Source organism: Pseudomonas sp. NS1(2017) (assembly GCF_002269425.1).
In the GTDB taxonomy this organism is placed as follows: Bacteria; Pseudomonadota; Gammaproteobacteria; order Pseudomonadales; family Pseudomonadaceae; genus Aquipseudomonas; species Aquipseudomonas reactans.
Genome location: NZ_CP022960.1, coordinates 4,581,523 through 5,042,895 on the forward strand (window position 1 = coordinate 4,581,523; position 461,373 = coordinate 5,042,895).

Genomic DNA, 461,373 nt, shown 5'->3' on the forward strand with positions numbered 1-461,373 from the left:
GCGGCTAACCCGGCGTCCTGCCGGGTTACCCACGGATTCAAGCCTGCGTTCGGCCAGCGTGGTTGACGGGGCGCCTGAGATCAAAAGCAAAGCAAAGCAAAGCAAAGCAAATCAAAAGCAAAGCAACCGATAGTCACTAGATACCAAGGTGCTTTGCCTCAATCGTCCAGCAACAGCCCTACCTGCGTGCGCTTGGGCAACTTGCTGACGACAAGCTGGTGAGAACGCCGCAACAACCCACGCAACTCTTCATCCCCCAACGGATAGGGCGTATTCATAATGACCCACTGCGCCCGCGCCAAGTACGGCGCCGGGTGAATGCCTGGGCGGTCCACATGGCCGAGGAACAACGCCTTGTCGACCTTGAACGCCAACGAATCACCCCTTAGGTTCTGCAGTGCGAACATCTTGTTGCCGGCAATCGAAAACACGCGCACGCCGCCCCATTTGTAATCCTCCCGCGCGCCCGGCAGGCTGAGGCAGAACGCGGCGACTTGTTCTTCGGTCATCTTCATAGCAGGCGGTCTCCGCAACCTTTGAAACCTTCTTCCAGGTAATCGATCCAGGCACGAATGGCCGGCAACACGCCGCGACGATGCGGGTACACCGCTTGCAGCCAGCCGCCAGGCAAGGACCACTCCGGCAGCAGTTGCACCAACCGGCCGTTGGCCAACTCCTCTTCGCAATACATCATCGGCAGGACGGTAAAGCCCAGGCCCATGATGGCGCTGGCCTTGCGCACGATGAAGTCGTCGATGCCCAGCCGGGCTTCCATCGCCAGGTCGTGGGTGTTGCCCTGGGGATCGAGGATGCGTTGATGCACCAGGCGATCTGCCTCCAGCGCACCCAGGATCGGTAGCTGCTTGAGGTCCTCAAGGGTCGTCACCTCACGGCCGTGCATCAGCATGGGGCTGGCCACCAGCACGGTCTGGGCCTGGCGCAGGCGCTTGGTCACCAACAGCGGATCCTCATCGCCCAGCTCGCGTACCCGCAGGGCGACATCGATGCCTTCAGCGACCAAATCGACACGGCGGTTGACCAGGGTCATCTCCAATTGCACCTGGGGATGCGCTGCCAGAAACCCGGCCACCAATTCCGGCAGGATGTGTTGGGCCATGCCCACCGGGCAACTGACGCGCAGCCGTCCACGGGGCTCGCTGGACATGCTGGCCACTGCCTCATCGGCCATTTCCGCTTCCAGCAGCATCGCCTGGCAATGCCGCAGGTAGCGCTCGCCGACGGCGGTGAGGGTGAGTTGGCGGGTAGTGCGTTGCAGCAGGCGCGCGCCGAGGCGTTCTTCCAGCTCGGCGATACGCCGCGACAGCCGCGACTTGGGAATCCCCAGCAGCCGGCCGGCAGCAGCGAAGCCACCGGCTTCCACGACTTTGGCGAAATAGTAGAGGTCGTTGAGGTCTTGCATGAAAAACCTATTGTCCTGTCAGTGGGACGAACTATCCGCGTCTGACGAGGGCAAATCCACTACAAATGTGCGCCGGCCATCAACACGTACTTCACGTGTACATACTCCTCGATCCCGTAATAGCTGCCTTCACGGCCATAACCGGACTGTTTGATGCCGCCAAACGGCACTGATGCGGTCCCCACTGACCCCGAGTTGAGAATCACCATCCCGGCCTCCAACTGGCGCGACAGGCGCAACGACCGTCCCAGCGCGCTGGTGTAGGCGTAGGCCACCAGGCCGAATTCGGTCTGGTTGGCGCGGGCGATCACTTCGGCTTCATCCTTGAACGAATAGAGAGCGAACACCGGGCCGAAGATTTCCTCGGTCGCCAGGGGAGAATCGTCCTGCAAGCCGGTCAACACCGTCGGCTCGTAGAACAGGCCGCCTTTGGCGTGGGGCTTACCGCCCATCAACACCTTGGCCCCGGCGGCCTTGGCGTCTGTGACCAGGCGCGCCACCTTGTCGAAGCCCAGTTGATTGACCATGGGTCCGACCACAAAGCCTTCACGCAAGCCCTGGTCCACTTCGATCTCGGCCACGGCGCGCTTCAAACGCTTGATGAAGTCCTCGAGGATGCTGTGTTGCACGAAGATGCGGTTTGGCGAGATGCACACCTGGCCCGAGTTGCGCAGTTTGGCACTGACCAGTCCTTTCACCGCTTCGTCGAGGTTGGCGTCCTGGAACACGATAAACGGCGCGTTGCCGCCCAGTTCCAGGGTCATTTTCTTGATGCTGGCGGCGCATTGTGCGGCGAGCAGCTTTCCGACGCCGGTGGAGCCGGTGAACGAGATTTTACGGATGCGTGGGTCTCCTGTCAGGATCGGGCCAATTGCCTTCGGGTCGCCCACGACCACTTCCAGAACGCCTGCCTCGATCCCGGCCTTGCGCGCGTATTCCAGCAACTTGAGGGCGGTGAGGGGCGTGTCTTCTGCAGGCTTGATCACCATGGTGCAGCCGGCCGCCAGCGCTGTGGCGACCTTGCGGGTGATCATCATGAACGGGAAGTTCCACGGGGTGATGGCGGCGACCGGGCCGATGGCCTCCTTGGTTACCATCACGTTGGCATTGCGGTCGTGAGTGGGAATGGTGTCGCCATACACGCGCTTGGCCTCTTCGGCGTACCACTCGATAAAGCCCAGGCCGTAGTCGATTTCACCGCGGGCTTCGCTCAGGCACTTGCCGTTTTCGCGGCAGAGCAGTTCGGCGAAGGCTTCCTTGTCGGCTTTTACCGCGTCGTGCCAGCGGCGCAGGATGTCGCTGCGTTCCTTGGCAAGCTTGGAGGACCAGTCAGGGAAGGCGGCGCAGGTGCGGTCGACGGCAGCCTTGACCTCGTTTGCGGTGTGCTTGGCGATACGGCCGATTTCTTCACCGGTGGCAGGGTTGTGGACGATAAGCATGGGGAAATCTCCGAGGGGTGAAAGTGCTGTTTCAGGCTACGCAAATGCGGGGTTTGAGCGAATATCCATTCCAATGTGCTGATTGCCTATTCCTATAAGTTCCTAGCCTCGCAGTGGATTGCGCGTTAACGTGGCGTTTTACGCAAAGGCCAGCAAACATGGATCGCACAGGCAGAATCATCGAGCTGATGGGCACCTTGGCGCCTGTGGAAGGCTATAACCTGAGCGCACTGGATGACGTGCGTTTCCTGCGCTCCAATCGCCCGTTGCATCGGGTCCCGGTGCTGTACGACCCCGGCATCGTGATCGTCTGCCAGGGGCAAAAACGTGGTTACCTGGGGGATGAGGTTTACTTGTATGACGCCCAGCACTACCTGGTGGTGTCGGTGCCGGTGCCCTTCACCATGGAGACCGACGCCAGTGAGGCTGAGCCGATGCTGGCGGTGTATCTGCGCCTGGATTTCACCCTCGCGGCGCAGCTGATGGTGGCGCTGGAAGACTTCCCCGAATTGATCGAGGCCAAGCCACGGGGCATGTATTCTTCACCCATGGATGACCGGCTCAGTGAATCATTGCTGCGCTTCCTGCAAGTGATGAGCGTGCCGATGGATGCGCAGATTCTGGGGCCGGCGCTGATGCGCGAGATCTACTATCGAATCCTGACGGGCGAGCAGGGTGGCTCGATGCGCGCAGCCCTGAATCGCCAGGGCCAGTTCGGCAAGGTGGCGCGTGCGATTCGCAAGATCCATGGGGGCTACCACCAGCACCTGGACGTAGAAACGCTGGCGCGGGAAGCGATGATGAGTGTGCCAAGCTTTCACGCGCATTTTCGCACCGTCACCGACACCTCGCCCATGCAGTACCTCAAGTCCACACGCTTGCACCAGGCGCGCCTGTTGATGCTGCGCAGCGATATCACCGCTGCCACGGCCAGTGCCCAGGTCGGTTATGAAAGCGCCTCGCAATTCAGCCGCGAGTTCAAACGCTTCTTCGGGCGCACGCCCCAGGCAGAAATCCAGTGGATGAAGCGTACCTACGCGTTGCCCGCACCGACGTCAGCGTCGATCTATGTGTCGTCGCACTGAAGATTGTCCTGCCAGCAGGACAAACAGTCGCATTCCAGCCGTCTAATCGTTTATTCGGATCATCTGTAGGATCAACCCCACTTGATCGCCCCGTCGCGATCCTCACTTGGAGATCCCGCATGAAACTGTTGCATATCGATTCCAGCATCCTCGGCGACAACTCGGCGTCCCGTCAGCTCAGCGCTGGTGTGGTCAAGGCTTGGCAAGCGGCTGAGCCGGGTGTGGAAGTGACCTACCGTGACGTGGCCGCCGAAGGCTTCAACCACTTCTCCGGCGCAACCCTGGGCGCCCTGGGCACTCCGGCTGATCAGCGTAATGCCGCGCAACAGCACGAAGCAGAGCTCAGCGCCAAGACCCTGGCTGAATTCCTCGCCGCTGACGCGGTGGTGATCGCTGCGCCGATGTACAACTTCACCATCCCGACTCAACTGAAAGCCTGGATCGACCGCATTGCCGTCGCCGGCCAGACGTTCCGCTACACCGAAGCCGGTCCGGAAGGCCTGTGCGGCAACAAGAAAGTCATCGTTGTGTCGACCTCGGGCGGCCTGCATGTCGGCCAGGCGACCGGTGTGGCCCATGAAGATTATCTGAAAGTGCTGCTGGGCTTCCTCGGCATCACCGACATCGAGTTCGTCCGCGCCCACGGCCTGGCGTATGGCGATGAGTTCCGCAGCAAGTCCTTGAGCGACGCCAACGTACTCATCAACGAACAATTGTTCGCGGCTGCGTAAAGCTTAGGTAAAACCGTGCCTTTCCCCGTTTCATTCTGAAACGGGACGTCTAAACTCTGTATTCTGATCGCCTCAAAACGACCGGACTACGGAGTTTTTTCGTTTAGCCGCTGTCATTATTTTGGCCCAGGTTATGCACGCATGGGTTTATCACCCGGTCGAGCGCCTTGAACCATGGACTTTTCAACCCGACATGCCGGTCTTTATGCAGCAAAGGTGGACATCCTCATGATGCGTCTTTGTGCTGTTATGGTTCTTTCCCTGCTCGGTGGCCTGGTTTCAGTGCACGCCGCGCCTGCGCCGCACCCGCATTGGAGTGTGGGCTTTCATCGCATGACCTTCCTGGATCCGCTGGATTTGCAGCCGATGAAGGCCATCGCCTTCTATCCCTCCACCGGGCTTGAGCACAGCACGCCGCTGGGCGCCTATCGCGTCGCCGCCACGGAAGATTCCAAGATTGCCATCGGCCGCTTTCCGATGCTGATGCTGTCCCATGGCAACACCGGCACGCCGCTGGCCTTGCACGACCTGGCCACCTCGCTGGCGCGCAAAGGTTTTGTGGTGGTGGCCGTGCTGCACCCTGGCGACAACTACAAAGACCACAGTCGCCTGGGCACGGTGAGTAACCTGTATGGTCGGCCGATCCAGATTTCCGAAGCAATCACCGCCACCTTGGGCGACCCGATGCTGTCCCCCTTCGTCAACGTCGATCAGGTCGGCGTGATCGGTTATTCAGCGGGCGGTGAAACTGCGTTGATCCTGGCCGGTGCCAAGCCGGACTTCGACCGCCTGCGCCGCTACTGCCAGGAACGCCCGGAAGACCGTGACGCCTGCACCACCAAAGGCGAACTGGTGGTGGACCGCGATGACCTGCAGCCGCAATCCGACCCGCGTATTCATGCCTTGATGCTGATGGCGCCGTTGAGTTTGATGTTTGGCCGTCACACCCTGGCCGACGTGCATGTGCCGGTGCTGCTCTACAGCGGTGACGGCGACAAACTGGTGGCGGTGGACAAGAACGCCGCGGCGCTCGCGCGCAAACTGCCCGAGCCGCCGGATTTCAAGCTGTTGGCCGGAGCAGGGCACTTCGTGTTCATGGCGCCGTGTGACAGTGATCAGTTGGCGGCGATGCCAGCGATCTGCACGGATGCCGACGGCGTCGACCGCGAAGGTATCCACCGTGACCTGATTTCCGAGGCAGGACGTTTTTTCAGCCACACCCTCGGCCAAGCCACCCGCGCCGGGATGCAGACGGCAGATCAGTAAGCGCGACGCTTAAGCAGAACGGTCACGCCCAAGGCAGTCACCGACAATAGCGCGGCGCAAAAGAAGATCCAACCATAGCCGAGGTTCAGTGCCACGGCGCCCATTAACGGCCCGGCAATCGCCAGGGCCAAATCAAAGAACACCGCGTAAGCACTCAGGCCTGCACCACGGCTGCTGTTGGGTACCTGCTTGATGGCTTCCACGCCGAGTGCCGGATACACCAGCGACAAGCCAAAGCCGGTCAGCCCTGCGCCAATCAACGCCACGCCTGTCGACGGCGCCAGCCAGAGCAACGTCAGGCCCAGCGTCTCGATGGTCATGCAGGCGATTGCCGCGCGAAAGCCGCCGAACCGACTGATCGCAGAGATAAACACCAGCCGCGACAAGATAAAACACACGCCAAACACCGTCAGGCAGTACGCCGCGCCGGCCCAACCACGATTGAGGTAGTACAGGGTGATAAAGGTGGTGAGGGTGCCGTAGCCGATGGAGGCCAGGCACAGGCTGGCGCCAAAGGGCGCGATACGCCCGAACACCGCCCAGAACGGCAAGCGCTCACCCCGCACCACCGGCACCGAGGGTTTATTGCGGATCAGTACCAGGCCCAGCGCGGACAATACGGCCAGCGCAATGCCGAGGCTGTTGTAGCCGTATTCAGCCACCATCACCACGCCCAGCGGCGCACCAATGGCGATGGCACCGTAGGACGCGATGCCGTTCCAGGAGATTGAGCGCGCCGTGTGTTCCGCGCCCACTGCACCCATGCACCAACTGATGGTGCCTACGCCGATCAGCCCTTGGGCCACGCCCAGCAACAGTCGGCCAACGATCAAAATGCCCAGGCTCACGGTGGGCATGCTCTGTAGCAACGTTGCAAAGAACGTCAGCACGCCGCTGACCAGAATCCCCGCCAACCCCAACACAATCGCGCGCTTGGTGCCGACGTTGTCCGACATGCGCCCGGCCATGGGGCGGCTGAGCAGAGTCGCCAGGTATTGCGAACCGATCGTGACCCCAGCCACCACGGCGCTGAAACCCAGTTGCTCATGCACATAGCCAGGAATCACCGCGATCGGCAGGCCGATGCAGATAAACGCGATGAAGGTATAGAAGACGATAGAGACGATCTGCAGGGTGATCGACATAGAACTGGGGGCGGCGGCAGACATGGGCACTCGTTCGCGGGCGGGCGGTGAGGGCATCATGGCAAGGGCCCAAGGGAAAAGAAAGCAGGCTATCTATTAATTATGGCGCGCCATACACATGCAAAAAGCCCCGTCACACAGGACGGGGCTCTATCTTGCCGCTTGCAGCTAAAAACTAATGGCTGCTCTTAAAACACCACACCTTGGCTACGCAGGTAATCATCATAGGTGCCGCTGAAGTCGATCACGCCCGTGGCGCTCAGCTCGATGATGCGGGTGGCCAGGGACGATACGAACTCACGGTCGTGGCTGACGAAGATCAGCGTGCCCGGGTAGTTCTCCAGCGCCAGGTTCAGCGCCTCGATGGACTCCATATCCAAGTGGTTGGTCGGTTCGTCCATGAGCAGCACGTTCGGCTTTTGCAGGATCAGCTTGCCGAACAGCATGCGGCCTTGCTCACCACCGGAAATCACCTTCACCGACTTCTGGATCTCGTCGTTGGAGAACAGCATGCGACCCAGGGTGCCACGGATCATTTGCTCGCCTTGGGTCCACTGGCCCATCCAGTCGAACAGGGTCACGTCGTCTTCGAAGTCGTGCGCATGGTCCTGGGCGTAGTAGCCCAGCTCTGCGGCGTCGGTCCACTTGATGCTGCCGGCGTCCGGGGTCAGTTCGTTGACCAGGGTGCGCAGCAGGGTGGTCTTGCCGATACCGTTCGGGCCGATGATCGCCACGCGCTCGCCGGCTTCGACCTGGAAGCTGAAGTCCTTGAACAGCGGCTTGCCGTCGAAGCCTTTGGCCATTTTTTCGACCATGACGGCCTGACGGTGCAGCTTTTTGTTCTGCTCGAAACGGATGAACGGGCTGACGCGGCTCGATGGCTTGACTTCGGCCAGTTGGATCTTGTCGATCGCCTTGGCACGGGAAGTGGCCTGTTTGGCTTTCGAGGCGTTGGCCGAGAAGCGGCTGACGAAGGATTGCAGCTCGGAGATCTGCGCCTTCTTCTTGGCGTTGTCCGACAGCAGTTGCTCGCGGGACTGGGTCGCCACGGTCATGTACTCGTCGTAGTTGCCCGGGAACAGGCGCAGCTCGCCGTAGTCCAGGTCAGCCATGTGGGTGCACACGCTGTTCAGGAAGTGACGGTCGTGAGAGATGATGATCATCAGGCTGGAGCGCTGGGTCAGGATGTTTTCCAGCCAGCGGATGGTGTTGATGTCCAGGTGGTTGGTCGGTTCGTCGAGCAACAGCACTTCAGGATCGGAGAACAGTGCCTGGGCCAGCAATACACGCAGTTTCCAGCCAGGGGACACTTCGCTCATCGGGCCGAAGTGCTGTTCCAGGGGAATGCCCAGGCCCAACAGCAGTTCACCGGCACGGGATTCGGCGGTGTAGCCGTCCATTTCGGCGAATTCGGTTTCCAGCTCGGCCACGGCCATGCCGTCTTCTTCGCTCATTTCCGGCAGCGAGTAGATGCGGTCGCGCTCGGCCTTGACCTTCCACAGCTCTTCGTGACCCATGATCACGGTGTCGAGCACGGTGAATTCTTCGTAGGCGAACTGGTCCTGGCGCAGTTTACCCAGGCGAACGTTCGGCTCCAGCATGACCTGGCCGCCGGACGGGTCAAGGTCGCCGCCAAGGATTTTCATGAAGGTCGACTTGCCGCAACCGTTGGCACCGATCAAACCATAACGGTTGCCGGCGCCGAACTTGACCGAGACGTTCTCGAAGAGCGGCTTGGCGCCGAACTGCATGGTGATGTTAGCTGTGGAGATCAATTACTTTACCTATCAATGGGTTGCGAGCGTGGCGGCAGGAGCCTTCAGGCATGCGTCAACAGCGACATCAAGGCGCGAAACCCGGTCGCTGAGCAGAAAATTTTGGATGTGTGTTGGAATTTGGCGCGCATTGTCGCATATGTCAGGCGACAGTTGTATGTCCGGCGAAGGATGGTTTCGCCAAGGTCTCCGGCATCGCCAGCCACAGCAGCGCCAAGGCCAGCGCCGCCACGCCGGCCAGGGTCAGGAATGCCGCGTTGTAGCCGGCCTGTTGCACCACGAAACCGGCCAGGCTGCTGCTCAGCGCCGCGCCCAGGCCGAAGACGGTGGAGAGGGCGCCCAGGCTGACGTTGAAACGTCCGGTGCCCTGGGTCAGGTCCTTGACGATCACCGGGAACAGCGCGCCGAAGATCCCCGCGCCGATGCCGTCGAGCATCTGCACGGCCACCAGCCAGTACGGATCGCTGGACAGGGTATAAAGCACCCCGCGCAGCGGCAGGATCATGAACCCGGCCATCAGCAAGGGTTTGCGCCCCCAGATGTCAGCCTTGAGCCCGACCAGCCAGGCCATCGGCACCATCACCAATTGTGCGGCGACAATACACGCCGACGTCAGCGGTGTGGCCATCTGCAGGTTGATCTGCGAGAGCTTCTGGCTGACCAGCGGTAGCATCGCGGCATTGGCCAAGTGGAACAGCGCGCAGCAGATGGCGAACAGCAATAACGGGCGGTTCGCCAGTAACACGCTGATGCCGGAAGGTTGTTCGTGATCCGTGTGATGCTCCGGGTCAAACCCTCGGGCGACTTCATGGTCGATCGCTTCGGCCGACACGCAACTGATCGCGATGACGCTGGCCACCGCCATAAACGCCATCAGGTAGAACACCACCACCGGCCCGAACAGATAGGCTAAGCCACCGGCCAACAGCGCCGCGACGGCATTGCCGGCGTGGTTGAAGGTTTCGTTGCGCCCCGTACGGCGGGTGAACGCGCGTGGCCCGGTAATGCCCAGGGAGATCGCGCTGATGGCCGGTGCGAACACGGACGCGGCGACGGCGCTGGCGGCCTGGGTCAACGCCACCAGGCTGAAGGAACTGACAAAGGGCAGCAACAGGCAGCTGCCGGTCACCACGATGGCGGCCAATGCGACTACCGCGCGCTTGCTGCGGGTGCGATCGATCAGTGCACCCGCCGGTCCTTGGGTGAGTAGGGCCGCGATGCCTGCCAGGGTCATGACCACGCCGATGCTGGCCGGGTCCCATTTGTGCACGGCCAGCAAGTAAATGGCCAGATACGGGCCGAGGCCGTCGCGCACATCTGCCAGGAAGAAATTCAGGCTGTTCAGGGACAAGGCATTACGCAGGTCGGAGTGTTTGGCCACGGCGCGGTCTTCGGAGATGGCGTTCAAGGGCTGAACACGCATTGCGTTAATGACCTGTGGGCCCTGCGTTAAGTTTCGTGCGCTTCTCGGGGTTTTAATCCGAGGGCACTTGGCTTACTTTCTGCACCCCGCTGTCGTGAATTTCTGGAGACGCAATGGACATGCCCTCAGCTCAACAGGCGATTGCCAGCAACAAGGACGCCTGGGACCAATCCGCCAGCTTGCACAAAACCACAGACACCTGGAGCGCGTTGCTCAACAGTGTCGGCGCGGCGGACTTTTCTTGCCTGGACCCCACGCTGACCGGCTTGCTGCAAAACGTGGGGGTGGTCGGTAAGGATGTGGTGCAACTGTGCTGCAACAATGGCCGCGAAAGCCTTTCGTTGTATGGCCTGGGTGCGCGCTCGGTGGTGGGCGTGGATCAATCCCGAGCGTTTCTGCAACAGGCCCGTGAACTGGCCGAGGTCTCACCGCACAACCCTGAGTTTATAGAGAGTGATATTCACCAGTTGCCGGAACAGTTGCAGGCGCGCTTCGATATCGCGCTGGTGACCATCGGCGTGCTGGGCTGGATGCCGGATGTGGAGCAGTTCATGCGCCATGTCGCCAGCACCCTGAAGCCTGGTGGCACCTTGGTGATGTATGAAACCCATCCGTTTCTGGAGGTGTTTGATCCACGGGCGCAGAACCCTTTCCTGCCGGCCAGCTCCTACTTTCAGCGCGAGCCGTTTGTGCTGCAGGAGTCGATTGTCTATGAAGGCCAGGGCGAGGTTGCGGGGCCGACTTCTTATTGGTACGTGCACACCCTGGGCGACGTGGTCACTGCGGCGATCTGCGCCGACTTGCAGATCAGGCACCTGCAGGAGTTTGCGCATTCCAACCGCGAAGAGCTGTACGACCAGTACGAGCACCAGCCTGCGCAATTGCCGATGTGTTTTACGTTGACTGCCACCAAACGTCCCGGCTGAGGGACTTTTCAGTCGCGTCGCAGGAACGTGCGCATGGTTTGTCCTGGGGCCGTACGGAACGTGGTTGGCCTGGGCATACCTTCATCGGCTGCAATGAATACAAATTCATCACCGTCAAGGCGATAACTGGCGGGCAACTGTTTACCTGCATCATCTCCCATGGAGTCGATCCAGGTAATGCTCTTGGGCACCGTGCTGCTGTCCAGGAAAAAACGCCCTGCCAGCAACACCTCGCCGCTCACAGTCTTCACTTCGAAGCATTCGCCGCTGATCGTGGTGATCGCGCCAGGGGCGCTGTGGGCATCGATGGGGTTGAGCACGCCGCTGTCTTCGAGTGAGGTCTGTTCCCACCTGCCTTGGAGGGCTTGGAAGTCCGGGTCTGTAAGGGATGACATACAAATTCCTTTTTGCTGAAAGGTTAATCGTCGATGGCGTTGCCTTTTAGCACTTGGGGCCTGATTACGCATCACATTCACAAGACAGCTTTTCACAATTCCTAGTTAACTTTTAGTTACAACCTGTGGCTAAATAACTAGCAAAGGGCCACGAGCCGGGTTGTCACTCAGCCGGTCGTGCCGATTGTGTGAATTGTGATTTCAGGTGCTGCTATCCAACCTCGGCCGTTGTGGGCGCGCAGGAGCAGCCTGTTCTCTTCTGACATGTGACGAAATCTCTTGAAACTCATCATTGTTGTTCTCTACGTTGCCTCGATTGCGTATGTACACCTGCGTGGCCGGGTGCAACACAAGCTGGGCCGCCAGCTCAGTGATCATTCGACCTTCCTGGCACCGATCAACTGCTTTCTCTACCTCTTTTCCAAGCTCCCCAGCCGACCTTACCTGTCGCCCAGCGATTTCCCTGACCTGAGCCCGCTCCAGGAACACTGGGAAGAAATCCGCCTGGAAGGCCAGAACTTGATGCGTGCCGGGGAGATCAAGCGCTCGGACCAGTACAACGACGTGGGTTTCAACTCGTTCTTCAAGTCGGGCTGGAAGCGCTTTTATCTGAAATGGTATGGCGACAGTCACCCTTCAGCGATGAAGCTGTGCCCGCGCACCACTGAGCTGGTGCAAAGCATCGGTTCGATCAAGGCCGCGATGTTCGCCGAGCTTCCACCCGGATCCAAACTGGTACGCCATCGTGATCCGTATGCCGGTTCGTACCGCTATCACCTGGGCCTCGATACTCCAAACGATCCTGGCTGCTACATCAATGTGGATGGCGAAAACTACTACTGGCGTGACGGTGAGCCGGTGATGTTTGACGAGACCTACATCCACTACGCCGAAAACACCACGCAGCAGAACCGCATCATCCTGTTCTGCGACATTGAGCGTCCGATGAAATACCGCTGGGCCGCTGCGTTTAACCGTTGGTTCAGCCGTAACGTGATGGCGGCGGCAGGTTCGCCCAACGATGACGGTGACAAGACCGGTGGGCTCAACCGCGCGTTCACGCGCCTGTACAAGATTCGTCTGCGCGGTAAAGAGCTGAAAAAGCGCAATCGTACGCGCTACTACCTGGAAAAATGGGCGATATTTGCTGGGTTGGCGGCGATTTTCCTGCTGATCTGAGGTTCGCTGTGCGGGCGCCATTCACTCCGGTGGATGGGCGCCCAATTTTTCCCACATCTTCTTGCTGATCTTCTGTCGATTGGCATACCCCGCCCAGGGATCCGCTTTCAAAGCGTCCAAGCGTTGCTTCAGATTGGCAACTGTCCATTGCTGCGCGCCGCGTAACCCCTTCAACTCCTCACGACTGACCGGTACCGACACCGGCAAGCCCGGCCGTGCACGCACGGAATACGCCGCTACGGTGCTGGCACCCCGTGCGTTGCGCAGGTAATCGATAAAGATCTTGCCGACCCGGTTCTTGGGTCCCGATGTCGCGGTAAACCGTTCCGGCAACTGCTCGGTCATGAACTGGGCGATGGCCTTGGCGAACGCTTTTACGGTGTCCCAATTGTCTCGGCGCGCCAACGGCACGATCAGGTGCAGGCCTTTGCCACCGCTGGTTTTGACAAACGCTTGCAGCCCCAGCTCATCCAGTACTGACAGGGTCAGTTGTGCGGCTTCCTGCATGGTTTTCCAGGGCAAGGCCGGGTCCGGGTCGAGGTCGAGCACAAACAGGTCCGGGGTTTCGATCTTGTCCGAGGTGGCGCCCCAGGTATGAAACTCTACGCTGCCCATTTGCACCGCGCCGATCAATGCGCCGACGTTGTCGATTTCCATCAGGCGCGCATGGCCGGGATCGAGTGCCTGATCCAGTTGCTTGATGTTGGGAATGGCCAGGCGGTCCGAGTGTTTCTGGAAAAATTGCTCGCCCTCGATACCCTCGGGTGCTCTGAGCAGGGACACCGGACGGTGACGCAGGAAGGGCAGAATCCACTGGCTGATGCTGTCGTAGAACTGCGCCAACTGCTGTTTTTGCGTGCCGCTTTGTTTATCGATCACGCGGTCTGGATGAGTGATATTTACGTCATTGCCGGTCTTTTTGGCGGGTTTCATGGATTTGGCCGTTCGCGGTTGTTCATGAACAATCTGCGCCGCCGGCTTGTCAGTGCGCAGCCCGACGAACGCCGCTTGGCGGACCACGCCCTCGCGTGTCCACTCGGCAAACTGCACCTCACCGACCAACGTGGGCGCTACCCAATGCACGCCACGTGCTTGGGTGCTGGTCAGCGGTTTCTCAAGCGGCGATGTCTTGCGCTCCAACGGTGTGAGTTGCGCATAAATAGTCTTGAGCGACGCTTGATCAAAACCCGTGCCTACGCGGCCTGCGTACACCAGGCCAGTCTCATCATTTACCGCCAGCAACAACGCGCCGAATCCCGTGCGCGAGCCTTGCGGCCGGGTATAACCGACAATCACAAACTCCTGGCGCAACCGGCATTTGAGTTTGATCCAGTCGGCATTGCGACTAGAGACGTACGGACTGCCCAGGCGCTTGCCGATCACGCCTTCGAGGGCCAAGTCGCAGGCGCTTTCAAAGATGTCGCGGTGGTGCGCGGTAAATGCCTCGGAAAAGCGTAGCAATGTGCTGCGGCTAGCGGCCAGCTCGACTTTGAGGGCGGCGCGGCGATCCTCGACCGGCGTCTGGCGCTGGTCCTGGCCATTGAGAAAGGGCGCGTCGAACAGGTAGTAAACGATGTCCAGACTGCGGCCGATATCAAACGCATTTTGCAGCGCCTGGAAGTCCGGCAGGCCGTCGCCATTGAGGCTGACCACCTCGCCATCCAGCCAGCTGTCCTTGAGCTTCAGAGCCTGCAAGGCCTTGACCTGGCGTGGCAGGCGATCAGTCCAGTCATGGCCGTTGCGGGTGAACAAACGCACTTCACCCCTTTGAATGCGTGCGAGCATGCGGTAGCCGTCGAATTTGATTTCGTATTGCCAGTCGCCTTCCGGGGCGCGATCCACCAGCGTGGCCAATTGCGGGGAGAATTGCTCGGGGAGGGCGGTTTTCCTGGTTTTGGCCCGAGCCTTGGGTTTTCCCACTGACGCATTACTCAGCACGCTGTTGGGTTGAGCCTGGACGATATCGTAGTCGTCGGCCGCACGCGCCTGCGGGTCCTTTTCCTTGATCAGCAACCATTGTTCCTTGTCGCCGCTGCCTTTCAAGCGCGTGCGCACCAGCGCCCAATCGCCGGAGAGCTTCTCGCCAACCAGGGTGAATTTGAGCTTGCCGGCTGTGTAGGCCTTGCGTGGCTCGTCATGGGGCTGCCAGATGCCACGGTCCCACACGATGACGTCACCGGCGCCGTATTGGCCGGCGGGAATGCTGCCTTCAAAGCCCCCGTAGCTCAGGGGATGATCTTCGACGTGAACGGCCAGGCGCTTCTGACTGGGATCCAGGCTCGGGCCTTTGGGCACGGCCCAACTGAGCAGCACGCCGTCGAGTTCCAGGCGGAAGTCATAGTGCAGGTTGCGTGCGTCATGCTTCTGGATCACGAACGACAGCGCCGACGTTTTGCGTTGAGTGCCAGGCGCACTGCCTGCCGGTTCGGCGGTTATCCCGAAATCGCGTTTGCGGTTATATTCGCTAAGGGGCTTGGACATGACTCAGGAGGCCTTGGTGGATTTCTTCGTCGCCGGCTTCTTTGCGGGTTTGCCGGCCAGGCTGCGCTTGAGCAGTTCCGTCAGGTCGATCACATCGGCGGACTTGCGCTCTTCGCTGTCCCTGGTCTCCACAGCCTCGATCTTGCCGGCTTTGGCCTTCTTGGCCACCAGCGCCATGATTTTTTCCTGAAAGCTGTCGCGGTAGTCATCGGGCTGCCAGTCGGCGCTCATGTCTTCTACCAGGCGCTTGGCCATGTCCAGCTCGCCCTTGGCAAGGCTCGGTTTGGTCACGTCGCTGCCCAGCTCCAGTTCGTCCAGGCTGCGTACTTCGGCGGGCCAACGCAGCATCACCAGCACCAGCGCCGAGTCCAGGGGCATCAACGCCGCCAGGTGCTGCTTGGTGTGCAGCACCACATTGGCCAGGGCGACCTTGCGGGTTTTCCTAAGGATTTCCCTTAGCAAGGCGTAGACCTTGCCGCCACGCTTGTCCGGCGCGAGGAAGTAGGGGGTGTCGATGTTCTGCAACGGGATCTGGTCGCTGGCGACAAACGCGATGATCTCGATGGTCTGGGTCGATTTGGGGTGGGCCGAGCGGATTTCTTCTTCGCTCAGCACCACGTAGCGGCCTTTCTCGAACGCAACGCCTTTGACGATGTTGTCCTTTGTCACTTCCTTGCCAGTGGCCTTGTTGATGCGCTTGTAACCCACCGGATCCATGCTGCGCTTGTCCAGCCAGTCAAAGTCAACGCCTTGAGAGGAGGTGGCCGAAACCAGTGAGACCGGGATATGCACCAGTCCAAAGCTGATGGCGCCTTTCCAGATTGCCCGTGGCATAGGTGCGATTCCTGTTGATGAGGCTGTGTTCTGGTGACTCGGAGGCGGTGGGAAAAGTTTCCCCGAGCAGATGCGCGGACAGATCGTGTTACACCTGATGAGAAACTATTTAGTGTCGAAAGCCGAACCCAAGGCGTAGCGTGTTATCGAAAGCACGTACTCCTCGCCCCAGAGAGGCTTTGTCATGAACAGTTGTATGCGTCACGTAGCAGCGCTGTTGTTGGGTCTGGCCCTTATTCCGGTGGCCCAGGCGCAAAACCTGCCCGGCAACAACAACGGCAACAACGGTCCGATCCACCGGGCCAATCCCAATAGCATGCAGGGCACCCAGCCGAATGCGCCGGCCGTTCGTGGTATCCAGACCGGGCCGACCACGCGCACGCCGACCCTGGAAAACGGCGGCATCGGCAACAGCTATCCCAAACGCGACGCTGCCCCCAGCCGCCCGGCCACCGAAACCAAAGCCCCCACTTATGATGCCAACGGCAATCGCCGGTAAGGATCTCGCCTTATGTTTCTACGCAAACGCCTGCTAGCCGCCCTGTGCGCCACCACGCTGCTGCCGTTGACGGCCACTTACGCCGCCGATGCCCAGCAGTTCCCCAGCGAACAGGGCAGCATCACTGCGACGCCAATCGCCAAAGGCCTGGACCACCCATGGGCGGTGGCCTTTTTGCCGGACAAGCAAGGCTTCCTGGTGACCGAGCGCCCTGGCCACCTGCGCTTCGTCAGCCCCGACGGCAAGCTGTCCGCGCCACTCAAGGGCGTGCCGGAAGTCTGGGCCAAGGGGCAGGGCGGTCTGCTGGATGTGGTGTTATCGCCGGACTTCAAGGAGGACCGCATGGTCTACCTGTCCTACGCGGAAGGCGGGGGCAAAGGCGGTACCGCCGGCACAGCAGTAGGCCGTGGGCGCCTGGCCGCAGACCTCAGTGGCTTGACCGACTTCCAGGTGATCCTGCGCCAGGAGCCCAAGCTGTCGACCGGTAACCACTTCGGCTCGCGCCTGGCCTTCGACCGTGATGGCTACCTGTTTGTGAGCCTGGGTGAAAACAACGATCGCCCGACGGCCCAGGACCTGGATAAGTTGCAAGGCAAGGTCGTGCGCATTTACCCGGACGGCCGCGTGCCGGATGACAACCCCTTCGTCGGCCAGCAAGGCGTGCGCCCGGAGATCTGGTCCTACGGCCAGCGTAACCCTCAGGGGCTGGCGCTGAATCCTTGGAGTGGCACGATCTGGGAAAACGAACACGGGCCGCGCGGAGGTGATGAGATCAACATCATCGAGCGTGGCAAGAACTACGGTTGGCCATTGGCCACCCACGGCATCAACTACTCCCTGACACCGATTCCCGAAGCCAAGGGCAAAACGGTGGAAGGCACAGTGCCGCCGCATCACGTGTGGGAAAAGTCGCCGGGTATCAGTGGCATGGCGTTTTACGATGCGGATCGCTTCAAACCCTGGCAGCACAACGTGTTTATCGGTGCGCTGGTCAGCCAGGAGCTGATCCGTTTGCAGTTTGATGGCGACAAGGTGATCCACGAGGAGCGCCTGCTCGGCGGTCTGAAGGCGCGGATCCGAGATGTGCGGCAGGGCCCGGACGGGTTCTTGTATGTGCTGACGGATGAGGACGATGGCGTGTTGTATCGGGTGGGGCTGAATCAGGATTAAGCAGTGGGGCCGGCAAACCGGCCCCAACTGTTTTACAGGCCTAGCTCGGACAACCCCGGATGATCATCCGGGCGTCGGCCCAGCGGCCAATGGAACTTGCGCTCGCTTTCCTTGATCGGCAGATCGTTGATGCAGGCAAAACGATTGGCCATCAGGCCGTTCTCGTCAAATTCCCAGTTCTCATTGCCGTAGGAGCGGAACCAGTTGCCCGAATCGTCGTGCCATTCATAGGCGTAACGCACCGCGATGCGGTTATCGGTGAATGCCCACAACTCCTTGATCAGTCGGTAGTCCAGCTCCTTGGCCCACTTGCGGGTGAGGAAACCTTTGGCTTCTTCGCGGTTATGCGCGAATTCGGCGCGGTTACGCCATTTTGTGTCCAGCGTGTAGGCCAGGGACACCCGCTGCGGATCACGGGAGTTCCAGCCGTCTTCGGCCAGACGGACTTTCTCGATGGCCGATGCGCGCGTGAACGGCGGCAGGGGCGGACGTGTTTCTACAGTCGATGACATTGGGCAGTTCCTCAATGAATAAGGATGTATCGGAAGTTGCGCCTACCGGCGGGTTCAAAGTCCCAATAACGTTCGCGCCATGCATTGCGCTTTATCGGCAGCTGTTGAATCGCCCATCACCAGGGCAACGGTAATGGCGCCATCGATCAGGATCAGCAGTTGCGCGGCCTGCCGTTCGGGGTCGGGGGTGCCATGTGCTTGACACAGTTCAAGTGCGTACTCGAACAGTTTCTGTTTATGCGCCTTGGCCAGCAGGCGCACCGGGTCTTGCGGATCACCGGTTTCGCCACTGGTGTTGATGAACGCGCAGCCCCGGAAGTCCGCCGTGCCGAACCAATCCTTGAGCGCGCTGAACAGCGCCAGCAGGCGTTCTCCGGTGTCTTCGCGGCGTTCCACTTCATCGCGCAGCCACTGCATCCACCGCTCGTCACGACGTTGCAGGGCGGCAATCACCAGCTCGTCTTTATTGGCGAAGTAGCGGTAAATACTTTTTCTCGAGACACCGGCGGTTTTCACCAGGAAGTCCATGCCGGTGGCGGCGATGCCATGGCGATAGATCAACTTTTCAGTGACGTCGAGGATAATGTCGCGGGTTTCATTACGGGTCATGTCGTTCATGTTGCGAACAGTAGAACGGTCGTTCTTCTTGGTCAATTAAAATTTTTGCATGCGCCGCAGCGAGACCTGAGCACCCCCATGGTGTAAGCTCGGGGCCTCTTCGGATTCGACCCATTGCGAGCCTTATGCCGTCGTTCTTCAAACGCTCCCTGTTGCCCAAACTGCGTGGTTTCCCCCTCACTCCCGATGCCCTTGAGGTGCTGTCCGGTGCCGACGCCTATCGTCGTTGCCTGCTGGAGAAGATTGCCCAGGCCACCCGGCGCATCTATATCGTCGCGTTGTACTTGCAGCAGGACGAAGCGGGGCAGGAGATCTACGACGCCCTGCACGCCGCCAAGGCTGCGCGGCCGGAATTGGACATCGTGGTGGTGGTCGACTGGTTACGCGCCCAGCGCGGCTTGATCGGTGCCGGCAAGCAGCCGGGCAACAGCGCCTGGTACCAGGCGATGACTCAAAGCCATAGCAGCGAAGTGCCGGTGTATGGCGTGCCGGTGCAAACCCGCGAGTTGTTCGGTGTGTTGCACCTCAAGGGCTTCGTGATTGACGACACGGTGCTGTACAGCGGCGCCAGCCTGAACAACGTGTACCTGCACAAATTCGACAAGTACCGCTTCGACCGGTATCACTTGATCCACAGCAAAGCGCTGGCCGACTCCATGCAGCACCTGGTGGAGCACGGCCTGGTGGCGTCCAAGGCGGTCAATCGCCTGGACCTGCCCAACCCGCCCACCACTCGCAGCCTGCGCAACGATATCGGCGATCTGCGCAGCCGCCTGAAGCACGCGACGTATGACACCACGACCGGGCAGTTGCCCAATGGTCACCTGTCGGTCAGCCCTTTGCTCGGGGTTGGCAAGAACAACCCCCTGAACCGGGTGATTCTCGAACTGATCGCCAGTGCCCAACATCAGCTGACTATCTGCACCCCGTACTTCAACCTGCCGCTGCCGGTAACCCGCGAAATCAACCGCGCGCTGGCGCGTGGGGTGAAGATCGACATCGTCGTCGGCGACAAGACCGCCAACGATTTCTACATCCCGCCCAGCGAGCCGTTCAAGGTCATTGCGGCGCTGCCTTACCTCTACGAAATCAGCCTGCGCCGCTTTGCCAAGCGCCATCAGCCGATGATCGACAGCGGCCAGTTGAACCTCCACCTATGGCGCGACGGCGATAACACCTACCACCTCAAGGGCATGTGGGTCGATCAGCGCTACACCTTGCTGACCGGCAACAACCTCAACCCGCGCGCGTTCCGTCTCGACCTGGAAAACGCCTTGCTGATCGATGATCCCAAGAGCGAGTGGCTGGCGCCGCGACGCACCGAGCTGGCGCAGATTTTCCAGCACACCACGCGGATCGGGCGGTACCAGGATCTGCAAACGCTGCCGGATTACCCTGAGGCGGTTGGCAAATTCCTGCGCCGGGTCAGCCGGGTGCGGATCGAGCGGCTGTTGTACCGGATTCTATGAGCTTCCTACAGTCCTCTTAGCTGTTTTCCCCATCGTTCCGGAAAAGTCTGGAGCCTAGGCTGCCGATAGATTTCTTACTCTCTCTAAACCGTTCATGGACTTACGGTTTCATCCTTTAAGGTGCGATTGAGAGAGAGCATACCCATGTTGGTAAGTCCTGCGCTGACCCGAATGCCTGCGGCCAAAATCCCTGTTTTTCCCGGCGTTACCATCGTTGCTGAGGAGCCGATGGGCCCTCAATCTCCTGTACCAGAGGCCCCCGGGCGACGTATACGGCGTGAGTCGGGCAGCGCAGAGCAACAACACTCTACGCCCAGATGGACCTTGCCTGCCGCACCTCCCCCTAACTCGGGGCGGGCATCTGCAGATACCGCGCTGGGGGAACGCTTGCTGACCTCAATGGAGGGCGGTTATTCCACAGTAGAAGTCCCGGCGGACAGCTCCTTGGCGCCTGCACTCGACATTTACGCAAAAGTACTGGCTCATCCGCAGTTACAGGCATGGTTCGCCAGCAAAGGTCTGGAAGTGTCTACCTTGACCCTGCACCGCGACAGTGTCAGCGGTTATGTCTACCGTGACGGTGTCCGTACGGCCGTAACATTCAGCACCACGGACAGCTCCGGATGGGGGCAGGCCAGCGTGAGGCTGCGCAGCATCAGGGATGTATTGGACCCGGCCGACAAGGGGCTTCCTTACTTGCTGGCAGGTGAATCCTGGGTGCCCCATTCCTTGGTATTGCAGGCCTTTGGCTTGCAACTTCCCGTCTTTACAGAGGACCAGGATGAGTTGATGGCGTCCTTGCGTACCTCCGGGCTGGTGATGCCTGCGCAGCAGTACCAGCAGCTCAGTACCAGTCTGGAGCGCGTCCGGCAATCCGTTGGTGATCTGGATGAGCGCGCCTTCCTGGCGGACCAATTGGAGAGCGCCGTAAAGGACCTGCCTGACGATACTCCGTATGACTGGTCAACCCACCTGGCGCAGTTGTCGGTGAGCACGCCACTGGCGGCGGGAGATGAGGTTGCACAGGCCCGGTTGAAACGTTTCAGTGAATCGCCGGCCGTGCAGGCGTTGATCACAGACCTGATATGGCCGGGCCAACCGTTTCGTGTGTCCGAGGGGCGGTTCGAGCACAAGACCCCGGGCGGGGAATGGATTGATCTCACTGCGTCCATCAGCGGCGCGACCGAACTGGACACTGAGTTTCGCCAGTTGGTCAGCCTGAGCCAAGATCAGGGGAATGCCTTGTACTCAGTGCCTTATTGCGATGTGCGTCAGTACCTGGAAAACAAGGGGTTGGGCTCACCGCGGACCGCTGGCGAGACGCGCAATGTTGTGCAGTGGTTGCGCGCCGCGACCCTGCCACCCGTGCCATCGTTGGGAAATTATGCCGCTCTGATGGCACGGGACTGGACCCCGGGCCAACTGACTTCGGACGATAAAGCCATCCTTAAGGCCAAGGCCGACCAGCGCTTTGGTGGCGAAGCCCCTCGCGGGCTTTACGACCTTGACGAACTCACCGTGCAGGCATTGCAAGCCAACCCCACTGAAGCGCTGGAAACGCTGCTAAACGGTCCTGACGCCTTGGCTTTTGGGGAGGAGCTGGCGCGGGACCTGAAATGGATGGATTCGCCGTTGCCCAAAGCGGTGAGCCAACAACTGGTGCTTGCTGCGCTCGCTCTACACGCCGATACCGAGGCGCCCGGGCAGCCAGGCGTCATCGCCGGCTACAACGTGTATCAACCTGCGAATATGGGGCGCTCCTTTAGTGAAGTACGCCGCGATGTTGAAAAACATCTACAAGAACGAGGCCTCGATCCAAAACTCGCCGTGTTGGTGGCCCACATCGGTCTGGCGCAGGCCGCTCCCGAGTTTCTGGTGAGGGATGTGCCTCCATCCATCCGCGTCGGTACGCCTGCATGGGTGGAGCTACGCCTGGGGGCTGCGATGGCGGATCGCATAGCGCCCGGGACATCCCGTGGAATGACTGAAGAGCAGGTCAGCGAGCTGACCACCCTGGCGCCCACCAGCGAGGCGCAGGCGTCATTGATGCAACTGCATGCGATGAAATTATTGCTGGATTGGGCGGTGCTCAACGGGGTCATTCCAGCGCCGATTGACGGGGAACACCCTCCAGAGGCGCTCAAGTCCGCCAGCGAAGCGTTTTTCAAACAGCGCGAAGAGGTTAACACCGCCTTGAGCGCAGTGACGGCGATGCCGGATCGCAAAGCCATGGCAATCCAGGAATTGCTAAAGGTATTTCCAGATGACACGGCCAGCCAGTTGGAAGCGATGACGGTAATGATCGCCGACAGTGACGTACGGCGGAACATGTCCGTCTCCGAGCCGCGTACGCGTTCTCTGGTTGAAACGTACATGACCGGCGACTTGACGCCGGGTAAGTGGGTATTGACGCACGATATGCCGCAATCTGCGATTCGTCCCCGGACATCTCCCTATCAGCGGAGCCCGGAAGTCACAGCGCCCCAAGAGAAGCGCAATGCGTTGGATGCACGAATCCGCAAGTTGCCGACGCTGGACACGATGCTGCAAACAGCGGTCAATGAGCACCGACAATCGCTCCAGACCGTCTATACCGCGCGGCTCAAGCTGATGTTCTCCGAACTTTCATTGGAGGATCGCCAGATGTTGGAGCTGGGGACGGTCCAGTTGTACGGCATACGCGGGGAAACCGGGTTGCCCCCAGCCACGGAAACAGCCGCAGATCGGGCTGCGGCTCGGGGTCGGCAAGGTACGCTGTTGCGTGCCGAGCTGGGAGGCAAGGTGAATTATTACGAAGTGTTTGCGAACGGCTCGATCGTTAAGCGCACCGATCTTCCAGAAAAACTCAAATTGGGCAATGCCTCGAATGGCCGCACCAATCCATTGGGTTTGGAAGGCGCTTATGTGATCGCGTTTACGGGCGGATTCAGCCTGGGCGTGGACTACGAAGCCTACGCTAAAGGCACTGAAGCGAAGCCTGATAGCACGTCCAGAGTCATTGTTGGGAAACTCGGTGGGCCGCTCGCTGGCCGTTCACTTGCGGCCGGTGAGGCACTGGAAACCTACGTGCCTGACACTTATGCATCGTCGAAGACACACAGTATTGCGTCGCGTATTGCCGAGCTCAATTTCTATGAGGCCGATGACGCCATGGTGGCCCGGGCCAAAGGGAGTTTGCCCCTGGAAAAGCAACGCGAGGCGCTGGGGGCTGAAAAAGCAATTTTGCTCGGGCTGGTGCCCTTTGTGGGCGCCTACCAGGAGTTTGCCACCGGCAATATCGGCAAGGGATTGTTCAGCCTGGGTCTGGACCTGGTCGGGCTGGCCCTGGGCGCGGGAGGTCGGGCACGGGCGTTGATACGCGCGGGCAGGTCAATCACGCACAACCCGCTGGGTGGCCCCCTTCGCAAGCTGGGCAGCGCAGTGCATCCCCTCGCGCCAAAAGTCGCCTGGGCTAAACCCGTGGAGAGCTTCAGTGATCGGGCATTCAACTTCATCAAGGCGTCGGCGCTTTTCGCCAGTGCAGCCATGAACCCGGCGGATGGATATGGGCAATTGGTTAACGCTGGGCTCAAGGGCCTGTTGAAACTACCGTTGCTGGCCAGTGGTGCGACGAGGCTTGGCAAGGCGGCCCCTCACCTGATCAGCGTCGAGGAAAAATTGAGAAGTTTTTGGCTTGCCGGCGCATGGGACTCTAAAGCGCCGACTGCGTCGGCCGGTTCGCCCGGTGTGTCTCAGGGGGTGCCGGTATCGGCGCAACGGCACGGGGGCGATTGGTACGCGATCAATCCAAAAACGAATCAACCGTTTGGTACGCCATTGCGTGATTTCAGCCTGGACGCTTGAGCCGCGTAGCGCTCGCCCGACGCCGTGGGCGAGCGCTACAACGGTCAGTTCAGTCCTAGCTTGCCACGCAGGGTAGACAGGTCTTCGGCCAGGGTATTGACTGGCCCCACCAAGGCTTTGCGGTCGTTTTCCTTGACCTTGTCATAGGTCTCGAAACCACCGTCCTTGGTTTTGTACTTGGCCAGGATCTTGTCCACGGTGGCGAAGTTCTTGTCGACCTTGGCCAGGAAGGCCTTGTCTTGCTTCTCGATCTGGCCACGGAACAGGTCGACGATTTTCTTTGCACCGTCGATGTTGCCCTGGAAGTCATACAGGTCGGTGTGGCTGTAGCGGTCTTCTTCACCGGAGATCTTGGTGGCGGCGACTTCTTCGAGCAGGGCTGCAGCGCCGCCCACGACTTTTTCCGGCGGGAAGGTCAGGCCGTCGACGCGGGTCTTGAGGTCGTTGACGTCGGTGTTGAGCTTGGCGGTCAGCGCTTCCAGGCCCTGGGTGGTGTTCTGCGAGAACAGCGCGTATTCAATGCGGTGGAAGCCGGTGAAGTCTTCGGCGGTCACGCCTTTTTCGTGGTCGTCGACGCGCGAATCGATGGATGCATCGAGGTCGCTGAACAACTCAGCGATTGGCTCGATGGACTCATAGTGCACGCGGGTCGGCGCGTAGAGCTTCTTGGCGGTGGCCAGGTCGCCTTTATTGATGGCGTCGGTGAAGGCTTGGGTCTGGGTGACCAGCTCGCCGATTTCTTCGGTGACGTAGATTTTGTAATCCGACACCGGCCCTACCAGGTCCAGCGGCGCAGTAGCGGCGAAGGCTGCCAGCGGCGAAAGGGTCAGCAACAACGACAACGCGATAGACGACTTTTTCATGGGACGATTTCCGCTCTGGGTTTGTTTTAGGTCTGGGCAGTGGTGTGAGGGTGCGTTGCAGCCAGCAGCGTGCGCCCGATGAAATCCTTCGGCCCCGTGACCCCCGGCAAGGTGAAGAAGTACCCGCCGCCGACCGGCTTGAGGTATTCCTCCAGGGGCTCGCCGTTGAGCCGGGTTTGCACGCTGATAAAGCCTTTCTCCAGGTCAGCCTGGTAGCAGATGAACAACAGCCCCATGTCCAGCTGACCGTTTTTATTGACGCCGTTGGAGTAGTTGAACGGCCGGCGCAGGATCAGGTTGGCCTGAGTCTGCGGGGTGCGCGGGTTGGCCAGGCGGATGTGGGCATCGAGCTTGGTCACTTTGCCTTCCGGGTCCTTGCTGTAGTCGGGCACCTGGGTTTCTTTGTCACCGTCCATGGGCGCACCGGTCGGCTTGACGCGGCCGATGATGCTTTCCTGTTCTTGCAGCGGGGTGCGGTCCCAGCGCTCGACGAAGTTGCGGATGATGCGCACGGCCTGATAGCTGCCGTTGGCCGCCCAGGCCGGTTCGTCGCTGCCCGGTTGCACCCACACAATCTGGTCCATGGCCTTGGCATCGTTGGAGTTCGGGTTGGCCGAACCGTCACGAAAACCCAGGAAGTTGCGTGCGCTCTGCGCAGGTTCGCCGGGTTTGCTCGGCGCCTGGGGCGGCACGCTGCCTTCCTGCTTCCAGCGCACCAGCAGCAAGTCCGGAAGATTCTTCACAATGTCGCGCAGGGCGTGGATATTGGTGTCCGGCGTGTTGGAGCTGAATTGCAGGCTCAGGTCGCCGTGGCACTGCGCCGGTTCCAGCGCGTCGTTGGGGAAACCGACCATGCGGCTCAGGCGTTTGGGCTTGACGGCGCTGAGGCCGAAGCGCTCATCGAACAGGGATTCTCCGACGGACACGGTAATGGTCAGGTTGTCCGGCGTGACCACCGGGCCGAGGATGCCGGAGTCGGTCGGCGGCAGTTTCGGGTCGACTTGCGGCACGGTGCCGCCGGTCATCAGGAAGCTGATGCGTTCGTTCAGGGTGCGGAACAGGCGCACCAGGTCTTCGCGGTCGCTCGCGAGCACATCGAACGCCACGAGCATGCCGCAGGCCGGGCGCGGCGTGACGATACCGCTTTGGTGCTTGCCAAAAAAATCGTGGTGGTCCTGGGTCTTGTCGCTGCGCGGTGCGGTGGTGACTTGCTCGGCGGCCATGGCCGGGCAAGTCAGGGTGCTGCCGGCAATCGCGGCGCCGGTGGCGGCCATGCCCAGCAGGACACGGCGACGCTGGAGGTCAAATTGTTTCGAATCACTCATGTGTGCGGTCGTCTTCACTGCAGGCCGGAGAGGCCAAGGGCGGGGTCGATTCCATCGAGTGCAGCGGCCAGAGCCTTGGCCTTGTCGGCGATCTGCTTGCGCTGATCGGCGGTTACGCTGTCGTAGCGGCGGTACTGGCCGTCGACTTTCAATTCGTTGAGTTGGCTGTCGAAGGCCGTGAGAGCGCTGTCGACTTTAGGCAGCAAGTCTGCGGCAGACTTGGTCAGCAAAGGGCGCATCAGGTCGACGACTTTGTGGGCGGCCTCCAGGTTGGCGGCGAAACCATTCAGGTCGACGTGGCTGTAACGCTCCTCTTCACCGCTGATGGCGCGTACATCGGCCAGGCTGTTGAGGTTGCGCACCACAATGCTGACCAGTTGCTCCGGCGGCAGCGACTGGGCGAGCAGTTGTTGCTTGAGGGTGGTGACGTCGGCCAGCAGACGCTGGGCAACCGGCGCCAAGCCATCGAGACTGCGTTGCTGGAACAGGCTGTATTCCAGGCGATGGAAGCCGCTGAAGGCAGGGTCCTGCTCGCGTTTTTCAAAGTAGTCGGCGCGGGCGTTGATCGCGTTGTCCAGCTCGGCCAGGCGTTGCGACGCGGGGGCCAGGCGTTGGTAAGCCTCGCGCGCTGGAACGTAGAGCGCTTGAGCCTGGGCCAGGTCGCCGGCGTCGACGGCCTGTTGCAAGGCGGTGACAGCCTTGACCAATGCGCTGCCTTGGCTGCTCAGGTACACGCGGAACTCCGACAGAGGCCCGATAAACGCCACCATCGACGGCTTGGCCTTGGCCTGTGCATCGGACTCGGCGGTCGGCGTTACGTGCAAGGTGCCGCGCGGGTTGCTCAGCAGGCCGCAGGTGATCGCGTAGTCGCCGGGCAGCAGGTTGGCGTTGATCACCTGGCTCAGGCCGGGAGCGATGTTTTCGCGTTCCTCGACCACTAGCACGCCGTCGAGGATTTCCCATTCCACCGCACGGTCGGAGCGGTTGATGATGCGAAAGCTGGCGCGGCCGGCGGGCACGGTCAGCTCGTTCGGCTCGCAGGCGTGGCCATGGATGGTCACGGCGATTTCATTGTGGTTGGTCTGGCGCTTGCTGGCCGCCAGTTGCGAGGCGTAATAGAACAGGCCTCCGGCGGCGATCATCACGACCACCGAACCCGCCACGGCCCAACGCAGGGCGCGAGGTGGCGAGGACGGTTGAGGAGTAGGCTTGGACAAGAGGCGGTCCTTACTGGTTGGCAACAGAAGAAGGTGAGGCGGCAGGCTTGGACGGTGTGGTGGGCAGGAAGAACATCACCAGGGCTACCACCAGGTAAATCAGGTAGGCGCCGAGGGTGCTGATGGTGGGCGCTTCCTGATAGCCGAACATCCCGGCCAGCACCGAGCCCAACGGGCTGTCCATGGGTAGCGCGGCGCTGAAGTCGAACAGCACGGTTTGCAGGTGATTCCATACCCCCGCTTCGTGCAGGGCTTGCACCGAATTGGCGAGGATGCCGGCGGCCACCACGAGGATAAACAAGCCGGTCCAGCGGAAAAACGCGCCCAGGTTCAGGCGCATGCTGCCGGTGTAGATCAGGAAACCGACGATGATCGCCAGGATCAAGCCGAGCAGGGCGCCAATCGGCGCGCCTGGGCCTTCGCTCTGTTGGAACACGGCCAGCAGGAAGAACACGGTCTCCAGACCCTCGCGGGCCACGGCGAAAAACACCATGAGGATCAGCGCGGTGACCTGGTGCTTGGAACCGGCCAACGCGTGATCGAGGGATTCGTGCAGGGAATGCTTGATGGAACGCGCCACCTTGCGCATCCAGAACACCATGGAGCTGAGGATGCCCACGGCGACCAGGCCGACGATGCCTTCAAACAGTTCCTGCTGCTTCTGCGGGAACTCGGCGCTGACCAGTTCCAGGCCACCACCGACCAGCAGGGCCAGCGCAGCAGCGAGGAAGACGCCGATCCATACGGCGGGCATCCACTGGCCGCGACCGGTCTGTTGCAGGTAGCTGGCGATGATGCCAACGATCAGTGCGGCTTCAATGCCTTCGCGCAGCATGATGAGGAAAGGAACGAGCATTCGGCACCGCGTGACAACTAGATAGGGTGCTAAGTTGTAACATAATGATACTCATTGCTAAACAACAATTCTTGACGTTTGCTGAACAGTGGCTGAACGGTGGTGGCAATGCGCGTCCGCCCTTATGATGCGTGCCATTCTTTGGGCAGTTGGATACCCGGTCACCCATGTCGGAAAAAGACACCATCTCCATTCATCTTGTGCGTGAAGCTTTGCTGCAAAGCTGCGCGCCGGGGACGACGAGCGCCGAAGTGCTGCACAAAGCCGGGATTGACCCGCAGTGGCTGGCCGAATCTGCCGCGCGGGTTTCGGCCACCACCTACGCACGGCTGTGGCGCCTCCTGGCACGGCGCACCGACGATGAGTTCTTCGGGATGGACCCGCGCAAGCTGAGGTCCGGCAGCCTGGCATTTCTCTGCCGTGCTGCAATGGCGCAGCCAACGCTTGCCTCCGCCCTGGAGGCCGGGCTGGGGTTCCTGTCACTGATGCTGGAGCGACTGCCCGCTGAATTGGTGCGTCAACAAAGCCTGGCGGAGATCGTGCTGATTGAGCCCGACACCGAACCCAATCGGGCCTTCACCTACTTTACCTATTGGATGATTGTGCACGGCGTGGCCTGTTGGCTGGCTGGGCGACGGATTCCAATCCTGGCGATTGAGCTGCGCTGCGCAAAGCCGGACTTCTGCGACGACTACCAGGTGATGTTCTCCGACAACCTGCGTTTCGACCGACCCCGCACGCGCATGATCTTCTCCGCCGACTGCCTGGACCTGCCGATCAAGCGCACCCCGGAAGAACTCAAGCGTTTCCTGGCCCACGCACCGGCCAATATCCTGGTCAAGTACCGCGACCCCGACAGCCTCGCCACTCGCATCAAGCACGACCTGCGGCAGTTGCCCCCCGATACCTGGCCGGAAACCGAAGGCCTCGCGGTCAGCCTGTGCATCTCGGCCTCAACCTTGCGCCGTCGCCTGGCAGAAGAAGGGCAGACCTATCAAGGGCTCAAGGACAGTGTGCGTAAGGAATTGGCGATTGTGTGGCTGGCGGAGCCGCAGATCAGCTTTGCCGAGATTGCGGCGCGGCTGGGGTTTGCTGATACGAGTTCGTTTTATAAGGCATTTCGTAAGTGGAGCGGGTCGAATCCGGGGCATTACCGCAGTCTTATCCTGGGTGAAGCGGGTTAATCACGAGCCCAAAAAAAGCCCCGTGACCGAATGAACCACGGGGCAAAAAATTGGCTGGATGCGACCAACCAAAGGAGCTCTTTACATCACTTGGCGCTGGCGACCACCGTGTCCGGCTGCCAGCCACCACCCAATGCCTTGTAGATCGCGACGATGCCGCGATACAAATCCACTTCGGCCTGGGCCTGGGAGTCTTCGGCGGCCAGGCGCTCGCGTTGAGCGTCCAGCAGCACCAGGAAGTCCACAGTACCTTCGCGGTAGCGGATCGCGGCCAGGTCGGCGGCGGCGCGGCTGGATTCGCTTTGGCGGATCAGCGAAACCAAACGTTGCTGGCGCTTGCCGTAGTCGCTGAAGGCGTTTTCGGACTCTTCCAGGGCCAACAACACTTGCTGCTCGTAGGTTGCCAGGGCGCCATCTGCCTCGGCATCGGCGCCGCGCAAACGGGCGCGCACGCTGCCCAGGTCGAAGGCGGCCCAGGTGATGCTTGGGCCCAGGGCCCAGGCATTCGCGGCGGACGAGCCGATCTGCGAACCACGCCCGGCGGTGAAGCCAAGGAAGCCACTGAGGCTGACCCGTGGGAACAAGTCGGCCTTGGCCACGCCGATACGCGCGGTGGCAGCGGCCAGTTTGCGTTCAGCGCTGAGGATGTCCGGGCGACGTTGCAGCAGTTGCCCTGGATCACCGATCGGCAACGCCTTGGCAATCGCCGGCAGGTCTTTCGGGCCCAGGTCGACGGTCAGCTTGTCCGGACGCTGGCCGAGGAGGGTGGCGATGCGGTTACGCTCGCGCACTTGTTCGGCCTGCAGTTGCGGCACGCTGGCTTCGACTGCCGCGAGGCGTGCGTCGGCACGCTCCACGTCGAGTTGGTCGCCCACACCGGCATCCCGCAGGCTGACCGTGATGGTGCGCGATTCCTGCTGGTTCTTCAGGTTGTCCAGGGCAATGCGTTCACGCAGTTGCGCACCACGCAGTTGGCCGTAGGCGTCCACCAGTTCGGCGATCATGGTGACTTGCAGTTGGTACAAGTCAGCCTCGGCGGCTTGCTGGTCGGCGTCGGTGGCTTCCAGATTGCGCTGGATGCGGCCGAACAGGTCCAGTTCCCAGGCCATGTCCAGGCCGAGGTCGTAACGCTCGGTCTTGACGCGGCTAGTGGTCTGGCCCGGGATCTGGCCTTTGCCCTGGTCACTGCTGACCCGGCTGGTGATGGTCGGCATGGCGTCATTGCTGGCGTCATCGCGGATCGCACGGGCCGCCCGCAGGCGGGCAAAGGCGACGCGCAAATCACGGTTGCCCTGCAGCGATTGGGTCACCAACTGGTTGAGGGTCGGGTCTTCGAACTGCTGCCACCAGATGCCTTCGAACTTGGCATGGTCATACTTTTTGGCATCGGCAGCGGCCGTGATGTTAGCCGCCTCCGGGGTCTGGGCTTTGTAGTCCGGGCCTACGGCACAGGCGCTCAGCGCCAGTACCAGCAAGCTCGGCAGGAATACTTTCACACTCATTGCTGTGTCTCCAGCTTCAAGGCCTTGGCCGCTTTGCGTGCCTCTTGGCGCTCCACATAGCGACGGATCAGTACGTAGAACACTGGCGTCAGCAACAGACCGAAGAAGGTCACACCGATCATCCCGGAGAACACCGCCACACCCATGGCATGACGCATCTCGGCACCCGCACCGCTGGACAACACCAGTGGCACCACACCCATGATGAAGGCGAACGAGGTCATCAGGATCGGCCGCAGACGCAGACGGCAGGCTTCCAGTACCGCAGCGAGCGGGTCGAGGCCTTCTGCCTGTTTGTCCTTGGCGAACTCGACGATCAGAATCGCGTTCTTACAGGCCAGGCCCACCAGTACGATCAAGCCGATCTGGGTAAAGATATTGTTGTCGCCGCCCGAGATGATCACCCCGGTAATGGCCGACAGCAGCGTCATCGGTACGATCAGGATCACCGCCAATGGCAGGCTCCAGCTTTCGTATTGGGCGGCCAGTACCAGGAACGCCAGCAGCACGCAGAGCGGAAACACGAACAGTGCGGTGTTGCCCGAGAGGATTTGCTGATAAGTCAGGTCGGTCCACTCGTAGGTCATGCCGTTGGGCAGTTCTTCTTTCAGCAGTTTCTCGATCGCAGCTTCTGCCTGGCCCGAGCTGTAGCCCGGTGCAGCGTTGCCGTTGATTTCTGCGGTGATGAAGCCGTTGTAGTGCATCACGCGGTCCGGACCCGAGGTGTCGCTGACCTTGATGAAGGTCGCCAGCGGGATCATCTCGCCTTTGTTGTTGCGCACTTTCAGCTGGCCGATCTGGTCTTCGTCCAGGCGGAACTGCTGCTCAGCCTGCACGTTGACCTGGTAGGTCCGGCCAAAGCGGTTGAAGTCGTTGGCATACAACGAGCCTAGGTAGATCTGCAGGGTGTCGAAGATGTCGCTGATCGCCACGCCATGGGTCTTGGCCTTTTCACGGTCGATGGCGGCATCGACCTGGGGCACGTTGACCGTGTAGCTGGTGAACAGGCCGAACAGTTCCGGCACGTTGTGGCTCTTGGTGATGACGTTCTGCACTTCTTTGTACAGCTCGTCGTAACCCAGGTTGCCCCGGTCTTCGATCTGTAGGCGGAAACCACCAATCGTACCCAGGCCCTGTACCGGCGGCGGCGGGAAGATCGCCATGTAGGCTTCCTGGATGCTGCTGTACTTGCCGTTCAGTGCACCGGCAATCGCACCGGCAGACATGCTCGGGTCTTTACGCTCGTCGAACGGTTTCAGGGTCACGAACACGATGCCGCTGTTCGGGCTGTTGGTGAAGCCGTTGATCGACAGGCCTGGGAAGGCAACAGCGCTTTCCACGCCCGGCTGTTTCAGCGCGATGTCGGACATGCGCTTGATCACGTCTTCGGTGCGGTCCAGGCTCGCGGCGTCCGGCAATTGGGCGAAGGCCACCAGGTATTGCTTGTCCTGGGCCGGTACGAAACCGGTCGGCGTGTGGGCAAAGCCCAGCCAGGTCAGGACCATCAGGCCGGCGTACAGGAACAGCGCGATACCACTGCCACGGATCACGCGGCGAACGGTGCCGACATAGCCATGGCTGGCCTTGTCGAAGAAGCGGTTGAACGGTTTGAACAACCAGCCGCCCAGCAACTTGTCGAGGAACTTGGAGAAACCATCCTTCGGCGCGTTGTGGCTCTTGAGCAAGACGGCAGCCAGGGCAGGGGACAAAGTCAGCGAGTTGAAGGCCGAGATCACCGTCGAGATCGCAATGGTCAAGGCGAACTGCTTATAGAACTGCCCGGTCAAGCCGCTGATGAAGGCCGCAGGTACGAACACCGCACACAACACCAACGCCGTGGCGATGATCGGGCCGGTCACTTCGCTCATGGCTTTTTCAGTGGCCGGGAACGGCTCAAGCCCAAGTTCGATGTTCCGCTCGACGTTCTCCACCACCACGATGGCGTCGTCCACCACGATACCGATCGCCAATACCAGGCCGAACAAGGACAGCGCATTGAGCGAGAAGCCAAACAGGTGCATTACCGCAAACGTACCGATCAAGGATACCGGCACCGCCACCAACGGAATGATCGAGGCGCGCCAGGTTTGCAGGAACAGGATCACCACCAACACCACCAGGATCAGCGCTTCGAACAGGGTATGCACCACCGCTTCGATGGAGCCGCGCACGAAGATGGTCGGGTCATAGACGATGCTGTAGTCCATCCCTTGCGGGAAGTCCTTTTTCAGCTCTTCCATCTTGTCGCGTACTTCGTTGGAGATCTGAATCGCGTTGGAACCTGGACGCTGGAAGATCGGGATCGCCACGGCTGGCTGATTGTTGAGCAGCGAACGCAGGGCGTACTGGTTGGAGCCCAGTTCCACGCGTGCAATGTCTCTCAGGCGGGTGATTTCACCGTTTTCGCCGGAGCGGATGATGATGTTCTCGAACTCTTCCTCGGTCACCAGGCGACCTTGGGTGTTCACCGACAACTGGAACGCGGTGGCGCTCGGTGCAGGTTGCGCACCCAGCGCGCCGGCAGCGACTTGACGGTTCTGCTCACGGATTGCCGTCACCACGTCAGTGCCCGTCAGGTTGCGCGAAGCGGTCTTGTTCGGGTCCAGCCATACACGCAGCGAGTAGTCGCCCATGCCGAACAGTTGCACGTCACCCACACCGCCCAGACGCGCGAGCTCATCCTTCACGTTGAGCAAGGCGTAGTTGGACAGGTAGAGCATGTCGTAGCGCTGATCCGGGGAGGTCAAGTGCACCACCATGGTCAGGTCGGGGGAGGCCTTGTCCACGGTGATACCGATGCGCGTCACTTCCTCAGGCAGTTTCGGCTGAGTCCGGGTCACGCGGTTTTGCACTTGCACCTGCGCGTTGTCCAGGTCGGTGCCCAGGGCGAAGGTGATAGTCAGGGTCAGCTTGCCGTCGGCGGTCGACTGCGAGGACATGTACAGCATGTTCTCGACGCCGGTGATCGCCTGCTCCAACGGAGCGGCCACGGTTTCACCGATGACTTTAGGGTTGGCGCCCGGGAAGTTGGCACGTACCACTACGGTCGGCGGCACCACTTCCGGGTATTCGCTGATCGGCAATTGGAACAGCGAGATCGCGCCGGCGATCAGGATCAGCAGCGAAAGCACCGCTGCGAAGATCGGCCGCGAAATGAAGAACTTGGAAAAATTCATCTTGAGTCGTATCCCTTAACCGCGTGGAGTCGCAGCGCTGGCAAGTTTTGGCGCGGCTTTATCCGGCGTTACTTGTTCCAGGTTGCTGGCTTCAAGCGCTTGTCGTTGTTGGGCCAAGGCGGCGAGGGTTTCCTTGCTGGCCATCGGAATGGTTTCCGGGGCGACCGGCGATCCTGGGCGCACGCGTTGCAGGCCCTTGACGATGATGGTGTCTTCTTTATTGAGGCCGCTGCGCACGATGCGCAAACCTTCAATTTTCGGCCCCAGTTCTACCGAGCGATACGCCGGCTTGTCGCCTTCCATCACCAGCACGAACTTCTTGCCGAGGTCGGTGCCGACGGCTTCGTCGTTGATCAATACGGCGGAGTAGGTGCCGCTGCCGACCAGCTTCAGGCGGGCGTACAAGCCAGGGGTGTATTCGCCCTTGCTGTTGTCGAACACGGCACGACCACGGATGGTGCCGGTGGCCGGGTTGACCTGGTTGTCGACGAAGTTCATCTGGCCCAGGTGCGGGTTGCCGGTTTCGTTGGACAGGCCCAGGTACACCGGGGTGGTCGCACCGCGACGGCCTTGGCGAGCCAGTTCGGTGTACTTGAGGAACACGCGTTCATCGGCATCGAAGTAGGCGTAGACCTTATCGGTGGAGACCACGCTGGTCAGCGCGGTAGTGTCAGCGGTCACCAGGTTGCCGGCGGTGATTTCGGCACGGCTGACACGGCCGCTGATTGGCGACGTGACGCGGGTGAAGCTCAGGTTCAGCTTGGCCAGGTCCAACTGCGCCTGGATCCCGGCGACAGCGGCGCGGGCTTCCTGGGCAGCGGTGGTGCGCGAGTCGGCCAGTTCGGCGGAAATCGCATTGCTCTGGCGCAGGCGGTCACCGCGTTGGGCTTCGTTATCGCTGCGTGTGGCAGCGGCACGGGTTTGTTGCAACTGGGCCTCAAGGCGGCGCACTTCCGCCTGGAACGGACGCGGGTCGATCTGGAACAGCAGGTCGCCTTTCTTGACCAAAGCGCCTTCGATGAACGCGACTTGGTCAATCTGGCCGGACACGCGCGGACGGATCTGCACGGTTTCCGGGGCTTCCAGGCGACCGGTGAATTCATCCCACTCGTTGACCGGTTGTTCCAGCACCTTGGCCACGCTGACTTTGGCAGCTGGCATGGCGGCCGCTTGGTCCGGGGTCTTGCCGCACGCGCTCATCACCACCACGGCCAAAATCGCCAGGGGGAAGCGCAAATGTTTGAGTGACTGTTCCATGAGGTGCATCCGCCAATGTATTTGAGATGGGCGGATCATGCGCGGCGATGTGCTATGTCACGAATCGAATGAAGCAAAGGTAACTATCATTCGGAATGATATAAGCGCGAGATTAGCCCTCTAGCATGGGGGTTTCGTTAGGGGGCTATCAATAGGCGTGATGACAAAGGATTGTTGCAAGGGCCGCAAGGAACTCGCGCGCTCGCCGGTGTTCTCGCGAGCGCGTCTTGATTATGCCGCCCTTGTGGCGACGTGTCGGCCAGGGATTGCAGCAATCAGTTCACGGCTGTATTCGCTGGCGGGGTGGTTGAAGATCTGCTCCACGCTGCCTTGTTCGACTACCTTGCCATTGCGCAACACCAGCACCTCATGGGCAAAGTTGGCCACCACCGACAGGTCATGGGACACCAGCACATAGGCAATGCCCATCTCCCGTTGCAACTCTTCCAGCAGGTCAAGAATGTGCGCTTGCACCGATACATCGAGCGCGCTGACCGGCTCGTCCAGCAACAACAGGTCCGGCTTCAACGCCAGGGCCCGGGCAATGGCGACGCGTTGGCATTGGCCGCCGGACAATTCGCGTGGCAGGCGGTCCAGGAAGCTCACGGGCAAGTGCACGCGACTGATCAATTCCCGCGCGGCCTGTTCCAGCGCTGGCCCCTTGAGCAAGCCGAACGACACCAGCGGCTCAATGATGCTGTCGAACACCGTGAAACGCGGGTCCAGCGCGGCAAATGGGTTTTGTTGCACCAGTTGCAGGCGCTGGCGCAGCGGGCGGAAGTCGCGCCAGCTCAGGTGCGTGACGTCCTGCTGTTCAAACCAGACCTGGCCCGTGCTCGGTTTTTCCAGGCCCAGGGCGATGCGCAAGGCGGTGCTCTTGCCCGAGCCGGACTCGCCGACGATGGCCAGCGTCTGACCGGGGTAGACCTCCAGGCTCAGGTTTTCCAAGGCCACGAATGTGTTGTCTTCACCCTTGACCTTGGGCAAGGCGAACGTCTTGCCGACGTTTTTAAGGCTCAGGATGGGCTCTATCATCGGGTCGATATGAATCAGCGGTTCCCGCCGCTTGGCGAAAGCAGGGGCGGCGGCAATCAGCGCTCGGGTGTAGTCATGTTGCGGTGCATTGAGGATCTGCCCCGGCGGCCCTTGCTCGACCAACTCGCCTTGTTGCATCACCAGGATGCGGTCGGCGCGGTCGGTGGCCACGCCCAGGTCGTGGGTGATGATCAACAGCGAAATCCCGCGCTCGCTGACCAGGCGTTGCAGGTGGTCGAGGATCTTGCGCTGCACGGTGACGTCGAGGGCGCTGGTGGGCTCGTCGGCGATGATCAGGCGCGGGTTGCCGGCCAGGGCAATGGCGATCAGCACGCGTTGGCGCATGCCACCGGACAATTCATGGGGATACTGGCGGGCGCGCAGCACGGGCTTGTCGATGCCGACCTGTTGCAGCAGCTCGACAATGTCTGCATCCACAGCGGGGTAGCGTTTGCCCTTGGCCAGAATCAGCGCCTCGGCGATCTGCTGGCCCACGCGCAATGTGGGGTTGAGGCTGACCATCGGGTCCTGGGGCACCAGGCCGAGGGTGCGGCCGCGCAAGGCGCGCTTTTGGCGTTCACTGGCGTGGGTCAGGTCCTGGCCGTCTACCCACAGTTGGCCGGCGGTGATCTGCGCGCTGTCCGGCAATAGCCCCAGGATAGCGTTGGCCAGGGTCGATTTACCCGAGCCGGACTCGCCGACAATCGCCACGGTCTCGCCCTGGGCGATGCGCAAGGACAGGCGATTGACCGCCGTATTGCCGTGCCGATAGCGGACACTGAGTTGGCGAATATCCACTAAAGCATTCATCGCTGGGTTTCCTCGAAGGTGCGGGCGATATGGTTGAGACTGAACACCACGGCCACCAGGAACAGGCCTGGTAGCAGGGACACCCACGGGGCGGTGATCAGGAAGTGTCGGCCATTGGCAATCAGCGTGCCCCATTCGGCGGCAGGGGGCACCGCGCAAAAACCGAGGAAGCTCAGCCCCGCAGTCGCCAGGATCGCAGCGCCAAAGTCGAGCGTCGCCAACACTGCCACCGGGCCCCAGGCATTGGGCAGGATGTGGCGCAGCAACGTACGCCCCCAACTTGCACCGCCCAGGCGCGCGGCTTCCACATAGGGCAACGTCTTGACCCGCAACACCTCGGCGCGGGTGGTGCGGGCGAACCCCGGAATGATCCCGACGCCCACCGCGATGGCCACCGGTACGGTGCCGAAGCCGATCGCCGTGACAATCGCCAGGGCCAGCAGCACGCCGGGCAAGGCCAGCAGGACATCGACGAAGCGCATGATCACCGAATCGATACGCCCGCCGGCAAAGCCCGACAGAATGCCCAGCCCCAAGCCGCCGAGCAGGGCGATGCCGACGGCCAGCGAAGCGGCCAGCATCGACAGGCTCGAACCGTAGACCACCCGGGTAAACAGGTCGCGGCCCAGTTCATCGGTGCCAAACCAGTGGGTGAGGCCTGGCGCCCGCAGCTTGTCGACGGGCGAGGTGGCGTAAGGGTCAAAGCTTGTCAGTAGGTGTGGCGCCACGGCTGAGACCAGTGCGAACAGCACCAGCAACAGTGCCAGGCTGAAACCAGGGCGTCGCAGCAAGGGCAACAACACCGTTGTCGCGCGTTGCCATCGGCTGCGGCGACGCCACAGCGGTTGGCTGGCCGGAATGGCTGTGCCGCGCAGGTTCTGCTCAAGGATGGTCATGGTCTAGGACACCTTTGGCGTGTGGGAGATGCGCGGGTCGAACCAGGGGTAAAGCAGATCGACCAGCAGGTTCACCAGTACAAAGGCCGCAGCCGACACCGCGACGATGGCCAGTACCACCGGGATGTCCTGGCGCAACACGGCTTCCTGGGCCAGCCGGCCAATGCCGGATCGCGCAAAAATGGTCTCCACCAGCACCGCGCCGGACACCGTATTGCCGACCTGCAAGCCGATCAGGGTCAGGATCGGCAGCGCGGCGTTCTTGAACCCATGGCGCGCCTGCACCTGACCCCGGCTGAGGCCTTTGGCGTAGGCGGTGGTGATGTAGGACTCTTTCCAGACACCCTGAAAACTGCGTTGCAATACCTGGGCGTAAACCGCTGCACTGGGAATGGCCAGGGTCACGGCCGGCAGTACCAGGCTTTCGAAGCCCCGGCTGCCGGTGGCGGGAAACCAACCCAAGCCAAAGGCAAACACCTGGATCAGCAATAGCCCCATCCAGAACACCGGCACCGAAAAGCCCAGGGACGGCAAGCGCGTCAACGCTTTCTTCAACGGTTGCCAGCGGATATAGGCGGTCAGGTAAGCCAGGCCAATGCCGCCCAGCAACGACAGGACGATAGCCAGGCCCGCCAGGGACAAGGTTTGCGGCAGCCGTTCAACCAGCAGCTCGGCGACCGGGCGGTTAAGCGATAGCGACTGCCCGAAGTCACCTCGAACGGCGCCCCACAGTAGGTCGAAATACTGCTCGAACACGCCCTTGTCCAACCCGTAATAGGCCCGCGCCTTTGCCAGGTCTTCCACCGACAGCGCGTCAGCCTCCATGCCTGAGGCGCTGAGCATCAATGACAGCGTGTCGCCCGGCAACAAATAAAGGATGAAGTACGTGATGCTGTAGGCACCCCACAACACCAGCAGTGCCTGGCCCACCCGACCGATCAGGTAGCGGCTCATGGCGTACCGATCTCGATATCACCCAACAGCGCAAAACCCTCGGCGGTCCAGCGGAAGTTTTTCACCTTGGGCGAGGTTGCCGCCTGCCACACGCGCTCGTAGATCGGGAATGCCGAACTCTCATCAATCAACAGGTCTTGCAGGTCGCCGTAGGCGGCTGCGCGCTGTGGGCTCTGGGTGGCGGTGATACCGGCATCAAACAACGCCTTGGCTTTATCCAGTACCGCAGGTTCATAGGTGTTGGTGGCCACGGTTGAGCTGTTGGCGCTGCGCGGATCGAGGATGGTTTGCAGGATGATCGGGTCGGCGCGGGTCATGTAGTTGATGGTCAGGTCGTAGTTACCGGCGGAGTTGTTGGCGACCCATTCGGCGCGGGTGACCACGCTGAGTTTCAACTCGATGCCGACCTTGCGCAGTTGATCCTGGATCAGCACGTCGCCGGCAGTCTCGGCCGGGCTGATGTTGTAGCTCAGGCTCAGGCGCTTGCCGTTTTTCTGCCGGTAGCCATCCGCGCCCTTGGCCCAGCCAGCTTCATCCAGCAGGCGTTCTGCACCGGCCGGGTCATAACCGAGCTTGGCGGCCTGGCTTTTGACATACGGCGTGGTCACATCAAACACGCCGTCCACCACCGGAAATTCGGCGTTGTACACCGTGCTGGCGTAGCTCTTGCGATCAATCGACTTTTGCACGGCCAGGCGCACGTGTTTGTCAGCCAGCAGGCGCTCGCCACGGGTGTTGGGGAACAGGTTGAGCGCAGGGCCCGGCAACGAACGGCTCTGGATCGTCGCGCCCTTGGACTGAAACAGCTTCAGGTCAACTTCGGAGAACGGGTTGCGTGGCCACAGGATGTCGGTTTTGCCTTGCAGGAACAGGCCGTTTCGTACGCTTTCCTCGGGGATGTAGCTGATGTCTACCGCGTCCAGGTGCGCTTCGCCCTGGTTTTTCATATTGGCCGAAGCCCAGGCGTAGCCCTTGCGTTTGGTCAAATGTGCGCCGACTTCCGGCGTGTAGCTGGCCAATACGAACGGCCCGGTGCCGATGATCTTGCCCAGGGAACGCTCTTTCACCGTCAGTGCGTAGGAGGCGGGCGCGAGGATCGCCAGGTTGGTGGTGGAAGTCGCCTGCAGGAAACCCGCATTAGGCTTGGACAGCACCAGCTTGACGGTGAAGTCATCGACCACTTCGGCATGGTCATAACCTGCCAGGTAAGTGGCGCCGAAGGTGGCGGGTAGCTCGGTGGCCAGCGCTTTGTCGCTGTCGAACGCGGTTTTCACTGCCTTGGCATCGAAGCGCTCGCCATTGCTAAAGGTAACGTCCTCACGCAGGTGGAAGGTATAGGTCAGCGCGTCGTCACTCACCTCCCAACGTTTGGCCAGCCAGGGGATGATCTTGCCGGTCTCCGGGTTCTGGTCGGTCAAAGACTCGGCGACGTTGCGCAGCAGTACACGGTGTTCCAACCAATACACCTGGAACGGGTCGACGCTGACCAGGGTGGTGTTGTCGCCAAAAAACGCGATGTTCAGGGTCTTGCCCGCCTGGGTGTCAGTCCCGGGCGAGCAGGCGGCGAGGCTCAGCGCCAAGGCGCAGGGGGCCAGCAGACGGCTCATCAAGTTGGAGGTATTCAATGGGGTGCCCTCAGGTGGCGTTTGGATCAGAAGTCATAGGCGAGCTTGGTGTACCAGTAGCCGCCGCCGGGGTAGAACGGCGGGTTGCCGTAGGCGGCCAGGCCGAGGTTGCTGTACACCGCGTGTTTGTCGGGGCGCACGTCGAAGATGTTGGTGCCGCCGATGCTGACGGTGAGGCTGTCGACGAAGGTGTAGCTGATGTCCAGATCGGTGATCCACTTGGCGCCGAAGCTGCGGTCGCCGCTCGGGTTGACCGCCAGTGTCTTGACCGCGCCATAACGGGCGGTTTGCAGGTTGACCGCCAAATCCTCGACCTTCCAGTTGGCGCCCAGGATCCATTTGGTCTTGGGTGACGCGTCGGTCAGGTCGCCTTCACGGTCGCGGCCCACCAGGGTCACGCCTGAACCGGCCAGCGCATTGGGTGTGTCACGGGTGCCTTCGATGGTGGTCTTGTTCCAGTTGAATCCCAGGCTCCAGCGCACATCGCCCCAGGCGTCCAGTGGCGTGGTGTGGTCGGCGACCACGTCCAGGCCCTTGGTGCGGGTGTCGAACGCGTTGGTGTAGTAGTTGACCCAGGTGCCGGTGGGCACGCCCTGGGCGGCGAGGATGGCGTTGATCGCGCCGTTGCCACGGTCATAGATATTGCTGGTCAGGGCGATGCGGTCGTCGATGTCGATCAGGTAGGCATCGGCGGTGATGCTGGTGCGTGGCGCCGGCTGCCAGGTCAGGCCCAGCCCCAGGTTGCGCGATTTCTCCGGCTTGAGGTCATCACCACCGAGGGCCTTGGCCAGGTTGCTGCCGGACGGCGTCAGTCGGGTGACCGCTGGCACCACGTTGCCGTTCGCATCGATGGCCACACGGTTATCGGCCACGGTGTAGCCGATCTGGGTCAGGGACGGTGCACGGAAACCGGTGCCCACGGTGCCGCGCACGGCCACGGTGTCGGTCAATTCATAACGTGAGTTCAGTTTCAGGCCGAAGGTGTTGCCCGAGTCATCGTCGTAATGTTCGACGCGGCCAGCGACGTCGAGAAACCAACGGTCGGTCAGGTCGAAACCCAGGTCCAGGTAGCCTGCGTAGTTATTGCGGATCAGGCTCACTTCGTCTTCAGGGCGAATCGTTACTGCGGCCTGCGCGCCGGAAGCGGCGGGGTAGGTGCCGGTGATATAGGCCTCGCGGTCGCCGGCGAAGGTACTGAAATGCTCCCAACGATGCTCCAGGCCCGCCGACACCTGCACTGGCGGCGTCAGGTTGAACAAGCTGTCGTAGCGGCGGGTGAAATCCAGGTTGTTGACCCATTGCTCGAAGCGGAAGGTCGCCAGGTTGTCGAACTTGGTGGGGGACGCCGTGCCCAGCGACGGGTTGATATTGAGGTCGCTGGAGTGGTGCACGTTATTGCGTCCGTAAGTGGTGCTGAGGTCCCAGTTCCAGTCGGCCACCAATCCCTTGCTGCCGAACAGCAGTTGGTAGTCGCGGTCCTTGATGTTGTTGAGCGGGAAGTAACCGTCCGGAAAAACCTCGGGCACTGCGGCCGTGCCGGTGGGCAGGCGAAAGTAGTTGGCGGCCTCGGCATCGCGTTCGCCGTAGGTGGAGAACGAATACAGCGTCAGGTCTTCCAACGGCAGTTCGGCGTTGTAGGCCAGGTTGAAGGCCTTGAGGTCCGGGTCGCCGTTCTTGATTGCCACCCGGTCCCAGGCGGCTTCCTTGACCGGGTCACTGAACGCCCGCACGCTGCGGTCGGCTTTGTCGTTCCAGGAAGCACTGCCGCGTTTGCGCGCGTCGGCCGAGAAGTGGAAGAAGCCGCCCTGGCCCAGTTCGAAACCCTGGTCCCCTGCGACCTTGATGGTCTCGCCCTGGCCGGAATACAGCTGGCCGTAACTGGTTTCCAGGTGGCCGCCACTCTTGGTGTTCTTGAGGATGATGTTGATCACGCCCGCCACCGCGTCGGAGCCGTATTGTGCGGCAGCGCTGTCTTTGAGCACTTCGATATGGTCCACCGCGCTGACCGGGATCAGGTCGATGTCCACCGCATTCGCGCCACTGTTGTCGATCGAGCCGCGCTGTCCCGTCGCGCCGTTGTGGCGCCGCTTGCCGTTGACCAGCACCAGCGTGTAGGCCGGGCCGAGGCTGCGGTTGCTCAGGGGACGTGTCACTGAGTTGTAGCCGGCGATGTTGGTGCCGAAGTTGAACGATGGCAGCAGCTTGGCAATTGCCTCGGACAGCTCGGCGCGACCGGTCTTGAGCAATTGGTCGCTGTTGATCACATCGATGGGCGCCGGGCTGTTGGCGACGGTGCGCTCCTGGCCGCGCAGGCCGGTGGAGATCACGGTCACGGTGTCGAGCTTGGCGTCTTCGGCGAAGGCGGGCGCCGCTGCCATCAGCACGGAGCTGGCCAAGAGTGACAGGTGAAATTTGTTAAGGGAGGTGGGGAGTGCGATGTCTGGCATTTAGGCAACCTGGGGGCTAGGGAATACGTCCTCCGCCAGGTATGGGGTCGGTCTGTGGAGCGAAGATAATCCTATAAAAAACCTGAGTGAAAGTCTTTTTTGGAATAAGCTAATTATTATAAATAGGCATTATTATGGTGCGTAACATCACATATTTTTATTTAGTGCGAGGCTCTCGCTGCCACTCCTGACAAATTAGACAGAGCGGGGTGTCTCTGGTTATTTTCAATTTAGTATTGAAAGTGTATCCGTTTTCACAGGCTGCTATCGCGGTACGCACTTCGCTACGCTGGTCACACTTCCAACCCCAGCAGCGGATATCTATCATGTCACTCACTACGCTTATCACGTTTGCCAAGCGCGCCGACGCCGTACTTTTCAAGCTGTGGAGCCTCCACTTGAGGCCCGTCGATTTGTCCTCCCAGTTCAGTGGTCAAGGCCCAGAACAACTCAAGCGATTCTGATCGCATTATCTTCAATTCGATGAAACTGTTTTCGACAGTCACTGGGTAACTCCGTCCATCCTGTCCAATCGAAGCCCGCTGGCCTGACCATCAGGGCTTGGAGCACCGCCATGCACGTAAAAAGTCCACTCGCCTGTTTTTTCCTCGCGACAACGGCTGCCCTCGGTAGCCAGATCGCCCATGCCGCTATGCCCAGTGAACAGCACCAGGGCGTCATCGAGCCGGTATTCGCCTTCCATGACGCCATGCCCACCGGCGTGACGGTCACTGAGAAAGGCCGCCTCTTTGTCAACTTTCCGCGCTGGGGCGACAATGTCCCTTTTACCGTTGCAGAACTGCGTAATGGCAAAGTGGTGCCTTACCCTGACCTGGCGATAAACCAGGCCAACCCCAAGGATCCAGCCAAAGGTTTTATCAGCGTTCAAAGCGTGGTGGCCGACGGACGCGGACGGCTCTGGATTCTCGATACCGCAGCCCCTGGGTTCTCGGCGCCGCAGCCCGGTGGCGCGAAGCTGGTCGCGGTTGACCTGGCTACCAATAAGGTGGTGAAGACGCTGGTCTTCCCAGAAAACGTCATGCTGCCCAGCACCTACGTCAACGACATGCGCTTTGATTTTCGTGTGGGCGACGAAGGCGTGATCTACCTCACGGACTCGTCCCTCAGTGGACCAGGCGCGATCATCGTCATGGACATTGCCAGCGGCACGGCGTTGCGCCGGCTCAGCGGGGCGGCGTCGACCTCAGTCGATACGGCTTTCGTGCCCAAGGTCGAGGGCGAAATCCTCAAAATCCGTAAAGCCGACGGCAGCTCACAACCCTTTGCCGTGGCGTCCGATGGCATCGCCCTGTCGGCGGATGGCCAGACCTTGTATTTCTGCCCACTGTCGAGCCGGCACCTGTATTCGGTGCCCACCGCACTGCTGCGTGATGCGTCGATCACAGAGGCGCAACTCGCCGAAGCGGTCAAGGACCTTGGCGAAGAAAAAGGCGCCTCCGATGGGCTGGAGGCCGATGCATCAGGGGCGCTTTATGCTGGCGATTACGAAAACAACAGCGTGCGCAAGCGCCTTGCGGATGGAGAGTGGCAAACCCTCGTGCATGACCCACGGGTGCTCTGGCCCGACACATTCTCGATCGGCCCGGACGGCTACCTGTACTTCATGGCCAACCAGTTGCATCGCCAGGCGATTTTTCATGCAGGCAAGGACTTGCGGCAGAAGCCCTACAGCCTGCTGCGTGTGAAGATTGATGCCGCACCCGCGCCGACGTATTGAGCGCGCGGGACGATTATCGAAGCGCTGACGCCTGTGGAGAGAGCAACAATGCCTGCTCCATGCTGGCAAGCTTGATCTGGGTTTCCTCATACTCCCCGGCAGGCTGAGAGCCCTGGACAATCCCGCACCCCGCGAACAAATGACAGTGTTGTGGGGTCATCAGCGCCGAGCGCAGAGCGACCAGGAAATCCCCATTGCCTTGTGAATCCAACCAACCTACCGGCGCCGCGTACCAACCCCGGTCGAAACCTTCGTGGCGGCGGATGAAATCCATGGCGGTCGCACTTGGCAATCCACCCACGGCCGGCGTCGGGTGCAGCGCGTGGATGCCGTCCAGCAAACGCTTGTCCGGGTTGAGTTGCGCCATGATCGGCGTGCTCAGGTGCTGCACGTTGGCGAGCTTCAGCAGGTGGGGGGATGACGCAGCCTGGAGGTCGCGGACCTTGCCATCCAGGGCCTGGGTGATGGTCTGCACCACCAGTTGGTGTTCATGTTGCTCCTTGGGATCGGCCAGTAGCCGTTCACCGATAACGTGATCCTCGTCCGCAGTAGTGCCTCGTCGCGCGCTGCCTGCGAGGGCATGGGTGGTCAGGCGACCCTCCTGGCAACTGAGCAGTCGTTCGGGGGTGGCGCCCATGAAGCAATGCTCGCCACGGTGCAGCGCGAACAGGTGGGATGCGTTGCCCCGTGCATGGAGTCGCTGCATCACTGCACCACTGTCGAGGGGCGCGTCCAACTGGTACTCGATATGCCGCGCCAACACCACTTTGTTCAAGTCACCGCGTGAAATGGCCTGCAACGCCATATCGACCTTACCCTGCCATTGTGGGGACGGCAGCGCGTTGCGTTCGATAACATCGGGCGCAGTGGCCGTCGCGGCGGGCGGGTTGAGCAGTTGCGCATAGGCCGCGATGCTGTCGCGGGCCAATGCCTGCGGGTCGCTGTCGGGTTCGACCACTTGCTGGCAGCGCAGCCAGCGGCCGTCGGCGTCTTCGCTGAGCAGCCAATGGGCCAGATGAAAACTGGCCTCAGCGAAGGCGGCCCAGTGCGTTGCGCACGGCCGCTGTTCATCAAAGCGCATGCCGCCCAGCAGCAAGGGTGCCTTGGGCCCGTCGATCACCGCGTCGGCGCACAGGGCGAACCATTGCCGGTCGACGTCGAGCATGCGCTGGGGGCCGCCGGCCTCGATCTGCCAGGCGCAGCCCAGGCCGAACAACGTCAGGTCCGGCGAGTGCGCGTGCCAGAAGAAACCCTGCCGGTGGGCTTCGTAAAGGGCCAGGGCCTCCAGCGTCGGCGCGGCGTGTGAAGAAACGGCGATGACGGGCCGTTGATACGCCACCGCACGCTGGTGTGCGGTCTGGAATACCTTGAGCAACACGTCTACGTTCATACCACCTTGCTCTTTTTCTGCAACCAGAAGGCGGTCTGCTCGGCGATGTACCAGTGGATGATCTGGTTGAACAGCCCCTCGATAAACTCACCGTCCAATCCAGCCTCCTGCGCCCATTGCCGGCGCTGCGGCAGCATCGCCGCGACGCGCTCCGGGGCGGCGATGCTGGCCTGGTCGGGCTTGAACGCGGAGGCGGCCTTGACGTACTGCATGCGCAGGCCGAGGGCTTCGATGATCTGCTGGTCGAGGCTGTCGATGCCTTCACGAATGTCCGAAAGGCCAGTGCAATGTTCCGGGGTTTTCATACCGAGTCTCCCTGTAGGTAGGCAGTGCGTTGCAACAGGTGATGGATCACCGGTCGCGGCTGATGCTTGAGGTAAAAGTGGTCGCCGTCGAACAGGCGGATATCCGGGGTGTGGTCGCTGAGGTCAGCCCAGGCACGGGCCTGCTCAAGGCTGACTTCGGCGTCATCGCGGGCCAGCAGCACGTCGAGTGGCGCCGACAAGCGGGTAAGCTGCTGTGGGCGCCAGGTTTCGATGGCCTGATAGTCGCTGCGCAGGGTTGGCAGGAACAACGCACGCAGTTGCGGGTTGGCCCATAGGCCGGCGGCGTCGGCGTCCTGGCGCAGGATATCGGCGATCAGTGCGGCGTCGTCCTGGCGGTGCAGGTCACTGGACGGTTGCCGGTGTGGAGGCGCGTGACCCGAGACGAACACATGGGTGGCGCCAGAGCCCGCCGCTTGCAAGCGCACTCCCACGGCGTAGGCGAGGGCAGCGCCCATGCTGTGGCCGAACAGCAGCAAGGGCCGGGCGGGTAACTTTTGCAGTGCTGCGCCAATGTGTTCGGCGAGACTATCCAGGCAGGGGATATGCGTTTCGTTGAAACGCTCTTCGCGTCCCGGAGATTGCACGGCCAGCAGGTCGATATCCCCCGGCAGGTGCGCCAGCCACGGACGGAAAAAACTCGCGCTGCCCCCGGCATGGGCCAGGCATACCAGGCGTGCCCGTGCCTGTTGGCTTTCTCGCAGCACGCGCAGCCATGGCGATGCAGCGCCGCTCATAGCGCCAGTACCTGTTCCGCCAAGGCCTTGCGGTTGACCTTGCCCAGGCGCGTCAATGGGAATTCGCGCAGCACCTGCAAGCGATCCGGCAACTTGTAGGCGGCCAGCCCGCGTTCGCGCAGCCAGGCGTTGATCGAGGCCAGGTCGAGTCGTTCGCCGTGGGCCAGCACACAGGCGCAACTGCGCTCCCCGAGCAACTCGTCGGCCAGCGCCACCAGCGCCACATCGCGAATCAACGGATGGCCGAGCAGCAGGTTCTCGATCTCTTCTACGGGGATCTTCTCGCCCCCGCGATTGATCACATCCTTGCTGCGACCCTCGACAATCAAATGCCCTTCAGGCAGGCGCCGCACCAGGTCGCCGCTGCGGTAAAAACCGTCGGCGGTAAACGCGCGCTGGTTCTGCTCGGCGGCGTTGTAATAGCCGCGAATGGTGTAGGGCCCACGCACCAGCAATTCACCGACGGCACCAGGCGCGACCGGCTGGTCGTCGGCGTCGACGATGCGGATCTCGTCGTCGGCGGTCAGCGGCAGCCCCTGGGTGTCGAACACTCGCGCCTGCGGATCATCCAGTGGCGTGAAGCACAGCAAACCCTCGGCCATGCCATACACCTGTTGCAGGCCGCAGCCCAAGACCGGACGGATGCGTGCGGCGATCTCGGCCTTGAGCCGGGCGCCGCCGACCTGCAGCCATTGCAGGCTGCCCAGGTCGTTATCGGACCATTGCGCGACTTCCAGCCACAGCAACACCAGCGGTGGGATCAGGGCAGTGTGGGTGATGCGTTCGCGTTCGATCAGCTCAAAGGCGGTGTCCGGGCTCGGTTCCGGCGCCAGTACCAGGGTAGCGCCGACACTGAACACGCCCAAAGCACCGGGAGAGGCGAGGGGGAAGTTGTGCGCCACCGGCAGTGCGGCGAGGTATCGGGTATCGGCATCGAACCCACACGCCTGGGCGGCCAGGCGCGCATTGCACGCGTAGTCGTCATGGGTGCGCGGGATCAGTTTGGGCAGGCCGGTGGTGCCGCCGGACAACAGCAGCACCGCCACCTCCCGCGAATCCGGCGCAGGCCATTCGCGCGGGCTGGCCACGCACTGCGCCAGCGGCACGAATTCCTCGGCGGCACCGACCACCCACACCTGTTGCAGGCTCGGCACTTGCTCGCGCAGCGTGCGGGCCAACGGGCGATAGTCGAAGCCCAGGTGTCGATCGACTATCACATAGGCCACCGCCTGGCTGAGGTCCGCCAGGTGCGCCAGTTCATGTTCGCGGTGGGCCGGCAGCGCGAACACCGGGATCACGCCCACACGCAGCAGGGCGAAGGTCAGGCTGAAGAACTCGGCGATATTCGGCAACTGCACCAGCACCCGCTGGCCCGCCACCAGCCCGCGCTCGGCCAGGCCGGCGGCCAGGCGGTCGGCCTCATGGTCGAGCTCGGCGTAGCTCCAGCGCCGCGAGCCGTCTACCAGCGCCTCCTTGTTTGGCGTGCGCCGGGCCTGCTCGCGCAGCAGTTCACCCAGCGGCGCGCCGCGCCAGTAGCCTTGCTCGCGGTAGCGGCGGATAAAGTCGTCGGGCCAGTCAGTGCATCCATCAAGCATGGCAATCTCCTTGGGCAGTCGGGCAACCCAGCAACTGGGCACCGTGCAGATTCAGCGGGTGCGCAAGGCCGGTGATTTGCACCGCCTGTACGCCGGTGTGCGTGGCCGGTTGCAGGCGCAACAGCGGGTCATCGCCGGCCAGCAGGTCGAGGGCGGTTCTGTCGTCGGGGTGTACGCCCAAATGAATCGCGGCCAACCCGGTAGCGCCATTCGGGTGGACCCTGTGCGCTGGGTGCTGGGACGGTGAGTAGGGCGTGACCAGGAAGGGCAAGCGATCATGGCGCGGGTACACGAAACGAAAGCGCGTCTGGCTGCCATCGGCGCAGGTGCGCCGCCAGTTCACCGTACGTCCCATGCTCACGCCGCAAGCCGCCAGGCCCTTGAGGCGAGGCGCCAGGGCCGGGTCTTCGCACAGCAGGGCCAGGTCGCAGAAGCCTTCGCCCTGCGCGGCCCAACGCAACATGCGTCGCCCGGCCCCCCGGCCGGCCAGGCAGTCGATGGGCCACTTGAACAGCCAGGCATGACGCGGCGTGGTCAACAGTTCGATGATCGGCCCCTGGCTGAACCAGATGTGCGCGTGTTGCGCGCTGGCTTCGGCGGTGGCGTAAGTGACCTCGAAGCCGGCGGCGCGAAAATTCGCCACGGCCTGGTGCAAGTCACGCACCCACAGCAGCACATGGCTGCAAGCGGAAGAGGGTTGAGCAGTGTTCAAAACGGCAGGGCTCCCAGCAGTTGAGCGGTGTCGTCACCGCAAGGGGGTTGCACGGCGTCGGCACGCGCGTGGAGTTCGGCCAGTGGCAGCGCACGCGGCACCGGTGGCTCGATCAGTTCAGGCATGCCGATCAGGCCGTTCATTTCGCGCCAGGCCATGGACACCTCGGTGGCCCACACGCCGCTGTGCAGGCGGCGCGCGGGGTCGTCGATGTCTCGACACAGTTCACCCAGCGCAAGGCTCACCGCGTCGGGCCAGAGCTGGTTGAACACCTGGTGGTAGTTCGCAGGGATTTGCGGGTCGAGCACCACCATCGTCGGCCCGGCCAGGCGTTGGCTGCCTGGGCCGGCCATGATCAGGCGGTCGGTGGTGTCCCGTGGGGCATGCAGGCGCGGGTTCCACAGCACCGGGCCATGGGTGTCGCCCAGGCTCAGCACGCCGGCTTCGCAGCCCACTTCGAGGCGATGCAACAGGAAGGAATGGTTGTCCGGGTCCTGGGGGTGCACCTGGTTCTGGATACGCAGGCTGATGGGCACACCGTTGAAACTCGCATTGAGCCGCGTGAAAGGCTGCGCCCCGACCCCGGCGGCTGGCGCTGCAAACACCCAGGGCCGCAGGCCACCGGCCAGGCGCCCGAGAATGTCCAGCAGCGGGTACGCCACCTGGCTGTTGCAGGCCGCGTCGATGTACGCCAGCCCTTGCTGCTCGCGCAGGTACCCGGCCACCGCCAGAAAACGCCGGATCGCGAGGATGTTCGGGTACAGCGTGTTCACCGCGTAGGCTGCCTGGCCTTGACGAGCGGCCTGCATGCACGCCGCGATTTCGCGGTGGTGCACCGGGTGTTCCTGCAGCACGTGGATGCCGCGTTGCAGCAGGTGCTGGGCCAGCTCGCTGCCCGCGCCGCCCGTGGCGCCGGAGCGCACCACCACGCAGGCGATGTCGACGTCGTCCGGTACTTGCTCCACCGCCTCGTACAGCGGCACGCCATAGTGCGCGGCGCAGGCGCGCGAGTAGGCATTGCCGCGTGACAGGATGCCCACCAGTTCATAGTCGGCCTGGGCACGTGCCAGGGCTTGCAGGTAGATACGGCCAAATGCAGTGCCGGCGACGATCACGCGTTTGCGTGCAGTCGGGCGGCTCATGACCAAGTCACCGGCAGGCAGTGGGCGCCGCGAAAGAATGTGGCGGTTTTCCATTGCACTTCGCCACAGCGCTGCAGGCTGGGGAGGCGCACCACCAGGGCGTGCAGCGCCTCCTGCAATTCGACCCGCGCCAGGGCTGAGCCGATGCAGTGATGCAGGCCGTGGCCAAAGCCGAAATGGCCGCTGGCATCCCGTTGCAGGTCCAACGCCTGTGGGTTTTCAAAGCGCGCCGGGTCATGGTTGGCGGCGCCGATCGAGGCGAACACCGCGTCGCCCTGGCGCACCAGGGTTTCACCGACCTGAATGTCTTCCAGCGCGTAGTGCACAAACATCGCCGCCGAAGCCAGCGGGATGTAGCGCAGCAGCTCTTCGACCGCTTGCGGTATCTGCTCGGGATCGGCCTTGAGCTGTTGCCACTGCGCCGGATTGTCCAGCAGCACCTGGATGAAGTTGGGTATCTGCGAGGCACTGCCTTCGTAACCGGCGACCAGGATCGCAATGCACAACAGCAGCAATTGCTCCTCGTTGAGGGACTCGCCTTTTTCGTCGTCCTGGGTCAGGGCGGTCATGAAGTCATCGCGTGGTTCGCGTCGACGTTCGGCCACCAGGTCTTTGATGTATGCGGCCAGTTCGCCCAAGTGACGCTGGGTCTGATCCGCGTCTTCAGGGCGGGTCGACAGCAGGGAGTCGTTCCACACCTTGAAACGATCACGGTCCTGCACCGGCACCCCGAGCAGTTCGCAGATCAGCGCCAGGGGCAACGGCAAGGCGTAGTCGTTGACCAGATCGGCCGGCGGGCCGGCGGCGAGCATGCGGTCGATCAACTGATGGGCGTAGTCACGGGCGTGGGGGCGCAGGGCTTCGACGCGGCGACGGGTGAAAGCCTGGGCGGCGCGCGAGCGAATCCGCGTGAGTTGCGGCGGGTCCATCATCACGATGCCGCCGGCGATGCGTGGGAAGGCACGCGGGCTATCGTCGCGGCGAAACGCCTCGCTGCGGCTGAAGCGCCGGTCACCGAGCACCAGGCGCACATCGTCATAGCGGGTGGCGAGCCAGGCGGGGGCGCCGATGGGCATCTGGATGCGCAACAGCCCCGGTGCCTGCTGGGCATGGCGATAGGGCTCCGCCAGCTTGAGGTCGGTGAAGCGGTTGAACGGGTAGGCCAGCGGGGTCATGGCAAGTCCTTGGCGGTGCTGAGGTCGGGCAAATGGTCGAGCAGCTCAAGCTGCAATTCGGGGTCTTCCAGGTGGGCCGCCAGCGCGGCGCGGCTCAGGCGTTGGTCCGGGACCTGGGCGACGAATACGCGATGGCCCAGGCGCGCCAGCGGGTGTGTGGCGGCGGGCAGGCTACGGTTGCCGTGGAACCCGGCCCGCGCCAATGCGCTTTGCCACTGCGACAGGTCGAGAAAGGTGGCGCTGCTGAGCTGGCGTTCGTCGCTTGCCTGGTTGAGCATGAAAGCCTGGGAGGCCATCACCCAGAATTCCTCCTGGGTCGGTTCGCTGAACACCAGCCAGCCACCCGGCTTGAGCAAAGCGAGCAGGGTGGCCAGGGAGCGCTCGGTGTCGCGGGCGGCATTCAGCACGCCCCCGGCAACGATCAGGTCCCAGCTCTGGCTGGGATAACCCTGGGCCAGGGCCGGGCGATCGATATCGAACACGCCGTGACGCACCCATGGCCAGTCCTTGAGCCGCTCGGCAGTTTGCTCGCTGAAGTAGCGCGACACGTCGGTGCACAGATAGTCCACGCTGGCATTCGCCAAGGCGGGCAACACCGCTTGGGTGGTGGACCCGGTGCCGGCGCCGACTTCCAGCACGCGCAGCGGCACATCGGCCGGCTGGCGTGCGGCCCAGGCGCCGATCCAGTGCGCGACGGCGCGGTGCTGGTATTGCGCTGCGAGGCTCTCGCGGTACAGCGCCGCCGCGCGTTCGGTGCGGCCTTCGGGAAACAGCAGGTGCACTGCCGCACACTCGCCACGCATCAACGACGGCAACTGCCGCGCATTCTCCCGCGCGTAGTCGAGGGTGCCGTTGCCGCCGGTATTGCGCGCCCAGTCCACGCTCAACTGCGCCCAAATACCTTCCAGGGCGATATCGCTCCAGGCAGTCGCGTCGAGGGTGGGTTGCAACCGGTCGGCGACGCGTCGCAACAGGCCTTGGGCTTGCAGCACATCCAGCCAGCGCGCGATCAACGGCCGGTGGCCAGGGGCAATACCCGCCCGTGCCAGGCTGTGGGCCACGTCATTGAGCGGTGCCGGCAGCAACCCACACTGCTCAAGCCCATTGAGCATGGAGAGGAGCGCGGCGTGACCCAGTCGATCATTGAGTCGCACCGCCTCCACCAGTTGCGCGGGTTCAAAGGCTTGGTCGAGGGCGGCCTCTGTTGCGGCCAGCTGATCGTCCACCGGCGTGCTCGGGCAAGGATGCGGCACCACGAACAGCGTCTGGCCGTGCAGGGCAACGGCACTGACTTGAGGATGGCCCAGGGCGCGTTCACGCCAGCGTTGATGCGCCAGCTTGACGCTGGCCAAGTCGTGCCATTGCTCCGTGAAACCTTGCACGCGGCAATCGAGTTGCGCCGCCGCACGCTCCGCGAGCTGCCAGTCACCCGGGCGGTGGCTGACGAACAGCACCTGTTGCAGGTGGCTCAGATCACTCAAGGCCAGTGCGGGGAAATCCAGCAGACGTTCCAACTGCTCGGCGCTCATCATCACCACAGCGGGGCGCTGGCGCTCAAGCAAGGCCAGCAGCCGAGCGGGCGCCAACTGATGAACGCCCAGGTCGGTAAACGCAGGCAGTTGCCAGGGCGCAGTGGGCAGGTCGATCAACAGGGTGTCGACGTTCATCGGGAAACTCCGGTGGCATGGAACAGACGTTGCCCGGCGGCGGCCAGCGGGTCGCTCGCGGCGGGCCACAGGTCGAGCAACTCAAAGCCCGCGACGTGCAAGGCCTGGCGCCAGACTTCGGGTGGCATGAACACCTCATCGGTGGTCCGTAGCGGCGCGCCGGCCGGCGGAGACAGCAACAGGTGCATGAAGATCAGCATCGCCGGGTTGTCGGCGATGGATTCGCTGAACAGCAAGGTGCCGCCGTCGCGCAGGCAGGCGCGGATTCGCGCCAGGCTGCGCGGCAGGTCGCAGGCGTTGTGCAGCACGTTGCCGGCGATCACCAGGTCCTGGCTGCGGGGCGCGATGCCTTGCTCGCTGAAGTCGCGGTCGAGATCGAGCAGGCTGAATTGCATACCGGGCTCCAGGCGGAATGTGCGCTGAGCCGCGCCGGTGAACAGTGAGCTGATATCAGTGAAGCGATAGGCTTTTTCACGGTCCTCCAGGGCTGCCAGTACGGCACGCGTGGTACAGCCGGCACCGCCGCCGAGCTCCAGCACCTGCAACACGTCGTCGGCGGCGCTGGTTTCCCGCGCACGCGCCGCAAGCACCTGATTGATCGCGGCGGTGAAGTGGTTGTGCTGGTACGCGCCGAGTACCGCCACCGGATCCCCGGCGAGCACCAGCAACGGCGCCAGGGCGATGCGGTCGCGCAGCAACTCGGGCAGGCACTCGATGACCTGGGCATGGAGTTGCGCCATGCTCGACGGGAAACCCAGCTCGGCATACAACCCTGGCAAATCGCCGAGGGCGGCTTGAGGCGGCGTGCCATTCCAGGCCAACCGCTCGCCGTCTACCTGCACGGCTTCGGTACGCGACAACGCCGCGAGCCAGCGCCGCACGATCCAGGCGTGGCGCGGTGCGGTGCCCAGCGCCTGGTTAAGCTGTGCGGCGGTTCGCCAGACCTGCATCGGCAAGGCCTGGGTACGCAGGAGCACGCCGGCCATGACACCCAGGCTCAGTTGTTCCAGTGCGTTAAGGGCGGTGTTCATAGGCAACCTTCTTCGGCGTGTTGCAGGTGTTCGAGCGGGTGGTCCAGCAGGGTCAGTGCGCGGATCGCCTGAGTGCGTTGCAGGCGCTCAAGGCTGGCGGCGGGCGGCAACGCGTAAGCGGCGTCATGGCAGCCCGGGCGGATTTCGCCTTCGAGCACACTCACCACCGTGACTGCCGCCATGGCGCCGGTCAGAGGCGCGTTGCCTGTGCCGCTGACGACCAGGCTGCGGGTGCAGGCTTGGCCGTCGCAGAGGCCATCGAGTTGCAGCAACAACGTGACAAAGGGTGGATGGCCACTGAGGTCCAACTGGCTGGCCGTGCATAAGCGCTGCACCGCTTCGGCACGCGGCAGGCTGTGCGTCTGGTCGAGCGCCTTGAGTACATGGCCGTCGGTCATCACGTTGAACCACTGGCCTGTTTCCAGGCGCAGGTCCCTGGCCAAGCGTTCGCCTTCCCGGTTCAAGTAGGGCAGCACATGCACCGGCCCGGGGAAACACGGCAGCAGCACATCGCGCCTGCGTCGCAGTGCGCGGCTGCAACGGCCGTTGTGCCAGGCCGCCAAGGGCTCGCTTGAGCCGTCTACCGCCCCTTGCAGGAAGTCGTCGGCGGCGACGGCCGTGAAGTGGTCACGCAGGCCAAAATAGCTGCTAAGCCCCAGCACCCGTGTAAACCCCTGCAGCGCCAGCCAGCGTGGCAGCAGGCCGGTGAGGCCCGGTTGCAGGCCCGCGCCAAGCACCGCGCTGCGCCCGCGCCATAAAACCGGGTCGAGCTGGATATCGCCCGCGGCGTCGACGTAATGCGCATCGGCGTTCAAGGCGGCCTGCGCGACACGGTCCGCCACGCGCCAGGAGGGTCCGGCGCAGTTGAGCAGCACGTCGCAGCCACGGGCGAACCTGGCCAGGGCTGGTGTGTCGTTGAAATCCACGGCGACCCATTGCAGGCGTGCTTCGGGCCATTGCTGCTGGAGCAGCGCCAGGCAGCGCGCGCCGTTGTGCGCGTCACGCCCGCCCAGGCGCAGGTGCTGCAGGCCCAGGCTCAACAAGGCCTGTGCGCTGGCCAGGCCGACGTCGCCACTGGCGCCCAGCACCCCGATCAGCATGGCTGGTCCTGCGCCTTCAGGCGCCAGCCACCGGCGCGCTGACGGTCATGCCAGAACCCGGCGTAACGCCCGTTGAGGCTGAGCAGATGCGCGTGGGTGCCTGATTCCACCAGGCGACCTCCGTCCAGGACCAGGATCTGGTCGGCTGCCATGATGGTCGGCAAGCGATGGGCGATCACCAGCACGGTCGAGTGTTGCATCAGGCGTTGAATTGCGGCCTGCACGAAGGCTTCGTTGTGCGGGTCGAGCGCGGCGGTGGCTTCGTCCAGCAGCACGATAGGCGCACGCTTGAGCAAGGCGCGCGCCAGGGACACGCGCTGGCGCTCACCGCCGGACAACGATGCGCCGCCTTCGCCCACCGGTGTGTTCCAGCCTTGGGGCAGGCGGGCGACGATTTCATCGACACCGGCCAGCCGTGCCGCTTCGGCGACGTCGCGGGCACTGGCGTCCGGGCTACCGACGCGGATATTCGCTTCGAGGCTGTCGTCGAACAGGTACACGTCCTGCATCACCAGCGACAGTTGCGCCATCAGCGCCGCGTTCGACAGCTCGCGCACGTCCACGCCGCCGACCTTGACGCTGCCCGCCGCCGTATCGAAAAAGCGCATCAACAGGCGGGTGACGGTGGTCTTGCCCGAGCCCGACGCGCCTACAATCGCGGTCATCGAATGCGCCGGGGCGCTGAAGGTCAGGTCGCGCAACACCGTCGGGCCACTCGGGTAGGCGAAGCTCACGTGTTCGAAGGCCAGGCTGCCGGGTGCTGACAGGGGCAGGCTGACGGCGGGTTCGGGCAACGGCGGTTCACGCAGGATACCCACCAGTTGATCCAGGTCGTTGCCGGCCATGCGCAACAGGCCGCTGCGTGCTGCCGCTTCGGCCAGTGGGCCCACGAATCGCGCTGCCAGGGCGAGCAGGGCCACCAACTGGATCGCATCGATTTCACCATGCGCCGCCAGTGCAATGCCCACGCCGACCAGCAGCGCAAAGGCCAGTTGCACGGTCAAACCACCGGCGAGCAGCTTGGGGAAGGTCTGCGACAGCATCGAACCACCCGCCAGCTTTTGCGCCTGATTGGCCGCCTGTAACGGCGTGTAGCCGTCCTGGGTGCGGCCAAACGCGCGCAGCACTTGCTGGTAGCGGGCGAACTCCACCACGCGGTTACCGGCCAGGGTCGCGGCGGCTTCCACCCGCGCATCGTTGCTGCCGATGGCGGCGGCCGACCAATGATGGGTGAAGTAGATCAGCGGCGCACACAACACAGCCGTCAGGCCCAGGCGCCAGTCGAACACGAACAGCGTCAGCGCCACGGTGGCCGGCACCACCACCCCGGACACCACCGGCCCCAGGTAATGGGCGAACAATCCGGTGACCATCAACGTGCCGCTGGTAGCGCTGCGTGACAGGCGCCCGACCTTCTCCGAGTTGAACCAGCCCAACGGCAGGCTGACCAGGTGCTGGCCGAGGCGATCATGCAAGGTCGTCAGCACCAGCAAGGCCAGGGCAAAGCCCTTCATGGCCTGCTGGTAGTGGGCGATGCAGGTCAGCACCACCATGGCCGCCAGGCCCGCCAGCCAGGCGGTAGCCGTGGGCAGATCGCCGGCGAACAACGCGTGCAGGATCGGCACCAGCAGCGCCACGGCCAGGCCTTGCAGCACGGCGCTGGTCACCAGCCACGCCAGGTAACGGTAGAGGCGCGGGGCATGGGCCGGGCCCAGTAAGGTCACAAGGCTGCGAATCACAGGGACATCTCCACGGCAGGGGTTTCGGTGCCGGCTCGCCACAGTCGGGCATAGGCGCCGTTGGCATTCAGCAGGTCTTCATGGCGGCCGCTTTCCAGCACGCGGCCCTGGTCGAGGACGACGATCTGGTCGACACCACTGATGCTCGACAGACGATGGGCAATCACCAGCACCGTGCGGCCACGCGCCAGGGCGGACAGGGCGTCCTGGATCAGTGCTTCGGATTCGGGGTCGGCGTGGGAGGTGGCTTCATCGAGGATCAGCACCGGCGTGTCGGCCAGCAGCGTGCGGGCGATCGACACGCGCTGCGCCTCGCCACCGGAGAAGATCGCATCGTCGCCGATCACCGATTGATAACCCCGGGGCAGGGCCTGGATACGCGCATGGATCTGCGCCGAGCGCGCTGCCGCCTCGACCTCTGCATCGCTGGCATCCGGGCGGCCCAGGCGCAGGTTGTCGGCGACCGTGCCGTGCACCAGTTGCGCGTCCTGCAACACGAAGCCCACGTGTTGATACAACTGGCGCGGGTCAATCTCGCGCACATCGGCGCCGCCCACGCAGATACGGCCGGCGTTGACGTCATGAAAGCGCGGCACCAGCTTGGCCAGGGTCGACTTGCCGGCGCCGGACGCGCCGACCAATGCGGTCACGCTGCCGGCCGGGCAATGCAGGTCGACACCCTTGAGGATCAGGTGCTCGGCGTCGTAGCCGAACTGCACCTGTTCAAAGCGGATATCGCTGCCCTGGGGTTGGACGCAGGCCTTGGGCGAAGGCAATTCCTCAACGTCCAGCAGCGCTTCGATGCGACCGGCTGCCGCCAGGGCCGTACGCTGGGCTGTGAGGCTCTGGTTGATCACCAGCAGCGATTGCGGGATGACCACCGCCACCAGGGTTTCGGCGAATAGTTCCAGCGGCGTGATCCAACCGTGCGCCAGCAACAGGCTACCCACCCCCAGGCTCACCAGCAGGATCACCGGCACACTCAAGGCCATCGAGGAAAAGGCTTCCAGGCGCAGCAACGGCTTGACCCAGCCGGCGTACTGCTCGCTGAACTGGTTGACCGCCTGCTGATAGCTGCGATGCGCCTGGCCGACCTGGCCGAACGCCTTGACCACGGCAATGCCGTGCACGAACTCGACAATCGCCGCGCTGACCCGGATCATGCTCTTGTCCAGCAACTGCATCTTGACGCCAAAACCGCGCATCATCAGGGTGTAGGCCACCGCGTAGATGGGCAGTGTCAGCACCGCCAGCAGCGCCAGCCGCCAGTTCAACGTCGCCAGCCACAGTAGGCCCGCCAGCGGCGTGACGATGGCCGCGGTGAGTTCCACCGCGTGGTGGGCGACCAGGTGGTGCAGGTCTTCGAGGTCGTCCTGCACCACCTTGCGCACGGCGCCGGAGGTGGTGTCGGTGTACCAGCCCAACGGCACGCGCCCAAGCTTGCGCACCATGGCTTCGCGCAAGCTCGATTGCAGCCGGTGGTCAGCCACATGGGTCAACCACAGCGCCACGCCACTGGCCATCCACCCCACACTTAGGGCGATCACCACCAGCGCGGCCCACAGCCACAGGGTCTTGCTGTCGGCGCTGCCGGCCAACAGCAAGCGGCCCAGTTCGGTGAGGCCGATAAAGGGCACCAGGTTGACCAATGCGCCGAGGGCGGCGAACGCCACACCAAGACGGATGAGGCGATTGACCGGGCGTTTCAGGGTATCCAAGGCAGTGGTCATGAGTTTTTCCGAAGGGCCTCAAGCAGGTGCGCAGTAACCGTGTGTACGTGGGGCGGTTCGATCACGCTGAAGTGGTTGCCAGGCACGTCGATCAGCTCGAAGCGGCCCAGGCACGCGTCTTCCCAGAACGGCGCGGCCAAATGCCCGACGCCGCCGGTGATGCCGAACGACTGTTGCTCCAGGCAGCGCAGGTAGGTCATGTTGCCGAGGAACGGCGGCGGGTCGAACCGCGCCGCCCGCATGCTGTGGCGGCACACACGGAACAGCGTTGGCACCAGTTCAGGGCCGATCGGCACCCCGGCCTGGCCTGAGGCCAGGCGTGCGTATTCGGCCAGGCGTTCCTCCTGGCTGCGCGCCGATTGCTGTTGGACCGCCAGCGCCAGCGCGTCCAGCCCCGGATCGCCGCTCAACGCCGCCATGGCCCCGGCGGGCACGCGGCGGTTGTCGCGGGCCATCAACAGGTCGATGGCGCGGTACACGTCGTAGTCTTCGATGTGCGCGCCGAACACGGTTTTTACTGGGTCCAGGTTCAGGTTGGGCACGAAGATCGCCTCGTAGGCCAGCTCTTCGTCGGTGTCGATGAACATCGGGATGCTGTCGATCAGGCTCAGGTCGACCACCTCCATGCCGCGTTCGAGCAAGCGCCGGGCAACCTCAGTGGCCAGCAGCCCGCCGAGGCAGTAGCCGATCAGCTGGAAGCGCTGATGGCCGTCGGCAATCAAGCGCTCGGCGTAGTCCTCGGCCACGCTTTCGATCAGGCGCTTGGGCTCCAGCGCCAGGTACTGCGCCGTGTCGGCCACGGCAAAGCCGATCACCGGACCGGCCTGCTGGTCGGCAAGGGCGCGGCCCAGGTGCTGGAAATAATCCAGGGTGCCGAGGGCGGCATGGAACATCACCCGCACCGGGCCGATGTCACCCCCGCCAAACGGCACCACCAGCGCGTTGCTGCTGGACGAGCGTTGTGCTTCACCGCTGGCGGCAATCGTGGCCGGCGTGGCTTCGCCCTGATGGAGCAGGCGCGCGAGGGCGGCGACATTCGGCTCGTTGAGCATCTGGCGCAGCAAGGTGTCGTAGCTCAGGCGTTGGGCCTGAGGCAGTTGCTCACGCAGTTGGCCGGCGACGCGGGCGAGGATCAGCGAGTCGGCGCCTTTTTCATAGAAGCTGTCCTCGACGCCGATCTGCGCCAGCCCCAGGGCGTCGGCCCATACGCGGCACAACTCGGCGGTCAGCGGATCGCTCGGCGCTTCCTGGCTGCTGGAGGCCTGGGCATCGGCGGCAGGGCGCCAGCCGGCCAGGGTCTTGCGGTCTACCTTGCCGTTGGCGGTCAGCGGCAAGCGGTCGAGTACCTGCAGGTGCGCTGGCAGCATGTAGTCCGGCAGGCGCTCGGCCAGGGCGCGGCGCAGGCTGTCGACACTCAGGCGCTGCACGCCGGCCTTGAAGCGCGCGGCGAATACCTGCATGCCGAGGGCGGCCAGCGGGTGGTCGGCCTGGGGCAGGGCAGGCAGGCATTCGCCACCGAAGGCCTTGACCCGCGCCTGCCAGATTTCGGCGTCGCGAAGGCCACTGCGGCCCTGGTCGTGATCGCCGTTGGCCGGTGTCATCATGAACCCCTGGGTCAGCAGGATCGGCGGCCATTCGCCGGTCGGTTCGCTGAACACCAGCCAGCCGCCAGGGCTGAGCAACTCGGTGATCTGGCCGAGGGCATTGTCGATGTCCTTGACGCTGTTGAGCATGCCCGCACACAGCACGATATCCACGCTGTTGCTGGCCAAACCCTGGGGGCGGATGTCCTGGTCGATGTCCAACACGCCATAGCGTACCCAGGCCTGTTCAGCAAAGCGTTGCTTGGCCGCCGGCAGGAAAAACGCGGTCATGTCGGTAAACAGGTAGTCGACTTCCAGCCCATCGAGCAGGCCGATGACCGGCGTGCTGGTGGCGCCGGTACCCGCGCCGATTTCGAGGATGCGCAGTGGGCCGTCGCCTTGATGGTGGGTGGCCAGGCGGTTGATCAGCGCCGCGATGCTGTGGTTGTTGTAGCGTGACACGGCATCCCCGCCGTACAACTGCAAGGCCACGTCCAGTTGGCCTTGGGGGAACAGCAAGTCGAACGGGTTGACCTCGCCCTTGAGCAGTTGCGGCAGTTGCCACACATGGTTGAGCTGGTAGTCGAGCAGCGCCTGGCTGCACAGCCCCGAGGCGACCGCCTGTTCCACCCGGCCCCACGCCAGTGCCGGGTTGGGCGCGGGTTGCGCAAGGCGGTAGTGCGAGCGGGTGGAGTGCAGCAGACCCGCCTCACACAGCGCGCCCAACCAGCGGCGTACCAGCCAATGGTGACGTGGCTCGGCCTGCAAGGCGTGCAGGATTGCGGCGGCGTCCGGTTCGGCCCGTTCGCCGCTGAACAGTCCGGCCTTGAGCAACACCTCCAGCATCGAACTCAATGCGGCGGCACTCAAGTCAGCCTGGTACTCGCGCACCTGTTGCGCATCGAAACTGCCCACCTGGCTGTCGGCATAACGTTTAACCGCCGTAAGCAACGGCGCGCCTGGCAGCGGCTCGGGTTCGGCGCGTGCGGCAGTAACGAACGCCAACAGGTCGCCACTGACCAGGCTCACCGCGCTGTCCACGCCGGGGGTGGCGAGCAGTGCAGCCTCGACTTCACCGAGTTCCACCCGATGGCCGCGAATTTTCACTTGGCCGTCTTCACGACCCAGGAATTCCAGTTCACCCCCCGGCAAATAGCGGCCACGGTCACCGGTGCGGTACAGGCGCTGGCCGTCGAGCGGGTGAGCAAAGAAGCGGGCGTCGCTCAATGCCGGATCGCCCAGGTAGCCCTGGGCCAGGCCGACACCGGTGATATACAGGTCGCCCGGCACCCAGGTCGGCGCATCACGCCAGTGGCTGTCGAGTACTCGAAAGCCCTGGTTGGCCAGCGGCAAGCCGTAGGGAATGCTGCGCCACGTCGGGTCGATGGCGCCGATAGGGTGCAGGTTCGACCAGATCGAGGCTTCGGTGGCGCCGCCCAGGCCCACCAGTTTCAGGTCGGGCAACAACGCCTGGAGTTGCGGTGGCAGGTTCAGCGGGATCCAGTCACCGGACAGCAAGGCCAGGCGCAGGCTGTCCAGTGGGCGGGGTTCGGCGTGCAGGTAGTCGGCGAGCATGTGCAGTTGTGCCGGCACTGAGTTCCACAGCGTGACCTGATGGCGCTGTACCAGTTCGGCCCAGTGCGACGGGTCGGCACCGCGTGCCGGGTCGGGCAGCACCAGGGTTGCGCCCACGGCGAGGGGCCCGAACAGGTCATACACCGACAGGTCGAAACTCAACTGCGCCAGGCCCAGTACGCGGTCATCGGCGTTGACGTCGAAGCGTCGGTTGATGTCTTGCACGGTATTGAGCGCGGCGCGATGGCTGATCATCACGCCCTTGGGTTCGCCGGTGGAACCGGAGGTGTAGATCACGTAGGCGAGGTCATCGGGACTGCCTTCGACCAGCTCGAAATCCGCGCCCGCCGAGGCCAACCGGTCTACGGCGTGCCATTGCAATGTCTCGGGCAACGGCGTGTTCGGCTGCGCCAGGGAATGCCCCAGCACATGCCGCACCTTGGCGCTTAGCAGGACGCGGTCGCGGCGTGCGGCCGGAGCGTTACTGTCCAGGGGCAGATAGGCCGCGCCGGCGAGCAACACGCCGTAGGCCGCCACCACTTGGTCGAGGCCCTTGGGCATCAGGATCGCCACGGGTTCCTGCGCGTCGCACCCGGCCTCACGCAGGGTGGCGGCCACGGCCAGTGCGCGTTCGGCAAGGGCGGCGTAGGTCAGGCTGCCACTGGCATCGATCACCGCCAGGGCGTGGGGATGTTCCCAAGCCATGGCCAGCAGGCCGTCGTGCAGGCGACCGGTGGGCAGCGGGGCGGCGGTGGCATTCGCCGCCAGGCGTTCACGCTGTTGCCAGGCCGGCAGCGGCACGTGCACCGGATGTTCCCACGCGGCCGGATCGAGGGCGAGCAACTGCAACTCGGCGACAAAGGCCTGTTGCATGTCGTCCACCAGGCCGTCGGGGAATACGCCTTGGCGCACGTCCCAATGGATGTGCAGGCCGCTGGGGTCATCCATCACTTGGCAATCAAGGGTGACCTGCGGAGTCTGGGTGATGCCGTGGCCCACCCGGCGTTGACTGGCCGGCGGTGCCTCGATCCCCAGGCCGATGGCGCTGGTGAAGACCACCGGCATGGCCGCCGCTTCACGCCCACGACGGCGACCGATTTCGCGCATGACCTGGATGCCGGAGAACAACCGGTGCTCCAGGTCGGCAAACAATTGGCTGCCCAACTGGCGTGCCTGGGCGGTGAAGTCCAGCCCTTCGGGATCGTTGACCTGTAACAGGCTGACCGAGGTGAAGTCGCCCACCAGGCGATCCACCTGCGGGTGCAGTGGCAGGCGGTTGAGCAATGTCAGGTTGAGGCTGAAGGCGGGCTGCTGGCTCCAGCGTTGCAACGTGGCGACGTAGGCCGCCAGCACCACGATGGACGGGGTAAGACCGCGTTCGCTGGCAGCGCTTTTCAGGGCGGCCCATGGCTGCGGCTCAAGCTGCGCCGAGTGCCGTTGGAAACGGGGTACGCGGGTGTCTTCGCCGCTCAGCGGCGCCGGCAGTTGTGGGGCGGCGGGCAATGCGTCGATGCGGGCCAGCCAGTAGTCACGGTCACGTTGGTGGCGGCTGCCTTCGAGCAAACTGCGCTCGGCCAGCAAGTAGTCGCGGAAGGTGATGTCCAGGGCAGGCAAAGCTGCCAGGGGATCCTGCAGCAACAGTTCCAGCTCATTGAACAGCAGCTGCGCGCTGGCCCAGTCCGCGATCAAGGAATCCATGGAAAAGTGCAGCGTGTCGCCGTTGTCGCTGCGGCTCATACGCAGTTCGAACAGCGGCCAGACCTCGGTGGGGTAGAGCTTCTGCTCCATGGCCTGGCGAATCTGTTGCACCGCGTGCTGGTGCTGCTCGCGGGTGGCGCCACGCAGATCGGCGATGGCCACAGGATAGTGGTCGACGTCGGGCAGCACACGCTGCGAACCTTCACTGGCGATCACCGCTCGCAGCATGTCGTGGCGGGCGATCAGGCGGTTCCAGGCCTGTTCCACCTGCTGCGGGTCCAGGGTTGGCCAGCTCAGTTCCAGGTAGCCATGGCAGGCGACATTGCCGTAGCCGAAGGACGATTGGCGGCCCAGCAGGTAGGCAGTCTGCACATCGGTGAGGGGGAAGGGCGTGTGGTGCTGTGCCGGATCGGCCTGCACGAGCGGGCGTTCCTGTGTCTCCAGCAGGTGCAGGATCTGTTGCTTGTGTTCGCGCAGTTGCGCCAGGCGTTCCGTGTCGAGCAGGCCCTGGGGCGCGCGGAATTTCAGTTGGCCATCCTGGGGCCAGAGTTCGACGCCCAGGGACTTGAGTTCGCTTAGCAGTTTGGCGGCGGGCATGGGGACAGCTCCTGGAAAAAAGGGGGGGGGCGCAGGCATCAGATAACGCCTTCTTCAACGGTGTGCGGGGTGGGTAGGCGTTCGAGGGTCTGCGCCACTTCCAACAGGCTGGCGGCGCCGAACAACTGGCCCATGGGCAGTTCCACACCCAGACGGCTGCGCAGCATTTCGAGAAAACGCGTGGCCAGCAGGCTGTCGCCGCCCAGGCGGAAAAAGTTGTCGTGGCGCGAGACGCTCGGCACCTTGAGCAAGTGCTGCCAGAGCTCGGCGATCACCTGTTCGCCTGCGCTCAGCGGTTGCTCATCCACCGCGTCCCGTGGCTGGGCTGCGGCGCTCAAAGGGGCGAGCAGCGCACGGCGGTCGACCTTGCCATTGCTGCTCAAGGGCAGGCGTTCCAGCACCAGGATCTGTTCCGGGCGCATGTACGCAGGCAGGCACTGTTCCAGATGCTGTGCGAGCACCTCGGCGCAGGTGCTGGCCGTCACGGCGGCCATCAGTCTGTGCTCGGCGACCAACGCCACGGCGCTGTTCACACAGGGGTGGCGCGCCAGGGCGGCTTCGATTTCGCCCAGTTCGATGCGATGGCCACGGACCTTCACCTGGCTGTCGGCGCGCCCGAGAAACTCCAGCAGGCCATCGGGGTGGTAGCGACCAAGGTCTCCGGTGCGGTACCAACCTTCGACAAAGCGCTCGGCATTCAACTGCGGGGCGTGGCGATAACCGCGTGCGACGCCGGCACCGCCGATCCACAGTTCCCCCGTGACCCAATCCGGGCAGTCACGGCCCAGCGCATCGACTACCCGGTAGGCCTGATTGGCCAGCGGCACGCCGTAGGGGATCGAACGCCAGCCCGGCATTGCCTGGCGTACTTCAAAGTGATTCGACCAGATTGCCGCTTCGGTCGCGCCGCCGAGGGCGATAAAACGGCAACCGGGGGCCTGCTCTTGCAGGCGTTGCGGCAGATCAAGGCCGATCCAGTCGCCGGACAGCAGTGCGACCCTCAGGTCCAGAGGCTGGCGGTCTTGGACGTTGGCTTCCAGCAGCATGTCGAGCAGCGCCGGCACGCTGTTCCACAGGGTCACGTGGTGCTGTTGCAATGCCTTGAGCCAGGCACGGGCATCGCGGCGCTGGTCTTCGTCGATCAGCACCAGGGCGCCGCCCACCGACAGCAGGCCAAATAGGTCGTACACCGACAAGTCGAAGTCCAGCGCCGACAGGGCCAGACCCCGGTCGCTGGCTTGGACGCCATAACAGCGGTTGATCTCGGCCACGGTATTCATCGCCGCGCGGTGGGTGATTTCCACGCCCTTGGGCTGGCCGGTGGAGCCGGAGGTGTAGATCACATAGGCCAGTTCACCCGCTGCGAGAGGCCGTGGCGCCGCCAGCGGTTCGGCCTTCAACGCGGTGGAGGGCTTGAGGTGTTTGACGCCGGGCAGTCGCGGGTCGTGCTCGGCGAGCATCAGGGTCACACCGGCCTGTTGCAGGATGCGCTGGCAGCGCTGCAACGGCTGATCGACACCCACCGGCAGGTAGGCGGCGCCGGCCGCCAGAATCCCCAGCACACAGGCGACCTGCTGCGGCCCCTTGGCCAGGGACACGGCCACCAGGTCGCCGGATGCGACACCTGCGTCCATCAGGCTGTGGGCGATACGCAGCGCGCGGTCGGCCAGTTCGCCGTACTTAAGCGTGCCGTGTTCACCCCATAACAAGGCGGGGCGCTGCGGGGCATGGCGCGCCTGTTCAAAGAAACCCTGGTGCAGCGTCGGGTCGCCCGGCACGCAGTCGACCGGGGCGTTGAGTTGAGCGCGCCGTTGCGCTTGGACCTGGGGCAGCAGGTCGGGTGGCGCGCTGTCCCAGGCGTGCTCGGCCAACCAGTTGAGGCTCTGCAGGTAAGCATCGAACATCGCTTCAACCAGGCCTTCGGGAAACAGGCCGACCACACGGTCCCAGTTAAGGGCAATGCCACCGTTGGCTTCGACGACCTGGTGGTCGAGCCACACTTGCGGGGTTTGTGTCAGGCCGAACACCTGGTGGGCAAACGGGCCGTCCACTGGCGCCGCCGTGCCGTCCGGGACGCCCAGGGCGCTGGTGAACACCACCGGCATGCTCACCTGTTGCTCGCCATTGCCCCGGGCCAGCTGACGCAGCAGGCTGACCGAACCCACGCAGCGATGCTCCAACGCCTCGCCCAGGGAGTGTTGCGTACGCCGTGCACGGTCAACCCAACGCTCACCCGCCACGGGCACATACCCGAGCAGGGTCAGCGATGTGAAGTCGCCCATTACCTGGTCGATCTGAGGGTGCATGGGGCGGCGATCGAACAGTGTGAGGTTGAGGCTCAGGTCTGGGCGTGCACTCCAGCGGCCGAGGGTTTCGGCAAAGGCGCAGAGCAGCACCGCCGAGGCGGTGAGCCCCTGTTGCTGGGCCTTGGCCAGGATCGCTTGCCAGGCGCTGGCATCGATCTGCCCTTGCAGGCGTTCAAAGCGTGGTCGGCCCAGGCTGGCGGGGTCGGCGGCCAGCGGCAACTGCGGATGGGGCGGTAATTCGGGTAGGCGTTCCTGCCAGAAGCGCTGCGCGGCGTGCAGCTCTTCTGGTGCCGGGGCGCACTGCAATTGGTAATCGCGAAACGACAGGTCCAACGGGGCCGGCGCTATGTCGGGCTCGCGGTACAACGCATCGAGTTCGGCGTAGAAACGCAGGATGCTCAGGGCATCGAGGATCAAATTGTCCAGGCTGATCGCCAGGCGTGTGTGCCGGCCGTGGGTCACCGTTTGCACATCGAACAGCGGCCATTGGTGAGGGGCGAACACGCGATGGGCACAGTGTTCACGCAGGTCTTCCAGGCTGGCGTGGCCCTGGCCGATCAAGAAGGCCGGCACTTGTTGCAGAATGCGCGCCTGGCCGCTGTGATCGAACACGGCGCGGAGCATTTCGTGGCGTTCGATCAAGCGCTGCAAGGCGTGTTGCAGGCGCGGCAGGTCAAGGTCCTCGACGTCGTATTCACGGTAGAAGTGGCAACTCACACCCCCCAGCACCAGGCTGGGGTCGCGGCCCAGCCAATAGGCCTGCTGCACCTCAGTCATCGGGAAGGGCGCGTGGCGTTGCGCCAGGTCTGCAACGACGGTGCGTGCGGGTTCGGCCTGTGCCTGTTGATGCAGGTCGACACAAAACTGCGCCAACACCGGCTTGGCGAACACCTGGGCGATACGTGCACCGCCCAGCCCTTGTTCGGCGAGCAGGCGCACCAGGCGGGTGGCGCTCAGGGAGTCGCCGCCCAGGGCAAAGAAGCTGTGTTCGCGGCACACCTCGCCACAACCGAGCAACTGCTGCCAGGCGCGGGCCACCTGCTGTTCGATGACGCCGCAGGGCGCCGTCAGGTTGGCCTGCTGCACCGGGCTATGCTGGGCGAGCCACGCGTGCAAGGCCTTGCGGTCGACCTTGCCGTTGCCGGTCAAGGGCAACTGCGCGCAGCCGAGAATCAGCGAGGGAATCATATACGCCGGCAGGCGCTCGGCCAGGCCCGGCAGGTCGATCTGCACAGGTTGCACGGCGCCGCGCGCCAGACGGACCACCGCCGCCAATTGCTGGCCGGCCAGCAACACGACCGCGTGCTCTACGCCAGGGCAGGCCAGCAGTGCCTGTTCGACTTCGCCGGCCTCGATGCGGTAGCCATGCAGCTTGAGTTGGAAGTCACTACGCCCGAGGAACTCCACAGTGCCGTCGGGGTGGTAGCGCGCACGGTCGCCGGTGCGGTACCAGCGCAGGCCTTGATAGTCGACGAAACGCTCGGCGCTGCGCACACGGTCGCCTCGATAACCTTCGGCCACCCCGGCGCCGCCGATCCACAGCTCACCGGCCACCCAGTCCGGGCAGTCATGGCCCTGGTGGTCGACGATGCGCAGGCTGACGTTGTCCAGCGGTTTGCCGTAGGGCAGGCAGTGCCAAAGCAGAGGCTGGCCGGGGAGGGCTTCGAACAGCGTCGAGTGGATCGCCGCTTCGGTGGCGCCGCCCAAGGCCATGAAGCGACAGCCCGGCGCCTGGGCCCACAACCGTGGCGCCAGGTCCGGGGCGACTTTGTCACCGCCGAGCAACACCGCACGCAGCGGTAGGCGGGCGTCGGCCGGGGCGCAACCGAGCAACATGTCCAGCAACGCCGGCACGCAGTTGAGCACACTGGCGCGGTGCAGCAACGCCAGTTCACGCCAGCGCTCGGCATCGCGCTGCGCTTCGGGCTCGATGCCAATCACCGCCGCACCAGTGGACAGCGCAGCAAACAGGTCGAACACCGACAGGTCGAACTCCAGCGCAGAGAGCGCGAGGATGCGGTCATCGGCGGTCAGTTGGAGGCGTCGTTGCAGGTCGTCCACGGTGTTGGCGGCGGCCAGGTGGCTGATTTCCACGCCCTTGGGTTCGCCAGTGGAACCGGAGGTGTAGAGGATGTAGGCCAGGTCGCTGACCGCGCCGGGCCGGGGCGCGTCCAGCGCGGGGCCCGCAGGTGGCAGGGCCTTGAGCAGCAACCGCGCACCTGAGCTTTCGCAGATTTTCTGGCAGCGGGCGTCGGGCTGGTCGATGCCGATGGGCAGGTATGTGGCGCTGCAGGCGAGGATGCCCAGCACCGCGATGACTTGCTCGGGGCCCTTGGGCAGTTGCAGCGCCACGACATCGCCGCGCTGGATACCTTGGTCTTCCAGGTACGCTGCAACGTGCAGGGCCCGCTCGGCCAGCTCGCCATAGCTGATGACGGGAGGGTGGCCCTGCAGCAGCGCGGGCAAGCTGGGTGTCAGGCGTGCCTGGGCAAAAAATGCTTCATGCAGGCGCTTGACGGGCAGGGGAGCAGGCTGGCCTTGCACGGTTTGGCGCAGGGCCAGTTGCTCGGCGGGGATCAACGCAGACGGCGCTTGATGCCAGGCGTCCGGGTCAAAACACAGGCGTTGCAGCAGGTCGGTATAGGCCTTGAACATGCCATCCAGCACACCGTCGGCGAACAGCCCTTCACGTGCATCGAGGTTGACCAGGATGCCGCCGTCCAGCTCGGTGACTTGCGCATCGAGCCACACCTGCGGGCCTTGGGAAATGATCCACGCCGGCTGGCCGAAACTCGCCTGTACACCCTCGGCGAACAGCTCACCCAGGCCCAGTGCGCTGGTGTATACAACGGGAGCCAACACTTGTTCACCGCGTTGGCGGGACAGTTCGCGCAACACCTCCAGGCCGGAAAACGCGCTGTGTGCAACATCGCTGTGGAAGCGGCGTTGCAGGGCGGTGGTGCGTGCGGCAAAGGTGCCGGCGATCCGGCCGTCCCAGGCCAGCAGGATCGACGAGGTGAAATCCCCCACCAGGCGTTCGACATCGGCGTGCAGTGGTGCGCGATTGAACAGCGGCAGGTTGAGCAGCAACTCAGGGGTATCGCACCAGGCGCCGAGGACTTCACTGAACACCGCCGCCAACGCCATGGCCGGCGTGAGCCCATGCTCCCGCGCACGGCGTTCGAATGCCTGGCGTTCTGACGGCGGTAGCCAATGGTGACGACGGCGGACCTGGCGGTCATCGCCTTGGGGCTTGATCGGCAGGCTCGGAGCACCGGGCAATTGGTCGAGGCGCTGCAACCAATAGTCGCGCGCCTGTTGGTGGCGATCCCGCTGCTCGACGCTGGCCTGTTCATGGCGTTGGTCGGCCAGGTAGCGGGCAAAGGTATAGTCCAGCGCGGGTAGGGGCTGCTGGCGGTACAACTGCACCAAGTCGCCGAGCAGGGTGCGCAGGCTCAGGGCGTCGGCGGCGAGCATGTCCAGGTTCAGGTGCAGGCGGGTGCCGTCGGGCAACAACGACAGCTGGATATCCAGCACCTGGCCTTGTTCCACGGCCAACTTTCGATGGGACAGCTCGGCGCGCAAGGCTGCCAGCCGTTGTTGCACCTGTTCGGCGCTGTCCTGGCGCAGGTCATGCACCGTGAGCCCCGGCCATGGGCTGTGCGCGAGGACCTGCTGGCGGCCGTCATCGAGAAATTGCGCCCGCAACATCGGGTGCCGCGTGAGCAGGGCACGCACGGCGGCTTCCAACCGTATCGGGTCAACGTCGTGGCCATCGAACTCGTTATAGAAGTGTGCGGCCACGCCACCCAGCGCTTGGCCAGGGGCGCGACCGATCCAGTAAGCGTGCTGCATCGGCGCCAGTTCGAATGGCAAGCCGTCATCGGTAGAGGTGCTGACCGGCGCGGCGGCCGTGGGTGCCGTATCAAGCAGGGCCAACCAGGCACACAGGCGCGGGTCTGCCACCAGGTCGGCGAAACGCGCGGCCAGGCCTTGGCGGCGCCATTGCCCGGCGAGGCGGATCAGGGTGACGGAATCCAGCCCCCATTCGATCAGGTTGGCCTCCAGGGGCACCTGGTCGGCGGGCAGTCCAAGGGCGTCGGACAGGGATTGGCGCAGCAGTGTTGCGGTTGAGGTGCTGGGAGTGGCCATGGCTCAACGTCTTCTCATCGCTAGGGCCCGGGCCGGGGTTGGCCCAGGCGCTGGGGGCAGGCAAATGCATGGGGCAAGATGCTAGTCATTCTCATTTTGGTAACTACCCGGATCGAATCGTTTTTGCCCCGTATCCGTGTAGTCGGTGCGGATTGCACGGGCGCAGCTGCGGGACATGACGCCGATACGCCGCGCGATGCGGTTGGAAAATGACTTGAATCGGGTAGAGCCCGGCCCACGGCCTTGACTACCGTCGCTCGCCGCCCTCTTGCAGGGCCTCTTCATGGAGTTGCGGATGTCTGTCGATTCGGGTTTACAAGTGCGCGGCCTGCGCAAGCGCTACAACAACGGCGTTGAAGCGCTGCGCGGCGTTGACCTGAGTGTTGGCCCCGGCATGTATGGCTTGCTCGGCCCCAACGGCGCTGGCAAGAGCAGCCTGATGCGCACCCTGGCGACCCTGCAGCAACCGGACGCCGGCAGCATTCACCTGGACGGCGTGGACGTTCTGCGCGGCCCCGACCATCTGCGTCGCCGCCTGGGTTACCTGCCGCAGCAACTGGGCGCGTACCCCGGCGTGAGTGCGCGGGATTTGCTCGACCGGTTTGCCTGGCTCAAGGGCCGCACCGACAACCGCCAGCGCCGCGAGGAAATCGAGGCCCTGCTGGATAAGGTCAACTTGCAGCAGGCGGCCCACCGTGCGTTAGCGACCTATTCGGGCGGCATGTTGCGCCGGTTCGGTATCGCCATGGCGCTGGTGGGCTCGCCGCGCTTGCTGATCGTCGATGAGCCGACGGCGGGCCTCGACCCGGCCGAACGCAACCGTTTTCATCGGGTGCTGGCGGATGTCGCCGCCGAATCCATCGTGCTGCTCTCGACCCATATCGTCGAAGACGTCGAGAACCTGTGCAGCCGCCTGGCGGTGTTGGCCGGCGGGCAGATTATTGTCGAAGGTCGCCCGGCCGACTTGCTCGCTGCCGAACAGGGCCGCTTGTGGGAAGCGCCGTTCAGCCGTGGCGAAACGTTGCCTGAAGCGTTGCATGTGGCCGCCAGCCCACAAGGCAGTCGCGTGATCGTGCACGGCGAGCGTCCGGCAGACCCACGTTTCAGCCCCCACGCGCCGCGCCTGGAGGATATCTATTACCTGGCGCTGGCCCAGGCCGGCGAGGCGGTGGACGCATGAATACCTTCGCCTTGCTGTTGCGTGAAGCCTGGGTGGAAGTCCGCGCCGGGCTGCGCAGTGGCATTCCCTTGCTGGTGTTTCTTGGCCTCACCGGCTACCTGCTGATGTCCCTGACGAATGCCGACTATGTGCAGAAAATGGGCGCCAGCGACATCGTCCGCAATGCACCCAGCCTGATTTACCTGATGTCGTGCGGTTGCATGTTCTTCCTGTTTTTTGCCTGGGCCTGGGTGTTTTCGCAGCCGGCCCTGCGCGACCGCAAGGCGCAGTTGGAAGAGGTGCTGCTGGCCTTGCCACTGTCACTGCCGGCCCTGCTGTGGGGGCGTTTTATCGGCGCGGCGCTGGTCGGTGGGTTGCTCGCCAGTTCGTTGATTGTCGGCTTCCTGGTCAGCCCGGTATTGGGCTGGCTCGGCTGGGTACCCGCGGCCAGCATCGGTGCGCCGGTGTGGTCGGCGTTGGCCTTTGCCTGGGTCGCCTTGCTGTTGCCGGTGAGCACCGGGATCGGTGCGTTGTATTACCTGCTGGCGTTGCGCAGCCGAGGTCTGGCTGCGCCCTTTGCCCTGGCGACGGTATTGATGCTGCTGTGGATGTTTGCGGTGGTCGTACTCAAGGGCGGGCATATCAACCCGCTGTTGGCGGCCAGCCTGGACCCATCGCTATTTACCTTTGCCCAAGCCCAGGTCGAAACTTGGAGCGCCGCGCAGAAGTCGCAGTCGCTGCTGGCGCTGACGCCGGGGTTCTGGCTCAACCGCGCGTTGTGGTGTGTGTTGCCGCTGCTGGTGCTGGCCGTGGTGTTGGCGCGCACCACGCGCCAGGGCCTGATGGGCCGGCGCAGCGGTGCGGTGCTGGCGGAACCGCCGATGCTGCGCAGCCGTGACGTGCAATTGCCGGGCCCGTTGACGGCCAGTCGTTGGACGCACGCCTTGTGGCATGAAGCGCGCTGGCAGGTACGCCAGTTGTTTGCACGGCGGATCTGGTGGGTGGCGCTCGGCTTGCTGCTGGTGATGGGCGTGCTCAGTGGTTTTGTCCACGGCGTGTGGCATGCGCGCGGGCCGATGGTGCCACGGGCGGATCTGACCCTGCCGCTGTTGTCGAGCGCGTTGTTCCTAGTGATCGCCTTTATTATCGCGGCGCTGGCGGGCTTGGTGTGTCGGCGTGATGACGTCGAAGGCCTGGGCGCCATGTTGCAGGCGACCCCCGCACCGACCTGGCTGCGATTGTTCGGACGCACGGCTTGTGTGCTGTTGGCGACCCTGACCTTGGCGCTGGTGCCAGGCATTGCCAGCCTGCTGATCAGTGCCATCGCTGCGCCCGACAGCCTGGCGCCGGGCTTTGTACTGGTCTACCAAGTGCTGGTGTTCGCGCCGCCGCTGCTGGAGCTGGCCGCGCTGACGGTGCTGGTGCACGCGTTGATTCGCCGCTCGGGGCTCGCGTACGCCACGTCGATGCTGCTGACGTTTTTCCTGGTGCTCAACCACGAATTGGGGCTGGTCAGTTACCCCGCCTATGCGATGGGGATACCGGCGCATGTGGCGTTGTCGCAACTCGCCGGCTGGGCGCCCTGGTTACCGTATCTCGGCACCCTGGCAGGCTGGAAACTCGCCGGTTGCGCAGTGATGGTCGGCGTGGCGGCACTGGTGTTGCCTCGCGGTCCCGAGCGCCGCCGTTTCGCTGACGTGCGCCAGCCTTTACCGCTTGCCGCATTGGCCCTGGGCGCCTTGGGTTTGCTGGGCAGTGGCGTGGCTTTGCACCATCACCTGGTGGAGCAGGGCGACTACCAATCGGTGGCCGAGGAACGTGTTGAACGCGCGGTCTGGGAACAGCGCTGGCTGCCCGAAGCAACGGCCTGGCAGGTGGCGGGCGGGCGCGTGCAACTGCGCGTGGATTCCGCTGCGCGTCAGGTTGAGGGCCAGTGGACGCTTGACGCCGTGGTGGCCAGCCAATTGGACGCCGAGTTGCCGCCAGGCTTGCAGGTGACGGCAGTCAGCGTGATGGGGCAACCGGTCACGTTCGAACAGGCGATTGAGCACCTGCGCGTGCCCCTGGCACCTTGTGCGACGAACGCCTGCACTGTCGAGTTGAACTGGACGGTCAACGCCAACGGCTGGCCGTCGGAAGGCGAAGCGTTCTGGTTGGGGCCGCAGGGTGTATGGCTGCAAGCGCGCCGCGTAATGCCGCGCCTGGGGCTGGACAGCGAGCGGCTGCTGCGTGCGCCGGTGCAACGCAGCGAGGCTGGTTTGGCAGCCGAAGTGCCTACTTTGGCAGCAGGTTCCGCCGTTGCCGTGGAGGCCATCGCGCCGTCGGGCGACTGGCAATGGCACGTCGAGATTGATGGACAGGACTTCAACGGTCACAGCGCGGCGCCCTTGGATTTTGCCTACAGCTTGCAGGCAAAGGCGGATGCCAGCCGCCAGCAAACGGCTGTTGAAGTGCGCGAAGACCTGGACCTGATGAGCGCCTGTGTGGCGCGACGCCTGGGCAGTCGCCCGGTGGTGGAGGGCGTGAACCAGTGGCCGACCGGCATGGGCGACAGCCGCTTGAGCCACGGTCAGCTGTTGCTCGCCCAATCGCCGGATTGGGACGTGGCCGCGACCGGCGTCGGGCGTTCGGCACGCCGTGCGCATATTGCCGAGTTGCTTGCCCGCCGGGTGTTGATTGACGCCAGCGACCTGCGGCAGGTGCCGGGTTACCTGTGGTTGAGCCAGGGCGTGGCGGGCGCGATCGGCTTGCTGTGTGTGGCGGATGTAGACGGTCCTGAGGCGCGCGCGGCACTGGTGAAACTCATGGCCGATGACCTGACCCGCGCGCTGGGCAATGACGGCGAACCCGTCGGCACCCTGGCCGATGCCCGCGAACACGGCTGGGCCGCCACCTATGCAGCGCTGGCAAGCCTGGCATGGACTGCCGAACAAAGCCCCGAACAACTGACGGCAATGACCGCCGCCATCCAAAACGGCCAGGGATGGCCGGCTGCGATCCAGCTCATGTTGGGCGCGCCTGATCCTCACGCGATTGCCGCTGCGCTTGAGCGCTGGGGTCCAGCGCAATGAATTTGAACCATCCCTGCCTTTTGGAGTTTTGTCATGTCATCTGCACTGTTTATCCAACCGCTACGCCGTCCCCTCGGCTGGCGGGCCAACGTCTTGACCCAGGCCATGGCGCTGGGCTTGTCCAGCCAGATGTGCACGGCCTATGCCGCTGACTATCAGCCGCAGGCCTCCGCAGAGGCCATCGAACTGGCACCGCTGACGGTCAGCGCGCGCTTGAGCCAGGAGAGTGCCAAGGACATCCCCTTTGGCCTCTCGGTAATCGATGGCAAAACCCTGGAGACCCGGCGCCTGCGCACCCTGGAAGATGCGTTGCGCACCACGCCGGGGGTGGATGTGAACTCCTGGGGCGGTGCCAATGACGCCAATGTGCGTATCCGTGGTGTAGGGTCATTGAACCAGATGAGCATGGATGACGGCTCGGTGGTGTTGAATGTGGACGGCGTGCCGATGTCAGTGCGCAATGCCGCGCTGGCGACGCTCGACGTGCAGCAGGTGGAGGTGCTCAAGGGCCCGCAGGGCACATTGCTGGGGCGCAACAGCGAGGCGGGTGCAATCAACGTCACCACCCGCAAACCGACGCGCGAGCTGGAGGGGTATGTGCGCGGCGAAGTCGGCAACCAGGGCCAGTTCATGACGGAAGGCGCCGTGGGCGGGCCGTTGACCGACTCGCTGGCAGGGCGTATCGCGGTGCGTCGCAGCGGCTTTGATAACTGGGTCGATGACCAACAGGACGGCGACCCGCTGACCAAACCCCGGGACCTGGCCCTGCGCGGCAGTCTGCTGTGGGACAACGACCAGGGCACCACCGGCCTTTTGACCGCCGAGCGCCAGCGCGCCGAGCACTATGCGGGCCTGGAGCTGTTGCGTCCGTTTGGCAATCGCCCGAGCCTGGACTACACGCCTGGCACCTTCGATGGCAACCAGAAGACCAACGAGCGTTACTCCTTCGAACTCAACCACGACCTGGCGCAGTCGCGCATCACCTCGATCAGCGCCTACACCAGCACCGACTTCAATGCCGTCAAAGGCTACGATCGCAACATCACGCGGGCGTTGTACGGTTCCCCGTTCGAATACCTGATCGAAGACTCGGCCCATGAGCGCGTGTGGAGTCAGGACCTGCGTCTGGGATCACTGGCGGATGCCGATGTGTTTTGGGTGACGGGGCTCAACTTGTCGCGCTCCGAGCGCAGTTTCGATTCCAACAACTTCACCAATGGCGCGCAGCAGATACGCGACTTCAGCACCAACAGTTACGCGGCCTATGGCGAGGTGACGTACCCGATTGCCGAAGACTGGAAGCTCACCACCGGCCTGCGCCACACCTGGGACCGCAAGACCTATGGTGCCGATTATTCCAGTGGCGGCGCGCAGGTCAGCGACAGCCGGCGTTTGCAGGACAACTACAGCACCGGACGCGTGGCGCTGAGCTACGCGCTGACGCCGCAGACCAATGTGTATGCGGTGCTGTCACGGGGCTACAAATCGGCGGGGTTCAACGACTACGCCACGTCGATCAAGGACAGCGAGCCCTACAAGGCCGCCAAGGTGAATTCCGCCGAGTTGGGTTTCAAGCATGAAAGTGCCGGGGGCGAGTTGAGTCTGGAAGGGGCGTTGTTCATCACACGTGTACAGGACGACCACCTGCTGGGCTACGACTTCAACACCCTGGCGGTCAGCGCGGTGAATGCCGACACCCGCAGCAAGGGCGCCGAGCTGTCGACCACCTGGCACGTCACCGATGAACTGACCTTGGGCAGTGCCGTGAGCTACACCAATGCGGTGGTGACGTCGGATGCGCCGGGCGTGTCCGGCGGTGACGTGGCAGCGGGCAGCCGCGTGCCGGATGTGCCGCTGTGGAGCGGCAACTTCAGCGTCGCCTGGCAAAAGAACCTGGGGGCCTTGCTCGGGTTGCCGGCGCCACGCCTGAACACCTTGCTTAATTACCGCGTACAGAAAAACCGCCCGGCCGACCCGCAGAACCACTACGACCTCAAGGGCTACGCCAAGCTGGACCTGCACCTGGGCCTGGAGAGTGGCGGCTCGGAGATCTACCTGTGGGGCGACAACCTGCTGGATGCACGCTACGACCTGTACGGCTCGTACTCCACCGACCAGGTACTGACCGGCATGCCGGGACGCGGGCGGTCGGCAGGCGTGGGGTATAGCTACCAGTTCTGAACCCCAGTTGTGGCCATCGCCGGCAAGCCGGCTCCTACAAGTTGCCATTGGTGTAGGAGCCGGCTTGCCGGCGACGGGGCGTGTCAGAATTGGTAGGTGTAGCCCACGCCCAAGGTACGACGGCGTGCCGGTGCACCGTAGGCCACCGGGTCACTGTAGAAACCGTAGGTGTCGTAGGTCTGGTTCAGCAGGTTGTCGGCGAAGGCATAGACTTCGCCGAACTTGCTTTCCAGGCCCGCGCGCAGGTCGAGTTTCTCGTAGTTGTCCAGGTTGAAATGGTTTTGCGGGTCCGCTGCGCGCTCGCCCACCAAGTGATAGTTCAGGCTGGTGTTGAGGGTGGTTTCGCCGAGGCTGGCGAAGGTGCCCAGCGGGTGTTTCCAACTGGCGTTGAAGTTGCCACTCCAGCGCGGAACATCCGGGGTGCGGTTGCCGGCAGCGACGTCACCGGCCTGGATGCCTTGCACGCCGCTGGTGATTCTGGCATCGAGGTAGGTGGCGCTGGCGGCCAGGGTCAGGCCGTAATCGAAGCGCCAACTGCCTTCCAATTCGGCACCACGGGTGCGCGTGTCGGCGTTGAAGGCATTGGTGGCGAAAGTCGCTGCGTCGTAGCCGAGCAGGTGATCGTCGTGTACCCGGGTGAAGAACAGCGCACCGTTAAGGCTGCCGCGACGGTCTTCGGTTTCACTCTTGAAGCCCAGTTCCGCGGCTTTGCTGACGGCGGCCTTGTAGGGTTCGCTGTCGGTGACCTGCGAGGCATAGTCATTGAAACCACCGGATTTATAGCCCCGCGCCAGTTGTACGTAGACGTTGGTTTGCGGTGTAAGGGCGTAGTTCAGCGCGACGCGGCCGGTGCCATAGTCGTCGGTCAGCTTGCGGGAGTCTTGCACCGCACTGCTGCCAGAGAAGTACTGACCGTCGTAGGTCTTGCGGTCCCAGGAGTGGCGATAGCCGGTGGTGAGTTTCAGACGCTCGGTGAGGGGAAAGGTGACTTCGCCGTAGCCGGCGTAGGTAGTGGTGGTGAAGTCACGGTATTTGGCGCCGGAGGTGCCGTAGGTGTTGCGCGGCGTGTCATAGCTGCGCTCGTTGCGGCTGGCGGCGAGGCCCGCCACCCAGAACACCTCGGAATCAGGCAGCGAGCTCAGGTGCAGGTCCTGGCTCCAGCTGCGCTCGAAGGATTTGTCCACCACCCAGAATTCGCTGGGGGTGCCGTACAGGGCGCCCATGAGTTTGCTGTCGTAGGCGATCAGGCCTTCGAAGTCGGTGGTGCCGGTGGCGGTGGTGGAGGTCAGGCGGCTGTTGGCGAAGTCGTGATCGACCTTGAGCGTATAGCGCTCGGTGGTCTTGTAGTTGTCGTCGAACAGGCCTGGGGTCAGGTCCAGGCTGGGGTCGCTGCCGTAAGGGCGCAACACCAGCGAGTTGGTGGCTCGCTCGGTTTTCTGGCGTTCGGCGCTGACCAACACATGGGTGTCATCGTTGAGGTCCCAGAGCAGGCTGCCTCGGTAGGCTTCGTTACGTGGCTTGGTGATGGGGTGGTTAGTCTGGTCGTTGTCGATCCAGCTGTCATAGCCGGCACGACGCACAGCCAGGCGACCGCTGAGGCTGTCGCTGATCGGCCCGCCGATGGCGCCTTCAGTGAGGAACTGGCCTTCCTGGCCCACTTCGCCACGCACATAACCTTCGAGTTCGCGGGTGGGTTGGCGTGTGGTGATATTTACCGCACCTGCCTGGCCAATCGCACCGGACAACGTGCCCTGAGGCCCCTTGAGCACTTCGATACGATCGACGTCGAGGGTGCCGAAACCGAGGCTTCGCGACGACACGGGCACACCGTCGATATTGAACGCCACCGAGCTGTCATCCATCGACATCTGGTACAGCGAGCCGACGCCACGGATCAGTACATTGAAGTCATTCGGCCCCCCGGACGAATTGACGCTGACCCCGGACGTGTTGCGCAATGCGCTTTCCAGCGTGTCGAGCCGCTGGGTGCGCAGTTGCTCGCCGCTGATCACGCTGAGGCTGATGGGCACTTCCTTCGGGTCTTCCTGCTCCATGCGCGCAGTCACCGTCGAGGCCGGCAGTTGCACAGGCTCGCTGGTGGCGGCGGCGAGCGCCGAATTGGCCAGTGTCAAACTCATGGCTATTGTTATAGTATTACGTTTGTAGCAAGATTGGCGGGTAGCCGTCGTGTTGCATCGTGCAGACATGATGGGACCTTGACTGAGGATTCTGATCGGCGCGCGTTGCGGGGTGGCAGCGGCGATTTGGCGGAGCCTGTGCAGCGCGCCAGATGCTAATAATTATCAATTGCGCACTTCCACCCCGATGTGATCTGATTCGAGCCGTATCCGGTCAGCCAGGAGATTTACGATGTCAGCCGTTCAAGGAGGCGCAGGGGAGCCGATGCCGGTCTCGCGAATCATTACGGGAGGATATGGATGCGACCTCGGGCCAGGGGCGCACTGTCGCGTCACCCGCGTGTCGCTGCAGGACGGGCTGGACATCGTGCGGTGGCAAAGCACCTTCGATCAGCCAATCGAATTACCCTTGCAGGACGACAGCGATTGCATCCATTTCAGCTTCACCAACCTGCTCAAGGGCAAGGCCTCGTGCAGCTTTCAAGAGGGGCGTCGGCAACGGCGCTATGCGATTGACGAGGGCGCCGGCAGTATCAGCTTTGGTCGTTGCCGCCACGGCCTTTACCACCAGCACGGCGAGATCGATAACATCACGGTGATGATTCGTCCTGAAGTGCTTGAGCAATGGGAGCTGAAACTCGACCCACTGCTAAACAAGGCACTGGCGTGTGACCATTGCTTTCTCGATGGTCACCGCAGTGGCGAAATGAGCGCGACTGCGCACCTGCTAGGCGCCGCCATGGACCAAGGTGCTGGCCTGGCACCGGCCCAGCCGCGCAGCAACCTGTGGCTTTACGGGCAGAGTGTTACGCTGGTGAGCTTGTTCCTGGAAGTACGCCAGGACGCCGAATGCACCTGCCGCGTCAGCAACACCGACCGCCAACGGCTGGTGCGTGCCCGTGAGCGTCTGCTTGAAGACTTGGGCAAGGCGCCGAGCCTGTCTGAGTTGGCGCGTGAGTCCGGGTTGAGCCAACCCAAACTGACACGCGGGTTTCGGCAACTGTTCTTCAACAGTGTCTACGGCGTATTCCAGCAAGCACGCATGATCCAGGCACGCAGCCGCTTGATGAGCGGCGATGAATCCGTGATGCGCATCGCCTCGGACCTGGGCTACGCCAATGCCAGTCATTTTGCGACGGCGTTTCGTAAGCAGTTCGGAATCAACCCGTCGACGCTCAAGCACGGCGGGAGGAGCAAATCACTGGGTATTAATGCGTCATAAACGAAGATGTGCCTAAGCGCTCTGATTTCGTTGGACGCACAGGTGAGTGCGGCATGGAGCTGAGGTCAAGCATTTACTAGAGGCTGTCGGGGTCCCCAAAAAACATTCTGAATGGGCTCTAGAGCAGTTATTTCAGATCATAAAAAGCCAATTATGCCCCCAGTGGCTTGGGGTGTACGAATGATCGCGAATGGCGACTTCTAACTGCTGTCGAGGTGGCGACCACTGGACACCTGTGTACCTCCTTGGCGGACTGTCAGTGGCTCTTTGCCCCCGCCTTCAGGCGGCATTGCTGGTTCCCTTACGACAGTTATTCCGTCCGTAGCTGTGCGGCAGCCGTCATGTCTGGGTCTTCAGCGCCACCTCAGTGGAACGCGGAGGGCGCCCGGCATTCTGGCACAGTATGAGACCGGACATGGATCAGTTGACACTCCTAACTGGAACCACTGATCACAACCTGACTGAAAGTGATAGCATATTGCCTACACTCCGTTACGTTGGGAACGTGGGTTCTGCTACCTCCGCTTTGAATGTCTAGGATGACCATGCGCATTGGGATTGATTTTGGTACGAGCTACACCGCAGCAGCTGCCTACATAGACGGTGAGCTTCGGCACGTTTCCTTCGACGGCGACAGCCAGTTTCGAACTGCGGTATTCATACCGGAGAAGTCTATTGACTGGACCCTTTTCCAGCCAGACGCCTATGAGCAGCAGGTCCGCGACAACCTTGGTGCTTCGACGGCTGCGTATACGAAGGCTCTCGGAAAATATGAAGAGGCAGCCAGCAAAATTCGGTTCCACTATCGCTCGCTAGCGAAGAACGGCGACATTACTCAAGAGGAGGCACAGGCTCGAATTTCCTTGGCTGCCTCGGAGTTGAAGAAGCCTGTACCGCCTTTGGCTGCGGAAATTCGAAGATCGACCATTTCCGCAGCTCGACGCCATTGGGTTCATGAGCAAAGGGAGGCGGGTAGGGGTAGCTCGATTAACGTCGACGAATCAGCAGTTTTTGGTGAAGACGCGATTGAGGAATTCTTTTGGTACGAGGAAGGCCGACTCATCCAATCTCCGAAATCCATGCTTGGTTTCAGGTTAGCGGCTCCACAGCGCGAAGCGATAGTGAAAATCGTCTCGAATGTCCTAAAGCACGTCCGGCGTGCGGCGACTGAGCAATTGAGTGTCGACGTCACTGAAGCCACTATTGGCAGGCCTGTTGTATTTAGAAGTTCCATGGGGCCGGAGGGAAGTGACCAGGCAGTGGAACTGCTGCGCGAAGCAGCACATCGTGCGGGATTCAAATCAGTAGATTTCCTGGCAGAGCCCGCAGCCGCCGCAATCACTTATCACATGGACTTTCTAGAATCCCAGTTTGCAGTAGTTGTGGACGTAGGAGGTGGTACCACTGACATCGCCGTTGGGTATGTCGGTGGTCAGGAAGGGGCACCGAAGCTGGACGCCAGTTGGGGCTTAGCTAAGGGCGGCACCGATGTAGACCTTGGACTTTCTCTTCGCGCGGTAATGCCACTATTTGGGAAAAATGACTGTCGCCTGCTCGCACCGTTTTACGTCAACGCCGCCATGGTCAGCGACCAGAACCGGCAAGCGGCCTTTCGAAAAGTAGACGTTGACTCGATCAAAGCTCCCTACAAGAAGCGTTTGCTTGCGCTGCAACGGTATGGGGTTACTGTCAGGGTGAATCGTGACGTAGAAACGCTCAAGGTCGCTCTCAGTTCAGAAGCCGAAGCAGACGTTTCTCTCGATTACGTGCAGGAGGGGCTTCGAGCCAAGGCGGGGACATCTGATCTGGAGTTTGGATATGAAAGGTACATGCGCTCCTTCAACGAGTTGCTCAGTCAGGTGAGGGAGGCGACCGCTGGCCGAACTCCGATTGTGTTGCTTACCGGTGGCATGTCGCGAGCGCCCTATATCGTAGAGGCTGTCAAACGTCACTTTCCAGGTAGTGAGATACACCATGGAAATGCGTCGCTAGGGGTGGTAGGTGGCTTGGCGAAGCATGCGGCCACGGTGCACAAGACGGCCTTTGATACTCATGCGAAATGACTGGGCTACTTCACCGAGTCACGACTGAAAGTCCTCCATCGAGGCTGGCACATGGACAAATGCTGGTGCAGATGCCGCTGCTGTCGGTGACGAAATCGCTGGTTAAAGAGGCGTTTAGCGGATAGCAGAGAGCTTCATGATAGCGGCATTTTGATATTGATTGGTATTGCGTACAGACTTGCAATGTCACGACACTAGATCGGGGCGCCTATCTGCTGATCGAAATGAGGGAACATGAGATATATCTATTTGATTCTGATCGCTGCCCTATTGGGGGGGTGTGGCAAATACAACGCGGTTGACACCGTGTCTGACGCTAATCCGGATAGTCGAGACATTGGTTTGTGTGGGGGCGGAGTTGGTATCGACAATCAGGTGGGTCTGATTATTCGTAATGAGGCCAAAAAATCAGGTGGTGAGCTCTCGGCTTCTCAACGTTCCAAAATACAGGCGGCAGCGGTAGACGCGGGGATTTTGTCAGCGAATGACAATTATGAAACCTATGTGAAGTGCATCCTCGAGCTAAATAAGCGTCGTGGCGACAACCAGGCGCTGAGTCTGCAACAACGCCTGCAACAGCCTGCGTTGAAGGTCTGGCGCCAAGGCTATGAAGAAGAGAGCAGGTATGTTCGGCGTTTGGTGATCGAAAATACGGGTGAGGAGCTGACTGAACTACAGGTGACAAAAGCGCCCTTTCTTGTGATCAGCGGAATGTGCGTTATTGATCTGGCCGAGAAAGCCGACAAAAAAAAATGCAGTGACTTATCCGTCGCATATGTTCCCCTTGCAAATTATTACTCCTCAGTTACTTGGGTCGGGGCTTATAAGGGCGAGCTCTACTCGGTCGATGAAGTACCAGATGGCATGGACGACGTGGTGAAGCGTTTCACACGTGCCAATGCTATACCCGGAACCCAAGCATTGAATGATAATCTAGTGCTTCTGGTGAGGGTTCGTTACAAGGACAAGTTTCAAGAAAGGCACGAACGCTTCTTCGATGTCACGTTCACGCAAATAGAGCTTGAAAACGATCTAGGCCAAGCGCTCTTTGCAAACCGTGAAAAGCAGCTTGAGGCTGGCTTGGTGGTCGATGTACGAAGGATTACAGTGCCACGTCTGCTAGAGGTCTGGTCAAGCCTTCTGCAGCCTAGGAGTGAGCTGCCGACTTTTTGGCAGCGTCTTGAAAAGCGCCGACGTGAGGTCTGAATTCAGCTTGGCAATCCACACCTGAGATTAATTGCACAGGAGGTGTCACTCGGTTGCTCACGCACTTGGGCAGAGGAGGGCATCTTACCGACTTACCTTCACACCGTGGTGTTTGGGAACAGCTACGGGTGAGTTTTGAGGAGGGAGGACTGTTGGAACTCAGGCCGGGTGCATCCTTTTCAAACCATCCAAAGCATGCCCTCAGATATGCCCCCAATGTAGCAATAGTCTGGAAGTGAATGGGCCTTTATGACCTATGAAAAGCCAGGAATGATCAACTAAACAGCCTGCCCGACGAAACCTAAAGACTCTCAGGGTCGCCAAAGAACATTTTGACTTGGCTCTAGGGCGGTATCTTCAGGCAGGAAAAATTCAAATATGCCCCCAGTTTTGCCCCCAGTGCATCAGGTTCGCGAGTGGCGATTTCAGGCAGAGACCAGATGGCTTTCAGTAGTTCATAGGTGCAGGGTAGGGGCCTCATCCTAGAGCGCACAAGTTTGGAGTTTTAGGTCATATCGGATGACCCACACTATTGGGTTCTACGACATCGAATCAATGCATAGATGTTGTGGGCCGAAACGCCGTGGCGCTCGGCTGTTTCCGCAACTGAGTATCCGCGTTTAATGACCTGCCTGACGGCTTCTGCCTTGAGTTCCGGCGTGCATCGTTGTGTGCTTATAGACTCTTCCTGTGCTCAAAGCGAAGGCTGGAGAAGTCTACGGTGCCGGGGGCAGTCCAGGCTGTGATCTCGCGCGTCCATTTTTTCCATGCCAATTATTCAGCATCATAGTCCTCGGATGACCATGAAAACTCCGCTTTTCCTCTACAAATACCAAAGCTTCACACAGTATTCATTGCAGTCGTTGGCTGAAAACACCGTTTGGATGTCAAGCCCTGCCAGCTTCAACGATCCTTTCGATTGCGCGATTAATCTTGACCCCAAGAGGCTGCACGAGTCTGTCGCACATGCCCTCGAGATCATCATGAAAAATACCGTGGTGGACGATGCCCTGAAGGTATCGAGTGAATTGGATGAAGCCGCGTATGCCGAGCTTCGCGAGTCACTACGTGCCCACATGCAAAAAATCGGGGTTCTATGTCTCAGCGAGACTCCTGAAGAAATCCTTATGTGGTCTCACTACGCTGAGTACCACAAGGGCTTCTGCATCGAGTTCATGATCGATGATACGTGTCTGCTGGGACGCCTCGCTCAACCGGTGAAATACACCGAGATCTACCCGCCACTCTCTTTGAAAAATCTGCCTGCCGATGCTGAGGAGAGCTTTATCGACGTTTGTGTGTACACGAAGGCCAAGCAGTGGAGCTATGAGAGGGAATGGAGAGCCCTTGCGCCTGCTGGAAGTAAGCTTTATCGGGCCCCGGCGCCGATCTCTGCAATCATTTTTGGCGCACGTATGCCTGATGCCAATAAAACAGAAATTCACCAAATCCTCCATCTGAACCCCGGAATCCAGTTCAAAGAAGCCTTTTTGCTTGAGGACGTATTCGGCCTGGGGTTTCTTCCCTACGTAGCGTCCAGTGCATCCTGAAACGAGGCTGTGGGGGCTGTGCAACAAGCAATGAGCCCTTCGTCAACCGCTGATTCAATGGATGACCCAGCGGAGGTTAGACTGCGTGTGAAGGTGAAATCAGCGCATGCTCGGTGGCGATAGAGATGACTGTATCAAACTAGGGGGGGCTTCAAGATCAAAGCTATGCAAGGTGACGACTACCCTAGAATTTCAGATAAAGTTTGCGTTGCTCATGGGTCAGCTTCGAGAACAAAGGATGATCTTCAAGCGCGTAGGCGGCAAACTCGGGGTTGCGTAATTTCCAGTATTTATTAAAGCTCGTCACGATTATTTTTACAGTTTCGAATATTTCCTGAAACTTAACATCAAGCTGTTGCAGGATCATGGTGAAGTGGCATTCATACATTTCGCTACCTCCATCGTACCAGTCGTGGTCGTGGATGGTTGCCTCGATGCTCGGAACACCCCATGCAAATCCGATTAGCGGGCAGAGCTCCCTCATATCGGAGTAGACATTGCGAATGCGACGCTCATGCTCATGGGCAGCGAAATTCTCCGGATCATATGTCCCCTCGCCATCTACCGGCAGGTGGCCGTTGCGTTGGTAGCGATCGAACAGGCTTATAAACGTCTTATGTGTAGTCATGATCGACGGCAGCGCCCAATCCATCATTCGAAGATTTTTAGCGAACTGGTAATGCAGATCGAGTTTTTTTACATCTGTAAAATCTGTTTCGGTAAACCGTAAGCTCAGAGACTCGGTACGACCAATTATGAATCTAGCGGGATCATGTCGTTTTTCCAGCTCAATCGACTTGAAATAAACCTTCTCGGTATCAACATCGATCATCACTATAAAAACGGGTGTTTCGTAAACTTTCCAGAGATTAAAGGTTCTCCGCTTGATTTCAACAACGGGGGATTCCTCGGGCTTGTCACGGCTCCCAGATGCTGTCCCCTTTAGCTGAATTCCAGCAATCCAGCCGATGACCTGGTTGTTCTGGTCAGTAAACTCAAGATGAAAATCGATGCCGTAGTCGTTCTCGGTCTGGTCTCGTAGTATCCATTGAGGCGGAAGCGCCACACGCAGTAGTGTTTTGGCGCGACTATCGGTCACGTGAGAGGATGGCCGCTGGGGAAGAGAATAATCGAGCATGTTAGTTCCTGCACTGGATAGACGGAATCGATCTCAAGGCAGAATTAGCCGCCTTAGACCGAATTCGGGGATGGATACCTTAGAACGCACCCTACAGCAAGTAGGACTGGGCTTGCTCCGTTTCGAGTGGGTGCAAAGCATCTGGCGGGGTATCGGGGGTGATCCGCCGCTGGAGGGGAAAAACCGAACGGGTGCTGTTGTAGTCCAATCTGCCGGACTCTGGTAGCAGAGGCAGGGTGAGGCGACGCTCGAGCTTCAGCGCCTAGGCCGCCCGTTTTCAGGGTTAATCCGCCACAGTCGCGCTTGGCTTCACGAAGCAATATCAGGGCTGCGTCTCGATCCGTCTGTGTCAAATCGGGCGGGCCGCTGGCCTGTACCCACATCGAAGACTGGCTGGTCGGGTCACCGCAGTGGGCGTTCACTGGGGCTTTCGAGCAGTCGGCGACAGATATCGCTCCGTTATTTGTCGCTTCCAGTTCGGCAACCTCGCTCTGCAGATGCTGCAATAGGACACGGTCGCCGACTCAAATTTTTTCGCAGGCTTGTGCTGTGATGGAGTTCTCATTCCAAATCCTTCAAATCAACCCTCATCACTGTCCATGGGGGGTTTGAGATGTAACAAGTGGTGGTAGATGTTCACATCACTCTGATTGATTTTACGTGTTTCCTTATAGTATCTGGCGTTAAAGCTATTTCCCTGTGTGGTTATGAGTTGTAATCCGCTTTTGTAATCATCGTCAAAGTCTCTGTAGTCGCATTTCTCAACATGTTTAACATAGGATTCGCACAGCCGTGAGAAGTTTTCCGTAGCTACATAGATCACTACAAACACCGTACTCATACCCATGGAGTTATATCTGCCGATCTTGTTCAGGTGCTCATCAATTTGCGTAGTGTCGATGTAGTTCCCAAGCCTAAAACCTTCAAATAGGAAAACCGGGTTTCCCCTTCCATCCCGTACCCAACCATCAGTCTCGCCGACACCCTTACCGCTGCCTGAGCGCCCAGTACGTGACTGATCCGGCATCGTCCAATTAAGAAAACTCATGCGTTGACATACGAGCGATACAAACCAGTCGTTAATCATGTCTTCCTCATCGAGCATGATCGTGCTCGCGGACGCTGGAGCCAATTTTTTGCGCTGGAGATTTCCATTACGTTTCAGTAACTCCCGACCCACATGCTCTACCAATTCGAACAGGTACTCATCAATATTTGTTGTGGCATTCATAAATATTTGACTTTGATCGTATGCGTTCATGTCCTTGATTGTAAGCCATGCAAGACGCAGCTTGTCATGAGAGGAGTCAATCTCAGCATTGAGGATTGGCTGAGGCTTAGATAGGCCCACGGTGCCGGTGCTCCTGAGGCTATTCTCAATGGCAGCGATTTTCTCTTCTACATCGAGTGGGAAAGATCGATGAGTAATACGTATCTGTTGGAGATAAGACAGTGCTTCTTCGGCGCTTCTCATACGCTTGAGATACTCTGCCCTCAGTGGAGCTAATTCATAGGCCTTCTGCTGCTGGGGCGATGCCACATTCCAGAATCGTTTGAAATCGTCGAAATGTTCCGTTTCCAAGCAGAGCTGAAGAATGTAATTTAGCTCAACATCGCTGAGTTTGGCGGCGAGATCCGTCTTGAAAGTTGTTTGATAGGTGTCCAGCCAGCGCTTTAAATAAAACTCAAGCGGTTCGGGTCGAGCAATGTCAGTGGGCCAAGAGAGCGCTACTTTGATAAAACCCGTCGCGTTCTGTAATGTTTGTTCTACATCGAGCACACTGCTGAACATCTCCAGTGCTTTGGCATGATCCACAAACATTGTAAGGGAAGCAATCAGGTATCGCTTGAAGCTTTGAACTTCATTGGTGATCTGTTGTTCTTCGCTGGATATTTTATACAAGCATAGTCTATTGATTTTTTCCTGGTCTGGCAGCTTCTTGTTGTCAAATATATCTTTAAGGTCTAGTTTGGCAGATATTTCAGCAGTCTTGTTTTTAAAAGTTTTGTGAGAGTATTTCCTTACGTAGTCTAGATATTCCCTGGCAATTTTCATTTGACCATTGTTAGCGGCTTTCAGGATGATGTCGAAGGCTTCGGGGGTCCAGTTGGTTGCCGCTTCTTCTAGATTACGCTCAGCTATCAGTCCTACTACAAGTTTCTTGTTCTCATATGCAGTAGTGCGCTCTAGCATTATAAATAGCGCTCTTAAGGGGGCCTCCCTTCGCCGCAAAATTGCAATTAGCTCTTGAAATTCTATCGGAGTAAAATTGTTGGCTACATTGCAAACTGTTGGCCATAGTTTTATAGGGCTGTAGTCCGAGTTATCATGCAAATAATCGAAAACTCCAGATTGCCACTCTGAATAGAAGCCAAAGCGTTCGATAATACCCATGAGCTTACTTGCAAAAATGCGCTTCTCCACTGCGTGCTCTGGAGTGTATTCAGTTTGCGTGAAAAGTTTCAGTAGCAATCGGGTGTGCATGCGAGCAGCGAATACGGTGTCTCTTTTTTCTTTGGCGGGGTCACCTGAATCGATCGCAGGTTGATCATCAAGAGCACTGATCCAGCGTTCGCGCTGCTCGGCTAATGCGTTTATATAGACGCTGAGCCATTCAAGCTCATCAAATGCGAGCGGGTCATCAACCGCATTTGTGTCACCATTCAGGCGGTCATACAGCAGTCCTAGGTAGCTATCGATCAATGCCCCGCATGCATCAAGTGCATGGCTACTCGAATTATGGTGTGACTTGGATGAGGCCAAATCCCAGTCAAGGCACCAGAATAAAATCAGCCACCCTCCGAGGGGTAGATATCGGTCCCCTATACGAGCCTTCTGAAGGTGTTCGTGCGCACGATTGATGAGTATTTGGCGGTGATCCTCTATGAGGTACCTAACTTGTCTTGAATCATCCAAGTACCTCACGGTGCTTATGGTCTTTTGGAGGCTAGGCAGGCGAGTGTCTGCTATTAACTTGTGACGAGAGTTGTAGTTGATCTCGTGGTTGGCGAACCAAGCGATCATTTCGCAAAGCTGATCTATAGCTTCGGGTAGGGCTGGTAGGCGAACATACTGCTCGTAGCTGTTGTAAAATATTTCAAGAGCTTGAGTCCATACTAAGTCACCCCAGTTCTTCTCATAAGAGGCATATTCTGATATGGGGCGCATGTTCCGCTCTATATTTTCATAAACACCGATCAAGCCAAATTGGTTTGTCTTCGGGTTCGAGAGTAAGAAGCAAAGATAGGGAGGGTGATAGATATCACTGAACAGGGCTCCGACCAATTTAGGGGAGCGATGGGCTAAGTCGATTAGTTTCCGGGTGAGAGGGAAGCTGTCTCTGGGGGAGTAAAGGTTATGCTCGCGCTGGAGGATTAAGTGAACTAAGTGCTCGCTAATGCCTCCGATCCCTTGGAATCGATAATGCGTTACATCTTTCCACCATTTTGCACCCTCTATGAGCGTGGTGGGGGGGCTGCTCGCTAGATTGTAGATCATGCTTTCAAGCTGAGAGAAATCAAGAGCCTCACAATAGGATTCCGCTTCTTGGCTCACTTCGTCAGGTTGTCCCGGTCTTTTCCGCACCACTAGAGGAGATGGCTTCTTGATGATGTTGTTAACACGATTGTGACTGATAGCGACATTGGCTGCGCAGTCTGCCCAGCTATCAAATAGTGTCTTATCTGCAGCGATATAGTTGAAGGCGCAGTCAAGGTACTGTTTAACGTCGATATCTAGATCGAAATCGATTTGGAAGATAGCAATACTGCCAGCGGCCAGTCGCATCCTGGTGATGTAATTGGAAAAAGCGGTATCTGGGTCTACTGAGCCGTCTATCAGTCGTTTCCATAGGAAAGTGCCTACGCCTTTAAGGTCTTCGCGCTTTACCTTCAGCCGATAACCTTCGGCTCGAGATTCAAAGGTATCGCGCAGGAAGGCCAGGTCGATTGAGGTAACGTCTTCTTGGCAAAGTCTTAACTGCGGGGGTTCCCAGACATCGTTGAGGTACCGCAGCTCGTACAGAAGGGTGTGTGCATCTAGCTGATGCCGCAGCTTTGGCGGCATGTCGGGGGTCGAGGGCACTTTGGGCTGTACGGCCAGATAGTCATCCGGGAATGCAATAACGCGGGCCTGTTCAAGCTCCGAGACGTCCACCGGGTAAGCTAGACAAAACTCTGCACCTGCCACTGTTGGCCAGGAATCTCGCCCCTCTAGCAGGGCTGTCACGTTGTCTCGGTTTAGAGGTCTCGGGTAGATATGCGCAGCGTGAATGTAATGAGCGATCCGCTCGTGAAGGGAGTTTGGAGAGGCCACACGCGAAGGGTGCGTGTCTTTGTAGAGCGCCAGTTTTCTCTCCAGATCTTTGATCAGATCATACGAACTCATGTTCTTCCGAAATCCTTGGTGGGTCGCTCACTGCGTCGACGCCTGTGCTGGTAGCTTACTGAACGGTCATGGTTTTTTCGATAACGCGAACACCATCATTCGCCCGGCTAGTTGAGCGGGACGCGATTTGGTTCAGGAGATTATCCTTGCGTGTGTTTTACGAAGGCTTTGACGCTGTTACGCAGAATGCCTTGGCAGTCGTCAGCTTGGCCGTTACCGGGTTAACGCATGGACGGCAAGGCCTCACTCAGTTTTGAGGTGCGCGAGCTCGGCGCCAGGCCGGGCCTTTCTCGGAACACTCGATTGCGTTATATACGGTCGGGAATATGCCCCACAGGGACGGGCGATCCCAAGCGCCGCATCCAGGCAACGCACAACGAACTTGGTACCGCCTGGGTTAAAACCGTGAAAAGCGGCTTTTCGGGCTTCGATTTCAGCTTCAGCCTCCGCCGTACTAGGGGCGCCAGCTCGGGGCTGATGAGCTCGACGAGGGTCTGACTGCGGATTCCACGCTATCCGGACACTCAGCCCACGAGCATCCAGATATTCATTCTACGTTCATCCGGACAGGAATTCGGAGCGTACTGACGCAGGTTGACATTGTTACTCTGAAGTGATCGGCGTCTTCAGTTTCGTCATGCGTTTGCGCATCGATTCGCTCTGTAGCTCGATGCGATAAGCGTTATGTGGCAGCCGGTCGATGATGGCATCGCCTAGGGGGGGCGCGCCGATCAGCGCACTGATCGATTCTGGGTCAGCGCGCCGTCAGCCACTGGGTCAATTCGACGTCAGTTTACCTTGCTCCAGCTTGGAGCAATTGAGGCAGCATCCATCACGTATCCGTTATTGCACGCTTCAGCTCAATAGGATTTGATCTGCAAAACAAGGATGGAGCCTTTTATGTACCTCGCTGAGCTGACGATCAAAAATTTCCGCAAACTGCGTGACGCCAAGCTGAAATTTCAGCCGGGACTGAACGTGTTGGTAGGCCCAAACAATTTGGGCAAAAGCGCCGTATCGGACCATGGCAGCGACCAAGGCTGCCTACCTCGTAGCAGGTTCTGAGCTGTTCCTGAGTAACTATCAGTATTGGCCAGGGGGTGACGATCGCCCGATCTCGGTCAAGGAATTAGAGGTAGGAATGGAAGACGGGAGTCCGTTTTCTTCGTCGATGCTCACGCAGGGCCAGCACACCTAGTCACCTGGAAGGCGCTAGATTCTGTGACGCGGCTTGGCAGCACAGGCGCTTACACCCATGACCTCGGACGCTACCGGGTTTATCGAACCTTGGTAGAGCAGCCGGCTGTGCTTCGAGCTTTAGTAGCCCGTTACCCGCAAATCCTCGTTGATGAGTCTTAGGATTTGAGCGCGCTGCATCAGGCTATCTTGGAACTCATCATAAAGGCCGGTGCAACGGTGTCCCTCATCGGGGACGTCAATCAAGGCATCTACGCTTTTGCGGGCGCTGACGGCATGTTTCTGCACACCTACGAGGCGCGGGCCGGTGTCACCCCATACAAGCTCACTCGAAATTATCGTTCGTTACCACCGATCATCGACATTGCGAACCGACTTTGTGGCAGGAACGACAAACCAGATCGAGATCCCGAGGCGGGGGGAGGTTATTTCATTGGGTACAAAGATTCGGAGCTCCCCAGGCTGTTTGACTCGTTCAAAGCTCGAATCGACGAGTTGAAAATGCAGCACGACGATGCGGCAATTATCTGCAGATCGGCGGATCGAGCGGTGATGCTGGCTGGAAAGGTCGCCCCTCCGGGACAAGGCACCGTTGCCATGTTCAGTGAAGCGGCGTTGCTACGAGATCAGCAAGGGCGCTATTAGGAGTGCTTTAAATGTGTATGCAGAGCTGTCGTCGGTTTGCTGGATGATCCTCCCCACGGACTCAGTACCGAGTTACAAGGTGCCCCGCATGAGGGATGGATGCTGCGGTTGAGGCGACTGCTATGGGCCTTCATTCGCAATGAAGACGCTGGTTTGCCGTCCTCAAATCTCATTGCCAAAACCGATTGGCATCCCTGGCTTGTGAAGAATCTTAAAATCCTGCTTGCGACAATCGAAAAGCAGTTTGGATTGAAGGCAGTTGGCACCCTAGGTAACAAGCTGGCAAAGACCAAGCTTCTGGAGCTCCCTCTTGCTGGTTAGGGTGCAGATGCCAAACAGGGGCCGGGTATCAGGGTAGAGACGGTCCATCGGGTAAAAGGTGAGTCCATCGGCGCAGTGCTGTATGTGGCGAAGAAGCCCAATGTCCAAGCGTTATTGGCAGGCACCGATGGCGAAGAGGGTCGTATCGGTTAGTTGGGCATGTTCAATTTTCGGGTCAGAGTCGCCCGGTGAAGCAGCCTTGTTCGTAACCAAGGCGATCCCGAGGCCGAATAGAGCTGCCTGCGGCCTGAAGACCATTGAATGCATGGTGACGCCACTCCTGGAAGGGAATGGCGAGATCCTGGGCAGCTTGACGTGAGCCACAGCAATCAATACGGATTACATTTGAAGGGGCGGTGGTTGGCCCCAGTTCCAAGAGGGGCGCGAATCGAACGGTGGCCACTACCGTCCCCCCAACGGTGGTGGCATATTAGTGCTATAGACAGGCAACATTCAGGGAATAGAGGTCCATGCCGACAAAAACTGCCGAAGATTTTCTGGCCGCGCTAGCGGATGAGCTTGCAATCAGCGAGTCACGTTACGACCAGGCTCGCCGCAGCTATGCATCATTGGGTGACTGGCTGCACCGTCCAGAGTCCACCGTCCTTGCTTACGATCCTCAGGTCTATGTGCAAGGATCATTTCGGCTGGGGACGGCAATTCGTCCTTTAAATGATGAGGAAGAGTACGACGTCGACTCAGTGTGTCTGCTCCGGTTCCTTGGAGCGAGAGATCTGACCCAGGCGCAGCTGAAGGAGCTTGTCGGGAACGAGATAAAGGCATACCGCAGAGCCCAGAACATGGTGAAGCCTGTTCGAGAGGGACGGCGTTGCTGGGTGCTTGACTATGCAGATGGTGCCCAGTTTCACATGGATATCGTCCCGGCTGTCCCAAACGCTGAGCGGCAGCGGTTGTTGCTCGAAGCTCGAAATCTTGACCTGAAATGGTCCGAGACGGCGATGGTCATTACGGATCTTGAGTCGCCTGTCTACCATGTGGTTTCCGATGACTGGCAGCGCTCCAACCCGAAGGGTTATGCCGAGTGGTTCAAGGGCAGGATGGGGGAAGTGTTCGAGCGCCGCAAGCGCGCATTGGCGGAGTCGATCAGAGCCAGCGTCGAAGATATTCCAGATTACAAGGTAAGAACACCTCTTCAGTCCGCCATCATGATCTTGAAGCGTCATCGTGACGGCATGTTCGAAGGGCGGTACGACGAACGCCCGATCTCGATCATCATCACGACACTTGCCGCCCATGCTTACAATGGCGAGGAAAAGATCGCTGATGCCTTGTACGCAATCCTCTCGCGGATGCATGACTTCATCGAGCATGATGGATCACACTGCATTATTCGCAACCCTTCCGATCCCCTTGAAAACTTTGCAGACAAGTGGCCTGTACATCCGGAACGGGAGGTCGCGTTTTTTGAGTGGTTGCATCAGGCACGTCAAGATTTTGAGAAGCTAGCGGGCCAGGTTGAGCGTCGCCGTCTGATCGAGAGTGTTCAACCCCGCATGGGGGCTGCCGTCGAGAGGGCTGCCACACGCCTCGGCCCTCTACCTGGCAGCATGCTGAGTCCTGCTTCAGCCGCTGCTGCAATCGCTTCAACAGCCAGTGCCCCAGCTTTTCCGAATACTCGGCGGGAACCTACTTCGCCAAGGGGGTTTGCTTGATCTGGTGGGCGGAGCAACCACGCAGGGCACAGTCGGAGCGTGCTGCGATATCGGAACTGGCAGACAAACATGACTGGCTACAAGCGGTGGTCTGGAGGCTCACCGGGGAGCTACAGATCGCCGTCGACTTCGAGCTGGTAGTGAATGATAGGGTTATTCCACTGACACTGGACTTTCCTGAGTTCTTTCCGGATGTGGTGCCGTCGGTTGTATCCCGCGAAAAGGAACGTCTGTCCGGCCATCAGTACGGCCCATCGGGTGAGCTGTGCTTGGAGTACCGCTCCGACAATTGGATGCCAGAGATCACTGGCGCCATGATGATCGAAAGTGCTCATCGCCTGCTTTCATCCGAACAGGAAACTGGTGAGCCCGCGCCGTCAGATCACAGAGTCCTCCCTGCGCAGCGAGCAAGAAACTCCAAATTCCGCTTCCTCTATTCCAGGGCTGTATGGGCTGGCCTGTTGTCGGTTGAAGAGGGACATGCAGTGGATGCTGAGCTGCAGGAGCATCACCTCGCCGGTGTATACGCCGCTCAGCTTGCACGAATAGGCCCTACAGAGGAGCCCATTTGGCAAGAGCCCAACAGGCGTGGCTATGGTGCTACCTCATTGAAAGCAAAGGTAGTCCGCTTGCCAGAGGGGGCTGCAGTCAAGTGTCGAGCAGTCGATGAGCTTGTCGCACTACTAGAGCAGTTTGGCCTTGGAGAGTTGGCATCTGACTTGGTACAAGAGCCGAGCGAGATTGAAGTCATCCTCTTCGACGGACAGAGTATTCAAGCGCTGATGATGTTGGGCCAGGCTGGAGCAAAAACGCTCATCAACTACGACCTGGTATTTGCTGAGCGTGATGGCGCTCGTCTTGATCCCGCATACGTCAACCTCGGGTCTGCCAAGGTTGCGATTGTTGGCTGCGGATCTCTAGGTTCCAAGGTGGCCGTGCAGCTTGCCAGAGTTGGTGTGGGCAAGTTTGTGCTGGTGGATGGCGACATTCTGGCTGTGGGTAATTTGGTTCGTAATGAACTCGATTGGCGGGCGGTGGGGATGCACAAGTCGCAAGCACTGGCCGCTCGCGTGAATGAAGTAAATGCCGATTGCGAAGTCCTCACTCGTACTACTGTGCTCGGTGGCCAAGAGAGCGGAGGGTCAACCGCTACCACGATGGAGTACATCGCAGACTGTGATTTGATCATTGATGCAACCGCCGATCCCGCGGTCTTCAACCTTTGTTCGGCCATTGCACGAAGAGCCAAGAAATCATTGTGCTGGGCTCAGGTGTTTGGTGGTGGGGCTGGCGGAATAGTTGTTCGGTTACGTCCAGATATAGATCCCACACCTTTGGAGACCCGTAGGCGCATTGAGGCGTGGTACGCCACTCAGGGCGTCGAATGGCCTGATGAGCCGGCCGCCCAGCCTTATGCTGGGGGCGGCGAATCGGGAGTGCCGCTGATAGCCGACGATGCAGACGTCACTGTGATTGCTGCGCACCTGTCTCGCTTTGCCACTGACCTACTTGCTCGTCCCGAAGCGACGATCTTCCCATACTCCGCTTATTTGATTGGCCTGTCTGGAAGATGGCTCTTTACGGCGCCATTCGATGTTAGGCCGATCGATCTTGGCCCAACCGATGGTTGGAGCATGGAGGTACAAGATGGCGACGTTGAGGCCTTCAAGAAATTCTTCGCAGACCTTCTACCAAAGGCCAACGATGCAAGTTGAATTTGCGGATAGCGTCAAGGAGCAGTTGCGAAAGGCGCTCAGAGCGGCGGGTAGTCGAGAGATTGGCGGTGTGTTGATGGGGGAGCAGATTGAGCCCGGTCATTTCCGAGTTGTTGACTTGACGATTGACAGCCAGACGGGAGGGCAAGCCCATTTCGTCCGGAGTTCGGAAGCCCATGCCGAGGCGTTGAATGCGTTCTTCTGCGAAACCGGGCATCAATATGATCGCTTCAACTACTTGGGTGAGTGGCATTCGCACCCTCGATTCCCGGTGACGCCAAGTGCTCAGGACGTTGAGTCTATGGTCGATCTTGTCAACGGTGAGCGCGGTATCGATTTTGCGGTTCTGCTGATCGTTCGGCTGCAATGGTGGCGGAAGATCTCATGTTCTTGCACCTTGTTTCGTCGCCATTTTAGCCCATCACCGGTTGTCATTCTGGAGCATAGACATTGATAAATTACTTCATTAAATCGCTTATCGATTGGGTCTTCAGGCGACGTTCGCCGGGCGTCACACTGATTCGAGTAGGCGTGCCCCTCTTTGGTCTGGTGCTCGTAGGACTGACAGTCGGCATTACGATTCCAACTTCCCAGGGGCCGTTTAACTTTAGCTGGGATACCTCTGGAAGCTCCGGTGCGTTGAGCTGGGGTGTGTTCGCGATAGCTTGTGTGATTGTATTGCTAGGTGGATGGCTGGTCGTTTGTGATATCCGCCGAGAGAGCCGTAAGAAGGTCATCGTGATCGAGGCCAGAGGGTTGAGAGATTGGCAAGGTCAACCTCTGGCTTCAGCGGTTCCCTCATCAATACCCGGTCGCCGTGAGCAGGTGATCAGCGACTTGAGGCAAGGAGTTGTAGACGGGCAGATCGTGAGCCCAGAGGCTGCAGTACGTCGAATTTCAAGCCTGCCGGATGACATTGCACGACGTTGCGATGGGTTGGATCGATCCGATATATCGTTTGTGCTCGGTGGGCTTGCACCGGTGCCATTGCTTTTTCTCCTCGGAGTGATCGTCGACGATGAGTCAAACACGGTCATCATGGACTGGGATCGGCAACTGCGTGCCTGGCGTGGGTTGACCGTTGATGATGACGGTAAACGCTTTGTGGTGGCAGGCTTGGATACCTTGCAAGCAGGGGCGACCCGCGTGGCGCTCTGTGTGACCGCTTCGTACGATGTTTTGGATGTTGATGTGCAGATCGCTGAAGCAGGAACGCCCATTATCCGGATGGATCTGGAAGGGCGTGGTACCGACACGCATTGGTCCGAGTTGAAACAACAACAACTCGCTCAGCAGTTTCTCGATACAGTTATGTCCTTGGTTCGAAAAGGCGTTACAGAAATAACTTTGTTTCTGGCTGCCCCTGCAAGCCTGGCATTGCGGCTAGGCATGTTGTATGACAAGCGGAATCTGCCTCGCCTGGAGGTCAATCAGTACGAACAGGCCGATCCCAAACGATTCCCTTGGGTAGTGCGCATGCCTGTAGCGGGGGTGCTCCAGCCGGAAATCGTACACCGATGATGTCGCTAAAGTTCTCTTGGCGCTTAGCGAAACACTGATGCTTAGGCAGGATTGCGGGCAGTGGGGGCATCCTTTTCAAACCATCCAAAGCATGCCCTCAGATGTGCCCCCAATGTAGCAATCCACTGGAAGTGAATAGATCTCCATGGTTTGTGGAAAGGCAGAAATGATCAGATGAACAGCCTGCCAGACGACGTCTAAAGACTCTCAGGGTCGCCAAAAAACATCTGAATCCGCGACCGTAACCACCGTTCTCCCGGATCATTATCCTGCGACCCCCGCCACGCCATATGCAGCTCAAAGCTGCGCACCGGCAACGGCGGATCCTCCGCACGCAAGCCTCCCGCCGAGGTCAGCGCCTCGGCCGCATAGTCCGGCACGGTCGCCAGAATATCCGTGCCTGCCAGCAAGGTACCCAACCCGTTGAACTGCGGCACGGCCAGTACCACGTGGCGTTTGCGGTCGAGTTTTTCCAGTTCTTCGTCAATAAACCCGCTCAAGTCACCGGCAAACGACACCAGCGCATGGGGGCGGGCGCAGAAGTCGTCGAGGCTCAGGGAGCCCGGTACGCTGTCGGCGCGCAGCAGTTTTGGCAGGCTGCGGCGCAATACTTTGCGTTTGGCGTTGGCGGGCAGGTCGGCGGTGTAGCTGACGCCGATGGAAATTTCGCCGGAAGCCAACAGGCCCGGCATCAGGATGTAGTTGACGCGACGCACCACCAGCACAATCCCAGGGGCTTCGGCACGCAGGCGTTTGAGCAGTTGGGGCAGCAGCGCGAATTCAACATCATCGGACAGGCCGATGCGGAACACGGCGGTGCTGGTGGCCGGGTCAAACTCGGCGGCGCGGCTGACGGCGGTGGAAATGGAGTCCAGGGCCGGGGAGAGCAGGGCGAAGATTTCCACCGCCCGGGCCGATGGCTCCATGCTGCGGCCGGTGCGCACGAACAGCGGATCATCAAACAGCCCGCGCAGGCGTGACAACGCTGCGCTGATGGCCGGCTGGCCGAGGAACAATTTCTCGGCGGCACGGGTCACGCTGCGCTCATGCATCAAGGTTTCGAATACGATCAAGAGGTTAAGGTCGACACGACGCAGGTCGTTACGGTTCATCTTGTGTCCTGGAAGAGTCAGCAAACTTGACGAGAGCGGCCATATGTAAACAATGACCGGCATGAATCTTACGGGGAAAGGCTGGTACTCTGCACAGGATAATTGAGTTTTCCTACGATAGCTGAGGTCTATTCCTCACATGCGGAATCAATGACAGGCATGTCGACTATTAATGGCGACCGGTGGTCTTACCCGGAAAGCCCAGATAGAGTTCATGGCATTAGAGGTTACTTTGACGAGGTTTGCGATGTCCCGCACGATCCGTTTTCACAAGTTTGGTCCGGCCGAGGTGCTCAAATGCGAAGAGCATGCAGCCGCGCAGCCCGCACCGGGCGAAGTGCAGGTGCGTGTCGAAGCGATTGGCATCAGCTGGTATGACATTCTGTGGCGCCAGAACCTGGCGTCTTCCCATGCACGTTTGCCGTCCGGCCTTGGCCATGAAATGGCCGGTGTGGTGGTCGCTGTAGGCGATGGCGTGGATGATTTGGCAGTGGGCGATAAGGTGGCCAGTTTTCCGGCCGAGAGCCCCAATGATTATCCGGTGTATGGCGAGCAGATCGTCCTGCCCCGTTCGGCCCTGACCCGGTATCCGGATGTGTTGAGCCCTATCGAGGCGAGCGTGCACTACACGCCGCTGCTTATTGCCTACTTTGCGTACGTGGACCTGGCGCGGGTCAAACCTGGGCAATTTGCCCTGGTGACGGACGCGAGCCACTGCGCCGGCCCGTCCTTTGTGCAACTGGGCAAAGCCCTGGGTGTACGGGTGATTGCGGCCACCAAGGACAGTGAAGAACGTGAGTATCTGCTGTCCCTGGGGGCGGAAAAGGTCATCGTCACCGAAGAGCAGGACCTGTTGATGCAAATCAACAAGTTCACCGACAACCGTGGTGTCGATGTGGTATTCGACGGTTTGGGCGGCCCACAGATGTCGCTGCTCGGCGATGTGCTCGCGCCGCGTGGTAGCCTGGTGCTGTACGGCTTGCAGGGCGGCAACCAGACACCGTTCCCTGCCTGTGCAGCGTTTCAAAAGAACATTCAGTTCTTTGTGCACTGTATCGGCAACTTCACGGGCAAGCCTGAGCTGGGCATCATCCAGGACCAGGTCGCCTTGCAGCGGGCGCTCCGGGATATCAACCAGCTGACCGCCGACCGTGTGCTGGTACCGCTGAAAACCACGGTGTTTCCGTTCAATCAGTTCGTGGAAGCGCATCGCTACATGGACGAATGCCCGTGCCGGGAGCGAGTTGCATTGCAGGTTGAAGCTGTTTAGGGTGTAGGAATATTCTCAAAAAGAACATTTCTTACACTTGTTGCATGGGACAAAAGCGCCATTTGACAGGGCTGCAAGGGTGCTGCCCACCCGCTGCCAGATTGGCGCTTTAACCCCTAAAACCTGATATTTTCCCTGACGCCGCCCTGAATTCCAGTGCGGCGTCTTTGTGTGCGCGTGACTTATAGGCCTGTTGTTATTCATCTGCACTGGTTTTCGGCAGGGTTCTGTATCTATTAATCATTATTCCAGCGCTGATAATTGCGCCGTCACTTTCATCTCAAGGACTGAGCAATGATTGAATATCCGATACCACTATCGCGAGTAGTTGAAACTGATTGCGCGGTCAGCGCAGGGCGCCAGGGAAACTCAGGTGCTCACGAGAAGTTTCAATACAATAAGTTGGAAAGTTGGTCGTAGGCATTTGTAAGAACCTTCCTTAAGTGGTCGTTCAGATGCGTGTAAGAGTTTGTCAGAAACATCCTAGGGACCTGATCCTGCTTGCTGGAAGCCAGTAAATACGGCGTTTTTTTTGCGTTTTCAGGACGTGTGCCTATTACGATGTAACTGATGTCATTTTGTTTCGTGGTGCTAATGTTTAGTCATTGGCGTACGGGGCTGCGCGCGAATTTCTTACACGCGCAACAGGTCGAGCAAATACTGCCAACAGTTGCTTGAAACTGATATCCAAACTCAGGTAATAGAATGATGAGCACTATTCACGAACAGGCTATGACTTATGTTTATCAGCAAGTTTTACAGCGCTTGATCGGGCACTTTGCTCGTGAAGAGCGAACGGCACTCCAGTTATTGGTCCAGCGGATCGTGGTGGCGGCAGGCGGCATGGAGCAAGTGGGGGATTACAAAGTGCTGGTGGCCCATGGCGGCGGTAAAGTGAGTAGCTACACCTTGGCCTTGTTGCGGGCTGCTCAATTGACCATCGCTGGACGAGCCCCACGAACCTTTCATTTGCGCGTCGCGACATTGCGGCATGCCGGAATGACCGAAAGCATGCTTGATGACCTCAATCGGGGTTATGGGCGTCTGTTTCTACACGATGATCCAAGGGTTGAGCTGTTGATGGTGGAAAACCAGGAAGTTATACCTTTCAACCACTTGCGACCCGCGTCTACCCTTGGACGAGAAATCAGCCAGCGCAACATGTTAATGGTCGGTCACCTGAGTTCTGGTGACTGCCGCGCCACGTTGTGCAGTGATACCTACCTGGCGCTTGGGGATTTCTACCAGCGCGTCGCCTCCTGGAATGGCGGAGTGCATGCGCTGGTCAGCGGTGACTCGCCACGCAAGCAGACTCAGCTTCTCGCCTGGCTCAAGAACACAGCACGCGGTGCGGGTATCGCGATACCGGAGAATTGGCCGTCGTCGCTCACCGGACTGTTCGCACGCATGGACGAATGGAGTACCGGTTATTACCGCGATGTATACGGAGACCAGTATGCAGCGAGTCAAAACCCTAGCAAGGCCAGCCATCGTCACTTGGCCTACATCGGTATCGCCGATTTGCTGGACGACGTAGACCTGCCATCCTCATCCATGCTCAACGCGTTCATGGCCCTCTCGCCTGACCCGCAGGGTTTTCGCTTCAGTCATCCCGCCTATTCCAACCCGCTGCTGATGGCCCACCTGCGTGGGCTGCAGGCCCAATGCCTGCGGGACCTGGATTATGAGCAAGGCGTGCAAGATTTTATCCGACAGGCCACACGCTGCGTGCCCGAGGCCGTGTTCGAACAGCTGGGAACCCGTGAAAGCCGCACCCTGTCGAGCACCTATGCCCAGCAGTTCTTTGGGCTGGACGAGACTCAGTTGATTTGCCTGCTGTTCTCCCCGTTTATCCATCATGGTGAACGGCTGGAAGGCTATTTGCGACAGTGTCATCCGGGCATGCTGGTGGCCTTGCCGGAACTGCACAAAGCCCTGCAGGGCAAGCTGTCCGCCGACATGCTGCAACAGTGGCTCACCGATACCAGCGGTTTATCCATGCCTTTGTTGCAACACCTTTATCGCAAACGCCCGCTGAGCTACTCGAGTGGCGAACAGCACAGTGCTGGCGCCATGGCCTATGACAGTGCGCAAGCCTGTCAATTGTCCGGGCGATGACACTGCGCGGCGAACGGCAGGCGGATTTCGCGTATCAGGCGGTCTATCGCTACATGATCAACCTGATCAACGAGGTCAGTACCGACGCACGGGTAAAACTGCCTTCCCTGCGGCAATTGGCGGGGCGCTTGAACGTGTCGATCTCGACGGTCCAGTATGCCTACTCGTTGCTTGAAAAAGAGGGCAGGGTCTATTCGGTGGCCAAATCGGGCTATTACGCCTGGCCACTCTCCGCAAATCCGCTGGCAGGTGCCAGCGGTGATCTGTTGGATCGGCTCTACGCCGCGGCACGGAGTCCAGGAATGGTGGTGCTCAGCGGGGATGAGCCCGCGCTGCTGGCTTCTCTGGATGGCACGCTGTTGCGCCTGGAGCGTGAGCTGGTCCGCCAGTATCCGCGGTATCTGCAGCCCTGGTCCCAGCCTTGCGGCGTCTGGGAGCTGCGCGCAGCGCTGGCGGCGCGTTACACGTCGTCGCCTACTCGCTGCTGGCAGGCCGACAATGTCTACATCGGTGCTGATCTGCGCAGTGTACTGGACATCCTCATCGAAGTTTTGGGGCTGAGGGGGAGGTCGGTGATTGTGGAATCGCCTTGCGATTGGTTGGTCCTGCGCCTGCTTCAGGATGCCGGGGTGCGTATCCTTGAGCTGCCCTGGACAGCGGAGGGGCGCCTGGATCTGGTGAACCTTGACCAGTTGCTGGGCGTCGAGTCGGTGCATCTGGTGTTACTGTCATCAAGGGTCAGCGTGCCGGCCGGGATTTCCATGCCCCTTCAGGATCGCCTGGCCCTGGCACAAATGCTGGACCAATACGGTTGCTGGCTGCTGGAAAACGACACCTTTGGCGAGTTGGGTTTCGACGATTCGCAGGCCGCACTGCGGGAGCTGGTGAACCCTGAACGACTGATAGTGTTTTCCTCTTTCGAGAAAGTGCTGGGTTCGGAAGCGCCCTATGGCTATCTGCTGTCCCGGCGTATGAGCAGCGAACTGCAGCGCCATTTCCTGTTGCGCTCGTTTCGTCTGTCACCGATCCGTCAGCGCGCCATTGCGCGCCTTTATCACAGCGGACGAATTGACCTGCACCTGCGTGGGCTGCGCCTGCAGTTACGCGAGCGGGCGGACGAAATGTGCGAGCGCCTGGACCGGCATCTGGGAGACCAAGTGGCCTATCGTGCACCCGCTGCCGGTGCAGCGTTCTGGTTAGGCTCCACAAGAACAGTGGATATGCGCCAGGTGTTCCAGCGCCTGCTTGCCCGGCAAGTGGTGATTGCTCCTGGCGAACTGTTCAGTGTCAGCGGCCTGCATCAGCAACATTTGCGTCTGAGCCACACTTTTCAGGGGCAACAGGATTTGGACAGTCTCCTGGCGGCGCTAGGTGAAGCGCTGCATCAGGCGCAGACGGGATGAGTGCATGAAGTTTCTCTTGCTGTTGTAGGATCGATAACGTCGCGCAGTAGTCCAACTCTCAGTAAACTGCCGTTTTATCCCGAATCTTTCTTTCCGAGGTTTATGCATGACAATCAGTCCTTTTGCGGGCAAGCCGGCGCCAGCCCAGTTGCTGGTGGATATCCCGCGACTGGTCACGGCCTACTACACGGGCCAGCCTGATGCAGCAATCTCCACCCAGCGCGTGGCGTTCGGTACCTCTGGGCACCGTGGCAGCTCGTTTGAACTGAGCTTCAACGAATGGCACGTACTCGCCATCAGCCAGGCCATTTGTTTGTATCGTGAAACCCAAGGCATCAACGGCCCGCTGTTCGTCGGCCTGGACACCCACGCGCTGTCGACGCCTGCCGGTGCAAGCGCCCTGGAAGTACTGGCCGCCAATGGTGTGCATGTGATGTTGGCCGAAGGCGACGAATACACGCCGACACCTGCGATTTCCCACGCCATCATCTGCTACAACCGTGGCCGCACCAGTGGCCTGGCCGACGGCATCGTCATTACGCCGTCGCACAACCCGCCGCAGAGTGGCGGCTACAAGTACAACCCACCCAATGGCGGCCCGGCTGATACCCACGTAACCAAGTGGATCGAAGCCAAGGCCAACGAACTGCTGGCCAACCAACTGGCCGGGGTCAAGCGCATCAGCCACGCCCAGGCCCTCAAGGCCGATACCACTCATCGCCATGACTACCTCAACAGCTATGTGGCTGACCTGGTCAACGTGATCGACATGGACGCCATTCGCAGCGCCGACCTGCGGCTGGGCGTGGATCCGCTGGGCGGAGCAGGGGTACGCTACTGGTCGGCAATTGCCGAGCATTACCGCCTGAACCTGGAGGTGGTGAACACTGAGGTCGACTCCACGTTCCGCTTCATGAGTGTTGACTGGGACGGCCAGATCCGTATGGATCCGTCCTCCAGCTACGCCATGCAAGGCCTGATCGGTCTCAAAGAGCGTTTCGACGTGGCCTTCGCCTGCGACCCGGACCACGACCGCCACGGCATCGTCACCCCGTCCGGTGGCCTGCTGGCGCCGAACAACTATCTGGCGGTGTCCATCGACTACCTGTTCCAGAACCGTCCTGACTGGCGCGCGGACGCTGCCGTGGGCAAGACCGTGGTCAGCAGTGGCTTGATCGATCGCGTCGCCGCACGCATTGGCCGTCGTCTGTACGAAGTGCCGGTAGGCTTCAAATGGTTTGCCGATGGCCTGTTCGAAGGCTCGTTGGGCTTTGGCGGCGAAGAAAGCGCCGGTGCTTCGTTCCTGCGCAAGGACGGCAATGTTTGGAGTACTGACAAGGATGGCCTGATCCCGGCGCTGCTGGCTGCAGAAATGACTTCGCGCAAAGGCCAGGACCCAAGCCAGATCTACCGCGGCCTGACGGATGCCCTGGGCGAGCCGTTTGCGATTCGTGTGGATGCCAAGGCCACTCCGGCGCAGAAAGCCTTGCTGGGCAAGTTGTCGCCGGACCAGGTGACCTCCACTGAATTGGCCGGGGAAAGCATCCAGCAGATTCTCAGTCACGCGCCGGGCAACAACCAGGCGATCGGCGGGCTGAAAGTGATGACTGAAAGCGGTTGGTTCGCCGCACGGCCATCGGGCACCGAGGATATTTACAAGATTTACGCCGAGAGCTTTATCGGTGAGGATCACCTCAAGCAATTGGTGGAAGAGGCGCAGGTGCTGGTAGACGCTGCTATCAGCCAGTAACCCATTGTAGGAGCCCGGCTTGCCGGGCTCCTACACAGTCAAGCGAGGTCAACCAAGACGATCTCGCTGTCTTCAACCGCCGTCACCCGCAACACCTGCTCATCTTCAATCGCTACACCATCTCGAGCTTGTGCACGCAAGCCGTTGACTTCAATGACGCCAGTCGCCGGCACCAGATAAGCCCGACGCCCGCTGTCCAGCCGGTACTCGGCACTTTCCCCAGCTTTCAGGTTCGCCGCTACCAGCCGTGCATCTGCACGAATGCGCAGGCTCTCGGTGTCCCCAGCCTTGCCACTCGCCAGCGTCACAAAACCTTCGCGATCACCCTTGGGGAACGGCTTGGCGCCCCAGGAAGGCGGTAAACCTGCCTCGTTCGGAATGATCCAGATTTGGAAAATCTTGGTCGGCATGTCTTCCAGGTTGTACTCGCTGTGGGCGATCCCAGTGCCTGCGCTCATCACTTGCACATCACCCGCCTCAGTGCGGCCCTTGTTGCCAAGGTTGTCGGCATGGCTGATCGCGCCTTCACGCACATAGGTGATGATCTCCATATCGCGATGCGGGTGCTGCGGGAAGCCCGTGCCCGGCGCGATGATGTCGTCGTTCCATACCCGCAGGTTGCCCCAGTGCATGCGCTTGGGGTCGTGGTACTCGGCAAACGAAAAGTGGTGATGAGCGTCAAGCCAGCCATGGTGGGCGCCGCCCAGGGAGTTGAAAGGTCGAAGTTCAAGCATGATCGTCTCCTGTGAATGGCCCTATGATCCTGCAGCTCATGATCGATAAAAAGCGTAAAAACTGCCTGATTCTTATCAGTCGATTAGATTGATTGGTGGCGTTTTGACTTTCAGTTCATCGTCTAACTGCATGACCGCAAAGCAATTGGCTGGAACTGAGCGACGATTCCGGCGACCATGGCGCACTTGTCTGAACCCAGCTCATCGCAGGAGTCCGCGTGTCGCAACAACAGCCTGATCTTCCTCCCGAACTGCGCCCTTTGGCTGAAATGCCGTTATTCAAACGCCTGGCTGCGCGCCTGTTTGGTCATGGCTTGACCCGTTTGCGCGCCCAGCACCGGTTTTCATGGTTGCACGGGCAGGCTGACGGTTTTCGCAGTGGGCATGAGGCGGGCGTGGAGTATGGCTATCGCGAAGGCAAGGCGGATGGCATCGAAGAAGGTCGCCAGGTGCTGTTGATTCGTGACTTCCGTCCGGATGAACACCGTGCGCCGGGGGTTGATGACAGCCTGTTCGATGATTGGCGCCTGCCGCTCACCGCCGAGCTGAAGAAACGCATCAAGGCCGATGTCGCGCGATTGCTGCCGGCTCATGCTCAGCCGAGCGCGGCGCAATGGAAGATGATTTTCAGCGAGACGCCCTCGACATCGGTTATCGCCGGTGCCGGTGCGGGCAAGTCCACGTCGCTGGTACTGCGCATTTTACTGCTAACCCATTACCTGGGCTTTGAGCTGAGCTCGATGACGGTGGTGACCTTCACCCGAGAGTCGCGCAAGGACTTCATCAACAAGCTCATGGAGATTCTCAACCTCTGGGGCCAACCCCTTGGTATGAAAGAAGCGCAAGCCGTGGTGCGTACGTTTCACTCGCGCATCCTGCCCATGGTGCGCAGCCTGCCGGGCTTTGAGCGCCTACAAGCGTTCGAGAACCTGAATGCTGGTTTTGAAGACGCCGACAGCAACCCCTTCGACCTGCGTATCAACGACGCCCAACGTCAGCAGATGAATGCCTGCTATCACCGGCTGTTGGGGCAGCATCCGCGTTTCCGTGAGCTGATTGCGCCGCTGGCGCGCCACGGCTTGCAGCTCAAGGAGCTGGAGCGCGATCACCCGGATGTGCAAAAAAGGGTGGCCGTGACCGAGCTGGCCGCCAAGCGTGATGAAGAACTCTGCGATGTGATCGAGGACCTGTGGTTTCGCGCGGGCGCGTGGCCGATCAAGGGGATCGAACCTAACCGCCAGACCGTTGAAATCAACGGCGCGCAATTTCATTGTCATGGCTACATTCCTGAGCTGGATGCTTGGGTGGTACTGGGCTTCGACTCGCGGGAAAACGCGCAGACCAGCCGACCTCACTCAAAGCTGTCGGTACGCGCAGAATGGGCGGTAAAGCGCACCTTGTTTCAAGCTTTCTGTCGTAAGCCATTGATATGGCTAGATAGTTACGATTCATCAAAGCGCCTGCTCAGCAGTTTGGCCGGTGATGCTACGGCCGGCCCCGGCTTTGATTACAAGGTCAAAGGTGAGTTGGCATCGGCGCCGCTGCTGGACAGTTTCGTGATGGCCGCCGGATTTATCGAAAACCTCGACCTGGACGTGCCCACCGCTGTCGGGCAGATGAGCTTTGCCAAGGATGACCCGGACCGCTTCTTCTTCGAAGCCCTGAGCATCTTCTGGAAAGCCCTGGAAGATCACCTGCTGGACCAATCGCCACCGATCATGACCTATAACCGGATGTTCTCGCTGTTTGGCGAAAACACCCCGGAAAACCTCAAGCTGCTCAGCGATCCGCTGTTGCGCCCCTTGTCGCACCTGATGATCGACGAGTTCCAGGACGTTTCGCCGCAGATCGTCTCGTGGATCCGTGCCAGTCTGCGCGAGATCCGCAGCCGTGGTCCGGCCATGCATGTGGGGCGCGGCGCCCAACGTTCATCGTTGTTGTGTGTGGGAGATGACTGGCAGTCGATCTACGGCTGGCGGGGCAGTTCGCCCAAGTACTTCATGGAATTCGACAAGGAGTTCCCATCGCCATCGACTACCCGCGTGATGTTGGGCGAGAACTACCGCAGCCACCAGCACATCATCGATGCGGCCGAGCACATCGTGCGCGCCGCGCCGGCGATTGCTGGCAAGAAAGCCAAAGCCAGTGGCGCGCCCAAGGCGTTGGTACCCGTCGCGGTGCTGGAGCGGGACGACGCGGCATTGGGGCGGCGGTTGTCGGAGCACTATCAGAAGGGTGATTCGATCTTGATGCTTTATCGAAAAGGTAGCGATAAGCTATTGATTCAAGAGCATATTCAATCTGTAGTTAATGTAGATTCTAGCTTGCCGCCCCAGGCGCGCAGGCTGAAACAATTGACCTATCACAGTGCCAAGGGCCTGCAGGCTGACGCGGTGTTTCTGCTTGGGGATTGCCAGCATGTCACTAGCTCGCCGTATAAAAACCAGGTGTACCGGATGGCGGGTCTGGGCAAGGCTGGCGACAGCGAGCCCTATGACAATGCGCAAAAGGACGAAGTGTTGCGCCTGGCCTATGTGGGCATTACCCGCGCCGTGAGCCATTGCTATTGGTACGTGGAAAAGCCCGAAGGTCAGGCCCTGAATGTGCCGAAAGCGTCGGAGCGGGTGGATGGCAAGAAAGCCTTCTTTGATGATCAACGCAGTTGAAGGCGCGCCGGACCCAATGTGGGAGCGGGCTCCCACATTGAAAACTCATTGCTTGATGGGTTTGGGTCAGGCCCTTAGTGACACCGGTGGCACAAACGACTCCAGCTCATCCTCTACCGCCTCAATAATGCGCTCCACATCGGCGGCATTCATCACGGTAGCGCAGGGAATGCCGGCGATGGCGATCAGCGTTTCGCCACTGGCTCGGTCGAACAATCGGGCGATCATACTGCCAGGCGCATCCATGCTGCCCTCGAAACCCATCGGGTGAAAATGCCAGCGCATCAGCTGGCAGGCGTTGGGGAACGTCACTTTGTTCATGTTGCCCACCTTGTTCATTGAGCGCTTCCTTTAGCTCGCGGCAGGGGCCAAGACCTTCACTGGTCATGGCGTCGAAGAGCTTAAAAATAGCATCCGTTCGCAAAGGCAAGGTGACTTTTTGAGCCCCGTTCGGCGGTTGTCTTTCATAAGTTTGATGTAGGTCATGTCCTACTAAAGGTTGGGCAATAGGCCATTAGTCAGAAGTGCCAATTCGCCATTGAAGACCACGATAAAATTCGGCAATCTCCAAGGTTTACCCGCCGCAGAGCCCTCCATGCCCGACATCGCCCAAGACGATGAGCCCCAGCAATCCCACGCCACCCGCGAGTTGGTGCTGCGCCACCACCTGTGTTGGCGCCATCGGGACCTGGAGGGCGTAATGTCCTACTACCATCCGGACATCCAGTACCACGATTTTTTCCAGAACCGTGTCGTCGGTTACGCCGAGCTGCGTGATTACCTGCAAGCCAGCATGCCGCGCGAGGCCGATGAAGCCATTGAACACAGCGATCGCATCCGCGCCGATGGCGATACGGCCTTCATCCAGTACCGCATCACCTTGCGTGGCGGCCACGGTTTGGTGTCATTTCGCACCAGCGAAGCCATCACGGTACGCGACGGGCTGATTTGGCGGGTCAATGAATACGCCTCCCTGGTGCACGAGCAACCCGTCCAGGCTGCGCGGCCTTCGGTTAGCCGTTTAGGCTTGTCGCCCCAGCAATTGGGGCATATGGCCAATGACCTGCAGCAGTATTTCGAACGCAAGCAGCCTTACCTGGACCCGGAGCTGGACTTGCAGCGGGTGGCCAAGGAGTGTGGCTACAGTCGCAATCAGATTTCCTATTTACTGAACCAGGTGCTGGGGCAAAGCTTCTATCGCTATGTCAACCAGGCCAGGCTTCACCACTTGCTGGCCGCGCTGGACAAGGCCTTGCCGCCGATAAAGGTCGACGACTTGGCATTTGCCGCCGGTTTCAATTCGCTCTCGGCGTTCTACAGTGCGTTTCGCCAGCACACAGGACAGTCACCCAAGGCCTACGTCAAACAAATTTCCCTGCGTGCACGCGCGCAAGACAGCCCCTGACACTGCGCTCTAGGATCCACCCTATCAAAACGAGGTAGGGGAACCCGGCATGCCGGCATGGCGCAACATCAGCTTATGGATGGACCAGTTGGATGACCCGCTGCATGCGCGGCCGTCGCTGGAACATGACCTGGACGTCAACGTGGCTATCATCGGCGCCGGTTATACCGGGCTGTGGACCGCGTATTACCTGAAGCGCCAGGCGCCCGAACTGAACATCGCGATCATCGAAGCGCAAACCGCCGGCTTCGGCGCCTCCGGCCGCAACGGCGGCTGGCTGATGGGCAATCTGCTGGGCGAGGACCGCCTGTTGGCCGGCCTGAACCCCGAACAACGGCGCGCCTCGTTTGATCTGCTGCACGCCATTCCCGATGAAGTGGCCCAAGTGCTGGCGCGTGAAGGCATCGACTGCGACTACCGCAAGGGCGGCGCGCTGTACTGCGCCGCGCGTTACCCCGAGCAGGAGGGCAGCCTGCGTCGCTACCTGGACAAACTCTACGCCCAGGGCCTGACCGAAGCCGACTATCGCTGGCTCAGCCCGCAGCAACTGGCCGAACAGATTCGTATCGCCAAGCCTTATGGCGGTATCTATGCGCCGCACGTGGCGACCATCAACCCTGCCAAGTTGGTGCGCGGCCTGGCGCGGGTGGTGGAAAGCATGGGCGTGAAGATTTACGAAAACAGCCCCGTGACTCAGTGGCAATCCGGCGGCCTGCGCACGGCGAAGGCCGGCGTCCGTGCAGCCTGGGTGGTGCCGGCAGTGGAGGGCTACGCCAACACCTTGCCGCCTTTGGGCCGTTATCAACTGCCGGTGCAAAGCCTGATCGTGGCCACCGAGCCGTTGCCGGCCAGCACCTGGGATGAAATCGGCCTGAGCCATGGCCAAGCCTTTGGCGAAAGCAGTCGCCAGGTGACCTACGGCCAGCGGTCGGCGGACAACCGCCTGGTGTTCGGCGCCCGTGGTGGCTACCAGTTCGCCGGGAAACTGCGCCACAACTTCGATCTGACCGACAGCGAAGTGGAGCTGCGTCGCTACCTGTTCGGTGAGCTTTTCCCACAGATCAAGCACGTGAAGATTACCCATTCATGGGGCGGCAACCTGGGCATGTCGCGCAGTTTCCGACCGCACATGCTGTGTGACCACAAGACCGGCATCGCTCTGTCCGGTGGTTATGGCGGGGAGGGCGTGGGCGCCACCAACCTGGGTGGCCGTACCCTGGCCGACCTGATCCTGGGCCGCGACACGCCGTTGACCCATCAACCCTGGGTGATCCGCGAGCGCGGCCTGGACGCGCTCAAGCCCTGGGAGCCCGAACCCTGCCGCTGGCTGGGCTACAACGCGATCATTCGCAGTTTCGTCCATGAAGACCAGGTGTTGGCCAACCCCAATACCGCCCCTTGGCGCCGCAAGTTGGCGACCGGCGTGGCCGGGTTCATGGAAGGTTTCATGCACTAAGTCGTTTCACTCACACGGGAAAACCCCATGAGCATCACGCAATTCAAAGACACGCTGAACGCCCACCTGCCGGACTCGTCGCCCGTCGCCGTGCCGCTGGGTGAGCCCATCGCCGTGGCCTCGACCCTCAGCGTCGAACGCAACGATGGCGTCGAAACCGGCATCTGGGAGTGCACCCCAGGTGTCTGGCGTCGGCAGATCAAATCCCAGGAGTTTTGCCACTTTATCCAGGGCCGCTGCACCTTCACCCCTGACAACGGTGAAATCGTCCACATCCAAGCCGGTGACGCACTGATGTTGCCGGCCAACAGCACCGGCATCTGGGACATCCAGGAAACCGTGCGCAAGACCTACGTATTGATCCTGTAACGCTTTGATCCTTGATCGCCTGCCATAAAAACAGCCCTAAAACCGCCAGGAAATCGAACCATGAAAGCCATTGCCCTGTTGCCCTTGATGTTGGTGGCCTCTATCAGCCAGGCTGCCGAGACGGTGAAAATCTATAACTGGTCGGACTACATTGCGCCGGACACCACCAAGAACTTCCAGAAAGAAACCGGCATTGGTTTCACCTACGACGTGTACGACAGCAACGAAACCCTCGACGGCAAGTTGATGACCGGTAAATCCGGTTATGACGTGGTGTTTCCGTCCAACCACTTCATGGCCCGGCAGATCCAGGGTGGCGCGCTGAAGAAGCTCGACAAAAGTCAGTTGCCCAACTGGAAGAACCTCAACCCGGTGCTGCTCAAGGCCCTGGAAAACAACGATCCGGGCAATGCCCACGGTTTCCCGTACCTGTGGGGCAGCACCGGCATCGGCTACAACATCGACAAGGTCAAGGCGGTACTGGGCGACAACGCACCGGTGGATTCCTGGGACCTGATCTTCAAGCCGGAGAACATGGCCAAGCTGCAGAAATGCGGCGTGGCGATTCTGGACAACGGCCCGGAGCTGCTGCCGGCGGCACTCAATTACCTGGGCCTGCCGCACCACAGCAAGAAGCCTGAGGACTACAAGAAGGCTGAAGACTTGCTGATGAAAGTCCGCCCTTACGTCGCGTACTTCCACTCCTCGAAATACACCGCCGACCTGGCCAACGGCGATATCTGCGTGGCGGTGGGCTTCTCCGGCGACATCCTGCAGGCCGAAAGCCGTGCCAAGGAAGCCAAAAACGGCGTGAACATCGGCTACAACATTCCGAAGGAAGGCGCCGCGATCTGGTTCGACATGGTCGCCATGCCGGCCGATGCCCCGGATGAAAAAGCCGGGTATGCGTTCATGAACTACCTGTTGCGCCCGGAAGTAATGGCCAGTATCACCAACTATGTGCATTACGCAAACGGTAACCAAGCCGCCGACAGCCTGGTGGAGCCAGCGATCAAGGCGGATACCAAGGTCTATCCGAACCCGGAAATGATGGGCAAGTTGTTCGCGCTGGAAGCGATGCCGTTGAATATCGACCGGGTGCGTACGCGCGTGTGGAACACCATTCGCACCGGTAAGTAAGTGCGACGCACGCCCCCCGTGGGAGTGGGCAAGCCCGCTCCCACATTTAAACCGAGTACAACCTCAGGCTCATGGATTTTCCAGGTCATGCCCCAGCGACTGGATAAACAACGAAAACAGCTCCGGCTGTGACGAGATATCCAGCTTCGCGTACAAATGTCGCCGGTGCACCTTCACTGTGTCCGGCGAGATCTTCAGACGCTCAGCCATCGCCTTGGACGAAAATCCGCGCAATACCAAGCGGGCGATTTCCAGCTCACGCTCCGACAGCACGCCGCTGCCGAAATGACTCAACGCATCGCGGATCTGGCTATCCATGGCCGGTGCCGCACGTTGTGTAGTCTGCTGCCAATGCTGTTGCATCAACGGCAACACCCAGGCCGCCAGCAGGGTCATCAGCCCAGTCTCTTCAACGCTGAAGCGCCGTTGCATCCCCAACGACAGTGACAACGTCCCCGCGCCCGGCACTTGCAGAATGAACTGCACCTCATCCTCCAGCACGTTTTCGTGGAAGTAATTGAGGAAGTACTCACTCTGGCGAAAATGATCCGGCGCCACTTCCTCCAGGCGGTACACGCCGCTGGCATAACCCTCGCGACAGGCCTGGAAAAACGGGTCGAGCAAATACAGCCCGTTGAGGTACACCAGCATCGACGCCGGTTTGCTGCTGGGCTGGGCGTCGTATTCTTCCAGGGCCTGGGGCGGCCCCTCCAATGGGTAGAAGATCGCCAGGGCGTTATCGAACGGCAGGCACTGATGCAACAACAACACCAGCTGTTTCCAGAAACGCTCGGTGCCGATGTGCGCGACGGTGCGGCCCAGGCCGGCGTGCATGCCGACTTCTCGAAACAGGCTCATATGACAGGCTCCCACCGCAAAAGATCGGCCCAGGGTTCGGCTTTTACCGGGTGGCGTCAAGGGGAGTACGCCAATAGGGGAATTGGCTGGCATGAATGTCGTGTTTATTGTCCTCATCATTCAGCGAGAAACATATCCCGCGATGATCAGATTTTTCGTTTCTGCCTCACACCAAGAACAACGACAGAGGATAACGATATGAGCACTTCCCCCACGCCCGACGGCGTGCTGAAACCCACCTTGAGTGTCTTCGATGTGGTCGCCATTACCGTGTCGGCGGTGACGCCGGCCAGTTCCGTATTTGTGATCGCGCCCTTTGCCATCCAACAGGCCGGTAGCGGCGTGTTCCTGGCGTTTGTGATGGCGGGTTTGCTCGCGTTGATGTTTGCCTTCTGCTACGCCGAACTGGGCCGCGCCCACAACAGCGCTGGGGGCGAATATGTTTACGCCAAGCGCGTATTTGGTGGCATGGCGGGCTATGCGACGTTCTTGACCGTGCTGGTGATGTTGCTGTTTATCCCGCCAGTTCTCGCCACGGGCGCGGCAACCTATCTGAATAACGCCCTTGGCACGAAGTTCGATTCCCAGACCGTCGCGTTGGTGATTGTGGTGTGCAGTTACGCCTTGGGCATTCTCAATATCAAGCTGAATGCCTGGATCACCGGCACCTGCCTGCTGCTTGAGGTGGCGGCGTTACTGGTGATCGTAGTGATCGGCTTCGGCAATCCGGTACAGCCGGCCAGCGTGCTGTTCCAGCCGCAGATCGTCGAAAACGGCGTGCTGCACCTGGCACCCTGGGCCCTGGTGATCGGCGCGGTGGGCATCGGCCTGTTTTCCTACAACGGCTATGGCCCAGCCGTGTTGCTGGCCGAAGACATGAAATGCGGCGGCAAAGGCGTGCACAAGGCGGTGCTGTGGTCCCTGGGGCTGGTGGTAATCATCGAACTGGTGCCGATCACGGCATTGTTGATCGGTGCGCCATCGCTCAGTGAGATGATCAGCAGCCCGGACCCCATCGGTTATCTGTTGACCAGCCATGGCAATGAAACCCTGTCGCGCTTGGTCAGCGCCGGAATCTTCCTGTCGGTATTCAATGCGATTGTCGCGATCGTGATCCAGATCGGCCGCGTGGTGTTCAGCAGCGGCCGTGATGCGCTGTGGACACCAAGCATCAACAAACTGTTTACGCGTATTCACCCACGCTGGGATTCGCCCTGGTTGGCTACGCTGTTCCTGGCGATTCCTTCGGCGCTGTTGAGTTTCAGCTCCAACCTGGCCGACCTGACCTCGTTCAGCGTGTTGCTGATCATGTTGGTGTACCTGGTGGTGGCGTTGAGTGCGTTGATGAGCCGGGTGCTGCTGCGTGATCGCGAGCATCCCTATCGCATGCCGCTGTGGCCGCTGCCGGCGTTGGTTGCGGTACTGGGCGCGGGTTATCTGTTGGTCACGCTGGTGGCGGCGGCTTCGATCCGCGACATCATGATCATCATCGGCTTGCTGGCCCTGTCGGTGATTCTGTATTGCATCAGTGGCCGGTTGAGTCCGGTCTTCCAGAAATTGTAAGGAGTGGTTATGCGCGCACGTCAATTGGGCATCACGTTGGGGCTGGGTACGCCCGGTGAGTGGAACGCCATCACCGATGTGCCCGGTGTTCGGGTCGGGCACAGCACGATCAAGACGCTTATCGACGGCAAACACGTGCGTACCGGCGTCAGCGTCATCCAGCCACGCGCCGGAGAAGCCCGCCAGCAACCGTGCTTCGCCGGCTACCACGTGCTCAATGGCAATGGCGACGCCACTGGCCTTGAGTGGATCAACGAAGCAGGGCTGTTGACCACGCCGCTGGCCATCACCAACACCCACAGCATCGGCATTGTGCGCGACAGCCTGATCGCCCTGGAGCGCGAGCGCCTGGCGGACCCGGCGGTGTACTGGTGCATGCCGGTGGTGATGGAAACCTATGACGGCCTGCTCAATGACATCTGGGGCCAGCATGTCGGCCCCGAGCATGTGCGCGAAGCCGTGGATAACGCCGAAACCGGCCCGGTGCAGGAAGGCGCGGTCGGCGGTGGCACCGGCATGATCTGCCATGAGTTCAAGGGTGGCATCGGCACGGCCTCGCGGCGCCTGCCGGCCGAGCAGGGCGGCTGGACCGTCGGCGTGTTGGTGCAGGCCAACCATGGCAAACGCCAGGAGCTGCGGGTGGATGGCTACCCGGTGGGGCGCCAGTTGATGGAGATTCCTTCACCGTTCGCCGAGCAAGGCACGCCGGGCATGGGTTCGATCGTGGTAATCCTGGCCACGGACGCACCGCTGTTGCCGCACCAATGCCAACGCCTGGCGCAACGTGCGTCCATCGGCATTGCACGTACCGGTGGCGGCACCGAGGACTCCAGTGGTGACCTGTTCCTGGCCTTTGCCACGGGTAACCAGAATCTGCCGCCAGCGGATTATGGACGCAAGGGCCTGCCGTTCAGCAGTGCGTTGCAGATGGTCAACAACGACCACATTTCGCCGCTGTTCAGCGCGGCGGCGGAAGCGGTGGAAGAGGCGATCATCAATGCCATCCTGGCGGGAGAGGACATGCTCACTGACCACGGCGTTCTGGTACCCGGCCTTAAGGGCGAAACAGTGCTGGAGGTATTGCGCAAGACTGGCTGGAGTGTGTCCCGGCAATAGGGGGCAAGCGAAGTTATTAATACAAGTAGTGGCTGTTTAATGTTGCCAATGACACCCTGCCAATATATTGGATCCATTAATTAACCGCGCCGCTCAACTTGAGCGGCGTTAGTCCTATTTAATATTTAAATAATCGCGCAGCCTTTTTGCTGGGCGAAAGCCAATGCCGGCCAATAAATACGGCACTGAACTTGTTTCAGTTGTTTATTTGCACGCTTATAGTGCAGGAAAAGATGTAGACGAAAGATTTCAAGCTGTGTCAGTTTTCTTACGCCTTCAAAAGAGGCGAGTGATAGGACGATCTCGCCCGCGAGGTTCCTATCGAACAAAGACTGATGCACTTGCAAACAAGGAAGTACGTTTATGTCAAAAGTTAAAGACAAGGCTATCGTGTCGGCGGCGCAAGCCAGTACCGCTTACTCGCAAATCGATAGCTTCAGCCATCTGTATGACCGTGGCGGCAACCTCACGGTCAACGGTAAACCCTCGTTTTCCGTGGACCAGGCGGCTGACCACCTGTTGCGTGAAAATGCGGCCTATCGTGACCTGGATGGCAACGGCAAGATCGATCTGACCTACACCTTCCTCACCTCGGCGTCCTCGGCAACCATGAACAAACATGGCATCACCGGGTTCAGCCAGTTCAACACCCAGCAGAAAGCACAGGCCGTACTGGCCATGCAATCCTGGGCGGATGTGGCCAATGTGACCTTCACCGAGAAAGCCTCGGGCGGTGACTTCCACATGACCTTCGGCAACTACAGCGGGGGCCAGGACGGCGCGGCCGCGTTTGCCTACCTGCCGGGCACCAACGACAAGTACCACCAGAGTGGCCTGGACGGCACCTCATGGTACCTGACCAACAGCAGCTACACGCCGAACAAGACGCCGGACCTGAACAACTACGGCCGGCAGACCCTGACCCACGAAATCGGGCATACCCTGGGCCTGGACCACCCTGGCGACTACAACGCCGGGACCGGCAACCCTTCCTACAAAGACGCGGACTATGGACAGGACACGCGTGGCTACAGCGTCATGAGTTACTGGAGCGAGAGCAACACCAACCAGAACTTCAGCAAGGGCGGCGTCGAGGCTTACGCGTCCGGCCCGCTGATCGACGACATAGCTGCGATCCAGAAGCTCTACGGCGCCAACTACAACACCCGCGCCGGCGACACCACCTACGGCTTCAACTCCAACACCGGGCGTGATTTCCTCAGCGCCACTTCGAACGCCGACAAGCTGGTGTTCTCGGTGTGGGACGGTGGTGGCAATGACACCCTGGACTTCTCCGGATTCACCCAGAACCAGAAGATCAACCTCAATGAAACGTCGTTCTCCGACGTTGGCGGCCTGGTGGGCAACGTGTCCATTGCCAAGGGCGTAACTGTCGAGAATGCCTTCGGTGGCTCGGGCAATGACCTGATCATTGGTAACAACGCAGCCAACGTGATCAAGGGTGGGGCCGGCAACGACCTCATCTACGGTGGCGGCGGTGCGGATCAGCTGTGGGGCGGCGCGGGCAACGACACCTTTGTGTTCGGTGCCAGTTCCGATTCCAAGCCGGGCGCTGCGGACAAGATCTTTGACTTTACCTCGGGTTCGGACAAGATCGACCTGTCGGGCATTACCAAGGGTGCAGGCCTGACCTTCGTCAATGCCTTCACCGGGCATGCCGGCGATGCTGTGCTGACCTACGCCGCAGGCACCAACCTGGGCACCTTGGCAGTGGACTTCTCCGGGCACGGCGTGGCGGACTTCCTCGTCACCACCGTCGGCCAGGCAGCCGTCAGCGACATCGTGGCGTAATGCACGGGCGCGGCGTTTCGGCGCCGCGCTTTACCGATGGAGCGTGAAGATGCAGTGTTTTATCACAGTGATCACCCGCGCGTTGCAGGTGATGTTCGTGTCGGCAGGAGCCCACGTCATGGCGAGCAGTCTTGTATTACCCACCACCGCACAGTTGGCGGGTCACTGGCAATTGCATCAACAGGATCAGGTGTGCGCACTTGACCTGCTGGAGCAGGCGAATGCCTTGGACGGCGACCTCGCGTGTGTCACGCAATGGCTCGGTGAGAAACCCCTGACCTGGACACCTACACCGGACGGTATCTGGCTGATGAATGCCGAAGGCAGCGGGATAACCCATCTCAACCGAGAGCAGCCGGGCGAGTATAAAGGCCGCACGCCTACGGGCCTGGAAGTTGTATTGCAACGCACGCCTTAGTTGTCGTTATAAGTTTATAACTGAATTTATTAGTTGACCGCTCCGTTGTTCGGGGCTGGGGCAACTATTGCGCGCAATTTGTTTCAAGGAAGATCAGAAACCATGGCAAAGTCCCATGCCGTCGCGCCGTTATTCAAGGCGCTGGGTGAATACAAAAGTATTTTGATCAGTGTTGGCTGTTTCACGGCATTGATTAACCTGCTGATGCTGGTGCCGTCGATTTACATGCTGCAAGTGTATGACCGCGTGCTGTCCTCCCAGAATGAAACTACCCTGGTGATGTTGACGCTGATGGTGGTGGGCTTCTTTGCGTTTATTGGCACGCTTGAAGTGATCCGCAGTTTTATCGTGATCCGCATCGGCAGCCAGTTGGAGCGGCGTTTCAACTTGCGCGTGTACAAGGCCGCGTTTGAACGCAACCTGCAACGCGGGCAGGGGCATGCCGGGCAGTCCTTGGGCGATTTGACCCATATTCGCCAATTCATCACGGGGCCTGCGTTGTTCGCGTTTTTCGACGCGCCGTGGTTTCCCATTTATCTGTTTGTGATCTTCCTGTTCAACGTGTGGCTCGGTGTGCTGGCCACCGCGGGCGCGGTGCTGTTGATCGGTCTCGCATGCCTGAATGAATACCTGACTAAAAAGCCGTTGGGCGAAGCCAGTGGTTATTCCCAGCAATCCACGCAACTGGCCACCAGCCACTTGCACAATGCCGAGACCATCCAGGCCATGGGCATGCTTGGTGCGCTGCGCCAGCGCTGGTTTGCGGTGCATTCACAGTTCCTGGGCTTGCAGAATCAGGCCAGTGACACCGGCTCGGTGGTGACTTCTTTGAGCAAATCCCTGCGCCTGTGCCTGCAATCGCTGGTGCTGGGGCTGGGGGCGTTGCTGGTGATCAAAGGCGATATGACCGCCGGGATGATGATCGCCGGTTCCATTCTGATGGGCCGGGTGCTCAGCCCCATCGACCAGTTAATCGCCGTATGGAAGCAATGGAGTTCGGCCAAGCTGGCCTACCAGCGGCTGGATGATCTGTTGCGCGAATTTCCCCCGGAGGTGGAGCAGATGAAGCTGCCGGCGCCCAAAGGCCAGGTCAGCTTCGAACAGGTCAGTGCAGGCCCGCCGGGGCGGCGGGTGGCGACCTTGCATCAGGTCAGTTTCAACCTGGGCGCGGGTGAAGTGCTCGGTGTGCTCGGCGCATCGGGCTCCGGTAAATCCACCCTGGCCCGTGTGCTGGTGGGCGTCTGGCCGACGCTGGCGGGAACGGTGCGCCTGGATGGCGCGGACATTCATCGCTGGGACCGCGACGACCTCGGCCCCCACATTGGCTATCTGCCCCAGGACATCGAGCTGTTCAGCGGCAGCATTGCCGACAACATCGCCCGCTTTCGCGAGGCCGACCCTGAGCAGGTGGTGCAGGCCGCGCAGCAGGCTGGCGTGCATGAACTGATCCTGCGCTTGCCCCAGGGCTACGACACGGTGCTGGGTGACAACGGCGGCGGCCTGTCCGGCGGCCAGAAACAGCGGGTAGCGTTGGCCCGGGCTCTGTACGGCGGGCCGCGCCTGATCGTGCTGGATGAGCCCAATTCCAATCTCGACACCGTCGGCGAAGCCGCCCTGGCCAGTGCCATCGTGCGGATGAAAGCCCAGGGCAGCAGTGTGGTGTTGGTCACCCATCGTTCGTCGGCGCTGGCCCAGGCCGACAAGCTGCTGGTGCTCAGCGAAGGGCATCTGCAGGCATTCGGGCCGAGCCAGGAAGTGCTGCGGGCGTTGTCCGGTCAGCAGGAAGCTCCCAAGGAAAAACCGGGCGTGAGTTTCAGTCGTCAGTACCAGGCCGGAAGGAATCCAGGCGCATGAGCAGCATCACTGTTGAACCCCGCTTCAAAGAACACGACGCCAATTTTTTCGCTCGCATGGGCTGGTTGCTGACGGTGGTCGGTGCTGGCGGCTTCTTCCTGTGGGCCAGCCTGGCGCCATTGGACCAGGGCATTCCCGTACAAGGCACGGTGGTGGTGTCGGGCAAGCGCAAGGCGGTGCAAACCCTCAGCCCCGGCGTGGTCAGCCGGATTCTGGTGAAGGAGGGCGAGCTTGTAAAACAAGGCCAGCCGTTGTTCCGCCTCGACCAGACCCAGCACCAGGCCGACGTGCAATCCCTGCAAGCCCAATACCGCATGGCCTGGGCCAGCGTGGCGCGCTGGCAGAGCGAGCGTGACAACCAGGCCAGCATCACCTTTCCCTCCGAACTCAGCGCCAATCCCGACCCGGCCCTGACACTGGTGCTGGAAGGCCAGCGCCAATTGTTCAGCAGCCGTCGCGAAGCCTTTGCCCGCGAACAGTCCGGAATCCGCGCCAATATCGACGGTGCCTCTGCGCAGTTGGGCGGCATGCGCCGCGCCCGCAGCGACTTGACCGCCCAGGCCCAGTCCCTGCGTGATCAACTCAGCAACCTGCAACCCTTGGCCGACAACGGCTACATCCCGCGCAACCGGCTGATGGACTACCAACGGCAGTTGTCCCAGGTGCAACAGGACCTGGCGCAAAACACCGGCGAAAGTGGCCGTGTCGAACAGGGCATCCTTGAATCACGGCTGAAACTGCAACAGCACAGTGAGGAATACCAGAAGGAAGTGCGCAGCCAATTGGCCGACGCACAGCTGCGCAGCCTGACTCTGGAGCAGCAACTCACCTCGGCCGGGTTCGACCTGCAACACAGCGAAATCAACGCCCCGGCGGATGGCATTGCGGTCAATCTCAGCGTGCACACCGAGGGCGCCGTGGTCCGCGCGGGTGAAACCCTGCTGGAGATCGTGCCCCAAGACACGCGCCTGGAAGTGGAGGGGCGTTTGCCGGTGCATTTGGTCGACAAGGTCGGCACGCACTTGCCGGTCGACATCTTGTTCACCGCCTTCAACCAAAGCCGCACACCGCGTGTGCCGGGGGAGGTCAGCCTGATTTCCGCCGACCAGATGCTCGATGAAAAAACCGGCGCGGCCTACTACGTGCTGCGCACTACGGTCAGTGAAGCGGCGCTGGAAAAACTTCACGGGCTGGTAATCAAGCCGGGCATGCCCGCCGAGATGTTCGTGCGCACCGGCGAGCGCTCGCTGCTCAATTACCTGTTCAAGCCGCTGCTGGATCGCGCCGGCTCCGCGTTGACCGAGGAATAGACATGAAACCTGTGTTTATCGCCTTGCTGTTGACCTGCGCGAGTGCCCAGGCCGCCATGGGGCCGTTCGATGTGTACGAGCAGGCTTTGCGTAACGATCCGGTCTTCCTCGGCGCCATCAAGGAGCGCGACGCGGGCCTGGAAAACCGCGCCATCGGCCGCGCCGGCCTGCTGCCCAGGCTGTCGTACAACTACAACAAGGGGCGCAACAATTCCGAGGCCCACTTGCCCGATGGGCGCGGCGGTAGCTATCGCGACGACCGCAACTACAACAGCTATGGCTCCACCTTCAGCCTGCAACAGCCGCTGTTCGACTATGAGGCCTACGCCAACTACCGCAAAGGCGTGGCCCAGGCGCTGTTTGCCGATGAAAGCTTTCGCGACAAGAGCCAGGCACTGCTGGTGCGGGTGCTGACGTATTACACCCAGGCATTGTTCGCCCAGGACCAGATCGACATTGCTCGCGCAAAGAAGAAGGCGTTCGAGCAGCAGTTCCAGCAGAACCAGCATCTGTTCCAGCAAGGCGAGGGCACTCGTACGGATATTCTGGAAGCCGAATCCCGTTACGAATTGGCCACCGCCGAAGAGATCCAGGCCTTGGATGAACAGGACGCGTCCCTGCGGGAGCTGGGCGCACTGATCGGCGTGCAAAGCGTCAACATCCACGACCTGGCCCCGCTGAACCAGGGCTTTGCCGCCTTCACCCTGACCCCGGCCAACTACGACACCTGGCACGAACTGGCGATCAGCAACAACCCCACGCTGGCCTCGCAGCGCCAGGCCCTGGAAGTGGCGCGCTTTGAAGTGGAGCGCAACCGCGCCGGGCATTTGCCCAAGGTCACGGCCTATGCCAGTTCCCGTCAGCAGGAATCCGACAGCGGCAACACCTACAACCAGCGCTACGACACCAACACCATCGGCGTTGAAGTGAGCGTGCCGCTGTATGCCGGTGGCGGCATCTCCGCATCCACCCGCCAGGCCAGCCGTGCCATGGAGCAGGCCGAGTACGAACTGGAGGGCAAGACCCGCGAAACCCTGATCGAACTGCGCCGGCAGTTCAGTGCCTGCCTCTCGGGGGTGAGCAAGCTGCGTGCGTACCAGAAGGCGCTGGTATCGGCCGAGGCGCTGGTGGTGTCGACAAAGCAGAGCATCCTCGGCGGCGAGCGGGTCAACCTCGATGCACTCAACGCCGAGCAGCAGCTCTACAGCACCCGCCGCGACCTCGCGCAAGCGCGCTACGACTACCTGATGGCCTGGACCAAGTTGCATTACTACGCCGGCAACCTGCGGGACACCGACCTGGCAAAAGTCGATGAGGCCTTTGGCCCCATGAAATAAGCCGCCATAACAACAATAAGGATGGTTTCGATGATCACCGATTCGCCCCGTTTCAAACCCTTTACCGCCGGTTCCTTGCTGCTGTTGTCCGTTGCGGCGCAGGCGGCTTATACCGAGACCGGTCAACCGGGGAACGCCGCCAGTTGGCGTTCCGCCGAATTCCAGAGTGACTGGGGATTGGGGCGCATGAAGGCCGATGAAGCCTACGCCGCCGGCATCACCGGCAGCGGGGTAAAGATCGGTGCGCTGGACTCAGGCTTCGATCCCAACCACCCGGAAGCCTCCAAAGACCGCTATCACGCCGTCACCGCCAGCGGCAGCTACGTGGATGGCCGTCCCTTCAGCACCACCGGTGCGCTGAACCCCAACAATGACTCCCACGGCACCCATGTCACCGGCACCATGGGCGCCGCCCGCGACGGCGTGGGCATGCACGGCGTGGCGTACAACGCGCAACTCTACGTGGGCAATACCAACGCCAACGACAGCTTCCTGTTTGGCCCGACGCCCGACCCCAAATACTTCAAGGCGGTGTACAGCGCCTTGGTGGACTCCGGTGTGCGGGCGATCAACAACAGCTGGGGCAGCCAGCCCAAGGACGTCAGTTACCGGACCCTCGGCGACCTGCATGCGGCCTACGCCCAGCACTACAACCAGGGCACCTGGCTGGATGCGGCGGCGGACGTGGCCAAGGCCGGTGTGATCAATGTCTTCAGCGCCGGCAACAGTGGTTACGCGAATGCCAGCGTGCGCTCGGCGTTGCCGTATTTCCAGCCGGAATTGGAAGGGCACTGGCTGGCGGTGTCGGGGCTGGACAAGGCCAACAACCAGAAATACAACCAGTGCGGCATTGCCAAATACTGGTGCATTTCCACCCCGGGCGCGCTGGTCAACAGCACCATTCCCGATGGCGGCTACGGCGTGAAATCCGGCACCTCGATGTCGGCGCCCCATGCGACCGGCGCGTTGGCACTGGTGATGGAGCGCTACCCCTATATGACCAACGAGCAGGCATTGCAGGTGTTGTTGACCACCGCCACGCAGCTTGATGGTTCCATCACCCAGGCGCCCACCACCAGCGTAGGCTGGGGCGTACCGGAACTGGGACGGGCGATGCACGGACCGGGGCAGTTACTCGGACCGATGAACGTCAGCCTCGCGGCCGGGCAGGGCGATGTCTGGAGTAACGGCATGTCCGACCAGGCCTTGCTGCAGCGCCAGGCCGAAGACACTGCCGAGCACGGCGCCTGGCAGCAGACCCTGATCGACAAGGGCTGGCAAAACGGCGTGGGCGCCGGCGCCAGCCAGCAGGACCAGACGGACTACGCCATCGGCACGGCACGCGATCAGGCGGCCGCGACGCGGATCTATGAAGGCAGCCTGATCAAGTCCGGCGCAGGTACGCTGGTACTCAGTGGCGCCAGCACCTATCGCGGGGCGACCACTGTCAACGGCGGGCTGCTGGCGGTGAACGGGTCGCTGACGTCTGCGGTGACCGTCAACAGCAGCGGCACCCTGGGCGGTTCCGGGCGGATTGCCGCGCTGTCGGTCAACCAGGGCGGCCGTGTGGCGCCGGGCAATTCCGTAGGCACTTTGCAGGTGGCGGGCGACGTGAACCTGGGGGCAGGTTCGACGTATGCGGTGGAACTTACGCCTACCAGCAGCGACCGTATCGTCGCCGGCGGCAAGGCGATCCTGGGCGGCGGCAACGTCACCCTGGCGCTGGAAAACAGCCCGACCCTGCTCAGCGGCGCACAGGCACAAAGCCTTATCGGTCGCCAGTACAGCATCCTCCAGGCGGCTGGCGGCATCCAGGGTCAGTTTGGCCAGGTGTTGCCCGACTATCTATTCCTTGGCGGCACCCTCGCTTATGCCACCGACAGCGTGCAGTTGGACGTGGTCCGCAATGACGCCACCTTCGCCAGCGTCGCGGCGACGCGCAACCAACGCAACGTAGCCGCGGCTGCCGAGCAATTGGGCGCGGGCAACCCAGTGTACGAAAGCCTGCTGCAGTCGGACTCCGTTGCGGTCGCGCAACAAGGCTTGCAGCAGTTGTCTGGTGAAATCTACCCGGCGATCGGCGCCATGCTCATCAACGACAGCCTGCAACTGCGCGACGCGGTGGGCGAGCGTTTGCGCCAGGTGCCGGTCGCCGCTGAAAGCAACCTGTGGCTCAAGGCACTCGGCGCCTGGGGCAAGACCGACAGCCGCAGCGAGACGGCGGGTTCCACCACATCCCTCGGTGGTCTGTTGGGCGGCGTCGATGGCGCGCTGGACGAGCAAACGCGTGTGGGCCTGGTCGCCGGTTACAGCGACAGCTCATTGAATATGGGCAGCGGCACGCATTCCTCGGCGTCCATCGACAGTTATCACGTCGGTGCGTACGCCGGGCGCGAGCTGGGCGATTGGCGTGTCAGTGCCGGTGGCGCCTACAGCTGGCATCGCGGTGACGTGAAGCGCGACCTGCACTACGGCGCTGTCAGTGGCAAACAAAAAACCAAGCTGGAGGCGCGCACCGCGCAACTGTTCACCGAGGCGGCCTACCGGATCAACCTGCAACCGTTGGCACTGGAGCCCTTCGCCAACCTGGCCTATGTGCACCTGGACAGTGATGGGTTCCACGAAAAGGGTGAAGCCGCGGCCCTGGAACGTGGCAGCGATCAGCGGGACGCCGTGCTCAGCACCCTTGGCATGCGCGCCCTGAAAACCGTTGCCCTCAATGACCACCAGCAGTTGCAGCTTTCCGGTTCGCTGGGGTGGCAACACAGCCTCACCGCTGTTGAATCCGAAGAACACTTGGCATTTGTCGCAGGCGGGCCGTCATTTGCCGTGCGCAGTTCGCCGTTGCTGCGCGATGCCGCGCTGGTCGGCGTGCAGGCCAGCCTGGCGCTGAGCCCGGCCACTCGGGTCAACCTTGAATACAGCGGCCAATGGGGCGGACGCGAGAAAACCCAGGGGGTGGGGTTGAGCCTCAACTGGCAGTTCTGAAGCGATTTACACCTGTGCAATAAAAAAACTAAGGAAGGTCACCGTGAAAACACGCAAGTCAGGGTTAACTACCGCCATCCACACCGCCTTGGGCTACCCGCTCAAGGCCAGCCGCAGCGCGCCATACGGTGCGTTGCTGTGTTGCCTGGCAAGCCTGGGAACCGCCCAGGCCGCACCCTATGTGGAAACCGGCAAACTGGGCGATGCCGCCAGTTGGCGCAGCAATGAGTTCAAGGCCGACTGGGGCCTGGGCGCCGTGCATGCCGATACCGCGTACGCCGCCGGCTACACCGGCAAGGGCGTCAAGCTGGGGATCTTTGACCAGCCGGTGTACGCCCAGCACCCGGAGTTCGCCAGCCCCGGCAAGGTGGTGACGATTGTCACCGAGGGCATCCGTCAGTACACCGACCCGTACATTCCGGTGAAGGCCGGCGATGCATTTCGTTACGACGGCACGCCGTCGCTCGGTTCCAACGGCAAGCTGGGCAACCACGGCACCCATGTCGGCGGGATTGCAGCGGGCAATCGCGATGGCGGACCCATGCACGGCGTGGCCTTCGATGCGCAAATCATCAGCGCCGAGAACGGTGACCCAGGCCCCGAAGACGGCATCATCCTCGGCAACGATGGCGCGGTGTACAAGGCCGGCTGGGACGCATTGGTCGCCAGCGGCGCGCGGATCATCAACAACAGCTGGGGCATCGGCATCGGTGAGCAGTACGCCAAGGGCGGGCGCGACCCAGCGTTTCCAAATTTCACGGTCAACGAAGCGCAGGCACAGTTCAACAACATCCGGCCGATCCTCGGAACCCTTGCCGGTGGCGCCTACCAGGGCGCGATCGATGCGGCCCGCAGCGGCGTGCTGACGATCTTCGCCGCAGGCAACGACTACAACCGCAACAACCCGGACGCGATTTCCGGGCTGGCGTACTTTGTGCCGGAGATCGCACCCAACTGGCTCTCCGTCGCGGCGTTGCAGCAGAACCCGGACACCGCGAGTGCCAATCCGTACGTGATCAGTACGTTCTCCTCACGTTGCGGTTATGCGGCGAGTTTTTGCGTGTCGGCGCCCGGCACCAAGATCTACAGTTCCGTAATCAATGGCACCAACCTGGACAACCTCACCAGCGACTACGCCAACTTCAACGGCACGTCCATGGCCGCGCCCCACGTGGCCGGCAGCGCGGCCGTACTGATGGAGCGTTTTCCGTACATGAGCGGCGACCAGATCTCGACACTGCTCAAGACCACCGCTACGGACCTCGGCGCGCCGGGCATCGACTCGTTGTACGGCTGGGGCATGATCAACCTGGGCAAGGCGATCAATGGCCCGGGGATGTTTGTCACGGCCGAGGACATTCCGGCCGAGTTCCGCATCGACGGCGCCTATGGCAGCGGGCAGTTTGTCGCGGATTTACCGGGCGTGGGCGCGGTGGTCGATGCCGGCAAGCCGACGCAGCGCATCTGCAACGATGTGCATTGCGGGCTGGACTTGTGGAGCAATGACATCACCGGGCACGGTGGCCTGACCAAACAGGGCATCGGCACGCTGGTACTCACCGGCGCCAATACCTACAGCGGCCCGACCATGGTCAATCAGGGCCTGCTGGCCATCAATGGCTCGCTCACTTCGCAGGTGACCGTCAGCCAGAGCGGGGTAGTCGGGGGTTCCGGCCGCATCGGTTCGTTGCTGGCGAAAAACGGCGGCACCGTGGCACCGGGCAACTCCATCGGCACTTTGAACGTCGCAGGGGATGTGACGTTTGAGGCCGGGTCGACCTATGCCGTGGAGCTGTCGCCCACCAGCAGCGACCGCATTTTGGCGGGAGGCACAGCGACCTTGAACGGCGGCACGGTGACCCTCGCGCTGGAAAACAGCCCGACGCTGCTCAGTGGCGCACAGGCGCAAAGCCTGATCGGGCGCCAGTACAACATCCTGCAAGCCGCTGGCGGGATTACCGGCAGCTTTGGTGCGGTGCTGCCCAACTACCTGTTCCTCGGCGGCAACCTGAACTACGCGGCCAACGGCGTGCAACTGGACGTGGCGCGCAACGCCAACAGTTTTGCCAGCGCGGGCGCCACCGACAACCAGCGCGCCGTGGCCGCCGCCGCCGAGCAATTGGGCGCCGGCAACGCGGTGTATGAAAGCCTGCTGTTGGCGCCGGATGCGGCGTCGGCACAAGGTGCTTTCCAACAACTGTCGGGGGAAATCTACCCGGCCCTTGAAACCGCTCTGGTGAATGACAGCCGCTATGTGCGCGAAGCCGTGGGCGAACGCCTGCGCAATGGCGAGATGGGCGCCTCCAGCGAGACGCTCGACAGCCGTGGCAACGTGTGGGTCAAGGCCCTGGGCGCTTGGGGCAAGACTGACAGCCGCAGCGATACCGCCGGCTACACCACGTCCATCGGCGGCATGCTCGCCGGGGTGGACGGTACACTCGACGAGTCCACGCGCATCGGCCTGGTCGCGGGGTACAGCGACACGTCACTGAACATGGGCAGCGGCACGCATTCCCGTGCTTCGGTCGACAGCTACCACTTCGGCGCCTATGCCGGGCATGAGATCGGCGCCTGGCGCCTGAGCGGTGGTGCCACTTACAGCTGGCACCGCGCAGACGTGAAACGCGACCTGCAATACGGCGACGTCTCCGGCAAGCAAAAAGCCAAGGTTGATGCGCGCAGCACCCAGGTGTTCACCGAAGCGGCCTACCGCATCAACCTGCAACCGTTGGCCCTGGAGCCGTTCGCCAACCTGGCCTACGTGCACCTGGACAGCGATGGGTTTACCGAAAAAGGCGATGCTGCGGCGCTGAAAAGTCGTGATGACACCCGCGACCTGGTGCTGAGCACCCTGGGCATGCGTGCCTTGAAAACCTTCAACGTGAACGACCACCAGCAACTGGAGGTGTCCGGCACCCTCGGCTGGCAGCACAACCTCAGCAGCACCGACGCGGAGCAACACCTGGCATTTGCCTCGAGCGGTCCGTCGTTTACGGTGGAAAGTGCGCCGATGGTGCGTGACGCGGCGTTGGTTGGCGCGCGGGTCAGCCTCGCGTTGAGCAAGGAAGCGCGGGTCAATTTCGACTACAACGGCCTGCTGGCCAGCAAAGAAAAAGTCCATGGCGTGGGCCTGAGCCTGGACTGGGCGTTCTGATGGATTAGCGACCTTTGCGGGTGTCGGCGCCACCGGTGCCCGCAGGTTTGGCTTTCTCGACAAGTCCAACAACAGAGAGGCACTACCGATGGGTATCTTTGACTATAAAAACCTCGGCACCGAGGGCTCCAAAGCGTTGTTTGCCGATGCCATGGCGATCACGTTGTATTCCTACCACAACCTGGATAACGGCTTTGCCGTGGGTTACCAACATAACGGCCTGGGGCTGGGCTTGCCGGCGACGTTGGTCGGTGCGCTGCTGGGCAGCACGAACTCCCAGGGCGTGATCCCTGGCATTCCGTGGAACCCGGATTCGGAAAAAGCCGCGCTGGACGCGGTACAAAAGGCCGGTTGGACGCCCATCAGTGCCAGCACCTTGGGTTACGGTGGCAAAGTCGATGCGCGAGGCACCTTCTTTGGCGAAAAGGCGGGCTACACCACGGCCCAGGTCGAGGTGCTGGGCAAGTACGATGACGCCGGAAAACTGTTGGAAATCGGCATCGGTTTTCGGGGTACCTCAGGGCCTCGTGAAAGCCTGATCAGCGACTCCATCAGCGATCTGGTCAGCGACCTGCTGGCGGCCCTGGGGCCCAAGGATTACGCGAAGAATTACGCTGGAGAGGCCTTTGGCGGCTTGCTCAAGAACGTCGCCGACTACGCCAGTGCGCACGGCTTGACCGGCAAGGATGTGGTGGTCAGCGGCCACAGCCTGGGCGGGCTGGCCGTCAACAGCATGGCCGACCTGAGCAACAACAAGTGGGCGGGGTTCTACAAGGACGCCAACTACGTGGCCTACGCCTCGCCCACCCAGAGTGCAGGCGACAAAGTGCTCAACATCGGCTACGAGAATGACCCGGTGTTCCGTGCACTGGATGGCTCGTCCTTCAACCTGTCGTCCCTGGGCGTGCACGACAAACCCCATGAGTCGACCACCGACAACATCGTCAGCTTCAACGACCACTACGCCTCAACGCTGTGGAATGTGTTGCCGTTCTCCATCGTCAACCTGCCGACCTGGGTTTCCCATCTGCCCACGGGCTATGGCGACGGTCTGACGCGGGTGCTCGAATCGGGTTTTTACGAGCAGATGACCCGTGATTCCACCGTGATCGTGGCCAACCTGTCCGACCCGGCGCGGGCCAACACCTGGGTGCAGGATCTCAACCGCAATGCCGAGCCGCACAAGGGCAACACCTTCATCATCGGCAGCGACGGCAATGACCTGATCCAGGGCGGCAAGGGCGCGGATTTTATCGAGGGCGGCAAGGGCAATGACACGATCCGCGATAACAGCGGGCACAACACCTTTCTGTTCAGCGGGCATTTTGGCCAGGACCGGGTGATTGGCTATCAACCGACGGACAAGCTGGTGTTCAAGGATGTGCAGGGGAGTGTGGACTACCGTGAGCACGGCGGGGATACGGTGATCAGTGTTGGCGGGGATTCGGTGACACTGGTGGGCGTGAGTGGCTGGTCGGGGGAGGGGATGGTTATCGCATGAGGGAGGCGTGTGGGGGCCTGGCCCCCACACCATTATTCATTAGTTTTCCTTGCGCACGGTGGCCACGTCAGACGCCTTGACCCGTACACGCTTGCCGGCAATATCGGTGAATTCGTAGAAGCCATCGGCAGTCTTGGTTTTTGGGGTGTCCTTGGTCAAATACTGTGTGCCATTTTGCAGCGTCACTACGGTTTGCGTCGCGCAACCGGCCAATACCAGAAAAGTGAGTGCAACCAGCGGCAGACCCAAATTCTTCATGTTCATAACCCTTACCTTGACCTTGAAAAGTCCCACGCCAGAGGCGCGGGCGACAAATGTTACGCCATCGACTTCACCATCTGATCACTTTTATGTAAAAAGTTGCAGGTGCCATTTATCTATTAGCGATTGCAACCTCGCCTTGGCGACGGCAATCTGTATGCATAACCAGTATTTGATCGCTGTACACCATGGCCAATACCCTCGAAGACCCGCTCTATTACCTGCATAACTTCCGCCAGGTCCTGCATTGGCTGGGGCAACGCTATGCCGATCTGCTCTGTGCAGACGAACAGCATTTCATTCAGCAATTTGACAGGTTGCCGCAGGCGTCCCAAGCGCTTTTGGTGCGCATGGTGATGCGCAAGGGTGTACATTTTCGGGCGAGCAAACTCAATTACGTGGAGATCGGCTGCACGCACACCGCTGCCGCGCCATTGCTTGCATTGGGCTGGGTCGACAATGAGTCCCTGCTGGCCTTTGAAGCGCTGTTCGGCTTGCTGCAAAAAGGCGAGATATTCGGTGCGTTCAAGCCCTGGATCGACCAGCCCAAGGGCAGGAAGTCCGATTGGTTGGAAGGGCTGGCGGCGCAATTCATCGACAGCCGCAGTTTTGCCAACTGGTGTCCGGACCTTGCCGACACCCTGTACAGCCTCACCGTCATGGAATTATGCGATCGCCTGCGCCTGATGTTTTTTGGCAACCTGCATCAGGACTGGTCGGAATTCGTGCTGGCCGACCTGGGCATCTACACCTACGAAAAAGTCGAGTTCTGCGCAGAATCCCGTGGCCTGCGCAGCCGGGATGATGTGCAGGGGTTTCTGTTCCTGCACCAGTGCCAGCAGGCCTTTGAAACCGGTGAAGCGCTGGAGATGGTACTGGCCCGGGTCGCCACTCTGAGTACCGACAACCCCTGGCTGGAAAAACGCCGGGCCAAGTTGTTGTTCCAGGTCGGTCAATATTGCGAGCGCATTGTCGAATTGGCGTTGGCGGAACAGATTTACCGCAGTTGTGCCTATCCCGGTGCCCGCTCACGATTGATCCGGGTATTGGAACGTCAAGAGGACTACGGCCAAGCCATGGCCCTGGCGAGCGCCGCCCAACAGGCGCCGGAAAGCGCCGCCGAGCAGCAGCACTTATTGCGTGTCGTGCCACGCCTGCGCCGCAAACTGGGTGAACCGGCCTTGCCGAAAGTGAAGCCACGCCCGGTCGTGCGCCTGGACCTGGCCCTTGCGCTACCCGAGCCGCTGATGTCGGTGGAGTATTGCGTGCAGGCTCACCTCAGCGAGCCCGATGGGCCGGTGCACTACGTTGAAAACGGGCTGATCAATTCACTGTTCGGCCTGCTGTGCTGGGACGTGATCTTTACACCGCTGCCGGGTTCATTTTTCCACCCGTTCCAACGCGGTCCGGCGGACCTGCACAGCGAAGACTTCCATCAACGCCGTGCACCACTGTTCGCTGCGTGTTTCGAGCAATTGCAGGACGAACGCTACAAAACCACCATTCGCCAGCGTTACAGCGACAAGTGGGGGATCCAGTCACCGTTCGTGTTCTGGAACCTGCTCAGTGAAGACCTCTTGGAGCAGGCCCTGGCCTGCCTGCCCGCCGAACACCTGCGCTATTGGTTTGAACGGCTGCTGCTGGACATCCGTGCCAACCGCGCCGGTATGCCCGACCTGATCCAGTTCTGGCCGGCGCAAAAAACCTACCGCATGATCGAGGTCAAAGGGCCTGGCGATCGCTTGCAGGACAACCAGTTGCGCTGGCTGGAATTCTGCGGCGAGTACCAGATGCCGGTGACCGTCTGCTATGTGCGCTGGGCAGAATCCGCTTGAGCTACAACGTTGCCGTGCGGGCGTTGTGCGAGTTCACGGCCAAGGTTGGTGACCTCGACCTGCGCTTCACACCGTCGCCCAGCGCCCAGGAAGGCATTGTCGGCCACCGCACCGTCGCCTCACGACGCAGCGCGCACTACCAGAATGAAGTCGCGCTTGAAGGCGAATACCAGCAGCTCAAGGTGCGGGGCAGGGCGGACGGCTACGACCCGGATGCCAACCGCCTGGAGGAAGTGAAGACCTATCGTGGCGACCTCGACGCCCAGCCGGCCAACCACCGGCAATTGCACTGGGCCCAGGTCAAAGTGTATGGCTGGCTGATGTGCCAGAAGCTCAACCTGTCAGAGATCGACCTGGCGCTGGTGTACTTCGATATCGTCGGCGAAGGCGAGACGGTGCTCAACCAACGCTTTCAAGCTACCGAGCTGGAAACCTTCTTCAACCAGCAATGCGCGCTGTTCCTCGGCTGGGCCGAGCAGGAAGTGGCGCACCGTGAAGCGCGCAACCGCGCCGCGCAAACCCTGGCGTTTCCCCATGCCGGTTTCCGTCCTGGCCAGCGTTCACTCGCCGAATCGGTATACAAGGCGGTCAGCACCGGTCGTTGCCTGATGGCCCAGGCGCCGACCGGCATCGGCAAGACCATTGGCACGATCTTCCCGTTGCTCAAGGCCCTGGGCCCCCAGCAACTGGACAAGCTGTTCTTCCTCACCGCCAAGACCCCCGGTCGTAAGCTCGCCCTGGATGCCGCTCAAGTGCTGCATGCCAGCAGTCCCGACATGCCTTTGCGTGTGCTGGAGTTGGTGGCGCGGGACAAAGCCTGCGAGCACCTGGACAAAGCCTGTCACGGCGAATCCTGCCCGTTGGCCAGGGGCTTCTACGACCGCTTGCCCGCCGCCCGCATCGCCGCTGCCAAGGTGCGCCTGCTGGACCAACGCAACCTGCGCGACGTGGCCCTGGCCCATGACGTTTGCCCGTATTACCTGAGCCAGGAAATGGCGCGCTGGGCCGACCTGGTGGTCGCCGACTACAACTACTACTTCGATTTTGGTGCCATGCTGTTCGGCCTTGCCCAGCTCAACCAGTGGCGCGCGGCGGTGTTGGTGGACGAGGCGCACAACCTGGTCGAACGGGCCCGTTCGATGTACAGCGCCAGCCTCGACCAGTACCACCTCAAGACCCTGCGCGACACGGCCCCCGAGCCCTTGAAGAAATCCTTGCAGCGCCTCAACCGTGAGTGGAACGCGCTGCACAAGGACCAGCTCGCGCCGTACCAGGCCTATGCTGCCCGGCCCGAAAAACTGCTGCAGGCGCTGAGCCTGTGCGCCAGCGCCATGGGCGAATACTTCAACGATCACCCTGAGTCTCTCAGCGGCGACCTGCAAAGTTTTTATTTTGAGGTACTGCAATTCGGCAAGGTCGCCGAGTTGTTCAACGAACACTTCATTTTCGATATCAGCAAGCGGCAGTTCAGCGGTAAACGCAGCAGCTCGACCCTGTGCCTGCGCAACGTGGTGCCTGCCGAGTTCATTCGCCCACGGCTGACGGCCGCCCGCAGCAGCGTGCTGTTTTCTGCGACCCTGAGCCCTCGTCATTACTATGCGGATTTGCTGGGCCTGCCGACGGATACGGCGTGGGTCGATGTGGAGTCGCCGTTCAAGGCTGAGCAGTTGCAGGTGCACATTGTCGATGCAATTTCCACGCGCTTCGTGCATCGCCAGGCCTCGCTGGAGCCTATCGTCGAGCTGATCGCCCGCCAGTACACCCAGCAGCCCGGCAATTACCTGGCGTTCTTCAGCAGTTTCGATTATCTGCAACAAGTGGCGCAGTTGCTGGCCGAGAAACATCCGGCGATTATGCTGTGGCAACAGTCACGCGGCATGGCCGAGGCCGAGCGCCAGGCCTTTCTCGACCAGTTCACCGAACACAGTCAGGGCATCGGGTTTGCCGTGCTCGGCGGTGCATTCGGTGAGGGCATCGACTTGCCCGGCACCCGCTTGATCGGTGCATTCATTGCCACCCTTGGCCTGCCCCAGTTGAACCCGATCAATGAGCAGATGAAGTTGCGCATGGGCGCAATCTTCGGCGCGGGCTACGACTACACCTACCTGTACCCTGGCATCCAGAAAGTCGTGCAGGCGGCGGGTCGGGTGATCCGCAGCCAGCAGGACCAGGGTGTGGTGATGCTGATCGATGACCGATTTGGCGAGGCACGGGTACGTCAATTGTTGCCGCGCTGGTGGGCGGTGGCTTGAGTCATTCCTGTCGTCAATGATGCTGGCGGCTAAAACAGTCATGGTCCACGCTGGGAGAAACCTTCAAAAGGCCATGCCCATGCGCCAGCACCTCATCAGCGTCAACGGTATTGAGTTAAGTGTTCATAGTGCGGGCCCTGACCAGGGTGCGCCGATCTGGCTGCTTCACGGTTTCCCGGAATGCTGGCACTCGTGGCGCGAGCAAATTCCCGCGCTTGTGGCGGCGGGTTATCAGGTGTTTGCCCCGCAAATGCGCGGTTACGGGGGCAGCAGTTCACCGGCTGAAATTGCCGACTATGACCTGCTGACGCTATGCGCCGATATCCAGCAGGCCATGGATCATTTCGGCCATACGCAGGTGGTGATGGTCGGCCATGACTGGGGTGCCGTGGTGGCTTGGCACCTGGCCTTGCTTGAGCCTGAGCGTGTCACACGCTTGATCACGATGTCCGTGCCGTTCGCTGGGCGTGCCCGTCGGCCGGTGATCGAAATCATGCGCGAGCTGTACGCCGAGCGCTTTAACTACATCCTGTACTTCCAGGCACCCGGCGTTGCCGAACAGGAGCTGGGGGCTGATATCGAGCGCACCTTGCGTTTATTCATGCAGGACCAGGATGTGTTTCTACAGCAGAAGCCGGCAAGCGCGACCTTGCTTGAAGGTGTTCCAGTGCCCGGTGCATTGCCGCAATGGTGTTCCCAGGCGGATCTGGACGTTTATGTGAACACCTTCGCCGAGCACGGTTTTCGTGGCCCCCTGAACTGGTATCGCAACTTCGAACGCAACTGGCAACGCACCGAGTTCCTCGCTGGGCAGAAAGTGCTGCAACCCACACTGTTCCTGATCGGCGACCGCGACCCGGTCGGGGTCTTCGAAGCTCACACGCTCAAGCGCATGCCGGATTCAGTGCCGCAGCTTGAGCCGCACGTGCTGGCCAACTGTGGTCACTGGATCCAGAACGAACAAGCCCAACAGGTCAACGCACTGATGCTCGGCTTTCTAGGGAAAACGTAAAGGTCGCCCCTCGACCGGGCTGATCCACCAGGCGAATGCTGCGCCCATGCAATTGCAGGATGCGGTGCACGATACGCAGGCCCAGGCCGCCGTCACGACGGGCGCCGCCGATGGTGAAGGCGCGCAGGAACAAGCCTTCGCGCAGCTCGGCGTCGATGCCTGGGCCGCTATCGCTGACCGTGACGGCGACAGCGCTGGGTTCCGGCGACAACGTCACCTCAATTTCGCCGTTCACCGGTGTATGACGCAGGGCGTTATCCAGCAGGTTGGTCAGCACTCGCTCGATCAGGCCCAGGTCCGCCAGCACCGTGGGCACCTGCGGCGGCAAGGTCGCGGTGAGCGTAATACCGCGTGCTTCGGCGGTCAGTTCGAATTTCTGGAAGATGTCCTGCACCAAATCAGGTAATGAAAACCCTTCGATCACCGGCTGGACAAAGCCATGTTCCAAGCGCACCAGCTCCAGCAATGACTGGGCCAGACCGCCAACCTTGCGGCTCTGGTCCAGGGCAATGCCGAGGTAACGGCGGCGTTCCTCGGGGCTGAGGCTGGCATCCTTGAGCGACAGGGTTTCCAGATAGCCATGTAGCGAGGCCAATGGCGTGCGCAGGTCGTGGGAGATATTGGCGACCATTTCCCGGCGTTCCTGGTCCTGATGGGTGATGGCACGCCACTGTTCGCCCAGGCGGTTTTCCATTTGCACGAAGGCGTGATCGAGCACGGCAATTTCATCGCCGCTGGTGAGTTCCGACGCAGTGGGTTTAGCCGCTTTGGGTGCACCATTGATGTCGAATTGGCCGACTTTATCGGTCAACTGGCGCAGCGGGCGGGTGATCCAGGCGAACGCAATCAGCCCGGCCATCAAGCAGAGCAGGGCGACCAGGCCGATGGACCACAGCGCGATCTTCAACGCCATGCCGGTGGCGTCCTTGGCGTCGTAGGCGTCATGAGCCTCTCCGAGCAGCACCACGTACAGGAAACCGGTCTGCTGGCCGCCGGCCATGAGGGGCGCCGCGCTGAACACCTTGCGCCCATCGAGGCTGCGCGGGTCGTCACCGAGGATCGGCAGCATGAACCCGGCCAGGAAGCGCCGCACGGGTGCGAGGTCAACCTGCTCGCGCAGCAAATGCCCGCTGGGCGCGGCGTTGCCGACCACACGGCCGTCGATGTCGAGCAAGTACACCTCGACACTCGGGTTGACCAGCATCAACTGGCTGAACAGATTACGCACCGCGTCGGGCTTGAGGCCATCGGCATCCATCAACTGCGTGTCGCGGGCAATGTGCGCCGCCAGGTCGCGGGACAGACCTTGCACCACCTCCAGTTCATGCATGTGGTTGGAACGCACTTGCAGCCAGGCCGAGGTGCCGCTGCAGATCAGCAACAACACGGCGAACACCACCGACAGGCGTTGGGTCAGTGTCAGTTTCATGGTGGGCTCTCGGCAAACTTGTAGCCGCGACCCCACACCGTGAGGATGCGCGCCGGGTTGGCCGGGTCGGTTTCGACCTTGGCGCGCAGGCGATTGATATGGGTGTTCACCGTATGTTCATAACCTTCATGGCTGTAGCCCCACACCGCATTGAGCAGCTCCATGCGTGAGAACACCTTGCCCGGTTGGCGGGCGAAGAAGTACAGCAGGTCGAATTCCCGTGGCGTGAGGTCCAGGCGCTGGCCTTGCAGGGTAGCGTCACGGGTCAGCGGGTTGATGAACAATTGGCCGAGATCAAGGCTGCCAGCATCCATCTTCAGGTTGCGCGCCATGGCGTCGACCCGGCGCAACAGTGCCTTCACCCGCGCAACCAGTTCCGGCATGGAAAAGGGTTTGGCGAGGTAGTCATCCGCGCCCAGCTCCAGGCCGAGGATGCGGTGCAGCTCGCTGGAGCGCGCGCTGGTGATGATGATGGGTGTGTAGCGCGTCATGGCGCGGGCGCGGCGGCAGATCTCCAGGCCGTCGACGCCGGGCAGCATCAGGTCGAGGATCAGCGCGTCCCAGCCGCCTTGCTCCAGCAGACGCAGGCCTTCGGTGCCGTCGGCGCTGTGCACCACCTGGAATTGTTCATCACGCAGGTGCAGGCAGATCAGGTCGGCGATATGGGCATCGTCCTCGACCACCAGGACACGTTTTGGCTGATCCATGTAAGAGAAACCTTCGCTTGTAGTCCGCGCATTGTGCGGGTTTTGCAACAGTGTAGTTATCACGAATTGTTTAACTCTGCGTGAGGATTCCGCGACCGGCCAGGGCTCAGGATGGGTTCAAAGCTTATGGAGGAATGCCCCATGTACTCACGCCGACAATTACTCCTGGCCGGTGGCGGCCTGGGGGTCGCGGTCCTGGCCGGTGGCCTGCTCAAACAGCTCGACCTGGTCACCGAAGCCGAAGCGGCCGAAACCTTCGAAGTGAGCCACACCGACGCGCAATGGCGCAGCCTGCTCACTGCCGAGCAATACGAAATCCTGCGCGAGGAGGGCACCGAACGCCCTTACACCAGTGCGCTGAATGACGAACACCGTACCGGCACCTTCGCCTGTGCCGGCTGCGCACTGCCGCTGTTTTCCTCGACCACCAAATTCAACAGCCACACCGGCTGGCCAAGTTTCTGGCAGCCGCTGGATAACGCCGTTGCCAGTCGCAGGGACACGTCCTACGGCGCGGTGCGCAAGGAAATCCACTGCCGTCGCTGTGGCGGTCACCAAGGGCACGTGTTCGATGACGGCCCGCAACCCACCGGCCTGCGCTACTGCATGAACGGCGCCGCCATGACGTTCACGGCGGCTTAAGCCGATGTCTTTCTCTTATAAGGTTCCCTGCCATGTGGCTTCTGGTTCTCGCGTACCTGGGCGGCGTGCTGACAATCGTCAGCCCGTGCATCCTGCCTGTTCTGCCTTTTGTCTTCGCTCGCACCGGGCAGCCGTTTTTGCGCAGTGGCTTGCCGCTGTTAGCGGGGATGGCGGTGACATTCGCCCTGGTGGCAACGCTCGCGGCGGTGGGCGGCGGCTGGGTGGTGCAAGTCAATCAATACGGTCGCTGGCTCGCGTTGCTGTGCGTTGCGCTGTTCGGCTTAACGCTGTTGTTGCCGCAACTGTCGGAACGTCTGACGCGTCCGTTGGTGGCCGCCGGCAGTCGCTTGTCGCAAGCCGCCGGGGCCGACGCCAGGCCGCGTCCGGGCGCATCGTTCCTGATCGGCGTCGCCACGGGGTTGCTGTGGGCACCGTGCGCCGGGCCGATCCTGGGACTGGTGCTCACCGGCGCTGCACTGCAGGGCGCCAGCATCGGCACTACCTTGCTCTTGCTGGCTTACGCCGCCGGGGCTGCGACCTCCCTCGCGCTGGCCTTGTTGGTCGGCGGTAAAGTCTTCGGTTTCATGAAGAAGTCCCTCGGCGCCGGTGAATGGCTGCGCCGGGGCCTCGGTGCGTTGATGCTGGCCGGGGTGGCCGCCATTGCGCTGGGCCTGGACACCGGCGTGCTGTCGCGGCTGTCGACGGCGTCCACCGGTGGCCTGGAACAGCGCCTGGTGGACAGGTTCAGCACCAAACCGGAACAAAAGGGTGGGGCGATGATGGCGGGAGGCGCAATGATGGCCGCCGCCAATCACAGCGACGCACTTCCCATCGAAGGTGCGCTGCCGTCCCTGGACGGCGCCGTGCAATGGCTCAATAGCCCGCCACTGAGCGCCGAAGCACTCAAGGGCAAGGTGGTGCTGGTGGATTTCTGGACCTACTCCTGCATCAACTGCCTGCGCACCTTGCCGTACGTGAAAGCCTGGGCCGACAAGTACCGCGACCAGGGCCTGGTGGTGATTGGCGTGCATGCGCCGGAATTCGCCTTTGAACGCGACGTCAACAATGTGACCAAGGCCATGAAAGACCTGGGTATTACCTACCCAGTGGCCATCGACAACAACTACAAGGTCTGGCGCGCGTTCAACAACCAGTACTGGCCGGCCCATTACTTTGCCGATGCCAAGGGGCAGATCCGCTATCACCACTTTGGCGAGGGCGACTATGCCGAATCGGAGCGAGTGATCCAGCAGTTGCTGCGTGAAGCTGGTGCCCAGCACGTTGCAGGTGGTTTGATCGAAGCCGACGCCAAGGGCGTGCAGCAAGCGCCGGACATGAACGAAGTGCAGTCGCCGGAAACCTACCTGGGCGCCCAGCGCGCCGAGAATTTCGTCAAATCCGGCCCCCTGGCCCTGAACAACTGGACCCTGGAAGGCCAATGGAACGTCGGCGGCCAGCAGGCCACCCTCGACCAGGCCGGCGGACGCATCGCCTACCGCTTCCATGCCCGTGACCTGCATCTGGTGCTGGGCCCTGGCGCCGATGGAAAACCGGTGCGCTTCAAAGTCACGATCGATGGCCAGGCCCCGGGCGAAGCCCATGGCACCGATGTGGCCCCGGATGGCCGCGGCACCGTCACCGAACAGCGCTTGTATCAGCTCGTGCGTCAGCCGGGCGCCGTGCAAGACCGCACCTTCACCATCGAATTCCTCGACCCCAACGTGTCGGCGTATGCCTTCACCTTTGGTTAACCCGGAGTGCCTGTCATGAATGTATTCAAATACCTGCCCGCACTGGCTTTCGCTGCCTTCGTCGGCCAAAGCTCAGCCTTCTCCTTCGGCGCCTCCGACGATGCCGTCGTCATCGCGCCACCGGCCCTGGACCTGCCTGCAACCTCAGGCAACCTGCAAACCGCCGTGTTCGCCGGCGGCTGCTTCTGGGGTGTACAGGGGGTATTCCAGCACGTGCAAGGGGTAAAAAACGCCGTGTCCGGCTACGACGGTGGGGCGGCGAGTACCGCGCAATATGAAGCCGTCAGTGAAGGCGATACCGGCCACGCCGAGTCCGTGTCCGTCACCTACGACCCGAGTAAAGTCAGCTACGGCAAACTGCTGCAGATCTACTTCTCGGTCGCCCACAACCCCACCGAACTCAACCGCCAGGGGCCGGACACCGGCACCCAATACCGATCTGCAATCTTCGCGCAGAACGCCGAGCAGCAAAAAGTCGCCCAGGCCTACATCGCCCAGTTGGATGCCGCTAAATCCTTCGACAAACCCATCGTCACCCAGATCGAAATGGGTAAGGCGTTCTTCCCGGCGGAGTCCTACCATCAGGACTTCCTCACCGAAAACCCGTCTTACCCCTACATCGTGATCAACGACCTGCCGAAAGTGGCGCAACTGAAAAAGCTGTTTCCAGAGCAATACAGCGCCGAGCCGGTGCTGGTGAAAAACCAGTAATCAGCCTTTAGCCTTGGCCAAGTAAGGCGCCAGGCGTCGGCCCATTTCCTCACCCAGGGCTTGCAGCCCGCTCAACGGGCGGATCATCACTTCAAACTCGATGATCTGCCCGTGTTCGTTGAAGCGGATCAGGTCGATACCCTTGAGCTGCTTGTCACCCACGCGCGCGCTGAATTCCAGCACCACACTCAAGCCATCGCCGGTGGCGAGTTCACGGTGATAGGTGAAGTCTTCGAAGACGTTGATCACCGTATTGAGGATCATCGACACCACTGGCGCGCCGGGGTAGGGCGTATGAGCCATAGGCGAGCGGAAGACGGCGTCGGGCGCCAACAGTTCGGGCAGGGCCTTGAGGTCACGATTGGCCAACATGGCGTGCCAGCGTTGCAGAGTGTGTGCAGCCGCAGGGTTGAGCGTGAGTTCGGACATGTTCTGTACCTGTTCTTATGATGGGAAGGCATTTCACCTGCCCAACATAAGAGCGGTATCCAAACAGGGTCAATCACCCTAAATTACAGATAAGTGACCTAAACGCACTTAGACCATCTCCAGGTATGAGCTGTGAATCGCCCGCGCCAACTCGCGCACGGTGTCGATAAAGTCCGTTAGACGGGCGTGCAATCCCTCCTCAAGAATCTCATCGATCCCGGTATACCTCAGCCGCGCTTCAAACTCAGCGGCCAGACGTTGCGCCGTGCGCCCATAACTGCCGGGCAGGTCCGCCAGGATATGGCTCAGTTCTTCGATGCAGGCATGCAACGAACGCGGCACATCACTGCGCAACAGCAGCAACTCGGACACGGAGCGGGCATTCAGCGCGTTCGGGTACAGCTCGGTATACGCCTCGAACGACGACAACGCGCGGAGCAGGGCGCTCCACTGGTAATAACCGCGTGCCGACAAGTCGCTGACTTCTTCCGACTCCTCGCCAAACATCTCGTAGCGCGCATCCAGCAAGCGCAGGGTGTTGTCGGCGCGCTCGACAAAGGTGCCGAGGCGGATAAACCGGTAGGCGTCATTGCGCATGATCGTCCCCGACGTCGCTCCCCGGAACAGGTGCGAACGCTGCTTGACCCAATCACAGAAGTGGCTGATGCCATGTCGCGCCAAGCCGCCGGCAGCGATGCTGCGCATTTCGAGCCAGGTGGCGTTGAGGTTTTCCCACATGTCGGCGGTGATGCGCCCGCGTACCGCATGGGCATTGCCTCGGGCGGCACGCAGGCAGTTGTAGATGCTGGCGGGGTTCTCTTCGTCGAGGGCAAAAAAGTGCAGCATGCGCTCGGCGTCCAGCTGTTTATGACGTTCCAGGTAGCTGTCGAGGGTGCCACTGCTGAGCAACGACATGGCCAGCTCATCCAGCCCATCACTGCGCCCGGCCTGGGGCATCAACGACAGGGAATAACTGACTTCAAGCATGCGCGCCAGGTTCTCGGCGCGTTCCAGGTAACGGGACATCCAGTACAGATCTGCGGCGGTTCTACTCAACATACTCAGCCCTCCACCACCCAGGTGTCCTTGGTTCCGCCGCCTTGCGACGAGTTGACGATCAACGAGCCTTCCTTCAGCGCCACGCGGGTGAGGCCACCGGGCACCAGGCGGGTTTCCTTGCCTGAGAGCACAAAGGGCCGCAGGTCGATATGCCGTGGGGCGATGCCGTTTTCGACAAAGGTCGGGCAGGTGGACAGGCTCAGGGTCGGTTGGGCGATGTAGGCGTGGGGCCTGGCCTTGATGCGTTGGCGGAAATCCTCGATCTCGGCGGCGCTGGAGGCCGGGCCGACCAGCATGCCGTAGCCGCCGGAGCCCTGGGTTTCCTTGACCACCAGTTCCGGCAGGTTGGCCAGCACGTGGGACAGTTCATCCGGCTTGCGGCACTGGAAAGTCGGTACGTTCTGTAACACCGGTTCTTCATCCAGGTAGAAACGGATCATTTCCGGCACATAGGGGTAGATCGACTTGTCGTCGGCCACGCCGGTGCCGATGGCATTGGCCAGCACCACATTGCCGGCGCAATAAGCGGCGACCAGGCCGGGAACGCCGAGCATCGACTCCGGGTTGAAGGCCTTGGGGTCGAGGAAAGCGTCGTCGATACGCCGGTAGATCACATCCACCGGCTTGGGGCCGTCGGTGGTGCGCATGAACACCTTGAGGTCCTGCACGAACAGGTCCGCGCCCTCGACCAACTCAACGCCCATTTCACGGGCCAGGAACGCATGCTCGAAGAACGCGCTGTTAAAGCGGCCCGGCGTCAGCACCACCACGTTGGGGTTGTCCAGGCGGCTTGAGCTTTTCAGGGTCTTGAGCAGCAGGTTGGGGTAGTGGTCCACCGGCGCGATGCGCTGCTTGGCGAACACCTCGGGGAACAGACGCATCATCATTTTGCGGTCTTCGAGCATGTAGCTCACGCCGCTGGGGGTACGCAGGTTGTCTTCCAGCACGTAGTAGGTGCCGTCACCGTCGCGCACCAGGTCCACGCCGGAAATGTGCGAATAGATGTCGCGGTGCAGGTCCAGGCCGACCATGGCTTTCTGGTAACCCTCGTTGCCCAGCACCTGGTCTGCCGGAATGATCCCGGCCTTGATGATGCGCTGGTCGTGGTAGATGTCGGCGAGGAACATGTTCAGCGCATTGACGCGCTGAATACAGCCGCGCTCGATCACGCTCCACTCACTGGCGGGGATGCTGCGGGGGATGATGTCGAAGGGGATCAGGCGCTCGGTGTCTTGCTCGTCGCCATACAGGGTGAAGGTGATTCCGGCGCGGTGGAACAGCAAATCGGCTTCACGGCGACGCTGGGCCAGCAGTTCCGGCGGCGTATTCGCCAGCCAGCGGGAAAAATCCTGGTAATGCGCACGGCATACGCCGTTTGCGTCATTCATTTCATCAAAGAAAGATCGAGCCATTCCAGTACCTTGTCAGTGCCGAGAGGAACAGGGGTGGCACTGCCGTTTCAAAAAACGCATTTTTTATGAGCCCGTGGCGGTGAGTGCCAATGGGCCTGGTCCTTACTTTCTTATGGGGTCGGCTCTGGGTCGGGGGGTAACCAATGCTCCTGTATCCGGGCAGATGAATGGATAAAGCAATGCTTGTGCCGGAATACCGCAAACCCTCCATTTGTGGGGCAGGGGCCCATTCAAACAGGCCAGTGCTCCCATTCATGGGGCTACCCGTGCTCCGATTTGGTGCATGAACAAACTTGAACTTCGTCCGCCCCCGATTCTTCTAACGGGACACGAACCTGCATGGAGCACCGCCGTGCCCAGAATCATCTCACCGCACACCCCGGAATCGAGCCTGCCCGATCACAGCGAGCACAACGCCAAGATCTTCGGCTCGCCCAAGGACCGCCTCGACTTTTACCGGCGCGAAATCCAGTACGAAACCACCATCCTCGCCAACCGCACTGACGCCTACCTCACCGCGCAGTCGTTCCTGGTGATCGCCTTTGTTTCGGGCATGGGCAACCTCAACCCCGAGTGGGGCAAGTTGTTCACCGTGGTGGTGCCGATCTTCCTCGCGGCGCTGGGCATCCTCAGTTCCCTCAACGCCTGGCCAGGGATCCGCGCGGCGTATGACATCATCGATCACTGGCACTTCAAGCAAAGCGAGCTGTTGCGCAGCGAGCCGGTGATGGGCATGGCATACGACGAATCGCCGCTGTTTTCCGAGATGGAGTCGTCGCACAAGGGCTACCGCAAGTCGCTGCTGTTCTCCATGCGCGCGCCGTGGCTGTTCATGGTGTTCTGGGTATTGCTCGCCACTTATTCGTTCTACATCCAGATCGACAATCCAGGGTCGTAAGCCGATGGAACTTCATCACCCCGGGCATGACCTTAACTCTACCCAGGCGACATTTTCCGAGAGGTAAGCCATGAGCACAGACAAGCAACCCGCCACCGGTGCCGATGCGCCCAAAGACCAGGTGCCAGCAAAAGATCCCAAGGCCAAGGAAAACGACTACAGTCCAGACTTCAAGCCCAAGCCTGAGCCCAAGCCTGAAACCGATGCCGATATCGACACCCAAGGCGGTTAGAGGAGACGGTCATGTCCAAAGAACTCGACGATGAACTCAACGACCCCGGTAATGAAGACCCCGGTTCATTGATGGACGATGCAGAAGTGCCGCTCAACGATCTGGATGAAGCGGCGGATGTGGGTAACACCGAGCGTCAAGACTGAGTATTCACCCGGGCACGTCGTTCATACCACACCAGCATAGGCTGGGTACTCAGGCCATGAACGACGATGCTCAGGGCGATCACCGACAAGGTCAGGTTCACCGCCACGGCGCTGCTGGTGCCAATCAGTCCGTGATTGAGCGCGTAAAACAGGTAGTAAATGCTGCCGATCCCGCGAATGCCGAACCATCCCATCAGGCTGCGCTGCTGACGATCAATCAGGCGACCCCACGGCATCGCGAGCACACTGATCGGCCGAATCACGCAAAACAACAGCGCCGCCATCGGCAATGCGCGCCAATCCCAGTGGCTTATCAGCACGATCCCCAGTACCGTCACCAGGAACACCTCCATCGAGCGCTCCACCAGGCTGCCGAATGACAGCATGTCGCCCATCATGACGCCGGCGGCGATCTGGGTGTCTTTCAGTTCGCTCACATCCCCTTGCAACGCGCGGTCCGGCTCGACTTCCAAATGGCCCACCACCGGCAACGCCAGATGCTCCGAAGGCGTTTTTGAGTTTCCGGTGGAGCGGAATTCCGCCTGGCGCAAACCAAGCCCGGCCGCAAACACGGACAGAAAGCCATAACCGCCCACTGCCTCGGCGACCACATAGGCCAGCGCAATCAGAGCGAGGGTCAGGTAGTCATTGGGCGAGAGCGTGCTGTCACTGTTGGTGATGCGCAGCCACAACGTCGCGCGGCCGATGCCCCGGCCCATCCAGTAGCCGATCAACAACCCGGCGGGCACCGCCCACAACAAGTTCTTCAACACCCAACCGCCCAGCCAATCGCCGTCAAACCCGCCGTGCTGCATGAACATCAGGGCAAAAATCACAAAGGGAAAGGCGGTGCCATCGTTCAAGCCCGCTTCGCCGGACAATCCGAAGCGCAGCGGGTCGTAGTCCTGAGCGTTATTGACCTGCACCAGGCCTGCCAGCACCGGATCCGTTGGCGCCAGTATCGCGCCCACCAGCAGCGACACGCCCCACGACAGCGTAAACAGGTAATGCAGCGCGAGGCTGATCCCCAGGATGGTCAGCAGCATCACCGGCCCGGCCATGCCAAACGCGATGCGCCAGGTACGGTGCTTGAGCGGCAGGCGCAGTTTCAAGCCGCTGACAAACAGCGAAAACAGCACTGCGACTTCCGTGAGGTGCTCCATCCAGCGTGCGGAGTGCTGGATGTCCAGGTGCAGCAGGTCTACGCCAAGGGGGCCAATTCCCACGCCCAGCAGCAGGCACACCGCCGAGGTCGTGACCGGCATCCAGCGCAGATAGGAAGAGGTGAGGGCGAGCGTGAGCAACACGGCGCCCAGTACGGCCATCCACAAAATAAAAGTCATCGAACGTGTACCGGGCCGTGGTCTGTTCAGCTTGGAGGACTGCGGCGCGTCACCGGTTCAATGTGATTGGATCAATTGCGAACCGATGGTCTTCAGGCGAATCATATCCATCAACTGTCGCAACCCCGGCTGTGACTGGCGCCGGCTGGGGTAATACATGCACAACGGCTCGCCCATGCAGGCCCAGTCGGGCATGACTTCCAGCAGGCGCCCCTCCTTGAGTTCCAGCTCCACGCGGTTGGACAGGCAGTAGGCAATCCCCACCCCTTGCAGCGCGGCATTGACGATTGTTTCAGTGTCGGCCGCGCTGAAGTGGCCGGGCACGTCGATGCGTTGTTGCCGTGCGCCGTTGCCCAACTCCCATTTATAGGTGGTCTTGTCCCCCAGGTACATGCGGATGCAACTGTGTTGCAGCAGGTCTTTGGGCACCTGCGGCGTTCCGCATCGAGCAAGATAGGCGGGGGAGGCAACCATGATCCAGCGCAGCTCGCCGGTCAGCGGTACGGCGACCATGTCCTGGGGCACCGTGGCGCCGTAACGGATGCCCGCGTCGTAACCCTCGGCGATGATATCGATCATCTGGTCCTGCACGATCAGGTCCAGGCGCAGTTGCGGGTAGGCGGCGCAAAAATCCCCAAGAATCGGCGCCAACAGCAAGACCGCCGCGTCCCGTGGCACATTCAGGCGCAGGCGGCCGATCGGTGCCTCGCGGTACAGCTCCAGGGTGTCGAGGCCGTCCTTGATGGTGGCAAACCCCTGGATGAGTTTTTCCGCCAGTAACGTGCCGGCATCGGTGGGTTCCACCGCGCGGCTGGTGCGGTAGAGCAGCTTCACGCCCAAGCGGGTTTCCAGGTTGCGCATGGTGTGGCTCAACGCCGAGGTGGTCACGCCCAGTTCATGGGCGGCGTGGCGGAAGCTGCGGCGGCGGATGATCGCCATGAACACGTTGAGATCAGCCAATTCGGAACGGTTGAAAGCAGCCATTTCAAGTCTCTTGAGCAGGAATTCGGCTGCATGCGGCGTTGAGCCCGATTCAACCGTAGATGACTTAGAGTAATTGTTTTTCTAAGCATTATTGCGCGCCACGGGATTTTTTTATGCACGTTGAGACCATCAGAATTGCCGGCATCGACCAAGCGGTCTCGCGGATTGCCCTCGGCACCTGGTCCATGGGCGGGCACCTATGGGGTGGGGCGGACAATGAACAAGCCATCCGCACCCTGCGCCATGCCCTGGCCATCGGTATCAACCTGATCGACACCGCGCCCGTGTACGGCTTTGGCCTGTCCGAAGAGCTGATCGGCAAAGCCCTGCGTGGCGTGCGCCACAGCGCGGTGATCGCGACCAAGGCCGGGCTGCAATGGGACACCGGCACCCCCCGGCGCAACGTCACGGCCCAGCGCATCCGCAAAGAAGTCGAGGACTCCCTGGTACGCCTGCAAACCGACTATATCGACCTTTACCAGATCCACTGGCCCGACCCGCTGGTGGCCCAGGAAGAAACCGCCGATGAACTGGAACGCCTGCGCCGGGAAGGCAAGATCCTCGCGGTCGGCGTGAGTAACTATTCTTCCGCGCAGATGGACGATTTCAGCCAGCACACTGCGCTGGCCACGGTGCAGCCGCCCTATAACCTGTTCGAACGGGCCATCGACAGCGACATCCTGCCCTATGCCAAACAGCATTCGCTGGTGGTGTTGGCCTACGGTCCACTGTGTCGAGGGTTGCTCAGCGGCAGCATGCATTCAGCCACGCGCTTTGCCGGCGATGATGTGCGCACGCTTGACCCCAAGTTCAAGGCGCCGCGTTTTGAACACTACCTGGCCGCCGTAGCGGCACTGGATATGTATGCCCGCGAGTGCCACGGCAAATCGGTGCTGGCCTTGGCCCTGCGCTGGGTGCTTGATCAAGGCCCGACCATCGCCCTGTGGGGGGCCCGGCGGGCGGAGCAGTTGAAGGGCTACGAAGAAGCCTTCGGCTGGCACCTGACGCCTGAAGACCTGACGCATATCGACCGTATCCTGGCCAACACGATAAAAGATCCGATCGGCCCGGAATTTATGGCCCCGCCCAAGCGTTAACCCTGCGACAGGGATGTCGCCAGCAACACACACAACATCCCTGTACGTCGAGGTTTTGCATGAAACGCGGTTCCGTATTCACGATCACTGGTGGTTTGCTCTGTGGGTTAGTGCTCGTGGGGGCCTGGAAGTGGCGGGGCAACCCGGATGCCTTGTGGCAGACCGTCAGCCAGCAATGCGTGCCCCACCAGCTACAGCAGCTCAAGCCCGACCCTTGCCTGGCGGTGGACCTGGACCGGGGGTACGTCCTGTACAAAGACCGCAACGGCCCGCTGCACAACCTGCTGATGCCGGCGGACAAGGTCACCGGTATTGAAGACCCGGCTCTCGGCCGCGAGCTGCTGCCGCATTACTTCACCCAGGCCTGGCAACATCGCCGGGTGTTGTCTGACGGCTTGAAAAAACCGATTGACGATCAGTTCGTCTCGGTGGCGATCAACTCTCGCTATGGTCGCTCCCAGAACCAGTTGCACGTGCATATCGCCTGCCTGCGCCCGGACGTCTACATCGCCCTCAATCAGCAAGTGCTGGATGCGCAATGGCGGACGCTGCCGGTGCAACTGATGGGACACACCTACAGTGCCCGGCTGCTGTCGGCAGCCGAGGCCGAGCTGCGTGACCCGCTGGCGGTGTTGCGTGATTACGTAGACGCCCAGGGCGACTCGATGAGCCAGTACAGCCTGTTGATGGCAGCGCGTGCCGATGGCAATTTCGTGTTGCTGAGCACCCATGTCACGTTGAGCGAGCTGAACCTTGGCTCAGCCGGCGAACTGCAAGACTATCGCTGCGGCCTGATGAGCCAACTGTAAACCGACGAAAATCACCACAACGACCTCTTTGGAGCATAAACGACACGGCCGCAAACTTACCCATTGAACGACTGTTCAGTTTGAACTATGTTGACCGCATCCACCCGTTTGTCACGTAACGGGTTCGCGCTGTTTCTTCTTGAACGAGAGGCTCTGGCATGCGGTTTTCCCCCTTCGTCGAACGAATTGCAGGGCAGGGCGTAGCCGCCTGGGACATCCACCACGCCGCGTTCCAGGCGGCCAGCCAGGGCGAAGACATCATCATCCTCAGCGTTGGCGATCCAGACTTTGCCACGCCTTCCTTCATTACCGACACGGCCATAAGTGCCTTGCGCGAAGGTGACACCCACTACACCGAAATCCCCGGTCGCCCGGCGTTGCGCGAGGCCATTGCGGCACGCTACAGCCAAACCCTGGGCCGTCCACTGAATGCCGAAAACGTGATCACTGTGGCGGGTGCGCAGAACGCCTTGTTCGTGACCTCCCTGTGCCTGCTGCAGGCCGGCGATGAAGTGCTGGTGCTCGACCCGATGTACGTCACCTACGAGGCCACGCTCAAGGCCAGCGGCGCGACACTGGTCCGTGTGCCCTGTTCGCCGGAGTCCGGCTTTCGCCTCGATGCCCAGTTGCTCGGCGCAGCCATCACACCGCGTACGCGGGCAATTTTCTTCTCCAACCCGAACAACCCGACCGGCGTGGTGCTCAACCCGCACGAGCTGCAAGCCATTGCTGACCTGGCGATTGCCCACGACCTGTGGGTGGTGGTCGATGAGGTCTATGAAAGCCTGGTGTTCGACGGTGAGTACCACAGCCTCGCGGCGTTGCCGGGCATGGCCGAGCGTTGCGTGGTGATTGGGAGCCTGTCCAAGTCCCATGCCATGACCGGCTGGCGCATCGGCTGGATCATCGCCACGCCGCAGATGGTCGCCCACGCCGAGACCCTGGTGCTCAGCATGCTCTACGGGCTGCCGGGCTTCGTGATGGAAGCCGCGACTGCCGCTGTGCTGGCCCATGACGCGGTGACCCAGGGCATGCGCGAGATCTATCGGCGCCGACGCGACCTGGTGGTAGCGGGGCTCAGTGCATGCCCTGGCATCACGGTGCAGGCGCCGCAAGCCGGGATGTTTGTGCTGGTGGATGTGCGCGGCACCGGCCTGGGCTCCCTCGACTTTGCCTGGCGCCTGTTTCGGGAAGCCGGGGTTTCGGTGCTCGACGCCGCCGCCTTTGGCGAGCCGGCCCAAGGGTTCGTGCGCTTGTCGTTCACCCTGGGTGAAGAGCGCCTGAGCGAAGCCTGCCAACGCATCGTGCGGTTTGTCGCCAAGCTGGCCGGTGAACCGCGTAGTGCGGCGACGCCCAGGATCGAAGTGGTGCAGCCAGCCGCAGCCAAAAAGATGATCGAGGTCATCGACCTGCACAAGCGCTTCGGCAATATCGAAGTGCTCAAGGGTATTTCCCTCACGGCCCACGAAGGCGATGTGATCTCGCTGATCGGCGCCAGCGGCTCGGGCAAAAGCACCTTGCTGCGCTGCATCAACATGCTCGAAGTGCCGGACCAGGGCAGCATCCATGTAGACGGCGAAAGCATCAAGCTCAACTACGGCCGGCCCGGCGCGCCCCTGGTGGCGGATGCCAAACAACTGGTACGCATCCGCTCGACCCTGGGCATGGTGTTCCAGAACTTCAACCTGTGGCCACACCGCACAGTTCTGGAAAACCTCATCGAAGCCCCCACCCAGGTCCTGCGCGAAAGCCGCGCCGAGGCTATCGAACGCGCGGAAGCCTTGCTCGACCGCGTCGGCCTGGCCGCCAAGCGCAACGAATACCCGGCGTTCCTGTCCGGCGGCCAACAGCAACGGGTGGCGATTGCCCGTGCGTTGGCCATGCGTCCCAAAGTCATGCTGTTCGACGAACCCACCTCGGCCCTCGACCCGGAACTGGTGGGTGAAGTGCTGCGGGTGATCCGCTCCCTGGCGGAAGAGGGCCGCACCATGATCCTGGTCACCCATGAAATGGCCTTCGCCCGGGATGTGTCGTCGAAAGTGGCGTTCCTGCACCAAGGCATGATCGAAGAAACCGGCTCGCCGGATGCGGTGTTTATCGACCCACGCAGTGAACGTTGCCGACAGTTCGTCAACGCGCATCAAACTCGCTAACTCCATAAAAAGACGGGGCAAAATCATGAAATCCAAGCGTATGGCAACGTGGTTGAGCAGTGCTGTGTTGATGTTGGCTGCAGGTTTCACCCAGGCGGCGGAAAAACCCATCGTGTTTGCGGTCGCTGCGGAACCCTATCCGCCCTTCACCATTAAAGGCGGCAACGGCCAATGGTCCGGCTTTGAAGTGGACCTGATCCACAAGCTCTGCGAAGGCATGAAAGCCGAGTGCCAGATCAAGGAGGTGGCGTGGGACGGCATTATTCCTTCGTTGCTGGCGAAGAAGATCGACGTGATTTTCTCGTCGATGTCGGTAACCGATGAGCGCGAGAAACAGATCGCCTTCAGCCGCGCCTACTACGATTCACTGCTGGGCGTCGCGGGACCGAAGGGCAGCGAAGTCGAGATCTCCCCGGCGGGCCTCAAGGGCAAGTTGATCGGCGTGCAGATCTCCACGGTCAGCGCCAACTACCTGAAGAAGTACTACGAAAACATCGCGGCCCTGAAGTACTACGACACCCAGGAATCGGCCAACGCCGACCTGATCGCCGGGCGTATCGACTACATGATGGCCGACGACACCGCCATCGCGATGATGGTCAAGACCCCGGAAGCCAGCGGCCTGGCGCATATCGCCAGCGTCCCTTACGACCCGATCATCGGCCGTGGCGTCGGCGCCGGCCTGCGCAAGGAAGACACGGCGCTCAAGGCCCGGCTGGATAAAGCCATCGGTGAATTGCTGGTGAGCAAGGACTACGACGACCTGTCGCAGCACTATTTTGGCCTGTCGGTCAGCCCGTGCAAGCGCGGTGACACCCCGGCGTTTGTCAGCAAAACCTGTGACAGCCCGTATCAACACGTCGCCCAGAAGACCGAATAATGCTCGACCTCCTAAGCTTCGGCGAACAAGGGTGGGGCAATGCGCTGCTCAAAGGGTTATGGATGACCCTGCAAATCTCCGCCGGCTCGTTTGCGGTGGGTTTGTTGATCGGCCTGGTGGTGGCCTGCGCCAAGCTCAGTGCGCCACGCCCGATTGCGCTGCTGATGCGCGGCTACACCACGGTGTTTCGTGCGGTGCCGGAACTGCTGCTGATCCTGCTGCTGTATTACGCCGGTTCCATGGGCCTCAATGCGCTCATGCTGTGGCTGGGCTTCGAGCAGATGAACATCAGCGGCCCGCTGGTGGCGATCCTGGTGCTGGGCCTGGTGCAGGGAGCGTACGCTTCGGAGATCTTCCGCGCGGCGATCCTGGCGATTCCCCACGGCCAGATCGAAGCGGCTCGGGCGTTTGGCTTGAGCGGGTTTGGCCTGTTCCGCCGCGTGACCTTGCCGATCATGGCGCCGTTTGCCCTGGCCGGTATGTCCAACCTGTGGATCAACCTGATCAAGGACAGCGCCTTGATCAGCGTGGTCGGCACCAACGAGTTGCTGTACACCGCCAAGCAGGCGGCGGGCTCGACCCGTCAGTATTTGCTGTTCTACCTCACGGCCGCCGCCTTGTATTATCTGGTGACGCTGGCTTCCAACTACCTGTCCGGGCGCCTGGAGCGACGTATCCGTCGCTGGATGCCGGTTGTCGAGTGAGCGAGCCATGCCTGAATGGATAAGTTACTACGCCGGCCTGATCGCCAAAGGCTTGCAGACCACCTTGTCGCTGCTGGTGATCTCGGCGGTGTTGGGTTTCGCGCTGGCGGTGCTGGTAGCGCTGGCGCGCTTGTCGCGGCGCAAATGGCTGGCCCGTGGTGCGCTGGCCTACACCAGCGTGTTGCGCGGCACGCCGCTGCTGATTCAGATCTACATTTTCTACTACGGGCTGGGCAGTCTGTTCGCCCAGTTTCCGATGATTCGCGGCAGCTTTCTGTGGCCGTACCTGCGTGACGGTTACTGGTACATCGTGTTTGCCCTGGTGTTGTCGGTGGGTGCCTACGTCGGCGAAGTGATTCGCGGTGGCCTGCTGGCGGTGCCCAAGGGCGAAATGGAAGCCGCCTCGGCATTCGGCATGACACCCCGCCAGGCCTTGTTGCGCGTGCGTTTGCCACGGGCAATGCGCCTGCTGTTGCCAACGCTGGCGGGGGAGACGGTGATGTTGCTCAAATCCACCGCGCTGGCCTCGACCATTGCCGTGGTCGACCTGTTGGGCGCGGCCAACGTGGTCCGCGCGCAGACCTTGCAGATCTACCAGCCGCTGCTGCTGGTGGCGGCGGTCTACCTGTGCCTGACCTTTCTCATCGAAGGTGTCTACGCCATCGCCGAACGGCGCGGTACGCCGCTGCGCAGGTCGGCCGGATGAAACAGGACCGCTCGTTGCAAGGGATTGCCCTGTGCTCGCTGGCGTATTTGTTCCTGGCGTTGCAGGACGCGGTGGTCAAGTGGCTGGTGGCCGATTACTCGGTGTTCACCATTCTGTTCTGGCGCAGCCTGGTGGTAGTGGTCGCGTGCTTGATCGCTGGGCGCATGGGCCTGGTGCGCAGTGCCTGGACGTCGGTCAGCCGGCGCTTGCTGATCATTCGCGGGCTGTTGTCGTTGCTCGCGTGGTTGCTGTATTACACAGCGGCCAAGGACCTGAGCCTGGCGGAAATGACCACGCTGTATTTCTCTGCGCCGATCATGGTCACGCTGTTGGCCGCGCTGATTCTCAAGGAGCGCGCCAGCCGGGGACAGTGGATCGCGTTGATCATCGGGTTTGTCGGGGTGGTCATTGCGTGCCGTCCCACGCATATGCTCGACCCGTGGCCCATCGCCCTGACCTTGGGCGCGGCGCTGTGCTGGGCGTTTACCTATATCCAGTTGCGCCAGGTCGACCCGAGCAGCTCGGTGCTGGAGCAAATGCTGATCACCAACGTCGTGTTTGTGCTGTGCATGGGCGTGACCTTGCCCTGGACTCACACACCGGCGCCCACGCCAGCCTGGCTGGGCATGCTAGCGGCAGGTTTGGTCGGCGGCATCGGCCAATTCCTGCTGTTTGCCAGTTTCCGTCGCGCTACGGCGACGTTACTCGCGCCATTCGAGTACACCGGGCTGATCTGGGCGTTCTTCCTGTCGAGCCTGGTGTGGGGCACGTTGATGGATGGCTCGCTGATCATCGGAGCCGTGTTGATCGCCATCAGCGGCACCCTGGCCATGCTCAGCGCACGGCATCCGGTGTCACAGGACGTGGTCGGCGCCGAATGCGCCGTGACGCAACCCCTGTACCCAGCAGCGGCAGATGTGCAGGCCGTTGGCGGGGCTGAAGGTGCCGGGGTTGAGGCACCCCTCGAGCCAGAGTCCGTCGAGCATCGCCGATAAGCCGATGGCGGCCAGGTGGCTGTCGTGGATCACCAGGTTTTCACTGCGGGCCAGATCGTCCAGCAGTTGTTGGATCAATGCCAGGTAGGCGTGGTAGCTGTTTTCGTGGGACTGGTTCACATGGGGCGAATGGCGGATCAGGCTCCAGAACACCACCCACACGCCCAGCAGATCGGGGTCCATGACCCGGGGCGAAAATGAAGCGCTGAGGAATGCATCCAGGCGCGCGGCAGGGCCTTCGGCCTGTTCCACGTGCGCCCAGAGGGCACTGGTCAGCTCGTTGGCCAGCTTGTGGTAAGTCTCGGCGATCAGTGCATCGATGCTGCCGAAATGGTGGTTGAGCAACCCCACCGACACCCCGGCCTCGGAAGCGATACGGCGCACGGAAATCCCCGCATGCCCATCGCGCGCCAGGCAGGTGAGGGTGGCGGCAATCAGCAGGTCCCGGCGTTCATCGGGGTCGGCGCGGCGCAGTTTGGGCAGCTCGGGGGTCATGGGCAGGCCTTGGATGGAACAGCACAGCGCTCAGGTTAGTTGAACATGTGTTCAATCTCTACCGATTAATTGATCAGAGGAGGGCAAGGCATGGCAAAAGACCTTTCGTGGCAGGTGACGGGCGATTCCGGCAATGTGCTGCACATCGGCGCCTGGCGTTTCGACGGCGACGGCAGCGGGCCGAAGGTGCACCTGCAGGCCGGTGTGCACGCCGACGAAATCGCCGGGATGCTGGTGCTGCATCAACTGCTGCCGCGCTTGCAGGCGTGCGCCGAGCAGGGCCGACTCAAGGGCACGGTCACGGTGGTGCCCCAAGCCAATCCCTTTGGTATCGGCCAGTTTCGCCAGGGTCGCTTGCTCGGTCGGTTCCACGAAGCCACCGGACAGAACTTCAACCGAGCCTTCGATTGTTCGCTGGCCATGGAGCGCCCTGCGAGCAACCTGGCGCAGTGGCAGAAACGCCTGGTGCAACTGGCCGCCGATGCCGACCTGATACTGGACCTGCACACCGACGACGAGGCGTTGCCCTACCTCTACATCCACCGCAGCTTCTGGCCCGAGCAAGGCCTGGCACTCGCGGCGGCCTTGCAGGTGGACCTGGTGATTGTCTGGGATGAAGGTGGCGATGGCTCCTTTGAAGAAACCCTCATCAACCACGCTTCGCCGCAACTGGCGGCAACCATTGAACTGCGCGGGCAGGCGGACGTTAGCGATGCCCTGGCGCAACAGGACGCCGATGGGCTGTGGGCCTGGTTGTGCATCAATGGCGTGATCGACGAGGTGGCCAACATTGCCGAATGGCAAGGCGACGTGGTCGACATGGGCTGTATGGAAACCGTCCTCGCACCCTGCGCGGGTGTGCTGGTGTTCGAAAAGGGCTTGGGCGACGACCTGGAAGAAGGCCAGCGTTTCGCGCGCATTATCGGCCGGCCCGGTGACCCGGCTTCCGAAGTGACCCTGCACGCCGCCCAGGCCGGACGCATGGTCACCGGCCACCGTGAGCGTCTGGTGGCGCAAGGCTCGGTGGTCGCCAAGTTCACCGGCACACGCTTATCCGACAGCTACAGCGGCGGCGTGCTGGACCCGTAGCGGCGCCTGCAACTGCAGCCACTCCCGCGGGCTGGTGCCGATCTTGCGCCGGAACGCACGGGCCAGCGCCGAAGGGCTTTCATAACCGACTTCATCGGCGATCAGTGCGATGGGCCGACCTTCACGCAGGCGTTTCTGCGCCAGGCTCACGCGCCAGCTCAGCACATAGTCGGCCGGCGTCTGGCCCACCACTTTATGGAAGTGCGCAGCGAAACTGGCGCGGGACATGTTCGATTCCACTGCCATTTCCTGCACGGTCCACGGGCGTTCGGGGTTGTTGTGCAGCAGGGTCATGGCCCGCGCCAGGCGCAGGTCGGCCAGGCCCGACATCATGCCGGTGGTCATGCTGTGATAGGCCATCATGTGGCGCAGGAACTGAATCACCATCAACTCGAACAGCCGGTTCATCACCGCCTCGCGTCCGCAGTGTTCGGCGAAGGCTTCATCGAACAGCCACTCCAGCGTGCCGGCGATCATCGGGATCTGCTTGAGCGGCATCACAATGGTGTCGGTCAGCGCCACGGACAACGGGTTATCGATCCCCCCATCAAAGCGCAGCGAAGCCGCCACCACCTGGGCGCGATCGGCTTTGGCCGCCACCAGCCGATGGGGCAGGGGGCGCGGCACCAGCACCAGGCTGGGCTCGGGGACACGCAGGGTGCCGTCGGGCATTTCCAGGCTGGCCTGGCCGTCCTTGAGCAGGTAGACCCGGCCGCGCTGCTGCAGATCGCGGGTGTCGAGGGCGCCGTGCAGCGGCCCACTGTGAAAGGTCTCGGCACCGATGCCGAAGTGCACCAGCAGTGTGGACAAACGATCCATGACTCACCTGATTTCAATTAACGATCTGTTTAGACGATCTGCGCCATATCGTCGACTATTAGCCTCCATTTGTAAAACGCGCTTCGGCATCATGGCCTCACGTTCAACGCCTTGAGCGCCCACCCCCCACGGAGCAAACGTTCATGAAAACCTTCAAGTTCTCCCGCGTCGCCACCGCCCTGATCACCGGCGCACTTGCCTTTGGTGTCGCCACCGCCAGCTTCGCTGCCCCGCAGAAAGCCACCGTGGTACTGGTGCACGGCGCGTTCGCCGACGCCTCCAGCTGGAACGGCGTGATCGCCGGGCTCAAGGCCGAAGGCTACCCGGTGGTCGCCGTGGCCAACCCGCTGCGCAGCGTCAAGACTGACTCGGACTATGTGGCCGATATCGTCGAGCACACCCAAGGCCCGGTGATCCTGGTCGGCCATTCCTACGGCGGCTCGGTGATCTCCAACGCCGTGCACGGCAGCAACAAGGTCAAGGCGCTGGTCTACGTCGCCGCATTCGCCCCGGAAAAAGGCGAGACCGCGTTTGAGCTGTCCGGCCGTTACCCTGGCGGCACCCTCGGCCCGACCCTGGACAAACCCGTGATCTCCAAGGACGGCGTGACCGACCTGTACATCCAGCAAGACAAGTTCAACAGCCAGTTCGCCGCCGACGTGGCGCCCAAGGAAGCCCAGTTGATGGCGGCCGGGCAACGCCCGATCACCGAAGCCGCGCTGAAGGAGGCGTCGGGTGACCCGGCCTGGAAAACCGTGCCGTCCTACTTCATATACGGTTCAGCGGACAAAAATATTCCCGAGGCCGCGCTTAAATTCATGGCTGACCGTGCGGGCTCCAAGGAAACCGTGGACGTGAAGGGCGCTTCCCACGTGGTGATGGTGTCGAACCCGGCGCGGGTGGTGGCGATCATCAACGACGCGGCCAAGGCCAACGCGCAGTAACCAAAAGCGTGGGGGCCCAGGCCCCCATTTTTATTGATCGAACGGTGAACCGCGCTGCTTCAACCGCCGCATCGCACTGTCCAGATGCGCCCGCGCACTCGCCGGGTCGCCTTCACGCATCTGCTCATACGCCAACTGCGCCACCGCCGGGTCAATTGGCTTGAGTGGCTGCCCGCTGGCCATGGCTTTCAACTGCACCTCGGCCGCACGCTCCAGGTAATACAGATCATCCCAGGCTTCGGCGATGTTCGGTGCGGCCACCATCACCCCGTGATTCTTCAGAAACAGAATGTCGGCGTCGCCCAACGCCGCAGCGATACGCTGACCTTCACGGTTATCCAGCGCCAGGCCGTTGTAATCCTCATCCACCGCCGTGCGCCCGTAAAACTTCAGCGCTGTCTGCCCCAGCCACAGCAAGGGCGGGCCTTGCAACAGGCACAACGCTGTCGCATTCGGCATATGGGTATGGAACGCCGCCTTGATGCGCGGCTGCTGTTGATGCAACTGGGCGTGGATGTAAAACGCCGTGGCTTCCGGCGTGCCGTCGCCGTCGATCACGTTGCCGTGGAAATCACACACCAGCAGACGGGAGGCGGTGATTTCCTCGAAGGCGTAGCCGAACGGATTGACGAAAAACAGATCGTCATGCCCCGGCACCGTCGCCGAAAAGTGATTGCAGATGCCTTCTTCCATGCCATGCAGCGCCGCCAGTTGCAGGCAAGCCGCGAGTTCTACACGGGCTTCGACGGCGGCCAGGCTATCGAGATTCAAGCGCCCGGCGCGCGGGCCAAGGGAGGACGGCGTGAAGGTATGGGCCATGGTTCACCATCCTAAGGACTTGAACAGTTCGGGAACGCCGTCGAGGGTTGGCAGGATCGCGTCGGGTGTGTAGTCGGCCAGCAATTGGCGACCGGTGCCGCGGTCGATCCATATGCAGCGAAAGCCGATATCCCGCGCGGCCGCATGGTCAAGGTGCGGGCTGGCGCAGATGTGCACCACCTCGTCGAGGCTCACACCCAGTTGTTGGTGGGCGTAGTCGAACAGGCGTCGATTGGGCTTGTAGGCACCGGCTTGCTGGGCGGTGATCACCCGGTCGATGTGGCCACCCAGTTGCGCCACATTGCCGGCGATCACGTCATCGTCGGTGTTGGAAACGATGCACAGTTTGTAGCCCAGGTCCTTCAATTGCTTGAGCGTACCCACCACCTCGGGAAACGGTGGCATGGCGCTGATGCTGTCGGTGAGGATTGCGCCATCCTGGTCATTGGCGGGCAAGCCCAGCCCCTTGAGCGCGAGTTGCAGGCTCAGCCCCGCGAGGGTGCGGAAGCTGCGGTGCGGTGGAGTTTGCTCCAGGGCATGTTCGTGATGGTCGTACACGCTGATCAACGTTTCTCTATCGACCTGATGCTCGCCTTTTTGATCCAGGATGCGGTCGACAGCGGCACGCAGGCCTTCGTCCCATTGGATCAACGTGCCGTAGCAATCAAAGGTCAGCCACAGCGGGCGAGGGGAGTGTTCGAGCGGCATGGTGCACCTGCAGGAAAGTGGGTGGTCGATGCAGCATAGGAAACCTGGCTCTTAGTAGGAAATTAAATTAACCTCTGCATCACAGTCGAATTGTCGATAAGTAGGCCGCCGCCATGTTTGATCTGGAACTCTTGCATACCCTGGTCTGCGTGGTCGACGAGGGCAGCTTCACCCGTGCCGCCGAGCGCGTGCACCGCACCCAGTCCACAGTCAGCCAGCAGATTCGCAAGCTGGAAGAAAACGTCGGCCAGGTGTTACTGGTGCGCGACCGTTCGGGCCAGCAAGTCAGTGCCACCGAACACGGCGAACTGCTGACCCATTACGCGCGCCGGCTGTTGAACCTGTCCCGTGAAGCCCGCGATGCCTTGGATACCGAGGCCAGTGTGGTGCCGGTGCGCCTGGGCGTGCCCGAGGATTTCGACGCGACGCGCATGGCGTCAATGCTTTCGGGTTTCGTACGTGCTCGCCCCGAGGCGCGACTGGAGACGGTCAGCGGCATGAGCACCGACCTGCGTCGGCAACTGGACAGCGGAGAAATCGACATCGCCCTGGTTAAGCGCGAAGCCGGCAGCGGTGAGTGCCACGCCAGCTGGCCGGAGCCCTTAGTGTGGGTGTGTGGCCAGGGCCAGGATATGCAACTCGACACCTTGCCCCTGGCGCTGTTCCCCCAAGGCTGCATATACCGCCAGCGCGCCATTCGTACCTTGGACAAGGCCCGGCGCAGTTGGCGCGTGGCGTTTGGCAGCCATAGCCTCACCGGGATCCAGGCGGCGGTCACATCGGGCTTGGGCGTCAGTATCCTGCCGAAAAGTGCCGTGCTGCCCAGCCACCGCATCTGCACCGAGCTTCCTCCTGTGCCGCCGTCGGAACTGGCGTTGGTCAGCGGCGCCGAGCGCCTGAGCGCGACTCACCGTGGATTGATCGAGTGCCTGCGCGATGAGATTTCACGGAGTCTCTGAACGCTCCAGCAGCAGCCGCTCCAGGGTGGCCACCGGCAATGGCCGGCTGAACAGGTAGCCTTGGATCTGATCGCAGCCGGCGTCCTTCAGGAACGCCAATTGCGCCTGGGTTTCCACGCCTTCGGCGACCACCCGCAGGTTGAGGCTATGGGCCAGTTCAATGATGGTGCGGGTGATCGCGGCGTCCTGGGGGTTGCTGGTGACTTCGCGGATAAACGCGATGTCGATCTTCAGCGTGTCGATGGGAAAACGCCGCAGGTACGCCAGGCTTGAATAGCCGGTGCCAAAATCGTCGATGGAGATTTTCACGCCCATGGCATGTAAACGTTGCAAGCTGGCGATGGTGTGCTGGGTGTTCTCCATCAACGAGCCTTCGGTCAGCTCCACTTCCAGCCAGTGCGGCTCGACGCCGGTTTGCGCGAGGATACGTGCGATATCGGCAATCAGGTCACCTTCTATGAGTTGATGGCCGGAAACGTTGACCGACACCTCCACAGCGCCAATGGCACCGCGTTGCCAGGTCGCGATCTGTTGGCAAACGGCCTCGATCACCCAGCGTCCTACCGCCACGATCAGCCCCAGACTTTCCAATACCGGTACGAACACCGCCGGGGACACCGCGCCATGCCCCGGCCGGTCCCAGCGCAGCAGGGCTTCCAAGGCACACAGCTTGCCGCTCGCCAGCTCGACCTTGGGCTGGTAATGAACAATGAATTCCTCGCGTTCCACAGCCTGGCGCAGTGCTGCTTCCAGGTCCCGACGGTCGACGTCGGGTTGCAAGGCTTGTCGCAGACTGTCCGCGCGCTCGCCGTGGGCGGTGAGCCGCAGCAGGTTGCGCACGCGCAGTGAAAGCTCGATGCGCTCCACCGGTTTGCTGATGAACTCTTCGGCACCGCTTTGCAGGCCACTGACGCGCGCGCCGTGCTCACTGAGCGCCGACAGCATGATGATCGGAATCCCCGCGGTGGCGTCATTGCCTTTCAACTGGTTGGCCACTTCGTAACCGTCCATGCCCGGCATCATGATGTCCAGCAGGATCAGGTCGGGCGCCTGTTGCGCCACCCGTTGCAGTGCCTCTTCGCCGCTGCTCGCGCACACCGTTTGGTAGCCCTCGTGCTGCAGCAACGTTTCCAGGAGTTTGCGTGCCTGGGGCTCATCATCGACGATCAACAGCGTTGCGGGTTGGCTGGCCATGGAGAGAGAGCTCATGTGAGTGGGCGTGTGTTTGTGTGGGTGATCAGCGGTGCAGCGGCAGCCAGGCGACGAACTGCGCGCCACAGGCCACGCGGCTGGCGACTGCGACGCTGCCGCCATGCAGCTCGGTCAGGCGCTTGACCATGGCCAGCCCCAGGCCGGTGCCTTCGAATTGGCGCGCCAACCGGCTGTCGAGCTGGCTGAACGCCTGGAACAGCTTGCCCATATCCTCCTCGGCAATGCCGATGCCCGTGTCGCTGACGCTCAACTCAAGGAATAGCGGGTGAGGGCTGGCCGGCAAGCAGAAGTGATAAACCGGCCAGTCGCCGGGAACCTGCCCAACGTCCTGGCGTGCCACCTGGCGCGCCCTCAGTATGACGGTGCTGCCGTTGTGGCTGAACTTGACCGCATTGGCCAGCAGGTTGTAGACGATCTGTTTGGTCTTGCGCAGGTCCAGTTGCAACCATCCCAGGTCCTCGGGGATGTCCAGTTTCAACTGGATGCGTTGCAGCGCCGCCTTTTCCCGCACGATCAGCAGGCTGTTGGCCAATAAACCGGCCAGTTCGACGCTGTCCAACTCCAGTTCCATCATCCCGGCCTCGACCTTGGACAGGTCGAGAATGTCGTTGATCAACGACAGCAAGTGCTGCCCGCTGGTGAAGATGTCGCCGATGTATTCGCGCTGGGTTTCGCTCATTTTTCCGACCAGCCCGTCTTTGAGCGCCCCGGAAAAACCGATCACGGCATTCAACGGCGTGCGCAATTCGTGGGACATGGTGGCGAGGAACTCCGACTTCATGCGGCTGGCGTGTTCCAGCTCCAGGTTCTTTTCTTCCAACGCACGCTCGAAGCCTTTGCGCTCGGCTTCTTCCTGCTTGCGCGCGGTGTTGTCGGTGCCGATCAGCAGGTAGCCGATGATGGTGTCATGCCGGTTGCGCAGGGCCGTCACCGAGACCATGGCCGACAGGCGACTGCCGTCCTGGCGGATGTAGGTCAGCTCGTAGATGTCTTCGATGCCACGGGAAGCCTTGAACACCAGGGCTTCGAAACCCGGCGTAATGGGCGTGTCCAGTTCCAGGCTGAGGGCAGCGGCGCGGGTGATCAGCTCGACGGAGTCTGAGATATCGGCGGGGGTGATGCGGTTGACCACATCGGCGGCGGCATAGCCGAGCATGCGTTCGGCGCCGACGTTGAAAATCTGGATCACGCCTTTTTCATCGGTGGCGATGCTGGAGAAGTAGGCGCTGTTGAAGATGGCGTCTTGCAGCGCGCCGGTCTTGAGCAGGGTTTTCTGCCGTTTGAACTCGACGATTTTCTCGGCGCGCGATTGCGGTTGTTCGGGTAACGGTGTGTCCATCGCTTGGGCGTTCCGTGACGTTCAGGCCCGCCGTCGTCAGCCGACAAGGGCGCAGAGCATGCTCACAGAAGATCGCTTGGGGGGGCGATGAGGAGGAGATGAGGTACTTGGACAATAGCAGACAAACGGTAAAACCGATGCTTTGTGTGCCTATTCAATAAATTGGCTTGATGAAACGTTTCTTCACGCACAAAAACCGGTAGGCAAGCGCTTGCGTAAAGAAATGTTTCTACATTAGAGTCGGCCCACTGACGACAAAAATAATAAAACCAGGAGCTCATTCATGAGCCTTGAACCCTTGCTTGAAATGCAGGGCATCAGCAAAACCTTCAACGGTTTGCGCGTGCTCAAGAATGTCGGCCTGAAGGTCTACCCCGGCGAAATCCATGCCTTGATGGGGGAGAACGGCGCTGGCAAGTCCACGCTGATGAAAATCCTCTCCGGCGCCTATCAAGCCGACCCCGGCGGTGAAATCCGCATTGCCGGTCAAACGGTAGCCTGCTTCGACCCCGCCACCGCGAAAACCCTCGGCATCGCCGTTATCTATCAAGAATTGAGCCTGTGCCCCAACCTGAGCGTGGCCGAGAACATCTACCTGGGCCGCGAACTGCGGCGTGGCTGGACCATCGATCGCAAGGGCATGGAAGCGGGGTGCATCGAGGTGCTGCAACGCCTCGGCGCCGAATTCACCCCGGCGACACGGGTCAGCAGCCTGTCGATTGCCGAGCGCCAGTTAGTGGAGATCGCCCGCGCCCTGCACGCCCACGCCAAGATCCTGGTGATGGACGAGCCGACCACACCGTTGTCATCCCGCGAGACCGACCGGTTGTTTGCGCTGATCAAGCAACTGCGCAGCCAAGGCCTGGCGATCATCTATATCAGCCACCGCATGGCCGAGATCTACGAGCTGTCGGACCGCGTTTCGGTGCTGCGGGACGGCCAATACATCGGTGAACTGACCCGCGACGCGTTGTCGGCCGAAGTGCTGGTGAAAATGATGGTGGGCCGCGACCTGTCAGGCTTCTACAAGAAAGAACACGCCGCCTACAACCCCGGCAACGTGGTGATGCGCGTGCGCGACATGGCCGACGGCAAGCGCGTGCGCAATTGCAGCTTCGACCTGCATGCCGGCGAAGTGCTGGGCATTGCCGGGCTGGTCGGGGCAGGGCGCACCGAGCTGGCGCGGCTGATCTTCGCGGCCGACCCCCGCACCTCGGGCACCTTGGAAGTGGTCGGCAAGACCGTCACCCAGCTGCGTACCCCGGCGGACGCGATCCGTGCAGGCGTGGTCTACCTCACCGAAGACCGCAAGGCCCAGGGCCTGTTCCTCGACATGAGCGTGGCGGACAACATCAACGTCTGCGCCTGTGTGCCGGATGCCCATGCCGGTGGCGTGCTGGATCGCGGGCATGCCTTGCAGCGTTCAAACGATGCGATCAAGTCACTGTCGATTCGCGTGGCGTCGGGCAAGGTCAATGTCGGCGCGCTGTCCGGCGGCAATCAGCAGAAAGTGCTGTTGGCGCGACTGCTGGAGGTGAAGCCCCACGTGCTGATCCTCGACGAACCCACGCGCGGCGTCGACATCGGCTCCAAGTCCGAGATCTACCGCATCATCAACCAATTGGCCCAGGCCGGTGTCGGCATCGTGGTGATCTCCAGCGAGCTGCCGGAAATCATCGGCACCTGCGACCGCGTGCTGATCATGCGCCAAGGCCAGCTCGTCGCTGAAGTCGGCGGCGCCTCCGGCCAGGCTATTTCCCAGGAACGCATTATTGACCTCGCCACTGGTGGCGATCAGGTGGTTGCCCATGGCTGAGTTGACTATCGCAACAACAGGTAAAGCTGAACGCGCACGCGAGTTGATGCGCACGGTCGGCATGTTGCCGGTGCTGATCCTGCTGCTGGTGGGGTTTGCCCTGGCGAGCGAAAACTTCCTGACGGTGCAGAACCTGTCGATCATCACCCAGCAGGCGTCGGTGAATGTGGTGCTGGCGGCGGGCATGACCTTCGTGATCCTCACCGCTGGCATCGACCTGTCGGTAGGCGCGATCCTGGCCGCCTCGGCCGTGGTCGCGTTGCAGGCGTCGATGTCGCCGCAGTTCGGCATGTTCGGGATTGCTGCCGGTATCGGCTTTGGCCTGCTGCTGGGGTTGGTCAATGGTGGGTTGATCGCGTTTATGCGCCTGCCGCCGTTTATCGTCACCCTCGGCGCGTTGACGGCCATGCGCGGGCTGGCGCGTTTGCTGGCGGATGACAAGACGGTGTTCAACCCGGACCTGCCGTTTGCCTTTATCGGCAATGACTCGGTCCTCGGTGTGCCGTGGCTGGTGATCATTGCCGTGGCCGTGGTTGCGTTGTCGTGGTTCATCCTGCGCCGCACGGTGATGGGCGTGCAGATCTACTCGGTGGGCGGCAACCCGGAAGCGGCGCGCTTGTCGGGGATCAAGGTGTGGAAAGTGCTGCTGTTCGTCTACGCGATGTCCGGCGCGTTGGCCGGGCTGGGTGCCGTGATGAGCGCTTCGCGATTATTCGCCGCCAATGGCCTGCAACTCGGGCAATCCTATGAGTTGGACGCGATTGCGGCAGTCATTCTCGGTGGCACCAGTTTTACCGGCGGCGTCGGCACCATCGGCGGCACGTTGATCGGTGCGCTGATCATCGCCGTGCTCACCAACGGCCTGGTGCTGCTGGGTGTGTCGGATATCTGGCAATACATCATCAAGGGCATCGTGATCATTGGCGCGGTGGCGCTGGATCGTTATCGCCAGTCCGGTGCGCGGACCTGATTCCTACAACAATCACAAGAGAGAACCGCATGAACCTTAAACGTATCTTTCCCGTCGTTGCCTTGGCTGCCCTGATGTCCCAAGCCGTCGAAGCCCGTGAGTTGAAGGCCCTGGGCATCAGCATGGGCTCGCTGGGCAACCCGTATTTCGTGACGCTGGCCGATGGCGCCACGGCGCGGGCCAAGGAGCTGAACCCCAACGTCAAGGTGACCTCGGTGTCGGCTGACTACGACTTGAGCAAGCAGTTTTCACAGATCGACAATTTCATTTCATCCAAGGTCGACCTGATCCTGATCAACGCCGTCGACCCCTCTGCCATGGCCTCGGCCATCAAGAAGGCCCGCGACGCCGGCATTGTTGTCGTCGCCGTGGATGTGGACGCCAAGGGCGTCAACGCCACCGTGCAGACCGACAACGTCGAAGCCGGCAAGCTGGCCTGCCAGTACCTGGTGGACAAACTCTCCGGCAAAGGCAACGTGATCATCCAGAACGGCCCGCAAGTCACCGCCGTGACTGACCGCGTCAAAGGCTGCAAGGCCGCGCTGGCCGCTGCGCCGGATATCAAGGTGCTGTCCGACGACCAGGACGGCAAAGGCTCCCGCGAAGGTGGCCTGAACGTGATGCAGGGTTACCTCACGCGCTTTCCAAAAATCGACGGCCTGTTCGCGATCAACGACCCACAAGCCATCGGCAGCGACCTGGCGGCCAAGCAGCTTAAGCGCGGCGGCATCGTCATTACCTCGGTGGACGGCGCGCCGGATATCGAGAACGCACTGAAGACCGACTCGCAGATCCATGCGTCGTCCAGCCAGGACCCGTGGGCCATGGCGCAGACCGCGGTGAACGTGGGCAATGACATTCTCAATGACAAAGCCCCGGCCGAAGCGGTTACCCTGCTCACGCCCAAACTGATCACCCGTGACAACGTCGCTACGTACAGCGGTTGGTCGAGCAAACATTGATCCACTGAGAAGGAACAGCGTCGTGGTCACCATGGATGACGTGGCAAGCAGGGCGGGGGTGTCGACGTCGACGGTGTCCCACGTGTTGAACGGCACCCGCAAGGTCAGTCCGGCCACCGTGCTGGCGGTGCAGCAGGCGATCCAGGCGTTGGGCTACATCCCCAACACCCTGGCGCGCTCGCTGGCCCGGTCGAGCACCAACACGATTGGCGTGGCGATCTCGGCGTTGTCCAACCACTATTTCAGTGAGACGGTGCACGCGATTGAAACCGCGTGCGCCGAGCACGGCTACATGATGCTGTTTGTCGACACCCATGATGATCCGGAGCAGGAACTGCGGGTGGTCACGGCGCTGCATCATCGGCGGGTCGATGGGATTGTGCTGGCGCCTTCGAACGGCTCAAAGGCCCTGGATTATCTGCGCGCCAACGAGATTCCAGCGGTGCTGGTGGACCGCATGATGAGTGAAGACTTCGACCAGGTTGGGGTGGAGAATGCCCTGCCTACCCAGGCGCTGGTTGAACACCTTATCGCCCATGGCCATCGCCGGATCGGCTTTATCGCCGGGCGTGAAGGTTTCAGCACCACCGATGAGCGTGTTGCCGGTTACCGCGCCGCATTGCAGGGAGCGGGGGTGGTGTTTGACCCGGATCTGCTGGTCAATGGCGGCTCCAACACTGAGCCGGCGCGCCAGGCCACGGTGCAGTTGCTGGGTTTGGCGGTACCGCCCACGGCAATCATGGCCGGCAACAACCTGATGACCCTGGGCGCCATGCAGGCCCTGCGTAACGCGCAGATCGACGTACCGGCGCAGATGGCGCTGGTGGGGTTTGATGATTTCGACTGGGCGGATTTTTTCGTGCCGCGCCTGACACTGATCGCGCAGCCGGTGCAGGCACTCGGCGCCCAGGCAGTGAACCTGTTGTTGCAACGCATGGCTTCACCCGGCGCACCGACCCAGAGCGTGCGCCTGGCGCCGACCCTGCAATGGCGTCATTCATGTGGCTGTAATGGAGTGGAATGACCCCGTATGAGCAATCCCGTTTCCCTCGGCATCGACCTCGGCACCTCGGAACTTAAGGCCATTCTCATGGACCTCGACGGTACAGTGCTGGCCCATGCCGGCGTGCGCCTGAGCGTGTCGCGGCGCCATAGCGGCTGGTCCGAGCAAGACCCGCAGGATTGGTGGCAGGCGTGTTTGCAAGCGCTGGCCCAGTTGCGCACGCATGAGGCATTTGCCCGCGTGGCCTGTATCGGCCTGTCCGGGCAGATGCACGGCGCGGTGTTGTTGGGGGCGGACAACCGCGTGTTGTACCCGGCGATCCTGTGGGACGACTCCCGCGCCGTCGCCGAGGCCGAGGAGCTGGGCCCTGAGTTCGCCGACATCACCGGCAGCTTGCCCATGGCCGGGCTGACGGCGCCGAAACTGCTGTGGCTACAGCAGCATGAGCCTGAGGTGTTCAGTTCCATTGACTGTGTGCTGTCACCCAAGGATTACCTGCGGTTGCGCCTGAGTGGCGAGCGCGTCAGTGAGATGTCGGATGCTGCTGGCACGTTGTGGCTGGATGTGGCACGCCGCGAGTGGTTCGCGCCCATGCTGCGCGCGACGGGACTCGCGCCGGAACAAATGCCAAGACTGGTTGAAGGCGGCGCTGCAAGTGCTTGTTTGACTGCGATGGACCTTGGATTGTCGGCTGACGTCGTGATTACTGGCGGCGGGGGCGACAACCCGGTAGCGGCTGTCGGTATCGGTGCGATCAACGCTGGCGACGGCTTCATCACCCTCGGCACCAGCGCTGCCATCGTCGCGATCGCCGACCACGCCGCAGGCAACCCGGCCAGCGCCGTGCACAGCTTCTGCCATGCGCTGCCGAACCGTTGGTACACCATGGGGGCCATGCTGGCCGGGGCCAGTTGCCTGCGTTGGGTCACACGGCTGACGGGCACTGCGGATGAGCAAGCGTTGCTGGACCAGGTGCAGGCGCAATTGCCGATCGAACAACCCGTGCCACTCAGCACGCCCTTGTTTCTGCCGTACCTTGCCGGAGAGCGTACACCCCACAATGACCCGCTGCTGCGCGGCGGTTTCATGGGCCTGGGCCACGACTGCACACCCGCGATGCTCGGCTATGCAGTCATGGAAGGTGTAGGGTTCGGCTTGCTGGATGCGCTGCGCGCCGTGCAATCGGCCGGCGCCGACGTAGGGGCCTGCGCCTTGGTGGGCGGCGGTTCGCGCAGTGAATACTGGGCGCAGTTGCTGGCCAACATTCTGCAGCGGGAGATTTTTACGTTGCACGGGAGTGAGCTGAGCGCCTGTATCGGGGCTGCGAAGCTGGGCTTTCTGTCGATTGGGCAGGGGGAGGGATTGTTGCAGGCGGGGATGGCGGTGAAGGCGCGATACTTTCCGGATGCCAAGCAGCAGGCGGTACTGGAAGTGCGATATCGCAAGTTCCAAGGCTTGCTTAATGCCGCAAAAGCGCTGCACGGCTGACGGCTGCCGCTTCCTGTGGCAAGCCCGCTCGCCACAACAAGCTTGCTCACCACAAGAGTTTATGAACACCTCATAGCCAGGCTGCATCCCATAATGGGTAGTCACCAATGTGCTCAACCAACCCCGCGCGCAATGGGTTGGCAATGATGTAACGAGCCATTTTCAACAGGTCCTCTTCCGCGAGGACAGCCCGGTCGTGGTAACCCCGCTGCCAAAACTTTTCCCGGCTGCGACGGGCTTTGTTAATGCTCAAGGTGCTGCGTGACTTGGTCTGCCGCATCACATCAGGAAGCGTCGCGTTATTGAGGTCAAACAACCAGTGAAAATGGTCTGGCATGACTACCCAGGCGAGGGAGTTCACTAGGCCCGCGTCATGGGCTCGCTTGAATTCAGCGACCAATAACCGCCCTAACTGGAAATCGTTGAATAGGGGCTGGCGTCGATGCACCACCGCAGTGACCAGATAAGATCGGCCTGATTCTGAATATCGACCACGACGTAAAAGATGAGAGTTTGGCTGGCGAGGCAATCCGCTGCTCCTTTGAATGGATAGGGATTTTTCAGGCTAGCTGCGCAGATGACTCCGTCGCGTTGAGTTCAGTGTCTTTGTGTTACACCAACTCCGTGGCGAGCGGGCTTGTCCCGCGTTGGGGCGCGAAGCGGCCCCTGTCAAGACCACCGCAGTGCGTCAGGCTAAACTGCATTGCTTGAATTTGGGGCTGCCTCGCAGCCCAACGCAGGGCAAGCCTGCTCGCCACAGGAAGCCTGCTCACCATAGGAAACGTGTTTCTTTATTCATCAATCCCCCAACGGCGGCAAACGCCGCTTCACCGGGGTTTTCTTGACGATCGCGGTGTTGGTTTCTGCATAGGCATTCAGCTTATCGAGCAGGCTGTCCAGATGATCCATGGTGCGCACATGCAACCGTGCGATGAAGCAGTCATCGCCGGTCACCTTGTCGCACTCAGTGAACTCGGGAATCGCCTGGATCTGCCGTTCCACCTCCTGCAATTTGCCGGGCAGTGGGCGGATGCGCACGATGGCTTGCAGCAGGTAGCCGAAATGCTTGGGGTCGATGTCGACGGTGTAGTGGGTCAGCACGCCGCGCTCTTCAAGGCGGCGCAAACGCTCACCGACACTGGGCGAAGACAGCCCGGTAATGCCGGCCAGGGCCTTGAGGGACAGGCGCGAGTCGTCCATCAAAGCCGCGATGAGTTGCTGGTCGATGGTGTCAATCATGGTGTCTACCTAATAAGTAAAGGTAATCCAGTGGTTTTGCCTTTTTTAGGCGCTGGAGCCGCTCCCAAGCAGATTGCCATAATTTAGCCTCACCTGAGGAGCTTCAATCATGGACACATCCATCCGTCGCGGGTCGTGGGAAATGATCGCCGCCATGCTGATCTCGGGCACCATTGGCTGGTTTGTACTGGTGTCAGGCGTGTCGGTGATCGAAGTGGTGTTCTGGCGCTGTGTGATCGGCGGGCTGACGCTGTTGCTGGTCTGCGCACTGCTGGGTTACCTGCGCCTGGATCTGCTGACCTGGGCCAAGCTCGGCCTGGCGATGCTCAGTGGCGTGGCTATCGTCGGCAATTGGCTGCTGCTGTTCGAATCCTATTCCCGCGCGTCGATTGCCATCAGCACGGCGGTGTACAACGTGCAGCCGTTCATGCTGGTGATGCTGGCGGCGCTGTTCCTGGGGGAAAAGATCACCGTGCGGAAACTGGCGTGGCTGAGTGTAGCGTTCCTGGGCATGCTGGCGATTGTCACCGCCCATGGCGATCAACCGACCGGCGACGATTACCTGGCCGGCATCGCCTTGGCGCTGGGCGCGGCTTTGCTGTATGCGATTGCTGCGCTGATCATCAAGCGTCTAAAAGAAGTGCCGCCGCATCTGATGGCGTTGATCCAGGTGACCACCGGCGCGCTGTTACTCGCGCCAATGGTGCCTTGGAACAGTCTGCCGGCCACCCCCAATGCCTGGGCGGCATTGGTGACGCTGGGTGTGGTGCATACCGGTTTGATGTACGTGTTGCTGTACGGCGCGATCCAGAAACTGCCCACGGCCATTACCGGCGCGCTGTCGTTCATCTACCCGATTGCGGCGATCTTCGTCGATTGGATCGCCTTCGGGCACCGCCTGGGTTGGCTGCAATGGTTGGGAGTGGCGGCGATTTTGTTGGCGGCCGCCGGGCTGCAGCGGGACTGGGGTAGCCTCGCCACCCTGCGTAGGCGCACATCTGCGTAAAGGTATGCCCGCTAGTGTGTAGGGTTCAATAATAATTTTGAGTTCAATGGAACAAACTCCCACGTAAGCACCACACAAGAGATGACAAGCATCACAGTAGAAGTACTGCATTGTTTGGAAAAAATCCTCCAACAAATAGTGGAGCTTTCGCTGGATATGCTTGCCCGATCAACAAAAGTGTCAACCGGAGCAATCAATACGGGCGCCACACAGAGTAGTAAAGAAGTTATCGGTACGTCGGGGTGGGCATTGCTGAGTTTTACTGAATAGAGCAACAGGGCTCTCAATGATGTGAATGCCCGGCATGTAAAGGATGAGTTGCCCCCTAACGCCTTAACAACGGCGCATTGAAAAGGTTGCGCCGACAAAGCCAGGTAATCGCTAATCATGAACAATGATTTAATTGGCAACTTCGGATATTCAACTCCATCGTCTGATTCGACAGCATTCTGGCGCTCGGCGCCAAACCAGATCAGGCCAGCGGGGGCTGCCGGACTTGGCTATGCCTCAAACAGCATCAAGGACACGGTTCATGAGCACATGGTGAAGGACTTGAATACCGGCACACTACAGCCCGAAGTCCAACAACTGGTGGATGCGGTAGTATTTCCCAGCAAGCAAGGTATGCCAAAGGTTGAAGTGAGCCATTTAAGGGCAAAGGGGGTTACGGCCAAGGACGCTATCGTTATACAGCGCGTGCCTTCTGAGTCCAAAAAGCCAAATGTGGTGCTGTTTATCCCCCACTCACGAGCGCCGTCCTTTCAAGCGTTCAATAGCGTTGCTGAGGCGAACACTTGGCTGAAAAAGCTGGCTGACGATCCGGCGCCACTCAATTGGCGGACGTTGGACGCTTCCGACGGCACCTCACAGAGTAGGCGTAAACGTGAAACCAACCAGCAGGAATACCCAGCCACGGTAGAGGAAATAGCCAGTACGCCAGCGGAGGTCGTTGATGTTACTGCGCTTCGAATAGAGGCAGGCAAGTCGAATACCGCGGTGCTCGGTGACAAAATTGACCAGTCGGCTCAAACCATTGTCGATCTTGTCGACCAGATGGAAGAGCAATATCCCACCCCTCAAAAAGTAGTGTCCGAGCAGGTGCGCAAAGACATCAAGGCATTCACAAAACAAGTTGGCCCATCAGAGATTGATATTGACCCCGACAAAGTTTTTATTCAGCACTTCAGTGAAGATGACACCGACTATAAAAAACACGGATTTAATCCCAAAGGTTATGTGATCGGTGACCGCAAGCCGACGAGCCCGCCCAAGTCGTTAACACAGGCAATCGCGGACAACGACCCTTGGCTGGATGATCGCGTCATCGGAGGGCAAACCGTTATTTTTTCGGGGGACCCCGACAATCCGATATACGACCCTGCTAAAAAAATCGATATAGATCCAGGTTTACTGCCCGCGATTGCACGTAATCGAGATATGGCAAAACTGTACGGAACGGCGCAACAAATGTTCTGGCAGGAGAACATGGGGACTATGCAGGCGTTACACGAAAAAAATTACATGTTCCGTGCTGGGCTCGACGCTGCGAATGGTCTGCTGTCGAAGGACGGCTTGGCGATGGTGGTTGAAGCGGCAGAGTTTGAGACCCCCGGAAAGTCCGACACGGAGCATGTGGAACGCTCGATGTTGGAAATCAATAATTATCGTGCCACTGACATTACCGTGCTCAAGCATAAGGAAACCGGTCGAGTAGTGGTGTATATGCCCGGCGATGGGCAATCGTTCTTTGAGTTCAAGGACGAAGCTGCGATGCGTCAGTGGGTCTATGACGTGGCAAAGAGTGAGGAGGGGCGTGCGGAGTTGGAGCGACACTTTACCGATTACTACCTTCGCGATGGGCCCATCAGGAAAGGCGTCAGCAGTACATTAAAAAATATCGGTGCAAACACTAAGAACTATCTTCCCGGTGTAGTGGGTTTTGGTCGACCTGACAGCCGGATCGAAGGAAATATGTTCGAAAACCTAACCAAACTTCAGTCATGGGATGCGATATCGGATGGTGACGAATGGATCAAGTCGAACCGTAAGATCCTTTTATCTCGTATTTCCCAGATAGCTGGGGCGGAGGGGGTGGTCATCCCCCCAGCGGTGTTTTTGACGGCGCCCATTCAGATCTTTATTGGTGCATGGCAGGCCAACAATGGACACACTGAGGCAGAGCGCAACGCTGGGCTTGTGGATGCCGGTTTTGCCGTAGGTGACGTTGCGCTGTCGGCCTTACCAACAAAATGGGTGGGGAAACTGCTAAAGCCTGTGGCTAAAAGAGGCTCAAGATTAATCAAAGGACTTGGCAACAGTAAAGGCCGTTATTCAATTGGGCGCCGTGCACCCAATACGAACGGGCCGCATGGCGTTGAAGGCACCTACATACCTAAACCAAATCGCAAGGAACCCATCGCGGTAACCGCTCCGGTACCTAAAGAGAAACCCGTTGCCTACCCCGGTATAAAGGGGACGGTGCCGGTAGAAGAAATATCTGCCCAGAAGGGAAAATTGGTCAAGTTGGGCGGTACCATGGACAGCCTCACGGAAGTCGACGATGGCCTCTTCACCTTTGTGGACCTCAATAAGAAAGATTCGAAAGTACGACTGAATATCATGGCACATGGAGAAGAACCCGGCGGTTTGTCATTGCGCACCAACACCAAAACACCTGCCAAGGTTTGGTACGACGGCAAGGCGCATACGCCAAAGGAGTTACTGGATACATTGAAGGCCAAAGGGATCAACCCGAGCGATTATGACAACGTGCGGTTACTCATGTGTTACTCCGCCAATGGCGAGCAAGCGTCCTTTGCTGCTGAATTCAGCAGGCTTATTGGCAAGCCGGTCAAAGGCTATGAAGGCACCCTGTCTGCCTATATCGCACCCGAGACGATCAGCGAACTAAAAGGCAAGGCGAGCAACTACATTGCACAAAGCGCGGGCGGTGAGGATGTGTTGCTCCCCTTAGAGCGTCGACTGGTGGACCGTACCAGTATGCAATATGTGAGCGGTAAGTTCGCCAGCAAAACTTTTAACGTTGCAAAGAAAAATCCGCATTACAACCCGATCAAGGCGTGGACGTTCACTTATCGGCCCGTGACGTTCTCTCCGGCGCGTTGAGCGTGGAAACCATGTCCCCGGTTAGATAGGTAAACGGTTTCCCCGGTTTGTACCGGGGCAAACCCGCTCACTAGAGGTTAATGGGTGCCCTGGAAAATGATGTTTTCTGGGTTGAAGTGCTCCACTGCGCTGCCTGGCTGCGGCAAGCCAAGGATGTGGCCCTTGATCTTGCCCACCACGTGCATTTCGCACGGCTTGCAGTCGAACTTCAGAGTCAGCACTTCATCGCCGTGAATCAGTTGCATCGGCGCGACCTTGGTCTTCACGCCCGTCACACCCTTGGCCTGTTTAGGGCACAGGTTGAACGAGAAGCGCAGGCAGTGCTTGGTGATCATCACCGGCACTTCGCCGGTTTCTTCGTGGGCTTCGAAGGCGGCGTCGATCAGTTTCACGCCGTGACGGTAATAGAAATCACGGGCCTTCTGGTTGTAGACGTTGGCCAGGAACGACAGATGCGCTTCCGGGTACACCGGCGGCGGCGAGGTTTCGGCTTTGCGTCCACCACGCGGGTGCGCGGCCACACGGGCAGCGGTCAGCGCTTCGATCACTTCGCGGCGCAAGGCCTTGAGCTGCGAGTTGGGGATGAAAAACGCCTGCGGCGCATCCAGTTGGATGTCGGTCGCATGGTATTCGGTGGTGCCCAGTTGGCCGAGCAGGTCGCGCAGGGTGTCGAGCGCCTGCTCCGGTTTGTTGGCCACGCCGAACGGGCCGGGCAGGGTGACGCTGGCGCTGATGCCTTCTTCACTGGTGGCGGTGACTTCCAGCTGCGCTTCACGCAGGCGCGCGGCCCAGGTCAGGCCGATACGGCGCTCAGATGAAGTCTTGAGCAGCGCCTGTTGCCAGTTGTGGTCCAGGTTGCGGTTCAACGGATGGTTCGGGCGCAGCTGGTGCAGACCCGCCGGCATTTCGTTCGGCTCGACGCGGTAGCGGTAGCGCTTCTCGCCATCTTCCTCAAACTCGCCTTTAGGCTCGGCGATGTTGGCACGGAAACCCACCACTTCGCGCTTGATCAGCACGTTCAGACCGTCGCCATTGGACAGCGGCTCACGGGTGACCACTTGCAGGTCACGCTTGCCGGCTTTTTCCACCACACCCACCGGCAGGCCGGTGAAGGTCGGGGTGTCGAAGGCGCCGATGTCGACCTTGCGGTCGGTGACGAAGTAGTCAGTGCTGCCACGGTGGAAGGTTTTTTCCGGGTCCGGCAGGAAGAAGTGCGCGGTACGGCCGCTGGAGGCGCGAGCCAGGTCCGGGCGGTCTTCAAGCACATCATCCAGGCGCTGGCGGTAATAGGCGGTGATGTTCTTCACATAGCCCATGTCCTTGTAGCGGCCTTCGATCTTGAACGAACGTACGCCAGCTTCGACCAGTGCGCGAATGTTGGCGCTCTGGTTGTTGTCTTTCATCGACAGCAGGTGCTTTTCAAAGGCCACGACGCGGCCCTGGTCATCTTTCAAGGTGTACGGCAAACGGCAGGCCTGGGAGCAATCACCCCGGTTGGCGCTGCGGCCGTTCTGCGCGTGGGAGATGTTGCACTGGCCGGAGAACGCCACGCACAGGGCGCCGTGGATGAAGAACTCGATGGCGGCATCGGTTTCGTCAGCAATGGAACGGATTTCCTGCAGGTTCAGCTCACGGGCCAATACCAGCTGCGAGAAACCGGCCTGGTCGAGGAACTTGGCGCGGCCCAGGGTGCGAATATCGGTCTGGGTGCTGGCGTGCAGCTCGATGGGCGGAATATCCAGCTCCATCACCCCCAGGTCTTGCACGATCAATGCGTCGACGCCGGCGTCGTAGAGCTGATGGATCAGCTTGCGCGCGGGTTCCAGTTCATTGTCATGCAGGATGGTGTTGATGGTGGTGAAGACACGCGCGTGATAACGGCGGGCGAATTCCACCAGGGACGCGATATCGCTCACGTCGTTGCAGGCGTTATGGCGTGCGCCGAAGCTCGGGCCGCCAATGTACACGGCGTCGGCGCCATGCAGGATCGCCTCGCGCGCGATGGCGACATCGCGGGCAGGGCTGAGCAATTCCAGGTGATGCTTGGGCAAGGACATAGTTTTTTTAGTCAGGCTTGTCACGGTTGAGGCGGGCATTGTAGCTGTGAAATGCCTGACCGGCACCCACTCAGGCTTGAGCGGCCATCGCGGTGACTTCCACGCGCATGCCCTCTACCGCCAACGCGGCAACGCCAACCGCCGCACGCACGGGCCAGGGCTTGGCAAAGAAGCGTTTGTAGACCTCGTTGAAGGCGGCACGATCAGCCATATCCGTCAGATAAATGGTCAGGTGCATCACCCGGTCCATGGAGCTACCGGCCTTTTCCAGGGCGACTTTCAAGGCTTGCAGGGTGCATTCGCTTTGCAGGGTGATATCGCCCAGTTCCAGGCTGCCATCGGCGCGGGTCGGGATCTGAGTGGACACCAGGATGCCGTTGAAACCGACCACGTCGGAGGAAATCGAGTCGGCATCGGGGTCCGGGGTGTAGTGCAGGTCGTGATTAGCCATGGGCGCCTCTCGTTGGCAAGTTCAGAAAGGCGCCCATGGTCCCCGAAAAATACCGCAGGGGCAAACTACGCCCAGCGGCGGAACAGCACGCTGGCATTCACGCCGCCAAAGCCGAAGCCGTTGGACAGCGCGTATTCAATCGGCATCGGCCGGGCTGCACCGCGCAGCAGGTCCAGGCCATCTGCAAGCGCGTCGGGGGTTTCCAGGTTGAGGGTGACCGGGGCGACCTGATCGCGCAGGGCGAGAACGGTGAAGATCGCTTCGATACCGCCCGCAGCGCCCAACAGGTGACCGGTGGCGGATTTGGTCGAGCTGATCGCCGGGCTGCCGTTAGCGCCAAATACCGTCCTGATCGCGGCCAGTTCGCCTTTGTCGCCTACTGGTGTGGAAGTCGCGTGAGCGTTCAAGTACTGCACCTGTGCCGCCTCAATTCCGGCCTGGCGCAAGGCTTGCTGCATGGCGCGTCGCGCGCCGTCGCCGTCTTCCGGGCCGGCCGTCATGTGGTAGGCATCGGCACTGGTACCGTAGCCCACCAACTCCGCAATTGGCCGGGCGCCACGTGCCAGGGCATGCTCCAGTTCTTCGATAACGAGGATGCCGGCACCTTCGCCCATGACAAACCCGTCGCGCGCCTGGTCGAATGGCCGCGAAGCCCGCTCGGGGCTGTCATTGAAGTCGCTGGACAGGGCTCGCGCTGCCGCAAAACCGGCCAGACTGACCCGATGAATCGCCGCTTCGGCGCCGCCGCACACCGCTACATCGACTTCCCCGGCACGAATCATCCGCGCCGCGTCGCCGATCGCCTGCACACCCGCGGCACAGGCCGTCACCGGCGCGCCCAGCGGGCCTTTCAAGCCGTAGTTGATCGACACATGCCCGGCGGCCATGTTGCTCAAGAAGGACGGGATGGTAAACGGGGACAATCGGCGCGGGCCTTTGCTGTCAGTGGTGCGCACTGCATCGGCAATCGCCGGGAAACCGCCGACACCTGACGCAATAATGGTCGCCGTGCGTTCCTGTTGTTCCACTGTGTCCGGCGCCCAGCCGGCCTGCTTCAAGGCTTCATCCGTCGCCGCCAGTGCGAACAGGATAAAGCGGTCCATCTTGCGTTGTTCCTTGGCTGCCAGCAGGCGATCCGGGTCAAATCCGGCTTCAGGGTCCTGCACGCTGCTTTGTACCTGGCCACCGATACTGACGGCCAAGTCGCCGATCAAGTCTTCCGGCAGGCGACGGATGCCCGACTGCCCGGCCAGCAGGCGCCGCCAGGTGGATTCCACGTCAGCGCCCAACGGCGTCAGCGCGCCCATGCCTGTCACAACGATGCGTTTACTCATGATCAATCGACTCCGGTTGCGGTGAGGGAACAGACCCTATGGACGTCACTATCATCATGAAAGTAACATGGCGTCACGCACATTTGCACCGACCCACAGGAATCCCCATGCAACGCAAGTCCCTCATCAGCGACGAATGCCCGATCGCCCGCAGCCTTGAGCGGGTAGGGGAGTGGTGGAGCATTCTGATCATGCGCGACGCCTTGCACGGCCTGCGCCGCTTCGACGAGTTCTCGCGCAGCCTGGGCATCGCGCCGAATATGCTGACGCGTCGTCTGAATGGCCTGGTGGAGGCGGGGATGTTGGAGCGTCGGCCCTACAGTGAGCGACCGCCACGTTACGAATATGTGCCGACGGCCAAGGGTGAGGATTTCAGCGTGGTGCTGATGTCGCTGGTGGCCTGGGGCAACCGGCATTTCGCAGAAGAAGGCCACAGTGTGGAAGTGGTGGAACGCGCCACAGGGCTGCGGGTACAACCGGCGATGGCGAACGCGGCAGGCCAGTGTGTGCCGCTGGACCAGTGCACGATTCAAGCCGGCCCAGCCGCCAGCGCGGGGATGCGCCAGCGGTTGGGGGCTATGCCGGAATGACTAGAGCAAGGTAAACGGATAGTCGACGATCAGCCGCAGCTCATTCAGGTCACCGTCGCGTTGGTCGGCGTTCGATGCCACGATCGCATCGCGCACCCGCAACGACAGATTTTTCGCCGGGCCACTCTGGATCACGTACTTGGCCTCCAGGTCCGTTTCATGGTGCGCGCCATCGGCACCGTAGTCGCCCACATAGGCGCTGTGATCTGGCGTGTGGGTGCCATTGATGTCCGAGCCGTTGATGTAGCGGCCCATGAAACTCAGCCCTGGCACGCCGTAACTGGCCATGTTCAGGTCATACCGAATGCCCCAGGACTGTTCGCCCGGCCCGTTGAAGTCCCCCCACTGCACCGAGTTGGCCAGGTACACCGAATCGCCGCCTTCGCCCGCGCCATTGTTGCCGGTGCCGATGTAGTCAAACGGCGTGTCGCCATGCACTTTTTGAAACGACAGCGTCAACGTGTGCGCCTGCAGGAACGAGTACGCCGCCGCCAATGAGTAGGTGGTGTTGTTGATCGCGCCGGCCTTGGCGCTGCCAGTGTCGAGGGTGCGGTAGAGGTTGCCGTCCAGCGCGAGTGACTGATCATGGGCCAGCGGGATCACGTAGTTGAGGTTGGTGTAGTACTGGCGCCAGATGTCTTCCAGTTCGCCGGCATACACGGTTGCGCTCAGGGACGGGCTGAAGGTGTATTTGCCACCGACAAAGCTTGCACTGTTGGCGGCGATATTGGCGTAGGTCGCGTAGATGTCGTGGTCGTGGTTGCTGGTCATGCCGCTGTTGGTGCTGGTGAAGTGCCCAGCCTCCAGGTCCAGACCGGCGATTTCACTGCTGGTCAGGTCGAAACCGGTGGCAGTCTGCGGCAACAGGCGGGTGCCGCCGGTGGCGAAGACCGGGGCGGTGGGTTGCATGTCACCGAATTTCAGTTGGGTCTTGGAGATCTTGATCTTCACCGCCGCGCCCACGGAGCCGTAGGCATCTTCGGGGTCGCCATGCCGGTCCGTCGGCAGGTTGCCGGTGCCAGCGTCTGCGTGGGTGGCGCCCAGTTTCAACCCGCCGTAGGCGTAGGCATCCACGCCGAAACCAAGGGTGCCCTGGGTGAAGCCCGAGGCGTAGTTGAGCATCGCGCCCTGGGTCCAGTCGATGTTATCGGCCCGGCCACCCTCGCGATTACGGTTCATGTAGTAGTTGCGCAACAACCCGGTGACGCTGCTGCCCTCGATAAACCCCTTGGAGTCCGCCTGGTCGGTGACCGATTCGGCAAACGCCAGCTGACTGATACCGGCACACACCGCCAGTGCTAACAGACTCGACTGTTTAATCATGTTGTAACTTCCCCGGAAGAATGAACGCGCGCACAGAAACACCGCACTGATTGGAGGGTGCATAAAGTTGTATGGGCAGATGTTTGCAGGTGAGCTGTTACGGTTTTTTATTGTGTTCGGCGTGGTTGCCGAGCTTGATTCTAAGCCCAGTCTGCGGGGCCTGCAGCGGGCTGCCGGATGAAACTCGATTAATTAAACTTCACTATTTTTAATCGACTGCGGGTGTAGCGTGGACGCTGTCTTAGCCGCTCTGCTTCGACAAAATCCTTTGGTTGCCGCCGCAGACTCTGCGGCGGATTTTTTTGCGTGGCCGGGTTAGTTGAACTCACCTATGCTGCGCCAAACCATTGGCATCCACCCTTCGAGACGCTGCATGAGCCCGAAATCCACCCACCTGCCAGCCTTGATCGCGTTTGAATGCGTGGCCCGTCATATGAATTTCGCGCGGGCGGCGGCGGAGATGGAGGTCACGCCCACGGCGATGTCCAAGACCATCAAGCAACTCGAAGCGCAATTGGGTGTGCGTCTGTTCAACCGCACCACGCGTAGCGTGGCATTGACCGAGTCCGGCAGCCAATTGCTCGACACCTTGGCCCCGGCCCTCGAGCAGATCCGCTTCTCGGTGCAGCAGGTACACGACACCGCCAGCCGCCCGTATGGCGCGTTGAAGATCAACAGCTCCTACGTGGCCTACGCCTCGCTGATCGAACCGCATGTGGCGGCGTTTCTCGCACAGTACCCGGACATCACCCTGGATATCGCCCTGGACAATGGCTTGAGCGACATCATCGGTGCAGGCTTCGACGCCGGCATCCGTCTGGGTCAGGCCTTGCAACGTGACATGATCGCGGTGCCGCTGGGGGCGTCGCAGCCGATGGTGGCCGTGGCCACGCCCGACTACCTGGCACGCTCGGCGCCGCTGGACACACCCGAAGACCTGCTGGCCCACGACTGCATCCACCAGCGCTTGAGCAGTCGCGGGCCGCTGATGGATTGGACGTTTCGCATCGGCAAGGCCAATGTCGAGATCCAGGTGAAGGGACGCCTGGTACTGGATGAAATGCGCACCACCTTGTCGGCGGCGCGCCTGGGGTGTGGCGTCGCTCTGGTGTTTCGCCCGTTTGCCCAGGCTGACATCGCCAGCGGCGCGTTGGTAGCCCTGCTGGAAAAATACGCGGCGCCCGCCGAAACCTTCCACCTGTATTACGCCAACCGTGCGCAAATGCCCGGAAAGCTCCGGGCATTTATCGACTTCTTCCAGGCGCGTAACCGTCAGGCCACCGAGTAGCCGCCGTCGGCCAGCAGGGCATGACCGGACACGTAGCTGGCATCTTCCGAGCCCAAAAACGCCACGACAGTCGCCATTTCTTCAGCCGTGCCGAAACGGCTGGCCGGGGTGCTGGCGGCGAACGCCTGTTGGGCGTCTACCGACGGCCAGATCCCGCGATGGTGGAAGGGCGTTTCGATCAGCCCAGGGCACAGCGCATTCACCCGCACACCGTGCTTGAACCACTCGATGGACGCGGTCTTGGTCATGCCGACCACGGCGTGCTTGGTGCCGATGTACAGCGCGGCATTCTCGAAACCGATCACGCCGCCCATGGACGCATTATTGATGATGCTGCCAAAACCCTGTTCCAGCATCACCTTGGCCTCGTACTTCATGCAGTTGAAGACGCCGCGCACATTGGGTTCGAACACCAGGTCGAAGCGTGCGTTGTCCTGCTCGATCAGCGGCGCGAACACGCCTTCGGTGCCGGCATTGTTGAAGGCGATGTCCAGCTGGCCGTAGGTGTCCACGGCAAACTGGACCATGGCAATGATGTCGGCTTCGCGGGTCACGTCGACCACGATGGCGGAAGCGATACCGCCCTGGGCGGTGATCTCGGCTACCACCTCGTTCAGCTCGCTCTGGCGACGGGCAGCGGCGACGATCCTGGCGCCGCGTTGCGCCAGGACAATCGCGGCCGCACGGCCGATGCCAGAACTGGCGCCGGTGATCAGTGCGACTTTGCCTTCGAGTTGGCGGGGAGTGGATAAGGTCATGGAAAGCTCCGTTCATGTGCTGCGCAAGGCGATGTGCTTGCGCTATGGGCACAGGTTACGGCGGATGATTAGCTTCGATAATCCATGCAAATGTTATCGAGTTATGAGCTTTTGGTTCATAGTCTGATGCTGACCTTCTAGATCTGACCGGGCCGCCCAGGCATCGTCAGACTGGGGCGGCGCGGCGAGCGAAAGACGTTAGAACATCGTCTGGAACACATCCAGTACGCTGTAGTCGTCAGACACCAGGTAAATGGCCTGCCATTTGTCAAAGGTAGTGCAGGGGTGTGAGACGCCGAAACCGATGCAGTCACCTACATGAAAACGGTGCCCCTGAGGCACCCGCACATGTGCATGCTGATCGCTGGTGGCGGCAATCACGCAACCGCTCGGCAGCCCCAGCAAACCGGTACCTGGCCGGATCCAGTGATGGGGCACGGGCAGGCCGGCGTCGGTGCCGAAGTCGCGCTTGCCAACCGATACGATCATCAGCGTCGGCTCCGGCAAGGACAGCACTTGCCCCCATACTTCCAGGGCCGGCTGCAACCGCTCGCTGTGTAGGTTCCTTTCCAGCCATTCGGCATGTAGCGCCTGATACAGGCCATTGTCGTGGGTCAGGTAGCAGCCACTGCGCGTGACAATCCTGACCGGTTTCGACAATGCAACGGCACCGAAGGCTTCGATGACCAGGTCGTAGTAGGCGGACCCACCGGCGGTCAATAGCACCTCGGCGTCGGCAAACAAGTGTAACTGGTCCAGTTGAAGGGCGGCTTCGGCGATTCGCTGGAGAAAGGCCCGAACCAGGGCAAGTCGGTCCTCGTCGACACGACTCTGGTACAACCCTTCGAACCCCGCGACGCCGCGAAGCTGGATCAGGCCATGGCTCTGGCGAATTGCCTCGGCAATTGCGACGACGTCCTCAAGACTCCGACAGCCCGTACGTCCATTGGGGTAGCCCAGTTCTATCAGCACCTCCAGCGGGCGGCCGACCTGCATGGCGTGTGCGGTTTCAAGAAAACGCTGTACGCCATCGAGGGAATCCACGTAGCAAAAAATCTCGACCGTCGGGTCGTCGCGCAGTTGCTCCAGGTAATAGCGGATTTCCTGTCGGCCCACCGCCTGGTTGGCCAGGATGATGCGCTTCACCCCGTGACGACGGGCTGCTCGTACCTGTTGGAAGGTCGCCAGCGTCAGCCCCCAGCAGCCATCCTGGTGCTGCAGGGCGAAGAGTTCCGGGCTCATCGTGGTTTTGCCGTGGGGCGCCAGGCTGACATTGGCCGTTCGCAGATACTGGCTCATCCACTGGCTGTTATGGGCAAGCGCCGAGGCCTTCAGGGTGGCCACCGGAAACGGCACATCTTCGTTGAGCAGCGAGAGGTGCAAGTCGGCGATAGCGTGGCGCGGGCAACCGATCAACTGTTCGGTGATGCCTTTCATTTGCCGGTTGAGGGTCAAGGGCACGCGGCGCGCAATGTCTTTGAGGTCAGCAATCTGTTGCGCAGGCAGGTTCATTCATACACCTCGGTAGTGAGCCCATTACGTTTTTGCACAAGGCTGTAGGACAGCCACAACCCCAGCAGCCAGATCGGGCCGACGATCATGGCGATTCGGGTGTTTTCGGAGAACGTCAGCATGGCGGTAATCAGTGCCAGAAAGGCGAGGGTGGCGTAAGAGCTCCAGGGCGACCACGGCATCATGCGTCGGTCGGCACTCAAGGTGACGCGCTGGCGGAACTTGATGTGTGACAGCAGGATGATGGTCCAGGTAAACAGGCCGGCGAAGGTGGCAATCGATGTGAGCCAGATAAACAAATCGGGTGGGGCAATGTAGTTCAGCAGCACACCGATCAACGTCACCAGTACGCCGAGCCCCACGGCGTACACCGGGATCCCCCGCGCTGAAATCCTGCGGAAGCGGCCAGGTGCCTGGCCTTGCTCTGCCAGGTTGAACACCATGCGTCCGGTACTGAAGATCCCACTGTTGCAGGACGACAAGGCCGCCGTCAGCACCACGAAATTCATGATGCCCGCCGCTTCGCGGATCCCCAGTTTTTCGAAGGTCAGTACAAAAGGGCTGCCCTGGGCGCCGATCAGGTCCCACGGGTACAACGACATCACCACGAACAATGCGCCGACGTAGAAGATCGCAATGCGCCAGAACACTGTATTGACCACGCGCCGGATGGACCTTTCAGGGTCCTTCGCTTCACCGGCGGTCAAGCCGATCATCTCGATCCCGCTGTAGGAGAAAGTCACCATCGGCAACGCCGCCAGCACACCCCAGGCGCCGTGGGGCATAAAACCACCATGGCTCCACAGGTTACTCAAGCCCAGTGCGACGCCATCGTTACCCAGGCCGAACACAATAATCCCCGTACCGGTGACGATCAGGAACACGATGGTGACGACCTTGATCGCGGCAAACCAGAACTCCATTTCACCAAAAGCCGATACCGCCACCAGGTTCAGTGCGCCCATGGCGAGTAACGCACTCAAGGCCCATATCCAGGCCGGTACATCCGGAAACCAGTAAGTCATGTAAATCGCTGCGGCCGTCACTTCGGCCATGATGCAGACGATCCAGTAAAACCAGTAGGTCCATCCTGTCATGAAGCCTGCGCGGTGCCCCAGGTAGTCGAATGCATACCGGGAAAAGGACCCGGCCACCGGGTTATGGATCGCCATTTCGCCCAAGGCACGCATCACAAAAAAGACAAACACGCCGCACACGGCATAGGTCAGGAGAATGGCCGGGCCGGCGGTCTTGATTGCACTGGCGGAGCCATAAAACAACCCCACGCCAATGGCGGCTCCGAGCGCCATCATATTCATCTGCCGAGGGCCAAGGCCGCGGTTGAGAGCGCTGTTTTCTGTCGCGGTATTCATAGCGTTGTTCACCATGCCGATTTATTTTTTTTACAATGGATGACGCAATCGCAATCAATAAAAGTCGGTAGCAGCCGCGCTTCGGCGGGCACACACAAGGGTGGTAAACACTCGAAGCGTTACCAGGGTGCACGTTGTCGAACAGCTGCTACCGCGTTTTAGATCACCAATTCACGGAGATGTACTTGGCTTCGAGGAACTCGAGCATGCCGTGATGAGCCCCCTCGCGCCCCAGGCCGCTTTGCTTGACGCCACCAAAAGGCGCGGCGGGATCAGACACGATCCCACGGTTCAAGCCAATCATGCCGCTCTCCAGGCGAGCCGAAATACGCATGCCCTTGCCGATGTCCGCGGTAAACACGTACGCCATCAGCCCGTACTCGGTGGCATTGGCCAACTTGATCGCTTCGTCGACGGTATCGAATACGACGATGGGGGCGACAGGGCCGAAGATTTCCTCGCGCAGCAGATCGGCCGTGGGCGGTACGTCGACGAGTACCGTCGGGTTATAGAAGTAACCTTGGCGCGCGGGTTTATCACCACCGGCGATGACTTTGGCGCCCTTGGCGCAGGCGTCGTTGACCAACGCGCTGATCTTGTCCACGGCAGCGGCATTGACCATGGGGCCGCATTGGGTCTGCGGGTCGACGCCGTCACCGACGCGCAGGTCGGCCATGCGTTGTGCCAGACGCGCCGAAAACGCTTCGGCGATGCCGCGTTGCACGTAAAAGCGGTTGGCGGCTGTGCAAGCTTCGCCGCCATTGCGCATCTTGGCGAGCATGGCGCCGTCGATGGCAACCTCAAGGTCGGCATCGTCAAACACCAGGAACGGCGCGTTACCGCCCAGCTCCATGGAGCAGTTGATCACTGAGTCGGCGGCCTTGCGCAGCAGCACACGACCGACCTCTGTCGAGCCTGTGAACGAGAGTTTGCGCACCCGTGGATCATCCAGGATATCGCTGCACAGTTTGCCCGCCGAGCGGGTGGTGAGGATATTGACCACACCGTCCGGCACACCGGCTTCAGCGAGTATCTGACCGATCAGGTAGGCCGTGAGGGGCGTTTCAGTGGCGGGTTTGAGGATGCACGTGCAACCTGCCGCCAGTGCCGGCGCGATCTTGCGCGTGGCCATGGCCGCCGGGAAGTTCCACGGTGTAATCAGCAAGGCAATGCCGATGGGTTCGTATTGCACCAGGGTATTGGCCTGGCCGCTGGGCGCCTTGCTCAGGTCGCCGTTGATGCGTACGGCCTCTTCGGCGAACCAGCGGAAGAACTCGGCGGCGTAGGCCACTTCGCCTTTCGCATCACTGAGGGCCTTGCCGTTTTCCTGGGCGATCAACCGCGCGATCTTGTCGCTGTCACGGCTGATCAACTCAAAACAGCGGCGCAGGATTTCACTGCGCTGGCGCGGTGGCGTCGCCGCCCAGGCAGGCGCTGCCGCTGCCGCAGCGGCGACCGCAGCGCGCGCATCTTCCAGCGTGGCATCTGCGACGTTGGCGATCACCGCTTCGGTCGAGGGGTCGATCACATCAATGCGCTGGCGAGACGTGGAGGGCAGCCACTGGCCGCCGATGAACAGATCGGTGGGCAGTGAGTCGTGGGGTTGGGTCATATGCACCATGTTGTTGTTCTACCTGCGTGGTTGAGTTGTCAAAGATGGCCGTGGAACGCGCGGCGGGTGAGCAGCTGCAGGTCGCCCAATTCGAGGCGACGGGGGTTGTTGTTGATCAGTCGCGCCGACAGCAGTGACTGCTCTGCAATCCAGTCCAGCTGGCTTTCCTGGACCCCCAGGTCGGCAAGGGTGCGAGGGATGCCGATGCGGTTGAGCAGTTGCCGGGTTTGATGAATGAGTTCATCGACGGCTTGCTCGGGGGATGCAGTCGTGATGCCGATCGCCCGGGCGATCGCGACGTAGGCGTGCAGATGGGTTTCGGCGTTGAAGCGCATCACATACGGCAACAACGCCGCCACGCCCAGGCCGTGGGCCGTATGGGTCAGTGCGCCAACCGGATATTGGATCGCATGGGCAGCGGCGGTGCCGGCAACGCCAAACGCGAGGCCGGCCTGAAGAGAACCGAACATCATTTGGCTGCGCGCTTCCCGGTCAGCGCCATTCTCGACTGCCCGTGGCAGGTATTCGAAGATTGCTTTGATGGCGGTGAGGGCGTGTTGGTCGCTGAGGAGGTTTTTCCCGACAAACACACGGCTTTGCGAGAGCAGGGGATCTGCCGGGTTGGCCACCGCCGTGAAAGCTTCAATGGCGTGGGTCAGGGCATCGGCGCCGGACAGGGCTGTCAACCCCGGAGGGCAGGTGACGGTCAGTTCCGGATCACAGAGGGCGATGTGCGGGATGAGGTAAGGCGAAGAGATCCCTACTTTCAGGTCACGCTTCTTGTCGGCCATCACCGCCACCGGCGTCACTTCGGAGCCGGTGCCGGCGGTGGTTGGAATCGCGATGACCGGCAGCACCGGCCCTGGCACCTTCAGTTCTCCGTAGTAGTGTTCAAGGGATCCGCCGTGGCTCAGCGAAAGGGCTACCAGCTTGGCCATGTCCAGGCAACTGCCACCGCCCAGGCCGATGACGACATCCGGGTTGAACGCACGGTGTTCCTGCACGCAGGTTTCGATGCCATCGGACGGCAACTCGGGTTGCGTGCCATCGAACACGCGGTAGGCGACACCGTTTCTGGTCAGGTCTTGCAGCATTTCCTCCAGCAACGGCGAAATCGACAAGCGCTCATCGGTGCAGATCAGCGCACGTTGACCCACGTGTGCCGTGACGCGCCCCAGCGCATGACGTTGGCCGTCACCAAACAGAATCGCGCTTGGGCTGCGCGTCAGGCCGAAATTATTGTTGTTCATTGGGTTCCCCTGTTTCACAAGGCAGGCGGCTTACTCGCCCGCGTAGACTCGAATTTGTTGCCAGACACCGGCGGGTAGGCGAATACCGTCAACCAGGCTGTGACGGCGAACCTCGTGGGCACGATCGCCCGGCACCAGCACCGGGCGGTCAGCCTTGGCCGGTTCGCACTCGCGGATGGCATTGAGGTAGGTGGAGATGGCGTGCGCGGCGTTGTGTGCCGGTTGCAGGACGATGAAAATGTCGCCTTTGTTGCACGGTTGGTCGTTGTCCAGCGTGCCTTTGACGTCGGTGCCCAACCCGCAGCCGGTCAAACTGGCAACCAGCACTTCGATAGCCAGGCCCAGGGCATAACCCTTGGCATCGCCGAACGGGGCAATGGCGCCGTCCCGTGCGGCTTTGGCGTCCAGTGTCGGGTCGCCATGGACGTCCAGCGCCCAACCTGGCTGCAGGGCTTGGCCGCGATTGGCGTAGTCGTGCACCTGGCCCATGGAAACCAGGCTGGTGGCCATGTCCAGCACAAAGGGCAGGGGAGTGGCCGGTACGCCGATGGCGATCGGGTTAGTGCCGATCATGGCTTTGCGCCCGCCCCAGGGATGCACGAGTGCCTCGCTGGTAGTCATGGCGATCAGGATCTGGCCCTGTTCGGCAATGCGTTGCGCGTAGAGGGCGAGCATGCCGATGTGATTGCAGTGGCTGACCGTTGCCGCAGCGACGCCGGTTTCCCGAGCCCGCGCCGAAATCTGCGCGAGGGCGTTGAACGCCACGACGGGGCCCAGTCCGTTGCAGCCATCCACTTCAAGCAGGCTCGTGCCGTTCCAGGTCGAGACACCGACGGTATCGGGATCGGCTACTGCGTTTTCAATGCGCTGGATGATGCGAGGCAAGCGTTGCAGGCCGTGAGAGGCACGCCCGCGAAGCTCGGCTTCGAGTAGCAGGTCGGCTTGGATCCTCGCGTTTTCGGGCGCGACGCCAGCCTTTTCGAGGGCCCTGATGCTGGTTGAAAGAGCCAGATCGATACTGATGGTTTCCAAGCGTTTGCCCTCTTAAATAAAATCCGATCGGAAATACGATTTGATTTAAGCTAATCGGGCGATACCATGGTGTCAACGATTTTTTCGAGAGACTTGCTGTGGTCACTTCTTCCTTTGCCAACGCCGGTTCATCGTCCGCCCCGGAAATCATTCGCTCGACGTCCCTGGGCGATCAGGTCTACGAAACACTGCTTTCCCAGCTCATTTCCCTGAAGATCGCGCCAGGCAGCCGCATGTCGGTGGATGCTTTGGTGAGGGAGCTGAACGTCTCGCAGACGCCGATCCGCGCGGCATTGATCCGCCTGGAAACCGAAGGGCTGGTGATCAAGACGCATAACGTGGGGTACAGCGCGGCGCCGATGCCTTCGCGTAAGCGCTTCGAAGAGATCTACGACATGCGGCTGATGCTTGAGCCCTACATGGTGGCCAGGGCCTCGAGAAACATGAACGATGCACAGCGCGATACGCTGTTGGAGCTGACACGTCGGATGGAGTCATCCGCCACCGACGACGCTAAAGTGGCGTATGGGAAGTTTGCCGTGCATGACGCGGACTTCCATGCGTGGATCATCCAGCTCGGTGACAACGAACTGGTCGCCGAAACCTTGTCCCGCCTGCATGCCCACATGCACTTGTTCCGCCTGCGTTTTCATACCCATGTCACGGATGAGGCACGTCTGGAGCATGGGCTGATCGTCGAGGCGCTGTTGGCCGCAGACGCAGAGGCGGCCAGTGATGCGATGAAGGAGCATATCCTCCGTTCTCGCAGTCGCATGGCGCCTATTTTCGAAGCCCTGCCTTAGGCGGGGCAAGCGTTCTTCAGGCTGTGGTCAATGCCTCGCGGTAGGCAAACAACCCAGGCGTGCCACCCGTCATGATGAACAACACGTTGTCGCCACGGCGATAGCGCCCTTGCCGCAGGTCGGCGACTAGCCCGGCAAACGCTTTGCCCGAGTACACCGGATCGATCAGCAAGCCTTCGCAGCGCGCCATCAGGCGAACGGCTTCCACCATCGCCTGGGTCGGTACGCCATAACCTTCACCCAATTGGCTGCCATCGACATGGATGGCCCCTGCGCTTAACCCCGCTTTGTTGCCGAGCAGTGCCAGCGTGTCCTGGGCCAGTTGCAATGTGCGGGCCGCACTGGCTGGCTGATCGCTGAGCACGGAATAGGACTTCACGGTGTCTGCGCCTCTGCCAAGGTATTCGAACCCGGCGGCGAGCCCCGCATGGGTGCCGGCGCTGCCATTGGGCACGATCACTTGGGTAAAGGCGACATCGAGTGACGCTTCCTGCCGGACGATTTCCCCGGCGCAGCGCGCATAGCCAAGGCTGCCTGCAGCCGTCGACCCTCCCGTTGGAATCACCAGCACTTTGCGACCTTTTTTGCGCAGTTGCTCAGCCCTGACCTCGGCCATGGCCAACGCGTCAGCGCCCTTGTCCAGCACATGCATTTCGGCACCAAACAGCTGGTCCAGCAGAACATTGCCGTTGAGCTCATACTCAATCTCCGTCTTGGGCACCGACCGCGTGAGCACCAATTCGCAGGCGATTCCCAGACTTGCGCAGACGGCGGCGGTCAAGCGCGCATGGTTCGATTGAATGCCGCCCACGGTGATAATCGTGTCGATGCCTTGTGCGAGCGCAGCCCCCAGGTGAAATTCCAGCTTACGCAGCTTGTTGCCACCACCGCCGATGAGCATGTAGTCGTCACGCTTGAGGTAAAGGCCAATGCCTCGTTCGACCAATCCCAAGTGCTGTTCCAACCGAGACGCCCGCTGAATCGAGGTAGGGCCTTGCAGCAGGTCGGCCTTGGGAAAGGCACTGAGGGCGGTATCCAGTGGGGTTTGCATGGGAAAAGCCTCGTCGCTCAGGGTGATGACGGATGACTCTATGCATAAACGCGCCAGCAATAAATGGACCGGCCGTTTGCTGTCTACTAACCTGAGGTTAGCAATCCAGTGTTTGCGTTTCACTGTAGAAAAGTAGCGTTAGTTAGCAATAGTCGAACCCGAAGTAATGAATAAGCCGTTATTTAACTTACAAAGTCATAGTCCCAATAGTGAGTGTTGACGAAGTTGACAAGCGTGCGTATTTTTCTGCGGCCTTGTTGTTAGCGTCGTTTTTTGAGGTGTGAAGATTCGCTCATGAGCAAACTCAGGCAGATGGAAGTATTTGTTGCAGTGGTAGAAGCCGGAAGTTTTGCCGACGCCGCCTTATTGGTGGGCATGTCAGCCGTCATGGTAGGCAGGCATATTCAAAGCCTGGAAAAAACGCTGAACACCAAATTGATTCAAAGGACAACACGACGCCAATCGGTGACGGGCGAGGGGCGGCTTTTTTATGAAGAAGCCAAGCTCGCGCTGGAACAGGTCAAGTACGCCTACAACCTGGTTGAGGCCTCCACCGGCAAACCCAGCGGGTTATTGCGCATCACCGCGCCCATGACATTGGGGGTTTCCCTGGTGGCGCCGTTGGTCTCGGAGTTTATGCGCGCTTACCCGGACATCCAGATCGAGCTGATCCTGAGCAACGAGGTCATGGACCTGTATGAAAGCTCATTCGATATAGGCTTCAGGATTTCCGAACTGATCGAGGCCAATCTGATTGCAAAACCCCTTCCGCCTTATCGCATGGTGATCTGTGCGGCGCCTCAGTACCTTCAGGCGCAACAAACACCCACCACGCCCGAGGCGTTGCGCACCCACGCTATTCTGACGCACACCTCCTGGAGCAACACATTTGCCTGGTCGCTGAAAAGTGGCGACGCGCAATTCCCCTGGCCAGAGCGCGCAGTGCTGAAGAGCAATGACGGCCAGGTGCTGCTCCAGGCCGCCATTGCAGGTAACGGCATACTGATGCAGCCCGACTTTCTAGTCGCCAATGCCCTGAAAGAAGGCAAGCTGGTCAGCATCATGGAGGCATTCCTGCCAGAGCCCAAGCCGGTCCAAATCGTGTATCCGCGCCAGAAAAAGTCCCTGCCCAAGTTGGCGGTATTTGTCGACTTCGTCATGGCCCGCTTGGGCTAACGCGTGTTTGCGTCCAGGTTGTCAGGAGGAACGTTGTACATCCGCAAAGCTTCTGCCATGACCCGACTGAACACTGGGGCCGATACCAACCCGCCAAAATAGCCATTTTTGCGTGGGTTATCGATGACCACCACGATGGCAAACCGAGGGTCATTCACCGGCGCAAACCCGGCGAAGATCGAGCGGTAGGCGTTCGCTGTGTAGCCCTTCACACCCGTGCTCGTCTTGCGTGCCGTGCCGCTTTTACCGGCCACATGGTAGCCAGGCACCTTGGCCCGGAATATGCCCTTTGGTGCTTCGATGACTTGTTGCAGCATGTGCTTGAGGGTATCGGCGACCGTTTGTGGGATCACCTGCACCGGGACGGGCGCCGACGACCGGCGAAGCAGGGTGATCGGCACACTTTTGCCACCGTCCGCCAGGATCGCGTAGGCCTTGGCCAATTGGACAGCCGTGACAGACAACCCATACCCATATGAAAGCGTCGCGGTCTCGGCCGGGCGCCACTCCCGGTAGTTGGGCAAGTTGCCGGCGCGCTCACCGGGGAAACCCAGCCCGGTGTCCTGCCCCAGGCCGACACGGCGCATCAGGTCGAAGACCTTTTCACCGCCGATATCGAATGCCACCTTGCTCATTCCCACGTTGCTTGACCGGATCAGGATGCCGGTCATGTCCAATACCGGCCCTTGAGTCCTGGACAGGTCCCGGATCGTGTATCTGCCGATTTTCAGAATCCCCGAGCCGACCTCGACGGTATCGGTCGGCTTCCAACGGCCGGACTCCAACGCCGCGCTCATGGAAAAGGGCTTCATCGTCGAGGCCGGTTCAAACACATCAATCAAGGCCCGGTTGCGCATCATCACTGGCTGGAGATGGCTTCGGTTGTTGGGGTTATAGGTGGGGTAATTGACCATGGCGAGGACCTCGCCGGTCCTGACGTCCATGATGACCACGCTGCCGGCGAAGGCATCATTGGCGTTGATGGCGTCCTGAAGCTCGCGGTTTGCCATGTATTGCAAGCGCAGGTCCAACGACAGCGCCAGATCCTGCCCCGGCTTTGCCGGTTTGGCAGTGCCCAGGTCGCGGATGAGGCTGCCACGGCGGTCCTTCAGGACTTGCTGGCGTCCCGCAACCCCTTTCAACACGTTGTCGAACGCCAATTCGATGCCTTCGCTGCCTTTATCGTCGAGGTCGGTAAACCCCACCACATGGGCAGTGAGGGCGCCTGCCGGGTAGAAACGACGGGATTCTTCCAGGCTATACACGCCAGGGATGTGGTTGTCATGGACCCCGTGGGTGATCGCCTCGGCTCTATCCGGTGGCAGGCGACGGCTCAGATAAACAAACTCTTTATGTGCATTCTTCTCCAGGAAGGATGCCAGCCGGGTCTCAGGTATTTCCAGCAACACCGCCAGCAATGGCCATTTGTCTTGCGCCATCGCAAGTTCCTTGGCGTTGGCCCAGAACGAGATGACGGGTGTACTGACGGCCAGCGGTTCGCCATTTCTATCGGTGATCAGGCCGCGCTGCGCGGGGAGTGGGAGATAGCGCAGGCTACGTGCATCCCCTTGTTTTATCAGGAACTGCCGGTTGATGACTTGCAAATCGAGGATGCGCCAGGAGATTAACGCGACCAATGCTGCGAAGAGTGAAATGACCACTCGAAAGCGCCAGGGGTATCCAGTAATAGAAGGGTTCATAGAACTTGAACTTATAGAGGTTGCTTGAAACTCAGACAGGCATGATCCTCGCCTGTAGAAGTGCATGACGTAGAGAGGAAGGAGGAAGGCAGTGGGCGAATGGCTTACTGACTAAACCATTCAGGTGTGTGGATATTGAGTTTTTCCAAGGTCGCGGAGTTAATGCTGCCGGTGATATTCAACTCCAGGTCCATCTGAAACAGAAACAACGCGGTTTCTGTTTCCTGCCCGACGATGCCATCTATAGCCCCGGTGTAATATTCTCTCTGCGCCAAGGCCCTTTGTACGCAAACAACCAAGGCAATACCCTGGCGGGAGGCCAGTGCATCAGACAGCAAGTAAGGGGCCGTGTAATACGGCTGTTGCATGTTGTTTTTCAGTGAGTCTGCAACGTTATATAGCCCATAGACGGGGAGAGGGGCCTGGGAGGCCTGAGTGCATGTTGCAACTAACAGGCAGCCTGACAGTACAACGCCGTGGACCCTGACCCTGTTGCGTATCCTCTTCACGGTACTGCCTCGTTGCAATGATTTGAAAGCGTGTATCGGTTTTACGATACAGCAGGGATACACGCTAAAAAACGCAGCACAGGTACTTTTTGAACTAACCGGTGGTTTGGAATGACTGCGCGATAAAGCGCCGGCGCCTGCCAATCTCTTTGACCGCGTCCACCAGCGCTCTGAGAGGGCTTTCGGTTCTGTCGTAAAACGCATGGAAACGTGCACTCGCCAGGGGCGGCAGCCCTTCAGCCGGCCCCAGCGCTTTAAGCCCTTCACGCAGTTGGCTGCGGGCCAAGGGCGCAATGGCAAAGCCCGCCAGGGCAGCGGAAATGCAACCGGCCATGCTGCTGCTCTCGAACGCCAACCGCCAGGGTCGCCCTACACCCGACAATGCACGGATAGCGGCTTCACGGTACACACAGGGCTCCGGGAATACGGCCAGTGGAAGAGGGCCGTCGTCAGCGAGCACGGCCTTTGAATTGAACGCCCACACCAGCGGCTCTTCCCACAGCAGATCGCCCTCATCCGTGACTCTGCTGCACTGTTTCCCGAACACCACATCCAGTTTGCCTCGCTGCTGTTGTTGCAGCAGATCAGAGGTGATACCGACCTTCATTTCAATGGCCGTGCGCGGGAAGCTGCGCCCAAAAGTTTGCAGCACTTCTGCCAGCCACGTGCCTGCGAAATCCTCGGAAGAGCCGACACGAATTCGGCCCTCGACATGCGAGCCGCGCAACTTTGCGCGGAACTCCCGTTCGAGCGAGGTAATGTTTCGTGCGTAGGTGTAGAGCAATTCTCCCTCAGGGGTCAGCGCCAAGCGGCGAGTTGTCCGGGTGAGCAGCCGGATTCCGACGTCGTCCTCCAGACGCTTGATATGGCCGCTGACGGCCGAAGGCGTGATGGCCAACACCTCTGCCGCGGAGGCAAAACTGCTTGAATCGACCACCGTCAGAAAGGTCCGCAGCAGGGAGATATCCAGGGAGACGGCGGGATTGTCCAGACTCACGGCATTCACCTCAAAATATTGTCAATCAGTCGATATTCATCATGAATCAGTTTGTTTCTTGGCGATAGCATCTGTCTGAGCTAATTGCCTGGAGCCTGAAACGTCATGAGTTACGCCTTTGTGTCCACACCGCTGTTGAGCGTCGGCTATCTGGAATGGAACCCCGGTTCGAACAAGGTTGCCGTCCTCGTGCATGGCTGGCCGGACAGCCCTGAAACCTGGATACGCACCGCAACGGCCTTGGCTGATGCCGGTTTTCGTGTGTTGGCACCGGCACTGCGGGGTTTTGCGCCCACCACGTTCCGCGATGCCGACACACCGCGCAGTGGCGCACTGGCAACCTTGGGGCTGGACCTGCTGGACTTCATCGACGCCCTGGATTTGCAAGCGCCCGTGCTGGTCGGCCACGACTGGGGAGCAAGGGCAGTCGCCAGCGCCTGCGGGCTCCGGCCGGGTGTTGCGTCGGCCTTGGTGATGGTGTCGGTGGGCTACGGGACCAATGATCCTCATCAACCCATTTCCCTCCAGCAAGCCCGGAACTACTGGTATCACTGGTTCATGGCGACACCCAGGGGGCGCGAAGCGGTTGAGCAGAACCGGCATGAATTCGCCCGCACTATGTGGGAAACCTGGTCACCTGCCGGATGGTTTACGGAGGACGACTTCCAGACGGCCAGCCGTGCATTTGAAGGACCGGATTGGGCCGAGGTTGTCTTGCATTCCTATCGTCATCGATGGGGATTCGTTGACGGTGACGCAGCGTCGGATGCGGCGGACTTGAAACTGATTCCTGCCCCGGTCCTGGCGCTACCGACTCTGGTCCTGCATGGCGGTGCCGATACGTGCAATCACCCGGACAGCTCCAAGGGCCGTGAGCCGTTCTTTTCCGGGCACTACGAACGGGTCGTGATCGAGGGGGTGGGGCATTTTCCGCAGCGCGAGGCGCCCGAACTGATTGCCTATGAAATCCTGAGGTTCCTGCAGGCCGCCGCCCGGATCGCTTAAAACCAGCCGCTTTATTCAGTTTTCCCGTTTTGTTCCAGCGCCCCCGACAGCCATTGATCAACCGGGGCGTTGGAACTTTTTTTGCCTGCAAGGAAAGCGGAGCGGGGCGCTTTACTCTTTGACGTCCATGAACTCTTCAGCCCACGCCACGTAGTTTTCCGGCAGGGTATAGGTGTGCGTCAGCTCTGTGGCGCTGAGGTTATCGGTGCTGTGGGTCAACTGGCGCTGGGCACGCAGGCTGTCATAGGTCGCCTTGATTGCGGCAAAGTAAGCGCCGTGACCGGCAACCACCACGCGCACGCCAAGACTCGCCAGGCGCTTGGCATCGTTAAGCTTGGGATTGCCGTAAGTCACCAACATCAGTGGCACGGTCAGGTTCTCCGCGATCTTCTCCAGATGCTCGAAATCCGCCACACCCACCATGCAAATGCCATCGGCGCCGGCTTTCTGATACGCCAGGGTGCGCTCGATAACCGCTTCGGTCGGCAACACGCCGGCGTTGGTCCGCGCAATGATCGACAGCTCCGGATCAACACGAGCCTCCAGCGCAGCACGGACCTTGCCGATGCCTTCTTCGATGGAGATCAGATCGGTGGACTTGCGGCCAAACTGCGCGGGCAGCAACGTGTCTTCAATGGTCAACGCGGCCACACCGGCACGCTCAAGTTCTTCGACGGTGCGCATCACGTTCAGCGCGTTACCGTAGCCGTGGTCGGCGTCGGCAATGAACGGCAACTGGGCAACACGGCCGATACGGGTGGCTTGCTCAACGAACTCACTCAGGGTGATCAGTGCGAAATCGGGCGCGGCCAGTACCTGTAACGATGCAACGGAGCCGCCGAGGATGCCGACTTCAAAACCCAGGTCTGCGGCGATACGCGCGGACATCGGGTCAAAAACGGAGGCGGTTTCAACACACGCAGGCGTTGCAAGCAATTCACGAAAACTACGACGCAGGGCGCTGTGGGACTTTTTTGGCATGATCTTTCCTGGTTGGGGCCATTGTCGACATACGATCAATGCCTATTGATAGGCTTGTGAGATTACCATGTAGGAAAACGTAGGATTATGACGTTTGAGAATGGCGTATGCACAACGCACATATCAGCGACGTCGTTAAGGGACGCAAAGAGCCTCAGTCGGCCGCCAAACCGTTGGTGAGCAGTTGAGCCTTGAGGTCGGCACGGTAATTACGCGCGTAAGTGCGGCCAATGGTACTGGACCAGGACTGACCCTCTGCACGCCCGATGATCTGCCAGTGACGCATGAGATGTTGGTCGTAAGCAACAATGGCCGGCGCCAGCGCAGCGCCATTGTAACGCTCATAATGACAAAACGTGTCGATGGACATCCGCGGCTTCTGTGTTGCGGGTACACGCACGTGCCCCAGGACCATGCCGCACAGGGCGAAGGTATCCTGGGGGAGGTCCAATATCTTGATCATTTCCAGGGCGTTGGCGCGAATACCTCCGACGGGCACTACGCCCAACCCCAGCGAGCGTGCAGCGATCATCATGGTGCTGAGCACGATGCCGCCGTCGGTGCTGGCGGCGATCATGCCTTCGAGATGACGCTGGATCTGCTGTTCGTTTCCATTGAGTGCGGCGCCGACGGCGGTCTTGTGAAAATCCACCACCACGGTGATGAATACCGGCGCCGCGGCGATCCAGAGCTGGCCGCCGGCCACGTCTGCGATGCGCTGGCGAGTCTGCGCATCGCGCACGACGACCACCGAAATATGCTGGGCATTGAATGACGTTGGGGCTTGGTGGCCCGCGCGCAAAATAGCGTTCAGATGCTCGTCACTGATGGGCGTTGCGTGGTAGCTGCGTTCACTTCGATGGCTGGCGAGCAAGTCGAGGGTTGGCGTCATGCCTTATTCCTTTAAGGGCTGCTGAAGCGTTAAGAACAAGCGAGTTCAAGTGAGTGGCTGAATGTTATAGACGCAGCGTCGGTCGCCAGAGATCAGGTGCTCGCAACGCTCGACACTCGCGTCATCGCCCATCGCTGCACGGAATATCTGCAACTCCGAGCGACAGAAACCCTGGCATTTACGTGCCGCAGCACAAATCGGGCAATGGTTTTCAATGAGCAACCATCCTTTGCCTTCGGGCTCCATATGCGCCATGTAGCCAGCCAGTTCGCGAATACGCACCAGAATGCCGACCTTTTCTTCCAAAGTCGAAGCGTGCGAACACGCCTGGACATACTCCTGGCGATTGGTGGCTTCCATGCTGGTGATGATTTTTTCGACGCCGTCACTGCCGAAAACGCCCTCGATGGACTCGATCAAGTGCAGGGTCAAGACGCTGTGGGAGTCGGGGAACTTGTTTTGCGCGGTGTCGGTGAGCGCCCATTTCAAGGAGGGGCGACCTGCCCCTTGGGTGGGCGCCGAAACACCGACGATCAGCTCCGATGTCTGCAATTTCTGGATTTGCTGCCGGGCGGCCTCAAAGGTGAGCTCCAGCAAGGAAGCCAGTTCGGTGGTTTTGAGCGGGCCACGGGTTTTGAGCAAAAACAGAATGCGATCAGCAGTGGATGACTGGGTGTCGTCAGTGGGTCTGGAGGTCATAAATTGCGTGTAACCATGGGGAGTGAGCACGTCACTGAAGTTTGTCGACCTTTGGCGCCATCCATTGCGTAAGGGTAGAGGGCATGAGCATAGTCAGTTTTGCGGACGAGGAAAATATTTAATAAATAGAATAAGTATTATTGTACTGATTCCGAATAATTATAAAAGGTCGTCCTTGCTTTTGTGTTTCTTAGGGCTAGGCTGGTAGCGAGCTTTTGGAAGCCTCTGGCCACACGTTCAGTTGCATACGACTCCGGACCGTTAAATACACACTGCGCCCAAGCCGCCAACGCTTGCCGACGTCAGTGAAAATAACAATACCCAAGGAAGAGAATCAGTATGACTGTGCAAAAACCGACAACTATTTATGAGCACGCGGAAGAGATTACGGCCCTCAACAGCGTGGTCGATCTGGTGAAGCTTTCCGACCAGTATCGGCAGTCCGCCATCCTCCACTTCGCCGTAGCGCAGCGGATCTTCGATCAAACAGCCCAACCCGCCACCGCCCTCGCCATCAGCCAACAAATGGGTTGGGTCACCAACAAGACAAAGATTTTCCTCAATGGCCTGGTTGCCCTGGGCCTGTTGAAAAAAAACCAGGACACCTACGTCAATCAGCCTCTGTCCCAGCGCTTTCTGGTCAGTCACAGCGTTGAGTTCATCGGCCCGATTATTGACCACCAGCGCTTGCAGTGGCAGAACTGGCCGCGCCTGGGGGAGATCCTCAGCAGCGCCGAGTCCATGGATTTCCAACAAGAGAATCGCTTCAAGCACGACATCGCCGCACGCGATGCCTTTAACGATGCGATGGTGCGCTTCAGCCAACCCATGGTCGATGTACTCAAAGCATTGCCGGTCTTCGCCGGCGCTACAAAGGTTATCGACCTGGCCGGTGGGCACGGCACCTATATCGCTGAAATCGCACGCCGTCACCCCCAGGTCCAGGGTGAGATCTGGGACTTGGCAGCCACACGCCAGTCGGCTGAAAGCACCCTCGAAAAATTCCAGTTGGCGGGGCGCCTTACGTTCAAGGAACGCAACTTGCTGGATCTGGCACGTTACGAAGGCGAGCGTGCAGACGTGGTGATGGTCAATGACTGCCTGCACTACTTCACTCGCGAAGAAACCCAAGCGTTGCTGCGTTCGGCCGCGCAACTGGTGAATGACGGTGGTTCACTGCTGGTGCTGAGCATGACCCTGGACAGTGATGAGATTCATCCGGCACTGTCGGCAGACTTCTCCTTGCACATGATGGTCAACACGGTGCATGGCGAGTTGCACCCCACCCGTTGGATCGCCGAGCAGATAGCTGCCCAGGGTTTCGAGGTGACGCAAGAGCCTATCGGGCGTTACAGCCTGCTGATGGGACGTCGTGCTGAGAGGAGGGTAGGCTGATGTTGCGGTTTATCACCCTGTACTCCGCTGACACGGCGGCACACATGAGCGCGTTTCTTGGGGCATTGAACAACTGCGCCAAGACTGCTGGCTTTGAACTGTGCGCTGCCGTAGAGAATGCCCGGCTACCTGAGGCTGACGGGCTAATCCTGCTGGTGTCAGCCGCTGATAGCCCTGATGCACTGGACGCTCGGCTCAAGGCGTTGGTGGACGTCTACCGTAACAAAACGGTCAGCGTCATTCGCCTGCACGAAGGCACGGCGGTCAAACCGATTGCTGAACCGCTGAGCGCGATATGGCTGCAGCACGCCGCGTGTTTCGTCTATCCCCATGCGCTTGCGCTCAATAATGACGCGGACGTGTTCCAGGAAACAGTCAAGCATTGGCTGGCCGGCTTCTCCAAATTCACCGCGGCGATCAAGATGTGGCGTGCCCTGGAAGGGGTGTCCATCGCGGCGGCCGCCCAGGAATCCCAACGGCCGCAAATGGCCCATATCAATATCCTGACCCGTGACCTGGAGGCCTCCCAGGCGTTCTACCGCGAAATCTTCGGCGCGCGGTATTGCTACAACCTCGGGCCGCGCAAAGTGGTCATGGAGCTGAACGGATTCGACTTCTTTATCGAGCACAATAGCGATTTTTCTTACCCGCAAGGCTATCACATCGGTATCCGGGCGCTGCCGGAGGATGTCAGGCGCATCGCCGACAAGGTCGCTGCCGACGACACTATTACCCTGGTCAAGGGCAATGGCCCATCCCCGGGTTATCACCAGGGTCCGGACAATGTCCGCACTGCCGTGTATTTCGAAGATCCCGATGGGTTGGTGGTTGAAGTGTATTCCACCGAAATCGAAATGCTCGAGACCAATCGAAGGTTGCTGCTCGACCGACTCTGATACCTGACTGATCAACGCACGCCGAGCGGATTTGCGCTCGGTCGCGGATTTGTTCGCTCGGAATAAAGGTGTACCTATGACAAATCAATACGGTTGGCATTGGCCAACGCTACCGAGCCCCTTGCCGAAAAACACGTCTGACCGGGTATTGATGGGCTACCCGCCGGCTTACGTGGAATATGAACTGACCCGGCAGATCGCCGACGCCACCGGACAGTTGATGAGTGCACCCATCGAGCAACTGTTGCGGATGGTCGAGTCCGCTGCCGAACCCTTGGTCCGACGAATTGCCGCCGGTGAGGTGCTGGGCTGCAAGGGCGACCCGCGTATCGATGTATTCAATCCCAACCTGCGCGACATTCCCGCCGCCCAAGTGGAAATCGGCCTGGAGCCGCAACGCGTCGACACGGTCATGAAGACCTACGCGGGTCTGGGCCTGGACCGCAGTTGGATCGAGAAGGAAACCCCCAATCATCGGGTCAGTCTCGCGAGTTTTCGCATGGCTCGGTATCCGGTGACCAACAGTGAATACCGCGCCTTCCTGCTGGATACCGGTTATCCGTTCTTGCCGACCAGTTGGGCCTTTGGCCGTTTCCCCCAGCACCAGGCCAACCACCCCGTGTACAGCGTCAGTGACGCCGATGCCGACGCCTACGCCCAATGGTTGAGCCTTCGCACCGGGCGCGCGTTCGCCTTGCCCAGCGAAGCGCAGTGGGAGTACGCCGCGGCAGGGCTGCAGCGCGCGCAGTTTCCATGGGGCGAAACATTCAATGTCGAGTACGCCAACACCCTCGAATTGGGGCTGCTGACCACGACACCCGTCGGGGTATTTATTGAAGGAGCCTCGATCTTTGGCGTGCTCGACATGGCCGGCAACGTGGAAGAGTACGTTGCCGACGATTATCAGGCGTACCCGGGCGGGCCTGTGATCAGTGATGACCTGGTGCTGGATGTCGGTCGGCACCGTGTGGCCCGTGGAGGCAGCTTCACCCGTTTCAGGGATCTTGCGCGCAATCAGCGCCGACATGGACGTTATCCAAGACCCATCTATGTCATGGGATTCCGTTTAGTGGAAAACAACGTTGACCAGAACGTCTCACGCACATAGAGGCTTAGTCATGGACACTCCAGTAACGCTGCATACGCAAGTCCCCATCTCGATTCTTGGTGGGTCCGTCAATGCACAGTTCTTCGGCTTCAAAGGCTTTGACAAACACAACGAGCATTTTGCCGTCAGGGCAGGCCGGCCGGATACCGAAGTACCGCTGGTTCGGGTGCATTCGGAATGTATCACCGGTGATGTGTTCGGCTCCCAACGTTGCGATTGCGGCCCGCAGTTGCAGGAAGCACTCAGGGCGTTGAATGCCCAAGGCGGCTACTTGATTTACCTGCGCCAGGAAGGACGCGGAATCGGCCTGTACTCGAAGTTTGAAACCTACCTGCTGCAAGACGCGGGCATGGACACCTACGAAGCCAATGTGGAGCTCAACCATCCGGAAGACTCGCGCAGTTTTGCCCCTGCGGTCGCCATGCTGCGTGCCCTGGACGTCAATCGCTGCCGGCTGCTGACCAATAATCCGGACAAGGTCAAACAACTGCGCGACGGCGGGATCGACGTGGTCAGTTCCGTGCCCACCGGAGTGTTCCTGACCAAGCAGAACCACAACTACTTGCGTTCGAAAGTCAGCAAGTCGCGGCACACCATCAAGCTTTGATTTCATTCTCCAGGAAAAGGAATTTTCGATGAAACATATAGGCCCTATCAGTGGTGTCGCCGCCCATGCGGGTGAGTTCATCGCCACCGCCGGCTACGACAACCAAGTGATCTTGTGGAACGCCCGCACCGGGCATTCGATCCACCGTGTCAGCCATGACCACCTGGCCAACCAGTGCGCGTTCAGTGCCGATGGCCAATTCCTTGTCAGCGCCAGCAGCGACTACACCGCCCGAGTTTGGGAAGTGCCGAGCATGCGCCTGAAGGCCGTGCTATCGGGGCATGACGACGATGTGGAAATGGCCGTGTTTTCACCGGACGGAACGTCGATCGCGACCTGCTCACGCGATCATCAACTGCGCCTCTTCGACTTGGACGGCAACCTCAAGGGCACGTGCCGTGGGCATCAGGCTGATGTGATTTCCGTGGTCTGGTCGCCGGACGGCAAGCGGCTGATTTCCAGCAGCGACGACGGCACCGTGCGCCAGTGGGATACCGCCAGTTTCAAGCAATGTGATGAGGTGGATATCGGTGGGGTCGAGACCGATACCGTTGCCATCACTCGCGCCGGCGTGGTGTTTGCCGGGGATGATGAAGGGCGCATCTCGATTATCCATCAGGGCGATATCCGCTCCATTGCCGCACATGATGCGGGGATCAAACGGATCGTCTGGAACGATGAAAAGCAACTGCTGGTGACCTTGAGTTATGACCGCCTGGCGATCCTCTGGCGCTTTGATGGCATCCAACTGGAGCAACTGCGCAGCACCAACCTGCCCAGCATTGTCTGGCCGCGCAGTTGCGCGTTCGTTGGCAGTGATGCGCTGGTGTTCGCAACCTTTGGTTCACGCTATGCCACTTGGGATTATGAAACCGACCAGTGGACCGTGGAAGGGATCCAGCCGGCGGTAAGCATCAATGCCGTGGTCACCCGCGATGGCCAACAGTACAGCATCGGTGACGCCGGCTTGCTGTTTCGCGACAACCAACCATTGAGCGGCGTTGGCAGCCTTTGCAACTTCCTGTTGCCGTTCGGGCCGTTGCTGCTGACCGGCGGGCAGATGGGGCAGGTTTTCGATGCCCTCAGCGGGCGCCTGCTGTATCAGCACCGTTCGCCACTCAATTGTGGCACCACCTTCCAACGCAACGGCCAACTCCATGCGCTGATCGGAACTTACACGGGTGAAGGCCTGGTCTTTGTCATCGATGGCGATAACAGCCTGAAGTGGGTGGCCTCGATCCCGATGCACGACAACGCAATCAAGGGCGTGGCCGCCAATGAGCATCACTTGTTCAGCGTGTGCGCGTCGGCGGCCGCAGCACTGCACTCGATCGAGGACTTCAGCTGTTCGCGGCATATCGAAAATGCCCACACGCGTATCTCCAACGGTTGCTGCCGGGTCGAAGGCGGTTTTGCCAGTATTGGCCGCGACCTGAAGTTGCGCCTGTGGCTGGACAGCGGGGACGAGGTCTACGACACGCCACACCGCAACTCCATCAAGTGCATTTGTGCCTCCGCCGATGGCGAGGTCATTGCCACCGCCAACTACAGCGGCACCATCGCGTTGTTTGATTTGCCCAGCCGTTCCTGGCAGCAGGTGCAGCGTCCCACGGCCAGCGGCATCTCTTGTATTACCCACAGCCTTGCCAGCGATGATTTCCTGGCCAGCTCCTATGACGGCCATATCTACGGTATCGCCACCCGTCGCGCCTCTTGACCCAAGGATCTCCAGACATGAGCAAACCAGCGCAATTCATGGACGTACCGTCGTACCGCGGGGCACTCAATACCTCGTTTGTGCACCGCTACAGCCATGGCGAAGACGAATGGTCGTGGGACATTGGCATGGCCAAGGCGGCCCGGGTGTTTCTCGAGTTACTGGGGACGACGCCGGATCAGCATATTCTGGACGTGGGCGTCGGCCGGGCACGGGACGCCTCGGAGTTTATCCAGGCAGGGCACCGTGTGACGGGGCTGGATATTGTCGAAAACTCGAGTTGGCCGCTGCTGCGCAAGCGTTGGGGCGAGCGCCTGCAACTGGTATGCAGCGCGCTGCAGGACTGGCAACCGCCTGCGGGCAAGCTGTTCGACGCCGCGCTGGACAACGGTTGTTTTCATCATCAACACCCTGACGAGTGGGAGGCCTACCTGGCCAACATCCGACAGTTCGCCCGGCCGGGCGCCTTGATCGGGCTGAATGTGTTTGGTGTCGACGCGAGCAACCCGACGCCAGGGTGGCGAGCAATGGACAACCAGCGTCAAGGTTACTTTTTCACTGAGCAAGGTGTGCGCGAAACCTTCGAAGGGTTTGGCTTCACCTGGCAGGAACTGGTGGTGATCGAGCGTCAACATGGGGACGCGGTTTATCTCTTGGCGCTGCTTCGCACATGAGCCGGGTGCCGTTGTGCGACCGCCATTTCATGGCGCTCGCCCTGGCATTGGCCGATCGAGGCGCCTACACCACGGCGCCTAATCCCAGGGTTGGTTGCGTGATTGTCAAGCACGACGAAGTGCTTGGCCAGGGTTGGCATGCAAGGGCAGGGCAGGCACACGCCGAGGTCAATGCGTTGCGCGAAGCGGGCGATCAGGCGCGGGGTGCCACTGCCTATGTCACGCTGGAACCCTGCGGTGGTCATGGGCGTACCCCGCCCTGTGTCGATGCGTTGATCCATGCAGGTATAGCGCGGGTGGTGGTCGCCAGTGTCGACCGCTCCCAGCACGAGAATCATGGCGTCGAACGGCTCAGGGCGGCGGGGGTGGTGGTTGAACACCTGCCGAGCCCCGAGGCGCGGGAGTTGAACCAAGGCTTCTTTTCACGCATCGAGCGTCAGCGGCCCTGGGTGCGGATCAAGTTGGCCATGAGCCTGGACGGGCGCACAGCCCTGGCCACAGGGGAGTCCAAGTGGATCACCTCGGCGCAGTCCCGGGACGACGTGCAAACCTGGCGCGCCAGATCCTGCGCCGTACTCACAGGCAGCGGCACGCTGCACGCGGACAACCCGCATTTGACGGTGCGCTTGGCGGATCCGCAGACGGCGTTTGTTGCGCCGCTGCGGGTGGTGCTGGACCAGGATCTCAAAGGCCCCACCGATGCCCATGTATGGGATGGCGAGGCGCCCACCCTGATCTTTCATGGCCCGGCCGTCACACCACAGGGCGTGCCGCCAGACAGCGTGCGCTTTCGCCAGGTTGGGTTGTCGGACGGGCGCCTGGACCTGCATCAGGTCATGGCATGCCTGGCGGAGGAGGGGTGCAACGAAGTCCAGGTCGAAGCCGGAGCGGTGTTGTGCGGCGCTTTAGCGGCTGCGGGCCTGGTGGATGAGTGGCTGATCTATATCGCCCCCCTGTTGTTGGGCAGTGATGCCCGCCCATTGCTGGGAATCAATGGGTTCACGTCATTGGCCGAGGCCCGGCAATTGTCGATTGTGGAGCAATGCCAGGTGGGTGGAGACCTGCGCCTGCGGTTAAAACCCCTAGGCGGTGAGTCAGCGTTATCGGCTGTCGTTGAAGAGGCAATATAGGGGACAAATAATTACACAAGTAAATGCTTTTATAATAGAGTGGTTTTACGTTAATCAGACTTGGTGTATCGAGATGAGATCTACGACAGGGTGGTCGGCATTACTACTTGGAAGGAACGGATTGCGATCTGCGGCCTTGGCGGGCGGCGTTGCGCTGCACGCAATCAACGTCTATCTGGTGACGACGATTTTGCCCTCCGTGGTTGCGGACATCGGCGGCCTCGACTATTACGCCTGGAACACCACGTTGTTCGTGGTGGCCTCCATCATCGGCTCCGTACTGTCGACCAAATGCCTGACCGGCTTGGGCGCGCGGGGCGCCTACGTCTGGGCGGGGGTGATCTTCGCTACCGGCAGCGCGGTGTGCAGTCTGTCGCCGAACATGGCGGTCATGATCCTGGGCCGAACGATTCAAGGGCTGGGTGGGGGGCTTTTGTTCGCATTGCCCTACGCCATGATTCGGTTGGTGTTCGCCGAGCCTTTGTGGCCGCGGGCCATGGCGCTGATCTCTGGCATGTGGGGGGCGGCAACGCTGATCGGGCCGGCAGTGGGTGGCGTTTTCGCTGAGTACGACGCCTGGCGCGCAGCTTTCTGGGCTCTCATCCCGGTCACCGTATTATTCATGTTGCTGGCCTGGGCACTGCTGCCGAAGAAAAGCACCGAGGCTCCACGCCGTATGGGTGTCCCGCTGGCGCAACTGGTGCTTTTGAGTGGCGTCGTATTGGCAATATCCGTCGGCAGTATCAAGCCGGACGCGGTCTATAGCGTCCTGGGCCTGGCGGTCGGCCTTTTACTGTTGTACTGCGTATACCGGGTGGAAGTCCGTTCAACGTTGCGGTTATTACCCAAGGGCGCGCTGACTGCCCGCAATGCGCTGCTGCCGTTGTATTTCTCCATGGGTTTGATGGTGGTCGGAATGACCAGCGAAGTCTTCGTGCCGTACTTTCTGCAAGTGCTGCACCTGCAAACACCGCTGCTGGCGGGTTACATCAGTGCGTTGATGGCGGCAGGCTGGACCTTGGGAGCACTGTACAGCTCTGGGCTCAAGCCCAACCCAGCGATCCGCGCAATTGGCATTGCGCCGTTCTTCATTGTCGGCGGGTTGATCCTGGCGTTTATCTTCGTACCGCGGTTCGGACCGTCAATCATCAATGTCGTGGGGGTGTGTGCCGGGATGTTGGTGATCGGTACCGGGATCGGGCTGGCATGGCCGCACTTGCTGACGCGCGTACTTGAGAGTGTGTCCGAAGATGAGAAGGAGCTGGCGGGGGCGTCGATCACCACCGTGCAACTGATCGCGACAGCCATTGGCGCGGCATTAGCCGGCATGATCGTCAATCTGGGTGGGTTCTCTTCACCCGGTGGTGTCGTCGGTGCATCGAGCGCTGCAGCGTGGCTCTTTGGTGTGTACGCGGCGCTGTCGGTATTGATCTTCTTCACCGTCAGGCCGGTCACTCGAAAAAAAGCCGAGCAACCGACGTTTGACCCTGCATGATCTCGAAGGGAAGCCGACGATGAATCTACTGTCCGTTTTGCCGCAGCGCGCCACTGAGTTTCTGACTGACCCCGATGTTGAGAAACAGGTGGGAGATCTCGAGATAAAAGTGCTGGGCGGGCGTCCCATCGGGATTATCAACAACCAGTTCATCGATTTGATGAGTGCGATTGCAGGACCGGGCGCAGTCCTGATCAATGGAGAACCCACCGACATCCGTCGCGAAAACCTTTGCCGTTTGAGCTATGGGTTGGGCACCGGTGGGGAACTGGCCTATGTACCGATTCAAGCGGGTGATTGCCACCTGGCGCTGAGCGATCACTCACCGCGCAAGCCTGCTTCACCTGCTTCATACGAAAATGAGGCCATCCGTATCAACCGGGAGAGCCCCTACGGTTACTTGCCGCTAGGCCATACCGCACACGTGCCGAATGTGTCCTTGGACTCCATTGATAATGCTTCAACATTATTGACGCTGTCGCACTGGCCTTCCAACAAGACACCTGCGTCCTACAAAGCCAATCTGTCAACGCAAAGTGTTTTCAGTTTTCTCAAGCAAAACGATAACGTCGAAGGCGCCAAGATCGTCACCAGCGACCACTTTGACCTGGATGGGCTGGCCTCGATTTATGCTTTTCTATCGCCGTCCCATGCGATGCGGCATCAGCAACTGTTGATCGACATCGCCAGGCTGGGTGACTTTTCGCGGGGGATATCAGCCCAAGCATTAAAAGCCGCCTTTGCATTCAATAGCTTGGCGGCACAGGTGAAACTGCCAGGAACGATCGATACTGACACCGCGTTGTTGCATCGTTACAGAGCGGTTTTACCCATTGTCGAGCAGGTCCTGGACCACACCGAGCGTTACGAGCCTTGTTATCTAGAGGGGATGGATCATCTTGCGCGCAGCGAGCGATTGTTGAGCCATCCGGACATGATGCTGGTGGAGTACCCGGAGATCGACCTGGCGGTTTTCCATCTTCCAACAGAGATCAATCACGCGCCATTGAACCATCGGCGACCTTACTTGGGATTGTCGAATATTGCGTTTCACAACAGAACACGATGTGGCGTCGTCGCGATTGTTCACGGCGCTGTCCTCGAAGTTCGCCAGCGTTACGAGAGTTGGGTCGAACGCATCTCGGGTATACCACGGGCACGCAGAGATCTGTCGATCTTTGCTCGGGCACTGCAGCAGGATGAGAAAGAAGAGGGTGTGTGGCGCTACGGCGGCGTTGAAAACATCATGCCGGCCTTGAAATACGAGGGATCAGGTTCGAGTGGCTATTCGATGGAAACACTGCTGGTGGAACTCCGGCAGTTTTTGAAGGTAGCTCCCGTAGCCTGGAGAGGATCACACTCAGCGAAGTGATCTTGTCAAAACTGCGGCTTAGAGAGGTCATGGGGAGGACAGGCGTAATACGTGATTTAACATAATATACATTATGCGTAATATCGTATTACTTAATCAGGGGCAGTGCCCATCAGATTTCAACAGGCAAAACCCCTATCTCACTCAAACCTGAGCAAAGCCTCCATCGACAAACATCTCACTGCCGGTCATGAAGCTGCTCTCATCCGATGCCAGGAACAACGCTGCCGCTGCAACTTCCTCGGGCTTGCCAATTCGGCTCAACGGAACCTGCGCGGTCATGTCGTCGATGATTGCGTCTTTCTGGCCTGTACCTGAAAGCGCCAGGTCCAAGCCCGGTGTCGAGATCGGCCCTGGTGAAAGTACGTTGACGCGAATGCCCGTACCTTTCAGATCCAGCGCCCAGCTCCTGGCGAAATTGCGCAGCGCCGCTTTGGTGGCGCTGTACACGCTGAATGCCGGTGTGCCCATGGTGCCTGTGGTCGAACCTGTGAGGATCACCGAGCTGCCGGCGCTCATCAGTGGCAAGGCTTTTTGTACGGTGAACAGCGTGCCTTTGACGTTGATGCCGAAGGTACGGTCAAACGATTCCTCGGTGATCGAGCCGATCGGCTGGAAATCCCCCAGGCCTGCATTGGCAAACAGCACGTCGACCCGGCCTTTGGCGGCTTTGACTTGGGTGAACACACGATCGAGGTCGTCCAGTTTTGAAATGTCGCCTTGTATGGCGATGGCTTCAGGGCCAATCAGTTGCAGCGCCTTGTCCAGTTCCTCCTGTCGACGGCCTACAATGACGACTTGAGCGCCTTCCGCCGCGAAGCGAATGGCGGTTGCCAGGCCGATGCCGCTGTTGCCACCGGTAATGACTGCGATTTTTCCGTTGAGCCTGTTCATGGTGAACTCCAGTGAATAAGGTTGAGGCCCAACTGTAGATCTACGCTATTCTCTTGAATAGTATGCACCTTTTAGTAAGTACCCTACGTGGAGTCAGCTCGATCATGGCCAACAACTCATTCAATTGCGGGCTCGAGGCCGCCCTGGCGGTGATCGGTGGTAAATGGAAGCCGCTGGTGCTGTTCAACCTGGCGCAAAATGTTCATCGATATGGCGAATTAAGACGCGCGATTGGCGGCGTGACCGATAAGGTGCTGATCCAACAACTCAAGGAATTGGAGCGCGACGAAATCATCTCCCGCGTGGATTTCCAGGAGATACCGCCCAAGGTCGAGTACTCGCTGACACCGTTCGGGCGGTCCTTGGCGACGGCGTTGGGCGGGCTGTGCCAATGGGGGACGGAGCATATGCAAACCGTTGAGCGTATCGCTGAGCGGCGTACGACCACCCTCTCCCAGCCTTGATCCCCTGCTCTGATGGCCAACTCAACTAAATGACTATTTAGTTGAGTTATAACTGACTTCCTGCAGTTTTTGCCCTTCCACAATCTTCATCAGGCATTGGATCGTATGGCTGTCCGGCGGTTGGGACAGGGATGCATAACGGGCTCCTTCTGAACTGCCGGTCATGTCGAACGTCAAAATTGGCTCAGGGCAGTCATAAGCCAGTAAATGTCGAACCAACGGATGGTCTTTGCAAAACGCGTTGAACTGAACCGGTGCGGTAGCTATCAGCGTCCGATTGGCGATGATCAAGTCGAATGCCTCGACAGCATGGTTCAACACAGAGAACGCCTCATTGGCAGATCCCATGATTACCACACGGTAATAGCCAAGGAAATTGAGCATTTTTTCGATGCTTCTGCGCCTTTGATAATCACGTTCAAGAATCATAATTCGCAGCCTTTTATTAGTCATCGGCCCTTATCTCCCATATATAGCAAGCGTAACAAATGGCGTACGCGCCTCTCACACTTGAACACGCCCGAACCTACTGATAACTCATGGTAAATGTAGCCATTGCGTCAGCGCTCCCGGCTTGGACATCACCAGTACTCACATACTCAATGGTAAAGGGAACTGATAGCGCTCCCCCCCCCGTCACGGCGCCCACACTGATCTGGTTGACATTGCCTGCGACAGATGAATCAGGGCCGTAGAGAACAGGTGATGAGTTGTAACGTATCCGATAACCGATCCCCTTTGCGTTGGACCCTGGCGCCAATGACAATATATCTGAGTTGTTACCTCTATTAATGGAATCGGTGAATGTCACATTCAACTTCACTGCGGCGCTGCAATTTAATCCTATTGTGAACGGTACGCGACCAAACGTTGACCCAACACTATGAAAATCTGAAGTTGAAGCAATAGGCATAGAAATATTCACGTTCGGGTTCGTTATTTCACAGGTGCTTGCAACGATTGATGCGTTATTGTTTATGAGGGAAAGTTGCGCAGTCATCGCTTCCCCATAATATTCTGCTCCCAGCACGGCAGGAAGGTTCAGCTGCCCGCTTTTGATAGGCCCAAGATAAATCAACTGCACTCGACCATCGCCGGACTGTGGTCCGTAAGATACGGCGCGGGCGTACGCAGTCGATGCGGGGTAAGTCAACACCCTGGCCAACTCATTGACGTAAGCACGAACACCAACGCCTTGCACGCCCGTTTGATATACGTTCGGAAAGCTGGTGGGCAGTAGAGGTGATAGCGACCACTTCACATGGTTCGGCGCATAACAGTGACTCCTTGGTTTAGTGGTCCCTGTGATCCATTGGCTGTCCCACAATACGTCGCCTGGAGAATGCCTGGCATTGACAGGAATAGACAGATTATCCGGCAATGTAACGTTTATGTACGAAGTGCCGTTCAACGTTATGCAACGAGCGAAGGCTGGTTGAGTTGATAAGACGATTAAACACAACCCGCTCATGCTAAACAGCAGTGTACGGCTGTAAAGGCGAGCGGACACTATTAAAGATATCCGATAACCAAATTTAACAAACCACATGGCTGTCTCTCCACTTCACGACCGCAACACCCACATCATCAGGCAGGGGGTTGAAGTTTCTATGTTTGAAACTTACTTAAGGATGCAGCTACTTTGCCGTGACGAAAGGTGCATCCTGTAGCGGCAGGCACGGCGCAATAAAGTACTCGAAACGAGTTTGCTCAGTTCGCGTATTCTCAGTGCTTAATGAATAATTAATTTGGCACTGCTGTTCAGAAGGCTCGCCCCATTTGATAATGAGTACGCCTTTATCCGCTAGACCACGCGCCATTAACTTTCCGCCCTGCCCTACATGACCAACGTTAGCCCCCAGATCTGTCTTCACTTCAGTCCCGAAAGGTACTGTTAAGCCTGAAGGGAATTGCATTTCAATGATCGCCGCACGCCCGCTGACCGTTTCAAACTTTTTCATCAATACAGCACCCGCCGTAGGAATCAACTCTTGACTTGTTGACTTTAACTCGACACTCGATGCAGTACCCTTGGGATCGATATCGACCCTGTTTCGACGATAGGGTGACAAGTAAGGCACCACGGCGTAACCTCGGCCATCGACTTTTACGCCATTTTGCGAAGTGATTGCAGCCCCCTTTGCACCGGGTGCTTCGATAACAGCAAATGTATCACTCACCGGCTGACCTAATGTAATGCCACCTGGGTGCGCTACGACCGACCCGTTAATCCCCAGAGAAGTTTGGTGATAATCTTCCCCGCTGCCAAACGCCGCGTTAAGTATGCCGCTTGAGCCACGGTAACTTCCATACACACTGCCAGACTTTCCAGTGGCACTCGTGCCCCAGGTATATTGATTATTGTCTCCCGCCGAACCATTTAGGGCCCCTCGTACGCCAGTGTCTTTATCACTGAAACGTGTGTTGGCCGATGCATTTGTACGTCCTCCAATCGGGACGGAAATTGATGCATAGATCTGATCATCGCTCCTCCCCGTCTGGTCCGTAGAACGCATCGCAGACACCGAATAGCTTACATTCCTAAATGCCCCGTTATAACCGACCTGATATTGTACTGAAGGCTTTGAATGCCCCCAGTAATTACGGTGAATCCCGGTCATAAAGACCGAGCCCTTGCTCCCAAGGGATTGATTCAATGTGATCTGCATGCTACTACGTTGCCGCATTAATTGTGCCTCCCGAGTCTTGAGATCACGGTAAAAAAAGCCATTACTTTCGAGTCGATCCGTCTTTCTAGAAAGATGCCGATCTTCATTCATCGCTAACACGGCATCCGACAGATTGTAAAAACCTTTGGTGGAGTACCGGTAAGCAGCAATTGACACGGTACTTCCCGTTTTAGGCAATGTTTTACTGAATGACACGCGTGCACTCTGCCCTGTTCTGGTTGCACGTCCACCAGAAGTAACCGAAGGCAGGTAGGTTGTTGCATGCGTTACATCAAAACCAAAGGCTCCAATAGCGGTATTCATCGCAGTACCTACCATCGGTGCGTAATAATTGTCTGTCGCCTGCAAGCCGGTATAAGCCGTATAAGTGTTGTTCAATCCGTGCTCATACGTAACTTGCCCGACAGGCTGGTCGGACCGGGTTTCGAACCCATCGCGGTATTGGCCGATTGCCATGCTGTAGCGATAGGCGCCGGGACGCAACAGGCGGACAACTGAAGAGTACGGCACTAAAAACTCGCGAATCTCCCCATTAGCCTCGGTCACTTTTACATTTAAATCTCCACCGTATCCAGAGGGAAGCAAGTCCTTGATTTCGAATGGCCCAGGGGTGACATTGGTTTCGTATACGGTATAGCCGTTTTGGCTGATAGTAACTTTGGCATTGCTATTTGCCTGCCCTCGTACCACCGGCGCATACCCGCTCAGTGAGTCTGGTAACATGCGGTCATCACTGGCAAGTTGCAGTCCACGAAAGGTGAAAGAGTCAAATAGGCTACCGTTGGTCGACGAGTCGCCTAAAGTTAATTGTGAACTCAGCCTCTGCAGATCGCGCTGGGCATAGAGCTGACGGTTTTGCCAGTGATTGTCGTCTTCATTCCAATCATACGAGGATATGGAACGCAGACGCCATTCACCCACGTTGAGACCCGCCGTGAGACCAAGGTAGTGTTGTGTACCTCCTTCCTGGACATTACTGTCGAAACTGCTGTAACTGTAGTTAAGTATGCCGGCAGTAACTCCGTCATCCCATTGGGAGGGGTCAACATACCCCTGCACACTCCGGCGCACATAGGCTTGCGGAACACTGACATTCAAACGTTGCTCGGCATCGTCGTAGTACACAGCGGCGAACTCAATTGCGGTCGTCAGATCAATACAGGCTGTCTGCCCTCCTGACGCCACGCCATGTAATTTCTGAAGATCCACACCAGCACGGTCTAGCACTTTCGCAGTCAAACACGGTTGTGCACTTTCTTTGTCTGGCATTGCGCGAAACTCAATCTCAGTGCGACCGATTGAAGTATCATTCATGACCACCTGAAGAAGGTACACACCCGGAGCCACAATATTGCCGCGGGAAAACTTTTCAAGCTCACTGAGCTTTACGCCACCCTGTAAAAAAGACGATTCGAACTCATAGCGATCTTCTGCACTTGCATATTGCCCAACGGCAATCGAAAGCGCCAAAAAGCTTAAGTTGAATACGTTACGAAACCGCCTCCGAGAATGTGGCAAACACGAAACTCTATTCATAGAAATCCTGAAATAGCTGTAGCGCTTTAACCAGAAGTTAAACAGTCGTTATTGGGGGTGTGGATCACGGCGATATAGACGTTATAGCTCCAACGGGCTTGATGTTTCCCGGATGGCCCCATAATCATCGACAGATGATATTTTCACCGTGGTGCCCGCAACGGGAGGCACGCTTATTTTAAATTTCAACGACGCCTGGGGGGCGATCATCCCATCCCCCACACGTTGGGAGCGCCCTGCCCCCTCCAATAACACCTCACTCATAGACACGTAGTAAGGTGTTGGATTAAAGCCGATCAACGAGAAGTGTCCATCCTCTTTGACGATCGACCAGTTCAGCTCAGCAGGCGCACCGATTGAAGTTCCCTCTAGCCCTTCAGGCCGGAAAAATACTTTTATTCGTGTGCGAAGTGCGACCTGTACGTAGTTTTCACCTTCTTTTGATTTGTGTTTTGGCGGTATTTCCAAAACATTTAAAAAGTAGACCGTTTCGCGATCTTTACGCACACCTTCTCCGGTGTATATTAAACGTAGTGTTTGACCCTGCCCCGGTTCCACCCTGGTCATCGTGGGCGTCAACATAAAAGGTACTTTAATCAAGCTGGGGTCTTTATTGATCTCCCCTCTATCTAGCCAAGACTGCACAACAACAGGCGTTGCGCCATTATTGGTTAGTTTCACGCTCGTTTCAGCGGCGTCTGACTCGTAAATGACTCTCGTATTGCTTAGCACGATCGCTGCGTGTACCGGCATCGCTATAGCTGAACTGACCAGTAGCACCCCGCAGAATAATAAGTGGCTCACCGCTTTCTTCATCACACCTCCTGAAACAGTGAAAAAAACAGGAGGGATATCCCTCCTGTGCCGACTGTTACGGGTAGATGATGCTATACGTTACGGTGCTGTTTGCTGTGCCCGGAGTTGCTGCTCCCGTTGCGTAGTAACCCACGAGGTAATCCAGAGTGGCAGCACCGCTCTCGATGGTAATGCCCTGGATCGTGCTGCTATCCCCTATCTTGATGACAGAGTTGTCAGGATTACGTAGTTGTAGGTCTACGTTGGACGCAGCGTCGGCGGTGGCGAGCACTTTCAGCCTTCCGGTAGCAATATCAGTTGTTGCGCCAGCCTCAAAACCAGCCTTCACAATGCCAGAGGCTGTACAATCACTCAGCCTGATGCTGAATGGTTTGAACCCCGCAGTTTGGCCTGCCGAATTTAACGTATTGGTACCGGTTCGATCCAGATTAACAGTGATATTACCCCCGGCGCTATTACCCGTGACGTTGCATGTATTACCTGTCACTGATCCATTGATGGTAATCGTTCCGTCTGAAGCAATTGCTGAGTTTGCGGCCAGTGCGGAAGCAAACAACGCAAACACCAGAGACCCAAGATTCTTTTTCATGCATTAAACTCCGAAAACAATGAATATTATCTTTCTCATGACAATTGTTTCTGCAGAAGCCGGCTAAGATTTAACAAGACTGCCTCTGCCGCCCCACAGTAACCCTGCTGTGACATGCGCACACTAGGACTGGTCTTAATTTTGCACTGGCGTCATATTGTGTAACGAGAAAAATACATTATTTGTCGAAATATTGACTGGGCATTCAGTAATACGTTTGACGGGGCGCCACCACTAATAATTCTCCATTAATGCAATGCACTAACCTGCATTTAAAGTTGCCCTACTCCCTGGCTCAAAATCCCCAGTGGATTATCAATGATATAACGCCAGATACCGTCATTGCGACGACACAAAACATCGGTTGCAGTCCCTCCTATATCGATTTCTATCCCGTCCTTGGCGGTACCACGAAGGCGCCAATCAGAAATTTGCAATGCTATATCACCTGATACAACCAAATGTCGCCTGGTAGAGTGTATCGGAAGCCCAAGACTGAAAAACCTCTTCAGCTCCATGGCGATTGCATCTTTACCACTGTGAACCCTTCCCGTTGCATCCACCATGACGCTATCGGTATGAAATAACTCCAAAGCCGTTTCGATATCAAGTGAGGTAAAACTTGCTGCAGCCACGGAAAAAAAAGCTTCCGCCGTTCTTGCATGTTCAATTTTTTTCAGCATATTTCTTTCCTGTTATCCGGTTCGTGTAAGGTCTTTGAAGTAAGCTACTCTAAAGTCTTCATGATCTTGAACAGACCATTGTTGGACGTTATCCCGAGCTTGCGAAACGCAGTGCCTTTCTGCGTGCTGATGGTCTTGATGCTTCGGTTGAACTTCTCGGCTATCTCCGTGATCGTCATACCGTCCAGATAACACCGGATCACCTCCTGCTCACGCGCTGACAGCGCCGCAAGCTGCAGATCGTTGCCGCTGGTGAGTTGGAGTGCTTCTTCATTAAGCTGGATCGCGTCGGCCACTTTGTAAGAAACTTCTGCGCTCAGGTAGACAGCCCCAGAGGCAACCATACGGATCGCTTTGGCGAGCCCCGACAGGTCCTCATCCTTGCCGATGAATCCACGTGCCCCAACCCGAAGCGACAGCGACACGGTGGCCGAATCGTGGTGGGTTGACAGCACCAGTATCCGGCAGGCGGGGAAGCGCGCACGCAAGGCGCGGATCAGCGAGACGCCATCGAGTTCATCGCGGCCTAGAACGAAATCCAGCAACAGCACATCGGCGGGCGCCGCAGACATGCCTCGCATCAGCTCGCGGCTGTTTTTATAGATCCCAACCAGCGTTATACCGGGGGCGTCGCCGAGGTGACTGACAAGGCCTTGACGAACAACTGCATGGTCGTCGAGTAATGCAACACGTATAGGTTTCATGGCGGTCAGGCGGCACTCGGTATGGATCATTCGGTTCACGGATTGAATCTTCAGAATAGTCGGTACTGGTGTCTGGTCGAGAATTCTCTTGGTATGAGTACCGCGCTCATATGATGAACATGCGCAAATTTTTGCCGTGCGTTATCGCACCACAAGGCTGAGAAAATCATCCCGTTCCAATGGATACGCCAGTGCGAATCCTTGCCCGGTGCTACAACCCAGGCGGTTGAGCAGTTCAATGCTGGCTGGGTCCTCAATACCTCCAGTCACCAGGTTCAGATTAAAAAGACGAGCAAGGTTGACGATGCCGGAGATGATCTCGCTCGATTGTGGCGATTGTCCCACGGCCCTGACTAACTCCCCGTCGATCTTCATTTCATCGAACGGTATCTGCGCCAGCAGCGCCAGGGTTGCCGCACCGACCGTGAAGTCGTCGAGGGAAATCAGGAAGCCCTTAGTCCGTAGAGCCATGACCGATGCCGACAGCGCCAACTGGTTGTCCGGGGTCATTTGCTCGGTCAGCTCGAGCTTCAATCGCCGTGTAGGCAGCCCGGCCTTGTGCATCTTGGCTGCCAGCCGGGTCGCTAGCCCGGCAGCGCATAGCGTGCGGGCCGAAGCGTTAACGGCTATGGGAATGTCGATGCCTTGACGATCAAGTACGCAGAGGATCTCGATCACCGTTTTCTCGATGTAACTGAACAGCAGCAGGTCCAACCCGAGCCGATCAACCATGGGGATCAGGATCGACAGTGGTATCTCGCCGTAGTGCGGATGCCGCCAGCGTATCAGGGCTTCGGCACCGACTACCCGGCGGCTTGCCAAGTCATACTGCGGCTGCAGCACCACGCGAAGATTGTCCCCCGTGGTCATCACTGACACGACATCATCTTCGCTGAGCATGATCTCTAACCTGTCCGATTGAGACAGGAGGGGCAACGGGTATTCGGTCCTGGCAAGCCTTTCGAGCAGTTGCTGAAAGTGAGCGGGATGATTCTCGGCGACGATATCGAGCCGGATGCCCGAGGCCCTCGTCAGATTGGCATGTGAAGCCAACGCGGTTCTTGAAATACCATTGATCATATCCACCTTGCCCTGCCCAACACCTCTGACCAGCGCACTTGTATCGCCCGACGTACCGGCGGGTATCGTCCAGACAATATGCGGAGGTCTGCACAGCCGCCCAGAGGCGTTAAGTTCGCTGACCCAACATGGCAGCATCAAACTGTCGGCATGATTGGCGTGAATTTCGGCCATAACGATATCGACAGGTTGCTCGCTCAGGCGCGCCAGCAGGATATTCAATGACTTAACGTGCTCGATATGGAACAGATCACTGTCACTGAGTCGCTCAAACATTCGGCGCTTGTAGTGCTCATCGTTGCTTAGTACGACCAGGCTGGCTCGGGAAGCTGGCACTGGAGTGAAGGGCGAGGTTTCCAACTTGAAGGTCGCTTGATAATTGCTGGGGTGATGTATTAGGCAACACACCCGCATCGCGCTCCATAGGACTGCTCCTAAAAATCCATGCATTCAATGTTCTGAGTTTTCGTGAAGTACGGACGATACTTGATCGAGTGGCTTGAGCGAGGTAGTCCCGTGTGCTACTACGGAAATGGAACCACCAACAGGTTAATCGATAGCGCCAGGGCTATCCGATCAATAAGCGTGAAATCACCCGCTGCGTTCAAGGAGATGTGACGTTGAGAGAAATCGCAGAAAAACGCTGTCATGGCACAAATGCAATTTCCGACGTTGAGCGTTTCGGGCTCAAGCATGCGTTGATCGCTCTATGAATTGGAGAGCGACACTTTGGCCAGTGGTGTTATTAACCTGGATGCCTTCCGCGCTTTCCCAGCCACTGGATCTTACCGAGGAAGAGCGCACCTGGATTGCCGCGCACCCTACAGTCCATGTGGCAATAGAGCCTGACTGGAAGCCGATGCAGTATGTAGAGGACGGCCGTGTCATGGGGCTGACATCCGAGTACATCGACTATATCGAGCACAGCACGGGGCTTCGCTTTAAGCCCGTCCCCGACACCGGAGTCGGGCAGGAGAGAATAGCGAAATTTCAACGGGGTGAGGTGGATGTACTTCCCGGGGTCATACAAATGTTTGCGCCGCAATCCATTATTGATGCCGCCCTTTTCACCAACGCTTATTACACGGGCGCGACGATAGTCGTCACGCGCAAGGACAGTCGTGCAGTGTTCGATCTACACCGATTGGATGGGCGTGTTGCTGCTCTCAAGAAGGACAGTTCATATGAGAGCGCCATCAGAGCGCTGTATCCCAATGTTAAAATCCTTGGGACAAAAACGCCTGAAGAGTCGCTGATTGCCGTTCTTGAAGGGCGGGCCGACGCGGCGATAGACGTCGCACCTGCACTGCTGCCCTTTTTGCGCCGTAAGTATGATGAAGAGTTGTATGTCTCTGGTGGGATCTCCCGTTTGCCGATGGAGCTTTCCATGGCTGTACGACGCGATCTGCCGATCTTGCACCGTATTCTTGACAAGGCACTGGCATCCCTCACGGCTGACCAGATTGACGAAATGGTCCAACGCCAACTCGAGTCGGCCACGTATGGCAGGCCGTCGTTGGACGTGCTGTTGCGCTATTACGGCCTGCAAATGGCGCTGGTCTTGAGTGGGTTGTTATTGATCGCCGGATTTGCGATTCACGCCCGGCAACAGCGGCGTTTGGCGATACGCAGCGAGAAAGAGAAAACCATGTTTCTGGCCGTGCTCAGCCACGAAATTCGCTCGCCGATGAACGCCATTCTCGCCTCCATGGAATTGCTGATGCAGCGTACTGAGCTGCCAGATGAATCTCATCGTTTGCTTGCAGTGGCGTCCAGCGGTGCAGAAAACTTGCTGTACCTGTTGGATGAGGTTCTGGACATCTCCAAACTCGAAGCTGGGCGACTACAACTGGACCTAGGCCCGGTCGATATTATGGAGCTGACCCGTTCCGTAGTAGATCTGCTGGCGCTCAATGCAAAAGATGGGGTTGAACTGGAACTGATACAAGAACACCCCATCGAGCCCCATCTCATGCTGGATAGGTTTCGAGTCGAACAGGTTTTGCATAACCTCATCTCGAATGCCATCAAGTTCACATCTGAAGGTGGCGTGACGATCAGTATTCGGCTGGATCCCAGCCCCCTCCCCCTCACCAAGCATCAGTTGCACATCCGCATAGTGGATACGGGCATCGGCATAGACTCCACCTCTCTTGAACGACTTTTCCGTCCCTACGCCCAGGCCTCGGCGAACACTGCACGAAAATTTGGCGGTACCGGGCTTGGCTTGACGATCTGCCGGCAGTTGCTGGAGTTGATGGGCGGTTCAATAGAACTGCTAAGCGAACCTGGCAAGGGCACTCTCGCCTCAGTACGGTTGCCTTGTGATACCTACATTGCCCCTGCGCATCTGCAAGAACAGGCCCTGTCCAGGCAGCTATTCGATGTGGCAGCGACAGAGCATCCACCCCGAGTCTTGTTGGTAGAGGATACACCCGCCAATCAGGCTGTCCTCCAGGCTCAGCTCAACGTTCTGGGCTGCCGCTCGACACTTGCACCGGATGGTGACAAGGCCTTGTCTGCACTCGAGCAGAGCACTTATGACATCGTACTGTTGGACTGTGATCTACCGGGTATTTCCGGCTATGAGGTGGCCCGCCAGTGGCGAGCGACAGAGTCCTCATGCAGTCTTTTCCCCACGCCACTCGTGGCTATCTCCGCCTCTAGCGATGAGGCGCACACCACTGCCTGCTTCGAGGCAGGCATGGACGGTGTCTTGAAGAAACCCATCAAGCTCGGCAAGTTGAGAGATGCATTGCAGCTCTGGACGGATATGCCTTTAGCTCACACCGACGAGGAGGCTACGTTCGTTACGAATGATCGAGCGGCGATTGCGGACCTGTGGAACGATCTTCATGCACTGCGGGCCGCTGTTGAAATGGCGGACATGGAAGATGCGGCTCATTGGGCTCACCGATTGTTTGGTGCCTTCGCGGTATTGGAGCAATCGGATATGGCGTCGCTGGCTCAATCAATGGAGGCCCGCTTCAAGGCTGGGCCATACAGTTCTGCACAGGCCGATTTGCGCCAGTTAGAGCAGTTGTTAACACAATATGCGTCAGACAGAAGTTCACCATGAGAAGCTGATGGCTCCCTGTTAATCCCATTCCGATAGTCGCTTCCCTATTCGCCCACCCCGAAAATTAGGAGTACTCCTATTTAACGTTTTGGTACGCGAACCTACAGTGTGGCGCATTCGCTGCACAGCATGCCTAAAAGACTCGGTCGCTACGCACGAATGTTTGGAGATCTCAAACCAAAACTCAAACTTAGTGGATCCGTAAAAATGAGCTTCTTGAAAAAACATGTATTTGCACCTTTCGTCTTTACCGCTGCTGTGCTTTCCGCCCAGTCTGTAATCGCTGATCCTGTCAGCCATACAATTTTGCTGGAAACCACTGTACCTGAAGCCGATTTCTACGTGCTGCCCACCGACTCGACCTGGATCGGAAACACTCAAGTACTGCCCTATAACATGGCCACCGGCACTATCAACTCACTGAGTAAATCATTTGATTACAAACATTCGGCCGGCGCCATCAGCGGCACCCTGCTTTCAACCCCCGTGATTACCAGCGACAGCGACAGCATCAAGCTTGATGTCACGTTCAACGCAGTGAAACTCAGCACCACAGGCGAGCAAGTTGTCACCGCTGTCGCGGCTGCTACAGGCGGTTCTACCAGCTTGGTGATTGAGCCGATCAAACCTGCTACCGGTTATAAGCCAGGAAAATATACCGGTAACGTTCAAGTTTCTTTTGACGCGGTAGTCACGCCATAAAGTACGTGACTCCTTACTTGCTGAAGCCTCGGCTTCAGCAAGTAGGTAAATCATCCAGTTTTCCCCATCATCGTTAAGATTTTTCGGCAATAACTCATTGGCCGCCGGAAAGTCCTTTTGTTCACCCTCCGGTCTCCTGCCATGTTTCGGCTTGCCATCTTGCCTTCTACGATTGCATTAGTTTCCTGCATGGCATCACCTGCCTACTCAATTGCCGCCCCTTCAACGCACCTCAGCCTCCTGGCTCAGGCAGAAGGGTTGCCCCACGAATTTAACGAGCACTTCTTCGACGTTCCCTTAGCGGTGCGCGTGACGCTTGATAACCGTGTATTGGGAGAAGCGATGATCGTCTTGTCTCGCGACGAACGTGTCACCTTGTTGGAGTTCAACGACACCCACGACAGTAGTATTGCTGCTGCCGAACGTGACAACTGGCAAGCGATACTGCAAAAAGGGGTTGCCATTGGACCCTGTAAAACGCAATGCGATGAAGGCTTGATGGCGGTCTATTACAGCCTGGAAAACTCCGAGCTTTCTTTGCTGAGTGCAAACGCCGAGCGTGCGTCCCCTTCGACCGAACACTACGCGCAGCCCGCAGGTGGCAGTACCGGTCTTTCGTTGCGTAATCAACTGAACCTCTCCGGCGGGCAGGAACAGGATCTTTCCGCGCGCTATGACCTGCAAGCCATCGCCAGTCTGGGCAACTGGACCCAGACGTTCAGGGGCCAGTTGACCAAAGACGGAGGCCCTGAAGACGCTGTTCAACATGCGGTTTACGAACTGCATAGCCAGAAAGAATGGGAGGATAACTTCCTGCGAATGGGTTACTTCACGCCGGACTCCGTCGGATTGAGCCGCCAACCACGCTCTTTTGGCAACACACCCGATACTGCATTGGGTGTCATGCTCGGCAGTTCCGACAGCCTGGCCACGGATGGGGCGAAACCTTCGGTATACCCGATGTATGTCACCGCCAACCGCGAGGCGGTTGTCGAAATCTACCGTAATGGCAGCCTGATCAATACCCAGCACGTGTCACCGGGGCTGCAAGCCCTGGATACACGTCCCTTGCCTTCGGGGGTTTACGAGGTTGAGGTGCGTCTAATCGAAGATGGTACTGAAACTTCGCGCACCGACGAGCTGGTGTACAAACCCAACAACTGGAACAACCCGAATCAGCGCTGGCGCTATAACACCTTTTTCGGCCACGAAAGCCGGTTACTAAGCAGTTGGGATAAACAGGACGATGAAGGGGTTACGGCGGGCGCCGCAGTCAACTATCTGCTGCATCCCCGCGCGATAGTCGGCCTCTCGGCACGTCAGGTGAAAGATCAAAGCCAGCTAGGCACGTCCGTTGACCTGAGCCTGAGCAATCAGTCGAGCCTGTATACCAGTGTCTATCAAGCTCAGCACCGGGGCGTGGGCGTGGACGTGCAAGCCCTTCATAACTACGGCTCAGGCAGTGTGGTCTTGAGCCACAACCGTAGTTGGCTGGACACCCGCGACACCTGGGAAACGCTGTTGGACGGGAGCCGCGTAAAGCAGCGCGCCCCTTACAACGGCACTATCAGCAATTCCTCACTGGGCGTTAGCCATCGGATTAATCCGCAAAACAGCCTCAATGCCCGCCTGTCTCACAGCGAAGGGCCACTCGAAGGCTTCGGACTTAACCTCGGCTGGATACGCGACGCCAAGCTGTTTGGACATGACACCCACTGGCACTTGTCCGTGTTTGACCGGCCAGCCTCTGCCAGTAGTGGGAACCAGCGCAACCGTGGTGTTGATCTAAGCCTCAGCATGGCCCTGGGAAACGCCGGCAAACGCGTGACAGCCAGTGTCGGCTCTCGCACCTCACGCGACGGGCGTACGGATCGAAATGCCAGCATGGGCTACCAGCAAGACATCGAGTCCGGGCCATTGCGCAGCTTCAACACCGCGGTACAGAGCGACACCTACGGAATGGGATTGACAGGGTCGGCACTGTTTGAGACCGATGTGGTGACAGGGGATGTACAGCTACAACGCTCGTCCTATAACCAGAATCTTTACGCCAGCATGAACCTGAACAGCCACCTGATCGTCGGGGACAGTCAAGTCGCACTGACCGGTCAGCATCTCGGCAGTGAGGCCAGCATGATCGTCGACGTTGAATCCGACGTCGATGCCATCCAATTGCGCGCCGATGACCTGAGCGGCACCAGCGTCATACTCAAGCCTGGGCGCAATGTAGTGCCAGTCGCTGCGTACAAAGCAGGCAACGTACAGTTCGATTTTCAGGGCACCGATGCACCGGCGGCAACCATTCAACCGCCACGTGCTCGTTATCACTTGAACAAAGGCGGCGTGGCGTACCAGAAGGTGTACATCATGAGGACCTTCACCGTCTTCGGGCGGCTGATCGATGCTCAAGGGCACCCCATGAAAGGCCATCATTTGGTGAACCATGCCAGTCGTGGGGTGACCGAACCGGACGGATTCTTCTCCATGGAACTGAACGCACGCGCGCCGACGCTTGAAGTGATTCGCGATGAGCACGTTGTCTGTCGGTTTGCACTTGATCCGAACATTTTGCCGGTCGAAGGCGATGTGCTGATGGTCGGTGATCTGACCTGCATCGAAAGCAGCGCAGACGAACTGTTGGCCAGAGACTGAGCCTTCGGCGTTACGAACCTTTCAAGTCAACAGGCAATTTTTCACCCACCTAACTGTCATGCGACGGTCCTCAGACGAGCGATGTCCTTGACCAGGATTCCCTATGAACAGATTGATATCCGCCGTGATCCTCGGCCTGTGTGCAAGCGCTGCCCATGCCGGCCCAAGCATTAACATTGGCACCATCTACGACTATATGGACGGTGACAAAAGTACTTATTTGAAGCGCATCTACAACGGCGGGGACGTCACGGCTTTTGTCCGGGTCAATATTCTTGAAATGACCTTCGACGCGAACGGCAATGCCACAGAAACGCCCCTTGATTCGCAGGGCGCAGACGCCTCACAACGCAAGGGGCTGGTAGCCAGCCCTGCACGGCTGATCATCCCTGGCAAAGGCATGCAGGCGATACGCATGCTTCACATGGGAGATCGCGAACGTGAACGCTACTACCGCGTAAGGTTTATCCCCGTCGTGCCAGAGAAAGCTGACCAGTTCAAGGTCTCCGAAGCGGAGCGGGAAGCGTACAAAGAAACGATGTCTGCCGGTGTCAACATCATGGCCGGTTATGGTGCGGTGTTCTTTGTTCGGCCGAAAAACACCCGTTTCGACACGAAAATTCAGGAGAGCCCAACTGAGTACAGCGTGAAGAACGCAGGTAATAGCACTGTGGTGCTGGATGAATTCAAGGATTGCTCGGCCAAAAAGACAAGCGACTGTAAGGACACACGAAAACTTCATGTACGACCCGGGACAATGTTCAGTTTCGTCAAAGTGCCTGGGCGTAGTTATCAATTCAAATTGGTGGAAGGCAGTACCCTCAAAGCAATACAGGTAAAACCATGATCCCCCATAAATCCCATCGACCGCACTGAGACGTTAAAGCATATGCAATCACGATCTGTATGGCTGCCGTTCACTCTACTGTTTTCAAACTTTTCGTTCGCGGTCGATCTCAACATTACGGCCGACTTCAAACCGGACCCTCATAACCCAAATAACAACATCTTTAAAAATACCACTCCAAGCTCCGGGTATTGCGCGCATCACCTCTCGCAATGCGATTCGCATTCTTTCAGTTTAGCGATCCCCGGCCTTAGAACCGAGGCCCACCCGATCATGGCCGGCCAAACAGATCAGCGCCAAAGCGCAATGTTACGCGCTCCTGCTGAGTGGCGGAGTTTTGATATCATCAGTTCTGAAGGGGCATTGGAAACGGTATCAATCAGAATTTCGGGCGTGGGAGCGACCTACCAACTGACCTCTTCAGCTCAATCTATAACCGGGGTAAACAAACGGAACGACGCGCATATGGCACTATGGTCAGGCAGCAGTTGGGTCGACGCACCCTTACCCTGCACATACTCAGGAAGGGGCATAGTGAATAACAGTTGGTACAGTTTTTTCTGGCGAACCCCCACCAACGGCATCTGCGGAAAAATAGCGAAGTACGATATACCCAGCTTTTACTTCAGCGACATCAATATAATGTATGAATTGAAAACCCCTAAGGATGGTCTGAAGTAGCCATGTATTTCCCCGGCATACCACCTAGCGCAACTTTTAAACTCGCCAAATGATCAAAAAACAATCAATTCGACGAGTATTTCTTACGTTTTCGCCACCCGGACCCCACTCCGGTGGCCATTTCCCGCATTACAGGCGCACCTCTCCTGCATTCGTCAGTAAATGTCGGCGCGCCATCCACAGGTTCGACAGAGCGAACAGTGTCACCAGTTGCGCCGTGTTTTTGGCCAAGCCGCGAAAGCGCACCTTGGTGTAACCGAACTGGCGCTTGATTACCCGGAACGGATGCTCGACCTTGGCGCGCACCTGAGCCTTGGCCTTTTCAATCTTGCGCTTGGCTTTGTACAGCACGCTGCGCTTATCGAGTTTTTTGTAGGTGCTGCGGCGTGCCGCCACCTGCCAGATAACTTCACGTCCTTCATGCTCGGGCCGCTTTTCGACACCGGTGTAGCCTGCATCGGCGCAGACCACGTTTTCGTCGCCATGCAGCAATTTGTCCACCTGGGTGACATCCGCCACATTGGCCGCCGTGCCCACTACGCTGTGCACCAGACCCGATTCGTCATCGGCGCCGATGTGGGCCTTCATGCCAAAATAATACTGGTTTCCCTTCTTGGTCTGGTGCATTTCCGGGTCGCGCTTGCCGTCCTTGTTCTTGGTCGAACTGGGCGCATTGATCAGCGTTGCATCGACGATGGTGCCCTGGCGCAGCGACAGGCCGCGGTCGCCCAGATAGCCATTGATGACAGCGAGGATGCCGGCCGCCAGCTCGTGTTTCTCCAGCAAGCGGCGGAAGTTGAGAATGGTGGTTTCGTCGGGGATGCGCTCCAGGTTCAGCCCGGCAAACTGGCGCAGGATCGTGGTTTCGTACAGCGCTTCCTCCATCGCTGGATCGCTGTAGCCGAACCAGTTCTGCAGCAGATGCACACGCAGCATCGCCATCAACGGGTAGGCCGGACGGCCACCTTCACCTTTCGGATAATGTGGCTCGATCAAAGCAATCAAGCCCTTCCACGGCACCACCCGATCCATCTCGATCAGGAACAACTCCTTGCGGGTTTGCTTGCGCTTGCCAGCGTACTCGGCGTCGGCGAAGGTCATCTGCTTCATCGGGAAACTCGGTGGGTGGGGTCGCGGTATTTTGCCAAATCAGAAAGTCTTTTTCAGAGTTTCCCTAACCCGCTGAAGATGCCCAAAGGCATTTATACAGGGCAATTGAACTACACCATCGGGCCCGGCGGAGATTTTGATTTCGGTGATTTACTGACTCCCTCAGATAACCTACTGACCGTTAACTTCGTTCTTTCGGTTCAACACATCCTGGACGTTCGTTTTCCTCCAGGATCAGAGCGCCTGACACTGGTTCCCGCTGGAGGGTGGCAGCAATGGCTGAACCGCGGTCGTCGTCCGGAAAAACTGTTTGCCAATCAGCATTTCCAGCTATGGTCATCGATCCCTTTCAAGATGCAACTTCAATGTCAGTATATGGCCGAAAACCAATGCGGTATTCAGAACAGCGAAGGCCATTTAGTCCCGGTAGAAACAAGAGTCACGCTGCCGTCAGGCGTAACGGACAGCCACAGGGCACCGGTCGGCCGTTTTCCGCTCAGTACCAATCCCAGCCTTTTCCTCCTCGGCTCTTACGTTGGCAACAGTAATGCAGCGCTGCATTTCGAGGTTGACCGGGAGAGCGTAAAACAGATGGCCAACCACGCCGGCAAACAGTACTCAGGTAACGTCACCGTAATATGGGACGCTGAAATATAAGGGAAATGCAAATGGCGTGTCAGAGCACGCCGGGCAGTAATCGCGAGTCAGCTCGGACAGCCCAACTCACCATGATCGAGTCCTTGGGACTGGCTTCGACTGAGCAGGCTCGCCTTGCCATTGCGCCAGGTCAGGGTCAGCACATAGAGCGTGTCGAAGTCATCACGACGCCAATCTTCAGCGACCAGCCGCTCCTCATCCAGGGCCTTTGCGGCCACGGCATTGATCAACTCCGGCAGGTAACCACGGGACCAAGCCGTGTAGACCGTCGCGTTGCGGTACTTGTCGCGCAGGAGTTCGTCAGCCAGTTCGTCGGTGTCGTTGGCACCGAAGTCAATATTCACCGGCAGGCCAAGGCGGATGGCACTGGGGCTGATGGTCATGAGCGGACGAATATAGCTGTAGCGTTGGTCCTGAGTGCCCTCCTCGACCTGCCGAGAGGGGTTGGCGGCAAACACGTAATCAGCCTTGCCAAAACGCTCAGGCAACAGCGTGGCGAGGTCCATTGCGCGGTTGAGCCCCTGACAGTTCAACTGGCCCAGGCCTTCGCTGGGTTTCTCCGCGTGACGCAGAAACACGAGTGTCTGGGTACCGTCCAGTGTTTTCCCTGGGGGTTTGAAAACACCCAGGAATAGCGGAACAGCTGCGCCGGCAAGTGCCAGGATCAGGAGTAAGTAACGACGACGGGGTAAAAAGGCAGACGCAGGGCGAGAAGGTAAGTTGTTCAACTTGAATATCGCTCGTTGATTATTACGAAAACACAGTTAAACAACAGTTACTGCTCGCTGATGCGAAGCTGTGTTGGCGTCGCATCCAGCACTATTTTGCGCGGATAACTCGCCCAATTGGCACCGAGCGCTGACGTGTTCGGATTTCCGGTCTTTGCAAAGGCCGCCAGGCTTGCAATCATCGTATTCGATAATGCTTCACGCCCCGCTTTATTCGCATTGCTGTACGCGAAAGAGAAGGTGTTCGCGCCGAAGTTGCCAAAAATAAAGGGTAGATCCAGCGCGTGTGTTGCGCCGTATACCGTGTTGAAGGGGGCTGGCGCCTGACTCCAGTCAAAGCGGTAATACCAGACCTTATCCGGCTGCTGTTTGGCGAGCAACCCGAGTGGCGCTGTTCCCGCCCGAACGAAGAAGTCATTGGCGCGCGCGGCCATTGCATTCCATCCGTGTGGCAATGCCGTCACTGGCAGATACGGTGCGCTGATCAAATCGTCCTCGGTCAGCGTGCCAGACGCATTCGGATCGAAATTGAACTGCATGCCAAATCGCTCGTAGTCGTTTGGCTTGTAACCTGAAATACCGGTGCCTGAGCTCCCGCCAAACAGCATGCCGAACAGCGTGCCTTCGTCCTTTGTGATACCGGCGAGTACCGGGACCTTCTGGTATTGCCCCGCCGCAAGCGCCGCCATTGAGTTGACCGGCAGCACATGTCCGTCTTCGACTGCCGAGCGTGCGGCGCCCAATTGCGGGTTCGCAATCATGATCGCGAGGAGTTTATCGGCCGGAATACTCCGCAGGTATTCGGAGACCTGCGCGTTCGACTGCGACGCCAGCCAAGCCTGTGCAGACGTGGCGTCCGTCGCCTTGCCGTCGGAAATGACAATTGCCGTCAGCAACTCCCTCGAGTAGGCCTGCGCATTTGTCCGAGAAGCGTTCAAGAGGCCGCCGCTCAACGGTACAGCCTTCTGAAACAGCCCGGCGGACAAGGGTGAAACGAGCAGAGCCCACACATTCACTGCACCTGCAGATTGCCCCATTAGCGTGACATTGTCTGGATCGCCACCGAATGCTGCGATGTTGTTTTTCACGAATTTCAGCGCCTGCTGTTGATCGAGCAGCGCAAAATTGCCGGAGTCCGCAGTTGGGTTGCCGCTCTTGAGTTGTGGCAGGTCGAGCCAACCGAGGATCCCCAGGCGGTAATTGATCGTGACAACGATTGCATTGGCTTTCTTCGCAAGCGTCTGTCCATCGTAGACGGGATCGGCAGAATAGCCGGAGACGTTGCTACCACCGTGGATGAAAAAAATCACCGGAAGCGGGCCAGTTGCAGCCGCCGGACTCCATATGTTCAGTGTCAGGCAGTCTTCATGGCCCACCGGTTTGCCGAACCCCTCCCGTACCGCGAGACTATAGGGCGCTTCATCCGGCGCGGGGCTGAAGTACAAGCCGCCTTGCGCGCAGGAATGCCCGAACTTTTGTGCAGCGCGCACGCCACTCCACTGCGCCGGATCGACGGGCGGCATCCAGCGTAGCGCGCCCACCGGCGATTGGGCATACGGTATTCCCAGCCAAGCGTAGACACCCGTTGTGGCGCTGTAGTCGAGGCCATTGACGATGCCGGTACTGATGGCTCGCTGAGTGGGCGACGGGGCTGCGGTTTTCCAAGTAGACGAGTGATCATCTGCGCACCCAGCTAGCGACAAGACCAGCGTCAGCGTGAAAACTCTCGCTGCAACCTGAATAATCGAGGCCATGAATTGTTTCCCCTATAGGAATAAGCTCAGTTCATTGTTTAACGAGACAGCCCATGTACCGGGCGCAATTGTCTTGACTAATTAGGAAGAGTAAAACGTACGCGCGTGCATGCCATGCCTATGGGTGTCGGTATCGGTTGTTCCTTTGTAACCTGTGACATTTTGATAACGCAGTCTTCTTGATACACTTCCTCACCGGTCACCAACCTCGATGTTGCCCACGTACCGTCCTCGTTTGAAATCGCTATAACATTTTCGCCCTTCTCTACGCGCTTATCGGGACCGCCATAAGAATCTGGGCTTATTGCAATAGACTCTTTCGCATACGCCTCCGGAGCAATAAACAAAAGTGCGACTGTAAGTTTGAACGCTCCCACCACCACCTCCTCCTAACTTTTCGCTTAACCACCCGCCCCCAGAATCGTGCGTATTGAATAAATGAAAAGCGCGTGCAATCTGACAGCGAGCGTTGCGAAAAAAAATAGGAGCACTCCTAAAAACACTGTTGCAGCCGGAGAAAAGCGGGCACTCATTTCTTACGGCGCGGCGGAGTTTGCGGATCTGCGCAGATCCCTTAAGCTGGCCGACCTTTGTTTGCTCCGCCCGGAATTGCCCATGTCTCGAAGTATCGCCCGTCTGGCCCTGCTGCTGGGCTTGATCACCGCCGTCGGCCCCTTCGCCATCGACATTTATCTGCCGGCCTTGCCGACCCTGGGCGCGAGCCTGCACGCCTCGCCGGCGTTGGTGCAGATGAGCCTCACGGTGTTTTTTGTCATCGTCGGCGTGTGCCAGTTGTTCTACGGCCCGATCAGCGATGTGTTCGGGCGCAAGCCGCCGATTTATGCCGGCCTGGTGATTTTTGCCGTGGCCAGTGTCGGTTGCGCATTGGCGCCTACCATCGAATCACTGATCGCCTTTCGGGCCCTGCAGGCGTTCGGTGCGTGCGCGGGCATGGTGATTCCACGGGCCATCGTGCGTGACCTGTACACCGGGCATGAAGCCGCGAAACTCATGGCGTTGCTGATGCTGGTGATGAGTGTCTCGCCGATTCTCGCGCCGCTCGCCGGTAGCCTGGTGATCTCGCTGTGGAGCTGGCGTGAAGTGTTTGCCGTGCTGGCGGTGCTCGCAGTGGCGTGCCTGGTGATGACCATCGTGCAACTGCCGGAAACTCACCCGGCGGAACGCCGTCTGGGCAAGACCCTGGGCAGCGCATTCAGCAGCTACGGCGCGTTGCTGCGTGACCCGGTGTTTATCGGTTTGTCGGTGGTGTGCGGGTTCGGCTTGGCGACGTTCTTCGTGTTTATCGGTAGCGCGCCATTCGTGTACATCGAGCACTACGGCCTGACGCCCACGCAGTTCAGCCTGGGGTTTGCCGTGAACGCTGCGTCGTTCTTCGCCATGAGCCAACTCACGGCACGCCTCAGCGCACGCTTTGGCCTGGCGCCGCTGATTCGTTGGTCGGTGGTGGCCGTGGCGGCGGTTATGGCAGTGCTGGCGGTCACGACGCTGTGGGTCGACAGCCTGGCCTTGATGATGACGTTGCTGTTTATAGGCTTCGGTTTTCTCGGTCTGCTGTTACCGGCGGCGGGCGTCTTGTCGCTGGAGGACCACGGCGCGGTGGCCGGCTCTGCGTCAGCCTTGCTCGGGGCGATCCAGATGATCACGGCGGCCGTGTCCATGACGGTGATCGGTGTGTTCGCGGATCACACGCCAGCGCCGATGCTGATTGGCATTGCGTTGTGCGCCATCGCCGCAATGCTCACCACGCTGTGGACCTTGCGCCGCCTGCCGGCTCACTTGGCCAGCGCCCCGCCCTCCTCCTGATCATTGCCCATGGCGGCCAGATACGCCCAGGGATAAATCCCGCGCTGGTGACCATCGCTGAACACCAGTTGTACGCCATAACCCTGAGGGTGGATTTGCACCACCCTCACCGCCTCTGACACCCACGGCTGGCTGCCCCGTAGACGAAACGCCCGGCATTGGGAGCACGGGCATTCTCGGCGCAGGCGTGCGTGGTTAATCCACTGCGCGCCTTCCCTCCATTCCAGGCGCAACAGGCCGTCGCGGCCTTTGCCGATGGCGTGCGGCGCGGCGGTCATTGCAGTTGCGCCAAGGCAATCCGCACGGCCTTGCGCACTTCCGGATCGCCATCGTCGGCGGCATCGCGCAAGGCTGTCAGCGCTTGACGATCACCCAGTTCACCCAGTGCCAGAGCGGCTTCCTTGCGCAGGTTGCTGATGCTATGGCCCAGGGTCTGGATCAAGGCGTCCAGTGCGGGTAAATACCGTAACCGGCCCAGGCTGCGCGTCGCACGCAGACGAACCTGCCAGTACTCATCGGCCAGCGCGGCGACCAGCGCATCCCCGGCATTGCGGCTACCGACTTTGCCCAAGGTGGTCGCGGCTTCCTCGCGTACTTGCCACGCCGGGTCCAGCAACGCTTGGTGCAACGCCGGTAAGACCAGGTCATCACTCGCCAAGCCGAGTGCGCCCGTAGCCGCGCGGCGAACTTCGGTGTCGGGATCACTGCTGGCCAAGGCGGCCAACGCCTCAAGCGCGGGTAGATGTTTGAGCCAACCCAGCACCCCCACCGCTTCACGGCGGACACCCGCATCAGCATCCACCAACGCCAGCAAGGCCGCCGGCGCAGCGGCTTCCAGGCGCAATTCGCGCAGAGCACGGAAGATGGCGGTACGCACGCTGATATCGGCGTGCCCGGTCCAGGGCAGCAGCACCCTGCCCGCCTCGGTGGTCTTCAATACGCTCAGGCTTTGCGCCGCGGCGCTGCGCACGGCGAACTCGGTATCTGTGAGGGCTTCACACAAGGCGTGTACCACTTCGCCGTCTTCCCAGGCTTCGAGCAAGGTCGCGGCCTGGGCGCGCACTTCTACGCTGGGGTCGTTGCGCAGGCTGTCCACCAGCCATTGCACACCGTCGGGGTCTTCAAGATCAGCCAGGTCAATCAGGGCAATGCGGCGCATGCCGGCGTCCGAGGCTTGCAGACGTGGGCGCAGGGCTTCTATTTCCGGGTTATAGGTCATATGGCAAATCGCGGTGTTGAATGATCGGTGGGCAACCCGAGCGGGTTCAGGCGTGGCAACTGGCGGCCATCTTCATGGTGCAGCAGTGCCAGGCAATGACGCTTGAGGTGAGTGAATTCGGGGGTGGTCATCAGTTCAGTGTGGCGCGGGCGCGGAAAGTCCAGCTGGAAGTCCTCGATGATGCGGCCCGGCCGTGGGCTCATCACCAGGATGCGATCGGCCAGGAACAGCGCCTCATCGATATCGTGAGTGACAAACACCACGGTGGTGCGGATATGCGTCCAGATATCCAGCAACAGGGCCTGCATCTTCATGCGCGTCAGCGCATCCAGTGCGCCGAACGGCTCATCCATCAGCAGCAGGCTCGGCCGATTGACCAGCACACGGGCGATTTCCACACGCTGCTGCATGCCGCCGGAAAGCTGGTTCGGCCAACGCTCGGCGAAGCCTTCCAGCCCGACCAACGCCAGGATTTCATCCGCCGCCGCCAGCCGTTCAGCCTTGCCCACGCCGCGCATTTTCAAACCAAATGCGACGTTCTCACGCACGGTGCGCCACGGGAACAGCGTGTGCTGCTGAAACACCATGCCGCGCTGCTGGGACGGACCGACCACTGCCTGCCCATCCATCTGCAAGCTGCCCTGGCTCGGCACCAAATGCCCGGCCAGCGCGCCGAGCAAGGTCGACTTGCCGCAGCCCGACGGCCCCAGGATGCACACAAATTGCCCCGGCTCGATGCTGCAGTCCAACGCCTTGACCGCCTCGAATGCCTGATCACGCTCGCCGAGCACAATGGACAATCCGCTGATTGCTATACGACCTTCCATCAGGCTTTACCTCGCGGGCGATGCCAAGGGGTGAACACGGCGCCCAGGCGCTTGACCAGCCAACTGCTGCCCATGCCCAGCACGCCGATCAACAACATGCCGACCACGATGTCGGCGTAGTTCTGGATGGTGTACGACTCCCAGGTGTAATAGCCGATGCCGAACTGCCCGGAGATCATCTCCGCCGTCACCAGGCAGAACCACGACGTGCCCATGCCGATGGCCAGGCCGGTGATGATGCTCGGCGCGGCCCCCGGCACAATCACCTCCAGCAGGATCGCGCCGCGCCCTGCCCCCAGGCTGCGCGCCGACGCGATCAGCCGGGGATCGACGCCTTCGACGCCATGCACGGTGTTGAGCAGGATCGGAAACAGTGCGCCGGTAAAGGTGATGAACACCATGGACAGCTCTGACGACGGAAACATCAGGATTGCCAAAGGTATCCAGGCCACCGCCGGAATCGGGCGGATCACCTCCAGGGGCGGCAGCAGCACATCTTCAGCCCATTTCGAGCGGCCGATGGCGATGCCCAGGCCAACGCCCACCAGTACCGCCGCCAGGTAGCCTTCGAACACCCGGCTCAGGCTGGCACCCAGGTGCTGGGCCAGCTTGCCCGAATCCACCAGGCCCAGCGCCGCCTCGACCACGGCGCCCGGCGTCGGCACGTTGGCAAAGGTCACCAGCCACAGGTTCCAGTGATGACTGGCAGCGAGTTGCCAGAACAGCAGGCACACCAGCAATGAGACCGCGCGCGGCAGCCAGCGAGAGGTCGACATATCAGCGACCGGCCACGGCCAGGGCGCCGGCGTTGGTGAAATCGAACACCTGGCCGCCCTGGGCCTCCGCGAATTGCTGGGCCTGGCCCTTGAGCAGGAATGCACTCAATTTGCCCTGGCGATCAGTGGCGAACCAGGCCTGGTTGGCCAGCAGCTTGATGCCGCTGTCTTCGGCCTGGGCGTAGACCGCACGCACGTCCTTGCCGTCCTTCTTCAATCGGGCCAACGCACTGAAGGCTGATTCAGCCGACGCGTAGTCACGCACCTTGGGCTCGCCTTTCACCCAGATCTGCGCCACGTGTTTCCAGTCGGTGATCGGCTTGCCGGTCAACCCGTCGTTGGCTTTGAGTGGGCTCTGGGCGTAGTTGCCCAGCTGTGCCTGATAGTCCAGGCCGGACGCCTTGAAGGCGGCGCGCAGGTACTGGTCGTCGATAAAGGTACTGAGGTCCAGGCCACGGTCGGCTTTTTTCAGCAGCTTGAGGGTGTCGATGGCGGTGCCGACGGCCTGGCGATACTCAGGTTTCCAGCTCAGGTCACGGGTTTGCACGCCCAGCGGGCCATGGAACAGGTAGTTGACCTCAGCCTCGACGCCGGTGACTTTCTCGATCAGCTCGCTGTATTTCTCAGGCTCTGCCGCCAGCAGTTGATTGGCTTCGATACTGGCGCGCAAGTAGGCGACCACCACTTCCGGGTACTGGCGGGCGTAGCGCTCATCCACCAGGGCGCCGTGGAAGGTGGGCGTGTTGGACTGCGACCCGTCGTAGATCTTGCGGGCGAAACCACGGTTGGGAAACAGCTCGGCAAACGGCACGAAGTCGGCATGCGCGTCGATCTTATTGGCCTGCAACGCCGATCCAGCCACTTCTGGCGCCTGGGCGATGATGTTTACATCCTTGAGCGGATCCCAGCCCTGGGCGGCGACGGCCCGCAGCAACATACCGTGCGCGGTGGACGCGAATGGCACCGAAATGGTCTTGCCTTTCAAGTCCGCCAACGACTGTGCGCTGGACTCGGTCGGTACCACGATGCCATTGCCGCTGCCCTTGATATTGCCCGACAGCACACTGATAAACAGGCTGTGCTTACCCGCCCCCTCAAACGCCACGCCATTGAATGCGCCTGGGAAGTCGGCCATGGCACCGAAGTCCAGCTTGCCTGCCACCATTTCATTGGTCAGTGGTGCGCCACTGGTGAAGTTCTTCCACTGGATATCGTAGGTGGAGTCCTTGTACTTGCCATCGTGGGGCAAGTACTTGTCCAGCAGGCCCAGCTCACGGATCAGCAAGCCGCCGGCGGCACAGTTGATGGTGGTGTCCTGGGTGCCGATGGCGACCCGGATGGTTTCAGCCTGTACCGACAGGCTGATGGAAGCCAGCACCAGGCTGGCGAAGGTTGCGCGCAAGAACATTGGGTGTTTCCCCTCGAATCATGGTTATAGGATCGTCTCCGCCGTGATCAGGCACGGTGGGAAACGAGGGGGTACGGCAGTGGCGTCCGGTGATGGCGGATGGCTTTGGATCGATACGCTCAGCGCAGCAGGTACGGGATCTCGACCTTGACGGCACCGGTGGGGCAATCCTTTTCGCAGGGCATGCAGTACCAGCATTCGTCGAACGCCATGTACGCTTTCTGCGTCGCGGGATTGATCGCCAACAGGTCCATCGGGCATACGTCGACACACACCGTGCAGCCTTTTTCGGCGATGCACTTGTCTTCGTCTATCGTCACCGGCGCGTTGGAACGAAAGAATATTTCCTGGGGTTGGTAGGCCATTTCACGGTGTCCTGGGCGCTTTTGCGCTCTCTATAGGGTCAAGCAGCATCAGCCCCAACACGCAGGCGGTCGTAGGCTTGCATTTCTTCGGCGTCCAGCGGGATCACATAGGGCTCAACGGGTTTCTTGAAGCTGACCATCTGCCCGTCATCGCCCTTTTTCAGGTGGCAATGGCAGAACCAATCCGTGTCATTGCGTAGCGGGTGATCGACGCGGTAGTGGTACAGGCCCCAGCGGCTTTCGGCACGGTACAACGAGGCGCGGGCGGCCATCTCGGCACAGTCGCGGATCACGCTGGTTTCCATGGCGCGCATCAGTTCGTGGGGGTTATGGGCTTTCATCTGGTCGAGGTCGCGCTCGATATCACTGAAGCGCTGCAAGCCGATCTCCATCTTGCGGGTGACCTTGGGCGGTTGCAGGTAATCGTTGACGAAGCGGCGCAGCTTGTATTCGACCTGGGCCGGTGGCAGGCCGGTTTCACGGTCCAGCGGCGCGTAGACACGGGCCTGTTCGGCGGCGACCTGCTCGGCATTCACCGCGCTGAAGTCTTTTTCCAGCACATACTGGGCGGCGTTGGTACCCGCGAACCAGCCGTAGGTAAAGGCGCCCAACATATAGTTATGCGGCACCGCCGCCATGTCCCCGGCCGAATACAGGCCCTTCACCGACGTCTCCGCGCGCTCGTTCACCCACACGCCGGAGGCCGAATGCCCGCTGCAAAAACCGATTTCGGAGATGTGCATTTCCACCATGTCGCTGCGGTAATCGGTGCCGCGATTGGCATGAAACTGGCCACGGCTCGGCCGTTCATTGCTGTGCAGGATGGTCTCGATGTTCTGGATGGTTTCCTCGGCCAGGTGGTCGAGCTTGAGGAACACCGGGCCATTGCCGCTTTCGAGCTCCTGGTGGAACTCCCACATCATCTGGCCGCTCCAGTAGTCGCACTCAATAAAGCGCTCGCCCTTGTTATTTGCGGTATAGCCGCCCAGCGGACCGGTGACGTAGGCGCAGGCCGGGCCGTTGTAGTCCTTGATCAACGGGTTGATCTGGAAGCACTCCAGGTTCGCCAGTTCGGCCCCCGCGTGATAAGCCATCGCGTAGCCGTCGCCAGCATTGGTGGGGTTTTCATAAGTGCCCATCAGGTAGCCCGACGACGGCAAGCCCAATCGGCCCGCCGCCCCGCAGCACAGAATCACGGCCTTGGCCTTGATCACCTGGAAGTCAGCGGTGCGGCAATCGAAGCCCATCACGCCGTTGACTGCCCCTTCGCTGTCGGTCAGCAAACGTGTACACACCAAGCGGTTAGTGATGGTCACTCGCGCACGCTTGAGCTGGCGATACAGCACCTTCTTGATGTCATGCCCCTCGGGCATCGGCAGCACATAGGCGCCCATGTGATGGACCTTTTTCACGGCGTAGTCGCCGGTCTCGTCCTTTTCGAACTTGACGCCCCAGCGGTCCAGTTGCTCGATGGTCTCGAAACTGTGGGTAGCGTAGGCGTACACCGCCGCCTGATTGACGATGCCGTCATTGGCGATGGTGATTTCCTTGGTGTACTGCTCCGGCGTTGAGTGGCCGGGGATGATCGCGTTGTTCAGCCCGTCCATGCCCATGCTGATCGCGCCGCTGCGCTTCACATTGGCCTTGTCCACCAGCAACACACGCAGCGCCGGGTTGGCTTCTTTGGCCTTGATCGCCGCCATCGGCCCGGCCGTACCGCCGCCGATCACCACGATGTCGTATTCCAGCTCCAGGGTTGTGCGGCTCACGGGCGGCTTCCTCGTTCACGGTCGATGCGCAGGCGATACTGGAAGGCGTCGCCACGGTAATACAGGTGTTCAAAGTCAACGGGCTGGCCGTCGGCGGTATGGGTCAGGCGCTCGATATGCATGATCGGCGAGCCTGGCTCTACATTCAGCGCCTGGGTCAGGTCGCTGTCGGCCAGCACGGCGTCGATGGCCACATCCGCATGCCCCAGTTGCAGGCCGCAGTCGTTTTCCAGGATCAGGAAGATATCGCGGGTGACCAGGTCGGCTTTTTCCAGGCGCTCGCCGAGGGGTTGCGGCAGGTAGGTGAATTCCAGCGACACCGGTTCCCGGTTGATCAGGCGCACGCGCTTGATCTGCGCAACGACCGTGCCCTCCTCCACGCCCAGGCGCTCGGCCACCTGCTTGTCGGCCGGCACGAAGCGGAAGCTGCGCAAGCGGTTGATCACTTCGTAGCCGCGTTCGGTCATGGATTCGGCCAAGCCCTGCAAGGTACTGACGTTCTGGTAGGCCTTGGGTTTGGACACGAAGGTGCCCTTGCCATGGATCTTGTAGATCAGCCCTTCTTTCTGCAGATCGCCCAGGGCCTGGCGCACGGTAATGCGGCTGACCTTGAAGCGCGCACCCAGCTCGCTTTCGGAAGGCATCTGGGTGTTGGGCGCGTATTCACCATCGAGAATGCGGCTGCGCAACAGGTCACGCAGTTGCGCATGCAAGGGGATGCTGGACAGGGGGGAAAGGCTGGAATCGTTCATCAAGATCACTTGTCATAACGAGTTATGACGTGATCTTAAGAAGTCTAAGCCCGCCTTTGGAAATACCGATTAGGCATAAGCTTAAGGCCGGTTTCTTCCAGGAAGGCGGTATCGCTGCCCGCTTTCGTGAGCATTGGAGCAGGGTTAAACGTTTTCGCTTGAACGTATGCAGGTCCTGGTGGTGACCTGCTTGATCTGCCAATTGCTGAAACCGAAAGTTCGCGTCGTCTTGATCTCCCGACGGACGAGGCGCATCGGCGGAGCGTCTTTCCTGAGCAAACCATCGGATAAAATATTGACCCCCAACGCGCCACCCAACAAGCCGAGTACGAGGCCAATGACATCGACGAATTTATCCAGCGTTCGATACAGAGGCTTACTGAACGAGGATATGTCCGGTCCCGGTTTGGGCTCACCACATTGTTTACCCTCTGAGAGGGCCCGCTTGCATCGTTTGCTGTCAGTATCCGCGTTGGTTTGATCACTCTCGGTTTGCGCGTCTCGGGACTCAGCATCTTGAGTGGCCTTGAAATCGTCGAGCTTATCCAACAAAAATGCCGGTGGAACCGCCGACAGCAAGACCAGCAACAGACCCAAAAGGATATTTTGTCGTGCCGCAGTGGAGCCCTTCCACACGTGACCGCTTCGAACGCGTTTACAGATACAGGCCGTCAGCACGGCCCAAACAGCCAACGCTACTGCGGTTGACCACCAAAATTCCACAAACGTCATGTCGTTACATCTTCCTTAGTCAAGTGAGGCCCTGGAGCCGAAAAATCACAAATCAAAACGATCCACGGCACGCCGCCGCTCATTGTCGTCACGAACGTCATAGCTGGCGGTGGTCTGGATATTGGTGTGGTGTGCCAGCTTCTGTGCAATCGACAGGTCATGCTCCTCGATCACCCGTGTAATGAACGAGCGGCGGAAGTCATGGGGCATGATCTTTACCCCTACCTGTTCACCGCGCTGGCGGGCGATGTAGTAGATCGCATGCTTGGTGATGCGTTCGCGGGTGATGTGGCTGCCACGGCGGATGCGGTTGAACAGGAAACTGTCGTCCTGCTCGCCTTCCTTGAGCTGTTCGCGGCGAAACGCCAGCCACGCCTGCAACTTGGCGAATGCCCAATCCGGCGCGTACTTGATCAACTCCTTGTTGCCCTTGCCGATCACTCGCAAGCTACGTTCTTCGAAATTGATCTGGGCCAGGTCGAGGTTGACCGACTCCGACTTGCGCATGCCGGAACCGTAAAGAATGCCAATCACCGCCGCATCCCGCAGACCTTGCGGGCGAGGGTCGGCGGCGCAGACTTCCATCATTTCGCGAATCAAACTGCGCCGCAGGTTGCGGCCCTGGCTCAGGCGCGTTCCCGGTGCGGCCTTGACAGTACGCATGCGCAACAGGTGTTCCTGGCTGATCAGGTTCAGGCGCCAGGCCTCGTTCATCACCCCACGTACCGCGTTGACGTACAGTGATGAGGTGTTCGGCGCATAGCCGTCCTCACGCAAGGCGGCGACCAGGGCAATCACGTGTTCGGGTTGCAGCAGGTGCCAGTCGATGTCTTCGAGGTTGATGTCCTCGAAGCCCAGGCGGTCGGCCGCGTCTTGCAGCACGTAGCGCATGGTCAGTTGGCTGGAGGGCGCCAGGCGGGTGAGGTAAAGGGTCAGCGGGTTGCGGATAGACTCAGTCAAGGTATGTCAGCCTTTGGCTTAAATACCTCGAACAAACCTTTGATTAATCGAGGTATTTAGTGAATTGGCGAAGGCCGAGTCTAACTCAGGACCGGCCCTGGCACAAAATCACGGGGCCGTGTCGTCATCTTCGGTAGCGTCCTGCGGCTGGACCTGGGCCTGGCTCCAGTCGCTGTCCTGCTTCTGCATCAGCGCGAACCAATGCTGGCGCATGAACGCCAGGTAAGCCTCGGGCGCTTTGGCAAAGTCCTTCTCATCGCCGTAGCAACCGGGCAACGGCAACTCGGTGCCCTGCTCCTTGTACTGGCTGACCAACGCCTGCTGTCCGGCCACGCTGCAGTCCTTGGGCAACGGCATGCCGCGCAAGGCGCCGGCCTCTTCGTCCCACCAGGCTGCACCGACCCGGTCGACGCCGCGCAAACGGTACTTCTGCGACTTGCCGACATGCATGATCAGCTTGAATTCATTGGGGCTGACATCACTGGTGCAGGTGCGCGAATAGCCCACCGTGGCCTGGGTGATGCCATCGCCGGTCAGGTCGGTGACCTTGGTCGCAGCGCGGTCGAAGCGCAACGAGGCGTCGAATTCGCAGTGCTGTACATCGTCGTAGAGCATCCACACGCGTTTGGGGCGGTTGCCATCGATCAGGTACTGGGCCGCGTACACAAATGCAGATTGAGTGCCGTCGTCGTCACGCTCGCTGACCTGCTCGGCGAGCACCAGCAGGTTCTTGCCTTGCTTGTCATCCCAGGTGTAAGCGGCGATCTGCTTGCCGCGCACTTCGACGCCGTCTGGCACCTGGTCGATGCTCGTGAGCGCCACCCCGTCATCGGCTTGCACGGTGGTGACACACGCCACGCTCATCAACAACCCCATCAACACTGGCCGCAACTGGCCACGTAAAAGCTGCACGCTATTCATCCGATCACCCTGGCAAGAGACGGCTTACTTTACCGGCACTTGGGGCGCATTGCAGAGAAGATTCTTCACTAAAATTCGAGGTTGGAACGTAGGCAGGCAAGTTGAACCAAACGCCCTACAAACAGTTCCTATTTCGCCCACCAACTAAAGCCGGGAGGCCGTTAGTTGCTTAGCTGAACCCTAGCTGTCTACCTGTCAAATAAACGAGTTTTTCATCTGCCTTTCATATCTGTTCCACATTTTTACGCTTAATCTTGAACACAGCACTTCATAGCAAACCGCACTATATCGTCTAACCTCTTGATTACGCTTCACCTTTGGTTCCGTTTTTTAGCCTGCGGCCTGGACTTTCGCCTAATGATTGCTGCTGTTTTCACGCGCCAAGTTGCTCTAACCCCGAGGTCATGAATCTTTGAAACCCTACCCTATTCATTGCGTGTCGATCGTTATCCCGGTCTACAACGAACAAGAGAGCCTGCCTGAATTGCTGCGTCGCACCACTGCAGCCTGCAAGCAACTGGCCTACGAATACGAAATCATCCTGGTGGATGACGGTAGTCGCGACAATTCGGCCCAACTGCTGGAAGACGCCGCCGCTGAAGACGGCAGCAACGTGGTCGCGGTGATCCTCAACCGCAACTATGGCCAGCATGCAGCGATCATGGCCGGTTTCGAGCAGTGCCGGGGCGAAGTGGTGATCACCCTCGACGCTGACCTGCAAAACCCGCCCGAAGAAATCCCGCGCCTGGTGGAACAAGCCGCCCTCGGCTACGACGTGGTGGCCACCGTGCGCAACAATCGGCAGGACTCGGCCTTCCGCCGCTGGCCTTCGCGCCTGATCAACCTGGCCGTGCAGCGCTCCACTGGCGTCGCCATGACCGACTACGGCTGCATGCTGCGTGCCTATCGCCGCACTATCGTCGACGCAATGCTGGCCTGCCGCGAGCGCAGCACCTTTATCCCGATCCTCGCCAACGGCTTTGCCCGCCACACCACCGAGATCCTGGTGCACCACGCCGAACGTGAACACGGCGAATCCAAATACAGCGCCATGCGCCTGATCAGCCTGATGTTCGACCTGCTGACGTGCATGACCACCACCCCGCTGCGCCTGCTCTCCATCGTCGGCTTCAGCCTGGCGGCCCTGGGCATTCTGTTTGCCCTGGCGTTGATCGTCATGCGCCTGGCCTTTGGTGCCGACTGGGCCGGCGACGGTTTGTTCGTGCTGTTCGCGGTGCTGTTTGTGTTCACTGGCGGCCAATTCATCGGCATGGGCCTCTTGGGTGAATACCTGGGCCGCATGTACAGCGATGTGCGCGCCCGCCCACGCTTCTTTATCGAAAAAGTGCTGCGCAACCAACCGGCAGCACCGGCTCCCGTGGTCGTCGTCGACGGCCTGGTGTCTTCCCATACCTCTACTACTTCTGCTGATCAGGTCCAATCATGAGTTCAAAAGCTGTTGTATTCGCGTACCACGACATTGGTTGTGCAGGCATTGAGGCGCTGCTCAACACCGGTTACGAAATTGCCGCTGTGTTCACCCATGCCGACGACCCGAAGGAAAACAACTTCTACGGTTCCGTTGCCCAACTGTGTGCGCGCAACGGTATCCCGGTGCACGCGCCGGAAGACGCCAACCACCCGCTGTGGATCGAGCGCATCGCCAAGCTGAACCCGGACTACATTTTCTCGTTCTACTACCGCAACCTGCTGAGCGAGCCCCTGTTGGCCACTGCGCGCAAAGGCGCGTTCAACCTGCATGGCTCGCTGCTGCCCAAATACCGTGGCCGCGCCCCGGCCAACTGGGTGCTGGTCAACGGTGAAACCGAAACCGGCGTGACCCTGCACCGCATGGTCAAGCGTGCCGATGCCGGCGCGATCCTGGCCCAGCAGAAAGTCATCATCGAGCGCAACGACACCGGCCTGACCCTGCACGCCAAACTGCGCGACGCCGCCAGTAACCTGCTGCGCGACGCCCTGCCGCAACTGGCCCAAGGCAAACTGGCTGAAACCGCCCAGGACGAAAGCCAGGCCACTTACTTCGGTCGCCGCACGGCCGCCGATGGCAAGCTGGAGTGGAAAAAACCGGCTGAAGAACTGTTCAATCTGGTCCGCGCCGTCACCCAGCCGTACCCGGGTGCCTTCTGCGCCGTGGGCGAGCACAAGCTGATCGTGTGGCAAGCCGAAGTGGTCAAGGGCAACGAAGGCCTGGCGCCGGGCCGTGTGATCAGCGTCAACCCGCTGCGCATTGCCTGCGGTGCAGACTCCCTGGTGGTCAAGTTCGGTCAGCGCAACGACAACGGTCTGTATCTGGCCGGTCCTTCCCTGGCCAACGAATTGGGCCTGGTCGACGGTTCCGTGCTGCGCGGTGCCGAGTCCGGCCGCAAGCCACGTCGTACCCGCGTACTGATCCTGGGTGTGAACGGTTTTATCGGTAACCACCTGTCCGAGCGCCTGCTGCGTGACGACCGCTACGAAGTCTATGGCCTGGACATCGGCTCCGATGCCATCGAACGCCTGCGCAGCCACCCGAACTTCCATTACGTGGAAGGCGACATCAGCATCCACACCGAGTGGATCGAGTACCACATCAAGAAATGCGACGTGGTCTTGCCGCTGGTGGCCATCGCCACGCCGATCGAATACACCCGCAACCCGCTGCGCGTGTTCGAGCTGGACTTCGAAGAAAACCTCAAGCTGGTGCGCTACTGCGTCAAGTACAACAAGCGCGTGATCTTCCCGTCGACCTCCGAAGTCTATGGCATGTGCCAGGACCAGTACTTCGACGAAGACACCTCCAACCTGGTGGTCGGCCCGGTCAACAAGCAACGCTGGATCTACTCGGTCTCCAAGCAACTGCTGGACCGCGTGATCTGGGCCTACGGCGCCAAAGGCCTGAACTTCACGCTGTTCCGTCCGTTCAACTGGATGGGCCCGCGCCTCGACCGCCTGGACTCGGCGCGTATCGGCAGCTCCCGCGCCATCACCCAGTTGATCCTGAACCTGGTGGAAGGCACGCCGATCCGTCTGTTCGACGGTGGTGAGCAGAAGCGTTGTTTCACCGACATCGCCGACGGTATCGAAGCCCTGGCGCGCATCATTGATAACGACAATGACGCGTGCAACGGCCAGATCATCAACATCGGCAACCCGGAAAACGAAGCCAGCATCCGTCAATTGGGTGAAGAGCTGCTGCGTCAGTTCGAAGCGCACCCGCTGCGTGACAACTTCCCGCCGTTCGCCGGTTTCCGCGACGTCGAGAGCAAGGCGTTCTACGGCACCGGTTACCAGGACGTGGCCCACCGCAAGCCAAGCATCGAAAACGCCAAGCGCCTGCTGAACTGGGAGCCGACCGTGGAAATGAGCGAAACCATCGGCAACACGCTGGATTTCTTCCTGCGTGAAGCCATGCTCGAAATAGCGGACAAAAAGTAATGCAGGCAGGCTTGCGAATCGACGTCGACACCTACCGTGGCACTCGTGAAGGTGTGCCACGGTTGCTCGAATCCCTGGATGAAGCGGGGGTGAAAGCGACGTTCTTCTTCAGTGTCGGGCCGGACAACATGGGGCGCCACTTGTGGCGTCTCATCCGCCCGCAGTTCCTGTGGAAGATGCTGCGTTCCAACGCCGTCGGGCTGTATGGCCTGGATATCTTGCTGGCCGGCACCGCCTGGCCGGGCAAGCCGATCGGTCGTGACCTGGGGCATTTGATGCGCCAGGCCAAGGCCGCCGGGCATGAGGTGGGCCTGCACGCGTGGGACCACCACGGCTGGCAGGCCAACACCGGCCGCTGGAGCGAGGCACAGCTGGTCGAACAGATCCGCCGTGGCGTCGACACCCTGAATGACATTCTCGGCGAGCGCATCGACTGTTCGGCTGCTGCCGGTTGGCGTGCCGACGAGCGCGTGGTGCAAGCCAAGCAAGGCTTCAATTTCCGCTACAACAGTGATTGCCGGGGCACCAGCCTGTTTCGTCCAACCTTGGCCGATGGCAGCGCGGGCACCCCACAAATTCCGGTGGACCTGCCGACCTTCGACGAAGTCGTCGGGCCAGTGGTGGCTGCCAAAGACTTCAATACGTTCATCCTCGACCGCTTTGCCGCGTCGAAGCTCAACGTCTATACGATCCACGCTGAAGTAGAAGGGATTCTGATGGCCAATGATTTCCGCCAGTTGCTCGCCCAGGCAGGGCAGCGCGGCATCGACTTCAAACCGCTGGGCGATTTGCTGCCCGCGGACCTGACCACCCTGCCCCAGCAGCAACTGGTGCGCGGCGCCTTGCCCGGGCGCGAGGGTTGGCTCGGAGTGCAGCAGGCATGATCCGCCGTTGGGCCCTGCCCCTGCTCCTGTTGGCGTTTGGCGTGTTTTACCTGCTGCCACTGGCAACCCACGGCCTGTGGATTCCGGACGAAACCCGTTATGCACAGATCAGTCAGGAAATGCTGCTGACCGGCAAGTGGGCGTCGCCGCACTTCATGGGCATTCGCTACTTCGAGAAACCGGCAGCGGGCTACTGGATGATCGCGCTGGGCCAGGCAATCTTCGGGCAGAACCTGTTCGGCGTGCGCTTTGCGTCGGCCTTGAGCACTGGCTTGAGCATTGTGTTGGTGTACCTGGTGTCACGCCGGCTGTGGAATGACCCGCAAAAAAGCCTGATCAGCACCGTGCTGTACATGAGTTTTGTCAGTGTGGCGGCCTTGGGCGGTTATGCCAACCTCGATCCGCAGTTCACCTTCTGGGTGAATCTGACCGGCGTGGCCTTGTGGTTTTGCTTCGACAGCACCACCCGCAATGGGCGATTCGGCGCCTGGGCCCTGTTGGGGTTTGCCTGCGGCATGGGCTTTATGACCAAGGGTTTCCTGGCGTGGCTGCTCCCCGTGTTGATCGCGCTGCCCTATGCCCTCTGGCAAAAGCGTTTCCGTGAGCTGCTGGGTTATGGCCTGGTCGCCGTGGTTGTTGCGATTGTCGTCAGCCTGCCGTGGGCGCTGGCCGTGCACCTGCAAGAGCCCGACTACTGGCACTTCTTCTTCTGGCACGAGCATATCCAGCGCTTTGCCGGCGACGATGCCCAGCACGCGGAGCCGTTCTGGTATTACTTGCCGCTGCTGATTGCGTTCTGTCTGCCGTGGGTGGCGTTGTTGCCGTCCACGCTCAAACAGGCTTGGCAGGACAAGCGCAGCGCAAAAATCGGCTTTGTGTTGCTGTGGCTGCTGATGCCCCTGGCGTTCTTCAGTCTGGCCAAGGGCAAGTTGCCCTCCTATATCGTGCCGTGCCTGCTGCCATTGGCCTTGTTGATGGGCAATACCCTGGCCGACAAATTGGCGCAGGGCCGTTATCGGGCATTGCGTATCAATGGCTGGCTGAACCTGATCATTGGCATAGTGGTGCTGCTGGCGCTGAGCTGGTTCCAACTGAAAAAGCCGGTGTACGAGCACGGCCAGGAAACCCTCAGCCTGGTGCTGGTGTTCACCTTCCTGTTTGCCTGGATCCTGGTCAACCTGTTGCAAGCCGCGCGACCTCTACGCCTGTGGGCCGCGCCGGTATTCGGCAGTTGGCTGATGGTGGCCTTGTTGCCAGCCGCCTTGCCGCATTCGGTGGTCTACAACAAGACGCCTGACCAATTCATCATCGATCACCTGCAGGAACTGCAACCGGCCACGGCCCTGCTGAGTAACGATCTCGGCGCAGCATCTGCCTTGTCGTGGCGCCTGGCACGCCCGGACGTGACGCTTTACAACACCGTTGGCGAGGTCAAATACGGCCTGGCCTACCCGGATGCCACGCATCACAAGATTGACACCACCCAAGTCCAGCAGTGGATGAGCGAGGCGCGTAAAAAAGGCCCGGTCGGCGTGGTGATGCGTGTCAAAGGTGACGACGAAATCGCTGAAGTGGCGCTGCTGCCCAATGACGGCAAGCGCTATGAGCAAGGCAATATCGTGATCCTGATCTTCCCGCAGGTGACGCCTTGATCACCCTGCTGCTGTTATTGGCTGCCTGCCTGCTGACCTGCATGGGCCAGGTGTCGCAGAAATTTGCCGTGGAAAGTTGGCGCGACCTGCCCGAAGGCTGGGCGCTGAAACTGCGTTCACCGTGGTTGTGGTCGGCGCTGATGTGCCTGGGCCTCGGCCTGCTGGTGTGGCTGCTGGTGTTGCAGCGCCTGGAAGTGGGCATTGCCTACCCCATGCTCAGCCTGAACTTCGTGCTGGTCACGCTGGTGGCGCGGTTTGTCTTTCATGAGCCCATCGACAGCCGTCATTGGCTGGGCGTGGCGCTGGTGATCGGTGGTGTCGTGTTGTTGGGGCGCCACGTATGAGCCGGGTTCAAGGGTTTGCCCTGGCCCTGGGCAGTGTCGGCCTGGTCAGTGCTGCCCAGTTGGGCATGCGCTGGAGCATGACGCGCTTGCCGCTGCCCAGTGAATGGCTGAGTGCTTTCAACAACAACAGCATTGATCTCGGCGCCCTTGGCGTGGTGAGCCTGGCGATCCTGGCCTACGCGCTGTCGATGCTCTGCTGGTTGGGTGCGCTCAAGCACCTGCCGCTGGGCCGTGCCTACTCACTGTTGAGCATCAGCTACGCGCTGGTGTACCTGCTGGCGGCCAGCCTGCCGGTGTTCAACGAAGATTTTTCCGTTTCAAAAACCCTGGGGGTGGCCTTGGTCATCCTCGGTGTACTGGTTATCAACTCTCGTCGTGCTAGCACCACAAGTCCCAGGAATGCCCCATGAAAATCAGTGTATTTGGTAGTGGTTACGTCGGTCTGGTGCAGGCCACCGTATTGGCCGAAGTCGGTCACGATGTCATCTGCATGGACGTTGACAAAAACAAGGTCGAATCTTTGCAGAAAGGCCATGTGACGATCTTCGAGCCGGGGCTGGCGGCGATGGTCAAGGAAAACCTGGAAAGCGGGCGACTGCACTTTACTTATGATGAGAAGCTCGCGGTCGAACACGGCGAAGTGCTGTTTATCGCCGTGGGCACGCCGTCGGACGAAGACGGCTCGGCTGACCTGAAGTACGTGCTGTCGGTGGGCGATGCGGTCGCTCGTCATCGCAAGGAGCCGGTGATCCTGGTGGAAAAATCCACCGTACCTGTCGGTACCGGCGACACTCTGCGCGCGCATATCGAAAAAGCCCTGCATTTGGCGGGGCGGCATCTGGAGTTCGATATCGTCTCCAACCCGGAATTCCTCAAGGAAGGCTCGGCCGTGGCCGACTGCCGCCGCCCTGACCGCATTATCATCGGCTGTGAGCGCGAAGAAGTGCGCGAGGTGATGCGCGACCTGTACGCCCCGTTCAACCGCAACCATGACCGCATCATTTTCATGGACCTGCGCAGCGCCGAGCTGACCAAATACGCTGCCAACTGCATGCTGGCGACCAAGATCAGCTTCATCAACCAGATCGCCGAACTGGCCGAACACCTGGGCGCGGATATCGAAGCCGTGCGTCTTGGCATCGGCGCCGACTCGCGCATCGGCTACCACTTTATCTACCCCGGCTGCGGTTATGGCGGTTCGTGCTTCCCCAAGGATATGCGCGCCCTGATCCACAGCGCCAAGCAGGCCAATTGTTCCAGCGACCTGTTGGAAGCGGTGGAAGCCATCAACCAGCGCCAGAAGAGCAAGCTGTTCGAGCGCATCAATGCGTTCTTCAAGGGCAACCTGCGCGGCAAAACCTTTGCCCTGTGGGGCCTGGCGTTCAAGCCGAACACCGATGACATGCGTGATGCGCCCAGCCGTGTGCTGATGGAAGCCTTGTGGGCCGCCGGCGCCAACGTGCGCGCGTTCGACCCCGAAGCCATGCAGGAAACCCAGCGCATCTACGGCGATGATCCACGCCTGATGCTGATGGGCACCCCGGAATCCACCCTGGGCGGCGCCGATGCGCTGATCGTCTGCACCGAATGGCAGCAGTTCAAGGCGCCGGACTTCGACCTGATCCACCAACGCCTGAAAACCCCGGTGATCTTCGACGGCCGCAACCTCTATGACGGCGAGCGCCTGGCGCGCAAAGGCTTCCAGTACTACCCGATCGGCCGTGGCGACTCCTGCCAGTTGCCGATTCCGCAGCAACAATGGTTGCCGCAGGTCGTGGAAGCCTGAGACGTGAACAAAGCTCAACCGCCCCTGTTAAGCCCAACGATCCGCCACCAATCCCTCGGTTTGGGATTGTTGGCGTTGTTGCTGTTCATCGCCGGCAACTGGCATCAGGCGATTATCGGTTTCGATTCCCGCTTCGTGCTGTTCGCCCAGGAGATGCTGCGCCATGGTCCCGGGTTCTTCCCGACCACCTACGGTCAGCCTTATGCGGATTACCTGGCGACTTCAACACTGCTGACGTGGCTGTTGTCCTTGCCGTTAGGCCAAGTCACCAGCCTCACGGCCTGGTTGCCCACGGCGATGGCCTCGGCGGTGATCGTCACCTTGGTGTATCGCCTGACGGCGCCCTACTCGCAACGTTGGGGCCTGCTGAGCATTGCGATTCTGTTGCTGAGCAGCACCTTCATCAGCGAAACCCGCGCGGTGTCTCTCGACCAGATGTTGGCCGCGATCGCCCTGGCGGTGTTCTATCTGGGGTATGCCCATGACCACTTCGGCGCCGGCAAACGCCTGCATTGGCTGTACCTGCTACTGATCGTCGGCTTTGCCGTGCGTGGGCCGATTGGCCTGGTCATTCCCACTGGCGTGTTGTGCAGCTATTACCTGATCAACCGTCAATGGCGGCAACTGTTCAGCTTCGGCTTGCTCGCGCTGGCGTTACTGGTGGCCTGTGTCGGCTTGCTGTTGTTGATGGCCAAGCTGAGCGGTGGCGAGACCTTCATGCAGGACGTGATCCGCATGCAGTTCCTCGGGCGCATGGACGGCAGCGAAGGTTCCAGCGGCGTGCTGTATTACTTCACCAGTTCCCTGGGCAACTATGCCCTGGCGTATCCGATGGCCGTGTTGGTGCTGCTGGCGATGCTGATCAGCGGGCGCCGGGCGCCGGGGCCGGCGTTGCAGCTGGTATGGTACTGCGCCGCCGCAGGTTTGCTGGTGATGCTGGGCCTGTCGATCCCTCAAGCCAAAAAGGCGCGCTATATACTGCCGATGTTGCCCATGGCGGCGATCATTGCGGCGTATCCGTTCCAAGTGGCGCACGGTCGGCTGTTTGCCGGGCTGCGTGGGTTGATGCTGGGCATCTGGACCCTTCTACCGACCCTGTTGATCGCCGGTTTGCTGTTCGCACGGCCACGCTATCCGGAGCAATTGAGCCATCTGGGCTGGGTGTTCGCTGTGCTCGGGGGGCTGCAAGTCGTGGCACTGCTGGCGCTGTTCAAGACGCAACTGCGTGCGGTCGGGCCGGCGTTTGCCGCGGTACTGGCGGTATGGGCCACCTACATCATGGTGGTCGAGCCGCTGGAGCGCAGTGTCTACGACACCCGTACTTTTACCCTGCAAGTGCATGAGCAAGTGATGCAGCAAAAGGCGCCGGTGGTGTTGCACGGCTTGGGCAAAGACGCCAAGGCCATCAAGTACATGGTCAACCTCAATTGCGACCAGGTGCCGTTGTTCACCCAGCATGCGGGAGATCTCAAACCCCTCCAAGGGCCCGCGTGGCTGGTGATGAGCGAGGCGGACTATGAAGGCTTGACGGACCCACGCTTGCGTTCCATCACCCCGACCCTGGCCGGCGAGTTTGATCGCAACCCTTATGTGCTGCTGCACTTGGAAAAAAGCCCACAACCCTGATCGCTCAACTTCATTTTTTTTGCACTCAAACCTCATTAATATGCATTTGCGCCCTGTTCTCGGGCGCGGCACACTGCAGGCGTTCCTTCCCCCAAATGTTGGAACTTTCAAAGGGCTTTTCCGGGCAACCAGACAAGCCTTTTTTTTGCCCGCTGTTTATGGATCCCCTTTCAATGCTCGCTCGCTGGTTCCCCGCTGCTATCAACACCCGCCCTACCGAATGGAGCCGTGCCGCCATCGGCATGGCCCTGGGCACGCTGTTCAGTGTCTGGCTGTGCTCACAAGTGTTTGGCATGGACGTCGCACTGCACCTGCTCGGTCCACTGGGCGCTTCGGCCGTGTTGTTGTTCGCCGTGTCATCGGGCGCGCTGGCGCAACCCTGGTCTATCATCGGCAGCTATCTGTGCGCGGGCGTGGTGGCTTTGCTCGTCGCCCGTGTCCTTGGCCCTTCCCTGGGTGGCGCCTGCCTGGCCGCGGGTATGACCGTGGTGCTGATGTGCTGGCTGCGCTGCCTGCATCCACCGGCTGGTGGCCTGGCCATGACGCTGGTGTTGGCCGACCCTGCTTCTGCCGCGCTTGGGTGGTATGAGTTGGGCGCGGTCTTGCTCGGTGCTGGAGCCTTGCTCGCCTGCGCACTGGTTTATAACAACGCGACGCGCACGCGTTATCCAAAAGGTGCGGCTGAAACATCCGCTCCGATCTTGAGCAACCCCAAGGCCGCTCAAGACCCCGCCATCACCGCCGCCGATTTGAAGCTGGCGCTGGCCGAAATGGAGCAGTTCTACGATGTGGAGCCCACGGCGCTGGAACAATTGATCCACGCCGCAGAAACCCACGCGCGACGCCGCAGCATCGGTGAGGTCCTGGCCAGCCGGGTGCCTTGAGGCCATCCTCCACTCCCTGCATAAATGCAAAAACAACCTGCATGATTCACGGTTGTACTGGGCAAATTTGCACTGGTACGATCGCGAGATGGTTCGTCCGCGAACATCTTGATAAAGAACAATAAAAGCAGGGAGTTATCGATGACTGCTCAGGTTTCATCCGAGGCAAGCCACGCAGCAACACTTCAGGACGAAGTCCTCGCCGAGGTCCGTAACCACATCGGCCACCTCACGCTTAATCGCCCCGCCGGCTTGAACGCTATTACCTTGAACATGGTGCGCAGCCTGACGTCCCAACTGCAGGCCTGGGCCGACGACCCGCTGGTGTACGCCGTGGTCTTGCGCGGCGCCGGTGAAAAAGCCTTCTGCGCCGGCGGCGATATCCGCTCGCTGTACGACAGCTTCAAGAACGGCGACACGCTACATCAGGACTTTTTCGTCGAGGAATACGCACTGGACCTGGCCATCCACCATTACCGCAAACCGGTACTGGCACTCATGGACGGGTTTGTCTTGGGTGGCGGCATGGGCCTGGTGCAAGGCGCCGACTTGCGCGTGGTCACCGAGCGCAGCCGCCTGGCGATGCCGGAAGTGGCCATCGGCTACTTCCCTGACGTGGGCGGCAGCCACTTCCTGCCGCGTATTCCGGGTGAACTGGGGATTTACCTGGGCGTCACCGGGGTGCAGATCCGCGCAGCCGACGCCCTCTACTGCGGTTTGGCGGATTGGTACCTCGAAAGCAACAAGCTCACCGACCTAGACCAAAAGCTTGACCGCCTGCAATGGCACGACTCGCCGCTCAAGGACCTGCAGGGTGTGCTCGCCAAACTGGCCGTGCAACAACTGCCCGATGCGCCCCTGGCCGCCTTGCGCCCCGCCATCGACCATTTCTTCGCGCTGCCAGATGTGCCGAGCATTGTCGAGCAACTGCAACAGGTCACCGTGGCTGACAGCCACGAATGGGCGCTGACCACCGCCAACCTGATGCAGACCCGCTCTCCCCTGGCCATGGCCGTCACCCTTGAAATGCTACGCCGTGGCCGCCGCCTGCCCCTTGAGCAATGTTTTGCCCTGGAGTTGCACCTGGACCGCCAATGGTTCGAACGTGGCGACCTGATCGAGGGCGTGCGCGCGCTGATCATCGACAAGGACAAAGCCCCGCGCTGGAACCCATCCACCCTGCATGGGCTGGCCCTCAGCCATGTGGAAAGCTTCTTTCATCACTTCGAGAAGGTTGCGAACTAAGCCATGCAAGACATTGAATACACTGAAGAACAAGTGATGATTCGCGACATGGCGCGCGACTTTGCCCGTGGCGAAATAGCGCCCTATGCCCAAGCCTGGGAGAAAGCCGGCTGGATCGACGATGCCCTGGTCGCCAAGATGGGCGAGCTGGGCCTGCTGGGCATGGTCGTGCCCGAGGAATGGGGCGGTACCTATGTCGATTACGTCGCCTACGCCCTCGCCGTGGAGGAGATTTCTGCCGGCGACGGTGCCACAGGCGCGCTGATGAGTATCCATAATTCAGTGGGCTGCGGGCCGATCCTCAACTACGGCACAGACGCGCAGAAACAGACTTGGCTGGCGGACCTCGCCAGCGGCCAGGCGATTGGCTGCTTCTGCCTCACCGAACCCCAGGCGGGTTCCGAAGCCCACAACCTGCGCACCCGCGCCGAGCTGCGCGATGGCCAGTGGGTGATCACCGGCGCCAAGCAATTCGTCAGCAACGGCAAGCGCGCCAAACTGGCGATCGTGTTCGCTGTCACCGACCCCGAACTGGGCAAGAAAGGCATCTCGGCGTTCCTGGTGCCCACCGCAACACCAGGCTTCGTGGTGGACCGCACCGAACACAAAATGGGCATTCGCGCCTCCGACACCTGCGCTGTCACCCTCAACCAATGCACAGTGCCCGAGGCCAACCTGTTGGGTGAGCGCGGAAAAGGCCTGGCGATTGCCCTCTCCAACCTGGAAGGTGGACGCATCGGCATTGCCGCCCAGGCGCTGGGCATCGCCCGTGCGGCGTTTGAAGCGGCATTGGCGTATGCCCGTGATCGCGTGCAGTTCAACAAGGCGATCATCGAACACCAGAGTGTGGCCAACCTGCTGGCTGACATGCAAACCCAGCTGAATGCCGCGCGCTTGTTGATCCTGCACGCCGCGCGACTGCGCAGTGCCGGCAAACCCTGTTTGTCGGAAGCTTCCCAGGCCAAGCTGTTTGCTTCGGAAATGGCCGAGAAAGTCTGCTCGTCAGCAATGCAGATTCATGGCGGGTACGGTTATCTGGAGGATTACCCGGTGGAGCGTTATTACCGGGATGCGCGGATCACGCAGATTTACGAGGGGACCAGCGAGATTCAGCGGATGGTGATTGCCAGGGAACTCAAGCACTACCAGCTTTAATTGACATAGCGCAAAACCAATGTGGGAGCGGGCTTGCTCGCGAAGGCGGTGTTACAGTCGACATCTTCATGACTGATTCACTGCATTCGCGAGCAAGCCCGCTCCCACATTTGAGCTCTAGTGTTCACACAACCGCGTTACTTGTCCTTGAACTCGGGCGCACGCTTGGCCACAAATGCCGCCATGCCTTCCTTCTGATCCTGCGTCGCGAACGCTGCATGGAACACCCGGCGCTCAAAGCGCACGCCTTCCGATAGGCTCACTTCAAATGCACGGTTCACGCTTTCCTTGACCATCATGCTGATCGGCACCGACTTGCCGGCGATCAGGGTGGCGACTTTCAGGGCTTCTTCCAGCAGCTCATCAGCCGGCACGATGCGCGCGACGATCCCGCAGCGCTCCGCTTCCACGGCGTCGATAAAACGCCCTGTCAGGCACATTTCCATGGCCTTGGCCTTACCCACGGCGCGCGTCAGACGCTGGGTGCCGCCCATGCCCGGCAGTACGCCGAGGTTGATTTCCGGCTGGCCGAACTTGGCGCCGTCGCCTGCGAGGATGAAGTCGCACATCAAGGCCAGTTCGCAGCCGCCACCCAGGGCAAAACCGTTGACGGCGGCGATGATCGGCTTGCGGCGGTTGGCCACGCGGTCGCTGTCGCTGAACAGGTCGTCAAGGTAGATCTGCGGGTAAGTCAGCTCGGCCATTTCCTTGATGTCGGCACCGGCGGCGAAGGCTTTCTTGGAACCCGTCAGCACAATGCAGCCGATTTCCGGGTTGGCTTCCAGGCCATCCAGCGCCTGGTTCAATTCACTGACCAGTTGCGCGTTCAAGGCGTTCAAGGCTTGCGGGCGATTGAGGGTAATCAGCCCGACGCGGCCCTGGACGTCGAGCAAAATGGTTTCGTAACTCATGTATCGGCTCCTTATAGATTGCGTGAAATGACCATGCGCTGGATATCGCTGGTGCCTTCGTAAATCTGGCAGACCCGCACGTCGCGGTAGATCCGCTCCAGGGGGAAGTCGCTCAGGTAACCGTAACCGCCCAGGGTTTGCAAGGCGGCCGAACAGACTTTCTCGGCCATTTCCGAGGCGAACAGTTTGGCCATCGAGGCTTCCACCAAGGCGGGCTTGCCGCTGTCACGCAGGGCGGCGGCGTAATGCACCATCTGCCGGGCGACCGCGATCTGGGTCGCCATGTCCGCCAGGCGGAAGGCCACGGCCTGGTGTTCAATGATCGGCTTGCCGAAGCTTTCACGCTCACGGGCGTAGTCGCGGGCGGCTTCAAAGGCGGCGCGGGCCATGCCCACCGCTTGTGACGCAATACCCACGCGGCCGCCCTCAAGGTTGGCCAGGGCAATCTTGTAGCCTTCGCCCTCCTCCCCAAGGCGGTTGGCAACCGGCACCTTCACGTCCTCGAACAGAATCTGGCAGGTGTCGGACGCGTGCTGGCCGAGCTTGTCCTCGACCCGCGCCACGCTGTAACCCGGCGAATCGGTCGGCACGATGAACGCGCTGATTCCGCGTTTGCCCGCCATCGGGTCGGTCACGGCAAACACAATCACCACCCCGGCGTTCTGCCCGGAGGTGATGAATTGTTTGCAGCCATTGAGCACGTAATAGTCACCTTCCAGACGTGCACGGGTTTTCAGGCTGCTGGCGTCGGAGCCGGCCTGGGGTTCAGTCAGCGCGAAGGCGCCGAGCATGGCGCCGCTGGCCAGGGGTTTGAGGAACTGTTCTTTCTGCTGGTCGTTGCCGAACTTGAGGATCGGCACGCAGCCTACCGAGTTGTGCACGCTCATGATGGTGGAGCAGGCGCCGTCACCGGCGGCGATTTCTTCCAGGGCCATGGCGTAGGCCAGGTAGCCGGTGTCGCAACCGCCCCATTGTTCCGGCACCAGCATGCCGAAGAAGCCCAGTTCGGCCATTTCACCGATGGCTTCCTTGGGAAAGCGATGCTCGCGGTCCCATTCGGCGGCAAAGGGTGTCAGGCGCTCCTGGGCAAACTGGCGGGCCGCGTCGCTGATTTGCAGGTGTTCGTCATTGGGCAGCATGGTCAGTCCTTAGTAGAGGCATTCAACGGCCATGGCCGTGGCTTCACCACCGCCGATGCAAATGGCGGCGACGCCACGCTTGAGGCCGTTCTGGCGCAATGCCGAAAGCAGGGTCACCAGGATCCGCGCACCGGATGCGCCGATCGGATGGCCCAGGGCACAGGCGCCGCCGTGGATATTGACCTTGGCGTGGGGAATTTCCAGCTTGCTCATGGTCACCAGGCTGACCACGGCGAAGGCTTCGTTGATCTCGAACAGATCCACTTCACTCAGGTTCCAGCCGGTTTTGGTCATCAACTTGCGGATAGCGCCCACCGGCGCCACCGGAAACAACCCAGGTTCATCGGCAAACGCCGCATGCCCATGAATCACGGCCAGGGGCTTCAAGCCACGTTTCTCGGCCTCGGACTGACGCATCAGCAGCAAGGCCGCCGCGCCATCGGAAATCGAACTGGCGTTGGCCGCCGTCACCGTACCGCCCTCGCGGAACGCCGGTTTCAGGCTGCTGATCTTGTCCAGCTTGGCCTTGGGGGGCTGTTCGTCATGCAGGATGGTTTTCTGTTCTTTGCCCACGGTGACGTGCACTGGGACAATTTCGGCGGCAAAGCTGCCATGGGAGATCGCTTCCTGCGCACGGTTGAGCGACGCGATGGCAAACGCGTCCTGGGCCTCGCGGGTAAAACCGTTGTGCAGGGCGCAGTCCTCGGCGAAGGTGCCCATCAAGCGCCCTTTATCGTAGGCATCCTCAAGGCCATCGAGGAACATGTGGTCCAGCACCTTGCCGTGGCCCATGCGGTAGCCACTGCGGGCGCGGTCGAGCAGGTACGGCGCGTTGGACATGCTTTCCATGCCACCGGCGATGACTACGTCGACGCTGCCGGCCAGCAGCGAATCATGGGCCAGGATCGCGGCTTCCATGCCCGAGCCGCACATTTTGTTGAGGGTGGTGCAGCGCGTGGCCTTGTCCAGCCCGGCGCCCAACGCCGCCTGGCGTGCGGGTGCCTGGCCGAGGCCTGCGGGCAGTACGCAGCCGAACAGCACTTCATCCACGGCGTCGGTGGCGATACCGGCCCTGTCGACGGCCGCACGAATCGCGGCGGAACCCAACTGCGGCGCGGTCAGGCCCTTGAGGTCGCCCTGGAACCCGCCCATGGGCGTGCGCACGGCGCTGACGATAACGATGGGATCGGTCATGGAAAATTCTCCTTACTTGGCGGCCATGCGCAAGGCACCGTCGAGACGGATCACCTCGCCATTGAGCATGCTGTTTTCAATGATGTGCCGCACCAGCGCGGCGTATTCGGCGGGTTTGCCCAGGCGTGGCGGGAATGGCACGCCAGCCGCCAGGGAATCGCGGACCTCAGGGGTCATGCCGGCCATCATCGGCGTCTCGAAAATGCCGGGCGCGATGGTCATGACGCGAATGCCAAAACGCGCCAGTTCACGCGCGGCCGGCAGGGTGAGGCTGGCGATGGCGCCCTTGGACGCGGAATACGCCGCCTGGCCGATCTGCCCGTCAAACGCGGCAACGGAGGCAGTATTGATGATCACACCGCGCTCGCCGTCGGCATTCGCCTCGGTTTCGGCAATGGCGGCAGCCGCCAGGCGCAACAGGTTGAAGCTGCCGATCAGGTTGACGTTGATCACCTGGGCAAAGCTGGCCAAGCCGTGGGGGCCGTTCTTGCCGAGAATTTTCTCGCCACGCACCACGCCGGCGCAGTTCACCAGCCCATGCAACCCGCCAAAGGCTGCAACGGTGGCCTGTACGGCGGCTTCGGCAGCCGCTTCCTGGCTGATGTCCGCCACGGCGCTGCGGGCATTCTCGCCCAACTGCTGGGCCTTTGCCGCCACGGCATCGGCGTTGAGGTCTACCAGCATTACCTTGGCGCCTGCCGCTACGAGCATTTCAGCGGTGGCCGCACCCAGGCCGGAAGCGCCGCCGCTGACCAGGAAGATCTTGTTTTCAATCTGCATTGTTATTCTCTTTAACAGTCCGAATCGTCGAAATAGTCGCCCCAGAGCACCACTGCGGCAATGGTCAAAGCCCTCAACCTGCCTGACTGGTTTGGCCAGTCATCGACTCCGCCGATCAACCGGTCAGCCCAAGCGATTGGACGGGCACACTGCAGGCTTCTAATCTGATGGGCTGCGCCACCCTGGAAGCCCGCCCCTGAATGATAGTCCGACCCAAACCCAACCTCCTGGGTATCCTGTTTTCCCTCAAGGGTTCGATTGCCAAGCGCATCGCCCTGCGCAGTTTGCTGGTTACGTTACTGGCCTCGGTGATTGTGCTGGTGGAAACCCTGCACCCGGCGTATTTCTCCAAGGTCAATGCCACGCCGTTCACCTTGCTCGGGCTGTCGCTGTCGATCTTCATGAGCTTTCGCAACAACGCCTGCTATGACCGCTGGTGGGAGGGCCGCAAGCAACTGGGGCAGATGATCATCGACGTGCGCTCGTTGATTCGCGAAACCCAGGTGCTGCAGGATCCGGCCGAACGTGCGGGTTTGCTGCGCAGCGTGTGCGGCTTCGCCCATGGCCTGGTCGCCCGGCTGCGCCATGAAGATGAAGCCCTGGCCATCAAGCCGTGGAGTCAGGTCCAGGCCAGCCACCCCAACTTGCCCGATAACGTGCTGCAACAGGTCGGTGCTCGATTTTCCGTATTAGCGGAGAAAGGCGTGATCAGTGAATGGCGCTACACACAGTGGGAGGCGCGCCTGGTCAGCCTCAGCCAGGTGCAGGCGTCCTGCGAGCGGATCAAGAGCACGCCGCTGCCCTTCCCCTATACGCTGCTGCTGCATCGCACCATTTACCTGTTCTGCATCCTGCTGCCATTTGCCATGGCCGAACCACTGGGCTGGCTGACGCCGGTGTTTACCGCCATCGTGAGCTACACGTTTTTCGGCCTCGATGAAATCGGTGATGACCTGGAAGACCCGTTCGGCTTTGACGAAAACGACCTACCCTGCAATGCCCTCCTGCGCACCCTGGAGCGTGAAGTATTGGCGGCCCTCGGCGAAACCGACCTGCCGCCGCCCCTGGAGCCGGTGGAATACGTGCTGACCTGATGCGGGTTTGACACCTGCCGTGGTCTGACCGAAGCTGACGACTTTGCTGCCCACGCTTTCGGACGCCTGCATGTCAAAGTCACGCCGTTACTCCCTCGTCGGCCTGTGCGCCCTGCTGTTGATTGTGCTGATCACCTGGTATTTCTCTCGCTCCACCCCGGTGGCGGTAGCGCCCGCTATCGCCCATGGTTACTCCAAGGCCCTGAAACAGGCGCGTAACGGCGAGCCGGGTGCTGCGCGTGTGCTTTACCAGCAACTGGGCCGACCGGACCTGTCGCCCGAACGTCGCGCTGCGTTGCATGCTGAATTACCCAACTACCCCAGCCCGCAAGCGCTGAAGCTGGCAGACAAAGACCTGGCCAGCGAGTCGCCCCTGGTGCGTGAGGCCGCCATCCATAGCATTGTCGGCCTGGTGCCCACCGGCCAACGCACTCTATTGCTCGGGCCGGTACTGGACGATCCCGAGCAGGACGTGCGGTTTGCCGCCGCCAATGCCCTGCTTGGCCTGTCGCCCGATACCTTGGGCCTGTACTTCGGGCCCTTGCAGCAGGTCCTCGACGAATTCGTGAAGAAACTCAAGGCCCAGCCCGAATCGGCCGAAGGCTGGATTCAACTGGCGCGCCTGTACATCCACAGCGCCCTGTTGCCAGAAGCGCAGAATGCCCTGGAACAAGCCATGCATCTGCAACCCGACAACCTGCAAGCCGTCGTCGCGCAGATTGAGTTGCTGGATAAACAAGGCAAGACCGATGAGTCCCGCCAGTTGCTGGCACGCCAATTGGCTGCGCACCCCGAGTCAGCCTACCTGCAACACGCCCTGGGCATGTGGCTGCTGCACCACGGCGAGCGCCCCTACGCCCTGCTCGGCCTGTCCAAGGCGGTAGAGCTTGAACCGGACAATCAGGATTATCGCTACGACCTCGCGACCACCCTGCACGCCCAGGAAGAACTGGAGGCGGCCCAGCGCCAACTGGAAGAAATCATCCAGCGCCACCCCGCCAATCGCAAAGCGCGGGTGTTGCTGATCAATTACTGGAAGGAAAGCGGTCAGTTGCAGAACGTCCAGGTCCTGCTGGCGCAGCTTGAGCAACAGAATCCGGATGATCCGGCGTTGCAACAGGGTCTGTAGATCCAGGCTAAAAACTTGTAAACCCAAGCCGCCGTTGTACAAATTTTACGAAACGTTGAACCGCTAAAGGCCACTACGGTCAAGTAAATATGGCGCGCCAAGAGCGGTGCGCCCCTCTATTTGAACGTGACCTGAGGGCACTCCTTGTCTACATCCAACGAGCTGTTCAGTGAAAAGGCGGCCACCGGCATCGAAGGTCTGGATGACATTCTTTCCGGGGGGCTATCGCGCAGCCACCTGTTCCTGCTGGAAGGTGAACCAGGCACCGGTAAAACCACCGTCGCCCTGCATTTTCTGCAGGCGGGCGCGAAAAACGGCGAAACCTCGTTGTATATCACCCTGTCGGAGACCGAACGAGAATTGCGCCAGGGTGCCAAGTCCCACGGTTGGGACCTGGACGACAATATCCATATCTTCGAACTGACGCCGCCTGAAAGCCTGCTCAACGCTGAGCACCAGCAGAGCCTGCTGTACTCCTCCGACCTGGAATTGGGTGAAGCCACGCGGCAGATTTTTGAAGTGGTCGAACGGGTCAAACCGACCCGCGTGGTGATCGATAGCCTCTCCGAAATCCGCTTGTTGGCACAAAGTTCCTTGCGTTATCGCCGGCAAATCCTGGCGATCAAGCACTACTTCGTGCGCTATGACGCCACTGTGCTGCTGCTGGACGACCTGACCACCGAGTCCCTGGACAAAACCGTGCACAGCGTTGCGCACGGGGTGATTCGCCTGGAAGAACTGACCCCTAACTATGGCGCCGAACGTCGCCGGGTACGCGTGGTGAAATACCGCGGGCAGAAATATCGTGGCGGCTTCCATGACTTCACCATCATGCAAGACGGCGTGCACGTGTTCCCGCGCCTGGTCGCGGCCGAACACCGTGGCGGCTACAACCGCGAGACGCTCACCAGTGGCATCGGCGAGCTGGATTCGTTGTTGGGCGGTGGCATCGAGACCGGCTCCAGCAGCCTGATCCTCGGCCCGGCCGGTACAGGCAAGTCGCTGATCTCGATGATTTTCGCCGCTGCTGCCGTGGCCCGTGGCGAAAAGGCCGCGTTGTTCATCTTCGATGAAGAGTTGGGCCTGCTGTTCGAGCGCATGAAAAATATGGGCATCGACCTGGCAGCCTTGCAAGCCACCGGCAATCTACTGATCGAGCAAGTGGACGCTGCTGAGCTGTCTCCCGGCGAGTTCTCCCACCGCGTCCGGCGCTGTGTGGATGATGGCGGGATCAAGACCGTGGTCATCGACAGCATCAACGGTTATCAGGCTGCAATGCCGGAAGAGAACGCACTGATCCTGCATATGCACGAGCTGTTGCTGTACCTGAACCGCAGAGGCGCAGCCACCTTCATGACCGTCGCCCAGCACGGCCTGGTCGGTGACATGCAGGCGCCAGTCGATATTACTTACTTGGCCGACACGGTGATTCTGCTGCGCTACTTCGAGGCAATCGGCGAGGTGCGCCGCGCCATCTCGATTATCAAGAAACGTACCGGCTCCCATGAGTCGACGATTCGTGAGTACCGCATCGGCAGCCGTGGCATGACCGTCGGCGAGCCGTTGAACAACTTCCAGGGTGTCCTGCGCGGCATTCCCACCTACATGGGCGCCGGCTCGCCCCTGCTCAAGGACATGGGCTAGTGACGGTCGTTACACCTGTCTCCGAGCGCGCGATCATCCTCGCGCCGCTGGGACGTGACAGCTCGCTGGCGCTGATGATGCTCAATGAGGCCGGTTACAGTGGCATCATTGCCAGCGATCTGGGCACGCTGTGCGAGGCATTGGAGCACGGCAGCGGCGTGCTGATCATCGCCGCCGAAGCACTGCGCGGCGTTGACCTCGACCCCTTGCTGGAGCATTTGCACCAACAACCTGCCTGGTCAGACTTGCCTATCGTGCTGATGACCCACCACGGAGGCAGCGAACAGAACGGTTCATCCCAGTTCAGCGGCTTGCTGGGCAACGTGACGTTCCTGGAGCGTCCGTTCCATCCGGTGACGCTGATCAGCCTGGTCAGCACCGCCCTGCGCGGTCGCCGTCGGCAATACGAAGCACGCGACCGCCTGATCGACCTGAGCGAAAGTGAACTGCGCCTCCAACGCACGCTGGAGACCCTCGAGCAACAGGTTGAGGAACGCACGGCCCAACTGCGTCACAACGAGGATGCCTTGCGCCAATCCCAGAAGATGGAAGCGGTCGGCCAGTTGACCGGCGGCATCGCCCATGACTTCAACAACATGCTCACTGGCATCATCGGCAGTCTGGAGTTGCTGCGAAGGCGCGTGTCCCGAGGCAAACTGGACGACCTCGACAGCCTGATCGACCTGGGCGTCACCTCGGCCAATCGTGCCGCCGGCCTCACCCACCGGCTGCTGGCGTTCTCCCGCCGCCAATCGCTTGATTCAAAACCTGTGGAAATCAACCAGTTGGTGACCTCAATGGGTGAGCTGCTGCAACGCAGCATCAACGAAAGTATCGCCCTGGACATGCGCCTCACCGGCCAACTCTGGACCGCCGAGGCCGACCCCAATCAATTGGAAAGCGCCCTGCTCAACCTGGTGATCAATGCGCGAGATGCCATGCCCAACGGCGGCAGCCTCACCGTGGAAACCACCAACCGCCACCTCGACAGCGTGTTCACGGCGGCTTATGGCACCTTGAAACCCGGTGACTACGTCGAATTGAGTGTCAGCGACACGGGCTGCGGTATTCCGGAAAGTGTGATGGGGCGTGTATTCGATCCGTTTTTCACCACCAAACCGATCGGCCAAGGCACGGGCCTGGGGCTATCGATGATCTATGGCTTCGCCCGCCAATCCCATGGCCACGTCACCATCCACAGTGAAGTCGGCAAAGGCACCACGGTCAGCCTGTTTCTACCTCGGTTCATTGGGGAAATCGTGTCCGATGTGACGGCTGACGCGGCGTTACTGCCTTTCGCCAATGCAGGGGAAACGGTGTTGATCGTCGAAGATGACCCGGCCGTGCGGGTATTGGTCAGCGCGGTGCTTAAAGAGTTGGGCTATGGCTTTGTCGAGGCCGGTGACGCCGATACGGCGATGCCGATCATCGAGTCGGATCAACGCATCGACTTGCTGATCAGCGATGTCGGCTTGCCTGGCATGAACGGCCGCCAGTTGGCGGAAATCGGCCGACAGATTCGTCCCGACCTCAAGGTGCTATTCATCACGGGTTATGCCGAACACGCGGCAGTTCGCGGTGGGTTCCTGGACCCGGGCATGCAGTTGATCACCAAGCCGTTTACCTTTGATTTGTTGACCGCCAAAGTGCGGGAGATGATTGGAGCCTAGCAGGGAGGGCAACTTGTTGGATGTCGTTGCCGGCGTGTGCATGAGAAACAGCACGTTTGTGATCGGACAAATATCTTGACAATACAAAGGGCGGTTGCAGGAGCTGAGTGCAACACGGTCATTGAATTGAAGCTGGAGCATCATGCCGCATAGCCATGGCCTTCTGCATCACCTCGCCCATAACTTCGATTGGGCATTTGAAGTCGAAGCGCTTACGCGGACGCATGTTCAGTTGCAGTGCGATGGCATTCAGTTCTTCCTGGCTGTGTACCGACAGGTCTGTGCCTTTGGGCAGGTACTGGCGGATCAGGCCATTGATGTTTTCGTTGCTACCGCGCTGCCAAGGGCTGTGCGGGTCGCAGAAGTAAATCGCCACCCCAGTCTGCTGGGTGATTTCAGCATGCCGCGCCATTTCTCGACCCTGGTCGTAGGTCATGCTCTTGCGCATCGCCAGCGGCATGCCATTGAGCGCTGCACTGAAGCCTTCCATCGCCGAGGTCGCCGTCGCGTCGTTCATCTTCACCAGCATCAGGTAGCCACTGGTTCGCTCCACCAGCGTGCCTACACACGAGGCGTTGGCTTTGCCCTTGATCAAGTCGCCTTCCCAATGCCCTGGCATTAGCCGGTCTTCGATCTCCGGTGGGCGCACATGGATGCTGACCATCTCGGGAATCTGGCCGCGCCGATCCACACCACCAGAGCGCGGTCGGCGTGTCGTCTTGCTTTGCCGCAGGCAGATGATCAGCTCCTTGCGCAGTTCACCGACCGGCAGGGCATAGATCGCGTTATAGATCGTCTCGCGACAGACGTAGGCATCTCTGAGGCTGGGAATGTTCATGCTGCGCAGCTTGCCGGCAATCTGCTCGGGAGACAAACGCTCACGGAGCATATGCGCCACCAACTCGAAGCGCTCACCACCCCGCAACAGCTTTCGCTTCGGTCGACACACCTGGCGGCGAGCCTGCATCTGCTGCTGGGCCGCGTGGGCCGAGTAGCCGCCACAGACATCTCGATTGCGGCGCAGCTCCCGGCTGATGGTCGAAGGGGATCGGTTGATCAAGCAGGCAATCCTACGCAGGCTGAAGCCTTGGGCATGACTGATTTGAATGGTGGCGCGCTCTTCAACGCTGAGTTCGGTATAAGACATAGGGGCAGCACCGTACCGGAAAGGTCAGGTGTTGCACTCAGTTTTTGCCGCCGCCAAGTCATTGGAAATCAGAAAAGTCTGGAACGGAGTTGAATTTATTTCCTACTAAGCGTCAACGCGCAAAGTAAGAAAAAACATTCAATTAATATCTTTCGAGACATTCTTCTATGACGATTAGCAGCCCTCTACCCCGCTCTGACCGATATACCCCTCTGGACAGGACGGATGACATCACGTCGCGGCCTCTGAACCAGGCACCGGTGACTAATGCTTCGTCTCTCACCGGTGAAACACCTCGGGCCAAGGGCGATCAGGCCGTTGGCAAGCTGTTCATCCAAGCGTTGAATCAATTTGCGCAGGCGAGTCCAACACGGGACATTCGGGAGACAGTTCTAGAAAACATCCCGCAGACGTCAACCTATGGAGAATGGCAGACGCAACACAACGCAATTATCCAAAGCAGCGCATTCAAGCAGTGGGCAGAAGACAATTACTTCGACCTGTCAAAGGGCATAACGATCAATTCCAATGACGGAACCTTCACCGGCTTCTTCACAAACGGAAAGACCCCTGATGAGTATGTGCGCCGGACCCGTTTCAGAACCGTCGATATTCATTCATTCGTAGGATGGCCCCTGCTCTTGACTGCCACCAAAGCACTGGCACCCGAAACTGGCCGTGTGACGGTAGGTACCGGCAATACTGCGAAGTTGCAGGATATTGCAGGTTTTTATGGAGTCGACCTTCCAAATGACGACTCCCTGTCGCCAGCCACCCGGCATTCGTTGTACACGTCCTATGCCAACCAACTGCAAACGGCAACGTTCACGCCTGCGAACGCCTCTGATCCCTTCAAGGATGACTTGAGTCTTCAGGCTACGCAGTTGGCTGACCTGAACAACCGAGTTGCCGTAAGTATGGCACTGTCCGAGGCCTTGCCTGACATTCGCAAAGGCGTTACAGATGACTTCATCGCTGCCATTCGTAACCGCGAAAAAAACATCGGCGCTGACCCTCACGACGTGGCGGATGAGTCATCGCGTCGGCGGACGGAGGCAGCATTGGACACACTGGCAATCAAGGTAGACCCCCAATCTTCCTATGCTCTTAAACACAACCTGAAAGCCGATGTGAGTGTGCCCCTGCGCAGGGTCATAGAAGGACAAGGCCTTCTGCCTCCCAACGACTATAAGGAGGCCGAACAATTCGTAAGCTCGCTGATTAACCCACCCGCGACAGCGCCTGCTCATGGCAACTTAGGAGGAGCGATCACAGCGGAAACCCAGTTGAGCAATGATTACCAGCGCCAGCTTTACCTCGTCACTAGAAATGCCCTGATACCCGACTCGGTAAACACCTTGCTGGAGCATTTGACCCGTGATATGCAGTGGGATCCGAAGGCCTTTAATGAGGACCCTCGTAGCCTCATTAACGAGATGCTTAAGTCCCCCCTCGCTCAAAAGTTGGTACACGCAGCTGAAAAAGAATTGGGGCCAATTACGTCGGCAAACCGTGTCAGCGAATGGGTTATGGCCGCGATTCACACGGTATTGGATAAAAAAAGTGTATTCATAGATCCGCCAAACTCAGCAAGAACCAACGTCGCAGGGTTCGATATGGCCAGCGTCAGACTTTCGGGAAAAAGTGCATCCACGATTCGCACAGAACTGTCTGATGAGTTGATATCTCAAGGACTTGCGACGCCCAAAACCGTTGACCTTGCGACGTTCATATTATTGTCACGCAAGGCTCCAGAGTTGTTGGTCAAGGACATACCTGAGCGTTTGACCCGGGAGAGCCATTCATGGGTCAGCTTTGCCACCGCAGTGGCACGTATCGAAACCCAGGCGCCCGGTTCCACCAGCAACATGACGTATGCGCAGGTCATGGCGCGGGGTAATTTGGCCCCCATAACTGTAGCAGATCAGTGGGTTGAACAGCATGCACAGAGCCAAGCCTTGAAAGACTGGGGTGTTATCAACGGCGTTCTAGAGGTAAACGATCAGGATAGCTATACAGTCGCACAAATGAATGACCTGCGCGCGGCATTCAACAAACAAGTGACCGAGTTAAGCAAAGCGTCCAAGACGTATTCAACGGAAATGCCCGACCTTCATAAACGCGTCATTGCTTATATAAAATCACGAAATCCGCATTTAACCGAAGAGCAAATCACGAGGAAGTCCATCGACACCCGCACCGGTGGTTTTCTCGCGTTTCCAGGGCCGTACTCGCTGGTAGATTTGCACCTGAAAGACTGGAACGGCCGCGACCAATACGACAGGCGCAACTTTTCTTCACGCGACAAAGATATTGACCTAGACAAAGTCGTGGTTAATACGAGTAGGGGAATGGGTATAAAAGACGACTTTGAAGAAGAGGTCGGCAGGTACTTCGAACGCTTTGAAGATGCTGCGAGTGCGCAAACCAAGTTTCTGATTTCAACATTAAGCCTGGAAGATCGAAACATTATCGAGAAGGGCACGTTATCAGTTGCAAAAGAGATCACAGTTAAACAAGGCAACTTTGGTGGAACCGAGATAGATAAGGTGTCCCCAAGCAGTATAATTCTGAGGAGCGAGGTCAAAGATGAAGAGGGTAATGCGCGTCAATACACCTACGAGATAAATGGATCAACCAATACTATTCGAAAACGTGATGACCTCAACCATAAAAAACCTGGCCCGCTCCCTTCGGAGTTTTCTGCGGGCTCCAGATCGACCTACTTGGAGTCCGTAGTGCCTAATGGCAGCTATGCAGAAGGCCTGCTTGATCAAACGGAGTATGAAATTTCCGAGGGTGTGCCCAAAAGCTATTTCAGCGACAGGTCGCAGTATATTGCAGATGCCATGGTAAAAAGTGTGGGCGTCCGGGACCTTTACAAACAACTCAAAGGTACGACTACGTTCGACTCGGAAGTATCCTTTCTAAAAAAAGTCGGCGATTTTCTATTGGGCCTTATCCCAGGTTACAGCGCTGTCGCCAACTTTATTGGTGGCAACTGGAAAGAAGGCGTTTTCGACCTGGCATTTGATGTTTTAGGTTTTCTTGTCGCTGGCCTGGGGGCGTCGGCAAAGGTGGGTAAATCCTTGGGCGCTGCGGCCTCGAAATCCTTGATAACGAAAGCAGGCATCGTCGGGCGTGCTGCGGTAGGCGCATTAAATCCCATCGATATTAAAGTCCTGGCCTTGGCCGGTGTAAAAGAGGGTATATATGGAATAGGAAGGCCCGGGTTTGAAGTCACTAAGAAACCTGCATTCAGTGCTTTCAACTTTGACGTTGAAAGTACCTTCAGGAACGTTGACTACGCAACGCTAGGAAAAATCGACAACGATGGTGAAAAACAAAAGGTTGCTGCGATGCAAATCAATGGTAATTGGTATGCCCTCAGCCCGCTAACCCATAAACCCTATGGTCTCCCACTAAAAGATTTTGCGCCTTCTTCATGATGCACAGAGTCTTACTCAAAAAAGTCCGATCCGCTGAACAATGAGGCTGTTCCCGACTACCGGGAACAACCTTGGCAGGGGCGTATTGTATTGATTGCTTTAATCACGCCAGTAACTGCTGAATATGCTCCTGCAACGTATCCAGGTCAAACGGCTTGGCCAGGATCGGCGCGTTACGCGTGATCGGGCTGTTGCAGTCGAGAATTTCCTGCGGGTAACCGCTGATGAAAATAACCTTCAATTCCGGTCGTAACATGATCGCCGGCTCGGCAATCTGCACGCCGGAAATCCCGCCTGGTAAACGGTAGTCCGTCACCATCAAATCCAGGTGCGGCTTGGTCGCCAGAATTTCGAAGGCCTGCTCCCCATCGATCGCCTTCAACACCCGATAGCCCAGGCCAGCCAGGTATTCACCCAGCACAAACATAATGGATTCGTCGTCCTCGACGATCAGTACGACATCTTGTGCATCTTCACTCATGGGAAGCCTTAGTCCGGTCAGTTGCTGCAATTACGACCATGGGGTCACGCAGAGGTTGCGTCGAGGTGACGATTGAATTCATGCCGACGCCTGCAATGGCAGGCAGACCCGGAACAAGGCGCCCTCGCCTATCTGGCTCTCGACCTCGATGGTGCCGCCATGGGCTGCAACGATCTGCTCGGAAATGAACAGCCCGAGGCCCAGGCCCGCAGCCACTTGGCTGGCGGACACGCGCTCGAACTGTTGGAAAATACGCTTCTGGTTTTCTTCGCTGATGCCGATTCCATGGTCGCGCACCTCGACCCGCGCCTCGCCATGCTCGATGTATACGCGCACCGCCACCGGGCTCTTGGCCCCATAGCGCAGGGCGTTGGTCAGCAGGTTGGTCACCACCTGTTCGATACGGAACTCATCCCAGTTGCCTTCCACCGGACCTTCGGCAACCAGTGTCATGGACGAATCCGCTGCGGCGACCTGGGGCGCGAAGTTCTCCACCAGATTGCTCACCAATTGGGTCAGGTCGAAGTGGGCCGGGCGTATCGACAGCTTGCCGGTGCGGATGCGCGAGACATCGAGCATGTCTTCGATCAGGCGGATCAGGCTCTGGATCTGGCGTTCATCGCGGTCGACCATGGCGTGCATCTTGTCCAGGGTGAACGCGGCGGCATTGTCCCGGGCCAGGTGCATCTTGCGCAGCTGGGTTTCGAGGATCAGGCCGTTGAGGGGCGTACGCACTTCGTGGGCGACGATCGACATGAAGTCGTCACGCATGCGCACCGCCTGCTCCAACTCGGCCTGGGTGGCCTGCAGGCGCGTCAGCAGCAGTTCCTGCTCGCGACGGCTGCGCTCCAGGGCTTCGACCTGTTGCTTCATGGCCTTGCTTTGGCGGAACAGGTCGACGAACACGTTGACCTTGCTCTTTACCGCATGGATATCCAGCGGCTTGTGCAAGAAGTCCACGGCGCCGCTTTCATAGCCCTTGAAGGCGTAATTGAGCTCGCGGCCGGCCGCGCTGACGAACACGATGGGGATGTTCTTGGTTTTTTCAGTGCCGCGCATCAGTTCGGCCAACTCGAAACCGTTCATGCCGGGCATCTGCACATCGAGAATCGCCATGGCGAACTCATGCTCCAGCAACAGGGACAAGGCCTCGTCGGCACTCAATGCCTTGAACACCTGACGGTCCTCGCGCTTGATCAGCGCTTCAAGGGCCAGCAGGTTTTCCGGCAGATCGTCAACGATCAGCAGTTTGGCCTGGACAGTACTTAACATGGGGAATATTCCAGGGAAGCCAGCAATGAGCCAATGCGGCTCAACGTCAGAATGTGGTTGGGTGTGTGCAGCGCCAGGGCTGCACGGGGCATGACGGCAACGCGTGCTTCTGTGGGTTCTTGCACCACAGTGGTTCCACCGTGTTGCTTGACGTGGGCCAGACCGCGGGCGCCGTCATGGTTGGCACCGGTCAACAGAATGGCCAGCAGGCCCGTGCCATAGGCATCGGCGGCGGATTCGAAGAGGAAATCAATCGCCGGCCGCGAATGGTGCACGCGGTCTTCCTGGCTCAAGGACAGGCTGCGGTCATGCTCCACCGACAGGTGATAGCCAGGGCCGGCGAAGTACAGGGTGCCCGGCTTGATCACTTCCTTATCACGGGCTTCCACCACGGGCATGGCCACACGGCGGTCGAACACTTCGGCTAGCTGGCTGCGGCGTTCGTCCGGCAAGTGCAGGACGGTGATGATCGGCAAGCCGAAATCGGCGGGCAGCTCGGCGAATATCGTCAGCAACGCCTCCACACCACCGGCGGAGGCGCCGATGACGATCGCTTCTATGCCCCGGACCGATGCCGGGCGGGTAGCCGCTTGATTCATAGTTTGCGGTAGATCCGTTCCTGTTTGACCAAGGGTTCGAACTGCTTGCCGTAGGCGGAGAAATCCAGGGTCTCCTTGCTGCCCAGTACCAGGAAGCCGCGATGGCACAGCGACTCATGGAACAGTCCGAACGCACGATCCTGCAATTTTTTATTGAAATAAATCAGTACGTTACGACACGAAATTAATTGAGTTTCTGAGAATACACTGTCGGTCGCCAAGCTGTGATCGGCAAACGTGACATTTTCGCGCAGCGTCTTGTCGAAGATCGCGTAATCGTAAGCCGCGGTGTAGTAGTCGGCAAATGAACGTTGGCCGCCAGCCTGCTGATAGTTGGCGGTGTAGGCGCGTACGTTCTCCAGGGAAAAGATGCCCTGCTTGGCCTTGTCCAGCGACGCCGGGTTGATGTCGGTGGCGTATATGATCGTACGCTCCAGCAACCCCTCCTCGCGCAGCAGGATGGCCATGGAGTACACCTCCTCGCCCGTGCTGCAGCCGGCAATCCAGATCTTGATCGATGGGTAAGTCTTGAGCAGCGGCACCACTTCCTGGCGGATCGCCAGGAAGTGCGACGGGTCACGGAACATCTCGCTCACCGGAATCGTCAGGAACTGCAGCAATTGCATGAACGCCGCCGGGTCGTGCAGCACACGCTCCTGCAAGGCGGAGATGGTCGCGCAATCGAACTGGCGCAGGGCATGGGCCACGCGCCGCTTCACCGACGCCCCGGAGTAATCGCGGAAGTCGTAGCTGTACTTGAGGTAAATCGCCTCGATCAACAGGCGCAGCTCAATATCGCTGCTTTTTTCCAAAAAACTTCGCTCCACTTAAATGCGTTCCATCTTTGGCAACCAGACGCGAATCAGTGAGAACAGACGGTCCAGATCAATCGGCTTGGCCAGGTAATCATTGGAGCCCGCTGCCAGGCAGCGCTCCTGATCGTCCTTCATGGCCTTGGCCGTCACCGCAATGATCGGCAGCTTTTTCCAGCGCGGGTCCTGGCGGATCAAGGCGGTAGCCTCGTAACCGTCCATTTCCGGCATCATCACGTCCATCAGCACCAGGTCGATATCCTCGACTTCATTGAGTTTGTCGATGGCTTCACGGCCGTTACGCCCGATCACCACCACAGCACCTTTGTGCTCCAGGGCGCTGGTCAGGGCGAAGATGTTGCGTACGTCGTCGTCCACCAGCAGGATTTTACGCCCCTCGAAGACCTTGTCGCGGCTGCGCGCGGTCTTGAGCATCTTCTGGCGGTCATGGGACAGCTGGGATTCGACTTTGTGCAGAAAGAGTGTCACTTCATCCAGCAAGCGCTCCGGCGAACGTGCACCTTTGATGATGATCGAGCGCGAATACTTGCGCAGCTCGGCCTCTTCGTCGCGGGTCAGGTTGCGCCCGGTGTAGACGATCACTGGCGGGAACGAGCAGATGTCCTCGGTCGCCATGCGCTTGAGCAGCTCGTTGCCAAGCATGTCGGGCAGCTTGAGGTCGATGATCATGCAGTCGTAGATATTCGTGCGCAGCAGGTCCAAGGCAGCCTGGGCGTAGCCGACGTCGGTGATCTCGATGTCATCGTCGCCGATCAGGCGCGCAATGCTGTCGCGCTGCAGGTCATCGTCTTCCACCAGCAGTACATGCTTGACCTTCTGGGTCAGCTTGGCTTCCAGGCGTGCGAACACGTCCTTGAGCTCTTCGCGGGTGGTGGGCTTGACCGCATAACCAATGGCGCCCATGTGCATGGCGGCTTCGACGCGGTCTTCCACGGAAATCACGTGAACCGGGATATGCCGGGTGCTGGCATGTTCTTTCAGGCGTTGCAGCACGGTCAGTCCGGAATGGTCCGGCAGGCGCATGTCCAGCAGGATCGCATCGGGTACGTATTCCTCGGCCAGGCTGTAGCCTTCGTCCGCGCCGTGTGCCACCAGGCAGTTGTAGCCCAGCTCATGGGCCAGGTCGAACAGGATACGGGCGAAGTTCGGCTCGTCTTCCACCACCAGGATGCAACGCGTGGTGAAGGGTGCTTTGTCGCGATCATCGGCAAAACGCGGGATCAGGTTGGCGTCGGCTACCGGCAATGGCGACACCTTCGCAGGCGTCGGCGCAGGCGCCACCACCACTTGGCGCGGTTGTTCAATCGGTGCGGCGTCTTCCTCGCGCTCGACGTACTGTTCCGGCAGGACCAGCGTGAAAATACTGCCCTTGCCCGGTTCGCTGGTCACGCTGATGTAACCACCCAACAGGGTCGCCAGGTCGCGGGAAATCGACAGGCCGAGGCCAGTGCCGCCGTAGCGGCGGTTGGTGTTGCCATCCGCTTGGCGGAAGGCTTCGAAGATGCTTTCCTGCTGATCCGGCGCAATGCCAATGCCGGAATCGCGCACGGTAAAGGCAATGCCCTCCCCCGGTGCGCGGGACACTGACAGGCTGACCTCGCCCTGCTCGGTGAACTTGACCGCGTTGGACAGCAGGTTCTTGAGGATCTGCTCCAGGCGCTGGCGATCGGTAAACAGCATGCCCGGTGCACCTTCCTGCACCTCCACCTGGAAGCCCAGCTTGCGATCGGCCGCCAGCGGCTCGAACATGCCGCGCAGGCCGTCGACCAGGCGCGCCACGCTGGAGTTCTCTGGGCGCATTTCCAGCTTGCCGGCCTCCACCTTGGAGATATCGAGGATATCGTTGATCAGGTTGAGGAGGTCATTGCCGGCGGAGTAAATCGACTCGGCGAACTTGACCTGTTCAGCGCTGAGGTTTTCCTGGGGGTTCTCGGCCAGCAGCTTGGCCAGGATCAGCGAGCTGTTCAGCGGTGTACGCAGCTCGTGGGACATGTTGGCGAGGAATTCTGACTTGTACTTGCTGGAACGTTGCAGTTCTTCAGCGCGATCTTCAAGCTCAAGTTGAGCCTGGTTCAGTTCAACGTTCTTACGGTCCATGGCGTCACGTTGTTCGGCCAGGGTTTCGGTCTGTTCGGCCAACTGCTCGTTGGTCTGCTCCAGCTCCGCCTGCTGGGTTTCCAGGTGGGCCTGGGATTCCTTGAGAATGCGTGACTGTTCTTCCAGCTCTTCGTTGGCGGTCTTGAGCTCTTCCTGCTGCACTTGCAGCTCTTCGTTGAGCTGCTGGGTCTCGGCCAGCACTTCCTGCAGGCGTTGGCGATAACGGGCGGCCTCGATGGAGGTGCCGATATTCCCGGCGATCAGCTCCAGCAGCTCGACGTCACGCTCTTCCAGTGGACGCAGGAAGCCCAGCTCGATCACGCCGTTGACGCGGTCATCGTCGCTGGTCGGCATCACCAGCACGCTGCGGGTTGAACCTTCGCCAAGGCCGGAGCTGACCTTGAAGTAGTCTACCGGCACGTCGTCCAGGCGAATCAGGCGATCCAGCTGGGCGGCTTGCCCGACGATGCCCTCGTCGCTGTAGATCGATTGCTCCTTCTGCTCCTGCTCGCGGGAGAAGCCATAGGTGGCGACCCGCTTGAGGCCGCCATGTTCTTCACGCACGTACAACGCGGCGACGGCCGAGCCCATGTACTGGGCAAAGAATTGCAGGATATTACGGCCGAGCATGTTCAAGGTGAGCTGGCCGAGCACCTGTTCGGCCAGTTCAGTCTGGCCGTTACGCAGCCAGGCCTGTTGCTCCAGACGTCGCGCAATCTTCTGCTGCGACGCGAGGTTTGCGCTGTAACTATCTGATAATGAAATTAAATTCTTACGACCGATGTACGCCAGAAACCCACTCAGGCCGAGCACAAATGCCAGGTACAGGGTGACACTGATCACCGTAGTGCGGGTGACTTCTTCATTGCGGGTGATGCGGAACTGTTGCTCCATCGCCACCGCGTCGTCGTATTCCTTGCGGATTTCATCCGTCAGGCGCTTGCCACGACCCGCCTTGACTGCGCTGCGGTAGTCGCCGCTCTCACGCTGCATATCAATCATCGACTGAGCGTATTTGTTCCATTCGATTTGCAGGGCTTCCAGGCGCTTGAGGCGGTCCACCTGCTGTGGGTTGTCCGCCACCAGTTCCTGCAAATTACGCAAATCGGCAATGATCCGCGGCTTGGCCACTTCGTAAGGGTCGAGGAAATGCTCGTCACCGGTGATCAGGAAGCCGCGCATGCCAGTCTCAAGGTCCACCGTCAGCTTGGACGACTCATTGAGGTTGTTGATCACCCGGTCGGTGTGTTCGACCCACTGGATTACCGTCAGCAGGTAGGTGATCAGGCAGACGAAAAACACCGCGCTGAGCACGCCCACACCCAAGGGCAGCGCGACATTTCGGCTCAGGAGGTTACGAAAGCTCTTTTCATCGACGGACGACGCAGGAGTCATGGGCATGCCTTGGCCAAGTGTGGAAAAACCGGGAGTTTGCCCCAAAGGTGCTGTTGAACGCTATTTTTATGCCACAACTGAACACTTCGATTATCAATCTTGAGAGCGCCGGTCACATTGCGTCACCGTTTTAAGTGCTCATATTTCTCCTGCGCCCAATCAGGAACCTGGCTGAGCAGCGTTCCCACAGATGAGTGCGTCTGGGAAAAAGGACGATCCGCGCGATAGACGCTTACCTTTACTCTATAGGGTGCACGCGCATGACTATTTCCTTGCAACCTCCTCACGCCTCATTATTTACCCTTATCTCCTCGCAAACGGCAGTACCTGCCAATACACCGCCCGCCGCCGCGCCCTTGTCTAATGACAATGCGCATACACCGAACGCACAACCACCCGCCAGTTCCATAACCGCGCGCTCCATCGACCTCAAACTGCTATTGGCCGACAAGCATAACTTGAAGATACTTGGGGAGGCTCTTGGCAATATCGCCACACGATTAGGGCCTGACGCCTCCCCGGTGGCTGTGATGGGCGCGTTGAAAAACACGCCCATGGCAATCCATCCCGATTCGGCCGATCACGCAACGCTCGGCGCCAACGCCACACTTGACTCCTTCGTGACCCACCTCGGCCTGCGTTTACCCAGTGATTTTTTCTCCCTGACGGCTCTTTCGGATGCAGTGTTGGGGAGATCGCAGGAACACCCATTAGGTAACCTGGCCGGAGCGCTGGGTTGGCCAGTACCAATGAGTGCTGCTGAGCAGAGCCGCATGCGCGCCATGGTGATGGACTATTCCGAATCGCCTGGGAAGCCACAGGTTGAGAGCGTCAAAGGGTTCATGTTGGAGTTCCTGCGCCATCGCACTTCGCTCTCCGCCGAAGTGCTGAGCGATCCCGTCCGTACGTTGAACGCCCTTATCAGTTCGCCCGAGGGGCAACTGATCGGCAAGGCGCTTCAAGATCACATGCAGGGCGTTGCCACCGACAGCAGCAGCCTGGACTATCTCCTTGCGGCGTTGCTAGTGCAACTGGACCCGGAGTCCATCGCGACGCCCCGTCGTAACAAGGTCGCAGGCTTCGATCTTGCCAACGCAAGTCACTGGGGCAGGCATCCTTCGGCAGTAGTGGACGGACTCAGCCAGCACCTATCGACATCAGGCAAGACCAGCCCCGAAATGGCGAACGCAGGCGCCCACCTGCTGTTGGCATCCCGTGCCCCTATGTTCTTGATTAAAGACATCCCCAACAGCGTGACGTATGGCAGCCCAGCCTGGGTCAACCTGACGGTTGCGGCGGCGACAATAGAAGCGCAAACGCCTGGACGCGTGCCCAACATGACCTTCGCCCAAGTCATGCTTGAAGCCGAAGGCGTGAGCCTGGCAAATCCTGCTGTCACTGAAGAAGCACAACGTAGCGCACTGATTGATTGGGGCGTGGCAAATGGCGTGCTGGAAAAAAAAGACGACCATCAATACTCGGCCGATGAACTAAATACGCTGGTGACCACCTTCAAAACCCGCCAATCGTCAATGGCGCAGGCAGCACAGGCCTTTGAGAAAGACATCCCCTCCCGTAAAGAAATGGCGCTGGCGGAGCTTAAAAAACGCTTCCCGGGCCAGGAATCAATGTTTGAAAAAAAAGTGATCACAGCGCTCCCTCATGGGGCGGTCACTGAGTTCGGCCCACACTCGCTGTTGGATGTCACCATGATGTACGCTGACGCTAACTCAACGTACACCTCTACCGACCCACGTACCCCTGTGGCGCAACTGAACGCGCACCCAGGGTTTGGCATGTACGCTGCGTTTGAATCGCACTTCAAAGACGCCATCGAAGAAAAGAAGGCTGCGGTCAGTACCTCCATCAAGCATCTGATTTCTCAATTGCCTCTGCAAGATCGCGAAAACTTTGAATATGGCAAGGTCAGTTTTTATCAAACCCACACCCAAAAACTGGGAACGGGTTTTTTTGATAAGACGCCGTTACTAAAAGACCCGAAGTTGCTGGTAAGAATTGAGCGTGACGGGGTGCCTACTGCCTATGAAATTGACTTCAATGGGGGCGCTATCCGAAAGGTACCGGAAAGTCACGCAACAACGGGTACCTGGCGAACGGCAAATATCGAGTATGAAAAGAAAGCGTTCACGCCCTCTAAAAACGCGAACAACTTGAGCACTGCGCAATCAGTGCCCAACGAACCGCGGCTGGACAGCTTCGCTTCGTCGCGCACTCAACTTATCGCTGACGCCTTTGTTGAACATATCAATCTCGATGACCCCGCTATCCATAAGCAGGCACTTGGGCAGACCAAAGCCGATAAAATTCGCCAGAAAGGCGATGTTGTTGGTCACTTCCTGCTGGATCTGATCCCTTTTGTTTCGACGGTCAAGAACTTTAGCCAGGGAAAAATTGGCGAGGGTATTGTCGACCTCGGACTGGACATATTTGGTTTCCTGACCGCCGGTGTGGGCACGGCCGGAAAGCTGACGAAGATCGCCGGTAGCGCGGTGTCCACCGCGACCAAAGTGGCACGGGCAACCAAAGTCATTGGCGCGGCTGTTTTCGGGCAACTCAACCCCGTGGATGGTGTGATTGGCCTTCTCGGGGGCGGCGGGAAACTTATCGGTACAGGGGTCAGCAAGATCGCTGAGGGGGTCAACAAACTCCGGGGGGCTGCCGGCAGTTATGACCTACTGAAAGCCGTCAGCCTAAACAACACCGCAGCCGCGACGGGTAGCCTGAAACTCGGCGAGCACAGTATCGAGTCCGCAGCCGTCCTGAAAAATGGCAAATGGTTTGCGTTCGATGCCGACAAGATGCGGCCTTACGGCTCGCCACTTGTAGGCTTTACGCCAGAGGTCGTGGCCTTGGAGGGAGAGGTTCGAGCGTTTACTGATAGCTGGATAGGAAAGATGATCGGTTCGGTGTTGGCGCCTGCAGCAGACAATCCAGAGTTCCGCAAAGACTTTATAGATGCAATCAGCCGGGTAAAAGCCGAGGACAACGCCGCCTACATTCGAGGTCAGAACACAGGCAGGCCAGAGGCGATCTACGGTTACTCCACGGCACTGAATATTGATGATCTCAAACGCCTGGCCGTAGCCGAACGCCGTAGCCCCGCCGAACTCGGAAGCCTGGTCAAACGAATAGATGAACTGGAGGTTCTTCCGGAACGATTCAACTCGGCACGCGAGATTGCTAAAGTCGCTGACCTTGATGCCTATAAAAAAGGCTATAGCGGTGGAAACCCAGAAAACATCGCTGGGTTTTCGCCCACGTTGACGCTCAACGAATTGGCAGAACTTGCCATCATCCGCGGACGAACACCCGAAGAGGTGGGTCAGTTGGTCAAGTATATGGAGCGGCGTAGAGTTACCGTCAGCCAGGAGAACTTCAGGGTGTTCAGCGCAGAGATAACGGCTGCGGGCGGCAAGGCAATAGCGCTTCCGCAAGGCTTCTACCTCAGTCAAGCCTCGTTGCTATCGGCAGGCGAGTGCGCGGCGCTCTCCAATGTCATGGCCGCCGCTACCCAAGCAGGCAAGCAAGAGACGTTTATCAAAAATCTGTACGCCTCGATGGACTCTCCACTGAGTGTCAACGAGATTAACGACTTGCGTAAAATTGATCCGGTCAAAGCCACTCTCGAACAACGCAAGGCAGATAAAATCAACGGATTCCGCAACAAGCTGGATAAACTGCAGGGCCTATTAGGCAGCAACTTCCACAATGGTGTGCAGGCAAGGCAAGTTCCCTATACCGATATACTGACCGAGCTTGCCAGGGCCAACAGTTCAAAAACCCTTCTGATTCGCGGCCCTGAACATGGCATTACAGCAGGCATTATCGTCACGCCCTATAAAGTGACTGTCGCCGGCATCGAAACGATAAAACATCGCAAGGAATGGTTTTACTTCGACCCCAATTTTGGAAAAGCCACGTTTACCACCGAACAGCAGATGCGTTCTGCACTGGAAAGCACCTTGAACAGCGGCCGCACCAAGAACCTATTCAAGCATTATGGCGACACCCCTAATGTGCCCGAATATAAAATCTCGGTGTTTGATCCGGCGGACCTGAACGCGTCGACTCGGGCGTCCGGCATCGACGTTTCCGATCTATACCGAGCGGAGATCTAAGTCAACAACAGGCCAAATCGACGTCTGGTTGGCTGTCGCTTCTTCAGCGATAACCAACCAGAGCCTGAAGTAGCCAACGCAAGCGTGCCTGAAGGTGACTTCGTACTATCACAAGACATTCCCCCCCTTTGCCTGCACAATATCCTCCTGTATCGGGAACTTGCCGAGAAAGAGACAACTCAGTAGAGGACAGTCTTTTAACTGAACAAGACCTGCACCTTCACTTCTCGGGAATTTTCTTTATGTCCGCCACCACCTCCACCATCCTCGTAGTCGAAGACGACGCCATCGTGCGCATGCTCATCGTCGATGTACTCGAAGAGTTGGAGTTCCGCGTTCTGGAAGCCGCCGACGCTGAAGAAGCGCTGAAACGGGTGCAAGACACCACGCATGTGATCGACCTGATGATGACCGACGTCGGCCTGCCGGACATGAACGGCCAGCAACTGGCGGCCAAGGTGCGAGAACTGCGCCCTAAGCTGCCCATTCTGTTCGCCAGCGGCTATGCCGAGAACATCGACGTGCCTACGGGCATGCAGGTGATCGCCAAACCCTTCTCGATCGATCAATTACGCGACAAAGTCAAATCGATGCTGCCGACTGCCTGACCCCCTCTTTAGCGCATGGCCGCCCAGCCAGGGCGGCCATTTGCGGCCTTTTACACACATCTGAAACGTCCCGCCCCCGCAACTAATTCGTTTGGATGGCTAGCGCGTCTGGATTTAGCTGCTAGCTTCAACCGACATGCCCTGTAGGTATTAATCACAAGGGATAGTCACCCAGGTATGGGGGAGCGCACATGTTCGGGTCACCGTACGCGTCGGCATTGATGCTGGCTGTTTTCGCAATGCCAGCCTTGGCGGACAACGCCGAGACGGCCAACAAGAGCAACAACCCGCTCAACTTGGCGCCGGGCGCGAACCTGCAGGACTACTACACGCCCCGCTTGTACGACAGCAACGCCCACACCAACGACCTGTTGCTGCGCGGCACTCTGCCCATTGCACCGTCGGACTTCATCGGCGTACCACAGTTGCTGCGCGCCACACTCCCCCTCAGCACCCGCCCCGATCCCCACACCGGCTACAGCACGGGCATTGGCGACCTGAACCTGTTCGATATCTTCCTGCTCAAGACCGAAGGCGTGCAGTTGGGCATCGGCCCGCAAATCACCGCACCCACTGCTGAACATGACGAACTCGGCACCGGCAAATGGCAGGCCGGCCTGGCGGCAATCGCCATCGACGCTTCGCCCAGGGGATTATTGGGCGCGCTGGTGCAATACCAAAGTTCATTTGCCGGCGATCGCGACCGCCCGCATGTCGAGAGTGCAACTTTCCAGCCGTTTATCATTCATAACCTGCCGAAAGGCTGGTACCTGCGTTCCACGGGCACCTGGACCTTCGATTTGAAGAATGACACCCACTACATTCCCATCGGGTTTGGCGCGGGCAAGGCCTGGAAAGCCGGGAGCAACATCGTCAATGCCTTTGTCGAGCCACAATGGACGGTAGCGCGCAAAGGTGACGGCTTTCCCCAGTTCACCTTGTTCGCAGGGATTAACGTGACGTTCGGCAAATAAACCGGTTAACTCGGCGGTTTCACCCCACGCCCTCAAAAAAGATCTCTGGAAGGACGCAACAACATGATTGGAAAACCGACGCGCCTGCTGTTGGCGAGCCTCTCGATACTCATGAGCACCGGCGCCTGGGCCGACTTTACGGCCACCCCGAGCGAGGCCCGGGCGATTGCCAAGGAAGCCTATCTGTACGGCTTTCCGGTGGTGGCGATGTACAAGACGCTCTACACTCAGGCCGTTGACAAAGGCGGTGCCAATTTCAAGGCGCCGTTCAACCAGATCGGCAACACCGCACAAGTGTTCACCCCCAAGGACACGGCGTTCGTCACACCCAATTCCGACACGCCCTACTCCTTTGTCTGGATGGACCTGCGCCGCGAACCGCTGGTGTTGACCCTGCCCAAGATCGAGGACAACCGCTATTACTCGGTGCAGTTGATCGACCTGTACACGCAGAATTTCGCCTACCTGGGCACCCGCAGCACCGGCAACAACGGCGGCCACTACATGATCGCCGGCCCGGACTGGAAGGGTCAGCAGCCGGTGGACGTGGATCGCGTGGTCTACAGCGAAAGCAACATCGCTTACGCCCTGTACCGCACGCAGTTGTTCGATGACAAAGACCTGGGCAAGGTCAAGCAGATCCAAAGCGGCTACAAAGTGCAGCCCCTGAGTAGCTACGTGAAGCAGGCCACGCCGGCCAAGGCGCCGAAGATCGAATGGCCCAAGCCGATGGCAACCATGACCGAAGGCCCGCAGCTATTCCGTTACCTGAACTTCATGCTGGCCTTCGCCGCGCCCCAGGACAGCGAAAAAGACCTGCTGGCACGTTTTGCCAAGATCGGTATCGCCCCAGGCGCGCCCTTCAAGCTCAAGGACTTGACCGCCGAGCAACGCAAAGCCCTGGAAGACGGTATCTCCGATGCCCGCGCTGAGTTTGCCGCGTTCAAGAAGGACAAGGTCGACACCCACCAGGTCAGCAGCGGTGACCTGTTCGGCAGTCGCGATCGCCTGAAAAACAACTACCTGTACCGCTACGCCGGTGCGGACATGGGTATTTTCGGCAACTCCACCGATGAAGCCGCTTACCTGAGCTACTTCGTCGACAGCGAAGGCAAGCCGGCCAATGGCGCGCGCCACAGCTACACCGTACATTTTGCCAAGGACCAACTGCCGCCCGCCGATGCGTTCTGGTCGCTGACCATGTACGACGCCAAGACCAAACTGCTGGTGCCGAACCACAAGAAGCGCTACCTGATCAATTCACGGATGCTGCCCCACCTGAAGCGCGACGCCGATGGCGGCCTGACCCTGGCGCTGCAGCACCACGAGCCACCGAAAGCCGAACAGAGCAACTGGTTGCCGGCCCCACCGGGCCCGTTCTACGCGGTATTGCGCATTTACCTGCCCAAGCCTGAGGTCGGTAATGGTCAATGGAAACTGCCACCGTTGATCCCGCTCAAGTAACACCACGTGCCCGGCCGCAACAGGGTTAGGCCGGGCACGTAACTCCCTGATATCAGGCCGATACAAGGATGGATGACGCCATGATTTCACGTGCACGTTTGCATGGGTTTTGCGCCGTGGGCATGCTTGCCAGCTGCGGTGTACCGGCCGCCGGTTTGCCGGAGCTGGGCAGCACGTCTAACGCCACCAAAGCCGATCCCGAGACCTGCCATCGCCTGCAACAGGACTTCGACATCGACCTCAAGCAAGTGGTCAAGGCCGGTTGCGATCCCTCGACTGAACAGATCGCCAAGCTGATGGACAACCCGGTGGGCAACCTGGTGCTGTTGTTCAACCAGTTCGACTACAGCGCCCTCAAAGGCCCGCACAGTAACGGCACCCGTTACCTGGGCAAATACAGCTTCATGCCGACCTTCCCGATTTCCCTGGGCGATGACTGGAACCTGATCAATCGCCTGCCGGTGAGTTATGTGAGTGCGCCGGTCAACGCCAAGGCGGGCAACCTGATCGGCATGAGCCCTTACGGCGTGTTGACGGACCGCGACTTCCCGTCAGTGGTCAACGACCCGTTTGACCGCACCTCAGGCTTTGGCGACCTGGCCTATGTGGGCGTGTTCTCGCCCAAGCAACCGGTGCGGTTTGCCAACGGCGGCAAGATGGTCTGGGGGTTTGGCCCGACGGCGATGTTCCCCACCGCCGAAAAAGACGTGCTGGGCACCGGCAAATACGCCCTGGGCCCGGCGTTTGTCGCGGCATACCTCGGTGAAGACTGGACGCTCGGCGTCTTTCCCCAGCACTGGTGGTCAGTCGGTGGCGATGCACAGCGCAAAGACGTCAGCCTGACCAACATCCAATACTTCATCCAGCGCGCGATTCCCGGCCCGGGCCAGTGGCGGGTGGGCATGACGCCCAATATCACCGTGAACTGGAAGGCCGAAAGCGGCAACAAGGTCAACTTCCCCATCGGTATCGGCGCCGGGCGCATCGTCAATTTCGGCAAGTTGCCGGTGCGGATTTCCGGTGAAGTGCAGTACTCGGTGATTCACGCCGACGACCTGATCAGCAGCCGTTGGAACTTCCGCCTGTCGTTTATCCCGGTGATCCCTACTTTCATGCTGTGAACGAGGTGTGCAATGACCGCACTCAACGATTTGAACGCCCTGCAAGCGAGCATGGCCGAAAGCGTGCTCGGCCAGGACCAGGTGATCCGCCAGATCCTTCTCGGCCTGCTCGCCAACGGACACCTACTGCTCGAAAGCCTGCCGGGGCTGGCCAAGACCCGCACAGTCAAGGCCTTGGCCCGGCACCTGGACGCCAAGATGAGTCGCATCCAGTTCACTCCGGACCTGCTGCCCTCCGACATCACCGGCGCCGAAGTACTGCACCAGGTCGATGGCCAGAACCAGATCCGGTTCCAACCCGGCCCGCTGTTCGGCAACCTGATCCTCGCCGATGAAATCAACCGCGCACCGGCCAAGGTCCAGGCGGCCTTGCTGGAAGCCATGGAAGAACGGCAAATCACCGTGGCCGGCGCCAGTCACCCTCTGCCGGAACTGTTTATCGTGGTGGCCACGCAAAACCCCATCGAACAGGAAGGCACTTACCCGCTGCCGGAAGCCCAGATGGACCGCTTCGTGATGAAGCTGCTGTTGGACTACCCCAGCGCCGACAACGAAAGTCAGGTGTTGCGCCTGTTGCGTGAAGAAGAACAGGCGGCAGTTACCCAAGCGGTTCAGGGATTTACCCTGGCGCAGGAGGTGATTTTCGCCGCACGCAAGGAAGTCAGCGCCATCCAGGTTTCGCCGGCTATCGACCGGTACCTGATCGACATCATCAACGCCACCCGCCACCCCGCCGACTACGACGCCGACCTGGCGCGCTGGGTCAGCCTTGGCGCCAGCCCCCGTGGCGGCATTGGCCTGGACCGCTGCGCCCGGGCCGACGCTTGGTTGCAAGGCCAGGCCTTTGTCACGCCGAGCAACGTGCAGGCCGTCGCCCATCCAGTGCTGCGCCATCGCCTGCAATTGAGTTATGACGCGGTGGCGGATGGCGTGACGGCTGATCAGGTGCTCGACCGGCTGCTCAGCAAAGTAGCGATTCCGGCATGAACGCCGACGGTTTTGTCTACGTCAGCCTGGCGCAATTGATGGCCTTGCAGTTCCAGGCCCGCGACTTGAGCTTTGTCGCGCGCCAGCCCCAGGGCAGCATCCTGGCCGGCAACCATGCGTCACGCCTGCGCGGCCGTGGGCTGAATTTCGATGAGCTACGCCGCTACCAGCCGGGCGATGACCTGCGCCACCTGGATTGGCGTGCGTCGCTGCGCACCGGCAAACCGGTGGTGCGCACCTTTACCGAAGAGCGCGACCGCCCGGCGCTGATCGTGGTGGACCAGCGCATGTCGATGTTTTTCGGCTCAGTGCGCAGCTTCAAATCCGCCGTGGCGGCGGAACTGGGCGCGCTGGCGGCGTGGATGGTGTTCAACGCCGGGGATCGCGTCGGCGGCCTGGTGTTCAACGACCAGCGTGTCGACAGCGTCGCGCCTTTGCGCAGCCGCAAACGGGTGGAAGCCTTGTGCAGTCGCATCGTTCAGCAAAATGCCGCGTTGACGGCAAGCAACCCCGACCATGAAGACGACGGCCAGTTGGATAAGGTCCTGCAGCAATGCCTGGCCGTGGCAGGCCACGATCACCTGATCTGCCTGGTCAGTGATTTTGCCGGTGCCGGGCCACGGACGTTGCAATTGATGCAGCAACTGTCAGCGCACAACGACGTGATCGCGTTGCAGGTGTATGACCCTTTGGCGCTCAACGTGCCCAGCCGTGGGCAATTGCGGGTTACCCAAGGCCAGTTGCAGGTAGAGCTGGCGGTGAACCAGCGCCAGGTGCGCCAACCCCTGGGGGATTTTCTCGGCGGACGCTTGAAGGGTGTCGCCAACCTGCTGCGCCGCAGCCAAGTGCCACTGCTGATGATCAGCACCGCCCTGCCCGCCGCCGACCAGTTGCGCAGTGAACTGGGGAAACGTCGGTGAGCAGTCATGTGCCAAGCATCGAGCAACTCAAGGAGTTGAGCTTACCCGCGCCGGTCAGCTACTGGCCGCAGACCTGGGGCTGGGGCGTGTTGCTGGGTGTTTTGGTGGTGGCGCTGCTGGTGCTGGCAGGCCGCAAGTGGCTGCGTTGGCGACGTGATGCCTACCGGCGTGAGGCGTTGGCCCGTCTGGACACCTTGAAAGACCTGCGCGAGTTGCCCGAACTGCTCAAGCGCGTCGCACTGTCGATGCCACTTCCCATGGAAGAACAGCAACGTATCCCGACCTTGCGTGGCGTCGAGTGGCAAGCCTTCCTGCAACGTCACGCCACAGGTCCGATTCCCGACGACCTCGCTCAACGGCTGGCCGAACTGGCCTACGGCGCGGCGCCGCAGGACCCGCAACTACTGGCCCAGTGCAAGGCCTGGGTGGAGCAACACCATGTGGGAGCTTGACTACCCCTGGCTGCTGTTGATGCTGCCGCTGCCGTGGTTGGCCTACCGCTACCTGCCGGTGTATCACGAAGCGCGCAGTGCGGTGCGGGTGCCGTTTTTCGGCGGCATGCGCCAGGCGGTCGGTGGTTCATCGTCTACCGACGGTGCCCGTGGCAATCGCGGCCAGTTGCTGCTCAATCTGGTGGTATGGGCGTTGCTGGTGCTGGCGGTCGCCCGCCCGGTCTGGGTGGAAAAACCCCTCGAACGCCAACAACCGGTGCGCGACCTCATGCTGGCCATCGATATCTCCCAATCCATGGAAACCGAGGACTTTACCGACGCCATCGGCCACAAAATCGACCGGCTGGCCGCCGTCAAACAGGTGGTGCACGGCTTTATCCAGCAGCGCAAAGATGATCGTATCGGCTTGATCCTGTTCGGCAGCGGCGCCTACCCCCAGGCCCCCTTGACCCTCGACCATGCCAGCTTGTCGCTGTTGCTGGACGACAGCGGCATCGGCATGGCGGGGCCGAACACCGCCATCGGCGACGCCATTGGCCTTGGTCTCAAGCTGCTGGACCAGGCCCATGAGCCGGAAAAAGTGCTGATCCTGCTCACCGATGGCAATGACACCAGCAGTGCAATCACTCCGGACCACGCCGCCGACATGGCCGCTGCCAAGGGCGTCATCATCCACACCATCGGCATCGGTGACCCGCAAGCCAGCGGCGAGGCCAAGGTCAACCTCAGCGCCTTGCAAGGCATTGCCAGCGCCACGGGTGGGCGTTATTTCCGCGCCGAAGACCGCGACAGTCTGGATCAGGTCTACGCCACGCTCGACAAGATCACACCGCATCAAGTGAAGACTCTCAGTCATCAACCCAAGCGCGATCTGTTCTGGTGGCCGCTGTGTGCGGCATTGACGTTGCTGGCGCTGTATCACTTGATCGCTGCGCTGTGGCCGCATCGATGGAAACGGGAGCACGCAGATGGACTTCAGTGACTTCCACTTTCTGCGTCCTGCCTGGCTGTTATTGGCGCTGTTGGGCGTACTGCTGCCGTGGGTGTGGCAGCGCAGCCGTGACCTTCAGCGCCGCCTGCGCGGCACTATCGCCCCGCATCTGTTGCCGTATTTGCTGCTGACGCCGACCGATCCCCATCGTCTGCGGCCGGTGCATCTGGTGAGTGCGTTATGGGTGGTCGGTGCCTTCGCCGCGGCGGGACCCACCTGGGAGCAGGACCGTCCGGACTTCCTGGAGAACCGTGCACCGCTGATCATCGCCGTGGACCTGTCGGCGTCCATGGACACCGCCGATGTGCCTCCCACGCGCCTCACTGCCGCAAAACACAAGTTGCACGACCTGATCCAGCGCCGCAAAGGCGCACGCACCGCGTTGCTGGTCTATGCCGGCAGTGCCCATCTGGTGTTGCCGCCCACCGATGATCCGGCCTTGCTTGATACCTTTATCCAGGCGCTCGGCACGGACTTGATCAGCAAGACGGGCAAGAATGTGGCCGGCGTGATCGATCAGGCCAAGCGCCTGCTGCAGCAATCGCCCGGCACCTTGCTGCTGGTGACGGACGGCGCCGATGTCGCCCAACTGCCCGCCCTCAAGGACAATGCGCTGCAAATCCTGATCCTGGCCCTTGGCAGCAGTCCCACACTCAAGCCATTGGCCTCAGCCCTGGAGGCGCCGCTGGGTAGCCTGACCCTCAATGACGATGACCTGGACTGGATCGAACTGCACGCCCAGCAGCACTTCCAGAACGTCGACGAGCAGCAACGCCTGTTGCAATGGAAAGACGTCGGTTACTGGTTGTGCTGGCCGTTGCTGCTGTTGGCGCTGTTCGGTGTGCGCAAGGGCTGGAGCTTGAACTGGACGGCGGTGGTGCTGCTTGGCCTGCTGCTACCGCCGACGCAGGCCGAGGCCAACCCGTTCATGACGCCCGACCAGCAAGGCCGCTGGGCTTTCGAACATCATCATTACCCGCAAGCTGCCGCGTTGTTCGCCGAGCCTTACTGGAAAGGCATCGCCGCCTACAACGCCGCCGATTACGACCTGGCCCAAACCACCTTCGCCGCCATGCATACCGCGCAAGCTGCGTTCTACCTGGGCAATATCCACGTGCGTCGCTTCAAGTTCGATGACGCCATCGCGGCCTATCAACAGGCCTTGCAGTTGCAACCCGTCTTCCCTGAAGCAACCGCCAACCTGGCCCTGGCGGTTGCGCTGAAAAAAGACACCGAAAGCGCCGCGAACAACACGCCGCAGGTCAAACCGGATGAGATCAAGTTCGACAAAGCACCGGGCAAGGGCCAGAGCAAAGCGATTCAGACTCAACAGGCGAATAATGATGCCCTGTGGTTGCAGAACCTGACCACGTCGCCGGCCAACTTCCTGCGCCGCAAATTCAGCCTGCAAGACCAGGAGGCGCGACCATGAAGCGCTACTGGGGCGTGTTGCTGTTGTTGTCGGGGCCGTTATGGGCGGCCGAACCGCAATTACGGGTGAACGCGCAGTTGATCCCCGGCGCTTCAGTGGTGGTGGGTGAACAATTGCAGGTGCAAGTGGACGTGCTGACCGACACCTGGTTCACCGCCGCCGCGACATTGCCGGACGTGAAACTGGCTGGCGCACGCATACAGCAACCGGGTGGCGAGGCCGAGCACACCACGCAGGTGATCGATGGGCAAACCTTCTACGGGATGCGCTACACGTACTTGGTCACACCGACGATGGCGCAACACTTCAGCGTGCCCGCGCTGACGGTCAGTGCCCAACCGGGCCAGGCCAGCGCGCCGTTGAGTGCACAGAGTGCGCCGCTGACCTTTGAGGCCACTCAGCCACCGGGGTTTGCGCCCGGTGAACCCGTGCTGGTCGCCAGCGGCTTACGCCTGAGCCAGACCGTTACGGCCGGCGATCTCAAGGTTGGCGACAACCTGACGCGAACAGTGATCCTGCAAGCCGATAACACGCCAGGGCTGTCACTGCCGCCGCCGGCAACCGCCGAGGTAAACGGGTTGCGCCTCTATGCGCAGGCGCCTGCCATCAGCAACCTGGATGACGGACGCGGCACCGTCACGGGTGGCCAACGCATCGATCACCTGGTGTATCGCGTGGAAAAAGGCGGCCATTACACCCTGCCTGCCCTCCAGGTGAAATGGTGGGACAGCCGCAACCATCGCCTGCAAATCGCGCAGTTGCCCGCGCTGACATTCAAGGCCCAGGCCACCAGCGCCTACACGCCGACCTTTTCCGTCACCGACGACCTCAAGGCGCTCGGGCAGCACGCGCGCTGGCAGCTGTCGCGGCATTTGCTGGGATGGATGGCGGCCATCGTCGTGCTGGTGCTGGCGGCTTATCTGATCCGTGCCCTATGGCCCCGCCTGCGGTCATTGTGGCGAAAGGCATGGCCAGCATTGCGCTGGGCCTGTCGTCAACTACGCTTGGTTCCACTGAACCCTCGTCACGAAAAGGACTTCCCATGACGTCGCTGCGTTCTGCCCTGCCCCTTCTCCTCCTCCTGAGCCTGCCTGCCCTGGCGGCCGATCCGCTGCCGTCATGGAACGAAGGCCCGAACAAAAAGCAGATCATCGAATTCGTCCAGGCGGTGACCGCCGTAGGCTCCAAGGACTACGTGAAACCCGCCGAACGCATCGCCGTGTTCGACAACGACGGCACGCTGTGGACCGAGCAACCGGCGTACTTCGAAGTGCTGTTCGCCTTTGACGAGGTCAAGCGCCTGGCGCCACAGCACCCGGAATGGAAAATCACCCAGCCATTCCAGGCCGTGCTCGATGGCGACCACAAGGCGCTTGCCGCCGCCGGCATGGACGGCCTGTTGAAGATCATCGGGGCCACCCACACCGGGGTCAGCACCGAAGCCTTCATCGACAACGCCAAGCAATGGCTGAAGCAGGCCCGCCATCCCAAGACCGGCAAGCCGTTCGACCAGATGATCTACCAGCCCATGCTGGAAATGCTCGACTACCTGCGCAGCCAGCAATTCAAGACCTACATCGTCTCCGGGGGCGACACCGCCTTCATGCGTGCCTTCGCCGAAGAGGTGTACGGCGTGCCGCCCGAGCAGGTGATCGGCTCCAACTTCGTCACCCAATTCCAGCTCAAGGACGGCAAGCCGCACGTGCTGCGCACCGCCAAGCTGGCACACAACGATGACGGCCCAGGCAAGCCGGAAAGCATCGACGCCATCATCGGCCGTCGGCCGATCCTGGCTTTCGGCAACTCTGACGGCGACTTGCAGATGCTGCAGTGGACCGCCGCCGGCCCTGGCAAACGCTTGATGGGCCTGGTGCACCACACCGACGCCCAGCGCGAATGGGCCTACGACCGCAACTCTCAGGTGGGGCGCCTGGACAAGGCACTGGACCTGGCCAAGCAACAGAACTGGACCGTGGTGGATATGGCAATTGACTGGGGCCGTATCTATCCGTTCGATCCAGCGGTGCAAGTGAAGGTGCAATAAGAAAAGACGTCGCGATGGACTGTTAAAAACGTTGGTCGCAGGCAATGCGACTCAAGCCCTAAAAGGAGCAAGTCTTATGACTCGCATACGTAAGTGGCTGCCGAAACTCGCCCTGGTGGCGGTTTCGGTGATCGGCACCTCGGCATCCGCCTGGGCGGCCGAAAAGCCGAATATCCTGGTGATCTTCGGCGATGACATCGGGCAAACCAATATCAGCGCCTATTCCATGGGCGTGGTTGGCTACAAGACCCCGAATATCGACCGTATCGCCAAAGAAGGCATGATGTTCACCGACTACTACGCGGAGAACAGCTGCACCGCCGGGCGTTCGTCCTTCATCACCGGCCAGACGCCGTTGCGCACGGGCCTGTCGAAGGTGGGCGCGCCCGGTGCATCGGTGGGTTTGCAAAAGCGCGATATCACCATTGCGCAGGCGCTCAAGTCCCTGGGGTATGCCACCGGGCAATTCGGCAAGAACCACCTGGGCGACAAGGATGAATACCTGCCGACCAACCACGGTTTCGACGAGTTCTTCGGCAACCTCTATCACCTCAACGCCGAGGAAGAGCCGGAGCGCCCCTATTGGCCCAAGGACGACGCGGAGTTCGTCAAGGCCAACTCCCCGCGCGGGGTGATCCACAGCTTTGCCGATGGCAAGATCGAAGACACCGGCGCCTTGACCACCAAGCGCATGGAGACTATCGACGATGAAACCACGGCGGCGGCCCAGGCTTTCATCAAGAAACAGGCCGAAGCCAACAAACCGTTCTTCGTGTGGATGAATACCACGCGCATGCACTTGTTCACCCATGTGCGCGAATCGATGAAGGGCCAGAGCGGGATGCCCGGCAACGAATACGCGGACGGCATGCTGGAGCACGACGGTGACGTGGGCAAACTCCTGCAAACCCTCGACGACCTGAAGATCGCCGACAACACCATCGTGGTCTACACCACCGATAACGGGCCGAACCAGTTTTCTTGGCCGGACGCGGCGACGACGCCGTTTCGCAACGAGAAGAACTCCAATTGGGAAGGTGCCTATCGGGTGCCGGCGATGATTCGTTGGCCGGGCAAGATCAAGCCCGCTGAGGTCTCCAACGAGATGTTCTCGGGCATGGACTGGTTCCCCACGCTGTTGGCCGCAGCCGGTGACAGTGACGTGAAAAGCAAACTGCTCAAAGGCTGGGCGCCCGTGACCGGAGGCAGCAACTTCAAGGTGCATCTGGATGGTTTCAACCAACTGCCCTACCTGACCGGGCAGCAACCGAAGGGCGCACGCGACGAGTTCTATTACTTCAACGATGACGGGGTCTTGGTGTCCGCGCGTTTTGGCAACTGGAAGGCGGTGTATTGCGAACAGCGGGCACCGGGTGGGTTCAAGGTGTGGAGTGAGCCATTCGTGTGCCTGCGGGTGCCGAAGATCCTCAACCTGCGCATGGACCCCTATGAGCGGGCTGACGTGGTCTCCGATCAGTATTACGACTGGAGCACTAAAAACGTCTATCTCGTCGCGGTGGCGGTGACCAAATCGGCCAAATTCCTCGAAACCTTTATCGAGTATCCGCCCAGTCAGAAACCGGCCAGCTTCAGCATCGACCAGATTCGAGCGGGTGTGGATGCGAAGATTGCCGAGAAGATGAAAGCGCAACCAGCGCCATAGTGATCCAAGGCCGCCCACTCGGGCGGCCTTCTTTAGGGTTGATAGAAGGTTCATCGCAATGTTGTCACGCACCGCCAGCAAGCCCATTGAAACCACTGCAACCCTCCCGATCCTGATCCCCGCCCTCCTCCTGTTCCTCTCCGGCGGCGCGGCGTTGGTGTATCAGGTGCTATGGATCAAGCAGCTGTCCCTGGTGGTGGGCGTCGAGGTGTATGCAATTACCGCGGGTATCAGCGCGTTTTTTGCCGGGCTGGCAGTGGGCGGCTGGCTGTTCGGACGGTTGGCGGACCGCTTTGCGCGGCCGCTGTTGTTGTATGCAGGTCTGGAATTACTGGTTGCCCTGCTCGGGGTTGGCGCGACGCTGGCCCTGGGCGTGGCGGCCGAACCGTTTGCCTGGTTGGAACACCGCGTTGGCCTGCTGGCCTGGGCGTTGCCATTTTCCCTGGTCTGCCTGCCGGCGGTGTTGATGGGCGGCACGTTGCCGGTACTGGTGCGCTCGCTGGGCGTCGACGCCAAGGGCTTGAGCCAGGCGGGTGGACGCCTCTACGCGGCCAACACCGCCGGGGCGATTGTCGGGACGTTGTTCACGGCATTTGTATTGATTGCCCAGTTTGGCGTGCGCGGCAGTGCGCTGGTGGCGGCTATGTTGAATCTGCTCGCGGCGGTGGGGGCAGTGTTGGCGGTGCGTCATCAAGCGCCTGTTGAGATCGCACCGCCGCGCCCCGTGCAACCTGCGCGACTGGCATTGGTGCTGTACGCCATCGCCGGTGGCGTCGCCCTCGGCTATGAGGTGGTGTGGTCGCAGTCCATCGTGCAATTCATGAGTACCCGCACGTATGCGTTCGCCGTGGTACTTGCCACCTACCTCACCGGGTTGTTCATCGGCAGCCAGTTGATGTCCGGTCGTGTAGAACGTCTTCGCGATCCCTGGGGCGTGTTCGGCCTGCTGATTGCGGGCGCAGGCTTGGTAGCGCTGCTGGAAATCGCCCTGCTGGGGCGCTGGCTGATACTGCTGCAAACCCAGGCTGAAGCGCTGGTACTGGGCCTGGGCGCAAGCGAGCTGCCGGGGATGAGCGCACGTTTTGCAGTGGCGGCATTGTGCATCGTATTTGTGCCGACCTTGCTGCTGGGCGCGGCGTTCCCCGTGGCGTTGCGCTTGAGTGTGGGCAATCGGCATGTTGGCCGTGACGTGGGCGCGGTGGTGGCATTCAATACCTTGGGCGGGATTATCGGGGTGATGCTGTGCGGGTTCGTGTTGATCCCGTGGCTGGGGTTGGTACGGACCTTGGGCGTGTTGGCCGTGGTGGCTGGCGTCATTGGGTATCTGGCGGTACGCCGTGGCCAGGGTGTTGAAAAAGGCCGGCGCCAGGCAGTTATTGCACTGGGGCTGGTGTCGCTGGCGGCCGCCCTGTTGACCCCAGTGGATCGCCTGGCCAAGTTACTGCCCGGTGCGCGTAACGCCAGCCTGGCGTTTTACCAGGAAGGCCGTGGCGCGACGGTGGCGGTGGTCACCCAAGGCCAGGGCGTGCGGGCCTTTCAGCGGCTGTATATTCAGGGCGTCTCCAACACGGGCGATGCCATGCCGTCGCTGCGTTATATGCGAATCCAGGCGCTGTTGCCGCTGCTGATTCACAACGCCGAACCCAAGTCCGCACTGGTGATCGGCTTTGGCACTGGCATCACGGCGGGCGCATTATTGCGCTATCCAGGCCTGGAACATCGGGTGGTCGCTGAACTGTTGCCAGCGGTGGTACAGGCCGCGCCCTTGTTAAAAGGCAACTTCAATGCCGCCAGCGATCCCGGCATCGAACTGCGCTTGCGCGATGGTCGCCAGGAACTTCTGCGCAACCCGCAAACCTACGACCTGATCACCCTGGAACCCCCACCGCCCTCCGCTGCTGGCGTGGTGAACCTGTATTCCCAGGACTTCTATCAACTGGCGGCCTCGCGCCTGGAAAAAAACGGCTTGCTCGCGCAATGGTTACCGCTGCCGACGCAAAACATCGACGACTCCCGTGCCTTGGTGCGCAGCTTCCTCAACGTGTTCCCGTACGTGTCGCTGTGGACCAGCGAGTTCCACGAGATGCTGCTGGTGGGTTCCCTTGAGCCAATAAGCCTGGATGCCGAACGCATTCGTCAGCGCTTCGAGCAGCCTGGCGTAAGCGGCGCCTTGGCAGACGTTGGTATCGACTCGGCGGCGACCTTGCTGGCGACCTGGGTCACCGATCGCCAGGGCCTTGAGCGGTTTGCCGCAGATGCATTACCGGTCACCGACGATCAACCGCGTATCGAATACGCGCCCTGGGTGCGCAGCAAGGAAATCACCCGTGTACTGCCGGCCTTGCTCGATCTGCGGGTGCCCGTGCCGCTGATCAATGCGGATGAGACTTTCGCTCGCACACTGGCTGCCGAGCAACAACGCCTGATGCAGTTCTACCGCGCCAGCCTGCATGCCTACGACGGCGACCGGGATGCCTGGGGGCGGGATATGCGAGAGGTCATACGCGGGGACGGCGCCAATCCCTATTTCCGTTGGTTTGGCGGTCAGTGAAGCGGTGGTGAGGGCGCGTAGGCCCTCACCCCTTAAGGACTTTCTAGTGTTTGAGCTTGACGTATGACTGATGCAGGTCCGACGCCCAACCGTCGATCACGCCTTTCACATCGTCGGCCTTCATCACCTGGGACTCATTGGCCAGCGGCTTGCCAGTGCCTTTGCGCACCACCTGAGCGATCACCTTGCCGTTGGCGCCGTCGAGGAACTGCGCCTCGGTGCCCAAGGTGGTTTCCTGGTCACGATGGCCGGACGCGGTGCTGACCGTCGCGACGACCAGCGCTACGGGGATGTATTCATACGGGGCGAGGCCTTCGGTCTTGCTGCTCACGGCGGTGATCGCCGCCCGCACGACGATGACACCCGGCCCGGGCGCATTGGCCAGCGGCAGGGATTTCTCCAACTCACGCTTGAGCGCCTGGTTGTAATAGGTGTTGATGCCGTTCAGGGTGCTTTCCGGGATTTTCGCCGTGGCCTGGGGCTTGGGGTAGAACTGGGTCGGTTCGACGAACACCGCGTGATAGCGGCTGAGATCCAGCTTGGGATCGACCCAGCGCATCACCTCGGCTCCCGAAGGCGACTGGGCTTGCTTGAGCTGGCTGTAGTCCGAGAGAAAGCCGGAATACTCATCCGGTGAAGTGACCTTGCTGGCACAACCTGCCATGGCGACCGACGCCACACACAGCGTGCTGATCATTAGCCTTAGTTTCATCATTGAACTCCCTGGCGATCATCATCGAAACAGTGAGCTGTAGGTATAGCCAATCCTGGGGAATTAACCTCATTTGTGCGACCTGTTTGACAGACCTCCCCTCAGCGTCAAAGCTGCACAGAGCTTAAGCGCGCCAATAGAGCGTCCACGCATCAAGACAACGGAAGTCGGAATGCCCAAGCCCAAAAAAGAACACGCCGCGCCCCACCGTGATTCACCCCGTCGCTACCTGTACCCCGTTTTGATTGTGTTGCTGTTGTTGGCCATGGCCGGGATCTGGTTCTTCCTGCAGGCCAGTACGCCTCGGTTGCCGGCGCCGGTGGTGGTCGCCAAGCCGGTCATCATGCCCCCGGCAACTATGGTCGATGAGCAGCAGTGCCAGGGCTGCCATCAAGCCCAGGTCAAGGATTGGCAGGGCTCACACCATCAACTGGCGATGCAGCTGGCCACACCGCAGACCGTACCGGCGGACTTCAACGACGCGAGCTTTACCGGTGAAGGCGAAACCACGCGGTTCTTTCGCCGGGGCGATGAATTTTGGGTCAATACGCCCGGCAGCGACGGCCAAGTGGCCGATTTCAAGGTGGCCTACACCTTTGGCATCGCGCCGTTACAGCAGTACCTGATCGACGTCGGCGGCGGTCGCCTGCAAGCCCTCGGCGTGGCTTGGGATACCCAACAGAACCGCTGGTTTCACCTGTATCCCGGCCAGGGCGTGAACTTCAAGAACCCGCTGCACTGGAGCAAACCCAGCCAGAACGCCAACTTCATGTGCGTGGAATGCCACACCACCGGCTACAAGCGCAACTTCGATGCGCAGAACAACACTTTCGACAGCCAATGGAACAGCCTCGGTGTCGGTTGCCAGGCGTGCCATGGCCCGGCCTCCAACCACCTGCAATGGGCGGCGAAAAAAGGCGACCTGCTGCACGCAGGCTTTGCCGTGGACCTCAAAGACAAGGACGCCACCGTCGAACTGGAAACCTGCGCGCGCTGCCACGCACGGCGCGCGCCCCTGGGCGATGGCTTTACCGTAGGCAAACGCCTGATGGACGACTACCTGCCCAGCGTGCTGACCCGCGAGCTGTATGCCCTGGACGGCAAGATCAAGGATGAGGTGTTTGAACACGGCTCCTTCGCCCAAAGCAAAATGGCCGAAAAAGGCGTGCGTTGCAGCAACTGCCACAACCCCCACAGCAATGAGCTCAAGGCGCCGGGCAATGCGGTGTGCCTGCAATGCCACAACACCGCAGGCAAAACCCCGATTACCACGGTGGATGGCCGTGGGCTACAGGCCAAAAACTATGATTCTCCTGAACACACCGGTAAGCCGGGTTCGTTCTGCGTCGACTGCCACATGCCGGGCAAGGTCTACATGGGTAATGACTTGCGCCATGACCACAGCTTCAGCATTCCGGCCGGGGCACGGGACGTGCTGAAAGCGCCGACTTACGCCGAGAGCATGGTGTTGATTCGCGGTGGCCAAGCCGGTGCGGCCCAGGCGCTGTATGAGCAGTTGGCTCGCAGCAATCTGCCGGCGATCCAACGCGCGACGTTGCTGGTGGAACTGCCCAACTATCCGAGTGAACAGGCGTTGAAACTGGCGACCAAGGATCTCACTCACCCTGCCCCGCAAGTGCGCGAAAGTGCAGTGCGTGCCGTCAGCGCCCTGCTGCCGCCAGCGGAACGCGTCACCCTCTACACGCCCTTGCTCCGTGATCCCGTGCGCGCCGTGCGGATCATTGCCGCGCGGGACCTGTTGAGCGTGCCCGGCCAAGGGCCCGCCTGGGACAGCGCCATCGCTGAATACGAACAGGTCCAATCAAGCCTGCTGGAACGCGCCGAAGCCAACCTCAACCTGGCGATGCTCTACCAGGCCAGCGGCCGTGGCGACAAAGTGGAAGCGCAATTGCGCACGGCCCTGCTGCGCGATCCGGACTTCTTCCCGGCGCTGGTCACCCTGGCGCAGTGGTTGGAAGCTAACGGCCGCACGCCAGAAGCACGCAGCCTGATTGCTGATGAGTTGGCCAGGCACCCAGACGCCGCGCTGTTACAGCACACCCAAGGCTTGATGCTGATCCGCGCGGGCGACACGGCAAAAGCCATGCCCCATCTGCGCAACGCCGCCCGCCTGGAGCCTGCCAACGGTCAGTTCGCTTTTGTATTGGCGGTGGCGTTGCATGACAGTGGCCATGTCGACGAAGCCTGCCAGCAATTGGAAGACCTGCTCAAGCGCCAACCGTATAACCGCAATGCGCGGTTGTCGTTGATCCAGTATTACCTGGAAAACGGACACGAGCCCAAGGCGCAGAAGGTGATGCAGGATTGGAAAGCGCTCAACCCAAGCGACCCAGCCCTGTAGGAGCCGGCTTGCCGGCGATGGCCGTCAACGATAACGCGAGAAATCAGGATAACGGCGGCGTCCTTGCATTTTTCGCCGGCAAGCCGGCTCCTACAGGTGTGTTTCAAATGCGCTCGCGTGGAATCAGGCTCTGCAACTGCGACGCCAGGAAATTCGCGTCGAAACCAAAGGTGTCCGGGTCTTTCAGGCCATTGGTCTTCTTCCACAGCCAATCGTTTTTATCCGCAGGCAGCACCAGCGAAACGCTGCCGTGCCGCGCAGCAGTCAAGCCCATGACCGACACGGAGATCAATCCGCCCACACCCATCACGTCCGGCACGAACTCCACCGGTTTGCCGGTGATCTGCACCGTCAGTTTCTCGGTCTTGAACGTCGATGTCTCCACCGGCACGCTGGGGCCGCTGGCGACATAGGCTTCACGATGCACCTCCAGCAACCCGATCGTCTTTACCGGCTCAAGCCACTGCTCGATCTGGCCGAACAACTCATCGAGCTTTTGCGCCCAACGGGCTGATTGCAGATCGAATTGCTGTTTTTTATGCGCTTCGCTGTCGGCGTAATGACGAAGCATCTCGCCCAGTTGTTGTACATCGTCCATTGCGGATCTCCTTGGGTGAGCCAGGTTGCGAAGCCTGATCATGGCAGATGCAGTCGCTCAACGTACGGCTTAAAACTGATCCGCAACAATGAGGTTTTTCTGAGCCTGTTTTGTTTTGCCCACGCTTCCTACAGTGCCGCCACTTGGAACCGTGGGAGGACTGAGCATGAGCACAGCAACAATCGGGCAGGCCTATAACTATAAAGTCGTCCGCCAATTCGTAATCGCCACCATCGTCTGGGGTGTGGTGGGCATGGCCATGGGCGTGTGGATCGCCTCGCAACTGGTGTGGCCGGAAATGAACCTGGACTTGCCATGGACCACCTTTGGCCGCTTGCGGCCCTTGCACACCAGCCTGGTGATCTTCGGTTTTGCCGGCAGCGCGCAGTTTGCCGCCAGCTATTACGCGGTGCAGCGCACCTGCCAGGTGCGGCTGTTTTCCGATGGCCTCGCGGCGTTCACCTTCTGGGGCTGGCAGTCGGTGATCGTGATCATGCTGATCAGCTTGCCGCTGGGCTACACCACCACCAAGGAATACGCCGAGATCGAGTTCTCCGGCGCGGTGTGGATGGCCGTGGTGTGGGTGGCCTATGCCATTGTGTTTTTCACCACCGTGGTACGGCGCAAAACCCAACACATTTACGTGGGTAACTGGTTTTTCGGCGCCTTTATCCTGGTGATCGCCATGTTGCATGTGGTCAATCACCTGGCGATTCCGGTGGATTGGTTCAAGTCGTACCCGGTGTATTCCGGGGCCACCGATGCCATGGTGCAGTGGTGGTACGGGCACAACGCGGTAGGTTTTTTCCTGACTACCGGCTTTTTGGGGATGATGTACTACTTCGTGCCGAAACAAGTCGGACGCCCGGTGTACTCCTACCGCCTGTCCATCGTGCACTTCTGGGCGTTGATCACCCTGTATATCTGGGCCGGCCCACATCACCTGCACTACACCGCCCTGCCGGATTGGGCGCAGTCATTGGGCATGGCCATGTCGCTGATTCTGCTGGCACCGAGCTGGGGCGGGATGATCAACGGCATGATGACCTTGTCCGGCGCCTGGCATAAGTTGCGCACGGACCCGATCCTGCGGTTCCTGGTGCTGTCCCTGGCGTTCTACGGGATGTCGACGTTCGAGGGGCCGATGATGGCGATCAAGACCGTCAACGCCCTCTCCCATTACACCGACTGGACCATCGGCCACGTACACGCCGGCGCCCTGGGTTGGGTGGCGATGATCACGTTTGGCTCGCTGTACCACATGATCCCCAAAGTGTTCGGGCGCGAGCAGATGCACAGCGTGCCGCTGATCAACCTGCACTTCTGGCTCGCGACTATCGGCACTGTGCTGTACATCGCGTCGATGTGGGTCAACGGCATTACCCAAGGCCTGATGTGGCGGGCGGTCAACGATGACGGCACCCTCACCTATTCGTTTGTCGAAGCCTTGCAGGCCAGTCACCCGGGGTTTGTGGTGCGGTTTGCCGGGGGGGTGTTCTTTCTTACGGGGATGGTGCTGATGGCCTACAACACCTGGCGTACTGTGCGCGTCGCGGACTTGAAAATGGCGCAGCTCGATGCGCGGATCGCCTGAAATGTGGGGCCTGCTGATGGTGGTGTGCCTGTACGGCGCGGTGGAGTATTGCCTGCGCGGGCAGTCGAACCAAAGCCTGGACGACGCAAGCCTGATGCCCTTTGCCGATGACCCGGAGGTGGCGCGGCGCGTGGAGCAAGCGACTGGCAAGCGGATCAACGCGGTGGCGCCGGAGGAAGCCAAGCCGGGTTGGGTCAACCTGGACATGTGAAACTGCACCGGTCATTTCGCGGCCAACTGCGTATGACTAATCCCTGGCCGATGGGTAAGGTGAAGCGACTTTCCTTGTCAGGAGCATCGCATGCGCACCATCGGCCTTATCGGCGGCATGAGCTGGGAGTCCAGCGCCGAGTATTACCGCATCATCAACCAGCGCGTGCGCGACCAGCTCGGCCCGCTGCGCTCGGCGCAACTGTTGATGTACAGCGTGGATTTCGGCCCGGTGGAACAGGCCCAGCACGCCGGCCGTTGGGATGACACCGCGCTGATCCTCGAAGATGCCGCGCGCCGTCTGCAAGCCGGTGGCGCCGAGTGTGTGGTGCTGTGTACCAATACCATGCACTTGGTGGCGCCGCGCATTGAAGCGGCGGTGTCGATTCCGTTCCTGCACATCGCTGATGCCGCGGGTGCGGCGGCCGTGGAAGCCGGCACGCTGACCGTCGGCCTGCTCGGTACTGCGTTTACCATGGAGCAGGATTTCCTCAAGTCGCGCCTGGCGGCCCAGGGCTTGACCGTGCTGGTGCCCGAGGCGGACGAGCGCCAGTCCGTGCACCGGATCATCTACGAGGAATTGTGTGTCGGCGTGATCAGCGATGCGTCACGCAAGGTCTACCAAGGCGTGATCGAGTCCCTGGCCGCACGCGGCGCCCAGGCGATCATCCTCGGTTGCACGGAAATCAGCCTGTTGATCAAGCCCGAGCACAGCGACCTGCCGTTGCTGGACACTACCGAGCTGCATGCGCAGGCTGCGGTGGCGTTTGCCCTGGGCTAAGCCGACTGGCGCAGGCGCGCCATGCTGACGGTGTCGACCAACTGGCCGTCACGCAGGGCGTAATCGCGCAACACGCCTTCGACCTCAAAGCCGAACTTGCGGTACAGCCTCTGTGCCGCTTCGTTGTCGGCGTACACCGTGAGTTCCACACGGCGCAGGTTCATCCAGTTATCGGCCACGTCCAGCGCCGCCGTCAACAAACGCGAGCCCACCCCTTTGCCTTGCCACGCGGTCGCCACGCCCATGCCGAATGAACCGACATGTGCCTGGCGTACCCGCAGGTACTGTTCCAGTCCGAGCTGGCCGATCACTTCACCGCCGTGCACAGCCACTAGCTGCAACCGTCGCTCGTTGTCCTGCACCAGCTTGTTACGCCACGCCTCGACCGACTGGAAAGGCATTTGTAGCACCTGACGGCACACGGCCGGTTCGTTATAGAGCGCGGCGACGCCTTCAAGGTGGGCCTCGGTGAAGCGCTGGATCACGATATGGGGTTCAGGTGTGTGCATCGTGTTTCATCCTTTGAAAGACAAGTGGCCGGCCAGTGTAGGAGGAATAGCATCGCGCTGACGACCCCGGAAACGTCCCACCTATCAATCGGCTGCATCCTGCATCTGAACGATAGCGGCCAGCCTCTACTGCACCGATACTTGGGCCGGGCCCTGCGACCGGCCTCTAACCCTGTGACCACAACAATAAGAAAGTCCCACAGAGGAACGCTCATGCGCCGTCTTGAACCCACAAGTCTGTTGCAGGCCTTCAGCACGTTGATCCTGGATCTGCAGCGACTGGCCCAGCACCAGGAGATCGAACGTTTCCAACCGCAAGCCCTGGCGCGTATCAGCCAGTTATTGCCTTTCGACTGCGCCTGGTGGGGGCGCTCTGCGGTGATCGATAACCTGCCGGAAGAACACAGCAGTTGCCTGTATCAACTGCCGCCTGGTTATCTGACCGACTGGCAGTCGATTCGCCATCTGGATGTGACCTTCGGCCGTACCCATGCAACGCCCGGGCAGGCTGTGATCGTTGACATGCGCGACCCCGGCAACGGTGCGGGTTTGAATTGGCTGGCAGAGCGTCATGGAATCGGTCAGTTGTTGTGCGTAATCCATATAGCCCCACACACCTGCCTCAGTGATCACTTGACCCTGTACCGCAAGCCCGGGGCCCCGGGGTTTACCGCGCAAGACTGCCTGCTGCTCGACAACCTGATGCTGCATCTGGTGGCGCCCGTGTCGGCGAACCAGATCCGCACGCTGGTGGCCATGCGTGAAACCCTGACCCACCCGCGAAACCTGGCGCTGGCGGTCTGCGATGCACGGGGAGTGTTGCAATGTACCGAGCGCGGCTTTGTCGATTTGTTGCTCAGTGAATGGCCGGGCTGGAGTGGCCCGACGTTACCCGTGCCCGTGGACGAGCGTGGCTATGAAGGCAAGCACATCCATCTCCAGGTCTGGGGGGTGGGTGATCAATGGTTGCTCGCGGCACGGGGCCAGCGTGTGCTGCACCAGCTCAGCCCGCGGGAAAACGACGTCGCCCAAGGCTTTGGCGAGGGCAAGACCTACAAGGAAGTCGCCCGTGACCTGGGCTTGTCGCCCAATACGGTGCGCCATCACCTGCGCGCCATCTACAGCAAGCTCGGGGTCAAGGACAAAGCGCATATCGCGCACTTGATGCACGCCCCGCCCGACTGACCCACCGCGCTTTTCCCAGTGGCTCTAACACCGTCGTCTTGACGGTCACGGGCAGCTTTTGCCCGTTTTCAGCTGCACCATAACAAGAGACGCCTTGCCATGACCTACACCCATCTGCGTCATCTACCGCTGCTGCTGGGGGGCACGCTGCTGTGCCTCGACAGCCAGGCCGCCGACCTTAACGCCCGCGATTTTTTCGGCGCACCGTCCGGCACCAGCCTCGGCGTGTTGTACCTGCCGGCCACGCGCGCCCAAGACTTCCGTGGCCCGGCCGACAGCACGGGCAAGGCCGAGCTCAAGGTCAATGCCATGGCCTACCGCCAGGTGTATTTCACCGACGCGTGCGGCACGCTGTGCACCCCACAATTGATCCTGCCTTTTGCCGACATTGATGCGCGCCTGCCAGGGGCGAGCCGGCGCACCGGCGAAAGCGGGTTTGGCGATCCTCAAGTGGGTGGCACGCTGTTCTTCATCAACGATCCGACGTCGCGCACTTACAGCGGCCTGTTAAGCCTGATCACCCTGCCGGTGGGCGAATACCACAGCACAAACCCCGATGTATCCCCCGGTGCCAATCGCTGGGGCGCGACCTTTGTCTACAACTACACCCAGGGCATCGGTGAGAACTGGGTGCTGGAAGCCAACCTCGAAGCCCAGCTGTACGGCAAGAATGACGATTATTTTGGCAGCGAGCTCAAGCAAGACCCGTTGTATCGCCTGCAAGCCTTTGCCTCCTACGACTTCACGCCCGCCACCTATGGCGCACTGCGCCTGATCCAGGCCACGGGCGGCGCATTGCGCATCAACAATCGGTCGATCGACGACACCCGCAAGCGCTACACCCAGGTCGGGTTCGAGGTCGGGCATTGGCTCGATAAGCAAAACCAAGTGATGTTCAGCCTCTCGCAAAACGTCGCCACCACCAACGGTTACGCAGGAACCGACGCGTTGTTGCGCCTGGTCCATGTGTTCTGACCTCTGCCTTGGAGCTTGACTATGCACGACTCCTCCCCTACACCCTGGCAGCGGCTGACGGCTATCGTGCTGTTTGCCGCGATCACGCCGACCATCCTGATGACCGCCCCTGCCGTGGCCGCGCAACTGGCCGTCCAATGGCAACTGAGCCCGGCGCAGATCGGCGACTTGTTTTCCATTGAACTGGGCGCAATGAGCCTGGCGACCCTGCCGGCCTTCTGGTGGCTGCGCTGCGTGAACTGGCGAGTGGCAGCCTTGGCCGCGGCCGTGCTGTTCATTGCCGCCAACCTGCTGTCGACGCTGGCCGACACCTACGCCCAGTTGCTGATCCTGCGCTTGTTCAGTGCGTTGGCGGGCGGTTCGTTGATGATCATCTGCCTGGCCAGCGCGGCTACCACCGCCAACCCCAGCCGTGTCTACGGGTTGTGGGTGATGGGGCAGCTAATCGTCGGTGCCGTGGGCCTCGCGGTATTACCAGGTTTATTCGAACGTTATGGACTGCAGAGCGGCTACCTGATCCTGGCGGGAATGATGGCGCTGCTGCTGCCGCTGGTACGCGGTTTTCCTTGCGCGCACGCCGCGCCACAGGCCATCAGGACGGCAGTGACTGGCACACGGGTGAAAGCCGTGCTCGGTGTCGCTGCGGTGCTGGCTTTTTACATCAGCCTTGGTGGGGTCTGGACGTTTATCGGTGCCCTCGGCGCCAGCGCCGGGATTTCCGCGCAACACAGTGGCGAGATACTAGCGATTGCGACCGTCATGGGCATCGCCGGCGCAGCCTGCGCGTCACTGATCGGCGCCCGCCTGCCGCGCCTGTCATTGCTGCTGGCGGGCTACGCGTTAATGGCGGCGGCGGTGCTGCTCCTGCTGGGCCAGCCCACACTGGTGCGCTTTGCCCTGGCAGCGCTGCTGTTCAAATTCGCCTGGACTTTTATCTTGCCGCTGATCCTCGCTTGCCTGGCCGACCTTGATCACAGCGGCAAGTTGATGAACGCGTCGAACCTGGTGATTGGCGGTGGCCTGGCCATCGGTCCGGCGATAGCCGGCCGGTTGATCGAGGCCAGCGGCGGCTTCGCCGTACTGTTGGTCGGTGGCGCCGTGATCACCCTGCTGTCGCTGGTATTGATTCTTGCCAGCCGTCCTGGACCTGTCGTTGAAATGGAGCCTGTATGAACCGAACCACCGCGTTTTTCTTTGATGAAATGAGCCTTTGGCACAGCGCCAGCGCCCATGCATTGACCTTGCCCGTGGGCGGTTGGGTACAGCCACCGGCCGGCAGCGGGCATGCCGAATCCCCCGAAACCAAGCGGCGCATGAAAAGCCTGCTGGATGTGTCCGGGTTGGGGCATCACCTGCACATGCACAGCGCTGCGCCAGCGAGCGAAGCCGACTTGCTGCGCGTCCACGGCCATGCGTACCTGCAGCGTTTCAAGGCGTTAAGCGATGCCGGCGGTGGCGACCTCGGGCCGCAGGCGCCGATAGGCCCGGGCAGCTACGAAATCGCCCGGCTTTCGGCCGGCCTGACGATGGCCGCCGTCGACGCCGTGCTCAAGGGGCTGGCGGATAACGCCTACTCATTGTCACGCCCACCAGGCCATCACTGCCTGGCGGACAGCGCCATGGGTTTCTGCTTCCTGGCCAACATTGCCATTGCCATCGAAGCGGCCAAGGCGCGCAACGGCCTGGGCAAGGTCGCGGTAATCGACTGGGATGTGCACCATGGCAACGGCACCCAATCGATCTTCGAGGCGCGTGCGGATGTGCTGACGATCTCACTGCATCAGGACGGTTGCTATCCGCCCGGTTACAGCGGCGAGCAGGACCGTGGCAGTGGCGCCGGGCTGGGGGCGAATATCAATATCCCCTTGCCACCCGGCAGCGGCCACGACGCCTACCTTCACGCGATGACCCGGATCGTGGTCCCGGCATTGGAGCGTTTCCAGCCGGAACTGATCATTGTCGCCTGTGGCTTTGACGCCAACGCCGTCGACCCGCTGGCGCGCATGTTGCTGCACAGCGAATCCTTCCGCCTGATGACTCGCTGCGTGCGCCTGGCGGCCGAACGCCTGTGCCAGGGGCGGCTGGTGCTGGTGCACGAAGGCGGCTACAGCGAAGCCTATGTACCGTTTTGCGGCTTGGCGACGCTGGAAGAGTTGTCGGGCGTGCGCACGGCGGTGGACGATCCGATGCTCGCACTGGTCGAGCTGCAGCAGCCCAAGGCCGCGCTGCTGGCGTTTCAGAAGCAGTGGATCGACCATCTGGCAAGCGAGATGCTTGACTAGCCTTTGGACGATGCCAGTCGCCACACACGCGCAATGTCCGAGGCCCGCTCACGAAGCAGGCGCGGCGCCTCGCTGCACGCCTGTTCCAGGCTCATCGGCCCGGAAGGCAAGGCAAACGCTGCGTCCACGCCGTGGGCGTACATCTGCTCATAGCCCTCGCCCAGCGTGCCGGCAATCACAATGACTGGCACGTTGTGTTGCTGGGCGATGCGCGCCACGCCGAACGGGGTTTTACCGCGCAGGGTCTGGGCATCGAAGCGGCCTTCACCGGTGATCACCAGGTCGGCGCCGCGCACGGCTGCGTCCAAGCCCACCAGTTCGGCCACTACCTCGACACCGGCGCGAAATTGCGCGCCCAGGAAGGCCTTGGCGGCAAAGCCCAGCCCACCCGCAGCGCCGCTGCCCGGTTCGTCGCGTACATCTTTAGGCAGCACCTTCGCGCAGTGGTCGGCGAAGTGTCCGAGGGCGGCGTCCAGCAGTTGGACTTGCTCGGGATTTGCGCCTTTTTGCGGGCCGAATATCGCCGACGCACCGTGGGGGCCGCACAGCGGGTTGTTGACGTCGGCGGCGATTTCAAAGCGGACCTGGGCCAGGCGTGGGTCCAGGTGTTCAAGGCTGATCTGCGCCAGGCGGGCCAGGGCCAGGCCGCCAGTTGGTAGCGCTTGATGTTCGGCGTCGAACAGTTGCGCGCCGAGCGCCTGCATCGCGCCTGCGCCGCCATCGTTGGTGGCACTGCCGCCAATCGCCAGGATGATGCGCTGGGCGCCAGCATCCAGAGCGGCGCGGATCAGTTCGCCGGTGCCATAGGTGGTGGTCTTGCAAGCGTCGCGCTGGCCCGGCGGGACTAACTGCAAACCGCTGGCTTCAGCCATTTCGATGATTGCGGTGTGGCTGTCGGCCAACCAGCCCCAATGTGCGTCGACGGCTGCGCCAAGCGGGCCGCGTACACTGTGGTGACGCAACTCGCCATTGCAGGCTGCCAGCACCGAATCCACCGTGCCTTCACCGCCATCCGCCATCGGGCACTGGATCAACTGTGCATCCGGCCAAACCTGGGCCAACCCTTCGGCAATGGCCTGGGCGACGCCTTCGGCACTCAGGCTGTCCTTGAACGAGTCGGGGGCGATGATGATTTTCATGGGCTTTCTCCGGTTTTTATGATGCCCATGCTGCCAGTTGGCAGGGCTGCTGACGCCGGTCAGATGCACAAGTGCGGCGGCGCTTTGTTGTTCATTCCGACAAAGCCTGGGGCAGTAGCTGTACGCCCAGGTAGAGGGCGAGCATGCCGTCCAGGGTCAGTGGGTCGACGCCACTGAGTTCGGCAATGCGCTCCATGCGGTAACGCAGGCTGTTGCGGTGAATACCCAAGGCGTCCGCACAGGCCTGGCTTTGCCCGTCATGTTCACACCAACTGCGCAGCGTCGCCTGCAACTGACCATTGCTGTCCTTGGCCAGCACTTTACGCAGCGGGTTGAGCAGTTCATCGAGCGCGTCGTCATTGCGATGGCGCCAGAGCATAACGGGCAAGCGATAGCGATTGAGGGTCAGCAGGCGCGACTGCGGCAACACATCACGACCATAGGCAAGCAGATCACCGACACGCCGATAGCAACGGCGCAGCCCCGCCAGACCGTCCGCTTGCCCACCCACGGCAACGCGCAGGATGTTCCAACCGAGGCCGTCAAGTTTTTCCAGCAAGCGCGGGTTGTCGACCTGCACAGATGCCGGCCGGCACCACAGCAATGAGTATTGCGCCGAGCTGACGCACCAGCTGTCCGGATAACGCGAGGCAAGCCACGCACTCAGCGCTTCCGCCGATTGCCCCGCGCCCAGTTCAAACAGGTACGGCGTGCGCGGCAGCTGCGGCTTGAGCCCCAGTTGCTGGGCTTCGTCCACCAGGCGCGGTGAATCGCCGCTTTCAGCGAGCAGCAAGGCCAGAAGATCATCACAGCGCTGACGCCGCCATTGTTGCTCGGCCTGCTGGTGACGATGGCTGACCAGCATTTCGGCGGTCATGCGCACCAGTTCAGCGTAGGTGCGCAGGCCTTCCGGTTCGCCGGTGATGCCGAGCACACCGATCAGGCGCCCGTCATGCAGCAACGGCAAGTTGATGCCCGGCAGCACGCCCTTGAGGTGCTTGGCGGTCTGGCCGTCGATTTCCACCACGCGACCGTTGGCGAGCACCAGTTGCGCGCCTTCATGGCGGGTGTTGATACGCTCGGGCTCACCACTGCCGAGGATCAGGCCCTGGCTGTCCATGACATTGACGTTGTAAGGCAGGATCGCCATGGTTCGATCGACGATATCCTGCGCCAGGTCATGATCCAGCTCGAACATGGGGCTAAATTCCTTAAAAAGCGGGGTTGTTCATAGGCACAGCGCAAAGCCGGGTTCGCTGTGCGCAAGCACAAAGACAGCAGCCTGCCAGGTGGCCGAGACTCAGTGGGCGATCAACGTTACCCTCGCATCGCGAAAAATCATAATAAAGAGAGACTGCCATGTCACAGAGCGCCACGACCCCACTGGCCACCGATGACGATAAAAACGCCATCTACAAGCGCATTACCCTGCGCCTGATCCCCTTCATTTTCATCTGCTATCTGTTCAACTACCTCGACCGGGTAAACGTTGGCTTTGCCAAGTTGCAGATGCTCGATGCGTTGAAATTCAGCGAAACCGTGTACGGCCTCGGCGCCGGGATCTTCTTCATCGGCTACGTGCTGTGCGGCGTACCGAGCAACCTGGCGTTGACCAAGTTCGGTCCACGGCGCTGGATCGCGTTGATGATGATCGTCTGGGGCACGCTGTCCACCTGCCTGCTGTTCGTTACCACGCCGACGCATTTCTACACCTTGCGCCTGTTTACCGGTGCCGCCGAAGCGGGCTTCTTCCCCGGCGTGGTGCTGTATCTCTCGCAATGGTTCCCGACCTTCCGCCGTGGGCGGATCATGGCACTGTTCATGTCAGCGATCCCGGTTTCCGGCTTGCTCGGCAGCCCGTTCTCCGGCTGGATCCTCAACCACTTCGCCGCTGGCCAAGGTGGCCTCGCGGGCTGGCAGTGGATGTTCCTGCTGCAAGGCATCCCGACTGTCGTGCTGGGCGCCCTCGCCTACTTTCTGCTCAGCGACAGCTTTGCCAACGCCAAGTGGCTCAAGCCCCACGAACGTGCGGTGTTGGAAGCCGATCAGGCCACCGACCTGGCGAACAAGCCAAAGACCACCACCGACTCCCTGGCGGAAGTGTTCAAGAACCCGGCGATCTGGGCGTTCGGCCTGATCTACTTCTGCATCCAGAGCGGCGTGTATGCGATCAACTTCTGGTTGCCGTCGATCATCAAGAACCTGGGTTTCAGCGATAATCTGGTGATCGGCTGGTTGAGTGCGATCCCTTACCTGCTGGCGGCAGTGTTTATGTTGCTGGTAGGCCGCTCCGCCGACTTGCGCAAGGAGCGTCGCTGGCACTTGGTGGTGCCGATGTTGATGGGCGCTGTCGGGCTGGTGATCGCGGTGAACTTCGCCACCACCCCGGCCATCGCCATTCTCGGCCTGACCATCGCCACCATGGGCGCCCTCACCGGCCTGCCGATGTTCTGGCCAGTGCCCACCGCCATGCTCAGTGCCGGCGCGGCAGCAGGTGGGCTGGCGTTGATCAACTCCATGGGCCAGATGGCCGGCTTCCTCAGCCCGTATATCGTCGGCTTTGTGAAGGATGCCACCGGGTCCACGGATGTGGCGCTGTACCTGCTGGCAGCGGTGATCGTTGCCGGCAGTGTGTTGGCGCTGCGAATGACGCGAACCCTGAAGGCTTAAACCGCTCCTGTAGTCAGAGCAGACCGCCGCCGTCGATATCAATGACGGCGCCGGTCATAAAGCCATTTTCCATGGCCAGCACATACCCCGCCGCAACCTCCTCCGCCCGCCCCACTCGCCCCACCGGCAGCGCGCCACCGGCCTTGGCAAACATCGCCAAGCGCTGATCTTCTGCAAGCCCCGCATAGGCCGGTGTATCAATCACGCCAGGGCTGATCGCATTGACCCGACGCGGCGCCAGTTCCTTGGCCAATTGCTTGACCAGCGCTTCGATCGCGGCATTGATGCCCGTCTTGATGAACTGCCCCGCCACGGATTTACGCCCCAGTTGCCCAGAAGTCAGGCTGATACTGCCGTGCTCGTTCAAAAATGGCAGCGCCAACTGGATCGCCCGCAGTGAGCCCCACAGTTTCACGTTGAAGTTCTGCTGGGCTTCGACCAGGTCGGTTTCGATCAGGGTTTTGGCGCGCACGCTTGGCCCCGAGGTGTAGACCAAGTGGTCAAAGTGCCCGACAGCTTCGAACAGGCGTTGCAGGGAGGCCGCATCCGTGACGTCGACGGGCTCGCTGCGCAGGCCGTTATCGACGCCGCTCACCAGTCGCCGCCCAGCCAGCACCACCTGCGCACCCCGCGCAGCAGCGGCCTTGGCCACGGCGGCACCGATGCCGCTGCTGCCGCCGATCACGATGACGGTTTTGCCGTTGAGGGAATAAGTCATGGGGAAGAGTCCTGTTTGAAAAAGTGAGCGTTTATCTTCCCAGCTTGGCAATCCGCGAAAAATCCCGGTAAAACGACAAGATCTTTAAAGGATTTTTACAAATGAGTTCGATCCTCGACCTTGAAGTCTTCGTGCGCACCGCCGATACCGGGAGCCTGTCCGCCGCCGCCCGTGGCCTGGGCCTGACCCCAGCAGCAGCGAGCATCGCCCTCAAACGCCTGGAAACCCGCCTGGGTATCCGCTTGCTGGCACGCTCGACGCGCAGCATGCGCCTGACCGAGGAAGGCCGGCGTTACCTCGACAGCGTGCGCGTGGCACTGGCGGCGTTGAGCGAAGGCGAACAAGCGCTCAAACAGCAGAGCCAGGGCTTGAGTGGGTTGCTGCAACTGGCTGCACCGTCGGATTTCGGGCGCAATGTGGTGCTGGGCTGGCTGGATGAATTCAGGGCTGAACATCCGAATATCCGCCTGCAATTGATGTTGAACGACAGTAACGCCGATCTATTCCGCGAAACCGTGGACATCGCCCTGCGTTTCGGTGTGCCCCAGGACTCCAGCCTGGTGGCACTGCCCATCGCGCCTGATCACCATCGCGTCGCTTGCGCCAGCCCCGCCTACCTGGCGCGCCACGGCACACCGCGCGAGCCGATGGAACTGTCCACGCACAGTGCGCTGCGGTACATGCGCCAGGGCCAGGTAAGCAAGACGTGGCGGTTTCGCCAGGGTGATCAGCTACAGGAGGTTGAAGTGACCGGTGATTTCCTCAGCAATGACGGTGAAATCGTCCGCCGCTGGGCGCTTGGCGGGCACGGCATCGCCTATAAAGCCAGGCTCGACGTGATCGGCGATATCGCCGCCGGCCGCCTGGTGCCCCTGTTCGTAGACTGGCAAGGGGAGCCGGCGCCGTTCAACCTGATGTGCCCTCACCGCTTGCAGGTGTCGGAGCGGGTGAAGGTGCTGCACCGTTTTTTACAGCAGCGCTGCCAGACGTTACTGAGTAGGTGAAGAAACGCGCGCAGGGCTTGTCCCAGAGCGGCTGAGTCTGGTATTGCATGGGGACGTTTCCCGCCTTGAGGAGTTATCCATGATTTACCGCACATTGGGCCAGTCCGGGTTGAAGGTCAGCGCCTTGACCCTGGGCACCATGATGTTTGGCGAACAGACCAACACCGAGGACTCGCTGCGCATCATCGACAAGGCCTGGGACCAGGGCATCAATTTCATCGACACGGCGGACGTCTACACCGGCGGCCGCTCCGAGGAAATCGTCGGCGAAGCCATTGTGCGCAATCGCCAGGATTGGGTGGTGGCGTCCAAGGTTGGCATCGGCCCGGTGGACGGTTTGCCCAACCGCAGCGGCTTGAGCCGCAAGCGCATTTTCAACGCGCTGGAGGCCAGCCTGACACGCCTCGATACCGACTACCTGGACATCTACTACCTGCACCGCGAGGACCACAACACGCCGCTGGAAGTGACGGTGTCGGCGATTGGCGACCTGATCCGCCAGGGCAAGATCCGCTACTGGGGCTTGTCCAACTATCGCGGTTGGCGCATCGCCGAGGTGATCCGCGTGGCCGAGCGCCTGGGCGTCGACAAGCCGGTGATCAGTCAGCCGCTTTACAACATCGTCAACCGCCAGGCCGAAGTGGAGCAGATCACCGCGGCAGCGGCCTACGGCCTGGGTGTGGTGCCTTACAGCCCACTGGCCCGTGGCGTGCTTAGTGGTAAATACGCCCCGGACGTCACCCCCGAAGCCGGCAGCCGCGCGGCGCGCCAGGACAAACGCATCCTGGAAACCGAATGGCGCGTGGAATCGCTGCGCATCGCCCAGCAGATCCAGCAGTACACCCAAGGGCGTGGTGTGGGGATTGTCGAGTTTGCGATTGCCTGGGTACTGAACAACTCGGCGGTCAGCTCGGCGATTGTCGGGCCGCGTACCGAGGCGCAGTGGGACGCTTACATCGGCGCGCTGGAGGTTAAGATCACTGCGGACGATGAGGCGTTTATTGATTCACTGGTGACGCCGGGACATTCGTCTACGCCGGGGTTCAATGACGTGGGTCACTTTGTTTCCGGTCGCATACCACGCGCATAACCCCTCCACCCTGTAGGAGCGAGCTTGCTCGCGAAGAACGCAAGGACGCCACGGGCTACCTGGTAGCGCTGCGTAATCGTTGACGTTCTTCGCGAGCAAGCTCGCTCCTACAGGATTTTCCTGAAAAACGCCCCAAAACAGCGCAACTCTCTCCCGCCAAAAGCTCCATAATCCCCTCATCTTTTGTATCAACGATTTTCGCGAGGACAGTGTGTCTAAAGGTGTTGTTTTATCGGTCTTGGCCTCGGTGCTGTTTGCCGTGATGTATTACTTCACATCATTGCTCACGCCCTTGAGTGGCCTGGAAATTTTCGGCTGGCGCATGTTGCTGACCGTGCCGTGCATGACGGTGTTCATGATCGTGAGTGGCGAATGGCGACGGGTCGCAGAGCTGCTGAGAATTCTGACGGCCAAACCTCGGCTGATCGGCGGTGTGTTGCTTTCGTCAGCCTTGCTCGGCGTGCAGCTCTGGTTGTTTATGTGGGCACCGCTGAATGGGCGCAGCCTGGATGTGTCGGTGGGCTACTTTCTGCTGCCGCTGACCATGGTGCTGACCGGACGCCTGGTTTACGGCGAACGTTTGTCACGGCTGCAGCAGATCGCGGTATTTTTTGCCGCGCTCGGTGTGCTCAACGAGTTGTTCCAGGCGGGTGGTATTTCCTGGGCGACACTGGTGGTGATCATCGGTTACCCGATCTATTTTGTCGTGCGCAAGCACCTGGCCACTGATCACTTGGGTGGCCTGTGGCTGGATATGGCGCTGATGTTGCCGGTAGCCTGGTGGTTTGTGCAGCACGGCGAACAAGGCTTTGCCGTCATGGACACTCATCCGAAACTGTATACGTTGATTCCAATACTGGGGGTCATCAGTGCCTCGGCGCTGGTGAGCTATATCGTTGCCAGCCGCTTGCTGCCCTTCAGCCTGTTTGGCCTGCTCAGTTATGTAGAGCCTGTGCTGCTGTTGGGTGTGGCATTGATCCTGGGGGAAGGGATCAAGGGTGGCGAGTGGTTCACCTATATCCCGATCTGGCTGGCGGTGATGGTGCTGGTATTCGAAGGCTTCAAACACTTGGTGCGCCAACGCAAAACCTGATGCGCAGGCAATAAAAAGCCCGGCCGGGGTTACCCTCGGCCGGGCTTTTTACGTTTAGTCGGCGGTCAATACACCACGGCGCACCTGGTCGCGTTCGATGGACTCGAACAGCGCCTTGAAGTTGCCCTCGCCAAAGCCATCATCGCCCTTGCGCTGGATGAATTCGAAGAATACCGGGCCCATCAGGGTTTCCGAGAAGATCTGCAGCAGCAGGCGCTTGTCGCCTGCCACCGAAGAGCCGTCCAGCAGGATGCCGCGTGCCTGCAATTGATCCACCGGCTCGCCGTGGTTCGGCAGGCGGCCTTCGAGCATTTCGTAATAGGTGTCCGGCGGTGCGGTCATGAAGCGCATGCCGATCTTCTTCAATGCGTCCCAGGTCTTGACCAGGTCGTCGGTGAGGAACGCCACGTGCTGGATGCCTTCGCCGTTGAACTGCATCAGGAACTCTTCGATCTGCCCCGCGCCCTTGGACGACTCCTCGTTCAGCGGGATGCGGATCATGCCGTCTGGCGCGCTCATGGCCTTCGAGGTCAGGCCAGTGTATTCGCCCTTGATGTCGAAATAGCGCGCCTCACGGAAGTTGAACAGTTTCTCGTAGAAATTGGCCCAGTAGACCATGCGGCCGCGATAAACGTTGTGGGTCAGGTGGTCGATGACTTTAAGGCCCGCACCGACCGGGTTGCGCTCCACCCCTTCGAGGTACACGAAGTCGATGTCATAGATTGAGCTGCCTTCGCCAAAACGATCGATCAGGTAAAGCGGCGCACCGCCGATGCCCTTGATCGCCGGCAGGTTCAATTCCATCGGGCCGGTTTCGATATGGATCGGCTGGGCACCCAGTTCCAGGGCGCGGTTGTAGGCTTTTTGCGAGTCCTTGACGCGGAACGCCATGCCGCACACCGACGGGCCGTGTTCGGCCGCGAAGTAGGAGGCAATGCTGTTGGGTTCGTTGTTGAGGATCAGGTTGATCTCGCCCTGGCGGTACAGGTGCACGTTCTTGGAGCGGTGGGTCGCGACTTTGGTGAAGCCCATGATCTCGAAGATCGGCTCCAGGGTGCCCGGCGTCGGCGACGCGAATTCGATGAATTCAAAGCCCATCAGGCCCATTGGGTTTTCGTATAGATCTGCCATGGTGGCACCTCATCATTCTTGTAATAGACACAGTATTAGTGGCGAGCAAGGATGAGGTTGCAGGGTGGCGCACAGGAAAGACCTCGCACGCTGCGGGCGAGGAAGTCACCAAAGATGAGGGGGGAGCCGAGTAGCTTCATGGGGTCATCAGTCTCTGACGGCTTAGGCTTGCGTGAGCGCAAGTCCATATTCTTGTATGCGTAAATCGATTCTACACAGCGTAACCGTGTTTGTCCGTACTCTTATCAAATCCCCATTGCCCTGGCGCGTGCAAGGGGTTTGTTGCAGAGGTAGATGCCGAGCAGGATCACTGCCCCGCCGGTGAGCATGGGCAGGCTCAACGGTTCGTCCAGCAACAGAGCGCCACAGATCACGGCGGTGAGTGGGTTAAGCGCGATAAATACGCCGGAACGTGTCGCGCCGATTCGTCGGATACCGTCGTAATAACCAATATAGGCCAGTGCCGACCCCAATACTCCGAGGTACAACAAGCTCAGTCCTTGCGCGAGATGCACGCGGCCCATCGCCTCCAGCGTAAAGCGGCCCATGATCAGTGTGGTGACGGTAAGCATCAACGTTCCCAGCAGTATCGACCAAGTGACCGTCTGCAGCGGCCCCAGGCTCTGATTCAAACCACGGGAAAACAGTGAGTAGATGCCCCACCCCACTACACAGCCGAAGATCAGCACATCCCCACGCCACGTGTTGGTTGCTTCGCTCAATACCTGGGGGTTACGACTGACGATGACCATGGCGGCACCCGCCAGACACAGCACGATCCCCGCGACCTTGCTGGCACCCAGACGCTCCTTGAACAACCACCAGGACGCCAGGCCGATCACGGCCGGGTTCAGCGCCACGATTAATGAGGCGCGCGATGCGTTGATAGACTGCAATCCATAGAAGAAACACAGGTTGTAGAAAAAGATGCCGAAGAAACCCAGCATCGCCAGTTGCAGTAGCTGGCGCGGGTTTGGCCGGACTAGCGGAATGCGTGCCAATCCTAGAAATACCAGCAATGCCAGACTGGCCAGCGCAAACCGCAGGCTGGCTGACAGCAACGGGTCGAGCGTCCCGCTCAGGTAGCGACCGGCCACGAAGGTGCCGCCCCAGATCATGGTGACGGCGGCCAACTTTATATAAGTGATGCGATCGGGGCTTGAATGCACAGGATAGGGCTCCAATGGCTTGAGGAGGCGTGCATTCTTCTGGTAATACAGTGTCATCGTAAAATGAGTGATTACTCATGACCTTGACTCAACTCGAAATCTTTTCCCTGGTGGCCGAGCTGCAAGGCTTTACCAGCGCCGCCCACCGCCTCGGCATCAGCCAATCGGCGGTGTCCCACGCCATCAAAGGGCTGGAACAGGAACTGGGGGTGGCGCTGTTCAGGCGCCACCAGGCCCAGGTCGAGCTGAGTGATATCGGCACGCAGTTACTGGGGCGCGCCCGGGCCATGCTGGGCCTGGCGAATACCTTGCAACAGGAAGCCGCAGACGCCCGGGGCATGAAGCGCGGGACGCTGCGCATCGGCTCCTTCGGCCCTACCTCATCGAACTACCTGCTGCCGAAGATCCTCAACCGATTCCGCCAGGAGTATCCAGGTATTGAGGTACACGTTGATGAAGGGCCGGACAGGCAAGTCATCCAATGGCTCGACGAACGCCGGATTGATATCGGCTTTGTGGTGCTGGAACAGGAGCGCCTCGACACCTTCCCGCTGTTCGAGGACCAGATGGTGGCGCTGCTGCCGGCTGACCATCAGCTGGTCGCCCGTGAACACGTTAGTCTCAAGGATTTGTGCAACGACCCTTTTGCGCTGACTGAAGCCGGTTCCACTGAGCTGGTGATGCGACTGTTCAACGAGGCGCGTCTGACCCCGACTGTGCGTTATCGCTGCTCGCAACTGCTGAGCACCCTGGAAACTGTCAGTCGGGGCGATGCCGTGAGCGTGGTGGCGCAGGCGTCGTTGCCCGCTGGGGACGATCCTCGCTACGTGCAACGGGCGTTATCGCCACGAGTGCCACGCCAGGTTGGCCTTGCCGTACTGGACCGGCGTCAGTCTTCCCCGGCGGCGCTCGCCTTTATCCGTATTGCCCAGGGCGTGGAGTTATAGTGCCGCGTACTGGCCAAATGGGTAGGTGCCGCGAGCTTATTTCGGGCGGGCCATCTATCATCGACTGATATCCGATCCCTGCAACAGGCCGTTCACTCCATGCCCCTGACCGTCAACGGCCCGCGAAAACGCGCCACTCGTTACCTGATCACATCCTTGAGTACGCTGCTGCCGATTGCGCTCGGGGTCGTGATCCTGCACTGGCAGGCCGAACGCACGCTGCAGCAAAGCACAGCCCAGACCGCCCAGGAGGCGGTGCGCCAATTTGACCTGATGCTCGACAATACCGCCCTCGCCGCCCAGGCCTTGCTGCCACTGGCGGGGCTGCCCTGTGATAACGGCGCACAACTGGCCCTGCGCGAACAAGTCACGCGGCGCCCGTTTGTGCGTGCGACCACCCTGTCCTGGCAAAAAAACATCTATTGCAGCTCGTTGTTCGGCAGCAACTACGAATCGCCGGTCAACCCGGATGATTATGTTGATGGCCGGTTATGGCTGATGAACGGCAACCCCGTGACACCGGATACCGCGCTGCTGGTCTACCGATTGGTCGACGGCGACAAGGCAGCTTTTGCGTCGATTGATGGCTACCACCTGACCAACGCCCTGCGCCTGATCAGCCGGTACGCCCATCTGGTGCTGCAAGTGGGTCCGAACTGGCTTGGGGCTGATGGCAAGGTACACGACACTGCGGTGCCGACGTTCGCAGTCGCGCACCATCACTTGGCGTCCGCACGCTATCACTACAGCGTCGACGCGGGTATGCCGGTCGGTGAGGTGTGGCGCTACATGCAGGCCCGATACCCGGCACTGTTCAGCCTGATCGTGTTTTTTGGTGTGCTGGCGGGTCTTTTGGCGCACTGGCTGCAAAAGCGCTCCTCGGCACCGACTCACGAATTGCAGCGGGCGTTGGGCGCCAATGAATTCATCCCGTACTTCCAGCCGGTGGTACGGGGCGACACCCGCGAGTGGGCGGGATGTGAAGTGCTGATGCGCTGGCAACACCCTAAAGAAGGCTTGGTGCGGCCCGACCTGTTTATCCCCCTGGCCGAGCATTCGGGCCTGATCGTACCGATGACCCGCGCTCTGCTGCGCCAAACCGCCGCGCAACTGGCGCCCCATGCGGCGCGCTTCAGCCCTGGGTTTCATATCGGCGTCAATATCACCGCACGCCACTGCCAGGATTTGGCCTTGGTGGATGACTGTCGTGAGTTTCTCGCCGCGTTTCCCGTGGGCCAGGTGACCTTGGTGCTGGAGTTGACCGAGCGCGAGTTGATCGTGCCCACCAACATCACCCGCCAGTTGTTCGACGCCCTGCATCAACTGGGGGTAATGATCGCGATTGATGACTTTGGTACTGGGCACTCCAGCCTGGGCTATTTGCGTAACTTCAATGTCGACTACTTGAAGATCGACCAGAGTTTTGTCGCCATGATCGGTGCCGATGCACTATCACGGCATATTCTCGACAGCATCATAGAACTGTCCGGCAAACTCGATTTGGGCATCGTTGCAGAAGGTGTGGAAACGCCTGAACAGTCCGATTACCTGGCCGCTCAAGGCGTGGATTTCCTGCAGGGCTACCTGTTTGGAAAACCGTTGCCGTGCGATGAATTTATTAAATCACTGGCCCGCCATTGAATAGCCATGCACTACCTGTGCTGAAATAATGTTATTTAGCCAAAAGACATGATTTACTCGTGGCAAATTAACTACTACAATTTTTCCAGCCTGTGCAGAACTCGCGGGACGGCTTCTTTCTTGAGTCGCCTTAAAGCGCTTGGCTTATAGCTTTGTCTGCAGTTGATATCAGCCAAACACACTATTGGAGTACCTATTTTGTCCAGACTCGCCGAATTTCGCGCAGCCGAAAAAGCCCTTCAAGAGCAGCTTGCCCAGCTGGAATCCCTGAAGAACGATGCCGGCCTGAAGAAAGAAATCGAATTCGAAGAAAAGCTCCAGGGCCTGATGAAGACCTACGGCAAAGGCCTGCGCGACATCATTTCGATCCTTGATCCAAACCCGGGCAAGTCCGGCGCCGCTGCGGCTACCGCACCAAAACAGCGCCGCGCACGCGTGGTCAAGGTTTACCATAACCCGCACACCGGTGAGCTGATCGAAACCAAAGGCGGCAACCACCGCGGCCTCAAGGCGTGGAAAGAACAGTACGGCGCTGCCACTGTAGATTCCTGGCTTCGCGGCTGATCACACCGCACTAACAAAGAGCCCCGCTTATGCGGGGCTTTTTTAATTCGGCGGTTCGGAATCGAACTTAAATAACGTTTCATAATGTTCAGAATCGTCGAAGATTACACACTTAAAGTTTGAGGCTATCGCGCACCGAGCTCACTTCGTCCTTGCTTGCTTCGTACGCATCCGCCTGCCCCGCGTATGAAAAAACATACGCCTTATCAGCATCAACCGCGCCCACCAATGTTTGCGAAAGCACGTGGCGCCCGTTTTCGGTTATCACGCAAGTAGTTTCCAGCGCCTCAAGACGGCTCAATGTTGTAGGGCGCATCTTGCTGCACACACTTTGATAACCACCCTGGGCAAAATCTTTCTGGATGGACTTGCGCATCTCCAGCAGTACGCCTTGTAGATTAACCTTATGCCCCGCTTCAATCGGCGTACCGGTCAACTCCATCACCATCAAGGTCGTGCCATTTTCATCATTCTTGATTGCACGCTGGCGCGACACCGCCTGGGGTTTGGCAGGCGCTTCGCCATCCGGCACGACCTCTTCGACCTGCCAGCCACTGGGCCAATGAATTTCGGGGTCGGCCGCCAGTACGCAGGAACTGCCCACCAGCAAACACACAGCGCTCAACAGCGGTTTACGAAATGCGATCATTGCGAAAAATACCCAAGGTTCAAGCGCCAAAGTTTGAGCCTCGGCGCCCCTGTGTCGCAAGGGCTGCATGGGTTTTTTCATTTGGCGCCTGGGGCGAGCCTTGCGTATCATGGGCCGGCTGCACGGATGCCAGCCGCAAGCCAAGGAACCGCTCACATTTCAGAGCCGCGTTTGCCCCATTTTTTCTGGAGGGCCCATGAGCCTGCACGAACTGAACACTTTCCCGGGCGTTACCGCCCAACCGGACACCGCCACCACGAACTTCGTGTTCAACCACACCATGCTGCGGGTCAAGGACATCACCAAGTCGCTGGACTTCTACACCCGAGTCCTGGGTTTTTCCCTGGTTGAGAAACGCGATTTTCCGGAAGCCGAATTCAGCCTGTACTTCCTGGCCCTGGTGGACAAATCCCAGATCCCGGCCGACGCAGCCGAGCGCACCCAGTGGATGAAGTCGATCCCAGGCATCCTGGAACTGACCCACAACCACGGTACCGAAAACGACGCCGACTTTGCCTACCACAATGGCAATACCGACCCGCGTGGCTTTGGCCATATCTGCATCTCGGTGCCGGATATCGTCGCTGCCTGCGAACGTTTCGAAGCCCTGGGCTGCGACTTCCAGAAGCGCCTGAGCGATGGCCGCATGAAGAGCCTGGCCTTCATCAAGGACCCGGACGCGTACTGGGTCGAGATCATCCAGCCCGCACCGCTGTAACGAAAAAACCCCATGATTGCTCATGGGGTTTTTCATTTCCGCCTGCGGATTTACGCCGGGGCGGAAGTCCGGATCAAGTGATCGAAAGCACTCAGGGAAGCCTTGGCACCCTCGCCCACCGCAATCACGATCTGCTTGTACGGCACCGTTGTCACATCACCGGCGGCGAATACACCCGGCAGTGAAGTCTCACCCCGCGCATCGACGATGATCTCTCCGCGTGGCGTCAGTTCTACCGTGCCTTTGAGCCAATCGGTATTGGGCAGCAAACCAATCTGTACAAAGATCCCTTCCAGCTCGATGGTCTTGAACTCGCCGCTATCGCGATCCTTATACGCCAGGCCGGTGACCTTTTGACCATCACCTTTCACTTCGCTGGTCAACGCACTGGTGATCACATCAACGTTCGGCAGGCTGTAGAGCTTGCGCTGCAAAACGGCGTCGGCGCGCAACTTGCTGTCGAACTCAAGCAAGGTCACGTGGCTGACGATACCGGCCAGGTCGATGGCCGCTTCAACGCCGGAGTTACCGCCACCGATCACCGCCACACGCTTGCCCTTGAACAACGGACCGTCGCAATGCGGGCAGAAGCACACGCCTTTGGCCTTGTATTCCTGCTCGCCCGGCACTCCCATTTCGCGCCAGCGGGCACCGGTGGCCAGGATCACGGTCTTGGACTTGAGGGTCGCACCGCTTTCAAAACGGATTTCGTGCAAGTCGCCGGCGTTTTTCGCAGGCACCAGGCTACTGGCGCGCTGGAGGTTCATGATGTCCACGTCGTACTGGCGTACGTGGGCTTCCAAAGCGCTGGCCAGTTTCGGCCCTTCGGTTTCTTGTACCGAGATGAAGTTCTCGATGGACATGGTGTCCAGCACCTGGCCGCCAAAACGCTCGGCAGCGACGCCAGTGCGGATGCCTTTACGTGCGGCGTAGATCGCAGCTGAAGAACCGGCCGGGCCACCGCCGACGACGAGTACATCAAAGGCGTCTTTGGCGCTGATTTTCTCGGCGGCTTTTTCGATACCGCTGGTGTCGAGCTTGGCAAGGATTTCTTCCAGGCCCATGCGACCCTGGCCGAAGTTCACACCGTTCAGGTAAACACTGGGCACCGCCATGATCTGGCGTTCGTCGACTTCAGCCTGGAACAACGCGCCGTCGATGGCGACGTGGCGGATGTTCGGGTTGAGCACGGCCATCAGGTTCAGCGCCTGGACCACGTCCGGGCAGTTCTGGCAGGACAGGGAGAAGTAAGTCTCGAAGCTGAACTCGCCTTTAAGGGCGCGAATCTGTTCAATCACTTCGACACTGGCCTTCGACGGGTGGCCACCGACTTGCAGCAAGGCCAACACCAACGAAGTGAATTCATGGCCCATGGGGATGCCGGCGAAACGCAGGCTGATCTCGGCACCCGGGCGGTTGATGGAAAACGACGGCTTACGCGCATCATCACCATCGGTTTTCAGGGTAATCAGCGTCGTGAGGCTGACAACATCCTGCAAAAGGGTAAGCATTTCCTGGGATTTCGCGCCGTCATCGAGGGAGGCGACGATCTCGATCGGCTGGGTGACCCGTTCCAGGTATGACTTCAACTGAGCTTTAAGATTGGCGTCCAACATACGGGCGATTTCCTGTTCATTCGGTTTATTGCAGACAAAAAAACGCCCGAGCGAATCTCGCCCGGGCGTTTTGGGGGCGGATGCAGCTTACTTAAGTGCGGAATACCGCCCTTGAGACTTCACAGACTTAGATCTTGCCGACCAGGTCCAGGGACGGAGCCAGGGTGGCTTCGCCTTCTTTCCACTTGGCTGGGCACACTTCGCCTGGGTGGGCAGCGACGTATTGAGCGGCCTTGATTTTGCGCAGCAGCTCGGAAGCGTCACGGCCAACACCGCCGTCGTTCAGTTCAACGATTTTGATCTGACCTTCTGGGTTGATCACGAAAGTACCGCGGTCTGCCAGGCCAGCTTCTTCGATCAGCACGTCGAAGTTGCGGGAGATGGTCAGAGTTGGGTCGCCGATCATGGTGTACTGGATCTTGCCGATGGCTGGCGAAGTGTTGTGCCAGGCAGCGTGGGCAAAGTGGGTGTCGGTGGACACGCTGTAGATCTCGACGCCCAGTTTCTGGAATTCGGCGTAGTTGTCAGCCAGGTCTTCCAGTTCGGTTGGGCAAACGAAAGTGAAGTCGGCTGGGTAGAAGAACACCACGGACCATTTGCCTTTCAGGTCAGCGTCGGTCACGTCTACGAAGTTGCCGTTTTTGTAGGCGGTAGCTTTGAACGGTTTTACTTGGCTGTTGATGATAGGCATCGTTGACTCTCCGTCAGGTTTGTAGAAGGGCTTAGTAAGTTGATGAAGTGAATCCTACCCACTCTCTCGACCGATGGCTCATTGGCAAACCTGATGCTGACGATTGGTTTTCCCTATCAGGTGACTGTATTAATAGAAGAAATCTCAAAGCAGCGGTGGCGTCGCCAGGGTCATGCCAAGAAAGGGCGTCGCTTCAACATAGCGCATGGCGGATTTCATGTCGCTCCAGCCGACGTAACTCATCAATGACTTCAAATCCCAGCCGCTGCGGTGAGCCCAGGTGGCGAAGCCTCGGCGCAATGAGTGGCTGGTGTATTGCTCGGCGGGGATGCCGGCACGCTCCAGCGCCTGGCGCAGCAGCGGAATCACACTGTTGGGGTGCAGCCCCTCCTCCCCCAGGTTGCCCCAGCGATCGATGCCGCGAAACACCGGGCCACGCACCAATGCCGAGGCGCTGAGCCACTCGCCGTAGGCCTGCACCGGGCACAGGCGCAGCAGCGCTGGGGTGTGATAGGTCTTGCCGAGGTTGTCGCGGTCGCTTTTGCTACGCGGCAGATACAGGCTGATGCCCGCGCCGGGCGTCGCTTGCACATGTTCAATCTCGAGACGGCACAGCTCATCGCTGCGAAAGCCGCGCCAGAAGCCCAGCAGGATCAATGCAGTGTCGCGCTTGGCGCGCAGTAGCCGAGACAGGTCGTGGGCTGCGTCTTTCGCCTCCTTCTCAAGAGAAGCCACCACCTGCTCAAGGTGTTTGAGTTGCAGAGGCTCGGCTTGCTTTTCCTGCGCCGGGTGCACAGCACGAATGCCCTTGAGCACTTTGCGCACCACCGGCGCCTTGGTCGGGTCGGGAAAACCCTGGCTTGTATGCCACTGAGCCAGTGCCGACAACCGCAGCTTCAGCGTGTTGACCGCCAAGACTCCGGCATGCGCCACCAGATAACGCGCCACGCTGTCGCTGGTCGCGGGCAGGAACCCTCCCCAGCTCACTTCGAAATGCTCGATGGCCGCACGATAACTACGTCGCGTGTTATCGCGGGTGGCGGCGTTGAGGTAACGATCCAAATCGCTCATGAAAGGCCTATTCGTACTGCGGGCAGTTACTTTCGCGGATTAAATGCTTATGACACGGGATAATACGCCAATATCCCATCTGTTAATTCATGAATTTGAACGAATTTCTATTTGTGATATGGTATGTATATACATGATACATACCACATTACGAAATCGACGGAGACCTCATGGCTCGCGGCGGCATTAACAAAGCAGTAGTACAAACGGCACGCCTGGCGATCCTCGCCCGCGGCGAAAACCCCAGCATCGACGCCGTACGCATCGAAATGGGCAATACCGGCTCGAAAACCACGATTCATCGCTATCTGAAGGAGCTCGATGAGAGCGAAACCCGAGTCACCATCACCGAGGCGCCGATCGACGACGAGCTTGGCGAACTGGTAGCGCGCCTGGCGCAACGTTTGAAGGAGAAAGCCCAGGAGCCTATCGACCTGGCCCTGGCACAGTTCGAGCAACAGAAAGCCGCCCTGCTCGCCCAAGTGGAAGCCCTTGAGGAAACACACGGTCAACTCAAGCAACAATTTGATATCCAGGCCGCCGCCCTGGCAGAAGAAAGCGCGGCCCTGCAAACCGCCAGCACGAGCCTGCAGACCGAGCAAACCCGTAACGCCGGGCTGAGCCAGGCGTGCAGTGATTACGAGTTACGGATCAACGACAAGGACGAACAGATTCGCTCGCTGGAAGAAAAGCACCTGCACGCAAGGGATGCCTTGGAGCATTACCGTAATGCGATCAAGGAGCAGCGTGAGCAGGAACAGCGTCGTCACGAAGGGCAACTGCAGCAGGTCCAAGCCGAATTGCGCCAAGCACAGCAGAGCGCCATGGTGCGCCAGGATGAAATCACCCAACTGCATCGCGACAACGAGCGACTGTTGATCGAGCATCGGGTAACGATGAAAGAACTGACGGCACTGCAGGAACAATCTCGCAAGGATCAGGCCCAGCAACTCAAGTTGAGCGAACAGGTTGGCGTGATCGACAGCGAACGCACCCTGCTTCAGGAACGCCTGCGAGTGGCGGTGCTAGAGAGCCAGTCACGCCAGGAAGCGCTGGCCGAATACCAGCAATCCAACAAAACCCTGGAATTGGACCTGATCAAAGCCCAGGCCAGTATCGAGGCATTGCGACTGGCGGCCGCCGTTGCAACGGCGCCAGAGGCAACGCCCGAGAGCTGATCAGCCTGCCACAGGTGTGCGCATGGTGACGAACTCTTCCGCCGCCGTGGGGTGCACGCCGATAGTGTCGTCAAAATGCTGCTTGGTCGCGCCCGCCTTGAGCGCGATCGCCAAGCCCTGGACGATCTCGCCAGCATCCGGACCGACCATGTGGCAACCCAGGACCTGGTCGGTGTCAGCGTCGACCACCAACTTCATCAGGGTTTTCTCCTGACACTCCGTCAGGGTCAGCTTCATTGGCCGGAAACGGCTTTCGAAGATCTGCACCTTATGACCCTTCTCTTTCGCTTCTTCTTCGGTCAGGCCAACAGTGCCAATGTTCGGCAGGCTGAACACCGCCGTAGGAATCATGGCGTAATCCACCGGACGATACTGCTCAGGCTTGAACAGGCGACGCGCTACAGCCATGCCTTCGGCCAACGCAACCGGTGTCAGTTGCACGCGCCCGATTACGTCGCCGATGGCCAGGATCGACGACTCGGCGGTCTGGTACAGATCGTCCACCTCGACGAAGCCACGCTTGTCGAGCTTCACGCCCGTGTTCTCCAACCCAAGGTTGTCCAGCATCGGACGACGGCCAGTGGCGTAGAACACACAGTCTGCTTCCAGCACGCGACCATCTTTCAGCGTGGCCTTGAGACTGCCATCCGCCTGTTTGTCGATGCGCTCGATATCCGCATTGAATTGCAGGTCCAGGCCGCGCTTGGTCAGTTCTTCCTTCAGGTGCGTACGCACCGAACCGTCGAAGCCGCGCAGGAACAGGTCGCCGCGATACAGCAGCGTGGTTTGTGCGCCTAGTCCATGGAAGATCCCTGCGAACTCGACCGCGATATAGCCTCCACCGACAACCAGGACACGCTTCGGCAATTCCTTGAGGAAAAACGCCTCATTGGAGCCAATGGCATGTTCACGGCCCGGAATCTCCGGAATCTGCGGCCAGCCACCCGTTGCGATCAAGATGTGCTTGGCGCTAAAGCGCTCGCCATTGATCTCGACCTGATGTGCATCCACCAGGCGCGCATGCCCTTCATGCAGGGTCACACCGCTGTTGACCAGCAGGTTGCGGTAAATGCCATTGAGGCGATTGATCTCGCGGTCCTTGTTGGCGATCAGGGTGGCCCAATCAAAATTAGCCTCGCCCAGAGACCAGCCAAACCCACCGGATTGCTCAAAATCTTCGGCAAAGTGTGCGCCGTACACCAACAGTTTTTTCGGCACGCAGCCGACGTTGACACAGGTGCCACCCAAGTAGCGGCTTTCCGCCACGGCCACTTTGGCACCAAAGCCTGCGGCAAAACGGGCCGCACGAACACCGCCGGAACCGGCGCCAATCACATACAGGTCAAAATCGTAGGCCATTTCACTCTCCTCGGCAGGACATCAGCATACCGACTTACGTGGGGCTGAAAAACGAAAAAGCCACCCGAAGGTGGCTTTTTTGGAACAGGCCGCTTACAGCATGAATCAGTAAGCCTTGCCAGTCTTGTAGAAGTGCTCGTAGCAGAAGTTGGTCGCTTCGATGTAGCCTTCAGCGCCGCCGCAGTCGAAACGCTGGCCCTTGAACTTGTAGGCAATCACGCAACCGTCTTTGGCTTGCTTCAACAAGGCATCGGTGATCTGGATTTCGCCGCCCTTGCCTGGCTCGGTTTCTTCGATCAGCTTGAAGATGTCCGGCGTCAGGATGTAACGACCGATGATCGCCAGGTTCGACGGTGCATCTTCCGGAGCCGGTTTCTCAACCATGTCGCGCACGCGGATCAGGCCATCGCCGATGTCGTCGCCGGCGATAACGCCGTACTTGTTGGTTTCAGTCGGGTTCACTTCCATCACGGCAACGATGGTGCAACGGTATTTCTGGTACAGCTTGACCATCTGGGTCAGCACGCCGTCGCCTTCCAGGTTCACACACAGGTCATCCGCCAGTACCACGGCAAACGGTTCGTCACCGATCAGTGGACGACCAGTCAGGATCGCGTGGCCGAGGCCTTTCATTTGGGTCTGACGGGTGTAGGAGAACGAGCACTCGTCCAGCAGTTTGCGGATGCCGACCAGGTATTTTTCCTTGTCGGTGCCCTTGATCTGGTTTTCCAGCTCGTAGCTGATGTCGAAGTGGTCTTCCAGCGCGCGCTTACCACGACCAGTGACGATTGAGATCTCGTTCAGACCGGCATCCAAAGCCTCTTCGACGCCGTACTGAATCAGTGGCTTGTTCACCACCGGCAGCATCTCTTTGGGCATGGCTTTGGTCGCTGGCAAGAAGCGAGTGCCGTAACCGGCTGCTGGGAACAAGCATTTCTTGATCATATGAGTCCTTACAAAGGGCTGTGCGTACGGAATTCGGCGCAGTCTAATCAGGCCGCAGTCACCTTACAATGGGTCCTGCTGGCGTTGCGATGTCATCATAGAGAAAAAATCTCGGCGTAAGTTCCGCTGGTCTTACGGAGCGAGCTCCGGCCGCCACGGTAAAAAACGTCTGCGCCTCAATGTTTCAAAGGGCTGAACCCTTTTTAGCACGCTTTGGCAACGAGAACACTGACCTGGAATAACTTGCGCTGGATCAAGGTGTTTGGCGCTATCATAAGGGCCTTGAACCACACCACGAGATACTTGATAGATGTCAGAACCAAAAGGCGTGAACGGCTACCTGATCACCAAACGAGCGGACGGTTGGCACTTGATCAACTTCCACGGTGACAGCGTCGCCGGGGTATTCGAGAGCGAAAGCCAGGCTATCGCGGTGGCTGAAGTGTTTGTGGATGAAGCGGGCCACGCATCGAGCAAACGGCCGAAAGGCAAGTAAGCGCCCAAGCGCTGCGCAAAGGCCCCGTTTGATCGGGGCTTTTTTGTGTTTGTCTGTACGTACATGGCAGATCGCTATAATCTCGCCGAAACGCCCCACGACAGTGTCAGCGCCCTTCCAACACCCTCGATGATGAACACACATGAACAAGATTCTGGCACTGACTGCGGTACTGGCGCTCGCCGGCTGCACTACCACTTCTGACGTCTACCTGAAAAACGGTGAACAAGGTCTGACCATCGATTGCTCAGGCGAAGCCAATTCCTGGGCCAGCTGTTACGAAAAGGCTGACGCCTCGTGTGCCGGCACCGGCTACCGCATCGTCGGAACCGAAGGAACACCGTCGCTCAAGGAAAGCGACAAGACCCTGGGGCAGGACGTGGGCAACTACAAGAGTCGCAGCGTCGTGGTGGTTTGCAAGTAAGCTTCAGGCTTACAACTGAATGTCGGCAAACTTGATACCCAGACTGCGAATGGTCTCCACCAGATCATCCAGGCGCGCGAACGACTCGACTTCGTCCTGATCGTCCACCAGGAAAAAACTGCGGCCGCCGCTTTTCTTGAAAAATACGATCCACTCACCCAAGTCAGCCGGGTTCTGGATGATGTGCGTCGCCGTTATCTGGCCTTCGGCCTGGCGAGCCCTGACGTGTTCACGCTTCATGAAAGACTTCCCAAAAAGACAAATGCCGCACAAACCGAGGGTTTGCGCGGCATTTTTGCATTGATCGGGTAACAGTTTAACGGATGCCCTGCCCATTCGGCACGCATTCCAAAGGGTAGGCTGTATGCCCCGCAGCGTCGTGTCCCCACAAAAAAGCCCGGCCGTGCAATGACGGGACCAGGCTTTTTATCGGATTGGAGGTCGCAAAATGAAGCGGGCCATATCAGCCGGAAATGCAGTCCTCGCCAGCTTTCTTCACGTCACCCGGACGGATCGGCACATTGGACATGCTCTCGTAGAGCTTGATGCTACTGCCACTGGAACGCTCGTCGATCTCGAAGATCGCTGAAGGGTCAGCCGAAAATTTTTGCGGCACAATCACCTGCACGCCGCCGTCCTTATGCGGCTCGATCTGCGGTGGCCGGCGGGTAGTCGACAACTTTTTCACCACACATGCGGCGTATTCCTGGGGTTTTTTCCCGGAAATGACCGCCAAAGTCGGAGGGGTCTGCTTGATATCTGCAACCGAAGCACACCCACCAATCGCCAGGGCCAGAACCAACACACTCCATTTCATACTAAAACCTCCGATAAAGACCCTACGACAGCGGGGATGGTAATTTTCTCCCGCCCACGTAGGATTTATCCCTGATAACTCGGTAAATAACTGTTTTAAATTGTCGACGTCGTTGAAGACGGGCCGATAATAAACGCGCTGGGGCTGATAAACTCCATCTTAACCTACGTATCATTCTGATTTTTCAGAAAAAGCCCTTCTGGAGTCCCCACCCATGAAATTCATCCACCAGCGTGAGCACCTCAACGAGGGCGATATTGTCGTCATCGAATGCTCGCAGACTTGTAATATCCGTCTGATGAGCGATGCGAATTTTCGCAGCTTCAAGAATGGCGGCCGTCACACCTATCACGGCGGCGCCTTCGACAAGTTCCCCGCCAAAATCACCGCACCGAGCACTGGGTTCTGGAACATCACCCTGGACGTGGTCACGCGTCGCGCAATCAGCGTGACCCGCAAACCCGCGCTGTCCCACAAGATCCGCATTGTGCGTCGTACCAGCTCCAAGCTGAGCTGATCCGCACACTTCACAGGAAATAGCCGTGAACACCACTACCAAATACGTGATCAAGTACAAACTCAACGGTGAACGCCGCTTTGAGTTCGCTCAACTGCAGACCAACAGTGTGGAAGAAGCCAAGCAAGCCCTGGCGAAAATTCATGATGCCAGTGATGAAATCACCGACATCAATGTGAGCAAGGCGCTGTAAGCCAATGCCCGGCCCCACCGCTGACCTGTTCGCCGACGACGCGTTGCAACAACCCGCAGGGCGTGAGCAGATTGGCGAACAGTCCTACGTATTACGGGGCTACGCCCTGCCCTGGATCGAGCACCTTCTGCCGGAGCTGCGACGGGTGCTGGCTCAATCACCGTTTCGGCAAATGGTCACACCTGGCGGCTTTACCATGTCGGCGGCATTGAGCAGTTGCGGCGACCTGGGCTGGACCACCGACACCTCCGGTTACCGCTACTCCCCGCTTGACCCACGCAGCCAGCAGCCGTGGCCGCAGATGCCCGACATCTTGCGTCAATTGGCTGTACTGGCGGCGGCAGAGGCAGGTTTTGCCGACTTTGCCCCTGATGCCTGTCTGATCAACCGCTATGTACCCGGCGCCAAAATGTCCCTGCATCAAGACAAAAACGAACGTCGGTATAGCGAACCGGTTGTGTCAGTGTCGCTTGGCCTGCCGGCAATTTTCCTGTTTGGTGGGCACGAACGCAGTGACAAAACCCGCAAAGTCTCGCTGTTCCATGGTGACGTAGTGGTCTGGGGCGGCGTGGACCGCTTGCGCTTTCACGGGGTGATGCCGATCAAGGAAGGCGTACATCCGGTCATGGGCCCGCAACGAATTAATCTCACGTTTCGCGCCGCCGGCTGATTTGATCGCAAGCTTCAGAGTGTCAGGCGCGTGTCGCGCGATTAATCTGGCCTGGATCCGTCAAGAGTGCCGACCATGACTACCGAACAAGATCCTCGCTGGGCAGCCGTCCTCGCCCGAGACCCCAAGGCCGATACGTTGTTCGTCTACGGTGTGAAAACCACCGGTGTGTACTGCCGCGCCAGTAGCGTTTCGCGCTTGCCACGCCCGGAAAATATCGAGTTCTTCGACACGCCGGCGCAGGCCGAAGCCGCAGGGTATCGCGCCAGCAAACGCGCGACCGCAGACCAGACCCAGTTGGTTGCGCACCACGCGCAACTGGTGGCGGACGCGTGTCGATATATCGAACAGGCTGACACTGCGCCCAGCCTGCACGCGCTGGCCACGCAAGCCAGCCTCAGCCCGTTCCACTTTCACCGCGTGTTCAAAGCCGTCACCGGCCTGACGCCCAAGGGCTACGCCACTGCGCACCGTTCACGCAAGGTTCGCGATGGGCTCAAAGGCTCGCACTCAGTGACGGATGCGCTGTATGACGCGGGCTTCAACTCCAACAGCCGCTTTTATGAGTCGGCTGACCAGCTTCTCGGCATGAAACCCAGCGACTACAAAGCCGGAGGGACTAACTCGGCGATCCTGTTCGCCGTCGGGCAGTGCTCGCTGGGGGCGATTCTGGTGGCGCAAAGTGCCCGTGGCGTGTGCGCGATTCTGCTGGGGGACGACCCTGACAAGCTGGTACGCGATCTTCAGGATCAATTTCCCAAGGCCGAACTGGTCGGCGCCGACCAGCGCTTCGAGCAATTGGTCGCGCAGGTCGTGGGCTTTATCGAAGCGCCTGGGCTCGGCCTGGACCTGCCCCTGGACTTGCGCGGCACTGCATTTCAGGAACGGGTGTGGCAAGCCTTGCGCGAAATTCCAGCGGGAAGCACGGCCAGTTACGCGCAGATTGCCGAACGAATCGGCGCGCCGAAGTCATTCCGTGCGGTGGCTCAGGCCTGTGGCGCGAACAGCATCGCGGTTGCCATTCCCTGCCACCGTGTGGTGCGCAGCAATGGCGACCTGTCAGGCTATCGTTGGGGTGTGGAACGCAAACAGCAGTTGCTGGAGCGGGAAAACAAGGCTTAACCCAGCTTGCGCTTACGAAACTCGGCGACTTTATGCCGGTTGCCACACAGCGCCATGCTGCACCAACGACGTTTATGAGCCTTGGTGCGGTCGTAGAACCACAACACGCATTCGGGATGTTCGCAGGTGCGGATTAAATTGAAATCGCCCTCCACCAGTAAACGCGCTGCAGCCTCAGCGATCATCGAGAGAAATTGCTCCGGAGTTTGCTGCTTGCGCTGACGGTCGATGCGTAACTCACCCGGTGCCAGCCAAGCCAATTGCGTGTGGCTGACCGCCTTGCGCAAAAAGCTATTGAGGGCGGTTGGATCACCCTGGGTTCCGTCCTTGCGCGCTTCCAGCAACACACGGATCACCTCGCGCAGCTCCCGGCCCGCCCGCAGCAGCGCACCCGGTTCAAATGCCGGCACCTGCCCCTCCTCTACCCACCCCAGGCGCACCAGCCAACGCTCGACATCGGCATCGGACTGCCAGAAGTCGTGGGGTTGCGCGTCGACATTGGCGCGCGTGTTGAGCATGTCCAACACCGGATCATCGGCTAGTACATAAGGCTCAAGCGGAGCTGGGATAGTCATGGTCATTCCTCTTCAGGGCGTCGATATAGTAACCGCTATCCAGCCATATGGATAGTTACAATAAACGAATCTGAAACCGCTATAAATAGTTTGACAGGTTACCTTTTTCGGCGCAGCTTTTGAAAACGGTAACCCGTATATCAATCCAATCAAGTTACAAAGGCGACTTCATCATGACCCTTCCAACCCCCATCGTTCACTATCGCCATGTCGATGCCGACGGCGTACGCATGTTTTACCGCGAAGCCGGCGCCCCCTCGGCGCCGGTCATCTTGCTGCTGCACGGTTTCCCCAGCTCGTCGCATATGTACCGCGACCTGATCCCCTTGCTCGCCACGCGCTTTCGGGTGATCGCGCCGGACTTGCCGGGTTTCGGTTTTACCGAGGTACCGGCCGAACGCGACTACCCCTACAGCTTCGATAACCTGGCGATCACCGTCGGACATTTTGTCGATGCGCTGGAATTGACGCGTTACGCCTTGTACGTCTTCGACTATGGCGCACCCGTTGGCCTACGCCTGGCAGTGGCACACCCGGAACGCGTCAGCGCGCTGGTTTCGCAAAACGGTAACGCCTACCTGGAGGGCCTGGGGGACGCCTGGGCACCAATTCGCGCCTATTGGGCCGAACCGAGCCAGGCCAACCGCGAGGTGATTCGCAACGCAGTAATCAGCCTGGAAGGCACGCGCTACCAGTACCTGCACGGCGTGAATCAACCCGAATTGGTTGCGCCGGAGTCCTACATGCTCGACGTACTGCTCATGCAACGGCCCGGCAACGACGAGATCCAGTTGGACCTGTTCCTCGACTACCGCAACAACCTGACGCTGTACCCGGCGTTCCAGGCCTTCTTCAAGGCCACGCAAGTGCCGACACTGGTGATCTGGGGCCAGAACGATCCGTTCTTTATCCCGCCAGGTGCACACGCCTATCAAACCGACAACCCGAACGCCGTAGTGGAACTTCTCGACACCGGCCACTTCGCCCTGGAAACCCACGCGCCCCACATCGCCGAGCGGATTCACGCGGTGCTGGGAGACGCCATCAACTGATGGCACACCACGAAACGTGCCGTTCGTCCAGTGAATAAAACAGAGTGGCCGGGTGTCATGGGCCCTGTTAAAACAGGGCAAAGCCTCACTAACGCTGGAGAGACACCCCATGAGCACCTGGCCAGACACCCGCATTATCGACCTGCTGGGGATCGAATTGCCCATCATCCAGGCGCCCATGGCCGTGGGCACCACCACGGCCATGGTCATCGAGGCCAATAAAGCTGGCGCGCTGGGCTCATTGCCGGCGGCCGCACTGAGTCTCGCGCAACTGCGCGAAGCCCTGGCCGCCATCCGTGCGGCCAGCCCACGCCCGATCAACGTCAACTTCTTCTGCCACCAACCGCCAGCCCCCGACGCAGCGCGTGATCGCCGCTGGAAGGAGCTCCTGGAACCTTACTACCGCGAGTTGGGTGCCGATTTTGAGGCGCCGACGCCCGTGTCCAACCGCGAACCGTTCAACGAAGCCGCGTGCCAGGTCATCGAGGAATTCCGCCCCGAAGTCGTCAGTTTTCACTTTGGCCTACCGGAAAAAGCCCTGCTGGATCGGGTAAAAGCCACCGGTGCGAAAGTACTGTCCTCGGCCACCACCGTGGAAGAAGCGATCTGGCTGGAGCAGCACGGCTGCGACGCAATCATCGCCATGGGCAGTGAAGCGGGCGGGCATCGTGGCTTGTTTCTCAGCGATGACCTCAATACCCAGATCGGCCTGTTCGCCTTGCTACCGCAGGTGGTCGACGCCGTCAGCGTGCCGGTGATTGCCGCCGGGGGGATCGGGGATGCACGCGGGATCGTCGCGGCCTTTGCCCTGGGCGCTTCGGCGGTACAGATCGGCACGGCTTACCTGTTTACGCCTGAAGCCAATGTCACGCCTTCGCACCACCACGCATTGCGCCATGCCCAGGCCAGCGAAACCGCGCTGACCAACCTGTTTACCGGTCGTCCGGCACGGGGCATCGTCAACCGCGTGATGCGGGAGTTGGGTGCAATCAACCCAGCCGCCCCGGCATTCCCGACCTCCGGCGGAGCGTTGATCCCGCTCAAGGCCAAGGATGAAGCGGGTTTCAGCAACCTATGGTCCGGCCAGGCGCTGCGCCTGGGCAAAGACACTACCACCTATGACCTGACGCGCGAGCTGGCGGAGCAGGCCTTGGCCAAATTCAACCCATAGAACCTGTGGCAACTTTGCACTGTACCGGCAATGGCCAACCGCTATATATTCCCATACATAGCGGTTAAGCCTTCTACCTATAACAAGCCGTACACCCTCAAAGGAGCTGCTTCATGAAGATTCACGCCTCACGCCTGGCCATCCTGGTCGCCGCCCTCGCCTTCGGTTCGGCCCATGCCGATGAAGTCCAGGTGGCCGTCGCCGCCAACTTCACCGCACCGATCCAGGCGATTGCCGCCGACTTCGAAAAAGACACCGGCCACAAACTGGTCGCAGCCTACGGTGCCACCGGCCAGTTCTACACCCAGATCAAGAATGGTGCGCCGTTCGAAGTGTTCCTGAGCGCCGACGACACTACCCCGCAAAAACTCGAAACCGAAGGCGACACCGTCAAAGGCTCGCGCTTCACCTACGCCGTCGGCACCCTGGCGCTGTGGTCGGCCAAGGAAGGTTACGTCGACGCCAAAGGTGAGGTGTTGAAGAAAAACGAATTCAAGCACCTGTCGATCGCCAACCCGAAAGCTGCACCTTACGGCCTCGCCGCCACCCAAGTGCTGGCCAAGGAAGGTCTGACCGAGGAGGTCAAAGACAAGATCGTCGAAGGCCAGAACATCACCCAGGCCTACCAGTTCGTGTCCACCGGCAACGCTGAACTGGGCTTCGTGGCCTTGTCGCAGATCTACAAAGACGGCAAAGTCACCAGCGGTTCGGCGTGGATCGTTCCCGCCGCCATGCATGACCCGATCAAACAGGACGCGGTAATCCTCAACAAGGGCAAGGACAGCGCCGCCGCCAAGGCGCTGGTCGACTACCTCAAGGGGCCTAAAGCCGCTGCCGTCATCAAGTCCTATGGTTACGAGCTGGCCAAGTAAATGCCGTTATCGAGTGCCGATTTTTCCGCCATCTGGTTGACCATCAAACTGGCGTCACTGACTACCGTGATCCTGTTGATCATCGGCACTCCGATAGCCCTGTGGTTGTCGCGCACCCGTTCGTGGTGGCGCGGCCCCATTGGTGCCATCGTCGCCTTGCCGTTGGTGTTACCACCGACGGTCATCGGCTTTTACCTGCTGTTGACCATGGGCCCCAATGGCTACTTCGGCCAGTTCACCCAATGGCTGGGCCTGGGCACCCTCACCTTCAGCTTCGCTGGGTTGGTCATCGGCTCGGTAATCTATTCCATGCCGTTTGTAGTGCAGCCGTTGCAAAACGCCTTCTCCGCCATCGGCACACGCCCGCTGGAAGTGGCCGCGACCTTGCGTGCCAATCCTTGGGACGCGTTCTTCACCGTTATCTTGCCCCTGGCGCGGCCAGGGTTTATCACCGCCTCCATCCTGGGTTTTGCGCACACCGTCGGTGAGTTCGGCGTGGTGCTGATGATCGGCGGCAATATCCCGGACAAGACCCGAGTGGTGTCCGTGCAGATCTACGACCATGTGGAAGCCATGGAATACGCCCAGGCCCATTGGCTGGCCGGCTCCATGGTGGTGTTCGCGTTCCTGGTGTTGCTGGCGCTGTATTCCAGCCGTAAAACCAAGATGGGCTGGAGTTGATGTCGATGATTGATATACGTCTGCAACTCAAGTATTCGGGTTTTGCCCTGGACGTGGACCTGCATTTGCCCGGTCGCGGTGTGACGGCGCTGTACGGGCATTCCGGTTCCGGCAAGACCACCTGCCTGCGCTGTATCGCCGGGCTGGAGCGCGCCGAAGACGGCTTTGTCCAGATCAATGATGAAGTCTGGCAAGACAGCCGCAAAGAGTTGTTCGTACCGCCCCATAAACGCGCGCTGGGCTACGTGTTTCAGGAGGCCAGCCTGTTCCCCCATCTGTCGGTGCGGGCCAACCTGGAGTTCGGCCTCAAGCGCATTCCCCGTCAGCAGCGCCGTGTCGACATGGCCCACGCTACCGAGTTACTCGGTATCGGCCACTTGCTGGATCGCCATCCCCAGCACCTTTCCGGAGGTGAGCGCCAGCGCATCGGCATCGCCCGCGCCTTGCTCACCAGCCCCAGCCTGTTGTTGATGGACGAGCCCCTGGCCGCCCTCGACAGCCAGCGCAAAAGCGAGATCCTGCCGTACCTCGAACGCCTGCACGATGAACTGGATATCCCGGTGCTGTATGTCAGCCATGCCCAGGATGAAGTGGCGCGCCTGGCCGATCACATCGTCTTGCTCAGCGACGGCAAGGCCCTGGCCAGCGGCCCTATCGGCGAAACGCTGGCGCGGCTCGACCTGCCCCTGGCGCTGGGCGACGATGCCGGCGTGGTGATCAACGGCAACGTCAGTGCCTATGATGATCACTATCAGTTGCTCACCCTGCAACTGCCCGCCAGCGCCTTACACATGCGTGTAGCCCATGCGCCGTTGGCGGTGGGCAAAGCGTTGCGTATCAAGGTGCAGGCGCGGGATGTGAGCCTCAGCCTGCAAGCGGAGGAACACAGCAGCATCCTCAACCGCCTGCCGGTGACGGTCACGCAAGAGATTTCGGCAGACAACAGCGCGCATGTGCTGGTGCGCCTGGACGCGGGTGGTACGCCACTGCTGGCGCGCATCACGCGGTTCTCCCGCGACCAGTTGCAACTGCACCCCGGCCAGAGCCTGTGGGCACAGATCAAGGCCGTCGCGGTGTTGGCGTAAGCAACCTTTTGGCACGACCGCACACCGCTGCGGTCCATCAGACATACCGGCCTGATTTGTTGCCAAGGAACCCGCCCCATGTCCGACTCTGCGCTGCCCCGCGACCTGCATTACGTTGACGACACCCAGCCCGGCATCCGCCGCAAGACGCTGCGCGGCAAGTTCCAGTATGTCGACCCCAAGGGCGAACGCATCACGGATGCCGACGAGATCAAGCGCCTAAATGCCCTCGCCGTCCCGCCGGCCTACACCGATGTGTGGATCTGCGCCGACCCGCGCGGCCACCTACAGGCCACCGGCCGCGACGCCCGTGGCCGCAAGCAGTACCGTTATCACCCGCGCTGGCGCGAAGTGCGCGACACCGACAAGTATTCGCGGCTGCAGGAATTCGGCAGCGCACTGCCGAAATTGCGCAAACAGCTCGAAGCGCAAATAGCCGAACCCGGATTTACCCGCGAAAAGGTGCTGGCCACCGTGGTGACGCTGCTGGACGCTACGCTGATCCGCGTCGGTAATACCCAGTATGCCCGCGACAACAAGTCCTACGGGCTGACCACCCTGCGCACCCGTCATGTGGATGTAAAAGGCAGCGAAATCAAGTTCCAGTTTCGCGGCAAGAGCGGCGTCGAGCACCAAATCAGCGTTAAGGACCGGCGACTGGCGACAGTGGTCAAACGCTGCCTGGAATTGCCCGGGCAGAACCTGTTCCAGTACCTGGATGAGGATGGCGAGCGGCACACCGTCAGCTCCCAGGACGTGAATGACTACCTGCACAACCTTACCGGCGCCGACTTCACCGCCAAGGATTATCGCACCTGGGCCGGCACCGCCATGGCGTTGGCGGTGTTGCGGGAATTGGAGTGGCAGCCCGAATCCGATGCCAAACGGCACGTGGTGGCAATGGTCAAGGATGTCGCCAAGCAGTTGGGCAACACCCCGGCGGTGTGCCGCAAGTGTTACATCCACCCTGCCGTGCTGGAGCATTTCAGCCTCGGGGAACTCTCCAAGTTGCCCAAGCCGCGCCTACGCAAAGGGCTCAAGGCCGAAGAAGTGGCCTTGGCGATGTTTCTTGAGCAACTGGCGGCAGACTTGCCGAAAAAAGCCAAGACGAGTTAGGCTTTGCCTCCCCCCTCTGATCCGCAGGACGACCGCCGACGTGAACCACTAAGCCTTCCAAAATGTATCTGCAACGAGCCGCCTGGCGCGCTTGTTGGCCTGTCCGACATTTTTTTGGAGGTGCTGATGACTGACGTCAACCGGCTGCCCGTCCTTGTTTCCCTGCAACACCTGAGCTTCCAGTTCGCCAATGGCGAAACCCTGCTGGATGACTTGACCCTGTCCATCGATCACACACCTACCGGCATTGTGGGGCGCAATGGTCGAGGTAAAAGCATTCTCGCCCGCTTGATCGCTGGGCTGCTGGCGCCCTCCTCTGGCTCGCTGAATGGCCCGGGCCGAGTGATCTACGTTGCCCAGAGCATCGCGGTTGCGCCAGGGGAAACGGTCGCCGATCTCACCGGCACCGCAGTGATATTGGCCGCTCTTGAACGCATGACCCGAGGCGCCGCACAGGTCGAAGACCTGGAATTGATCGACGACCGCTGGGACCTGGCCGAACGCTTGCGCAGTGCCTTGGACGGCGCGGGGCTGTCGCAACTGGCTTTTGATTCCCCGGCCGACCAACTCAGCGGTGGCCAGTTGGCCAGGGTCGCGATCATCGGCGCGCTGCTGGCCGCGCCGCCGCTGCTGGTGCTCGACGAACCCACTAACCATCTCGACAGCGAAGGCCGCGCCTGGCTGCTGCGAGTACTCGGTGATTGGCGTGGCGGCCTTGTCGTCGTCAGCCATGATCGGCAATTGCTCAACGCCATGGCGCGCATCATTGAACTGTCACCCCTCGGCGTAAACGTCTATGGCGGCAACTACGATGCCTACCGCCTGCAGCGCGATGCCGAACAACAGGCCGCCATCGCCGCGCTGGACCATGCACGCCTGGAGCGCAGCCGCGAACGGCGTCGCCTGCAAAAAGACCACGACAGCCTGCAACGCAACGCCGCGCGTTCACGCAAGCATGCGGAAACCGCCAACGTCGACCGTTTTACCAAGGCGCGCTGGAAAGGTGCCGCCACCGAGATCGTCAGCACCGTGCGTAGCGCGCATTGGCAACATAAACACGAACTGGATGCCCAGGTGCGCCAGGCTTATGAACGGGTCGAAGATGAAACGCCGACCTTGTTGGCATTGCCCGCCTCAGCGGTGCCCAACGGGCGACAGGCGCTGTCGTTGGTGGACGCACAGTTGCCGTGGCTGCCGTCGACCTGTCTGAATGTGCATCTCGCAGGTCCGGTGCGCGTTGCCGTGCGTGGGCCGAACGGCTGCGGCAAGTCCACGTTGCTGAAGGTACTGGCCGGTCAATGGCAGGTCGTCGCGGGTGAATGCAGGGTGCATCTGCCCTGCGCCTACATTGATCAGCACCTTGCGCTGCTGGACGATCAGCGCTCCATCGTCGAGCAACTCAACCTGCTCGACACTCCCTTGGCCGAAGCCGAATTGCGTACACGCCTGGCCTTGCTGCAACTGGATGCCTTGCGCGTCACCCAACCCACCGGGCAACTCAGCGGTGGCGAACGCTTGAAGGCCGCGATGGCAATTGCCTTGTGGCGCGAAGTGCCGGCGCAACTGCTGTTACTGGACGAGCCCACCAACCATTTGGACCTGGAGTCGGTGATGGCTTTCGAGCAGGCGCTGCAAGGTTTCAACGGGGCGATGCTGGTGGTCTCCCATGACGCGGCGTTCATTCAATCGATCAAGCCCACCCACTTCCTGGATTGGCACGACACAGGTTGGTCGCTGGAGCCTGTCTGAGGTCATTGCACCGGCGCGTAAAGCGTCCTACGGTAGTGGCCGGATAATCTCACCGAGGAACCCGGCCCTATGCTGCCTTCGCCCCGCAAGCCTTACGCCAATGCTGCACTCGCCCACCGGCAACGCTGGCGTGGCCGGGTCGGGCTGATGCTGGTGGCCAGTCTGTCGGTGCTGGCGGGGATGACCGATGCCATCGGCTTCATGGCGAGCGGTGACTTCGTTTCGTTCATGAGTGGCAACACCACGCGTCTGGCGGTGGCGATCAGCGCGGGTGATCTTGGGCTGACCGGGCGACTGTTGTTGCTGGTCGCGACATTCGTGGTCGGCAACGCGTTGGGGGTGGTGGTCAGTCGAATGAGCCGTCGCCACGCCTTGCCATTGCTGCTGTGTATTGCGGCGTTGTTGTGCGGCGCGGCATGGCTGCCTTTCGCGGATGCGCTGCCCGCGCTGCTGGCGGCGATCATTGCGATGGGCATGCTTAATGCCGCTGTGGAAGAGGTCAACGGTTTGCCGGTGGGGCTGACTTACGTCACTGGCGCACTTTCTCGTTTTGGTCGTGGGCTGGGACGCTGGTTGCTCGGAGAGCGGCGCAGTGGCTGGCGCGTGCAGTTGATCCCATGGGCAGGCATGTTCGTGGGGGCGGTGATTGGCGCATTGCTGGAGCAGCAGATGGGCTTGAAGGCGCTGATGGTCAGCGGCGTGCTGGCGGGGTTGTTGGGGTTGGTGTCACTGAAGATTCCCCGTCGCTGGCACCTGGGTTACATGCCGCGTTGAAGAAAAGGAAGGATGCTCGCCCGACGTTTAAGCCTCGACGTCCGTGTACTGGTAAAGAGCCATCATGCCGGGCGAGCGGGTGAATCATAAGCTAATGCCCGGCGGCTGTCGTGCCAGGCATTTCCTAAATCGACTAAGGCAATGGATTACAGGCAGGTCGCGAGTGCGGCCAAACGACGCTTGGCGGGCATGTTGTCTTCCGCGGCATAGTACTTGATGGAAGAACCGGCACCCGCGCTTTGCACGTCGACGAAGTAATCGCCAGCAGTGGTGTAGACCGTGTAACCGCCCGCCGCGATCGGCTCTTTGAAGCCGCCGGCATCAACGCCGAACACGCTTTCGTCCTGCCAGCCGAACTGCACGCATTCGGCAACGACCAAGGTGGCCTTGTCCGAAGCCAGGGTCTTGTAGGGCGTGCCTGCGCGCGCTTCTTTCATCTTCGAACCCGCGCAACCGGCCAGGGCCGCCAATACCAGTGCGCCAATTACCACCTTGTGCATGCCATTGCTCCGTTGAAAAAAAACGCGACTGTACCATTGCCGCGGGCTGGACTGACGGCTGCATAAACTTTGTTTCACTGTAAAGGGAGAAGGTGCGGCCTATAGTGGCCACGCTCATTTTTAGAAGTCTCCCTTCGGCCCGCCCTCCCGCGGGCTTTTTTTCGCCTGGGCTTTAGAGCAACCAGCGGAACAGATAGAACAACGCCATGCTCAGCAACACGGTGACCAGCACATTGCGCGTCCAGAACATCAGCGCCACTGCGCTGATACCCGCCAGCAGATAGGGGTTGGCCGGGCTCAGGTTCAGATGATGATCCGCCAGGAAAATGATCGGCCCGCAAATCGCCGTGAGCATGCCGGGCACGGCAAACCCAAGAAACTCCCGTGCGCCCCGATTGAGGCGCACCGGCAGGCGCGGCTCGATAAACAGGTAGCGGTTGAGAAAGACCGCGAGGCCCATTATCACAATCATCAGGAAAATCATGGCTGCCCTACTCCCAACCGCTTGCAGGCGTAACCCGCGCTCATGCCCAACAGGCCGGACACCACTACCGCCGATTCCCAGTGCAGGAAGCTCAACCACACCGAAAACAGCAGTGACACGGCCACGCAGACCACCGTCGGAATATCCCGTACCACGGGCGTAATCAGCGCGATGAAGGTGGCGGCAATGGAAAACTCCAGGCCGAGTTGGTCGAGGCCGGGGATGCTTTTGCCGAGCACGATGCCCGCGAGGGTGAACAGGTTCCAGGCGATATAAAACGTCAGCCCGACGCCCAAGGCATACCAGCGGTTGAACGTCTCGCGGTCATAGTGGCTGACCAGGGCGAAGAATTCGTCGGTCAACAAAAAGCCCAGGCTGATGCGCCAGCGGGTCTTGAGGGGAGAAAGGATTGGCCGCAGGTGCATGCCATACAGCAGATGCTGGGAGGTCAGCAGCAAGGTGGTCAGCACGATGGAAATCAGGCTGGCGCCACTCTTGACCATGCCAATGGCTACCAGTTGCGCAGCGCCGGCAAACACGATGGCGGACAACCCCTGGGCTTCCAGCGGGCTGAATTGCGCATCGATGGCCATGGAGCCGGCCAGCAATCCCCAGGGTGCGCAAGCCAGGGACAAAGGAATAACGGCAATGGCGCCGCGAGCGAAAGCGTAATGCGGTAAGGCGGTAGGCATGGAAACGGCTCATCGACAGACAGTCGACAAGCATGCCAGCGCAACAACGGGCTTGTCTTGAACGATCTTGCTCAGGCGAGCCTGACCGACACCTGCTCTACCGAATCACGCGCTTCGCGCAACTCATAGGCATCCTGATTGAGCCGGTGAATCGTATTGAGCAGGCGTTGGCGCAGCACTTCATCGCCGAGTTTTTCGACGGCGCGCATCAGGTCGAACGCGGCGGTTTCGTTATTTTCCGCGACGGAATCGAGGGTCTTGCGCAGGTTGCGAGTGGCACGGGTCACGCGGGGTCTTCCTTCATCAGCAATGGGCAGGCACTTTAGGACATTCGTGTTTCATTTTAATTTCAAACACTTGTGGCGGATTTCAAGGCATTTGATCCATATCAATTGAAACAGGGTTTGACTGATACATATAGAAATACGTATATTCGGATAACCATATATACAAAGGCCTTGGCCATGTCGGACCTCATCTCCCCACCCACCCTCTTCAAATGCCTGGCCGACGCCACCCGTGCGCGCCTGACGTTACTGATCCTGCGTGAAGGCGAACTTTGCGTGTGCGAACTGATCCATGCCTTGGATGACAGCCAGCCGAAAATCTCCCGCCACCTGGCGCAACTGCGCAGTTGCGGGTTGCTGCAGGACCGTCGTCAGGGTCAATGGATCTACTACCGCATCAATCCTGCGCTGCCCGAGTGGGTGACGCAGGTGCTGCACACCACCCTGCAAGCCAACCAGCCATGGTTGCACAGCGACGCACAACGTCTGGATGCAATGGGCGACAGACCACAACGGGCCAGCGCCTGCTGCTGAGCCATCGGAGCCTTTATTCATGCTTGTCGCAATTGCCATTTTTATTTTCACCATCGTCCTGGTCATCTGGCAGCCCAAAGGTTTGGGCGTTGGCTGGAGCGCCACGATGGGCGCGATCCTGGCCCTGGCCTGCGGCGTGATCAGCCTGGCTGATATTCCCGTGGTGTGGCACATCATCTGGAATGCCACCGGGACCTTTGTCGCGCTGATCATCATCAGCCTGTTGCTGGACGAAGCCGGCTTCTTCGCCTGGACCGCACTCCACGTCGCACGCTGGGGCCGTGGACGTGGCCGACGCTTGTTTGCCTATATGGTGCTGCTCGGCGCCCTGGTCTCGGCGCTGTTCGCCAACGACGGCGCGGCACTGATCCTCACGCCCATCGTAATGTCGATGCTGCTGGCGCTGCGCTTTTCCCCGGCGGCGACCCTGGCGTTCGTCATGGGCGCGGGCTTTATCGCCGACACGGCGAGCCTGCCGCTGGTGGTGTCGAACCTGGTGAATATCGTCTCGGCCGACTACTTCAAGATCGGCTTCAACGAGTACGCCGCCGTGATGGTGCCGGTGAACTTCGTCAGCGTCGCGGCCACGCTGGCGGTGCTGCTGTGGTTCTTCCGCCGTGATATCCCGCAGACGTACGACCCCGCCGACCTCGCAGCCCCTGCCAGTGCCATCCACGACCGCGCGACTTTCCGTGCCGGCTGGTGGGTGCTGGGCATCCTGTTGGTAGGTTGCTTTGCCCTGGAGCCGTTGGGCATTCCGATCAGCGCGATTTCCGCCGTGTGCGCCGTGCTCCTGTTGGTGATCGCCGCCAAGGGCCACAAGATCTCCACGCGTAAAGTGCTCAAAGAAGCACCGTGGCAAATCGTGATCTTTTCCCTCGGCATGTACCTGGTGGTCTACGGCCTGCGTAATGCCGGCCTCACCACCTACCTGGCCACCTGGCTCGACACCTTCGCCACTTACGGCGTGTGGGGCGCGGCCATGGGCACCGGCGTGCTGACGGCGCTGCTGTCGTCGGCAATGAACAACCTACCGACGGTGTTGATCGGCGCGCTGTCCATCGAGTCCAGCCATGCCGTGGGCGTGGTCAAGGACGCGATGATCTACGCCAACGTGATCGGCAGCGACCTGGGCCCGAAAATCACCCCCATCGGCAGCCTCGCCACCTTGCTGTGGCTGCACATCCTGGCGCGCAAGGGCATCACCATCACCTGGGGCTACTACTTCAAGGTCGGCATTGTGCTGACCCTGCCGGTGCTGTTGATCACCCTCGCCGCCCTTGCCTTACGCCTGAGTATCTAAAGGAGATCGTTCCATGAAAGTCCTGTTCATGTGTACCGCCAACAGCTGCCGCAGCATCTTGTCCGAAGCGATGTTCAACCACCTGGCGCCGGAAGGTTTCGAGGCGATCAGCTCCGGCAGCTTTCCCAAGGGCCAGGTCCTGCCGCGCAGCCTGAGCACCTTGCAGGCCGCCGGTATCAGCACCGAAGGCTTGTACAGCAAAGGTAACGACGCGTTCGAAGGCAGCCCGCCGGACGTGGTAATTACCGTGTGCGACAAGGCGGCCGGCGAAGCTTGCCCGGTGTATTTCGGGCCAGCGGTAAAGGCGCACTGGGGGTTGGAAGACCCATCGGATGTGCAGGGTGACGATGCACGCGTGCAGGCGGCATTCGACGCCACGCTGAAGACCATTGCCACTCGCTGCAGGGCGTTTTTCATCCTGCCGTTTGCCGAGCTCAGCCCAACTGAACTCAAAGCAGAACTCGCTCGAATTGCCGAGCTGTAATCGGAGGCCCCATGACCACCCTGCCCAACCTGGACCTGTCCCTGTTCCCGTCAAAACCGGATGGCTCGGCCCAACCACCGCGCATCCTGCTGCTTTACGGCTCGACCCGGGAGCGCTCGTTCAGCCGCCTGCTGGTGGAAGAAGCCGCACGCCTGTTGCAGCACTTCGGCGCGCAAACGCGCATCTTCAACCCCAGCGGTTTGCCACTGCCCGACGATGCGCCGCGTGACCACCCCAAAGTCCAGGAACTGCTGGAGCTGATGCAATGGTCCGAAGGCCAGGTGTGGTGCTCGCCCGAGCGCCACGGCTCGATGTCAGCGGTGTTCAAGGCGCAGCTCGACTGGGTGCCGCTGGCCCTTGGCGCAGTGCGCCCGACCCAAGGCAAAACCCTGGCGGTGATGCAGGTGTCCGGCGGCTCGCAGTCGTTCAACACGGTTAACCAGTTGCGCGTGCTGGGGCGCTGGATGCGCATGTTCACCATCCCCAATCAATCTTCGGTGCCCAAGGCCTTCATGGAGTTCGATGATCAGGACCGCATGAAACCTTCCGCCCTGTACGACCGTGTGGTCGACGTGATGGAGGAACTGGTGAAGTTCACCCTGCTGCTGCGCGAGCGCCCCGAACTGGTGGACCGCTATTCGGAGCGCAAGGAAAGCGCCGACGAACTTTCGCACCGCGTTAATCAACGGTCGATCTGAGCCTGCTTGCCAGCGTATGCTCGTGCCTGTCTCCTGACCGAGTTGAATCGATGAGCGCCGTGCGACACGCCTGGCTGGGCCACTATGAAATCAGCAGCACCGCCTGCACCGGCCTGACTTTTGCCCGCCATAGCCATGATGAATGCGTGATCGGCGTGAACCTGCTGGGCGAAGAAAAAGTCTGGCTCGACCGTCGGGAATTCGACGCCGGGCCCGGCTCCATCACCTTGTATAACCCCGGCCAGATTCAGGGCGGCGGCGCGGCGGACGGCGCGCCCTGGCACTTTGTGAGCCTGTACGCCACGGCGGATCAATTGGCGGCGGACCTTGGGCTGGGGCACTTGGAGTTTGATCGTTCGCTGTGCTTCCAACCCGACCTTGCGCTGCGACTGGCGACGGCGATCAAGGGCGCGTTGAGTACCGATACGCTGGTTCGCGAACTGAATGAAGAGGCGTTAGTGCTGCTGTTGGGGGAAGTGGTGAATATCAGCGGTGTGCGCCTGCCAGGCAGCACCGGCACCGGCAAGCCTCTGATCAGTCGCGCCCAGGAACTGCTTGCCGAGCAACTGCATCAACCCTTGACGCTGGACCACCTTGGCGCTGAGATGGGCCTCTCCAAATTCCACCTGCTGCGCGCCTTCCAGAAAGAAACCGGGCTGACGCCCCGCGAGTGGGCCATGCAGTTGCGCACGCGCCGCGCCAAGGGGCTATTGCGCAACGGCATGGCCGCTTCCGACGTCGCTCATCACCTGGGCTTTGCCGATCAAAGCCACCTCAACCGGCACTTCCGCTCCGCCTACGGCATCACGCCGGGTCTTTATCAAAACGCTGTTAAACGCTGAACAGCGCAATCTGGTCCAAGACACCTCCTCGGCTCATCCTCACACTGCCTGCCATCTCTTGAAGGAATGTGGGCATGCTGACGATCTTCTTTTACGCAGTGGTATTCGGTTTTGTGTTCTGCCTCTCCCCCGGGGCTGTGCTGGCGGAAACCCTGCGCCGTGGCCTGCTGCATGGCTTCACACCGGCCCTGTTGGTGCAATTTGGCTCACTGGTGGGCGATGCGGTGTGGGCGGTGATCGGCCTGACCGGCATCGCCCTGCTGGTCCAGCATGATGCCGTGCGCGTGCCGTTGACGGTGGTGTGTGCGTTGTACCTGGCCTGGCTCGGCGTCCGCAGCCTGATCGACGCCTGGCACCTGCCGCAGGCAGATAGCGCGCCCGCCAGCACCCGACAAAAGGCACTGGCCACCGGGGCGGCGATCTCCCTGGCCAACCCGAAGAATATTGTCTATTGGGGCGCGCTGGGCAGCGCACTGTCAGGCATTGTCGGCACCACGCCCAGCCACGGGCAGACGCTGATGTTCTTTGCCGGGTTCATGCTGGCGTCAGTGCTGTCCTGCTTTCTGCTCGCGGGGCTGGTCAACCTGTTGCGCCAGAACGCCTCGCCCACCTGGCAGCGCATCAGCTATGCCGCCTGTGGGCTGGTGCTGATCTATCTGGCGATATTGGCCGCGCAAGGCATTTGATCAGGCTGGCCAGCGGCGATGCAGGTCATCGATGACGTAGGCGTGCCCGTGCATTCCCGCTTTATGGCGTGCCAAGTGCGGATGACCCACAGGCAGCTCAGGGTGTTCATGCACCACCGCAGGTTGCTCATGTTCTGGCCGCCAGAGGCTGGCGCAGGCGATCAGTGCCAAGGTCGCCACAAACGCCAGGCTGGCAAATGTCTGCGACATTCCGACGTTGGCACTGAGCCAGCCGGCCAACGGGTAAGTCAGCAGCCAGCAGATGTGCGACAACGCGAATTGCGCAGCAAACAACGCAGGCCGGTCTTCGGCATGAGCGGAGCGACGCAACAGGCGTCCGCCCGGGGTCTGCACCAGGGAATAACCCAGGCCCAGCACCCACCACAACAGCAGCATTTGTCGGTAATCCGACAGGTAGACACCCACGCTGAGCCCCATGATCAGCAATCCGCCGCCTGAAATCATCGCGGCGCGATCACTGAGCCGCGCCAGCACCCTCGGCAACACCAGCGCTGCCATCATCGAACCCGCCCCGAACGCGGCCAGCGCAAACGCCGTGAAGCGTTGCGGCAGGGCAAACCCCGACTGTACCAGCACCACACTGTTGACGATGACCATCGCACTCGCGGCCGCCACCGCCAGGTTGAGCGCGAGCAAACCGCGCAGACGCGGGGTCGCCAGGAAAATCCGCAGACCACGGGTGGTGCGGTCATAGATACCCCGCCGCACCGCCGCCCTGGCCTGCGGCAGCAGCACCGAAGACACCAGCAGCGCCGAGATCAAAAAGCCCGCTGACGTCCCGGCAAACAAGCTATGAAAGCTGATGATGCTCAGCAACATCGCCGCGAGTATCGGGCTGATCACGCTTTCCATGTCGTACGCCAGGCGCGCGAGGGACAGCGCCTTGGTGTACTGCGCCTCATCGGGGAGGATCTCGGGAATGGTCGCTTGAAAGGTCGGCGTAAATGCCGCCGAGGCTGACTGCAGCACAAAAATCAGCAGATAGACCTGCCAAATCTCCGTGACAAACGGCAACGCCAAGGCGACCAAGGCGCGGATCAGGTCCAGGCTCACCAGCATCGCCCGGCGTGGCAAACGCTCGGCAAAGGCTGCCGCCACCGGCGCAACGCCGATATAGGCCGCCATCTTGATCGCCAACGCCGTGCCCAGCACGGTACCGGCTTGATCACCCGCCAGGTCGAATGCCAGCAGCCCCAGGGCCACCGTGGTCAAGCCGGTGCCGATCAGCGCAATAATCTGGGCGAAGAACAGGCGCCGGTACGTCTTGTTTCTGAGCACATCGAACATGGGAATCTCCCCTCGCGGGCTACAGGTATTTGGTCAGTTGCTTGAGTTCGGCCAACGAGGCCTGGCCATCCAGCGTCACGCTGCCTTCCAGGCAATGGTCGATATGGTCCTGGATCAGCGTGCGCTTGGCCTGGCAGATGGCTTTCTCCACCGCGTGCAATTGCTGGGCGATATCCACACAGGGGCGCTGCGCCTCGATCATGCTGGTGATGCTGCGCAAATGACCTTCGGCACGCTTGAGGCGTTTGACGATGGCTTCGTGGGTTTGGTGAACATGTTCGCTCATTGAAAGGCTCCTTCGACGGTGCGCTGATCGTATCCCCCCAGGGAGGATACAGGCAAGCCCGTTGATCTCCTTCGCGGAGAATAGATACCCACACACTCGAAACCCTGACTAAGTGTAAGTACCTGAAGAAATGAAACAGCCCTTCTGTCTGAACAAACTCTGAACTTGTAATGAATTAATACATTAGGCGTTGACATCCTCCAGCGTCGTGAGTAGATTGCCCGTGCCTGCAACTGGGGCCTTTTTTAAACCTCACAAAAGAAGCCAATGGACACAGTATCTAGTCGCTGTCCGAGCACCGCTGACGCGGGCATCGGGCGCCAAACCCAGAATATGACAGGACTCGCCTCCCCGGTCCGGTAAGCTGCGCTAGAGCTCGATGCTCCACCGTAACTGCCTCGCCGGTCGCCTGTCCGGTCCCGAGGTGTGTTATGACCTTCCAAGCCCTTGTTTTGCCTGATGTACGCACACTAGCGGCCGCCCTGCGCGCCAAACTGTGCCGTGAGCCCGTAGGCTTTTCGCCTACCCGCTCAGCGTTTGCTGCACCCTCCCCTCAAGTGCGCCCAGCCTACCCGCTGGCGCATTGGCGTATCTGCCCGGAAAGCGGCCAACTGGTGCAGCACTGGGATCACGCCGACCCTCAAGACCCGCAGAGACCCAAGGTTTCCAGCCTGGCACAGGCCAGCTTGATGCTCGGTCTTTATGTGAGCACTCGCGCCGCCTGACCCGGCTGGAAACAGCAACTTCCTGATCCATGTTCTGGAGTTCTTTATGAACACGTCCAGTAGTAGCCCGCTGCGCGCTAGTTAACTAACGCGCTGTTAGCGGGCACTGTAGAAGTTATGTGAACACCTTATTTAAACCGATCGCGAAGTTAGCGACTCGGCATGCTTTCGCTCGCCTGTCTTCAGGTAAGTACCGGGTATGTTTTGTCGAAAATTGGCGACAGGAGTACAGACAATGAGCGCCGTAAAAAACCCGCCTCTGCACAAAAAGAATGGCACCGACGCCGACACCAAACTGTCGATGCGTGCCGCCCGCGAAGCCCACAACGGCCTGTCGGCCACCCTGGCGAACGTACGTGCCACCCAGGACGGCTTGACCGAACTGGACGCCTCCGCTCGCCTGCAACGCGAAGGCTACAACGAAGTCGCCCACGACAAGCCACCTCACGCCATCGTCCAGTTCCTGCACGCACTGAACAACCCGTTCATTTATGTGCTGTTGACCCTGGGCGGCATCAGCTTCTTCACCGACTGCTGGCTGCCGATGCAGGAAGGCGAAGACGCTGACCCGACCAAAGTGATCATCATCATGACCATGGTGATGCTCAGCAGCCTGTTGCGTTTCTGGCAGGAACACCGTTCGGCCAAGTCCGCCGAAGCCCTGAAAGCCATGGTACGCACCACGGCCACCGTGTTGCGCCGTGAACAAGTGGGCTCCCAACCGACCCTGCGCGAAGTGCCGATGCGCGAGCTGGTGGCCGGCGATATCGTGCAACTGTCGGCCGGCGACATGATCCCGGCCGATATCCGCCTGATCGAATCCCGCGACCTGTTCATCAGCCAGGCCGTGCTGACCGGCGAAGCCTTGCCGGTGGAAAAGTACGACACCTTGGGTAACGTCACGCAGAAATCCGCCGGACCGCTGGTGGCCGACCAGGGCAACCTGCTGGACCTGCCAAACATCTGCTTCATGGGCACCAACGTGGTCAGTGGTCGCGCCAAAGCCGTGGTGGTCGCCACCGGGCCGCGCACTTACTTTGGCTCCCTGGCCAAGGCGATTGTCGGCTCTCGTGTACAAACTGCGTTCGACCGTGGGGTGAACAGCGTCAGCTGGTTGCTGATCCGCTTCATGCTGGTGATGGTGCCGATCGTGTTCCTGCTCAACGGCTTCTCCAAGGGCGACTGGGGCGATGCCTTCCTGTTTGCCCTGGCGGTGGCCGTCGGCCTCACCCCGGAAATGCTGCCGATGATCGTCAGCGCCAACCTGGCCAAGGGCGCCACCGCCATGGCCAAGCGTAAAGTGGTGGTCAAGCGCCTCAACGCGATCCAGAACTTCGGCTCGATGGACGTGCTGTGCACCGACAAGACCGGCACCCTGACCCAGGACAAGATCATCCTCGAACATCACGTCAACGCCTTTGGCCAACGTGACGATGCCGTGCTGTCCCTGGCCTGGCTCAACAGCCATCACCAGAGCGGTATGAAGAACCTGATGGACCAGGCGGTGGTGGAATTCTCGGAGCAGAACCCGAAGTTCAAGAAACCGTTCGCCTACAGCAAGGTCGATGAGTTGCCGTTCGACTTCGTGCGCCGTCGCCTGTCGATCGTGGTCAAGGATGCCGCCGACGACCAACTGCTGGTGTGCAAAGGCGCTGTGGAAGAGATGCTGAGCATTTCCACCCACGTCATGGAGGCCGGTGCCGCCGTGCCGCTGGATGATCGTCGCCGTGAAGAGCTGCTGGCGATTGCCAACGACTACAACGAAGACGGGTTCCGTGTGTTGGTGGTCGCCACCCGCCACATCCCTAAATCCATGGCGCGCCAGCAGTACACCACCGCCGATGAGCGCAACCTGGTGATCCAGGGTTTCCTGACCTTCCTAGATCCACCGAAGGAAACTGCCGGCCCTGCGATTGCGGCACTGCAACAGATCGGCGTGGCGATCAAGGTGTTGACCGGCGACAACGCCGTGGTCACCAGCAAGATCTGCCGTCAGGTCGGTCTCGATCCAGGCCAGCCGCTGCTGGGGGCTGAAATCGAAGCCATGGACGACGCCACGCTGCTGCGCCGTGTGGAAGAACGCACCGTGTTCGCCAAGCTGACACCGCTGCAGAAGTCCCGAGTGCTCAAGGCGCTGCAAGCCAACGGACACACCGTGGGTTTCCTCGGTGATGGGATCAACGATGCACCGGCACTGCGCGATGCCGACGTGGGTATCTCGGTCGACACGGCCACCGATATCGCCAAGGAATCGGCCGACATCATCCTGCTGGAAAAGAGCCTGATGGTGCTGGAAGAAGGCGTGCTCAAGGGCCGCGAAACCTTCGGCAACATCATGAAGTACCTGAACATGACGGCCAGTTCCAACTTCGGCAACGTGTTCTCGGTGCTGGTGGCCAGTGCGTTCATTCCGTTCCTGCCGATGCTGTCGATCCACCTGCTGCTGCAGAACCTGATGTACGACATCTCCCAGCTGGCCTTGCCGTGGGACAAGATGGACAAGGAGTACCTGGCCAAGCCGCGTAAGTGGGATGCGAAGAACATCGGCCGGTTCATGATCTGGATCGGGCCGACCTCGTCGATCTTCGACATCACCACCTTTGCGCTGATGTGGTTCGTGTTCGCCGCCAACAGTGTGGAAGTGCAGACCCTGTTCCAGTCCGGCTGGTTCATCGAGGGGCTGCTCTCGCAAACCCTGGTCGTGCACATGCTACGGACCCGCAAGATCCCGTTCTTCCAGAGCACTGCCGCCTGGCCGGTGTTGATGATGACCTGCGTGGTGATCGTGCTGGGGATCTACGTGCCGTTCTCGCCACTGGGCACCCTGGTGGGCCTGCAACCGCTGCCGCTGGCGTACTTCCCATGGCTGGTGGGCACCCTGCTCAGCTACTGCTGCGTGGCCCAACTGATGAAGACGATCTACATCCGCCGCTTCAAGCAGTGGTACTGATCTCCCCCGCCGTTTAAACGGTGGCGGTCGCCCGGCCGCCACCGTGCAACACAAGGAATCACCTTATGCGCGTCTTGATCTGTGCAGGTCGTCATTACGCCGACACCAAAATGTCCCGCCAAGTGCTGGACGCTTACCACCGCCTGCGCCCGGTGCAGGTATTGATCCACGGCGGCAACCAATTCCTCGGCAGCGACGTCGAGGAATGGGCACGGGAACTGGGCATCGACGTGGTGCGCTACCCGCCCAACTGGCAACGCCACGGCAAGCAGGCGGAACGCCAGCGCAACCATTTCATGCTGACCGACAGCCGTCCAGATGTGGTCATCGCCTTGCCCGGCGGGGACGACACCTCTGAGCTGGTCTGCCAGGCCAAAGCCAGCGGCATTTCGGTGCTGACCGTAGAAAGCTGAATTCATGCGAGGTGCATCATGCACAAAAAACATACCCCACAACGCCAGGACGGGTTCGCCAAATACCGTGCACGTCACTACCGAGGTGCGCGTCATACCCTGTTGCTGCTGCCACCGGCCAAGCGCCGCGCGTTGCAGCGCAACCTGATCTTTATCGGGCTGACCCTGGGCATCCTGCTGACGATTGCCTTGCTGTCCAAGGCCAACGCGGCCGGTGGTTCTTACGTGGTCGATGACGGCGCGATCAATGCGCCGGGCGAATGCAATGTCGACGCCTGGCACACCGCCAACCGCCACGATGGCAGCACTCACACTGAAACGCTGTCGCCTGCCTGCACCTTCGCCGCGCTGCCTTCGGTGCAATGGGGCGCAGCCCTGTCCCGCGCTACCAGCGCAGACAAGGGCGAAACCCAAGTGAACCCACAGCTCAAGGCGCAAGTATGGTCGCGGGAAGATCTGGGGCTGGAAATGGCCGTGTCAGCCGGTGCGCACTTTGCACACGGTCGTCGGCACGGCTTTGATGGTACCGACTTCAACATTCCGCTGACGTGGCAGCCGTTTGAGCCCCTGCGCATGAGCGTGAATGCCGGTTGGTCCCACATCTACAACGACGGCGACCAAAAACACCGCCTGACCTGGGGCACCGGCCTTGAGTACCAAGTGGCACACTCAATGACGCTGGTCGCCGAGCGTTACGGCCAGGACGGCGGTGACCAGGCCTGGCAGGCCGGGCCCAGGTTTCACGTCGGCGAATTTGTCGACGTGGACCTGGTGGTCGGGCGTAGCCTGATCGGCGAGCGCGCGCAATGGCTCACCACCGGGGCCACATTACGGTTCTAGGCCTTGGCTTGTTGTTCCAGGTGCAGTTGCAATTGCGGGTCGATTTGCAACTGCCCCGCCAGGTCATCCAGGTAGTTGCGCTCGGCGTCCTGCTGATCGTCCACCAACATGACACTGGCCAGATACACCTCGGCCGCCATGGCCGGGTCACTGGCAAACTCGGCGAAATCCGCAGCATCCAGAGGCTTGGCGACTTCGGCGTCGAGCCACTGTTGCAGTTGCGGGTCGTCGGTATGGCGGCCCAGCTCACTGGAAATCAGTTGTTGCTCATTTTCATCGATACGCCCATCGGCTTTGGCGGCGGCGATCAAGGCACGCAATACCGCGTGGCTGTGGGCTTCTGCTGCGGGACCGTCAAGCTGATCCACCGTCTGCAAGGCTTGTTGCGGGGCGGTGGCCTGCTGGCGTTGCCAGGCTTGATAAGCCTGGAATGCCGCCATGCCGAGGGAGGCCAACGCAGCGTAGTTCATCCCGCCGGAACGCCCTTGCACGGGACGAGTGCCCGTGGTGCCACCCAACATGCCACCCAGACCGCCCAATAAATCACCCAGGCTGCCACCGGTTGATGCATTGCCCGTGCGGGTGCCTTTCAATAACCCACCGAGGAGCCCACCCAGTCCGCCGGATGACGCACTGCCGCCTTGCCCGGCGCGCAAGAGTTGTTCAAGTAAATCACTGGTGTTCATGGTGTCACCCTCCGAGGGCGCAGCGTTGGCGTCTATCAACCATAGCCCGGCCTTGCCGGAACACCATGACCGCCGGGCGGTCACGGCCTATCATGACGCTATCGCGACTTCGAGAGAAAACCCAAGTGAACCGGACTGAGCACATCGCACTGATGGCAAATTACAACCAGTGGATGAACCGCAAGCTCTATGACGCGGCCCTGACACTGACGGACGCGGCCTTGGCGATGGACCGACAGGCGTTTTTCGGCTCGATCCTCGGCACCCTGAACCACCTCGCGCTGGGCGATACCGTCTGGCTCAAGCGTTTTGCGCAGCATCCAGCAGGCTTTTCAGCACTGGCTCCGATGCAGACTGTTGCTACGCCTGCTGATCTCAAGCAACTGGCCTTCGCGGATATACGCGAGCTGGCAACCTATCGCTCCTGGCTGGACCAGTTGATCGTCGATTGGAGCCACACCGTGCAGGAGACCGACCTGGACCATCGCCTGCATTACAGCAACATGCGCGGCGTGACGGCCGATAAGGACTTCTTCAGCCTCCTGGTGCACTTTTTCAATCACCAGACCCATCACCGGGGCCAGGCCACGACCTTGCTGACCCAGGCGGGGTTGGATGTGGGCACTACGGACTTGCTGGCGCTGATCGACTGAACTCGGCGTAGGCCTGCATCAAGCGCGGGAACTCATGTGGCTCGGGCAACTGCGCAAAGCTTTCCACCGCTGGGGTGGACGCCCACGGCAGCTTCTCGCGGGTCCAGGTCTCCATGAACGGCACGTAACCGCTGGCATTATCCAGCAAGGCGGCGCGCACGTTGACGAACTCATCGATACCATGGGGCCGCGTGAACAGCCAGCTCATGCAGTGGGGGCAGAAATAATGGCGATCCACGCCCTGCATACCGCCGATCACCGGGCAACCCTGGGTCACCGTGAAGCCGCTGGCGGGAATCAGCGCGCTCAGTGAGAACGCGCTGGAAGACATCTTCTGGCAGCCGGTGCAATGGCAGGCCATGGTGATCACCGGGGCGGCACTCACGCTGAAGCGCACACGCTCACAACGGCAACTGCCCTCGTATGGCAGGGTATCGAGGCTCATCATTGCTTCCTTATTCTTGATGGGTGGCTTGGCAGGTTAGCCTCAGGTACCTGGCTTGAACAGGCCTGTAGCCAAAACCGAACGCTGTCTCATCGTTGGGGTCGTAACCCTAGGTGTCGAGGTTTTTACAGCCCCGCCCTCCCCGCGCGCATCGTGGATCTACCGATGTGCGTACCCCCAAGAAGGAGACGCTTACATGGTCATTCACTTCAAGGTTGCAGGTCACTTGGCCTGTGGCCACCACGGCACAAACCTCCCTTCCAGCACCGAGCTGAACCGGGTCAAATGCCGTACCTGCCGCAATACCGATGCCTACAAAGAAGCGCGCCGCACCCAGCGTAACGCCGCGCGCCGCGCCAATCGAAAAGCCAAGACTCAGACCCACGTCGACTGGCGCAGCGCGTGGACGCAGCGCCTTACCGACCTGCCTGGTTTGCAGCGTTTGCCACGCGGGTTCAGTGGGCAGCCGTTCGTGTAATCACGGCGCAACCGCTATTTGCCTGATGGCTTGTTCGTATTCCTCGACGGACTGTGAGCCAGCCACCAGGTGACGCCCATTCAGTACCATGGCAGGCACAGCGTTGATCCCGCGCATGCGGTAAAAATCTTCAAGCTCACGGACTTCAGCAGTTAACTCCCCACTGTCCAGCACTTCCTGGGCGCGTACGGTCGAAAGCCCCACCTCTCCGGCAAGACGCACTAAGGTGTCGTGGCTGCTGATATTTTCCCCATCACTGAAATGCGCCTTGAACAGAGCGTGCTTCAGTGCGACTTGGCGACCCTGCGCCACCGACCAATACAACAGACGGTGGGCGTCAAAGGAGTTGTAGAAGTGCGTACGCTTCGCCAAGTCGAACGTGAAGCCCAAGGCGTTACCGCGGTCGATCACCATGACATTACGCGCGGCGACCTCGGCCAAGGTGCGGCCATATTTACGCATCATGTGTTCGACAGCGTTTTCGCCCTCAGGCGGCATGTCCGGGTTCAACTCGAAGGGTTTGAACGTCAGCACCACGGCAACTTCGCCCGCCAGGTTCGCGATGGCCTGTTGCAGCGCTACAGCGCCGAGTGCACACCAAGGGCACATCACATCCGAGACGAAGTCGATGCTCACGGTGCGCGTCACGATGCAGACTCCAGCGGGTTATTCCGGTATTCGGTTGCATTGATGAAAGGCATAAGAAATTCTCCAGTTCGCGCCTTGACGAGATGGCAGGGCGGCGAATGGGAGGCACTCTAGGAGGTTGCGTTGGGTGAATAAATACGCGCCCAGGCACATCATTTGTACTTCAGCGTAATCAATCGACCTATCACTCAAAGGCCACTCGGCGATTGGTTAATATGCTTTCCAGACTGGCGGGTTCTACACTCACATCCGTTTTACGTCTGATCTCTTCCAACCCCAGCTCTATCCGGTAGTTGCAAAGATGATCAAACAGCCTGTCTTGAGATTCCGAGATCGCCTCCCCCTTACTTTTCGCAAACAGGATGTGAAGTACCGCCATCATGGGGAGTGAAAGGCACTCATCCGAATCATTCTCGAAAAAATCCTCCAACTGCGCGGATAAAACCTCAAGCCACTGGTCGCTCAAGTTACAAGGCAACGTCGACTCAGGCCCGTTTTGCATGACTTCCTTGGAGAATGATTTAAGCAAGTCTTCAGTCATGGACAGCGCCTCATTTACCTAATCGGGAGCCCAAGATTTAACAATTCGGCAGAGGTCATTTGGAAGCAAAGTCAGCGTCTGAAGTGTCCTGATTTCTTGAATGCCACTTCGTACACGCCTCGACTATTTCTTGAAGTCACCGCTAAGCATCTGTTCAAAAAGACGTTATCGCCATATCCGTTTGGTCGCCGAGGAGCAGACGTAATTCCGAGTAAAAAAGCCGGCCACAAAAAAACCTGCACAAGGCAGGTTCTTTGGGGGCTTCAGCGACCTCCTGGGATGTCGTGAAACCAAATGATGGTGCCCGAACCCGGAATCGAACCGGGACGCCCTTACGAGCGGGGGATTTTAAGTCCCATGCGTCTACCAGTTTCGCCATTCGGGCGGTAGCGCGTGTTGCAGGGTTGGGAATATATAGATCCAGTCGCTTTGACGCAAGGTCGCGGGGCAGCTTTCTTGCTTCAGTAAGCCAGTAAAAAAGCTTGGTAGATCAGTGAGCTAGGTCAGCATCTAGAGGAAAAACCGCAACGTCATCCAAGTATTTGCGCCACCTGACCCGCTATCGTGGCGACCTCCCAACGGAATGGACACCACGCGCCAGGAAGCAGGTGATGCCTGCTTCCCAGTAACTACTCGACGACAGACTCCGCCGCTGTCGATGATTTTTTGAATGCCAGCGCCGGGTCAGGCACTTCAACCCAGCCCTTCTTCACATACTCAGCGGCGACGATTTTACGGATCAGGAAGCAGTAGATGATGGGCAACCCGGCAATGGGTATCGCCGCCCAGGGCGGGCCTGCGAGAAAACCCAGCCCTAATGCCACAGCCCAGATCAGCAGGTGGCGCCAAAGGCCTGCGAAGAGCAGGTAGAGCGGGCCGAGAAACAAGACTGCCAACACCTGGAACGCATCGACTTCTTCGACCTGGTCACTCTCTGGATGTTTGAAATAGCGGGTCATTGCACTGTCCTTGTGGGGGTTAATTCAGTGAATATACTCTGAAGGGTCAATCCAGTGACACCTCTCGGAGCCTCATCATGAATCCAAACGCCACCGCTCTTGTGCTGATCGAGTTCCAGAACGATTTCACCACCGCAGGGGGCGTGTTTCATGACGCCGTCAAAGGCGTCATGCATCAGTCCGACATGCTGGCCAACACTGCAACGACCGTGCAACAGGCACGCGCGCTGGGCGTGAAGATCATTCACCTGCCGATCCAGTTCACCGAGGGTTACCCGGAACTGACGACGCGTGACTATGGAATCTTGAAGGGTGTTGCCGATGGTGCGGCTTTCCTTTCCGGCAGTTGGGGCGCTGAGATCAGCGAGGCAATCAGCCGTGAAACCGGCGATATCCTCGTGGAAGGCAAGCGCGGCCTGGATGGCTTTGCCACCACCGGCCTGGACCTGGTACTGCGCAACAACGGCATTCAGAACCTGGTGGTGGCGGGATTCCTGACCAACTGCTGCGTCGAAGGCACCGTTCGATCAGGTTATGAGAAGGGTTATAACGTGGTGACGCTGGCCGACTGCACGGCAACGTTCACCGATGAACAGCAAAAAGCGGCTGAAAACTTCACGCTGTCGATGTTTTCGAAGGTGTTACGGCACACCGAGTTTCTTGGGGCGTTGAACGCCAAGTAAACAAAAGGGGCGACTGATCAATCAGTCGCCCCTTTTGTATTATCCGTTCAACGTCAGGCCCGGATAAGTCCGAACGGGCATCTTATGCCGTTGCGGTTGTTGCCGGGCAAGTTGCACCTGAACCTGTGCCACAGCCTCCAGCACACGCTGCGCCCACTGCTCATCTTCCGGGTCAACCACCACCACGCGAAACCCGTGGTCGAAGCCTTCAAGCTGAACGCCTTCGGAATCATCAACATGCAAATCGATATCGAAGGCCGGTGGGAATTTTGACGGAGTGCTCGTCAGCCCACGTTCGGTCAGGGCCTGGCTATGTCGCGCACTGTTGACCACGCCGTCGACATGGATGCCATACAGCAACAACCAACGCCGGATGTAGGACGGCGTACGGCCGGACGAGGTGTAGACCCAAACGCTGCAACCCTGGCGACGCAGCTCACGGGTCAGAGAACGGGTGCCGCAGCGCAAGGGCTCGCCCAGCCAACTGTGCACACACGCCGGCAAGCGGCTGTGTTCGGTCGCACTGTGGTGCAGCTGACAGGCCAGTGTGTCGTCGATGTCGAACGAAATACGGATTCGCTGACGCTTGATGAACACACGCTTGATCGTGTCGAGCACTGGGTACCTTCCCATCATTGGCCCCCCTGGTGGGCGGGCGCTGGTGTGTCACTCAGGAAAAACTCGGTTGGATCTGGAGCGTTATCTTCCAGGAACGCTGCGTATTTTTTCTTGATCTTGGGCAATTCGTACAACGCCATTACGCCATGCTTGGCGGAGTTGCGTATCACCGAGGACGGGTTGAAATAGCCCTCGGCGTTGTCCAGCGTCAGCACAAACGGTGGCAACCCCTCGCGCATCAGCAGGTAGCTGACGATCAGCGACCCACTGCGGTGGTTGCCTTCAATGAATAACTGCGGCTTGCTCAGGACCCGTACGTAAACACCGGCTGCTCGCTTCCATACGGATTCGTTATGGTGCTTGCAATACCAGTTGTACAGATCCTTGATGCCACCTTCGACATTGTTGAAAAAGTGCACTTCGGTCGCCGCCAGGTGCTGCGCGTATTCCTGCCGGCGTACCGGGTCTTTGCCACAGAGCACCGTGGCATTGATCTCCAGCATCAGGTTCAGTTGCTGGAGGTCGAACAGGTCGACACCGCGCGCAACATAGTCGTCAATCAGTGCGTAACCTTCAAGCACATTCTGCAGCACTTCGTCTGTCAGCGGATCGCGTGGCTCGGTGAAGTCCCGGCTGAGCTGGGCAAAACGGGCCTGGACCTCACGCAGTGCGCGTTCGATCGCGGCCAGATCAAGACGATGTGTTGCAGGCATTGGCAATCCTGAAAGACGGTGCATGGGTCAGCTGAACTTGCCGCTGATGTAGTCCCCGGTCATTTGCTCACGCGGGTTTTCGAAGATCTGTGCCGTTGGACCCATTTCCACCAGATAACCGGTACGGGTGCCCTGGGAGATGTCCACCGAGAAAAACGCGGTGGTATCCGCCACGCGGATCGCCTGCTGCATGTTGTGGGTGACCAGCGCGATGGTGTAGTCCTTTTTCAACTCGACCATCAGCTCTTCGACACGACGCGTGGCAATGGGGTCGAGCGCCGAGCAAGGTTCGTCCAACAGCAGCACTTCCGGCTCGGTTGCAATGGCGCGAGCGATGCACAGGCGTTGCTGCTGGCCGCCGGACAGCGACAGGCCGCTGACCTTGAGCTTGTCCTTGACCTCGTCCCACAACGCGGCCCCTTGCAGTGCGTGCTTGACGCGGTCGCCCAGGTCGCCCTTGTAGCGATTCAGGCGCAGGCCAAAGGCCACGTTGTCGAAAATGCTCATCGAGAACGGGTTCGGCTGCTGGAACACCATGCCGATGTAACGGCGTACGACGACCGGATCCACACCCTTGCCGTACACGTCCTGGCCGAGGAAGTGCACATGGCCTTCAAAACGAAAGCCCTTCACCAGGTCGTTCATGCGGTTGAGGCTGCGCAGCACAGTGGACTTGCCGCAGCCGGACGGGCCGATGAAGCCGGTGATCTTGTTTTTCTCGATTGGCACATGGCTATCACGCACCGCCATGAAGTTGCCGTAGAAAATCTTGTCCAGCTTGCAGTCCATGACCACAGGTGCCTGGGTGACAAACGGAGCGGCTTTTTGCGCAGTTGAGACGTTCAAAATTCAGGTGCTCCCGTTCTTAGTACTTGGGCTTGCCGAAAATACGGCTCACGATATTCACGACCAGCACGATCATTACCAGCACCAACGAGGCCGCCCATGCGAGCTCGAGCTGATTGTCGAAAGGCATGCCGGAGAAGTTGTAAATCAACACGGCCAGAGACGCCGTCGGATTCATCACCGCCAGGCTGCCGTCGTGGTAGATCCAGTAGTTGCTGAACAGCGCGGTAAACAACAGAGGGGCGGTTTCGCCGGCAGCACGTGCTACCGCGAGCATCACGCCGGTCAGGATCGCGGGCATGCCGGTGGGCAAGACGATTTTCCAGATCACCTGCGAGCGGGTGCAGCCCATGCCGTACGCCGCGTCCTTCATGATCTTGGGCACCATCTTCATCGACTCTTCAGCCGTCAGCACCACGATTGGCAGCATCAGCACCGCCAGCGCCACACCACCGGCCGGTGCCGAGTAGGTTCCAGTGGTCATCACCACCAAGGCGTAGGCAAATACACCCGCCAGGATCGATGGCAAGCCGGTGAGCATCTTGGCGGCAAAGCGCGAGGCGTTCGCCAGTTTGCTGTCCGGGCCCAACTCCGCAAGGAAGATGGCAGCCAGGATGCCGACCGGCACGGCAATGGCGGCAGCGATACCCACCATCACGAACGTACCGGCCATGGCATTACCGAAGCCACCGCCCGTCTCGAAACCGGTGGGCGGCAATTCAGTGAACACTTCCAGGCTCAGGCGTGCGCCGCCACGGGTGATCAGCATGTAGAGCACGGAAATCAGCGGCACACTGGCCAGCAGCGCACCGAGCCACACCAGGGTGGTCAGCACCAGGCTGCGCAAGGCGCGGCCTTCGAACCGGCGCTGCAGGCTCGGCATGGCGGTGATAGGCGTAGAGAGATCAGTCATTATTTGGTACCCCGCTGGGCGTAGACCATGATCATCGAACCGATGATGTTCACCAGCAGCGTGATAAACATCAGGACCAGTGCGGCGTACATCAATACTTCGATCTCGTTAGGGCCGGCTTCGGGGAAGTTCAGCGCCAACAAGGCTGCCAGTGTGTTGGCGGGTGCAAACAGCGAAAGCGAGATGTTGTTCGCGTTGCCCACCAGCATGGCCAGGGCCATGGTTTCACCCAAGGCGCGACCGAGGCCTAGCACGAGGGAACCGAAGATGCCGGTCGCGGCAGATGGCACCATCACCTTGAGAATCGCTTCCCAGTGGGTGGTGCCCATGCCGTAGGCGGCCTGCTTGGTTTTCATCGGCACACCGGTGAGGGCGTCCTGGGACACGGCGGCGATGGTCGGCAGGATCATGATGGCCAGCACCAGCGCGGCTGGCAGCAGGCCCGGCCCGCTCAGGGACGTGCCGAAAAAAGGAATCCAGCCCAGTTCTGTGTTCAGCCACGCGGTCAGCGGGCGGATGGCCGGGATCACCACATAAATGCCCCAGAGGCCGTAGACCACGCTGGGGATGGCGGCGAGCAGTTCAACGATGGTGCGAAACACCGCCGCGAGTTTTGCCGGCAGGAAATCCTGGGTAAGAAAAATCGCCATGCTGACGCCGAAAAAACCTGCGATCAACAACGCGATAAGGGCGCTGTAAAGCGTGCCCCAAATAGCTGGCAGAATGCCGTACTTGCCTTGGTTAACGTCCCAGACACTGCCGAAGAGCACATCAAAACCGTGCTTTTCCATGCCGGGAAGTGCCTTGCGTCCTACTTCGAAGACCAGCGCGAAAACCAGCGCCAGCACCAGCACCACGCCTATGCGTGCAAGTGCACGGAAGGTGCGGTCAACCAGGAAATCCTTCGTAGAGGGTGGCTGGCACGCAGAATCCGGGTTAACCGGTACGACAAAAGGTGTGTTCATTGGCTAATTCCGGAACAAGGGGGGAACGCTCCCGGCATGGCTGACGGCCCATGCCGGGAGCGGCCTGGCGGCCTTACTGGATGTTGGCGGAAGCTTTGCGAACTTGATCGACAACCGATGGAGGCAGTGGGATGTAGCCCATCGAGTCGGCGATTTTCTGACCTTCGGTCAGGCTGTACTCGACCATTTCACGCATGGCTTTGGCCTTGGCTGGGTTGCCGTTGTCCTTGCGGAAGATCATCCAGGTGTAGGACGTGATCGGGTAGGACTTGGCGCCATCCGGGTCCGGCAGCCAGGCCACCAGGCTTTCCGGCATTTTCACCGCCGCCAGGGCTTCGGCGCCGCTTTCGGCGTTCGGTACCACATATTTGCCGGCCTTGTTCTGCAGTTGGGCAAAGTCAACCTTGGCCAGTTTGGCGAAGCCGTATTCGATGTAGCCAATCGCGCCTGGGGTCTGACGCACAGTGGCGGTCACGCCATCGTTTTTCGGCGATTTGATGAACTTGTCGCTGGCTGGCCAGTTGACGGTGTTGCCTTCGCCCAGGTCTTTCTGGAACTCAGGGTTGATTGCGGCCAAGTGCTTGGTGAACACCGCGGTGGTACCGCTGGAGTCTGCGCGCACAACCACGGTGATCGGCATGTCAGGCAGTTTCAGGCCTGGGTTGGCGGCAGCGATCTTCGGATCGTTCCACTTGGTGATCTTGCCCAGGAAGATGTTGGAGTACACATCGCGTGGCAATTTGAGTTCTTTAGGATTGCCCGGCAGGTTGAACGCCAACACGATTTCACCGGCGGTCATCGGCAACAGTTGCGCGCCTTCGGCCACCTTGGCGATGTCTTCGTCTTTCATGGCCGAGTCGCTGGCGGCGAAATCGACGGTTTTGTTCAGGAAGTCCTGTACACCCGCACCGCTACCTTTGGATTGGTAATCAACGGTGACACCCTCGGTTTTCTTGCTGAAATCCTTGAACCAGGTGAGGTAGATCGGGGCTGGGAAACTCGCACCGGAACCGGTGAGGCGGATGCTCTCGGCAGCAAACACCGAGGTGGCACTGAGAGAAACCGCAACGGCGAGTGCAGCAGACTTCATCAGACGTTTCATTAAGGAAAATCCTTGTGATTTCGGGCCCGGGAACTCTGCAACATTCTTGTTACGGTTTTATGAACGTGGAGTGGCAAAACGCCTGGTTGTCCCCCTCTCCCGCCGCAATCACGGCATTTGATGTCATTGGTTAGTAACAAAATGCGACTAAGACTTTGCCATCCCCACCACGCGAGTTCCGCCCATGTCCTCAATAGAAGATGCCTTGATGCAGCGCATCCACCGTGAATTGCTGGATCACAGTGACGAAGAGCTGGAACTGGAATTATCCGAAGATGGGCACGACCTCAACGCGTTGTTTGACGAGCACGTCGGTGAAAGCGCCGAAAAAGCCGCGCGCAGGATATATTTCAGCGAACTGTTCCGCCTGCAGGGCGAGCTGGTGAAATTGCAGAGCTGGGTGGTCAAGACCGGCCACAAGGTAGTGATCCTGTTCGAAGGGCGCGATGCCGCCGGCAAAGGCGGTGTGATCAAACGCATCACCCAGCGCCTGAACCCCAGGGTCTGCCGAGTAGCCGCCCTGCCCGCGCCGAATGACCGCGAGCAGACCCAGTGGTACTTCCAGCGCTACGTTTCGCACCTGCCCGCCGCCGGCGAAATCGTGCTGTTCGACCGCAGCTGGTACAACCGCGCCGGCGTCGAACAGGTCATGGGGTTCTGCAACGCGGACCAGTACGAAGAGTTCTTCCGCACCGTGCCGGAGTTCGAGCGCATGCTTGCCCGTTCCGGCATTCAGTTGATCAAGTACTGGTTTTCCATTTCCGACCAGGAACAGCACCTGCGCTTTCTCAGTCGCATCCACGACCCGCTCAAGCAATGGAAACTCAGCCCCATGGACCTGGAGTCGCGTCGGCGCTGGGAGGCTTACACCAAGGCCAAGGAAATCATGCTCGAACGCACCCATATCGCCGAAGCGCCGTGGTGGGTAGTGCAGGCCGATGACAAGAAAAAAGCCCGGCTCAACTGCATCCACCATTTGCTTGGGCAGATGCCGTATGAGGAAGTCGAGCTACCGGTGATCGAACTGCCGCAGCGCGTGCGGCAGGAGGATTACTCGCGCAACCCGACACCGCCGGAACTCATCGTGCCGCAGCTCTATTAACTGAGCTGCTCACACAAGAACGGCACACTGGCGAGCCGTGAAGTGGGGTGAAACGCCAGTACCCGCGTTGCCACCAGCAGGTAAGCGACTTCCTCGGAGGACATGAACGCCATGCCACCGAGGATTTCGAAGGCGCGGGTACTGATGCGATTGATCGTTTCCTGTACGGCAAAGCGCGTGGCTTGCGCGCGCGCCAGGTCAGCGCGCAGGAACCGGTTCTGGTCGATCACAACCGCCAGGCCGCGTATCGCCATTGTGGCGCCCTGCAGATCAATCAGCAGCATTGCGCGATCATCCTGCGAGCCTTTGCTGGATGCCAATGCCTTCGATGCCAACGCAGACGCCATGCCCAGGTACGATGCTGACGCAAGCAGTTGGAACCAGATCGCAAATAAATGCTCACCGGTACCCTGTTGCACATCGTCCAACTGGTTATCCACGGCCTTGCTGAAATACATCAGCGCTTCTGGCACCAACAGCTTGTTGAAGATCACTTCATGGCTGTCGGCTGCCTGCAAATGCGGCACCGACCAGAACTTTTTCCGCTGGATGTTCGGGTCGCCCGCCAACCCCAGACCGATGCCGATATGGGTATGGCCTTGCGGGTCGACGTAGTTGACGCCAAAGGTGATCGCGTCAAAGTGATGGGTCATCGTGCAGGGCTTCTTGCTGCCGCTCACCCGATAACCAGCGGCTGTTTTCTCAACGGACAGCGTGGACTCCAGGATATTGGCGTGTGCCCGGCCTTCGGCAAAACCTGAGGCAACCAACAGGCTATCGCGAGCTACCACGCCGAGCATTCCCTGGATATCGGGAAAGAAGCGACTCGCCGCCATCATGCCGGCCACCGTGTGATGGTGCATGGTCATCATTACGGCCAATGAAGGGCAATGGGCGCCGACCCAGGTGTGCACTTGTGCCAAGTTAACTGCACTGATTCCCCCTCCGCCAAGTTCCTTGGCGATGGAAAGCCCAGGAGCGCCGACTGTTTTAAACAACGTGGCCAGTTGCTTGGACTCGCCACGTTCAAGCTCAATAAGTGAGGCCGCCTCAAGAACAGGCACCAGCTCGGGAATATAGGCTAAAGCGGTATCTCTTTCATCACTCAAAAACATAGTAAACAAACCCTTATTATTGTTTAGACTTTAAGTAATGTCGCGCATAACGACTGTCCAACTTTGACAGCGGCAGTAACATAAAGAAGTCCGCCACATTGAACTCCTTATCCCAGGCCGGTGCACCACAGACCCAGCCACCGCTGCGTAAATAACCTTTGAGCAACGGGGGTACGCGCGGCACATGTCCGGGCTTGAACTCATCCAGGGGAAAAGGGATATGGGGCGTCACGCGATAGTCGGCAGGCGCCCGATTTTCTGCGGTAAAACCGCGATACAACGCCGCCGCATCGTGTCCACCGTCGGACAGACTGACGCTTGCGCAGCCCATCAAATGATCACAACCCTGGCGTTCCATGTACTTCGCCAGGCCTGACCACAACAGCATGATCACGCTACCGCTGCGGTATTCGGGGTGGACACAGGCGTGCCCAGCTTCAACCGTCCTGGCGCGCAACGATGCCAACGCGCTGAGATCGAACTCCCTCTCCGAGTAGTAGTGCCCCATGCGCTGTGCAGCGGCCGGGTCCATCAGGCGGTAGGTGCCCACCACGGCTGCTGTCTTGGCGTCGCGGACCAGCAAGTGATCGCAGTAGTCGTCAAACTCGTCAATATTTAACGCCTCAGGATTCGCAAGTTCAGATAATTTGAAAGTTTCGGTAAATACACGATAACGCAGGCGTTGCACCTCACGTATTTCTTCTTGCCGAGTGGCGAGACTGACCACTAACCCTGCACGCGGAAATTGTGCAGTTGAATGTTCTTCACTGGATACCGACGGAGATCGCATTCCCGTTCCTTTGAGTTGCCATACGAGTAAGAGGCAAGTAGTGAGCAGGACACTAACATGCGACTTTCTGCAGGCAACGTAAGGAAACTCCGAAATAAGTTGCGATCTTTTGTGGTGGGTAAAGTTACTGTGGTGAACTACTCACCACCCGCAACGCCAACCCCTCATACGCATCCAGGGTAATGGTGAATGCTCCTTCCGCCGTCAAATCCCCCTCCACCCGTTCATTGATGATGTCGACCACCATCCCGGCAGCAATATCCGGCAAATTCAGGGTTTCGGTGATCGGCGTTGCACCGAAATTCAGCGCCGTGATTTGCGTGCCTTTGCCGGCCGGCAACTCGTGCACCATTACCAACAGCGCCGAGTTTTCAACCTCCGGCACCAGAATCTGGCGGCTGGCGGCGATGTCATAAGCACGGCGCACCGCGAGAATTTTCTGCAGTTGGGAAGCGAAGGACGCTGGGTCCTGCAACTGGCTGTTCAAGCTGCCGTAAAGGCTTTTCGAACGCGGCATATGGCCCGCCGAAAGCTCCGCATCCGGGTTCAGGTCCACCAAGTCATAAGCCCCGCGATGAATCCAGCGGGTGTCGCCATCCTGCATCAAGTGCTCGACCTCTTCGGACGCCAGCGGCAACGCGCCCACCAGGTCCCAGCCCGACAAGGCAAACACCCCAGGCTGCATGGCGTTGTACATCACCAGCAGCAAATGGATCTGGCGGATCTGCTGGATATCCGCAGCGGTGATCGCCTCCAGATCACGAATGCCCAGCGCTGCCGTGATGATGCTGGCCGTGGTGCACGACACGCCATTGGTCACGAACTTGAGGTTATACGGCGCGTGCTCACCGGCCAGACGCTCGTACATCTGTTCGCGAATGTGCTCGCGCAGGATGTTGCCGGGAAAGGTCTGGCCCTGGTACAGGAAGGTGTCATGGGCGTGCAAGGTCCAGAAGTGCACCAGTTCCAGGGTCAGCTCATCGTGGTTCTGCAGTGCATGGATCAACGAACCGGGATCAATACCCTGGCGGTGCATTTCACGCAGCATCAGGCGCAGGAACTCGGCGTCGCCCATCAGCAGCGCGTGCTGGTACGCCGGGCGGGTGATGAAGTCATAGGAGAGGTCGGCGCCGCCATGGGACATGGAAGCGATGTCATCCACAGTGAGGTTCAACTCCTGAAAGCTGAAACCGCCGGCCTTGCGAATCGCGCCGCCGAGTAACTGGTTGCCGGTGATCGACAGTGGATGGCTCTCGGACCAGGCCGTGCCGTCCAGCTTGCGCTCCACGCCGAGAAAACCATTGGCGTCCAGGCGCAGGATCTTCGCGCCCATCACGTCGATGGCGTGCAGCGCATCACCGATGATCATCTGCTGTGCGGCGAAGGTCGGGTCCAGCCAGTTCAGCGATGGCTGGCCTTCCTTGAAGTAATGCAGGTACACCCAGCGACGTGGCTTGCCATCTACACCGAGCACCACGTCTGTCGCGCTCCAGTCGGTTTCCTTGACGCCGGGCTCGAAAAAGATCACCCGCTGCAACGGGCCGACGATGTAGTGTTTGTCACGCAACGCGTCGACCTGGGCGGGACTGAGGTTCTGCGCGTCACGGCCTTCGGCGACATCCGGCAGCAGCGCCCAGTCTTCCTCGCGGATTTCTACCATGTGGTACAGGCCGGGATAGTCCTCGTAGGCCATCTCGGCCAGTCGGAAATCCGCGCCCTTGCCGGTGTGAGACGGGATCACATCGTCGATGATCACCGCATTGTGTGCCGCTGCCATGCGCGTCAACGCCTGCAACTGCGCCTCGGTGCCCAACTCCGGGTCGATCTCGAAGCTGATGCGGTCGAAATTGCCATCGATCGTTGGCGTGTGCTGCGTGCCCTTCAGGCCGCCGGACTTCTTCAGCGGGCCATTGTGGATACCCTGGATGCCGATCTTCGACAACGCATGCCACAGCGCCTCATCCCCCAATGCCTCCAACACCGTGCCGCCCTCGCGGGTCACTATGGAAGCCGGGTACGCGGTAAACCACACCGACGACAGGGCCGAAGCATCACGCGGCCGCGTCTGCGCGTACGGCTGCTGCCACAACCGGCCCTGGCCGGAATAGAGCTTGGCCCGCTGGCGTGCCGCGTGCAGCATCGATTGTTCCACCAGCCAGTTCACATGGTTGTTTTCAGCCGCCGTCATATGCCTGATCCCTGTTGTCGTCCAAAGGTTGCTCGTAAGCATAGGAGCCACAACCGGGGCCATTCGTTGCATTGCACTGTGGGCGACTAGGCCAACTGCCGATACTGCCTCGGCGTAAACCCCGTCGACGCCTTGAACTGACGGGTAAACGCACTGTGGTCGGTATAGCCGCATTGCAGCGCCACTTCGGTGATCGGCAAATCGGTGTGCAGCAGCCGGTGCGCATGCTCCAACCGCACTTTCTGGATCATCTGCCGTGGCGTCAGGTGGAACACGCGCTTGCAGTAGCGCTCTAGTTGCGCCACCGAAATGCCGGCGATCCGTGTCAATTCACCCAGGGGTACACGACGGTTGAAGTGCGCGCGAATGTGCGCGTCCACGGCGGCCAGGCGCTGGTACGCCGGGTGGCTTTCGCTGGCGGTTTGCAGGTCGACCGAGATACCGGCCAGGCCGATGATCGCGCCCATTGGGTTGTACAACGGCCATTTGTGGGTCAAACACCAACCGGGTTCGCGGGTGCCGTACAGGTGCAGTTCCAGCTGATCTTCCAGCACAAAGCCCTGCTCCAGCACGCGCCGGTCCTGCTCGGTGTAGCCCGGTCCCAATTGCGCGGGAAAGACTTCGGCACTGGTCTTGCCCAGCAGCGGTTGCAACTGCTTGAGGCCGCAGCGCTGCACCAGAGTGCGGTTGGCGAGCACATAGCGGGCCTGGGTGTCCTTGATGAAAATTGCCGCATTGGGGATCACGTCCAGCATCGGCAGTAGCTGCGCGACACTGCCCACTAACTGCTCGATGTCTTGGGGGTTGCTCCCTTGGCAAAGGGTCGCAAACGCGCTCTGCATCATGACGGTCGATCCCCGCTGGTGGCCTGACGGATAGCAGATTGCCCGATGCCCGGCGCCCTGTCGAGCAAGCAAAACTGTGCTGATTTCGTCATCGATGCCGGCAAAAAACATCAATCGCGCCGCCCTTCATGAGTTCACTGTATGGCCACTGCATGCCTATCCAATAACTCACAAGAAGGCGACGCTATGTCAGCTCAAGGCAAGTTCAAGAAACAGCTTTCCCTGATGGACCTGACCTTTATCGGGTTGGGTGCCATCTTTGGTTCGGGCTGGTTGTTCGCAGCCAGCCACGTATCCGCAATCGCAGGCCCGGCGGGCATTATTTCCTGGCTCATCGGGGGGTTCGCGGTGCTGCTGTTGGGCATCGTGTATTGCGAACTGGGCGCCGCATTGCCGCGTGCCGGCGGCGTGGTGCGCTACCCGGTCTACTCCCACGGCCCGCTGCTGGGCTACCTGATGGGCTTCATCACCCTGATCGCGTTTTCCAGCCTGGTGGCCATTGAAGTGGTCGCCTCGCGCCAGTATGCGGCGGCGTGGTTTCCGGAACTGACCAAGGCCGGTTCCAGCGACCCGACCACCCTCGGCTGGCTGGTGCAATTCGCCCTGCTGTGCCTGTTCTTCGTGCTCAATTACCGCAGCGTCAAGACCTTCGCCATCGCCAATAACCTGGTGAGCGTGTTCAAGTTCATCGTGCCGCTGTTGGTGATTGGCGTGCTGTTCACCTTCTTCAAACCGGCGAACTTCCAGGTGCAGGGTTTCGCGCCGTTTGGGCTGTCGGGCATCGAGATGGCGGTGTCGGCCGGCGGGGTGATTTTTGCCTACCTGGGCCTGACGCCGATCATCTCGGTGGCCAGTGAAGTGAAGAACCCGCAACGCACGATTCCAATTGCCTTGATCCTTTCGGTGTTGTTGTCGACCGCGATCTACGTGCTGCTGCAAACCGCCTTCCTCGGTGGCGTGCCCACGGAAATGCTCGCCAATGGCTGGGCCGGGATCAGCAAGGAACTGGCGCTGCCTTATCGGGATATCGCCCTGGCGCTGGGCGTGGGCTGGTTGGCCTACCTGGTGGTGGCCGATGCCGTGATCTCGCCCAGTGGCTGCGGCAATATCTACATGAACGCCACACCTCGTGTGGTGTATGGCTGGGCGCAGACCGGTACGTTCTTCAAGATTTTCACGCGTATCGATGAGAAGTCCGGCATTCCACGCCCGGCGCTGTGGCTGACCTTTGGCTTGTCGGTGTTCTGGACCCTACCGTTTCCGTCCTGGGAAGCGCTGATCAATGTGGTGTCTGCGGCGCTGATCCTCAGCTACGCCGTGGCCCCAGTGACTGTTGCCGCGCTGCGTCGCAACGCCCCGCAGATGGCGCGGCCGTTCCGGGTCAAGGGCATGGCGGTGCTAGGTCCGTTGTCGTTCATCATCGCCGCGCTGATCGTGTACTGGTCCGGCTGGAGCACGGTGTCCTGGCTGCTCGGCCTGCAAATCCTGATGTTCGTGGTGTACCTGCTGTGCGCCCGCTGGGTGCCAACCGCACACATCAACCTCAAACAACAAGTGCGCTCGTCTGCGTGGCTGATCGGCTTCTACGCGGTGACCATCCTGCTGTCCAAACTCGGCAGTTTTGGCGGCATCGGCGTGATCAGCCACCCGCTCGACACCATTGTCGTCGCCGTTTGCGCACTCGGCATTTACTACTGGGGCGCCGCCACTGGCGTACCGGCTCACCTGGTACGGCTGGAACACGAAGCCGATGAAAGCGAAGCGGTCGATGAACCTCACGCCCCGCTGACACCCGCGACTTACTGATTCAGGAGCCTTTTATGAAGCGACTGCATGTGATCGACTCCCACACCGGCGGCGAACCGACGCGCCTGGTCATGAGCGGTTTCCCGGCGCTGAGCGGCGCCACGATTGCCGATCAACTGCACAGCTTGCGCACCGAGCATGATCAATGGCGCCGTGCCTGCCTGCTGGAGCCGCGTGGCAACGATGTATTGGTCGGTGCGCTGTATTGCGAGCCCGTCACGCCGGGCGCGATCTGTGGCGTGATCTTCTTCAATAACGCCGGTTACCTCGGCATGTGCGGCCACGGCACCATCGGCTTGGTCGCATCGCTGCTCCACTTGGGGCGTATCCAGCCCGGCGTGCACACGATCGACACACCCGTTGGCCCGGTGGCGGCCACGCTGCACGAAGATGGCAGCGTAACCCTGCGCAACGTGCCCGCCTATCGCTTGCATCAACACGTGCCGGTGGAAGTGCCGGGACATGGCGTGGTCTACGGCGATATCGCCTGGGGCGGCAACTGGTTTTTCCTGGTGTCGGACCATGGCCAACGCTTGCAGATGGACAACGTGGATGCCCTCACCGACTACACCTGGGCGATGCTCAAGGCCCTGGAGGATCAGGGCATTCACGGTGCGGATGGCGCGCTGATCGACCACATCGAACTGTTCGCCGATGACGACCTTGCCGACAGCCGCAACTTCGTGATGTGCCCCGGCAAGGCCTACGACCGCTCACCCTGCGGCACCGGCACCAGCGCCAAGCTGGCCTGCCTGGCCGCCGATGAAAAACTCAAGCCCGGTGAAACCTGGACCCAAGCCAGCATCACCGGCAGCCAATTCGTAGGCCGCTATGAATGGGACGGCGACCGCGTGCGGCCCTTCATCACCGGCAGCGCCTACATGACCGCCGACAGCACCTTGCTGATCGACGAGCGTGACCCTTTTGCCTGGGGCATCTGAGCCCTTCCCTGTTTGTACTGAACGTTCCAAGGAGTTAGAACAATGAGCGACAACATCTTCACCGGCTGCATCCCCGCCCTGATGACCCCGTGCACCGCCGAGCGTAAGCCGGACTTCGACGCCCTGGTCGCCAAGGGCCGCGAGTTGATCGATATCGGCATGAGTGCCGTGGTGTACTGCGGTTCCATGGGCGACTGGCCGTTGCTCACCGAAGCCGAACGCCAGGAAGGCGTGGCACGCCTGGTGGCAGCCGGTGTGCCGACCATCGTTGGCACCGGCGCGGTCAACAGCCGCGAAGCCGTGGCCCATGCCGCCCATGCGGCCAAGGTCGGCGCCCATGGCCTGATGGTGATTCCGCGCGTGCTGTCCCGTGGTGCCTCGGCCACCGCGCAAAAGGCGCACTTCTCGGCCATCCTCAAGGCCGCGCCGAATCTGCCGGCGGTGATCTACAACAGCCCCTACTACGGCTTCGCCACCCGCGCCGACCTGTTCTTCGACCTGCGCCGCGAACACCCGAACCTGATCGGCTTCAAGGAGTTCGGCGGCGGTGCCGACCTGCGCTACGCCGCCGAACACATCACCTCCCAGGACGATAACGTGACCTTGATGGTCGGCGTGGACACTCAGGTAGTGCACGGTTTCGTCAACTGCAACGCCACAGGCGCCATCACCGGTATCGGCAACGCCCTGCCCCGGGAAGTGCTGCAACTGGTGGCCTTGAGCAAAAAGGCCGCCAAGGGCGATACCAAAGCCCGTCGCCAGGCCCGTGAGCTGGAAGCAGCGCTGGCGGTGCTGTCGTCCTTCGATGAAGGCTGCGACCTGGTCCTGTATTACAAGCACCTGATGGTGCTCAATGGTGATAAAGGCTACGCCCTGCACTTCAATGAAACCGACGTGCTCAGCGACGCGCAGCGCCATTACGCCGAAAACCAGTACGCGCTGTTCCGCCAGTGGTATGCCAACTGGTCGGCGGAACAGAACGTCACCTGATCCCTTGCGCGCCGCTGCGGTTCTCGCAGCGGCCAACCTCTTTTCTACCAGGACAATCCCATGACTCTGACGGGCAAAATGCTGATCGGTCAGCAACTCATTTCCGGAAATCGCGCGGCGATCCGGGCGATCAATCCCGCCACCGATACCCCCATGGAACCGGCCTATAACGGTGGCGACGGTGAACAGGTGGCCCAGGCGTGCGCCTTGGCGTGGGCGGCGTTTGATGGGTATCGCGAAACCTCGCTGGAAGCTCGGGCCACCTTTCTTGAGACCATCGCCACGCACATCGAAGCCCTGGGTGATGAGCTGATCGAACGTGCCGTTGCCGAAACCGGCCTGCCCCACACGCGCATTCAGGGCGAACGCGGGCGCACCTGCGGCCAACTGCGCACCTTCGCCCGCACCGTACGCGCCGGAGAATGGCTGGATGTGCGGGTGGACCCTGCACAGCCGCAACGCCAGCCGCTGCCTCGTCCAGACCTGCGCCAGCGCCATATCGCGCTGGGCCCGGTGGCCGTGTTTGGTGCGAGCAACTTCCCCCTGGCGTTTTCCGTGGCCGGTGGCGATACCGCCTCTGCGCTGGCCGCCGGTTGCCCGGTGGTGGTCAAGGCCCATGGCGCGCATCCAGGTACCAGTGAGCTGGTAGGCCAGGCGGTGGCGCAGGCGGTCAAGGCCTGTGGCTTGCCTGAGGGCGTGTTTTCATTGCTGTACGGTTCGGGCCGCGACGTGGGGATTGCGCTGGTCACCGATCCGCGCATCAAGGCCGTTGGTTTTACCGGCTCGCGCAGCGGTGGCGTGGCGTTGACACAGGCGGCGCAAGCACGGGCCGAGCCAATTCCGGTGTATGCGGAAATGAGCTCAATCAACCCGGTGTATCTGTTCCCAGCCGCATTGGGCGCGCGCGGCGAAGCGTTGGCAAAAGGCTTCGTGGCGTCGCTGACCCAAGGCGCCGGGCAGTTTTGCACCAACCCTGGGTTGGTAATCGCGGTCCAAGGGCCTGCGCTGGATCGCTTCATCAAATCGGCCAGTGAAATACTGCCCAACTGTGCAGCGCAGACCATGCTGACCCCCGGCATTTTCAGCGCCTTCGATGCAGGCGTGGCCGTACTGACAGAGCACGCCAAGGTGGCGGCAAAAGGATTGCCAGCAGAAGGCCCCAATAGAGGCCAGGCCCACTTGTTCGTGACTCAGGCTCAAGCGTTTTTAGCGAATGAACACCTGCAAGCCGAAGTCTTCGGCGCAGCCTCATTGATCGTCGCATGCGCCAACGACGAGGAGATGCACCAGGTTTCCGAACACCTGGAAGGCCAACTGACCGCCACTCTGCAGATGGATGCAGACGATCTGCCAAACGCCAAGGCCCTGCTGCCGGTGCTTGAGCGCAAGGCCGGTCGCCTGCTGGTCAACGGCTGGCCGACAGGTGTCGAGGTCTGTGATGCCATGGTGCATGGCGGCCCCTTCCCCGCCACATCGGATTCGCGCAGCACCTCGGTGGGCACGGCGGCGATCCAACGGTTTTTGCGCCCCGTGTGTTATCAGGACTTCCCCGATGCACTGTTGCCTGCCGCGCTCCAGCACGGCAACCCTTTGCTGCTGCGGCGCTTGCTCGATGGCCAGAGGGAGGCGTAGGCCATGTCCGATCCGGATATCATCGTGGTCGGCGCCGGCATCATCGGTGTCGCCTGTGCCCTGCAACTGGCTCGTCAGGGGCGCCAAGTGCTGGTGGTCGACCCGCAGGAACCCGGTATGGGCGCGTCGTACGGCAATGCCGGGCACCTGGCGACCGAGCAAGTGTTTCCCATCGCCGACCTGTCGATCCTCAAGCGCTTGCCCGGCATGCTGCTGGACCCCATGGGCCCTCTGCGCCTGGATTGGAAATACCTGCCGCACGCCCTGCCCTGGTTCGTGCGTTTGCTGCTGAACCTGCGACCGGCGAGCTATCAGCGCACGGTCGCGGGTATCCGCGCGCTCAATGAAGGCAGCCTGGGCGCGTGGCAGCGCCTGCTGCACAGCATCGCGCGCTCGGAGTTGCTGCGTGAGGATGGCTCGTTGCTGGTGTTTGAACGGGCGGATTCACGGGAAGCCCTCAATGCCTTGCAGCAGCGCATGCAACAGCAGCAGGTGCCGGTGGCGTTCTGGTCCGGCGACGCCATACGCCAGGCTGCACCGCAGTTGAGCGACAACATCCAGGGCGGGCTGTTTTTTCCCGGCACCGGGCATTTTCTTGATCCTTATCACGTGGTCTGCGAACTGGTGCGGGCAGCCAAGGCCAGCGGCGTGCAGTTTCTTAAACGCCGGGTGCTGGATGGCCGCGTCGACGCACAGGGCGTTTCACTCACCACTGACCAGGGGCTGCTGAGCGCGCGTCAGGTCCTGATTGCCTGCGGCGCCCATTCGGCCAAACTGACCGCCGCCCTAACCGGCAAAAAAGTCCCGCTGGACACCGAGCGCGGCTACCACCTGATGCTGCCCCATGAACACCATCGCCTGCCGTTTGCGGTCACCTCCCTGGAGCGAAAATTCATCATGACCCCCATGACCGATGGCCTGCGTTTGGCCGGCACGGTGGAATTCGCCGGCCTTGATCGCCCTGCGAATATGGAGCGTGCCTGGCAACTGCATCGGTTGAGCAAGGGGTTGTTTCGCGAGGACTTGAGTGCAGAAAGTGCAACGCCGTGGATGGGTTTTCGACCGTCGTTGCCGGACTCGCTGCCGGTGATTGACCGGGTGTGTGATGGGAAGGTGCTGCTTGCGTTTGGGCATCAGCATCTGGGGTTGACGCAAGCGGCGGTGACGGCGGAGTGGGTTGGTGAGTTAGCGAGTGGGGGGCAAGCGCCATCAGTGGCCCCCTATCGCCTGGACCGGTTCTGAAACCTGTTGTAGTGAGCAGGCTTGCCCTGCTCACTACAACAAGCCTGTCTACCGTAGCGAGCTTCGTGTTCCCTTAGCTGATAGTCACGCGGTTTTTAGTAGAGGCCTTGAACAATGCGTCGGCCATTTCTTCAATATCATCACGCATGCAAAGCTTTTCCAACCACGCCTGCGGAATACCTTGCTCGCCATAATGTGCCCCCGCCAATTGCCCAACGATAGCAGCCGTTGTATCAGCATCATCGCCCAGGTTCGCAGCCGCCAACACAGCGTCGGCGAAGCTGTCAGTCTGAAGGACACACCACAGCGCCGCTTCTAATGAGGCCACCGCGTAACCAGAACCCGTGATTTGCGCGAGCCTCTTGCTGCAATAATCCCCCTGGGCAATGGCCACGACCTTCGGCGCAGAGATACCGGCGCGTGAAACACTCAACATCTGCTCCTTTGTCGCACCACTCAACGCATTGCTGATTGCCCGCGCCAGCACCACGCAGCACTCGATTGCCTCTTGAGCGCCATGCGTCGTACGAGAACTTTGACGGGAAAAATCGTCAACATGTTGCACGTCTGGAAAGTAAAACAACACTATCGGCGCCAGACGCATAAGCGAGCCGTTGCCCGCACAAAAAGGATCAGTAGAGCCCGCAAATGGATCACCGTGCGTCTCAAATGCCGTGAGTGCCGAGCGCACGGTCGTACCGATATCAAAACAATCGCCGGTGGAGCTCATGTAACCCCACTTCCACCAATTCAAGTACCGGCCCATCTGGTCGGCTGCGTCGAATCCACCTTTGCGCAGCAGACTTTCGGCCAAACACAGCGCCATTGAGGTGTCATCTGTCCACTGGCCCGGTTTTAGGCTGAACGGACCTCCACCCACCATATCGGTGAGCGGTGTGAATGTGTCGCGTGGCATGAATTCAACTGTCGTGCCCACTGCATCGCCGCAGGCCAGGCCCAGCAAACTACCGCGATAACGATCCAAAAGAGTCAGAGGCATCATCCTTCCTTGAGAAAATCGGTCAGTCAGTACCTTACTTGACCAACCGCTTCTCCTTCGAGGGGCGATATCCGAAATACGAGCTATAGCATTTGCTGAAATGACTCGGCGACACAAACCCACACGCCACCAGCACCTCCACCTGTGACAGCTCAGTGTGCTGCAACAGCCGCCGCGCTTCAGTCACGCGCAGTTCCATGTAGTAACGCTGCGGCGTGGTGCCCAGTTGTTCCTTGAACAAGCGCTCCAACTGGCGCCGGGAGCGGCCGGCGTAGACGGCGAGCTGGTCCAGTTCCAGAGGCTCCTCCAGGTTCGCGTCCATCAGTTTCACCACCTCACGCAGCGGCGCACTGACGCTGACGTTTTCGGTGGGTTTGATGCGCCGGTAGCGGGACTCTTCAAAGGCCAGGATGTCTTCGATACCTTCGACCAGTGCCTTGTCATGCAGGCCCTTGATCCAGTCCAGCGCCATGTGGAAGGCACCGGACGGGCTCGAGGCCGTGAGCCGGTCGCGGTCGATCACGTAGGGTTCGCTGGTGACGTGGGTGGCCTTGGACACTTCTGCCAGTGCCGGGCGATGCTCCGGGTGAATGGCGCAGCGATAGCCTTGCAACAAACCGGCACGGCCCAGGAACCAGGCGCCGTTCCACAGGCCGGCGAGGCTGATGCCCTGTTCGGCGGCGGTGCGCAGCAGTTGGATGAAGTCTTCGCTGGCCTTGAGTTCCGTGCGGAAACCACCACAGATCACCAGCAGCTCCAGGTCTTGCAGCGCCGCCACGTCCAGGCGCGCATCCGGGCGGATCACCAGGCCAAGGTCGCTGATAACCTCGCCATCATCACAACCGAACGTACGCGAGGCGAATAGGTCGGGACGCAGCAGGTTGGCGGTGACGAACGTGTCGAGGGTCTGGGTGAAGGCCGGCAGGGAGAAGTGTTCGAGCAACAGGAAGCCGACGCGGGTGACCGCCGCCGGTTGCGAGGTTTCGTTGAGGTAGCGCAGGTTCTTGCCTTTCATGCCACCGCTGAATTGACGTCTTTCCATCGAGGGTTGGCCCACTCTTATTGTTGATGCAATGGGCGCCATCTTAGGGGCAAATGCGTTGGCTGTCTCAGGCACTGATCCTGAAAAAACCACAAGCGAGCAAAGCCCCCAGCTTAGTAGGGCCAGGCGCATCTGATACGGTTTTTTCTTTGCTATCTGCGCCTGTATCGAAACGCCACCTGGGCGGACAATAGCGCCATCCCCACTCCCTTCCCTCTGGAGGCCTTATGACCAAGATGGCACTTTTCCTGTTCGGCTTTTTGGTGTTGACCATCGGCATCGGCCTGCTGGCGACCATCTCGCCGGTCTGACAGTCAGCCGGCAAACAGCATCGGGTACAACGACACCACCAGCAACGCCGCCATCGATCCGTTGAACACCCGCAACCAGCGCGGCTCACGCAACACATTGCGCAAGCCGCTGCCACACACGACCCACACACAGACGCTGGGCAGGTTGACCACCGCGAACACCAGCGCAATCACCAGCACATTGGTGACGTAACCTTCGGCTGGCGTGTAGGTGGTGATTGCCCCCAACGCCATGATCCAGGCCTTGGGGTTCACCCACTGGAACGCCGCCGCGCCGAGGAAGGTCATGGGCTTGCCCTGCTCATCAGGGCTGTCGGACATGCCGCCCGCCGTCGCAATCTTCCACGCCAGGTACAGCAGATAGGCCGCGCCCACGTAGCGCAGCAGGGTATAGGCCCAAGGAAACACCTTGAACACTTCGCCCAGCCCCAGGCCGACCGCAATTACCAACAGCATGAACCCGATACTGATCCCCAGCGCATGGGGCATCGACCGTCGGAACCCGAAGTTCACGCCCGAGGCGAGCAACATCGTGTTATTGGGCCCCGGCGTGATCGAAGACACGAAGGCGAACAGCACAAAAGCTGATAACAGGCTGGTAGACATGAACATGACGCGGCATCCAAACGGAGGGGGTATGCCAGCGACAGTAGAGGGTAATGCGCCGCCTTGCCCCGTACAGCCATGGCACGATTGAGGCATACACTTTTTTGCCAAAGCTTTCACAAACCTTTCACAGATAGGGGCATATGGTGAATCCAGCTCCTAATGAACATCCTTTTTAGCCCGCGCTCCCCACGCGGGCTTTTCTTTGCCTGGGATTTCGCCCGACCAAAAAAAGAGGCAAGCCATTACGCATGGCTTGCCTCCCGTATCGATTGTTTAACGCGGACCGCCTCCACCGCCAGGACCAGGGCCGCCGCCCTGACCATGCCCGCCACCATGACCACCGCCACCACCCGGTGGCATGAACATCCAGCAGCCCGACAGCGTCGACAACAGCGCAACAACCACCGCCGCCTTGGTTAGATAACTCAACTTCATGACCACACTCTCTTACTTGACGAGATTGACTTCTCGTTGGGTAAGACAGCGCCAACTCCAGTGCGTCACGGCTATCGTGTAACCTGATGGTAGGGTTTGTAAGCCACGCGGTACAAGGCGCCGTCAGTTCTGAGGACGTTGCTTGGTCGAGTCCAGTTCGGCTTTTTTGGCGGTGCTGATTTCGGTAATTTGCGCCGACTTGGCGATCGCAAAATCGAAGGTATCCTGCATCTTGGCGATGGCATCGGTGGCGGTACCTTTGAGCCCACCGTTGGCGGCCCAGTCGAAGTTCCACACACCCGAGAGGTTATCGGCGCCGGGGACATCATGGGTTTCAATGGCGGTGAACACATCGGGGTGACGCTCCATGTACTTGGCAGCATCGGAAACCTCGGCCGGCACTTTGCCTGAGGCATTGTTGGCCAACTGGGTCAGTTCCTGCTTGGTGATGGCCGACTTGCCGGTCTGGCGCATGTAGTCGGCAATCACTTTGCTGGACTTGGCAATGTTCAACTTGTCATCGAACGCCGAAGGTGACGCTTTAGGCGTGTTTGCCCCGCTGCCGGCGGGCGTTACGGTAGTAGACATCGGCGCTGCTCCCCTGAAGGTACGAATGAAATCGTCGTGCTGACGATAGCCTGGCGCCGACGTTAGCATGGGCAATGGGCCATTAATCATGCGCTTCACAACAATTCACAAGGCACAGCGGATTTCGGTCAAGGGTCGCTCAAACATGCCCATAAATCCCCCAGGAACCGATGATATGAAACCGTTTCGATGCGCTGTATTGATTGCCCTGTTGGGGATCCCCGCCTTGTCGCTGGCAGCGCCCGATGTTCAAGTGGGTTTCTCACCGGAAGGCTCGGCCCGCCAATTGGTGCTGCAGACGATTGACGGCGCCCAGCACAGCATCCAGATGCTCGCCTATGCATTCCAGGCGCCCGACATCATGCAGGCACTGGTCAACGCCAGTAAACGCGGTGTCGTCGTGCGCGTCGTCATCGATAAAAAACGCAACCTGGGCAAAGCCAGCAAGAAAGCCATGGATTTTGTCAGCCGCAACGGCGTGGAACTGCGCACCAGCGATCACTTCCACCTGCAGCATGACAAAACGATCATCGTCGATGGCACCACCGTCGAGACCGGGTCATTCAACTACACCGCCTCGGCTGAAACGATGAACTCCGAAAATGTGCTGATCCTTCGCGACACGCCTGAAGTTGTGCGCCAATATACGGCGCACTGGCAGTCGCGATGGGCGCTGGGCGTGCCCTACGTCGTGCAGTGACTCAGGCACTTGGGCCACAGGTTCTTCATCGGCTGACCTTTCGGCCCTCAGAAAAGGTTCAAGGCATGCATACCGTCTCTTCAGCACCCGTCATCCTGATCACCGGCGGCAGCCGCGGCGTCGGCGCGGCAACAGCGCGCCTTGCGGCAGCGCAAGGCTACGACGTTGCCATCAGCTACATCAGCAACGAGGCTGCCGCCCTTGGTGTGGTGGCCGATGTGCAAGCGCTGGGACGCCGCGCCTTGGCGATACGCGCCGACAGTGCGGACCCCGAACAGGTCGCACAGTTGTTCGCCGCCATCGACGAAGCGTTTGGCCGCATTGACGTGCTGGTCAATAACGCCGCAATCATTGCGCTGCAATCACGCTTTGAAGACCTCGACTTTGAGCGTATGCAGCGCATCTTCGCGATCAATGCCATCGGCCCGATGCTGTGCGCGCAGCAGGCGGTGAAACGCATGTCGCTGCGCCACAACGGTCAGGGCGGCAGCGTGATCAATGTGTCCTCGGGCGCCGCCCGGCTCGGCAGCCCCAACGAGTATGTGGACTACGCCGCCTCCAAGGGTGCCCTGGAGACATTCACCATCGGCCTGTCCAAGGAAGTCGCGCGTGAAGGCATCCGCGTCAACTGCGTCCGCCCGGGGCATATCTACACCGAGATGCACGCCAGCGGCGGCGAACCCGGCCGTGTGGACCGGGTCAAGGAGAGCATTCCGATGGGCCGTGGCGGCGAGCCCGAAGAGGTGGCTCGCGCCATACTCTGGCTGGCCGGTTCAGAAGCATCGTTTATTACCGGGACCTTCCTGGATGTGACGGGCGGCAAGTAAGCGGCAACCGCCGATTAGCGGGAAGTCTGCTGGTCCCGGTGCCGGGCCAGCCCTTCCAGGGTGAACCGCGCCTGCATCAGCACTACGTCTCGCACCAGTTCCATTTCCTGCTGGTTCACTTCGCGCCACTTCAAGGCTTCCAGCAGCTTGGGCTTCTGTACCCGGAAGGCCAGCCCCTGAGTGAACAGCGCCATTGAGTGAATCACTGTGCGTTCGTCCTCTACCGCAAAGCCCGCCAGGCGTGCGATCAACAGGCGGATCACCCGGCCAATGCGTGCCTTGAAGCGCTCCTCGAACGCCATCGTTGCACTCGCAGGGCACAGGCCCGCCTGGTGGCGGTCCATGAACGCACGCCAAGCCGTGGTTTGCGGGCTGTCCTGGATGGTAGAGACCACGGTGCCCAGAATGCCCAGCGAGGCGTCGATCAAGGCGCTGTCGTCTGAACCGGCATCCGCCAGCGCGCTCTCCGCCGCCTCTACGGACGGCGACATTTTGCGCCACAGCAGCGCGATCAAATGCTCGACACACGCCAGGTACACGCCCTCCTTGCCATCGAAGTAGTACTGGATCGCAGGCGCGTTGACGCCAGCAACGGTGGCGATATCACGGGTGGAGGCACCATCGTAGCCCCGCTCGCCAAACACCTCGACAGCCGCCTCGATGATGCGTGCCCGGGTTTCTTCACCGCGCTGGTAGCCACCCTCGGCAGCCGGTTTATGTCGTGCCATGTGCAACTCCATTCGAATACCGGACCAAAATATACCAGTTGACAAAAATTCGCGAAAAAAGGAATTTATTCCACCTGTTATAAATCTGGAGTGACCTCGATGTCGGCTGCACCTCCCTCCCCTCAGGTCATGCCTGAAGAAACCGTCAACGGTCAACGCGGCAAGGCCCGTCGCATCCTGCTGACAGTGGCCGGCGTCGCCGTGCTGCTTGGCGTGTCATGGGCCGCTTGGTGGTGGATCACCGGGCGTTTTATCGAGACCACCGACGACGCCTACCTGCAAGCCGACAGCATCAGCGTTGCGCCCAAGATCAACGGCTACGTAGCCGAGGTGCTGGTGAGCGACAACCAGAACGTCAAGCGCGGCGATGTGCTGGTACGCCTGGATGCGCGCAAATACCAGGCGGTGAGTGATGAAGCGTCGGCCACCATCGCCGCGCGCAATGCCGACTTCGCCAAGGCCCAGGCCGATCTGGTGCAACAGGACTCGACCATCGCCGAAGCCCGCGCTCAATTGCAGGGCGCCGAAGCCGATGCGCGACACGCCCAGACCGAAGTGGCCCGTTACGCCCCGCTGGCCCGCTCCGGTGCAGAACCCGAGGAGCGCCTGGCCCAATTGAACAACCAACTGGCACAAGCCCGCAGCACCGTGGCAGCCAAACAGGCCGCGCTGCGCTCCAGCCAGACCCGCTACGGCACGCTGCAGGCCCAGCTCAAGCAAGCCCAGGCGCAACTGGGCGTGGCCAAGGCCAGCGAAGCACAAAGCCAGCTGGACGTGGACGACGCCGTGATCCGCAGCCCGCTCGATGGTCGCGTGGCCGACCGTGGGGTGCGCGTGGGCCAGTACGTGCAACCCGGCACCCGGTTGCTGACGGTGGTGCCGATCAGCGCGATCTACCTGACGGCCAACTACAAGGAAACCCAGATCGGCGCCATGCGCCCCGGCCAGACCGTTACTGTGCACGTGGACGCACTGCCCGGCCGCGACCTGCAAGGCCACATCGACAGTCTGGCCCCCGGCACCGGCGCGCAGTTCGCTTTGCTGCCACCGTCGAACGCCACGGGTAACTTCACCAAGATCGTACAGCGCGTGCCGGTGCGCATTGCTCTGGACGTGCCGGACGACCTGCGCGCCGCGCTGATGCCCGGCTTGTCGGCCACCGTGGAAGTCGACACGCGCACCCACGGCGCGGACGCCAACCATGGCTGAGGCGATCATGCCCGCGGTGGCTGCCGAGAAACCGCGCAACGCCTCGCTGACCGACTGGATCGCCGTCGCCGCCGGGGCATTGGGCGCGTTGCTCGCCACCCTCGACGTTTCGATCACCAACTCGGCCTTGCCGCAGATCCAGGGCCAGATCGGCGCTACCGGCACTGAAGGTACCTGGATCGCCACCGGCTACCTGATGTCGGAGATCGTCATGATCCCCCTCGCCGCCTGGCTGACACGGGTGTTCGGCCTGCGCCGGTTCCTGATCGGCACGGCGCTGATGTTCACCCTGTTTTCGATGTTCTGCGGCCTGTCCACCAGCCTCGGCGCGATGATTGCCGGGCGCATCGGCCAGGGCTTTGCCGGCGGTGCGATGATCCCCACGGCGCAGACCATTGTGCGCACGCGCCTGCCACCGCATCAACTGGCCATCGGCACCACGCTGTTCGGCATGACCGTGATCCTCGGCCCGTTGCTCGGCCCGGTGATCGGCGGCTGGTTGACGGAAAACATCAATTGGCGCTGGTGCTTCTTTCTCAACCTGCCCATCAGTATCGCCTTGATCACCCTGCTGATCACCGGTTTGCCCAGTGAGCGCATGAACCTGCAACGTTTTATCAGCGCTGACTGGCTGGGCATCCTGGGCCTGGCGATGGGCTTGAGCTCACTCACCGTGGTGCTTGAAGAAGGCCAGCGTGAGCACTGGTTCGATTCGCTGCTGATCATATGGCTGAGCATCGCCACGGTGACCGGATTTTTCCTGATTGCCGTGGGGCAATTCCGTTCGAGTACGCCGATCCTGCGCCTGCCACTGGTGCTCAATAAGAGCTTTGGCAGTGTGCTGCTGATTGGTACGGCCGTGGGCGCGGGGCTGTATGGCACGGCGTACCTGGTGCCGCAGTTCCTCGGCATTCTGTCCGGCTACAACGCGCAACAGTCCGGCGCGATCATGTTGCTGTCGGGCATTCCCGCGTTCCTGCTGATGCCGATCCTGCCGAGGATGCTCGGTCGCTATGACTTGCGTTGGATGGTCGGCGCCGGGCTGTTGCTGTACTGGGCCAGTTGTTTCGTTGACACCCAACTGACTGCCGACAGCGTCGGGCATGACTTCATCTGGTCGCAACTGCTACGCGGCTTCGGGCAGATCCTGGTGATGATGCCCCTCAGCCAATTGTCCATGCGTTCGGTCGAGACCAAGGACGCGGGGGATGCGGCCGGGCTCTACAACATGTCACGCAACCTCGGCGGCACCATCGGCCTCGCGTTGCTCGGCGTTTTGATGGACCGACGCAGCCACTTCCATGACGACAGGCTGCGTGAAGGCATCCTGGCCAACAGCCAACTCGCCCAGGACCACATGGCCAGCAACACCGCCAGCTACCTCGCGCAAACCGGCGATGCCTCCAGCGCCCCGTTGCAGGCGATGGCCCAGTTGGCCAACGACATCGCGCGCCAAGCCTCGGTCATGGCCTACAACGACTCTTTCTATGTACTGGGACTCGCCATGCTGGCGTGCCTGCCCCTGATCTTCCTTCTCAAAAAGCGCACGGTACAGCCATGATTGCTCGCTCCCTTCCCCTGCTCCTGACCGTTGGCCTACTGTCCGCCTGCACCGTGGGTCCGGATTACCCAGGCGCGCCGGATGCCGCGCCGAAAACCCTGGCCGCTGGGCGGTTACCTCACGCCGACAACCAAGCACCCAGCGCGCCGACTGTGGCGCAGTGGTGGCGAACGCTGAATGACGCGCAGCTCAATGAACTGATAGACATGGCGCTGAAAAACAGCCCCGACATCGCCACCGCCCAAGCGCGCTTGAAACAATCCCGCGCCAGCCTCAGTGGTGCCCGCGCCGACGCCATGCCCAAGGTCACCGGCGACGCTGCGATGCTGAAACTGCGCTCGCCCGACACCTCCGCACTGGGTAGCAGCGGCGGTAGCGGCCGTGGCCCGCTGACGCTTTACCTCGCCGGTTTCGATGCCAGCTGGGAAGCCGACCTGTTCGGCGGCACCCGGCGTGCAGTCGAAGCGGCGCAGGCGGAAGCCGACGCGGCCCAAGCTCAACTGGCCGACGCCCAAGTACAACTGGCGGCCGAAGTGGTCCAGGCCTACACCGACCTGCGCGACCAGCAAGCACGGCTGGCCCTGGTCGAAGCCAGCGTCGACATCGAAAACCAGGCCCTCGACCTGACCCAGCAGCGCCGCAGCCGTGGCGTGGCCTCACAACTGCAACTCGAACAAGTCCTCACCCAGGCAGAAAACACCCAGGCCCAACGCCTGCCGTTGCAAGCCGCCATCGTTGAATCCCTGGACCAGCTCGATTTGCTCTGCGGCCTGGAACCCGGCGAACTCGAAGAACGCCTCGCCACCGCCCAGGCCCTGCCCGCCATCCCCGGCGTGGTGCCGGTAGCAGACCCCGCTGCCCTCCTCAAGGCCCGCCCCGACATCCGCGTGGCCGAACGCAAACTGGCCTCCAGCAACGCCCAGATTGGCGAAAAAACCGCTGACTGGTTTCCAAAGCTCAGCCTGATGGGCGACCTGTCATTCTCTGCCGGCGACCCAGGCCACCTCGCCCGCAAAGACAACGGCAGTTGGCTGATCCTGCCGCGCCTGACCTGGAACGCGCTGGACTTCGGTCGCGTGGCCGCCAGCGTCAAAGGCGCCGAAGCGGGCCGCGACGAAGCGCTCGCGCAGTACAAAAGTGTGGTGCTGAGCGCGCTGCGTGATGCCGATGTCGCCCTGGCTCGGTACGGCCACCAGCGCCAGAACGTTGTGCTGCTGCGCAGTGTGGAATCTTCGGCCGTGCGTGCGGCCGACCTGACCCGCCAACGTTATCGTGCAGGCACGGCCAGCACGCTCGATTGGCTGGATGCGGAGCGCACGCGGTACCAGGCGCAGGAAAGTCGGATCTCAGGGGATGCGGAACTACTCAAGGATTTCGCTTCGCTGCACAAGGCATTGGGGCTGGGCTGGACCTTGTGACACACTTCCTCGCACAGCGCCGCCAGACACGAGGGAACCATGCTCCGTATTCATCAAGCGACCCCAGCCGACCTTAACGCCCTGCGCGACGTTGGCTGCACCACCTATCGAGAACACTTTGCTCACATTTGGTCGCCTGTCGGATTGCAGGCGTTCCTTGATCGGGACTTTTCCCACAACGCCTTGCGCCAATCACTCGAAACATCCGACAGCCCTCTATGGCTGCTCGCGTCAGATGACAACGCGCAAGTCGTCGGCCTGGCAAAGGTCAACTGGTCGGCGCCGGCGCCCATAACAGGCGAAGTTGGCGCAGAACTGCGCAAGATCTACTTTCTCAAATCCGCCGCCGGGCGCGGGTATGGCAAGCGAGTTATGCAGTTCATTTGCGACCAGGCTGTAGAGCGTGGCGAGCGCTCGCTGTGGCTGACGGTGCTCAAGTCCAATCCCGATGCACGACGGTTTTATGAGGTGTTTGGGTTCAAGTGGATTGGAGAAATTCCGTTCAAGACGGATCTGGCTGAAATCGGCATGGATGTGATGGGGCTTGAACTGCAGCGGAAGGATGCATGAATGGATGAGTTGATAAAAGGCCTCGACGGGCCCAGGACGGCGCAGCAGGAACTGTTCTACGACCTGGAAGATGCGGCGGCGGTGATTGGGTGGTCGGTGGTGGAGCTGACCGCTTTGGCGGCCAGCGGCAAGGCGCCGGATGAGGCGGTGGCGCTGATGAAGATTTGCGCGTTGCTGGCGGCGCAGCAGGAGAAATTGCGGGCGTATGCAGGTGAGGTCAAAGACCAGCGGATCGTCAGGTCTCAGGTCCTATAAGCCCGACGCAGCGGTCGGGCTCATTGAATTACAAATGTTCAGTTGTCGGGATGCTCGCTCGCCACTGAATCAGCGGCGTCTACATCGGACATGTCCTCTTCAAGAGGCGCGTCATCGTCCGGCGGCAACGGAACACCCTCCTCATCGCGCTTCGGATCGTGCCCTGTCTCATTGTCGGTGCCGCGGGTTACATCCTGCTGAGAAATATTCCCAGGGGCATTTTCATTGATTTCCATGCTGGCTCTCCGTTCTTACGCTCGGGATATCGGCGCTTAAACATGGGATCAGGCAGTGGTCAGCGAGTGCGATGTACTGGACGAACGGCAGAAAGCCTTGCGCAATGGCAAGGCGTTTCAGAGTCAATTCCTAACGCGCCAGACTTCCAAAACTTTTTCAAAACCAATAAAAAACCCCGTAGACGTTAATCTACGGGGTTTCTAAGAGTGGAGGCCGAGGTCGGAATCGAACCGGCGTAGGCGGATTTGAAATCCACAATAATAACGTCTGTTATCAAATACTTACATCTAAATAAATTCCGCACCACCAGCGCCTCATAATCGCTAGAACCCGCCAAATCTGCGGCATCTAAATTCAATTGCGGAATGGATTTGCGGCCATTCCTGACCAAGACTTGGTACCTATTCATACCAGACAGACGGCATAGAAATCGCTGATGACCTGTGAATATTACGAGGTGCGATGCCGTTTACAGGGGAGCATACTCAATTTGGGCAGTCCGAGGTCGCTCACTCAAAAATGGATTAGTTCCAGATCTGCTATTGCGAGGTGGGCCATGAGCACGTACGTAAGACTTATTGAAAGAACCTATTCTGTTGTTGATGAAGTGGTAGAAGCCGAAAGCTGTCCGGATGGATTTTTCTCCTGTCAGCCTGGCGCTAAACCTGTGGTGGGGATGTATGCAGTATTTAGCCCCCAGGCAAAAACCGCTATGACCAGAAGTGCGGATTCAGCCTATGTTATGGCCCCTAATAAACCTATGTGCGTTGAGACGTTTGCGGACTACCCTCCACTTGGTCGGCTTGCAACTCGATGAGAAACGTCAATGTTAGGCGTCCCAACTGAGTTGGGACACCTATTGAGGACGCATAAGTTCATCGGACTGAATCGTAGCTGCGCTCGCAAACCAGTCCCGCTATTCGGGCGCGATCATAAGCAGCCGCCAACTCTCCCGCTCTTTTGTCAGCCCGCTGGAGCAGGTCGGAGAGCACCATTGCGGCGCGGGTGGCTGACGCGCCTCGCTGGGTAACTCCGGAATCGCCGCAGGCAGTGGCGGCAAGCGTGGTGGCGTCTGCATACAGCCGGTCACCAGCAGCATCAGCAACGCCAGCATCCACAGCTGCAGCCTTGTTCTGTTCTCGCGCATTGCTTGCCTCCTTATTCACGGTCGCCTGGCGGCGCTGTTCTTCTTTGCGGGCATCTTCGCCAGCCTTGGTGATGGCAAGCGCTTGGGCTTCTCCGAGTTCTGCCAGTTGGCTGCTGTAACGCAAGTCCTGCACCTGCCAGGCCGCGCCGACGCTCACGGCCATGGCAAGCAGGATCAGCGCCAGCTTCTGCACAGGCGTCATACCAGCGCCCGCCGCACACCTTCAGCCAGCACCGAGTCGGGGTAGGCATACCCGGCGTTCTCATGATGAATGATCGCCTTGACGAAACCAGCCATCACCGCTGGCCGGGTCAGGTCAACCTCAGCACCTGGCCGGGTGCCGGCGTTCGCCTCCACCGCGCGCACATAGGCAGCGGTATCGCTCTCTACCGCCGGAGCCCAACGGCTGATGATCGCCTTCACCGTATTCAGTCCGTGCTTACGCTGGTAGGTCAGCAGCAGCTTACCCAGGGCGCGGATGCCGTTCTCCGGTGTATCGAACCGCGCGAAGCGCTTCTCGATGGCCAGGTCTGGCTTGAGCTGCCCCTGCCATTGATTGGCTGGCTTGTAGTCAATGTTGCCGGGGTTTCGGTTGCGTACCCCACGGGTTTCGGTGATCGGCATACTTTTCTCCAGGCGAAAAAAAACCGCTCAAGGCGGCTGGCGGGTTAGCGTTTTTTACTGCGGCTCAGGTGGCCAGGTGATTTGGGCGGGGAACCCTTCTTGGTCTGGTACTCGGTTAACGGCGATCCGGTACTGCTTCCATTTTTTTAGCATCGCCACTTCTGCTGGCGTAGCTACTTCAAGGTCAACAGCATCCTGTAGTGGAGCAACCCGCGTTGCTGCGACTCCAATCAGCCTGTCTCGCTGCAGAAGCGCGCCGTTCAGCACCTGTTCTGGTGTTTGCCCTGGGGCCGGCACAGTGATCGGCCTGCCATTCTTGTCACTGGATAAAACCGATGGCGTTGTGGCTAACTTGTTTTGAATCTCTTGGTGTTCTTTGGGGGTGACATCCACAAGTTCAGACTCGGGAGGCAACAAGCAATCAGGGTTTGGGACTTCGATCATCGGTGGGGTGACCGAGATGTCCGGAACCTTGATCTCCGGATGCTCAGCATCTGGATCGGGCATTTCAACGGTCGGCGCAACCGCATCCATATCAGGAATTAAAACCGTCTCTGGAATATCAACCACCCCTTCCTGCCAGTCCGGGTTCGGCGCCTCAATAAGCGGACGATTCCACCCAGGAACTTGCACTTTGATCAAGGGCGGGCTCCAATCCGGATCTAGGACAGGGATCATAGGACGGACCCATTTGGGATCAGGCACAGTAATCATCCGAGCACCATGAAAATCATCACGGTAAAAAATGTTCGACTTTGCACTATAGAAAAATTTCAATTTTTATCTCCCGCGAGCGGTGATGGTTGCCGTCAATGATGCCGGCTGAACAGATTGGTTAGCCTCATCAACTTGCAACCTACATCCGTTGACGGTGCCCATAGATGCATAAGCTGTTGTTATATGGCGAACAGTTGCATCAGCACTTCTTAGAACTATAGACACAACACCATGAAAGGCATTGGGAAATGCAAACGGCCATGTCACATCTATGGTCGCGCCACCTGCTGGTATGTCGCCAACTAAAACTTCTTTATATTGAAGAATTTCGCCAGTATCCGCATTTTTACTGAACGAGTTAGCAGTGAAGGTTGCTGTATTCTTCGGGATTGCCGCTACCGTGTTAGCAACGAACTCACAACTAGCAATGTACTTACCTGTGTATCCTGTACCTTGCGTGTTGACTAGAGTGTTGCTGAAGATTGTTGGTACGTACAATTCTGTTGCAATCGCCAAACGACCATCTGGCGTATACCGCATAGAGTTGGTTATATTTCCGGAGGCATCGGAATGCCCCCAAAAAAAATCCACCTGTACTACCGCCACCTCTATTGTTAATGAATTGGTAAGTTCCGGAACCGGCAGCCCCCCAACCTTAATAGCCGCCAATTACGTTGTATCCGCCAGCCTCCGCAGCTATACGAGTGCCATTGAATGAAGGGTAATAAGGCCCTCCAGTAACAGGCATCGCATCCACCGCTAGCGGATCCAAAAGCACGAAGTCAACACCGTCATAAGAAACGTCAGATGTCAGCCCTGCACTAATATTCGCTGCGACCTTAGCTCCCGAAGGGCTGTACTGCTTAAGATTTTTCGCGCCTAGCCCAGAAACGTTCAATGTCGGATTTGCACCACCCGCACTACCACCACGACGCGTCCAATCCGCGCTGAGCGCATTCATCGATGACCTGCAAGAGCGTCGTGCGCTTAACGGCATAAAAACATCGAGGCTGATCACCAACACGTCGGGCTTACGGATGAGCCAGCAGATGCTGCGCAACCGCTGGGATGAGGCCCGCGAAAAAGCCGCCATCAAAGCTGGCGCCGATGGCGACGCAGCCTTGGCCATACTGATCCGCCAGTTCCAGTTCAAGGACATCCGGCCTAAAGCCGCCAGTGAGATCGAGTTAGCACATGCGAGCCGCTTGCTTGGCCACAGCACCGAAGAAATGACCAAAAAGGTCTATCGCCGAGTTGGCGAGATTGTAAAACCAACAAAATGAAGATACTCCCGGTAGTCCTTGCACTACCGAGAGTTGACCATGCAAAGCCTAGTAAGCGTAAGCGAGCCAGAACAGACCCCACATTAGATCTGGCCGTGTTTTCGATGTAAATCTAATAGCACCGGCACAAAATCGTCTAATGCATCTGCATGAATAACGAACCCCAGGTTCATCATAATATTTACAACCGGGACACTATCGACGCCAGACGTAAATAGAGAAGGTATCGGTTTCGAAACAAGCTTTCCTTCCGCCGTGTAGGTAGGGCCACCCCACAATGTCCCAAGGAGCCTTATCCGCGTACCCGTATTTAGTTCCCCATTATCCCCCCTATAAAGACCATCTTCATATAGAAATACGGGTGAACCACTTGACCCAGGGAAACATGCGCAATCTATGACAAAATATCGCTCACCATTCCATCGAGTCAGGCAGTTTGTTGCGCTCAGCCCCCTGCGAACTATAGGTTTATTATTAAGCGAGTCCCAAATTCCGTTAGGGTACCCGACCATTATCACCTCTTCTATAGGGCGGATGTGTGGAATCTCGCTTTCGCTTAAACGCCAATTTTTAGTTAAGAAGAAATTCTTCGGAGTCAAATGGTCATCGATTTTATTTAGGACGTGCCCCATTTGAATTATGCACAGATCCACATCAGCATCGGGGTGCATCAGTACAGAATCCGATGCGCCGATTTCGAAAACGTGCCGCTCCTGCCAATCGACCGATCCGTCGCTCGCTACTTCCGCATCTTTCCTAACCAAATCCAAAGTAATTCTTAATACCTTCGCCCCAACAACAACATGCTTATTAGTTACAATAACTGGAGTCTGATTAATAAATCCTGGCTCATTACATGGTGTTTCTATGCTATAAAAATATCCTGTGCCGCGACTTAAGCCGCTATCACTTTGTGCTTCAATGCGCACAGTACATAGAGTTGCGGCGGTTACAATATTTACGGGCATGCATGCACTCCTTGCTCACTAAAAAACGTAGTAGATGAACATAATCATCGTGGAAATCTACCATTTTTTGTCTGGTTTAGCCCAACCGAGCAAATATGAAATGACATCAAAAAAACGTTCGATTCAGTGTTGATGGATAAGGGGTTGCGGAAACGATCCCAAATTGCAGGCAATAAAAAACCCCGTAGACCATTGATCTACGGGGTTTTCAAGAGTGGAGGCCGAGGTCGGAATCGAACCGGCGTAGGCGGATTTGCAATCCGCTGCATAACCATTTTGCTACTCGGCCTCAAACGATCAATGTCCTGGCTGCTGACACTCACCGCATAAAAACTTGAGTGGGCTATAAAACCCTGCCTCTACTCTAACTCATTGAATACATTGAAGTTTTTAATGCTTCGTTGCGTTCGATGGGCGCCATTATGTACGTATTTGCCAAAGCGTGCAACCCCTTGATTTCAAAAATATTTCGTATTGGCGTCAAGGGGTTGCGCACCTGCCCTACTCCTTGATGCGCAGATGTTGATAGTGCGGGTCGGCCTTGATTTGCGCTTCGGTGAAGGGCAACGGGCTGAGCTTTTTCTGGGAGAAGGCTTGGGTCTGGTCCTTGGCGTGCTTGGACGCTGGATTGCTGGACTCGGAGAACGCGAGTACGCCTTGGGCGTGGGGCCCCTCTTCGTCGAAGGTGACGATTTGCAGGTAGCTGGTGCCGCTGACTACTTCGCGCTTGCCGTCGGCGCGGGGTACGGTTTGCATGGCATTGTAGATCCCCAGTTCTTGCGGGCCGCCGTGGATCGGGGTTTGGCCGGAGACTTGGAGGTCGCCCCAGGTGCTGTTGGCGGTGAGGCCGAGTTTGGCGACGTCGGCGGTGGACGCCAGCATGGCGTCGCGCAGGGCTTTGGCGACATCGGAGCGATCGATGGCCAGGCCACGTGGCGTGGTGAGGGGTTGCGCCGGGTCGAAGGCGACGCGCGAAGCGTCGGGGATTTGCTGCAGGTGTTGCACCAGGTTGATGAAATGCACCAAGCCGATGCCGCTGTCGAGGTTGGCGCGCTGGTCCCAGTTTTTAAGGTCGGTGCACAGGGGTTGCAGCGCAGTGGCGTCGGCGCCGAGGTGTTTGGCGCAGAATGCGAGCAGGTCGGGCATGACTTGGCTTGCCAGGTACACCTCGTTGTCCATCACCATGTTTTGCAGGTCGGTGACGCTGATCGGTTTGCCCAGCGATTGCAGGCGTTGCAGGGCAAAGCGCGCACGCGGGCCAAGGCCGATGTGGTCCTGGCTGATGACCGGGGAGAAACCGGTGAGCGGTGCCTTGGGGTTGGCCAGCCAGGCCGAGTCGTTGGAGTGCTGCACGTAGTCAGTGCGTTGCAGTTGCGGCAGTTGATCGGCCGCGAAGATGCCGGCCTGGGCTGCACGCGGGTCGACGTCCCAGGCGCAGGCGCTGTGGGCACCGTCGAGCATGATCATCTGCAGGCCGGCACGGGGGTCACTGCATTGCGCGAGTTTGGCCGCGCTGACGTTGGGCACCACCGACTGGTTCATATACAGGCTCTGGCCCTGGTCATCGGCGGCCAGTGTGTTGACCCACGGGATACCTTGCAGGGTGTGCACCGAGCTTTTCAGTTGATCGAGGCTGCCCGCGCGGTTCATCGCGTACCACTGTTGCAGCACGCGGTCGTTGCCCAGGTTGGCGTCACGCAGGCTGAAGGCGTAGCGGTTGTCCCAGTCGAGCTTGCCCGGCCATTGCACCACCGGGCCGAATTGCGAGCTATACACGGTGTGCGACTGGCCCTTGAGGCTGCCATCGGCTTGTTTGACCTGCACCGTCACCGTGGTTTTATCCAGGGCGACGGATTTGCCATCGAGCAGATAGCGCGTGGAATCCTTCGGGTCCAGGGTCAGACGGTACAGGGTGAAGTGCTTGGACGTGTCCACGGTGTGGGTCCACGCCACATGCTGGTTGAAGCCGATATTGATCACCGGCAGACCAGGCAAAGCCGCGCCCATGACATCCAGTTGACCGGGGATGGTCAGGTGCATTTCATAAAAACGCATGCCGCCGACCCACGGGAAATGCGGGTTGGCCAGCAGCATGCCGCGTCCGTTGAACGAGCGATCGCGGCCCACCGCTACGGCGTTGCTGCCACGCTCAAAGGCAAAGCGCTGCTGATTAGCAGCGGCCAACTCAAAGGCTTTCGAGTCGGTCGCTACACTGGCTGTGGCTTGGGGCGGAGTCGCACCGACCAGGGCTTCAGCGAATTGGCCGACACCGCCTTCCACCAATAGCCTACGGGTCAGCTTGACCAAGTCTTCAGCCACCAATGGTCGCACCCACGCCGCCTGGCACTGCGCCGGAGCGCCCTGCTCTTTCAGGTAACGATTGTAGCCGGCCACGTAACCTTCGATACGCTGCTGGATCTGCGGGCTCTGCGCTTTCCAGAACGCGCCGACCGATTCCGGCGTATTCAGCCACGTGAAAAACACATCACTGGCCAGGTTGTTACGCTCTTCCAGGGTCGCCTGCTCGGGACCGAAGAACTTGGCGCGCTCGCCATTCACCGTGACCACTTCATTGGCCAGCAAGCACAGATTGTCCTGGGCGTAGGCGTAGCCGATGCCGAAGCCCAGGCCACGCTCATTGTTGGCGCGGATGTGCGGCACGCCGTAACTGGTACGACGGATATCCGCCGACGCTTGCGTCACCTGTTCCCGCGCCGAAGCGGTCAGGCTCAACCCCAGCAACACGCCCGCTACACATACCCTGGACAACCCATTGGAAATAATCACGCAGACTCCACCGTCAGATTTAACCGCCTCAGCAGGGGCAATAACCCCACCGTAAGAACGCAAATCACCGGGAATAATTTAGCGCGAGGGCCCGTTTATTTAAGGCGGCGCGGATGTGACAAAACCGATACCGACGAAATTTCTACATCCGGGACTTCATGATTTCGCTCGCTCGTTCGTCTTATTAACCAAGAGCGCTCATTTTTTCCTGATCAGGCTCTGATAAGGAGTTTTTGCATGTACAACCCGCAAGTGCCCACGGATGGACATTCACCGGCTGCCGAGGCCAGTTTCGGCAACGGCACACAAGCGTTCGGCAAAGCACCCGAACAGCAAGGCAACCAGCGTATACGCCACCTGCTCAAGTGTTTTGGCTTGCGCACCAGCCTGATCCGGCTGAAGGTCATCGACGCCCTGCTCACCGCCGCCGACAACCAGCGCACCCTCGGGGTACGCGGTGTGCATAGCCATTTGCTGGAACTGGGCATCCCGCTCTCGTTTCTCAGCGTGCGCGAGGTGCTCAAGCGCCTGTGCAGCGAGGGCGTGATCACCCTCAATGCGGATAAAAGCTACAGCCTCCATGAAGAGGCTGCCAAGGTGCTCGAAGGTCGCGCTTGATCGCCCTTAGAGCTTGACCTTGCGGCGCATGATGCCGTTGATCACGACCACAACCACGGCGACGGCAATGGCGATGGTCTGGAATGTCTTCTCACTGATAACCCCGGTGTTCTGCAAATAGGACAGGCCAAACATCGTCGCCAATACGCCCAGGGCAATCAGAATCGAATATTTCAAACGCTGCTTTTGTGTCATGACGGGTTCCTGAAACTGATAAATGCAACTGCGGTGTATCGCCGAACCTGCCCCGCACTGATTCAGTGAACGGAATGGACGGACGTCGGAAGCGCTCTATGTTACAGGGGATTAAATTCTTTGGCTTGCCCTACGCCAGATCGATCCTGCCGCCCGAGGAATACTTACCGTATTCGCAATCCTGACGATGTTTCCGTCCAACATTGAATACTTTGCTCATATTTAGAGGGTTTCCCGAAAGGAACTGCTGCCTCTGATTCGTACACCCAACAGCGCGCTTATCCTGCGCTCCAGTGTGCATTTCGGAGAGGTAAAATTAATTGATTTCTTTCAATAGCCAGCAGCCCCTCGCGTACGTCCCGCCGTCCCCTATCCTGAGCAACACCGAGCAACTTCTGGAGCCTCAGCCAACATCCGACTCACCATCGGAGCCTGAAGTCGCGCTTGCGAACGGCCGGCAAGCGCTGAAAACTTCCCTGGCGGACCGAAGCGACTTGCAGATGCTGTCCCAAGCACTTCGGGCCGCTTTTGACAAACTCCCTGAGGACGCCGGGCCCGCAGACGTGGTTGCCGCCCTGAAGGAAAACCGCGTGGAAATCGGTCCTCACTCCTCGTTTCGCCGCGATCAGAACCTGATGCAGCCCAGCGTCAGTCTTGAAGCGTTCATTCAGTCCAAGGGCACTTACATGCCAACTACGGCGGTAGAATTGCGGGACTTGGCTGACGCATTGATCGACCACACACTGGCGCACCCCTTGGGTAACTTCGCTGGCGCGTTGTCGTGGGCCCACCCCCTTAGCGAAGCAAACCAGCGCAAGGTGTTCGACATCGTTGCTAGCAACAGCGCCGATCTGCTTGGTTTGCCGCTGATAAACCCGCGCTGGGGCGCGTTGGACTACCTGGCCGATGCGGTGCGACTGTCGACAACCGACATGCAAGACCCAGCAAAAGCCTTAGAGATACTGCTCGACTCGAACAGGTCGCAGGCGCTTGGCGAAGCGATCCAGCGCACTCTCGGAAGTATTCCCACGGACCGTAGCGCCAACGATGGTATTTTGGCGGCCATCCATCTGGGCCTTGATCCCGAGTCCATTGAACAGCCGCGCAGAAATACCGTGGCGGGTTTCAATCTCGCGGCCGACCGTCATTGGGGTACATCACCGGCCAGTGTGATCGATGAACTGGCCAAGCACCTGAGCGAACAAGGCAAGACCTCCCCCGCTACGGCCGAACTCGGAGCCAGGTTGTTGCTGGCACAGGTGGCGCCGCAGTACCTGGTCAAGGATATTCCCGCCACCGTGGTGTACGGCAGCCAGGCGTGGGCCAATCTGTGTATCGCCGTCGCTGCGATCGAAGCACAGACACCCGGCAAAGCCATGCAGATGGATTTTGCTGAAGTCATGCGCAGCGCCGACGACACAGAGCCCGCTGGCGAATCGGCGCAAAAGGCTGCGTTGATAGACTGGGGCGTAGTCAACGGCTTTCTTTATGCCAAAGACGATACGGACTACAACAATGCGGAAATTGAATATACCCGCGAGGCTTTCAACACTCAACAATCCGAGCTAAGCGACGCCTCCAGGCTGCAAGGCACGACACTGCCAAGTCGCAAACAGATGGCGCTCGACCTGCTGAAGGCAACGTTCGGTGATGGCGACTACTTTGAAGATCGGGTGCTGCGCATAAACTACCAAACTGGCGACGCCAGAACCCCACGCTACAGTGATGCCTACTCGATGCTGGATATCGCCATGCAGGGGCTGAAAATCGATGCCGCCGATTGGCAAGTCATTCCCGCGCATAAAAACATCAACCTGGACACGCTCGCGTCGTTCACCCAAAGCACTGCGTTCAATATTCCAGAGACCTTCGACACGGCATTCAACCAGGCATTGGACAACATCAAACAGGTAAAAAAGTATGCCTTCATCAGTGCGCTCGATCGCCTGCCCCTGGCTGATCGGACACAGCTGAATTATGGAAAACTCACGTTTTACAAAGAAAACGATTACCGAATCAGTTTGATCCCGACAGTCAAGGACGAACTCTTTCACACAAGCCCGAAGATCCTGATACACAGCGAATACCAGGGCAAAACCCAAACCTATGAGTTCAACAGCACAACCGGCACCCTTTACCAGGTCGACCAAAGCAGGGTCCATCGGCCAAACCAATACGTTTCAAATGAAGTCAATAAAGTCGAAGTCCTTTCCATCGGAGGTTACAGGGACAGCGCCGGTGCAGAAGAAAAGGCCCCGTCGTACCCTACGTTTAACACCTTCCAAAGTCAGCGATCGCACTATATAGCTGCCGTCATCAACAGAGCGCTGGGGTTTGATGACCCTGCCGTAAAGCAGTATGCGGCGGGTAGCACACCGTCCGAGGCACGACGCGCATGGCTCAGCTCAACGGCCGATACCTTGCTCAACCTCATCCCCCTCAAATCAGCCATCACGAACTTTCGTAACGGCCAATACAAAGACGGTGCGATTGACCTGGCGTTTGATGTGTTCGGCTTTGTGACGGCTGGGATTGGCCTTACCGCCAAAGTGGGTAAAGCCGTGACGGGGGCAGGTTCGACCCTGGGCAAACTGGCGCAGGGCGGCAAAATCCTTGGTGTCACCACCTTCAATGCCTTCAACCCCTTGAGTGGCACCGGGGACTTGGCGGTGGGCGCCGGCAGGCTTGTGACCAGTACTGTCAACGCCGGTGCGCAAGGCATTCGCAAACTGCGTGGCACGGCCGGCAACCTTGATCTGATTACGGCCAGCCAATACTACGAGGCAGCGGCAACCGGGATCTTCGACGTAGGTGCGCACCGGGTGGAAGGCAGTGCGGTACGCCAGCAGGGCAAATGGTACGCCTTCGATTCAAATACGATGCAGCCGTACGGTCCCGCGCTCGACACGTTTACCCCGACCCATACGCTGATGCCTCCATCGCCCACCCTCAAACACCCGGTGCGGTCTTCCCGCGATCATCGTTTCAACCCGATAAGCCAAAAGTCGCGCCCACCACGCGACCCACTGCCTGCGGGAGAACCGGTCGAGCAGATCCGCAAAACAGACCACCTGCCCAGCACAGAATACCTGGGCAGTATCCGCGGGAACCCCAGCCATGCGCATTTCACTCCCAGCCGGAAGCAGGCAACCCGTGAAAAATTCACCCAGGACATGCGCGACTTTTACACCCGCGCGGCCGCCGGAGCTCAACCCGCCCGCCCCACGCTCCCGGACATTCCTACGCCGAAAAAAACCAACGATGTAATCGCTGATGCTTTTGACACAGCACCCGGCCTGGTATTTGGAGAGTCCCACTCCAACCTGGCCGCGTTTCGCACCCTCTATGACAACGTCGACCTGTTTGTTCAAAACAAAGTGAAAAAGCTGTTCGTTGAAGGCGTCGTATATGACAAAGACATGCGCTTGATAGATGATGGCATGGGCAGGGTTGGGCTCCACCACCGGCCACCTGGTCAGCGTCCGACGCTGAAGGAGCTGTTCAAAAAGTTCGAAGACCACGGGATTGAAATCGTGCCGCTTGACCACGGCTATCTGACCCGGCACAACGACGAACGCCACCTGTTCGGCGCCATCAAAACGCATGAACAAGCAGTGCAGCGGCTCGAAGAGTTCAACTACTACGCCACACGCACCATTGAGCAGCACGCGGGCGGGGATAAGTGGGTCGCTCTGGTTGGGCGCCATCATGTCAATACGACCCAGAACGTGCCCGGCCTTGCCGAATTGACGGGCAGCACCGGGATCGCAGTCTATGAAAGGTCGGGGCGCAGCACCTACGGCATCCGGTCGGCAGACGAACGGCCCGGGCCTTCTGGGACTCTCACCCCTTTGGATGACTTGACCGGTGACCTTCAGATTTTCGCCGGTGAAACATGGCCCGCGTGACAACCACGAGAACACTGACACCCGGCAGACAGCACGGAGCCTAACGCAGCAAACCCGTGCCTGGCTTGGCGCAGAGTTCGACCAACCAATCCACAAATACCCGTACGCGTTGGGACAGTTGTCGGTGCGGCGGGTACAGCGCCGTCAAGGCCATTGTCGGCACGGCAAAATGGGGCAGTACTTCCACCAGGGTGCCTTGGACCAGTCGCTGCCTCGCGTGATAGTACGGGACCTGGATCAACCCGTAGCCCGCTTCGCAAGCGCAGAAGTAGCCGTCGGCGCTGTTGACCGCGACCACCTTTGGCAGGTTGAGCGTACGCAACTGGGAGGCAAGTAGAAACTCCAGGCCAAACCGTTTGCCGCTGGCAGCCGAGACGTATTCGACCATCTGATGGTGGGCTAAGTCGTCGAGTGTGTCGGGCACCCCCATACGGTCGAGGTAAGCGGGACTGGCCAGGGTGATTTGATCCATCATCGCCAGCGGCCGCGCCACCAGAGAATCGTCCAGCGCCAGGCCACCGCGCAGCACACAATCGACGCCTTCACGGATCAGGTCAACGGGTCGGTCATTCAAGCCGATTTCCAACTCAATCTGCGGATACAGGGCAGTGAACGTGGGCAGTGCGGGTATCACCAGAAACCGGCCAATACCCGCCGGCATATCAATGCTCAACGTGCCACGTGGGCTCTGCCGGCTGGCGGAAAACACCGCTTCAGTTTCCTCAAGGTCCGACAGCAATTGCACACAGCGCTGGTAATACGCGGCGCCATCCAGCGTCGGGCTGACCTGCCGCGTGGTGCGTTGCAACAGTTGCACACCCAGGTGCGCCTCCAATTGCTTGATCAGCACCGTCACCGAGGCCCGGGGCAGTTGCAGGCTGTCGGCGGCCTTGGCAAAGCCCCGCAGTTCGACGATCCGGGTGAACACGCGCATCGCGTTGAAACGGTCCAAGCGCCGGCTCCTTGAGCTGATTATTTAGAAATACCGAATAGTGTTAGTGCTTTTAGCCGGTTTATCCCGATTTTGTCGAGCGTGACAATGCAGGCCTTCCCAACCAGGAGCTGACCCCATGCACACCCGTCCACTCGGTACCAACGGTCCCCTCGTCTCCGCCATCGGCCTCGGCTGCATGGGCATGAGCGATTTCTACACGCCCGGCAGCGACACCCGGGAAGCCACCGCGACGCTGCACCGCGCGCTGGAACTCGGTGTCAACTTTCTGGATACCGCCGACATCTACGGCCCGCACACCAATGAAGCACTGATCGGCAAAGCCATTGCCGGCAAACGAGACCAGGTGTTCCTGGCCAGCAAATTCGGCATCGTGCGCGACCCGGCCAACCCGGCGCTGCGTGGCGTCAACGGTCGCCCCGAGTACATCCGCAAGGCGATTGACGGCACGCTGCAACGCCTCGGCGTCGACACTCTGGACCTGTACTACCAGCACCGCATCGACCCGGATGTCGCCATCGAAGAAACCGTCGGCGCCATGGCCGAGTTGGTGCAACAGGGCAAGGTGCGTTACCTGGGCCTGAGCGAAGCGTCCGCCGCCACCCTGGAGCGTGCCCACAAGGTGCATCCGATCAGCGCCCTGCAAAGCGAATATTCGCTATGGAGCCGTGATCAGGAACACAACGGCTGCCTTGCCGCCTGCCAGCGCCTCGGCATTGCCTTTGTGCCTTATAGCCCGCTGGGGCGTGGTTTCCTCACCGGCGCCCTGCAAAGCCCGGATGATTTCAGTGCCGATGATTACCGTCGCTTCAGCCCGCGCTTCCAGGGGGAGAACTTCGGAAAAAACCTGGAACTGGTCAAGCAAGTGCAAGCACTGGCCGCCGACAAAGGCGTGAGCGCCGGGCAACTCGCACTGGCCTGGGTGTTGGCGCAAGGTGACTTCATCATTCCAATTCCCGGCACCAAGCAGCGCAAGTACCTGGAAGAGAACGTGGCCGCCCTTGCGATCCGCCTCAGCCCGGCAGAACTGGCGGCGCTGGAAGCGATCTTCCCCGCCGAGGCAACCGCCGGTCTGCGCTACCCGGAAGCAGTGATGGCAATGCTGGATATCTGAACCCAGGAGCGCCCTTAACGGGTGCTGCTTTTTCTTGCACGATCGTACCTAAAGCTCCTCCTCGCCAAGCCGATAGCCCGTTGAAGCTCTAACAAAGCCGCGTCGGTCATAAACGCTTCGTAAGGACGACCCCATGCCCCCACTGCGCTCCATCCAAGCCCGCTATACCCTGTTCCTCGTGCTGTTCGTCCTGGTGCTATTTGTGTTGACCGTCGTGGGTATCGGCCAGTTGGTCGCACCCACGCTGCGTCACACCGAAGAACAGGTGGTACTCAACCGCATCGCCGAGGTGGCGGAACAGATCCAGGGCGAGCTGAACAAGGTTCAGTCCCAGCAACGCAGCATCACCCAGACCGTTCCGTTGCTCGACAGCGATGCCATCGACAAGGTCCTGCCTGGCCTGGTCGACCAGTACGGCGAGCTGAAAGTCTTCGGTGGCGGGATCTGGCCGCTGCCCAACCAGCGCACACCGGGGCGCAACAAGCACAGCACGTTCTGGCACCGCGATGCCTCGGGCAAATTGGCTGTGAATACCTTCTGGAACAGTGACCCTGCGCCCAACTATTACGACCAGAGCTGGTACAAAGGCGGCCTGGCCTCCCCGCGTGGCCAGTGCGCCTGGGCGGCCGCTTATAAGGACGACGCCAGCCAGGAGCCACGCACCAATTGCGCCATGGCGATCCAGCGCGACGGCGTGCCGTACGGCGTCGCCACCATCGACGTGACCCTGGGCTTCTTCAACGACCTGGTGGCCAGCAAAGAAAAAGACATCGGCGGGCAAATGCTGATCGTCGAGGGCGATGGCAAGATCATCAGCAACAGTTCGCGCATCAGCGGCCCGGTGGTGTTGAAAAACATCAGCGAACTCACCGGCACCTCGGCGTTTGCCGCCCAGGTCAGCAAGGCCCTGGCAAACCGGGACCAGGCGCTGCAGCGTAGCGAGTTCGACAATCAGGGCGTGGCCAGTACCTTTTATATGCGCCCGATCGGTGGCACGCCGTGGTTCCTCGCCACCGCCCTGCCCACCTCGCTGATCACTGCACAACGCGATGACGTACTCGGCACCCTGGCGCTATTGCAGATTCCCATGGTGTTGCTGCTGGTGCTGCTCGCGGTGTATGCGATCCGCCAACTGGTGCAGCGCATGAAATCGCTCAAAGCCAATATCGACGCACTGTCTGCCGGCGATGCCGACCTGACACGACGCATCACCATCCGTGCCGAGGACGAACTGGGCGCCATTGGCCATTCAGTGAACCGTTTTATCGTCTACCTGCAGAACATGATCGGTGAAGTGACCCAGGCCACCGGCGCCATGTCGTCGAGCCTTGAGCAACTGCAACGGACCTCGGCGCACACCAACCAGATCCTGGTGCGACATGCCTCCGAGACAGATCAGACGGTCACCGCCATCACCGAAATGAGTTCCACCGCCGACACCGTCGCGCAAAACGCCGCTGAAACTGCCGCGTTCACCCAGCGCGCCAATGAGCATGCCGACCGCTCCCGAGTGGTGGTGGGTGAGGCATCCACCAGCGTCAGCGCCTTGATCGGCGAAGTGTCCAGCGCCACCCACAGCGTGGAAAACATGCGCCAGGACGCCGCACGCATCACTGAAACCCTCGGCGTCATTGGCGCGATTGCCGGCCAAACCAACCTGCTCGCCCTCAACGCGGCGATTGAAGCCGCGCGTGCCGGCGAGCAAGGCCGGGGCTTTGCGGTGGTGGCCGATGAAGTGCGTGCGCTGGCGGCACGCACCCAGGCCAGCACCTCGCAGATCAACGACATGCTCACGCGCTTGACCGCTGGCGTCAGTTCCTCGGTGGCCGCCATGGAAAACACCCAAGCCAGTTGCCAGTCGGCGGCGGATGCCACGGCACGGGTAAACACTGGCCTGGATGAAATGGCCGGTTCGGTCAGCCATATCAACAACCTCAGCACCCAGATCGCCACGGCGGCCGAGCAGCAGAGCGCGGTGACCGAGGAGATCAACCGCAGCATGGTGCAGATCCGACAAATGGTCGAAGAGCTGGTGCAGAGCGGCCATGCTACCGAAACCAATACCCAAAGCCTGCTGGACGCGAATGGACGGGTGATCGCGTTGATGGGTCGATTCAAAGTGCGCTGATAAACGGCTGAAACACTCCCGTGCAATGTGCGGGAGTGGGACTATTCTGACAGCTCCTAGTCGCAACACAGGAGGTGTGCCATGCGAGCTGCCGAGCAGTCGGTCCGGTTGGAGCGGATCAGTCAGGAACGCTTTATCCGAGCCCCCATTGAGGCCGTCTACGACTATGTGACCCAACCGGATCGCTGGCACGAATGGCATCCCACGTCCCTCAGTGCCGATACCGGCACCACCGGTCCACTGCCTGCCGGCGCACGTTTTACCGAGTTCATCGACTTGCTGGGGGTGCGCGTGCCCATGAGTTACCGCGTGCAGATCGCCCGGCGCCCCGGCGAATTTAAGACGGTGTTCACCTCCCTGGCGGTTGATGGCTCCATTCACTACTTCCTGCTGCCCCATCAGGGCGGCACGCTGTTCAAGCGGGTGCTGACCTACGAGACCGAGCTGCAACTGGCGACCCTGCATGAACGCATGATCGAGTTGTCGACCATTGCCCTGGACCAGCTCAAACACCGCTTGGAAAACCCACCCTTCGTATAATTTGGAAACATTCCCAACCGGTAGGAGCTGGCTTGCCTGCGATGACAGCGTCATGATCGCCGCCATCCCAACGGCCCTCTCCTACACGCGAGTTCCTATGAAAAACACATTGCGCCTGGCCCTGCTGTCAGCCCTGTTCACCACCACCTTGGCCCAGGCCGCCGACCTGATCCCCATCGACGTGCACCGCGACGCCAACTGTGGTTGCTGCAAAAAGTGGATCAGCCATCTGGAAAGCAATGGTTTCAAGGTCAATGACCATGTCGAGGCCGACATGAGCGCCGTCAAACAACGCCTGGGCGTGGCGCCGCGCCTGGGCTCGTGTCACACCGCCGTGATCGACGGCAAGTTTGTCGAAGGCCACGTGCCCGCCGAACAAGTGCTGGCCCTGCGTAAACGCGATGACCTGCTGGGCCTCGCCGCGCCGGGCATGCCCATGGGCTCACCGGGCATGGAAGTCGAAGGCCGCAGCGAGGCCTATCAAGTCATCGGCCTGACCCGAGACGGCAAAGACGTGGTAGTGGCGCAATACCCGGCGCAATGATCGCCGGCTACCTAGGATTATTCTTCGCAGCCTTTGGCGCCGCGACGCTGCTGCCACTGCAATCCGAAGCCGTGCTGGTGGGCCTGTTGCTCAGCGGGCATTACAGCCTGTGGCTGCTGCTGGGCGTTGCCACGCTGGGCAATGTGCTGGGCTCGGTGGTGAACTGGTGGCTGGGGCGTTGGGTCGAGCACTTCAAGGAGCGACGCTGGTTTCCCGTCAGTGACAAGCAATTGGACAAGGCTCGTTACCATTACCAGCGCTGGGGCCATTGGACGTTGTTGCTCAGTTGGGTACCGATCATTGGTGACCCGCTGACCTTGGTCGCCGGGGTGATGCGCGAGCCGTTGTGGCGATTTCTGCTGCTGGTGACCCTGGCCAAAAGCCTGCGTTATGCCGTGCTCGCTGCCGTGACCTTGCACTGGGTGTTAATCCCCAGTTAATCGCCCCGCAACAGCATCCGAGCACCCTTCTCGGAGCCTTGCCAATGCCTCTGATACGCGCTTTTTGCATCACCGGCCTGCTCGCCGTCATCACCGCACCCGCCTTCGCCGCCACCTATGGCCCCGAGCTGCAAGGCTTTGAATACCCCTACCCACTCAAGCATTTTGACTTTCAATCCCAGGGCAAGTCCCTGCAAATGGGCTATATGGACGTGCCCGCCAAAGGGCAGGCCAACGGCCGCAGCGTGGTGCTGATGCACGGCAAGAACTTCTGCGGCGCCACTTGGGAAGGCTCGATCAAGGTCCTGAGCGACGCCGGTTACCGGGTCATCGCGCCGGATCAGATTGGTTTCTGTAGCTCCAGCAAGCCCGACCATTATCAATACAGTTTCCAGCAGTTGGCGACCAACACCCATCAACTGCTGGAAACACTCGGCATTCACAAGGCCACCGTTATTGGCCATTCCACCGGTGGCATGCTCGCTACCCGGTATGCGCTGATGTACCCCGAGCAGACCGAACAGTTGGCGATGGTCAACCCGATTGGCCTGGAAGACTGGAAGGCGCTGGGCGTGCCCTCGCTGACCGTCGACCAATGGTATGCACGTGAGCTGAAAGTCACCGCCGACGGGATTCGCAACTACCAACTCAACACCTACTACGTCGGACGCTGGAAGCCCGAGTACGAGCGTTGGGTAGAGATGTACGCCGGCCTGAGCAACGGCCCAGGGCATACCCTGGTCGCATGGAACTCGGCGTTGATTTACGACATGATCTTCACCCAGCCGGTGTACTACGAGTTCAAGAACCTACAAATGCCCACACTGCTGCTGATCGGCACGTCCGATAACACCGCCATCGGCAAGGACGTTGCGCCGGCGGCGGTCAAGGCCAAGCTCGGCGACTATGCCGTGCTGGGCAAGCAAGTGGCCAAGTTGATTCCCCATGCAACCCTGGTGGAGTTCCCGGGCTTGGGGCACGCACCGCAGATGGAGGAACCGGCCCAGTTTCATAAAGCGCTGTTGCAGGGTTTGAACGCCCTTTAATTCAACCTTTTTCGAGGCACTCGTGAATGTCGGTACAGATTGCAGTCATTGATGATTGGCAGAATGTGGCCAGTGGCGTGGTGGATTGGTCGGTGCTTGAGGCCGTGGGCCAGGTGCATTTCCTGCACGATTACCCGGCCGATACCGCCACGATGATCGAGCGCTTGAAGGGCTTCGAGGTGATTTGCGTGATGCGCGAACGCTCCACCTTCAACAAGGCGCTGCTGCAAGGTTTGCCCAAGCTCAAATTGCTGGTGACAGGTGGCATGCGCAACGCGGCCATCGACATTCCTGCGGCGAAGGCACTGGGCATCACAGTCTGTGGCACCGACAGCTATAAACACGCCGCGCCGGAATTGACCTGGGCGCTGATCATGGCTTCCACCCGCAACCTGCTGGCCGAGGCCAATTCCTTGCGCGCCGGCCACTGGCAGGTTGGCCTGGGCGGCGACCTGCATGGCAAGACCCTGGGCATTCTCGGCCTCGGCAGCATCGGCCAGAAAGTGGCGCAGTTTGCCCAAGTGTTCGGCATGCGCGTGATTGCCTGGAGTGAAAACCTCACGCCGCAGCGCGCGGCGGAATCGGGCGTAACCTGGGTCAGCAAGCAAGCGTTGTTTGAACAGGCCGATATTCTCACCGTTCATCTGGTGCTCAGCGACCGCAGCCGTGGGCTGGTGGACGCCGAGGCGCTCGGGTGGATGAAACCTAGCGCGCGCTTGGTCAACACCGCACGCGGGCCGATTGTGGATGAGTCGGCGCTGGTGCAGGCATTGGAAAGCGGCCGTCTGGCGGGAGCGGCGCTCGATGTGTATGCCGAGGAACCGCTGCCGGTGGATCACCCGTTCCGCCGCCTGCCGAATGTGCTGGCGACGCCGCATGTAGGGTATGTGAGCGAACAGAATTACCGGCAGTTCTACGCGCAGATGATCGAAGACATTCAAGCGTGGGCGACCGATGCGCCCATTCGCGTGCTGGGCTGACGCACCTTTTCGGGGCATTCGCACTCTTGTGGCGAGGGAGCTTGCTCCCGCTGGGGCGCGCAGCGGCCCTAATCTGGGGCTGCTGCGCATCCCAGCGGGAGCACGCTCCCTCGCCACAGAAAAGCACCCTTCCAAGGCTTTCTTCAAAGCAGCATATCGTTACAAGTATTTTGTCCTACAAAATTTTCCTAGAAACCCTACAGGCTCTAGGATCTGTCCTAGACTCATGACCGATGGGTCCGTTCGAAAACAAAAACCCCGCAAAAAATCGAAACTTTCCAACTCTGCCGTAGGTCCAGTTTTAAGGTAAGGCGAGCACGCGTGGCTCACGCGAAATGCCCGTCCATCCAATCTTTTTTGGCTAACCGTGCAACTGGCATACGCCTTGCCAGTTTGTACAGTGCTTGTGCGCCTGGTCGCAGGATGCGGTCATCGGAGCTAGTGGCAGCAGGCCATTAGCCTACCAACATGTGGGAGAGAACTATGATCAGTGCCGCTGTAGATATTCAGGGAGAGCGTGTCAGTCAGCCAGCAGGGGGACCTTCGTTGGTCGACCTGCCCACCACTGTGCGGCCGATCGTGAGTCAGAATCCTAATCGCAAGAAAGTCCTGTTCGTGACCTCTGAGTTCGCCGATCTGGTGAAAACCGGCGGCCTGGGCGATGTGTCCGCGGCCCTGCCCCGCGCCATGGCCCACCTGCACGATGTGCGGGTGCTGATCCCCGGTTACCCGCAGGTAATGGAAAGCGACAACCCGATCCATATCATCGGTGAGCTGGGTGGCCACGCCGCGCTGCCGCCGTGCAAGATCGGGCGCATGGACCTCAAGGACGGCCTGGTCATCTATGTCCTGATCTGCCCCGAACTCTATGAGCGCGAAGGCACGCCCTACGGCGCCAATAACGGCCGCGACTGGCCGGACAACCACATTCGTTTCGCCCGCCTTGGCCTGGCTGCCGCCGACATGGCTGCCAACCTCGCGCAGATTCACTGGTGCCCGGACCTGGTGCATGCCCACGACTGGCCCGCTGGCCTGGCGCCGGCATACATGCACTGGCGTGGGTCACGCACGCCGACGCTGTTCACCATCCATAACCTGGCCTATCAAGGTGTGATCAGCCTGGCTTCCACGCCGGAGCTGGGTATTCCACCCCACGCCCTGCAGCAGGAAGGCATGGAGTTCTACGGCAAGATGTCGTACCTCAAGGCCGGCATGGCGTATTCCAGCCACATCACCACAGTGAGCGCCACCTACGCACGGGAAATCACCACCCCGGAATTCGGCTGCGGCCTGGATGGCTTTCTCGCCAGCAAGACCCAGCAAGGCTTGCTCAGCGGCATTCCCAACGGCATCGAAGACAGCTGGGAAACCTCCACCGACCCGCACCTGACCCACAACTTCAATATCGGCGACTGGGAAGGCAAAGCGGTCAACGCGGCCCAAGTGCGCGAGCTGTTTGGCCTGAGTGAATCCACCGGCCCACTGTTCGCCGTGGTCTCGCGCCTGGTGTTCCAAAAAGGCCTGGACCTGACCGAAGCCGTGGCCAGCTTTATTGTCGAGCAAGGTGGGCAGATCGCGATCATCGGTCGCGGCGAGCCGGAAGAAGAAAACGCCATGCGTGAACTGGCCCTGCGCTTCCCCGGCCAGATCGGTGTGCGCATCGGCTTCAATGAGACTGATGCGCGGCGCATGTTCGCCGGCAGTGACTTCCTGCTGATGCCGTCGCGCTACGAGCCGTGCGGCCTGAGCCAGATGTACGCCCAGCGCTTCGGTTCACTGCCCGTCGCACGCAATACCGGCGGCTTGGCCGATACCATCGAAAATGGCGTGACCGGCTTTCTGTTCAATGAATCCACGGTCGACAGCTACAAAGAAGCCTTGAGCCGTGCGTTCAAGGTGTTCGCCTATCCGGGCCTGCTCAATGCCATGCGCTGCCGGGCGATGACACAACCATTCAACTGGAGCCAGGCGGTGGAACCCTACGCCGAACTGTACGAGCAGCTTGTCGCTAAAGCACTGGGGAAATCCGCTAAATAATCAACGGGAGGTCTCTATAGATGCCGTTACGGACTCTGGAAACCTGGCCCCACGGCGCAATCATGCTGGACGCGCAACACACGCGTTTTGCCTTGTGGGCGCCAGACGCGTTTTATGTCAGCGTTGAACTGGAAAGCGGCAAATCCGTCGCCATGCTGCCCCAGGCAGAAGGCTGGTTTGAAACCGAAATAGCGTGCCCGGCGGGCACGCGCTACCGCTTCAATATCGACGGGGAAATGGATGTACCCGACCCAGCCTCCAGGGCTCAGGCCTCGGATGTGCATGGCTGGAGCCTGGTGGTCGATCCCCTCGTCTATCCATGGCGCCACAGCCAGTGGCAAGGCCGTCCCTGGCACGAAGCCGTCATCTACGAGCTGCATGTCGGCGCAATGGGCGGCTACGCCGGCGTCGAGAAGCACCTGCCACGCCTGGCCGAGCTAGGCGTGACCGCCATTGAGTTGATGCCACTGGCGCAATTCCCCGGTGAACGCAATTGGGGTTATGACGGCGTCTTGCCCTATGCGCCCCAAGCCTCCTACGGCACGCCTGATCAACTCAAGCACCTGATCGACAGTGCCCACGAACACGGCCTGGCGGTGATCCTCGACGTGGTCTACAACCACTTCGGCCCCGACGGCAACTACCTCGGCCAGTACGCCAAAGGTTTCTTCCAGGAAGACGTGCACACGCCCTGGGGCGCCGGTATCGACTTCGACCGGCGTGAAGTGCGGGACTTCTTCCTGGATAACGCCTTGATGTGGCTGCTCGAATACCGTTTCGACGGCCTACGCCTGGACGCGGTACACGCCATCGACAACCCGGATTTTCTGAAACAACTGGCTCACCGCGTTCGCGAACAAGTCGACACCGGCCGACACGTCTGGCTGATGCTGGAAAACGAGCTCAATCAGGCCAGCCTCCTGCAACACGATTTTGACGCGCAATGGAATGATGACTTTCATAACGTCCTGCACGTACTGCTGACCGGCGAAACCGACGCCTACTACAGTGACTTCGCCGAGGAGCCTACCGCCAAACTGGCGCGCTGCCTGGGTGAAGGCTTTATCTACCAAGGGCACACCACTCGGCATGGTCATGAACGCGGCGAACCCAGTGGGCACCTGCCGCCGAGCGCGTTTGTGGCGTTTTTGCAGAACCATGACCAGATCGGCAACCGCGCCTTGGGCGAGCGCTTGCATCAACTCTGCTCGCCCCAGGCTTTAGAGGCAGCAACGGCCCTGCTGCTGCTTTCACCGATGATCCCGCTGATGTTCATGGGCGACGAGGTCAACGCCAGCGAACCGTTCCTGTTTTTCACTGACCACCATGGCGAACTGGCGCAAGCCGTGCGCGAAGGTCGGCGTAACGAGTTCGCCGACTTTGCCGCGTTCCACGACCCTGAGCGACGTGAACGCATTCCTGATCCCAATGCCCTGGCAACCTTCCAGCAATCGTCCCCGGCCTTTGCAGACCATCCGCATGCCCAGCTTTACCGGCATCTGCTGAACCTGCGCCACCAGCATATCGTGCCGCACTTGCCGGGCAGCCTCGCGTTGGGCGCGCAGGTGCTGGCTGAAGGTGCCGTGAGCGCCCGCTGGCGCCTGGGCAACGGCAGCCTGTTGCAGATCGACCTCAACCTGAGTGCCGTGCCGCTGGATCACCCGGCGGCGGGCGCTGTCCTTTTCGAAACGCCTGCCAACCTCGGCATCCAACTGCCGGCGAACAGCGCACGCGTTACCCTATCCCCTGTTGGAGAGCACCCTTGAGCGAAGCGAACCTGGAAATCCTCGCCAGCCGAGCGGGCCTGGCCGTCGATTGGATCGACGCAAACGGCCGCCCGCAACGTGTGAAACCCGACGCCCTGCGCGCCGTCCTCAAAGGCCTGGGCCACCCGGCCGACAGCGATGCCGAGATCGACGCCAGCCTGCTCGAACTGGAACAGGCGCAACAAGACAAGCACCTGCCACCGTTGATGACCATCGACAGCGGTGAAGGCCTGGACCTGGCCCGTTACTTTGAACCGGACACCCTGTGCCGGGTCAGCCTCGAAGACGGTGAAACCCTGGAGCTGCGCCTGGATGGCGACGCCGTGTTGCCAGGCGTCATCGCCCTCGGTTACCACCAAGTGCATATCGCCGAGCAGACGTTCACCCTGGCCGTGGCCCCCACCCATTGCTACAGCGTGGCCGAAGCTGTCGACAGTCGCCCTGCCCGCGCCTGGGGCCTCAGCGCGCAACTGTATAGCCTGCGCCGCCTGGGCGATGGCGGTTTTGGCGACACCCTGGCCCTGGAACACTTGGCTCGTTCGGCCGCGGAACGCGGTGCCGACGCCCTGGCAATCAGCCCGATGCACGCCATGTTCAGCGCCGACACCGAGCGCTACAGCCCGTATTCGCCGTCGAGTCGTTTGTTCCTCAACAGTTTGTATGCTTCGCCGGGTTGCATCCTGGGTGAGCGCGAAGTGCGCAACGCCATTGAAGCCCTCGGCCTGACGGATGAACTGCACGATCTGGAACAACACAGCCTGATCGACTGGCCCACAGCCGCCAAAGCCAAGCAGCGACTGTTGCGCGCCTTGTACGAGGACTTCCGCCACGGCCAGCATCCACAACACGCCGACTTCCTGAGTTTCCGCCAGGCCGGTGGCGAAGCGCTGGAGAACCACTGCCGCTTCGAAGCCGTGCAAGCCGCGCGCGCCGCAAAGGGTGAAGACCTCGACTGGCGCCACTGGCCCGAAGACTGGCGTAACCCGCAGAGCCCGGCACTCGCCGCATTTGCCGTAGAAAACCCGGATGAGATCGGCTACTTCGCCTTCAGCCAATGGCTGATCGCCCGTTGCCTGGAACGCGCGCAACAAGCGGCCCGTGGCAGCGGCATGGGCGTCGGCTTGATTGCCGACCTGGCCGTGGGCGCCGACGGCGGTGGCAGCCAAGCCTGGAGCCGTCAGGATGAACTGCTCGCGGACCTGACCGTGGGCGCGCCACCCGACATTCTCAATCGCGCCGGGCAAGGCTGGGGCATCTCCGCGTTCTCGCCTGAAGGCCTCAAGCGCAACGGCTTCCGCGCCTTTATCGAGATGCTGCGCGCCAACTTCGCCCATGCCGGTGGCCTGCGTATCGACCATGTGATGGGCCTGCAACGCCTGTGGGTGATTCCCATGGACGCCTCGCCGCGTGAAGGCGCCTATCTGTATTACCCGGTGGACGACCTGTTGCGCCTGCTGGCCCTTGAATCCCATCGCCACCAAGCGATCGTGCTCGGTGAAGACCTGGGCACGGTGCCGGACGGCCTGCGCGAAAAGCTCATCGCCCGCTCGATCCTCGGCATGCGCGTGTTGCTGTTCGAGCAAAACCACGAGGGCCAGTTCAAGCCGATCCTCGACTGGCCCGATAACGCCCTGGCCACCACCAGCACCCACGACTTGCCGACACTCAACGGCTGGTGGCACAGCCGCGATATCGACTGGAACATCCAGCTGGGCCTGATCGATGCGCCCACCGTGGAGCAATGGAGCGAACACCGCCTGCGCGAACGCCAGGCACTGCGTCAGGCCTTGAGCCAGGACCCGCAGAACTTCGTCGATGAGATCCGTAACGAGACCGACCACATGATCGACGCCAGCGTGCGCTACCTCGGTCACACCCGCGCGCCGTTGGTGCTGCTGCCGTTGGAGGATGCGCTCGGCGTGGAGGAGCAGGCCAATCTGCCCGGCACCACCGACACCCACCCCAATTGGCGCCGCCGCTTTGTGGGTGAGGCCTCCAGCCTGCTCGACAATGCCGGGGCCGCCCGCCGCCTCGAACTGTTGGCCGTCGCGCGCAACCAAGCCTATGAGCGTGACCGATGAATGCACTGCCCCTGCGCGCTACCCAGCGCCTGCAATTTCATAAAGGTTTTACCCTGGACGACGCGGTGCCGCTGGTGCCCTACTTCGCCCGCCTCGGCATCAGCCACCTGTACGCTTCACCACTGCTCAGCGCCCGCGCCGGTTCCATGCACGGCTACGACGTGGTCGACCCGACCCGCGTCAACCCTGAACTGGGTGGCGAAGCCGCCTTGCGCCGCCTGGTCGCCGCGTTGCGTGAACACGGCATGGGCCTGATCCTCGATATTGTCTCCAACCATATGGCCGTCGGCGGTGCGGATAACCCCTGGTGGCTGGACCTGCTGGAATGGGGGCGCATGAGCCCCTACAGCGAGTTCTTCGATATCCAGTGGCACTCGCCCGATCCGCTGCTCAAAGGCCAATTGCTGATGCCGTTCCTCGGCAGCGACTACGGCGAAGCCTTGCAGACCGGCACCGTGACCTTGCAGTTCGATGCCAACCATGGCGCGTTCTACGTCGAGCATTACGAGCATCGCTTTCCGATCTGCCCACGGGACTACGCGGCGATCCTGGGCAGCAATGAGTTACTCAAGCCGTTGTCCGACCGCTTCAATGCCCTTGCCTATCAGGACGATGCTTACCACGAAGCCGCCTGGCTCAAACAGGCCCTGGCCGAGCGGGCCACTGAAGACGAAGTGCGCCAGGCCATCAACAGACAGTTGGCGACGTTCGACTTCGACCGCCTACATCAACTGCTTGAGCAGCAGGCCTATCGCCTCGCCAGCTGGCGCACCGCAGCGGACGATATCAACTGGCGGCGCTTCTTCGATGTCAATGAACTGGGCGGCTTGCGCGTGGAACGCACCGCCGTATTTGAAGCCACCCACGGCAAGATTTTCGAACTGATCAGCGAAGGTTTGGTGGATGGCCTGCGTATCGACCATATCGACGGCCTGGCCGACCCGCGCGGGTATTGCCGCAAGCTGCGGCGCCGGGTGGATTCGCTGTCACCGCAACGGCATTTACCGATCTTCGTGGAAAAAATCCTTGGTGAAGGCGAAACCCTGCGCGAAGACTGGCAAGTGGATGGCACCACCGGCTACGAATTCATGAACCAGCTGTCCCTGCTGCAACATCACCCCGACGGCTTTGAGCCGTTGGCCCAATTGTGGACCCGTCACAGCGAACGGCCTTCGGCGTTCATCGAAGAGGCGCGGCTGGCACGTCAGCAAATCCTCAACGGTTCCCTCGGCGGCGACTTCGAAAGTGTGGCCCAGGCCCTACTGCAAGTGGCCCGCGACGACGTGATGACCCGCGACCTGACGCTAGGTGCCATCCGCCGCGCGTTGCAGGAACTGATCGTGCATTTCCCGGTGTACCGCACCTACATCAGCGCACGTGGCCGCAGCGACGCTGACGACCAGGTGTTCCAACACGCCATGGACGGCGCACGCACCACCTTGGGCGAAGGCGACTGGCCCGTACTCGACCACCTGGAAAAATGGCTGGGCGGCCAGCCGTGGCGTAATCGCCCCGTGGGCCGGGAGCGCAAGATCCTCAAGCATGCCTGCGTGCGTTTCCAGCAATTGACCTCTCCCGCTGCCGCCAAGGCCGTGGAGGACACCGCGTTCTATCGCTCGGCGGTCTTGCTGTCGCGCAATGACGTGGGCTTCAGCACCGAACAGTTCAGCGCGCCATTGGCCGACTTCCATGCCGTCAACCAGCAGCGCTTGCAGACCTTCCCCGACAACCTGTTGGCCACCGCGACCCACGACCACAAGCGCGGCGAAGACACCCGCGCGCGCCTGGCGGTGTTGAGTGAATGCGCGCCTTGGTTTGTTGAACAGGTGGAACACTGGCGAACCCTGGCCGCGCCATTGCGAACCGACACCGCCCCCTCGGCCGGCGACGAATTGATCCTCTATCAAGTCTTGCTCGGCAGTTGGCCGTTGGATCAGGGCGCTGAGTTTGATGGCTACCAGCAGCGCCTGTGGCAGTGGCAACAAAAGGCCCTGCGCGAAGCCAAGTTGCAGAGCAGCTGGAGCGCGCCCAACGAGGCCTATGAACAAGGCGTCGAGGCGTTCCTTTCACGGCTTTTGCTCAGTGAGGAAGGCCACGCGCTGCGCACCGCCATCGGCAATGCCGCTCAGGCGATTGCCCCGGCGGGCGCGTTGAATAGCCTGGCGCAATCCTTGCTTCGTATGACCGTGCCGGGTGTGCCGGACCTGTACCAGGGCGATGAGTTCTGGGACTTCAGCCTGGTAGACCCGGACAACCGTCGCCCGGTGGATTTCAGCGAACGGCAACAGGCGCTGGCGACACCACCGGACATCGGCGAACTGTTGTTCAACTGGCGCGACGGGCGTATCAAACAGGCGTTGATTGCCCAGGTGCTGGGCTTGCGCAAGGCCCAGCCTGACCTGTTCCGCAGCGGCACCTACACGCCGCTGGAAGTGGTCGGCACACACGCCGAACGGGTGGTCGCATTCAGCCGCGAACATCACGGTAAACGCTTGCTGGTCGTGGTGCCACGCTGGCCCCATCACCTGCTTGAAAACGGTGTGCATCCCCAGATCAATGCGCAGGTTTGGGGCGATACACGGGTGAAATTACCGTTCGCCGCCACAACGCAAAACTGGAAGGGACTTTTTCATACAGGCGCAGTCACACCAGACAAGGAGCTGTTGGTTAGCGCTGCCCTGGGGGATTTCCCGGTCAATGTCTTTATCAATCCTGATGATCAAGAAAGCTGAAATTTTCTGTGAGGAGCATTGCGATGAGTACTGAAGACAAACGCATACGCGAACTGGCGCATCAGATCTGGGAGTCCGAGGGCAAACCCCATGGTGAAGATGCACGCCACTGGGAGATGGCGCGCAAACTGGCGGAAGCCGAAGCGCTGACGCCGAGCAAGCCCAAGGCAGCGGCCAAACCCAAGGCCAGCGCTCCCAAGCCGCCGGCAAAAGCCAAACCCGCGGCACCTGCGGCCAGCAAGCCGGCGCCACCGGCCGCTAAAAAACCAACGGCGCCAAAAAAGCCCAAGCCTTGACCCCTCGCCTCTTGCTGGCTCTGTCGGCAAGAGGTGATTTCACCTTCCAGACGCTCAGCTGAAATTTCGTCAGCACGGCCGCGTTCGGCCCGAAAAAAGACCTTTGCAGGAGCCACTCAATGAGCAAACCCGATAAAACCCCTTCGACGCCGGGCAGCGAGCCGTCGCGGATTCGTGAAGGTTTGCCCTTCCCCCTCGGCGCCACCTGGGACGGCCTGGGGGTCAATTTTGCCTTGTTCTCGGCCAACGCGACCAAGGTCGAACTGTGCCTGTTCGATGATTCCGGCGAAGTCGAGCTGGAGCGCATCGAACTGCCGGAATACACCGACGAAACCTTCCACGGCTACCTGCCCGACGCCCACCCAGGGCTGATTTACGGCTACCGCGTGTACGGTGCGTATGACCCCGCCAACGGCCACCGTTTCAACCACAATAAATTGCTGATCGACCCCTATGCCAAGCAGTTGGTGGGCGAACTGAAATGGTCCGAGGCGCTGTTCGGCTACACCATCGGTCACCCGGACGACGACCTCAGCTTCGATGAACGCGACAGCGCTCCCTTCGTGCCTAAATGCAAAGTCATCGACCCGGCACACACCTGGGGCAACGACCAGCCGGTGCGGGTGCCGTGGGACCGTACGATCATCTACGAAACCCACCTGCGCGGGATCAGCATGCGCCACCCATCCGTGGGCGAGTCCGTGCGTGGCACCTGCGCTGGCTTAATGGAAGACGACGTGCTCAAGCACATTCGCCAACTGGGCGTATCGTCGGTCGAGCTGCTGCCCGTGCATGCCTTCGTCAACGACCAGCATTTGCTGCAAAAAGGCATGACCAACTATTGGGGCTACAACAGCATCGCGTTTTTCGCTCCCGACCCGCGCTACTTGGCCAGCGGCAAGATCGCCGAGTTCAAGGAGATGGTCGCGCACCTGCATGAGCAGAAGCTCGAAGTGATTCTCGACGTGGTCTACAACCACACCGCCGAAGGTAACGAGCGTGGCCCGACCCTGTCGATGCGCGGTATCGACAACGCTTCGTACTACCGCCTGATGCCGGATGACAAGCGTTTCTACATCAACGATTCCGGCACCGGGAACACCCTGGACCTGAGCCATCCGTGCGTGTTGCAGATGGTCACCGACTCCCTGCGTTACTGGGCCAATGAGATGCACGTCGACGGTTTCCGCTTCGACTTGGCGACCATTCTTGGCCGTTACCGCGATGGTTTCGATGAGCGTCACAGCTTCCTGGTCGCCTGTCGCCAGGACCCGGTATTGCGCCAGCTCAAACTGATCGCCGAACCCTGGGACTGCGGCCCCGGCGGGTATCAGGTGGGCAACTTCCCACCAGGCTGGGTGGAATGGAACGACCGCTTCCGCGACACCGTGCGTGCTTTCTGGAAAGGCGACGACGGCCAACTGGCGGACTTTGCCGGGCGCATGACCGCCTCGGGTGAGATGTTCAACCATCGTGGCCGCCGTCCCTACAGTTCGGTGAACTTCATCACCGCCCACGACGGCTTCACCCTGCACGACCTGGTGTCGTACAACGACAAGCACAACGAGGCCAACGACGAAAACAACCAGGATGGCAGCAACAACAACCTGTCCTGGAACCACGGCGTCGAAGGGCCGACCGACGATCCGGAAATCAACGAACTGCGCCTGCGTCAGATGCGTAACTTCTTCGCCACCCTGCTGTTGGCCCAAGGTACGCCGATGATCGTGGCCGGTGATGAGTTCGCCCGCACCCAGCACGGCAACAACAACGCCTATTGCCAGGACAGCGAGATCGGCTGGGTCAACTGGGACCTGGATGACGACGGCAAGGCCCTGCTCAAGTTTGTGAAACGCTTGATCAAACTGCGCCTGGCTTACCCGATCCTGCGTCGTGGCCGCTTCCTGGTCGGCGACTATAACGAAGACATCGGTGTGAAGGACGTCACCTGGCTCGCGCCGGATGGCAATGAGATGACCACCGAACAGTGGCAAGACAGCAACGGCCGCTGCCTGGGCATGTTGATGGATGGCCGCGCCCAGGAAACCGGGATACGCCGTGCCGGCGCCGATGCCACCTTGCTGCTGGTGGTCAATGCCCACCACGACATGGTCAATTTCCGCCTGCCGCCGGTGCCCGAGGGCGAGTTCTGGACCTGCATGCTCGACACCAATTCCCCGGCGGTACGTGGCCAGGAGCGCTTTGATTTTGATCATGAGTACGCGGTGACTGGCCGTTCGTTGCTACTGTTTGAATTGCAGCGTGAAGACGAGGTGTGAAATGGCATTGCATGGATTCCTTCAAGGCTACCAGGGCTATGCGGACACGCAAGCCCTGGGCGCGGCCCTGAAGGCGCTTCAGGAGGAAGGCCTGGACCAGCTGCCATTACCGGGCAGCGGTCAGACACTGGAACGGTTCAGCCGCTTGGCACAAGTGGCTGGCCATGACCTGCGCTTGTGCAAGCTGTTCGAGGGCCACACCGACGCGTTGGCAATCATTGCCGAACTCAATAGCCCGTTACCGCCCTTGGGCAGCATCTGGGGCATGTGGGCAGCTGAGCCCCCCACCGCCAAGGTGCGCGTTTTCAAAGATGGCCATCGCTTGAAGGTGCAAGGGCGTAAAGCATGGTGCTCCGGCGCGGCAGTGGTCAGCCATGGTTTGTTGACGGCCTGGGACGAAGAAGACCGCCAGCAGTTGGTGGCGGTGCCTATGGATCAACCCGGCGTCATCGTGACGGACGAAGGCTGGAACGCCGTGGGCATGGCCGCCACCGGCAGCGTGGAAGTCGTGTTTGACCAGGCTTGGGGGCTCGCGGTGGGCAGACCAGGTGATTACCTCGCCCGCCCCGGTTTCTGGCAAGGCGGCATTGGCATTGCCGCCTGCTGGTACGGCGCGGCTCAACGCCTGGCCGAGGTCTTGCGTGAGCAGTGCAGCAAACGCCCTGAACCCCACGCCCTCGCCCACCTCGGTGCGGTCGACAGTGCACTGAACAGCGCCGCCTGTGTATTGCGCGCCAGCGCGGAACAGGTTGACCGCGACCCCAAGGCCAACGCCAGGGAGTGGGCACAACAGACTCGGGCCGGCATCGAAGACACCGTCGAACAAGTGATTCACCACGTCGGACGCGCTGTAGGTGCGGGGCCGTACTGCAAGGATCCGCATTTCGCTCAGTTGATGGCGGACTTACCGGTGTATGTGCGCCAGAGTCACGCCGAGCGCGACTTGGCGGGCCTTGGCGAGCTGGTCGCCGGCGAACCCACAGGGAGGTGGCAGTTATGAGACCCAATCCGATTGTCGGCCAAGGCACACCGCTGCATCGCTGGCAGGCATCGCCTAAGATGGCCGAACTGCCGCCGATCAGCGTTGAGCAGTTGGTACCCGAAGGCCATCGGGCAGTGATCGTCGCGCCCCATCCTGATGATGAAGTGTTGGGTTGTGGTGGCTTGATGCAGGGGCTCGCGGCACTTGGCCGACCGATCCAGCTGATTTCGGTGACCGATGGCAGCGCCAGTCATCCCGGCTCGCGGCGTTGGCCGGTGGAGCGTTTGAGTGTCGTGCGTCCCCAGGAATCGGCCCAGGCGCTGCATCGCCTCGGCTTGCCGCTGCACAGCCTGAAATGGCTGCGTGCGGGGTTCACCGACAGTAAGGTGGCGGTGCGTGAAGATGAACTCGCGAGGTTTATTCAGCGTTATCTCAAGCCCAACGACGTGGTGTTCACCACCTGGCGCGAAGATGGGCATTGCGACCACGAAGCCGTCGGCCGTGCCAGCGCCAAAGCGTCCCTTGCGGTCGGCGCAACCCTGTATGAACTGCCGGTGTGGACCTGGCACTGGGCAACACCCGAGGACACTCAGGTGCCCTGGCACCGCGCCCGGAAGATTCCATTGACCTGTGAAGCGGTGGCCCGCAAGCGCCATGCGATCCATGCCTTCGCCAGCCAGTTGGAGGGTGACCCGCAGATCGGCCTGCCCCCCGTGCTGGCGCCCTACGTGGTGGAACGTCTGCTGCAACCCTTTGAAGTGGTATTCGTATGAGTGTGGCCACGCCGTATTTCGACCAGTTATTCGCCAATAACGACGACCCCTGGGCCTTTCGCCAACGCTGGTACGAACGGCGCAAACGCGCGTTGACGCTGGCGGTGCTCACACGGCCACGTTATGCCGCGGTGTTTGAGCCCGGTTGCGCCAATGGCGAACTGAGCTTCGAGCTTGCGCCCCGTTGTGATCGCTTGCTGTGTTGCGACACGGCTTCGGCAGCCGTCGCCCTGGCACGCAGTCGCTTGCTGGGTTTTCCCCATGCCCAGGTGCAGCAAAGCCGTTTGCCTGAACAATGGCCCACAGGCCAGTTCGAGCTGATCGTGCTCAGCGAGTTGTGTTACTACCTCGACGCCGACGACCTGAGCGAGCTGGTTGATCGCGCCCGTGCTTCGCTGACCGCCGACGGCCAACTGCTTGCCTGTCATTGGCGCCCCGCCATCGAAGGCTGCCCGCAAACTGCCGAGCAGGTGCATGCCCTGCTCCACGAGCGTTTGGACATGCCCCGTGTAGCCAGTCATCACGAACACGACTTTCTTCTCGACCTGTGGAGCCGCGACGGCACTTCGGTCGCCACCCTTGAGGGCCTGCGATGATCGGCATTCTGATCCCGGTACACAACGAAGAGGCCTTGCTGGACGATTGCCTGAAAGCGGCACTGATCGCGGCCAGTCATCCGGGTTTACTGGGCGAAGCCGTAACGGTCCTGGTGGTACTCGACAGTTGCAGCGATGACAGTGCCACCATTGCCCAGGCTTACCCGGTGCAATATTTGGAAGCCCAGGCACGTAACGTGGGCCATGTACGTGGCGTGGGCGCGCGGCATCTGCTCAACCAGGGCGCCCGCTGGATCTCTTGCACCGATGCCGACAGCCGCGTGGCCCCTGATTGGCTGGTGGCCCAATTGGCATTGGGGACCGATGCCGTGTGTGGCACTGTCACCGTGGATGCCTGGGGCGAAGGTTTCGACCCCGCTGCGCAGATTCGATATCACCAGGGTTACGAGGCGCGAGACGGCCATCGGCACATCCACGGTGCCAACCTGGGGGTAAGCGCTGGCGCTTATGTGCGCGCCGGTGGCTTCGAACCCCTGGCGTGCCATGAGGATGTGCAATTGGTGCGTAACCTGGAGCTGTGCGGCGCCTCCATCGCCTGGAGCCATTCCCCGCAGGTGATCACCAGTGCGCGCCTGGACGCCCGTGCCCAGGGCGGTTTCGGCGATTACTTGAAGAGCCTGATGCACGCCACTTGAAAAAAACGACGTTACCGAATGTAAAACCGACCAATCCTTGTCTATGCTGAGGACGCCTTGCTGGCGTTCCAACGTTGGAGTGCCATGCAGCCACTGCGGCGGAGCCTGCGGTGGAAAAAAAGAGTTGTGCCGTCAACGGACCACGACCCCGCATCAATCGACAAGGATGTGACACCCCATGAAGCTTGCTTCCTTAAGCGACGGCCGCAGCGGCCCTGCGCAAATCTGGAACAGCGCCCCGCAGTTGGCGCAAATCCCCCCGATCACCCCGTCCTCATTGGTGCCGCCTGGCGCACGCGTGGTCATCATCGCACCCCACCCCGGCGACGAAGTACTGACCTGTGGCGGCCTGCTACAACTGCTCAGCACCTTGGAACACCCACTGCAACTCATCTCCATCACGGATGGCAGCGCCAGTCACCCAGGGTCCAACGTCTGGCCGGCCAGCCGCCTGAGCGTGGTGCGGCCCCAGGAAAGCGTCGAGGCCATGCGCCGCCTGGGCATGCCGCTGCACAGTTTGAAATGGATTCGCGGCGGCTTCTGTGACGACGCCCTCGCCAGCCGCGAGCCGCAACTGAGCCAATTCATCGCGCGCTACCTGCAACCGGGTGATGTGGTCTTCAGCACCTGGCGCAACGATGGCAATGACGACCACGACAGCGTCGGTCGCGCCAGTGCCAATGCCTGCAGCCTGGTGGGCGCGCAACTGTATGAGCTACCTATCTGGGCCTGGCACTGGCCTGCCCGCGAAGGCGCAATCATCCCCTGGCAACGCGCACGCAAGGTGCGCCTGGACACCTGGACCGTCGCCCGCAAGCTGCATGCGGCCCATGCCTATGCCAGCCAATTGGCCGGCGACCCGGCAATCGGCCTGCCGCCCATGCTGGCCCAGGTGCTGCTGGAGAGAATGCGCGAACCCTATGAAATCGTGCTGTCGTAGCATCCGACTCGGTGGCTGAATGTGTGGCTTGGGGCGTCTCAATTCAACGTCTGCGGGGTTTGTATCGCAGTGTGTACAGAACCCACTGCGATACACAGCCTTTAACTCAACGGGTTTCCTGAAACAGGCCAGATACAGCGCAGCGTTCAACTGAGCACCAGGCACACATCCAGCCGCAGGAGGCTCGCCATGCATACTCAGTTGACTCGCCGCTTCAACCGCCAATCCCTTTTTCTGGCCTTGACCTTGTCGCAATTCGGCGTCCTGGGCGTGGCCCACGCCGAAATGCCAGAGGCACCCACCCGCGTCGTCGCCAGCGCGCAAACCGCTTTCGGCACGCTCAAACACGTCAAGGCCGGCCTGCTGGACGTGGCCTACGCCGAAGTCGGCCCGGCCACGGGGCCGGCGGTGATCCTGCTGCACGGTTGGCCCTACGACATCGACAGCTACGCCCAGGTCGCCCCGCTGTTGGCGGCCAAGGGTTATCGCGTGTTGATCCCCTACGCCCGGGGTTATGGCGGTACTCGTTTTCTCTCGGACAACAGCCTGCGCAACGGCCAACCGGCGGCCCTGGCCAGTGATGTGATCGACTTCATGGACGCGCTGAAGATCAAGCAAGCCGTGCTCGGCGGCTACGATTGGGGCGCACGCTCGGCAGATATCGTTTCAGCACTGTGGCCGGAACGGGTCAAGGCACTGGTGTCGGTCAGCGGTTACCTGATCGGCAACCAGGCAGCGGGCAAGAATCCGTTGCCGCCTAAAGCCGAACTGCAATGGTGGTATCAGTTCTACTTCGCCACCGAGCGTGGTGCGGCCGGCTACCAGAAAAATACCCATGATTTTGCCAAGCTGATCTGGCAACTGGCTTCGCCGCAATGGAAGTTCGATGACGCCACCTTTGACCGCAGTGCCAAGGGCCTGGAGAACCCGGATCACGTCGCGATCACCGTGTTCAACTACCGTTGGCGCCTGGGGTTGGTCCAAGGTGAGACGAAGTACGATCCCCTGGAGCAGAAACTCGCCCAGGCGCCGTCGATCGGCGTGCCGACCATCACCCTCGAAGGCGACGCCAACGGCGCCCCGCACCCGCAGCCCGAGGACTACGCCAAACGTTTTACCGGCAAGTATGAGTTCCGCCTGATCAACGGCGGCGTGGGCCACAACCTGCCTCAGGAAGCGCCCGAAGCCTTTGCCAAGGCGGTTATTGATGCGGATCACTTGTGATGTGGCGCCTGTGCATGGCTGCATTGGCCCTGGCGACTTCGGCCTTCGCCTTGGCTGACAGCGCTCCGTCGCCGATCTACGGCGTGACCATTCCCGACGGCTACCGTCAGTGGGAACTGGTGGCGCCTGCCCAGGAGGCCGACCCGTTGAACGAGTTGCGTGTGGTGCTGGGCAACAGCGCGGCGCTCAAGGCTTACCGGGAGGGCAAGCTGCCCTTCCCCGACGGCACCGTCCTGGCCAAATTGGCGTGGAAACATGAACAGTCACCGGAGTTCAAGACCGCGTCCATCCCCGGCGCGGCGACCACGGTGCAGTTCATGGTCAAGGACTCGAAGAAATACGCGTCCACAGGCGGCTGGGGGTTCGGTCGGTTCGTCAACGGCAAGCCGGCTGATGAAGCGCAGCACCAGACGTGCTTTGCGTGCCACCAGGCGTTGGTGAAAGATCGGGATTATGTCTTTACCAAACTGGCGCCCTGAAAGCGCGAAAACTGGTAGGCAATCCCCAGCCAGATAAACCAGGCCGGCATCACGCACAGCGCCAAGCGTGTATCCGGCCGCAACGCCAGCAGGCCCAGCACAAACGCGAGAAATCCCAGGGAAAACCAGGCCATCGGTACACCGCCGGGCATTTTGTAGACGGACTTGGCATGCAGGTCCGGACGTTTCTTTCGGTAGGCGATGTAGGACGCCAGGATTGTCGACCAGGTAAAGATCACCAGGATCGCCGACACTGTCGACACGATGGTGAAGGCGGTCATCACCTCTGGCACCACAAATAGCAACACCAGCCCCAACAGCATCAGCAATGTCGTAAACGCCAGGCTGATAAACGGCACGCTGCTCTTCGACAAACGCCGGAAGATCCCCGGCGCATCTCCCAGGTCAGCCAGGCCGAACAACATACGGCTGGCGGAAAACACGCCGCTGTTGGCCGATGACGCCGCGGAGGTCAGCACCACGAAATTGACGATGCCCGCCGCTGCCGGAAAACCCGCCACCAGGAACAACTCAACGAACGGGCTTTTGCTCGGCGAGACTTGCTGCCATGAGGTCACCGCAATGATGCATGCCAGAGCCAGCACGTAGAACAGGATGATGCGCAACGGAATCGAATTAATCGCCTTGGGCAAGGTTTTTTCCGGCGCACGGGTTTCGGCGGCAGCAGTGCCGATCAGTTCGGTGCCGGCAAAGGAGAAAATCGCCATCTGGAACCCGGCAAAAAAGCCGAACAAACCATTGGGAAACGCGGCCTGTTTATCCAGCAAGTGCGTCAGCGAAGCGGTGACGCCCGTCGGCGAGACAAACGAGCTGGCGATCAACACCACGCTCACCCCAATCAAGGTCACTACGGCGATGATCTTGATGATCGCGAACCAGAATTCCACTTCGCCAAACAACTTCACCGTCAGCACATTCAACGCAAACAGCGTAAGCAACATACCCACCGCCGGCATCCAGGCCGGCACATGGGGAAACCAGTACTGGAAGAAACCACCGACCACCACCGCATCCCCCACTACCGCCACGCTCCAGCTCAACCAATACGACCAGCCGAGGAAAAACGCCGCGCGCGGCCCCAGGTAAGCACCGGCAAAGTCAGCGAAGCTCTTGAAGTTGAGGTTGGACAGCAGCAGTTCGCCCATGGCGCGCATCACGAAATACACGAAGAGCCCGATAATCATGTAGATCAGGATGATCGAGGTGCCGGACAGCGCGATGATCTTGCCGGAGCCCATGAACAGGCCGGTGCCGATTGCACCGCCCATGGCCATCAACTGGATATGGCGGTTGCTCAGGGTGCGTTGCAACGCAGGCTTTTCACAAAGCCCGGACGTGGTTGTTTTCATCACAAAACCTCTTGTTATGTTTTTGAGTTTTGGCAGAAGAAAAGACGAAGGGTTGTTGTTATCGGGTGCGGCTTTCGAAACCGTGCAGCACGTTGACGGCGTTGATGCCGATTTCATCGACCATGTAGCCGCCTTCCATCACGAACAGGGTGGGCACGCCGACGCTGGCGATGATTTCGCCCATGCCGAGGAAGTCTTGGCTGTCGAGGAGGAAATGGCTGATGGGGTCGTCCTTGAAGGTGTCGACGCCTAGGGAGATCACCAGCACCTCGGGCGCGAAGTCGCGCAGTTGCTGGCACGCATTGATCAAGGCGATTTGGTAGTGCGCCCAGGTGGTGTTTTTCGGCAACGGATAATTCAGGTTGAAGCCCTCCCCTGCGCTCGCGCCGCGTTCACTGGCGGCACCGGAAAAGTACGGGTAAGAGACTGCCGGATCGCCATGCAGGGAGATGAACAGCACGTCTGGGCGATCGTAGAAAATATTCTGCGTGCCGTTGCCGTGATGAAAATCCACATCCAGCACCGCCACGCGCTTGGCGCCTTGAGTAATAGCCTGCTGCGCGGCAATCGCTGCGTTGTTGAGGTAGCAATAACCGCCCATGTATTCGCGGGCTGCGTGGTGACCGGGTGGGCGGCACAGGGCGAATGCACTGTGATGGCCTTCGTCGATCAGCGCCAGGCCGGTCAAGGCGATATCGGCGCTGGTTCTGACCGCATCCCAGGTGGTGCGGGTAATCGGCGAGCCGGCGTCCATGGCGAAGAAACCGAGCTTGCCGTCGATGAAGTCCGGGACTTGATGGTTGGCCAGGTCACGCACCGGCCAAACCAGGGGCAATGCGTCATGGCTGCGGCCAATGGCGGTCCATTCGGCCCAGGCCGACTCGAGGAATGCCACGTAGCGTTCGCTGTGGGCGTTGACGTAACAGGCCCGGTCAAAGCGGCGCGGCGTGATGATATCGCCCAGGCCCACCTGCCTGACGCGATCACGCACGGTGTCGGCGCGGCTGGGTTGTTCGAACGAGGGTTTGAGCACGCCGTCCTTGAGTTCGGTGCCATGGTGCAAACGGTGGGCTTCGCTAAAAACAGTCAACATAGGTGGGCATCCGCCAGTAAAAGACAGGGTCTATTTTGTTCTGGCAGCCTTGGGCTTTCTTTGCTTTTATTTGCGGCGCTGTTAGTTTTATCGGGAATATCTACCCCTACAGCGCCGAATTATGAAAAATAAAACCAAGCAGGTCGTTCTTGACGACACCGATCTCGCCATCCTCGCGCTACTGCAGGAAGACGCGAGTATTTCCAATGCGCAGTTGAGCGAGCGTCTATCCCTGAGCCTCACGCCCTGCTGGCGTCGGCGTAAGCGCCTGGAAGAGGAAGGTGTCATCAAAGACTATCAGGCCAATCTCGATCGCAAGCTGCTCGGGTTGAACATCATGGCGTTCGTGCATGTGCGTTTCGCGATCCACACCGATCACGCGCCGGATGCGTTTGAAGCCGTGGTGAAGGAGCTGCCGCAGGTGTTGTCGTGCCATAAGATCACCGGCGATGCGGATTACCTGTTGCAGGTCCTCGCGGAAGATCTGGACAGCTACAGCGAGTTTGTCGAGAGCGTGTTGCGGCGGCAGTTGGGGATTGCGTCGATTCAGTCGAGTCTGGCGCTGAGGGAAGTCAAGGCGACGAGTCGCGTGGCAATTCCAACGCGTGAATAGTGACCAACAAGGTCACGTTTTTGAGGGGCGAGGTGGCAAATCGCTGCTAATCAAATGTGAAAAATTCATTAACTGATTCTCATTAAAGGCTTTTTCCCGGACGCTCAATCTGCCACACTGATGCGAATAATTATCAACATCTTTATTATTCGCCATGGACGGCATTCGGGGAGAGTCAGTTCCATGTCTGTGCAACAACACGGCGGCAAAGGTTTTTCACCCAGTCTGATGGCGTTGGCCGTCTGCCTTGCGAGTTCAACGGCGGCCTTTGCCGCTGAGGCGGAAAAAGCCGCCCCACTGGAGCTGGGTGCCACCCAGATCAGCACTGAACAACTGGGCCAGACCACCGAAGGCACCCAGTCCTACACCACCGGCGAGATGGCGACCGCCACCAAACTCCCGCTGACCATGCGTGAAACACCCCAGGCCGTCACGGTCATCACCCGCCAACGCATGGACGACCAGGCCATGACCAGCGTCAACGACGTGGTCAAGAACACCCCCGGCCTGTTCCTCAGCCAATCCAGCGGTCCTGGCCGGCAGACGTATAGCTCACGTGGCTTCGACATCGACAACATGATGTTCGACGGCATTCCCAGTTCCTATTCCGGCTACGCCAACAGCGTGCAGCCCAACCTGGCGATGTTCGACCGTGTAGAGGTGATTCGCGGCGCCACCGGGCTGGTCACTGGCGCCGGTAACCCTTCGGCGGCGATCAACTTTGTGCGCAAGCGCCCGACCGCCACGCCGCAGGTATCGATCACCGGTGCCGCCGGCAGCTGGGACGATTATCGCGGCGAATTCGACGCCTCCAGCGCCTTGAATGACAGCGGCACCCTGCGTGGCCGCGTTGTCGGCTCCTACCGCGACGCCAACAGTTTCCGCAAAGGCGAAGAAAGCGACCACGGCCTGTTCTACGCGATCGGCGAAGCCGACCTCAGCGAAAACACCACCGCCACCCTGGGTTTCTCGCGCCAGGAAGACCAGACCAACTTCTTCTGGGGCGGCCTGCCCATCGGCACCGACGGCCATCACCTGAACCTGCCCCGCTCCACCAACCCCGGCTCCGACTGGGAAAACAAGAAGCTGACCATCGACACTGTCTTCGGTGATATCGAACATCGCTTCGCCAACGACTGGAAGCTGCACATCGCGGGCTCGTCCTCACAGTTGGATGGCGTGTTCACCGGCACCTACCAGTCGCGCTACCAGACCACACTGGCGCGCACCGCCTATCAATCGCACCAGGACGACAAGCAGTACGGCCTGGACACGTTCCTCAGCGGCCCGGTCGAAGCGTTCGGGCGCACCCATGAAGTGGTGGTCGGCACCAGCAAGCGCATCTACGACGCCACGTCCAAGGAATACAGCCCCTACGACACCAATTACCCGCTCAACGGGGCAAAACCGGACTTCGTACGCGACGGCAAAGGCCACAGCATCACCACCCAGGATGGCGTTTACCTGACCACCCGCCTCAACCTCGCAGACCCGCTCAAGGTGATCCTCGGCGCACGCGTGGACTGGTATGACTACGATGACCGCCAAGGCGACGGCGACTACAAAGTCACCCGTAACCTCACGCGCTACGCCGGTGTGATCTACGACCTGAACGACCAGTACTCCGTCTACGCGAGCTACACCGACATCTTCACACCGCAGACCAGCCGCGACTTCTCGGACAAGCCGCTGAAGCCTATCGTCGGTGAAAACTATGAAGTCGGTATCAAGGGCGAATACTTCAACGGCGCGCTCAACGCCAGCCTGGCGGTGTTCCAGATCGACCAGAAAAACCGTGCGACCCTGCCCGAGAGCCAAGCCGGTTGCCCGATCATGGCCTGCTACGAAGCCTCCGGCCTGGTACGTAGCCAAGGCATAGACCTTGAACTGCAAGGTGCACTCACCGAAAACTGGCAAGTCGGCGGCGGGTTCACCTACACCCGCGCGCATTACATCAAGGACACCAAACCAGCCAACAACAACCAGCGTTTCGACACCGACACCCCGGAACGCTTGTTCAAGCTCACCACCTCCTACCGCTTCCAGGGCCCACTGGAAAAACTGCGCATCGGTGGCAACGTCTACTGGCAGAGCCGCATGTACAACGATGTGGTGCTTGCCAACAGCAATACCTATCGCCTGGAACAAGGCAGTTATGCCGTTGCCGACGTGATGGCCGGTTACCAGGTGAACAAACACCTGGACCTGCAGTTGAACGTGAACAACATTTTCGACCGCACCTACTACTCAGCCATCGCCACCAGCCCGATCTGGGGTTCGACCGACACCTACGGCAACCCGCGCAGCTTCGGCGTCACGGCCAAGTACAGCTTCTGATCGTGATCCGATCAACGGCTACCCGCCCGGGTAGCCGTTCCTCAAGTCCCTCCTTCGCATGCCGATAACCGTTTGGCATCACTGAATCCAATAAAAACCAAAAACACCTGATTCGCTCCACCCTGCCCCTCACTTTGATTCGGCCAGACCACAGGGAGTAAGTGTGAATGCCCACCCGCGCGCGTTTTTTCGAGCACTACCGTAAAGCCGACCGCATCATGCTGGCATTGATCTGGTTGATGTTCCTGTTCTCCCTGGGATTGGCGTTCTGGCACGACACCTTGATGCAAGCCGCCGTAATCGGCGGCGGCACCAGCGTGGTGCTCACGGCGCTGTACCGTGCCATAGGCGGCACCCGCGTGATGCGTTGCGCCCTCGGCGCGGGCCTGATGGTCATGGCGGCACTGCACATCAACCAGGCCCAGGGCGTGATCGAATCGCACTTCGGGATCTTCGCGCTGTTGGCGGTGCTGACGTTCTATCGTGACTGGCTGCCGATCCTGGTCGCCGCCGCCACCATCGCCGTGCATCACGTGGTGTTCCATGCCCTGCAACACCAAGGCTTCCCGGTGTTTGTGATGGAACATCATGGCGGCTGGACCATGGTGTTCGTCCATGCGTTCTACGTGGTGATGGAAACCGTCGCCCTGCTCTACCTGGCCGTGCACAGCCAAGCCGAAGCGGTTGAGAGCCAGGAAATGCTGGAGAAGATGCTCGCAGTCACGTCCCAATTCAGCGCGCAAACCACCCAAGGAGAAGGCAAGGTGCATGTGTCGTTGGCCAAGCGCTTCGACCACTTCCTGCAACAGATCACGCACCTGATCGACGGCGTCGCCCGCGACTCCCACGGCCTCGGCCAACTCGGCCAGGAACTGGCCAGCGCCAGCGGCACCCTGGAAAAAGGCGCGCGGCACCAATTGGCCGAGATCACCCAGATGACCGGCTCTATGCAGCGCATGGAAGACGCCATGGGCCACATCACCGTGCACGTCGAGCAAGCGGTGGACCACGCCGGCAAGGCCAGCCAACAGATCCTGCGCGGTCAGGAAAGCGTCAGCCGTGCCCAGCAGGAAATCACGCAGTTGGCCGCCCGCCTCAACGGCACCCACGAAACCGTGCAGGGCCTGGCCGTGCAAGCCGAGCAGATCGGCACCGTGCTCGAAGTGATCAACAGCATCGCCAACCAGACCAACCTGCTCGCCCTCAACGCGGCCATCGAGGCCGCCCGCGCCGGCGAGCAAGGCCGAGGCTTTGCCGTGGTCGCCGACGAAGTGCGCAGCCTCGCGCAGCGCACGGCAGTGTCCACCCAGGAAATCAAGACCATCATCGAAGGCCTGCAACACGGCAGCCGCCAAGCGGTGGAAGCCATGCACCACAGTCGCCAAGGCGTGGAGCGCTGCGTGGAAGACAGCCAGGTGGCCGTCGACATGCTGCGCGCCGTGGGTAGCGACATTGCGCACATCGACGATCTGAATGGCCGGATCGTGACCACCACCCGTGAGCAGACCAGCGCGAACCTGGAGATTGTCGGGCGGTTGCAGTCGGTGCAGAGCATTGCGCAAAGCACCGCCAACGATGTCGAAACCCTGGCGCGCAGCAGTGAGCAGCTACCGCCGATTGCAGTGCGGCTGGATGCGTTGGGACGCAGGTTTCACCCCTAGGCCCAGTAGCCCCCAATCCCGTCCCACAACAGCTTCAGCGCCGTGATAATCAGCAAGCCATAGCAGGCGCGATAGAGCTGGCGCTGATCCAACCGCGCATGCAGCCGCCAACCCAGCCACACGCCACTGGGCACGGCGAACAAACAGATAAGCGCCAGGCCCAACACGTTGCCGGTCGGCCTGGCGAGGATCAACCAGGGAATCGCCTTGAGTACATTGCCCACGGTGAAAAACAGGCTGGTGGTTCCGGCGTAAACCTGTTTGCTCAGGCCCAGTGGCAGCAAGTACATCGCCAACGGTGGCCCACCGGAATGCGCAACCATGGTGGTGATTCCCGAGGTAATCCCAGCGGCCACGGCCTTCGGCGTTGAGCGCGGCTTCACACTGACATTTCCCCCGGCCCTGAACCACAGGCCGACAAACACCAGCGTGACCACCGCCATCACGATGGCAATCGCCCGGTGATCCAGTACGCGAAAAAGCAGGTAGCCAACGCCAATCCCGACCACCAACCCAGGTACCAGTAACCTGAGGTCGGGCTTTGACCAGGTCGACGGTTTCCAATAGCGCAGGCCGAACAGGTCCATGGCGATGAACAACGGCGCCAGCAAGCCGCCGGCAGTGATCGGGTCCATCACCAGCGACAGCAGCGGAATACCGACGATGGCAAAGCCGCCGCCAAAGGCGCCTTTCATAAAGCAGATCAAAAAGACCCCGGCAAAGGTCACCAGGATCGTCGTGGTTGTCAGCTCAAGTTCCATGGAGTGCATTCATTTCGCAGAGAAGAGACGTCATAATCTCGCGCATCACCGGCACCGCAAAAAGTACCAGTTTTGAGGTTTTTCCATGGGCCAGTTATCGAACCCCAGGCGCGGCGCGGAACGCCGTCTCTACACCCAGCTGCGAGCGCAGATAGAGGACGGCACCCTGGCGCCCGACGCCAAGCTGCCCTCCACCCGCGCCCTGGCGGAGACGCTTGGGGTCTCGCGCACCACGGTCACCGCCGCCTACGAGCAATTGGCTGCCGAAGGGTTTGTGGTGACCGCCGTGGGCAAGGCCGCCAGGGTCGCAGCCCTTGCCGTGGCGCTGCCTGTCGTTGGCACCGTGCCCCGCGACAGCCCGCCACCCGCATTGTCGCGCTATGGGCAGCGGGTTGCCGCTCTCACGCCCTATCACATGGTTTCTCCCACCGCGCGCATCGACTTCCGATACGGAGCGGTCGCATCGCGGGACTTTCCGGCACTGGGCTGGAACCGCGCCTATCGAGCCGAACTGATCAAGCGCCAACCTACGCGGCCTTACGGCCAGCCCGAAGGCGAAGCCGCTTTGCGCCAGGCGCTGCAAGGCTACCTGCGCCGCGCCCGTGGCTTGACCTGCGATACCGAGCAACTACTGGTGGTGCACGGCTCCCAGCAAGGGCTCGACCTGTGTGCCCGCTTGCTGCTCAACCCTGACGACGCCTTCATCTTCGAAGACCCAGGCTACCGCATGGCCCGCTATTGCTTCGAGGCCACCGGCGCAACCGCCTTGCCCATCCCGGTGGATGTATCCGGTTTGCAGACACAACGGTTGCCGGATGACCCGTGCGCACGGTTGGCCTACGTCACCCCGTCGCACCAATTCCCCATGGGCGCCGTGCTATCCATCGCGCGACGCGTCGAACTGCTGAACTGGGCAAGCCGTCATCGTGCCTGGATCATCGAAGACGATTACGGTGGCGAGTTCCGTTACGGCCAGCGTCCCATCGACGCCTTGCAATCGATGGATGCCGAGGCCCGCGTGATCTACGTCGGCACCTTCTCCAAGGCGCTTTCGCCACAACTGAGGTTGGGTTACCTGGTACTGCCGCGCGAACTGGTGGGCGTGTTTCGCGAGGCCAAGCGGTTGACCGATCGCAACGAAACCCGCTGGGAGCAAAACGTGCTTGCCTCGTTGATCGACAGCGGCGCCTACGAGCGCCACCTACGCCGCTTGCGCCGTGACAACGAAGGCCGTCGAAAGGCCCTGCTGGACGCCATCGACCACCACTTGCCGGGCCTGGGAAAACTGGAGGGCATGGCCGCCGGGTTGCATGGCGTCTTGTTGTTGCCCGACCTGCACGCGCGGGATGAACACGCCTTGCAGGCGATGGCGCTTGAGCGCGGGATCGGTGTTTATCCGCTATCACCCCTGTTCACTACGCCGGGTGAACGACCGGCAAGCCTGATACTCGGCTATGCCGGGCTTACAGTGCAGCAGATTGATGAAGGCATCCGGATACTTGCGCAAGTGATTCGGGAGGTCATAGGGGCAGCCCGCCCACCTCTCATACCCCAAAGTTGAACGCGATGGAGATCCGCGGCCGCGTCCCCTCAAAGCGTCGTACCGAGTGCATCAACCAGGACGGAAACATGATCAATGTCCCGCTGCTGGCAACGCAGGTGCTGCTGAACCCGGCGGTCAGGCAATCCTCGACCCGCATGCGCAAGGCGGGATTGTAGGTCGAGGCCACCATGCCGCGTGGATCAACGAATTCCAGGTCGCCGCCGACGGCGGCATCCTCTTCACGACCACCCGCATCGACCCAGTAAACGCCCGACCAAAATGCGCCAGGGTGCCCATGCAGTGCATTGCTGTGGCCCGCCTCGTTCACATTGGCCCACGCGTTGAGTTTCCACTCGAAACCGGGCACGGTTAATCCGACGCCTTCGTGATGAACCGCGGTCAGTTCAGTGGCGAACTGTGTGGCGAATGTCACCAACGCGCTGCAGGCGTCTCCACCCCACGCCTGAAAATCGTTCGCGGACTGCCAACCGCCATCGTTGCTGCGCTGGGCGCCGTTCTGATCCTGCGCCATGCGGTGGGTGATGAGCGCTTTGAGCTCGGCGTTGAGCGTGTCGGCATTCGGGTATTGGATGCTGGCCAAGGGCGTTGCGAACAGTCGCCGGATGTTGATCAGCTCCGGATTCAAAAGATTGTCGCTCGACTGCATGGGGTACTCATCATGTTTACCAGTAGCCACAAACCATAACGGCATCAACGGTTCAGCGATGTAAACCATTGTTAAAGTCTTAACCACAGTTGCGCACAAGCGCCTTGCCTCACCTGGCCCAATTCCTGCCTCCCCCAACACGACCAAGTCGCTACTGACTACGCGGACGACTCTTTTGGGCCCCGTCGCCCAGCAGCCTGGCCCGATAATCAGTCATCCCCGCACCTATCCCGAGGCCTCCCCCCATGACGAGCCCATCCACCGAACAGGTCAGCCCCCAGACCTTGCGAAAGGTCATTATCGCCGCCGGCATCGGTAACTTTGTCGAGTGGTTCGACTTCGCCGTCTACGGTTTCCTCGCCACCACCATCGCCCAGCAATTCTTCCCCAGTGGTGACGCCAGCGCGGCATTGCTCAAGACCTTCGCCGTGTTTGCCGTGGCGTTTGCGTTCCGACCACTGGGCGGGATTTTCTTCGGCATGCTCGGCGACCGCATCGGCCGCAAGCGCACCCTGGCCATGACGATCCTGTTGATGGCCGGCGCCACCACCCTGATCGGCCTGCTGCCGACCTACGCCGCCATCGGCGTTGCGGCGCCGATCCTGTTGTCGCTGATTCGCTGCGCCCAAGGGTTCTCCGCCGGGGGCGAATACGCCGGGGCCTGTGCCTATCTGATGGAGCACGCGCCCAGTGACAAGCGCGCTTGGTACGGCAGCTTCGTGCCGGTGTCGACGTTTTCCGCCTTCGCCGCCGCCGCGGTGGTGGCGTATGCGCTGGAAGCGTCGTTGTCTGCAGAAGCCATGGGCAGTTGGGGCTGGCGCCTGCCGTTCCTGATCGCCGCGCCGCTGGGTTTGGTGGGGCTTTACCTGCGCTGGAAGCTGGACGAGACGCCCGCCTTCCAGGCCGTGAAGGAAGAACACACGGTGGCCCACTCCCCGCTCAAGGAAACCCTGCGCAACCATGGTGCGGCGATCTGCTGCCTGGGCGCTTTTGTGTCACTGACGGCGCTGTCGTTTTATATGTTCACCACGTATTTTGCGACCTATCTGCAAGTGGCGGGCGGCTTGAGTCGGGCGATGGCGTTGCTGGTGTCGCTGATTGCGTTGATCTTCGCGGCGGCGATCTGCCCACTGGCGGGGTTGTATTCGGATCGAGTCGGCCGTCGTGTCACCGTGATGACCGCCTGTGTGTTGTTGATGGTGGTGGTGTATCCGTCGTTCCTGATGGCCAGCTCCGGCTCGTTCGCGGCCTCCATCGTCGGCGTGATGCTGCTGGCGGTGGGGGCCGTGCTGTGTGGCGTGGTCACGGCCGCCTTGCTGTCGGAAACCTTTCCGACCCGCACGCGCTACACCGCCTCGGCGATCACCTACAACCTGGCCTACACGATCTTCGGCGGCACCGCGCCGTTGATGGCGACCTGGTTGATCAGCACCACGGGCAGCAATCTGTCACCGGCGTTTTACCTGATTGCCATCGCGTTGCTGGCGTTGGCGGGTGGGTTGGCGTTGCCGGAGACGTCGCGGATTTCCTTGCATGACGTGGGTTCGGAGGAAAAAGACGCGGCGCCCTTGCTTTCGCGATAGGTCCGAGGCTCGATCTCCTACACTGCCGCAGCCATGCGAACTTTGGAGCTCCAGGCGAAGCTCACAACCATCAACAGCCCCAAACCCGCCATCGCTGCGCCGGCCAGGGAAATCGCCGGATAGCCCAGCCCTGCGTTGATCACGGCGCCACCTACTGCGGCGCCAATCGCGTTACCGAAGTTGAAGGCGCCGATGTTTACGGCCGAGGCCAGGTTCGGCGCATCCTTGGCCGCTTCCATCACACGCATCTGCAACGGCGGCACCACGGCGAAGCTGGCGATGCCCCAGATGAGGATGCTCACCGCAGCCGGAATCGGCCAGCGCATCAAGAATGCAAAGGCCAGCAGGACCAGGATCAGTGCACTCAGCGAGACGATCAGGGTCCGGTCGATCGAGCGGTCTGCCGCCTTGCCGCCCCACATATTGCCCAGGGTCAGCCCGACGCCAAACAGCACCAGCATGGCGGTAATAAAGGGCGTAGACGCGTGGGTCTCGTTGCTCAGGATCGGCGCGATATAGGTAAACACGGTGAACATCGCACCCGAACCCACCACGGTCAGGGCCAGTGCCGCCAGTACCGAACCGCGCCCCAACACCTTGATCTCGGCCAGCACGCCGTCGCTTTTCGGCAGTGGCAGGTTAGGCAGCGCAAACCACAGCGCGACCATGGTCACCAGGCCCAATCCGCCAATGCCCCAGAACGCCGTACGCCAGCCCAGCAGTTCACCAAACCAGGTCGCCAGTGGCACACCACCAATGGTCGCCAGGGTCAGGCCCATAAACATCGCGGCGACGGCGCCGGCACGCTTGTCCGGCGCGACCACGCTGGCCGCGACGATGGAACCGACGCCAAAAAAAGCGCCGTGGTTGAGCGAAGTGATGACGCGGGCAATCAACAGGTCGTAATAGCCGGTTGCAAGCGCCGACATCACGTTACCCAGGGTGAAAATGGCCATAAGCCCGACCAGCAAGTGACGACGGGGAATCTTGCCCGTGGTCAAGATCATCAGGGGCGCGCCGAGCAACACCCCCAGGGCATAGGCGCTGACCAACAGCCCCGCAGTGGGAATCGAAACGCCAAGGTCATTGGCGATGGTGGGCAACATGCCCATGGGCGCGAACTCAGTGACGCCAATGCCAAAGGCACCGACGGCAAGGGCTACAAGGGGTGGATTGATACGCATGGAAGATTCCTCATTTATGCCGCAAATGCTACGATCAACGCTTTAACGGCACTAGACCGTTTAAATGGCAATCACCTTTGCGCGCGAGGCAAAAATGGACTTCAACGGCAGGTCGGGCGAAATGGCGGTATTCGCGATGGTGGCGCAGGAAGGCAGCCTGTCGGCGGCGGCGCGGGCATTACGATTGACGCCCTCGGCCGTCAGCCGCGTCATCGCACGCACAGAACAACGCCTGGGCACCCGCCTGTTGATTCGCACGACCCGCGCCCTCGCCTTCACCGCCGAAGGCGAGGCGTACCTTCGCGGCGCCCGGCGCATCCTGGCCGACATGGACGAAGTCGAGGAAGCCATCGCCGACCAGGGCGCGCCCAAAGGCCGGCTGCGGGTCAGTGCGGCCCTGGGCCACGGGCGCATGGCCATCGTGCCGTTGGTCGCGGCGTTCAGCGCCCGCTACCCGAACATTGTGGTGGATCTGACCTTGGGCGACGAAGTGGTCGACATCCTCGGCGGCCAGGCTGACGTGGCGATCCGCTTTGGCGACCTGCCAGACAGCCCGCTGACAGCGCGCCGCATTGGCGACACCGGCCAGGCGCTGGTGGCGTCGCCTGCATACCTCCAGCAACACGGTACACCGCTGGAACCGAACGACTTGCTGCGACATAACTGCCTGCGCTTCAACTTCCGCCGTGCCCAATCCGACTGGCCTTTCGCCCGTGACGGCCGGGAGTTCTCGTTGAAGATAAACGGCAATATCGAATGCAGCAGTGGCGAAGCGCTCGCTCAACTGGCGCGATTAGGCGCCGGTATCGCACGCATCGGCGAGTTCACGGTTGCAGAAGACCTGCAACGCGGTGACCTGGTGCCCCTGCTGGAATCGTGGAACCCCGGCGACAGGGAGCCGATCCACGTGGTGTTTGTCGGCGGTGCGAGCATGCCGGCGCGGATCCGCGTGTTTGTGGACTTTTTGCTGGAGCACCATCGGCTGTAAATCGCGCCCGGCCCAGCGTTGTCACCTGGCTACGTCACCCGCGAAGTGCGGAGACGTACCGAAATACTCAATCAGGAGTTCGGTAAGAACCCGAATCTTCTGAGCGGGATGCTGACCTGCCGGCCGCACCATGTAGGCACCTGCCGGAGGGGGTGGATACGCCGTCATGATCGGCACCAGCGCACCGCTGGCCAGGCTGTCATGGGTGAGACAATCGGGCAGGTACGCGATCCCCAGCCCAGCTACGGCGGCGGCCACCAACGCCACACCGCTGTCCGCCTTGAAGCGCCCCTGGGGACGCACGGCAACGACCTTGTCGCCATCCAGAAATTGCCAGGCTTCGGTGCTCTGCATGAGAGCTTGATGGGCGATCAACTCCTCCGGCTTCTGCGGCGCACCATAGGCCTTGATATACCCCGGACTCGCAACCAGTTTGCCCTTGATCGGACCGATGCAGCGTGCAATCAGGTTGGAGTCCTGCAGGTAGCCGACCCGTATCGCACAGTCATAACCCTCTGCGATGAGGTCGACAAAACGATCGCTGTAGCAGGTCTGGATATGCAGTTGCGGGTGTCGTCGGGCCATTTCCGCCAACACGGGGGCGAAATGGGTGGGGCCGAAAGACAGCGGCGCGGCCACTCGCAGGCGGCCTCGCAACGCGCCGGCGGGCAGGATCGCTTCCCTGGCGACGTCCATCTCCGCGCAGACCCTGGCGGCATAGTCGCGAAACGTGGCGCCGGCCTCAGTCAGCGCGGCCCCGCGCGTAGACCGGGCCAGCAACTGCACGCCAAGTTCGGCTTCCAGGCGCGCCAACCGGCGACTGACGATTGACTTGGACACACCAAGCCTCACCGCAGCAGGCGAAACGCCCCCCGCATCGGCAACCTCCACGAAGGTCTGAAGTTCTTCGATATCCAAATCAGTGTTCCCCTTTGAGCGACACAGTTAACCACTGCACGCGACTACCGCAATGAGTGTGGGAAAAGCACAGTGCTGTCCACAAGCAATGCGGCGACCTGCGCACTGCTTGATAGCTGATCCCGCTCACAACGACAACAAAGGATGTATGAATGACTTTTCGTAACGGCATTGACTCGCTGCTTCGCCCGGAAGATTCGGTACTCGTTCTGATTGACCATCAGCCTTACCAACTCACCAACCTGAACAGTCATGAGCCGCAGATGGTGGTCAACAATGCCACGGCGCTAGCCAAAGCCGCCAAGGCCTTCAACGTACCCACCATCCTGACCAGCGTAATCGCCGAACGTGGCGGTTTCATCTTCCCGCAAATCACCGATGTGTTTCCCGGCCAAACGGTCATCGACCGTACGCTCATCAACACCTGGGAAGACCAGAACGTCGTGGACGCGGTAAAAGCTACTGGCCGCAAGCAACTGGTCATCGCGGGCCTGTGGACTGAAATCTGCGTCGCCATGCCGGTGATCCAAGCCCTCGGCGAAGGCTGGGACGTGACCGTGATCACCGACGCATCGGGCGCTGTTTCCGTCGAGGCCCATCAGGTTGCCATCCAGCGCATGATTGCAGCCGGCGCGAACATGATGACCTGGCTGGCGATTGCCGCCGAATGGCAGCGCGACTGGGCGCGCAGCGAGACTGCCGGCGCACTGACCGAGGTGCTTCAGCAGCATGCCGCGGGTAGCGGCATTGCGTACCTGTGGGAGCAACAATTGCTCAACACCCCCGTGCCGGCTGTCGCGGGGTAATTAGAACGGGGATGAAGCGACGCTGACGCGAGGCTTCATTCCCGCTCACTCCCCCTGTGCAGCCGCTCAAGCACCCCATCCGCCGCCGCCCTCCATGCCTGGGACGCACCCTTATTCCTGAGCACCTCCAACCCGGCTGCCGTAAAGGTGCCGGGCGTGGCAATAGCGCTACCCAACGCCTCCAGACTCACGGATGGCTGGTGGCGGACGCTGGCCAGGCAGTCTTGCAGGTTGCCCATCACCAGTTGGGCGGCCTGATCCTTTGACAGGCCCTTATCGGTAAACCACTGCTGAAGATCACTCAGGAAGAAATAGAACCAACCGTTCATGCAGGCCGCAACAGTAGCCAGTTCGAACGCCTCTTCCTCGTCCAGCACCACCAATGAACCGAGCGCGCCCAGCAGTGTTGCATGGGGTTCGCCACCGGGTGTGATCACCACAGTCGTCTGGTTGATCTGCGCGGCATAGGACAGCATGGCGCGCACCACACGCGCCTGCGGGAACCGGCGCTGCAACTCGGCCAACTGCAATCCAGCCACCAACGACACCAGCGTTTGCTCAGGTCTGAGCTGCACTTCATTCGAAAGCTGATCGACCACCTCCGGGCGCACGCCCAGCACCAACAAGTCCGCCCCATCGACAACCTCTTGGTTGTCAGCCATCACTTCACAGTCCCACTGTTCAGCGAGCTGCTGCGCACGTTCGTGGTTACGCGGAGACAGCAAGACCCGCCCGTCAAACCCGCTACGCCGCAGGCCGATCACTACCTTCTCCGTCAGCTCACCGACGCCCAGGATTCCAATCTTCAGCACGCTGTCCACTCCGGTCAGTTCTGTAGTCGAGTGCATCATAGGCATGATTCCCGTCTTCATGCAGGCTGGCGTTCACGCTACACTCGCCGCTCGAAAAGATCAGCCAGGAAGGCAAGCATGAGCACTCAAGGTAAAGACCGGCAAATCGACAACATCGAATTCAACGTCAGCGATATTGCCCGCAGCAAAGCCTTCTACGGCGGCGCGTTCGGCTGGACGTTTGTCGATTACGGCCCCACCTACACGGAGTTCAGCGATGGGCGTCTGACAGGCGGGTTCACCACGGGGGAGCCGGTTCGGCCGGGTGGCCCGTTAGTTATTTTGTACGCCGATGATCTCGATGCCACGCAGCAGCGACTCAAAGCCCTGGGGGCTGTCATCACCCGCGAGACATTTTCGTTCCCGGGTGGACGCAGGTTCCACTTCACCGATCCGGATGGCTATGAACTGGCGGTTTGGAACGCTGATCAATAGGTCTCTCCCTCAAGCCCCACCCTCACAGGATATGAAGGTTACCCATGCGTTCTCTCTTTCCCCTGGCGCTCAGCTTGACGCTTATCGGCTGCGCCACCACCAAAACCGACGTGCGCAACGAAGCCCAGATCAGCCAATACGACCCGGCCAACTCGGCCCGAATCCGGTTTATTACGGGTGACACCACCAATGCGGGCTTCCTCAGTGGCCAGACCTGCGAAGCGTTTTACAACGGATCCCTGCTGACCAAAACGCCTGAAGAAGCCGGATGGCAAAAAACGCATGTCGACTCGGCGGGCCTCTACCCTTTCAGAGCCACCGACAGCCAGAACAGCGTGATTGGCATGCCTGGCAGCAAGGCGAGCAAAGCCATCAACCAATCGCCCAAAGTGTATGACGAGCACGTCATTGCGGCGGGTAAACCCTTTATTGCAGGGTTCGCCATGGGCGGTTCGCAAATGTCCTGCTTTCCCGCGCCTGTCACACTCATTCCCGAGCCCGGCAAAGACTATGAAATGGAACTGCAGATGGTCAAAATCAGCACGTTCAAGGCCGGTTGCGTGATTGCCGTTCGCCAACTCTCCGTTCAGAACAACAACACGGTTGAAACACCGCTAAGGCCGCAGGTGTGTGCCAAAACCCCGTCGGGTTGGTACACCGTCACCCCGAAACCTTTGCCCTGAAATACCTGGGCAGGACATCTCCCTGACCTGGGACCCGGCGTGTGTTCATGGAGGAAAAATGCGGATCTACATCACAGGTGCATCGTGCGCAGGCGTCACCACGCTGGGTCACAACCTCGCCACGCGGCTCGGTATACGACACGTCGACGTCGATGACTTTTACTGGATGCCCACAAACCCGCCTTTCACAACCAAGCGACCTCCCGCTGACCGCGTGTCATTGATGCAGCAAGCATGCGGTGACGACGGCTGGGTACTGAGCGGTTCCTGCATGGTCTGGGGCGATGCGCTGATTGCTGATGCCGACCTGATTGTCTTTGTGGTCACCCCCACGCCCGTTCGCCTCGAACGCCTGGCTGCCCGCGAAAAGGCGCGCTTTGGCGATCGGATCGCACCCGGTGGTGATATGCACGCGATACACGTGGCATTTCGGGAATGGGCTTCGCAATACGACGATCCGAATTTCTCAGGGCGCAACCGTGCGTGGCATGAGGCATGGCTGTCACAGCAGACGGCTCCGGTCTTAAGGATTGACGGGATGCGCAGTGCTGAACAGATGGCCGCTGATGTCGCAAACGCCGCGATAGCTCAAAACACGAACGACTAAGGCTGTCCAACGACTTCCACTCCCCTTATCCTCACACCTCCCCGCCCCCGCGAACCCGGAGCCGCCATGGACCTCGCCACCCTCGCCCTTTTCCTCCCCGCCTGCTTCGCCCTGAACATGGCGCCGGGCCCGAACAACTTGCTCTCCGTGAGCAACTCCACACGCTACGGCTACCGCACATCATGCCTGGCGGGCATCGGCCGTTTGCTGGCCTTCGCCGGCATGATCGCCCTCGCCTCAGCGGGTTTGGCAGTGGTGCTGCAAACATCGGAATTGTTGTTCTATGGGATCAAGATCCTGGGCGCGGCGTATCTGTTTTATCTGGCGTTTCAGTTGTGGCGAGCCAATCCGGAGGCAGAGGCGCAGTCCGCGACGGCCAAGGTGGGATTGTGGGCGTTGGCGCGGCAGGAGTTTTTGGTGGCGGCCGGCAATCCGAAGGCAATCCTGATCTTCACCGCCTTCCTCCCGCAATTTGTGGTGCCCGGTGAGCCCATCACTCCGCAATTCGCGCTGCTCGGCGCGATGTTCCTGGCGCTGGAGTGGATCGCCATCAGCGCCTACGCCTATATGGGCCTGCACATGCGCCGCTGGTTTGCCGAGCCGCGGGGCAAGCGGATTTTCAATCGGTGCTGCGCGGGATTGCTGTCGGCAGCGGCGACGGTGTTGTTGATGGCGCGCAGGGCTTGAGACATGACTAGAGACGAACTCGCCGCCTTTTACCAAGGTTATATCGACTGCCTGAACCGTCAGGATTGGCAGCGCTTGGGTGACTTCGTGCACCCGGACGTAACCTACAACGCCGAACGAGTCGGCCTCGCCGGCTACCGCGCGATGCTGGAACGGGATTTTCGTGAGATACCGGACCTGGTGTTCCGCATCCAACTGCTGGTGGCCGATCCGCCGACGGTTGCCAGTCGCCTGAATTTCACTGTGACGCCCAGGGGCGAGTTCTTCGGGCTGCCGATCAATGGGCGCAGGGTGACGTTCGACGAAAATGTGTTCTACGAAGTGCAGGACGGTAGATTTGCCCACGTCTGGTCGGTCATCGACAAGAGCGCCATCGAGCAGCAACTGGCCGTCTAGACTCTACGCACGGATTTTCCGTGGAGACCGACCATGAAAAGCAAAAACACCCTCTGCCTCTGGTACAACGGCACTGCCCTGGAGGCCGCCACCTTCTACGCCATGACCTTCCCCGACAGCAAGGTTAACGCTGTGCACCTGGCGCCCGGCGATTACCCGTCAGGCAAACAGGGCGATGTGCTGACCGTGGATTTCACGGTGTTGGGCATCCCTTGCATCGGCCTCAACGGCGGGCCGATCTTCCCCCATACCGAGGCGTTTTCGTTCCAGGTGGCTACTGACGACCAGGCCGAGACGGACCGTTACTGGAACGCCATCGTCGGCAACGGCGGCCAGGAAAGCGCCTGTGGCTGGTGCAAGGACAAGTGGGGTTTGTCGTGGCAGATCTCACCGCGTGTGCTGACGGACGCCGTCACCCACCCGGACCCGGCCGTCGCCAAGCGCGCCTTTGACGCGATGATGACCATGAAGAAGATCGACATCGCCGCCATTGAAGCGGCGGTGGCCGCTGGCTAAGGCAATGCCTTGAGCATGGCCTTTGCCGCCAGGGCTTGGACCTTGCGGGTGGGGTGCCATTCGTCCCAGTAGTAATGCGCATCGGCATTGGCGCACACCGGTTTCACGTCCGGGTAGGTGGCCTGGCACGGTGTGTCCAGGTCCGCGAATCCATTGGCTTGCGGATTGGCGCGTAGCGCGTCGCTGAACGCCAGGTGATCAAAGTAGGTGACCTTCGCTACGCCAATCTGCGCCAATATGGCCGGGAGCTTCTGTGCGAGCAATTGCTGGTAGTGCTTCGCGTTGTCGACCTGGTTGCCCTGCACCACGGCGGGCACGTGGCTGAGGTCCGTCGTGCCCACCACCATTACATGCCTGGCCCCCGCGGCCACCAGTTGCTCGGTGGCGTTGCGGATGTTGGCCAGGCTCGACTCGCTCAAGGCCTCGATGGTTTCAGGATGGGAGAAGTCGGCCCATTCGAAAAAATCGTTGGCCGAGATGAAGATGAAATACAGCGCCTTGGGGTCGGCCTTGTGGGACTTGGCGGCCTGCAAGTGCTCGGCGACTTGGCCAAGCACACCTGTGTCCTGGGTCGGCATCAGCCACGTGTAGTAGTTGCCGTGGCCGCTTTTGGCGCCGCCCACGGCGTAGTCGGTCAGCGGTGTCTTCAATGCCTGGGCCAGGCCTTCGACGGCGGTTGGGCCGTTGCTCCAGCGTCCCTTCCAGTACAGCGGGCCAGGCAGTGCCTGGGCGTCCTTGACCTGCTGCGCGGCAAGCCGGGAGGTAAGCGCTTCGCCCGCGCCATTGTCGGAATAGCTGTCGCCAAAGGCATACAAATGATCGTAGGTCGAGGCGCCAAAGGCGGTCGACACAGACAGGGTCAGCAAAGCGGCCAAACACGCGCGTCGGATCATCGAGGTTCTCCCGGAATGTCCGAATAGACTACCGGTTGGCTGAAAGCACGGCAGGACGTTTGCGACTCGCACATATCCGGCGACGGCCATATAAACTCGAATACACCCCGTTGACACACTCCGTAATATTCCATGAAGATGGAGGCCTTATTCAGGGTGTGTCATCTCATGTCTGCAACGTCTTCCGTTAACCTCTTCGCCATTGGCTCCATTGCCAAGGCGCAAGGTTGCGTTGCGCACGCCCTCAAATCGAAGAAACAGTCGCTCATGTGACCGGGGCGCGCTGTCCCGTCAGATGAGCTGACAGGACATTGAGCGCGACGGTCTTCCTCCCTTGCACAATTCCCTCTGCCCTTCTGACGGTGACTCCAGCGGTCAATCATCAGGAGAAAGTGCATGTCATCGTTTCAAGGTATCTGGGTTCCCGTGGTCACGCCGTTCCAAGACGGCGCCATTGATTTCATCGGCCTGCACCGCCTGGTCAGCCACCTGCTGGAACAGCACGTGGCCGGAATCATGGTGTGCACCACCACCGGGGAAGCGGCGGCGCTGAGTCGTCAGGAACAATTGGCGGTGCTCGACGCGGTGTTGCAATGGGTGCCGGCGCACCGCGTGGTGATGGGCCTGGCGGGCTATAACCAGATTGAGCTGCTGCACTTCCAGCGTGAAATCCTGCAACGCCCGGTGGCTGGGCTGTTGGTGCCGGCGCCGAGTTACATCCGGCCGTCCCAAGCGGGTTTGGAGGCGTTTTTCCGCACCGTGGCCGATGCCTCCAGCGTGCCGATCATTCTCTACGACATTCCCTACCGCACTGGCGCTACTTTCGAGCAGGCGACCTTGCTCAACATCATCGCCCATGAGCGCATCAAAGCGATCAAGGATTGCGGTGGCAACCTGGGCAACACCCTTGCACTGCTGGCCAGCGGTGACGTGGACGTGTTGTGTGGTGAAGACGTGCAGATTTTCAACGCACTGTGCCTCGGCGCGACCGGTGCGATTGCGGCCTCGGCTCACCTGCACACCGAGCAATTTGTGGCGCTTTTCCAGCAAGTGCGCGACAACCAACTGGCTGAGGCGCGAGCGACATTCTTCCAGTTGCTGCCACTGATCAACACGCTGTTCATGGAGCCCAATCCAGCACCGGTAAAGGCCGCGCTGGCCCTGCAAGGCTTGACCGGCAGCGAATTGCGCGCACCCATGCAGGCCGCCAGTAGCGCCGTCGTCACGCGCTTGCAGCAGGTACTGAACCCGACCGGCTAATGCGCCAAAAACAGACAGCCAACGGACCGTCCGGTTGCGACCGGACCGATCCCGGCCTATCGTCGAACCCATGCTTTGCCTTTTGCTGTCCAACCCATTCGTATTCAGGTGACGACATGCCCACGCTTTCCCGCCCTGCCGTCCTGGAACTGATCGGCAACACGCCGCTGGTTCGGGTCAGCCGGTTCGATACCGGCCCCTGCACGTTGTTTCTCAAGCTTGAATCCCAGAACCCCGGTGGCTCCATCAAGGACCGTATCGGCCTGGCCATGATCGACGCCGCCGAGCGCGACGGCCGCTTGCGCCCCGGCGGTACGATTATCGAAGCCACCGCCGGCAACACCGGCCTGGGCCTGGCGCTGGTCGGCCGGGCCAAGGGCTACCGGGTGGTGCTGGTGGTGCCCGACAAGATGTCCACGGAAAAAGTACTGCACCTGAAGGCCATGGGCGCCGAGGTGCACATCACCCGTTCCGACGTGGGCAAGGGCCACCCCGAGTATTACCAGGACGTGGCCGCGCGGCTGGCCAAGGACATTCCGGGCTCGTTCTTCGCTGATCAATTCAACAACCCGGCCAATCCCCTGGCGCATGAAACCAGCACCGCGCCGGAAATCTGGGCGCAGACCCAGCATGATGTCGACGCGATCGTTGTCGGCGTCGGCTCAGCCGGCACCCTCACCGGCCTGACGCGCTTCTTCAAGCGCGTGCAACCCGAGCTGGCCATGGTGCTGGCCGACCCGGTGGGCTCGGTGATGGCCGAATACAGCCGCAGTGGCAAGATGGAAACGCCGGGCTCCTGGGCGGTGGAAGGCATTGGCGAAGACTTCATTCCGTCGATTGCCGACCTGTCCAGCGTGCGTCATGCCTACTCCATCAGCGACGAAGAAAGTTTCGACCATGCCCGGCAGTTGCTCAAGGCCGAAGGCATTCTCGGCGGTTCCTCCACCGGCACCCTGCTCGCGGCCGCCCTGCGTTACTGTCGCGAACAGACCGAGCCCAAACGCGTGGTGACGTTCGTCTGCGACACCGGCACCCGTTACCTGTCGAAGGTCTACAACGACCAGTGGATGAATGACGCCGGCCTGCTGCACTACAAGCACTATGGCGACCTGCGCGACCTGATCGCGCGGCGCTTCGAGGACGGCCGCGTGATCAGCGTAAGCCCCGACGACACGCTGCTCACCGCCTTCCAGCGCATGCGCCTCGCGGATGTATCGCAGTTGCCAGTGCTGGTGGACGGTCAACAGCTGGTGGGTGTGATCGATGAATCCGACATCCTGCTGGGCCTGCACCAGGACGCTACGCACTTTTCCATGATCGTCTCCAGCGCCATGACCGATACCCTGCAAACCCTGGCCCCCAGCGCTAGCCTGGCAGAACTGCAGGCGGAGCTGGATCGCGGCCTGGTCGCCATTATTGCCGACGCATCCGGCTTCCACGGCCTGATCACCCGCGTCGACCTGCTCAACCACCTACGGAGATCCCTTGCATGAGTCAGTCCGATAAAAGCGCGTTTGCCACCCGTGTGATCCATGCAGGACAGTCCCCCGACCCGACCACGGGCGCGCTGATGCCGCCGATCTACGCCAACTCCACCTACCTGCAAGACAGCCCCGGCGTGCACAAAGGCTTCGACTACGGCCGCTCCCACAACCCCACGCGCTTTGCCCTGGAGCGCTGCGTGGCGGACCTGGAAGGCGGCAGCCAGGCGTTTGCCTTCGCCTCCGGGCTGGCGGCGATTTCGACGGTGTTGGAGTTGCTGGATGCCGGCGCCCATATCGTCTCCGGCAATGACCTGTACGGCGGTACCTTCCGGCTGTTCGACAAAGTGCGCCAACGCAGCGCCGGGCACCGTTTCAGCTTTGTTGACCTGAGCGATTTGTCGGCGTTTGAAGCAAGCCTGCAGGACGACACGCGCATGGTCTGGGTCGAGACCCCCAGCAACCCGCTGCTGAGCCTGACCGACTTGAGCGCCATCGCCCGAATCTGCCGTGATCGCCGCATTATCTGTGTGGCCGACAACACCTTCGCCAGCCCTTGGATCCAGCGCCCGCTGGAACTGGGTTTTGATGTGGTGGTGCATTCCACCACCAAATACCTCAACGGCCACTCCGATGTGATCGGCGGCATCGCCATTGTCGGCGACAACCCCGAACTGGCGGAGCGCTTGGGCTTCCTGCAAAACTCGGTCGGCGCCATCGCCGGGCCCTTCGACGCGTTCCTCACCCTGCGCGGCGTGAAAACCCTGGCACTGCGCATGGAACGCCATTGCAGCAACGCCCTGGACCTCGCCACCTGGCTGGAGCAGCAACCGCAAGTGGCACGGGTTTATTACCCAGGCCTCACGTCCCATCCGCAGCATGAACTGGCGCGCAAACAGATGCGTGGGTTTGGCGGGATGATTTCGATTGACCTGAACAGCGACCTGGCCGGCGCCACGCGCTTCCTGGAAAACGTCAAGATCTTCGCCCTGGCCGAAAGCCTTGGCGGCGTGGAAAGCCTGATCGAACACCCGGCGATCATGACCCATGCGAGCATCCCGGCGGCAACGCGGGCGCAGTTGGGGATTGGCGATGGGTTGGTGCGGTTGTCGGTGGGGGTTGAGGATGTGGAGGATCTGCGGGCGGACTTGGCTCAGGCCTTGGCAAAAATCTGAAAGCGAAAAACGATCCCCTGTAGGAGCTGGCTTGCCAGCGATAGCATCAACTCGGTACATCTGAAACACCGAGGTGCCTGCATCGCCGGCAAGCCAGCTCCTACAAGGATTTGCGTCAGGCTGAGGTGATATTGGCTCGCGCCGCATGCAGTTTCTTGTAGCTGTCGATCAAGCGCAGGTGCCGATCCAGCCCTTCCAGCTTCATGCTGGTCGGCGTCAAACCATAGAAGCGCACATCGCCCTGTACCGAACCAATCACCGCATCCATCCGCTCATTGCCAAACATGCGGCGGAAGTTGGCTTCGTAGTCCGCCAGTTCCAGGTCATCGTCCAGTTCCATCTCCAGCACCGCATTCATCGCCTGGTAGAACAGGCCACGCTCAGCGGTGTTGTCGTTGTACTGCAGGAACATCTCCACGCACTCCTTGGCCTCTTCATATTGCTGCAAGGCCAGGAAGATCAGCAGCTTCAACTCCAGGATGGTCAGCTGACCCCAGGCAGTGTTGTCATCGAATTCGATGCCGATCAGGGTGGTGATATCGGTGTAGTCGTCCAGCTCGCTTTCGATCAGGCGCTCGACCAACGCTTGCAACGCTTCCTCGTTGAGGCGGTGCAGGTTGAGAATGTCCTCGCGGAAAAACAGCGCCTTGTTGGTGTTGTCCCAGATCAGGTCGTCCACCGGGTAGATTTCCGAGTAGTCCGGCACCAGGATGCGGCACGCGGTGGCGCCGAGGTGTTCGTACACCGCCATGTACGACTCTTTACCCATGCCTTCCAGGATGCCGAACAGGGTCGCAGCTTCTTGGGCATTGGAATCTTCGCCTTCGCCTGAGAAGTCCCACTCGACAAACTCGTAGTCCGACTGCGAACTGAAGAAGCGCCACGACACCACGCCGCTGGAGTCGATGAAGTGCTCGACAAAGTTGTTCGGTTCAGTCACCGCCTGACCTTCGAAGGTCGGTTGCGGCAAGTCGTTGAGGCCTTCGAAACTGCGGCCTTGCAGCAATTCGGTGAGGCTGCGTTCCAGCGCCACTTCCAGGCTTGGGTGCGCGCCGAATGACGCGAACACGCCACCCGTGCGCGGGTTCATCAGGGTTACGCACATCACCGGGAATTCACCGCCCAGGGACGCGTCTTTCACCAGCACCGGGAAGCCTTGGGCTTCAAGGCCCTGGATCCCGGCAAGAATGCCAGGGTACTTGGCCAGCACCTCGGCTGGTACGTCCGGCAAGGCGAACTCGCCTTCGATGATTTCACGCTTCACGGCGCGCTCGAAGATCTCCGACAGGCACTGCACCTGGGCTTCAGCCAAGGTGTTGCCGGCGCTCATGCCGTTGCTGAGGTAGAGGTTTTCGATCAGGTTGGACGGGAAGTACACCACTTCACCGTCCGATTGGCGCACGAACGGCAGCGACACAATCCCGCGCGCTTCGTTGCCGGAGTTGGTGTCGAACAGGTGCGAACCACGCAGTTCGCCCTCGCGGTTGTAGACCTTCAGGCAGTAGGCATCGAGGATTTCGCTGGGCAGCTCGTCGTTGGGGCCCGGCTGGAACCAGCGCTCATCCGGGTAATGCACGAACGGCGCATTCGCCAGTTCCTCACCCCAGAATTGGTCGTTGTAGAAGAAGTTGCAGTTGAGCCGCTCGATGAACTCGCCCAATGCCGACGCCAAAGCGCCCTCTTTGGTCGCGCCCTTACCGTTGGTGAAGCACATCGGCGAATGCGCGTCGCGGATATGCAGCGACCACGCGTTCGGCACGATATTGCGCCACGACGCGATTTCAATCTTCATGCCCAGGCCGGCGAGGATGCCGGACATGTTGGCAATGGTCTGCTCCAGCGGCAGGTCTTTGCCGGCGATATAAGTGCCACCCTCTGAGGTCGAGTTGGGCATCAACAAGGCCTGGGCGTCGGCGTCCAGGTTTTCGACTTCTTCGATGACGAACTCAGGCCCGGCCTGCACCACTTTCTTGACCGTGCAACGGTCGATGGAACGCAGGATGCCTTGGCGGTCCTTGTCGGAAATGTCCGCCGGCAGCTCGACCTGGATCTTGAAGATCTGGTTGTAGCGGTTTTCCGGGTCGACGATGTTGTTCTGCGACAGGCGAATGTTCTCGGTGGGGATGTTGCGCGTCTGGCAGTACAACTTCACGAAGTACGCCGCGCACAACGCCGACGACGCCAGGAAGTAATCGAACGGCCCCGGTGCCGAGCCATCGCCTTTGTAGCGGATGGGCTGGTCGGCAATCACCGTGAAGTCGTCGAACTTGGCTTCAAGCCGGAGGTTGTCGAGAAAATTGACCTTGATTTCCATGGGGGCACACCAGAATAACGGCTAAACAAAAATGGCCGCCATTATGAGGGGTTTCACCGGGAAGTTTCAGGCTTTTGACCAGTGGCTGGCGAATTGGCCAATGTGGATTAACCTTTTCGCAGATGGCGCCGATGGACTGAGGGCAACCAGGGAGTAGTCGGAATGCGCAATAACCAGCCCGTAACACAGCGTGAGATTTCCCTCGCGCCTTCGCAAAAACTCATCTCCGCCACGGATGTCCGAGGTGTCATCACTTACTGCAACGATGCCTTTGTCGAGATCAGCGGCTTTGAACGCGCCGATTTGATTGGCGCCCCGCAGAACATCGTGCGTCACCCCGATGTGCCCCCCGCCGTGTTTGCGCACATGTGGAGTGCGCTCAAACAAGGCCTGCCCTGGATGGGTATCGTCAAGAATCGCTCGAAAAACGGCGACCATTATTGGGTCAACGCCTACGTCACGCCCATATTCGATGGCAGCAAAGTCGTGGGTTTCGAGTCCGTGCGGGTCAAGCCCACCGCGGATGAAATCCGTCGGGCCCAGGCCCTGTACCGCCGCATCAGCCAAGGCAAACCGGCCGTTCCTCGGCAGGATGCCTGGCTGCCGGCGGCCATCAGTTGTGTGCCGTATGTGACAACCGGGCTTGTCGGCAGCTTCGCCGGTATCTTCCTTAGCGCGCCCGTCGCCATTGCTGTGACCGTTGCAGTCGCAATCCCGGTGGGCGTGCTCTGCTCACGCTCGCGTCAAGGCAGCACATTGCGTCTGTTGCACGGTGTGGAGCCCTCGACCTCGGATGCCTTGATCGCGCAGATGTACAGCGACGCCAGCGGGCCACAGGCACGTCTGGAAACGGCGTTTCTCAGCCAGAACGCACGTCTGAAGACCTGCCTCACCCGCCTGCAGGACAGCGCCGAGCAACTGAGCGCCCTGGCCGGGCAATCCGATCAGTTGGCCACCGCCAGCTCCAAGGGCCTGGACCGCCAGCGCGTCGAAACCGAACAGGTCTCGGCCGCTGTCAACCAGATGGCCGCCACCACCCAGGAAGTCGCCAGCCACGTGCAACGCACCGCCGACGCCACCCAGCAAGCCAACGTCCTGACCGGGCGCGGCCGCGAAGTGGCTCGCGACACCCGTGAGGCGATCGAGCGCCTGTCTGCGGTGGTCAGCGAAACCGGCGCTACCGTGGCGCAATTGGCCAAGGACAGCGACGAAATCGGCAGCGTGGTGGACGTGATCAAAGGCATTGCCGACCAGACCAACCTGCTGGCCCTCAACGCCGCCATCGAAGCGGCGCGTGCCGGCGAGCAAGGCCGTGGTTTTGCCGTGGTGGCCGACGAAGTGCGGCAACTGGCACAACGCACGTCCCAGTCCACCACCCAGATCCACGGGTTGATCACCCAACTGCAAGCGTCCTCCAACAATGCCGTGCAAAGCATGGAACACGGCCAACGCCAGGCCCAGGAAGGCGTGGCCTGGGTGCTGGAGGCGGACCAGGCGCTGGTCGGTATCAGCGAAGCGGTGTCCCATATCACTGACATGACCACCCAGATCGCCGCCGCCACCGAGGAACAGAGCGCGGTCGCCGAGGAAATCAGCCGCAACATCACCACCATCGCCGAACTGGCTGACCAGACGTCGATACAAGCCCATCAATCCACAGACCTGAGCAAGGAGCTGACGAACAACGCGTCCACCCAGTATGCGTTGGTAGAGCGGTTCAATCGCTGATACCCCTTAAGCAGGTTCGCCTCTTTGCGGGGCGACCCGGCTTGGGTTAACGTCCTCCCACGCCCCTTGCATGTATCCCGCCCATTTCCATCACCGACAACCTCCTCGCCTTCACCTTCGCCGCCACGCTGCTGACGCTCACGCCCGGCCTCGATACGGCGCTGGTACTCAGGACCGCCACGGTGGAAGGCAAGCGCCAGGCGTTGCAAGCCACGCTGGGGATCAACGCCGGTTGCCTACTGTGGGGCGCAGCGGTTGCCTTTGGCTTGGGTGCGTTGATTGCGGTGTCGGAAGTTGCCTTCAACCTGCTCAAGTACTGCGGCGCCGCGTACTTGGCCTGGCTGGGCTTGAACATGTTGCTGCGCCCACGCCGCTCATTGGCAGGCACCGAGGTGCAGGGCAAACCTGCCGGCAACTGGTTTATCAAGGGCATGCTGGGCAACGTGCTCAACCCCAAGGTGGGGATTTTCTACGTGTCCTTCCTGCCGCAGTTCATTCCCCAAGGCCAGCCCCTGATCCTCTGGACGTTCGGTCTGGTCAGCATCCATGTGGTGCTCGGCCTGGTGTGGTCGCTGGTATTGATCGGTGCTACACAACCGCTTTCCGGTTTCCTGCGCCGTGAAAAGGTCATCCAGTGGATGGACCGCACCACCGGCCTGATCTTTGTGTTGTTCGCTGCACGGCTGGCGTTCAGCAAGCGCTGAGCAACGGTTTTTTTGCCAGCAACGCCCAAGCGACCAACCCCGACAGCGCCACCGCGACGGCACCTGCCAAATACACCGATGCCACCCCGGCCGCCCCAGCCAAAGCCCCAGCCAACGGACTGGCGATGCCCAGGGAAACATCGAGGAACGCCACATACGCGCCCATTGCCAGCCCACGGGTGTGCGGTGGTGCGCGTTTGATCGCTTCCACTCCAAACCCTGGGAACGCCAGCGAATAACCAAACCCAGTGAGCGCTGCGCCCAGGTACGCCATCAACGGGTCATTCGCGCCCCAGATCAGCAATTGCCCCGCCGCTTCGATCAACACACAGACCAGCGCGACCTTCGCACCGCCGAGCTTGTCCGGCAGATGCCCGAAAAAAATCCGCGCACCGATAAATGCCATCCCGAACGCGGTAAACGCAAACGACGCATTGCCCCAATCCTTGGACGCAAACAGCAGCGCGACAAAGGCAGCAATCACGCCAGAGCCGATGCTGGAAAATGCCAGCCCCAAGCCCGGCAGCCAGACCGCCCCAAGTACTGAGTAGAACGACGTACGCCGCTGGCTGGTCGGTGCAACGCCCTTCGCACCGATCACGATGCCAAACGCCAACAACGGCATGATCAAGCTGGCAATGGACAGCCCACTGAAACCCCATTGGTTGTTGATTGCCACACCCAACGGCGCACCCAGCGCGAAGGCGGCGTAGATCGCGATACCGATCCAGGCCATCACCTTACCGGTATTCTGTGGCCCTACCCGCCCCATGCCCCAGCCCATCGAGCCGGTGATGACCAGGCTTTCGCCCAGCGCCAACACCACACGCCCGGCCAGCAGCAACCAAACCGACAGCACCGGCGAATCGACAAACGCCAGCGAAGCCAGATAGAACAACCCCGAACTGGCCGCCACCAGCATGCCCAGCAACATGGCGCGCTTGGGGCCACGCATATCAGCAAAGTTGCCGGCCCAGGCCCGCGACAGCAACGCCGCCGCGAACTGCGCACCAATCACCACGCCCACCACCAGCGTGCCCATGCCCAATGTCTGATTCAGGTGCAAAGGCAACACGGGCAACTGCATGCCGATAATCAGGAAACCGACGAACACCGCCAACGTAATCGGCAACATACTCATCAGCACGGTTCTGTGTTGTGTCATCAAATTCTCCTTCAGCGCCTGAAGTAATCGGCTTGATCAAGGTCCGCCAGCAAGCCCGGACCCACCGGTGTCCACTTCAGCCGCTCACGGGTCTGCTCACTGGACACAGCCATATCGGCACCGGCCATGTTGGCGAACCAGCCAAAATGTTCGCGTGGCCGGGATTCCACCGGTACGCCCAGCCGCCGCCCGATCACCTCGGCAATCGCCTTGAACGGCACTGCCTGGTCCGCGACCGCGTGATACGCCGCTTGGCTCAGACCATCGTCCAGCACCCGGCGATACACTCGCGCCGCATCGGTGCGGTACACCCCCGACCAGCAGTTCTGCCCCTCCCCGATATACGCAGACACGCCGGTTTCGCGGGCCAGGCGGATCAGGATCGACAAAAAACCGTGGTCGCCCACACCATGCACCGACGGCGCCAGGCGCACCGTGGCCGCACGCACACCGCGTGCAGCCAGCGCCCTCGCGGCGGCTTCGGACTGGCGTGGCGATGCGGCATTCGGCAGGTCTGCCTCGATCGCATCGCGTGGCAGGCCGGACAAGCCTGAAGTGACGATCAGCGGTGTGTCCGAACCTCTCAACACCGACTCGAACGCCTCGATCACCCGGCGGTCCTGCTCGCAGTTTTCGATAAAGCGCGAGAAGTCGTGATTGAACGCGGTGTGAATCACCGCATCCGCCGTCCACGCCGCGCGGCGCAAGGTGTCCAAGTCATCCAGGGTGCCGCGCAGCACCTTGGCGCCGGTGGCGGCAAGCGCCCGCGCCTTATCATCGGCACGAGCCAGGCCGGTCACCAGGTAGCCGGCATTGATCAAGTCCTTGACCACTTCGGAGCCGATCCAGCCGGTGGCTCCCGTGACAAATACATGCATGAGTTGAGTCCTCGATTAGCCCAGGCGCATTGAAAGTTCGATGTCATCGGTAAACGGCACCGACAAATAGCCGTTCTCCGGGGCACGTACATAGGCCAGGTATTCAGGGCAATAATCGGTGTTGTCCGCGACTACCAATGCGCCAGGACGCAGGTTGTTTTCCACCAGGTTCAGCACGTCGCCATACAGCGTCTTGGCGCCGTCCAGCAGCAACAGATCGATAACATCCGGCAAGTCGCTGGCCAGGGTCACCAGCGCGTCACCTTCACGAATGTGGATCAGGTCGCTCACGCCGCCTTCGATGAAATGCTCGCGCGCCAGGGCGATCTTCGAGGCTTCGAATTCGCTGCCGATCAGCACACCGCCGCCGTTGTCACGCAGCGCGGCAGCCAGGAACAAGGTCGACAGCCCAAATGAAGTACCAAACTCGACAATCGCCCGCGCCTTGTTGCTGCGCGCCAGCATGTAGAGCAGTTTGCCGGTGTCCTGCGACACGGGTAGCCACAGGTCCTTGAGCATCGAATACAGCGCCACATACTCGGTTTTGCTGTGCATCAGCCGTTCGCGTTCTGCCTGAGAGACCGAGTTCAGCAGCGGGCTGGTGGCCGCATCGGCCTGGGCGTAAAGACGTTCAATCAGGGGCGCCAGAGGCGCGGTGGTCAGGCTCGACATAATTGATTTCCAGTGAGTTGGGACTAAGATGCGACTAATTCGTCGCATTAAAAGTATGCGAGTGATTCGCATCCTTCGCTATTCGCATTAGCCTTGCTTCAGGAGCCCCGAATGACCAGCCGCCAGACCCCACGTATTTCCACGCGCAAACAGCCGCAACAGGCTCGTTCCACCGAGTTGGTGGCGGCGATTCTGCAGGCGGCTATTCAGGTTTTGGCCAAGGAAGGCGCCACCCGTTTCACCACCGCACGGGTCGCGGAAAAGGCTGGCGTGAGCGTGGGGTCGGTGTACCAGTACTTCCCCAACAAAGCGGCGATTCTGTTCCGGTTGCAGAGTGATGAGTGGCAGCAGACCACCCAGATGCTGCGCGGCATCCTGGAAAACCACGACGAGACGCCGCTGCAACGTTTGCGTAGCGTGGTGCACGCCTTTATCCAGTCAGAATGCGAAGAAGCGCAGATGCGCGGGGCGCTGAACGATGCGGCGCCGATCTACCGTGACGCGCCGGAGGCCCTGGAGGTGCGCGCGGCGGGACGCCAGGCGTTCAAGGGATTCATGCTGGAGTTGTTGCCTGAGGTGTCGGTTGACACGCGTACGTTGGCCAGTGATTTGATCCTGACCACGCTCAGTTCAGTGGGGAAGGAGTTTTCCAACAGTCCGCGAACGGCTGAAGAGATCGCGGTTTATGCCGAGGGGATGGCTGATATGTTTCGTGCGTATGTGAATGCGCTAAATCCCACCTGAACACACGAGGTAAATATGGGCTATCACGTCAGTCGCAGATACGGAGCCATGGACTCTGACCCTGGCATACAGACTTTCCGTGAGCTTCTTGCAGAGCACTCGGTTTCGGCCGCTTTCGGCCGCTTTCGGCCCAATGCAGCCGGTCGTCATCCGAGGTTGAAGTCGATCAATCGTTTCCTGTCAGAGCGGACAGGAGCAGCGTCTAAAATAGCAAAAACAAAGTTGAATTGATTGGCGTAAAACGGTGCATTTAAATTAAACCCATGCGCCGCTTTACACCCTGGTGAGAAATAACGTTTTTTTGTGACGCTTTACTAAGGAAGGTCAGGGGCGGCCGTTTGCATTCCCATTACCACCAGCCAGACGTGGATCTTTCGGGCCGTACAACACTAACGGGGGCGTGCCTAGCGTGTTGGGAGTATAGGTGGAAGTATGCAGGTAGTGCTGTTCCAAGGTGCCTTGCCCAACAGCGCAAGCTCCTTCGCTTAGTAGTGTGGCCACAAAATTTGTTGCAGAGTACACGCGCACTCCTTCCATCCACGGCTCCATTTTGATTGTAGCATCGCCAGATATGGGGGACATAACCCATAAAACCACTCCGTCTGGAATTTTTGCAACAAAATCAAACTCTTGAATACCATCCTGTGGTGGCGTCACATAGACCCTTGCAATTAACTCCCCATCATTCCACCCGCTTGAGTTGACAGTTCCTGCGGCTGTGACGGAGAGCTGTGGCGGATTGCTTTTGTTTATGCTGAAGCAAACTTTCTGGACTGATGTAATATTCTGCTGCATGTATTTATCCTCGCCAGTAAAAATTAAAGTTCTTTGATTTTGTGGCTTGATTTTATGCTTTATCTCTAAATCATGTAGTCGAACCATCAACATGGTTTTGGGTAAACCTATAGTTTCAGCATAACTTTATTAACATTATAAGTTAGAGCACAGGCTGCTACTGGAGCACTTGACGCTTATGGCTGAGTT

396 protein-coding genes, 2 tRNA genes and 2 pseudogenes are annotated in these 461,373 nt (G+C 60.2%); 219 read left to right on the forward strand and 181 right to left on the reverse strand.

Annotated features, from left to right (window positions below):
• Nucleotides 1–158: 158 nt before the first annotated feature.
• Genes CI807_RS21530 through CI807_RS21540 form a run of 3 tightly spaced genes read right to left on the reverse strand, consistent with a single transcriptional unit; the run spans nucleotide 159 to nucleotide 2,859 of the window.
• Nucleotides 159–515, reverse strand: a complete 357-nt coding sequence (locus tag CI807_RS21530; protein ID WP_095016126.1) for an MmcQ/YjbR family DNA-binding protein — start codon at nucleotides 513–515, stop codon at nucleotides 159–161.
• Complete coding sequence (locus tag CI807_RS21535; RefSeq protein WP_095016127.1) at nucleotides 512–1,420, reverse strand: LysR substrate-binding domain-containing protein; 909 nt, start codon at nucleotides 1,418–1,420, stop codon at nucleotides 512–514. Before CI807_RS21535 ends, CI807_RS21530 begins: the two co-directional genes overlap by 4 nt.
• A gap of 59 nt (nucleotides 1,421–1,479) precedes the next feature.
• Complete coding sequence (locus tag CI807_RS21540) at nucleotides 1,480–2,859, reverse strand: NAD-dependent succinate-semialdehyde dehydrogenase (RefSeq protein WP_095016128.1); 1,380 nt, start codon at nucleotides 2,857–2,859, stop codon at nucleotides 1,480–1,482.
• Nucleotides 2,860–3,017: 158 nt separating this feature from the next.
• Between CI807_RS21540 and CI807_RS21545 the strand changes: the two genes are divergently transcribed.
• The 3 genes from CI807_RS21545 (at nucleotide 3,018) to CI807_RS21555 (ending at nucleotide 5,941) form a co-directional block, all read left to right on the forward strand.
• Complete coding sequence (locus CI807_RS21545; RefSeq protein WP_095016129.1) at nucleotides 3,018–3,944, forward strand: AraC family transcriptional regulator; 927 nt, start codon at nucleotides 3,018–3,020, stop codon at nucleotides 3,942–3,944.
• Between the two features lie 119 nt (nucleotides 3,945–4,063).
• Complete coding sequence (locus CI807_RS21550; protein WP_033901176.1) at nucleotides 4,064–4,675, forward strand: FMN-dependent NADH-azoreductase; 612 nt, start codon at nucleotides 4,064–4,066, stop codon at nucleotides 4,673–4,675.
• A 228-nt stretch (nucleotides 4,676–4,903) separates the two neighbouring features.
• Nucleotides 4,904–5,941 carry a dienelactone hydrolase gene (locus tag CI807_RS21555; protein ID WP_033901196.1) on the forward strand — a complete coding sequence of 346 codons (1,038 nt, stop codon included), beginning with the start codon at nucleotides 4,904–4,906 and terminating at the stop codon, nucleotides 5,939–5,941.
• Here the strand turns inward: CI807_RS21555 and CI807_RS21560 are convergent.
• The 3 genes from CI807_RS21560 to CI807_RS21570 all read right to left on the reverse strand — a co-directional run bounded on the left by CI807_RS21560 (nucleotide 5,935) and on the right by CI807_RS21570 (nucleotide 10,242).
• A complete protein-coding gene (locus CI807_RS21560; protein WP_095016130.1) occupies nucleotides 5,935–7,110 on the reverse strand; it encodes an MFS transporter in 1,176 nt (391 codons plus the stop codon). The two genes, CI807_RS21555 and CI807_RS21560, sit on opposite strands and share 7 nt — an antisense overlap.
• Before the next feature lie 164 nt (nucleotides 7,111–7,274).
• The gene (locus CI807_RS21565) at nucleotides 7,275–8,861 is read right to left on the reverse strand and encodes an ABC-F family ATPase (protein ID WP_026000030.1); all 1,587 of its coding nucleotides are present in this window, start codon (nucleotides 8,859–8,861) and stop codon (nucleotides 7,275–7,277) included.
• Between the two features lie 142 nt (nucleotides 8,862–9,003).
• On the reverse strand, nucleotides 9,004–10,242 hold the full coding sequence (locus CI807_RS21570; protein WP_095017594.1) for an MFS transporter: 1,239 nt from the start codon (nucleotides 10,240–10,242) through the stop codon (nucleotides 9,004–9,006).
• Nucleotides 10,243–10,397: 155 nt separating this feature from the next.
• On the opposite strand from CI807_RS21570, the gene CI807_RS21575 reads away from it, so the two are divergent.
• On the forward strand, nucleotides 10,398–11,210 hold the full coding sequence (locus CI807_RS21575; protein WP_095016131.1) for a bifunctional 2-polyprenyl-6-hydroxyphenol methylase/3-demethylubiquinol 3-O-methyltransferase UbiG: 813 nt from the start codon (nucleotides 10,398–10,400) through the stop codon (nucleotides 11,208–11,210).
• An 8-nt stretch (nucleotides 11,211–11,218) separates the two neighbouring features.
• Here CI807_RS21575 and CI807_RS21580 read toward each other — a convergent pair whose 3' ends face one another.
• Complete coding sequence (locus tag CI807_RS21580; RefSeq protein ID WP_095016132.1) at nucleotides 11,219–11,605, reverse strand: TIGR03067 domain-containing protein; 387 nt, start codon at nucleotides 11,603–11,605, stop codon at nucleotides 11,219–11,221.
• Between the two features lie 279 nt (nucleotides 11,606–11,884).
• Between CI807_RS21580 and lpxO the strand changes: the two genes are divergently transcribed.
• Nucleotides 11,885–12,784, forward strand: a complete 900-nt coding sequence (gene lpxO / locus CI807_RS21585; RefSeq protein WP_095016133.1) for a lipid A hydroxylase LpxO — start codon at nucleotides 11,885–11,887, stop codon at nucleotides 12,782–12,784.
• Between the two features lie 21 nt (nucleotides 12,785–12,805).
• Here the strand turns inward: lpxO and ligD are convergent, their stop codons facing one another.
• Nucleotides 12,806–15,265 (reverse strand): DNA ligase D, encoded by a 2,460-nt coding sequence (gene ligD / locus CI807_RS21590; RefSeq protein ID WP_095016134.1) that lies wholly within the window; start codon nucleotides 15,263–15,265, stop codon nucleotides 12,806–12,808.
• A 3-nt stretch (nucleotides 15,266–15,268) separates the two neighbouring features.
• A complete protein-coding gene (locus CI807_RS21595; protein WP_095016135.1) occupies nucleotides 15,269–16,099 on the reverse strand; it encodes a Ku protein in 831 nt (276 codons plus the stop codon).
• A 184-nt stretch (nucleotides 16,100–16,283) separates the two neighbouring features.
• On the opposite strand from CI807_RS21595, the gene CI807_RS21600 reads away from it, so the two are divergent.
• Complete coding sequence (locus tag CI807_RS21600; RefSeq protein WP_095016136.1) at nucleotides 16,284–16,598, forward strand: hypothetical protein; 315 nt, start codon at nucleotides 16,284–16,286, stop codon at nucleotides 16,596–16,598.
• A 12-nt stretch (nucleotides 16,599–16,610) separates the two neighbouring features.
• Nucleotides 16,611–17,768 (forward strand): PQQ-dependent sugar dehydrogenase, encoded by a 1,158-nt coding sequence (locus CI807_RS21605; RefSeq protein ID WP_095016137.1) that lies wholly within the window; start codon nucleotides 16,611–16,613, stop codon nucleotides 17,766–17,768.
• Nucleotides 17,769–17,800: 32 nt separating this feature from the next.
• Here the strand turns inward: CI807_RS21605 and CI807_RS21610 are convergent, their stop codons facing one another.
• Nucleotides 17,801–18,280 carry a nuclear transport factor 2 family protein gene (locus CI807_RS21610; protein ID WP_028616052.1) on the reverse strand — a complete coding sequence of 160 codons (480 nt, stop codon included), beginning with the start codon at nucleotides 18,278–18,280 and terminating at the stop codon, nucleotides 17,801–17,803.
• Nucleotides 18,281–18,334: 54 nt separating this feature from the next.
• On the reverse strand, nucleotides 18,335–18,898 hold the full coding sequence (locus tag CI807_RS21615; RefSeq protein ID WP_095016138.1) for a TetR/AcrR family transcriptional regulator: 564 nt from the start codon (nucleotides 18,896–18,898) through the stop codon (nucleotides 18,335–18,337).
• 125 nt (nucleotides 18,899–19,023) lie between these two features.
• Between CI807_RS21615 and pssA the strand changes: the two genes are divergently transcribed.
• Together pssA and CI807_RS21625 are read left to right on the forward strand one after the other, a co-directional pair.
• Nucleotides 19,024–20,367, forward strand: a complete 1,344-nt coding sequence (pssA, locus tag CI807_RS21620) for a CDP-diacylglycerol--serine O-phosphatidyltransferase (protein ID WP_095016139.1) — start codon at nucleotides 19,024–19,026, stop codon at nucleotides 20,365–20,367.
• A gap of 387 nt (nucleotides 20,368–20,754) precedes the next feature.
• Nucleotides 20,755–24,210 (forward strand): hypothetical protein, encoded by a 3,456-nt coding sequence (locus tag CI807_RS21625; RefSeq protein ID WP_157742061.1) that lies wholly within the window; start codon nucleotides 20,755–20,757, stop codon nucleotides 24,208–24,210.
• Between the two features lie 44 nt (nucleotides 24,211–24,254).
• Here the strand turns inward: CI807_RS21625 and efeO (CI807_RS21630) are convergent, their stop codons facing one another.
• Genes efeO (CI807_RS21630) through efeU form a run of 4 tightly spaced genes read right to left on the reverse strand, consistent with a single transcriptional unit; the run spans nucleotide 24,255 to nucleotide 28,471 of the window.
• Nucleotides 24,255–25,073 carry an iron uptake system protein EfeO gene (efeO, locus tag CI807_RS21630; protein ID WP_095016141.1) on the reverse strand — a complete coding sequence of 273 codons (819 nt, stop codon included), beginning with the start codon at nucleotides 25,071–25,073 and terminating at the stop codon, nucleotides 24,255–24,257.
• A 26-nt stretch (nucleotides 25,074–25,099) separates the two neighbouring features.
• On the reverse strand, nucleotides 25,100–26,398 hold the full coding sequence (gene efeB / locus CI807_RS21635; protein WP_095017595.1) for an iron uptake transporter deferrochelatase/peroxidase subunit: 1,299 nt from the start codon (nucleotides 26,396–26,398) through the stop codon (nucleotides 25,100–25,102).
• 14 nt (nucleotides 26,399–26,412) lie between these two features.
• Nucleotides 26,413–27,615, reverse strand: a complete 1,203-nt coding sequence (efeO, locus tag CI807_RS21640) for an iron uptake system protein EfeO (protein WP_095016142.1) — start codon at nucleotides 27,613–27,615, stop codon at nucleotides 26,413–26,415.
• Nucleotides 27,616–27,625: 10 nt separating this feature from the next.
• Nucleotides 27,626–28,471, reverse strand: a complete 846-nt coding sequence (gene efeU / locus CI807_RS21645) for an iron uptake transporter permease EfeU (RefSeq protein ID WP_095016143.1) — start codon at nucleotides 28,469–28,471, stop codon at nucleotides 27,626–27,628.
• A 167-nt stretch (nucleotides 28,472–28,638) separates the two neighbouring features.
• On the opposite strand from efeU, the gene CI807_RS21650 reads away from it, so the two are divergent.
• Entirely contained in the window at nucleotides 28,639–29,655 is a 1,017-nt protein-coding gene (locus tag CI807_RS21650; RefSeq protein ID WP_095016144.1) for an AraC family transcriptional regulator, read from the forward strand.
• An 86-nt stretch (nucleotides 29,656–29,741) separates the two neighbouring features.
• On the opposite strand, the gene CI807_RS21655 is transcribed toward CI807_RS21650, so the two are convergent.
• The 9 genes from CI807_RS21655 to CI807_RS31350 form a co-directional block, all read right to left on the reverse strand.
• On the reverse strand, nucleotides 29,742–31,157 hold the full coding sequence (locus CI807_RS21655; protein WP_095016145.1) for an efflux transporter outer membrane subunit: 1,416 nt from the start codon (nucleotides 31,155–31,157) through the stop codon (nucleotides 29,742–29,744).
• Entirely contained in the window at nucleotides 31,154–34,333 is a 3,180-nt protein-coding gene (locus tag CI807_RS21660) for an efflux RND transporter permease subunit (RefSeq protein ID WP_095016146.1), read from the reverse strand. The genes CI807_RS21655 and CI807_RS21660 overlap by 4 nt, the downstream gene beginning before the upstream one ends.
• Nucleotides 34,334–34,348: 15 nt before the next feature.
• The gene (gene mexE / locus CI807_RS21665; RefSeq protein WP_095017596.1) at nucleotides 34,349–35,590 is read right to left on the reverse strand and encodes a multidrug efflux RND transporter periplasmic adaptor subunit MexE; all 1,242 of its coding nucleotides are present in this window, start codon (nucleotides 35,588–35,590) and stop codon (nucleotides 34,349–34,351) included.
• A gap of 231 nt (nucleotides 35,591–35,821) precedes the next feature.
• Nucleotides 35,822–37,435, reverse strand: a complete 1,614-nt coding sequence (locus CI807_RS21670) for an ABC transporter ATP-binding protein (protein WP_095016147.1) — start codon at nucleotides 37,433–37,435, stop codon at nucleotides 35,822–35,824.
• The gene (locus CI807_RS21675) at nucleotides 37,432–38,331 is read right to left on the reverse strand and encodes an ABC transporter permease (RefSeq protein WP_095016148.1); all 900 of its coding nucleotides are present in this window, start codon (nucleotides 38,329–38,331) and stop codon (nucleotides 37,432–37,434) included. Before CI807_RS21675 ends, CI807_RS21670 begins: the two co-directional genes overlap by 4 nt.
• A gap of 3 nt (nucleotides 38,332–38,334) precedes the next feature.
• Nucleotides 38,335–39,285 carry an ABC transporter permease gene (locus CI807_RS21680; RefSeq protein WP_033901150.1) on the reverse strand — a complete coding sequence of 317 codons (951 nt, stop codon included), beginning with the start codon at nucleotides 39,283–39,285 and terminating at the stop codon, nucleotides 38,335–38,337.
• A complete protein-coding gene (locus CI807_RS21685) occupies nucleotides 39,282–40,892 on the reverse strand; it encodes an ABC transporter substrate-binding protein (RefSeq protein ID WP_177409640.1) in 1,611 nt (536 codons plus the stop codon). The genes CI807_RS21680 and CI807_RS21685 overlap by 4 nt, the downstream gene beginning before the upstream one ends.
• Before the next feature lie 44 nt (nucleotides 40,893–40,936).
• Nucleotides 40,937–43,357: a TonB-dependent siderophore receptor gene (locus CI807_RS21690; protein ID WP_095016150.1), complete on the reverse strand. Its 2,421-nt coding sequence runs from the start codon at nucleotides 43,355–43,357 to the stop codon at nucleotides 40,937–40,939.
• Nucleotides 43,358–43,686: 329 nt separating this feature from the next.
• Nucleotides 43,687–43,863 carry a hypothetical protein gene (locus CI807_RS31350; protein WP_157742063.1) on the reverse strand — a complete coding sequence of 59 codons (177 nt, stop codon included), beginning with the start codon at nucleotides 43,861–43,863 and terminating at the stop codon, nucleotides 43,687–43,689.
• A gap of 68 nt (nucleotides 43,864–43,931) precedes the next feature.
• Between CI807_RS31350 and CI807_RS21695 the strand changes: the two genes are divergently transcribed.
• Complete coding sequence (locus CI807_RS21695) at nucleotides 43,932–45,095, forward strand: L-dopachrome tautomerase-related protein (protein WP_095016151.1); 1,164 nt, start codon at nucleotides 43,932–43,934, stop codon at nucleotides 45,093–45,095.
• A 13-nt stretch (nucleotides 45,096–45,108) separates the two neighbouring features.
• Here the strand turns inward: CI807_RS21695 and CI807_RS21700 are convergent, their stop codons facing one another.
• From CI807_RS21700 to CI807_RS21765, 14 genes are read right to left on the reverse strand one after another with little or no spacing between them, the layout of a single operon-like run.
• Nucleotides 45,109–46,485 (reverse strand): isochorismate synthase, encoded by a 1,377-nt coding sequence (locus CI807_RS21700; protein ID WP_095016152.1) that lies wholly within the window; start codon nucleotides 46,483–46,485, stop codon nucleotides 45,109–45,111.
• On the reverse strand, nucleotides 46,482–46,790 hold the full coding sequence (locus CI807_RS21705; RefSeq protein ID WP_095016153.1) for an isochorismate lyase: 309 nt from the start codon (nucleotides 46,788–46,790) through the stop codon (nucleotides 46,482–46,484). Before CI807_RS21705 ends, CI807_RS21700 begins: the two co-directional genes overlap by 4 nt.
• Nucleotides 46,787–47,545: a thioesterase II family protein gene (locus CI807_RS21710; protein ID WP_095016154.1), complete on the reverse strand. Its 759-nt coding sequence runs from the start codon at nucleotides 47,543–47,545 to the stop codon at nucleotides 46,787–46,789. The genes CI807_RS21705 and CI807_RS21710 overlap by 4 nt, the downstream gene beginning before the upstream one ends.
• Nucleotides 47,542–49,140 (reverse strand): (2,3-dihydroxybenzoyl)adenylate synthase, encoded by a 1,599-nt coding sequence (locus CI807_RS21715; RefSeq protein ID WP_095016155.1) that lies wholly within the window; start codon nucleotides 49,138–49,140, stop codon nucleotides 47,542–47,544. The genes CI807_RS21710 and CI807_RS21715 overlap by 4 nt, the downstream gene beginning before the upstream one ends.
• Nucleotides 49,133–49,852 carry a VOC family protein gene (locus CI807_RS21720; RefSeq protein ID WP_095016156.1) on the reverse strand — a complete coding sequence of 240 codons (720 nt, stop codon included), beginning with the start codon at nucleotides 49,850–49,852 and terminating at the stop codon, nucleotides 49,133–49,135. The genes CI807_RS21715 and CI807_RS21720 overlap by 8 nt, the downstream gene beginning before the upstream one ends.
• Complete coding sequence (locus CI807_RS21725; protein ID WP_095016157.1) at nucleotides 49,849–50,994, reverse strand: Gfo/Idh/MocA family oxidoreductase; 1,146 nt, start codon at nucleotides 50,992–50,994, stop codon at nucleotides 49,849–49,851. Before CI807_RS21725 ends, CI807_RS21720 begins: the two co-directional genes overlap by 4 nt.
• Nucleotides 50,991–52,169, reverse strand: a complete 1,179-nt coding sequence (locus tag CI807_RS21730; RefSeq protein ID WP_095016158.1) for a cytochrome P450 — start codon at nucleotides 52,167–52,169, stop codon at nucleotides 50,991–50,993. The genes CI807_RS21725 and CI807_RS21730 overlap by 4 nt, the downstream gene beginning before the upstream one ends.
• A complete protein-coding gene (locus CI807_RS21735; protein ID WP_095016159.1) occupies nucleotides 52,166–53,836 on the reverse strand; it encodes a class I SAM-dependent methyltransferase in 1,671 nt (556 codons plus the stop codon). The genes CI807_RS21730 and CI807_RS21735 overlap by 4 nt, the downstream gene beginning before the upstream one ends.
• Nucleotides 53,833–54,867 (reverse strand): class I SAM-dependent methyltransferase, encoded by a 1,035-nt coding sequence (locus tag CI807_RS21740; protein WP_095016160.1) that lies wholly within the window; start codon nucleotides 54,865–54,867, stop codon nucleotides 53,833–53,835. The genes CI807_RS21735 and CI807_RS21740 overlap by 4 nt, the downstream gene beginning before the upstream one ends.
• Nucleotides 54,864–55,967, reverse strand: a complete 1,104-nt coding sequence (locus tag CI807_RS21745) for a saccharopine dehydrogenase NADP-binding domain-containing protein (protein WP_095016161.1) — start codon at nucleotides 55,965–55,967, stop codon at nucleotides 54,864–54,866. Before CI807_RS21745 ends, CI807_RS21740 begins: the two co-directional genes overlap by 4 nt.
• Nucleotides 55,961–57,706, reverse strand: a complete 1,746-nt coding sequence (locus CI807_RS21750; protein ID WP_095016162.1) for an ABC transporter ATP-binding protein — start codon at nucleotides 57,704–57,706, stop codon at nucleotides 55,961–55,963. Before CI807_RS21750 ends, CI807_RS21745 begins: the two co-directional genes overlap by 7 nt.
• Nucleotides 57,703–59,436 carry an ABC transporter ATP-binding protein gene (locus CI807_RS21755; protein ID WP_095016163.1) on the reverse strand — a complete coding sequence of 578 codons (1,734 nt, stop codon included), beginning with the start codon at nucleotides 59,434–59,436 and terminating at the stop codon, nucleotides 57,703–57,705. The genes CI807_RS21750 and CI807_RS21755 overlap by 4 nt, the downstream gene beginning before the upstream one ends.
• A complete protein-coding gene (locus CI807_RS21760; protein WP_095016164.1) occupies nucleotides 59,433–64,889 on the reverse strand; it encodes a non-ribosomal peptide synthetase in 5,457 nt (1,818 codons plus the stop codon). Before CI807_RS21760 ends, CI807_RS21755 begins: the two co-directional genes overlap by 4 nt.
• 38 nt (nucleotides 64,890–64,927) lie before the next feature.
• Nucleotides 64,928–71,347: a non-ribosomal peptide synthetase gene (locus CI807_RS21765; protein ID WP_095016165.1), complete on the reverse strand. Its 6,420-nt coding sequence runs from the start codon at nucleotides 71,345–71,347 to the stop codon at nucleotides 64,928–64,930.
• A gap of 295 nt (nucleotides 71,348–71,642) precedes the next feature.
• Here CI807_RS21765 and CI807_RS21770 point away from each other — a divergent pair, with 295 nt between their 5' ends.
• The 3 genes from CI807_RS21770 to CI807_RS21780 are packed head-to-tail and all read left to right on the forward strand — an operon-like array spanning nucleotide 71,643 to nucleotide 77,758.
• The gene (locus tag CI807_RS21770) at nucleotides 71,643–72,527 is read left to right on the forward strand and encodes an ABC transporter ATP-binding protein (protein WP_095016166.1); all 885 of its coding nucleotides are present in this window, start codon (nucleotides 71,643–71,645) and stop codon (nucleotides 72,525–72,527) included.
• A complete protein-coding gene (locus CI807_RS21775) occupies nucleotides 72,524–75,577 on the forward strand; it encodes a hypothetical protein (RefSeq protein ID WP_095016167.1) in 3,054 nt (1,017 codons plus the stop codon). The genes CI807_RS21770 and CI807_RS21775 overlap by 4 nt, the downstream gene beginning before the upstream one ends.
• Before the next feature lie 33 nt (nucleotides 75,578–75,610).
• Nucleotides 75,611–77,758: a TonB-dependent receptor gene (locus CI807_RS21780; protein ID WP_095016168.1), complete on the forward strand. Its 2,148-nt coding sequence runs from the start codon at nucleotides 75,611–75,613 to the stop codon at nucleotides 77,756–77,758.
• An 83-nt stretch (nucleotides 77,759–77,841) separates the two neighbouring features.
• Here CI807_RS21780 and CI807_RS21785 read toward each other — a convergent pair whose 3' ends face one another.
• Nucleotides 77,842–79,896 (reverse strand): TonB-dependent receptor, encoded by a 2,055-nt coding sequence (locus tag CI807_RS21785; protein WP_095016169.1) that lies wholly within the window; start codon nucleotides 79,894–79,896, stop codon nucleotides 77,842–77,844.
• A 232-nt stretch (nucleotides 79,897–80,128) separates the two neighbouring features.
• Here CI807_RS21785 and CI807_RS21790 point away from each other — a divergent pair, with 232 nt between their 5' ends.
• From CI807_RS21790 to CI807_RS21800, 3 genes are all read left to right on the forward strand, one after another.
• On the forward strand, nucleotides 80,129–81,118 hold the full coding sequence (locus CI807_RS21790) for an AraC family transcriptional regulator (RefSeq protein ID WP_256578572.1): 990 nt from the start codon (nucleotides 80,129–80,131) through the stop codon (nucleotides 81,116–81,118).
• Nucleotides 81,119–81,663: 545 nt separating this feature from the next.
• Nucleotides 81,664–83,181: an Hsp70 family protein gene (locus tag CI807_RS21795; protein WP_157742065.1), complete on the forward strand. Its 1,518-nt coding sequence runs from the start codon at nucleotides 81,664–81,666 to the stop codon at nucleotides 83,179–83,181.
• A 234-nt stretch (nucleotides 83,182–83,415) separates the two neighbouring features.
• Nucleotides 83,416–84,387, forward strand: coding sequence for a hypothetical protein (locus CI807_RS21800; RefSeq protein WP_095016172.1), 972 nt, complete (start codon nucleotides 83,416–83,418; stop codon nucleotides 84,385–84,387).
• Nucleotides 84,388–84,934: 547 nt separating this feature from the next.
• Here CI807_RS21800 and CI807_RS21805 read toward each other — a convergent pair.
• Nucleotides 84,935–85,066, reverse strand: a pseudogene (locus tag CI807_RS21805) (transposase); the annotation flags it as partial.
• Between the two features lie 124 nt (nucleotides 85,067–85,190).
• Here CI807_RS21805 and CI807_RS21810 point away from each other — a divergent pair.
• Nucleotides 85,191–85,937: a DUF2971 domain-containing protein gene (locus CI807_RS21810; RefSeq protein ID WP_095016173.1), complete on the forward strand. Its 747-nt coding sequence runs from the start codon at nucleotides 85,191–85,193 to the stop codon at nucleotides 85,935–85,937.
• A 184-nt stretch (nucleotides 85,938–86,121) separates the two neighbouring features.
• Here CI807_RS21810 and CI807_RS21815 read toward each other — a convergent pair whose 3' ends face one another.
• Together CI807_RS21815 and CI807_RS21820 are read right to left on the reverse strand one after the other, a co-directional pair.
• A complete protein-coding gene (locus CI807_RS21815; RefSeq protein ID WP_095016174.1) occupies nucleotides 86,122–87,075 on the reverse strand; it encodes a DUF4365 domain-containing protein in 954 nt (317 codons plus the stop codon).
• Nucleotides 87,076–87,655: 580 nt separating this feature from the next.
• Nucleotides 87,656–91,462 carry a hypothetical protein gene (locus CI807_RS21820; protein WP_095016175.1) on the reverse strand — a complete coding sequence of 1,269 codons (3,807 nt, stop codon included), beginning with the start codon at nucleotides 91,460–91,462 and terminating at the stop codon, nucleotides 87,656–87,658.
• A gap of 900 nt (nucleotides 91,463–92,362) precedes the next feature.
• Here CI807_RS21820 and CI807_RS21830 point away from each other — a divergent pair.
• The 6 genes from CI807_RS21830 (at nucleotide 92,363) to CI807_RS21860 (ending at nucleotide 98,534) form a co-directional block, all read left to right on the forward strand.
• A complete protein-coding gene (locus CI807_RS21830) occupies nucleotides 92,363–92,527 on the forward strand; it encodes an AAA family ATPase (protein WP_256221200.1) in 165 nt (54 codons plus the stop codon).
• Between the two features lie 297 nt (nucleotides 92,528–92,824).
• Nucleotides 92,825–93,304: an ATP-dependent helicase gene (locus CI807_RS21835; RefSeq protein WP_095016176.1), complete on the forward strand. Its 480-nt coding sequence runs from the start codon at nucleotides 92,825–92,827 to the stop codon at nucleotides 93,302–93,304.
• 791 nt (nucleotides 93,305–94,095) lie between these two features.
• Nucleotides 94,096–95,298 carry a nucleotidyltransferase gene (locus CI807_RS21845; protein ID WP_095016177.1) on the forward strand — a complete coding sequence of 401 codons (1,203 nt, stop codon included), beginning with the start codon at nucleotides 94,096–94,098 and terminating at the stop codon, nucleotides 95,296–95,298.
• Complete coding sequence (locus tag CI807_RS21850; protein WP_095016178.1) at nucleotides 95,295–97,013, forward strand: ThiF family adenylyltransferase; 1,719 nt, start codon at nucleotides 95,295–95,297, stop codon at nucleotides 97,011–97,013. The genes CI807_RS21845 and CI807_RS21850 overlap by 4 nt, the downstream gene beginning before the upstream one ends.
• Nucleotides 97,003–97,467 carry a Mov34/MPN/PAD-1 family protein gene (locus CI807_RS21855; RefSeq protein WP_027605761.1) on the forward strand — a complete coding sequence of 155 codons (465 nt, stop codon included), beginning with the start codon at nucleotides 97,003–97,005 and terminating at the stop codon, nucleotides 97,465–97,467. The genes CI807_RS21850 and CI807_RS21855 overlap by 11 nt, the downstream gene beginning before the upstream one ends.
• Nucleotides 97,464–98,534 (forward strand): SAVED domain-containing protein, encoded by a 1,071-nt coding sequence (locus tag CI807_RS21860; RefSeq protein ID WP_095016179.1) that lies wholly within the window; start codon nucleotides 97,464–97,466, stop codon nucleotides 98,532–98,534. Before CI807_RS21855 ends, CI807_RS21860 begins: the two co-directional genes overlap by 4 nt.
• A gap of 197 nt (nucleotides 98,535–98,731) precedes the next feature.
• Here the strand turns inward: CI807_RS21860 and CI807_RS21865 are convergent, their stop codons facing one another.
• Complete coding sequence (locus tag CI807_RS21865) at nucleotides 98,732–99,646, reverse strand: LysR substrate-binding domain-containing protein (RefSeq protein WP_010210548.1); 915 nt, start codon at nucleotides 99,644–99,646, stop codon at nucleotides 98,732–98,734.
• A 247-nt stretch (nucleotides 99,647–99,893) separates the two neighbouring features.
• Here CI807_RS21865 and CI807_RS21870 point away from each other — a divergent pair, with 247 nt between their 5' ends.
• The 4 genes from CI807_RS21870 (at nucleotide 99,894) to pgm (ending at nucleotide 106,187) form a co-directional block, all read left to right on the forward strand.
• On the forward strand, nucleotides 99,894–100,916 hold the full coding sequence (locus tag CI807_RS21870; RefSeq protein WP_016975808.1) for a zinc-dependent alcohol dehydrogenase family protein: 1,023 nt from the start codon (nucleotides 99,894–99,896) through the stop codon (nucleotides 100,914–100,916).
• Nucleotides 100,917–101,624: 708 nt separating this feature from the next.
• Nucleotides 101,625–103,034, forward strand: coding sequence for a hypothetical protein (locus tag CI807_RS21875; protein ID WP_095016180.1), 1,410 nt, complete (start codon nucleotides 101,625–101,627; stop codon nucleotides 103,032–103,034).
• Nucleotides 103,031–104,437, forward strand: coding sequence for a PLP-dependent aminotransferase family protein (locus CI807_RS21880; RefSeq protein WP_095016181.1), 1,407 nt, complete (start codon nucleotides 103,031–103,033; stop codon nucleotides 104,435–104,437). The genes CI807_RS21875 and CI807_RS21880 overlap by 4 nt, the downstream gene beginning before the upstream one ends.
• A gap of 106 nt (nucleotides 104,438–104,543) precedes the next feature.
• Nucleotides 104,544–106,187: a phosphoglucomutase (alpha-D-glucose-1,6-bisphosphate-dependent) gene (gene pgm / locus CI807_RS21885; RefSeq protein ID WP_095016182.1), complete on the forward strand. Its 1,644-nt coding sequence runs from the start codon at nucleotides 104,544–104,546 to the stop codon at nucleotides 106,185–106,187.
• A 38-nt stretch (nucleotides 106,188–106,225) separates the two neighbouring features.
• On the opposite strand, the gene CI807_RS21890 is transcribed toward pgm, so the two are convergent.
• A complete protein-coding gene (locus CI807_RS21890) occupies nucleotides 106,226–106,921 on the reverse strand; it encodes a pirin family protein (RefSeq protein ID WP_095016183.1) in 696 nt (231 codons plus the stop codon).
• Nucleotides 106,922–107,139: 218 nt separating this feature from the next.
• On the opposite strand from CI807_RS21890, the gene CI807_RS21895 reads away from it, so the two are divergent.
• Nucleotides 107,140–109,587: a UvrD-helicase domain-containing protein gene (locus CI807_RS21895; protein ID WP_095016184.1), complete on the forward strand. Its 2,448-nt coding sequence runs from the start codon at nucleotides 107,140–107,142 to the stop codon at nucleotides 109,585–109,587.
• A 66-nt stretch (nucleotides 109,588–109,653) separates the two neighbouring features.
• Here CI807_RS21895 and CI807_RS21900 read toward each other — a convergent pair whose 3' ends face one another.
• Complete coding sequence (locus CI807_RS21900; RefSeq protein ID WP_014718395.1) at nucleotides 109,654–109,926, reverse strand: DUF1652 domain-containing protein; 273 nt, start codon at nucleotides 109,924–109,926, stop codon at nucleotides 109,654–109,656.
• A gap of 256 nt (nucleotides 109,927–110,182) precedes the next feature.
• Between CI807_RS21900 and CI807_RS21905 the strand changes: the two genes are divergently transcribed.
• From CI807_RS21905 to CI807_RS21920, 4 genes are read left to right on the forward strand one after another with little or no spacing between them, the layout of a single operon-like run.
• Nucleotides 110,183–110,992, forward strand: coding sequence for an AraC family transcriptional regulator (locus tag CI807_RS21905; RefSeq protein ID WP_016975814.1), 810 nt, complete (start codon nucleotides 110,183–110,185; stop codon nucleotides 110,990–110,992).
• Between the two features lie 49 nt (nucleotides 110,993–111,041).
• Nucleotides 111,042–112,448, forward strand: a complete 1,407-nt coding sequence (locus tag CI807_RS21910) for an FAD-binding oxidoreductase (RefSeq protein ID WP_095016185.1) — start codon at nucleotides 111,042–111,044, stop codon at nucleotides 112,446–112,448.
• Between the two features lie 27 nt (nucleotides 112,449–112,475).
• Nucleotides 112,476–112,817 carry a cupin domain-containing protein gene (locus CI807_RS21915; RefSeq protein WP_016975816.1) on the forward strand — a complete coding sequence of 114 codons (342 nt, stop codon included), beginning with the start codon at nucleotides 112,476–112,478 and terminating at the stop codon, nucleotides 112,815–112,817.
• Nucleotides 112,818–112,877: 60 nt separating this feature from the next.
• Nucleotides 112,878–113,957, forward strand: coding sequence for a polyamine ABC transporter substrate-binding protein (locus CI807_RS21920; protein ID WP_095016186.1), 1,080 nt, complete (start codon nucleotides 112,878–112,880; stop codon nucleotides 113,955–113,957).
• A gap of 69 nt (nucleotides 113,958–114,026) precedes the next feature.
• Here the strand turns inward: CI807_RS21920 and CI807_RS21925 are convergent, their stop codons facing one another.
• The gene (locus CI807_RS21925) at nucleotides 114,027–114,815 is read right to left on the reverse strand and encodes a helix-turn-helix transcriptional regulator (protein WP_095016187.1); all 789 of its coding nucleotides are present in this window, start codon (nucleotides 114,813–114,815) and stop codon (nucleotides 114,027–114,029) included.
• 198 nt (nucleotides 114,816–115,013) lie between these two features.
• Here CI807_RS21925 and CI807_RS21930 point away from each other — a divergent pair, with 198 nt between their 5' ends.
• The 10 genes from CI807_RS21930 (at nucleotide 115,014) to CI807_RS21975 (ending at nucleotide 131,868) form a co-directional block, all read left to right on the forward strand.
• On the forward strand, nucleotides 115,014–116,378 hold the full coding sequence (locus tag CI807_RS21930) for an APC family permease (protein ID WP_038850497.1): 1,365 nt from the start codon (nucleotides 115,014–115,016) through the stop codon (nucleotides 116,376–116,378).
• Between the two features lie 9 nt (nucleotides 116,379–116,387).
• A complete protein-coding gene (locus CI807_RS21935) occupies nucleotides 116,388–117,494 on the forward strand; it encodes a P1 family peptidase (RefSeq protein WP_095016188.1) in 1,107 nt (368 codons plus the stop codon).
• Nucleotides 117,495–117,857: 363 nt separating this feature from the next.
• Entirely contained in the window at nucleotides 117,858–119,306 is a 1,449-nt protein-coding gene (locus CI807_RS21940; protein ID WP_095016189.1) for a serralysin family metalloprotease, read from the forward strand.
• A 49-nt stretch (nucleotides 119,307–119,355) separates the two neighbouring features.
• Nucleotides 119,356–119,724 (forward strand): AprI/Inh family metalloprotease inhibitor, encoded by a 369-nt coding sequence (locus CI807_RS21945; protein WP_095016190.1) that lies wholly within the window; start codon nucleotides 119,356–119,358, stop codon nucleotides 119,722–119,724.
• Nucleotides 119,725–119,826: 102 nt separating this feature from the next.
• Nucleotides 119,827–121,578, forward strand: a complete 1,752-nt coding sequence (locus CI807_RS21950) for a type I secretion system permease/ATPase (RefSeq protein WP_095016191.1) — start codon at nucleotides 119,827–119,829, stop codon at nucleotides 121,576–121,578.
• Nucleotides 121,575–122,888 carry an HlyD family type I secretion periplasmic adaptor subunit gene (locus tag CI807_RS21955; RefSeq protein ID WP_095016192.1) on the forward strand — a complete coding sequence of 438 codons (1,314 nt, stop codon included), beginning with the start codon at nucleotides 121,575–121,577 and terminating at the stop codon, nucleotides 122,886–122,888. Before CI807_RS21950 ends, CI807_RS21955 begins: the two co-directional genes overlap by 4 nt.
• Before the next feature lie 2 nt (nucleotides 122,889–122,890).
• Nucleotides 122,891–124,225 carry a TolC family outer membrane protein gene (locus CI807_RS21960; protein WP_095016193.1) on the forward strand — a complete coding sequence of 445 codons (1,335 nt, stop codon included), beginning with the start codon at nucleotides 122,891–122,893 and terminating at the stop codon, nucleotides 124,223–124,225.
• A gap of 30 nt (nucleotides 124,226–124,255) precedes the next feature.
• A complete protein-coding gene (locus tag CI807_RS21965; protein ID WP_095016194.1) occupies nucleotides 124,256–127,213 on the forward strand; it encodes an autotransporter serine protease in 2,958 nt (985 codons plus the stop codon).
• A gap of 43 nt (nucleotides 127,214–127,256) precedes the next feature.
• The gene (locus CI807_RS21970) at nucleotides 127,257–130,367 is read left to right on the forward strand and encodes an autotransporter serine protease (protein ID WP_095016195.1); all 3,111 of its coding nucleotides are present in this window, start codon (nucleotides 127,257–127,259) and stop codon (nucleotides 130,365–130,367) included.
• 88 nt (nucleotides 130,368–130,455) lie between these two features.
• Nucleotides 130,456–131,868 (forward strand): lipase, encoded by a 1,413-nt coding sequence (locus tag CI807_RS21975; RefSeq protein WP_095016196.1) that lies wholly within the window; start codon nucleotides 130,456–130,458, stop codon nucleotides 131,866–131,868.
• 39 nt (nucleotides 131,869–131,907) lie between these two features.
• On the opposite strand, the gene CI807_RS21980 is transcribed toward CI807_RS21975, so the two are convergent.
• Entirely contained in the window at nucleotides 131,908–132,132 is a 225-nt protein-coding gene (locus CI807_RS21980) for a YgdI/YgdR family lipoprotein (protein WP_095016197.1), read from the reverse strand.
• A 185-nt stretch (nucleotides 132,133–132,317) separates the two neighbouring features.
• On the opposite strand from CI807_RS21980, the gene CI807_RS21985 reads away from it, so the two are divergent.
• From CI807_RS21985 to CI807_RS21995, 3 genes are all read left to right on the forward strand, one after another.
• The gene (locus tag CI807_RS21985) at nucleotides 132,318–133,964 is read left to right on the forward strand and encodes a VRR-NUC domain-containing protein (RefSeq protein ID WP_095016198.1); all 1,647 of its coding nucleotides are present in this window, start codon (nucleotides 132,318–132,320) and stop codon (nucleotides 133,962–133,964) included.
• Nucleotides 133,961–136,216, forward strand: a complete 2,256-nt coding sequence (locus tag CI807_RS21990) for an ATP-dependent DNA helicase (RefSeq protein ID WP_095016199.1) — start codon at nucleotides 133,961–133,963, stop codon at nucleotides 136,214–136,216. The genes CI807_RS21985 and CI807_RS21990 overlap by 4 nt, the downstream gene beginning before the upstream one ends.
• Nucleotides 136,217–136,295: 79 nt before the next feature.
• Nucleotides 136,296–137,228: an alpha/beta fold hydrolase gene (locus tag CI807_RS21995; RefSeq protein ID WP_095016200.1), complete on the forward strand. Its 933-nt coding sequence runs from the start codon at nucleotides 136,296–136,298 to the stop codon at nucleotides 137,226–137,228.
• On the opposite strand, the gene CI807_RS22000 is transcribed toward CI807_RS21995, so the two are convergent.
• Together CI807_RS22000 and CI807_RS22005 are read right to left on the reverse strand one after the other, a co-directional pair.
• The gene (locus tag CI807_RS22000) at nucleotides 137,191–138,657 is read right to left on the reverse strand and encodes a HAMP domain-containing sensor histidine kinase (RefSeq protein WP_095016201.1); all 1,467 of its coding nucleotides are present in this window, start codon (nucleotides 138,655–138,657) and stop codon (nucleotides 137,191–137,193) included. The two genes, CI807_RS21995 and CI807_RS22000, sit on opposite strands and share 38 nt — an antisense overlap.
• The gene (locus tag CI807_RS22005; protein ID WP_095016202.1) at nucleotides 138,654–139,364 is read right to left on the reverse strand and encodes a response regulator transcription factor; all 711 of its coding nucleotides are present in this window, start codon (nucleotides 139,362–139,364) and stop codon (nucleotides 138,654–138,656) included. Before CI807_RS22005 ends, CI807_RS22000 begins: the two co-directional genes overlap by 4 nt.
• Nucleotides 139,365–139,505: 141 nt before the next feature.
• Here CI807_RS22005 and msrB point away from each other — a divergent pair, with 141 nt between their 5' ends.
• Genes msrB through msrA form a run of 3 tightly spaced genes read left to right on the forward strand, consistent with a single transcriptional unit; the run spans nucleotide 139,506 to nucleotide 142,468 of the window.
• On the forward strand, nucleotides 139,506–140,006 hold the full coding sequence (msrB, locus tag CI807_RS22010; protein WP_095016203.1) for a peptide-methionine (R)-S-oxide reductase MsrB: 501 nt from the start codon (nucleotides 139,506–139,508) through the stop codon (nucleotides 140,004–140,006).
• Between the two features lie 32 nt (nucleotides 140,007–140,038).
• Complete coding sequence (locus CI807_RS22015; RefSeq protein ID WP_095016204.1) at nucleotides 140,039–141,757, forward strand: cytochrome c biogenesis protein DipZ; 1,719 nt, start codon at nucleotides 140,039–140,041, stop codon at nucleotides 141,755–141,757.
• Nucleotides 141,758–141,772: 15 nt separating this feature from the next.
• Entirely contained in the window at nucleotides 141,773–142,468 is a 696-nt protein-coding gene (msrA, locus tag CI807_RS22020) for a peptide-methionine (S)-S-oxide reductase MsrA (RefSeq protein ID WP_038850521.1), read from the forward strand.
• Here the strand turns inward: msrA and CI807_RS22025 are convergent, their stop codons facing one another.
• From CI807_RS22025 to CI807_RS22035, 3 genes are all read right to left on the reverse strand, one after another.
• Nucleotides 142,469–142,897, reverse strand: a complete 429-nt coding sequence (locus tag CI807_RS22025) for a nuclear transport factor 2 family protein (protein ID WP_068933196.1) — start codon at nucleotides 142,895–142,897, stop codon at nucleotides 142,469–142,471.
• Nucleotides 142,898–143,005: 108 nt separating this feature from the next.
• Nucleotides 143,006–143,956, reverse strand: a complete 951-nt coding sequence (locus tag CI807_RS22030) for an alpha-E domain-containing protein (RefSeq protein WP_016975680.1) — start codon at nucleotides 143,954–143,956, stop codon at nucleotides 143,006–143,008.
• A gap of 2 nt (nucleotides 143,957–143,958) precedes the next feature.
• Entirely contained in the window at nucleotides 143,959–145,368 is a 1,410-nt protein-coding gene (locus tag CI807_RS22035; protein WP_028616117.1) for a circularly permuted type 2 ATP-grasp protein, read from the reverse strand.
• A 352-nt stretch (nucleotides 145,369–145,720) separates the two neighbouring features.
• Here CI807_RS22035 and CI807_RS22040 point away from each other — a divergent pair, with 352 nt between their 5' ends.
• From CI807_RS22040 to CI807_RS31875, 3 genes are all read left to right on the forward strand, one after another.
• The gene (locus CI807_RS22040) at nucleotides 145,721–146,266 is read left to right on the forward strand and encodes a hypothetical protein (RefSeq protein WP_095016205.1); all 546 of its coding nucleotides are present in this window, start codon (nucleotides 145,721–145,723) and stop codon (nucleotides 146,264–146,266) included.
• Between the two features lie 70 nt (nucleotides 146,267–146,336).
• The gene (locus tag CI807_RS31490) at nucleotides 146,337–146,498 is read left to right on the forward strand and encodes a hypothetical protein (RefSeq protein ID WP_177409594.1); all 162 of its coding nucleotides are present in this window, start codon (nucleotides 146,337–146,339) and stop codon (nucleotides 146,496–146,498) included.
• An 11-nt stretch (nucleotides 146,499–146,509) separates the two neighbouring features.
• Nucleotides 146,510–146,644: a hypothetical protein gene (locus CI807_RS31875; protein WP_256578575.1), complete on the forward strand. Its 135-nt coding sequence runs from the start codon at nucleotides 146,510–146,512 to the stop codon at nucleotides 146,642–146,644.
• On the opposite strand, the gene CI807_RS22045 is transcribed toward CI807_RS31875, so the two are convergent.
• Together CI807_RS22045 and CI807_RS22050 are read right to left on the reverse strand one after the other, a co-directional pair.
• Nucleotides 146,635–147,987: a sodium:proton antiporter gene (locus CI807_RS22045; protein WP_095016206.1), complete on the reverse strand. Its 1,353-nt coding sequence runs from the start codon at nucleotides 147,985–147,987 to the stop codon at nucleotides 146,635–146,637. The two genes, CI807_RS31875 and CI807_RS22045, sit on opposite strands and share 10 nt — an antisense overlap.
• Before the next feature lie 57 nt (nucleotides 147,988–148,044).
• Nucleotides 148,045–148,971, reverse strand: a complete 927-nt coding sequence (locus CI807_RS22050; RefSeq protein ID WP_095016207.1) for a LysR family transcriptional regulator — start codon at nucleotides 148,969–148,971, stop codon at nucleotides 148,045–148,047.
• A 113-nt stretch (nucleotides 148,972–149,084) separates the two neighbouring features.
• On the opposite strand from CI807_RS22050, the gene CI807_RS22055 reads away from it, so the two are divergent.
• The 7 genes from CI807_RS22055 (at nucleotide 149,085) to CI807_RS22085 (ending at nucleotide 156,315) form a co-directional block, all read left to right on the forward strand.
• On the forward strand, nucleotides 149,085–150,068 hold the full coding sequence (locus CI807_RS22055; RefSeq protein WP_095016208.1) for an aldo/keto reductase: 984 nt from the start codon (nucleotides 149,085–149,087) through the stop codon (nucleotides 150,066–150,068).
• Between the two features lie 59 nt (nucleotides 150,069–150,127).
• Nucleotides 150,128–150,877, forward strand: a complete 750-nt coding sequence (locus CI807_RS22060; protein ID WP_095016209.1) for a CDP-diacylglycerol diphosphatase — start codon at nucleotides 150,128–150,130, stop codon at nucleotides 150,875–150,877.
• A 158-nt stretch (nucleotides 150,878–151,035) separates the two neighbouring features.
• Entirely contained in the window at nucleotides 151,036–153,030 is a 1,995-nt protein-coding gene (locus CI807_RS32025; protein WP_095016210.1) for an aminotransferase class I/II-fold pyridoxal phosphate-dependent enzyme, read from the forward strand.
• 25 nt (nucleotides 153,031–153,055) lie between these two features.
• The gene (locus CI807_RS22070; protein WP_177409595.1) at nucleotides 153,056–153,910 is read left to right on the forward strand and encodes a transporter substrate-binding domain-containing protein; all 855 of its coding nucleotides are present in this window, start codon (nucleotides 153,056–153,058) and stop codon (nucleotides 153,908–153,910) included.
• Nucleotides 153,910–154,614, forward strand: coding sequence for an ABC transporter permease (locus CI807_RS22075; protein WP_095016212.1), 705 nt, complete (start codon nucleotides 153,910–153,912; stop codon nucleotides 154,612–154,614). Before CI807_RS22070 ends, CI807_RS22075 begins: the two co-directional genes overlap by 1 nt.
• A gap of 7 nt (nucleotides 154,615–154,621) precedes the next feature.
• Nucleotides 154,622–155,320, forward strand: coding sequence for an ABC transporter permease (locus tag CI807_RS22080; RefSeq protein WP_028616125.1), 699 nt, complete (start codon nucleotides 154,622–154,624; stop codon nucleotides 155,318–155,320).
• Nucleotides 155,317–156,315, forward strand: coding sequence for a DMT family transporter (locus CI807_RS22085; protein ID WP_095016213.1), 999 nt, complete (start codon nucleotides 155,317–155,319; stop codon nucleotides 156,313–156,315). The genes CI807_RS22080 and CI807_RS22085 overlap by 4 nt, the downstream gene beginning before the upstream one ends.
• Here CI807_RS22085 and CI807_RS31890 read toward each other — a convergent pair.
• Nucleotides 156,271–156,810 (reverse strand): annotated as a pseudogene (locus tag CI807_RS31890) (TetR/AcrR family transcriptional regulator); the annotation flags it as partial. The gene CI807_RS22085 and the pseudogene CI807_RS31890 overlap by 45 nt on opposite strands.
• Before the next feature lie 90 nt (nucleotides 156,811–156,900).
• On the opposite strand from CI807_RS31890, the gene CI807_RS22095 reads away from it, so the two are divergent.
• Nucleotides 156,901–157,899, forward strand: coding sequence for a succinylglutamate desuccinylase/aspartoacylase family protein (locus tag CI807_RS22095; protein ID WP_095016214.1), 999 nt, complete (start codon nucleotides 156,901–156,903; stop codon nucleotides 157,897–157,899).
• Here CI807_RS22095 and CI807_RS22100 read toward each other — a convergent pair.
• On the reverse strand, nucleotides 157,861–158,718 hold the full coding sequence (locus CI807_RS22100; protein WP_095016215.1) for an AraC family transcriptional regulator: 858 nt from the start codon (nucleotides 158,716–158,718) through the stop codon (nucleotides 157,861–157,863). The genes CI807_RS22095 and CI807_RS22100 overlap by 39 nt on opposite strands.
• A 143-nt stretch (nucleotides 158,719–158,861) precedes the next feature.
• On the opposite strand from CI807_RS22100, the gene CI807_RS22105 reads away from it, so the two are divergent.
• Nucleotides 158,862–159,662 carry an alpha/beta fold hydrolase gene (locus CI807_RS22105; RefSeq protein WP_095016216.1) on the forward strand — a complete coding sequence of 267 codons (801 nt, stop codon included), beginning with the start codon at nucleotides 158,862–158,864 and terminating at the stop codon, nucleotides 159,660–159,662.
• 30 nt (nucleotides 159,663–159,692) lie between these two features.
• Here the strand turns inward: CI807_RS22105 and CI807_RS22110 are convergent, their stop codons facing one another.
• Both CI807_RS22110 and CI807_RS22115 read right to left on the reverse strand, forming a co-directional pair.
• Nucleotides 159,693–160,481 (reverse strand): aldolase, encoded by a 789-nt coding sequence (locus CI807_RS22110; RefSeq protein WP_095016217.1) that lies wholly within the window; start codon nucleotides 160,479–160,481, stop codon nucleotides 159,693–159,695.
• A gap of 3 nt (nucleotides 160,482–160,484) precedes the next feature.
• The gene (locus CI807_RS22115; RefSeq protein ID WP_095016218.1) at nucleotides 160,485–161,189 is read right to left on the reverse strand and encodes a haloacid dehalogenase type II; all 705 of its coding nucleotides are present in this window, start codon (nucleotides 161,187–161,189) and stop codon (nucleotides 160,485–160,487) included.
• 113 nt (nucleotides 161,190–161,302) lie between these two features.
• Between CI807_RS22115 and CI807_RS22120 the strand changes: the two genes are divergently transcribed.
• Nucleotides 161,303–162,148: a LysR family transcriptional regulator gene (locus tag CI807_RS22120; RefSeq protein WP_095016219.1), complete on the forward strand. Its 846-nt coding sequence runs from the start codon at nucleotides 161,303–161,305 to the stop codon at nucleotides 162,146–162,148.
• Here CI807_RS22120 and CI807_RS22125 read toward each other — a convergent pair.
• Nucleotides 162,134–163,342: an EAL domain-containing response regulator gene (locus CI807_RS22125; protein WP_095016220.1), complete on the reverse strand. Its 1,209-nt coding sequence runs from the start codon at nucleotides 163,340–163,342 to the stop codon at nucleotides 162,134–162,136. The genes CI807_RS22120 and CI807_RS22125 overlap by 15 nt on opposite strands.
• 43 nt (nucleotides 163,343–163,385) lie before the next feature.
• On the reverse strand, nucleotides 163,386–164,699 hold the full coding sequence (locus tag CI807_RS22130) for a HAMP domain-containing sensor histidine kinase (protein WP_095016221.1): 1,314 nt from the start codon (nucleotides 164,697–164,699) through the stop codon (nucleotides 163,386–163,388).
• 283 nt (nucleotides 164,700–164,982) lie between these two features.
• Between CI807_RS22130 and CI807_RS22135 the strand changes: the two genes are divergently transcribed.
• From CI807_RS22135 to xylB, 5 genes are read left to right on the forward strand one after another with little or no spacing between them, the layout of a single operon-like run.
• On the forward strand, nucleotides 164,983–166,515 hold the full coding sequence (locus CI807_RS22135) for a sugar ABC transporter ATP-binding protein (RefSeq protein WP_095016222.1): 1,533 nt from the start codon (nucleotides 164,983–164,985) through the stop codon (nucleotides 166,513–166,515).
• Nucleotides 166,508–167,485, forward strand: a complete 978-nt coding sequence (locus CI807_RS22140; protein WP_095016223.1) for a hypothetical protein — start codon at nucleotides 166,508–166,510, stop codon at nucleotides 167,483–167,485. The genes CI807_RS22135 and CI807_RS22140 overlap by 8 nt, the downstream gene beginning before the upstream one ends.
• 29 nt (nucleotides 167,486–167,514) lie before the next feature.
• A complete protein-coding gene (locus tag CI807_RS22145) occupies nucleotides 167,515–168,447 on the forward strand; it encodes an ABC transporter substrate-binding protein (RefSeq protein ID WP_095016224.1) in 933 nt (310 codons plus the stop codon).
• A gap of 22 nt (nucleotides 168,448–168,469) precedes the next feature.
• Nucleotides 168,470–169,471 carry a LacI family DNA-binding transcriptional regulator gene (locus CI807_RS22150; protein WP_095016225.1) on the forward strand — a complete coding sequence of 334 codons (1,002 nt, stop codon included), beginning with the start codon at nucleotides 168,470–168,472 and terminating at the stop codon, nucleotides 169,469–169,471.
• A gap of 6 nt (nucleotides 169,472–169,477) precedes the next feature.
• Entirely contained in the window at nucleotides 169,478–170,938 is a 1,461-nt protein-coding gene (gene xylB, locus CI807_RS22155) for a xylulokinase (protein WP_095016226.1), read from the forward strand.
• Between the two features lie 70 nt (nucleotides 170,939–171,008).
• On the opposite strand, the gene CI807_RS22160 is transcribed toward xylB, so the two are convergent.
• Nucleotides 171,009–171,467 (reverse strand): transposase, encoded by a 459-nt coding sequence (locus CI807_RS22160; RefSeq protein WP_095016227.1) that lies wholly within the window; start codon nucleotides 171,465–171,467, stop codon nucleotides 171,009–171,011.
• Nucleotides 171,468–171,736: 269 nt separating this feature from the next.
• The gene (locus CI807_RS22165; protein WP_016975706.1) at nucleotides 171,737–172,177 is read right to left on the reverse strand and encodes an Lrp/AsnC family transcriptional regulator; all 441 of its coding nucleotides are present in this window, start codon (nucleotides 172,175–172,177) and stop codon (nucleotides 171,737–171,739) included.
• A gap of 109 nt (nucleotides 172,178–172,286) precedes the next feature.
• Between CI807_RS22165 and CI807_RS22170 the strand changes: the two genes are divergently transcribed.
• Together CI807_RS22170 and CI807_RS22175 are read left to right on the forward strand one after the other, a co-directional pair.
• Nucleotides 172,287–173,183: a DMT family transporter gene (locus CI807_RS22170; RefSeq protein ID WP_095016228.1), complete on the forward strand. Its 897-nt coding sequence runs from the start codon at nucleotides 172,287–172,289 to the stop codon at nucleotides 173,181–173,183.
• A 387-nt stretch (nucleotides 173,184–173,570) separates the two neighbouring features.
• Complete coding sequence (locus CI807_RS22175) at nucleotides 173,571–176,309, forward strand: dermonecrotic toxin domain-containing protein (RefSeq protein ID WP_157742067.1); 2,739 nt, start codon at nucleotides 173,571–173,573, stop codon at nucleotides 176,307–176,309.
• 77 nt (nucleotides 176,310–176,386) lie between these two features.
• Here CI807_RS22175 and CI807_RS22180 read toward each other — a convergent pair whose 3' ends face one another.
• The 3 genes from CI807_RS22180 to fabF form a co-directional block, all read right to left on the reverse strand.
• Nucleotides 176,387–178,366, reverse strand: a complete 1,980-nt coding sequence (locus tag CI807_RS22180; RefSeq protein WP_095016230.1) for a U32 family peptidase — start codon at nucleotides 178,364–178,366, stop codon at nucleotides 176,387–176,389.
• A 70-nt stretch (nucleotides 178,367–178,436) separates the two neighbouring features.
• Nucleotides 178,437–178,817 carry a RidA family protein gene (locus CI807_RS22185; protein ID WP_095016231.1) on the reverse strand — a complete coding sequence of 127 codons (381 nt, stop codon included), beginning with the start codon at nucleotides 178,815–178,817 and terminating at the stop codon, nucleotides 178,437–178,439.
• A 65-nt stretch (nucleotides 178,818–178,882) separates the two neighbouring features.
• Nucleotides 178,883–180,151, reverse strand: coding sequence for a beta-ketoacyl-ACP synthase II (fabF, locus tag CI807_RS22190; RefSeq protein ID WP_095016232.1), 1,269 nt, complete (start codon nucleotides 180,149–180,151; stop codon nucleotides 178,883–178,885).
• 107 nt (nucleotides 180,152–180,258) lie between these two features.
• Between fabF and CI807_RS22195 the strand changes: the two genes are divergently transcribed.
• Nucleotides 180,259–180,741 (forward strand): helix-turn-helix domain-containing protein, encoded by a 483-nt coding sequence (locus CI807_RS22195; protein WP_095016233.1) that lies wholly within the window; start codon nucleotides 180,259–180,261, stop codon nucleotides 180,739–180,741.
• Here the strand turns inward: CI807_RS22195 and CI807_RS22200 are convergent, their stop codons facing one another.
• Nucleotides 180,742–182,064, reverse strand: coding sequence for an OprD family porin (locus CI807_RS22200; protein ID WP_095016234.1), 1,323 nt, complete (start codon nucleotides 182,062–182,064; stop codon nucleotides 180,742–180,744). It abuts the gene before it with no gap.
• A 373-nt stretch (nucleotides 182,065–182,437) separates the two neighbouring features.
• Here CI807_RS22200 and CI807_RS22205 point away from each other — a divergent pair, with 373 nt between their 5' ends.
• Complete coding sequence (locus CI807_RS22205) at nucleotides 182,438–183,352, forward strand: LysR family transcriptional regulator (protein WP_095016235.1); 915 nt, start codon at nucleotides 182,438–182,440, stop codon at nucleotides 183,350–183,352.
• Here CI807_RS22205 and CI807_RS22210 read toward each other — a convergent pair.
• The 6 genes from CI807_RS22210 to CI807_RS22235 form a co-directional block, all read right to left on the reverse strand.
• Nucleotides 183,337–184,110 carry an SDR family NAD(P)-dependent oxidoreductase gene (locus CI807_RS22210; protein WP_095016236.1) on the reverse strand — a complete coding sequence of 258 codons (774 nt, stop codon included), beginning with the start codon at nucleotides 184,108–184,110 and terminating at the stop codon, nucleotides 183,337–183,339. The two genes, CI807_RS22205 and CI807_RS22210, sit on opposite strands and share 16 nt — an antisense overlap.
• Before the next feature lie 198 nt (nucleotides 184,111–184,308).
• On the reverse strand, nucleotides 184,309–185,622 hold the full coding sequence (locus tag CI807_RS22215) for an amino acid deaminase (protein WP_095016237.1): 1,314 nt from the start codon (nucleotides 185,620–185,622) through the stop codon (nucleotides 184,309–184,311).
• Nucleotides 185,619–187,010: an amino acid permease gene (locus tag CI807_RS22220; protein WP_371857986.1), complete on the reverse strand. Its 1,392-nt coding sequence runs from the start codon at nucleotides 187,008–187,010 to the stop codon at nucleotides 185,619–185,621. The genes CI807_RS22215 and CI807_RS22220 overlap by 4 nt, the downstream gene beginning before the upstream one ends.
• Before the next feature lie 148 nt (nucleotides 187,011–187,158).
• Nucleotides 187,159–188,607 carry an NAD-dependent succinate-semialdehyde dehydrogenase gene (locus CI807_RS22225; RefSeq protein WP_256578581.1) on the reverse strand — a complete coding sequence of 483 codons (1,449 nt, stop codon included), beginning with the start codon at nucleotides 188,605–188,607 and terminating at the stop codon, nucleotides 187,159–187,161.
• 38 nt (nucleotides 188,608–188,645) lie between these two features.
• Nucleotides 188,646–189,857 (reverse strand): iron-containing alcohol dehydrogenase, encoded by a 1,212-nt coding sequence (locus tag CI807_RS22230; protein WP_095016239.1) that lies wholly within the window; start codon nucleotides 189,855–189,857, stop codon nucleotides 188,646–188,648.
• A 30-nt stretch (nucleotides 189,858–189,887) separates the two neighbouring features.
• Complete coding sequence (locus tag CI807_RS22235; protein ID WP_095016240.1) at nucleotides 189,888–190,889, reverse strand: Ldh family oxidoreductase; 1,002 nt, start codon at nucleotides 190,887–190,889, stop codon at nucleotides 189,888–189,890.
• 98 nt (nucleotides 190,890–190,987) lie between these two features.
• Here CI807_RS22235 and CI807_RS22240 point away from each other — a divergent pair, with 98 nt between their 5' ends.
• Nucleotides 190,988–191,692: a GntR family transcriptional regulator gene (locus CI807_RS22240; protein ID WP_016975721.1), complete on the forward strand. Its 705-nt coding sequence runs from the start codon at nucleotides 190,988–190,990 to the stop codon at nucleotides 191,690–191,692.
• 16 nt (nucleotides 191,693–191,708) lie between these two features.
• Here the strand turns inward: CI807_RS22240 and CI807_RS22245 are convergent, their stop codons facing one another.
• Nucleotides 191,709–192,743 (reverse strand): D-cysteine desulfhydrase family protein, encoded by a 1,035-nt coding sequence (locus CI807_RS22245; protein ID WP_095016241.1) that lies wholly within the window; start codon nucleotides 192,741–192,743, stop codon nucleotides 191,709–191,711.
• 294 nt (nucleotides 192,744–193,037) lie between these two features.
• Here CI807_RS22245 and CI807_RS22250 point away from each other — a divergent pair, with 294 nt between their 5' ends.
• On the forward strand, nucleotides 193,038–193,919 hold the full coding sequence (locus tag CI807_RS22250; RefSeq protein ID WP_095016242.1) for a LysR family transcriptional regulator: 882 nt from the start codon (nucleotides 193,038–193,040) through the stop codon (nucleotides 193,917–193,919).
• On the opposite strand, the gene CI807_RS22255 is transcribed toward CI807_RS22250, so the two are convergent.
• From CI807_RS22255 to CI807_RS22265, 3 genes are all read right to left on the reverse strand, one after another.
• The gene (locus CI807_RS22255) at nucleotides 193,916–195,619 is read right to left on the reverse strand and encodes a penicillin-binding protein 2 (RefSeq protein WP_095016243.1); all 1,704 of its coding nucleotides are present in this window, start codon (nucleotides 195,617–195,619) and stop codon (nucleotides 193,916–193,918) included. The two genes, CI807_RS22250 and CI807_RS22255, sit on opposite strands and share 4 nt — an antisense overlap.
• A gap of 104 nt (nucleotides 195,620–195,723) precedes the next feature.
• Nucleotides 195,724–195,987, reverse strand: a complete 264-nt coding sequence (locus CI807_RS31355) for a peptidoglycan-binding protein (protein WP_157742069.1) — start codon at nucleotides 195,985–195,987, stop codon at nucleotides 195,724–195,726.
• A 235-nt stretch (nucleotides 195,988–196,222) separates the two neighbouring features.
• The gene (locus CI807_RS22265) at nucleotides 196,223–197,125 is read right to left on the reverse strand and encodes a LysR substrate-binding domain-containing protein (RefSeq protein ID WP_218239526.1); all 903 of its coding nucleotides are present in this window, start codon (nucleotides 197,123–197,125) and stop codon (nucleotides 196,223–196,225) included.
• 105 nt (nucleotides 197,126–197,230) lie between these two features.
• Here CI807_RS22265 and CI807_RS22270 point away from each other — a divergent pair, with 105 nt between their 5' ends.
• Nucleotides 197,231–198,130 carry an alpha/beta fold hydrolase gene (locus CI807_RS22270; RefSeq protein ID WP_095016246.1) on the forward strand — a complete coding sequence of 300 codons (900 nt, stop codon included), beginning with the start codon at nucleotides 197,231–197,233 and terminating at the stop codon, nucleotides 198,128–198,130.
• 111 nt (nucleotides 198,131–198,241) lie between these two features.
• Here CI807_RS22270 and CI807_RS22275 read toward each other — a convergent pair whose 3' ends face one another.
• From CI807_RS22275 to CI807_RS22285, 3 genes are all read right to left on the reverse strand, one after another.
• Complete coding sequence (locus CI807_RS22275; RefSeq protein ID WP_016975727.1) at nucleotides 198,242–199,111, reverse strand: oxaloacetate decarboxylase; 870 nt, start codon at nucleotides 199,109–199,111, stop codon at nucleotides 198,242–198,244.
• A 154-nt stretch (nucleotides 199,112–199,265) separates the two neighbouring features.
• On the reverse strand, nucleotides 199,266–200,003 hold the full coding sequence (locus CI807_RS22280) for a nitroreductase family protein (RefSeq protein ID WP_095016247.1): 738 nt from the start codon (nucleotides 200,001–200,003) through the stop codon (nucleotides 199,266–199,268).
• Between the two features lie 45 nt (nucleotides 200,004–200,048).
• The gene (locus tag CI807_RS22285) at nucleotides 200,049–200,702 is read right to left on the reverse strand and encodes a metalloregulator ArsR/SmtB family transcription factor (RefSeq protein ID WP_095016248.1); all 654 of its coding nucleotides are present in this window, start codon (nucleotides 200,700–200,702) and stop codon (nucleotides 200,049–200,051) included.
• A 339-nt stretch (nucleotides 200,703–201,041) separates the two neighbouring features.
• On the opposite strand from CI807_RS22285, the gene CI807_RS22290 reads away from it, so the two are divergent.
• The 9 genes from CI807_RS22290 to CI807_RS22330 all read left to right on the forward strand — a co-directional run bounded on the left by CI807_RS22290 (nucleotide 201,042) and on the right by CI807_RS22330 (nucleotide 211,096).
• Nucleotides 201,042–202,097: a methyltransferase gene (locus tag CI807_RS22290; protein WP_095016249.1), complete on the forward strand. Its 1,056-nt coding sequence runs from the start codon at nucleotides 201,042–201,044 to the stop codon at nucleotides 202,095–202,097.
• Nucleotides 202,097–202,993, forward strand: coding sequence for a VOC family protein (locus CI807_RS22295; protein WP_095016250.1), 897 nt, complete (start codon nucleotides 202,097–202,099; stop codon nucleotides 202,991–202,993). The genes CI807_RS22290 and CI807_RS22295 overlap by 1 nt, the downstream gene beginning before the upstream one ends.
• Nucleotides 202,994–203,069: 76 nt before the next feature.
• Nucleotides 203,070–204,101 (forward strand): formylglycine-generating enzyme family protein, encoded by a 1,032-nt coding sequence (locus CI807_RS22300; protein WP_371857987.1) that lies wholly within the window; start codon nucleotides 203,070–203,072, stop codon nucleotides 204,099–204,101.
• 10 nt (nucleotides 204,102–204,111) lie between these two features.
• The gene (gene ribA, locus CI807_RS22305; protein ID WP_095016252.1) at nucleotides 204,112–204,708 is read left to right on the forward strand and encodes a GTP cyclohydrolase II RibA; all 597 of its coding nucleotides are present in this window, start codon (nucleotides 204,112–204,114) and stop codon (nucleotides 204,706–204,708) included.
• A 28-nt stretch (nucleotides 204,709–204,736) separates the two neighbouring features.
• Nucleotides 204,737–206,425 carry a WD40 repeat domain-containing protein gene (locus CI807_RS22310; RefSeq protein WP_095016253.1) on the forward strand — a complete coding sequence of 563 codons (1,689 nt, stop codon included), beginning with the start codon at nucleotides 204,737–204,739 and terminating at the stop codon, nucleotides 206,423–206,425.
• A 17-nt stretch (nucleotides 206,426–206,442) separates the two neighbouring features.
• A complete protein-coding gene (locus CI807_RS22315; RefSeq protein WP_095016254.1) occupies nucleotides 206,443–207,099 on the forward strand; it encodes a class I SAM-dependent methyltransferase in 657 nt (218 codons plus the stop codon).
• Nucleotides 207,096–208,229, forward strand: coding sequence for a bifunctional diaminohydroxyphosphoribosylaminopyrimidine deaminase/5-amino-6-(5-phosphoribosylamino)uracil reductase RibD (gene ribD / locus CI807_RS22320; RefSeq protein WP_256578584.1), 1,134 nt, complete (start codon nucleotides 207,096–207,098; stop codon nucleotides 208,227–208,229). Before CI807_RS22315 ends, ribD begins: the two co-directional genes overlap by 4 nt.
• 73 nt (nucleotides 208,230–208,302) lie before the next feature.
• Nucleotides 208,303–209,724 carry an MFS transporter gene (locus CI807_RS22325; protein ID WP_095016255.1) on the forward strand — a complete coding sequence of 474 codons (1,422 nt, stop codon included), beginning with the start codon at nucleotides 208,303–208,305 and terminating at the stop codon, nucleotides 209,722–209,724.
• Between the two features lie 19 nt (nucleotides 209,725–209,743).
• Nucleotides 209,744–211,096 (forward strand): DUF6687 family protein, encoded by a 1,353-nt coding sequence (locus CI807_RS22330; protein WP_095016256.1) that lies wholly within the window; start codon nucleotides 209,744–209,746, stop codon nucleotides 211,094–211,096.
• Between the two features lie 144 nt (nucleotides 211,097–211,240).
• Here the strand turns inward: CI807_RS22330 and CI807_RS22335 are convergent, their stop codons facing one another.
• Nucleotides 211,241–211,990, reverse strand: coding sequence for an SDR family NAD(P)-dependent oxidoreductase (locus CI807_RS22335; RefSeq protein ID WP_095016257.1), 750 nt, complete (start codon nucleotides 211,988–211,990; stop codon nucleotides 211,241–211,243).
• Nucleotides 211,991–212,094: 104 nt separating this feature from the next.
• On the opposite strand from CI807_RS22335, the gene CI807_RS22340 reads away from it, so the two are divergent.
• Complete coding sequence (locus CI807_RS22340) at nucleotides 212,095–212,454, forward strand: helix-turn-helix domain-containing protein (RefSeq protein WP_095016258.1); 360 nt, start codon at nucleotides 212,095–212,097, stop codon at nucleotides 212,452–212,454.
• Nucleotides 212,455–212,487: 33 nt separating this feature from the next.
• On the opposite strand, the gene CI807_RS22345 is transcribed toward CI807_RS22340, so the two are convergent.
• The 8 genes from CI807_RS22345 to CI807_RS22380 all read right to left on the reverse strand — a co-directional run bounded on the left by CI807_RS22345 (nucleotide 212,488) and on the right by CI807_RS22380 (nucleotide 220,828).
• Complete coding sequence (locus CI807_RS22345; protein ID WP_095016259.1) at nucleotides 212,488–212,883, reverse strand: hypothetical protein; 396 nt, start codon at nucleotides 212,881–212,883, stop codon at nucleotides 212,488–212,490.
• A 97-nt stretch (nucleotides 212,884–212,980) separates the two neighbouring features.
• Nucleotides 212,981–214,003, reverse strand: a complete 1,023-nt coding sequence (locus CI807_RS22350) for a fimbrial protein (protein ID WP_095016260.1) — start codon at nucleotides 214,001–214,003, stop codon at nucleotides 212,981–212,983.
• Nucleotides 214,004–214,091: 88 nt separating this feature from the next.
• A complete protein-coding gene (locus tag CI807_RS22355; protein WP_095016261.1) occupies nucleotides 214,092–216,680 on the reverse strand; it encodes a fimbria/pilus outer membrane usher protein in 2,589 nt (862 codons plus the stop codon).
• Between the two features lie 81 nt (nucleotides 216,681–216,761).
• Nucleotides 216,762–217,496 (reverse strand): molecular chaperone, encoded by a 735-nt coding sequence (locus CI807_RS22360; protein WP_095016262.1) that lies wholly within the window; start codon nucleotides 217,494–217,496, stop codon nucleotides 216,762–216,764.
• Nucleotides 217,497–217,551: 55 nt separating this feature from the next.
• Nucleotides 217,552–218,085, reverse strand: coding sequence for a fimbrial protein (locus tag CI807_RS22365; protein WP_095016263.1), 534 nt, complete (start codon nucleotides 218,083–218,085; stop codon nucleotides 217,552–217,554).
• A gap of 272 nt (nucleotides 218,086–218,357) precedes the next feature.
• Complete coding sequence (locus tag CI807_RS22370; RefSeq protein ID WP_095016264.1) at nucleotides 218,358–218,768, reverse strand: nuclear transport factor 2 family protein; 411 nt, start codon at nucleotides 218,766–218,768, stop codon at nucleotides 218,358–218,360.
• 44 nt (nucleotides 218,769–218,812) lie between these two features.
• Nucleotides 218,813–219,502 carry a response regulator transcription factor gene (locus CI807_RS22375; protein WP_256578793.1) on the reverse strand — a complete coding sequence of 230 codons (690 nt, stop codon included), beginning with the start codon at nucleotides 219,500–219,502 and terminating at the stop codon, nucleotides 218,813–218,815.
• A 111-nt stretch (nucleotides 219,503–219,613) separates the two neighbouring features.
• Nucleotides 219,614–220,828, reverse strand: coding sequence for an EAL domain-containing protein (locus CI807_RS22380; protein ID WP_157742071.1), 1,215 nt, complete (start codon nucleotides 220,826–220,828; stop codon nucleotides 219,614–219,616).
• Between the two features lie 478 nt (nucleotides 220,829–221,306).
• Between CI807_RS22380 and CI807_RS22385 the strand changes: the two genes are divergently transcribed.
• The 4 genes from CI807_RS22385 (at nucleotide 221,307) to CI807_RS22400 (ending at nucleotide 227,832) form a co-directional block, all read left to right on the forward strand.
• Nucleotides 221,307–223,631: an ATP-binding protein gene (locus CI807_RS22385; protein ID WP_177409596.1), complete on the forward strand. Its 2,325-nt coding sequence runs from the start codon at nucleotides 221,307–221,309 to the stop codon at nucleotides 223,629–223,631.
• Nucleotides 223,632–223,838: 207 nt separating this feature from the next.
• Nucleotides 223,839–224,333, forward strand: a complete 495-nt coding sequence (locus CI807_RS22390) for a CS1 type fimbrial major subunit (RefSeq protein WP_095016267.1) — start codon at nucleotides 223,839–223,841, stop codon at nucleotides 224,331–224,333.
• Nucleotides 224,334–224,474: 141 nt separating this feature from the next.
• Complete coding sequence (locus tag CI807_RS22395; RefSeq protein WP_095016268.1) at nucleotides 224,475–226,985, forward strand: TcfC E-set like domain-containing protein; 2,511 nt, start codon at nucleotides 224,475–224,477, stop codon at nucleotides 226,983–226,985.
• A 103-nt stretch (nucleotides 226,986–227,088) separates the two neighbouring features.
• Nucleotides 227,089–227,832, forward strand: a complete 744-nt coding sequence (locus CI807_RS22400) for a pilus assembly protein (RefSeq protein ID WP_095016269.1) — start codon at nucleotides 227,089–227,091, stop codon at nucleotides 227,830–227,832.
• Nucleotides 227,833–228,642: 810 nt separating this feature from the next.
• Here the strand turns inward: CI807_RS22400 and CI807_RS22405 are convergent.
• Nucleotides 228,643–229,623 (reverse strand): IS5-like element IS1384 family transposase, encoded by a 981-nt coding sequence (locus CI807_RS22405; protein ID WP_010466230.1) that lies wholly within the window; start codon nucleotides 229,621–229,623, stop codon nucleotides 228,643–228,645.
• Nucleotides 229,624–229,638: 15 nt separating this feature from the next.
• On the opposite strand from CI807_RS22405, the gene CI807_RS22410 reads away from it, so the two are divergent.
• Nucleotides 229,639–230,280: a hypothetical protein gene (locus tag CI807_RS22410; protein WP_256578586.1), complete on the forward strand. Its 642-nt coding sequence runs from the start codon at nucleotides 229,639–229,641 to the stop codon at nucleotides 230,278–230,280.
• A 47-nt stretch (nucleotides 230,281–230,327) separates the two neighbouring features.
• Here CI807_RS22410 and CI807_RS22415 read toward each other — a convergent pair whose 3' ends face one another.
• Both CI807_RS22415 and CI807_RS22420 read right to left on the reverse strand, forming a co-directional pair.
• On the reverse strand, nucleotides 230,328–231,008 hold the full coding sequence (locus CI807_RS22415) for a histidine phosphatase family protein (protein ID WP_095016270.1): 681 nt from the start codon (nucleotides 231,006–231,008) through the stop codon (nucleotides 230,328–230,330).
• 47 nt (nucleotides 231,009–231,055) lie between these two features.
• A complete protein-coding gene (locus CI807_RS22420) occupies nucleotides 231,056–232,762 on the reverse strand; it encodes a carboxylesterase/lipase family protein (RefSeq protein WP_095016271.1) in 1,707 nt (568 codons plus the stop codon).
• A 615-nt stretch (nucleotides 232,763–233,377) separates the two neighbouring features.
• On the opposite strand from CI807_RS22420, the gene CI807_RS22425 reads away from it, so the two are divergent.
• A complete protein-coding gene (locus tag CI807_RS22425) occupies nucleotides 233,378–234,586 on the forward strand; it encodes a multidrug effflux MFS transporter (RefSeq protein WP_095016272.1) in 1,209 nt (402 codons plus the stop codon).
• Here the strand turns inward: CI807_RS22425 and CI807_RS22430 are convergent.
• The 11 genes from CI807_RS22430 to CI807_RS22480 all read right to left on the reverse strand — a co-directional run bounded on the left by CI807_RS22430 (nucleotide 234,556) and on the right by CI807_RS22480 (nucleotide 244,315).
• Entirely contained in the window at nucleotides 234,556–234,864 is a 309-nt protein-coding gene (locus CI807_RS22430) for a gamma-butyrobetaine hydroxylase-like domain-containing protein (RefSeq protein ID WP_095016273.1), read from the reverse strand. The two genes, CI807_RS22425 and CI807_RS22430, sit on opposite strands and share 31 nt — an antisense overlap.
• A complete protein-coding gene (locus CI807_RS22435) occupies nucleotides 234,861–235,805 on the reverse strand; it encodes a HEAT repeat domain-containing protein (protein WP_095016274.1) in 945 nt (314 codons plus the stop codon). The genes CI807_RS22430 and CI807_RS22435 overlap by 4 nt, the downstream gene beginning before the upstream one ends.
• Complete coding sequence (locus tag CI807_RS22440; RefSeq protein WP_095016275.1) at nucleotides 235,802–236,632, reverse strand: ABC transporter ATP-binding protein; 831 nt, start codon at nucleotides 236,630–236,632, stop codon at nucleotides 235,802–235,804. The genes CI807_RS22435 and CI807_RS22440 overlap by 4 nt, the downstream gene beginning before the upstream one ends.
• Nucleotides 236,632–237,408: an ABC transporter permease gene (locus CI807_RS22445; protein WP_095016276.1), complete on the reverse strand. Its 777-nt coding sequence runs from the start codon at nucleotides 237,406–237,408 to the stop codon at nucleotides 236,632–236,634. Before CI807_RS22445 ends, CI807_RS22440 begins: the two co-directional genes overlap by 1 nt.
• Nucleotide 237,409: 1 nt before the next feature.
• Entirely contained in the window at nucleotides 237,410–238,816 is a 1,407-nt protein-coding gene (locus CI807_RS22450) for an ABC transporter substrate-binding protein (RefSeq protein WP_095016277.1), read from the reverse strand.
• A 119-nt stretch (nucleotides 238,817–238,935) separates the two neighbouring features.
• Nucleotides 238,936–239,181: a ferredoxin family protein gene (locus CI807_RS22455; RefSeq protein WP_028616162.1), complete on the reverse strand. Its 246-nt coding sequence runs from the start codon at nucleotides 239,179–239,181 to the stop codon at nucleotides 238,936–238,938.
• Nucleotides 239,182–239,219: 38 nt separating this feature from the next.
• Entirely contained in the window at nucleotides 239,220–240,950 is a 1,731-nt protein-coding gene (locus tag CI807_RS22460) for a fumarate reductase/succinate dehydrogenase flavoprotein subunit (protein ID WP_095016278.1), read from the reverse strand.
• Nucleotides 240,947–241,702 (reverse strand): GntR family transcriptional regulator, encoded by a 756-nt coding sequence (locus CI807_RS22465; protein WP_095016279.1) that lies wholly within the window; start codon nucleotides 241,700–241,702, stop codon nucleotides 240,947–240,949. Before CI807_RS22465 ends, CI807_RS22460 begins: the two co-directional genes overlap by 4 nt.
• A gap of 144 nt (nucleotides 241,703–241,846) precedes the next feature.
• Nucleotides 241,847–242,434 carry a hypothetical protein gene (locus tag CI807_RS22470; protein WP_095016280.1) on the reverse strand — a complete coding sequence of 196 codons (588 nt, stop codon included), beginning with the start codon at nucleotides 242,432–242,434 and terminating at the stop codon, nucleotides 241,847–241,849.
• A gap of 45 nt (nucleotides 242,435–242,479) precedes the next feature.
• Nucleotides 242,480–243,394: a tyrosine recombinase XerC gene (gene xerC, locus CI807_RS22475; RefSeq protein ID WP_095016281.1), complete on the reverse strand. Its 915-nt coding sequence runs from the start codon at nucleotides 243,392–243,394 to the stop codon at nucleotides 242,480–242,482.
• A gap of 108 nt (nucleotides 243,395–243,502) precedes the next feature.
• The gene (locus CI807_RS22480; RefSeq protein WP_095016282.1) at nucleotides 243,503–244,315 is read right to left on the reverse strand and encodes a M949_RS01915 family surface polysaccharide biosynthesis protein; all 813 of its coding nucleotides are present in this window, start codon (nucleotides 244,313–244,315) and stop codon (nucleotides 243,503–243,505) included.
• Nucleotides 244,316–244,727: 412 nt separating this feature from the next.
• Here CI807_RS22480 and arnC point away from each other — a divergent pair, with 412 nt between their 5' ends.
• The 11 genes from arnC (at nucleotide 244,728) to CI807_RS22535 (ending at nucleotide 257,326) form a co-directional block, all read left to right on the forward strand.
• The gene (gene arnC, locus CI807_RS22485) at nucleotides 244,728–245,762 is read left to right on the forward strand and encodes an undecaprenyl-phosphate 4-deoxy-4-formamido-L-arabinose transferase (protein WP_095016283.1); all 1,035 of its coding nucleotides are present in this window, start codon (nucleotides 244,728–244,730) and stop codon (nucleotides 245,760–245,762) included.
• The gene (gene arnA, locus CI807_RS22490; protein WP_095016284.1) at nucleotides 245,759–247,750 is read left to right on the forward strand and encodes a bifunctional UDP-4-amino-4-deoxy-L-arabinose formyltransferase/UDP-glucuronic acid oxidase ArnA; all 1,992 of its coding nucleotides are present in this window, start codon (nucleotides 245,759–245,761) and stop codon (nucleotides 247,748–247,750) included. Before arnC ends, arnA begins: the two co-directional genes overlap by 4 nt.
• The gene (gene arnD / locus CI807_RS22495) at nucleotides 247,750–248,634 is read left to right on the forward strand and encodes a 4-deoxy-4-formamido-L-arabinose-phosphoundecaprenol deformylase (protein ID WP_095016285.1); all 885 of its coding nucleotides are present in this window, start codon (nucleotides 247,750–247,752) and stop codon (nucleotides 248,632–248,634) included. Before arnA ends, arnD begins: the two co-directional genes overlap by 1 nt.
• On the forward strand, nucleotides 248,631–250,286 hold the full coding sequence (gene arnT / locus CI807_RS22500) for a lipid IV(A) 4-amino-4-deoxy-L-arabinosyltransferase (protein ID WP_095016286.1): 1,656 nt from the start codon (nucleotides 248,631–248,633) through the stop codon (nucleotides 250,284–250,286). The genes arnD and arnT overlap by 4 nt, the downstream gene beginning before the upstream one ends.
• Nucleotides 250,283–250,630: a 4-amino-4-deoxy-L-arabinose-phosphoundecaprenol flippase subunit ArnE gene (gene arnE, locus CI807_RS22505; RefSeq protein WP_028616171.1), complete on the forward strand. Its 348-nt coding sequence runs from the start codon at nucleotides 250,283–250,285 to the stop codon at nucleotides 250,628–250,630. Before arnT ends, arnE begins: the two co-directional genes overlap by 4 nt.
• Nucleotides 250,627–251,040, forward strand: a complete 414-nt coding sequence (arnF, locus tag CI807_RS22510) for a 4-amino-4-deoxy-L-arabinose-phosphoundecaprenol flippase subunit ArnF (RefSeq protein WP_095016287.1) — start codon at nucleotides 250,627–250,629, stop codon at nucleotides 251,038–251,040. The genes arnE and arnF overlap by 4 nt, the downstream gene beginning before the upstream one ends.
• On the forward strand, nucleotides 251,037–252,416 hold the full coding sequence (locus tag CI807_RS22515) for a UDP-glucose/GDP-mannose dehydrogenase family protein (RefSeq protein ID WP_095016288.1): 1,380 nt from the start codon (nucleotides 251,037–251,039) through the stop codon (nucleotides 252,414–252,416). Before arnF ends, CI807_RS22515 begins: the two co-directional genes overlap by 4 nt.
• 3 nt (nucleotides 252,417–252,419) lie before the next feature.
• Entirely contained in the window at nucleotides 252,420–254,042 is a 1,623-nt protein-coding gene (locus CI807_RS22520; protein WP_095016289.1) for a glycosyltransferase family 39 protein, read from the forward strand.
• A gap of 173 nt (nucleotides 254,043–254,215) precedes the next feature.
• A complete protein-coding gene (locus tag CI807_RS22525) occupies nucleotides 254,216–254,926 on the forward strand; it encodes an HPP family protein (RefSeq protein WP_095016290.1) in 711 nt (236 codons plus the stop codon).
• Nucleotides 254,927–255,067: 141 nt separating this feature from the next.
• Complete coding sequence (locus CI807_RS22530) at nucleotides 255,068–256,171, forward strand: enoyl-CoA hydratase/isomerase family protein (RefSeq protein ID WP_095016291.1); 1,104 nt, start codon at nucleotides 255,068–255,070, stop codon at nucleotides 256,169–256,171.
• 3 nt (nucleotides 256,172–256,174) lie between these two features.
• Complete coding sequence (locus tag CI807_RS22535; protein ID WP_095016292.1) at nucleotides 256,175–257,326, forward strand: acyl-CoA dehydrogenase family protein; 1,152 nt, start codon at nucleotides 256,175–256,177, stop codon at nucleotides 257,324–257,326.
• A 137-nt stretch (nucleotides 257,327–257,463) separates the two neighbouring features.
• Here the strand turns inward: CI807_RS22535 and CI807_RS22540 are convergent, their stop codons facing one another.
• Genes CI807_RS22540 through CI807_RS22555 form a run of 4 tightly spaced genes read right to left on the reverse strand, consistent with a single transcriptional unit; the run spans nucleotide 257,464 to nucleotide 261,350 of the window.
• Nucleotides 257,464–258,237: an enoyl-CoA hydratase gene (locus CI807_RS22540; protein ID WP_033902889.1), complete on the reverse strand. Its 774-nt coding sequence runs from the start codon at nucleotides 258,235–258,237 to the stop codon at nucleotides 257,464–257,466.
• Nucleotides 258,238–258,248: 11 nt separating this feature from the next.
• Entirely contained in the window at nucleotides 258,249–259,376 is a 1,128-nt protein-coding gene (locus CI807_RS22545; protein ID WP_095016293.1) for an acyl-CoA dehydrogenase, read from the reverse strand.
• Between the two features lie 9 nt (nucleotides 259,377–259,385).
• Nucleotides 259,386–260,570 (reverse strand): acetyl-CoA C-acyltransferase, encoded by a 1,185-nt coding sequence (locus CI807_RS22550; RefSeq protein WP_095016294.1) that lies wholly within the window; start codon nucleotides 260,568–260,570, stop codon nucleotides 259,386–259,388.
• A 12-nt stretch (nucleotides 260,571–260,582) separates the two neighbouring features.
• Nucleotides 260,583–261,350 carry an SDR family NAD(P)-dependent oxidoreductase gene (locus tag CI807_RS22555; RefSeq protein ID WP_095016295.1) on the reverse strand — a complete coding sequence of 256 codons (768 nt, stop codon included), beginning with the start codon at nucleotides 261,348–261,350 and terminating at the stop codon, nucleotides 260,583–260,585.
• Between the two features lie 200 nt (nucleotides 261,351–261,550).
• Here CI807_RS22555 and CI807_RS22560 point away from each other — a divergent pair, with 200 nt between their 5' ends.
• The 4 genes from CI807_RS22560 (at nucleotide 261,551) to CI807_RS22575 (ending at nucleotide 266,887) form a co-directional block, all read left to right on the forward strand.
• Complete coding sequence (locus tag CI807_RS22560; protein WP_095016296.1) at nucleotides 261,551–262,444, forward strand: bestrophin family protein; 894 nt, start codon at nucleotides 261,551–261,553, stop codon at nucleotides 262,442–262,444.
• Nucleotides 262,445–262,514: 70 nt separating this feature from the next.
• Nucleotides 262,515–263,573 carry a tetratricopeptide repeat protein gene (locus CI807_RS22565; protein WP_095016297.1) on the forward strand — a complete coding sequence of 353 codons (1,059 nt, stop codon included), beginning with the start codon at nucleotides 262,515–262,517 and terminating at the stop codon, nucleotides 263,571–263,573.
• A gap of 144 nt (nucleotides 263,574–263,717) precedes the next feature.
• Entirely contained in the window at nucleotides 263,718–265,217 is a 1,500-nt protein-coding gene (locus CI807_RS22570) for an ATPase domain-containing protein (protein ID WP_095016298.1), read from the forward strand.
• Nucleotides 265,217–266,887: an ATP-binding protein gene (locus CI807_RS22575; protein WP_095016299.1), complete on the forward strand. Its 1,671-nt coding sequence runs from the start codon at nucleotides 265,217–265,219 to the stop codon at nucleotides 266,885–266,887. The genes CI807_RS22570 and CI807_RS22575 overlap by 1 nt, the downstream gene beginning before the upstream one ends.
• 118 nt (nucleotides 266,888–267,005) lie before the next feature.
• Here the strand turns inward: CI807_RS22575 and CI807_RS22580 are convergent, their stop codons facing one another.
• The gene (locus tag CI807_RS22580; RefSeq protein ID WP_095016300.1) at nucleotides 267,006–268,034 is read right to left on the reverse strand and encodes an IS30-like element ISUnCu4 family transposase; all 1,029 of its coding nucleotides are present in this window, start codon (nucleotides 268,032–268,034) and stop codon (nucleotides 267,006–267,008) included.
• Nucleotides 268,035–268,294: 260 nt separating this feature from the next.
• On the opposite strand from CI807_RS22580, the gene CI807_RS22585 reads away from it, so the two are divergent.
• Complete coding sequence (locus tag CI807_RS22585; protein ID WP_157742073.1) at nucleotides 268,295–271,483, forward strand: hypothetical protein; 3,189 nt, start codon at nucleotides 268,295–268,297, stop codon at nucleotides 271,481–271,483.
• Nucleotides 271,484–271,586: 103 nt separating this feature from the next.
• Here CI807_RS22585 and CI807_RS22590 read toward each other — a convergent pair whose 3' ends face one another.
• The 5 genes from CI807_RS22590 to CI807_RS22610 form a co-directional block, all read right to left on the reverse strand.
• Entirely contained in the window at nucleotides 271,587–271,964 is a 378-nt protein-coding gene (locus tag CI807_RS22590) for a response regulator (RefSeq protein WP_095016302.1), read from the reverse strand.
• A gap of 78 nt (nucleotides 271,965–272,042) precedes the next feature.
• Nucleotides 272,043–273,236, reverse strand: coding sequence for a hybrid sensor histidine kinase/response regulator (locus CI807_RS22595; protein WP_095016303.1), 1,194 nt, complete (start codon nucleotides 273,234–273,236; stop codon nucleotides 272,043–272,045).
• Entirely contained in the window at nucleotides 273,230–273,835 is a 606-nt protein-coding gene (locus CI807_RS22600; protein ID WP_095016304.1) for a chemotaxis protein CheB, read from the reverse strand. The genes CI807_RS22595 and CI807_RS22600 overlap by 7 nt, the downstream gene beginning before the upstream one ends.
• Nucleotides 273,832–274,662, reverse strand: a complete 831-nt coding sequence (locus CI807_RS22605; RefSeq protein ID WP_012724198.1) for a protein-glutamate O-methyltransferase CheR — start codon at nucleotides 274,660–274,662, stop codon at nucleotides 273,832–273,834. The genes CI807_RS22600 and CI807_RS22605 overlap by 4 nt, the downstream gene beginning before the upstream one ends.
• The gene (locus tag CI807_RS22610; RefSeq protein ID WP_095016305.1) at nucleotides 274,663–278,160 is read right to left on the reverse strand and encodes a response regulator; all 3,498 of its coding nucleotides are present in this window, start codon (nucleotides 278,158–278,160) and stop codon (nucleotides 274,663–274,665) included.
• A gap of 260 nt (nucleotides 278,161–278,420) precedes the next feature.
• Between CI807_RS22610 and CI807_RS22615 the strand changes: the two genes are divergently transcribed.
• The 14 genes from CI807_RS22615 (at nucleotide 278,421) to CI807_RS22680 (ending at nucleotide 297,506) form a co-directional block, all read left to right on the forward strand.
• Nucleotides 278,421–282,299 (forward strand): hypothetical protein, encoded by a 3,879-nt coding sequence (locus CI807_RS22615; protein WP_256578587.1) that lies wholly within the window; start codon nucleotides 278,421–278,423, stop codon nucleotides 282,297–282,299.
• A 242-nt stretch (nucleotides 282,300–282,541) separates the two neighbouring features.
• The gene (locus tag CI807_RS22620; RefSeq protein WP_095016306.1) at nucleotides 282,542–282,907 is read left to right on the forward strand and encodes a response regulator; all 366 of its coding nucleotides are present in this window, start codon (nucleotides 282,542–282,544) and stop codon (nucleotides 282,905–282,907) included.
• Nucleotides 282,908–283,098: 191 nt separating this feature from the next.
• On the forward strand, nucleotides 283,099–283,881 hold the full coding sequence (locus tag CI807_RS22625) for a hypothetical protein (RefSeq protein ID WP_095016307.1): 783 nt from the start codon (nucleotides 283,099–283,101) through the stop codon (nucleotides 283,879–283,881).
• 63 nt (nucleotides 283,882–283,944) lie between these two features.
• Entirely contained in the window at nucleotides 283,945–285,345 is a 1,401-nt protein-coding gene (locus tag CI807_RS22630) for a DUF1254 domain-containing protein (protein WP_095016308.1), read from the forward strand.
• Nucleotides 285,346–285,467: 122 nt separating this feature from the next.
• Entirely contained in the window at nucleotides 285,468–286,466 is a 999-nt protein-coding gene (locus tag CI807_RS22635) for a hypothetical protein (protein WP_371858015.1), read from the forward strand.
• Nucleotides 286,467–286,478: 12 nt separating this feature from the next.
• The gene (locus tag CI807_RS22640; RefSeq protein WP_095016310.1) at nucleotides 286,479–287,453 is read left to right on the forward strand and encodes a MoxR family ATPase; all 975 of its coding nucleotides are present in this window, start codon (nucleotides 286,479–286,481) and stop codon (nucleotides 287,451–287,453) included.
• Entirely contained in the window at nucleotides 287,450–288,373 is a 924-nt protein-coding gene (locus CI807_RS22645) for a DUF58 domain-containing protein (RefSeq protein WP_095016311.1), read from the forward strand. Before CI807_RS22640 ends, CI807_RS22645 begins: the two co-directional genes overlap by 4 nt.
• Entirely contained in the window at nucleotides 288,370–288,825 is a 456-nt protein-coding gene (locus CI807_RS22650; RefSeq protein WP_095016312.1) for a DUF4381 domain-containing protein, read from the forward strand. Before CI807_RS22645 ends, CI807_RS22650 begins: the two co-directional genes overlap by 4 nt.
• Nucleotides 288,812–289,807 (forward strand): VWA domain-containing protein, encoded by a 996-nt coding sequence (locus CI807_RS22655; protein ID WP_095016313.1) that lies wholly within the window; start codon nucleotides 288,812–288,814, stop codon nucleotides 289,805–289,807. Before CI807_RS22650 ends, CI807_RS22655 begins: the two co-directional genes overlap by 14 nt.
• On the forward strand, nucleotides 289,794–291,248 hold the full coding sequence (locus tag CI807_RS22660; protein ID WP_095016314.1) for a VWA domain-containing protein: 1,455 nt from the start codon (nucleotides 289,794–289,796) through the stop codon (nucleotides 291,246–291,248). Before CI807_RS22655 ends, CI807_RS22660 begins: the two co-directional genes overlap by 14 nt.
• Nucleotides 291,245–292,294, forward strand: coding sequence for a BatD family protein (locus CI807_RS22665; RefSeq protein ID WP_095016315.1), 1,050 nt, complete (start codon nucleotides 291,245–291,247; stop codon nucleotides 292,292–292,294). The genes CI807_RS22660 and CI807_RS22665 overlap by 4 nt, the downstream gene beginning before the upstream one ends.
• Nucleotides 292,291–293,292, forward strand: coding sequence for an HAD family phosphatase (locus tag CI807_RS22670; RefSeq protein WP_095016316.1), 1,002 nt, complete (start codon nucleotides 292,291–292,293; stop codon nucleotides 293,290–293,292). The genes CI807_RS22665 and CI807_RS22670 overlap by 4 nt, the downstream gene beginning before the upstream one ends.
• Nucleotides 293,293–293,368: 76 nt before the next feature.
• Nucleotides 293,369–294,955, forward strand: a complete 1,587-nt coding sequence (locus CI807_RS22675; RefSeq protein ID WP_095016317.1) for an arylsulfatase — start codon at nucleotides 293,369–293,371, stop codon at nucleotides 294,953–294,955.
• Nucleotides 294,956–295,013: 58 nt separating this feature from the next.
• Nucleotides 295,014–297,506: a fused MFS/spermidine synthase gene (locus CI807_RS22680; RefSeq protein ID WP_095016318.1), complete on the forward strand. Its 2,493-nt coding sequence runs from the start codon at nucleotides 295,014–295,016 to the stop codon at nucleotides 297,504–297,506.
• Between the two features lie 43 nt (nucleotides 297,507–297,549).
• On the opposite strand, the gene CI807_RS22685 is transcribed toward CI807_RS22680, so the two are convergent.
• Nucleotides 297,550–298,218 carry a DUF3313 domain-containing protein gene (locus CI807_RS22685; protein ID WP_095016319.1) on the reverse strand — a complete coding sequence of 223 codons (669 nt, stop codon included), beginning with the start codon at nucleotides 298,216–298,218 and terminating at the stop codon, nucleotides 297,550–297,552.
• A gap of 172 nt (nucleotides 298,219–298,390) precedes the next feature.
• On the opposite strand from CI807_RS22685, the gene CI807_RS22690 reads away from it, so the two are divergent.
• On the forward strand, nucleotides 298,391–300,580 hold the full coding sequence (locus tag CI807_RS22690; RefSeq protein ID WP_095016320.1) for a tetratricopeptide repeat protein: 2,190 nt from the start codon (nucleotides 298,391–298,393) through the stop codon (nucleotides 300,578–300,580).
• Nucleotides 300,581–300,683: 103 nt separating this feature from the next.
• Here CI807_RS22690 and CI807_RS22700 read toward each other — a convergent pair whose 3' ends face one another.
• On the reverse strand, nucleotides 300,684–301,178 hold the full coding sequence (locus CI807_RS22700) for a hypothetical protein (protein ID WP_095016321.1): 495 nt from the start codon (nucleotides 301,176–301,178) through the stop codon (nucleotides 300,684–300,686).
• A 166-nt stretch (nucleotides 301,179–301,344) separates the two neighbouring features.
• On the opposite strand from CI807_RS22700, the gene ccoN reads away from it, so the two are divergent.
• The 3 genes from ccoN to CI807_RS22715 all read left to right on the forward strand — a co-directional run bounded on the left by ccoN (nucleotide 301,345) and on the right by CI807_RS22715 (nucleotide 303,763).
• Nucleotides 301,345–302,772, forward strand: coding sequence for a cytochrome-c oxidase, cbb3-type subunit I (ccoN, locus tag CI807_RS22705; RefSeq protein ID WP_095016322.1), 1,428 nt, complete (start codon nucleotides 301,345–301,347; stop codon nucleotides 302,770–302,772).
• Nucleotide 302,773: 1 nt separating this feature from the next.
• Nucleotides 302,774–302,983, forward strand: a complete 210-nt coding sequence (locus CI807_RS22710) for a cbb3-type cytochrome c oxidase subunit 3 (RefSeq protein ID WP_095016323.1) — start codon at nucleotides 302,774–302,776, stop codon at nucleotides 302,981–302,983.
• A 90-nt stretch (nucleotides 302,984–303,073) separates the two neighbouring features.
• Entirely contained in the window at nucleotides 303,074–303,763 is a 690-nt protein-coding gene (locus CI807_RS22715; protein WP_095016324.1) for an aspartate/glutamate racemase family protein, read from the forward strand.
• Here the strand turns inward: CI807_RS22715 and CI807_RS22720 are convergent.
• Nucleotides 303,760–304,272, reverse strand: a complete 513-nt coding sequence (locus tag CI807_RS22720; RefSeq protein ID WP_095016325.1) for a GNAT family N-acetyltransferase — start codon at nucleotides 304,270–304,272, stop codon at nucleotides 303,760–303,762. The genes CI807_RS22715 and CI807_RS22720 overlap by 4 nt on opposite strands.
• Before the next feature lie 213 nt (nucleotides 304,273–304,485).
• Here CI807_RS22720 and CI807_RS22725 point away from each other — a divergent pair, with 213 nt between their 5' ends.
• The 4 genes from CI807_RS22725 (at nucleotide 304,486) to CI807_RS22740 (ending at nucleotide 308,714) form a co-directional block, all read left to right on the forward strand.
• Nucleotides 304,486–305,457 carry a helix-turn-helix transcriptional regulator gene (locus CI807_RS22725; RefSeq protein WP_095016326.1) on the forward strand — a complete coding sequence of 324 codons (972 nt, stop codon included), beginning with the start codon at nucleotides 304,486–304,488 and terminating at the stop codon, nucleotides 305,455–305,457.
• Between the two features lie 99 nt (nucleotides 305,458–305,556).
• Nucleotides 305,557–306,432: a transporter gene (locus CI807_RS22730; RefSeq protein ID WP_095016327.1), complete on the forward strand. Its 876-nt coding sequence runs from the start codon at nucleotides 305,557–305,559 to the stop codon at nucleotides 306,430–306,432.
• A 21-nt stretch (nucleotides 306,433–306,453) separates the two neighbouring features.
• Nucleotides 306,454–307,605 (forward strand): MFS transporter, encoded by a 1,152-nt coding sequence (locus CI807_RS22735; RefSeq protein ID WP_095016328.1) that lies wholly within the window; start codon nucleotides 306,454–306,456, stop codon nucleotides 307,603–307,605.
• Nucleotides 307,602–308,714 carry a class II histone deacetylase gene (locus CI807_RS22740; RefSeq protein WP_095016329.1) on the forward strand — a complete coding sequence of 371 codons (1,113 nt, stop codon included), beginning with the start codon at nucleotides 307,602–307,604 and terminating at the stop codon, nucleotides 308,712–308,714. Before CI807_RS22735 ends, CI807_RS22740 begins: the two co-directional genes overlap by 4 nt.
• On the opposite strand, the gene CI807_RS22745 is transcribed toward CI807_RS22740, so the two are convergent.
• Entirely contained in the window at nucleotides 308,711–309,853 is a 1,143-nt protein-coding gene (locus CI807_RS22745; RefSeq protein WP_095016330.1) for a glycerate kinase, read from the reverse strand. The two genes, CI807_RS22740 and CI807_RS22745, sit on opposite strands and share 4 nt — an antisense overlap.
• Before the next feature lie 91 nt (nucleotides 309,854–309,944).
• Complete coding sequence (locus tag CI807_RS22750; protein WP_095016331.1) at nucleotides 309,945–311,051, reverse strand: sugar diacid recognition domain-containing protein; 1,107 nt, start codon at nucleotides 311,049–311,051, stop codon at nucleotides 309,945–309,947.
• Between the two features lie 161 nt (nucleotides 311,052–311,212).
• Between CI807_RS22750 and CI807_RS22755 the strand changes: the two genes are divergently transcribed.
• Nucleotides 311,213–312,523 (forward strand): MFS transporter, encoded by a 1,311-nt coding sequence (locus tag CI807_RS22755; protein WP_016974773.1) that lies wholly within the window; start codon nucleotides 311,213–311,215, stop codon nucleotides 312,521–312,523.
• A 13-nt stretch (nucleotides 312,524–312,536) separates the two neighbouring features.
• On the opposite strand, the gene CI807_RS22760 is transcribed toward CI807_RS22755, so the two are convergent.
• Nucleotides 312,537–313,241 (reverse strand): SDR family oxidoreductase, encoded by a 705-nt coding sequence (locus CI807_RS22760; RefSeq protein ID WP_095016332.1) that lies wholly within the window; start codon nucleotides 313,239–313,241, stop codon nucleotides 312,537–312,539.
• A gap of 101 nt (nucleotides 313,242–313,342) precedes the next feature.
• Here CI807_RS22760 and CI807_RS22765 point away from each other — a divergent pair, with 101 nt between their 5' ends.
• From CI807_RS22765 to rarD, 3 genes are all read left to right on the forward strand, one after another.
• On the forward strand, nucleotides 313,343–314,245 hold the full coding sequence (locus tag CI807_RS22765; RefSeq protein ID WP_095016333.1) for a LysR family transcriptional regulator: 903 nt from the start codon (nucleotides 313,343–313,345) through the stop codon (nucleotides 314,243–314,245).
• A gap of 79 nt (nucleotides 314,246–314,324) precedes the next feature.
• Complete coding sequence (locus CI807_RS22770) at nucleotides 314,325–315,335, forward strand: aldo/keto reductase (RefSeq protein ID WP_095016334.1); 1,011 nt, start codon at nucleotides 314,325–314,327, stop codon at nucleotides 315,333–315,335.
• A 211-nt stretch (nucleotides 315,336–315,546) separates the two neighbouring features.
• Nucleotides 315,547–316,428, forward strand: a complete 882-nt coding sequence (rarD, locus tag CI807_RS22775) for an EamA family transporter RarD (protein ID WP_095016335.1) — start codon at nucleotides 315,547–315,549, stop codon at nucleotides 316,426–316,428.
• A gap of 54 nt (nucleotides 316,429–316,482) precedes the next feature.
• On the opposite strand, the gene hppD is transcribed toward rarD, so the two are convergent.
• The gene (hppD, locus tag CI807_RS22780) at nucleotides 316,483–317,559 is read right to left on the reverse strand and encodes a 4-hydroxyphenylpyruvate dioxygenase (RefSeq protein WP_016974778.1); all 1,077 of its coding nucleotides are present in this window, start codon (nucleotides 317,557–317,559) and stop codon (nucleotides 316,483–316,485) included.
• Between the two features lie 245 nt (nucleotides 317,560–317,804).
• Nucleotides 317,805–318,728, reverse strand: coding sequence for a DMT family transporter (locus CI807_RS22785; protein ID WP_095017603.1), 924 nt, complete (start codon nucleotides 318,726–318,728; stop codon nucleotides 317,805–317,807).
• A gap of 77 nt (nucleotides 318,729–318,805) precedes the next feature.
• Between CI807_RS22785 and CI807_RS22790 the strand changes: the two genes are divergently transcribed.
• The 3 genes from CI807_RS22790 to CI807_RS22800 all read left to right on the forward strand — a co-directional run bounded on the left by CI807_RS22790 (nucleotide 318,806) and on the right by CI807_RS22800 (nucleotide 321,880).
• On the forward strand, nucleotides 318,806–319,675 hold the full coding sequence (locus CI807_RS22790) for a LysR family transcriptional regulator (protein ID WP_095016336.1): 870 nt from the start codon (nucleotides 318,806–318,808) through the stop codon (nucleotides 319,673–319,675).
• Nucleotides 319,676–319,774: 99 nt separating this feature from the next.
• The gene (locus CI807_RS22795; RefSeq protein WP_095016337.1) at nucleotides 319,775–321,316 is read left to right on the forward strand and encodes an EAL domain-containing protein; all 1,542 of its coding nucleotides are present in this window, start codon (nucleotides 319,775–319,777) and stop codon (nucleotides 321,314–321,316) included.
• A gap of 198 nt (nucleotides 321,317–321,514) precedes the next feature.
• Entirely contained in the window at nucleotides 321,515–321,880 is a 366-nt protein-coding gene (locus CI807_RS22800) for a histone-like nucleoid-structuring protein, MvaT/MvaU family (RefSeq protein ID WP_016974782.1), read from the forward strand.
• Between the two features lie 112 nt (nucleotides 321,881–321,992).
• On the opposite strand, the gene CI807_RS22805 is transcribed toward CI807_RS22800, so the two are convergent.
• Nucleotides 321,993–322,529: a DUF4946 domain-containing protein gene (locus CI807_RS22805; protein WP_095017604.1), complete on the reverse strand. Its 537-nt coding sequence runs from the start codon at nucleotides 322,527–322,529 to the stop codon at nucleotides 321,993–321,995.
• Between the two features lie 196 nt (nucleotides 322,530–322,725).
• On the opposite strand from CI807_RS22805, the gene gloA reads away from it, so the two are divergent.
• A complete protein-coding gene (gene gloA, locus CI807_RS22810) occupies nucleotides 322,726–323,247 on the forward strand; it encodes a lactoylglutathione lyase (protein WP_016974784.1) in 522 nt (173 codons plus the stop codon).
• Nucleotides 323,248–323,297: 50 nt separating this feature from the next.
• Here gloA and ahpF read toward each other — a convergent pair whose 3' ends face one another.
• The 3 genes from ahpF to CI807_RS22825 form a co-directional block, all read right to left on the reverse strand.
• On the reverse strand, nucleotides 323,298–324,863 hold the full coding sequence (gene ahpF, locus CI807_RS22815; RefSeq protein WP_095016338.1) for an alkyl hydroperoxide reductase subunit F: 1,566 nt from the start codon (nucleotides 324,861–324,863) through the stop codon (nucleotides 323,298–323,300).
• 127 nt (nucleotides 324,864–324,990) lie between these two features.
• Entirely contained in the window at nucleotides 324,991–325,554 is a 564-nt protein-coding gene (gene ahpC, locus CI807_RS22820; protein WP_003173835.1) for an alkyl hydroperoxide reductase subunit C, read from the reverse strand.
• 144 nt (nucleotides 325,555–325,698) lie between these two features.
• Nucleotides 325,699–326,625: a site-specific integrase gene (locus CI807_RS22825; RefSeq protein ID WP_095016339.1), complete on the reverse strand. Its 927-nt coding sequence runs from the start codon at nucleotides 326,623–326,625 to the stop codon at nucleotides 325,699–325,701.
• A 170-nt stretch (nucleotides 326,626–326,795) separates the two neighbouring features.
• Here CI807_RS22825 and CI807_RS22830 point away from each other — a divergent pair, with 170 nt between their 5' ends.
• Nucleotides 326,796–327,803 (forward strand): DNA-binding protein, encoded by a 1,008-nt coding sequence (locus CI807_RS22830; RefSeq protein ID WP_095016340.1) that lies wholly within the window; start codon nucleotides 326,796–326,798, stop codon nucleotides 327,801–327,803.
• On the opposite strand, the gene gorA is transcribed toward CI807_RS22830, so the two are convergent.
• Both gorA and galU read right to left on the reverse strand, forming a co-directional pair.
• Nucleotides 327,804–329,162 carry a glutathione-disulfide reductase gene (gene gorA / locus CI807_RS22835; RefSeq protein ID WP_095016341.1) on the reverse strand — a complete coding sequence of 453 codons (1,359 nt, stop codon included), beginning with the start codon at nucleotides 329,160–329,162 and terminating at the stop codon, nucleotides 327,804–327,806.
• Nucleotides 329,163–329,267: 105 nt separating this feature from the next.
• Entirely contained in the window at nucleotides 329,268–330,107 is an 840-nt protein-coding gene (galU, locus tag CI807_RS22840) for a UTP--glucose-1-phosphate uridylyltransferase GalU (protein WP_003173830.1), read from the reverse strand.
• A 310-nt stretch (nucleotides 330,108–330,417) separates the two neighbouring features.
• Here galU and CI807_RS22845 point away from each other — a divergent pair, with 310 nt between their 5' ends.
• A complete protein-coding gene (locus tag CI807_RS22845; protein WP_016974789.1) occupies nucleotides 330,418–330,603 on the forward strand; it encodes a hypothetical protein in 186 nt (61 codons plus the stop codon).
• Nucleotides 330,604–330,745: 142 nt separating this feature from the next.
• Complete coding sequence (locus tag CI807_RS22850) at nucleotides 330,746–331,027, forward strand: hypothetical protein (RefSeq protein WP_016974790.1); 282 nt, start codon at nucleotides 330,746–330,748, stop codon at nucleotides 331,025–331,027.
• A gap of 9 nt (nucleotides 331,028–331,036) precedes the next feature.
• Here the strand turns inward: CI807_RS22850 and CI807_RS22855 are convergent, their stop codons facing one another.
• Together CI807_RS22855 and CI807_RS22860 are read right to left on the reverse strand one after the other, a co-directional pair.
• The gene (locus CI807_RS22855) at nucleotides 331,037–331,267 is read right to left on the reverse strand and encodes a hypothetical protein (protein WP_016974791.1); all 231 of its coding nucleotides are present in this window, start codon (nucleotides 331,265–331,267) and stop codon (nucleotides 331,037–331,039) included.
• A 223-nt stretch (nucleotides 331,268–331,490) separates the two neighbouring features.
• Entirely contained in the window at nucleotides 331,491–331,844 is a 354-nt protein-coding gene (locus CI807_RS22860) for a hypothetical protein (RefSeq protein WP_016974792.1), read from the reverse strand.
• Nucleotides 331,845–332,058: 214 nt separating this feature from the next.
• Between CI807_RS22860 and CI807_RS22865 the strand changes: the two genes are divergently transcribed.
• The 4 genes from CI807_RS22865 (at nucleotide 332,059) to ada (ending at nucleotide 334,346) form a co-directional block, all read left to right on the forward strand.
• Nucleotides 332,059–332,361: a DUF1883 domain-containing protein gene (locus CI807_RS22865; RefSeq protein WP_003191319.1), complete on the forward strand. Its 303-nt coding sequence runs from the start codon at nucleotides 332,059–332,061 to the stop codon at nucleotides 332,359–332,361.
• 25 nt (nucleotides 332,362–332,386) lie between these two features.
• Nucleotides 332,387–332,554 (forward strand): hypothetical protein, encoded by a 168-nt coding sequence (locus tag CI807_RS31495; RefSeq protein ID WP_016974793.1) that lies wholly within the window; start codon nucleotides 332,387–332,389, stop codon nucleotides 332,552–332,554.
• 4 nt (nucleotides 332,555–332,558) lie between these two features.
• Nucleotides 332,559–333,224 carry a DNA oxidative demethylase AlkB gene (gene alkB / locus CI807_RS22875; protein WP_095016342.1) on the forward strand — a complete coding sequence of 222 codons (666 nt, stop codon included), beginning with the start codon at nucleotides 332,559–332,561 and terminating at the stop codon, nucleotides 333,222–333,224.
• A 75-nt stretch (nucleotides 333,225–333,299) separates the two neighbouring features.
• Nucleotides 333,300–334,346 (forward strand): bifunctional DNA-binding transcriptional regulator/O6-methylguanine-DNA methyltransferase Ada, encoded by a 1,047-nt coding sequence (gene ada, locus CI807_RS22880; RefSeq protein ID WP_095016343.1) that lies wholly within the window; start codon nucleotides 333,300–333,302, stop codon nucleotides 334,344–334,346.
• On the opposite strand, the gene CI807_RS22885 is transcribed toward ada, so the two are convergent.
• Entirely contained in the window at nucleotides 334,343–334,921 is a 579-nt protein-coding gene (locus tag CI807_RS22885) for an ABATE domain-containing protein (RefSeq protein WP_095016344.1), read from the reverse strand. The two genes, ada and CI807_RS22885, sit on opposite strands and share 4 nt — an antisense overlap.
• A 173-nt stretch (nucleotides 334,922–335,094) precedes the next feature.
• On the opposite strand from CI807_RS22885, the gene CI807_RS22890 reads away from it, so the two are divergent.
• The 8 genes from CI807_RS22890 (at nucleotide 335,095) to CI807_RS22925 (ending at nucleotide 343,421) form a co-directional block, all read left to right on the forward strand.
• On the forward strand, nucleotides 335,095–335,973 hold the full coding sequence (locus tag CI807_RS22890; protein ID WP_177409597.1) for an alpha/beta fold hydrolase: 879 nt from the start codon (nucleotides 335,095–335,097) through the stop codon (nucleotides 335,971–335,973).
• A 109-nt stretch (nucleotides 335,974–336,082) separates the two neighbouring features.
• Nucleotides 336,083–337,144, forward strand: a complete 1,062-nt coding sequence (locus tag CI807_RS22895) for a nitronate monooxygenase family protein (RefSeq protein WP_095016345.1) — start codon at nucleotides 336,083–336,085, stop codon at nucleotides 337,142–337,144.
• 113 nt (nucleotides 337,145–337,257) lie between these two features.
• On the forward strand, nucleotides 337,258–338,016 hold the full coding sequence (modA, locus tag CI807_RS22900) for a molybdate ABC transporter substrate-binding protein (RefSeq protein ID WP_095016346.1): 759 nt from the start codon (nucleotides 337,258–337,260) through the stop codon (nucleotides 338,014–338,016).
• Entirely contained in the window at nucleotides 338,017–338,697 is a 681-nt protein-coding gene (modB, locus tag CI807_RS22905; protein ID WP_095016347.1) for a molybdate ABC transporter permease subunit, read from the forward strand.
• 5 nt (nucleotides 338,698–338,702) lie between these two features.
• Entirely contained in the window at nucleotides 338,703–339,782 is a 1,080-nt protein-coding gene (modC, locus tag CI807_RS22910) for a molybdenum ABC transporter ATP-binding protein (RefSeq protein ID WP_095017606.1), read from the forward strand.
• Nucleotides 339,783–339,860: 78 nt separating this feature from the next.
• Nucleotides 339,861–340,898, forward strand: a complete 1,038-nt coding sequence (locus CI807_RS22915; protein ID WP_095016348.1) for a DNA topoisomerase IB — start codon at nucleotides 339,861–339,863, stop codon at nucleotides 340,896–340,898.
• A 126-nt stretch (nucleotides 340,899–341,024) separates the two neighbouring features.
• On the forward strand, nucleotides 341,025–342,647 hold the full coding sequence (locus tag CI807_RS22920; protein WP_095016349.1) for an ATP-binding cassette domain-containing protein: 1,623 nt from the start codon (nucleotides 341,025–341,027) through the stop codon (nucleotides 342,645–342,647).
• Between the two features lie 69 nt (nucleotides 342,648–342,716).
• Entirely contained in the window at nucleotides 342,717–343,421 is a 705-nt protein-coding gene (locus CI807_RS22925) for a YoaK family protein (protein WP_095016350.1), read from the forward strand.
• 146 nt (nucleotides 343,422–343,567) lie between these two features.
• On the opposite strand, the gene CI807_RS22930 is transcribed toward CI807_RS22925, so the two are convergent.
• From CI807_RS22930 to CI807_RS22945, 4 genes are all read right to left on the reverse strand, one after another.
• Complete coding sequence (locus tag CI807_RS22930) at nucleotides 343,568–343,921, reverse strand: hypothetical protein (RefSeq protein WP_061437008.1); 354 nt, start codon at nucleotides 343,919–343,921, stop codon at nucleotides 343,568–343,570.
• Nucleotides 343,922–344,093: 172 nt separating this feature from the next.
• Nucleotides 344,094–344,405: an AzlD domain-containing protein gene (locus tag CI807_RS22935; RefSeq protein WP_016974806.1), complete on the reverse strand. Its 312-nt coding sequence runs from the start codon at nucleotides 344,403–344,405 to the stop codon at nucleotides 344,094–344,096.
• Complete coding sequence (locus CI807_RS22940; RefSeq protein WP_038850981.1) at nucleotides 344,402–345,097, reverse strand: AzlC family ABC transporter permease; 696 nt, start codon at nucleotides 345,095–345,097, stop codon at nucleotides 344,402–344,404. Before CI807_RS22940 ends, CI807_RS22935 begins: the two co-directional genes overlap by 4 nt.
• A gap of 71 nt (nucleotides 345,098–345,168) precedes the next feature.
• Nucleotides 345,169–345,384, reverse strand: a complete 216-nt coding sequence (locus CI807_RS22945) for a hypothetical protein (RefSeq protein WP_005788169.1) — start codon at nucleotides 345,382–345,384, stop codon at nucleotides 345,169–345,171.
• A gap of 177 nt (nucleotides 345,385–345,561) precedes the next feature.
• Here CI807_RS22945 and CI807_RS22950 point away from each other — a divergent pair, with 177 nt between their 5' ends.
• From CI807_RS22950 to CI807_RS22975, 6 genes are all read left to right on the forward strand, one after another.
• Nucleotides 345,562–345,918 carry a metalloregulator ArsR/SmtB family transcription factor gene (locus tag CI807_RS22950; RefSeq protein WP_095016351.1) on the forward strand — a complete coding sequence of 119 codons (357 nt, stop codon included), beginning with the start codon at nucleotides 345,562–345,564 and terminating at the stop codon, nucleotides 345,916–345,918.
• Between the two features lie 19 nt (nucleotides 345,919–345,937).
• Entirely contained in the window at nucleotides 345,938–347,221 is a 1,284-nt protein-coding gene (locus CI807_RS22955; protein WP_095016352.1) for an arsenic transporter, read from the forward strand.
• Nucleotides 347,222–347,234: 13 nt separating this feature from the next.
• Nucleotides 347,235–347,705 (forward strand): arsenate reductase ArsC, encoded by a 471-nt coding sequence (locus tag CI807_RS22960; protein ID WP_095016353.1) that lies wholly within the window; start codon nucleotides 347,235–347,237, stop codon nucleotides 347,703–347,705.
• 11 nt (nucleotides 347,706–347,716) lie between these two features.
• The gene (gene arsH / locus CI807_RS22965) at nucleotides 347,717–348,403 is read left to right on the forward strand and encodes an arsenical resistance protein ArsH (RefSeq protein WP_095016354.1); all 687 of its coding nucleotides are present in this window, start codon (nucleotides 347,717–347,719) and stop codon (nucleotides 348,401–348,403) included.
• Between the two features lie 50 nt (nucleotides 348,404–348,453).
• Entirely contained in the window at nucleotides 348,454–349,245 is a 792-nt protein-coding gene (locus tag CI807_RS22970) for an AraC family transcriptional regulator (protein WP_095016355.1), read from the forward strand.
• A 74-nt stretch (nucleotides 349,246–349,319) separates the two neighbouring features.
• Entirely contained in the window at nucleotides 349,320–349,931 is a 612-nt protein-coding gene (locus CI807_RS22975) for a LysE family transporter (RefSeq protein ID WP_095016356.1), read from the forward strand.
• Here the strand turns inward: CI807_RS22975 and CI807_RS22980 are convergent, their stop codons facing one another.
• A complete protein-coding gene (locus CI807_RS22980) occupies nucleotides 349,932–351,239 on the reverse strand; it encodes an MFS transporter (protein WP_095016357.1) in 1,308 nt (435 codons plus the stop codon).
• Between the two features lie 19 nt (nucleotides 351,240–351,258).
• Complete coding sequence (locus tag CI807_RS22985; protein WP_016975785.1) at nucleotides 351,259–351,525, reverse strand: metal-sensing transcriptional repressor; 267 nt, start codon at nucleotides 351,523–351,525, stop codon at nucleotides 351,259–351,261.
• 431 nt (nucleotides 351,526–351,956) lie between these two features.
• On the opposite strand from CI807_RS22985, the gene CI807_RS22990 reads away from it, so the two are divergent.
• The 4 genes from CI807_RS22990 to CI807_RS23005 all read left to right on the forward strand — a co-directional run bounded on the left by CI807_RS22990 (nucleotide 351,957) and on the right by CI807_RS23005 (nucleotide 356,453).
• Complete coding sequence (locus CI807_RS22990) at nucleotides 351,957–352,250, forward strand: hypothetical protein (protein WP_095016358.1); 294 nt, start codon at nucleotides 351,957–351,959, stop codon at nucleotides 352,248–352,250.
• Between the two features lie 235 nt (nucleotides 352,251–352,485).
• Nucleotides 352,486–355,200 (forward strand): magnesium-translocating P-type ATPase, encoded by a 2,715-nt coding sequence (gene mgtA, locus CI807_RS22995; protein ID WP_095016359.1) that lies wholly within the window; start codon nucleotides 352,486–352,488, stop codon nucleotides 355,198–355,200.
• Nucleotides 355,201–355,265: 65 nt separating this feature from the next.
• Complete coding sequence (locus CI807_RS23000; RefSeq protein ID WP_025999705.1) at nucleotides 355,266–355,613, forward strand: DUF2493 domain-containing protein; 348 nt, start codon at nucleotides 355,266–355,268, stop codon at nucleotides 355,611–355,613.
• An 18-nt stretch (nucleotides 355,614–355,631) separates the two neighbouring features.
• Complete coding sequence (locus CI807_RS23005; RefSeq protein ID WP_095016360.1) at nucleotides 355,632–356,453, forward strand: hypothetical protein; 822 nt, start codon at nucleotides 355,632–355,634, stop codon at nucleotides 356,451–356,453.
• Here CI807_RS23005 and CI807_RS23010 read toward each other — a convergent pair.
• Nucleotides 356,450–357,139: a tellurite resistance TerB family protein gene (locus CI807_RS23010; protein ID WP_095016361.1), complete on the reverse strand. Its 690-nt coding sequence runs from the start codon at nucleotides 357,137–357,139 to the stop codon at nucleotides 356,450–356,452. The genes CI807_RS23005 and CI807_RS23010 overlap by 4 nt on opposite strands.
• 125 nt (nucleotides 357,140–357,264) lie before the next feature.
• Here CI807_RS23010 and CI807_RS23015 point away from each other — a divergent pair, with 125 nt between their 5' ends.
• A complete protein-coding gene (locus tag CI807_RS23015) occupies nucleotides 357,265–357,792 on the forward strand; it encodes a DinB family protein (RefSeq protein WP_095016362.1) in 528 nt (175 codons plus the stop codon).
• Here CI807_RS23015 and CI807_RS23020 read toward each other — a convergent pair.
• On the reverse strand, nucleotides 357,764–358,237 hold the full coding sequence (locus tag CI807_RS23020; protein ID WP_095016363.1) for a GFA family protein: 474 nt from the start codon (nucleotides 358,235–358,237) through the stop codon (nucleotides 357,764–357,766). The genes CI807_RS23015 and CI807_RS23020 overlap by 29 nt on opposite strands.
• A gap of 196 nt (nucleotides 358,238–358,433) precedes the next feature.
• Here CI807_RS23020 and CI807_RS23025 point away from each other — a divergent pair, with 196 nt between their 5' ends.
• On the forward strand, nucleotides 358,434–358,715 hold the full coding sequence (locus tag CI807_RS23025; RefSeq protein WP_028616250.1) for a hypothetical protein: 282 nt from the start codon (nucleotides 358,434–358,436) through the stop codon (nucleotides 358,713–358,715).
• On the opposite strand, the gene CI807_RS23030 is transcribed toward CI807_RS23025, so the two are convergent.
• The 4 genes from CI807_RS23030 to CI807_RS23045 all read right to left on the reverse strand — a co-directional run bounded on the left by CI807_RS23030 (nucleotide 358,716) and on the right by CI807_RS23045 (nucleotide 360,863).
• On the reverse strand, nucleotides 358,716–359,363 hold the full coding sequence (locus CI807_RS23030; protein ID WP_095016364.1) for a DsbA family oxidoreductase: 648 nt from the start codon (nucleotides 359,361–359,363) through the stop codon (nucleotides 358,716–358,718).
• 184 nt (nucleotides 359,364–359,547) lie between these two features.
• Complete coding sequence (locus tag CI807_RS23035; RefSeq protein ID WP_095016365.1) at nucleotides 359,548–359,904, reverse strand: hypothetical protein; 357 nt, start codon at nucleotides 359,902–359,904, stop codon at nucleotides 359,548–359,550.
• A 298-nt stretch (nucleotides 359,905–360,202) separates the two neighbouring features.
• Nucleotides 360,203–360,289 (reverse strand) — tRNA-Leu (locus CI807_RS23040).
• 244 nt (nucleotides 360,290–360,533) lie between these two features.
• Nucleotides 360,534–360,863 (reverse strand): hypothetical protein, encoded by a 330-nt coding sequence (locus CI807_RS23045; RefSeq protein ID WP_095016366.1) that lies wholly within the window; start codon nucleotides 360,861–360,863, stop codon nucleotides 360,534–360,536.
• Between the two features lie 77 nt (nucleotides 360,864–360,940).
• Between CI807_RS23045 and CI807_RS23050 the strand changes: the two genes are divergently transcribed.
• Nucleotides 360,941–361,546, forward strand: a complete 606-nt coding sequence (locus CI807_RS23050) for a cysteine hydrolase (protein WP_095016367.1) — start codon at nucleotides 360,941–360,943, stop codon at nucleotides 361,544–361,546.
• A 39-nt stretch (nucleotides 361,547–361,585) separates the two neighbouring features.
• Here CI807_RS23050 and CI807_RS23055 read toward each other — a convergent pair whose 3' ends face one another.
• From CI807_RS23055 to pstS, 6 genes are all read right to left on the reverse strand, one after another.
• On the reverse strand, nucleotides 361,586–362,179 hold the full coding sequence (locus CI807_RS23055) for a hypothetical protein (protein ID WP_095016368.1): 594 nt from the start codon (nucleotides 362,177–362,179) through the stop codon (nucleotides 361,586–361,588).
• Nucleotides 362,179–362,877, reverse strand: coding sequence for a hypothetical protein (locus CI807_RS23060; RefSeq protein WP_025999702.1), 699 nt, complete (start codon nucleotides 362,875–362,877; stop codon nucleotides 362,179–362,181). Before CI807_RS23060 ends, CI807_RS23055 begins: the two co-directional genes overlap by 1 nt.
• A gap of 27 nt (nucleotides 362,878–362,904) precedes the next feature.
• Entirely contained in the window at nucleotides 362,905–363,666 is a 762-nt protein-coding gene (gene pstB, locus CI807_RS23065; protein ID WP_010210300.1) for a phosphate ABC transporter ATP-binding protein PstB, read from the reverse strand.
• Nucleotides 363,667–363,742: 76 nt separating this feature from the next.
• Nucleotides 363,743–364,636 carry a phosphate ABC transporter permease PstA gene (gene pstA, locus CI807_RS23070; protein ID WP_028616256.1) on the reverse strand — a complete coding sequence of 298 codons (894 nt, stop codon included), beginning with the start codon at nucleotides 364,634–364,636 and terminating at the stop codon, nucleotides 363,743–363,745.
• Nucleotides 364,636–365,601, reverse strand: coding sequence for a phosphate ABC transporter permease subunit PstC (gene pstC, locus CI807_RS23075; RefSeq protein WP_016978032.1), 966 nt, complete (start codon nucleotides 365,599–365,601; stop codon nucleotides 364,636–364,638). Before pstC ends, pstA begins: the two co-directional genes overlap by 1 nt.
• Nucleotides 365,602–365,674: 73 nt before the next feature.
• The gene (gene pstS, locus CI807_RS23080) at nucleotides 365,675–366,703 is read right to left on the reverse strand and encodes a phosphate ABC transporter substrate-binding protein PstS (protein ID WP_016978033.1); all 1,029 of its coding nucleotides are present in this window, start codon (nucleotides 366,701–366,703) and stop codon (nucleotides 365,675–365,677) included.
• 184 nt (nucleotides 366,704–366,887) lie between these two features.
• On the opposite strand from pstS, the gene ppk2 reads away from it, so the two are divergent.
• Nucleotides 366,888–367,805 (forward strand): polyphosphate kinase 2, encoded by a 918-nt coding sequence (ppk2, locus tag CI807_RS23085; RefSeq protein ID WP_028616257.1) that lies wholly within the window; start codon nucleotides 366,888–366,890, stop codon nucleotides 367,803–367,805.
• Here the strand turns inward: ppk2 and CI807_RS23090 are convergent.
• The 4 genes from CI807_RS23090 to CI807_RS23105 form a co-directional block, all read right to left on the reverse strand.
• Entirely contained in the window at nucleotides 367,802–368,668 is an 867-nt protein-coding gene (locus CI807_RS23090; RefSeq protein WP_095016369.1) for an acyl-CoA/acyl-ACP dehydrogenase, read from the reverse strand. The genes ppk2 and CI807_RS23090 overlap by 4 nt on opposite strands.
• Nucleotides 368,669–368,936: 268 nt before the next feature.
• On the reverse strand, nucleotides 368,937–369,710 hold the full coding sequence (locus tag CI807_RS23095) for a GNAT family N-acetyltransferase (protein WP_095016370.1): 774 nt from the start codon (nucleotides 369,708–369,710) through the stop codon (nucleotides 368,937–368,939).
• Nucleotides 369,711–369,834: 124 nt separating this feature from the next.
• Nucleotides 369,835–371,898 (reverse strand): maltose alpha-D-glucosyltransferase, encoded by a 2,064-nt coding sequence (gene treS / locus CI807_RS23100; RefSeq protein ID WP_095016371.1) that lies wholly within the window; start codon nucleotides 371,896–371,898, stop codon nucleotides 369,835–369,837.
• A gap of 86 nt (nucleotides 371,899–371,984) precedes the next feature.
• Nucleotides 371,985–372,743 carry an AraC family transcriptional regulator gene (locus CI807_RS23105; protein ID WP_095017607.1) on the reverse strand — a complete coding sequence of 253 codons (759 nt, stop codon included), beginning with the start codon at nucleotides 372,741–372,743 and terminating at the stop codon, nucleotides 371,985–371,987.
• A gap of 186 nt (nucleotides 372,744–372,929) precedes the next feature.
• Between CI807_RS23105 and CI807_RS23110 the strand changes: the two genes are divergently transcribed.
• From CI807_RS23110 to CI807_RS23130, 5 genes are read left to right on the forward strand one after another with little or no spacing between them, the layout of a single operon-like run.
• Nucleotides 372,930–374,549 carry an APC family permease gene (locus tag CI807_RS23110; RefSeq protein ID WP_095016372.1) on the forward strand — a complete coding sequence of 540 codons (1,620 nt, stop codon included), beginning with the start codon at nucleotides 372,930–372,932 and terminating at the stop codon, nucleotides 374,547–374,549.
• Between the two features lie 14 nt (nucleotides 374,550–374,563).
• Nucleotides 374,564–375,490 (forward strand): 4-hydroxyproline epimerase, encoded by a 927-nt coding sequence (locus CI807_RS23115; protein ID WP_095016373.1) that lies wholly within the window; start codon nucleotides 374,564–374,566, stop codon nucleotides 375,488–375,490.
• 42 nt (nucleotides 375,491–375,532) lie between these two features.
• Nucleotides 375,533–376,480 carry a dihydrodipicolinate synthase family protein gene (locus CI807_RS23120; RefSeq protein ID WP_095016374.1) on the forward strand — a complete coding sequence of 316 codons (948 nt, stop codon included), beginning with the start codon at nucleotides 375,533–375,535 and terminating at the stop codon, nucleotides 376,478–376,480.
• A 60-nt stretch (nucleotides 376,481–376,540) separates the two neighbouring features.
• Nucleotides 376,541–378,112, forward strand: coding sequence for an aldehyde dehydrogenase (NADP(+)) (locus CI807_RS23125; RefSeq protein WP_095016375.1), 1,572 nt, complete (start codon nucleotides 376,541–376,543; stop codon nucleotides 378,110–378,112).
• A gap of 3 nt (nucleotides 378,113–378,115) precedes the next feature.
• Entirely contained in the window at nucleotides 378,116–379,354 is a 1,239-nt protein-coding gene (locus CI807_RS23130; RefSeq protein ID WP_095016376.1) for an FAD-binding oxidoreductase, read from the forward strand.
• Nucleotides 379,355–379,427: 73 nt separating this feature from the next.
• Here CI807_RS23130 and CI807_RS23135 read toward each other — a convergent pair whose 3' ends face one another.
• The 5 genes from CI807_RS23135 to CI807_RS23150 form a co-directional block, all read right to left on the reverse strand.
• Nucleotides 379,428–380,354, reverse strand: coding sequence for an ADP-ribosylglycohydrolase family protein (locus CI807_RS23135; protein ID WP_095016377.1), 927 nt, complete (start codon nucleotides 380,352–380,354; stop codon nucleotides 379,428–379,430).
• A 34-nt stretch (nucleotides 380,355–380,388) separates the two neighbouring features.
• Nucleotides 380,389–381,396 carry a GlxA family transcriptional regulator gene (locus tag CI807_RS23140; RefSeq protein WP_095016378.1) on the reverse strand — a complete coding sequence of 336 codons (1,008 nt, stop codon included), beginning with the start codon at nucleotides 381,394–381,396 and terminating at the stop codon, nucleotides 380,389–380,391.
• Between the two features lie 314 nt (nucleotides 381,397–381,710).
• Nucleotides 381,711–382,319 (reverse strand): LysE family translocator, encoded by a 609-nt coding sequence (locus CI807_RS23145; protein ID WP_025999861.1) that lies wholly within the window; start codon nucleotides 382,317–382,319, stop codon nucleotides 381,711–381,713.
• 270 nt (nucleotides 382,320–382,589) lie between these two features.
• The gene (locus CI807_RS31500; RefSeq protein ID WP_177003748.1) at nucleotides 382,590–382,751 is read right to left on the reverse strand and encodes a hypothetical protein; all 162 of its coding nucleotides are present in this window, start codon (nucleotides 382,749–382,751) and stop codon (nucleotides 382,590–382,592) included.
• Nucleotides 382,752–382,874: 123 nt separating this feature from the next.
• Nucleotides 382,875–383,339, reverse strand: a complete 465-nt coding sequence (locus tag CI807_RS23150; protein WP_095016379.1) for a hypothetical protein — start codon at nucleotides 383,337–383,339, stop codon at nucleotides 382,875–382,877.
• A 175-nt stretch (nucleotides 383,340–383,514) separates the two neighbouring features.
• On the opposite strand from CI807_RS23150, the gene CI807_RS23155 reads away from it, so the two are divergent.
• Together CI807_RS23155 and CI807_RS23160 are read left to right on the forward strand one after the other, a co-directional pair.
• Nucleotides 383,515–384,039: a phospholipase D family protein gene (locus tag CI807_RS23155; RefSeq protein WP_095016380.1), complete on the forward strand. Its 525-nt coding sequence runs from the start codon at nucleotides 383,515–383,517 to the stop codon at nucleotides 384,037–384,039.
• Nucleotides 384,040–384,104: 65 nt separating this feature from the next.
• Nucleotides 384,105–384,866 (forward strand): SDR family oxidoreductase, encoded by a 762-nt coding sequence (locus CI807_RS23160; protein ID WP_095016381.1) that lies wholly within the window; start codon nucleotides 384,105–384,107, stop codon nucleotides 384,864–384,866.
• A gap of 14 nt (nucleotides 384,867–384,880) precedes the next feature.
• On the opposite strand, the gene CI807_RS23165 is transcribed toward CI807_RS23160, so the two are convergent.
• Complete coding sequence (locus CI807_RS23165) at nucleotides 384,881–385,594, reverse strand: CerR family C-terminal domain-containing protein (protein WP_095016382.1); 714 nt, start codon at nucleotides 385,592–385,594, stop codon at nucleotides 384,881–384,883.
• A 99-nt stretch (nucleotides 385,595–385,693) separates the two neighbouring features.
• Between CI807_RS23165 and CI807_RS23170 the strand changes: the two genes are divergently transcribed.
• From CI807_RS23170 to CI807_RS23190, 5 genes are read left to right on the forward strand one after another with little or no spacing between them, the layout of a single operon-like run.
• Nucleotides 385,694–386,803 (forward strand): HlyD family secretion protein, encoded by a 1,110-nt coding sequence (locus CI807_RS23170; protein WP_095016383.1) that lies wholly within the window; start codon nucleotides 385,694–385,696, stop codon nucleotides 386,801–386,803.
• Nucleotides 386,796–388,364: a DHA2 family efflux MFS transporter permease subunit gene (locus CI807_RS23175; RefSeq protein WP_095016384.1), complete on the forward strand. Its 1,569-nt coding sequence runs from the start codon at nucleotides 386,796–386,798 to the stop codon at nucleotides 388,362–388,364. Before CI807_RS23170 ends, CI807_RS23175 begins: the two co-directional genes overlap by 8 nt.
• A complete protein-coding gene (locus CI807_RS23180; RefSeq protein ID WP_095016385.1) occupies nucleotides 388,361–389,782 on the forward strand; it encodes an efflux transporter outer membrane subunit in 1,422 nt (473 codons plus the stop codon). Before CI807_RS23175 ends, CI807_RS23180 begins: the two co-directional genes overlap by 4 nt.
• A gap of 39 nt (nucleotides 389,783–389,821) precedes the next feature.
• Nucleotides 389,822–390,352, forward strand: a complete 531-nt coding sequence (locus tag CI807_RS23185) for a GNAT family N-acetyltransferase (RefSeq protein ID WP_095016386.1) — start codon at nucleotides 389,822–389,824, stop codon at nucleotides 390,350–390,352.
• Complete coding sequence (locus tag CI807_RS23190; RefSeq protein ID WP_095016387.1) at nucleotides 390,353–390,607, forward strand: hypothetical protein; 255 nt, start codon at nucleotides 390,353–390,355, stop codon at nucleotides 390,605–390,607. It begins immediately after the preceding gene.
• 38 nt (nucleotides 390,608–390,645) lie between these two features.
• On the opposite strand, the gene CI807_RS23195 is transcribed toward CI807_RS23190, so the two are convergent.
• The 6 genes from CI807_RS23195 to CI807_RS31505 form a co-directional block, all read right to left on the reverse strand.
• The gene (locus CI807_RS23195; RefSeq protein WP_028616273.1) at nucleotides 390,646–390,843 is read right to left on the reverse strand and encodes a hypothetical protein; all 198 of its coding nucleotides are present in this window, start codon (nucleotides 390,841–390,843) and stop codon (nucleotides 390,646–390,648) included.
• An 876-nt stretch (nucleotides 390,844–391,719) separates the two neighbouring features.
• The gene (locus CI807_RS23200) at nucleotides 391,720–392,193 is read right to left on the reverse strand and encodes a DUF2514 family protein (protein ID WP_095016388.1); all 474 of its coding nucleotides are present in this window, start codon (nucleotides 392,191–392,193) and stop codon (nucleotides 391,720–391,722) included.
• Nucleotides 392,190–392,615: a structural protein gene (locus tag CI807_RS23205; RefSeq protein WP_095016389.1), complete on the reverse strand. Its 426-nt coding sequence runs from the start codon at nucleotides 392,613–392,615 to the stop codon at nucleotides 392,190–392,192. The genes CI807_RS23200 and CI807_RS23205 overlap by 4 nt, the downstream gene beginning before the upstream one ends.
• Nucleotides 392,616–392,669: 54 nt before the next feature.
• The gene (locus tag CI807_RS31895; RefSeq protein WP_256578598.1) at nucleotides 392,670–393,392 is read right to left on the reverse strand and encodes a tail fiber assembly protein; all 723 of its coding nucleotides are present in this window, start codon (nucleotides 393,390–393,392) and stop codon (nucleotides 392,670–392,672) included.
• Between the two features lie 3 nt (nucleotides 393,393–393,395).
• Nucleotides 393,396–394,001, reverse strand: coding sequence for a hypothetical protein (locus CI807_RS31360; protein ID WP_157742075.1), 606 nt, complete (start codon nucleotides 393,999–394,001; stop codon nucleotides 393,396–393,398).
• Entirely contained in the window at nucleotides 393,988–394,293 is a 306-nt protein-coding gene (locus CI807_RS31505) for a hypothetical protein (RefSeq protein ID WP_177409598.1), read from the reverse strand. The genes CI807_RS31360 and CI807_RS31505 overlap by 14 nt, the downstream gene beginning before the upstream one ends.
• Before the next feature lie 76 nt (nucleotides 394,294–394,369).
• Here CI807_RS31505 and CI807_RS23215 point away from each other — a divergent pair, with 76 nt between their 5' ends.
• Entirely contained in the window at nucleotides 394,370–394,615 is a 246-nt protein-coding gene (locus CI807_RS23215; RefSeq protein ID WP_095016390.1) for an integrase, read from the forward strand.
• Nucleotides 394,616–394,698: 83 nt separating this feature from the next.
• On the opposite strand, the gene CI807_RS23220 is transcribed toward CI807_RS23215, so the two are convergent.
• The 3 genes from CI807_RS23220 to CI807_RS23230 form a co-directional block, all read right to left on the reverse strand.
• Nucleotides 394,699–395,583, reverse strand: a complete 885-nt coding sequence (locus tag CI807_RS23220) for a serine protease (RefSeq protein WP_095016391.1) — start codon at nucleotides 395,581–395,583, stop codon at nucleotides 394,699–394,701.
• A 215-nt stretch (nucleotides 395,584–395,798) separates the two neighbouring features.
• A tRNA-Cys gene (locus CI807_RS23225) sits at nucleotides 395,799–395,872 on the reverse strand.
• 212 nt (nucleotides 395,873–396,084) lie between these two features.
• Complete coding sequence (locus CI807_RS23230; RefSeq protein WP_095016392.1) at nucleotides 396,085–398,370, reverse strand: acylase; 2,286 nt, start codon at nucleotides 398,368–398,370, stop codon at nucleotides 396,085–396,087.
• 237 nt (nucleotides 398,371–398,607) lie between these two features.
• Here CI807_RS23230 and CI807_RS23235 point away from each other — a divergent pair, with 237 nt between their 5' ends.
• On the forward strand, nucleotides 398,608–398,988 hold the full coding sequence (locus CI807_RS23235) for a fe2+ zn2+ uptake regulation protein (protein ID WP_016978056.1): 381 nt from the start codon (nucleotides 398,608–398,610) through the stop codon (nucleotides 398,986–398,988).
• Between the two features lie 6 nt (nucleotides 398,989–398,994).
• Here the strand turns inward: CI807_RS23235 and CI807_RS23240 are convergent, their stop codons facing one another.
• Entirely contained in the window at nucleotides 398,995–399,183 is a 189-nt protein-coding gene (locus CI807_RS23240; protein ID WP_095016393.1) for a hypothetical protein, read from the reverse strand.
• Between the two features lie 494 nt (nucleotides 399,184–399,677).
• On the opposite strand from CI807_RS23240, the gene CI807_RS23245 reads away from it, so the two are divergent.
• Nucleotides 399,678–403,091, forward strand: a complete 3,414-nt coding sequence (locus CI807_RS23245; protein WP_157742076.1) for a membrane-targeted effector domain-containing toxin — start codon at nucleotides 399,678–399,680, stop codon at nucleotides 403,089–403,091.
• Nucleotides 403,092–403,131: 40 nt separating this feature from the next.
• Here the strand turns inward: CI807_RS23245 and CI807_RS23250 are convergent, their stop codons facing one another.
• Nucleotides 403,132–404,043 carry a LysR family transcriptional regulator gene (locus CI807_RS23250; protein ID WP_095016395.1) on the reverse strand — a complete coding sequence of 304 codons (912 nt, stop codon included), beginning with the start codon at nucleotides 404,041–404,043 and terminating at the stop codon, nucleotides 403,132–403,134.
• Nucleotides 404,044–404,161: 118 nt separating this feature from the next.
• Between CI807_RS23250 and CI807_RS23255 the strand changes: the two genes are divergently transcribed.
• The 20 genes from CI807_RS23255 to CI807_RS23350 all read left to right on the forward strand — a co-directional run bounded on the left by CI807_RS23255 (nucleotide 404,162) and on the right by CI807_RS23350 (nucleotide 427,676).
• Entirely contained in the window at nucleotides 404,162–405,157 is a 996-nt protein-coding gene (locus CI807_RS23255) for an aldo/keto reductase (RefSeq protein ID WP_095016396.1), read from the forward strand.
• 133 nt (nucleotides 405,158–405,290) lie between these two features.
• Nucleotides 405,291–407,285 carry a methyl-accepting chemotaxis protein gene (locus tag CI807_RS23260; protein WP_095016397.1) on the forward strand — a complete coding sequence of 665 codons (1,995 nt, stop codon included), beginning with the start codon at nucleotides 405,291–405,293 and terminating at the stop codon, nucleotides 407,283–407,285.
• A gap of 81 nt (nucleotides 407,286–407,366) precedes the next feature.
• Entirely contained in the window at nucleotides 407,367–407,825 is a 459-nt protein-coding gene (locus tag CI807_RS23265; RefSeq protein ID WP_095016398.1) for an SRPBCC family protein, read from the forward strand.
• 97 nt (nucleotides 407,826–407,922) lie between these two features.
• Nucleotides 407,923–408,369, forward strand: a complete 447-nt coding sequence (locus tag CI807_RS23270) for a DUF411 domain-containing protein (protein WP_095016399.1) — start codon at nucleotides 407,923–407,925, stop codon at nucleotides 408,367–408,369.
• Nucleotides 408,366–408,809 carry a YqaA family protein gene (locus tag CI807_RS23275; protein ID WP_095016400.1) on the forward strand — a complete coding sequence of 148 codons (444 nt, stop codon included), beginning with the start codon at nucleotides 408,366–408,368 and terminating at the stop codon, nucleotides 408,807–408,809. Before CI807_RS23270 ends, CI807_RS23275 begins: the two co-directional genes overlap by 4 nt.
• A gap of 44 nt (nucleotides 408,810–408,853) precedes the next feature.
• Nucleotides 408,854–409,855, forward strand: coding sequence for an alpha/beta fold hydrolase (locus CI807_RS23280; RefSeq protein ID WP_095016401.1), 1,002 nt, complete (start codon nucleotides 408,854–408,856; stop codon nucleotides 409,853–409,855).
• Nucleotides 409,856–409,881: 26 nt separating this feature from the next.
• Nucleotides 409,882–410,835 (forward strand): D-2-hydroxyacid dehydrogenase family protein, encoded by a 954-nt coding sequence (locus CI807_RS23285; RefSeq protein ID WP_095016402.1) that lies wholly within the window; start codon nucleotides 409,882–409,884, stop codon nucleotides 410,833–410,835.
• Between the two features lie 483 nt (nucleotides 410,836–411,318).
• The gene (gene glgA, locus CI807_RS23290; protein ID WP_095016403.1) at nucleotides 411,319–412,872 is read left to right on the forward strand and encodes a glycogen synthase GlgA; all 1,554 of its coding nucleotides are present in this window, start codon (nucleotides 411,319–411,321) and stop codon (nucleotides 412,870–412,872) included.
• 20 nt (nucleotides 412,873–412,892) lie between these two features.
• Nucleotides 412,893–414,638 (forward strand): malto-oligosyltrehalose trehalohydrolase, encoded by a 1,746-nt coding sequence (gene treZ / locus CI807_RS23295; protein WP_095016404.1) that lies wholly within the window; start codon nucleotides 412,893–412,895, stop codon nucleotides 414,636–414,638.
• Nucleotides 414,635–416,719 carry a 4-alpha-glucanotransferase gene (gene malQ / locus CI807_RS23300; protein WP_095016405.1) on the forward strand — a complete coding sequence of 695 codons (2,085 nt, stop codon included), beginning with the start codon at nucleotides 414,635–414,637 and terminating at the stop codon, nucleotides 416,717–416,719. Before treZ ends, malQ begins: the two co-directional genes overlap by 4 nt.
• Nucleotides 416,716–419,451: a malto-oligosyltrehalose synthase gene (locus CI807_RS23305; RefSeq protein WP_095016406.1), complete on the forward strand. Its 2,736-nt coding sequence runs from the start codon at nucleotides 416,716–416,718 to the stop codon at nucleotides 419,449–419,451. The genes malQ and CI807_RS23305 overlap by 4 nt, the downstream gene beginning before the upstream one ends.
• A 23-nt stretch (nucleotides 419,452–419,474) precedes the next feature.
• The gene (locus tag CI807_RS23310) at nucleotides 419,475–419,747 is read left to right on the forward strand and encodes a DUF2934 domain-containing protein (protein ID WP_016978077.1); all 273 of its coding nucleotides are present in this window, start codon (nucleotides 419,475–419,477) and stop codon (nucleotides 419,745–419,747) included.
• A 119-nt stretch (nucleotides 419,748–419,866) separates the two neighbouring features.
• Nucleotides 419,867–422,026, forward strand: a complete 2,160-nt coding sequence (gene glgX / locus CI807_RS23315; protein ID WP_095016407.1) for a glycogen debranching protein GlgX — start codon at nucleotides 419,867–419,869, stop codon at nucleotides 422,024–422,026.
• Nucleotide 422,027: 1 nt separating this feature from the next.
• On the forward strand, nucleotides 422,028–423,026 hold the full coding sequence (locus CI807_RS23320) for an acyl-CoA dehydrogenase (RefSeq protein ID WP_095016408.1): 999 nt from the start codon (nucleotides 422,028–422,030) through the stop codon (nucleotides 423,024–423,026).
• Nucleotides 423,023–423,781, forward strand: coding sequence for a PIG-L deacetylase family protein (locus CI807_RS23325; protein WP_095016409.1), 759 nt, complete (start codon nucleotides 423,023–423,025; stop codon nucleotides 423,779–423,781). The genes CI807_RS23320 and CI807_RS23325 overlap by 4 nt, the downstream gene beginning before the upstream one ends.
• A complete protein-coding gene (locus CI807_RS23330) occupies nucleotides 423,778–424,377 on the forward strand; it encodes an SAM-dependent methyltransferase (RefSeq protein ID WP_095016410.1) in 600 nt (199 codons plus the stop codon). The genes CI807_RS23325 and CI807_RS23330 overlap by 4 nt, the downstream gene beginning before the upstream one ends.
• Nucleotides 424,374–425,033, forward strand: a complete 660-nt coding sequence (locus CI807_RS23335; RefSeq protein WP_095016411.1) for a glycosyltransferase family 2 protein — start codon at nucleotides 424,374–424,376, stop codon at nucleotides 425,031–425,033. The genes CI807_RS23330 and CI807_RS23335 overlap by 4 nt, the downstream gene beginning before the upstream one ends.
• A 178-nt stretch (nucleotides 425,034–425,211) precedes the next feature.
• On the forward strand, nucleotides 425,212–425,973 hold the full coding sequence (locus tag CI807_RS23340; RefSeq protein WP_095016412.1) for a PIG-L deacetylase family protein: 762 nt from the start codon (nucleotides 425,212–425,214) through the stop codon (nucleotides 425,971–425,973).
• Between the two features lie 189 nt (nucleotides 425,974–426,162).
• Nucleotides 426,163–427,197 carry an alpha/beta fold hydrolase gene (locus CI807_RS23345; protein ID WP_095016413.1) on the forward strand — a complete coding sequence of 345 codons (1,035 nt, stop codon included), beginning with the start codon at nucleotides 426,163–426,165 and terminating at the stop codon, nucleotides 427,195–427,197.
• Nucleotides 427,197–427,676, forward strand: coding sequence for a cytochrome P460 family protein (locus CI807_RS23350; protein ID WP_095016414.1), 480 nt, complete (start codon nucleotides 427,197–427,199; stop codon nucleotides 427,674–427,676). The genes CI807_RS23345 and CI807_RS23350 overlap by 1 nt, the downstream gene beginning before the upstream one ends.
• Here CI807_RS23350 and CI807_RS23355 read toward each other — a convergent pair.
• Entirely contained in the window at nucleotides 427,649–429,046 is a 1,398-nt protein-coding gene (locus CI807_RS23355; RefSeq protein ID WP_095016415.1) for an amino acid permease, read from the reverse strand. The two genes, CI807_RS23350 and CI807_RS23355, sit on opposite strands and share 28 nt — an antisense overlap.
• A gap of 58 nt (nucleotides 429,047–429,104) precedes the next feature.
• The gene (locus CI807_RS23360) at nucleotides 429,105–430,139 is read right to left on the reverse strand and encodes a histone deacetylase family protein (RefSeq protein WP_095016416.1); all 1,035 of its coding nucleotides are present in this window, start codon (nucleotides 430,137–430,139) and stop codon (nucleotides 429,105–429,107) included.
• 121 nt (nucleotides 430,140–430,260) lie between these two features.
• Between CI807_RS23360 and CI807_RS23365 the strand changes: the two genes are divergently transcribed.
• From CI807_RS23365 to CI807_RS32030, 3 genes are all read left to right on the forward strand, one after another.
• A complete protein-coding gene (locus CI807_RS23365) occupies nucleotides 430,261–430,752 on the forward strand; it encodes an Lrp/AsnC family transcriptional regulator (protein ID WP_016978088.1) in 492 nt (163 codons plus the stop codon).
• Between the two features lie 183 nt (nucleotides 430,753–430,935).
• The gene (locus CI807_RS23370) at nucleotides 430,936–433,089 is read left to right on the forward strand and encodes a TonB-dependent siderophore receptor (RefSeq protein WP_095016417.1); all 2,154 of its coding nucleotides are present in this window, start codon (nucleotides 430,936–430,938) and stop codon (nucleotides 433,087–433,089) included.
• 167 nt (nucleotides 433,090–433,256) lie between these two features.
• A complete protein-coding gene (locus CI807_RS32030) occupies nucleotides 433,257–434,750 on the forward strand; it encodes a methyl-accepting chemotaxis protein (RefSeq protein WP_095016418.1) in 1,494 nt (497 codons plus the stop codon).
• Here the strand turns inward: CI807_RS32030 and CI807_RS23380 are convergent.
• Nucleotides 434,747–435,511, reverse strand: a complete 765-nt coding sequence (locus CI807_RS23380) for a sulfite exporter TauE/SafE family protein (protein ID WP_095016419.1) — start codon at nucleotides 435,509–435,511, stop codon at nucleotides 434,747–434,749. The genes CI807_RS32030 and CI807_RS23380 overlap by 4 nt on opposite strands.
• A gap of 85 nt (nucleotides 435,512–435,596) precedes the next feature.
• On the opposite strand from CI807_RS23380, the gene CI807_RS23385 reads away from it, so the two are divergent.
• Nucleotides 435,597–437,072, forward strand: coding sequence for a PLP-dependent aminotransferase family protein (locus CI807_RS23385; protein WP_095016420.1), 1,476 nt, complete (start codon nucleotides 435,597–435,599; stop codon nucleotides 437,070–437,072).
• Here CI807_RS23385 and CI807_RS23390 read toward each other — a convergent pair.
• Nucleotides 437,056–437,721: a TIGR02466 family protein gene (locus CI807_RS23390; protein ID WP_095017609.1), complete on the reverse strand. Its 666-nt coding sequence runs from the start codon at nucleotides 437,719–437,721 to the stop codon at nucleotides 437,056–437,058. The two genes, CI807_RS23385 and CI807_RS23390, sit on opposite strands and share 17 nt — an antisense overlap.
• Before the next feature lie 245 nt (nucleotides 437,722–437,966).
• Here CI807_RS23390 and CI807_RS23395 point away from each other — a divergent pair, with 245 nt between their 5' ends.
• A complete protein-coding gene (locus CI807_RS23395; RefSeq protein ID WP_095016421.1) occupies nucleotides 437,967–439,304 on the forward strand; it encodes an MFS transporter in 1,338 nt (445 codons plus the stop codon).
• Between the two features lie 17 nt (nucleotides 439,305–439,321).
• Here the strand turns inward: CI807_RS23395 and CI807_RS23400 are convergent, their stop codons facing one another.
• Nucleotides 439,322–440,488: an MFS transporter gene (locus tag CI807_RS23400; protein ID WP_095016422.1), complete on the reverse strand. Its 1,167-nt coding sequence runs from the start codon at nucleotides 440,486–440,488 to the stop codon at nucleotides 439,322–439,324.
• Nucleotides 440,489–440,582: 94 nt separating this feature from the next.
• On the opposite strand from CI807_RS23400, the gene CI807_RS23405 reads away from it, so the two are divergent.
• Nucleotides 440,583–441,476, forward strand: a complete 894-nt coding sequence (locus CI807_RS23405; RefSeq protein WP_095017610.1) for a LysR family transcriptional regulator — start codon at nucleotides 440,583–440,585, stop codon at nucleotides 441,474–441,476.
• Between the two features lie 21 nt (nucleotides 441,477–441,497).
• Here CI807_RS23405 and CI807_RS23410 read toward each other — a convergent pair whose 3' ends face one another.
• A complete protein-coding gene (locus tag CI807_RS23410) occupies nucleotides 441,498–442,394 on the reverse strand; it encodes a LysR family transcriptional regulator (protein WP_095016423.1) in 897 nt (298 codons plus the stop codon).
• A gap of 152 nt (nucleotides 442,395–442,546) precedes the next feature.
• Between CI807_RS23410 and CI807_RS23415 the strand changes: the two genes are divergently transcribed.
• Nucleotides 442,547–443,200: a hydrolase gene (locus CI807_RS23415; protein ID WP_095016424.1), complete on the forward strand. Its 654-nt coding sequence runs from the start codon at nucleotides 442,547–442,549 to the stop codon at nucleotides 443,198–443,200.
• A gap of 35 nt (nucleotides 443,201–443,235) precedes the next feature.
• Here CI807_RS23415 and CI807_RS23420 read toward each other — a convergent pair whose 3' ends face one another.
• Nucleotides 443,236–444,012: an NAD(P)-binding domain-containing protein gene (locus tag CI807_RS23420; RefSeq protein WP_095017611.1), complete on the reverse strand. Its 777-nt coding sequence runs from the start codon at nucleotides 444,010–444,012 to the stop codon at nucleotides 443,236–443,238.
• Between the two features lie 117 nt (nucleotides 444,013–444,129).
• Here CI807_RS23420 and CI807_RS23425 point away from each other — a divergent pair, with 117 nt between their 5' ends.
• The 6 genes from CI807_RS23425 to CI807_RS23450 all read left to right on the forward strand — a co-directional run bounded on the left by CI807_RS23425 (nucleotide 444,130) and on the right by CI807_RS23450 (nucleotide 447,375).
• The gene (locus CI807_RS23425) at nucleotides 444,130–444,486 is read left to right on the forward strand and encodes a VOC family protein (RefSeq protein WP_095016425.1); all 357 of its coding nucleotides are present in this window, start codon (nucleotides 444,130–444,132) and stop codon (nucleotides 444,484–444,486) included.
• Nucleotides 444,487–444,560: 74 nt separating this feature from the next.
• A complete protein-coding gene (locus CI807_RS23430; RefSeq protein WP_256578604.1) occupies nucleotides 444,561–445,169 on the forward strand; it encodes a hypothetical protein in 609 nt (202 codons plus the stop codon).
• 58 nt (nucleotides 445,170–445,227) lie between these two features.
• Nucleotides 445,228–445,776 carry an adenylate kinase gene (locus tag CI807_RS23435; protein ID WP_095016427.1) on the forward strand — a complete coding sequence of 183 codons (549 nt, stop codon included), beginning with the start codon at nucleotides 445,228–445,230 and terminating at the stop codon, nucleotides 445,774–445,776.
• Nucleotides 445,777–445,842: 66 nt separating this feature from the next.
• Nucleotides 445,843–446,463: a LysE family translocator gene (locus CI807_RS23440; protein WP_095016428.1), complete on the forward strand. Its 621-nt coding sequence runs from the start codon at nucleotides 445,843–445,845 to the stop codon at nucleotides 446,461–446,463.
• Between the two features lie 3 nt (nucleotides 446,464–446,466).
• Nucleotides 446,467–446,859, forward strand: a complete 393-nt coding sequence (locus CI807_RS23445; protein WP_095016429.1) for an ester cyclase — start codon at nucleotides 446,467–446,469, stop codon at nucleotides 446,857–446,859.
• A 33-nt stretch (nucleotides 446,860–446,892) separates the two neighbouring features.
• A complete protein-coding gene (locus CI807_RS23450; RefSeq protein WP_068932877.1) occupies nucleotides 446,893–447,375 on the forward strand; it encodes a VOC family protein in 483 nt (160 codons plus the stop codon).
• Here CI807_RS23450 and CI807_RS23455 read toward each other — a convergent pair.
• Nucleotides 447,372–448,268, reverse strand: coding sequence for an SGNH/GDSL hydrolase family protein (locus CI807_RS23455; protein ID WP_095016430.1), 897 nt, complete (start codon nucleotides 448,266–448,268; stop codon nucleotides 447,372–447,374). The genes CI807_RS23450 and CI807_RS23455 overlap by 4 nt on opposite strands.
• Nucleotides 448,269–448,664: 396 nt before the next feature.
• Here CI807_RS23455 and dapA point away from each other — a divergent pair, with 396 nt between their 5' ends.
• The 3 genes from dapA (at nucleotide 448,665) to CI807_RS23470 (ending at nucleotide 452,184) form a co-directional block, all read left to right on the forward strand.
• Nucleotides 448,665–449,528: a 4-hydroxy-tetrahydrodipicolinate synthase gene (dapA, locus tag CI807_RS23460; protein ID WP_095016431.1), complete on the forward strand. Its 864-nt coding sequence runs from the start codon at nucleotides 448,665–448,667 to the stop codon at nucleotides 449,526–449,528.
• 116 nt (nucleotides 449,529–449,644) lie between these two features.
• Nucleotides 449,645–451,021: a cystathionine beta-synthase gene (locus CI807_RS23465; protein WP_016979941.1), complete on the forward strand. Its 1,377-nt coding sequence runs from the start codon at nucleotides 449,645–449,647 to the stop codon at nucleotides 451,019–451,021.
• Complete coding sequence (locus CI807_RS23470; protein ID WP_095016432.1) at nucleotides 451,018–452,184, forward strand: cystathionine gamma-synthase; 1,167 nt, start codon at nucleotides 451,018–451,020, stop codon at nucleotides 452,182–452,184. The genes CI807_RS23465 and CI807_RS23470 overlap by 4 nt, the downstream gene beginning before the upstream one ends.
• A gap of 115 nt (nucleotides 452,185–452,299) precedes the next feature.
• On the opposite strand, the gene CI807_RS23475 is transcribed toward CI807_RS23470, so the two are convergent.
• On the reverse strand, nucleotides 452,300–454,498 hold the full coding sequence (locus CI807_RS23475) for an OsmC domain/YcaO domain-containing protein (RefSeq protein ID WP_095016433.1): 2,199 nt from the start codon (nucleotides 454,496–454,498) through the stop codon (nucleotides 452,300–452,302).
• 222 nt (nucleotides 454,499–454,720) lie between these two features.
• Between CI807_RS23475 and CI807_RS23480 the strand changes: the two genes are divergently transcribed.
• Nucleotides 454,721–456,226 carry a methyl-accepting chemotaxis protein gene (locus CI807_RS23480; RefSeq protein WP_371858016.1) on the forward strand — a complete coding sequence of 502 codons (1,506 nt, stop codon included), beginning with the start codon at nucleotides 454,721–454,723 and terminating at the stop codon, nucleotides 456,224–456,226.
• A gap of 83 nt (nucleotides 456,227–456,309) precedes the next feature.
• Nucleotides 456,310–456,930, forward strand: a complete 621-nt coding sequence (locus CI807_RS23485; RefSeq protein WP_095016435.1) for a LysE family translocator — start codon at nucleotides 456,310–456,312, stop codon at nucleotides 456,928–456,930.
• Here CI807_RS23485 and CI807_RS23490 read toward each other — a convergent pair.
• The 3 genes from CI807_RS23490 to CI807_RS23500 are packed head-to-tail and all read right to left on the reverse strand — an operon-like array spanning nucleotide 456,917 to nucleotide 459,645.
• On the reverse strand, nucleotides 456,917–458,095 hold the full coding sequence (locus tag CI807_RS23490) for an arabinose transporter (protein ID WP_095016436.1): 1,179 nt from the start codon (nucleotides 458,093–458,095) through the stop codon (nucleotides 456,917–456,919). The two genes, CI807_RS23485 and CI807_RS23490, sit on opposite strands and share 14 nt — an antisense overlap.
• Nucleotides 458,096–458,106: 11 nt before the next feature.
• A complete protein-coding gene (locus tag CI807_RS23495) occupies nucleotides 458,107–458,973 on the reverse strand; it encodes an SDR family oxidoreductase (RefSeq protein WP_095016437.1) in 867 nt (288 codons plus the stop codon).
• 15 nt (nucleotides 458,974–458,988) lie between these two features.
• Nucleotides 458,989–459,645 (reverse strand): O-methyltransferase, encoded by a 657-nt coding sequence (locus CI807_RS23500; protein ID WP_095016438.1) that lies wholly within the window; start codon nucleotides 459,643–459,645, stop codon nucleotides 458,989–458,991.
• 111 nt (nucleotides 459,646–459,756) lie between these two features.
• Here CI807_RS23500 and CI807_RS23505 point away from each other — a divergent pair, with 111 nt between their 5' ends.
• Nucleotides 459,757–460,389 carry a TetR family transcriptional regulator gene (locus CI807_RS23505; protein ID WP_095016439.1) on the forward strand — a complete coding sequence of 211 codons (633 nt, stop codon included), beginning with the start codon at nucleotides 459,757–459,759 and terminating at the stop codon, nucleotides 460,387–460,389.
• A 324-nt stretch (nucleotides 460,390–460,713) separates the two neighbouring features.
• Here the strand turns inward: CI807_RS23505 and CI807_RS31510 are convergent, their stop codons facing one another.
• A complete protein-coding gene (locus CI807_RS31510; protein WP_177409599.1) occupies nucleotides 460,714–461,277 on the reverse strand; it encodes a hypothetical protein in 564 nt (187 codons plus the stop codon).
• Nucleotides 461,278–461,373: the final 96 nt, after the last annotated feature.

Bases quoted from the DNA above. Each gene is read 5' to 3' on its own strand.
- arnF (WP_095016287.1), top strand. From the start codon at position 250,627: ATGAGCCGGGTTCAAGGGTTTGCCCTGGCCCTGGGCAGTGTCGGCCTG.
- CI807_RS22210 (WP_095016236.1), bottom strand. From the start codon at position 184,110: ATGACCTTATCCACTCCCCGCCAACTCGAAGGCAAAGTCGCACTGATC.
- CI807_RS23165 (WP_095016382.1), bottom strand. From the start codon at position 385,594: ATGGCACGACATAAACCGGCTGCCGAGGGTGGCTACCAGCGCGGTGAA.
- CI807_RS22595 (WP_095016303.1), bottom strand. From the start codon at position 273,236: ATGTTAAGTACTGTCCAGGCCAAACTGCTGATCGTTGACGATCTGCCG.
- CI807_RS21580 (WP_095016132.1), bottom strand. From the start codon at position 11,605: ATGTCATCCCTTACAGACCCGGACTTCCAAGCCCTCCAAGGCAGGTGG.
- CI807_RS22655 (WP_095016313.1), top strand. From the start codon at position 288,812: ATGTGGGAGCTTGACTACCCCTGGCTGCTGTTGATGCTGCCGCTGCCG.
- dapA (WP_095016431.1), top strand. From the start codon at position 448,665: ATGTCATCGTTTCAAGGTATCTGGGTTCCCGTGGTCACGCCGTTCCAA.
- CI807_RS22740 (WP_095016329.1), top strand. From the start codon at position 307,602: ATGAACCGAACCACCGCGTTTTTCTTTGATGAAATGAGCCTTTGGCAC.
- CI807_RS23205 (WP_095016389.1), bottom strand. From the start codon at position 392,615: ATGCCGATCACCGAAACCCGTGGGGTACGCAACCGAAACCCCGGCAAC.
- CI807_RS21765 (WP_095016165.1), bottom strand. From the start codon at position 71,347: ATGGCCACTCCCAGCACCTCAACCGCAACACTGCTGCGCCAATCCCTG.
- CI807_RS22850 (WP_016974790.1), top strand. From the start codon at position 330,746: ATGAACAAGATTCTGGCACTGACTGCGGTACTGGCGCTCGCCGGCTGC.
- CI807_RS22110 (WP_095016217.1), bottom strand. From the start codon at position 160,481: ATGGCCCATACCTTCACGCCGTCCTCCCTTGGCCCGCGCGCCGGGCGC.
- CI807_RS22075 (WP_095016212.1), top strand. From the start codon at position 153,910: ATGCTCGACCTCCTAAGCTTCGGCGAACAAGGGTGGGGCAATGCGCTG.
- CI807_RS22120 (WP_095016219.1), top strand. From the start codon at position 161,303: ATGTTTGATCTGGAACTCTTGCATACCCTGGTCTGCGTGGTCGACGAG.
- CI807_RS23455 (WP_095016430.1), bottom strand. From the start codon at position 448,268: ATGATCCGACGCGCGTGTTTGGCCGCTTTGCTGACCCTGTCTGTGTCG.
- CI807_RS22550 (WP_095016294.1), bottom strand. From the start codon at position 260,570: ATGACCGATCCCATCGTTATCGTCAGCGCCGTGCGCACGCCCATGGGC.
- CI807_RS22390 (WP_095016267.1), top strand. From the start codon at position 223,839: ATGAGCTTCTTGAAAAAACATGTATTTGCACCTTTCGTCTTTACCGCT.
- CI807_RS22795 (WP_095016337.1), top strand. From the start codon at position 319,775: ATGCCCCTGACCGTCAACGGCCCGCGAAAACGCGCCACTCGTTACCTG.
- CI807_RS32030 (WP_095016418.1), top strand. From the start codon at position 433,257: ATGCCCACCCGCGCGCGTTTTTTCGAGCACTACCGTAAAGCCGACCGC.
- CI807_RS23380 (WP_095016419.1), bottom strand. From the start codon at position 435,511: ATGGAACTTGAGCTGACAACCACGACGATCCTGGTGACCTTTGCCGGG.
- mgtA (WP_095016359.1), top strand. From the start codon at position 352,486: ATGAGCGCCGTAAAAAACCCGCCTCTGCACAAAAAGAATGGCACCGAC.
- CI807_RS21870 (WP_016975808.1), top strand. From the start codon at position 99,894: ATGTCCCGCACGATCCGTTTTCACAAGTTTGGTCCGGCCGAGGTGCTC.
- CI807_RS22915 (WP_095016348.1), top strand. From the start codon at position 339,861: ATGTCCGACTCTGCGCTGCCCCGCGACCTGCATTACGTTGACGACACC.
- CI807_RS22335 (WP_095016257.1), bottom strand. From the start codon at position 211,990: ATGAACAGGCTCAACGGAAAAATCGCAGTCATTACCGGTGGCAACAGC.
- CI807_RS22310 (WP_095016253.1), top strand. From the start codon at position 204,737: ATGAAACATATAGGCCCTATCAGTGGTGTCGCCGCCCATGCGGGTGAG.
- CI807_RS21680 (WP_033901150.1), bottom strand. From the start codon at position 39,285: ATGAGCCGCTACCTGATCGGTCGGGTGGGCCAGGCACTGCTGGTGTTG.
- CI807_RS32025 (WP_095016210.1), top strand. From the start codon at position 151,036: ATGCGGTTTTCCCCCTTCGTCGAACGAATTGCAGGGCAGGGCGTAGCC.
- CI807_RS21775 (WP_095016167.1), top strand. From the start codon at position 72,524: ATGAATACCTTCGCCTTGCTGTTGCGTGAAGCCTGGGTGGAAGTCCGC.
- CI807_RS23505 (WP_095016439.1), top strand. From the start codon at position 459,757: ATGACCAGCCGCCAGACCCCACGTATTTCCACGCGCAAACAGCCGCAA.
- CI807_RS23090 (WP_095016369.1), bottom strand. From the start codon at position 368,668: ATGCACCATCACACGGTGGCCGGCATGATGGCGGCGAGTCGCTTCTTT.
- CI807_RS21810 (WP_095016173.1), top strand. From the start codon at position 85,191: ATGAAAACTCCGCTTTTCCTCTACAAATACCAAAGCTTCACACAGTAT.
- CI807_RS23340 (WP_095016412.1), top strand. From the start codon at position 425,212: ATGAAGCTTGCTTCCTTAAGCGACGGCCGCAGCGGCCCTGCGCAAATC.
- CI807_RS22200 (WP_095016234.1), bottom strand. From the start codon at position 182,064: ATGATTAAACAGTCGAGTCTGTTAGCACTGGCGGTGTGTGCCGGTATC.
- arnA (WP_095016284.1), top strand. From the start codon at position 245,759: ATGAGTTCAAAAGCTGTTGTATTCGCGTACCACGACATTGGTTGTGCA.
- CI807_RS22400 (WP_095016269.1), top strand. From the start codon at position 227,089: ATGAACAGATTGATATCCGCCGTGATCCTCGGCCTGTGTGCAAGCGCT.
- CI807_RS23190 (WP_095016387.1), top strand. From the start codon at position 390,353: ATGGATGAGTTGATAAAAGGCCTCGACGGGCCCAGGACGGCGCAGCAG.
- CI807_RS22050 (WP_095016207.1), bottom strand. From the start codon at position 148,971: ATGGCTGCTTTCAACCGTTCCGAATTGGCTGATCTCAACGTGTTCATG.
- CI807_RS22425 (WP_095016272.1), top strand. From the start codon at position 233,378: ATGTCTCGAAGTATCGCCCGTCTGGCCCTGCTGCTGGGCTTGATCACC.
- CI807_RS22340 (WP_095016258.1), top strand. From the start codon at position 212,095: ATGGCCAACAACTCATTCAATTGCGGGCTCGAGGCCGCCCTGGCGGTG.
- arsH (WP_095016354.1), top strand. From the start codon at position 347,717: ATGACCACCCTGCCCAACCTGGACCTGTCCCTGTTCCCGTCAAAACCG.
- CI807_RS22895 (WP_095016345.1), top strand. From the start codon at position 336,083: ATGAGCACCTGGCCAGACACCCGCATTATCGACCTGCTGGGGATCGAA.
- CI807_RS23440 (WP_095016428.1), top strand. From the start codon at position 445,843: ATGGACCTCGCCACCCTCGCCCTTTTCCTCCCCGCCTGCTTCGCCCTG.
- CI807_RS23360 (WP_095016416.1), bottom strand. From the start codon at position 430,139: ATGTTGACTGTTTTTAGCGAAGCCCACCGTTTGCACCATGGCACCGAA.
- CI807_RS22105 (WP_095016216.1), top strand. From the start codon at position 158,862: ATGAAAACCTTCAAGTTCTCCCGCGTCGCCACCGCCCTGATCACCGGC.
- CI807_RS31510 (WP_177409599.1), bottom strand. From the start codon at position 461,277: ATGTTGATGGTTCGACTACATGATTTAGAGATAAAGCATAAAATCAAG.
- CI807_RS22175 (WP_157742067.1), top strand. From the start codon at position 173,571: ATGAACAATGATTTAATTGGCAACTTCGGATATTCAACTCCATCGTCT.
- CI807_RS21655 (WP_095016145.1), bottom strand. From the start codon at position 31,157: ATGAGTGTGAAAGTATTCCTGCCGAGCTTGCTGGTACTGGCGCTGAGC.
- CI807_RS22805 (WP_095017604.1), bottom strand. From the start codon at position 322,529: ATGATCGCATTTCGTAAACCGCTGTTGAGCGCTGTGTGTTTGCTGGTG.
- CI807_RS22745 (WP_095016330.1), bottom strand. From the start codon at position 309,853: ATGAAAATCATCATCGCCCCCGACTCGTTCAAGGACAGCCTGAGTGCC.
- CI807_RS21790 (WP_256578572.1), top strand. From the start codon at position 80,129: ATGTCAGCCGTTCAAGGAGGCGCAGGGGAGCCGATGCCGGTCTCGCGA.
- ada (WP_095016343.1), top strand. From the start codon at position 333,300: ATGACTACCGAACAAGATCCTCGCTGGGCAGCCGTCCTCGCCCGAGAC.
- CI807_RS21780 (WP_095016168.1), top strand. From the start codon at position 75,611: ATGTCATCTGCACTGTTTATCCAACCGCTACGCCGTCCCCTCGGCTGG.
- CI807_RS22940 (WP_038850981.1), bottom strand. From the start codon at position 345,097: ATGCCTACCGCCTTACCGCATTACGCTTTCGCTCGCGGCGCCATTGCC.
- CI807_RS23435 (WP_095016427.1), top strand. From the start codon at position 445,228: ATGCGGATCTACATCACAGGTGCATCGTGCGCAGGCGTCACCACGCTG.
- CI807_RS23000 (WP_025999705.1), top strand. From the start codon at position 355,266: ATGCGCGTCTTGATCTGTGCAGGTCGTCATTACGCCGACACCAAAATG.
- CI807_RS22385 (WP_177409596.1), top strand. From the start codon at position 221,307: ATGCCTTCCGCGCTTTCCCAGCCACTGGATCTTACCGAGGAAGAGCGC.
- CI807_RS21560 (WP_095016130.1), bottom strand. From the start codon at position 7,110: ATGTCTGCCGCCGCCCCCAGTTCTATGTCGATCACCCTGCAGATCGTC.
- CI807_RS22055 (WP_095016208.1), top strand. From the start codon at position 149,085: ATGCACGTTGAGACCATCAGAATTGCCGGCATCGACCAAGCGGTCTCG.
- modB (WP_095016347.1), top strand. From the start codon at position 338,017: ATGCCGTTATCGAGTGCCGATTTTTCCGCCATCTGGTTGACCATCAAA.
- CI807_RS23235 (WP_016978056.1), top strand. From the start codon at position 398,608: ATGTACAACCCGCAAGTGCCCACGGATGGACATTCACCGGCTGCCGAG.
- CI807_RS23145 (WP_025999861.1), bottom strand. From the start codon at position 382,319: ATGTTCATGTCTACCAGCCTGTTATCAGCTTTTGTGCTGTTCGCCTTC.
- CI807_RS22480 (WP_095016282.1), bottom strand. From the start codon at position 244,315: ATGAATAGCGTGCAGCTTTTACGTGGCCAGTTGCGGCCAGTGTTGATG.
- CI807_RS23270 (WP_095016399.1), top strand. From the start codon at position 407,923: ATGAAAAACACATTGCGCCTGGCCCTGCTGTCAGCCCTGTTCACCACC.
- CI807_RS22015 (WP_095016204.1), top strand. From the start codon at position 140,039: ATGTGGCTTCTGGTTCTCGCGTACCTGGGCGGCGTGCTGACAATCGTC.
- CI807_RS21955 (WP_095016192.1), top strand. From the start codon at position 121,575: ATGAGCAGCATCACTGTTGAACCCCGCTTCAAAGAACACGACGCCAAT.
- CI807_RS21660 (WP_095016146.1), bottom strand. From the start codon at position 34,333: ATGAATTTTTCCAAGTTCTTCATTTCGCGGCCGATCTTCGCAGCGGTG.
- CI807_RS31490 (WP_177409594.1), top strand. From the start codon at position 146,337: ATGAGCACAGACAAGCAACCCGCCACCGGTGCCGATGCGCCCAAAGAC.
- gloA (WP_016974784.1), top strand. From the start codon at position 322,726: ATGAGCCTGCACGAACTGAACACTTTCCCGGGCGTTACCGCCCAACCG.
- CI807_RS23365 (WP_016978088.1), top strand. From the start codon at position 430,261: ATGAAAAATAAAACCAAGCAGGTCGTTCTTGACGACACCGATCTCGCC.
- CI807_RS22270 (WP_095016246.1), top strand. From the start codon at position 197,231: ATGAGTTACGCCTTTGTGTCCACACCGCTGTTGAGCGTCGGCTATCTG.
- CI807_RS22715 (WP_095016324.1), top strand. From the start codon at position 303,074: ATGCGCACCATCGGCCTTATCGGCGGCATGAGCTGGGAGTCCAGCGCC.
- arnT (WP_095016286.1), top strand. From the start codon at position 248,631: ATGATCCGCCGTTGGGCCCTGCCCCTGCTCCTGTTGGCGTTTGGCGTG.
- CI807_RS23130 (WP_095016376.1), top strand. From the start codon at position 378,116: ATGTCCGATCCGGATATCATCGTGGTCGGCGCCGGCATCATCGGTGTC.
- efeU (WP_095016143.1), bottom strand. From the start codon at position 28,471: ATGCTCGTTCCTTTCCTCATCATGCTGCGCGAAGGCATTGAAGCCGCA.
- CI807_RS22125 (WP_095016220.1), bottom strand. From the start codon at position 163,342: ATGGCCAGCCAACCCGCAACGCTGTTGATCGTCGATGATGAGCCCCAG.
- CI807_RS22370 (WP_095016264.1), bottom strand. From the start codon at position 218,768: ATGCTGAAAAAAATTGAACATGCAAGAACGGCGGAAGCTTTTTTTTCC.
- CI807_RS23465 (WP_016979941.1), top strand. From the start codon at position 449,645: ATGCCCACGCTTTCCCGCCCTGCCGTCCTGGAACTGATCGGCAACACG.
- CI807_RS21690 (WP_095016150.1), bottom strand. From the start codon at position 43,357: ATGCCAGACATCGCACTCCCCACCTCCCTTAACAAATTTCACCTGTCA.
- CI807_RS23240 (WP_095016393.1), bottom strand. From the start codon at position 399,183: ATGACACAAAAGCAGCGTTTGAAATATTCGATTCTGATTGCCCTGGGC.
- CI807_RS22255 (WP_095016243.1), bottom strand. From the start codon at position 195,619: ATGAACCCTTCTATTACTGGATACCCCTGGCGCTTTCGAGTGGTCATT.
- CI807_RS22000 (WP_095016201.1), bottom strand. From the start codon at position 138,657: ATGAAACTGACACTGACCCAACGCCTGTCGGTGGTGTTCGCCGTGTTG.
- CI807_RS21830 (WP_256221200.1), top strand. From the start codon at position 92,363: ATGTACCTCGCTGAGCTGACGATCAAAAATTTCCGCAAACTGCGTGAC.
- CI807_RS21735 (WP_095016159.1), bottom strand. From the start codon at position 53,836: ATGAACGTCGACACCCTGTTGATCGACCTGCCCACTGCGCCCTGGCAA.
- CI807_RS22720 (WP_095016325.1), bottom strand. From the start codon at position 304,272: ATGCACACACCTGAACCCCATATCGTGATCCAGCGCTTCACCGAGGCC.
- CI807_RS21610 (WP_028616052.1), bottom strand. From the start codon at position 18,280: ATGTCATCGACTGTAGAAACACGTCCGCCCCTGCCGCCGTTCACGCGC.
- CI807_RS21545 (WP_095016129.1), top strand. From the start codon at position 3,018: ATGGATCGCACAGGCAGAATCATCGAGCTGATGGGCACCTTGGCGCCT.
- CI807_RS23185 (WP_095016386.1), top strand. From the start codon at position 389,822: ATGCTCCGTATTCATCAAGCGACCCCAGCCGACCTTAACGCCCTGCGC.
- CI807_RS22130 (WP_095016221.1), bottom strand. From the start codon at position 164,699: ATGGACACACCGTTACCCGAACAACCGCAATCGCGCGCCGAGAAAATC.
- CI807_RS31500 (WP_177003748.1), bottom strand. From the start codon at position 382,751: ATGAAGTTGAGTTATCTAACCAAGGCGGCGGTGGTTGTTGCGCTGTTG.
- CI807_RS22735 (WP_095016328.1), top strand. From the start codon at position 306,454: ATGCACGACTCCTCCCCTACACCCTGGCAGCGGCTGACGGCTATCGTG.
- CI807_RS23220 (WP_095016391.1), bottom strand. From the start codon at position 395,583: ATGCCCGTAAATATTGTAACCGCCGCAACTCTATGTACTGTGCGCATT.
- CI807_RS23160 (WP_095016381.1), top strand. From the start codon at position 384,105: ATGCATACCGTCTCTTCAGCACCCGTCATCCTGATCACCGGCGGCAGC.
- CI807_RS22925 (WP_095016350.1), top strand. From the start codon at position 342,717: ATGCTGCCTTCGCCCCGCAAGCCTTACGCCAATGCTGCACTCGCCCAC.
- ccoN (WP_095016322.1), top strand. From the start codon at position 301,345: ATGAGCACAGCAACAATCGGGCAGGCCTATAACTATAAAGTCGTCCGC.
- CI807_RS23500 (WP_095016438.1), bottom strand. From the start codon at position 459,645: ATGTCGAGCCTGACCACCGCGCCTCTGGCGCCCCTGATTGAACGTCTT.
- CI807_RS22215 (WP_095016237.1), bottom strand. From the start codon at position 185,622: ATGAACCTGCCTGCGCAACAGATTGCTGACCTCAAAGACATTGCGCGC.
- CI807_RS23280 (WP_095016401.1), top strand. From the start codon at position 408,854: ATGCCTCTGATACGCGCTTTTTGCATCACCGGCCTGCTCGCCGTCATC.
- CI807_RS22920 (WP_095016349.1), top strand. From the start codon at position 341,025: ATGACTGACGTCAACCGGCTGCCCGTCCTTGTTTCCCTGCAACACCTG.
- CI807_RS23195 (WP_028616273.1), bottom strand. From the start codon at position 390,843: ATGGAAATCAATGAAAATGCCCCTGGGAATATTTCTCAGCAGGATGTA.
- CI807_RS22375 (WP_256578793.1), bottom strand. From the start codon at position 219,502: ATGATCCATACCGAGTGCCGCCTGACCGCCATGAAACCTATACGTGTT.
- CI807_RS23310 (WP_016978077.1), top strand. From the start codon at position 419,475: ATGAGTACTGAAGACAAACGCATACGCGAACTGGCGCATCAGATCTGG.
- CI807_RS22290 (WP_095016249.1), top strand. From the start codon at position 201,042: ATGACTGTGCAAAAACCGACAACTATTTATGAGCACGCGGAAGAGATT.
- CI807_RS22170 (WP_095016228.1), top strand. From the start codon at position 172,287: ATGGACACATCCATCCGTCGCGGGTCGTGGGAAATGATCGCCGCCATG.
- CI807_RS22225 (WP_256578581.1), bottom strand. From the start codon at position 188,607: ATGACCCAACCCCACGACTCACTGCCCACCGATCTGTTCATCGGCGGC.
- CI807_RS23135 (WP_095016377.1), bottom strand. From the start codon at position 380,354: ATGCCTCTGACTCTTTTGGATCGTTATCGCGGTAGTTTGCTGGGCCTG.
- CI807_RS23095 (WP_095016370.1), bottom strand. From the start codon at position 369,710: ATGCGATCTCCGTCGGTATCCAGTGAAGAACATTCAACTGCACAATTT.
- CI807_RS22710 (WP_095016323.1), top strand. From the start codon at position 302,774: ATGTGGGGCCTGCTGATGGTGGTGTGCCTGTACGGCGCGGTGGAGTAT.
- CI807_RS22770 (WP_095016334.1), top strand. From the start codon at position 314,325: ATGATTTACCGCACATTGGGCCAGTCCGGGTTGAAGGTCAGCGCCTTG.
- CI807_RS22980 (WP_095016357.1), bottom strand. From the start codon at position 351,239: ATGTTCGATGTGCTCAGAAACAAGACGTACCGGCGCCTGTTCTTCGCC.
- CI807_RS22580 (WP_095016300.1), bottom strand. From the start codon at position 268,034: ATGTCTTATACCGAACTCAGCGTTGAAGAGCGCGCCACCATTCAAATC.
- CI807_RS21925 (WP_095016187.1), bottom strand. From the start codon at position 114,815: ATGAGCCTGTTTCGAGAAGTCGGCATGCACGCCGGCCTGGGCCGCACC.
- CI807_RS22630 (WP_095016308.1), top strand. From the start codon at position 283,945: ATGATTGGAAAACCGACGCGCCTGCTGTTGGCGAGCCTCTCGATACTC.
- CI807_RS23150 (WP_095016379.1), bottom strand. From the start codon at position 383,339: ATGTCTACTACCGTAACGCCCGCCGGCAGCGGGGCAAACACGCCTAAA.
- CI807_RS22885 (WP_095016344.1), bottom strand. From the start codon at position 334,921: ATGACTATCCCAGCTCCGCTTGAGCCTTATGTACTAGCCGATGATCCG.
- CI807_RS22525 (WP_095016290.1), top strand. From the start codon at position 254,216: ATGCTCGCTCGCTGGTTCCCCGCTGCTATCAACACCCGCCCTACCGAA.
- CI807_RS23035 (WP_095016365.1), bottom strand. From the start codon at position 359,904: ATGACTGAAGACTTGCTTAAATCATTCTCCAAGGAAGTCATGCAAAAC.
- CI807_RS22690 (WP_095016320.1), top strand. From the start codon at position 298,391: ATGCCCAAGCCCAAAAAAGAACACGCCGCGCCCCACCGTGATTCACCC.
- CI807_RS22230 (WP_095016239.1), bottom strand. From the start codon at position 189,857: ATGAACAACAATAATTTCGGCCTGACGCGCAGCCCAAGCGCGATTCTG.
- CI807_RS22095 (WP_095016214.1), top strand. From the start codon at position 156,901: ATGGCAAAAGACCTTTCGTGGCAGGTGACGGGCGATTCCGGCAATGTG.
- CI807_RS22625 (WP_095016307.1), top strand. From the start codon at position 283,099: ATGTTCGGGTCACCGTACGCGTCGGCATTGATGCTGGCTGTTTTCGCA.
- CI807_RS22135 (WP_095016222.1), top strand. From the start codon at position 164,983: ATGAGCCTTGAACCCTTGCTTGAAATGCAGGGCATCAGCAAAACCTTC.
- CI807_RS23470 (WP_095016432.1), top strand. From the start codon at position 451,018: ATGAGTCAGTCCGATAAAAGCGCGTTTGCCACCCGTGTGATCCATGCA.
- CI807_RS22635 (WP_371858015.1), top strand. From the start codon at position 285,468: ATGCTTGCCAGCTGCGGTGTACCGGCCGCCGGTTTGCCGGAGCTGGGC.
- CI807_RS22045 (WP_095016206.1), bottom strand. From the start codon at position 147,987: ATGACTTTTATTTTGTGGATGGCCGTACTGGGCGCCGTGTTGCTCACG.
- ribA (WP_095016252.1), top strand. From the start codon at position 204,112: ATGGACACTCCAGTAACGCTGCATACGCAAGTCCCCATCTCGATTCTT.
- CI807_RS23330 (WP_095016410.1), top strand. From the start codon at position 423,778: ATGAGTGTGGCCACGCCGTATTTCGACCAGTTATTCGCCAATAACGAC.
- CI807_RS23355 (WP_095016415.1), bottom strand. From the start codon at position 429,046: ATGAAAACAACCACGTCCGGGCTTTGTGAAAAGCCTGCGTTGCAACGC.
- CI807_RS22830 (WP_095016340.1), top strand. From the start codon at position 326,796: ATGGCTCGCGGCGGCATTAACAAAGCAGTAGTACAAACGGCACGCCTG.
- CI807_RS22825 (WP_095016339.1), bottom strand. From the start codon at position 326,625: ATGAGCGATTTGGATCGTTACCTCAACGCCGCCACCCGCGATAACACG.
- alkB (WP_095016342.1), top strand. From the start codon at position 332,559: ATGCCCGGCCCCACCGCTGACCTGTTCGCCGACGACGCGTTGCAACAA.
- pstC (WP_016978032.1), bottom strand. From the start codon at position 365,601: ATGAACACACCTTTTGTCGTACCGGTTAACCCGGATTCTGCGTGCCAG.
- CI807_RS23110 (WP_095016372.1), top strand. From the start codon at position 372,930: ATGTCAGCTCAAGGCAAGTTCAAGAAACAGCTTTCCCTGATGGACCTG.
- CI807_RS22670 (WP_095016316.1), top strand. From the start codon at position 292,291: ATGACGTCGCTGCGTTCTGCCCTGCCCCTTCTCCTCCTCCTGAGCCTG.
- CI807_RS22750 (WP_095016331.1), bottom strand. From the start codon at position 311,051: ATGTTCGAGCTGGATCATGACCTGGCGCAGGATATCGTCGATCGAACC.
- CI807_RS23255 (WP_095016396.1), top strand. From the start codon at position 404,162: ATGCACACCCGTCCACTCGGTACCAACGGTCCCCTCGTCTCCGCCATC.
- CI807_RS23345 (WP_095016413.1), top strand. From the start codon at position 426,163: ATGCATACTCAGTTGACTCGCCGCTTCAACCGCCAATCCCTTTTTCTG.
- CI807_RS22330 (WP_095016256.1), top strand. From the start codon at position 209,744: ATGAATCTACTGTCCGTTTTGCCGCAGCGCGCCACTGAGTTTCTGACT.
- CI807_RS22970 (WP_095016355.1), top strand. From the start codon at position 348,454: ATGAGCGCCGTGCGACACGCCTGGCTGGGCCACTATGAAATCAGCAGC.
- CI807_RS21815 (WP_095016174.1), bottom strand. From the start codon at position 87,075: ATGCTCGATTATTCTCTTCCCCAGCGGCCATCCTCTCACGTGACCGAT.
- CI807_RS22060 (WP_095016209.1), top strand. From the start codon at position 150,128: ATGAAACGCGGTTCCGTATTCACGATCACTGGTGGTTTGCTCTGTGGG.
- CI807_RS23005 (WP_095016360.1), top strand. From the start codon at position 355,632: ATGCACAAAAAACATACCCCACAACGCCAGGACGGGTTCGCCAAATAC.
- CI807_RS22535 (WP_095016292.1), top strand. From the start codon at position 256,175: ATGCAAGACATTGAATACACTGAAGAACAAGTGATGATTCGCGACATG.
- CI807_RS22675 (WP_095016317.1), top strand. From the start codon at position 293,369: ATGACTCGCATACGTAAGTGGCTGCCGAAACTCGCCCTGGTGGCGGTT.
- CI807_RS23260 (WP_095016397.1), top strand. From the start codon at position 405,291: ATGCCCCCACTGCGCTCCATCCAAGCCCGCTATACCCTGTTCCTCGTG.
- CI807_RS22975 (WP_095016356.1), top strand. From the start codon at position 349,320: ATGCTGACGATCTTCTTTTACGCAGTGGTATTCGGTTTTGTGTTCTGC.
- CI807_RS21975 (WP_095016196.1), top strand. From the start codon at position 130,456: ATGGGTATCTTTGACTATAAAAACCTCGGCACCGAGGGCTCCAAAGCG.
- ligD (WP_095016134.1), bottom strand. From the start codon at position 15,265: ATGTCCAAGCCCCTTAGCGAATATAACCGCAAACGCGATTTCGGGATA.
- CI807_RS22660 (WP_095016314.1), top strand. From the start codon at position 289,794: ATGGACTTCAGTGACTTCCACTTTCTGCGTCCTGCCTGGCTGTTATTG.
- CI807_RS21745 (WP_095016161.1), bottom strand. From the start codon at position 55,967: ATGCTGATCGGGGTGCTGGGCGCCAGTGGCGACGTCGGCCTGGCCAGC.
- CI807_RS22100 (WP_095016215.1), bottom strand. From the start codon at position 158,718: ATGGATCGTTTGTCCACACTGCTGGTGCACTTCGGCATCGGTGCCGAG.
- CI807_RS21740 (WP_095016160.1), bottom strand. From the start codon at position 54,867: ATGAACACCGCCCTTAACGCACTGGAACAACTGAGCCTGGGTGTCATG.
- CI807_RS31875 (WP_256578575.1), top strand. From the start codon at position 146,510: ATGTCCAAAGAACTCGACGATGAACTCAACGACCCCGGTAATGAAGAC.
- CI807_RS22760 (WP_095016332.1), bottom strand. From the start codon at position 313,241: ATGACTTATTCCCTCAACGGCAAAACCGTCATCGTGATCGGCGGCAGC.
- CI807_RS22930 (WP_061437008.1), bottom strand. From the start codon at position 343,921: ATGCACAAGGTGGTAATTGGCGCACTGGTATTGGCGGCCCTGGCCGGT.
- glgX (WP_095016407.1), top strand. From the start codon at position 419,867: ATGAGCAAACCCGATAAAACCCCTTCGACGCCGGGCAGCGAGCCGTCG.
- CI807_RS22445 (WP_095016276.1), bottom strand. From the start codon at position 237,408: ATGTCGACCTCTCGCTGGCTGCCGCGCGCGGTCTCATTGCTGGTGTGC.
- CI807_RS23385 (WP_095016420.1), top strand. From the start codon at position 435,597: ATGGGCCAGTTATCGAACCCCAGGCGCGGCGCGGAACGCCGTCTCTAC.
- CI807_RS21845 (WP_095016177.1), top strand. From the start codon at position 94,096: ATGCCGACAAAAACTGCCGAAGATTTTCTGGCCGCGCTAGCGGATGAG.
- CI807_RS21795 (WP_157742065.1), top strand. From the start codon at position 81,664: ATGCGCATTGGGATTGATTTTGGTACGAGCTACACCGCAGCAGCTGCC.
- CI807_RS23050 (WP_095016367.1), top strand. From the start codon at position 360,941: ATGAATCCAAACGCCACCGCTCTTGTGCTGATCGAGTTCCAGAACGAT.
- CI807_RS22360 (WP_095016262.1), bottom strand. From the start codon at position 217,496: ATGAAGAAAGCGGTGAGCCACTTATTATTCTGCGGGGTGCTACTGGTC.
- CI807_RS21675 (WP_095016148.1), bottom strand. From the start codon at position 38,331: ATGACCATCCTTGAGCAGAACCTGCGCGGCACAGCCATTCCGGCCAGC.
- CI807_RS22245 (WP_095016241.1), bottom strand. From the start codon at position 192,743: ATGCAAACCCCACTGGATACCGCCCTCAGTGCCTTTCCCAAGGCCGAC.
- CI807_RS23200 (WP_095016388.1), bottom strand. From the start codon at position 392,193: ATGACGCCTGTGCAGAAGCTGGCGCTGATCCTGCTTGCCATGGCCGTG.
- CI807_RS23115 (WP_095016373.1), top strand. From the start codon at position 374,564: ATGAAGCGACTGCATGTGATCGACTCCCACACCGGCGGCGAACCGACG.
- CI807_RS22030 (WP_016975680.1), bottom strand. From the start codon at position 143,956: ATGTTGAGTAGAACCGCCGCAGATCTGTACTGGATGTCCCGTTACCTG.
- CI807_RS21695 (WP_095016151.1), top strand. From the start codon at position 43,932: ATGCACGTAAAAAGTCCACTCGCCTGTTTTTTCCTCGCGACAACGGCT.
- CI807_RS22275 (WP_016975727.1), bottom strand. From the start codon at position 199,111: ATGCCAAAAAAGTCCCACAGCGCCCTGCGTCGTAGTTTTCGTGAATTG.
- CI807_RS22755 (WP_016974773.1), top strand. From the start codon at position 311,213: ATGTCACAGAGCGCCACGACCCCACTGGCCACCGATGACGATAAAAAC.
- CI807_RS23120 (WP_095016374.1), top strand. From the start codon at position 375,533: ATGAGCGACAACATCTTCACCGGCTGCATCCCCGCCCTGATGACCCCG.
- CI807_RS22620 (WP_095016306.1), top strand. From the start codon at position 282,542: ATGTCCGCCACCACCTCCACCATCCTCGTAGTCGAAGACGACGCCATC.
- CI807_RS21920 (WP_095016186.1), top strand. From the start codon at position 112,878: ATGAAAGCCATTGCCCTGTTGCCCTTGATGTTGGTGGCCTCTATCAGC.
- CI807_RS23010 (WP_095016361.1), bottom strand. From the start codon at position 357,139: ATGAACACCAGTGATTTACTTGAACAACTCTTGCGCGCCGGGCAAGGC.
- CI807_RS31505 (WP_177409598.1), bottom strand. From the start codon at position 394,293: ATGAATGCGCTCAGCGCGGATTGGACGCGTCGTGGTGGTAGTGCGGGT.
- CI807_RS22470 (WP_095016280.1), bottom strand. From the start codon at position 242,434: ATGACGTTTGTGGAATTTTGGTGGTCAACCGCAGTAGCGTTGGCTGTT.
- efeB (WP_095017595.1), bottom strand. From the start codon at position 26,398: ATGAGTGATTCGAAACAATTTGACCTCCAGCGTCGCCGTGTCCTGCTG.
- CI807_RS21725 (WP_095016157.1), bottom strand. From the start codon at position 50,994: ATGAGCCGCCCGACTGCACGCAAACGCGTGATCGTCGCCGGCACTGCA.
- xylB (WP_095016226.1), top strand. From the start codon at position 169,478: ATGAGCAATCCCGTTTCCCTCGGCATCGACCTCGGCACCTCGGAACTT.
- CI807_RS22350 (WP_095016260.1), bottom strand. From the start codon at position 214,003: ATGTGGTTTGTTAAATTTGGTTATCGGATATCTTTAATAGTGTCCGCT.
- CI807_RS22960 (WP_095016353.1), top strand. From the start codon at position 347,235: ATGAAAGTCCTGTTCATGTGTACCGCCAACAGCTGCCGCAGCATCTTG.
- CI807_RS22035 (WP_028616117.1), bottom strand. From the start codon at position 145,368: ATGGCTCGATCTTTCTTTGATGAAATGAATGACGCAAACGGCGTATGC.
- CI807_RS22025 (WP_068933196.1), bottom strand. From the start codon at position 142,897: ATGTCCGAACTCACGCTCAACCCTGCGGCTGCACACACTCTGCAACGC.
- CI807_RS23370 (WP_095016417.1), top strand. From the start codon at position 430,936: ATGTCTGTGCAACAACACGGCGGCAAAGGTTTTTCACCCAGTCTGATG.
- pstA (WP_028616256.1), bottom strand. From the start codon at position 364,636: ATGACTGATCTCTCTACGCCTATCACCGCCATGCCGAGCCTGCAGCGC.
- ribD (WP_256578584.1), top strand. From the start codon at position 207,096: ATGAGCCGGGTGCCGTTGTGCGACCGCCATTTCATGGCGCTCGCCCTG.
- CI807_RS22790 (WP_095016336.1), top strand. From the start codon at position 318,806: ATGACCTTGACTCAACTCGAAATCTTTTCCCTGGTGGCCGAGCTGCAA.
- CI807_RS23490 (WP_095016436.1), bottom strand. From the start codon at position 458,095: ATGACACAACACAGAACCGTGCTGATGAGTATGTTGCCGATTACGTTG.
- CI807_RS22070 (WP_177409595.1), top strand. From the start codon at position 153,056: ATGAAATCCAAGCGTATGGCAACGTGGTTGAGCAGTGCTGTGTTGATG.
- CI807_RS22465 (WP_095016279.1), bottom strand. From the start codon at position 241,702: ATGAACGATTCCAGCCTTTCCCCCCTGTCCAGCATCCCCTTGCATGCG.
- CI807_RS23045 (WP_095016366.1), bottom strand. From the start codon at position 360,863: ATGACCCGCTATTTCAAACATCCAGAGAGTGACCAGGTCGAAGAAGTC.
- CI807_RS21915 (WP_016975816.1), top strand. From the start codon at position 112,476: ATGAGCATCACGCAATTCAAAGACACGCTGAACGCCCACCTGCCGGAC.
- CI807_RS22420 (WP_095016271.1), bottom strand. From the start codon at position 232,762: ATGGCCTCGATTATTCAGGTTGCAGCGAGAGTTTTCACGCTGACGCTG.
- CI807_RS22955 (WP_095016352.1), top strand. From the start codon at position 345,938: ATGCTTGTCGCAATTGCCATTTTTATTTTCACCATCGTCCTGGTCATC.
- msrB (WP_095016203.1), top strand. From the start codon at position 139,506: ATGTACTCACGCCGACAATTACTCCTGGCCGGTGGCGGCCTGGGGGTC.
- CI807_RS21855 (WP_027605761.1), top strand. From the start codon at position 97,003: ATGCAAGTTGAATTTGCGGATAGCGTCAAGGAGCAGTTGCGAAAGGCG.
- CI807_RS22700 (WP_095016321.1), bottom strand. From the start codon at position 301,178: ATGGACGATGTACAACAACTGGGCGAGATGCTTCGTCATTACGCCGAC.
- CI807_RS22355 (WP_095016261.1), bottom strand. From the start codon at position 216,680: ATGAATAGAGTTTCGTGTTTGCCACATTCTCGGAGGCGGTTTCGTAAC.
- CI807_RS22005 (WP_095016202.1), bottom strand. From the start codon at position 139,364: ATGGATCAGCCAAAACGTGTCCTGGTGGTCGAGGACGATGCCCATATC.
- CI807_RS21705 (WP_095016153.1), bottom strand. From the start codon at position 46,790: ATGAAAACCCCGGAACATTGCACTGGCCTTTCGGACATTCGTGAAGGC.
- glgA (WP_095016403.1), top strand. From the start codon at position 411,319: ATGATCAGTGCCGCTGTAGATATTCAGGGAGAGCGTGTCAGTCAGCCA.
- CI807_RS21910 (WP_095016185.1), top strand. From the start codon at position 111,042: ATGCCGGCATGGCGCAACATCAGCTTATGGATGGACCAGTTGGATGAC.
- CI807_RS21550 (WP_033901176.1), top strand. From the start codon at position 4,064: ATGAAACTGTTGCATATCGATTCCAGCATCCTCGGCGACAACTCGGCG.
- CI807_RS22205 (WP_095016235.1), top strand. From the start codon at position 182,438: ATGAGCCCGAAATCCACCCACCTGCCAGCCTTGATCGCGTTTGAATGC.
- modA (WP_095016346.1), top strand. From the start codon at position 337,258: ATGAAGATTCACGCCTCACGCCTGGCCATCCTGGTCGCCGCCCTCGCC.
- CI807_RS23025 (WP_028616250.1), top strand. From the start codon at position 358,434: ATGGTCATTCACTTCAAGGTTGCAGGTCACTTGGCCTGTGGCCACCAC.
- CI807_RS22515 (WP_095016288.1), top strand. From the start codon at position 251,037: ATGAAAATCAGTGTATTTGGTAGTGGTTACGTCGGTCTGGTGCAGGCC.
- CI807_RS22280 (WP_095016247.1), bottom strand. From the start codon at position 200,003: ATGACGCCAACCCTCGACTTGCTCGCCAGCCATCGAAGTGAACGCAGC.
- CI807_RS22540 (WP_033902889.1), bottom strand. From the start codon at position 258,237: ATGAGTTACGAAACCATTTTGCTCGACGTCCAGGGCCGCGTCGGGCTG.
- pstB (WP_010210300.1), bottom strand. From the start codon at position 363,666: ATGGACTGCAAGCTGGACAAGATTTTCTACGGCAACTTCATGGCGGTG.
- CI807_RS21685 (WP_177409640.1), bottom strand. From the start codon at position 40,892: ATGAGCCGTCTGCTGGCCCCCTGCGCCTTGGCGCTGAGCCTCGCCGCC.
- CI807_RS23215 (WP_095016390.1), top strand. From the start codon at position 394,370: ATGAGCCAGCAGATGCTGCGCAACCGCTGGGATGAGGCCCGCGAAAAA.
- modC (WP_095017606.1), top strand. From the start codon at position 338,703: ATGATTGATATACGTCTGCAACTCAAGTATTCGGGTTTTGCCCTGGAC.
- CI807_RS22600 (WP_095016304.1), bottom strand. From the start codon at position 273,835: ATGAATCAAGCGGCTACCCGCCCGGCATCGGTCCGGGGCATAGAAGCG.
- CI807_RS22935 (WP_016974806.1), bottom strand. From the start codon at position 344,405: ATGATTTTCCTGATGATTGTGATAATGGGCCTCGCGGTCTTTCTCAAC.
- pgm (WP_095016182.1), top strand. From the start codon at position 104,544: ATGACAATCAGTCCTTTTGCGGGCAAGCCGGCGCCAGCCCAGTTGCTG.
- CI807_RS22165 (WP_016975706.1), bottom strand. From the start codon at position 172,177: ATGATTGACACCATCGACCAGCAACTCATCGCGGCTTTGATGGACGAC.
- CI807_RS22220 (WP_371857986.1), bottom strand. From the start codon at position 187,010: ATGGTGAACAACGCTATGAATACCGCGACAGAAAACAGCGCTCTCAAC.
- CI807_RS23350 (WP_095016414.1), top strand. From the start codon at position 427,197: ATGTGGCGCCTGTGCATGGCTGCATTGGCCCTGGCGACTTCGGCCTTC.
- CI807_RS23105 (WP_095017607.1), bottom strand. From the start codon at position 372,743: ATGATGCAGAGCGCGTTTGCGACCCTTTGCCAAGGGAGCAACCCCCAA.
- CI807_RS23445 (WP_095016429.1), top strand. From the start codon at position 446,467: ATGACTAGAGACGAACTCGCCGCCTTTTACCAAGGTTATATCGACTGC.
- CI807_RS23140 (WP_095016378.1), bottom strand. From the start codon at position 381,396: ATGGAAAGACGTCAATTCAGCGGTGGCATGAAAGGCAAGAACCTGCGC.
- CI807_RS22250 (WP_095016242.1), top strand. From the start codon at position 193,038: ATGAGCAAACTCAGGCAGATGGAAGTATTTGTTGCAGTGGTAGAAGCC.
- CI807_RS22680 (WP_095016318.1), top strand. From the start codon at position 295,014: ATGTTGTCACGCACCGCCAGCAAGCCCATTGAAACCACTGCAACCCTC.
- CI807_RS21880 (WP_095016181.1), top strand. From the start codon at position 103,031: ATGACACTGCGCGGCGAACGGCAGGCGGATTTCGCGTATCAGGCGGTC.
- CI807_RS21575 (WP_095016131.1), top strand. From the start codon at position 10,398: ATGGACATGCCCTCAGCTCAACAGGCGATTGCCAGCAACAAGGACGCC.
- CI807_RS22115 (WP_095016218.1), bottom strand. From the start codon at position 161,189: ATGCCGCTCGAACACTCCCCTCGCCCGCTGTGGCTGACCTTTGATTGC.
- CI807_RS23170 (WP_095016383.1), top strand. From the start codon at position 385,694: ATGTCGGCTGCACCTCCCTCCCCTCAGGTCATGCCTGAAGAAACCGTC.
- CI807_RS23125 (WP_095016375.1), top strand. From the start codon at position 376,541: ATGACTCTGACGGGCAAAATGCTGATCGGTCAGCAACTCATTTCCGGA.
- CI807_RS21890 (WP_095016183.1), bottom strand. From the start codon at position 106,921: ATGCTTGAACTTCGACCTTTCAACTCCCTGGGCGGCGCCCACCATGGC.
- CI807_RS23285 (WP_095016402.1), top strand. From the start codon at position 409,882: ATGTCGGTACAGATTGCAGTCATTGATGATTGGCAGAATGTGGCCAGT.
- CI807_RS21980 (WP_095016197.1), bottom strand. From the start codon at position 132,132: ATGAACATGAAGAATTTGGGTCTGCCGCTGGTTGCACTCACTTTTCTG.
- CI807_RS22295 (WP_095016250.1), top strand. From the start codon at position 202,097: ATGTTGCGGTTTATCACCCTGTACTCCGCTGACACGGCGGCACACATG.
- CI807_RS22610 (WP_095016305.1), bottom strand. From the start codon at position 278,160: ATGACTCCTGCGTCGTCCGTCGATGAAAAGAGCTTTCGTAACCTCCTG.
- CI807_RS21650 (WP_095016144.1), top strand. From the start codon at position 28,639: ATGTCGGAAAAAGACACCATCTCCATTCATCTTGTGCGTGAAGCTTTG.
- gorA (WP_095016341.1), bottom strand. From the start codon at position 329,162: ATGGCCTACGATTTTGACCTGTATGTGATTGGCGCCGGTTCCGGCGGT.
- arnD (WP_095016285.1), top strand. From the start codon at position 247,750: ATGCAGGCAGGCTTGCGAATCGACGTCGACACCTACCGTGGCACTCGT.
- CI807_RS22145 (WP_095016224.1), top strand. From the start codon at position 167,515: ATGAACCTTAAACGTATCTTTCCCGTCGTTGCCTTGGCTGCCCTGATG.
- CI807_RS23335 (WP_095016411.1), top strand. From the start codon at position 424,374: ATGATCGGCATTCTGATCCCGGTACACAACGAAGAGGCCTTGCTGGAC.
- CI807_RS22590 (WP_095016302.1), bottom strand. From the start codon at position 271,964: ATGAGTGAAGATGCACAAGATGTCGTACTGATCGTCGAGGACGACGAA.
- hppD (WP_016974778.1), bottom strand. From the start codon at position 317,559: ATGGCAGATCTATACGAAAACCCAATGGGCCTGATGGGCTTTGAATTC.
- CI807_RS21535 (WP_095016127.1), bottom strand. From the start codon at position 1,420: ATGCAAGACCTCAACGACCTCTACTATTTCGCCAAAGTCGTGGAAGCC.
- CI807_RS21595 (WP_095016135.1), bottom strand. From the start codon at position 16,099: ATGCCACGGGCAATCTGGAAAGGCGCCATCAGCTTTGGACTGGTGCAT.
- CI807_RS21800 (WP_095016172.1), top strand. From the start codon at position 83,416: ATGAGATATATCTATTTGATTCTGATCGCTGCCCTATTGGGGGGGTGT.
- CI807_RS21945 (WP_095016190.1), top strand. From the start codon at position 119,356: ATGCAGTGTTTTATCACAGTGATCACCCGCGCGTTGCAGGTGATGTTC.
- CI807_RS22730 (WP_095016327.1), top strand. From the start codon at position 305,557: ATGACCTACACCCATCTGCGTCATCTACCGCTGCTGCTGGGGGGCACG.
- CI807_RS23275 (WP_095016400.1), top strand. From the start codon at position 408,366: ATGATCGCCGGCTACCTAGGATTATTCTTCGCAGCCTTTGGCGCCGCG.
- CI807_RS23415 (WP_095016424.1), top strand. From the start codon at position 442,547: ATGACTTTTCGTAACGGCATTGACTCGCTGCTTCGCCCGGAAGATTCG.
- CI807_RS21950 (WP_095016191.1), top strand. From the start codon at position 119,827: ATGGCAAAGTCCCATGCCGTCGCGCCGTTATTCAAGGCGCTGGGTGAA.
- CI807_RS22450 (WP_095016277.1), bottom strand. From the start codon at position 238,816: ATGTTCTTGCGCGCAACCTTCGCCAGCCTGGTGCTGGCTTCCATCAGC.
- CI807_RS22185 (WP_095016231.1), bottom strand. From the start codon at position 178,817: ATGGCTAATCACGACCTGCACTACACCCCGGACCCCGATGCCGACTCG.
- CI807_RS21555 (WP_033901196.1), top strand. From the start codon at position 4,904: ATGATGCGTCTTTGTGCTGTTATGGTTCTTTCCCTGCTCGGTGGCCTG.
- CI807_RS21875 (WP_095016180.1), top strand. From the start codon at position 101,625: ATGAGCACTATTCACGAACAGGCTATGACTTATGTTTATCAGCAAGTT.
- CI807_RS23060 (WP_025999702.1), bottom strand. From the start codon at position 362,877: ATGCCTGCAACACATCGTCTTGATCTGGCCGCGATCGAACGCGCACTG.
- CI807_RS23055 (WP_095016368.1), bottom strand. From the start codon at position 362,179: ATGGGAAGGTACCCAGTGCTCGACACGATCAAGCGTGTGTTCATCAAG.
- ahpF (WP_095016338.1), bottom strand. From the start codon at position 324,863: ATGTTGGACGCCAATCTTAAAGCTCAGTTGAAGTCATACCTGGAACGG.
- CI807_RS22990 (WP_095016358.1), top strand. From the start codon at position 351,957: ATGACCTTCCAAGCCCTTGTTTTGCCTGATGTACGCACACTAGCGGCC.
- CI807_RS23450 (WP_068932877.1), top strand. From the start codon at position 446,893: ATGAAAAGCAAAAACACCCTCTGCCTCTGGTACAACGGCACTGCCCTG.
- CI807_RS21755 (WP_095016163.1), bottom strand. From the start codon at position 59,436: ATGACCACTGCCTTGGATACCCTGAAACGCCCGGTCAATCGCCTCATC.
- CI807_RS23395 (WP_095016421.1), top strand. From the start codon at position 437,967: ATGACGAGCCCATCCACCGAACAGGTCAGCCCCCAGACCTTGCGAAAG.
- CI807_RS22845 (WP_016974789.1), top strand. From the start codon at position 330,418: ATGTCAGAACCAAAAGGCGTGAACGGCTACCTGATCACCAAACGAGCG.
- CI807_RS22560 (WP_095016296.1), top strand. From the start codon at position 261,551: ATGATAGTCCGACCCAAACCCAACCTCCTGGGTATCCTGTTTTCCCTC.
- CI807_RS22615 (WP_256578587.1), top strand. From the start codon at position 278,421: ATGACTATTTCCTTGCAACCTCCTCACGCCTCATTATTTACCCTTATC.
- CI807_RS22860 (WP_016974792.1), bottom strand. From the start codon at position 331,844: ATGAAATGGAGTGTGTTGGTTCTGGCCCTGGCGATTGGTGGGTGTGCT.
- CI807_RS21900 (WP_014718395.1), bottom strand. From the start codon at position 109,926: ATGAACAAGGTGGGCAACATGAACAAAGTGACGTTCCCCAACGCCTGC.
- CI807_RS22180 (WP_095016230.1), bottom strand. From the start codon at position 178,366: ATGTCCTTGCCCAAGCATCACCTGGAATTGCTCAGCCCTGCCCGCGAT.
- CI807_RS21905 (WP_016975814.1), top strand. From the start codon at position 110,183: ATGCCCGACATCGCCCAAGACGATGAGCCCCAGCAATCCCACGCCACC.
- CI807_RS22300 (WP_371857987.1), top strand. From the start codon at position 203,070: ATGACAAATCAATACGGTTGGCATTGGCCAACGCTACCGAGCCCCTTG.
- CI807_RS23325 (WP_095016409.1), top strand. From the start codon at position 423,023: ATGAGACCCAATCCGATTGTCGGCCAAGGCACACCGCTGCATCGCTGG.
- CI807_RS21930 (WP_038850497.1), top strand. From the start codon at position 115,014: ATGAGCACTTCCCCCACGCCCGACGGCGTGCTGAAACCCACCTTGAGT.
- CI807_RS22325 (WP_095016255.1), top strand. From the start codon at position 208,303: ATGAGATCTACGACAGGGTGGTCGGCATTACTACTTGGAAGGAACGGA.
- CI807_RS22865 (WP_003191319.1), top strand. From the start codon at position 332,059: ATGAAATTCATCCACCAGCGTGAGCACCTCAACGAGGGCGATATTGTC.
- CI807_RS22435 (WP_095016274.1), bottom strand. From the start codon at position 235,805: ATGACCTATAACCCGGAAATAGAAGCCCTGCGCCCACGTCTGCAAGCC.
- CI807_RS21700 (WP_095016152.1), bottom strand. From the start codon at position 46,485: ATGAACGTAGACGTGTTGCTCAAGGTATTCCAGACCGCACACCAGCGT.
- CI807_RS21600 (WP_095016136.1), top strand. From the start codon at position 16,284: ATGAACAGTTGTATGCGTCACGTAGCAGCGCTGTTGTTGGGTCTGGCC.
- CI807_RS21605 (WP_095016137.1), top strand. From the start codon at position 16,611: ATGTTTCTACGCAAACGCCTGCTAGCCGCCCTGTGCGCCACCACGCTG.
- CI807_RS22455 (WP_028616162.1), bottom strand. From the start codon at position 239,181: ATGGCCTACCAACCCCAGGAAATATTCTTTCGTTCCAACGCGCCGGTG.
- CI807_RS23320 (WP_095016408.1), top strand. From the start codon at position 422,028: ATGGCATTGCATGGATTCCTTCAAGGCTACCAGGGCTATGCGGACACG.
- CI807_RS22555 (WP_095016295.1), bottom strand. From the start codon at position 261,350: ATGCAGATTGAAAACAAGATCTTCCTGGTCAGCGGCGGCGCTTCCGGC.
- pssA (WP_095016139.1), top strand. From the start codon at position 19,024: ATGCCGTCGTTCTTCAAACGCTCCCTGTTGCCCAAACTGCGTGGTTTC.
- CI807_RS23390 (WP_095017609.1), bottom strand. From the start codon at position 437,721: ATGCAGTCGAGCGACAATCTTTTGAATCCGGAGCTGATCAACATCCGG.
- CI807_RS23405 (WP_095017610.1), top strand. From the start codon at position 440,583: ATGGACTTCAACGGCAGGTCGGGCGAAATGGCGGTATTCGCGATGGTG.
- CI807_RS21820 (WP_095016175.1), bottom strand. From the start codon at position 91,462: ATGAGTTCGTATGATCTGATCAAAGATCTGGAGAGAAAACTGGCGCTC.
- CI807_RS21615 (WP_095016138.1), bottom strand. From the start codon at position 18,898: ATGAACGACATGACCCGTAATGAAACCCGCGACATTATCCTCGACGTC.
- CI807_RS22725 (WP_095016326.1), top strand. From the start codon at position 304,486: ATGCGCCGTCTTGAACCCACAAGTCTGTTGCAGGCCTTCAGCACGTTG.
- mexE (WP_095017596.1), bottom strand. From the start codon at position 35,590: ATGGAACAGTCACTCAAACATTTGCGCTTCCCCCTGGCGATTTTGGCC.
- CI807_RS21770 (WP_095016166.1), top strand. From the start codon at position 71,643: ATGTCTGTCGATTCGGGTTTACAAGTGCGCGGCCTGCGCAAGCGCTAC.
- CI807_RS21940 (WP_095016189.1), top strand. From the start codon at position 117,858: ATGTCAAAAGTTAAAGACAAGGCTATCGTGTCGGCGGCGCAAGCCAGT.
- CI807_RS21995 (WP_095016200.1), top strand. From the start codon at position 136,296: ATGCGCCAGCACCTCATCAGCGTCAACGGTATTGAGTTAAGTGTTCAT.
- treZ (WP_095016404.1), top strand. From the start codon at position 412,893: ATGCCGTTACGGACTCTGGAAACCTGGCCCCACGGCGCAATCATGCTG.
- msrA (WP_038850521.1), top strand. From the start codon at position 141,773: ATGAATGTATTCAAATACCTGCCCGCACTGGCTTTCGCTGCCTTCGTC.
- ppk2 (WP_028616257.1), top strand. From the start codon at position 366,888: ATGTCCTCAATAGAAGATGCCTTGATGCAGCGCATCCACCGTGAATTG.
- CI807_RS21760 (WP_095016164.1), bottom strand. From the start codon at position 64,889: ATGCCCGCCGCCAAACTGCTAAGCGAACTCAAGTCCCTGGGCGTCGAA.
- CI807_RS22315 (WP_095016254.1), top strand. From the start codon at position 206,443: ATGAGCAAACCAGCGCAATTCATGGACGTACCGTCGTACCGCGGGGCA.
- CI807_RS23265 (WP_095016398.1), top strand. From the start codon at position 407,367: ATGCGAGCTGCCGAGCAGTCGGTCCGGTTGGAGCGGATCAGTCAGGAA.
- CI807_RS23400 (WP_095016422.1), bottom strand. From the start codon at position 440,488: ATGCGTATCAATCCACCCCTTGTAGCCCTTGCCGTCGGTGCCTTTGGC.
- CI807_RS22195 (WP_095016233.1), top strand. From the start codon at position 180,259: ATGCAACGCAAGTCCCTCATCAGCGACGAATGCCCGATCGCCCGCAGC.
- CI807_RS23180 (WP_095016385.1), top strand. From the start codon at position 388,361: ATGATTGCTCGCTCCCTTCCCCTGCTCCTGACCGTTGGCCTACTGTCC.
- CI807_RS22765 (WP_095016333.1), top strand. From the start codon at position 313,343: ATGAGTTCGATCCTCGACCTTGAAGTCTTCGTGCGCACCGCCGATACC.
- fabF (WP_095016232.1), bottom strand. From the start codon at position 180,151: ATGAGTAAACGCATCGTTGTGACAGGCATGGGCGCGCTGACGCCGTTG.
- CI807_RS22545 (WP_095016293.1), bottom strand. From the start codon at position 259,376: ATGCTGCCCAATGACGAACACCTGCAAATCAGCGACGCGGCCCGCCAG.
- CI807_RS22080 (WP_028616125.1), top strand. From the start codon at position 154,622: ATGCCTGAATGGATAAGTTACTACGCCGGCCTGATCGCCAAAGGCTTG.
- efeO (WP_095016141.1), bottom strand. From the start codon at position 25,073: ATGAAAAAGTCGTCTATCGCGTTGTCGTTGTTGCTGACCCTTTCGCCG.
- CI807_RS22085 (WP_095016213.1), top strand. From the start codon at position 155,317: ATGAAACAGGACCGCTCGTTGCAAGGGATTGCCCTGTGCTCGCTGGCG.
- CI807_RS22430 (WP_095016273.1), bottom strand. From the start codon at position 234,864: ATGACCGCCGCGCCGCACGCCATCGGCAAAGGCCGCGACGGCCTGTTG.
- CI807_RS23175 (WP_095016384.1), top strand. From the start codon at position 386,796: ATGGCTGAGGCGATCATGCCCGCGGTGGCTGCCGAGAAACCGCGCAAC.
- CI807_RS23155 (WP_095016380.1), top strand. From the start codon at position 383,515: ATGAAACCGTTTCGATGCGCTGTATTGATTGCCCTGTTGGGGATCCCC.
- CI807_RS21865 (WP_010210548.1), bottom strand. From the start codon at position 99,646: ATGAACCGTAACGACCTGCGTCGTGTCGACCTTAACCTCTTGATCGTA.
- CI807_RS22985 (WP_016975785.1), bottom strand. From the start codon at position 351,525: ATGAGCGAACATGTTCACCAAACCCACGAAGCCATCGTCAAACGCCTC.
- CI807_RS22395 (WP_095016268.1), top strand. From the start codon at position 224,475: ATGTTTCGGCTTGCCATCTTGCCTTCTACGATTGCATTAGTTTCCTGC.
- CI807_RS22855 (WP_016974791.1), bottom strand. From the start codon at position 331,267: ATGAAGCGTGAACACGTCAGGGCTCGCCAGGCCGAAGGCCAGATAACG.
- galU (WP_003173830.1), bottom strand. From the start codon at position 330,107: ATGATCAAGAAATGCTTGTTCCCAGCAGCCGGTTACGGCACTCGCTTC.
- CI807_RS21785 (WP_095016169.1), bottom strand. From the start codon at position 79,896: ATGAGTTTGACACTGGCCAATTCGGCGCTCGCCGCCGCCACCAGCGAG.
- CI807_RS22285 (WP_095016248.1), bottom strand. From the start codon at position 200,702: ATGACCTCCAGACCCACTGACGACACCCAGTCATCCACTGCTGATCGC.
- CI807_RS23495 (WP_095016437.1), bottom strand. From the start codon at position 458,973: ATGCATGTATTTGTCACGGGAGCCACCGGCTGGATCGGCTCCGAAGTG.
- CI807_RS21715 (WP_095016155.1), bottom strand. From the start codon at position 49,140: ATGCTTGATGGATGCACTGACTGGCCCGACGACTTTATCCGCCGCTAC.
- CI807_RS21710 (WP_095016154.1), bottom strand. From the start codon at position 47,545: ATGAGCGGCGCTGCATCGCCATGGCTGCGCGTGCTGCGAGAAAGCCAA.
- CI807_RS21730 (WP_095016158.1), bottom strand. From the start codon at position 52,169: ATGACCCCGCTGGCCTACCCGTTCAACCGCTTCACCGACCTCAAGCTG.
- CI807_RS23020 (WP_095016363.1), bottom strand. From the start codon at position 358,237: ATGAGCCTCGATACCCTGCCATACGAGGGCAGTTGCCGTTGTGAGCGT.
- CI807_RS21530 (WP_095016126.1), bottom strand. From the start codon at position 515: ATGAAGATGACCGAAGAACAAGTCGCCGCGTTCTGCCTCAGCCTGCCG.
- CI807_RS22645 (WP_095016311.1), top strand. From the start codon at position 287,450: ATGAACGCCGACGGTTTTGTCTACGTCAGCCTGGCGCAATTGATGGCC.
- CI807_RS21540 (WP_095016128.1), bottom strand. From the start codon at position 2,859: ATGCTTATCGTCCACAACCCTGCCACCGGTGAAGAAATCGGCCGTATC.
- CI807_RS22365 (WP_095016263.1), bottom strand. From the start codon at position 218,085: ATGAAAAAGAATCTTGGGTCTCTGGTGTTTGCGTTGTTTGCTTCCGCA.
- ahpC (WP_003173835.1), bottom strand. From the start codon at position 325,554: ATGCCTATCATCAACAGCCAAGTAAAACCGTTCAAAGCTACCGCCTAC.
- CI807_RS21965 (WP_095016194.1), top strand. From the start codon at position 124,256: ATGATCACCGATTCGCCCCGTTTCAAACCCTTTACCGCCGGTTCCTTG.
- CI807_RS23425 (WP_095016425.1), top strand. From the start codon at position 444,130: ATGAGCACTCAAGGTAAAGACCGGCAAATCGACAACATCGAATTCAAC.
- CI807_RS22665 (WP_095016315.1), top strand. From the start codon at position 291,245: ATGAAGCGCTACTGGGGCGTGTTGCTGTTGTTGTCGGGGCCGTTATGG.
- pstS (WP_016978033.1), bottom strand. From the start codon at position 366,703: ATGAAACGTCTGATGAAGTCTGCTGCACTCGCCGTTGCGGTTTCTCTC.
- CI807_RS21960 (WP_095016193.1), top strand. From the start codon at position 122,891: ATGAAACCTGTGTTTATCGCCTTGCTGTTGACCTGCGCGAGTGCCCAG.
- CI807_RS22950 (WP_095016351.1), top strand. From the start codon at position 345,562: ATGTCGGACCTCATCTCCCCACCCACCCTCTTCAAATGCCTGGCCGAC.
- CI807_RS22405 (WP_010466230.1), bottom strand. From the start codon at position 229,623: ATGAAGCAGATGACCTTCGCCGACGCCGAGTACGCTGGCAAGCGCAAG.
- CI807_RS22685 (WP_095016319.1), bottom strand. From the start codon at position 298,218: ATGAAACTAAGGCTAATGATCAGCACGCTGTGTGTGGCGTCGGTCGCC.
- CI807_RS22890 (WP_177409597.1), top strand. From the start codon at position 335,095: ATGACCCTTCCAACCCCCATCGTTCACTATCGCCATGTCGATGCCGAC.
- CI807_RS31355 (WP_157742069.1), bottom strand. From the start codon at position 195,987: ATGCAACAGCCGTATTACACGGCCCCTTACTTGCTGTCTGATGCACTG.
- CI807_RS22140 (WP_095016223.1), top strand. From the start codon at position 166,508: ATGGCTGAGTTGACTATCGCAACAACAGGTAAAGCTGAACGCGCACGC.
- CI807_RS22530 (WP_095016291.1), top strand. From the start codon at position 255,068: ATGACTGCTCAGGTTTCATCCGAGGCAAGCCACGCAGCAACACTTCAG.
- CI807_RS22380 (WP_157742071.1), bottom strand. From the start codon at position 220,828: ATGTTTGAGCGACTCAGTGACAGTGATCTGTTCCATATCGAGCACGTT.
- treS (WP_095016371.1), bottom strand. From the start codon at position 371,898: ATGACGGCGGCTGAAAACAACCATGTGAACTGGCTGGTGGAACAATCG.
- CI807_RS22565 (WP_095016297.1), top strand. From the start codon at position 262,515: ATGTCAAAGTCACGCCGTTACTCCCTCGTCGGCCTGTGCGCCCTGCTG.
- CI807_RS21935 (WP_095016188.1), top strand. From the start codon at position 116,388: ATGCGCGCACGTCAATTGGGCATCACGTTGGGGCTGGGTACGCCCGGT.
- CI807_RS21670 (WP_095016147.1), bottom strand. From the start codon at position 37,435: ATGAATGCTTTAGTGGATATTCGCCAACTCAGTGTCCGCTATCGGCAC.
- CI807_RS22440 (WP_095016275.1), bottom strand. From the start codon at position 236,632: ATGGAAGGTCGTATAGCAATCAGCGGATTGTCCATTGTGCTCGGCGAG.
- CI807_RS23305 (WP_095016406.1), top strand. From the start codon at position 416,716: ATGAATGCACTGCCCCTGCGCGCTACCCAGCGCCTGCAATTTCATAAA.
- CI807_RS23475 (WP_095016433.1), bottom strand. From the start codon at position 454,498: ATGGAAATCAAGGTCAATTTTCTCGACAACCTCCGGCTTGAAGCCAAG.
- CI807_RS22345 (WP_095016259.1), bottom strand. From the start codon at position 212,883: ATGATTCTTGAACGTGATTATCAAAGGCGCAGAAGCATCGAAAAAATG.
- CI807_RS21985 (WP_095016198.1), top strand. From the start codon at position 132,318: ATGGCCAATACCCTCGAAGACCCGCTCTATTACCTGCATAACTTCCGC.
- CI807_RS22640 (WP_095016310.1), top strand. From the start codon at position 286,479: ATGACCGCACTCAACGATTTGAACGCCCTGCAAGCGAGCATGGCCGAA.